This window comes from Borrelia sp. MN22-0132 (genome assembly GCF_049201035.1).
GTDB classification, from domain to species: Bacteria; Spirochaetota; Spirochaetia; order Borreliales; family Borreliaceae; genus Borrelia; species Borrelia puertoricensis.
Genome location: NZ_CP138334.1, coordinates 346,029 through 807,401, shown reverse-complemented (window position 1 = coordinate 807,401; position 461,373 = coordinate 346,029). Strand labels below are relative to the sequence as shown.

425 protein-coding genes, 15 tRNA genes, 3 rRNA genes, 1 other RNA gene and 3 pseudogenes (2 of these 447 running past the window's edge) are annotated in these 461,373 nt (G+C 29.3%); 205 read left to right on the top strand and 242 right to left on the bottom strand.

The genetic code is table 11. The annotated features are described in order from the left end of the window. The 13 genes in view from tsf to R5397_RS03735 are tightly spaced (at most 39 nt apart) and all read right to left on the bottom strand, a layout consistent with a single transcriptional unit that may run on beyond the window. Positions 1-215, bottom strand: the 5' portion of a protein-coding gene (tsf, locus tag R5397_RS03795) for a translation elongation factor Ts (protein ID WP_421622954.1). Its footprint begins 622 nt before the window's first position; only the first 215 of its 837 coding nucleotides appear in the window; its start codon is at positions 213-215; its stop codon lies beyond the left edge, outside the window. 17 nt (positions 216-232) lie between these two features. Next, positions 233-997 carry a 30S ribosomal protein S2 gene (gene rpsB, locus R5397_RS03790; RefSeq protein WP_247065297.1) on the bottom strand — a complete coding sequence of 255 codons (765 nt, stop codon included), beginning with the start codon at positions 995-997 and terminating at the stop codon, positions 233-235. Positions 998-1,036: 39 nt separating this feature from the next. After that, positions 1,037-1,636, bottom strand: a complete 600-nt coding sequence (locus tag R5397_RS03785) for a Maf family protein (protein ID WP_421622953.1) — start codon at positions 1,634-1,636, stop codon at positions 1,037-1,039. Then, positions 1,626-1,904, bottom strand: a complete 279-nt coding sequence (locus R5397_RS03780; RefSeq protein WP_421622952.1) for a hypothetical protein — start codon at positions 1,902-1,904, stop codon at positions 1,626-1,628. Before R5397_RS03780 ends, R5397_RS03785 begins: the two co-directional genes overlap by 11 nt. 13 nt (positions 1,905-1,917) lie before the next feature. After that, positions 1,918-2,685, bottom strand: a complete 768-nt coding sequence (locus R5397_RS03775) for a hypothetical protein (protein WP_421622951.1) — start codon at positions 2,683-2,685, stop codon at positions 1,918-1,920. Between the two features lie 24 nt (positions 2,686-2,709). Then, positions 2,710-3,312 carry a hypothetical protein gene (locus R5397_RS03770; RefSeq protein ID WP_421622950.1) on the bottom strand — a complete coding sequence of 201 codons (603 nt, stop codon included), beginning with the start codon at positions 3,310-3,312 and terminating at the stop codon, positions 2,710-2,712. Next, on the bottom strand, positions 3,305-4,966 hold the full coding sequence (locus tag R5397_RS03765; RefSeq protein ID WP_421622949.1) for a 30S ribosomal protein S1: 1,662 nt from the start codon (positions 4,964-4,966) through the stop codon (positions 3,305-3,307). Before R5397_RS03765 ends, R5397_RS03770 begins: the two co-directional genes overlap by 8 nt. Positions 4,967-4,979: 13 nt before the next feature. Further along, a complete protein-coding gene (gene cmk, locus R5397_RS03760) occupies positions 4,980-5,636 on the bottom strand; it encodes a (d)CMP kinase (RefSeq protein ID WP_421622948.1) in 657 nt (218 codons plus the stop codon). After that, complete coding sequence (locus tag R5397_RS03755) at positions 5,637-6,380, bottom strand: pseudouridine synthase (protein ID WP_421622947.1); 744 nt, start codon at positions 6,378-6,380, stop codon at positions 5,637-5,639. Beyond that, positions 6,352-7,146, bottom strand: a complete 795-nt coding sequence (locus tag R5397_RS03750; protein WP_421622946.1) for a hypothetical protein — start codon at positions 7,144-7,146, stop codon at positions 6,352-6,354. Before R5397_RS03750 ends, R5397_RS03755 begins: the two co-directional genes overlap by 29 nt. After that, the gene (gene recA / locus R5397_RS03745; RefSeq protein ID WP_247065311.1) at positions 7,124-8,215 is read right to left on the bottom strand and encodes a recombinase RecA; all 1,092 of its coding nucleotides are present in this window, start codon (positions 8,213-8,215) and stop codon (positions 7,124-7,126) included. Before recA ends, R5397_RS03750 begins: the two co-directional genes overlap by 23 nt. Positions 8,216-8,225: 10 nt before the next feature. Next, positions 8,226-10,928 (bottom strand): transcription elongation factor GreA, encoded by a 2,703-nt coding sequence (gene greA / locus R5397_RS03740; protein ID WP_421622945.1) that lies wholly within the window; start codon positions 10,926-10,928, stop codon positions 8,226-8,228. 36 nt (positions 10,929-10,964) lie between these two features. Beyond that, positions 10,965-11,909 carry a tetratricopeptide repeat protein gene (locus R5397_RS03735; protein WP_421622944.1) on the bottom strand — a complete coding sequence of 315 codons (945 nt, stop codon included), beginning with the start codon at positions 11,907-11,909 and terminating at the stop codon, positions 10,965-10,967. A 186-nt stretch (positions 11,910-12,095) separates the two neighbouring features. On the opposite strand from R5397_RS03735, the gene R5397_RS03730 reads away from it, so the two are divergent. Then, positions 12,096-13,235 (top strand): tetratricopeptide repeat protein, encoded by a 1,140-nt coding sequence (locus R5397_RS03730; protein WP_421622943.1) that lies wholly within the window; start codon positions 12,096-12,098, stop codon positions 13,233-13,235. Between the two features lie 45 nt (positions 13,236-13,280). Here R5397_RS03730 and hisS read toward each other — a convergent pair whose 3' ends face one another. Next, positions 13,281-14,651 carry a histidine--tRNA ligase gene (gene hisS / locus R5397_RS03725; RefSeq protein ID WP_421622942.1) on the bottom strand — a complete coding sequence of 457 codons (1,371 nt, stop codon included), beginning with the start codon at positions 14,649-14,651 and terminating at the stop codon, positions 13,281-13,283. A 142-nt stretch (positions 14,652-14,793) separates the two neighbouring features. Here hisS and R5397_RS03720 point away from each other — a divergent pair, with 142 nt between their 5' ends. Beyond that, complete coding sequence (locus R5397_RS03720; protein WP_421622941.1) at positions 14,794-16,671, top strand: penicillin-binding protein; 1,878 nt, start codon at positions 14,794-14,796, stop codon at positions 16,669-16,671. A gap of 1 nt (position 16,672) precedes the next feature. Here R5397_RS03720 and R5397_RS03715 read toward each other — a convergent pair whose 3' ends face one another. The 5 genes from R5397_RS03715 to R5397_RS03695 all read right to left on the bottom strand — a co-directional run bounded on the left by R5397_RS03715 (position 16,673) and on the right by R5397_RS03695 (position 24,473). Next, complete coding sequence (locus R5397_RS03715) at positions 16,673-18,565, bottom strand: AMP-binding protein (protein ID WP_421622940.1); 1,893 nt, start codon at positions 18,563-18,565, stop codon at positions 16,673-16,675. Positions 18,566-18,711: 146 nt separating this feature from the next. Then, positions 18,712-19,005, bottom strand: a complete 294-nt coding sequence (locus R5397_RS03710) for a PG0541 family transporter-associated protein (RefSeq protein WP_421622939.1) — start codon at positions 19,003-19,005, stop codon at positions 18,712-18,714. A gap of 104 nt (positions 19,006-19,109) precedes the next feature. Continuing rightward, positions 19,110-22,283: an efflux RND transporter permease subunit gene (locus R5397_RS03705; RefSeq protein ID WP_421622938.1), complete on the bottom strand. Its 3,174-nt coding sequence runs from the start codon at positions 22,281-22,283 to the stop codon at positions 19,110-19,112. Between the two features lie 15 nt (positions 22,284-22,298). Further along, positions 22,299-23,276, bottom strand: a complete 978-nt coding sequence (locus tag R5397_RS03700) for an efflux RND transporter periplasmic adaptor subunit (protein WP_421622937.1) — start codon at positions 23,274-23,276, stop codon at positions 22,299-22,301. A 12-nt stretch (positions 23,277-23,288) separates the two neighbouring features. After that, the gene (locus tag R5397_RS03695) at positions 23,289-24,473 is read right to left on the bottom strand and encodes a TolC family protein (protein ID WP_421622936.1); all 1,185 of its coding nucleotides are present in this window, start codon (positions 24,471-24,473) and stop codon (positions 23,289-23,291) included. A 194-nt stretch (positions 24,474-24,667) separates the two neighbouring features. On the opposite strand from R5397_RS03695, the gene yidD reads away from it, so the two are divergent. Beyond that, entirely contained in the window at positions 24,668-24,961 is a 294-nt protein-coding gene (gene yidD, locus R5397_RS03690) for a membrane protein insertion efficiency factor YidD (RefSeq protein ID WP_421622935.1), read from the top strand. Here the strand turns inward: yidD and R5397_RS03685 are convergent. From R5397_RS03685 to fliD, 5 genes are all read right to left on the bottom strand, one after another. After that, positions 24,950-25,846 carry a glycine betaine ABC transporter substrate-binding protein gene (locus R5397_RS03685; RefSeq protein WP_421622934.1) on the bottom strand — a complete coding sequence of 299 codons (897 nt, stop codon included), beginning with the start codon at positions 25,844-25,846 and terminating at the stop codon, positions 24,950-24,952. The two genes, yidD and R5397_RS03685, sit on opposite strands and share 12 nt — an antisense overlap. A 36-nt stretch (positions 25,847-25,882) precedes the next feature. Next, a complete protein-coding gene (locus R5397_RS03680) occupies positions 25,883-26,782 on the bottom strand; it encodes an ABC transporter permease (protein ID WP_247065329.1) in 900 nt (299 codons plus the stop codon). 6 nt (positions 26,783-26,788) lie between these two features. Then, positions 26,789-27,907, bottom strand: coding sequence for a glycine betaine/L-proline ABC transporter ATP-binding protein (locus R5397_RS03675; RefSeq protein WP_247065331.1), 1,119 nt, complete (start codon positions 27,905-27,907; stop codon positions 26,789-26,791). Between the two features lie 129 nt (positions 27,908-28,036). Beyond that, positions 28,037-29,041 carry a flagellin gene (locus R5397_RS03670; RefSeq protein WP_247065333.1) on the bottom strand — a complete coding sequence of 335 codons (1,005 nt, stop codon included), beginning with the start codon at positions 29,039-29,041 and terminating at the stop codon, positions 28,037-28,039. Positions 29,042-29,162: 121 nt separating this feature from the next. Then, entirely contained in the window at positions 29,163-31,163 is a 2,001-nt protein-coding gene (fliD, locus tag R5397_RS03665; RefSeq protein WP_421622933.1) for a flagellar filament capping protein FliD, read from the bottom strand. A 174-nt stretch (positions 31,164-31,337) separates the two neighbouring features. Between fliD and nagA the strand changes: the two genes are divergently transcribed. Both nagA and nagB read left to right on the top strand, forming a co-directional pair. Beyond that, complete coding sequence (gene nagA / locus R5397_RS03660) at positions 31,338-32,543, top strand: N-acetylglucosamine-6-phosphate deacetylase (protein WP_247065337.1); 1,206 nt, start codon at positions 31,338-31,340, stop codon at positions 32,541-32,543. A 32-nt stretch (positions 32,544-32,575) separates the two neighbouring features. Then, positions 32,576-33,379 (top strand): glucosamine-6-phosphate deaminase, encoded by an 804-nt coding sequence (gene nagB, locus R5397_RS03655; protein ID WP_421622932.1) that lies wholly within the window; start codon positions 32,576-32,578, stop codon positions 33,377-33,379. A 93-nt stretch (positions 33,380-33,472) separates the two neighbouring features. On the opposite strand, the gene R5397_RS03650 is transcribed toward nagB, so the two are convergent. Beyond that, positions 33,473-34,084: a superoxide dismutase gene (locus tag R5397_RS03650; protein ID WP_421622931.1), complete on the bottom strand. Its 612-nt coding sequence runs from the start codon at positions 34,082-34,084 to the stop codon at positions 33,473-33,475. Positions 34,085-34,096: 12 nt separating this feature from the next. Next, entirely contained in the window at positions 34,097-36,793 is a 2,697-nt protein-coding gene (gene secA, locus R5397_RS03645) for a preprotein translocase subunit SecA (RefSeq protein ID WP_421622930.1), read from the bottom strand. A 63-nt stretch (positions 36,794-36,856) separates the two neighbouring features. On the opposite strand from secA, the gene R5397_RS03640 reads away from it, so the two are divergent. The 4 genes from R5397_RS03640 to alr all read left to right on the top strand — a co-directional run bounded on the left by R5397_RS03640 (position 36,857) and on the right by alr (position 40,036). After that, positions 36,857-37,990, top strand: a complete 1,134-nt coding sequence (locus R5397_RS03640; RefSeq protein WP_421622929.1) for an LIC_12708 family protein — start codon at positions 36,857-36,859, stop codon at positions 37,988-37,990. Positions 37,991-38,012: 22 nt separating this feature from the next. After that, entirely contained in the window at positions 38,013-38,438 is a 426-nt protein-coding gene (locus tag R5397_RS03635) for a hypothetical protein (RefSeq protein WP_421622928.1), read from the top strand. Positions 38,439-38,441: 3 nt separating this feature from the next. Continuing rightward, on the top strand, positions 38,442-38,858 hold the full coding sequence (locus tag R5397_RS03630; RefSeq protein WP_247065349.1) for a hypothetical protein: 417 nt from the start codon (positions 38,442-38,444) through the stop codon (positions 38,856-38,858). A gap of 77 nt (positions 38,859-38,935) precedes the next feature. Next, positions 38,936-40,036, top strand: a complete 1,101-nt coding sequence (alr, locus tag R5397_RS03625) for an alanine racemase (RefSeq protein WP_421622927.1) — start codon at positions 38,936-38,938, stop codon at positions 40,034-40,036. Here the strand turns inward: alr and R5397_RS03620 are convergent. Further along, the gene (locus R5397_RS03620; protein WP_421623066.1) at positions 40,028-41,623 is read right to left on the bottom strand and encodes a hypothetical protein; all 1,596 of its coding nucleotides are present in this window, start codon (positions 41,621-41,623) and stop codon (positions 40,028-40,030) included. The genes alr and R5397_RS03620 overlap by 9 nt on opposite strands. A 74-nt stretch (positions 41,624-41,697) precedes the next feature. On the opposite strand from R5397_RS03620, the gene R5397_RS03615 reads away from it, so the two are divergent. Then, the gene (locus tag R5397_RS03615) at positions 41,698-41,865 is read left to right on the top strand and encodes a hypothetical protein (RefSeq protein ID WP_247065353.1); all 168 of its coding nucleotides are present in this window, start codon (positions 41,698-41,700) and stop codon (positions 41,863-41,865) included. Between the two features lie 3 nt (positions 41,866-41,868). Here R5397_RS03615 and R5397_RS03610 read toward each other — a convergent pair whose 3' ends face one another. From R5397_RS03610 to malQ, 4 genes are all read right to left on the bottom strand, one after another. Then, entirely contained in the window at positions 41,869-43,617 is a 1,749-nt protein-coding gene (locus R5397_RS03610; protein ID WP_421622926.1) for a hypothetical protein, read from the bottom strand. 71 nt (positions 43,618-43,688) lie between these two features. After that, positions 43,689-44,666, bottom strand: a complete 978-nt coding sequence (locus R5397_RS03605) for a calcium/sodium antiporter (RefSeq protein ID WP_421622925.1) — start codon at positions 44,664-44,666, stop codon at positions 43,689-43,691. Between the two features lie 22 nt (positions 44,667-44,688). After that, entirely contained in the window at positions 44,689-46,539 is a 1,851-nt protein-coding gene (locus R5397_RS03600; protein WP_421622924.1) for a putative glycoside hydrolase, read from the bottom strand. A 75-nt stretch (positions 46,540-46,614) separates the two neighbouring features. Beyond that, positions 46,615-48,096 carry a 4-alpha-glucanotransferase gene (malQ, locus tag R5397_RS03595; protein WP_421622923.1) on the bottom strand — a complete coding sequence of 494 codons (1,482 nt, stop codon included), beginning with the start codon at positions 48,094-48,096 and terminating at the stop codon, positions 46,615-46,617. 161 nt (positions 48,097-48,257) lie between these two features. On the opposite strand from malQ, the gene R5397_RS03590 reads away from it, so the two are divergent. Further along, a complete protein-coding gene (locus tag R5397_RS03590; protein ID WP_421622922.1) occupies positions 48,258-49,415 on the top strand; it encodes an OmpA family protein in 1,158 nt (385 codons plus the stop codon). 3 nt (positions 49,416-49,418) lie between these two features. Here R5397_RS03590 and R5397_RS03585 read toward each other — a convergent pair whose 3' ends face one another. Next, positions 49,419-49,802 carry a TraR/DksA family transcriptional regulator gene (locus R5397_RS03585; protein WP_421622921.1) on the bottom strand — a complete coding sequence of 128 codons (384 nt, stop codon included), beginning with the start codon at positions 49,800-49,802 and terminating at the stop codon, positions 49,419-49,421. A gap of 167 nt (positions 49,803-49,969) precedes the next feature. Between R5397_RS03585 and infA the strand changes: the two genes are divergently transcribed. Then, on the top strand, positions 49,970-50,191 hold the full coding sequence (gene infA, locus R5397_RS03580; protein WP_011772125.1) for a translation initiation factor IF-1: 222 nt from the start codon (positions 49,970-49,972) through the stop codon (positions 50,189-50,191). Positions 50,192-50,238: 47 nt separating this feature from the next. Here infA and R5397_RS03575 read toward each other — a convergent pair whose 3' ends face one another. The 10 genes from R5397_RS03575 to mnmE form a co-directional block, all read right to left on the bottom strand. Then, positions 50,239-52,284 carry a hypothetical protein gene (locus tag R5397_RS03575; RefSeq protein ID WP_421622920.1) on the bottom strand — a complete coding sequence of 682 codons (2,046 nt, stop codon included), beginning with the start codon at positions 52,282-52,284 and terminating at the stop codon, positions 50,239-50,241. Continuing rightward, positions 52,233-52,820: a tetratricopeptide repeat protein gene (locus tag R5397_RS03570; protein ID WP_421622919.1), complete on the bottom strand. Its 588-nt coding sequence runs from the start codon at positions 52,818-52,820 to the stop codon at positions 52,233-52,235. Before R5397_RS03570 ends, R5397_RS03575 begins: the two co-directional genes overlap by 52 nt. Next, complete coding sequence (locus R5397_RS03565) at positions 52,802-53,791, bottom strand: vWA domain-containing protein (RefSeq protein WP_421622918.1); 990 nt, start codon at positions 53,789-53,791, stop codon at positions 52,802-52,804. Before R5397_RS03565 ends, R5397_RS03570 begins: the two co-directional genes overlap by 19 nt. Beyond that, on the bottom strand, positions 53,788-54,789 hold the full coding sequence (locus R5397_RS03560; protein ID WP_421622917.1) for a vWA domain-containing protein: 1,002 nt from the start codon (positions 54,787-54,789) through the stop codon (positions 53,788-53,790). Before R5397_RS03560 ends, R5397_RS03565 begins: the two co-directional genes overlap by 4 nt. Then, on the bottom strand, positions 54,773-55,675 hold the full coding sequence (locus R5397_RS03555; RefSeq protein WP_421622916.1) for a hypothetical protein: 903 nt from the start codon (positions 55,673-55,675) through the stop codon (positions 54,773-54,775). The genes R5397_RS03560 and R5397_RS03555 overlap by 17 nt, the downstream gene beginning before the upstream one ends. Next, positions 55,672-56,553: a DUF58 domain-containing protein gene (locus tag R5397_RS03550; RefSeq protein ID WP_421622915.1), complete on the bottom strand. Its 882-nt coding sequence runs from the start codon at positions 56,551-56,553 to the stop codon at positions 55,672-55,674. The genes R5397_RS03555 and R5397_RS03550 overlap by 4 nt, the downstream gene beginning before the upstream one ends. 15 nt (positions 56,554-56,568) lie before the next feature. Further along, positions 56,569-57,561, bottom strand: a complete 993-nt coding sequence (locus tag R5397_RS03545) for an AAA family ATPase (protein WP_421622914.1) — start codon at positions 57,559-57,561, stop codon at positions 56,569-56,571. A 70-nt stretch (positions 57,562-57,631) separates the two neighbouring features. Continuing rightward, positions 57,632-58,255, bottom strand: coding sequence for a 16S rRNA (guanine(527)-N(7))-methyltransferase RsmG (gene rsmG, locus R5397_RS03540; RefSeq protein WP_421622913.1), 624 nt, complete (start codon positions 58,253-58,255; stop codon positions 57,632-57,634). Further along, positions 58,252-60,114, bottom strand: coding sequence for a tRNA uridine-5-carboxymethylaminomethyl(34) synthesis enzyme MnmG (mnmG, locus tag R5397_RS03535; protein ID WP_421623065.1), 1,863 nt, complete (start codon positions 60,112-60,114; stop codon positions 58,252-58,254). The genes rsmG and mnmG overlap by 4 nt, the downstream gene beginning before the upstream one ends. A gap of 8 nt (positions 60,115-60,122) precedes the next feature. After that, the gene (mnmE, locus tag R5397_RS03530; protein ID WP_247065367.1) at positions 60,123-61,517 is read right to left on the bottom strand and encodes a tRNA uridine-5-carboxymethylaminomethyl(34) synthesis GTPase MnmE; all 1,395 of its coding nucleotides are present in this window, start codon (positions 61,515-61,517) and stop codon (positions 60,123-60,125) included. A 135-nt stretch (positions 61,518-61,652) separates the two neighbouring features. Between mnmE and R5397_RS03525 the strand changes: the two genes are divergently transcribed. The 5 genes from R5397_RS03525 to csrA are packed head-to-tail and all read left to right on the top strand — an operon-like array spanning position 61,653 to position 65,963. Beyond that, complete coding sequence (locus R5397_RS03525) at positions 61,653-62,147, top strand: flagellar protein FlbF (protein ID WP_421622912.1); 495 nt, start codon at positions 61,653-61,655, stop codon at positions 62,145-62,147. An 18-nt stretch (positions 62,148-62,165) separates the two neighbouring features. Next, complete coding sequence (gene flgK / locus R5397_RS03520; protein ID WP_421622911.1) at positions 62,166-64,049, top strand: flagellar hook-associated protein FlgK; 1,884 nt, start codon at positions 62,166-62,168, stop codon at positions 64,047-64,049. Positions 64,050-64,052: 3 nt separating this feature from the next. Then, positions 64,053-65,327 carry a flagellar hook-associated protein 3 gene (locus R5397_RS03515; protein ID WP_421622910.1) on the top strand — a complete coding sequence of 425 codons (1,275 nt, stop codon included), beginning with the start codon at positions 64,053-64,055 and terminating at the stop codon, positions 65,325-65,327. 1 nt (position 65,328) lies between these two features. Then, positions 65,329-65,724 carry a flagellar assembly protein FliW gene (fliW, locus tag R5397_RS03510; RefSeq protein WP_421622909.1) on the top strand — a complete coding sequence of 132 codons (396 nt, stop codon included), beginning with the start codon at positions 65,329-65,331 and terminating at the stop codon, positions 65,722-65,724. A gap of 2 nt (positions 65,725-65,726) precedes the next feature. Continuing rightward, entirely contained in the window at positions 65,727-65,963 is a 237-nt protein-coding gene (csrA, locus tag R5397_RS03505) for a carbon storage regulator CsrA (RefSeq protein ID WP_421622908.1), read from the top strand. Here csrA and tsaB read toward each other — a convergent pair. The 6 genes from tsaB to infC form a co-directional block, all read right to left on the bottom strand. Then, complete coding sequence (gene tsaB / locus R5397_RS03500; protein ID WP_421622907.1) at positions 65,948-66,610, bottom strand: tRNA (adenosine(37)-N6)-threonylcarbamoyltransferase complex dimerization subunit type 1 TsaB; 663 nt, start codon at positions 66,608-66,610, stop codon at positions 65,948-65,950. The genes csrA and tsaB overlap by 16 nt on opposite strands. After that, positions 66,591-67,019 carry a tRNA (adenosine(37)-N6)-threonylcarbamoyltransferase complex ATPase subunit type 1 TsaE gene (tsaE, locus tag R5397_RS03495; protein WP_247065374.1) on the bottom strand — a complete coding sequence of 143 codons (429 nt, stop codon included), beginning with the start codon at positions 67,017-67,019 and terminating at the stop codon, positions 66,591-66,593. The genes tsaB and tsaE overlap by 20 nt, the downstream gene beginning before the upstream one ends. Next, complete coding sequence (locus tag R5397_RS03490) at positions 67,016-67,276, bottom strand: hypothetical protein (protein WP_247065375.1); 261 nt, start codon at positions 67,274-67,276, stop codon at positions 67,016-67,018. Before R5397_RS03490 ends, tsaE begins: the two co-directional genes overlap by 4 nt. A 203-nt stretch (positions 67,277-67,479) precedes the next feature. After that, positions 67,480-67,827 carry a 50S ribosomal protein L20 gene (gene rplT, locus R5397_RS03485; RefSeq protein ID WP_421622906.1) on the bottom strand — a complete coding sequence of 116 codons (348 nt, stop codon included), beginning with the start codon at positions 67,825-67,827 and terminating at the stop codon, positions 67,480-67,482. A gap of 21 nt (positions 67,828-67,848) precedes the next feature. Next, entirely contained in the window at positions 67,849-68,046 is a 198-nt protein-coding gene (gene rpmI, locus R5397_RS03480) for a 50S ribosomal protein L35 (protein WP_025375227.1), read from the bottom strand. Positions 68,047-68,063: 17 nt separating this feature from the next. Next, a complete protein-coding gene (gene infC, locus R5397_RS03475; protein WP_247065377.1) occupies positions 68,064-68,618 on the bottom strand; it encodes a translation initiation factor IF-3 in 555 nt (184 codons plus the stop codon). A 178-nt stretch (positions 68,619-68,796) separates the two neighbouring features. Between infC and R5397_RS03470 the strand changes: the two genes are divergently transcribed. Both R5397_RS03470 and R5397_RS03465 read left to right on the top strand, forming a co-directional pair. Further along, entirely contained in the window at positions 68,797-69,459 is a 663-nt protein-coding gene (locus tag R5397_RS03470) for a hypothetical protein (protein ID WP_421622905.1), read from the top strand. Continuing rightward, complete coding sequence (locus tag R5397_RS03465) at positions 69,459-70,205, top strand: hypothetical protein (protein ID WP_247065379.1); 747 nt, start codon at positions 69,459-69,461, stop codon at positions 70,203-70,205. Before R5397_RS03470 ends, R5397_RS03465 begins: the two co-directional genes overlap by 1 nt. Positions 70,206-70,296: 91 nt before the next feature. Here the strand turns inward: R5397_RS03465 and R5397_RS03460 are convergent, their stop codons facing one another. Together R5397_RS03460 and R5397_RS03455 are read right to left on the bottom strand one after the other, a co-directional pair. Next, complete coding sequence (locus R5397_RS03460; RefSeq protein ID WP_421622904.1) at positions 70,297-71,094, bottom strand: TatD family hydrolase; 798 nt, start codon at positions 71,092-71,094, stop codon at positions 70,297-70,299. Continuing rightward, entirely contained in the window at positions 71,091-72,233 is a 1,143-nt protein-coding gene (locus R5397_RS03455; protein WP_421622903.1) for a tetratricopeptide repeat protein, read from the bottom strand. The genes R5397_RS03460 and R5397_RS03455 overlap by 4 nt, the downstream gene beginning before the upstream one ends. A gap of 297 nt (positions 72,234-72,530) precedes the next feature. On the opposite strand from R5397_RS03455, the gene prfA reads away from it, so the two are divergent. From prfA to R5397_RS03435, 4 genes are read left to right on the top strand one after another with little or no spacing between them, the layout of a single operon-like run. Then, entirely contained in the window at positions 72,531-73,604 is a 1,074-nt protein-coding gene (gene prfA / locus R5397_RS03450) for a peptide chain release factor 1 (protein WP_247065382.1), read from the top strand. 9 nt (positions 73,605-73,613) lie between these two features. Further along, positions 73,614-74,447: a peptide chain release factor N(5)-glutamine methyltransferase gene (gene prmC, locus R5397_RS03445; RefSeq protein WP_421622902.1), complete on the top strand. Its 834-nt coding sequence runs from the start codon at positions 73,614-73,616 to the stop codon at positions 74,445-74,447. Next, positions 74,431-76,434 (top strand): RelA/SpoT family protein, encoded by a 2,004-nt coding sequence (locus tag R5397_RS03440; RefSeq protein ID WP_421622901.1) that lies wholly within the window; start codon positions 74,431-74,433, stop codon positions 76,432-76,434. The genes prmC and R5397_RS03440 overlap by 17 nt, the downstream gene beginning before the upstream one ends. After that, positions 76,424-78,667 (top strand): hypothetical protein, encoded by a 2,244-nt coding sequence (locus R5397_RS03435; RefSeq protein WP_421622900.1) that lies wholly within the window; start codon positions 76,424-76,426, stop codon positions 78,665-78,667. The genes R5397_RS03440 and R5397_RS03435 overlap by 11 nt, the downstream gene beginning before the upstream one ends. Here R5397_RS03435 and R5397_RS03430 read toward each other — a convergent pair. Both R5397_RS03430 and R5397_RS03425 read right to left on the bottom strand, forming a co-directional pair. After that, positions 78,664-79,761 carry a D-alanine--D-alanine ligase gene (locus tag R5397_RS03430; protein ID WP_421622899.1) on the bottom strand — a complete coding sequence of 366 codons (1,098 nt, stop codon included), beginning with the start codon at positions 79,759-79,761 and terminating at the stop codon, positions 78,664-78,666. The genes R5397_RS03435 and R5397_RS03430 overlap by 4 nt on opposite strands. A 1-nt stretch (position 79,762) precedes the next feature. Then, positions 79,763-81,277 (bottom strand): UDP-N-acetylmuramoyl-L-alanyl-D-glutamate--2,6-diaminopimelate ligase, encoded by a 1,515-nt coding sequence (locus R5397_RS03425; RefSeq protein ID WP_421623064.1) that lies wholly within the window; start codon positions 81,275-81,277, stop codon positions 79,763-79,765. A 159-nt stretch (positions 81,278-81,436) separates the two neighbouring features. Between R5397_RS03425 and R5397_RS03420 the strand changes: the two genes are divergently transcribed. The 6 genes from R5397_RS03420 to R5397_RS03395 all read left to right on the top strand — a co-directional run bounded on the left by R5397_RS03420 (position 81,437) and on the right by R5397_RS03395 (position 86,929). Beyond that, positions 81,437-81,509, top strand: a tRNA-Cys gene (locus tag R5397_RS03420). A 92-nt stretch (positions 81,510-81,601) separates the two neighbouring features. Then, entirely contained in the window at positions 81,602-82,843 is a 1,242-nt protein-coding gene (locus tag R5397_RS03415; protein ID WP_247065387.1) for a hemolysin family protein, read from the top strand. Between the two features lie 25 nt (positions 82,844-82,868). Continuing rightward, positions 82,869-83,801: an FtsH protease activity modulator HflK gene (gene hflK, locus R5397_RS03410; protein ID WP_247065388.1), complete on the top strand. Its 933-nt coding sequence runs from the start codon at positions 82,869-82,871 to the stop codon at positions 83,799-83,801. A gap of 1 nt (position 83,802) precedes the next feature. After that, on the top strand, positions 83,803-84,774 hold the full coding sequence (hflC, locus tag R5397_RS03405; RefSeq protein WP_421622898.1) for a protease modulator HflC: 972 nt from the start codon (positions 83,803-83,805) through the stop codon (positions 84,772-84,774). Positions 84,775-85,106: 332 nt separating this feature from the next. Continuing rightward, positions 85,107-85,179 (top strand) — tRNA-Phe (locus R5397_RS03400). A gap of 205 nt (positions 85,180-85,384) precedes the next feature. Then, positions 85,385-86,929: a hypothetical protein gene (locus R5397_RS03395; protein WP_421622897.1), complete on the top strand. Its 1,545-nt coding sequence runs from the start codon at positions 85,385-85,387 to the stop codon at positions 86,927-86,929. Between the two features lie 5 nt (positions 86,930-86,934). On the opposite strand, the gene rsmD is transcribed toward R5397_RS03395, so the two are convergent. Beyond that, positions 86,935-87,480, bottom strand: a complete 546-nt coding sequence (gene rsmD / locus R5397_RS03390; RefSeq protein ID WP_421622896.1) for a 16S rRNA (guanine(966)-N(2))-methyltransferase RsmD — start codon at positions 87,478-87,480, stop codon at positions 86,935-86,937. A gap of 85 nt (positions 87,481-87,565) precedes the next feature. Here rsmD and R5397_RS03385 point away from each other — a divergent pair, with 85 nt between their 5' ends. From R5397_RS03385 to R5397_RS03355, 7 genes and pseudogenes are all read left to right on the top strand, one after another. Continuing rightward, the gene (locus R5397_RS03385) at positions 87,566-88,396 is read left to right on the top strand and encodes a UTP--glucose-1-phosphate uridylyltransferase (RefSeq protein ID WP_421622895.1); all 831 of its coding nucleotides are present in this window, start codon (positions 87,566-87,568) and stop codon (positions 88,394-88,396) included. Continuing rightward, the gene (locus R5397_RS03380) at positions 88,397-90,082 is read left to right on the top strand and encodes a BB_0208 family protein (protein WP_421622894.1); all 1,686 of its coding nucleotides are present in this window, start codon (positions 88,397-88,399) and stop codon (positions 90,080-90,082) included. Between the two features lie 76 nt (positions 90,083-90,158). Continuing rightward, positions 90,159-90,795 (top strand): annotated as a pseudogene (locus R5397_RS03375) (tetratricopeptide repeat protein); the annotation flags it as partial. 468 nt (positions 90,796-91,263) lie between these two features. After that, a complete protein-coding gene (locus R5397_RS03370) occupies positions 91,264-93,621 on the top strand; it encodes a tetratricopeptide repeat protein (RefSeq protein ID WP_421622893.1) in 2,358 nt (785 codons plus the stop codon). Next, entirely contained in the window at positions 93,618-95,456 is a 1,839-nt protein-coding gene (gene mutL, locus R5397_RS03365) for a DNA mismatch repair endonuclease MutL (RefSeq protein ID WP_421622892.1), read from the top strand. Before R5397_RS03370 ends, mutL begins: the two co-directional genes overlap by 4 nt. Positions 95,457-95,476: 20 nt before the next feature. After that, on the top strand, positions 95,477-96,517 hold the full coding sequence (locus R5397_RS03360) for a hypothetical protein (RefSeq protein WP_421622891.1): 1,041 nt from the start codon (positions 95,477-95,479) through the stop codon (positions 96,515-96,517). 99 nt (positions 96,518-96,616) lie between these two features. Further along, positions 96,617-96,690, top strand: a tRNA-Ile gene (locus tag R5397_RS03355). A gap of 2 nt (positions 96,691-96,692) precedes the next feature. On the opposite strand, the gene R5397_RS03350 is transcribed toward R5397_RS03355, so the two are convergent. Next, a complete protein-coding gene (locus R5397_RS03350) occupies positions 96,693-97,349 on the bottom strand; it encodes a hypothetical protein (RefSeq protein ID WP_421622890.1) in 657 nt (218 codons plus the stop codon). Next, positions 97,327-97,905, bottom strand: a complete 579-nt coding sequence (gene efp, locus R5397_RS03345) for an elongation factor P (protein ID WP_421622889.1) — start codon at positions 97,903-97,905, stop codon at positions 97,327-97,329. The genes R5397_RS03350 and efp overlap by 23 nt, the downstream gene beginning before the upstream one ends. 119 nt (positions 97,906-98,024) lie before the next feature. Here efp and R5397_RS03340 point away from each other — a divergent pair, with 119 nt between their 5' ends. The 4 genes from R5397_RS03340 to pstB all read left to right on the top strand — a co-directional run bounded on the left by R5397_RS03340 (position 98,025) and on the right by pstB (position 102,171). Further along, on the top strand, positions 98,025-98,876 hold the full coding sequence (locus R5397_RS03340) for a substrate-binding domain-containing protein (RefSeq protein WP_247066220.1): 852 nt from the start codon (positions 98,025-98,027) through the stop codon (positions 98,874-98,876). An 83-nt stretch (positions 98,877-98,959) separates the two neighbouring features. Beyond that, positions 98,960-99,868, top strand: a complete 909-nt coding sequence (gene pstC, locus R5397_RS03335) for a phosphate ABC transporter permease subunit PstC (RefSeq protein ID WP_247065400.1) — start codon at positions 98,960-98,962, stop codon at positions 99,866-99,868. Continuing rightward, positions 99,865-101,406, top strand: a complete 1,542-nt coding sequence (pstA, locus tag R5397_RS03330) for a phosphate ABC transporter permease PstA (RefSeq protein ID WP_421622888.1) — start codon at positions 99,865-99,867, stop codon at positions 101,404-101,406. Before pstC ends, pstA begins: the two co-directional genes overlap by 4 nt. After that, entirely contained in the window at positions 101,407-102,171 is a 765-nt protein-coding gene (gene pstB, locus R5397_RS03325; RefSeq protein WP_247065402.1) for a phosphate ABC transporter ATP-binding protein PstB, read from the top strand. Here pstB and R5397_RS03320 read toward each other — a convergent pair whose 3' ends face one another. Genes R5397_RS03320 through R5397_RS03300 form a run of 5 tightly spaced genes read right to left on the bottom strand, consistent with a single transcriptional unit; the run spans position 102,172 to position 107,277 of the window. Next, on the bottom strand, positions 102,172-102,993 hold the full coding sequence (locus R5397_RS03320; protein WP_247065403.1) for a ZIP family metal transporter: 822 nt from the start codon (positions 102,991-102,993) through the stop codon (positions 102,172-102,174). A gap of 16 nt (positions 102,994-103,009) precedes the next feature. Further along, positions 103,010-104,791, bottom strand: a complete 1,782-nt coding sequence (locus tag R5397_RS03315; RefSeq protein WP_421622887.1) for an alanine--tRNA ligase — start codon at positions 104,789-104,791, stop codon at positions 103,010-103,012. Beyond that, positions 104,791-106,002, bottom strand: a complete 1,212-nt coding sequence (locus R5397_RS03310; protein WP_421622886.1) for a flagellar motor switch protein FliG — start codon at positions 106,000-106,002, stop codon at positions 104,791-104,793. Before R5397_RS03310 ends, R5397_RS03315 begins: the two co-directional genes overlap by 1 nt. Further along, positions 105,989-106,690 carry a 6-phosphogluconolactonase gene (locus R5397_RS03305; protein ID WP_421622885.1) on the bottom strand — a complete coding sequence of 234 codons (702 nt, stop codon included), beginning with the start codon at positions 106,688-106,690 and terminating at the stop codon, positions 105,989-105,991. The genes R5397_RS03310 and R5397_RS03305 overlap by 14 nt, the downstream gene beginning before the upstream one ends. A gap of 20 nt (positions 106,691-106,710) precedes the next feature. After that, positions 106,711-107,277: an SIMPL domain-containing protein gene (locus tag R5397_RS03300; RefSeq protein WP_421622884.1), complete on the bottom strand. Its 567-nt coding sequence runs from the start codon at positions 107,275-107,277 to the stop codon at positions 106,711-106,713. Between the two features lie 207 nt (positions 107,278-107,484). On the opposite strand from R5397_RS03300, the gene dusA reads away from it, so the two are divergent. After that, positions 107,485-108,492 (top strand): tRNA dihydrouridine(20/20a) synthase DusA, encoded by a 1,008-nt coding sequence (dusA, locus tag R5397_RS03295; RefSeq protein ID WP_421622883.1) that lies wholly within the window; start codon positions 107,485-107,487, stop codon positions 108,490-108,492. Here dusA and serS read toward each other — a convergent pair. Beyond that, complete coding sequence (gene serS, locus R5397_RS03290; RefSeq protein WP_421622882.1) at positions 108,482-109,756, bottom strand: serine--tRNA ligase; 1,275 nt, start codon at positions 109,754-109,756, stop codon at positions 108,482-108,484. The two genes, dusA and serS, sit on opposite strands and share 11 nt — an antisense overlap. Before the next feature lie 148 nt (positions 109,757-109,904). Between serS and R5397_RS03285 the strand changes: the two genes are divergently transcribed. Both R5397_RS03285 and R5397_RS03280 read left to right on the top strand, forming a co-directional pair. Beyond that, on the top strand, positions 109,905-110,621 hold the full coding sequence (locus R5397_RS03285) for a hypothetical protein (protein ID WP_421622881.1): 717 nt from the start codon (positions 109,905-109,907) through the stop codon (positions 110,619-110,621). 12 nt (positions 110,622-110,633) lie between these two features. Continuing rightward, entirely contained in the window at positions 110,634-113,552 is a 2,919-nt protein-coding gene (locus R5397_RS03280; protein WP_421622880.1) for an insulinase family protein, read from the top strand. Positions 113,553-113,568: 16 nt separating this feature from the next. Here the strand turns inward: R5397_RS03280 and R5397_RS03275 are convergent, their stop codons facing one another. From R5397_RS03275 to R5397_RS03240, 8 genes are all read right to left on the bottom strand, one after another. Beyond that, positions 113,569-113,817 carry a type B 50S ribosomal protein L31 gene (locus R5397_RS03275; RefSeq protein ID WP_247065411.1) on the bottom strand — a complete coding sequence of 83 codons (249 nt, stop codon included), beginning with the start codon at positions 113,815-113,817 and terminating at the stop codon, positions 113,569-113,571. Positions 113,818-113,874: 57 nt separating this feature from the next. Beyond that, positions 113,875-115,419 (bottom strand): transcription termination factor Rho, encoded by a 1,545-nt coding sequence (rho, locus tag R5397_RS03270; RefSeq protein ID WP_247065412.1) that lies wholly within the window; start codon positions 115,417-115,419, stop codon positions 113,875-113,877. Between the two features lie 82 nt (positions 115,420-115,501). After that, a complete protein-coding gene (locus R5397_RS03265) occupies positions 115,502-115,909 on the bottom strand; it encodes a bactofilin family protein (protein ID WP_421622879.1) in 408 nt (135 codons plus the stop codon). Between the two features lie 3 nt (positions 115,910-115,912). Then, the gene (locus tag R5397_RS03260) at positions 115,913-116,239 is read right to left on the bottom strand and encodes an HU family DNA-binding protein (protein ID WP_011772186.1); all 327 of its coding nucleotides are present in this window, start codon (positions 116,237-116,239) and stop codon (positions 115,913-115,915) included. A gap of 11 nt (positions 116,240-116,250) precedes the next feature. Further along, positions 116,251-116,508, bottom strand: a complete 258-nt coding sequence (gene rpsT, locus R5397_RS03255; RefSeq protein WP_247065415.1) for a 30S ribosomal protein S20 — start codon at positions 116,506-116,508, stop codon at positions 116,251-116,253. A gap of 73 nt (positions 116,509-116,581) precedes the next feature. Then, positions 116,582-117,403 carry a hypothetical protein gene (locus R5397_RS03250; RefSeq protein WP_247065416.1) on the bottom strand — a complete coding sequence of 274 codons (822 nt, stop codon included), beginning with the start codon at positions 117,401-117,403 and terminating at the stop codon, positions 116,582-116,584. A 17-nt stretch (positions 117,404-117,420) separates the two neighbouring features. Then, positions 117,421-118,527: a redox-regulated ATPase YchF gene (gene ychF, locus R5397_RS03245; protein ID WP_247065417.1), complete on the bottom strand. Its 1,107-nt coding sequence runs from the start codon at positions 118,525-118,527 to the stop codon at positions 117,421-117,423. Between the two features lie 25 nt (positions 118,528-118,552). Beyond that, positions 118,553-120,559, bottom strand: a complete 2,007-nt coding sequence (locus R5397_RS03240) for a hypothetical protein (protein ID WP_421623063.1) — start codon at positions 120,557-120,559, stop codon at positions 118,553-118,555. 156 nt (positions 120,560-120,715) lie between these two features. On the opposite strand from R5397_RS03240, the gene lnt reads away from it, so the two are divergent. Continuing rightward, positions 120,716-122,269, top strand: coding sequence for an apolipoprotein N-acyltransferase (gene lnt / locus R5397_RS03235; RefSeq protein ID WP_421622878.1), 1,554 nt, complete (start codon positions 120,716-120,718; stop codon positions 122,267-122,269). Here lnt and R5397_RS03230 read toward each other — a convergent pair. After that, complete coding sequence (locus R5397_RS03230) at positions 122,233-122,997, bottom strand: hypothetical protein (protein WP_421622877.1); 765 nt, start codon at positions 122,995-122,997, stop codon at positions 122,233-122,235. The two genes, lnt and R5397_RS03230, sit on opposite strands and share 37 nt — an antisense overlap. A gap of 69 nt (positions 122,998-123,066) precedes the next feature. Then, complete coding sequence (locus R5397_RS03225; protein ID WP_421622876.1) at positions 123,067-123,669, bottom strand: deoxynucleoside kinase; 603 nt, start codon at positions 123,667-123,669, stop codon at positions 123,067-123,069. A gap of 237 nt (positions 123,670-123,906) precedes the next feature. Here R5397_RS03225 and R5397_RS03220 point away from each other — a divergent pair, with 237 nt between their 5' ends. The 6 genes from R5397_RS03220 (at position 123,907) to R5397_RS03195 (ending at position 130,948) form a co-directional block, all read left to right on the top strand. After that, positions 123,907-124,323, top strand: a complete 417-nt coding sequence (locus R5397_RS03220; RefSeq protein ID WP_247065420.1) for a hypothetical protein — start codon at positions 123,907-123,909, stop codon at positions 124,321-124,323. Positions 124,324-124,468: 145 nt separating this feature from the next. Continuing rightward, positions 124,469-125,233: an MIP/aquaporin family protein gene (locus R5397_RS03215; RefSeq protein WP_421622875.1), complete on the top strand. Its 765-nt coding sequence runs from the start codon at positions 124,469-124,471 to the stop codon at positions 125,231-125,233. Positions 125,234-125,294: 61 nt separating this feature from the next. Next, on the top strand, positions 125,295-126,788 hold the full coding sequence (gene glpK / locus R5397_RS03210) for a glycerol kinase GlpK (protein ID WP_421622874.1): 1,494 nt from the start codon (positions 125,295-125,297) through the stop codon (positions 126,786-126,788). 104 nt (positions 126,789-126,892) lie between these two features. Next, the gene (gene glpT, locus R5397_RS03205; protein WP_421622873.1) at positions 126,893-128,257 is read left to right on the top strand and encodes a glycerol-3-phosphate transporter; all 1,365 of its coding nucleotides are present in this window, start codon (positions 126,893-126,895) and stop codon (positions 128,255-128,257) included. A gap of 106 nt (positions 128,258-128,363) precedes the next feature. Beyond that, a complete protein-coding gene (gene glpQ, locus R5397_RS03200; RefSeq protein WP_421622872.1) occupies positions 128,364-129,344 on the top strand; it encodes a glycerophosphodiester phosphodiesterase in 981 nt (326 codons plus the stop codon). A gap of 41 nt (positions 129,345-129,385) precedes the next feature. Then, positions 129,386-130,948, top strand: coding sequence for a glycerol-3-phosphate dehydrogenase/oxidase (locus tag R5397_RS03195; protein WP_421622871.1), 1,563 nt, complete (start codon positions 129,386-129,388; stop codon positions 130,946-130,948). Between the two features lie 204 nt (positions 130,949-131,152). Here the strand turns inward: R5397_RS03195 and R5397_RS03190 are convergent, their stop codons facing one another. Genes R5397_RS03190 through R5397_RS03180 form a run of 3 tightly spaced genes read right to left on the bottom strand, consistent with a single transcriptional unit; the run spans position 131,153 to position 133,212 of the window. After that, the gene (locus R5397_RS03190) at positions 131,153-131,647 is read right to left on the bottom strand and encodes a YaaR family protein (RefSeq protein WP_421622870.1); all 495 of its coding nucleotides are present in this window, start codon (positions 131,645-131,647) and stop codon (positions 131,153-131,155) included. Then, positions 131,644-132,186 (bottom strand): bactofilin family protein, encoded by a 543-nt coding sequence (locus R5397_RS03185; protein WP_247065427.1) that lies wholly within the window; start codon positions 132,184-132,186, stop codon positions 131,644-131,646. The genes R5397_RS03190 and R5397_RS03185 overlap by 4 nt, the downstream gene beginning before the upstream one ends. Further along, on the bottom strand, positions 132,187-133,212 hold the full coding sequence (locus R5397_RS03180) for a M23 family metallopeptidase (RefSeq protein WP_247065428.1): 1,026 nt from the start codon (positions 133,210-133,212) through the stop codon (positions 132,187-132,189). A 230-nt stretch (positions 133,213-133,442) separates the two neighbouring features. On the opposite strand from R5397_RS03180, the gene rdgB reads away from it, so the two are divergent. The 7 genes from rdgB (at position 133,443) to R5397_RS03145 (ending at position 142,356) form a co-directional block, all read left to right on the top strand. Then, the gene (gene rdgB, locus R5397_RS03175; RefSeq protein ID WP_247065429.1) at positions 133,443-134,042 is read left to right on the top strand and encodes an RdgB/HAM1 family non-canonical purine NTP pyrophosphatase; all 600 of its coding nucleotides are present in this window, start codon (positions 133,443-133,445) and stop codon (positions 134,040-134,042) included. A 134-nt stretch (positions 134,043-134,176) separates the two neighbouring features. Beyond that, positions 134,177-135,946, top strand: a complete 1,770-nt coding sequence (pepF, locus tag R5397_RS03170) for an oligoendopeptidase F (RefSeq protein ID WP_247065430.1) — start codon at positions 134,177-134,179, stop codon at positions 135,944-135,946. Between the two features lie 14 nt (positions 135,947-135,960). Continuing rightward, complete coding sequence (gene pcsA / locus R5397_RS03165) at positions 135,961-136,668, top strand: phosphatidylcholine synthase (RefSeq protein ID WP_421622869.1); 708 nt, start codon at positions 135,961-135,963, stop codon at positions 136,666-136,668. 9 nt (positions 136,669-136,677) lie between these two features. Next, entirely contained in the window at positions 136,678-137,286 is a 609-nt protein-coding gene (locus R5397_RS03160) for a DedA family protein (RefSeq protein WP_421622868.1), read from the top strand. 18 nt (positions 137,287-137,304) lie between these two features. Beyond that, positions 137,305-137,390 (top strand) — tRNA-Leu (locus R5397_RS03155). Positions 137,391-137,531: 141 nt separating this feature from the next. Beyond that, entirely contained in the window at positions 137,532-140,060 is a 2,529-nt protein-coding gene (gene leuS, locus R5397_RS03150) for a leucine--tRNA ligase (protein WP_421622867.1), read from the top strand. Positions 140,061-140,070: 10 nt separating this feature from the next. Further along, entirely contained in the window at positions 140,071-142,356 is a 2,286-nt protein-coding gene (locus R5397_RS03145) for an efflux RND transporter permease subunit (RefSeq protein ID WP_421622866.1), read from the top strand. A 56-nt stretch (positions 142,357-142,412) separates the two neighbouring features. On the opposite strand, the gene lon is transcribed toward R5397_RS03145, so the two are convergent. After that, complete coding sequence (gene lon, locus R5397_RS03140; protein WP_421622865.1) at positions 142,413-144,860, bottom strand: endopeptidase La; 2,448 nt, start codon at positions 144,858-144,860, stop codon at positions 142,413-142,415. 67 nt (positions 144,861-144,927) lie between these two features. Here lon and R5397_RS03135 point away from each other — a divergent pair, with 67 nt between their 5' ends. The 4 genes from R5397_RS03135 to rpsU are packed head-to-tail and all read left to right on the top strand — an operon-like array spanning position 144,928 to position 148,918. Then, positions 144,928-145,614 (top strand): hypothetical protein, encoded by a 687-nt coding sequence (locus R5397_RS03135; RefSeq protein ID WP_421622864.1) that lies wholly within the window; start codon positions 144,928-144,930, stop codon positions 145,612-145,614. A 22-nt stretch (positions 145,615-145,636) separates the two neighbouring features. Then, complete coding sequence (recJ, locus tag R5397_RS03130) at positions 145,637-147,751, top strand: single-stranded-DNA-specific exonuclease RecJ (protein ID WP_421622863.1); 2,115 nt, start codon at positions 145,637-145,639, stop codon at positions 147,749-147,751. A gap of 59 nt (positions 147,752-147,810) precedes the next feature. Continuing rightward, entirely contained in the window at positions 147,811-148,689 is an 879-nt protein-coding gene (locus R5397_RS03125; RefSeq protein WP_421622862.1) for a M23 family metallopeptidase, read from the top strand. A 19-nt stretch (positions 148,690-148,708) separates the two neighbouring features. Continuing rightward, on the top strand, positions 148,709-148,918 hold the full coding sequence (rpsU, locus tag R5397_RS03120) for a 30S ribosomal protein S21 (protein ID WP_025375292.1): 210 nt from the start codon (positions 148,709-148,711) through the stop codon (positions 148,916-148,918). 41 nt (positions 148,919-148,959) lie between these two features. On the opposite strand, the gene R5397_RS03115 is transcribed toward rpsU, so the two are convergent. The 4 genes from R5397_RS03115 to R5397_RS03100 are packed head-to-tail and all read right to left on the bottom strand — an operon-like array spanning position 148,960 to position 155,435. Beyond that, positions 148,960-151,302 (bottom strand): DNA translocase FtsK, encoded by a 2,343-nt coding sequence (locus R5397_RS03115; protein ID WP_421622861.1) that lies wholly within the window; start codon positions 151,300-151,302, stop codon positions 148,960-148,962. A gap of 13 nt (positions 151,303-151,315) precedes the next feature. Beyond that, entirely contained in the window at positions 151,316-152,110 is a 795-nt protein-coding gene (locus R5397_RS03110) for an undecaprenyl-diphosphate phosphatase (RefSeq protein ID WP_421622860.1), read from the bottom strand. 15 nt (positions 152,111-152,125) lie between these two features. Further along, a complete protein-coding gene (locus tag R5397_RS03105) occupies positions 152,126-154,255 on the bottom strand; it encodes a flagellar assembly lytic transglycosylase (protein ID WP_421623062.1) in 2,130 nt (709 codons plus the stop codon). Beyond that, positions 154,248-155,435: a hypothetical protein gene (locus R5397_RS03100; RefSeq protein WP_421622859.1), complete on the bottom strand. Its 1,188-nt coding sequence runs from the start codon at positions 155,433-155,435 to the stop codon at positions 154,248-154,250. Before R5397_RS03100 ends, R5397_RS03105 begins: the two co-directional genes overlap by 8 nt. Before the next feature lie 189 nt (positions 155,436-155,624). Between R5397_RS03100 and R5397_RS03095 the strand changes: the two genes are divergently transcribed. Continuing rightward, positions 155,625-156,995 (top strand): tetratricopeptide repeat protein, encoded by a 1,371-nt coding sequence (locus R5397_RS03095; protein WP_247065442.1) that lies wholly within the window; start codon positions 155,625-155,627, stop codon positions 156,993-156,995. 5 nt (positions 156,996-157,000) lie between these two features. Here R5397_RS03095 and R5397_RS03090 read toward each other — a convergent pair whose 3' ends face one another. Continuing rightward, positions 157,001-158,254 carry a peptidoglycan DD-metalloendopeptidase family protein gene (locus R5397_RS03090; RefSeq protein WP_421622858.1) on the bottom strand — a complete coding sequence of 418 codons (1,254 nt, stop codon included), beginning with the start codon at positions 158,252-158,254 and terminating at the stop codon, positions 157,001-157,003. Positions 158,255-158,318: 64 nt separating this feature from the next. On the opposite strand from R5397_RS03090, the gene lepB reads away from it, so the two are divergent. After that, positions 158,319-158,822, top strand: coding sequence for a signal peptidase I (gene lepB, locus R5397_RS03085; protein ID WP_421622857.1), 504 nt, complete (start codon positions 158,319-158,321; stop codon positions 158,820-158,822). Between the two features lie 66 nt (positions 158,823-158,888). Here lepB and R5397_RS03080 read toward each other — a convergent pair whose 3' ends face one another. The 50 genes and pseudogenes from R5397_RS03080 to R5397_RS02835 form a co-directional block, all read right to left on the bottom strand. Further along, positions 158,889-160,376, bottom strand: coding sequence for an Hsp70 family protein (locus R5397_RS03080; protein ID WP_421622856.1), 1,488 nt, complete (start codon positions 160,374-160,376; stop codon positions 158,889-158,891). Next, positions 160,318-160,873 (bottom strand): annotated as a pseudogene (locus R5397_RS03075) (DUF6115 domain-containing protein). Before R5397_RS03075 ends, R5397_RS03080 begins: the two are co-directional and overlap by 59 nt. 21 nt (positions 160,874-160,894) lie before the next feature. Next, entirely contained in the window at positions 160,895-161,206 is a 312-nt protein-coding gene (locus R5397_RS03070) for a hypothetical protein (protein WP_421622855.1), read from the bottom strand. Between the two features lie 24 nt (positions 161,207-161,230). Beyond that, positions 161,231-163,129 (bottom strand): FapA family protein, encoded by a 1,899-nt coding sequence (locus R5397_RS03065; protein WP_421622854.1) that lies wholly within the window; start codon positions 163,127-163,129, stop codon positions 161,231-161,233. 2 nt (positions 163,130-163,131) lie between these two features. After that, positions 163,132-163,617, bottom strand: coding sequence for a hypothetical protein (locus R5397_RS03060; protein WP_421622853.1), 486 nt, complete (start codon positions 163,615-163,617; stop codon positions 163,132-163,134). Between the two features lie 5 nt (positions 163,618-163,622). Further along, positions 163,623-164,510: a MinD/ParA family protein gene (locus R5397_RS03055; protein WP_247066255.1), complete on the bottom strand. Its 888-nt coding sequence runs from the start codon at positions 164,508-164,510 to the stop codon at positions 163,623-163,625. A 12-nt stretch (positions 164,511-164,522) separates the two neighbouring features. Continuing rightward, the gene (flhF, locus tag R5397_RS03050; RefSeq protein WP_421623061.1) at positions 164,523-165,689 is read right to left on the bottom strand and encodes a flagellar biosynthesis protein FlhF; all 1,167 of its coding nucleotides are present in this window, start codon (positions 165,687-165,689) and stop codon (positions 164,523-164,525) included. A 4-nt stretch (positions 165,690-165,693) separates the two neighbouring features. Continuing rightward, positions 165,694-167,784: a flagellar biosynthesis protein FlhA gene (flhA, locus tag R5397_RS03045; protein WP_421622852.1), complete on the bottom strand. Its 2,091-nt coding sequence runs from the start codon at positions 167,782-167,784 to the stop codon at positions 165,694-165,696. A gap of 8 nt (positions 167,785-167,792) precedes the next feature. Continuing rightward, positions 167,793-168,914, bottom strand: coding sequence for a flagellar biosynthesis protein FlhB (gene flhB, locus R5397_RS03040; protein WP_421622851.1), 1,122 nt, complete (start codon positions 168,912-168,914; stop codon positions 167,793-167,795). Beyond that, a complete protein-coding gene (gene fliR / locus R5397_RS03035; RefSeq protein ID WP_421622850.1) occupies positions 168,911-169,699 on the bottom strand; it encodes a flagellar biosynthetic protein FliR in 789 nt (262 codons plus the stop codon). The genes flhB and fliR overlap by 4 nt, the downstream gene beginning before the upstream one ends. A gap of 14 nt (positions 169,700-169,713) precedes the next feature. Continuing rightward, positions 169,714-169,977, bottom strand: coding sequence for a flagellar biosynthesis protein FliQ (gene fliQ, locus R5397_RS03030; RefSeq protein ID WP_247065452.1), 264 nt, complete (start codon positions 169,975-169,977; stop codon positions 169,714-169,716). Positions 169,978-169,986: 9 nt separating this feature from the next. After that, positions 169,987-170,751: a flagellar type III secretion system pore protein FliP gene (fliP, locus tag R5397_RS03025; protein ID WP_247065453.1), complete on the bottom strand. Its 765-nt coding sequence runs from the start codon at positions 170,749-170,751 to the stop codon at positions 169,987-169,989. A 9-nt stretch (positions 170,752-170,760) separates the two neighbouring features. Continuing rightward, the gene (locus R5397_RS03020; protein WP_421622849.1) at positions 170,761-171,405 is read right to left on the bottom strand and encodes a flagella biosynthesis regulatory protein FliZ; all 645 of its coding nucleotides are present in this window, start codon (positions 171,403-171,405) and stop codon (positions 170,761-170,763) included. Next, the gene (gene fliN / locus R5397_RS03015) at positions 171,398-171,742 is read right to left on the bottom strand and encodes a flagellar motor switch protein FliN (protein ID WP_247065455.1); all 345 of its coding nucleotides are present in this window, start codon (positions 171,740-171,742) and stop codon (positions 171,398-171,400) included. The genes R5397_RS03020 and fliN overlap by 8 nt, the downstream gene beginning before the upstream one ends. 49 nt (positions 171,743-171,791) lie before the next feature. Then, entirely contained in the window at positions 171,792-172,850 is a 1,059-nt protein-coding gene (gene fliM, locus R5397_RS03010; RefSeq protein ID WP_011772235.1) for a flagellar motor switch protein FliM, read from the bottom strand. A gap of 19 nt (positions 172,851-172,869) precedes the next feature. Next, complete coding sequence (gene fliL, locus R5397_RS03005) at positions 172,870-173,403, bottom strand: flagellar basal body-associated protein FliL (RefSeq protein ID WP_247065456.1); 534 nt, start codon at positions 173,401-173,403, stop codon at positions 172,870-172,872. Between the two features lie 41 nt (positions 173,404-173,444). Beyond that, positions 173,445-174,230 carry a flagellar motor protein MotB gene (motB, locus tag R5397_RS03000; protein ID WP_421622848.1) on the bottom strand — a complete coding sequence of 262 codons (786 nt, stop codon included), beginning with the start codon at positions 174,228-174,230 and terminating at the stop codon, positions 173,445-173,447. Continuing rightward, positions 174,230-175,015 (bottom strand): motility protein A, encoded by a 786-nt coding sequence (locus tag R5397_RS02995; RefSeq protein WP_421622847.1) that lies wholly within the window; start codon positions 175,013-175,015, stop codon positions 174,230-174,232. The genes motB and R5397_RS02995 overlap by 1 nt, the downstream gene beginning before the upstream one ends. Continuing rightward, positions 175,012-175,233, bottom strand: a complete 222-nt coding sequence (locus R5397_RS02990) for a flagellar FlbD family protein (protein ID WP_421622846.1) — start codon at positions 175,231-175,233, stop codon at positions 175,012-175,014. The genes R5397_RS02995 and R5397_RS02990 overlap by 4 nt, the downstream gene beginning before the upstream one ends. Positions 175,234-175,249: 16 nt before the next feature. Further along, positions 175,250-176,578 carry a flagellar hook protein FlgE gene (flgE, locus tag R5397_RS02985; protein WP_421622845.1) on the bottom strand — a complete coding sequence of 443 codons (1,329 nt, stop codon included), beginning with the start codon at positions 176,576-176,578 and terminating at the stop codon, positions 175,250-175,252. A 4-nt stretch (positions 176,579-176,582) separates the two neighbouring features. Continuing rightward, positions 176,583-177,017, bottom strand: coding sequence for a flagellar hook assembly protein FlgD (gene flgD, locus R5397_RS02980; RefSeq protein ID WP_421622844.1), 435 nt, complete (start codon positions 177,015-177,017; stop codon positions 176,583-176,585). Positions 177,018-177,029: 12 nt separating this feature from the next. Next, entirely contained in the window at positions 177,030-178,199 is a 1,170-nt protein-coding gene (locus R5397_RS02975) for a flagellar hook-length control protein FliK (RefSeq protein ID WP_421622843.1), read from the bottom strand. 3 nt (positions 178,200-178,202) lie between these two features. Then, a complete protein-coding gene (locus R5397_RS02970; protein ID WP_421622842.1) occupies positions 178,203-178,817 on the bottom strand; it encodes a periplasmic-type flagellar collar protein FlbB in 615 nt (204 codons plus the stop codon). Then, the gene (locus R5397_RS02965; RefSeq protein WP_421622841.1) at positions 178,814-179,242 is read right to left on the bottom strand and encodes a flagellar export protein FliJ; all 429 of its coding nucleotides are present in this window, start codon (positions 179,240-179,242) and stop codon (positions 178,814-178,816) included. The genes R5397_RS02970 and R5397_RS02965 overlap by 4 nt, the downstream gene beginning before the upstream one ends. Further along, complete coding sequence (locus R5397_RS02960; protein ID WP_421622840.1) at positions 179,239-180,546, bottom strand: FliI/YscN family ATPase; 1,308 nt, start codon at positions 180,544-180,546, stop codon at positions 179,239-179,241. The genes R5397_RS02965 and R5397_RS02960 overlap by 4 nt, the downstream gene beginning before the upstream one ends. Positions 180,547-180,562: 16 nt before the next feature. Continuing rightward, positions 180,563-181,483 (bottom strand): flagellar assembly protein FliH, encoded by a 921-nt coding sequence (gene fliH, locus R5397_RS02955; protein WP_421622839.1) that lies wholly within the window; start codon positions 181,481-181,483, stop codon positions 180,563-180,565. A gap of 14 nt (positions 181,484-181,497) precedes the next feature. After that, a complete protein-coding gene (fliG, locus tag R5397_RS02950; RefSeq protein WP_421622838.1) occupies positions 181,498-182,532 on the bottom strand; it encodes a flagellar motor switch protein FliG in 1,035 nt (344 codons plus the stop codon). A 15-nt stretch (positions 182,533-182,547) separates the two neighbouring features. Continuing rightward, positions 182,548-184,254, bottom strand: a complete 1,707-nt coding sequence (gene fliF, locus R5397_RS02945) for a flagellar basal-body MS-ring/collar protein FliF (protein WP_421622837.1) — start codon at positions 184,252-184,254, stop codon at positions 182,548-182,550. A gap of 13 nt (positions 184,255-184,267) precedes the next feature. Then, positions 184,268-184,597 carry a flagellar hook-basal body complex protein FliE gene (gene fliE / locus R5397_RS02940; protein ID WP_247065469.1) on the bottom strand — a complete coding sequence of 110 codons (330 nt, stop codon included), beginning with the start codon at positions 184,595-184,597 and terminating at the stop codon, positions 184,268-184,270. 15 nt (positions 184,598-184,612) lie between these two features. After that, positions 184,613-185,071 (bottom strand): flagellar basal body rod protein FlgC, encoded by a 459-nt coding sequence (gene flgC, locus R5397_RS02935; protein WP_247065470.1) that lies wholly within the window; start codon positions 185,069-185,071, stop codon positions 184,613-184,615. Positions 185,072-185,111: 40 nt separating this feature from the next. Next, on the bottom strand, positions 185,112-185,519 hold the full coding sequence (flgB, locus tag R5397_RS02930; protein ID WP_247066257.1) for a flagellar basal body rod protein FlgB: 408 nt from the start codon (positions 185,517-185,519) through the stop codon (positions 185,112-185,114). Between the two features lie 33 nt (positions 185,520-185,552). Then, positions 185,553-186,905: an HslU--HslV peptidase ATPase subunit gene (hslU, locus tag R5397_RS02925; RefSeq protein ID WP_421622836.1), complete on the bottom strand. Its 1,353-nt coding sequence runs from the start codon at positions 186,903-186,905 to the stop codon at positions 185,553-185,555. Next, positions 186,905-187,447 carry an ATP-dependent protease subunit HslV gene (gene hslV, locus R5397_RS02920; RefSeq protein WP_421622835.1) on the bottom strand — a complete coding sequence of 181 codons (543 nt, stop codon included), beginning with the start codon at positions 187,445-187,447 and terminating at the stop codon, positions 186,905-186,907. Before hslV ends, hslU begins: the two co-directional genes overlap by 1 nt. Before the next feature lie 11 nt (positions 187,448-187,458). After that, a complete protein-coding gene (gene dprA / locus R5397_RS02915) occupies positions 187,459-188,403 on the bottom strand; it encodes a DNA-processing protein DprA (protein ID WP_421622834.1) in 945 nt (314 codons plus the stop codon). Positions 188,404-188,408: 5 nt separating this feature from the next. Continuing rightward, positions 188,409-189,098 (bottom strand): tetratricopeptide repeat protein, encoded by a 690-nt coding sequence (locus tag R5397_RS02910; RefSeq protein ID WP_421622833.1) that lies wholly within the window; start codon positions 189,096-189,098, stop codon positions 188,409-188,411. Beyond that, a complete protein-coding gene (gene ftsZ / locus R5397_RS02905) occupies positions 189,099-190,295 on the bottom strand; it encodes a cell division protein FtsZ (RefSeq protein ID WP_421622832.1) in 1,197 nt (398 codons plus the stop codon). Positions 190,296-190,315: 20 nt separating this feature from the next. Beyond that, entirely contained in the window at positions 190,316-191,557 is a 1,242-nt protein-coding gene (gene ftsA, locus R5397_RS02900) for a cell division protein FtsA (RefSeq protein ID WP_421622831.1), read from the bottom strand. Beyond that, on the bottom strand, positions 191,557-192,300 hold the full coding sequence (locus tag R5397_RS02895; RefSeq protein WP_247065477.1) for a cell division protein FtsQ/DivIB: 744 nt from the start codon (positions 192,298-192,300) through the stop codon (positions 191,557-191,559). Before R5397_RS02895 ends, ftsA begins: the two co-directional genes overlap by 1 nt. A gap of 48 nt (positions 192,301-192,348) precedes the next feature. Continuing rightward, positions 192,349-193,434 carry a putative lipid II flippase FtsW gene (gene ftsW / locus R5397_RS02890; protein ID WP_421622830.1) on the bottom strand — a complete coding sequence of 362 codons (1,086 nt, stop codon included), beginning with the start codon at positions 193,432-193,434 and terminating at the stop codon, positions 192,349-192,351. A gap of 16 nt (positions 193,435-193,450) precedes the next feature. Further along, positions 193,451-194,506, bottom strand: coding sequence for a phospho-N-acetylmuramoyl-pentapeptide-transferase (mraY, locus tag R5397_RS02885; protein ID WP_247065478.1), 1,056 nt, complete (start codon positions 194,504-194,506; stop codon positions 193,451-193,453). Between the two features lie 17 nt (positions 194,507-194,523). Further along, positions 194,524-195,915 (bottom strand): UDP-N-acetylmuramoyl-tripeptide--D-alanyl-D-alanine ligase, encoded by a 1,392-nt coding sequence (gene murF, locus R5397_RS02880; protein WP_421622829.1) that lies wholly within the window; start codon positions 195,913-195,915, stop codon positions 194,524-194,526. An 18-nt stretch (positions 195,916-195,933) separates the two neighbouring features. Then, positions 195,934-196,215 (bottom strand): hypothetical protein, encoded by a 282-nt coding sequence (locus R5397_RS02875; RefSeq protein WP_247065480.1) that lies wholly within the window; start codon positions 196,213-196,215, stop codon positions 195,934-195,936. Next, on the bottom strand, positions 196,208-197,101 hold the full coding sequence (gene rsmH, locus R5397_RS02870) for a 16S rRNA (cytosine(1402)-N(4))-methyltransferase RsmH (protein WP_421622828.1): 894 nt from the start codon (positions 197,099-197,101) through the stop codon (positions 196,208-196,210). Before rsmH ends, R5397_RS02875 begins: the two co-directional genes overlap by 8 nt. Beyond that, positions 197,094-197,924 carry a hypothetical protein gene (locus R5397_RS02865; protein ID WP_421622827.1) on the bottom strand — a complete coding sequence of 277 codons (831 nt, stop codon included), beginning with the start codon at positions 197,922-197,924 and terminating at the stop codon, positions 197,094-197,096. The genes rsmH and R5397_RS02865 overlap by 8 nt, the downstream gene beginning before the upstream one ends. Before the next feature lie 5 nt (positions 197,925-197,929). Next, the gene (locus R5397_RS02860) at positions 197,930-198,997 is read right to left on the bottom strand and encodes a hypothetical protein (RefSeq protein ID WP_421622826.1); all 1,068 of its coding nucleotides are present in this window, start codon (positions 198,995-198,997) and stop codon (positions 197,930-197,932) included. Positions 198,998-199,022: 25 nt separating this feature from the next. After that, positions 199,023-199,781, bottom strand: coding sequence for a hypothetical protein (locus R5397_RS02855; RefSeq protein ID WP_421622825.1), 759 nt, complete (start codon positions 199,779-199,781; stop codon positions 199,023-199,025). Between the two features lie 15 nt (positions 199,782-199,796). Then, complete coding sequence (locus R5397_RS02850) at positions 199,797-201,461, bottom strand: DNA repair protein RecN (protein ID WP_421623060.1); 1,665 nt, start codon at positions 201,459-201,461, stop codon at positions 199,797-199,799. Positions 201,462-201,507: 46 nt separating this feature from the next. Then, positions 201,508-202,344 carry an NAD(+)/NADH kinase gene (locus tag R5397_RS02845; protein WP_421622824.1) on the bottom strand — a complete coding sequence of 279 codons (837 nt, stop codon included), beginning with the start codon at positions 202,342-202,344 and terminating at the stop codon, positions 201,508-201,510. Further along, positions 202,334-202,858 carry a chemotaxis protein CheW gene (locus R5397_RS02840; RefSeq protein WP_421622823.1) on the bottom strand — a complete coding sequence of 175 codons (525 nt, stop codon included), beginning with the start codon at positions 202,856-202,858 and terminating at the stop codon, positions 202,334-202,336. Before R5397_RS02840 ends, R5397_RS02845 begins: the two co-directional genes overlap by 11 nt. A 27-nt stretch (positions 202,859-202,885) precedes the next feature. Next, positions 202,886-203,479 carry an SAM-dependent methyltransferase gene (locus R5397_RS02835; RefSeq protein ID WP_421623059.1) on the bottom strand — a complete coding sequence of 198 codons (594 nt, stop codon included), beginning with the start codon at positions 203,477-203,479 and terminating at the stop codon, positions 202,886-202,888. A 63-nt stretch (positions 203,480-203,542) separates the two neighbouring features. Here R5397_RS02835 and R5397_RS02830 point away from each other — a divergent pair, with 63 nt between their 5' ends. Together R5397_RS02830 and R5397_RS02825 are read left to right on the top strand one after the other, a co-directional pair. Further along, positions 203,543-204,589: a polyprenyl synthetase family protein gene (locus tag R5397_RS02830; protein WP_421622822.1), complete on the top strand. Its 1,047-nt coding sequence runs from the start codon at positions 203,543-203,545 to the stop codon at positions 204,587-204,589. Beyond that, positions 204,586-205,260: a tetratricopeptide repeat protein gene (locus R5397_RS02825; protein WP_247065488.1), complete on the top strand. Its 675-nt coding sequence runs from the start codon at positions 204,586-204,588 to the stop codon at positions 205,258-205,260. Before R5397_RS02830 ends, R5397_RS02825 begins: the two co-directional genes overlap by 4 nt. Here R5397_RS02825 and R5397_RS02820 read toward each other — a convergent pair. The 5 genes from R5397_RS02820 to R5397_RS02800 all read right to left on the bottom strand — a co-directional run bounded on the left by R5397_RS02820 (position 205,247) and on the right by R5397_RS02800 (position 210,805). Further along, positions 205,247-206,053, bottom strand: a complete 807-nt coding sequence (locus R5397_RS02820; protein ID WP_421622821.1) for an ABC transporter permease — start codon at positions 206,051-206,053, stop codon at positions 205,247-205,249. The two genes, R5397_RS02825 and R5397_RS02820, sit on opposite strands and share 14 nt — an antisense overlap. Next, on the bottom strand, positions 206,054-206,986 hold the full coding sequence (locus R5397_RS02815) for an ABC transporter permease (protein WP_247065490.1): 933 nt from the start codon (positions 206,984-206,986) through the stop codon (positions 206,054-206,056). Beyond that, entirely contained in the window at positions 206,983-208,440 is a 1,458-nt protein-coding gene (locus tag R5397_RS02810; protein WP_421622820.1) for an ATP-binding cassette domain-containing protein, read from the bottom strand. The genes R5397_RS02815 and R5397_RS02810 overlap by 4 nt, the downstream gene beginning before the upstream one ends. Before the next feature lie 3 nt (positions 208,441-208,443). Further along, positions 208,444-209,484, bottom strand: coding sequence for a BMP family ABC transporter substrate-binding protein (locus R5397_RS02805; protein ID WP_421622819.1), 1,041 nt, complete (start codon positions 209,482-209,484; stop codon positions 208,444-208,446). Positions 209,485-209,797: 313 nt separating this feature from the next. Then, positions 209,798-210,805 carry a hypothetical protein gene (locus R5397_RS02800; protein WP_421623058.1) on the bottom strand — a complete coding sequence of 336 codons (1,008 nt, stop codon included), beginning with the start codon at positions 210,803-210,805 and terminating at the stop codon, positions 209,798-209,800. A 601-nt stretch (positions 210,806-211,406) separates the two neighbouring features. Between R5397_RS02800 and R5397_RS02795 the strand changes: the two genes are divergently transcribed. Together R5397_RS02795 and R5397_RS02790 are read left to right on the top strand one after the other, a co-directional pair. Next, a complete protein-coding gene (locus R5397_RS02795; protein ID WP_421622818.1) occupies positions 211,407-212,528 on the top strand; it encodes a LysM peptidoglycan-binding domain-containing protein in 1,122 nt (373 codons plus the stop codon). Between the two features lie 94 nt (positions 212,529-212,622). Further along, positions 212,623-212,997, top strand: a complete 375-nt coding sequence (locus R5397_RS02790) for a tetratricopeptide repeat protein (RefSeq protein WP_421622817.1) — start codon at positions 212,623-212,625, stop codon at positions 212,995-212,997. Positions 212,998-213,017: 20 nt separating this feature from the next. On the opposite strand, the gene R5397_RS02785 is transcribed toward R5397_RS02790, so the two are convergent. The 3 genes from R5397_RS02785 to R5397_RS02775 form a co-directional block, all read right to left on the bottom strand. Next, complete coding sequence (locus R5397_RS02785; RefSeq protein ID WP_247065496.1) at positions 213,018-214,133, bottom strand: vWA domain-containing protein; 1,116 nt, start codon at positions 214,131-214,133, stop codon at positions 213,018-213,020. A gap of 64 nt (positions 214,134-214,197) precedes the next feature. Continuing rightward, the gene (flcA, locus tag R5397_RS02780) at positions 214,198-217,059 is read right to left on the bottom strand and encodes a periplasmic flagellar collar protein FlcA (protein WP_421622816.1); all 2,862 of its coding nucleotides are present in this window, start codon (positions 217,057-217,059) and stop codon (positions 214,198-214,200) included. A gap of 15 nt (positions 217,060-217,074) precedes the next feature. Further along, positions 217,075-217,968 carry a 1-acyl-sn-glycerol-3-phosphate acyltransferase gene (locus tag R5397_RS02775; RefSeq protein WP_421622815.1) on the bottom strand — a complete coding sequence of 298 codons (894 nt, stop codon included), beginning with the start codon at positions 217,966-217,968 and terminating at the stop codon, positions 217,075-217,077. 198 nt (positions 217,969-218,166) lie between these two features. Between R5397_RS02775 and R5397_RS02770 the strand changes: the two genes are divergently transcribed. The 6 genes from R5397_RS02770 (at position 218,167) to R5397_RS02745 (ending at position 225,862) form a co-directional block, all read left to right on the top strand. Next, the gene (locus R5397_RS02770; RefSeq protein WP_421622814.1) at positions 218,167-219,765 is read left to right on the top strand and encodes a peptide ABC transporter substrate-binding protein; all 1,599 of its coding nucleotides are present in this window, start codon (positions 218,167-218,169) and stop codon (positions 219,763-219,765) included. Positions 219,766-220,196: 431 nt separating this feature from the next. After that, complete coding sequence (locus R5397_RS02765) at positions 220,197-221,783, top strand: peptide ABC transporter substrate-binding protein (protein ID WP_421622813.1); 1,587 nt, start codon at positions 220,197-220,199, stop codon at positions 221,781-221,783. Positions 221,784-222,007: 224 nt separating this feature from the next. Then, entirely contained in the window at positions 222,008-222,928 is a 921-nt protein-coding gene (locus R5397_RS02760; RefSeq protein ID WP_421622812.1) for an ABC transporter permease, read from the top strand. 9 nt (positions 222,929-222,937) lie between these two features. Continuing rightward, positions 222,938-223,990, top strand: a complete 1,053-nt coding sequence (locus R5397_RS02755) for an ABC transporter permease (RefSeq protein ID WP_421622811.1) — start codon at positions 222,938-222,940, stop codon at positions 223,988-223,990. Positions 223,991-224,000: 10 nt separating this feature from the next. After that, complete coding sequence (locus R5397_RS02750; RefSeq protein WP_421622810.1) at positions 224,001-224,876, top strand: ABC transporter ATP-binding protein; 876 nt, start codon at positions 224,001-224,003, stop codon at positions 224,874-224,876. Next, positions 224,873-225,862, top strand: coding sequence for an ABC transporter ATP-binding protein (locus tag R5397_RS02745; RefSeq protein WP_421622809.1), 990 nt, complete (start codon positions 224,873-224,875; stop codon positions 225,860-225,862). The genes R5397_RS02750 and R5397_RS02745 overlap by 4 nt, the downstream gene beginning before the upstream one ends. Before the next feature lie 157 nt (positions 225,863-226,019). Here the strand turns inward: R5397_RS02745 and R5397_RS02740 are convergent, their stop codons facing one another. Next, positions 226,020-226,775: a hypothetical protein gene (locus R5397_RS02740; protein ID WP_421622808.1), complete on the bottom strand. Its 756-nt coding sequence runs from the start codon at positions 226,773-226,775 to the stop codon at positions 226,020-226,022. Between the two features lie 125 nt (positions 226,776-226,900). On the opposite strand from R5397_RS02740, the gene eno reads away from it, so the two are divergent. Further along, the gene (eno, locus tag R5397_RS02735) at positions 226,901-228,202 is read left to right on the top strand and encodes a phosphopyruvate hydratase (RefSeq protein WP_421622807.1); all 1,302 of its coding nucleotides are present in this window, start codon (positions 226,901-226,903) and stop codon (positions 228,200-228,202) included. A 50-nt stretch (positions 228,203-228,252) separates the two neighbouring features. Here eno and rpsI read toward each other — a convergent pair whose 3' ends face one another. The 9 genes from rpsI to R5397_RS02690 all read right to left on the bottom strand — a co-directional run bounded on the left by rpsI (position 228,253) and on the right by R5397_RS02690 (position 237,139). Beyond that, a complete protein-coding gene (gene rpsI / locus R5397_RS02730) occupies positions 228,253-228,663 on the bottom strand; it encodes a 30S ribosomal protein S9 (RefSeq protein ID WP_025407434.1) in 411 nt (136 codons plus the stop codon). 10 nt (positions 228,664-228,673) lie between these two features. Continuing rightward, positions 228,674-229,123, bottom strand: coding sequence for a 50S ribosomal protein L13 (rplM, locus tag R5397_RS02725; RefSeq protein WP_247065507.1), 450 nt, complete (start codon positions 229,121-229,123; stop codon positions 228,674-228,676). Between the two features lie 79 nt (positions 229,124-229,202). Further along, complete coding sequence (locus R5397_RS02720) at positions 229,203-229,988, bottom strand: hypothetical protein (RefSeq protein ID WP_421622806.1); 786 nt, start codon at positions 229,986-229,988, stop codon at positions 229,203-229,205. Next, positions 229,981-231,438, bottom strand: coding sequence for an Asp-tRNA(Asn)/Glu-tRNA(Gln) amidotransferase subunit GatB (gene gatB / locus R5397_RS02715; protein ID WP_421622805.1), 1,458 nt, complete (start codon positions 231,436-231,438; stop codon positions 229,981-229,983). The genes R5397_RS02720 and gatB overlap by 8 nt, the downstream gene beginning before the upstream one ends. Continuing rightward, positions 231,428-232,873 (bottom strand): Asp-tRNA(Asn)/Glu-tRNA(Gln) amidotransferase subunit GatA, encoded by a 1,446-nt coding sequence (gatA, locus tag R5397_RS02710; RefSeq protein WP_247065510.1) that lies wholly within the window; start codon positions 232,871-232,873, stop codon positions 231,428-231,430. Before gatA ends, gatB begins: the two co-directional genes overlap by 11 nt. An 11-nt stretch (positions 232,874-232,884) precedes the next feature. Next, positions 232,885-233,160 carry an Asp-tRNA(Asn)/Glu-tRNA(Gln) amidotransferase subunit GatC gene (gene gatC, locus R5397_RS02705; RefSeq protein WP_247066271.1) on the bottom strand — a complete coding sequence of 92 codons (276 nt, stop codon included), beginning with the start codon at positions 233,158-233,160 and terminating at the stop codon, positions 232,885-232,887. 18 nt (positions 233,161-233,178) lie between these two features. Next, positions 233,179-235,272: an ATP-dependent helicase gene (locus R5397_RS02700; RefSeq protein ID WP_421622804.1), complete on the bottom strand. Its 2,094-nt coding sequence runs from the start codon at positions 235,270-235,272 to the stop codon at positions 233,179-233,181. Continuing rightward, positions 235,272-236,471, bottom strand: a complete 1,200-nt coding sequence (locus tag R5397_RS02695; protein WP_421622803.1) for a helix-turn-helix domain-containing protein — start codon at positions 236,469-236,471, stop codon at positions 235,272-235,274. Before R5397_RS02695 ends, R5397_RS02700 begins: the two co-directional genes overlap by 1 nt. Positions 236,472-236,482: 11 nt before the next feature. Then, positions 236,483-237,139, bottom strand: a complete 657-nt coding sequence (locus tag R5397_RS02690; RefSeq protein WP_247065513.1) for a LolA family protein — start codon at positions 237,137-237,139, stop codon at positions 236,483-236,485. Positions 237,140-237,305: 166 nt separating this feature from the next. On the opposite strand from R5397_RS02690, the gene R5397_RS02685 reads away from it, so the two are divergent. The 3 genes from R5397_RS02685 to amrB all read left to right on the top strand — a co-directional run bounded on the left by R5397_RS02685 (position 237,306) and on the right by amrB (position 241,017). Next, positions 237,306-238,715, top strand: coding sequence for an NFACT RNA binding domain-containing protein (locus R5397_RS02685; RefSeq protein ID WP_421622802.1), 1,410 nt, complete (start codon positions 237,306-237,308; stop codon positions 238,713-238,715). Positions 238,716-238,825: 110 nt separating this feature from the next. Beyond that, positions 238,826-240,259: a pyruvate kinase gene (gene pyk, locus R5397_RS02680; RefSeq protein WP_421622801.1), complete on the top strand. Its 1,434-nt coding sequence runs from the start codon at positions 238,826-238,828 to the stop codon at positions 240,257-240,259. 5 nt (positions 240,260-240,264) lie between these two features. Then, complete coding sequence (gene amrB, locus R5397_RS02675; RefSeq protein ID WP_421623057.1) at positions 240,265-241,017, top strand: AmmeMemoRadiSam system protein B; 753 nt, start codon at positions 240,265-240,267, stop codon at positions 241,015-241,017. Positions 241,018-241,037: 20 nt separating this feature from the next. Here the strand turns inward: amrB and rpmB are convergent, their stop codons facing one another. Both rpmB and R5397_RS02665 read right to left on the bottom strand, forming a co-directional pair. Beyond that, entirely contained in the window at positions 241,038-241,316 is a 279-nt protein-coding gene (gene rpmB / locus R5397_RS02670) for a 50S ribosomal protein L28 (protein WP_247065516.1), read from the bottom strand. 9 nt (positions 241,317-241,325) lie between these two features. Further along, the gene (locus R5397_RS02665) at positions 241,326-242,966 is read right to left on the bottom strand and encodes a hypothetical protein (RefSeq protein ID WP_421622800.1); all 1,641 of its coding nucleotides are present in this window, start codon (positions 242,964-242,966) and stop codon (positions 241,326-241,328) included. Between the two features lie 42 nt (positions 242,967-243,008). On the opposite strand from R5397_RS02665, the gene R5397_RS02660 reads away from it, so the two are divergent. Then, positions 243,009-244,142: a hypothetical protein gene (locus R5397_RS02660; RefSeq protein ID WP_421622799.1), complete on the top strand. Its 1,134-nt coding sequence runs from the start codon at positions 243,009-243,011 to the stop codon at positions 244,140-244,142. Here the strand turns inward: R5397_RS02660 and R5397_RS02655 are convergent. Genes R5397_RS02655 through R5397_RS02630 form a run of 6 tightly spaced genes read right to left on the bottom strand, consistent with a single transcriptional unit; the run spans position 244,127 to position 250,193 of the window. Next, on the bottom strand, positions 244,127-245,920 hold the full coding sequence (locus tag R5397_RS02655) for a hypothetical protein (protein WP_421622798.1): 1,794 nt from the start codon (positions 245,918-245,920) through the stop codon (positions 244,127-244,129). The two genes, R5397_RS02660 and R5397_RS02655, sit on opposite strands and share 16 nt — an antisense overlap. Before the next feature lie 15 nt (positions 245,921-245,935). Then, positions 245,936-246,877, bottom strand: a complete 942-nt coding sequence (locus tag R5397_RS02650) for a hypothetical protein (protein WP_421622797.1) — start codon at positions 246,875-246,877, stop codon at positions 245,936-245,938. 34 nt (positions 246,878-246,911) lie between these two features. Beyond that, positions 246,912-247,397, bottom strand: a complete 486-nt coding sequence (locus R5397_RS02645; RefSeq protein ID WP_011772308.1) for a CarD family transcriptional regulator — start codon at positions 247,395-247,397, stop codon at positions 246,912-246,914. 47 nt (positions 247,398-247,444) lie between these two features. Beyond that, entirely contained in the window at positions 247,445-248,038 is a 594-nt protein-coding gene (locus R5397_RS02640; protein ID WP_247065521.1) for a hypothetical protein, read from the bottom strand. Then, entirely contained in the window at positions 248,031-248,759 is a 729-nt protein-coding gene (locus tag R5397_RS02635; RefSeq protein ID WP_421622796.1) for a 16S rRNA (uracil(1498)-N(3))-methyltransferase, read from the bottom strand. Before R5397_RS02635 ends, R5397_RS02640 begins: the two co-directional genes overlap by 8 nt. 3 nt (positions 248,760-248,762) lie before the next feature. After that, positions 248,763-250,193, bottom strand: coding sequence for a S41 family peptidase (locus R5397_RS02630; protein WP_421622795.1), 1,431 nt, complete (start codon positions 250,191-250,193; stop codon positions 248,763-248,765). A 60-nt stretch (positions 250,194-250,253) separates the two neighbouring features. Between R5397_RS02630 and R5397_RS02625 the strand changes: the two genes are divergently transcribed. The 6 genes from R5397_RS02625 to R5397_RS02600 all read left to right on the top strand — a co-directional run bounded on the left by R5397_RS02625 (position 250,254) and on the right by R5397_RS02600 (position 256,660). Then, positions 250,254-250,682 (top strand): hypothetical protein, encoded by a 429-nt coding sequence (locus tag R5397_RS02625; RefSeq protein WP_421622794.1) that lies wholly within the window; start codon positions 250,254-250,256, stop codon positions 250,680-250,682. Between the two features lie 4 nt (positions 250,683-250,686). Further along, positions 250,687-251,820, top strand: coding sequence for a P-loop NTPase (locus tag R5397_RS02620; RefSeq protein ID WP_247065525.1), 1,134 nt, complete (start codon positions 250,687-250,689; stop codon positions 251,818-251,820). 10 nt (positions 251,821-251,830) lie between these two features. Further along, on the top strand, positions 251,831-252,790 hold the full coding sequence (gene lgt / locus R5397_RS02615) for a prolipoprotein diacylglyceryl transferase (protein WP_421622793.1): 960 nt from the start codon (positions 251,831-251,833) through the stop codon (positions 252,788-252,790). A gap of 51 nt (positions 252,791-252,841) precedes the next feature. Continuing rightward, complete coding sequence (locus R5397_RS02610; RefSeq protein ID WP_421622792.1) at positions 252,842-254,833, top strand: EAL domain-containing protein; 1,992 nt, start codon at positions 252,842-252,844, stop codon at positions 254,831-254,833. A 178-nt stretch (positions 254,834-255,011) separates the two neighbouring features. Further along, positions 255,012-256,388, top strand: a complete 1,377-nt coding sequence (locus R5397_RS02605) for an aminopeptidase (RefSeq protein ID WP_421622791.1) — start codon at positions 255,012-255,014, stop codon at positions 256,386-256,388. Next, the gene (locus R5397_RS02600; protein WP_421622790.1) at positions 256,385-256,660 is read left to right on the top strand and encodes a PTS sugar transporter subunit IIB; all 276 of its coding nucleotides are present in this window, start codon (positions 256,385-256,387) and stop codon (positions 256,658-256,660) included. The genes R5397_RS02605 and R5397_RS02600 overlap by 4 nt, the downstream gene beginning before the upstream one ends. Before the next feature lie 14 nt (positions 256,661-256,674). On the opposite strand, the gene R5397_RS02595 is transcribed toward R5397_RS02600, so the two are convergent. The 6 genes from R5397_RS02595 to R5397_RS02570 are packed head-to-tail and all read right to left on the bottom strand — an operon-like array spanning position 256,675 to position 264,908. Continuing rightward, positions 256,675-257,727 carry an NAD(P)H-dependent glycerol-3-phosphate dehydrogenase gene (locus R5397_RS02595; protein ID WP_421622789.1) on the bottom strand — a complete coding sequence of 351 codons (1,053 nt, stop codon included), beginning with the start codon at positions 257,725-257,727 and terminating at the stop codon, positions 256,675-256,677. 24 nt (positions 257,728-257,751) lie between these two features. Then, positions 257,752-260,040, bottom strand: coding sequence for an AAA family ATPase (locus tag R5397_RS02590; protein WP_421622788.1), 2,289 nt, complete (start codon positions 260,038-260,040; stop codon positions 257,752-257,754). Between the two features lie 10 nt (positions 260,041-260,050). Next, entirely contained in the window at positions 260,051-261,271 is a 1,221-nt protein-coding gene (gene tyrS, locus R5397_RS02585; RefSeq protein WP_421622787.1) for a tyrosine--tRNA ligase, read from the bottom strand. Continuing rightward, on the bottom strand, positions 261,268-262,605 hold the full coding sequence (locus R5397_RS02580; protein WP_247065533.1) for a glycine--tRNA ligase: 1,338 nt from the start codon (positions 262,603-262,605) through the stop codon (positions 261,268-261,270). The genes tyrS and R5397_RS02580 overlap by 4 nt, the downstream gene beginning before the upstream one ends. A 31-nt stretch (positions 262,606-262,636) precedes the next feature. Continuing rightward, entirely contained in the window at positions 262,637-264,160 is a 1,524-nt protein-coding gene (gltX, locus tag R5397_RS02575) for a glutamate--tRNA ligase (protein ID WP_421622786.1), read from the bottom strand. After that, positions 264,129-264,908 carry a hypothetical protein gene (locus tag R5397_RS02570; protein ID WP_421622785.1) on the bottom strand — a complete coding sequence of 260 codons (780 nt, stop codon included), beginning with the start codon at positions 264,906-264,908 and terminating at the stop codon, positions 264,129-264,131. The genes gltX and R5397_RS02570 overlap by 32 nt, the downstream gene beginning before the upstream one ends. Positions 264,909-265,038: 130 nt before the next feature. Between R5397_RS02570 and R5397_RS02565 the strand changes: the two genes are divergently transcribed. From R5397_RS02565 to R5397_RS02550, 4 genes are read left to right on the top strand one after another with little or no spacing between them, the layout of a single operon-like run. Beyond that, positions 265,039-266,178, top strand: a complete 1,140-nt coding sequence (locus R5397_RS02565) for an HD-GYP domain-containing protein (RefSeq protein ID WP_421622784.1) — start codon at positions 265,039-265,041, stop codon at positions 266,176-266,178. Positions 266,179-266,190: 12 nt separating this feature from the next. Further along, positions 266,191-266,904, top strand: a complete 714-nt coding sequence (locus R5397_RS02560) for a 5'-methylthioadenosine/adenosylhomocysteine nucleosidase (protein WP_421622783.1) — start codon at positions 266,191-266,193, stop codon at positions 266,902-266,904. 18 nt (positions 266,905-266,922) lie between these two features. After that, positions 266,923-268,092: a methionine adenosyltransferase gene (metK, locus tag R5397_RS02555; RefSeq protein WP_421622782.1), complete on the top strand. Its 1,170-nt coding sequence runs from the start codon at positions 266,923-266,925 to the stop codon at positions 268,090-268,092. Continuing rightward, positions 268,089-268,562, top strand: a complete 474-nt coding sequence (locus R5397_RS02550; protein WP_421622781.1) for an S-ribosylhomocysteine lyase — start codon at positions 268,089-268,091, stop codon at positions 268,560-268,562. Before metK ends, R5397_RS02550 begins: the two co-directional genes overlap by 4 nt. Positions 268,563-268,704: 142 nt before the next feature. On the opposite strand, the gene R5397_RS02545 is transcribed toward R5397_RS02550, so the two are convergent. The 22 genes from R5397_RS02545 to R5397_RS02440 form a co-directional block, all read right to left on the bottom strand. Beyond that, positions 268,705-269,124 carry an HIT family protein gene (locus R5397_RS02545; protein ID WP_421622780.1) on the bottom strand — a complete coding sequence of 140 codons (420 nt, stop codon included), beginning with the start codon at positions 269,122-269,124 and terminating at the stop codon, positions 268,705-268,707. 62 nt (positions 269,125-269,186) lie between these two features. Further along, positions 269,187-270,548, bottom strand: a complete 1,362-nt coding sequence (gene mgtE, locus R5397_RS02540) for a magnesium transporter (RefSeq protein ID WP_421622779.1) — start codon at positions 270,546-270,548, stop codon at positions 269,187-269,189. A 54-nt stretch (positions 270,549-270,602) separates the two neighbouring features. Then, positions 270,603-272,027 carry an MGH1-like glycoside hydrolase domain-containing protein gene (locus R5397_RS02535; protein ID WP_421622778.1) on the bottom strand — a complete coding sequence of 475 codons (1,425 nt, stop codon included), beginning with the start codon at positions 272,025-272,027 and terminating at the stop codon, positions 270,603-270,605. A gap of 277 nt (positions 272,028-272,304) precedes the next feature. Beyond that, complete coding sequence (locus R5397_RS02530) at positions 272,305-273,318, bottom strand: BMP family protein (protein WP_421622777.1); 1,014 nt, start codon at positions 273,316-273,318, stop codon at positions 272,305-272,307. Positions 273,319-273,354: 36 nt separating this feature from the next. After that, positions 273,355-274,425, bottom strand: a complete 1,071-nt coding sequence (locus tag R5397_RS02525; protein WP_421622776.1) for a BMP family ABC transporter substrate-binding protein — start codon at positions 274,423-274,425, stop codon at positions 273,355-273,357. A 164-nt stretch (positions 274,426-274,589) separates the two neighbouring features. Further along, positions 274,590-275,621, bottom strand: a complete 1,032-nt coding sequence (locus R5397_RS02520) for a BMP family lipoprotein (protein ID WP_421622775.1) — start codon at positions 275,619-275,621, stop codon at positions 274,590-274,592. Positions 275,622-275,655: 34 nt separating this feature from the next. Next, the gene (locus R5397_RS02515; protein WP_421622774.1) at positions 275,656-276,669 is read right to left on the bottom strand and encodes a BMP family lipoprotein; all 1,014 of its coding nucleotides are present in this window, start codon (positions 276,667-276,669) and stop codon (positions 275,656-275,658) included. 74 nt (positions 276,670-276,743) lie between these two features. After that, complete coding sequence (gene rpsG, locus R5397_RS02510; RefSeq protein ID WP_247065546.1) at positions 276,744-277,217, bottom strand: 30S ribosomal protein S7; 474 nt, start codon at positions 277,215-277,217, stop codon at positions 276,744-276,746. Positions 277,218-277,231: 14 nt separating this feature from the next. Further along, positions 277,232-277,606: a 30S ribosomal protein S12 gene (rpsL, locus tag R5397_RS02505; RefSeq protein WP_011772336.1), complete on the bottom strand. Its 375-nt coding sequence runs from the start codon at positions 277,604-277,606 to the stop codon at positions 277,232-277,234. 62 nt (positions 277,607-277,668) lie between these two features. After that, positions 277,669-281,802 (bottom strand): DNA-directed RNA polymerase subunit beta', encoded by a 4,134-nt coding sequence (rpoC, locus tag R5397_RS02500; protein WP_421622773.1) that lies wholly within the window; start codon positions 281,800-281,802, stop codon positions 277,669-277,671. 14 nt (positions 281,803-281,816) lie between these two features. Continuing rightward, positions 281,817-285,284 carry a DNA-directed RNA polymerase subunit beta gene (rpoB, locus tag R5397_RS02495; protein ID WP_421622772.1) on the bottom strand — a complete coding sequence of 1,156 codons (3,468 nt, stop codon included), beginning with the start codon at positions 285,282-285,284 and terminating at the stop codon, positions 281,817-281,819. An 85-nt stretch (positions 285,285-285,369) separates the two neighbouring features. Further along, the gene (gene rplL, locus R5397_RS02490; protein ID WP_421622771.1) at positions 285,370-285,741 is read right to left on the bottom strand and encodes a 50S ribosomal protein L7/L12; all 372 of its coding nucleotides are present in this window, start codon (positions 285,739-285,741) and stop codon (positions 285,370-285,372) included. 76 nt (positions 285,742-285,817) lie between these two features. Further along, on the bottom strand, positions 285,818-286,315 hold the full coding sequence (rplJ, locus tag R5397_RS02485; RefSeq protein ID WP_421622770.1) for a 50S ribosomal protein L10: 498 nt from the start codon (positions 286,313-286,315) through the stop codon (positions 285,818-285,820). Positions 286,316-286,325: 10 nt separating this feature from the next. Further along, positions 286,326-287,000 carry a 50S ribosomal protein L1 gene (gene rplA / locus R5397_RS02480; protein WP_421622769.1) on the bottom strand — a complete coding sequence of 225 codons (675 nt, stop codon included), beginning with the start codon at positions 286,998-287,000 and terminating at the stop codon, positions 286,326-286,328. Next, entirely contained in the window at positions 287,000-287,434 is a 435-nt protein-coding gene (gene rplK, locus R5397_RS02475) for a 50S ribosomal protein L11 (protein ID WP_247065553.1), read from the bottom strand. Before rplK ends, rplA begins: the two co-directional genes overlap by 1 nt. A gap of 54 nt (positions 287,435-287,488) precedes the next feature. Then, positions 287,489-288,043, bottom strand: coding sequence for a transcription termination/antitermination protein NusG (nusG, locus tag R5397_RS02470; protein ID WP_011772343.1), 555 nt, complete (start codon positions 288,041-288,043; stop codon positions 287,489-287,491). A gap of 9 nt (positions 288,044-288,052) precedes the next feature. Further along, on the bottom strand, positions 288,053-288,223 hold the full coding sequence (gene secE / locus R5397_RS02465) for a preprotein translocase subunit SecE (protein WP_011772344.1): 171 nt from the start codon (positions 288,221-288,223) through the stop codon (positions 288,053-288,055). 30 nt (positions 288,224-288,253) lie between these two features. Next, positions 288,254-288,325: transfer RNA gene (locus R5397_RS02460), tRNA-Trp, on the bottom strand. Between the two features lie 10 nt (positions 288,326-288,335). Further along, entirely contained in the window at positions 288,336-288,515 is a 180-nt protein-coding gene (gene rpmG, locus R5397_RS02455; RefSeq protein WP_024653877.1) for a 50S ribosomal protein L33, read from the bottom strand. 22 nt (positions 288,516-288,537) lie between these two features. After that, positions 288,538-288,610, bottom strand: a tRNA-Thr gene (locus R5397_RS02450). Between the two features lie 85 nt (positions 288,611-288,695). Further along, entirely contained in the window at positions 288,696-289,547 is an 852-nt protein-coding gene (locus R5397_RS02445; protein ID WP_247065556.1) for a hypothetical protein, read from the bottom strand. A gap of 11 nt (positions 289,548-289,558) precedes the next feature. Further along, the gene (locus R5397_RS02440; protein WP_421622768.1) at positions 289,559-290,581 is read right to left on the bottom strand and encodes a tetratricopeptide repeat protein; all 1,023 of its coding nucleotides are present in this window, start codon (positions 290,579-290,581) and stop codon (positions 289,559-289,561) included. A 75-nt stretch (positions 290,582-290,656) separates the two neighbouring features. Between R5397_RS02440 and R5397_RS02435 the strand changes: the two genes are divergently transcribed. Together R5397_RS02435 and R5397_RS02430 are read left to right on the top strand one after the other, a co-directional pair. Further along, positions 290,657-291,964 (top strand): hypothetical protein, encoded by a 1,308-nt coding sequence (locus R5397_RS02435; protein ID WP_421622767.1) that lies wholly within the window; start codon positions 290,657-290,659, stop codon positions 291,962-291,964. Between the two features lie 12 nt (positions 291,965-291,976). Beyond that, entirely contained in the window at positions 291,977-292,633 is a 657-nt protein-coding gene (locus tag R5397_RS02430; protein WP_421622766.1) for an ankyrin repeat domain-containing protein, read from the top strand. A gap of 5 nt (positions 292,634-292,638) precedes the next feature. On the opposite strand, the gene R5397_RS02425 is transcribed toward R5397_RS02430, so the two are convergent. Further along, positions 292,639-294,165, bottom strand: a complete 1,527-nt coding sequence (locus R5397_RS02425; protein WP_421622765.1) for a hypothetical protein — start codon at positions 294,163-294,165, stop codon at positions 292,639-292,641. Positions 294,166-294,303: 138 nt separating this feature from the next. Between R5397_RS02425 and R5397_RS02420 the strand changes: the two genes are divergently transcribed. Continuing rightward, a complete protein-coding gene (locus R5397_RS02420) occupies positions 294,304-295,494 on the top strand; it encodes a dicarboxylate/amino acid:cation symporter (RefSeq protein ID WP_421622764.1) in 1,191 nt (396 codons plus the stop codon). A gap of 25 nt (positions 295,495-295,519) precedes the next feature. Here the strand turns inward: R5397_RS02420 and proS are convergent, their stop codons facing one another. Then, the gene (gene proS / locus R5397_RS02415) at positions 295,520-296,986 is read right to left on the bottom strand and encodes a proline--tRNA ligase (protein ID WP_421622763.1); all 1,467 of its coding nucleotides are present in this window, start codon (positions 296,984-296,986) and stop codon (positions 295,520-295,522) included. Positions 296,987-297,572: 586 nt separating this feature from the next. Between proS and R5397_RS02410 the strand changes: the two genes are divergently transcribed. Both R5397_RS02410 and R5397_RS02405 read left to right on the top strand, forming a co-directional pair. Next, positions 297,573-298,172, top strand: coding sequence for a BAPKO_0422 family outer member beta-barrel protein (locus R5397_RS02410; RefSeq protein WP_247065563.1), 600 nt, complete (start codon positions 297,573-297,575; stop codon positions 298,170-298,172). 10 nt (positions 298,173-298,182) lie between these two features. Then, on the top strand, positions 298,183-299,031 hold the full coding sequence (locus R5397_RS02405; protein WP_421622762.1) for a BAPKO_0422 family outer member beta-barrel protein: 849 nt from the start codon (positions 298,183-298,185) through the stop codon (positions 299,029-299,031). 38 nt (positions 299,032-299,069) lie between these two features. Here R5397_RS02405 and manA read toward each other — a convergent pair whose 3' ends face one another. Both manA and R5397_RS02395 read right to left on the bottom strand, forming a co-directional pair. Beyond that, entirely contained in the window at positions 299,070-300,185 is a 1,116-nt protein-coding gene (gene manA, locus R5397_RS02400; RefSeq protein ID WP_421622761.1) for a mannose-6-phosphate isomerase, class I, read from the bottom strand. Further along, positions 300,182-302,050: a fructose-specific PTS transporter subunit EIIC gene (locus R5397_RS02395; RefSeq protein WP_421622760.1), complete on the bottom strand. Its 1,869-nt coding sequence runs from the start codon at positions 302,048-302,050 to the stop codon at positions 300,182-300,184. The genes manA and R5397_RS02395 overlap by 4 nt, the downstream gene beginning before the upstream one ends. Positions 302,051-302,204: 154 nt before the next feature. Between R5397_RS02395 and R5397_RS02390 the strand changes: the two genes are divergently transcribed. The 3 genes from R5397_RS02390 to R5397_RS02380 are packed head-to-tail and all read left to right on the top strand — an operon-like array spanning position 302,205 to position 304,452. Further along, entirely contained in the window at positions 302,205-302,813 is a 609-nt protein-coding gene (locus R5397_RS02390) for a hypothetical protein (protein ID WP_421623056.1), read from the top strand. Then, entirely contained in the window at positions 302,810-303,691 is an 882-nt protein-coding gene (locus R5397_RS02385; RefSeq protein ID WP_421622759.1) for a DNA/RNA non-specific endonuclease, read from the top strand. Before R5397_RS02390 ends, R5397_RS02385 begins: the two co-directional genes overlap by 4 nt. Then, entirely contained in the window at positions 303,688-304,452 is a 765-nt protein-coding gene (locus tag R5397_RS02380) for a hypothetical protein (protein ID WP_421622758.1), read from the top strand. Before R5397_RS02385 ends, R5397_RS02380 begins: the two co-directional genes overlap by 4 nt. A 3-nt stretch (positions 304,453-304,455) precedes the next feature. Here R5397_RS02380 and R5397_RS02375 read toward each other — a convergent pair whose 3' ends face one another. Then, complete coding sequence (locus R5397_RS02375) at positions 304,456-305,052, bottom strand: diacylglycerol/polyprenol kinase family protein (protein WP_247065568.1); 597 nt, start codon at positions 305,050-305,052, stop codon at positions 304,456-304,458. Beyond that, a complete protein-coding gene (locus R5397_RS02370; protein WP_247065569.1) occupies positions 305,052-305,999 on the bottom strand; it encodes a peptidylprolyl isomerase in 948 nt (315 codons plus the stop codon). The genes R5397_RS02375 and R5397_RS02370 overlap by 1 nt, the downstream gene beginning before the upstream one ends. Before the next feature lie 218 nt (positions 306,000-306,217). Here R5397_RS02370 and R5397_RS02365 point away from each other — a divergent pair, with 218 nt between their 5' ends. From R5397_RS02365 to R5397_RS02345, 5 genes are all read left to right on the top strand, one after another. After that, positions 306,218-307,078, top strand: coding sequence for a CheR family methyltransferase (locus R5397_RS02365; RefSeq protein ID WP_247065570.1), 861 nt, complete (start codon positions 306,218-306,220; stop codon positions 307,076-307,078). A gap of 35 nt (positions 307,079-307,113) precedes the next feature. Beyond that, complete coding sequence (locus tag R5397_RS02360) at positions 307,114-308,250, top strand: chemotaxis protein CheB (protein ID WP_421622757.1); 1,137 nt, start codon at positions 307,114-307,116, stop codon at positions 308,248-308,250. Positions 308,251-308,273: 23 nt separating this feature from the next. Next, positions 308,274-309,482: a TraB/GumN family protein gene (locus R5397_RS02355; protein ID WP_421622756.1), complete on the top strand. Its 1,209-nt coding sequence runs from the start codon at positions 308,274-308,276 to the stop codon at positions 309,480-309,482. A gap of 37 nt (positions 309,483-309,519) precedes the next feature. Beyond that, positions 309,520-310,152, top strand: a complete 633-nt coding sequence (locus tag R5397_RS02350) for an adenylate kinase (RefSeq protein WP_247065573.1) — start codon at positions 309,520-309,522, stop codon at positions 310,150-310,152. Positions 310,153-310,240: 88 nt separating this feature from the next. Continuing rightward, complete coding sequence (locus R5397_RS02345; protein ID WP_421622755.1) at positions 310,241-311,281, top strand: hypothetical protein; 1,041 nt, start codon at positions 310,241-310,243, stop codon at positions 311,279-311,281. A 2-nt stretch (positions 311,282-311,283) separates the two neighbouring features. On the opposite strand, the gene R5397_RS02340 is transcribed toward R5397_RS02345, so the two are convergent. The 5 genes from R5397_RS02340 to R5397_RS02320 all read right to left on the bottom strand — a co-directional run bounded on the left by R5397_RS02340 (position 311,284) and on the right by R5397_RS02320 (position 320,942). Beyond that, entirely contained in the window at positions 311,284-312,216 is a 933-nt protein-coding gene (locus R5397_RS02340) for a GGDEF domain-containing response regulator (RefSeq protein ID WP_421622754.1), read from the bottom strand. Positions 312,217-312,228: 12 nt separating this feature from the next. Next, positions 312,229-316,665 carry an ATP-binding protein gene (locus R5397_RS02335; RefSeq protein WP_421622753.1) on the bottom strand — a complete coding sequence of 1,479 codons (4,437 nt, stop codon included), beginning with the start codon at positions 316,663-316,665 and terminating at the stop codon, positions 312,229-312,231. Positions 316,666-316,720: 55 nt separating this feature from the next. Next, positions 316,721-316,831: ribosomal RNA gene (rrf, locus tag R5397_RS02330) — 5S ribosomal RNA — on the bottom strand. A 21-nt stretch (positions 316,832-316,852) separates the two neighbouring features. Further along, positions 316,853-319,786: ribosomal RNA gene (locus tag R5397_RS02325) — 23S ribosomal RNA — on the bottom strand. A gap of 316 nt (positions 319,787-320,102) precedes the next feature. Further along, positions 320,103-320,942: a Cof-type HAD-IIB family hydrolase gene (locus R5397_RS02320; RefSeq protein ID WP_421622752.1), complete on the bottom strand. Its 840-nt coding sequence runs from the start codon at positions 320,940-320,942 to the stop codon at positions 320,103-320,105. Positions 320,943-321,075: 133 nt separating this feature from the next. Here R5397_RS02320 and hpt point away from each other — a divergent pair, with 133 nt between their 5' ends. Genes hpt through purB form a run of 3 tightly spaced genes read left to right on the top strand, consistent with a single transcriptional unit; the run spans position 321,076 to position 324,281 of the window. Next, entirely contained in the window at positions 321,076-321,600 is a 525-nt protein-coding gene (gene hpt, locus R5397_RS02315) for a hypoxanthine phosphoribosyltransferase (protein ID WP_421622751.1), read from the top strand. 9 nt (positions 321,601-321,609) lie between these two features. Next, the gene (locus tag R5397_RS02310; RefSeq protein WP_421622750.1) at positions 321,610-322,893 is read left to right on the top strand and encodes an adenylosuccinate synthase; all 1,284 of its coding nucleotides are present in this window, start codon (positions 321,610-321,612) and stop codon (positions 322,891-322,893) included. Beyond that, positions 322,878-324,281 carry an adenylosuccinate lyase gene (purB, locus tag R5397_RS02305; protein ID WP_421622749.1) on the top strand — a complete coding sequence of 468 codons (1,404 nt, stop codon included), beginning with the start codon at positions 322,878-322,880 and terminating at the stop codon, positions 324,279-324,281. Before R5397_RS02310 ends, purB begins: the two co-directional genes overlap by 16 nt. On the opposite strand, the gene R5397_RS02300 is transcribed toward purB, so the two are convergent. Next, entirely contained in the window at positions 324,278-324,832 is a 555-nt protein-coding gene (locus R5397_RS02300) for a DNA-3-methyladenine glycosylase (RefSeq protein ID WP_247065580.1), read from the bottom strand. The genes purB and R5397_RS02300 overlap by 4 nt on opposite strands. A 164-nt stretch (positions 324,833-324,996) precedes the next feature. Here R5397_RS02300 and R5397_RS02295 point away from each other — a divergent pair. Further along, positions 324,997-325,070, top strand: a tRNA-Ile gene (locus tag R5397_RS02295). Positions 325,071-325,595: 525 nt separating this feature from the next. Here R5397_RS02295 and R5397_RS02290 read toward each other — a convergent pair. The 4 genes from R5397_RS02290 to rsmI all read right to left on the bottom strand — a co-directional run bounded on the left by R5397_RS02290 (position 325,596) and on the right by rsmI (position 329,890). Beyond that, positions 325,596-325,670 (bottom strand) — tRNA-Ala (locus R5397_RS02290). A 72-nt stretch (positions 325,671-325,742) separates the two neighbouring features. Further along, positions 325,743-327,279, bottom strand: a 16S ribosomal RNA gene (locus R5397_RS02285). A 161-nt stretch (positions 327,280-327,440) separates the two neighbouring features. Beyond that, positions 327,441-328,829, bottom strand: a complete 1,389-nt coding sequence (gene radA, locus R5397_RS02280; protein ID WP_247065581.1) for a DNA repair protein RadA — start codon at positions 328,827-328,829, stop codon at positions 327,441-327,443. A gap of 386 nt (positions 328,830-329,215) precedes the next feature. Continuing rightward, positions 329,216-329,890: a 16S rRNA (cytidine(1402)-2'-O)-methyltransferase gene (rsmI, locus tag R5397_RS02275; protein ID WP_247065582.1), complete on the bottom strand. Its 675-nt coding sequence runs from the start codon at positions 329,888-329,890 to the stop codon at positions 329,216-329,218. Between the two features lie 203 nt (positions 329,891-330,093). On the opposite strand from rsmI, the gene R5397_RS02270 reads away from it, so the two are divergent. After that, entirely contained in the window at positions 330,094-330,414 is a 321-nt protein-coding gene (locus R5397_RS02270) for a hypothetical protein (RefSeq protein WP_421622748.1), read from the top strand. Between the two features lie 9 nt (positions 330,415-330,423). Here R5397_RS02270 and R5397_RS02265 read toward each other — a convergent pair whose 3' ends face one another. Beyond that, positions 330,424-330,813, bottom strand: a complete 390-nt coding sequence (locus R5397_RS02265; RefSeq protein ID WP_247065584.1) for a DUF1893 domain-containing protein — start codon at positions 330,811-330,813, stop codon at positions 330,424-330,426. Positions 330,814-330,926: 113 nt separating this feature from the next. On the opposite strand from R5397_RS02265, the gene R5397_RS02260 reads away from it, so the two are divergent. The 3 genes from R5397_RS02260 (at position 330,927) to R5397_RS02250 (ending at position 333,161) form a co-directional block, all read left to right on the top strand. Then, positions 330,927-331,505: a YigZ family protein gene (locus R5397_RS02260; RefSeq protein WP_247065585.1), complete on the top strand. Its 579-nt coding sequence runs from the start codon at positions 330,927-330,929 to the stop codon at positions 331,503-331,505. Positions 331,506-331,701: 196 nt separating this feature from the next. Further along, positions 331,702-332,454, top strand: a complete 753-nt coding sequence (locus tag R5397_RS02255) for a ParA family protein (protein ID WP_247065586.1) — start codon at positions 331,702-331,704, stop codon at positions 332,452-332,454. 2 nt (positions 332,455-332,456) lie between these two features. Beyond that, complete coding sequence (locus tag R5397_RS02250; RefSeq protein WP_421622747.1) at positions 332,457-333,161, top strand: hypothetical protein; 705 nt, start codon at positions 332,457-332,459, stop codon at positions 333,159-333,161. Here R5397_RS02250 and R5397_RS02245 read toward each other — a convergent pair. The 3 genes from R5397_RS02245 to gyrB all read right to left on the bottom strand — a co-directional run bounded on the left by R5397_RS02245 (position 333,154) and on the right by gyrB (position 338,418). Further along, a complete protein-coding gene (locus R5397_RS02245; protein ID WP_421622746.1) occupies positions 333,154-333,936 on the bottom strand; it encodes a ParB/RepB/Spo0J family partition protein in 783 nt (260 codons plus the stop codon). The genes R5397_RS02250 and R5397_RS02245 overlap by 8 nt on opposite strands. Positions 333,937-334,069: 133 nt before the next feature. Next, positions 334,070-336,502 (bottom strand): DNA topoisomerase (ATP-hydrolyzing) subunit A, encoded by a 2,433-nt coding sequence (gyrA, locus tag R5397_RS02240; protein WP_421622745.1) that lies wholly within the window; start codon positions 336,500-336,502, stop codon positions 334,070-334,072. 11 nt (positions 336,503-336,513) lie between these two features. Beyond that, a complete protein-coding gene (gyrB, locus tag R5397_RS02235; protein ID WP_421622744.1) occupies positions 336,514-338,418 on the bottom strand; it encodes a DNA topoisomerase (ATP-hydrolyzing) subunit B in 1,905 nt (634 codons plus the stop codon). Between the two features lie 246 nt (positions 338,419-338,664). On the opposite strand from gyrB, the gene dnaA reads away from it, so the two are divergent. The 11 genes from dnaA (at position 338,665) to R5397_RS02180 (ending at position 348,879) form a co-directional block, all read left to right on the top strand. Continuing rightward, positions 338,665-340,119 (top strand): chromosomal replication initiator protein DnaA, encoded by a 1,455-nt coding sequence (dnaA, locus tag R5397_RS02230; protein WP_247065590.1) that lies wholly within the window; start codon positions 338,665-338,667, stop codon positions 340,117-340,119. Between the two features lie 238 nt (positions 340,120-340,357). Further along, entirely contained in the window at positions 340,358-341,518 is a 1,161-nt protein-coding gene (dnaN, locus tag R5397_RS02225) for a DNA polymerase III subunit beta (RefSeq protein WP_421622743.1), read from the top strand. Positions 341,519-341,538: 20 nt separating this feature from the next. Beyond that, complete coding sequence (gene recF, locus R5397_RS02220) at positions 341,539-342,606, top strand: DNA replication/repair protein RecF (RefSeq protein WP_421622742.1); 1,068 nt, start codon at positions 341,539-341,541, stop codon at positions 342,604-342,606. Further along, positions 342,587-342,886 carry a DciA family protein gene (locus tag R5397_RS02215; RefSeq protein WP_421622741.1) on the top strand — a complete coding sequence of 100 codons (300 nt, stop codon included), beginning with the start codon at positions 342,587-342,589 and terminating at the stop codon, positions 342,884-342,886. Before recF ends, R5397_RS02215 begins: the two co-directional genes overlap by 20 nt. A 90-nt stretch (positions 342,887-342,976) precedes the next feature. Beyond that, entirely contained in the window at positions 342,977-343,132 is a 156-nt protein-coding gene (gene rpmH, locus R5397_RS02210; protein WP_421622740.1) for a 50S ribosomal protein L34, read from the top strand. Next, positions 343,113-343,457, top strand: a complete 345-nt coding sequence (gene rnpA / locus R5397_RS02205) for a ribonuclease P protein component (RefSeq protein WP_421622739.1) — start codon at positions 343,113-343,115, stop codon at positions 343,455-343,457. Before rpmH ends, rnpA begins: the two co-directional genes overlap by 20 nt. After that, positions 343,454-345,091 carry a membrane protein insertase YidC gene (yidC, locus tag R5397_RS02200; protein WP_421622738.1) on the top strand — a complete coding sequence of 546 codons (1,638 nt, stop codon included), beginning with the start codon at positions 343,454-343,456 and terminating at the stop codon, positions 345,089-345,091. Before rnpA ends, yidC begins: the two co-directional genes overlap by 4 nt. Continuing rightward, positions 345,088-345,810 carry an RNA-binding cell elongation regulator Jag/EloR gene (jag, locus tag R5397_RS02195; protein ID WP_421622737.1) on the top strand — a complete coding sequence of 241 codons (723 nt, stop codon included), beginning with the start codon at positions 345,088-345,090 and terminating at the stop codon, positions 345,808-345,810. The genes yidC and jag overlap by 4 nt, the downstream gene beginning before the upstream one ends. Before the next feature lie 151 nt (positions 345,811-345,961). Further along, positions 345,962-347,020: an NAD-dependent epimerase/dehydratase family protein gene (locus tag R5397_RS02190; protein WP_421622736.1), complete on the top strand. Its 1,059-nt coding sequence runs from the start codon at positions 345,962-345,964 to the stop codon at positions 347,018-347,020. 121 nt (positions 347,021-347,141) lie between these two features. Next, positions 347,142-348,221 (top strand): class II fructose-bisphosphate aldolase, encoded by a 1,080-nt coding sequence (gene fbaA / locus R5397_RS02185; RefSeq protein ID WP_421622735.1) that lies wholly within the window; start codon positions 347,142-347,144, stop codon positions 348,219-348,221. A 247-nt stretch (positions 348,222-348,468) separates the two neighbouring features. Beyond that, positions 348,469-348,879, top strand: coding sequence for an Hsp20/alpha crystallin family protein (locus R5397_RS02180; protein WP_421622734.1), 411 nt, complete (start codon positions 348,469-348,471; stop codon positions 348,877-348,879). A gap of 27 nt (positions 348,880-348,906) precedes the next feature. Here the strand turns inward: R5397_RS02180 and aspS are convergent, their stop codons facing one another. From aspS to R5397_RS02135, 9 genes and pseudogenes are all read right to left on the bottom strand, one after another. Continuing rightward, entirely contained in the window at positions 348,907-350,664 is a 1,758-nt protein-coding gene (aspS, locus tag R5397_RS02175; RefSeq protein ID WP_421622733.1) for an aspartate--tRNA ligase, read from the bottom strand. Positions 350,665-350,667: 3 nt separating this feature from the next. Next, positions 350,668-352,716: a cation:proton antiporter gene (locus R5397_RS02170; RefSeq protein WP_421623055.1), complete on the bottom strand. Its 2,049-nt coding sequence runs from the start codon at positions 352,714-352,716 to the stop codon at positions 350,668-350,670. A 68-nt stretch (positions 352,717-352,784) separates the two neighbouring features. Continuing rightward, entirely contained in the window at positions 352,785-353,066 is a 282-nt protein-coding gene (locus R5397_RS02165; protein ID WP_421622732.1) for an HPr family phosphocarrier protein, read from the bottom strand. Between the two features lie 14 nt (positions 353,067-353,080). Beyond that, positions 353,081-353,377 carry an HPF/RaiA family ribosome-associated protein gene (locus tag R5397_RS02160; RefSeq protein WP_421622731.1) on the bottom strand — a complete coding sequence of 99 codons (297 nt, stop codon included), beginning with the start codon at positions 353,375-353,377 and terminating at the stop codon, positions 353,081-353,083. After that, the gene (locus tag R5397_RS02155; RefSeq protein ID WP_421623054.1) at positions 353,367-353,513 is read right to left on the bottom strand and encodes a hypothetical protein; all 147 of its coding nucleotides are present in this window, start codon (positions 353,511-353,513) and stop codon (positions 353,367-353,369) included. Before R5397_RS02155 ends, R5397_RS02160 begins: the two co-directional genes overlap by 11 nt. Before the next feature lie 83 nt (positions 353,514-353,596). Further along, positions 353,597-353,671 carry a hypothetical protein gene (locus tag R5397_RS02150; protein ID WP_421623053.1) on the bottom strand — a complete coding sequence of 25 codons (75 nt, stop codon included), beginning with the start codon at positions 353,669-353,671 and terminating at the stop codon, positions 353,597-353,599. A gap of 145 nt (positions 353,672-353,816) precedes the next feature. Continuing rightward, positions 353,817-354,182: pseudogene (locus R5397_RS02145) on the bottom strand (hypothetical protein). 386 nt (positions 354,183-354,568) lie between these two features. Beyond that, positions 354,569-355,102 (bottom strand): chromate transporter, encoded by a 534-nt coding sequence (locus R5397_RS02140; protein WP_421622730.1) that lies wholly within the window; start codon positions 355,100-355,102, stop codon positions 354,569-354,571. Positions 355,103-355,104: 2 nt separating this feature from the next. After that, the gene (locus R5397_RS02135) at positions 355,105-355,683 is read right to left on the bottom strand and encodes a chromate transporter (RefSeq protein ID WP_421622729.1); all 579 of its coding nucleotides are present in this window, start codon (positions 355,681-355,683) and stop codon (positions 355,105-355,107) included. A gap of 172 nt (positions 355,684-355,855) precedes the next feature. Between R5397_RS02135 and R5397_RS02130 the strand changes: the two genes are divergently transcribed. Next, positions 355,856-356,722 (top strand): mechanosensitive ion channel family protein, encoded by an 867-nt coding sequence (locus tag R5397_RS02130; RefSeq protein ID WP_421622728.1) that lies wholly within the window; start codon positions 355,856-355,858, stop codon positions 356,720-356,722. Here R5397_RS02130 and R5397_RS02125 read toward each other — a convergent pair. Next, entirely contained in the window at positions 356,719-357,870 is a 1,152-nt protein-coding gene (locus R5397_RS02125; protein ID WP_421622727.1) for a glycosyltransferase, read from the bottom strand. The genes R5397_RS02130 and R5397_RS02125 overlap by 4 nt on opposite strands. 59 nt (positions 357,871-357,929) lie before the next feature. On the opposite strand from R5397_RS02125, the gene holA reads away from it, so the two are divergent. Next, positions 357,930-358,919 (top strand): DNA polymerase III subunit delta, encoded by a 990-nt coding sequence (gene holA / locus R5397_RS02120; protein ID WP_421622726.1) that lies wholly within the window; start codon positions 357,930-357,932, stop codon positions 358,917-358,919. Positions 358,920-359,016: 97 nt separating this feature from the next. Here the strand turns inward: holA and uvrC are convergent, their stop codons facing one another. After that, positions 359,017-360,825 (bottom strand): excinuclease ABC subunit UvrC, encoded by a 1,809-nt coding sequence (uvrC, locus tag R5397_RS02115; protein WP_421622725.1) that lies wholly within the window; start codon positions 360,823-360,825, stop codon positions 359,017-359,019. Positions 360,826-360,940: 115 nt separating this feature from the next. Between uvrC and R5397_RS02110 the strand changes: the two genes are divergently transcribed. The 4 genes from R5397_RS02110 (at position 360,941) to R5397_RS02095 (ending at position 364,067) form a co-directional block, all read left to right on the top strand. Continuing rightward, positions 360,941-362,458: a hypothetical protein gene (locus tag R5397_RS02110; RefSeq protein ID WP_421622724.1), complete on the top strand. Its 1,518-nt coding sequence runs from the start codon at positions 360,941-360,943 to the stop codon at positions 362,456-362,458. Continuing rightward, the gene (locus R5397_RS02105; protein WP_421622723.1) at positions 362,451-363,758 is read left to right on the top strand and encodes a tetratricopeptide repeat protein; all 1,308 of its coding nucleotides are present in this window, start codon (positions 362,451-362,453) and stop codon (positions 363,756-363,758) included. The genes R5397_RS02110 and R5397_RS02105 overlap by 8 nt, the downstream gene beginning before the upstream one ends. Positions 363,759-363,825: 67 nt before the next feature. Next, positions 363,826-363,915 (top strand) — tRNA-Ser (locus tag R5397_RS02100). A 66-nt stretch (positions 363,916-363,981) separates the two neighbouring features. Then, positions 363,982-364,067, top strand: a tRNA-Ser gene (locus R5397_RS02095). Positions 364,068-364,098: 31 nt separating this feature from the next. Here the strand turns inward: R5397_RS02095 and R5397_RS02090 are convergent. Continuing rightward, positions 364,099-364,785, bottom strand: coding sequence for a DUF3298 domain-containing protein (locus tag R5397_RS02090; RefSeq protein WP_421622722.1), 687 nt, complete (start codon positions 364,783-364,785; stop codon positions 364,099-364,101). Between the two features lie 128 nt (positions 364,786-364,913). Here R5397_RS02090 and R5397_RS02085 point away from each other — a divergent pair. The 18 genes from R5397_RS02085 (at position 364,914) to R5397_RS02000 (ending at position 377,755) form a co-directional block, all read left to right on the top strand. Beyond that, positions 364,914-364,987 (top strand) — tRNA-Arg (locus R5397_RS02085). A gap of 15 nt (positions 364,988-365,002) precedes the next feature. Further along, a tRNA-Ser gene (locus R5397_RS02080) sits at positions 365,003-365,089 on the top strand. A 2-nt stretch (positions 365,090-365,091) separates the two neighbouring features. Next, an RNA gene (ffs, locus tag R5397_RS02075) (signal recognition particle sRNA small type) lies at positions 365,092-365,189 on the top strand. Positions 365,190-365,348: 159 nt separating this feature from the next. Then, a complete protein-coding gene (dnaX, locus tag R5397_RS02070) occupies positions 365,349-366,989 on the top strand; it encodes a DNA polymerase III subunit gamma/tau (protein WP_421622721.1) in 1,641 nt (546 codons plus the stop codon). 6 nt (positions 366,990-366,995) lie between these two features. Beyond that, positions 366,996-367,295: a YbaB/EbfC family nucleoid-associated protein gene (locus tag R5397_RS02065; protein ID WP_421622720.1), complete on the top strand. Its 300-nt coding sequence runs from the start codon at positions 366,996-366,998 to the stop codon at positions 367,293-367,295. Positions 367,296-367,298: 3 nt separating this feature from the next. Next, complete coding sequence (recR, locus tag R5397_RS02060; RefSeq protein WP_421622719.1) at positions 367,299-367,883, top strand: recombination mediator RecR; 585 nt, start codon at positions 367,299-367,301, stop codon at positions 367,881-367,883. A gap of 311 nt (positions 367,884-368,194) precedes the next feature. Next, positions 368,195-368,704 (top strand): nucleoside-diphosphate kinase, encoded by a 510-nt coding sequence (locus R5397_RS02055; protein WP_421622718.1) that lies wholly within the window; start codon positions 368,195-368,197, stop codon positions 368,702-368,704. Next, positions 368,679-369,530, top strand: a complete 852-nt coding sequence (locus R5397_RS02050) for a DNA adenine methylase (protein WP_421622717.1) — start codon at positions 368,679-368,681, stop codon at positions 369,528-369,530. Before R5397_RS02055 ends, R5397_RS02050 begins: the two co-directional genes overlap by 26 nt. Before the next feature lie 234 nt (positions 369,531-369,764). Next, positions 369,765-370,301, top strand: coding sequence for a hypothetical protein (locus R5397_RS02045; RefSeq protein WP_421622716.1), 537 nt, complete (start codon positions 369,765-369,767; stop codon positions 370,299-370,301). Next, on the top strand, positions 370,298-370,996 hold the full coding sequence (locus tag R5397_RS02040; protein ID WP_421622715.1) for an LptA/OstA family protein: 699 nt from the start codon (positions 370,298-370,300) through the stop codon (positions 370,994-370,996). The genes R5397_RS02045 and R5397_RS02040 overlap by 4 nt, the downstream gene beginning before the upstream one ends. Then, positions 370,974-371,765: an LPS export ABC transporter ATP-binding protein gene (lptB, locus tag R5397_RS02035; RefSeq protein ID WP_247065620.1), complete on the top strand. Its 792-nt coding sequence runs from the start codon at positions 370,974-370,976 to the stop codon at positions 371,763-371,765. Before R5397_RS02040 ends, lptB begins: the two co-directional genes overlap by 23 nt. Continuing rightward, positions 371,762-372,451, top strand: coding sequence for a peptidoglycan editing factor PgeF (pgeF, locus tag R5397_RS02030; protein WP_421622714.1), 690 nt, complete (start codon positions 371,762-371,764; stop codon positions 372,449-372,451). Before lptB ends, pgeF begins: the two co-directional genes overlap by 4 nt. Position 372,452: 1 nt before the next feature. Beyond that, positions 372,453-373,199, top strand: a complete 747-nt coding sequence (locus R5397_RS02025; RefSeq protein ID WP_421623052.1) for a Nif3-like dinuclear metal center hexameric protein — start codon at positions 372,453-372,455, stop codon at positions 373,197-373,199. Between the two features lie 9 nt (positions 373,200-373,208). Next, on the top strand, positions 373,209-373,721 hold the full coding sequence (gene lspA / locus R5397_RS02020) for a signal peptidase II (protein ID WP_421622713.1): 513 nt from the start codon (positions 373,209-373,211) through the stop codon (positions 373,719-373,721). Beyond that, positions 373,718-373,945 (top strand): hypothetical protein, encoded by a 228-nt coding sequence (locus R5397_RS02015; RefSeq protein ID WP_421622712.1) that lies wholly within the window; start codon positions 373,718-373,720, stop codon positions 373,943-373,945. Before lspA ends, R5397_RS02015 begins: the two co-directional genes overlap by 4 nt. A 14-nt stretch (positions 373,946-373,959) precedes the next feature. Further along, positions 373,960-374,778: a YmdB family metallophosphoesterase gene (locus R5397_RS02010; protein ID WP_421622711.1), complete on the top strand. Its 819-nt coding sequence runs from the start codon at positions 373,960-373,962 to the stop codon at positions 374,776-374,778. 66 nt (positions 374,779-374,844) lie between these two features. Beyond that, on the top strand, positions 374,845-376,125 hold the full coding sequence (murA, locus tag R5397_RS02005) for a UDP-N-acetylglucosamine 1-carboxyvinyltransferase (protein ID WP_421622710.1): 1,281 nt from the start codon (positions 374,845-374,847) through the stop codon (positions 376,123-376,125). Positions 376,126-376,408: 283 nt separating this feature from the next. After that, positions 376,409-377,755 (top strand): MATE family efflux transporter, encoded by a 1,347-nt coding sequence (locus R5397_RS02000; protein ID WP_421622709.1) that lies wholly within the window; start codon positions 376,409-376,411, stop codon positions 377,753-377,755. A gap of 139 nt (positions 377,756-377,894) precedes the next feature. Here R5397_RS02000 and R5397_RS01995 read toward each other — a convergent pair whose 3' ends face one another. Further along, positions 377,895-378,284 (bottom strand): hypothetical protein, encoded by a 390-nt coding sequence (locus R5397_RS01995; RefSeq protein WP_247065627.1) that lies wholly within the window; start codon positions 378,282-378,284, stop codon positions 377,895-377,897. A gap of 397 nt (positions 378,285-378,681) precedes the next feature. Here R5397_RS01995 and tuf point away from each other — a divergent pair, with 397 nt between their 5' ends. From tuf to R5397_RS01840, 31 genes are all read left to right on the top strand, one after another. Next, the gene (gene tuf, locus R5397_RS01990; protein WP_025375490.1) at positions 378,682-379,866 is read left to right on the top strand and encodes an elongation factor Tu; all 1,185 of its coding nucleotides are present in this window, start codon (positions 378,682-378,684) and stop codon (positions 379,864-379,866) included. Positions 379,867-379,913: 47 nt separating this feature from the next. Beyond that, positions 379,914-380,225 carry a 30S ribosomal protein S10 gene (gene rpsJ, locus R5397_RS01985; protein WP_247065629.1) on the top strand — a complete coding sequence of 104 codons (312 nt, stop codon included), beginning with the start codon at positions 379,914-379,916 and terminating at the stop codon, positions 380,223-380,225. 35 nt (positions 380,226-380,260) lie between these two features. Continuing rightward, positions 380,261-380,890 (top strand): 50S ribosomal protein L3, encoded by a 630-nt coding sequence (rplC, locus tag R5397_RS01980; protein ID WP_247031922.1) that lies wholly within the window; start codon positions 380,261-380,263, stop codon positions 380,888-380,890. 1 nt (position 380,891) lies between these two features. Then, positions 380,892-381,521, top strand: coding sequence for a 50S ribosomal protein L4 (rplD, locus tag R5397_RS01975; protein ID WP_421622708.1), 630 nt, complete (start codon positions 380,892-380,894; stop codon positions 381,519-381,521). 21 nt (positions 381,522-381,542) lie between these two features. Then, entirely contained in the window at positions 381,543-381,839 is a 297-nt protein-coding gene (gene rplW / locus R5397_RS01970; protein ID WP_247065631.1) for a 50S ribosomal protein L23, read from the top strand. Between the two features lie 18 nt (positions 381,840-381,857). Then, positions 381,858-382,691 carry a 50S ribosomal protein L2 gene (gene rplB / locus R5397_RS01965; protein ID WP_247065632.1) on the top strand — a complete coding sequence of 278 codons (834 nt, stop codon included), beginning with the start codon at positions 381,858-381,860 and terminating at the stop codon, positions 382,689-382,691. A 9-nt stretch (positions 382,692-382,700) separates the two neighbouring features. After that, positions 382,701-382,979, top strand: coding sequence for a 30S ribosomal protein S19 (rpsS, locus tag R5397_RS01960; RefSeq protein WP_247065633.1), 279 nt, complete (start codon positions 382,701-382,703; stop codon positions 382,977-382,979). A gap of 5 nt (positions 382,980-382,984) precedes the next feature. Beyond that, positions 382,985-383,347 carry a 50S ribosomal protein L22 gene (gene rplV, locus R5397_RS01955; protein ID WP_247065634.1) on the top strand — a complete coding sequence of 121 codons (363 nt, stop codon included), beginning with the start codon at positions 382,985-382,987 and terminating at the stop codon, positions 383,345-383,347. A gap of 3 nt (positions 383,348-383,350) precedes the next feature. Next, complete coding sequence (gene rpsC, locus R5397_RS01950; RefSeq protein ID WP_421622707.1) at positions 383,351-384,181, top strand: 30S ribosomal protein S3; 831 nt, start codon at positions 383,351-383,353, stop codon at positions 384,179-384,181. A gap of 19 nt (positions 384,182-384,200) precedes the next feature. Then, positions 384,201-384,617, top strand: a complete 417-nt coding sequence (gene rplP / locus R5397_RS01945) for a 50S ribosomal protein L16 (protein WP_421622706.1) — start codon at positions 384,201-384,203, stop codon at positions 384,615-384,617. Positions 384,618-384,620: 3 nt separating this feature from the next. Continuing rightward, positions 384,621-384,821 (top strand): 50S ribosomal protein L29, encoded by a 201-nt coding sequence (gene rpmC, locus R5397_RS01940; RefSeq protein WP_247065637.1) that lies wholly within the window; start codon positions 384,621-384,623, stop codon positions 384,819-384,821. Positions 384,822-384,826: 5 nt separating this feature from the next. Beyond that, complete coding sequence (rpsQ, locus tag R5397_RS01935) at positions 384,827-385,081, top strand: 30S ribosomal protein S17 (protein ID WP_247065638.1); 255 nt, start codon at positions 384,827-384,829, stop codon at positions 385,079-385,081. Positions 385,082-385,111: 30 nt separating this feature from the next. Beyond that, complete coding sequence (gene rplN / locus R5397_RS01930; protein WP_247065639.1) at positions 385,112-385,480, top strand: 50S ribosomal protein L14; 369 nt, start codon at positions 385,112-385,114, stop codon at positions 385,478-385,480. A 10-nt stretch (positions 385,481-385,490) separates the two neighbouring features. Beyond that, entirely contained in the window at positions 385,491-385,796 is a 306-nt protein-coding gene (gene rplX, locus R5397_RS01925) for a 50S ribosomal protein L24 (RefSeq protein WP_247065640.1), read from the top strand. A 3-nt stretch (positions 385,797-385,799) separates the two neighbouring features. Beyond that, the gene (gene rplE, locus R5397_RS01920; protein WP_247065641.1) at positions 385,800-386,348 is read left to right on the top strand and encodes a 50S ribosomal protein L5; all 549 of its coding nucleotides are present in this window, start codon (positions 385,800-385,802) and stop codon (positions 386,346-386,348) included. A 14-nt stretch (positions 386,349-386,362) separates the two neighbouring features. Further along, positions 386,363-386,548 carry a type Z 30S ribosomal protein S14 gene (locus R5397_RS01915; RefSeq protein ID WP_011772438.1) on the top strand — a complete coding sequence of 62 codons (186 nt, stop codon included), beginning with the start codon at positions 386,363-386,365 and terminating at the stop codon, positions 386,546-386,548. Positions 386,549-386,557: 9 nt separating this feature from the next. Next, complete coding sequence (rpsH, locus tag R5397_RS01910) at positions 386,558-386,956, top strand: 30S ribosomal protein S8 (RefSeq protein ID WP_247065642.1); 399 nt, start codon at positions 386,558-386,560, stop codon at positions 386,954-386,956. Positions 386,957-386,975: 19 nt separating this feature from the next. Next, complete coding sequence (gene rplF / locus R5397_RS01905; RefSeq protein WP_421622705.1) at positions 386,976-387,518, top strand: 50S ribosomal protein L6; 543 nt, start codon at positions 386,976-386,978, stop codon at positions 387,516-387,518. Positions 387,519-387,535: 17 nt separating this feature from the next. Then, positions 387,536-387,895: a 50S ribosomal protein L18 gene (gene rplR, locus R5397_RS01900; protein ID WP_247065644.1), complete on the top strand. Its 360-nt coding sequence runs from the start codon at positions 387,536-387,538 to the stop codon at positions 387,893-387,895. A gap of 11 nt (positions 387,896-387,906) precedes the next feature. Further along, positions 387,907-388,401 carry a 30S ribosomal protein S5 gene (gene rpsE, locus R5397_RS01895; RefSeq protein WP_421622704.1) on the top strand — a complete coding sequence of 165 codons (495 nt, stop codon included), beginning with the start codon at positions 387,907-387,909 and terminating at the stop codon, positions 388,399-388,401. A gap of 3 nt (positions 388,402-388,404) precedes the next feature. Continuing rightward, entirely contained in the window at positions 388,405-388,716 is a 312-nt protein-coding gene (gene rpmD, locus R5397_RS01890; protein ID WP_421622703.1) for a 50S ribosomal protein L30, read from the top strand. Beyond that, positions 388,709-389,146 (top strand): 50S ribosomal protein L15, encoded by a 438-nt coding sequence (gene rplO / locus R5397_RS01885; RefSeq protein ID WP_421622702.1) that lies wholly within the window; start codon positions 388,709-388,711, stop codon positions 389,144-389,146. Before rpmD ends, rplO begins: the two co-directional genes overlap by 8 nt. A 12-nt stretch (positions 389,147-389,158) precedes the next feature. Next, the gene (gene secY, locus R5397_RS01880; RefSeq protein ID WP_421622701.1) at positions 389,159-390,463 is read left to right on the top strand and encodes a preprotein translocase subunit SecY; all 1,305 of its coding nucleotides are present in this window, start codon (positions 389,159-389,161) and stop codon (positions 390,461-390,463) included. A 9-nt stretch (positions 390,464-390,472) separates the two neighbouring features. Further along, a complete protein-coding gene (gene rpmJ / locus R5397_RS01875) occupies positions 390,473-390,586 on the top strand; it encodes a 50S ribosomal protein L36 (RefSeq protein ID WP_002557090.1) in 114 nt (37 codons plus the stop codon). A 9-nt stretch (positions 390,587-390,595) separates the two neighbouring features. Then, positions 390,596-390,973, top strand: coding sequence for a 30S ribosomal protein S13 (gene rpsM, locus R5397_RS01870; protein WP_421622700.1), 378 nt, complete (start codon positions 390,596-390,598; stop codon positions 390,971-390,973). A 30-nt stretch (positions 390,974-391,003) separates the two neighbouring features. After that, positions 391,004-391,393: a 30S ribosomal protein S11 gene (gene rpsK, locus R5397_RS01865; protein ID WP_247065649.1), complete on the top strand. Its 390-nt coding sequence runs from the start codon at positions 391,004-391,006 to the stop codon at positions 391,391-391,393. 15 nt (positions 391,394-391,408) lie between these two features. After that, entirely contained in the window at positions 391,409-392,440 is a 1,032-nt protein-coding gene (locus tag R5397_RS01860) for a DNA-directed RNA polymerase subunit alpha (RefSeq protein ID WP_421622699.1), read from the top strand. Between the two features lie 18 nt (positions 392,441-392,458). After that, a complete protein-coding gene (rplQ, locus tag R5397_RS01855; protein WP_247065651.1) occupies positions 392,459-392,833 on the top strand; it encodes a 50S ribosomal protein L17 in 375 nt (124 codons plus the stop codon). 71 nt (positions 392,834-392,904) lie between these two features. Then, a complete protein-coding gene (gene rny / locus R5397_RS01850; RefSeq protein ID WP_421622698.1) occupies positions 392,905-394,446 on the top strand; it encodes a ribonuclease Y in 1,542 nt (513 codons plus the stop codon). Further along, positions 394,436-395,227, top strand: a complete 792-nt coding sequence (locus tag R5397_RS01845; protein WP_247065653.1) for a TIGR00282 family metallophosphoesterase — start codon at positions 394,436-394,438, stop codon at positions 395,225-395,227. The genes rny and R5397_RS01845 overlap by 11 nt, the downstream gene beginning before the upstream one ends. Beyond that, positions 395,208-395,999, top strand: a complete 792-nt coding sequence (locus tag R5397_RS01840; RefSeq protein WP_247065654.1) for a TlyA family RNA methyltransferase — start codon at positions 395,208-395,210, stop codon at positions 395,997-395,999. The genes R5397_RS01845 and R5397_RS01840 overlap by 20 nt, the downstream gene beginning before the upstream one ends. Here R5397_RS01840 and R5397_RS01835 read toward each other — a convergent pair. After that, on the bottom strand, positions 395,996-396,754 hold the full coding sequence (locus tag R5397_RS01835; protein WP_421622697.1) for a GerMN domain-containing protein: 759 nt from the start codon (positions 396,752-396,754) through the stop codon (positions 395,996-395,998). The genes R5397_RS01840 and R5397_RS01835 overlap by 4 nt on opposite strands. A gap of 86 nt (positions 396,755-396,840) precedes the next feature. Between R5397_RS01835 and der the strand changes: the two genes are divergently transcribed. The 7 genes from der (at position 396,841) to trxB (ending at position 411,225) form a co-directional block, all read left to right on the top strand. Beyond that, positions 396,841-398,157 (top strand): ribosome biogenesis GTPase Der, encoded by a 1,317-nt coding sequence (der, locus tag R5397_RS01830; protein WP_421622696.1) that lies wholly within the window; start codon positions 396,841-396,843, stop codon positions 398,155-398,157. Beyond that, a complete protein-coding gene (locus R5397_RS01825) occupies positions 398,154-399,407 on the top strand; it encodes a hypothetical protein (RefSeq protein WP_421622695.1) in 1,254 nt (417 codons plus the stop codon). Before der ends, R5397_RS01825 begins: the two co-directional genes overlap by 4 nt. 5 nt (positions 399,408-399,412) lie before the next feature. Further along, complete coding sequence (locus R5397_RS01820; protein WP_247065658.1) at positions 399,413-400,099, top strand: HAD family hydrolase; 687 nt, start codon at positions 399,413-399,415, stop codon at positions 400,097-400,099. 18 nt (positions 400,100-400,117) lie between these two features. Further along, complete coding sequence (locus R5397_RS01815; RefSeq protein WP_421622694.1) at positions 400,118-406,906, top strand: SpiroCoCo family coiled-coil protein; 6,789 nt, start codon at positions 400,118-400,120, stop codon at positions 406,904-406,906. Positions 406,907-406,918: 12 nt separating this feature from the next. Further along, positions 406,919-408,466 carry a phenylalanine--tRNA ligase subunit alpha gene (locus tag R5397_RS01810; RefSeq protein ID WP_421622693.1) on the top strand — a complete coding sequence of 516 codons (1,548 nt, stop codon included), beginning with the start codon at positions 406,919-406,921 and terminating at the stop codon, positions 408,464-408,466. Beyond that, on the top strand, positions 408,459-410,153 hold the full coding sequence (gene pheT, locus R5397_RS01805) for a phenylalanine--tRNA ligase subunit beta (protein WP_421622692.1): 1,695 nt from the start codon (positions 408,459-408,461) through the stop codon (positions 410,151-410,153). Before R5397_RS01810 ends, pheT begins: the two co-directional genes overlap by 8 nt. Positions 410,154-410,250: 97 nt before the next feature. Beyond that, a complete protein-coding gene (gene trxB / locus R5397_RS01800) occupies positions 410,251-411,225 on the top strand; it encodes a thioredoxin-disulfide reductase (protein WP_421622691.1) in 975 nt (324 codons plus the stop codon). A gap of 29 nt (positions 411,226-411,254) precedes the next feature. Here trxB and rlmB read toward each other — a convergent pair whose 3' ends face one another. The 4 genes from rlmB to R5397_RS01780 are packed head-to-tail and all read right to left on the bottom strand — an operon-like array spanning position 411,255 to position 415,569. Beyond that, a complete protein-coding gene (rlmB, locus tag R5397_RS01795; RefSeq protein WP_421622690.1) occupies positions 411,255-411,989 on the bottom strand; it encodes a 23S rRNA (guanosine(2251)-2'-O)-methyltransferase RlmB in 735 nt (244 codons plus the stop codon). 1 nt (position 411,990) lies between these two features. Beyond that, positions 411,991-413,088, bottom strand: coding sequence for a molecular chaperone DnaJ (gene dnaJ / locus R5397_RS01790; protein ID WP_421622689.1), 1,098 nt, complete (start codon positions 413,086-413,088; stop codon positions 411,991-411,993). Continuing rightward, entirely contained in the window at positions 413,088-414,986 is a 1,899-nt protein-coding gene (dnaK, locus tag R5397_RS01785) for a molecular chaperone DnaK (protein ID WP_421622688.1), read from the bottom strand. Before dnaK ends, dnaJ begins: the two co-directional genes overlap by 1 nt. A gap of 34 nt (positions 414,987-415,020) precedes the next feature. Further along, a complete protein-coding gene (locus R5397_RS01780) occupies positions 415,021-415,569 on the bottom strand; it encodes a nucleotide exchange factor GrpE (RefSeq protein WP_421622687.1) in 549 nt (182 codons plus the stop codon). 326 nt (positions 415,570-415,895) lie between these two features. Between R5397_RS01780 and R5397_RS01775 the strand changes: the two genes are divergently transcribed. The 3 genes from R5397_RS01775 (at position 415,896) to R5397_RS01765 (ending at position 419,265) form a co-directional block, all read left to right on the top strand. Beyond that, positions 415,896-416,012 (top strand): hypothetical protein, encoded by a 117-nt coding sequence (locus R5397_RS01775; RefSeq protein ID WP_421622686.1) that lies wholly within the window; start codon positions 415,896-415,898, stop codon positions 416,010-416,012. Between the two features lie 126 nt (positions 416,013-416,138). After that, the gene (gene nadE / locus R5397_RS01770) at positions 416,139-417,689 is read left to right on the top strand and encodes an NAD(+) synthase (RefSeq protein WP_421622685.1); all 1,551 of its coding nucleotides are present in this window, start codon (positions 416,139-416,141) and stop codon (positions 417,687-417,689) included. After that, positions 417,682-419,265, top strand: coding sequence for a SpoIIE family protein phosphatase (locus tag R5397_RS01765; protein WP_421622684.1), 1,584 nt, complete (start codon positions 417,682-417,684; stop codon positions 419,263-419,265). The genes nadE and R5397_RS01765 overlap by 8 nt, the downstream gene beginning before the upstream one ends. Before the next feature lie 65 nt (positions 419,266-419,330). Here the strand turns inward: R5397_RS01765 and R5397_RS01760 are convergent, their stop codons facing one another. Next, on the bottom strand, positions 419,331-419,765 hold the full coding sequence (locus tag R5397_RS01760) for a hypothetical protein (protein ID WP_247065668.1): 435 nt from the start codon (positions 419,763-419,765) through the stop codon (positions 419,331-419,333). 172 nt (positions 419,766-419,937) lie between these two features. Here R5397_RS01760 and R5397_RS01755 point away from each other — a divergent pair, with 172 nt between their 5' ends. Continuing rightward, a complete protein-coding gene (locus tag R5397_RS01755) occupies positions 419,938-421,692 on the top strand; it encodes a hypothetical protein (protein ID WP_421622683.1) in 1,755 nt (584 codons plus the stop codon). Continuing rightward, positions 421,685-422,470 (top strand): type III pantothenate kinase, encoded by a 786-nt coding sequence (locus R5397_RS01750; RefSeq protein ID WP_421622682.1) that lies wholly within the window; start codon positions 421,685-421,687, stop codon positions 422,468-422,470. Before R5397_RS01755 ends, R5397_RS01750 begins: the two co-directional genes overlap by 8 nt. Positions 422,471-422,778: 308 nt before the next feature. Here the strand turns inward: R5397_RS01750 and R5397_RS01745 are convergent, their stop codons facing one another. The 3 genes from R5397_RS01745 to R5397_RS01735 are packed head-to-tail and all read right to left on the bottom strand — an operon-like array spanning position 422,779 to position 425,472. Beyond that, positions 422,779-423,585 carry a TIGR02757 family protein gene (locus R5397_RS01745; protein ID WP_421622681.1) on the bottom strand — a complete coding sequence of 269 codons (807 nt, stop codon included), beginning with the start codon at positions 423,583-423,585 and terminating at the stop codon, positions 422,779-422,781. Further along, on the bottom strand, positions 423,572-424,183 hold the full coding sequence (locus tag R5397_RS01740; protein WP_247065672.1) for a glucosaminidase domain-containing protein: 612 nt from the start codon (positions 424,181-424,183) through the stop codon (positions 423,572-423,574). The genes R5397_RS01745 and R5397_RS01740 overlap by 14 nt, the downstream gene beginning before the upstream one ends. A gap of 2 nt (positions 424,184-424,185) precedes the next feature. Beyond that, positions 424,186-425,472, bottom strand: coding sequence for a hypothetical protein (locus R5397_RS01735; protein ID WP_421622680.1), 1,287 nt, complete (start codon positions 425,470-425,472; stop codon positions 424,186-424,188). A gap of 387 nt (positions 425,473-425,859) precedes the next feature. Between R5397_RS01735 and R5397_RS01730 the strand changes: the two genes are divergently transcribed. The 4 genes from R5397_RS01730 to R5397_RS01715 are packed head-to-tail and all read left to right on the top strand — an operon-like array spanning position 425,860 to position 430,988. After that, complete coding sequence (locus tag R5397_RS01730) at positions 425,860-426,618, top strand: MBL fold metallo-hydrolase (RefSeq protein WP_247065674.1); 759 nt, start codon at positions 425,860-425,862, stop codon at positions 426,616-426,618. A 19-nt stretch (positions 426,619-426,637) separates the two neighbouring features. Beyond that, the gene (gene xth, locus R5397_RS01725; RefSeq protein WP_421622679.1) at positions 426,638-427,399 is read left to right on the top strand and encodes an exodeoxyribonuclease III; all 762 of its coding nucleotides are present in this window, start codon (positions 426,638-426,640) and stop codon (positions 427,397-427,399) included. Between the two features lie 23 nt (positions 427,400-427,422). Beyond that, positions 427,423-428,169, top strand: coding sequence for a hypothetical protein (locus R5397_RS01720; RefSeq protein ID WP_421622678.1), 747 nt, complete (start codon positions 427,423-427,425; stop codon positions 428,167-428,169). Further along, a complete protein-coding gene (locus R5397_RS01715) occupies positions 428,166-430,988 on the top strand; it encodes a M16 family metallopeptidase (protein WP_421622677.1) in 2,823 nt (940 codons plus the stop codon). Before R5397_RS01720 ends, R5397_RS01715 begins: the two co-directional genes overlap by 4 nt. A gap of 23 nt (positions 430,989-431,011) precedes the next feature. On the opposite strand, the gene R5397_RS01710 is transcribed toward R5397_RS01715, so the two are convergent. The 8 genes from R5397_RS01710 to fusA form a co-directional block, all read right to left on the bottom strand. Continuing rightward, positions 431,012-432,445, bottom strand: a complete 1,434-nt coding sequence (locus R5397_RS01710; protein ID WP_421622676.1) for a hypothetical protein — start codon at positions 432,443-432,445, stop codon at positions 431,012-431,014. 69 nt (positions 432,446-432,514) lie between these two features. Then, positions 432,515-432,587: transfer RNA gene (locus tag R5397_RS01705), tRNA-Glu, on the bottom strand. A 7-nt stretch (positions 432,588-432,594) separates the two neighbouring features. Next, a tRNA-Lys gene (locus R5397_RS01700) sits at positions 432,595-432,667 on the bottom strand. Between the two features lie 96 nt (positions 432,668-432,763). After that, a tRNA-Lys gene (locus R5397_RS01695) sits at positions 432,764-432,837 on the bottom strand. A gap of 50 nt (positions 432,838-432,887) precedes the next feature. Continuing rightward, positions 432,888-433,523, bottom strand: a complete 636-nt coding sequence (locus tag R5397_RS01690; protein WP_421622675.1) for a tetratricopeptide repeat protein — start codon at positions 433,521-433,523, stop codon at positions 432,888-432,890. Then, a complete protein-coding gene (locus R5397_RS01685; protein WP_421622674.1) occupies positions 433,513-433,872 on the bottom strand; it encodes a bactofilin family protein in 360 nt (119 codons plus the stop codon). Before R5397_RS01685 ends, R5397_RS01690 begins: the two co-directional genes overlap by 11 nt. Positions 433,873-433,925: 53 nt before the next feature. Then, on the bottom strand, positions 433,926-434,621 hold the full coding sequence (locus tag R5397_RS01680) for a Bax inhibitor-1/YccA family protein (protein ID WP_421622673.1): 696 nt from the start codon (positions 434,619-434,621) through the stop codon (positions 433,926-433,928). Between the two features lie 12 nt (positions 434,622-434,633). Further along, positions 434,634-436,709, bottom strand: coding sequence for an elongation factor G (fusA, locus tag R5397_RS01675; RefSeq protein ID WP_421622672.1), 2,076 nt, complete (start codon positions 436,707-436,709; stop codon positions 434,634-434,636). A 441-nt stretch (positions 436,710-437,150) separates the two neighbouring features. Between fusA and R5397_RS01670 the strand changes: the two genes are divergently transcribed. The 6 genes from R5397_RS01670 (at position 437,151) to R5397_RS01645 (ending at position 442,724) form a co-directional block, all read left to right on the top strand. Further along, positions 437,151-437,378, top strand: coding sequence for a KTSC domain-containing protein (locus R5397_RS01670; protein WP_025375539.1), 228 nt, complete (start codon positions 437,151-437,153; stop codon positions 437,376-437,378). A gap of 178 nt (positions 437,379-437,556) precedes the next feature. Next, positions 437,557-438,636, top strand: a complete 1,080-nt coding sequence (locus R5397_RS01665) for a hypothetical protein (RefSeq protein WP_421622671.1) — start codon at positions 437,557-437,559, stop codon at positions 438,634-438,636. Positions 438,637-438,697: 61 nt separating this feature from the next. Then, positions 438,698-439,231, top strand: a complete 534-nt coding sequence (locus R5397_RS01660) for a tetratricopeptide repeat protein (protein ID WP_421623051.1) — start codon at positions 438,698-438,700, stop codon at positions 439,229-439,231. A gap of 90 nt (positions 439,232-439,321) precedes the next feature. After that, positions 439,322-439,957, top strand: a complete 636-nt coding sequence (locus R5397_RS01655) for a hypothetical protein (RefSeq protein ID WP_421623050.1) — start codon at positions 439,322-439,324, stop codon at positions 439,955-439,957. A 177-nt stretch (positions 439,958-440,134) separates the two neighbouring features. After that, on the top strand, positions 440,135-441,355 hold the full coding sequence (locus R5397_RS01650) for a ribose-phosphate pyrophosphokinase (protein ID WP_421622670.1): 1,221 nt from the start codon (positions 440,135-440,137) through the stop codon (positions 441,353-441,355). Between the two features lie 4 nt (positions 441,356-441,359). Continuing rightward, positions 441,360-442,724, top strand: a complete 1,365-nt coding sequence (locus tag R5397_RS01645) for an FGGY-family carbohydrate kinase (protein WP_421622669.1) — start codon at positions 441,360-441,362, stop codon at positions 442,722-442,724. Here the strand turns inward: R5397_RS01645 and R5397_RS01640 are convergent. Genes R5397_RS01640 through R5397_RS01615 form a run of 6 tightly spaced genes read right to left on the bottom strand, consistent with a single transcriptional unit; the run spans position 442,707 to position 447,938 of the window. Beyond that, entirely contained in the window at positions 442,707-443,411 is a 705-nt protein-coding gene (locus R5397_RS01640; protein ID WP_421622668.1) for an SPOR domain-containing protein, read from the bottom strand. The genes R5397_RS01645 and R5397_RS01640 overlap by 18 nt on opposite strands. Continuing rightward, the gene (gene coaE / locus R5397_RS01635) at positions 443,412-444,008 is read right to left on the bottom strand and encodes a dephospho-CoA kinase (RefSeq protein WP_421622667.1); all 597 of its coding nucleotides are present in this window, start codon (positions 444,006-444,008) and stop codon (positions 443,412-443,414) included. After that, a complete protein-coding gene (gene polA / locus R5397_RS01630) occupies positions 443,987-446,743 on the bottom strand; it encodes a DNA polymerase I (RefSeq protein ID WP_421622666.1) in 2,757 nt (918 codons plus the stop codon). Before polA ends, coaE begins: the two co-directional genes overlap by 22 nt. Beyond that, positions 446,740-447,138, bottom strand: coding sequence for a hypothetical protein (locus R5397_RS01625; RefSeq protein WP_421622665.1), 399 nt, complete (start codon positions 447,136-447,138; stop codon positions 446,740-446,742). The genes polA and R5397_RS01625 overlap by 4 nt, the downstream gene beginning before the upstream one ends. Further along, complete coding sequence (fliS, locus tag R5397_RS01620; RefSeq protein ID WP_247065689.1) at positions 447,128-447,547, bottom strand: flagellar export chaperone FliS; 420 nt, start codon at positions 447,545-447,547, stop codon at positions 447,128-447,130. Before fliS ends, R5397_RS01625 begins: the two co-directional genes overlap by 11 nt. A 10-nt stretch (positions 447,548-447,557) precedes the next feature. Beyond that, the gene (locus R5397_RS01615) at positions 447,558-447,938 is read right to left on the bottom strand and encodes a response regulator (RefSeq protein ID WP_247065690.1); all 381 of its coding nucleotides are present in this window, start codon (positions 447,936-447,938) and stop codon (positions 447,558-447,560) included. A 215-nt stretch (positions 447,939-448,153) separates the two neighbouring features. On the opposite strand from R5397_RS01615, the gene ligA reads away from it, so the two are divergent. After that, positions 448,154-450,160 carry an NAD-dependent DNA ligase LigA gene (ligA, locus tag R5397_RS01610; protein WP_421622664.1) on the top strand — a complete coding sequence of 669 codons (2,007 nt, stop codon included), beginning with the start codon at positions 448,154-448,156 and terminating at the stop codon, positions 450,158-450,160. A gap of 2 nt (positions 450,161-450,162) precedes the next feature. Here the strand turns inward: ligA and R5397_RS01605 are convergent, their stop codons facing one another. After that, the gene (locus R5397_RS01605) at positions 450,163-451,992 is read right to left on the bottom strand and encodes a coiled-coil domain-containing protein (RefSeq protein WP_421622663.1); all 1,830 of its coding nucleotides are present in this window, start codon (positions 451,990-451,992) and stop codon (positions 450,163-450,165) included. Between the two features lie 274 nt (positions 451,993-452,266). Between R5397_RS01605 and R5397_RS01600 the strand changes: the two genes are divergently transcribed. The 6 genes from R5397_RS01600 (at position 452,267) to crr (ending at position 458,177) form a co-directional block, all read left to right on the top strand. Further along, positions 452,267-454,138 (top strand): hypothetical protein, encoded by a 1,872-nt coding sequence (locus tag R5397_RS01600; RefSeq protein ID WP_421622662.1) that lies wholly within the window; start codon positions 452,267-452,269, stop codon positions 454,136-454,138. Beyond that, positions 454,125-454,586, top strand: a complete 462-nt coding sequence (locus R5397_RS01595; RefSeq protein WP_247065694.1) for a hypothetical protein — start codon at positions 454,125-454,127, stop codon at positions 454,584-454,586. Before R5397_RS01600 ends, R5397_RS01595 begins: the two co-directional genes overlap by 14 nt. Continuing rightward, positions 454,583-455,446: a xanthine dehydrogenase family protein subunit M gene (locus R5397_RS01590; RefSeq protein ID WP_421623049.1), complete on the top strand. Its 864-nt coding sequence runs from the start codon at positions 454,583-454,585 to the stop codon at positions 455,444-455,446. Before R5397_RS01595 ends, R5397_RS01590 begins: the two co-directional genes overlap by 4 nt. Positions 455,447-455,606: 160 nt before the next feature. After that, positions 455,607-455,867 (top strand): HPr family phosphocarrier protein, encoded by a 261-nt coding sequence (locus R5397_RS01585; RefSeq protein WP_011772499.1) that lies wholly within the window; start codon positions 455,607-455,609, stop codon positions 455,865-455,867. Between the two features lie 15 nt (positions 455,868-455,882). Further along, positions 455,883-457,604: a phosphoenolpyruvate--protein phosphotransferase gene (gene ptsP, locus R5397_RS01580; protein ID WP_421622661.1), complete on the top strand. Its 1,722-nt coding sequence runs from the start codon at positions 455,883-455,885 to the stop codon at positions 457,602-457,604. 3 nt (positions 457,605-457,607) lie between these two features. Continuing rightward, positions 457,608-458,177, top strand: coding sequence for a PTS glucose transporter subunit IIA (gene crr / locus R5397_RS01575; RefSeq protein WP_421622660.1), 570 nt, complete (start codon positions 457,608-457,610; stop codon positions 458,175-458,177). A gap of 33 nt (positions 458,178-458,210) precedes the next feature. Here the strand turns inward: crr and htpG are convergent, their stop codons facing one another. Further along, the gene (gene htpG / locus R5397_RS01570; protein ID WP_421622659.1) at positions 458,211-460,058 is read right to left on the bottom strand and encodes a molecular chaperone HtpG; all 1,848 of its coding nucleotides are present in this window, start codon (positions 460,056-460,058) and stop codon (positions 458,211-458,213) included. 120 nt (positions 460,059-460,178) lie between these two features. Here htpG and gnd point away from each other — a divergent pair, with 120 nt between their 5' ends. After that, positions 460,179-461,373: the 5' portion of a decarboxylating NADP(+)-dependent phosphogluconate dehydrogenase gene (gene gnd, locus R5397_RS01565; protein ID WP_421622658.1), read on the top strand. It continues 200 nt past the right edge of the window; 1,195 of the gene's 1,395 nt are visible here — the first part of the coding sequence; the start codon lies at positions 460,179-460,181; the stop codon falls past the right edge of the window.

Here is a 461,373-nt window from a genome sequence, read left to right as displayed (position 1 = left end):
AGACCCACTCTCTCTTTATTTACATAAGAAAATACTCGTCCCTCCTTAGCATCCCTACCACTTCTCTTATAAGCAGATGCAATACCCATCTCTCGAAGTTTTTTCTTAGCCAATTCAAAATCACCACCAACAGCATCTAATGCCTTCTTACAATCACCAAATCCAGCTCCAGTCGCATCTCTAAGTTTTTTTACCTCTTGAGGACTAATACTCATATTATTCTCCTTAAATTTTATAATTCTTTTTTTTCATTCTTAACTTCAATCTCACTCATTAAGTCTTCTTCATTCAAATTTTCAACTATCTGAATTCCAACCTCTTTATCACTCTCCAAAATAGCATCAGATATTATCTTAGTAAATAAAGCAACGGAACGAATTGCATCATCATTTCCAGGAATTGGACAGTCAATCACATCCGGATTACAATTTGTATCAACAACTGAAATTATAGGAATACCAAGCTTTCTAGCCTCATTAATCACTATTTGTTCTCTTTTAGGATCAATAATAAAAACGGCACCGGGAAGCTCTTCCATATCTTTAATTCCTGTCAAATTTTTAGATAATTTTAACTTTTCCCGATTAAGTTGAGAAACTTCCTTTTTACTAATCATCTCAAAAGTTCCATCTATTTCCATTTTTTCTAATTTCTTTAATTTCTGAACTGATTTTTTAATAGTATTAAAGTTTGAAAGCATTCCACCAAGCCATCTATTGTTAACATAAGGCATATCACTTCTTCTGGCTTCTTGTTCAATTATCTCACTTGCCTGCTTTTTAGTACCAACAAACAAGACCTTTTTACCACTTTTTATAACACTTTGAACAAGTTCATAAGAATCTTTAATACCTTGCAAAGTTTTTTGCAAATCCAAAATATGAATTTCATTTCTCTCTGAAAAGATAAACCTTTTCATTCTTGGATCAAGCCTTTTTACCTGATGTCCAAAATGAACTCCGGCCTCTAAAAGACTTTTCATAGTAATAACTGCCAAAATGACCTCCTAAATCCTTCGCTTTTACTCACTACTTACTTATATAGTGGAAATTACGTTTTCTCTAATAAGAATATCATAAAACAAACCAATTGGTAAGCCTATGATATTTGAATAACTACCATTAATATATTCAATCAAGATATCTGCAACACCATTTTTCAAACTTATACCCCCAGCTTTATCTTTCCAATGACCAAGTGAAATATAATGATAAACAATATCTGGTGTTAATTCCCTAAATTTAATAAATGAAATCTCACAGGCTTTAACTATTTTCTCTCTTCCTGGAATAAACACACAAAAACTAGTCTCAACCTCAATAAGCTTATGACTATATCCCATTATCTTACTAAAAACTTCCTTTTCATCACTTAGTTTTCCAACATAAATCGAATCATTCTTTAACAAAGTATCAACAGTAATTAAACATTTATCCTTGCCATATTTCTCAATAGCATTAGTAAGTTTAAGCACCGCTATCCTCTTTGTAATACCAAATTCACCTGATTTCATTATTGAACCTTCATCAATATCAACACTAAGGGATAAAAATTTAATTTTCAAAGCCTCTAAAAACTCTGCTCTAGCAAAAGAATTTGATACAAGTGCAATCTCAAAATTTTCTTTATAAATCATTTTTACTTCTCTCAGCAAATCCTAATAAAGATATCAAAATTATTGAACCAATAGCTGGGAACAAATAAAATAAAACATCCACTTGTCTATTATAATAATCGGAATAAAAAAGAGGTATAAAAAATAAAAATAAAACACTTCCTAAAAAACTTATCAAATAAATCAGCAAAAACCCAAATCTCAATATACCAAAAAAGACAACAAAAAAGCTTACCACAAAAGAAATAATAATATTAGTTAAAATTAAATGAAAAAAAAACGTTACCATGCACCGCCTTTAACTAACTCGACAACTCAAAACCATGCAGACTCCCTAAATTTACAATAACACTATATAAATCATCTTCAATAACATTACCTACTGCCATAACAAAAATTACTAAATTATATTTAGGAGAAACATCTTTTGTAAAAAAGCTATCGCTAATATGACTAAGATCAAATGGCCTATCTGTACTGTTCGTGACTTTAGATTTTTTCAAAGCTTCAGAAAACTCCCTATACAAATCATTAACAACATAAGATCTATATGTCTTGATACTCCTAATAAGGGGTGCTGAAGAACTATTACCTTTCCTTATATTAATAAAAACCGAACCAGGAATACTTTTTCTCAAATTTTCAAAATTAAGTTCAAAATATAAAGAAAAATTTCCTTGAATCCAGCTTTTATCTAATTTCAAAGTCGGAGTTCCTGAAAAACGATCACCATCCAAATTAATTTTATAAAATCCCCTTTTATTAAACTCATTAATATTATTAAAAACACTCTTTAAAGCATTAAAATCTTCTTTAACACTTTCTGCAAAACCCCTAAGATAGTAATTTGATCCTTCTGGATAAAATTTATAATATATATCAAAACCCCTAACCCTAGAATTATGATTCTTACCAAAATACCAAGAAGGCAATGCAAAAGCAAGAGTATCTCTAGAAGCTCTACTATCAATAACCAAAGGAGAATCGACTATGATAATATCCTCAAGACCACAACCAACTACTAATAGAAAAACAATTAAAAACATAATATTATTATCAAATTTTCTCATACTAAAACAAAAAAACAAATTAAATCATCTAAACTGCAAAAGCTTATTCTTGGCAAGATTAACATATAAGTTATTTTCATAAGAAAAATTAGCAATCTCTGCGTATATATCAATAGCCAATTTTTTATCTCTAGTCTCAATTAATACTGCCTTACCAAGCAGAGCTCTAATTTTAATAAAATCTAACTTAGTCTGATTAATCAGATTATCATATATGATTAAAGCATTATCCACCTGCCCCATTTTTTCATAAATCACAGCTTTATTAAGATAGGCAAGTTCCCTTTCAATCCATTTTGAACCAATAACAATATCTAAATCCTCAAGAGCTTCTTTGTATAAACCTTTACTTTGAAAATAAGTAGATCGGGCAAGATAAAACCGTGAAAGAAATTCATAAGCAACATCGTTTCTCTTATTTATAGACTCTTCTATCTTAGACTCCAATTCTATCTTCTCTTCAATATTTTTTGCTCTTAAATAAAGATTTAAATCCCTCTCAAGATTTTCTACTACTTCCCCTCCTGCCTTCACATAATCTACATCCATCGAACTATAAAAACAAATAACAATTCCCACAAAAACAATAACTGCCAAAATACCTATAAAAAATTTATTTTTAAACATTAGCATTCCTCTTGAACAGATTTGCAAATGGTTTATAAGATTCTTCATCATCTTCCTTAAACAAATAAGAAGAAATTTCTTCGCTTGATTTTTGCTCTTTATACGCCCTATAAGAAAGCAAAACTAATCTGTTTTTAAAATCAATATTGGTGATTATAACTTTAAGTTTGTCTCCAATATTCAAATTTTCAAAAGTCTCCAAACTGGACTCTTTTGTATCTCCAAGTTGTATTTTACTAATAAATCCCATTATTTTACCATAAACTCTTACCTGAACTCCCTTTGACTTCTTCTCCACAATTTCAACTTCAAGAGTATCACCTTTCTTATAGCTCTTAGAAAAATCATCCCAAGGATTCTCTTCCAACTGTTTAATTCCTAACTTAATATTTTGCTTCTTTGCATCAAATTCAATTACTTTCCCACTAATTGAACTTCCTAATTTAAAGTATTCCTCAGGATTAACTTCGTCAATCCAAGAAATATCAAATTTACTAATATATGCGTCTATACCTTCTTCAATGCTCACAAAAGCTCCCGTCTTTGTAATATTTTTAACAACCCCCTGAACAACTTTACCAACAGCACACCTTTGAGCCAAATTATTCCATGGATTTTCATTAACTTGCTTAATACCTAAAGATATTTTTTGATTTTCCTTGTCTATCTCCAAAATCTTAACTTCTACGATTTGACCAACTTTAACTAATTCCTGAGGACTTTTTATAACCCTTACCCAAGAAAAATTACTTATATGAATAAATCCTGATATCTCACTATCAAGCTCAACTACAGCACCAAAAGGTAATATTTTGACAACTTTGCCCTTTACAATACTTTCAACCTTATATTTAGCCTCAATAGAATCCCAAGGATTTGTCTTCAATGCCTTAAGAGATAACTCCATCTTTACTGCATTTACATTTAATTTAATGATTTTCAATCTTAACTTATCACCAACACGAATAAAATCTTCAATATTCTCAACACGATTAAATGCAATATTTCTTTTATGCAATATTCCTAAAACAAGATTTTTAACCTTTATAATAGCACTATAATCTGTAATTCTCTCAACAACACCATCAACTATATCCCCCTCATTATAAGAACTAACAAGTTCTTTTTTCTTTAAAAACTCTCTCTCTCTCTCCAAAGTTCGTCTATCAAGAATAAGCCTAAGGCCATCCGTTTTATCTGCCTGAATAACATAAAACTCAACCACTAAACCTCTTTTTAATTTTTCATCTCTAAATTTAGAACTCAAATAAGATGGCATAAATCCAATAACATTTTCATTAATCTGAACTTTATAACCACTTGAAAGTTCAACTAAAATCTTGCCTTTAAGTACCTTTCTATTCGAAATATACTCATCGATCTTATCTTGCAAATTTAGAGAATCAAGCCTTGCAACACTAAGAACTAATCCTAATTCTCCTCCTACTTTTGTAACTATTGCATCAAGCTTATCTCCAATATTTGGAATGGTTTCAAATTCATCGATTCTAATAAAACCTTCAGACTTATAACCAATATCTACAAGCACATAATCTTTCATGACATTTATAACAACACCAGAAACACTACTACCTAGTTCTACTTTTGCAAGAACCTTTAGATAATTTTCTTGTAAATCTTCTTGATTTTCCATCCTCACCTCTCTATCACTTTTTTTTCAAATTAAACGTCTTTATGATAATATTACATACATCATCTAAGCATTTATAGCTCGTATCAATATAAAACACTTCCTTATCCAATTTCAATTTACCATACTCTTTATTTTGATCAATTTCATCCCGTCTCTCTAGTGCTTGCTCTAACTCATTTAAAGTTATATAATCACTCCTTTGATTATACCGTCTTAAAGCCCGCACTTTAACAGAAGCATCAAGATAAATCTTGACCTCAGCTTCTGGAAATACTACAGTAGTAATATCTCTACCCTCTATTATATAATTATCATCCTCTAATTTAACTATTTCTCTTAATTTTTTATTAACAATATTTCTAACACCTATATAAGAAGAATAAAGAGAAACTTGAAAATCTATTCTTTCATTTAAAATATGACTTATAACATTTATACCATTAAGCAAAAAATCAACACCATTAAATTTGATATCATTTTGTGATACAAGTTCCAAAATTTTACTCTCACTAAGCAAATCATATTCGTTTAGTGAAAACCTTTGAGCAATCAAAGTTATTATCCTATAAAAATAACCAGAGCTAATAAACTTAAAACCTAATCTTACCCCCAATGCTTTTGCAATCGAGCTTTTACCCGAAGCTGACGGGCCATCAATTGCTATTACCATTTAATATTCTCCCAAAATTTGTGTCTTGAATTTATTAATCTTAGCTAAAGACAAAACCTTAATTTGCCCTTCTTTTAAATCATCCAATTTAATATTACCTATTCTAATTCTGTGAATTTTCTTTAAAAAAATATTCTTACTTAAAAAAACTTTTCGAATCTCCCTATTTTTACCTTCCGTTAAAACTAACTTAACAGAATTATTGCTAAGCATTACATAAGATTTCAACTTAAAGATTTCCCTTCCTATCTTTATTCCATGTTTAAAATTAATAAGCAAATTCTCATTAACAGCCCTTTTTGACTCAACAATATATTCTTTTTCAACCTTACTCCTTGGATGAACAATATTATTTGCAAACTGACCATCATTAGTAAAAAGTAAAATCCCAGAACTCTTAAAATCAAGTCTACCAATTGAAAATAAACGTTCTTTAAACAAAGGCTGAACTAAAGATATTGCCAACTGTCTCCCCTCTGGATCAAAATTAGAACACAAGTAATTTTTAGGCTTATGAAGGGCTATATAAATCTTATTTTCAACTTTACAATCCCTAAAAACAAATACTTGTTTTCTACACTCCACTCTATCGCCTAAGAACACCTTATCTCCAAGCTTTGCAAGGGTATTGTTTATTCTAACAGAATTCTTTCTTATAAGATCTTCACAAAATCTCCTAGAGCCCACACCTTTCTCTGCCAAAAAAACATGAACTCTAAGCCCTTTGCTGTTTGTATTCGTCAATACTTGTTCCCTTTCTTAAAACCAATTTATCATTTACGTAAACTAAATCTATAATATTTGACATTTTATATTCAAGAACGATTAAAAAATAACAAAATCTCTCAAAAAAGTAAAACTTATCATCAAAATTTAATAAAAATTCAAAAATAAAATTATCCTCCTTGGTTAAAAGAGAAATAATTTTTGTTTTTTTATCAAAAATTTTAGCGTCATATATACCTAAAATAACATTGGATCTAAATTTATTACGTAAAATATTATCATGCTTTTTACTTATCCTACTGACTTTACTTTTAACCTTATTAATACCTACCATATAATTTTGAACATTATCCGCACTTTCAAAAAAAATACTATTTTCTCTCAAAAAAGAAAATGTAGATACATTTAAACACTTCTCATCTTTTAAATTTCGAGTTAAGGACTTGGACTTGGCGTATTTTTCACTGAAATTTATCAATTTTTTAATCATCTCCCTTTCAACTAACTTCTTATCTTTTAATTTTACTGGATAAAAAATTTGTGTCTTTAAATAAAGCAAACTGGTTGAAAAAGAATAAAACTTAATTAAGTCTTTAACATCTATTTCAATACTCTCAGAAAATATCAAAAAATCTTCTACTATTTTATTTAAATTAAAAGTCTTTAAAATTTCTCTTTTATTTTTTATATAATCAAAGAAAATTTCTATTCCCCCTTTAAAATCATCACAAACAATTAAATAATCATCTAAATTTGTCATTCTATTCTTTATCTTTTTTAACATTAGGTAGTCCAATTTCAATAGAATCTAGACTTAAGCCTTCAAAAATTATCTTTCTAAGTTTAACCTCAAGTTCATTAGTAAGTTCTTTTTCTTTAATGAGATAAATAATAGCACTTTCTCTACCTTGTCCTAATTTATCATCTCCTATAGAATACCAAGAACCTATTTTTTGTATCAACTTATATTTAATCGAAGCATCTAATATGCTAGCTTCACGTGAAATACCTTTTCCAAAATAAATCACAAGCTCGATTTTACGAAAAGGAGGTGCTACTTTATTTTTCACAACCTTAACTCTTACCTTATTCCCAATAACATCATCTGCAGCACTCCCCGTTACCTGTTCAATTTTCCTAACCTCAAGACGAAGAGAAGAATAAAATTTTAAAGCATTTCCTCCAGTAGTAGTTTCTGGATTGCCAAACATTACACCGATTTTCATTCTTAGTTGATTGATAAACATAATACAAGTCTTAGACTTTGAAAGTATACCCGTAATCTTTCTTAAAGCCTTGCTCATTAATCTTGCTTGAAGCCCAATCTGACAATCACCCATTTCTCCATCAATCTCTGCTTGTGGCGTTAAAGCTGCAACAGAATCAACAACAATCAAATCAACTCCACCACTTCTAATTAAATATTCAGCAATCTCAAGAGCTTGTTCCCCAGTATCAGGTTGACTAAGCCAAAGTTCATCAATATTAACACCCAAAGCTTTTGCATAAACAGGATCAAGAGCATGTTCAGCATCAATAAAAGCTGCTATTCCACCATTTTTTTGAACTTCAGAAATTGCTTGAAGAGTTAAAGTGGTTTTTCCAGAAGATTCAGGGCCAAAAATTTCTATTATCCTTCCCCTTGGATATCCTCCAACACCAATTGCCTCATCAAGCAAAATAGAACCACTAGGTATGCTCTCTATGCCTTTACCCACAGGAGACTCTCCCATCTTAATAAGACTTCCTTTCCCAAAATCCTTCTCTATTTGAATTCTAGCAAGCTCAATGGCCTTTTCTCTATTTAATCTATCATTTAAAGAATCATCTATTTTATCTTTTAATTTCGACATTTTACCTCTTCTAATTAATTTTGGCAGGTTCTATCTTTTTAACATAGTATTGAAAATGAGTATCATTTATTACAAAATCAAGATTATCACCTTCTTTTGCATCTAACAAATTTTCTCCAAAAGGGGATTTATATGATATAATGCCTTCGTCAGGATTTGACTCCCAAGGTCCAAATATCAAATAAGACTCTTCCCTTTTTGTATCTTTATTAATCATAGTAACTTTTGTTCCAAACCCAACAACAGAGCTTTGAAGTTCTTTAGTGTCAATAACTTTTGCAACATCTATTTCTGACATAAGAGAATTTAATCTCTTTGTTAAAAACTGTTGTCTTTCCTTTGCAGAGTGATATTCTGCATTTTCTTTCAAATCACCAAGTTCACGGGCCTTCCCAATTTCTTTAGAATTTTCAGGTATTTCTACATCCTTTAAATACTGCAATTCCTTTTGCTTCTTACTAAGAGAACTTAAAATAGTTAAAAATCCTATCTCGACTTTATCCCCCGAAGATTGCATTTTCTCATCTTCAAATTCAAGATCAATAAACACACTTCTTATTGCAGTTTTAATATGTAAAAGATCCTTTGGGGGAAAATCTCTTATATAAAAACAAGTCATATATATTCTTTTGGCAAGCTCTTCATCCATGACATTATTTAAAACAATACTAAGATATTTATCCTTAATTAAAAGATTCATTACCATTTTATAAATTCTCTTGTTAGCGACAGAATTATTTTTATTATTAATCTTAACAACACTATCTGTTAAAATTTTGATCAAATTTATTAATAATTCTGAATCAGAATAATCTAAATCAAGCGAATACGAAGTATAATGCTTTAAAAGCCAAATATAAGCATCTTTATAAACTTTATAATTTTTTATGACATAGTTAAAAAGATCTGCTGTCTCTTTTATATCTTCTTTATAAAGAAAATCTATCAATTTTTTATTAACATAACAAGGAAAAAGCTGCTTATAATAAACAACCCAATCAACTAATTCATCCTTGATTAAGGATACCAACTCCTTTTTAATCTCCGCATTCAAGATTGAATCAAAAAGATCAACTATATCCTTGGGATACTCCCTTAAGAGAACCTCCAAACTAATATCTTTTTCAATATTAATCTTAAAAGCACCACCCCTCTCAGAATTTTTTAAAGATTTAAGTATTACATAAGAACTTATAACATAATGATCAACTTTTGCAAAATTATTAACATAAATCAAAAAGTAATTAAGCATTTCCTCTTCAACATGTAAATCCTTTACAACACCACCAGCGGTACAATAGTGCATAAAAATTTCATATCTTTTATAAAAATCCTTTTCTACTTTAAATTTATCATAAATCTTTTCATTAAAATTAGAAGCTCGCTCATTATATATATAACAATCGGCTTTTCCAGATGCCATAACAAAATGAGGATTATCTTTTAGAATTTGTTTAGCTTTTACACTCCAAGCATTCCACGCACTCTGAGTCATTAAGCTTGGAACAAGTTCTCTTTTTATCCCTTTAAGATCAATTGACTTATAGCTTTTAATAATTATCCTTAAGGCCCATTCAACATCTCTCTTCAGATTCTCTACAAGCTCTTCTTTTGGTTTAATCGCCTTTAAAACTCGAATATCTTCTTTCTTAAGAGGAGATAGTGCAGATATAGCCATATCAAAACTAATAAAATGTCTTCGTTTAGAAACAAAATCAACCACAATACCTTGTTCATTTACATCCTTAACTATTCCTACAAACCAGGTTTGATGATATACAAAATTACCCTTAGCAAAAAATAAATATTTCTCAAAATCAGAATAAACATCAATAAAATTTTTATCCAAATTTTCAAGATCAGACTTTTCAAGATATTCTTCAATATTTTTAACGTCTTTATATTTTTCTCTTAAAAAGAGAACTAAATTTTCTCTTGCTTTTTGATTTTTATTGTCAAGCTTTAAAATTCCCTTCAAAATCTCTATTGTCTCATCAATATTCTCACTTACAGAATAATGTTCATATAAATCTTCATAAAGAACAACAACCTTTTTAAATCCGAGCTCTTTCTCAACTTTTTGAAGTATAAGAAGAAAAGAATCAAAATCATCAGAAACATATCTGATCAATTTAGACCACACCTCTCTAATACCTGACATTTGTTTTTTATCGATAAAACGGTAAATAGCCTTTCTAAAAAAATATATTGATTTCTGCAAATCAATATTCTCATAATGCGTAGCAAGTTGCCTTACACATACAGTATCATCAACATCAGCTTCAACAATGCGTATCCAAATACCTGGAAGTTTATCATTCTCATTATTTTGCGAATATATCTTTGCAAGCGTATAGAGTGCATGCTTATTTTCAGAAGTTAAAAGCATCTTGTGACATATATGTTCAACAAGAGACCACTTCAAATTTTGTGAAAACAAGTCTACCACTGTAAGCAAACTCATATCATTAAGCGGCCTTCTACTATATATAAGCATGCCTGAAATATAAAGACCAGCAATACTTTTCTTGACATCCTTTAAATGTTTACCACAAATATCTAAAGCTTCTTCTGTTAAATTTTCAGAAATTATACTATCTATTAATTCATCCAATTCCCTTATCTTGGCAAGAGAATAATTATTAACAACTATCCTTGTCCATTTATCCTCCTGCAAGATATTATCTAATCTTTCTATAGTAATATTAGACATTCAACTCTCCTAATACCAATTTTATTAAAAACCAATCTAATTGACATATTGCTGATATATTCCTATATCTATTTCCTTAATATAAGATAAAATTTCATCAATCCGAACACGATCTTCTTTTATCCTTACATAATGATCAATAAGCCAAAAATATTTATTAATAAGCCTTGGAAGTAATATGCTCTCATTTATCGATCTATAAGACTTCTCCTTAAGCTCATTACGCAAACTATAAACAGACTGCTTTAAATGACCAAGTTCAATAGGCCTTAATTCTCTTTTTATATTAAAAACACCATTTAGTGCTCCATAAACAGGTATCCACTCCTTAACAAGAGTATCAGAAATATTTCTATCACTCTTAATAGCTTCTATTAATTTAAGTATCATCTCAGATTCAAGCGCATCTATATCTATCTTTTGGGGATTAATAAAAAAAGCCTCTCTAAATAATACCTTAGACTCCTTAATCTCATCAATAAGGGCATAAGAATCAGCAAGTTCAGCAACTACATCTGCATTATCTTTTGCATCTCCTAAAATCTGCAAAAAAACAGTTATAGCTCGCTCATAATTACCCATTCCCTTGTAAGACTTAGCAATCTTTATTAAAATATCTAAGTTCTCTGGCTGTAATTTATATATATTTTTATATATCTCCAAGCACAATTGAAATACAAAATACTTAATTGAGTTACGACCTTGAATAAAATCAAAATTCATCTTTTTTAAATATCTTCTAGCAAAATTATTCCATTCTCTTATTAAAAACTCAGCCTTCTCATAGTCTTTATCTATTCGATCAAGACTTTCAACTTGACCATTCCAATACACAGAACTCTTTAAAGCAGTTAAAATCTCAATATTATCAAAATCAAAAGAATGTGCTTCTTCTGATTTCATTAAAGCTGTCTTAAAATCACCTTTTCTGAAGCTTAAATAAATATCTTTGATTAATTCCGCGATTTTTTCTGATGACACATTCCTACCACTTTAAAATATGTATAAATCCCAAATGAGCTTACATAATTATAACATTAATAAATTTTTAGTCAAACCGGTCTTTTTAAAACAAAAAACAATATTTTATTTATTATTTTTTTAAGATAAAATTTATATATAAAACATAAAAAATAATATCATGAGGGTAACTTCAACTTTATGGCAATGGAACCTAATAAACTTATTAATAAATCTATTAATTATTATAACTCTCACAAATATTCAGACGTAGTAAAACTTTTAGAAAAGGAAATTTTCCTTTATAAAAATTACTATTTTTATCATTATATTTTAGGAATGTCTTATCTTCGAATGGGAAATTTAGGAACTGCTCAAACATATCTAAAGAAAGCTTACACTTTAAATCCAACAGAACCAGATGTAAAGCAATCAATTGCAATACTATTAGCAGCTCAAGGCAAAGAAGATAAGGCTATACAAATATGGCTTAAAATGATAGAAGAGAATCAAGAAATACAACGATCAGAATTCTCCCTAGAAACCATTAGAAAAAATCCTATTCAAGGAGCACTATTCCTTAATAAAAACAAAATATATGCCAAGCTATTTCCAGAAATCAAAGTAGAAACGGGACAAAATTTATCTAAATTAACAAGAACATTACTAACAATAGCAAGCCTTGTATTCTTATTGATAGCAATATTCTTACTCATACATTCAAAAGAAACAATTAAGCTGACATTAAGTAACTCTAAGGTAAAAGAGAAAAAAGCTATTAACAATATTGCGGCATACATTGATGATATCAAAATAAATGACAAAGAAAAAATTGAAAACCATGAAGGACAATTTGTATTTATACTCACTGAAACTGAAATCAAAAATTCATTTCAAAAAATAAAAACTCACCTAAAACAAGGCAAAGATAATTTTGCAAGAATTGAAATAAATAAAATATTAAATTCAAATGCATCAGAATCAATTAAACTTAAAGCTAAAAATCTTGCAAGTTTTATCTCAAGGCCTAATTTTATTACATTCAACGATTATTTAGTTCTAAAAGAAATCAAAAAAAATCCATTAATTTACTCAAATGTATATGTCAAATGGGAAGGAATTGCAAATAATATTGAAAAAAAAGACAACATAACTTACTTTGACTTTTACGTAGGATATAATAAAAATGCTCTTGAAGGCATTATAACAACAAAAACAACCTTTGATATTGATATCAATTTTAAAGACTACGTTGAAATACTAGGACAAATAGACTATGACTATAACACAAACATATTAACTCTAAATGCAATTACGATACGCAAAATAGAAAAGCAAAAGAACTAATACTTAATAAGGAATCAAAGGCACTAAAGCTTAAATAGCTTTAAGTTAAAAAGGTGTGCATAAAAATTTGTCATTACCCTTAATAAATTTTATAGCTTCATCAAAAGACAACAACAATTCTTCCTTTTTAGTCAAGTCTCTCACTTTCAACTTATCCTCTCTATATTCATCTTGACCTACAAAAATTAAAAATCTTATAGCCTTATTAAGAGCATATTCTATTTGCACCTTAATATTTTTACCCTCTTTACTCTTAGGATATACTTCACAAGCAATATTATTTATCTTAGAATAATCATGTCTTCTAAATTTATCCGCAAGCTTATAATAATAAGCTTGTAAATTATCGTCTATATTAACAATTAATACTCTAGAACTGGCCTTAACCACAAACAACTTGATATAATTAAATTTCTCAATTTCAATTATATCTTGAATTCTATCTATACCAAAAGATCCCCCAACCCCTGAAACTTTTTGCAAAGAGCTAGAAAATAAGGATAATAGATTATCATACCTTCCACCACTACAAATACTCCCCATATTAATGCCTATCATCGTAGCCTCAAATACAATCCCGGTATAATAATCAAGCCCACGAACTATCTTAAGATTAAAATTAAATGCATCTTGAATTCCCAATGCACTCAAATGTACAAAAACATCCTCAATCCTCTTAACAGCATCATTGTTCTCTAAAATACCTTTTAAGGTCTCCAGTTTATCCCAAAAAGTCCCTTCTAAATTTATAAACTCCAATATCAAATCAACATGAGCTTCGTTTATCTGTACAAGCAAATTTTCTCTAACACTTTCAATCCCCATTTTATCTAATTTATCTATATTCCTTAAAATAAAAGCGGCTTTATCCTTTAATCCCAACTTATCAATATAAGCATTCAATATACCAATGTGAGAAAAATGAATAACAAACTTTCTATTAATACCTTCTATGAAATTTAAAAAAATCTCTTCAAGCCCACAATAAACAATAGATAAAATTTCAGCATCACTACGAAAAGTATCCTCACCTACTATATCAAAATCAAATTGCATAAATTCTCTATATCTACCCCTCTGAGTATTCTCACCTCTAAATACTTTGCCTATCTGAGATCTCCTGAAAGGGAATTTAAGCTTAGATCTATTAGAAGCCATAAATCTTGCAAAAGGAACCGTTAAATCAAAACGCATAGAAACATCTCTATCCCCGTTATCTTTAAAACGATAAGTTTGTTTTTCTACCTCATCCCCGCTTTTTCTTAAAAGAAATTCAGAATACTCAAGAATAGGAGTATCTATTAAATCAAAATTATACGAAACAAGAACACTATATATTTGTTTTATAATATGAGTACGAATTAACGCTTCTTTTGGCAAGTAATCTCTAAAACCCTTTAAAGTTCTAATATCCACTATATTTAAACCTCTATTAATTTCAAATTTAATCTTTTCATAATATAATATTATAAATATGAAAAAAAATTAATCAAACACTAATACTAAAATCATCAACTGTCAAATATTTACTATAATATAAGGAGCTTCTAAATATTTAATGCATAAAAAATTTGCTAGCAGCTTAAGATTAAATATCGTCCTCACAATTTTCCTAATAATAACGCTGTTAACCATTTATAAATATTTTGTGCTAATGTCCTCAAAAGACATACAATATTTTTCTCAAAATATAAACCACATCTCAAGAAGAGGCAACATCTATGATAGAAATGGTAAAATCATAGCTTTCTCTTCAAAATCACATTCAGTCGGAACGGATCCAAATAAAATAAAAAATATTGTAAACACATCAGAAACTCTTGGTGCAATATTGAAAATTGATCCTCAAATACTTAAAAAAAAACTGTCTTCGAAAAAAGGATTCATATATATAAAAAGAAAAATAACAAGAGAAGAATCTGAACTAATTAAAAGAATTCAGTCAGAAGGAAGATTAAAAGACATTATACTTTATCCAGACTACACAAGAATTTATCCATTTAAAGAATTAACTAGCAATATTACAGGATTTGTAGGAACTGATAATATTGGACTTACAGGCATTGAACTTTCTCTAAACACCATATTGAATGAAGATCTTACAAAACAAAAATCTATAAATGAAAAATTAAGTACAAATAACATATATTTGACAATAGACATAGATCTTCAAAAAAGCATAAACCAAATAGCTCAAAAACACTTTAAAGAAAATAAACCTGAAAATATGATTGCCATAGTAATGAATGCTAAGAATGGAGAAATTTTATCAATGCTTCAATTTCCACAATATGATGCTAATTACTATGCAAAATATCCTAAAGAAATATGGAACAATTTTGCCTCATCCCTAACCTATGAACCTGGAAGTATTAATAAAATTTTTACAGTAGCCATTCTATTAGACAGTGGATTATTAAAATCAAATGAGAAATTCTTAGATAACGGTATATACCAAAAAAAATTTAAATCAGGAGAAGTAGTTACAATTAAAACTCTAAATCCCCCTTATGGCTATATTGATCCCAGTGGAATTTTAATTCACTCATCAAATGTAGGAATAGCACACATTACAGACAAAGTAAGTAACGAATATTTCCATAATAAACTAATAGACTTTGGTTTTGGAAAAAGAGTAGGATTCCCTTTTCCCGGAGAAACAAAAGGTCTATTAACCCACCATTCAAAATGGTCTGGACGAAGTAAAGCCACAATTGGATTTGGACAAGAAATAGGAGTATCTGCCATTCAAATATTACAAGCTGCTAGCGCATTAAGTAATGAAGGAATTATGTTAAAACCCAAAATCATAAAAAGAATAAGCAATGAAATGGAAAATACAATTCAAGAATTTCAAAAAGAAGAAATTAAAAAAGTAATATCTAATCACACAGCAAAAGAAGTTCTAAAAATGATGAGAGAAGTCGTAAACAAAGGAGGAATCCCAAAACTCAAGATGAAAAACTTAAGCATTTCAGCAAAAAGTGGAACTTCACAAGTAATTGATAAAAACACAGGTAAATACTCGGATGAAGATTATACGTCCTCAATATTAGTAATATATCCTACAGAAGATCCGCAATACATTATATATATTGTATACAGATATCCTAAAAAGATAATATATGGAACAAGAATTGCTGCACCAATGGCAAAAGAAATAATAGAATTGATTGAACATCGCAATAATAAAAATGAATACAATGAAATCAAAATTTCTTCAAAAATTAGCATACCAAAACCTATAATAAAATATGAAAAAACAGAAACACTGCCAAACCTTACAGGACTCTCAAAAAGAGATTTAATGAAAATCTTAAAAAACTATACAAACATAAAAATCAACATAAAAGGAAATGGTTTTGTATACAAACAATCTAAACCACCTAACACAAAATTAAAACATATAGACGAACTTGAAATAATCCTAAAATAATTCAAGAAAATAAACTCTTTATCTCATTTTTATAAAAACTTAAAATATAATTACGCTTAACATCCATCTTAATAGACATTTCTTTACCTACTTCAAACGGTTTTTCTAAAAGAACAAATCTCAATATTTGCTCAAAAGGCTTAAATCCATTGGCTCTATTAATAAGCTTTTTTATCTCATCATTAATAGCTTTAAGAACAATATTATTTGCAATAATCTGCTGCCTATTGTGAGCATCAAGAATTTTTTGACCCATGTTTTCTAAATATTTATTTATCTCTTCAAAATTAGGAAGAATCAATGCACCTAAAAATTTTTGATCTTGACCCACAACAACAGCCTTTTCAATGAGTAAAGATTCTTCAAGCTTAATTTCAATTGGAGCAGGCTCAATATTCTCTCCATTATTTAAAACAATAGTATCTTTTTCTCGTCCTATGATCTGAACAACATTATCCTTTGATAACTTAACAATATCACCCGTATTCAAAAATCCATCAGATCCAATAACCTGTCTTGTAGCATCTTCATCTTGATAATATCCAATCATAACTTGAGGACCTTTAATAAATAAAATTCCCTTGCCTGGTGTTTTAAGCTTATTGCCATTCTCATCCCTAATCTCAGCAATAGTTCCAGGCAATATCTTACCACAAGTACCAATCATTATCTTTTCATGTTCATTAGACGCAACACCAGGAGATGCTTCTGTTAATCCATAAGCATTCGCAAGCTCAATCCCAATTGAGTTAAAAAACCTAACAACAGATAAAGACATACTACCCCCACCAGTGACCCCAACAACAAAATTATTGCCTAAAATTTTCTTTATCTTTTTAAAAATAATTAAATCTCCCAAAACTTTAAGAGGAAATAAAAAAATCAGACCCAAAAGCCCTAAGATTTTTTTCATAGGAAATAACAAATCAAATCCATTATCAGGATATAATCCTAAAATCATTCTATAGCAGATATCATTTAAATATGCTGATTTAACAAAAATCTTAAATAACAATTTTGACAAAAATGGTTTCTTGGCAACCTCTTTAAAGATATTTTGCCTTATTGCAATCCAAAGCCTAGGCACGGCTGCAATATAATGAGGATTTATATTTTTCATATCATCAAGCATGTTTCTTGGAACAATACTTGAAAATAAACAAGTCATACCTTTAAGAAAAATATTATAAGAAAATGACCTTTGAAATGAATGCCAAATTGGCAAAATACACATAAATATTTGTCCCTCACTAGTATTAATCATTCGACTAAAACTAGACACCTGATAAAGAAAATTAGCATGAGAAAGCATTACTCCTTTAGGATTCCCTGTAGTACCAGAAGTATATATTATTGTTGCCATATCATCAGGATCAATATTACTTAAAATTTCAATAATCTCTTCATCTCGCCTTGACTTATCTCCAATTAAAATGCACTCTTTATAAGTATAAATTTTAAAATTATCAAACTGTATTTTATCTTTTTCATCTAAGTCATCAATAATAACAATTATAGGGTCAACTTTAAAGTTGATCTGAACAACCAAATCAAGAAGATTTAAATTTTCCACTATTATTATATTGGGAAGAACATTATTAATAATCACTTCGGCTTCCGAAAGGATAACATCAGCTCCTTTTGGAACATCTACAGCACCTAAAGCCAAAATCGCAAAATCTATAACACTCCATTCAATCCTATTCTCAGAACAAACAAACACTTTATCTTGATATCCCAAACCCATCTTTTTTAAAAATGCTGCAAATTTTAACACATTATTTTTTAAATCTTCATAAGTAACCTTGAAATAATCTTTGTTACTTCTATATATTTGTGCAACTCCATTGCCACGTTTTTTAGCAATTTCAAAAAAGTTTTTTACTATTGACATATGCCCCTACTACAACAACGAATATTATAAATAAATTATAACACCTTAAATAACAAAATCATAATTCAATTTTCATTAGCTTAAATTTGTCAATAGATAAAAAGTTTTATAAAATAAAACATGCATTACCAAAAATAAATAAAGATTTAGTTGCCTATAACAAAAAATTTAATCCCTTCAGTAGGATACTCTTGATCCAACATCTCAACAGCATTTCTTAAATTTTCTATAACAAATAAATTATCAGTATAAACCACAAGAATAAAATTTTCTTCAGGCCAAATTTCATTATCTTGCTTCTCACCTGTTCTCCCTTTTCCTTGAACATTATATATCTTAGTATAATATATACATTCACCTAAATCTTTTTCTATCCTATGCATATGTTCATGAATATCAAGCTCTAAAGATAGATTAGAGATTATTTCTGCCCTGTACACATACCCTCCTAATCTTAATCCTCATCAATAAAAACATCATTCGAACTACCATCAATCTTAACATTTCCTAATATTACTTTTAGAAATATCAATACTATTTGCAGTTATATTTTATCTGAGAACCCCCTACTCCCTCTCTTAAGATCAATTTTGTCAACAAAAATCCCTGACTTAAAAGAAATAAAAGCTTTCATAGAAAGTTTATAAAAAATTTCAAAAATAATAGGAATAAAAAGCAAAGTCAAAAATGTACTAGCAACCATTCCACCAATAAAAGTAAAAGCAATTGGTTTTACAAGATCACTCTCACTTGAACTTGAGAATGCAAGTGGAAAGAGTCCTATTATTGATGTTAAAGCAGACATCAAAATTGGCCTAAACCTGGAGCGACCTGCCTCAAGCACTGCATCTCTAAGATTAAAGCCCCTCTTAAGCAACAAATTAATATAATCTACCAATACAATACCCGTATTAACAACAACACCAATAAGCATAAGCATACCAATAGCAGTAAAAACAGAAACCTTTTCTCCAGATATAAAATAAAACAGTACAACACCTATTAAGGTTAATGGTATTGTAAAGAGAATAACGAATGGCTTTAAGAGAGATTCAAATTGTGCTGCCATTACTCCAAACACAAGCAAGACAGCCATAAACATTATCACCCCAAAATGCTGCATACTACTTGTAAACTCACTGTATTCTCCTCCAAACTTAACCAACACCCCATCTCTCTGAGGAACCTTATTAGTTACAAAATCTACTACATTTGCTGTAATTAAAGCTAAATTTTCACCTGGAGCAATACCTGCTGTAAGCTTTACTACTAAAGACTGATCTTCTCTGGAAATCTCACCAATTCCTTTTGTTTTCTTAAGCCTAACTATTGAAGAAAAGGGAATTTGAACACCAGATGCATTTAAAATAGATATTTTATCTAAATCTTTAAAGCTAGCAATATTGCCTCTATCAAGCCTAAGCAAAATATCATAACTTACTCCACCTTCAATATAATTTCCTGCTGAAATTCCACCAATATTAGCCCTAATTTCTCTTGAGAGAGTTTCCATATTAATTCCATAAGAATAGGCCTTTTCTCTATCTATTTCTATATCAATTTGCATCTCTTCTAGTATATTAAGTCTAGGATTGACAAGACTAGGGAATCTTTTCTTTAAAAGACTAACTAAAAATTCTCCATATTCTCTTGCATACTCAAAATCCGAAGCAATAATTTTAATCTCAATAGGCGACGCACCAAAAGTACCTTCTCGTGAAGAAGCATTAGAATTAAAATCAGGATAAAGCCTCTCAACACGTTTATAAACTCTATATCGAACATCCTCTTCATCCTCAACGAATTCTCCATCAACTTCTTCCTTTAAAGGAAATGCAACATTAAAGGTAAAACCATTTGAATTTATTTCAGAAATGATACTCTTATAAACCTTAATTTCACTTTTTACAATCTCTAAAATTTTATCTGAATAAAACTTTGAAATTTTCAAACTTGTCTTATGAGGAAATTTAAAATCAAAACGAATTAAAGAAGAATGTTCATAGGGAAGAAAAGATACATTTAAAAGAGGAAATAACACTAAACTTAAAATAAAACTAAAGAAAATAATCAATAAACAAGCTAATTTCCAAGTTAAAACATAGTTTAGCAATTTAACATAAAATCTCTCTCCAACAAAATAAATACCATACAAAAAATCATCAATTCTTTTAATCAATTTATTTTTAATAGGCTTTTGAGAAGCGGTATAAAGCCCAATATAATAACTTGAAAGCACAGGTACTAAGAAAACTGCAACAAACAAAGAAGCTACTAAAGATATTACAATAGTAAAAGCAAAATCCCTAACAAAATCACCAATAACACCCAATTCAGCCTTAAAAATAAGCATAGGAGCAAATACACAAATCGATGTCAAGGTTGCAGCCATAATCGGCAACATCATTTCTTGTGTTCCAAGAATAGCAGATGAAATAAGCTTGGCACCCTTCTGCCTATATTTATATATATTCTCTATTATAACAATAGAACAATCTACAAGCATACCAACACTCAAAGCAAGACCTGATAGACTCATAACATTTAGTGAAATATTTGCAAAATACATTAAACAAAAGGTAATAATAATCGCTAATGGTATTGTGATACCAATAATAATTGTCGCTCTAAAGCTCCTTAAAAAGAAAAAAATAATACATAATGCAAGAACTGCTCCAGAATAAGCTGAATTAGCAACAGAAGAAATAGCCTTTTTAATGTGTTCAGCGTCATCATAAGAAATGTCTAAAAATATATCCTTTGGAAGTGAAAGCTTGATTTTTTCAACCTCTGCATTTACTGCATCTGAAACAAAAACAGAATTTGCATCACTCTCTTTTTGTATAGATATCACAATAGAAGGCTTATCATTATAATATACATAATCCTCTACATCTTGAGCAACACTCTTAACACTTGCAATATCTCTAAGTCTAACCTGAACAAATGAATTATCACCTAAAGAATAAATACTTGGTTTCCTATAAGCAATAACCACATTTTCCAAATCCTTAATTGAATTAAATCTTCCAGATACTTGTGCTTGATATTCCAAATCATTATCTAACATGTTACCAACCGAAAATTCAACATTTTGAGAAGAAATAAACGGTACTATTTCTGATAAAGTAAGTCCATATGCCTCTAACCTATTCTGCGACACTTCAATTAAAATATGCTTATCTCCACCTCCAATAACTTGCACACGTCCAACCCCATTAAGTCTCTCCAACTTAGGCTTAAGAATATTATCTGCATACCTTTTAAGTTCTAAGATCGGTCTATCTGAATACATAACAAACGATATTATTGGCGAAGAGCCTAAACTTCCTCTATAAATCCTAGGTAAGCTTGCTTCTTTTGGTAAAATTTTTTTTGAAATCTCAAGTGCATCTCTTATTTCATTCAAAGCCAAATCTAAATTAGTTCCATGATAAAACTGAAGATTAATACTGCTATGGCCCTTAAAAGAACTACTAGTTATTGTCTTTATGTTCTTAACTAAGGATAGGTTACTTTCTAGAATACTTGTTACTTTTTCTTCCACTTCTTTTGCCGAACTTCCTGAATACTGAGTAGAAATAGTGATATAACTGTCTCCAATGTTGGGAAGCAAATCTATCTTTAATCTTGAAAAAGTATAAATACTAAGCATCATTAATAATGAAAACAATATTAACATTGTTATTGGTTTGCCAACAACTTTTTTTACTAACATACTTAACCTCAAAAATCAAACATTGTCTTCAACATCAAGCCCATCTCGAATATCAACTACATCTACATAAGCTCCATCAGAAAGAGAAGAAATACCTTCAATAACAACTAAATCACCCTCATTAATACCATCTCGAATAGACATAATATTATCTATTTCAAAATCTATTAAAGGAAACACCCTTTCAACTGTTTTTGTATCTGGATTTAATCTAAATAAACAAAGTTTACCTTCCCTTTCAACAAAAGCATTGCTTGGAATTTTAATCACATTTTCTAAATGATTAGTAATAAGTTTGACCTTGGCAAACATACCAATAATCATTTTTCTTGTGTTATCCCCTATAGGTTCAAGACATATTGCAACAGAACGACTTTTAAAATCCAAAACAGGAGATATTTCTGAAATCTTAGCTTTAAATTTTTCATTAGGATAAGATTCAAGCTCAATAATTGCATCATTGCCAACTTTAACATCTAAAATATATTTCTCAGAAACATAAGTTTTAATCTGAATTACATCCATTCTACCTATTAACGCAATACTTGTTTGAGTCTCAACTGTTTCTCCAATTTTGTAATTAATAGCTAAAACATACCCAGAAATCGGGGCTCTTACTGGACTTTTTAAATAAAGAAAACCTGGTTTTGAAGGATCAAGTGTCGCAATAATTTGCCCCTTTTTTACATAAGTTCCAAGTTTCATATTAAGAGACACTATTTTACCTGTAATATTGGGAAATACCTCAACTTTAACTTTGGTATCTACATCGCCATTTAAAGAAATATAATTACTCAAAGCACCCTGCCGAACTCTCATTGCAACAACTGGAAATCTATAAGGCTCATTAGTAACATCATTGGTAGTATTATTGGTATTAATATCTCCTTGTACTTCACTCTCAGTCCCCTCATTACATGAAAGGACAAATAATAAAATTAAAAACAACAAATAATACTTAAAGCAACCTCTCATATTAAAAATCGAATTCATAAAAAATCCTTATCAATCCAACTTATTTATTAAATCTCTATACTCAAGTATTGCATTAGCATAATTTAGCTTATCTTGTATAAATTGTAAATCACTCTGCTTATAGAAAGCTTCAATGTCATTTAATTTAATAAGATCTATAGTACCCACATTAAAGGCATCAAAAGCTACTTGATAATTCTTCTTAGACATCTCCAAATTTGTCTTGGAGTTATCTAAAATAGACTTATATAGTCTTACACTTTTGCGTTTTTGAATAATATTAGATTCAAATTCACGAATCTTACTTTCAATTTGATTCTCTAAGAATTTTAACCGATAATCTCGTTCCCATATCTCTGTAAAACTTTTTGAAAATGGAAAAATCTCGGTGAAGCTATAAGTTAAACCCAAAGAAAAATGTAATCCTTGCTTAAATGAACCACTCAAACCATCACTAAAAGAAATGCTCCCAGGATTATAAGAAACTGAGAACGAAAACCTTGGCAAAAAAGCATCTAGCCAAAGACTCTCAAGAGTAGTTTTCATAATTTTAGTTAAATTATTTAACTCTCTAACTTCTAAATACCCATCAATATTTATGACTTCATCAAACAATGAAATGTCTAAGATTTCATCTGATAATTCTCCTATAATCTCAAAATCTTGCAAGATATCCAATCCTAATAATAATTTAAATCTTCCTTTTGTCTTTTCAAACTTAATAATTTGTTCATCTAAACTAGGCTGAAATCTAATATGCTTAAGCTTAGCATCAAGATAATCTATCTCAGAAATAAGCCCATTATGATAAGAAATTTTTACTTGCTCAAATTTAAGTTTGCTATTTTCAAACTGACTTTCCAACACTTTTAAAATACTTTTAAAGGCTAAAAGCTCATTATACATTTTAAGAACATTTAACCTAATATTTTTAATGACTTTTTCTCTGCCTATCTTAGCAGCCTCATAATTAAAAAAGGTAAGTCTAATGTTATTAACGATAGATGGGGATACTGAAAGATCAGCAGCAACACCAAAATTCAAGCCCCAATGTCCCCTCCCTTCTAAATTAGGCATAAAAGGGTTTTGCCTTGAAAAATTTGAAGAAAACCCTAAATTTGGGATCAAAAGATTCCAAGAATTATCTTTATATAATTTTTTTATCTTCTCTCTATACTCAGCATCTCTAGATTCCAAACTGTTCTCTAAAGCCATACGAATAGCATCTTCAACAGATATTTTAATAACTTCTGCATAAGAAGAAAAAGATAAAATAAAAATTAATACTAACCTCTTAATTATTTACTCCTATAAATACAACAAAATACTTATGTCTTAATATATTAAATTTAACAATACTGATAATAATTAACATAATAGTAGCACAATATTGTAATATTATTACACACATGCATATTTTCAAAAAATTTTTTATAATATTCAACTTGATACTTATTTTATTAATCAAAATATATCAAAACACTCTTTCCAAAATTGTTGGTTTTCACTGCATATATGAACCCAGCTGTTCAAATTACGCACTAGAATGTCTCAAAAAATATAACATCATAACAGCTCTTATTTTAATTACATTAAGACTGCTTAGATGTAATGCTCTATTTAAAGGGGGTTTTGAATCATTACCAACTGAAAAGCCAATATTAAATTCATTAAAAATCTTTAAAACAAGATTAATTAAATAAATTTTTATATTTATCTGGAACCCAATTTTTGACATATTCTTTATGAACATCAACGAATTCAACAGCATTTCTATATTCCTGTCCAGGCTCCTTATAATTTTTCTCTATTAAAGATAACAACAACTCATCACCCCAATAAAAATTATCAAACAAATAATAAGCATCGGGATCAGCATCTTTAAGTCCAATTCTAACAAGAGAATGAATACTCTCAGGACCTCCCATTGACAACAAAGGATCATCTAAAAATTTAATATCATATTTGGTAAATGCCCAATGAGGCTTCCATAAAGGAACTAAAATCCACTCATGCTTCTTAATGGCAGATTCTAAACTTGCAAGCATTACACTCTCACTTGAAGAGATAAGTTCATATTCTTTATCTAATCCATAACGCTCGAGGGTTCCTTCTACAGAAAGCTGCGTACCCGCTCCAGCATCTATGCCTACCATTTTATTTTTAAATTCAGCTCCTCTACCCTTAAGTTCAAAAATACTTGAAATTGTAACATAACTTGGCACCACAAACCCTTGTAATGTTCCCTCATAATTAGCACCAAGATCAACAAACTTATCTTTAAATTTTTCATAATAAAATTTATCGGCCGTAGGCACCCATGCAGATACCATACCATCTACCTGCCCTGATGCTAAATACTGATACATTATAGATGTTGTAACAGGTAATATCTCCACATTATATCCTATTTTCTCAAAAACAACTTTCATAATATTGGTAGCAACCGTTTCTCCTATCCAATTAACATATGCAATCTTGACTGATTTTACACTTTTAAAGCCACTATCCTTAGAATTATCATTCTTATCACAAGAAAACAAAATTAAAATAAAACTTATAAAAACAGATATCAATAAACCTTTCATAGATCAATTCTCCCACTACTACACAAAAATAAAATATTATTTATTATACATTTCAAAAAATCTTTTAAACTTATTTTCTTTTTTCACTCCATAATTATCAGTATTTAAGTAACTAAACTTGATAAAAATAGCCTGCATAATTCTATCTAAAATAATAGCTATTACTACAACAGCTAATCCAGATATTAAGCCCTCACCAAAATGCAATCTCTCAACAGAATATATTACAGTTCTACCAAGTCCTGATGAACCAACCATTGCCGCGATTACTATCATAGATATTGCCATCATTATTGACTGATTAATTCCCTCTATTATGCTTTGAAGAGCTAATGGCAACTGAATCTGAAAAAGAATACGAATATTACTACTTCCAAAAGATTTTGCTGCCTCAATGACTTCCCCTGAAACTTGAATAATCCCTAGTCTTGTATATCTAATAACTGGAGGCATTGCAAAAATTATCGTAGCAAAAATAGCTGAAGATGTACCCATACCAAAAAAAGGTATAGCTGGTATTAAATAAATAAATGGGGGCATTGCTTGCATTAAATCAAGCAATGGTTTTAAAAATACATAAAATTTTGAATAATATCCACCTAAAATACCTATTAAAATTCCCCAAATTACCGAAAAGAACACAGACACAAAAATAATTGATATCGTATCCATTGAAACTTCCCAAAGATTAAAATACAAAATAAAGCAAAAACCTAACATAATCAAAAGAGCTAATCTTTTCTTTAAAAATAAAAAGCTTAAAACACAAATTAGAATAATAAAAAAAACAGGATTAATTAAAAGAAACAACTTTTTCAAATTATCATAAAAAAAAATTACGATTTTCGCAAACCCTATACCGTTAGAATCCGAAAAATTGTCAACTAAAAAATTAAAAGCCTTATCTATATTAGCAACTATAAAATCTCTATTCATAAATAACTATCTCGCCAACAAACTAGCAATCTCCCCTAAATCAATGTATCCAATAATATCATCTTGTTCACCTTTTATAATCAAATAATCCAACTTATTTAAATACTTAACAACACTTTTGATCTCATCATCCAAACCTAAATTTAAAGAAATAAGATTATTACATTTTTTATTAACAGACAAATCATATAAATTAAAATTATTATTCTCTTTCTCAAGAATAACATTACATTTATCAGCATCACCATTAAGAATAAAATCTATTTTAATAATATCCTTAATTTTTAAAATATTTAAAACGGGAAGATTTTTAATAAAATTAGCTATAAAATCAGTTTTGGGATCCCTTAATATTTCTAAAGGCCTACCCACCTGAACAATCTCACCATCCTTCATAAAAGCAATTCTATTTCCCAATTTAAAAGCTTCAATCAAATCATGAGTAATAAATACAACCGTCTTTTTTAATTTGTCTACCAACCTTAAAAGCTCACATTGCATTTCTCCTCTAATTAAAGGATCAAGAGCTGAAAAAGCCTCATCCATTAAAAGGATATCAGGGTTAACCACTAAAGCTCGTGCTATGCCTACTCTCTGTTTCATTCCACCTGAAAGCTCATTTATATATTTATATTCAAAACCTTCAAGACCTACAAGTTTTAAAATATCAAGGGCTCTTTGAATCCTAATTTTTTTAGGAACATTCTTAACTTCAAGTCCATAAGTCACATTCCTTAAAACATTCATATGTGGGAAAAGTCCAAAATTCTGAAAAACCATGGCAAATTTATCTTTTCTTAAAGCAGAGAGTGCTTTTTGATTAATATCATTCATTTCTATATTATCCACTAAAATAGACCCAGAATCAACTTTGTGTATACCATTCAAACATCTAACAAAAGTAGATTTACCACAACCTGACATACCCATAATAACTAAAATTTCATTCTCATAAACATCAAGACTGATATTTGCATTTGCAATAAAAACAGAAGATTCTTTGTAAATGTCAGATCTATCTTTACCACTCTCATAACTCTTTATAGCCTTAACTATTTGTTTTTTATTTTTATTATAAGAAAATGTTTTATAAAGGTTCCTGACTTTAACACTAACCTTAGACAAAGCAAACTCCTAATGTAAAAACATTATAATTCTATATAAATCAATATTAATTATACTAAAATATCAGAATCTTGATTGACACAAATAAAAATAAGGGTCTCTTAAAAGACCCTTATTGAAAAATCAAATTTATCTAAGCAATGATAATACATACTGAGGAACTTGATTTGCTTGTGCAATCATAGCCATTGCGGATTGTGTCAAAATGCTGTTAGTTGTAGATGCAACAATTTCATCTGTCATTGTTGCATCTTTAATTTGAGCATAAGATGATTTTAAGTTTTCAATAGCATATTCCGTGCTAGCCTTAATAGACTCAAGTCTGTTCTGGAAAGCACCAAGATTTGCTCTTTGATCACTTACCATTCTAATAGCATTTTCTATCTTTGAAAGTGACATATTAGCATCAACAGTAGTTGTAACATTAACTGGAGAATTAACTCCACCTTGAGCTGGAGCTGCTGCTGGTGCTGGAGCAGCCTGAACTCCCTCTTGTTGTGCACCTTCCTGAGCTGGAGCAACCTGAGCACCTTCACCTGCAAAAAGGTTTGCAACATTAGCTGCATAAATATTAACAGCAATTGCTTCATCCTGATTTGCACCCACATGTACTCTTAATGTCCATGAAGCTTGTGATCCAGCTAATGATGCTGGTGTGTTAATTTTTGCAGGTTGCATTCCAAGCTCTTCAGCTGTTTTTATATTTTGAGCAGCTGACTTGTTGGACAACATATGCATTTGGTTGTACTGAGCTTGATCAGCAATTCTGTTGATTTCATCTGTAAGTTGCTCAACTTCAATTTGAATAGAACCTCTGTCTGCATCTGAATATGTACCATTACCAGACTGAACAGCAAGTTCTTTCATTCTTACTAATACTTTCTCTACTTCATTTAAATTCCCTTCTGTTGTTTGAATAAAATTTATAGCCTTTGAAGTATTTCTAGAAGCCTGAGATAATCCTCTAATTTGAGCATTAATCTTTCCTGCAACACCCATTCCAGCAGCATCATCAGATGCACGATTAATTCTATGCCCACTAGAAAGTTTTTCTTGAGTTTTGCTAAGATTAGCAGCATTAATGCTATTATTCCTTGAAGCATTTATAGCTGACGTATTATGATTTATGATCATATATCATTTCCTCCGTGACAAATTAATATAATTTTTTGATATTTTAGACAAATCCATTTGTCTTTTTAAAAGGATATCACAAAAACAAGAAAAAAATAAATACAATATTAATTTAAATTTGTTATCTGTTTTGCCTCTGTAGATTCAAAGACTTAAGGATTTCCTCTTGCTCCTTCATACGCTTTACAGTAAAATCCAAAGTATTAAGTTCTCCTTCAACCTTCTGTTCTCTTTCCTCATACTTCTTTTTATAATCTTCAACAACATTTTTCTGATTGGGAATTTTGAGATCATAATCTCTGATCTTATTATAAATAAATCCTCCAGAACTTATCAAAGGAGATAGATAATCGCCAAGCATCTTAGCAAGTCCATCATCATAAATGCGGTCATCATTAAAATCAACTGCAAAAAGTTCCTTGACTGAATTAATATTGCTTTGTATTATCTCATTAAATTTTTTCTCGTCAAGCCCTAAATAACGCGAAAGCCCCCCCGATGAAGACATAGAATTAGTAAAAACCCCTATTTGATTGATAATCGAAAAATTAGGATCATTAGTCCTATATGAATTAAACATGATTAATTCTAATCTTGATCTAAGATTTTTTAATGCAAGCTCTGCCCTAAGGATTCCCAAATTTTTATAAGCTTCTTCCCTCTCTTCATCACTGAAATAGGACCATTCTTCAAGTACATCCGATTTTTGACCTTCCAAATTACTCTCATTTGAACTTACAATATTAATTTCAGCAAGAACCTGATTATAAGCTACCAAAAAATCTAATAAAAGTTTTTTAATTCTCTCATAATCAGGCTCAACTCGAACAACAATAGTATCATCCGATGCTTGTTTTAAATTCAATGTAACATTCGGAATTAAATCATTAACGGTATTCGAATCACGCTCAACATCAACTCCATCAAACTTCACCTTTGCATTTTCTGCAAAGCTCTTGGCATTTATTGGCAAGAACCCATCTCTATTCTTTGGATCAAAGATCTCAATATTGCGAATAACAAAAACCTTATTATTAAGTTTATTTTCGATATTGATCTCTTTTAAATCCAAAAGTGAACCAATTTCAACCTCGACTTTTTCAAAATCACTTGCAACATTTATTGGGGGCAACTCCAAAGAATTTGTACCACTATGAATTTTAATCATATTAATCTGAATATACTTTCTCTCTTTCAAAGGAAGTTTATGATCAGATTCAAGATTAATTATACTATCTTCACCCTCAACCTTAGCACCCTCAAATGTAGCATCTCCAGGATTAAAAACAATCTCGTTTAAAATACCTTTATCATCTGAATCATAATATTTAATTTCAAATTTAATTTTACTTCTACTACTAACCTCAATATTCTCTGGAATACTTATTGAAATCTCTGAGAGAGGCTCTAATACAATATCATCCTTATCAAGAAAAATTTTATTACTACTACTTTGTTGATTATTAACGATTTCTGTCAAATTAGGACTAAAATTTGTTGTAAGCTCACTTAAAATACCTATCTGTTTAGCAAGCTTTAAAGCCTCACCTTTCATGATAAGTTTATTGTTCTCACCTTCCTTTAAAGACCGCAAAATCAACCTACTATTCCCATCACTATCACTTCTCACAATTTTAGCAGATAAAAATCCCTTGCCTCGATTATTAATATCCTTTACAAGAGACTCAATATCTCCATTATTCCTAATCTTAATCTCTTTATTACCAACTAAAAATACATAGTCTCCTGAAGGAATACTAATATCCTTTTGTTTAAAATTCGCAGATAAAAAAATATCAGAACTTGCTATCTGATTAACATCAATTTTATAAGTTTCATTTTTAGCTCCATAACGAGCAGATAAAGAGAGAATATCATTATTACTAGAATTACCTGACATGTAATTAAAAGGACTATTAAGAGACATAATTTGCCTTGCAAGTGAATTTAAAGTAGAGATCTTTTTATTAATCATTTGCCAAGCTCGTTTCTCTTGCTCTAAGTTTTCAAGTTTTTTTACAGATGAATCTATCTTGGCCTTATCAGGTTTAAGCATCGATTCACGGATTTCTTTAGTATTATATTTATTATCCACACCTGGAACAAAAAATCCAGAAGACATTACAACACCTCTTAGTTAGAAATTTTAACATAAAAAACATAAATTTTTATACACAAAATCATATATTACGTCAAAACTAACAACAGAACTCCTATTAAAAGACAAATAAAAAAACAAGCATCTTTAAAAAAGATATTTGCTTATAGTAAAATTTAAGTTTATAGGAGAGTAAATATGCCAAATTTCTGTTTGTTCAATTCAAAATCTGTTCTGACAGGCAATGATAAAATAGACAATTCAGCGGTTCTTATTAAAGACAGTAAAATCTTTGATATTGTAACAGCTGATCGACTTGAAAAAATTGATCTACAAAACTATGAAATGATTGATATTAAGGGCAACTATATTACCCCTGGTCTTTATGACAATCACATACATGGATTTCACGGATACGGAACCGACCAATGCTCAACAAACTCAATAATTAAAATGTCACAATATTTAGCAGAGTATGGAGTAGTAGGATTTCTACCAACGCTATACCCACGTCCAACTGAAGAAATGATTGAAACAATCAAAGCATGTACCGAAGCAATAGGCAAAGAAAAAGGTGCAAAAATTTTAGGACTTCATCTTGAAGGACCATTTTTCTCTTCTGAAAAAAAAGGCGCCCATCCTACCTCCTATCTCCAACAACCAAGTATTGAGGTTATGAAAAAATTCATAGACGCCGCGGGGGGGACCTTTACGGATTCCTTCGGAAGAAAAAGAACAAATATTGCAACAATGACCGTTGCACCTGAACTTAAAGGCATGAGAGAGCTTGCAATGTTTTGCATGGAAAACAACATAACACTTCAAGCAGGACATACTAATGCAAAATATGAAAATATGATCGAGGGTTTTCAAGTAGGAATACTTCACACAACGCACTTTTTCAATGCAATGTCAAAACTTGATCACAGAAATCCAAATGCAATAGGAGCAACTTTAATTCATGGAGATGTATCTTGTGAAATTATTGCTGATGGACATCACATTCACCCAAAACTTGTTTTAATGCTTAGAAAACTTAAAGACATAAGCAAATTAGTGCTTGTAACTGATGGATTAACTCCAACACTACAACCGTCTGGAAAATTAATAGCTAATGGAGAAGAAGTATACCTTAACGATGACGGATTATTTCATATTGTAGAAAGCGACACAATCGCAGGATCGGCTCTCACAATGATACAAGGCATTAAAAATTTAGTAGAATTTGGATATAGCCTAAGCGATGCCATTCAAGCAAGTTCATACAATCCAATAAGGATAATTAATCTTGAAAAAAAAGGATTAATATGTCATGGTTATGATGCAAATATAAATGTCCTTGACAAAGACTTAGACTTAAAATTAACAATGATAGAATCAAAAATCATTTTCAATAAACTTTGATTTTATTCATTTATAAACATAAGGAGCAACAAATGAGATTAATCATTCGATCTAACTATAATGAAATTTCAAAATGGGCTGCTAATCATGTAGCTATGAGAATAAAAAAGTTTTCACCAACAAAAGAAAACCCATTCATTTTAGGACTCCCAACGGGTAGCTCACCAATTGGAATGTATAAACATTTAATTGAAATGAATAAACTCGGAAAAATTTCATTTGAAAATGTAGTCACATTTAATATGGATGAATACATAAAATTAGATAAAAATCATCCTGAAAGCTATCACTCATTTATGTGGAGCAACTTTTTTTCACATATAAATATCAAAAAAGAAAATATACACATGTTAAATGGTAATGCTACTAATCTTATAAATGAATGTGAAAAATATGAAAACAAAATTAAATCTTACGGTGGCATTATGCTTTTTGTGGGAGGAATTGGACCTGATGGTCATATTGCCTTCAATGAACCTGGATCATCACTGAGCTCAAGAACAAGAATTAAAACTTTGACTCAAGATACAATTATTGCAAACTCAAGGTTTTTTGAAAATGATATTAATAAAGTTCCCCAAAGTGCCTTAACAGTAGGCGTTGGAACAATTATGGATGCAAAAGAAGTGATGATTATAGTCAATGGACATAATAAAGCAAGAGCATTAAAACATGCTATTGAAAAAGGAGTAAATCATATGTGGACAATTAGTGCTCTACAGTTACATAAAAACGCAATCATAGTATCAGACGAAGCTGCAACATATGAACTAAAAGTCGGTACAGTAAAGTATTTCAATGATATTGAAAGAGATAATTTTAATAATGACATATAAACGTTATTAATTTCTAAAGATAATAAATCTAACATAAACTAAGCACAAGACATAAACTCTTTAAGCCTAGTTTACGAAAAGCTTAAAATAACATTATTCTATGATTTCATTATATACTCTTGAAACCTCTTCCCAATTTAAAACCTTAAAGAACGCATCAATATATTCAATCCTTCTATTTTGATATTTAAGATAATAAGCATGTTCCCAAACATCAATACCTAAAATAGGTTTATAGTCTTCCATCAAAGGACTGTCCTGATTTGGTCTTGATATTATCTGCAATTCTTTACTTGCATGAATAACTAGCCAAGCCCAACCACTTCCAAAAATACTAATAGCTGCATCTCTTAAGGCCATCTTAAGATTATCAAGACTGCCAAAAGTAGCATTTACATGCTCTTCAAAATTTTCTAAAATATTATCTTTGTTCCCAGGTTTTAAAATCCTAAAATACAAAGTATGATTAGAATATCCACCAGCATTATTCCTAATAGCTGCTTGGAACTCTTTGGGAAATCGCTGAATATTTTTTAATATACTTTCAATATCCTGAGAATAATTTATTTCTGTCTTCTCAAGAACAGAATTTAAATTTACTGTATATGAATTATGATGTTTACTATGATGAATTTCCATTGTCTTAGAATCAATGTATGGCTCTAAAACATCATAAGCATAACCAAGTTCTGGTAATTTAAACACAAAATCCTCCTTTTAACTTTTTCCATGACAATTTTTATATTTCTTTTCACTGCCACAATAACAAAGTTCATTCCTTCCAATTTTAGGAGTACTTCTAATTATTTGAACTCCTACTGTATTACCTCTGTCTACCGAAGCAATGTCTGAAAATTCTTTATGAGTAGCACGAACATTTTTAGGCTTGTTATTTTTATAACTACTAGAATTAACATCCACTCTCACCTGTAAAGTTCGCCTTAAAGTTTCAACCTTAATATCTTTAACAAGCTCACTAAAAATCGCAAAACCTTCTTCTTTATATTCAGTAATTGGATTTTTATTAGCATAAGATCTCAGATAAACCGATTCTCTTAAAGAATCAAGATTTGCAAGATGATCTTGAAACTTAGAGTCAATATTCCTTAAATATTCATGTTTTAAAAATTCATTAAAAAATTCAACTCCAATTAATTCTTCCTTTGCATCTAAATTAGTCCTTGCAATTTCCATTAACTTATTTTTCAAATCCACAATATTCATAGTTTCAACATAACCAACACTTTCCATCATATAAGCAAAAATTGAATTTATCTCATTTAGTACAGAACTCGTAACTACTTCTCCCTTAACTTGATCAAATAAAAAATCAAGATATTCTCTTAAAGAGAGAAGAACACGTTCTTTAATATTATTATCAACAAGAATTAAATCTCTTTGAGAATAAATAAACTCCCTATGCTTTGTTATAACATCATCATACTCTAAGAGATGTTTTCTAATCTCAAAATTTCTATCTTCCACATGCTTTTGTGCATTAACTAAGGATTTCGTTAACAAAGAATGTGCAATAGGCTCACCTGTTGCCATTCCAAGTTTTCCCATCAAAGCTCTCAAATTATCGCTTGCAAAAAGCCGCATCAGATCATCTTCAAGAGATACATAAAACCTTGACCGACCAGGATCTCCCTGTCTTCCTCCTCGTCCCCTAAGTTGATTATCTATTCTTCTTGACTCATGACGTTCACTACCAATAACATAAAGCCCACCAAGAGCCTTTACTTCCTCATAATCTTCAAGATACTGTTCTCTCTCATTTTGCATAGCCTTCTGAAACTCTTCAAGACTCATGCCCATTCCAAACTTTTTACGAACTCGATGCTCAAGATTACCCCCAAGCTTAATATCAGTACCACGTCCAGCCATATTAGTTGCAATTGTAACAGAATGTTTTGCTCCCGCTTCAGCAATAATTAACGCTTCACGAAAATGATTCTTTGCGTTTAAAACTTCATGTTTAATACCTTTATTTTTAAACATATTTGAGAGAATTTCAGATTTTTCAATAGAACCTGTCCCAACAAGCACAGGTTGTCCTTTCTTATAAGCCTCATAAACTTCATCCGTAATTGCTTTAAATTTAAATTCCTCGGTGTAATAAATAATATCATCCTCATCTATTCTTTCTACCAATTTATTAGTTGGAACAACTATAACATCAAGATTATATATTCTATGAAATTCTTTTGCCTCTGTATCAGCCGTACCAGTCATACCAGAAATTTTTTTAAACATTCTAAACAAATTTTGAAATGTAATCGTTGCCATAGTTTTATTTTCACTTGCAACTTTAACACCTTCCTTAGCCTCAATAGCCTGATGCAATCCATCAGAATATCTGCGCCCTTTCAAAATACGACCTGTAAACTCATCAACAATTTCAACCCCAGAATCCCCAACAATATATTCTCTGTCCTTTAAAAAAAGTAAATGGGCTTTTAATGCCTGAGTCATATAATGAACATAATTAAAATTAGAATCAACATACATAGATCCCTTAATTATGCCTTTTGAAACCAAAATTTGTTCAAGATTATTTAAACCATTTGCCGTAAAAGACACTCTCTTACCCTTTTCATCAATCGTATAATCCCCATCAAGCTCATCGATCTCTAAAGGATAATCTCCAGTTTTTGGATCTTTAGAGCATTCTCTTAAAAGCGAAACAAGAGAATTGACCTCAAGATAAGCACTAGTATCTCCTTCTGTAGAACCTGAAATAATTAAAGGAGTTCTAGCCTCATCAATCAAAATAGAATCAATCTCATCGATAATACAATAATTAAAATTTCTTAAAGATTTTTGAGACAAATCAAAGCACATGTTATCTCTTAAATAATCAAATCCAAGCTCATTATTTGTAACATAAGTAATATCTTTATTGTACTCTACCTTCCGTCTAGCAGAATCCATATTAGACAACACAACACCAACACTAACTCCTAAAAGCTCAAAAACCGGTTTCATCCAATTTGAATCACGCTCTGCAAGATAATCATTAACTGTAACAATAATAACACCATCACCAGTTAAACTATTAAGATAAGCAGCCTGCACTGAAGATAAAGTCTTACCTTCTCCCGTCTTCATCTCTATTATTTTACCCTGATGGAGCGCAAGTCCAGCAATAAGTTGAACATCATAAGGTCTCTCCTTAAGTCGCCTTCTGGCAGCTTCTCGAGACAAGGCAAATGCTCTCTCTAAAATATCTTCTAAAGTTTTACCTTCCTTAAGTTCATCTCTAAATTTTTCTGTTTCCATAATAAAATCTTCATCTGACAAAGACAATGCCCAAGATTCAAGCTTATTAATAGTTCTCAAAACAGGAAAATAACTTTTTAGATCCCTTTTACTTTTTGAACCAATAGTTGCTTCAAATATTGCTCTTAACATATCAGGTATCAATTCTCCTAAAATAATTGACTTTCAACCATTTAAAATAATAACATCTAAAACATGAAAAAGTTTTATAAAATTCATTTAAATCTATTTTTTATGATTATATCATGTAATATCAAAACTTTAAACGAAATTGGAGAACAACAATTTAAAATACCATTTGGAACGTTACCTGGAGAAATAACACCACTTGTAAACAAATTTACCAATTCAAGCTTTGATATCAAAACATATAATGGACTTGTATACATTGTAGAGGCAAAAGCAAATAAACTCATGATTTTTAATTCTTATGGGAAATTAATTCAAACTTACCAAAATGGAATATTCAAAACAAATTCTGACCTTAAAATCAAAAAAGTAGATTTTGAAAATATTAAGGCAATTTATCCATCAAAAGACTTTATTGTAGTATCAGATAAGCTAAATAATAAGAAATCTAAATTCGATGAGAAAGAAAACATAGCATACTCCACACGAATATTTATTTTAAATAAAGATTCATCTGTAGAAGTATTGGGACAAGAAGGACGGAATGGAACACTATTTCCACAAGTTTACGATATCAATATTGACGACAAAAACAATATAGCAATAATAACTATATCTAATGAAGGATATATAATATACTCCTACGATAAAGATCTCTCACCCCTCTACAAAATTTATGTTAATACAAATATATTACAAATACCGGAAGAAGAGAAAAAAAAATATAACATATCAATAGATAAAGTATTTTTTGAAGTAAACAAAAAAATCATTTATGTAAAGACAACTCACTATGAAAACATTAGAACCAATGAAAACATTAACGACCTTGGAGTGAGGATCAAAAATCAATATTTTTACACAATGAGCTTAAACAAAAATAAGGAATTTGAAATAAAAAATAAAATTACACTACCCCAAAACTTATTAGATGATCAACAAGAAAGTTTTATAAACATCATTGGAATTCAAAAAGATAAAATAATAGCATCCACTAACATGAAAAACCTGTCTAATACTTTAATATGGAAATTGGATAAGAAGGGCAAAATAAAAGAACAAATGGTCCTAATCGAACCACCTAACCTTAAATTTCTTGCTGAAAGCCTATCTAAGGATGGAATACTTAGCATACTTTATGGAGAAAAAAGTGGGGTCAGCGTCTATTGGTGGAATTTAAAGACTTTACTTAAACTATGAAATCATTAAAAAGTCAACATTTATGAGAAATAAAAATTGCAAAAGTAAAGTACAAAATAATCATAAGCAAAGAATAAAAAAAAATCTAACTCTGGGAATTATCTTTGTCATCATGCTAATTATTATCAAAATTGTATTAATTCCTAAATTACAAAAATTGGAAAGCAAATACAACCCTACCATCACAATAGAACATAAAATAAAAAATGAAAACCTATATATCAAAATAAATATTAAAAGTCAAAACATGAAAGACTTAGGAAAAGCCAATATAGAAGTATACTTAGATAATAAACTTATTGAAAATAATATGATTTACATAGACAAGATTAACTATACGTTATATACTAATGTTGCATACAGGAAAAAGGGTTTATTAAACATAGTGCTAATAAATCAGAAAGGCGATAAGGCATATTTTAGTAAAAGATTAAATCTTGGAGGATAATAGATGTTGCAAATATATTTTATATCTGTTTTACTTAATATCTTGGGGGGGATAGTGCTAGCATTCCCAATTTTGGGAGAAAGATTTAAGTGCTTAATCATCTTTGAAGAATTTATAAATTTAATTAACAATAACAAAAATGTAAGAAGCATTTTTGGCACAACATTTTTAATAGCTAGCATCTTTGAAATAATCATACCTTATGATTTGCCAATAATTGGAAATTTATTTCCTGCTATCAGTTTATTTTTTATTGGTTTTATCCTCGTCTTAAGTCAAAAAATGCCCACAAGTTTTCAAAATAATAAAGAATATGGAAAATTCAAATCTTTCATTGAAAGCAATAAAAAAGTAATAGGAATCTTAGCATTAATAATTGGAATAATTCATTTTTTTGCACCAAGAGTACCTTTTCTTTAAAATTAGCTTATGAGATACAATTTTAATTACAATTCCAAAAAATAAGACAATGAAATAAATCAAAAGAATATACAAAAATGATTAAAAATAAAGAAATCATAATAAATCTTAAAAATTTAGAATATAACTTAACCGCAATTAAAAATCATATTCAAAAAAAAGAATTAGTAGCCACACTAAAAGCTGATGCATATGGACATGGGCTTATTCAGACATTTAAATTTTTAAAAGAAAAAGGAATAAATTATTTTGGCATTTTCTGGATAGATGAAGCTTTAAAGATTAAAAAAATAGACAAAAGAGCAAATATATTGCTCTACATCAACACAGATAAAAATGCAATAAAAAATCTAGTTAAGTTCGATATTACACCCTTTGTTGCTGACTCCCAATATTTATCACTAATAGAACAAGAATGTAAAAAACAAAATAAAAGAATCAAGGTTCATTTAAAAGTTGATGTTGGAATGAATAGATATGGAATTAAAATAGAAAATGCTCTTAATCTAGCAATTCAAATTCAAAATTCAAAATCAGTAGAATTTGAAGGAGTTTGCACACATTTACCAACAACAGAAAATAGAAAAATCACTCAAGCACAAATCGAAAAATTTGTTCATTTTATAAACGAACTTAAGACCAAGAATATAAAACCAAAATTCATTCATGCTTCTAACTCAGAACACATAACAAACTATCAAATAAGTGAAAAATTTAATATGGTACGACCAGGACTTATTTTATATGGATATCATCCAAATTCAAACGGCTTAAACAATAATTTACAACTTAAACCCGTACTCAGCTTATATTCAAAAATCATATTTCTTAAAAAGATAAAAAAGGGAGAACAAATATCATACTCTGGTCTATTTACGGCAAAAGAAGATATGCAAATTGGACTTTTACCAGTTGGATATTTCGATGGAATTCCACAAAATACATCTAACAATTTTTATTGTATAATAAGAGATAAAAAATGCTTCATTAGAGGAAAAATATGTATGAATATTTCAATAATAGAAATCCCTAAAGATCTAAAAATTAACATAGGAGAAAAAGTAGAAATTACTTCTGAAAGATTAAGCTTAGATATACTTAGCAAAGAATCTGGTATGAGTAAATATGAAATACTTTGCTCCATTGGAAAACATAAGAAAAAGAAATATTTATATTAAATTACCTAAAGAATCAAACTTTTGAAAATCAACTAAATTTCCTTTACTATCATAAATCCATTTATAAACCGAAATACCCCCAATATCATCTCTTAGCCTTAAATCTGGACCATGATTTGTCTTTTTTGAAATCTTGCCAAATTTATTATACTCATATTTATACACACTAACACCGTGAATATCATCTTGTAACTGGCCTAAATTACCAAAATTTTTCTGACTAATAAGTCTATTTTGTTTATCATATTCATAAACATACTCAAAAATAGCACTCCGATCTGCAACCAAAACTCCACTCTTAGAATAATTACTCTTCAAGATCAAATTGCCATTAACATCATATGCAAATTTATATCTAAAAACACCTTCAAAATCATCTATAGGATTATCAAAATCTCCATAATGCTCTTGAGACTTAAGAAGGCCATCCTCATTATAAGCATACTTATAAATCATCACCCCATTGGAATCACTAATTAAATTAAAATCTTTATCAAAGAAAAGATTTTCAATTAAATAAAACTTATTATCATACTTATAACTATAAACTGCAATACCCTTAAAGTCATTCATTATTTCATATTTTTCCTCATAACTAGCTGGAATATCACTATTATAATTTTTATTTATTCTATTACTATGATTTATTACCCTTTTTTCATTATTTTGCATATAAAAAATGGTTTTTCTCATAGCATAACCATTCTGACTAACGGTTAAATTATTGTTAGCATCATAATTATACTCCTTATAAAAATAGTCTTTTTCTTTTAAATTATATTCATATCTATATATTGCTACATTATTCTCATCGGGAGTCAAATTATTTTTAATATCATAATTTAAAATTTCAATGAGCTTGCCGTCAAAATCATAACGATACGTCTTTATTGCAACAGAAAAAGGGTTTGAATACAAAGAACCTACCGGATCTAAATATTCTTCCCTTATAATATTATGTGAACTGTCATAAGTTAATCTAAAACCATATATTCCATTCTTAGCCTTGATATTATAATTGTTATCATCGTAATATAAAACTGTTTTACTCCGATCAGAATCATCATAAATAATTTTAGTATAATAAACATTATTTAAATCTTTAATTTGAAAACCAACCTCACTAAACCTATAAACATAAAAACTACTATCATCATTGTAAATAAAATGATAATAAGCAATTCCATACTTATCTCTTATAATCTCATTAGATTTATTATAATTAAAAATACTCTTTGGTCTGCCATTTGGAAAATATTCTATTTGTTCAACACAAACATCTTTTAAATTCTTAGCAGCAAAACCTCCATTTAAAAATAATCTCCTTTCTATATCCCCAGAATATTCTATTTTGATCTGATTTGCACCAAAAAAAGAAGGAATTAAAATACTAAGTTTGCCAACATAATCAACAAATACAAGCCTGCTATCATCATAAGTAAATTTATATCCACACTCTTCTTCCGCATTTTCTTTACTGATCTCATATTTCCCGATTATCCTATAATTAATATCATAATCAACAAATCTATAATAAATTTCTTCTGAAAAAAGAGCACAAGACACAAAAAACATCACCAAAAACATAGTCATTCCTTGATCAATCAACATTATTTTGATAAACTTATTATACAATAAATTAGTTTAAGTAGGAGTTTAAGATGGCAAAAATTTCTAAAAATGCTCAAAGAAGTGGCTCTAAAGAATTATTAAGCAAGTGGGGCGGAAAAATTATAATGAAGTCTAAATTTGAAAATGGTAAAATAAAACACTATGCTGAATGTCAAACCTCAAAAAATACAGCAAGAAGACCTAAAGATTTATTTTAAAATTTATTTTTTATTTAATTTATCTTCAAATTTCAACCAAGCTTCATCTTGTTCACTTTTAGTATAGGCCCTATTTAAAGTTGCTTCCTTAGGGGTTTTGCCTTTTCTAACATAAGAACTCCTAATTTGATCCCTTAACTCTTCTCTTTGTTTTCGTCTTTTATCTAGTTGTCTTTTCACTCTTTCATTTGGATCAAAAAGTTCAGCATGCTCTTTAACCACAATCTTAGAATTTAATCTAGATAAAGCCTCTTTATAACTCTGCTGTCTCCCTGTTAAGAATAACACAAGCCTCTTTAACAAAGGCAAATCTCTATAAGCAGCATCTAAAAGATTAGATAGGTCAACTTTATAAATCTTATAAAGTGGTAAAAACGTATTACTATTTTTAAAATATTTAGCGGCTTCGGTTTTGATTATATCCTTAAGATGGGTCTGAATATTCTGTGTTTTAGAAACTCGTTTATAATGCGAAACAATAAAATCAAGAAATGCGACCTTATTTTTTAAACAATAATCATTTATATCATAATTAGCAATAAATTCAATCAATGTTTTTTCAAGACCTTCTTCTGTTAAAATAGTAGAAGAATTCTTCCCACTATTAAATACTTTCACAAAATCATTTCTCAATTTATCCCTAATATCAACTAAAATTTGATCGAATTCCTTTAAAAACATAGAATAGGCACATGGCTTATATAAATACATTCCACGTTTAATACTAAATATTTTGGGTAACGAACCCTTAATGTTAGACTCAAAAAAGTATTCATTAGCCGTCTTTAAAAAATATTCAGAATCAGATAATCCTTCAGCATGCTCTTGAAGAATATTTTTAAATTCTTCTATATTAATAAATCTTGGTTTAAACTCTATTGTTTTTTCAATTGATTTCAAAGTTTCATCAATCTTAATGCTTTCTAAATTTCTAAGTTCTTCTAAGTTTTTCTCATTAGTAATATAAATATTTAATACTTCTAAAAAAGTAAAGTAATGTTTAGAAATATTAACACCTTTCTTATTTAAAATTTCTTCCTTATTTTCTAAAATTCCTAAAAGCAAATTATAAGCAACTCTCACACCATTAATACCCTCATCTAACATTCGATCATACTCACTAAGCTTTACATTTTTAGCTCTCATAAAAATATCTTTAACTATTCTGTTAGAAGCAATCCCAAATAAAATTCTCTTCATAAATTCAATAAAATATAAGGCTTTTCCTGATGGAATTATTAAAGAATTCAACACAAATATCTTTTTTGATGAAGAATTTTCTTGAAAATATTTAAGATTAATGTCTGAATTTGAAAGAATGACAAACTCTTTTTCAAAAGCCAATAAATTTTTATCTATATTCTTAATTGTAAGTAAAGTACTAAAGAGTTCTATTCCCACATAATGCTTTAAAAACAAATCCTCGATAGCATAATAATAAAAATTATAACTATTTTCATCTGTTATTATTATTTTATAAGGTACCATTTCCCCATTGGATGTTGACTTATTAATAATAATTCCTCTCTTAACCTCATAAAGCTTGCGAAATAAAAAATCCAATTCTCCTTTAAGACCACGAATTTTAACAGAATAATCTTCGATAAATTTAGCATAATCTATAACATTGTGCTTATGTTCCAAAATAATCCTTAAAATCATTTTTTGAGCATCTGAAGAAATCCCTATTTGAGAAATCAAAATCTCCACTTCTTTATCATTGAGATAGAAAATTTCGGGTAATTTTTTCATCTTATATTTCCAAGCTCCTCATATACAAAACCATCATAACATATAATAACATATTGACAAATTCAATAAAATTAAAAAACACCAAATAAAAATGAATTATATAAAATATATAAACATAAAAATAGAATAGCAGGTCCTCTACTAAAAGCCCCTTGAAATCTCACTATGAATAATAACATTAAAGATACAACAAACATGATACTAAAATCAGCCAAATAAATATCACTCATGAGTACTGGATTTACAAAACTACTACTAGATAAAATAAACCCAATATTAAATATATTACTTCCAATGATATTACCAATGGCAATATCTGACTCCTTTTTAATTACTGCAAAAAGAGAAACGACGATCTCTGGGATGCTGGTCCCAAAAGCTACAAAAACAATTCCAATCACTTTCTCACTAATATTAAAAACATTGTGTGCAATGTATATTGAACTATCTATTAACAACTTTGAACCGAAATATAAGAAATATATACTTAATAATAAGAGCAAAGTATTTAAAAATAAAAACTTAAACCCATAATTACAATTAAGATTTTTTAAATTTTTTGGAACAGAATTATATTTTTTCTCTTCTTTATAAAATAAAAATAGATAAGATAAAAATAAAATTAAAATCACCAATGAACTGGTTTTATAATAAGGCACCTTAAAAAAAGACAAAGTATTAAAATCAAAAGAAAGCAATAAAAGAAGAAACATCAATAAAAATAAAATTATAAAAGAAAATTTGAGTCTCTTAAAATCAGTTTCAATCCTCAAAAACAACCCTGTTAAGGGAAGTGCAAGCAACATATTAATGATATTACTCCCAATGATATTAGAAACAATAATTTCATTTTTACCCTTAAGAGATGCTATTAAACTTGTAAAAAGCTCTGGAGTACTTGTTGATAAGGATACTATTACAACACCAATTAAAAGACTAGGAACTTGAAAATAAGTAACAATGTTAACAGAACTATTTAAAAGATAATTCCCACCAAGATATAACAAAAAGATACTAAATATTACACAAAAAAGATGAATATGTGCCAAAAAAATTTCCTTCCACAAACATTTAAGAAAAATTTAAAAATTCGCTTAAATCATTCTTAACCATATAGTAAATATTAGATGCATTCCATAAACTAAAGCCATTGCCTAAAGATTCCTTAACTCCTTTTAATTGATGAGAAAAATATTTTAAATAAACTTCTTTACTCACACGGCGTTCAGAACCAAGCAAAAAAGCTTGAACATAAGGTCTAATTATAACCTTACCTGATGAGAATACAACAGCTCTATTACTTCCTTCCTTATAAATTTTATAAGCTCTCGTAGTATAGTATAACTCATTCTTTAAAAAATCGTTAGTATAATGAGAAGGATAGAACATTGGAGAAATAACATCAACATAATCCGCAATCATAGAAATATTTTGACCAATACTATTTGTAATAAACCATCCATTATTTCCGTAAATGTCAATAGAAATAGGAATATAAATATTTTTTCTAGCCATAATTAAAAAAGATTCAAGAGCATCAATCGCATGCATCTTATATTTATTAAATCTTGAAGTTATAAGAGACACAGGACCATCTGTTGGAAATCTAATATAATCAAACTGAATCTCATCAACTCCAAGAGACTGAATTTCTTTTGCAATAGATAAATTATAATCCCATGTGTCTTGCAAGAAGAGATCTACCCAATGTTCCTTTTGAATAAATTTAAAAGAATCACCATGCTCAACCTTTACAAGGTTTGCCCAAGGCTGATTGGTCTTTTTATTCCAAAGAGCATACTCACAATTATTATAAAAATAAAGTTTCGCGTCTTTAAACACAACAACTCGTGCAATAACATATATTCCAAGTTCTTTTGCTTTATTTAAAATATAAGGAACATCTATCAAATTTTTAACAGCCTTTATCTTGTTTGGCAAAGCTAATTTACTTGAATAAGTTAAAATACCACTATCATCTTTAAAGTCAATAATAACAGCATTCATGCCTAATCTTTTTATAAACTCAAATCTCTCATCAATAGCTGTTTTGCTTCGAAGAGTGTAAGCCGTTAAATAAATTGACCCCTTATTAGAAGCAAGATGCATCCTTTCTAATTTTTCAACAGAATTTTCTCCATACACAGAAAATTGACCATCAAAAGTCCATTTGCCATCAACATAGGAATAAAAATGATTATCATAAGTTCTAACTAAAAGTTTTTCCATTTTTGCATCCGATAAATCAATAATACGCAATATCTGTTTCTTAAAGGGAAAATCCAACTTCTTAACAACCCCTAGAGTTGTATTAATTAAAATAATATCTCCATAAATTCCACAGGAAAAGTACAACTCATTTACATTGTTTCTCGAAAACTCTATTGCACTAACCATATCATAATAACCAGCACCCAGATATATCTTAGAAATTAAAGAATTTAGACTCGTAAAATCCAAACTATCATTAACACTTAAATAAATTCCACTATTAGAAGTACCAATAGCAATACGCTTATATTCTCCTCGAGATAATGCACTTGATGTAATGTAAGAATTTTTATTAAATTTCTCATTATCAACTAATTTTCTAAAACTTTTAAAATAATCATGAGAAACATAAACAGAGTCATTAGTTGTCAAAAGGGAATTTGAGGAATAAAAATCTTCATAAATAGAAGTTATTCTCTTAGACACAGGTCTTGCAAACGGATATATCCATCTAGTCTCTAGCCCCTTGGGTTCAACCTTAAATATCACATTATTATGCTTTTTATATAAAGCACCTTTATTAATAAAAAATAAGCCACCATTCTTAAAATATTTACTCTCATCTAATGAATGCAAATGAAAACACAAGAAAAAATAAGCAAACAACAAACAAATTATATACACAAGCATTATATATGTATTAAGTTTCATATAAATGACATCCAGCCTTTTTAAAAATAAATATTAAAAAACAAATATCATTTTAACAAATTATTGAAGTTCCTATTAAGTTCTTCCATAAAGTTTTGTAATGTCACTTATCTTTTTACTTAAATCGTCACTCAAATCACCACTTAATATTCTAAAATTGTTAAGCATTGTATCAGACATATTCATACTAAAATCAGATACCAAATCAAGATAATCTTTCATTGGAATTATTACACTATTTGCAACACTAGCCATCGCCCCCCTTATCATATCCCAAACAATAGCATTTTCATTAGTATCGAAATAATCAAAAATATATTTCTTATGCTCATTATCAACAGAGTTAACAAATCCACGAATAGTATTACTCTCATGAGTACCTGTATAAACAACACAATTTCTTATATAATTATGGGGAAGATATATATTTGTGGAATCAAAATCAAATGCACATTGCATCATTTTAGTTCCGGGGAAACCAAAATAATCTCTTAACCTAAATGTATCTCCACGATCTTTTACAAGGTCTTCAACCCAAATTTCTAAGTCATTAATCTCATTTAGAACCTGTTTAAAAAAATCTTTCCCGGGACATTTTACCCATTGTCCACCAAATAGCAAAGATTCTTCTGCAGGAACCTCCCAAGTTGATACAAATCCTCTAAAATAGTCGATTCTAACAATATCCACATATTTACGCAAAAAATCAATACGATTAATCCACCATGCATAGTCATCTTTTCTTAAAGCTTTCCAATTATAAGCTGCATTGCCCCAAAGATATTTTTTGCTAAACAAATAATCAGGAGGTATCCCCGTTACCTTATCTTTACTTGCATCAAACCTTAATTTAAAATATTTTTGATGCGCCCAAACATCAGCAGAATCATAAGACACAAAAATAGGAACATCACTTACTATTTTAATTCCAGCATTATTAGCATATTTTTTTAAAGCTTTAAATTGTGAAAAAAAGAAATATTGTAAAACTTGTTGAATGTTGATCTCAACCTCAAGTGTCTCTCTAAGCTTAGCTAAAGCCTTAGCATCCCTTTTTAAAATTTCTCTACTAAATAAAAGATTAAAAGCCTGTGAAGATTGAAACTTAGAATAGTACTCTTTAAAAGCAACAAAACTTGAAAAATCTAAAAGCCAATAAGCAGCTGATTTTTTAAACTTTTCAAATGCATGAATCTCATCAATCGTTGCCCTGTGCAAAAAATTCAAAGCAGCATTTCTTAAAACAACTTCTTTAGCTTTTAACTTATCATAATCAACATATCTATCTTCCAAGCATTCAAGAGTGCCTAAGTCTATGTCAATAAACCTCTCAATAGCATTTAAATCAATATAATTGATATTACCAGCAAATGCAGAAAAACTTGAATAAGGAAACTCCACAAAATTAGGAGGCGAATAAGGTAATATCTGCCAATAACCTTGTGATGAAGCGGCAAGAAAATCTATAAATTTATATGCCCCTCTCCCTAAATCACCAATACCGTATTTAGATGGCAGAGAACTAATATTTAGCAAAATTCCACTTTTTCTTTTCATTTTTTATACCTCAAAACAATTGACTATTTAATTAATATCTTAAAACAACCGTCCACATACAATCATTATAACTAAAATGTAAAACTCACAAAGCATTATTCAAAAGATTTAATGAAATATTTCTCAAAAAACATAATCTCAATCATGATATAATTTGTTAAATGAATATTAAAATTGTTATATTACTATTTTTAACAAATACTCTAGCATTTTCATCTGAAATATTAGAATTTAAATACACTAAGGGGGCTAAATTCAGAATAGAAACTACAGATAATCAAGAAATTTACCTAAATGGAAGATTTAACTCAAAAACCAAAACTAATATCCAAGTTTCAAGCGAAGTAAAAGATGTAAAAAACAATTTTGCAGATATCAAATCTTACTTTAGAGTGTTAAAAAGAGATAATGAGAGCGACGTTTACTTACTTAAAGAAGAATTTGAAGGAAATTTTAGCATAAACAAACAAGGCGAATATAAAATTAATAATGCTCAAAAAAGACCTTCTGTTAGAGGCATCCCAAGATTCCCAAAAACACCCATAAAAGTAAATGAAACTTGGACATATCCAGCAGAAGAATATATTCAAGCATCTGAAATTTCACAAGAAATAAAAGATTTTGTTACAAAATTTGATGTAAATTATGTGTACAAAGGCAAAGAAAAAATAAATGGCAAATACTACGACATAATTCTATCAAATTACAAGTCTAAATATAACGTAAAAAACATATTATTCTCTCAAAAGGTTAACCAAATAATTTATTTCGACTCAAAATTAGGAAACATATATAAATATAATGATACATATGAATTTCAAATGCAAAATGACAACAATAATATCAAAATGACTGGAAACTCATTTGGGAAAATAATCTCTATTGAGTTACCAAATGACAACATAATAGAGCATGAAGTCAAAGAATATATTAGAACAAAACAGATAGACTCTATTAACATAGAGAAAAACAAAAATGGCATCAAATTAAGCTTAGATATTGAATTTTATCCTGATTCTTTTCAAATTCTTAAAAAAGAATACAACAAACTAAAACACATAGCCAATTTATTAGAAAAGTTTAAAGACAACAATATTCTCATAGAAGGACATACAGCAAAGTTTGGAACAGAACAAGAAATGCAAGAATTGTCTGAAAAAAGAGCTCATTCAATTGGAAACTATTTATTAAAAATGAAAGTAAAGAACAAAAACCAAATATTTTTTAAAGGATGGGGTGCTAAAAAACCTAAGTATGAAAACTCATCTCCTTTAGCATCAAAAAATCGAAGAGTAGAAATTACAATTCTAAACAATTAAATATTAAATTGATCGCTTGCTCTTTTTTTCTTTTTTAGTCTGACAACTTATACATAAAAATGCATAAGGAATAGCCTCAAGTCTTTCTTTTGTAATACTCTTATCACATGCCAAACAATTACCATAAGTATTTTGGGAAATTCTATAAAGCGCCTGATTTATTAAATGCAACTTCTTTTTCTCAACTGAACTTAAAGCTTCAAGATTATTTCCATCCATATTGTCAAATGCAATATCAATGATGTCCTTTAAATGCATATCATTATTAATGATCTCTCTTTTACTATCCTCAACAGATCTTATAGAATTTAATATTTCTTTTTTTGATTCTAAAAGAAAATTTCGCATCTTTTCAACAAATTCATGCTCAAAATTACTTTTATGCATGATATTACCTCCCTATAATAAATTACAATTTTTAAAAAACTCCGTGTAATTATATAAACAATCCCATATAATGTAAACTAGTACATTAATTTTTAATAAAAAATAATTGCAATGATATTCCTAATTGTGTACAATTGATTCTGTTACATAAATAACAAGGGGGCATTTTGAACACTAAAGAAGAAGCTATTGAAACTGAAGGTATTGTTAAAGAATCTCTCCCTAACACAATGTTTAGGGTAGAACTTAAAAATGGGCATTTAGTTTTAGCTCATCTATCTGGAAAGATGAGAAAACATTTTATAAAAATAGTTCCTGGAGATAGAGTGAAGGTTGAGCTATCACCTTATGATCTTACAAAAGGGAGAATAGTATATAGAGAAAAATAAATACTTATATCAAAATAAGTTAAATCAATTAACAGATCGCTATTACTTTATATTAAACTATCTTTAACAGATGCAATAAAGTTTTTATGAATCCATCCCTGAAGGCCATGACTTGTTTGAATAAGAACAAAGTCATCTTTTCTATTAAGTAGATAAACACTTATATTCCCGTTTAAGAATCGCCAGCTTCTTGAAAAATTATCAGGAACTTTATAAAGAGAAACTAGATCACCTTTAATAATTCCAATCTCAGACTGCTGGTCAACATAAAAGTAATATGTTTGAAATAAAGTAAAACACGTTACAGATAAAAGCAAGAACAAAATAATTCTCTTTAAATTTTTTGCATAAAATTTATAAGAAATAATCACTATTAAAATATTTATTAAAATTAAACTAATAATAAAAAAAATATTAGACCAAACAAAACTATTGTTTCGAATATTTTCATTAACTCCATTCTTAGCCTCAATAAAATCAATCACCCTGTAAAAGGTATCATTACTTGGTGAAGTAAAAAATGCTTTATAAGCTGAATAAATTGCATCAAAATATCTATCCATTTTATTCAAAATGAGAGCTCTGTTTAACCACAACCCTGAATAACTTGGATTATTTTTAAGAATATTATCAACTCTATTAAGAGCATTATCATAATTTTTTGATTTATAATCTTCAATTAAATCATTTATATTATCTTCTGACAAAGAACTATCGTTAATAGCATTAAGACTAACAGCAAGAGTTAATATTAAAATAACTAATCCACAACCTGATGCAATAAAGAACTTTTTATATTTAATAAAAACAGCTAAAGAGAATAAAATTCCTGGTATCAAAATTAAGTAATAAACGGGAACAAAGAATAAAAAAGTTTTATTCCTATGTTTTAAAATATCATGATATGAAAGCAAACTAAAATCTGACAATAATTCTTGACCAGAATCATTATTATTTTTCAATTCCCCATAATATTCATATTTTAGTCGTTTACCATCAAGTTTATAAACTTTTCCATCATCAGGATTTAAATAAGTAAAATCACCAATATTTAAGAATAAATTACCCTTATTATCTGGTTTAAGAGTATATATCCTAGATATACTGCCCTTATAACCATCTTTTGAAGGTTCAAAATTATAATTTTTTTTATTATAAATAACTTTAGAGTTATAAGTTTCAATTTCTGGAAAACGAATATGTGGAAGATTACCTTGCCCTGTAATTTTTATTAAAACAGTAAAAGTATCTTGATTAATTAAAGTTGAATTAGGAAATTCATAATCAATTTTAAAAGTTCCAACGGCCAAAGACTTAACCTCATCGGGTATTGGTTTAATTTTTAAAGAAATACCAGGACTCATACGGGCAATATTTTCACCTATATTAAAAGAAACACTAGGAATAACAATACCTTTTGAACCTCTAAGAGGGGTTAAGATAAAGTTATAAAGGGGTACATCCAAGATTTCTTTACTATTAAAAGTCCTATACTTAATATTTTCAAATATAGGGGTTCTATCAATCATTGCATCTTTAACAGCGTTAAAAGAACTAGCAATAGACTTCAAATTATTATTCACAAGCCAATTGACACGCAAAACAAACCCAACACTCTGATACTCATAAATTTCTTCTTTATCAAAATCCCAATACAATTTAACTGGCAAACCAAAAAACTGCGACTCATCTTCTTTTAAAACAACCACTTCAAACTCTGAACTTAAATAAACTTCCCCAAGATAAACAACTTTTAATGAAGGAATCTTAACAAATCCCAATTTATCAAAATCATACTCAATTTTTATTTCTGTAACAATATTATTTCCATCTGGTACCTTTGATATCGAAGCAATTTCGGTGTTATCATTTATATCTTTACTTATTTCAAACTTTAATGACGTCTCATCAATATCTTGAGATAAATTTAATCTAATCACATGAACAACCTTAGTTCCTTTAAGGACCTTAGTTGATACTAAATAATCGGTACCAGATAAAGAATAAATTTCAAAATTTATAAAAAATAAAACTAAAGATATCACCAATCTTCTTGTAAAGACACAGTTTGTTCTTCTGACCTTGTTACCCATAAAACCCTCTCAAGATTTTCAATATACCTTAAAAAATTTTCATTATTCTCAATAAAATTTTGACTTCTCTTAACACTTAAACTATCTAAATCGTCTGGAATAGTTCTTTTTTTAATTATTGCAAGTTCAAGATTATATTTAGCATTATAACTTGCAGGATTGATCCTTAAAGCTTCCTTAAATGCCACCTCTGCTTTTCGATAAAGTCCTTGATTATAGTATATTATTCCCTCATTATAGTTTATATTAAAATTCAAAAAAGAATCATTATCTCTTTTTGCATACGAAAACATCCGAAGAGAGCTTTCATACTCTCCTAAAGAATAATATACAATCCCAAGATTATAATAACTCCATGACGTAACTTGCTTATCATCTACAAGATCATAATAAGTGGAAATCGCACCCTGATAATCGCCTCTAATATATTCATAATTACCAATGGCCATAAGAGACATAGCTCTAATATTAGAACAAGATAAAAAGGATGCAAACATAAAACTCATTAAAAACCAAATTAAAAAGTTTCGTCCCATTTAATGACCTTAACAAATAGATACAATACTATAAATAAAAAAGAGATAGCTAAAAAAAGCTTATATCTTAGAATACCAATAAGCAAAATATCACTTGAACTTTTTTTCATTATATCATTCCTTATCTCATTAATAACATAATTAGTACCTTTTAAATATAAATTATAATAAGAACCCTTAAGAGAAGACGTTAAAAGATACAAATTATCCTCATCAAGCATGGCTTCCACTACATTGCCATTTTTATCCTTAACACTTAAATTATTATCAATCAAAGGAAATGGCTTATTACTTCCAATCCCAACTACAAAGCTTGTAAGATTAAGTGCATCAATCAACTTAGAAAAAGTATAATAATTATTCTCACCCCATTCATCTCCATCTGTTAAAATTACCAAAAAATTATAATAAGAACCATCTTTTATTCCCTGTATGGTACTAAAAACTCCTTCACCTAAAAAACTACCAGGAAAACTTATTAAATTAGGCTCAATATAATTTAACATCTTATGTAAGCTAGCTTTATCCTTAGAAAATGGCAACACTAACAAGGATTTACCTTTAAAAACAGTAAGTGAATACTCAACATTCTCAAAATTATTTAAAATCAAACTAATAAAATTCTTAGCACTCTCAAGCCTATTAATCGATTTTCCTTCATCAAAGGTTAACATACTACGAGAAATATCAACAACAAAAGATATCCTTAAATTTGATCTTTTATCCTCAGTAGCTTTTTGCCCCCAAGAAATATCCAAGATAGAAACAATTAAAGAACCCAGACTCAATACAAAAAAGAACATCATAAGAATTTTTTTTATATAATAATTTTTAATGTAAGCATTATTAACATACATAAGACTTAAAGTCTTAAACAATGGAAGCGCTTTTCTAAAATTATAAATATATAAAAAAAGAACTAAAAATAAAATTATAAACAAGTAAAAAGCATAATAATTGCCTATACTCATAACACCTCTTCCAAAAAGACCTTAGACAAAATGAAGTAAAGGATTAATAAGAAAAATATTACCAATAAAAATTCATTGTAAACATCATCATTATCAACCGAAATTTTAACCTTTCTCTCCACATTTTCCTTTTTCGAAAAATCCTGTATTGCAAGTTTAAATGAAAAATCATCACCTACAGAATAAAAAAGTCCTCCTGTTTTACTTGAAATCTCAAAAATCATACTAGAATCATAAATCTCTCTTAAAGTACCTTGATAAAACTTACCAGATCTCAATTTAAACCCAACACTAAGCTCTTCACTACTACCAATCCCAATAGAGTAAATTTTAACATTTAATCCTTGAGCAAGATTTATTACCTGATCCTTATAAACTTCATCCGAATTAACTACACCATCTGTTAAAACAATCACTGATCTCTTAGGTGCTTCCGAATGCTTTAAATGAGAAAGAGCAATGGAAATACCAAGGGCCAAAGCAGAACCATTGCCAAGATCCATAATATAAATATCGTCTAATTTTTTAGAAAAAAAATCTCTATCAATTGTAAGTGGAACTATTAAAGAAGCTTCCTTAGCAAAAGCTACCAATCCAATATTGTCATTTTCTCTCTGATAAACAAAATATTTAATCAATTCTTTTGCAAATTCAAGTCTATTTTTAGATGAAAATTCAATAGCACCCATGCTAGGAGATATATCCAAAACAATAACAATATCAGCTCCACTACTAAGATAAGTCGTTTTCTTCTTCGAAATAGAAGGACCTGCTAAGGTTAAGATCATAACTGTCATTGCTAAATAAAATAAAGCATAAGTCATAAAATATAGCAAATTCAATCCATAATCCTTTAATTTTATAGAACCAAAGTTTCCATAAATAGATATTGGAAATTTAACTTTTCCTCCTCTACGCTTAAAAAAATGGCTAAAATAAATTATTAATGGAAGAATTATAAGTAAAAATAAATATAAAGGCTCATTGAATGTTAACATTATCCCCTCTATTAAATTCTTCAAAATTAAAAGCTGCTTTCCTTAAATCATCTAAAACAAGTGATAGATTTCCACCTGATAAATTGATTCCACTAAATTTACTAAAGTCAGAAAGCCTAAGCATATTAACAAAAGTTGAACGAATTTCATAAGGAACGTTAAAATTTTGCAAAATTTCAGAAATTTCCGTCGTAGTAATTGCATTAAAATCAAAACCTGTTTTTTTAGACAAATAAACCCTTAAAGATGAATTCAATAAATTATAAAAAATAACCTGTTCTTCGTGACTCTTAATATAATTAGACAAAATAATCATTTGTTTCTGAAACACTTTATAAGGTTTTCTTAAATTATGCTTCATTATTAAAAACACTAATAACTGCTTGACAATCTTCAAAAATTTAATAAAAAAGTAAGGAACTACTACAAGAGCTAAAACAAAAATAACAAGATACGTACTTGTTCCTGGAAGAAAAAGCACTCCCTCTATATCCTGAATTTTAAGAACATCATCATCTGCAATTAACTTACTAGTATTTATTTTGACATTATTGAGAATTAATTTAAAAGATTTATCATTGCTGATAATATCTCCAACATAAATACGCGGAAGAGTATTGCTGCCGACATAAAACGAAACAAAATATATTATTACCTCCCCGCTCTCAGGTCTGTAAAGAAGTGAATTAACCTCAACAAACTCATTTTTAATTTCCTCAAATTCAGCAGGGATAAATTTTTCATTCTCACCAAGAATTAACGAAAATTTAAGCTCAACAGTATCTCCCACATAATAACGAGTTGGGATAAATATCTCATTTTTTATCTCATAAGAGAATAAATAAAAAGACAAAAAAGACATGACAAAGACAATTGTGTTTTTCAAATATCATTCTCCTTTTTTAAAAGAGCTTTTAGCTTTCTAAAAACATCATCTTTAGTACTAATTTCTATAAAATTAATACCTCTTTTTATGCATTCTTTTCTCCATTTGATTTTATCTAATGTCCAATAATTTTTATAACTATTCAATATCGTTTTACTAAATCCAGAGGTCAAAAAATCTTCACAAGTTTCAATATCTTCATAAGTTAAAAATCCATATTGAGGAAGATTTTCATCAAAAAAATCTGTAAGCCTTATTGCAATAATATTATGACGTTTACTAAGAACAGTTAAAGATTTAAAATAATTACTGGCTTTAAAATCTGAAATAATGATAATTAAAGATCTTTTCTTATAATATTCAGCTGTATTTTTAAATACATAAGTTAAATTACTTCCTCTCTTAAGGTGCCTATTTATTGTCTCATTTAAAATTCGCCCTAAATGTGAATGCCCCTTTCGAGATGAAATAAACTTATCCGTTTCACTTGAGAAAAAAGTTATACCTATCTTATCATTATTAAAAAATGCCATATGAGCAAAAATAGAAACTAATAAATCTTGAATTTCCTTTTTACTAGTCAAGCTTCCCAGACTCATTGAAAGAGAATTATCAACAAGTAAATGAAGATTCATTCCCTTATCTTCTCTAAAAACCTTAGAGAAGATGCTATCCGTTTTCGAACTAACATTCCAATCAATCAATCTAGCATCATCCGTCTCCTCATAAGGTCTAAACTCATGAAATTCAAGACCAAGACCCTTAAAAATAGAACGATATCCACCAAAATTAAGCTCCAAAAGCATTTTTCTGGAGAAAAATTTTAAAGCTTTTATCTTAGTCTTAGTACTAGCATTTGATTCATTATCATATTGCATATGAAATTTAAACCCTTAAGGAAGCGCCACAGCTGAGAGAAGTATCTTAATAATATCATCAGTATTCATCTCCTCAACCTCTGCCTCATAAGATGGGGTAATTCTATGTCTCAACACATTATAAGCCACCGACTTAACATCTTCAGGAAGAACAAACAATCGCCCCTCATAAAGGGCATTAACACGAGCACATTTGAGCAAACTAAGTGATGCCCTAGGAGATGCTCCAAACTCAATATATTTAGTAAATGGATAAGTTTTTTTGTCATTTTCACGAGAAGCCGCTATTAAAGTAACGATATAAAGCATTATCTTATCATCTACCTTAACCTTACCAATTGTACGCTTGAGATCTGCTAAAGAATAAGCATTCATTATTTTTGCAACTTTAATATTCTCAAGCCCGCCATCAACTGAGAATATTTTAAGAAGCTTAATTTCATCTTGAATAGAAGGATATTTCACATTAACCTTTAACAAAAATCTATCAAGTTGAGCTTCTGGCAAATTATAAGTCCCCTCTTGTTCAATTGGATTTTGTGTTGCAAGAACAAAGAATGGATCAGGAAGTTTATGTGTCTCATCTCCAAGAGTTACTTGACGCTCACTCATTGCCTCAAGAAGTGCTGATTGAACCTTTGCAGGTGCTCTATTAATTTCATCCGCTAAAATAATATTTGAAAATACAGGCCCCTTTCTAACCTTAAAAGTCCCTGTAGTACTCTTATATACCATATTACCTGTAAGATCAGAAGGCAAAAGGTCCGGGGTAAATTGCACTCTCTTAAACCCAAGATCAAGAACATCTGAAACTGTTTGAATTGTCAATGTTTTAGCAAGGCCTGGTACACCTTCAAGCAAAACATGCCCTTCAGTCAAAATTCCCATTAAAATAGCATCTATCATTTCCCTTTGACCAAGGATTCTACTTGCAACTTCTCTTCTAAACTTATTTATTAAACCTAATGCATTCTCTACTTCAGAATCTATTTGAAAACTACTTTTCATACCACTCCTATCGTACTAAAATTTTTCATCAAAAATAAAATATAAACGATAAAATGAAAAAATAAAATAACTACTTATAAAGCAAAAGAAAATTCCTCTCTTTATCATCACTCATTGTTGATGATTTTATTTCTATTTTGTTAAACAAGCATTCAATATGACTAATTTCAAACTTAATCTTATTTAATTTACCCTTATAAGCCATAATCACCCCCCCATCTTTCAAAATCAATTTCAAAATCCTTGCATATTCTCTTATATCTCTAAAAGCCCTGATTGTAATAAATTCGTATTTATTTTGCTCTTTATCAACATCACGTTCTAATACCTCAACATTGTCTAAACCAAGTTCTAAACTAATCATCCTTAAAAAAGTAGCTTTTTTATTGCTACGTTCAAGAAGAATATACTTTCTAAAGTTATCAAAAAGAGCCAAAACAATCCCTGGAAATCCAGCTCCACTACCTACATCAAGTACTTGCCGTGGATTATTATCTTTGATAATAGACAATCCCGCTACAGAATCTAGAACATGTAAAAGCACTGCATCAAAATTTCGATCATTATTTGACACCAAGTTAAACCTAGTATCAAATAATAAAACTTTTTCTATATAAAATTTTAATTTATCAATGCCTTTTGAAGTAAAAGAAACTCCTAAAATTTTCAAAGAAAGTTCAAAATCATTCATCATAAAGCCAAATTAAGCACTACCTTATTTTTAGGACTTGAAAAATATACAAGTAAAACTTGTATATCTGTATTTCTAACACCAGAAATCCTACTTGCCTGAGCAAGATTAGCTGGCTGGATTTTAACAAACTTTTCCCTAGCCTCTCTGGATAAACCATCAATTTCATAATTGAAATCAAGGGGTAATTTAATAAGCTCAAGGTTATTCATTTTTCTAATTAAATCTCTTTGTCTATTAATGTAGCCTTCATACTTAATATCTAATTCAACCTGTTCAAGAATCACTTTTGAAGCATTAAACTTAGGATCTATATTAATAAGATCACTTAAATTGATATACGGATCTTTTATAATATGATAAAAATCTTTACTAATATGTTTCTTTAACTGTAAAGTACTAGCTTCCCTTTCCTTAAGACGCCTCTGCCTCAAAAGTTCCTTAATTTCTTCTACTTGCTTCTCCTTGAAAAAATATCTAGAATATTTTTCCTCACTAACCAGCCCAACTTCATATCCCCACTTAATCAACCTCTTATCACTAGTATCATGTCTTAAATTAAGCCTATGTTCAGCCCTTGAGGTAAACATTCTATAAGGTTCCTTAGTACCCTTAGTAACAAGATCATCAATAAGCACCCCAATATAAGAACTTGTTCTTGGCAGTATCATTGGATCCTTCCCCTGCAACTTAAGTGCTGCATTAATTCCAGCCATCAATCCTTGAGCTGCGGCTTCCTCATATCCTGATGATCCATTAGTTTGTCCTGCAACAAAAAGTCCTTTAACCCTTTTAGTCTCAAGACTTGCATATAATTCAATAGGATTAATATAATCATACTCAACAGCATATCCAGGTCTTGTAATAACTGCATTTTCAAGTCCATCAATACTATTGATCAATCTTTTTTGAACATCCTCGGGTAAAGATGAACTTAAACCATTAAGATACATCTCTTCAGTACTCAGCCCTTCAGGTTCAATAAATATTTGATGTTTATCTTTATCTTTGAATTTTACTATCTTGTCTTCAATTGAAGGACAATATCTTGGCCCATTCCCAATAATTTCACCGGAATAAAGCGGAGAGAGATGCATATTGTCACTAATTATTTCATGGGTTTTTTTATTTGTATAAGTAATGTAACAAGAGAGTTGAACTTTATCTATCTTAGTATTTGAAAAGGAAAAAGGAATGATATCAGAATCTCCAAATTGAATTTCTGTTTTTGCAAAATTTATACTCTTTCTATGAACCCTAGCAGGAGTACCTGTCTTAAGTCTACCCATCTCAAATCCAAGTTCAAGTAAAATTTTTTCAAGACCATAGGCAGCAGGTTCAGAAATTCTCCCCATACAAGCTCTATATTCACCAATAAATATTTTACCTCTAAGAAAAGTTCCGGTTGTAAGAACCACAACACGAGATGTAAATTTATTTCCCCTCTCTGTAACAACACCTTCGATTTTATTACTCATAGAATTAAGCAAAAAGTCACTAACGGTATCTTGAAAAAGATCAAGATTGGTTTGCCTTTCCAATGTTTCTTTTGCCTTAACCTGATACGCCAATTTATCAGCCTGAGCACGTGGTGCCTGAACAGCAGGCCCTCTGCTTTTATTTAAAATTCTAAATTGAATCATACTAAAGTCAATAAGGCATCCCATCTCTCCTCCAAGAGCATCAATTTCACGCACCATATTTCCCTTAGCAAGTCCACCAATAGCAGGATTACAAGAAAGTTTACCAATCGTATCTAAATTCTGAGTAATTAGAAGCGTCTTAAAATTTAATCTTGCAAGAGCTAAGGATGCTTCAATACCAGCATGTCCACCTCCAATCACAATAGCATCGAAATCCATATCTATATCTATTTTCCTAAACAAAAATTCTTAAACATATTGTCAAGTACATCTTCACTAGTAACCTCTCCCGTTATTTCGCCTAAAAAATTAAGAACTTCATAAACATCAAATGCCAACATATCATAGCTTATACCTTTTTCTATCTTATTTAACAACTCAATAATTAAGGTATAAGCTTTTTTTAAAAGTTCTACTTGGCGACTTGATGATACGATAACATCATAATCATCAATATCAATATAATCAAAGCATGTCAATGACCTTATCTTATCATAAAGAGAATCTATGCCAAATAAAGTCTTAGTACTAATCTTTACTAAATTTGATGAATTTATATTATCCGAATTAAAAAATTCAACTGTTTGTTTATTTGATTCTAAATCCATCTTATTTAAAACAAAAATCACCTTAGAATGTCCCTTATAAGAATCAATAAATTTTAAATCGTCATTTGTTAATCTTGCACTCAAATCAATAACATAAAGCACTAAAGATGCTTCCTTAATTAAAGAATTACTTTTAACGATACCCAACTGTTCAACAAAATCACTAGTCTCTCTAAGTCCTGCTGTATCAAAAACATTAAATAAAATACCATCAAATTCAAAGCTTGCTTGAATGTAATCTCTTGTAGTGCCAGCATAAGAGGAAACTATAGCCCTATCTTCCTTTAGTAACAAATTAAAAAGAGAAGATTTGCCAACATTAACAGAACCGGCCAAAACTAATGCAATTCCATGATCAAGTTTCCTTGCAGTATTATAAGAATCAATCAATCTCTTAAGTTCATCTCTGCTTTTTGAAATAACCTCAAAAGGAATGGTAACCTCATATTCACTTGTTTCATAATCAAGATGAACACTAAGTGCTGAGAGAAAATTTAAAATATCTTTTTTGATCAAATCTATTTTAGTAAACAAAGAACCTGAAAGCTTGTTAACAGCAAGAGCATGGGTCTTATTAGTTTTAGCAGAAACTAACTCATTTACTGCCTCTGCTTTAGTAAGATCAAGTTTTCCAGCCAAAAAAGCACGAAGAGTAAATTCACCAGGCTCAGCCATTCTAAATCCCACTTTCAAAAAACAGCCTATAATTCTCTTTATACCAATAGGGGAGCCATGGGCCATAACCTCTATTGAATCTTGACCTGTAAAACTTTTTGGAGCTCTATAAAGACAAACAACAACTTCGTCCAATTTTTCACAAATTTCTCTATCTATTAAATACCCATAATGAATGGTATGACCAGACGCTTCAAGCAGTCGCTTAGGATCTGAAAATATTTTAGAAAATTTTTCAATTGAAGAAATCCCACTACTACGAATCACACACAAAGCACTACTAAGTAAAGGAGTAGCAAGTGCAACAATATCATCTTCTCTGTGAAAAAACTTGCTCATAGACTACAAAAATTATAACATAGCATAAATGGCAAAGACTAAAAATAAAAGAAAAAATTCAAAAATACAATTACATAAATAAATGACCTAAATTTGTAAATATTATGAATTTCACTTATAATTTACTTTATAAAGATGAAAACCAAATTAGAAACTGAACTGAAAAATACTTTACAAGAAGAAGTTCTTTTAGTAGAAGATATATATGATATGTACCTAAATATAAAAAGATATCTTGATGAAAAAAACGAAACGATGTTTAAAGAAGCAATAAATAAAACAAACATTTATCTTCACAAATTTAAAGATATAGAACAAAAGAGAGATGAGCTTTGGAAAAATTTTACAGCTCCTGAAAAATTTGAATCAACTTACATGGCTATAGAAAAACTGTGTTCGGTTTATAAAAAAGAGATATATAATTATTTTCATCGATTAAAAATAGGGATATTGAATATCCAGAACTTAAATTACTTAATATCAAGCTACACAGAAACATCTCTTGGTATTTTAGATCTAATATTTAAAGACGCTCAAGAAAGCGTAGACAACATAACTTATAAAAATCCCTATGGACCAAAAAGCGGAAACTTAAATGAAGCATCCGTTTTAATAAACAAAAAACTTTAACTACTTAAGGAGTTTTAAATGGATTCAACATTTTCAGGAATAGAAATTGGGAAAAAAAGTTTATTTGCACACAAAGATGCTATGAACACAATTGGACATAATCTAACTAACACGTCAAAACCCGGATATTCAAGACAAAGAGTTATAATGAAAACTGAAATGCCAATTTATGCTCCTCAATTAAATAGAACAAACAAAGTTGGTCAACTAGGTCAAGGAATAATGGTTCAAACCATAGAACGAGTAAGAGACGACTTGCTTGATATAAAAATAGCTGAAGAATCACATAGACTTGGCTATTGGAGTTCAAAAGACAAATTTATCTCTCTGCTTGAAAATGTATATAATGAACCGGAAGAACAATCAATCAGAAAAAGATTAAATGATTTTTGGGACAGCTGGCAAGATTTATCAAAACAGCCCCAAGGACTAGCTGAAAGAAATATTATACTAGAACGCGGACAATCTTTTGCAGAAGTAGTAAACAGCAGATTTCATTCTCTTAAACGAATATACACAATGGCAAATGACGAAGTAAAAATCACTACTGAAGAGATAAATAACTACCTTAGGAATATCAGTGAGCTTAATAAGCAAATTGCAAAAGCAATCGCCATGAAAGATCAGCCAAATGATTTAATGGATGAACGGGATTTAATAGTTGATAAACTAAGCAATTTAATCAGTATCTCCATAGAAAATAAGCGAGACCCTAATGAATTTTTAATTTATGTAGAAGGAAAACATCTAATTCAAGGTGCAATTGCAAATGAATTTATATTAGAAGCAGCCAATGGCCCTACAGGAACTAAATGGAATATTTTATGGAATAATGGAGAACCGGCTAATATTAATACGGGAAAATTAGGGGCTCTTATTAATGTAAGAGATAACGAAATTAAAAACGAAATTAATGAAATAGATAACATGGCAATTAATATCACAGAGCTTGTAAATGAAGTTCACGTGTCAGGACACGGCCTTGATCAAAAAAACGGAAGAATTTTCTTCGACCAAGAATACAAGCTAACCGATGAGCGTGGACGACATGACAGCAATGGAGATGGTCAATTTGATTCTGTTCATATATTTAAAATAAATAGTACAAATGAAATTTTTCCAGAAGAAAATCTAGGATTTTCAGGAATACTCAAATTTCAAGCAATCAATAAAAATGATTTTATAGAAATATCCTACAATACAACAGATACCGTCCAAGACGTAATAAATAAAATAAATAACTCCAACTCACAAGTCACTGCAAGAATTAATGCAGAAGGAAAATTTGAAATTAAGGCAATCAAAGAAGAAGAAAACGACAATGCTATTTTTAGAATTAGATATATTGAAGATTCTGGGATATTTTTAACAACTTACACAGGCATTTTAAATGCATCGGGAACTGAGGGTGCTTATAACTATCAAGACATTAATACTACCAACCAACTAATAAATACAGCTAGCTACTCAATAGCTCCTCTCAAAAATCCAGCTGCATGGCTTAAAGTATCTAGAGAAATTGCAGACGATCCATCAAAGATTGTATCGGGAATTAAAACTCCAACAAACAACGCTCCTATTGGAGACAATAAGGCAGCGTTACGTATTGCATCTTTTGTAAACTCACAAATCATGATTGGAAAGAATGCAACACTAAATGACTACTTCGCAAACACGGCTTCCAATATTGCAATCAAAGGACAAACAGCAGAAATTACAAAAAATAGTCAAGAACAAATACTTAAAAGTTTAACTGATTTAAGACTATCAATATCTGGTGTCAATAAAGATGAAGAATTAGCAAACATGATAGAATTTCAACAATCATTTATTGCCGCAAGCAAATTCATCACAGTTTCTGCAGAATTAATAGATACAATCATAAATAAAATGGGAGTATAATGTATGATAAACAGAGTAAGTCATCCTTTGACATATGATAACTTAAAGACATCTTCAACAGACAAAGAAGTAAAAATAACAAAACTTTTAGGCAGCCTATACCAAGGTGGAAAAAGAATTACAAATTTGCGAGACGATCCAACAGGTGTCACTCATGCAATAAGATTAGACAGTGATATATTTAAGCTTAATACCTATGTTAAAAATATCAACAGCGCCAAAGGAAAATTAAGATATATGGAAGGGTATTTACAATCCCTTGCAAATATTTTAACTCGTGCAAAAGAAATAACTGTCCAAGGTGCAAGCAGTACATACAAAGCTGATGATAAAAAGATAATAGCAAAAGAAATAAATGCAATACTTGAAGATGTCGTTGCAATAGCAAATGTAAAAGGATCAGATGGATATAGCATATTTGCAGGAACTAAAATTGATAATGAAGCATTTAAAGTAATTAGAGAAAACAGGATAAACAAACTAACTCAAGATAAAGCAGAAACTCAAATAGTAAGAATAGACTACAATGGAAACCAAACAGAACAAACAACTGAAATATATAATGGAATTTATATCCCAAATAACTATCCTGGAAGCGAAATATTTTTTTCTCACAATCATTACATAACATCATCAAAAAATGTTAATGGATTTATTGTCAAGGAAAACACAAAAATTTATATTGATAACATTGAAATAGTATTAACAGCAGGTGATACCGCTGCTGACATTATTGCCAAGATAAATGAATCATCTGCTCCTGTCGAAGCTACTCTTGATCGTATTTTAAATTCAATAGTCATACAAACAACAATACCTCACCAAATATGGATAACAGAAGAGAAAGGTTCAACAGTACTACAAGAGCTAGGTATTCTGACCCAAAATAATGATACCAAAGAACCTCCCTATAATATTGCAAACAATGCTGAGGTTAGAAATAAAACAATTTTTGATAGCTTAATTGAGTTAAGAGATAATCTAGAAGAAAATAGAGAAGAAATTATTGGAAGTAGAAGTTTAGCAGAAATCGATGCAAGTTTAAATAAAATTTTTGCAACATTAGCTGATCTTGGCACTAAAGAAAATAGGCTTGATAGAAGTTATGAAAGGATAACTAAAGAAATAATGGATATGAGAGATGATATGGTTAAATATACCGATCTTGATGTCACAAAAGCAATAACGGAACTTAACATGACAAGTTTAGCTTATCAAGTATCTTTAGGGGTTTCCGCAAGAATCATGCAAACAACATTATTAGATTTTCTAAAATAAAATGAAAAACGAAATTAGTATAAAATTTAACTTTCCTGAAGGGATACTGGGATTTGAAGAGATTAAAGAATTTATAATCAAAGATTCTGAACACAAACCTTTCTCTATAATGCAATCGATAAACGGAGAAATAAACTTTTTAGTAACATCGCCCTTTAATTTTTTAGAAAAATATTTGCCAAATATAGAGGAAGAAGATTGGTTAGATATCCAAACAGAAAATGAAGATGAAAAAGTCATACTATGTATAATTAACATGCATGTAAAAAACTATAGAGAAATAACGGCTAATTTAAAAGCTCCAATCATATTAAACAAAAAGAAATTAATTGGGAAACAAGCCATATCTACAAATGAAGAGCATTATCTTAGATATAGAGTCTTTAAGAAGGAATAAATATGCTAGTATTATCAAGAAAAACAAACGAAAGCATAAAAATAGACTCTAACATTGAAATTTCAATATTAGAAATAAAAAAAGATAGCGTTAAAATAGCTATAAAAGCCCCTGAAAATATCAAAATACTTAGATCTGAAATTTATGACATCATCAAAGAAGAAAACAAAAAATCAATACTACAAGACAAGAATAATATACATAAAATTAAAAATTTATTTGATTATTTTAGTAAATAAGATTCAATTTCTGCATCACTAAGTCTTACATAAAAAGGTCCTGACAAAATATCATCTCCCTGTCTGTTTTTTAAATATTTAAACTTGCCAAGCTCCGTCAAAACCGAACCAAAAGAATCCATATCACTGATAATCTCAAACTTATTTTTAAGCTTTTCATAAATAAATTCAATACCATTACCCACAATAACAAATTTAAAGTCAAAACTATTTAAATATTCAAATAACTCTGATTCAGAAAAACAAAAAATTTTCCCGCAAAATTTAGAATTCTTATAACACCCAAGGAAATATTTACCTGCTGTAAAACTTAAAGTTAGCGTATCTGCGCTTGTATTAACCAATCTCGCAAAAACATCAAATGTAGGTACATTCACAAAAGGAATTGAGAGACCTAAAGAAAGCCCCTTAAGAAAACTTAAACTAATTCTCAAGCCTGTAAAAGAACCAGGACCAGAAGAATTAATAAGTAAATCAAGTTTATTTAGATCAATACCACACTCTAATACAAAATCATTAAATAATTTTGGAATACTAAGAGCATAATTAATCTTATCTTTACCCTTAATTAAAGAAAAGACCTCACCATTAATTTCAAAATGAATCAACAAAGTTTTATGTGAATATTCAATTGCAAGGGTATTCATTGCTAAATTCTAAAATCCTACTAGTATTTTTTATTTTAAATGTTAAAAACACCAATCTATTCTTTGGCAAAACATCAATAATTATCTCTGGCCACTCAATAGCTATTATAGCTGACATATCTAAGATAATCTCCATTCCACCAATAAGTTGAAACTCATCTAAAATATTCAAACGATACAAATCAATATGATAAAATTTAAAATCTACAAACTCATAAACATTAACAATATTATAAGTTGGACTTGTAAAGTAAGAAACGCCAAGATTTAAAGCCAAACCTTTTAAAAAGGTTGTCTTCCCAGCTCCCATATCACCACAAAGACCAAATATCTTACCAATAGGCAAGGGATTAAAAAAAGATTTAGAAAAGTTTATCATTTCCTTTTCTGTTTCAAAAGATAATGTCAAGGAAGCTCACCTTTTATATCAAGATCAATAACATGCCTCTTGATTGCAACCATCAAACTAAGAACAGGATAATTTAAAGGATCTATAAAATCAATAGTGATATGTTTCTCACCTAAAGGAGTTACTTCTATTGTAAACTTCACTTGCTTAGTCTCACTAAAACCCTTATATTCATAAAAAGCGTCAGCAAAATATACTCTTCTATAATATATAAGACTATCTTGCTTACTGATATTATCAAGAGAAATAAATTTCACAAATAATATTCCTTTAAATAAAATCCCGAGAAGCCAACATAGGAATATTTTCATTTAGCGCTATTTTCAAAGATGGGACTTTCATTTTTAACTTTTAATACGCCTATGCAACTATCCGTTAAAAAAATACTTAAATCCCCCAATTTAGTGAGATGTCGCAAAAAATAACTCTAATCCCTACAATTAAACTTCCCAGGAAGTTTTTAATTTTTTATTTCGTAAACAATTTTTTTAAAAGTTTCAATATCTTCAATTGCTAAATTAGATAAAATTTTTCTATTAAGTTTAATATTAGACTTTCTCAAACCTTCAAAAAACTTTGAATAGTTAATTCCCATACCAGTTAAAGCAGCAGAAATTCTTACAATCCATAAACTTCTAAAATTCCTCTTACGAGTCTTTCTATCTCTTGTAGCATACATCATGCCTTTACGAAGAGTATCTTTGGCTTTCTTATAATTACTTTTCTTAGTACCCCAAAAACCCTTGGTTTTCTTTAAGATCTTCTTTCGTCTTGCAACGTGAACTATCCCATTCTTAACTCTAGCCATATAATCTCCTTAAATCAATATTTAAGCATAAGGCAATAAGGTTTTGATTCTCTTAATCTCAAAACTTGAAACCAAACCTGACTTACCCAACTTCCTTCTTCTCTTTGAAGACTTTTTTGTCAAAATATGTCTTAAATTTTGCTTCTTATATTTAATTTTACCTTTTGAAGTAAAAGCATATCTTTTTTTTGCACTTTTACATGTTTTCATTTTTGACATTTACATCTCCTTAATCACTACTTCTTAGACTTAGGTGCAATAATTAAAAACATTGTTTTGCCCTCCATCTTAGCAGGGGACTCTAAAACATAATTAGACTCACCTACCCTCTCAAGAATACTCTCTAAAATTCCATAGCCCAAATGAGTATGAGCAAGTTCACGTCCTCTAAATCTTATAGTAACTTTTACTTTATTACCCTCTTTGAGAAATCCTAAAATATTTCTATACTTAAAATCAAGATCATGAGTATCTATCTTTGGCTGCATCCTAACTTCTTTAAGTTTAACTATTTTTTGATTTCTTTTTTGCTCTTTTTGACGCTTTTCCTGATGAAATTTATATTTCCCATAATCAATTATCTTGCAAACAGGTGGCACTGAATTTGGGGAAACCTCAACCAAATCAAGCTCAGCATCCCTAGCACACTTAATAGCATCTTCAATTGGCAAAACAGATTGAGTTCCATTATCAAAAATAACCCTAACCTCACGGGCCTTAATCTTATGATTAATTCTCAATTCTTTATCACCGGATCTTGATCTATCCTTACCGGAACTTCTATTTATCATTTAAAAATACTCACTCCTCAAACAGCATTAATCAATAACTAATTTTAATATACCTTCTCTAAAAAGTAAATTCGAACACATATCTCTTAAACACAATAATAAAAAGAATTTTTGAAAAATTATAAAAAGTAAAAATTTAATTGATTAATAAGTCATTTAAAAGTAAAATTTACCCATTATGAATATATTTTTACTAACAAGCCTACCTTTAGTTTTTAAACTATACATGATAATAAAACATCCTCAATTAAAGTTAATTAAGCAAAATTATATTCATGCAACATCAATATTATTTGCAATGACCATTTTTTCTCTACTATATTTGATAGAAGAATTCATATTATATAAAAGCTTGCTCATAAATTACCAAACAAAATTCAGTTTAGCATATTCAATATTTATTAAAGAACAAATATATTACTATGTTTTTCCATTATTTATATTCACATTTTTTTTTACATTCAATCCAAACTCATTGCTTAAAAAAAATCCAATATTTTTAATATATTTTGCATTTGGACTAATACTCTCTAAAAATCTAGCACTCATCATAACAAACAGTAAAGTTTTTGGCACATATGAGTATATTAAAATACCGCTTCTACATATATTAGAACTAATATTCACAGCAATTATATGCGAAAAAGGAATACGTCTTCATATAACACAAAACATAAATGGATATCAATTAATTTTTATTCCTATCTTGATCTTAGAAGCAATTATAACATTTTTAAAAGTATTAATTTTAACTAACGAACAAATTTACGCTCTAATAACATTAATAATACTATTAGGAATCACAATCGTAAACAAGAAAGCCATTGGAACTGTAAAATAATGATACATACAATAAAGACTTTTATTATTGCAATTATTTTAATTCTAAATTTAAGTTGTAAAAACAATAAAATCACAGATAAAAATTTTAGTTATGTCATAATTTTTTCAGACGCCACAGAGTATTTTTTCAAAATTAAAAATTCTCCATTCATACAAGATAAAACACTCTTTATCAATGAAAAAAACATCGAAATTATTAAAGACAAACTAAATAATGTAAAAAAAATACTTTTAACACATAAATCAAACAATGAAATATTTAATATCAATAAAATTAAAAAAAAAACTTTTTATCTATCTAAAGTAAAATTTTCATTAAAAAAAGCAATAGATTTTATATTCAATAACCCCTCAATAGATTTAACAAACTCATTAATAATGAAAGACAACACACTAAATCAAACGGATTCAAAACACTTGGAAAAAAGTGCAAAAGAACAAAATATAAACATTACTACAATAAATGATAAAAATATTCTGTATTTAAAAAATTTGATTACTCCAAAAATAACAAAAGTGATCCTATTCTCAATGAAAAATAATCACGTTCTTTTAAAAAAATTATCAGAATCATCCTTTTTTAAAAAAATAGAATTTATATTGATTGGAAGTAATAAAAAAGATTTAAAAGAAATTAACACAAAATACATAATCAGCATGAATGAACTCGATTTGCTTGAAATAACAAAAAAAATTAATAAAGATTTTCAATACGAATTCAACATCTATGAAAAAACAATATAAATCTAATTATAAATTAACATACATTTAAGTGAATTGATAAGCAACAATTGACAAACAAAAAATATTAATTACTAATGAGAGAAAATAATTGTTAAATTAAATCATTAAATAAATCCTTAAAATTACCATACAACGCAGTTATAACGCTATCCACATCACAATTTTTAATTTTTGCAATCTCAAGACATGTATATCCTAAAAAACATGGAGCATTAATCTTGCCCCTTAAAGGAACTGGAGCCAAAAATGGACTGTCTGTTTCAATTAAAATATCTTCAATATTTAATTTCTTTAAAACTCCTCTTAAAGGCTCTGAATTTTTAAAAGTTAAATTACCTGCAAAAGATATCTTAAATCCAAAATCAAGAAATTTTTTAGCATACTCATAATTACCTGAATAACAATGCAATATGCCTCTACTTATAAAATTGGAAGATTTAATAATATTGTAAACATCATCATAAGCCTCTCTTACATGCAAAATGACGGGCTTTTTATATTTACTAGCCAAATCCAATTGAATATTTAAAGTTTCAATCTGCTCCCTTTTATTATCTCCTTTAAGGTAATCAAGTCCAATTTCACCAACAGCAACAACGTTTTCCTTTGCTAAAATACTCTCAATCAATTCAAAATCATCTCTTAAAGCCTTACTTAAAGGATGTATTCCAACTGTTAGTGAAATATTAGGATAAGCATCTAAAAGTTGCTTTCTCTCATAAAAATCACTAGGATACAATCCAATATCAAGAAAATAAGAAAATCCATTTTTAAAACATTCATTAATAAGATAATGAGTATCAATAGAATTTTTCTTAAGTTCATTAAAATGAACGTGAGTATCTATCAACTTTTCTAAAAAAATAGATCTTTCAAAATTAAGATTCATGAATCCATCTTTTTTTTAAGGTTAGTAATGTAGTCAATGATAGTAACATTTTTCATTCCAAGTTGCAAGAAACTTGACAAAATATCTATAGCACTTTCAATCTGACCTAATGACTCATAACATTCAGCAGCATTTACATATAATATTGAGTTCTTAGGATTGGTTTTTATCAAATTTTTAATAGCTGACAATGCCTCTCCATACTGCCCCTGCTCCTTTTGAAGTAATGCAAGACCAAGTATAGCAAACATGTCAAAATCAACATCAAGAGCTTTTTTATAATAAATTTGTGAATTTTCATACTCTCTCAAGTACCGGTAAGTATCACCTACTCTTGTTAAAACCAGACTATTCTTTGGATCCTTATCTATTATTGTAAGCCAATATTTTAAGGCTTCATGATACTCTTTACTTCCTCTATAGCAATCAGCAAGTCCAAAAATAGCATAAAAATTATTAGGAGAAATTTCCAAAGCTCTTTTGAAAAAATAAATTCCCTTGCTAAATTCCTTTAATTTCCTATAACAATTTCCAATTGAAGTTAAAACACGAACATCAATCTTAACCTGATTTATTTCATACATCCTAAGCCAATATTTCAACGCTTCTTTATATTCCTTAAAGTCATAATATAGATGTCCAATACCAACAAGAGCATAATCATTATCAGGTACAAGTTCTAATACTCTTAAGTACGATTGCCTAGATTTTTGAAAATTTTTTAATTTCCTATAAGAAGAAGCAACTCTTGTAAGAACCGTAATATTTTCAGGATCATATTTCAAATATTCTTCCCATACATCTGTAGCCTTCTTATAATCACCCAAACTTCTATAACAATCTCCCAATCCAAAAAGTGCATAATTATTATTTGAATGTTTAGCAAGGCATTTTTGATAATAAATTATAGCTTTATCAAAATTTCGCTTCTTCCTTTCAATGTCTCCAAGTCCAACAAGAGCATAATTATTATCATAATCCTTTTGTAAGATATCATTAAACAATGCCTCTGCTTCAAGAAGTCTCTCTTCCTTTATCAACTGATATCCCCTTTTGGATTTTTCAGTAACATCAAGAAGCTCATTATCAGAAATTTGCGAGATATCCCCAAACTCACCTAAAAGTTTCTTGTCTAACATAAATACCCCTTCTTAACTGGTTTATTAAAGACATAACATTCACTTCATATATGCTATTTAAAAAACATATAAGATCATAATTTATATATAAAAATATCAAGATATTAATAAATCTCTAATATCCAATCTCAATAAACATATTATATAAAAAATTAAAAAAATATACTTAAATTCGTAAACTTAAACTTATTTATTTAAATCGTATATAAAGCCTATAAAATAAAATTCATGACCAATTATAACAAAAAAACTCAAAAGTAGTATAAAATAATACTACTTTATTAGGAGAAAATTAAGATGTTTTTAGAAAAATTAAATCCCATCGAAAGCAAAATAAAAATACTTGAAGAAAAATTACAAGATACAAATTTAATTAAAAACCAAAAAGAATATGCAAAAGTAATAAAAGAATATAACTATTTAGAAAAAATCAAAGAAAAAAAAGATGAATATGAAAACATAATAAGCCAAATCGATGTGAATCAAAAAATTTTGTCCGAAGAAGAAAATTTAGAAATGAAAGAATTAATAAAACAAGAATTAGCTCATCTAAATCTCAAAAAAGACGAAGTTGAAAATACAATCAAAATATTACTCTTGAACCAAGATGAAAATGACAGTAAAAATACAATTATTGAAATTAGAGCTGGAACAGGGGGAGAAGAAGCTGCACTTTTTGCACATAATCTTTACGAAATGTACATAAAATATTCTGAGAAAAAAAAATGGAAAACAGAGCTTATTAACTTTAATGAAACAGAACTTGGTGGATTTAAAGAAGTAAGTTTTGAAATAAAAGGTAAAGAGGTATTTAAAAAATTGAAACATGAAAGCGGGGTACACAGGGTGCAAAGAGTTCCTATAACAGAATCCAATGGAAGACTTCAAACCTCAGCAGCAACCGTTGCTGTACTACCTGAAGTTGAAGAAACCGACATTGAAATCAACGAAAAAGATTTAAGAATAGATGTTTACAGATCTTCTGGTGCTGGAGGACAACATGTAAACACAACAGACTCTGCCGTTAGAATTACACATTTGCCTACAGGAATTGTAGTACAATGTCAAAATGAAAGAAGTCAGCACAAAAACAAAGATCAGGCTATGAAAATATTAAGAGCAAGGCTTTATAAATTTGAAGACCTCAAAAAACAAGAACAACGCTCAAATGACAGAAAGCAACAAGTAGGTTCAGGCGATAGATCTGAAAGAATTAGAACATACAATTTTCCACAAAATAGAGTAACAGAACATAGAGCAAATATTAGTCTTTATAAACTAGAAGACATTATGCAGGGAGAACTTGATCTTCTTCTCGACACACTAGCCCTAAAATTACAAGAACAAGCACTAAAAGATAACTCATTATAATTTATTTCAATGACAATAAACGAAGCAATAAAAAATTCAAAACAATATAATTTAAATACTCTTGAGATTTTATTACTACTTGAAAAAATCTTAAAGAGTAGAAAAGAATTAATTCTTGCAAATATAAATAAAAATTTAACAAAACAAGAAAAACATAAATTATTGTGTCAAATAAACAGAATAAGATCAGGCACACCCATAAACTATATACTTAAAACAAAAGAATTTATGGGTATTGAGTTCTATATAAACAAACATGTACTAATTCCTAGAGAAGATACAGAATGTTTAGTAGAAGAAGCTTTAATTCAAATTAAAAAGCACAACTTAAATAAAATTTTAGATTTATGTTGCGGAAGTGGATGCATTGGCTTAACAATTGCACATTATATTAAGTGCAAAGTAACACTATCGGATATTTCAAATAAAGCATTAAAAGTATCATTAAAAAACACACAAAAACTAAAATTAGAAAATTATATAGAAATACAACATTCAGATCTGTTAAAATACATAAGTAAAGAGTTTGAGCTAATAATCACAAATCCTCCTTATTTAAATAAAGATGAACTAAAAACAAAGGAAAAATTAACAAAAGAACCAAGAGCGGCTCTTTTAGGGTTTGGAAAAGACGGGCTTGAAATTCCAAAAAAAATAATAAGACAGGCAAAACACAAGCTTACCAAAAATGGACTCTTAATAATAGAAATGGCTCCTTGGCAAACAAAACCTTTAAAAAATTTTGCAATTCAGAAAGGGTTTGAGTATTTAAAAACTATATATGACATTGAAAGCAGAGAAAGAGCATTGGTCTTAAGGATAAAGAATGATACAAGTCTATGAAATTGCATACTTACTTAAAATAAATGATATTGATAAACTAAAAAACATTTTTAGAAAAACTGTCAATAATATCTATCAAGATGAGATTCAAAAAAAATTAATATTTAAAGCTCTTGAAATATCAGAACAATTACACTATGGACAATATAGAGAAAGTAAAGAACCATATGTCATACATCCAATAATGGTTTCACTATTTCTTATAAAATTTCAACTAGACTTTAAAACAATAATAGCTGGGCTACTACACGATGTTCTTGAAGACACAAGTGTTAAAAAGGAAGAAATAATTAAAGAATTTGATCAAGAAATTTTAAGTCTAATTGATGGGGTAACCAAAATTCACGACCTACACAATAAAACAAGAGCAATCAAAGAAGCAAATACCATTTCAAAAATGTTTTTCGCAATGACTCATGATATTAGAATAATAATCATCAAGCTTGCAGACAAATTACATAATATGGCAACTCTTTCTCACTTACCTAAAAATAGGAGGGAGAGAATTGCAAAAGACTGTCTTGCTACTTATGTACCAATTGCAGAAAGACTTGGTATCTCATCACTTAAAATATATCTTGAAGATTTATCATTAAAATATCTTCATCCAAAAGAATATAAAGAAATCAAAAATTTTTTATCCGCAACAAAAATAGAAAGAGAAAAAAAATTATATAAGGGAAAACTAATAATAGAGAAAGAACTTAAAAAAATTGGCATCGATGTCACAATCACAGTACGTTCAAAACACTTTTACTCAATATTTAGAAAAATGAAAACAAGAAATAATAATATTTCTCAAATCTTTGATACCCTGGGAATAAGAATAATTTGTAAACAACAAAAAGAATGCTATGAAATACTAGAAATTGTACATAAAGTTTGGAAACCAATACCTGGAAGACTAAAAGATTACATAGCAATCCCTAAAGAAAACAAATACCAATCTCTACATACCACTGTAAGAATACCTGAAGATAATCAATTGATAGAAATACAAATTAGAACAGAAGAAATGGATAAAATTGCTAAATATGGTGTTGCTGCTCACTGGCTTTACAAAGAACAAGTCGAATTAAAAGCTGATGATATATCATTTATCAACCGAATCAAAAAATGGCAACAAGAATCGGTTAACAAAAATCAATACTCAATGCATGACATACACAAAGAACTTTTAAACACATTTATATATGTCTATACACCAGAAGGAGAAATAGTAGAACTTCCATTTGGCTCAAACTCAATTGACTTCGCATACACAATACATACAGATATTGGGGATCAAGCACTTTATGCAAAAATTAATGGTAAAATTAGCTCACTAACCAAACCATTAAAAAATGAACAAATTGTTGAAATATTTACCTCTCCAGAGGCAAAACCTGATGTAATTTGGCTTAACAGTGTTAGAACAAAAAAAGCACGCTCAAAAATTAGATCTTGGCTTAACAAAAATGACAATACAATATTTGTAGATAATAACATAATTGCATACCTTATTGGAGAAAATAAGGAACAAAAAAGACTCTTCAGCTTGTTTAAAGCTCTAACGAAATCCAAAATAAAAAGTATTACAATAGCCTCTGACTGTAACCCACTAACAGGTGAAGATATCATTGGGATAATACAAAAAGATACAATAGTAGTTCACAAAGAACATTGTAGAGAAATTGCACATCAGAAAAAAAGCCACCTTGTAGAAGTAGAATGGGAAGCAACACCAACAAGGAAAGTATATCATATCATAATATTCTTAAAAAATTTAAAAGGTCTTTTTAATTATTTAGATAATCTTTTTACAACTTTCGACGTAAGACTTATTAGTGAAAAAATAGAAGACTGCGGAAATGGACATGGAATAATTAACATAATTATCTCATCAAATGCAAAAAACGTATCAATGATTTTTACTTCACTTAAAGAAAATCCTAACGTTCTCCAAATAATGCAAGTAGAAGAAGACATAAAAAATTATGATAATTAAGACATTACTCTTAATCCTAATACAAACATTTATTTTACATAAAATAATAAACGCAGACGAAATAGAACAATGTGGCAAACAAATAAGAAAACATATCACAAAAATTAATGAACTAAACAGATCTTTAGAAAAGATAAAACGAATAGAAAATATCTATGATTACATAAAAAAATATTTTCTAGAAAATAAGATTTACCACAAAGAACACTCACTCCAAGAAATTGGATTTATTGGATACTCGCAAAAAACAATTCACGTGAAAATAAAAGGCACAGAAAAAACTAACTATAATATCATTGTCCCAATAGAAGCACAATATGCTCTAAAAAACAACTTAGCAATTGCTATTGTAATAACACTAATAAATAATTTCAAGAACAAAGAGATAAAGAATAACCTAAACATTTATTTTATAGAAGACGACTCACATAAACAAATATCAACAATAAGCAGTAGATTGTTATTAAATAATAATGCACTTGACAAAAATATAAACACAATATATTTAATGCTAAATGAAGACAAAGAAAATAACCTAATAGAGTTTAAAAATCAATCAAACATAATAAATTCAAAAACAAGTCTAAGTTTTTTAGAAAATTTTATACAAACATTTGAAAATAATAAAGTAAACTTTAACGTATCAAAAATAAATGACAAACATATCAATGGAATATACAATTTGTATTTAAAAGAAGAAATTCCAATTTTAATAATAAGCAACAATAAAGAATACTCACTCTTAAAACATGTAAAAAATAATAATCTTTGTGACATTTATAAATCAATTGAAGAGACAGTCAAAACTAAAAAAAATAATCAAAGTGAAAATGAACTACACTATATCATTATAAATATGCCATTTAAAAAGTGGATAATCAATGAAAATACACTTATTATAATAATATATGCTATTTGCAATTTCATTATATTAGTGTTCATTACAAAATTTAAAAAAACTAGTATCATACTTAGAAAAACGAAAGAAAATTACCATAAAATTATAAAACTATTTTTCATATTATTCCTAAGTACATATATCTCTACTCTAATCACAAATAAAATGTTAACAGCATATGAAAATTTCATAGACTATAAGATTATAAATCCAATATATCTAGTAAATTTTTTTCTAACATTATTTAACTTCAATCTTATATCTTATTTCACATATAACTTTAAAATACATTTAAGCCTTAAAGAACTTAAATATTTAGCAATATCAATCTCTATAATTGAACTTATCATAATGTTATATATCAAAATAGAATTTATTTTAATCATAATTTTAAAAAATATACTAATATTAAGCATTCCTAACAAGACAAAAATTCTAAAAAAGATAGTAATAATGCTTATTTGGATAACAAATCTCATACTAATAACGTCAATACAAACAACCTTAATGACGACAAAACCAGTTGCACTAAGCTATTTCATATCAATTTCACTTTTCTCTGCAATACTTACCAACATCGTAGAACATTTAAAATATAAAACTGAGACAATAAGACAAGAATTTACAAAATTTGAAAAGATTGAATCTATCATTCTTTTTCTAATAATCGCCATTACCATAATATCACACGACATAGAAAAAATTTCAACAATAAAAATAGATCAAATAATAAGCTTTCCAGAAAAAACTAACAAAATTAGAGTAGAATACCTACAAGACAACAGAAATACAATTCAAATTTCAACAAAAGATTTTAATTTAAGCTTAGAAAAAAATAAAAAATACACAGAAAAGGAAATTCAAACACAAGAAAACTTAATAGATTTATTTTTTCAAAAAATAGATATAGCTGAGAGAACTATCTATGACATTAAAATTACCACAAATAAGGTTACAAAACAAATTAATCTATTTTTAAAAAATGCATCTGAACTTATCATATACCAAAGCAATACACCATATAAAATAGCATCCAACAATATAATATTTACAATAAACAATATTAAATCAAATACAACAAATATAACTTTTACGGTTAAATCTCAAGAAAAAATTAAATATGATGTTTTTGCTTACTCTGACATCAATAAAAACTACGTCAAAATATACGATCAAAAAACCAAAAAAGAAGTTAAAAACATTAATATAGACTATTCATACACAATAAAGTATTCTGGAATACTTCCAAAATCTGCAAAATACAATCAAAATCCCTTTTTTAAACTTCAAAATGACAAGGAAATTGAAAATTTAAAAAATTTGAAACTAAATTAGTTTTTCAGACGGTTAAAATCAATCCTCTCCTTCCTCTTTGCATAACTTTGAAAAGCTAAAGCTATCAATTTATCAATCAAAGCTCCATAATCAAGACCATCATGTTCACACATCTTAGAAAACATAGAAATATCTGTAAATCCTGGAATTGTATTTATTTCATTAACATAAACTAAGTCAGTATCTTTTTCTATCAAAAAATCAATCCTTGCCATACCCCTAAGCTCCAAACATTTATAAGTAAAAAATGCATATTCTTTAATGTCTAACAAATGTTTGGTATCAAGATGAGCAGGAATATTAAAGACAACTGAGTTCCCAGGAGCAGTGGAATATTTAGCATCATAATCATAAAATACAAAATCCCGTATAATAATTTCACCAGGAGTAAATATTTTAATCTGCTCATTTCCAATAACAGCACATTCAATCTCCTTTGCCTTCATAAACTTCTCTATAACAACTGTTAAATCATACACAAAAGCCTCTTCAATACATTTTTCAATCTGAGTATCATTATATGCAATACTTATTCCAATTGAAGAACCTAGCATAGCCGGTTTAACAATGACAGGATAATCTAAACTTTGCTTTATGTCTTTTTTGATGCCCTCTTTATCTAAAAGATAATCATATTTCTTAAACCCAATAAAGGGCACTAAAGGAATATTAAAACTTTTAAGCAAAAGCTTACAGAAATACTTATTAATAGAAATAGCACTTCCTAAAATTCCAGAACCAACACAAGGAATATCCATAATTTTTAAAAATCCCTGAATAGCACCATCTTCACCTGTTCTCCCATGAACAATAGGAAACACAACATCAATTTTAAGATCCTTATTATTCATAAATATTCCATAACCAGGAATTAAACTAATAATAGCAGAACTATCTTTTTTAATTAATTTAGGATCATCGGGAACAGAATCTAATAAGTACCAAATCCCAGTAATTTTATCAATAAAACTTGGAAACACATTATATTTATCAAGCTTCATAAGAGCTGAATAAATTCCACAAGCAGATCTAAGAGAAATTTCATGCTCGAAAGAAACTCCTCCAAATATTAACATAAGATTTTTTTTCATCAAATCAACTCCTATTTCTCGAAATTATATCTTTAACAACAGCTTGCTCATCCCAAAATATACTTCGATCTTTATATATTATTGAGTTTTCATGCCCCTTTCCAAGAGTAACCACCAAATCGTCAGTATGTGCAATATTTATTGCCTTTTCAATTGCACTTTTTCGATCAGGAATAAAAAATAAATCTTTATTTAAAGTCTTTCCTGAAATTCCTTCCGCAATATCTCCAATTATTTGCATACTATCCTCACCTCTTGGATCTTCATCACAAAGTATTATTATATCTGAATATCTATCTGCTATTTCTCCTTGCAACTTTCTCTTAAGAAGATCTCTCTCTCCAGCAGAACCAAAAACAGAAATCAATCTATTTTTTGAAAGTCTTTTAAAGACAGGAAAAATTTTAAGAAAAGCTCCGGGTGTATGCGCATAATCAATAATTAAAGAAAAATCCTGCCCAAAATCAACACTTTGCATTCGTCCAAAAAGACCCTCAATATTTACAAGCTTATCAATAAGTTCTGACACATCAACGTTAATAACTTGACTAACAACAATTAAAGCAGCCATAACATTTTCAACATTGAAACTGCCAGTCAAATTAACTCTAGCATCATATTTAACATTCTTATGATAAAACTCAAATTCAGTAAAACCCATTTGTTCATTAATCTTACTTACAAAAAAATCAGCATTTTTATTCTCTAAACTATACGTATAAGCCCTATTAATAGTATCTAAAAAGGTAGAAAAATTTTTATCATCCATATTGACAATACCAAAACCACCATTCGCATCTGCAGAAGAGAAAAGATTAAGTTTAGCATCTAAATAATGCTGCATAGTACCATGAAATTCAAGATGTTCATGACTAACATTAGTTAAAACAGCAACAGAGTACGCAATATCAATTAATCTTGATGTTCTAACATCAAGGCCATGCGAAGTCGATTCAACAATAGCATATTCAACATTATTTTCTACCATTTTACTAAGAACTAAATGAATTTCTGTTGACTCTGGAGTCGACTGCCTATAAGGATTCTTAACTAGAGTTCCACTTCCGTCTTCAAAGAATACCGTTGAAATAAAACCAACTTTCACACCCATAGATTTTAATAGAGTATAGATATAAAAACAAACAGAACTTTTACCATCAGTTCCTGTAACGCCAATAATCTTAAGATTTTTTGAAGGTTCATTATAAAAAATATGAGCAAATCTTGACATAAATTTTTTTATATTACAAGAATCAATTTTAATATATGTCACATTGGGATCATAAAAATCAATATCATTAGTATGCACAATAACATTACTACCTCGTTCAATTGCCGAATTAATAAATTTTTGACCATCAAAATGAAGTCCTGGAAGAGCAAAAAATACAAAATGAGATAAAACACATCTTGAATCATATGTAAGTCCCAAAATTTCTACTTCACAGGACCCTTTAATTTCCTTTACAAAATCCTTATCTAACTTAGATAAAACATTATTAAGCATTTTTTTATTCATATTCATAAACATATTCATAAATATTACAAAAATAAAAATTATTTTTATAGAAAAACATATAAAGAAAATATTTAAAAAAGTTCAATCACAATAATTCAATCATAAAAGATACTGTTTACAATTTAAATATTTTTTAATAAACTAACTAATGTTCAAAATGGCGCCGTACCCAAGTGGCTAAGGGAGAAGTCTGCAAAACTTTGATTCGCCGGTTCGATTCCGGTCGGCGCCTTGTAATCCTTAAGTAAAAAGCCAATGCAATTTTTTTTACAAAGACAAATAAAACTAAAGAAAATGCTTTGAAGATAAATTAAAATAATACTTATGTTAGAATTAACAATTATATTAATATTCATAATATTATCGGCAATTTTTTCAGCATCAGAGACAGCCTACACATCATTAAGTCTAATTCAACTTCAAGACATAAAGAAAAAAGGCAAATTAGGAATAATAGTATACAACTTAGCACAAAATCCATCAAAGCTTGTAACGACAATTCTAATTGGGAATAATATTGCCAACATAACAGCAAGCGCCCTTACAACAAAATTGGTCCTCGACAAATATGGAAACAATGCACTTGCTTTATCAACTGGAATCATAACAATAATAGTGCTTATATGCTCAGAAATATTCCCTAAACAGATTGCAATTCTAAATAATGAGAGCATAGTTTTATCAACCTCAATCTTACTCAAAATATTAACAATCTTATTCACACCAGCAATATATGTAATTAATGGAATAGTTAAAATTTTACTAAGCCTATGTAAAATAAAAGCAAGTCAAAAAATGACTAAAGATAGCATTAAAAACATGTTATTTTTGGCCGAAAAATTAGGAATTTTAGAAAATGATGACAGAATATTCATGCAAAAAATGCTAAACATAGGAGAAGTTAGGGCTTCTGAGATTATGACACACCGAACAGAAGTATTCTCACTCTCAAGCACATCACAATTAAAAGATAAGATCAAACTAATTAAAAAAGAAGGATATTCCAGAATTCCTGTATATAAAGGCCAAAATAGAGAACAAATAATAGGAATTTTAATAACTAAAGACCTAATTGAAATAAGTAAAAAAAAACTTGAACAAAACATTATTAAATTTGTAAAACCTGCCGTTTTTGTACAACAAAACAAAAGGATAAAAGATATACTAGATATCATGAGACAAAAACAAAAAATAATGGCCATCGTTATCGACGAGTATGGAGGATTTGCAGGAATACTTACAATAGAAGACATAGTAGAGAAAATCTTTGGTGCAATATTTGATGAATATGATTTTGAAGAACAAAAACAACTAATTACTAAAAAAAATGAAAATATCTACCTAATATCGGGCGAGACTACATTTGATGAGATTGAAGAAACAATTGGAATAAAAATTCAACACAAAGATTACATAAACACAATTGGAGGATACATAATGGATTTACTTGATAAAATACCCACGGGAGGAGAACAGGTTAGCACAGAACATGGAAAATATTTAATAGAGGAAATCCAGAATCATAAAATAAAAAAAATAACATTTACAAAACTTGAAAAGGAGTAAAAATGTATAAAAAAAAGGAGACAAAATGTTAAATGATATCTTAAAATTTTTCAACAAAACATATGAATATATGATAATTCTAATTGTATTAGTAATCGCATTACTAATAACCATTGCAAATATTTTTGTGGTGGGACCATCTGATGAAGCTATAGTTCTTCGTCTTGGCAAGTTAAATAGAATACTTGAACCAGGCATACATATAAAAATTCCATTAATTGAAGAAAAATTAATTGTACCAGTAAAGATCGTACAAGAAGTTAAATTTGGTTTTAATACAAATAATAACACAGGACTTAACTTGAACGAAGATGACGGAATAATTATTACTGGTGACTTAAATATAATTAAGGTTGAATGGTTAGTACAATATAAAATCAGTGACCCATATTCTTTTATGTTTAAAGTAGAAGATCCTGCAAAAACTATAACAGACATTGCAAAATCATCAATGAACAGATTAATTGGGGACAATACTATTTTTGAAATAATTAATGATAATAGAGTTGGTGTCACAGAAGGAGTAAAAGCCTCTATGAATGAAATCATAAAAACATATGATTTAGGAATTGATATTGTTCAAGTACAAATCCGAAATGCTATGCCACCAAAAGGAAAAGTTTATGAGGCATTTGAAGATGTTAATATCGCAATTCAGGATAAAAATAAATTCATTAACGAGGGAAGAAAAAAATTCAATCAAATAATCCCAAAAATCAGAGGAGAAGCCCTCAAACTGATAGAAGAAGCCAAGGGATATAAGGAAAACAGAATAAATACCGCATTAGCTGAGACCGCCATTTTTAATGCAATCCTAAATGCATACATTAAAGATCCAGAAATTACAAGAGAGAGAATCTACAACGAAGCAATGAAGGAAATCCTTGAGAGTAAAGACAACATTGAAATAATTGACAAAAACTTAAATAATTTTCTCCCATTTAAGGAGGTTAAATAAAATGAAATATATACTAAAATTTTTATTCTCTATTGCCAAAATTTTAGCTTTTACATTAATATTTAGCTTAATATCGTTAGCTATAATGCAACCACTCTATATTTTAAAAGAAAATGAAATTTCAATCACCACAAGACTTGGTAAAATTGAAAGAACTGAAAATAAAGCAGGACTTAAATATAAAATTCCATTTATTGAAAATGTACAAATATTTCCCAAAAATATACTTAGATGGGATGGAGAACCTCAAAGGATTCCAACAGGAGGAGAAGAAAAACAATTAATATGGATAGATACAACTGCTAGGTGGAAAATTGTCGACATTAATCAATTCTATACAGCAATTAAAACAATGAATAGAGCTTCTACAATAATTAATGCAGCCATTGAACCTGCAGTCAGAGGTGTTATTGCCAAGTATCCTTTGCTTGAAATCATCAGAAGTTCAAATGATCCAATTCAACGTCTATCTGATGGGGTTTTAACACCACAAGAAATTACAGATAACACAACTTACAAGATCACAAAAGGTCGCAAAATAATTGAAAATGAAATAATTGAAGTTTCTAACAAAAATACAAAAGACATTGGTATTGAAATTGTTGACGTTCTTATTAGAAAAATTGGTTATGATCCAAGTTTAATTGATTCTGTACATAACAGAATGATTTCAGAAAGACAACAAATTGCAGAAGAACAAAGAAGTACAGGAATTGCTGAACAAACGGAAATCCTTGGTAGCATTGAAAAAGAAAAGCTAAAGTTATTAAGTGAGGCAAAAGCTGAAGCAGCTAAAATTAAAGCTGAAGGGGATCATGAGGCTGCACAAATCTATGCAAAGGCTTATAGCAAAAACGTTGAATTTTACAAATTTTGGCAAGCACTAGAGAGTTACAAAACAACACTCAAAGACAAACGAAAAATATTCTCAACAAATATGGATTTTTTCAGATACTTACATAATAAAAAATAAATTATGAAATGGGACAAATACTTGATTGTATTGTGTCCCATTTCAGCAAATACTAAAAAGTAAAGATAATTTCACAAATAACAAATTTTAGTAAAAACACTGTAAAAGTTAAAACAATAATTATCACCATAAAAATATATAATTATCTTTATCATATACTTTATCATAATGTCCCAAAGACTGAAAACTAGTATTTACTATGTTTGATAATAAGTAAAATTGACAAAAAAATTACTCACCCAAAAAATTACAAATAATTTTTTATTGACAAAAAACTTTGTTTATGAAAAAATAACTTCTGTTAATAAAAAATTACAATGTCAAAAATTTTAGCCGCTGTAGCTCAGTTGGTAGAGCAGAGGACTGAAAATCCTTGTGTCAGGAGTTCGATTCTCCTCGGTGGCAATATAAGTTAAAAGATTTTGTCTATACAATGCAGCCCACTTAAAAAAAGAAAGGATAAACTTTAGGTATCAGCTGTTAAGAGGCTATATAAGATTATACAATAAGCATAGCTGCATCTCAATTGATAAAGAATAGGATAAAATTCCTGACTCGTGCATTCAATTGTCTTAGACAATAATACTTAAAGCTTTTAAGAGGGCTCTCAATGATTTTCAAAGAAATAAAAAAAGTAGAAGATTTAACAGAAAAGGATATAATTTTTTCAAATATTGGAAATATGGCCAAATTAAGTACAAGAGTAAACGAAAAAATAATCACATTTTTAAATAAAGGTAACGTTTTACACATACCAGTAATCAATAATTACGAAAATATTCCACATGACAAACTAATAAATACAATTAATGAAGAACTTCTAAACAATGAAATAAATTTCCTAAAGGAAGAGCTAATAGAAGCATTAAAAGATATATATAAACCATTTTCAGAAAAAGATAAAATGTTTACAATCTCTGGAAGAAAAACATTAATTAATTTAAATACACTAATGGAAAAAGAACTCGATCCTATCTACTTTAAGGAAATAATTGAGGGCAGTTTTAAGATTTTACCAAAACACAAAATAATATCTATTCAAAAGATATTACTAAAAATCTATGATCATTTTGATTTCCAAAAAATCACAGAGAAAAACAATCTTAACAATACAAAAACAATAAAAAAATTATATCTACATTCAATTAGAAGAGATTATGAATTTTGCAGGGAACAAATAAAAACAGAAGGCGACTCCATATTGATACATGCAATTGATACTACGATCTACTTTTTAACAACTATTGCACAATTAAATAAAGAAAGGGCTGCCAAAGATGCTCCACGATCAACATCAAAATTCTTTATCGACAAATCGCACTACACAGAATTCACAGAATTTTTCTACGATAATGACATTATACTGCAAGCTGCACTTGGAGTACTATTACACCCAATTGGACTTATGCATATCACAATATTACAAAAAATAAGAGAAAAGATCAGTCTTAAAGACAAAAACACAAAAGAAAAATATATGTCTAAAATAGAAATTTTAGAAAAAAGTATTAATATCTCTAAAAATCTATTCCGAATGAGAGAAGATATTTCTGCCATTACAAAGATGATAATAAATGGACAAAAAAGCTATCTTAACATCAAAAATCGTGCAGAAACAACCAAAAAAAAATTCACCCATGAGCTTATTAGAATTTTTTGCATAATAGATACTTATGATGAAATGGTTAATCCAATTATAATCAAAGAACCCGTTAATCCCTTAGAAGCTATTAAATTTTTAACTGAAAACAGTGAACAATACTATTGGACAAAAGATAACCCAGAAGAATACTTAAAAAACAAAAAATTCGACGTAGAAATGCTAAAAAATTTTCTAAAAGTCCTTGCACCATTCGATTATGGAGCAATAGTAGATGTATATATAAAAGATTGCCATAAACCTTTATTTAAAGCAGTTGTTTTGAAGTATACAATAGGTATTTTTCCCATTATGTCCATTATTAAACACAAGGAAAAATCTTACAAAATTGGAGATATACTACTAAACCTTGAATCTAGAGAAATCATCACAAAGGGACAAAATGGAGACATTAAAACAAGTCCATTCAAAAATACAGATCAATTTGAATTAAGGCACAACATTGAAGAACTTAAAAGTGATGAATTTCAACTTTTGACTCCTATGCAAGGTTAATGGGCCTACACATAAGACTGAACTTTAAAAAAATCAAGTTTTGACCCCCCATACTTTCTAAAATCATATTTATAGAGTCTTAAAATATTGTTGTCCAAATTTTCTCTCGAAGGATAATGAATAATAATTTTTGCATCTTTATTTAAACTTTCATTTTCTGATATTACTTTAAGTAAATTCTCTTTCAAAGAATATCCAAAAGGCGGATCAAGATAAATAAAATCATAAAAAAGATCACTCTTTTTAAGAAATAATTCAGCCTTCCTGAAAAAAAATTTGTAAGGTTCATTCACAACTTCAAAATTCTTAATCAAAACATTTTTAGAAAATTTATTGCAATCAACAAGATGAGCAAGATTAGCTCCCCTACTTAGAGCTTCAAGAGACATTATTCCCGTCCCTGCAAATACATCAAGAAAATTTGATCCTAAAATCTGATTTAAAAAAATGGAAAAAAATGCTTCTCTAACAATAGCCATCACAGGACGCACACCAACTATTTTAGGAAAATCAACCTTCCATCCCTTATATTTACCTGCACTTACATGCATAAAAATAGATTTTAAATCATTTCCAAAAAAAATTAAATATTTACAATTTAAATTTTGATATAATTTTAATTAAGAGAGAAAAAACATGAAAGGTATTATTTTAGCTGCGGGATATGGAACAAGGTTCTTACCCATAACAAAAACTATTCCAAAAGAAATGCTGCCAATTTTAAACAAACCATCAATTGATTACATTATTGAAGAATTTACTAGTTCTGGAATCAAAGAAATACTAATAATAACTTCAAGAAGAAAAAGTGTTTTAGACAATTATTTTGATAGAGAAATTGAACTCGAAATTGTATTTACCAAAGAATGTAAAAAAGACTTGCTAGAAAAAATCAAACTTAAAGACATTAATATTAGCTTTATAAGGCAAAATGAAATGATGGGAACAGGTCATGCTCTACTGCATGCAAAACCCTGGATAGGAACTGAAAATGTAATAGTCGCATACCCTGACGATTTACATGTTGGATCACCATCCTTAACAACACAATTAATAGAATTGCATAAAAAAACTGGAAAAAACATATTATCTGTTATTGAAAATCCTAAAGACATTAACAGATATGGAGTAATAAAATTAAATAAAGACAATATTCATGTCAAAGACATAGTAGAGAAGCCAGAAATTGGAAAAGAACCAAGCAACAAAGCATCTATCGGAAGATTCTTATATACCCATGAATTTTTCAAATTTTTAGAAGAAGGTTTTAAAATTCACCAAAAAGGAGAATATCATCATATTTATGCCTTAAGAAAACTCATGTCTGAGAACAAAGTATTATACAAAGAAATAGAAGGTGAAAGACTTGATATAGGCGATATTGGGGGATATTTAGAAGCGATAATCAAAATTGCAAAACGTGATGATAAATTACTACAAATCATTAAAGATTCACTAAGGAACTAAATGAAGATAGTACCAAAATATCAAGAATTTTATAATTCTCTTAGCATATTAAAAAAATATATAAATATAAACATAGAAGAAAAAATTTTAAAATATAGCATTTTATCAAAACTTTACAAGCTCAATGAAGAAGAAATTCAAAATCTTATAAAAATAAGTCAAGATTATGAACTTAAAAAAAACAAAATCAATATCACACTTGAAGAATATTATTATGAAAAAATACAAGACAAAAAAATAAAAAATTGGATACTAGAAATAATTAGAGAAAAAAATTCATTACAAATAAAAAAAGAAACAAATCTTATCAGTAAAAGATCTGGGATAACATATAAATTAAATTCCACCAACTTTTTAAAAATAATTGAAATACAAAATAATAGCAAATACACACAAGAAAAAAAAGAATTATATAAACAATTAATATTAAATTTCTCTAGTAACTTAAAAATAGAAAATCTAGAACCAACAATAGACATATTAATAGCTGTAAAACATAGAAACAAGGAAAAAATTAAAGGCATACTAAAATATAATCAATCATTTCAAAGATTATTTAAATCAAGTTTAGGAAAAAAACAAAGTAGAGTAATAAAACTAAAAAAATTACTCATATTAACCTACTGGCCAGTAGGATGTTTATCCAAATCACTTTTCAATAAAATCTTAACAAAACATTACAAATACATAATAGATGAAGTTTTAACTCTCAAGTATGATGAGATCCTAAAATACCTAAAAACAATTAAAACTTTCAGTCTTAATAAAATTTTTTATAAAGGATCAAATAAAAATTCTAATTTCAACTATTTTTTTAGTGAATTTATGAAATATACCCCTAAAGATTTTCAAAACACTTTAAAAACTTATTTATTTTCACTCGAAAAAACTGCAATAAAACAATATCTAGAATGGTTTTTTAAAAACAAAGTACCAAATGAATGGGAAGATTTCATCTTTGCAATTGAATATCTTGAAACACATAAACTGCTCAACCTAAGTTTAAATATCAAAGATATCATCATAGCAAAATTTAAAGCAGAAGAATTTTTTGTATCTTTTGAAAAAATGAACTTCAATCCATACAAAAATTCAAAAATATTTCAAAATAAAAATATAAAAAGAATATTTTTACAAAATGTAATAAATTATATAAAAAACAACTCAACAAAAATAGATACATACGGATGGATTGCATTTTATATTTACGCAGATAAAAATGATAAAGCAAAATTCTCAAAAGATATAAAAAACTTTTTTGAGAACAAAAACCTTGAAATTCAAAATCAAATATTTGTATATTTTTTATCCTTTTATCCAAATATTGATAAAAAACATTTTGAATTCATATCAGAAATAATGATACACCTCGATAAAGATAAAATTTCAATACCTCAAGAAATAATAAAAATGCAAGAAATAAGTCCTTACAGATTAAATTATCGTAAATCATACATTTTTGTCAAATCATTAATTTTAAGAACAAGAGTACTTAAAATATTACATAAAAACATTAAACTAGCATTGCTACTTAAACTAGAAGAATTTAAAATTGAAACATTACTACCTGCCATATGCTATATTATTTGTTATTCCAAACCAAATGCATTAAAAGAAGAAAAAACAATATCATCCGAAAAAAAAGAAGAAATAATGAAATTTATTACATTTTTAACTAAAGAATAAAATAAATTTGATTTTAAGGCACTATGAAATATAGAAATATTTACTTTAAAGTAATAAAATAGTACTTATAAAAGATATGAATAAATGTTTATTATTGCTTAAAAAGCTGATTGTCTTGCTTATTTTATTACTTAATTCAGATTTGGCATACTCTCAAAGATTAATTAGAATTGGACAAGAAGAGATAAAAAATAAAAATTATTCACAAGCAATAAAAATCCTAAGTGAAGCCATTCAGAAATATCCAAAAGTACAAAACGGCTACTATTTTCTAGCAATAGCCTATAGAGAAAATAATCAACTAACAGAAGCAGAAGGAGCTCTGCTTGATGGAATTGCAATAGGAGGAGACATTGATTATAAGTTATATTTTGAACTGGGTAACATAATGTTCAAACGAGGTGAGGGTTATTACAACCTAGCAATCAAATATTATTCCAATTCAGTTAAAAATATGCCCAATTATGACAAAGCACTTCTTAACAGAGCAAATTCTTATGTTGAACAAGGAAAAATTAATTTTAAGGAAAAAAATTACAAAAATGCATGGGATTCATACACTATGGCAATCCATGATTATTCACAATTTATTACATTAAGATATGAAAGTGAAAAAAAAAATGCTATTCTCCACATGATCGCTCTGTTAAGAAATAAAAAAGCCGCTCTTGAAGAACTTGACAAAAGTCTTAAAAACAGAAATGAATACATTGCCACAGAACAGCAAAATGATAAAGATAACAAACAAGAACATATGAGTAAAAACGATAAAGATAACAAACAAGAACATATGAGTAAAAACGATAAAGATAACAAACAAGAACATATGAGCAAAAATGATAAAGATAACAAACAAGAACATATGAGCAAAAATGATAAAGATAACAAACAAGAACATATGAGTAAAAACGATAAAGATAACAAACAAGAACATATGAGTAAAAACGATAAAGATAACAAACAAGAACATATGAGCAAAAATGATAAAGATAACAAACAAGAACATATGAGTAAAAACGATAAAGATAACAAACAAGAACATATGAGTAAAAACGATAAAGATAACAAACAAGAACATGAAAAGAAAAAAACAATGTTAAAAAACAAATTTGAAGATAATTTAAAAACAGATTTTTTAATTGAACTAGACAAAATTAATTGGCAAGAGGAGTTGAATATAGATGAATAAAAGAAAAAATTTACCCATACTAATAATTTTAATAATATTACTTATTGCTTCATTTGGAGGACTTGGTTATTACGTATATAAAGAACGCCTAAATAAAAACAATCAAGAAATAATGCTAAATGAAGTAAAAAACAGCGTTATGGACAGAAATTATAAAAAAGCACACTCAATAACAAAAATTCTAAAAGATAAATACCCGCAAAATGCAGATATTGCAATGCTTGAAAACACTCTTTCCGAACTTGCAAATAACAGTCCTTTTGAATCAAAAGATTTACAAAAAGATACGGCTAATCAAATATTAGATAAAATACAAGGAAAACAACAATCAATACCTATTAACAATGAAAATTCTGAAATTGCTTTTAACAATAGATATATAAAAGATACTACAAAAATAGAAAATTACGCTGATAGGAAAGATGATACTGGAATTGAAAACGAAGACATTTTAGAATTTAATCAAAACACAATACCTGAGAACTTAAGAAAAAACATAAATAAAATAGCAAAACAACAAGAATCAAGTCCAAACAACGATAAATCTATTGAGAATAAAAAAAATCTATTTAACTTAAAAAAACTAAAAGAAAATCTCAACAAAGAATTAAATCAAACCAAGCCCACTCAGTTCAACACTACAAAACAAGTCATAAAAACACACGAACAAAATGAAGATAAACCTATAAAAAAGAATACAGATGGCTCTAGGGAAAATAAAACAAAACAAATTGACAAAGTTGTAGAAATTTCTCCCTCTATCAAACCAAAAAATAAAAAAGAGACCCCAAACACAAAAGATGCTCATAAAAATCAAATAATAGAAAAAATAGAGAGACCTTATAGTTATGTAATAAAAAAAGTACTCTATGAAATATTAGATAACATTAATACCGGGAATCCCTCACTTGCCAAAGAAAGACTTAATGAGCTTATTAAAAAAGGATTGAGTTACAAATTCAATAAAGTTAATGACTTAATTGATAAACTACAAACCCAAGAAGCGGCCAATCTCTTAATTAGATTAATAAAACAAGATATAGAGCCAAATTCAATAAGTATAGAAAAAGCTCCTTCCAAAAAGGAGCTTTTAAAGCAAAAACAACCCAAAGAAGAAAAATTCCCTACAAAAGATCACTTCACAGATAATCAAATAAAAATGAAAGAAGAACCTAAAATACATGCAAACCATATTAGTCAAACCTCAATAGAATTACAATCTCTTAAAATGCTAGCATCAACAAATGAAGAACAAAAAGATTTCAAAAAAGCCGAAGAAATTTATGAAAAAATTGCAAATATTACAAACAAAGCAGAAGATCACTACAAAGTCGGAATAATGAAATTTAAACTTAAAAAATATGAAGAATCAATAAAAGCATTTGATAAAACAATATCATTAAATCCAAAGCATAAAAAAGCATATACAAATAAAGGAACAAGCTTAATATTGTCAAATAAACCAAAACAAGCAATTGAAGCTTTCAAAAAGGCAATTACAATCGACCCAAATTATGATACTGCCTACTATAAAAAAGGAATAGCAGAAGAACAAAACAATGACAAACAAAATGCTTTTTTAAGTTTCAAAAAAGCTTATGAGATTACAAAAAATCCTCATTACGCTTTAAAAACAGGAATTATTGCAAACTATATTGGGGATTTTAAAAACAGCGAAAAATATCTAGACAAAGCAAGTACTTCGATAAAAGAAAAAAACGATATTATGTTTTATAATCTAGCAATAGCAAAATTTGAAAATGATAATCTTAATGAATCACTAATAAGTATCAATAAAGCCCTTGACATAAATCCAGAAAAATCTGAGTACTTATATTTAAAAGCATCTATTTATTTGACTAAAGAAAATTATAATGAAGCAATACCACTCTACAATAGTGTAATTTTAAAAAATTCTGAAAATATTACGGCTCATATCAATCTAGCAAGAGCATACGAAAAATCAGGCAATGAACCAAAAGCAATTGAAACTCTTGAGAAAATTAGCAATAAAAATCATTTATTAGCACTAAACAATCTTGGCATACTTTATAAAAATCAAGGAAACTATCAAAAAGCAATAGAAATTTTTCAAAAAGCAGAAGCTCACTCAAGTCTTGAAGCAAAATACAATCTTGCAACTGCCTTGATTGCTATTAAAGATAATAAAAGAGCTATGGAAAAATTAAAAGAATACATTAAAATAAATCCAAACAACCCAGAAGCTCTACATGCATTAGGCATAATAGAATATAATGATAATGGGAATGATAAAATACTTAAAGAAGTTATCAACAAATTTCCCAATTACAAACAAAATAAAACAATAATAAAAATTATAGGCAAATGAATAAAATAAAATTTTTAGATAGAAGTCTAGTACAAAAAATAGCAGCAGGAGAAGCAATAGATAGACCTTGTTCAATCTTAAGAGAATTACTTGACAATTCAATAGATTCCGGAGCAGATAAAATTGAGGTTTTTCTTGAAGAAGGTGGGATTCGAAGAATACTAATAACAGACAATGGTAGCGGAATAAGCAAAGAAGATTTAAAAATATGTTACCTATCCCATACCACTTCAAAAATAAATGAAGAGAAAGACCTTGAAAAAATCCAAACACTAGGATTTAGAGGGGAAGCTCTCTCAAGTATTGCCATCTGTTCAAATTTAACAATCACAAGTTCAACTACAGGAGAAGACAGCTACCAAATTGAAGTTGAAAACGGAACTGAAAAATATTTTAAAAAACAATCCGCAATAAATGGAACAATAGTAGATGTTACGAATCTATTCCACAATTTCCCAGCAAGAAAAAGATTCTTAAAAAAAGACTCTATCGAAACAAAAATGTGTTTAAAAGTCTTTGAAGAAAAGGCTGTTACTCATCCTGGCATTGACTTTAAATTAAGTCTAAACAATGAACTAAGAAAAGTTTACTTTAAAGAAAGCTTAATAAATAGAGTTCAGAGTGTATATGGAGAAATAATAGAAAACAATAAATTTGGGAAAATAGAAACAGAATATGAAAATGTACAAATGAAAATCTTTTTTGCTCCACCCAACTTCTCAAGAAGAGACAGACGAAACATAAAAATATTCCTAAATAGAAGACCTGTTGAAGAGCACAATCTATCTGAAGCAATAATTGATGGACATAGCAGAATACTCACTAATAGAAATTTCCCAATATGTTATTTATTTCTAGAAATAGATCCCAGATACGTCGATTTTAATATACATCCTCAAAAAAAAGAAGTAAGATTTTTTAACTTACCATTTCTTCCTAAGCAAGTTTCAAGCAATATTAACGAATTTTTTGACAGAGAACGAAAAGAAATTTTACAAGATTACCATAACATAATAATCAAAAGGCAAATAACAAATGACACTCATCTATTACACCCTGAAGATGATCTAACAAATTCAGATTTTCAAGCTTATGAAATCATACAAAACGAATCATTGATTCTAGATAAACCTAAAAACAATAAAATAACAAACATAATAGAAGATAAGGTAAAATTTGAAAGTCAAAACCCAATTCAAAAAGATAAACCATCATTCAAAAGCTACATCCAAAATATTCTCCTAGAAACTTCTACAATGCCAAATGATTTTCAAAAACCAATAACAAAACATAAATTTAAATATAGGGGACAACTATTTTCAGAATTTTTAATAGTAGAAAAAGATAATGAGGCTTTCTTCATAGATCAGCATGCACTTCACGAAAAAATCATATATCAAACTTTAATAAATTCAGAAAAAATTACTCAAAAACTTCTAATACCGATTGAATTTCAAGTAGACTGTGAAGATACAGATAAAATATTAGCAAGTGAATTGGAAGAATATAAAAAATTAGATATCATAGTTACCAAAATAAAGGAACAAACCTACCAACTCGAATCAATTCCCAATATCTGCAACAAATATGAAAATCTTATCATTCAATTTTTTAAAACAAGAAAAAGTAAAACAATTGATTCGCTGCAAACTGATTTATATGCAACCATTGCATGTAGACAAGCTATTAAATGCAATGATACAATAAGTTCTGAATTTAGTCAATTTTTAATAAATGAATTTTTCAATCTCAAACTAAAATACTGCCCACATGGAAGAAAAATTTACCATAAAATTTCCAAATTTGAGCTTGAAAAAAATGTTAACAGAAAATAAAATGAACATGGAAACCGCTTATGATAAAAGATATTAAATCCAAAATTCAAGAAATGATCACACAAAGAGATAAAAAACTAGTTGAACTTGGCAAAGCACTTAAAAACAGCAACGTAATAGAACTTAAAAAATTAAAATCTTACACATCTTTAAAATTAATTGAAAAAGAAATATCTCAGCTTAAAGCAAGCCTAAATAAAATAGAAGATAATGAGAGTAAACTAAAAGAATTATATAAAAAGGTCAAAGACTATAGAAAAAGCAAAAAACACATCTTAAAAGCACATGAAAAAAAACTTAAAAAAATTACTGAAATAATAATAAACAAATATCCAAATAATCTTTCAGCAATTTTAGAATACAAAATGAATTTTACCAAATCAACACTTGAAAAGTATAAATATAAAACAACAGAAATAACAAAACTCAATGAAAAAATTAATTTCTTCAAAAAACTTATCATAAACATTAAACTAATACTAAAAGACATCATAAATAAAATAAACATAGAAAAAATATCAAAAGAATTCGAGAAAAAAATATTAAAAGAACATTTATTTTCAGACAATTTAGAAAATTTAATTGATGAATTTATAGGAAACAAAGACTTAAGCAAAGCAATCGTTGAAGAATATAGGTTAATGAATGAAATTCAAACAGAAATCGTAAAAATAAACAATGAAATAAAACATAAAAGTATAAAAGATAACATTAATAGTAAAAATAAAATAGAATGTACTATTAATGCTGTTCAAACAAATAGAGAATTAATTTTAAAAAAAATTGCCGAAGAATTTGTTGAGATATCAAAAACAGAAAAGGGATTAAATAAAACCGTAACAATTAATTCATTGTTAGAAACAATAAAAAATCTAAATCAACAGATATCCAAGTTGAACACAGATTTGATAAAAGCAATAAAAATAGATGAAATTGTAAAAGTGAAATCAAAAATGCAACAACTCATCAAAAATAAAGAATCAATTGAGGCCAAATTAAACGAATTAAATTCAAAAATAGAAATCATACAAAATGAAATTGACGAACTTGACAATCAATAAAAAATCAATATAATGATCTAAGGTATTTCTAAGCTTTAATTGGCATTAAAAATGTTTAATCACTTTTAAGAACTTTTTTAGCTTATCTTTACTTATATGGGGCCTATAGCTCAGTTGGTTAGAGCACCCGACTCATAATCGGGTGGTCCCAGGTTCAAGTCCTGGTAGGCCCAAACTAGTTTAATTTAAAAAATAAATTAGAATTCTTCCCCAAGTAATAAAACCCTAAATAAGCATCCAAGTTATCATCATCTAACTGAATGTTCATTAAATCTTCGATCTTAACAATTGAATAGAAAAAATCAATTTCATCCTTAGGAGTCTTAATCAAATATAAATTATTACCACTAATTTCATTTAACTTAAGCTTATCTTTTGAGTTATACATATAATAATGAATTAAAGTCAATTCTTCTTCCGACAAGCTTAAACTTATGACAATATCTCTACTATATACCCTCATTCCAGAATCAATAAGATGAACTTGTGCCACAAAATTTTCAAAACTCTTATCAAAAACATTAAACCTTAAATCTTTACAATAAAGAACGTTTTTCCCAAGAACAGAATCTATAAAAGAAGAAGTATATTTATCCTTAGCTACTTCAATAAACTCCTTACTATCCATGTTTTCAACAAAAAATTTGATCACATCATTAGAATTTAAAACTTTAACGGCAAAATCAAAAGTCATAAAATAATCGAATTTATCTTTAGCGAAATAATAATTAATCACATAATCAACTTCCCTTATATCAGGATAGTTCATCTCACAGGAACAAAAAAAAATAAAAAATAATAACAATATGTTACTCTTTAACTCTCTCAGCATACTCTTTAGTTTCGGAATTAACTAAAATTTTATCTCCAACATTAATAAAAAGAGGTGCTTTTACCACCAATCCCGTATGAAGGGTAACATTCTTCATTGCATTAGTTACAGTATCGCCTTTCACAGCAATCTCAGCATCTACAACCTCAAAGGCAACTTTTGGAGGCAATTTAAGATCAATAACTTCATTATCCCATTTAATAAGAGAATAAATCTCAGCTTCTTGCAAAAACAGAACCTTGTCCTCAATGTTCGAAATCCCTCTTAAGTTCACATCAAATTGCTCATAAGTTTCTAGATCCATAAAAATAAGATTTTCATTCTCTTTATAAAGATACTGAGAACCAACTTCTAACACTTCAATTTCTTCTACTGTATCAGCACCCTTTAAAGTTTCCTTAACAACAGACTTGTTTTTAAGATTTTTAAGCTTCAATCTTACAATAGAACCTCCCCTACCCATTTTTGAAAACTCTCTCTCAAGAACAATATGTGGCATGCCTTTAAAAAGCAAAAAAGTACCTTTTTCAATATCTCCCGATTTAATCGTACCCATCTAATACCTCAAATTTTTAATGTATATAATAACTTATATCAAAAAATCAAAATATTTACTATTCATTGACTTATCTAAGATTAATGATATTATATATAGTTGTAAAAGGAGTTAATTTAATGCAGGCTATCAAAGTGCTCTTTGCTATTTCACTAACTTTTTTATTTAGCAATTGTACAAACAAAGATAAAGAAAATGTCATCGCAATTGGTGGATCTACCTCGACAACCTCTATTATGGACGAAATGATCCTACGATACCAAAAAATAAATAATCAACTCAAAGTCACTTATGATGCACAAGGCAGTAGTGTTGGCATTAAAGGATTATTCGATGGTATTTATAAAATGGCAATTTCTTCAAGAGACGCAACTGAAGAAGAAATAGCTCAAGGAGCAAAAATCACAATTATTGCTTATGACGCTTTAATATTCATTACAAGCCCTGATGTCAAAATCACAAATATTACAGAAGAAAACTTAGTAAAAATACTTAACGGAAATATTAGAAATTGGCAACAAGTCGGTGGACATGATGCTAAAATTAATTTCATAAATCGAGATTCATCATCAGGCTCTCATTCATCTATAAGAGAACTGGTTCTTGATAAAATATTAAAAAATCCTGAGGAAGCTCAATTCAGACAAGATAGTATTATGGTCAAATCCAATGGTGAAGTAATTGAAAAAATAAGTCTCACGCCCCACTCAATTGGTTACATTAGTTTTGGATATGCAAGAGGTGCAATAGAAAAAGGTCTACATACACTCTCAATAAATAACATATATCCTACAAAAGAAACAATAACAAAGGACAAATATAATATAAAAAGAAGGCTAATAGCGATCACAAACAGTATTTCTGAGAATCAGAATATACTTGATTTTATTAACTTTATGCTAAGTCCAAATGGACAAGATATTGTTGAAGAACAAGGGTTCATAAAGGTTCATACAACTGAAAATAACTAAAACCATGACAAAATTGTCTTAAGAATTTAAGTTAAATATAAATTTAACAAAATTCGATTTCTATAGGGGAACTCTTTTAAGGCATGAAATTAACTTTAAAGACAAAAAGAAATATTGTTAGATTGGCTTTCAACTGTTTTATTTTTACATCCGCAACAATTAGTACCTTGACAATATTACTATTAATCTTATTTATCATTAAAAATGGAATAGCACCCTTGCTTAATAATAAAATCAAAATTTTTAATTTTCTATTCAGCACAAATTGGGATCCTACTAGCAGACTACAAAAATCTTACGGAATTTTATCTTTTATTATAAATTCAGCTTTAACAACATTTTTTTCAGTTCTAATTGCACTACCAATTGGACTTGGTTTTGCAATTTACCTGTCTGAGAAAACCAAAGGCATTTACCAAAAAACATTACAAACAATAATAGAACTCTTAGCAGGAATACCAAGCGTAGTATATGGGTTTTTTGGAAGCACATTTATAGCAACCCTTATAAAGAACACTTTCAGAAGAGAAGATAACTTAGGATATAATTTAATAACCTCAGTAATAGTTCTAAGCATAATGATACTCCCAACAATAATTAGCGTCTCATACACATCACTTAAAGCTGTTCCAAAATCATATAAACTAGCATCTCTTGCACTAGCTGCAACAGACTGGCAAACAATATATAAAGTGATGATTCCTTCAGCTGGAAAAGGAATTTTAGCAGGAGTAATACTAGCAATTGGAAGAGCTATTGGTGAGACAATAGCAGTTTTAATGGTTGGTGGGGGTTCACCTCTATTTATACAAAATATATTCTCACCTATTAGAACACTAACGGTAAACATTGCAATAGATATGGGATATGCATCTGGAACACACAAAGAAGCCTTATTTTCTACAGCTTTGGTTTTGCTATTATTAGTCATAATAATAAATTCAATTAAACACTTTATTTTATCTTCATCTAAAAGGCTAAAAATCAAGTGAATACAATTCAAACAAATAAATTATTCAATAAAATTTCATTTTGCATAATCAGATTCATTTCTTATTTTTTAATAACACTACTATTTTTTCTAATATCGTATATAGTATACAATTCACTATTCTTTACAAGCAAAAAACAAACATTATTTTTAGATGAAACAAAACACTTTTTACCATCCACATTGAAAAACAAAATAATCAAAATTGCATTTATTATTAATAAAAGCATAAAAGTGGAAGAAATTACTACGCAAGATATCTACAATATATACAATAATAAAATTTCACATTGGGGAAGCATATCAGATCAAAGTATTGACATAGTTCCAATTGCAAGTTCACAGTCAAATCTTGCAAGTACAGTCATGCTACAAACTTTTACCAAAGACAATAAATTTAATAACAGGTATATAAAGCTTGTAGAATCAACTGAAAAGATAATAAAAACTGTCAATAAAACAACAGGGGCTATTGGTTACTTAACAAAAGAAGAGCTTGAAAAATTAGATTTTAAAAAATATTCAGAAATTAAATCCCTAAAAATCAAATCCATGTCTATTTTAGTAGGCAAAAAAACACTACAAAAAAGTGAAAATGAAATTATTAACATACTAAGTCTTAATCAGATTAAAAAATTACTCATAGAAAAGAAAGACTGGAATGACTTAATATCTAAAAATATTAAATTAAATATCATAAAATACTCAGATTATGATCAAAATGCAATAAAAACAGTGGAAGAACATGAAGGCACAATTGCAGTTGTGCCTTGGCATTCTTTCTATAAAAGTGATGCTCCTTTTCTCAAATTATACTATATGAAAAAAGAAATGCCTTTAAACTTAAATTTCATATTATCTACTCCAAGAAATTCTGGAAAATACGGGGGCATTTCTTATTTAATCCTCAACACATTTTACGTCATAATATTAACAGCAATAATATCAATTTCAATAGGAATTGGTACGGGAATAATGCTTGCAGAATATACTGCAAATAAAATATTTTATAAAACAGTATCCATGAGTGTTGATATCTTATCATCCATCCCTGCTATCATTTTTGGACTCTTTGGACTTATCTTTTTTGTGCCAATCTTTGGCATGGGAATACTCTCAGGAGCAATAACAAGTTCTTTAATGATCTTACCAATGATTATTAAAACAACTGAGGAAGCACTAAAATCAATTCCTAAATCATACAAATATGCCTCAGTTGCTCTAGGTGCCAATAAAACAGAAACTATAATCAAAATTTTACTACCCGCTTCTAGTCCAGGCATATTGACAGGGATAGTGCTTGCAATAGGACGTGCTCTTGGAGAAACTGCTGTACTCCTTTTTACAATGGGGACAAATTTAGGACTTGCAAGTTCCCTAAATGAACCTTCAAGAAGTTTAACTGTACATCTACTATTATTATTTCAAGAAGGATATTTAGACAAAGGTTTTGCAACAGCATCAATACTTATAATAATGATACTTTTAATGAATTTAACATCAAAATTTCTAATCAATAAATTATATAGGATTAAGTAAATGAGCCAAGACAAAGCAATTATTAAAACAGAAAATCTAAACTTATTTTATACAGATTTTAAAGCATTAAATAATATTAACATATCAATACTAAGAAATAGCATCACAGCCTTAATAGGTCCATCAGGTTGTGGAAAATCAACATTTCTTAGAACGCTTAACAGAATGAATGATCTTGTGGAAGGAGTTAAAATAGAAGGAAAAGTTATGTATGAAGATAAAAGTATTTACTCAAACAATTTTGATGTACTAGAACTTAGGAGAAAAATTGGAATGGTTTTTCAAACTCCTAATCCATTTTTAATGTCAGTTTATGACAACATAAGTTATGGACCTAAAATTCATGGAATTAAAGATAAAAAAAAACTTGATGAGATAGTTGAAAAATCCCTAATAAAATCTGCACTATGGAATGAAGTAAAAGATAAACTTAACAGAAATGCCTTAAGCCTTTCAGGGGGACAACAACAAAGACTCTGCATTGCAAGAACTCTTGCAATCGAACCAAATGTAATATTAATGGATGAGCCTACTTCTGCTCTTGATCCAATCTCAACAGGAAAAATTGAAGAACTAATAATAAATTTAAAAGAAAGCTACACAATCATAATTGTAACTCATAATATGCAACAAGCTGGACGGATATCTGATCGAACTGCATTCTTCCTAAATGGCTATATTGAAGAAGAAAGCCAAACAGATGAATTATTTTTCAATCCTAAAAATATTAAGACAGAAGAATATATTACTGGCAAATTTGGCTAATTACCCCAAAGACACATCAAGGAACATCATTAAAGCAAATCCAACAACTCCAAATATGGTTGGAATCTTATTGTCAATATCTTTTCTCTTAGCTTCAGGTATTAATTGTTCAATTGAAACATAAATCATTGCCCCTGCAGAAAAAGATAAAGCAAAAGGTAAAATCCTAGTAAAAGTATAAACTGCATAAGATCCTAAAAATCCTCCAACAATTTCTACCAAACCTGACATCTGACCATAATTAAAACACTTCCATAAAGGAACATTACCTCTCCTTAAAGGCAAAGAAATTGCTGCACCTTCTGGCATATTTTGAATACCGATTCCTAATGTAAGAATCATAGCTCCAACTAAAGTATGAATGTCAGGAGAAGAAGCTAAAGCTCCAAAAGCAACACCAACAGCAAGTCCTTCCGGAAAATTATGCAACGTAACAGCCGTAAAAAGCAAAAAATCCTTTTTACCATGTCTTGTTAAATCTTCATCAATAAATGCTAGTTTATCAAGATCTGGCACAAATACATCCACAATATATATAAAAAATGCTCCTAATAGGAAACCAAAAACTGCTGGCATCCATGCAATATAACCAAGCTCTTCCGCCATCTCTATTGCTGGTTTAATAAGCGAAAAAAAACTAGCAGCAATCATAATTCCTGCTGAAAAGCCAAGCATGGCATCCATTATTTTATTGTTTACTTTTCTGAAACAAAAAACAGCAGCCGCCCCAAAAGCTGTGGTAAACCAAGTAAAAGTAGAACCTAAAAATCCTAAAAAAATAGGATGTAAAGTTAATAAATAATCGCCTAAATGTTTAAACATAAAGTATCCTCCAATATTAATTGATCAAAATGCCTCTTATTCTCCTTACCCCTGATGATGAAGCCTGTTCCTTTTGTATCTTAAAAATCCCAAGTTCACCAGTGTTCTTAACATGGGGACCACCACAAACTTCAATTGAAAAACCATCAATTTCATACACACTCACAATCTCTTCATATTTCTCACCAAATAGAGCCATAGCACCCTTAGCCAAGGCATCATCCAGACTCATTACAGTTCGCTTTACAGATAATTTATTTTTTATCTGTAAATTAACCATATCTTCAACTCTTTTTATCTCATCATCCATCATTTTATAAGGATGACTAAAATCAAACCTTAGTCTCTCAGCAGTAATATTACTACCTTTTTGCCTCACATGATCACCTAAGACTAATTGAAGTGCCTTATGAAGCAAATGAGTGGCTGTATGTAACTTGATAGTCTCATATGTACAATCTGCAAGTCCCCCTTTAAAGACTTTATCACCTCCTTTCTTAGAAACCTTTTGATGCTTCCTAAAATGCTCTTCAAAGCCTGTCTTATCTATACTAAATCCATGTTCAGTTGCAAGTTCTTCCGTTATTTCATAAGGAAAACCATAAGTATCATAAAGTTTAAAAGCAATCTCACCAGGAATTAATTTCGATGATAAATGCTGAATTAATTTAATAAATTCTTGTTCACCATGACGCAAAGTTTTAAAAAATCTTTCTTCCTCTGTATTTAACTCAGCCTTAATAAAATCCTTCTTTTCTGTTAATTCTTTATAAAAAGATTTATAAATCTCTTCAACAGGATCAACAAGATCCACTAAAACATGAGATTCCATCCCAAGTTTTTTTGCATATCTAATAGCTCTCCTAATGATTCTCCTTAAAACATATCCCTGTCCTATATTAGACGGAAGAACTGCAAAATTATCAGCCAAAATAAAACAACTGGCCTTAATATGATCAGCAATTATTCGAATAGATTTATCATCCTCTAAATTTTGTCCATAAATTTTGCCAGAAAATTTTTCAATCTTATCAATTATCGGTCTAAATGCATCCGTATCATAAACTGAAGACTTTCCCTGCAAAAATGTAATTGTTCTCTCAATACCCATGCCTGTATCCACACATTTCCGATCCAACTCTTCATAATTTCCATTCTCATCCCTCTTATATTGCATAAAAACATTATTCCAAATCTCAAAATATTTACCACAAGAACATATAATATCACATTCATTAGAACACTTCTCTTTGCCTGTATCTACAAAGATTTCAGTATCCGGCCCACAAGGCCCTACATTTCCAACAGGTCCCCAAAAATTATGCTCTCTTGAGAGATAAAATATTCTATCTTTAGGAATTCCAAGACTTTCCCAAACACTAGCTGTCTTTGTATCCCGTGGAATACTCTCATCACCTTCAAAAACACTAACATAAAGCCTATCTTTTGAAATATTTAAATAATCAGGTGAAGTTAAAAACTCAAAACTATACTTTACTGAAAGTTCTTTAAAATAAGCACCAAGAGACCAATTTCCAAGCATTTCAAAAAAAGTTAAATGACTCAGATCTCCCACCTCATCAATGTCTCCTGTTCTTAAACATTTCTGAACATCAACTAACATATCTCCAGACGGATGTATTTCTCCAAGAAGATAAGGTACAAGCGGTTGCATGCCAGCTGTATTAAAAAGAACTGTAGAATCATTATCAGGAATTAAAGACTTGCCTGCAATCTCACAATGTCCCTTACTCTTAAAAAATTCTATATACTTTTTACGTAGTTCATCAAGTTTCACTAAACAAACTCCTCATTTTTTCTATATATAATTAACTCACCCTTTAAAGTTAACTCCTTAATATAATTAACAAAGGACGTAGTCATTGCTTTTATATCTCTCTTTTTTACCTCTTTCAAAAAAGACTCTTCTTCTAAAATAAGAGTTTTACGTCTTCTTGAAACATTGAAAAGAATTTTATCTCTAATCTCATCACTTTTATCTTTAATAATAATCGCAATATCGTTATCTGTAAATTCTCTTAAAATATTATGCATATCATTATCTGTAATTCTAAGTATTACATTGATATCAAATATTTTTTCTTTAATCTCACTATCTTTAACAGGATTTAAAACTTTCATATCAATATTACTCAAAAGATTTTTTTCATCCTCAGAATCCATATAACTCAAAATATCAACAAGTATCTTAGAACCATCAAGTTTTTCTGTCTTAAGTTTACCCTGTATTGCAAATCTACTCTTGAGTCTATCAGAGATAATCTCAATCATATCTATATTTAACTGTCTCGGCTTGGCAAGTTCCTTAATAAACTGTTTCTTAATATCTTTTTCCAACATAGAAAAAACATATTTTTTCTGTTCTTTGGTTAAATAATTATATATTATCAAAAGTGTTTGAATATTTTCATCTTTAACTAAAACCCAAAGTTGTTCATTCTCAATACCAGACAAGTAATCAAAAGGCAAAAACGGATCAATTCCTGTAACTTTTCTATAAATTTCTTTCGCTTTTGCCTTACTTAAAGATTTATTTAATAACTCATAAGTAAATTTATCATCAATTTTTAAATATTTTTTCTCACTTTTTACTAAATTTTCAAATTCTTGAATAATTCGTTTTTTATCATCAGGGGTAATGTACCTAATTTTCGTAATTTCTCTAGTAATTGCAATTATATCAGCATCATCAAGCTCAGCCATAATTTTTGACGATTTTTCAAGACCAATAGCTAAGAAATATTTTGCTATTTTTGATATTTTACTCTCTTTGCGAATAAATCCTGGCTTCCCAACTCCTTTGCTAAGAGAACTTGAATTGCTGAAACCCTCTTTTTTGCCCCTCTTAATCAGATTGACCCATGACTTAAGCAGAGAACCTTGTATTTCAGGCAAATCATTATGTGACTCTTTTTTGTCAAATTCTCTAAAGGTCTTTCCTCCCAAATTTTTTGCATTCTGATATTTAGAAAGCCTAGGATCCTGCATAGACTCCCTCAATATTTGTAAGAACCAATAAACGAGCATGATCCTTGAAAATTTTAGCTGGACATTCTCTTAGAGAAACTTCCGAACTTAAAAAATTTTCTAAAGCACCTTTTTTTTCATAACCAATAAAGAGTAAAACAGAAGCCTTAGACAAAAGTAAAGACTTAGGGGTTAAGCTCATTCGCTTACTTGGAAGCTTTGGTGCATCATATTCATATTGATATCCTTCCATCTCAGAAAACAAAAGTTTCCTTGAGGGAAAAAGAGAAGCAACATGCCCATCTTCACCAACAGATAAAATGCTAAGATCCAATCTTGTAAATCTAGAATTAAATTCAACATTATAATTATAAATAGACAATGTTTCATCAAATTCACTGTAAATAAATGGATGAAAATTAGAACCACAGATTAAATTTTTCTTCATCATTTTAGAAAAAAATCCTTCTCTCAAAAGCCTAAAATTACTGTACTCACTATTTAAAGCAACACAACGCTCATCTACTAAAAAAAAATGAGATTTTTTAAGAGGATAATTTTGTTCATCAAAGACATTGAGAAAAGAAATAATATTTCGACCACCACAAACTCCAATACTAGTAAAATCATCTTGACTAATATTTTTTAAAAAAAAATCAAAAAACTTTCCCTTTAAATCACTCTCTTTATTAGAACACAAAAACTCCATCACCATTCCTTTCAACAAATTTAATCTAAATAATAAGAAACTGTAGTAACAACCCTTAATATTTTATTTGAATAACGCTCATGATTCTCGGAACTTCTATCAACTGAAAGAAATTCAAAGTATCCTTGATTTACGGTCTTAATTTTTTCTAAAATAGCATCAGAATTACGTAAAAACTCCAAAGCCGCATCCAAGACATTTTTAATAGAATCTGCTAGCATTTCAGGTTTAACATCATTGATTTTATCAAAATAATAACTTGGTTCACCATTACCAGTAAAGAGTACTCCTTTATTGTAAAGTTTAATAATATTTTTGCTTACCTGCTCCATTTTATCAATATCTTTAGTATAAATACCTAAAGATACATATGCATTGTACTTATAAAGAGTATCACTATAGTTTGCAATATGAAAATCCATATTTTTCATGCTCATCTCATCTTCATGAAACCCATAGCTAACAAAAAAATCTCTTATCGCTAAAAAATTTGCATTATTTAACTTATTAATCTCATCTATAATATTTCCACCTAATTCATACCACAAATTCCAACTTGAGGAAGTTGAGAGTACCTCTTTTTTCACTTAATCCCTTAACAGTAATGTAATTTCCATTCTTTATCCCAATATTCTTTATACCACTAGACATGATAAATGAATTTATCACAAAAACTAAAGATGACAATAAAAATAATAACTTTTTTGCCAACATAATTTTCAACTCCCAATTTTTTATAAACCCATAAACAAATATATTGTCAAATTAAACAATTTATTTTAACATATTATGCCATGTTAATAAACCGAAAAATCGCAATAGCACCAATGGTAGCAATTACTGACGAACACTTTAGATATATAATAAGATTATTATCAAAAAAAGTTACTCTATACACCCCAATGATTTCTGCAAAATCAATTATTATGGGCAAGTTAAACACAATTGTAAAACAAACTCCCACTGATTCACCAATTGCAATTCAAATAGCAACAAACTGTGAAAACGACGCCGCAAAAGCCATAGAAATCCTTGAAAACAAATTTAACTTTGATGAATATAATCTCAACGTTGGCTGCCCATCATCTCGTATTCAAGACGCAAAATACGGGGCCTGTTTAATGCAAACTCCAACCCAGGTAGGTAAAATCCTGCAAGCCATGAAAAAAAACACAAATAAACCTATCTCAATCAAACATAGAATAGGCATAAGATATAATAAAAGAGAATATCATGAAACAAACTATAGAGAACTTAAACAATTTGTAGAAAAAATTATAGAATATGAAATAAAAAATTTTACCGTGCATGCACGAGTAGCCGTACTAAATGGATATTCTCCTAAAGATAATCAAAATATTCCAAAACTCAGACATGAACTTGTATACCAATTGAAACAAGATCATAAAAATATATTTATTGAAATAAATGGAGGAATTATCAGTAGTAAAAACATAAAAACACATCTATCTTATGTGGATTCTGTCATGATTGGAAGAGCTGCAGCAAAAGATCCATATTTCATTGCCAAAATTTCAAGAGAATTCTTAGAAGAAAAGGAAAAAATTCCAACAAGAGAAGAAGTATTATTAAAAATGGTAGAATATATCAAAGAATATAATGAACACCTCTCAATTAATATCGTACTAAAACACATAATGAAAATAGTATTTGCAAAAGAAAATGCTCGCAAATTTAGACAAATCTTAAGTGCACCTCTTCCTAGAAATCTTAAAAATCATGAAATACTCTTAAACGCAATTGAACACTTAAGAGAAGATACTTTAAAATCTAATTCTTAGGAGATATATAATCAAAACCTGTATAGTTGACCAAATTCTTAGGTATTCGTACGCCACCTCTTGCATCCTGAAAGTTCTCAAGTATAGCAATGATTGTTCTTGTTGAGGCTAAGGCTGTACCATTTACCATATGTACAAACTTACTCTGATCATCATCCTTATATCTAATTTTAAGGCGCCTTGACTGATAATCTGTACAGTTTGAAGTTGAAGTAATCTCTCCATACTCGCCCTTATCTCCCCTACCCGGCATCCAAGCTTCAATATCGTACTTTTTATAAGCTGGTGCACCAAGATCAAAAGAACAAACATTTAAGACTCTATACGGAATCTCAAGTTCAGTAAAAATTTCTTCTTCTAATGCCAAAAACTCATTATGAATACGAGCAGAATCTTCACTCTTACAAAAACAAAACATTTCAACTTTACTAAATTGATGCACCCTAAAGAGTCCCTTAGAAAATTGTCCAGCTGCTCCTGCTTCTTTACGAAAACAATGAGAAAGTCCTGCCATCTTTAGTGGAGACTTAAGATCTAATATAGTATTATAATAATATCCACCAAGAGTAATCTCAGCTGTACCAATAAGATATTTATCTGTATCCTCAATTTTATAAAAATTACTTTCAGTGCCACGCGGATTAAAGCCAATTCCATCAACTATAAATTCCCTTGCAACATCAGGTGTGATAAATAAATCAAAACCCTTAAGCTTAAGTTTATTTAAAGCAAAATTAATAAGTGCAAGCTCTAAAAAAACAGCTTCATTTTTAAGATAATAAAACTTATTACCGCTAACCTCACATGCCCTTTTAAAATCAAAAAGATCCAAATCAAGTCCAATTTCCAAATGATCTTTTGGTTTAAAATCAAAATTTGGAATACTTCCTGACACTTTTAACACAATATTTCCATTCTCACCATCACCAACAGGAACATCAGAAGCAGAAATGTTTGGAATCCGCTTGTGCTCAATTAAAAGTTTAGATGTTATATGACTCAATTTTTCTTCCAATATAGCAATTTCAGACTTTAAAACCTTTCCAGTCTCTATTAAAGAATGCCTATGGGAATCATCTATTTGTCCTTTCATAGCGTTAGCATTCCCATTCCTTATAGCATTTAACTCCCCTATCTTAGTAACAAGTTTTTTGCGCTCATCATCAAGAGAAATTAACAGATCTATATCTAACTCAAGCCCTCTATCTTTAATATTTTTTTGAATAAGATCTAAATTATCTCTTATAAACTTCAAGTCAAGCATCACAGAACTCCCACATAGATTTAACTAAAAATAATTGAAGTCAAATAAAATAAAATGAAAAACAAATCACATCAATTATTATCATAAATATTATATAATAATTATAATAATAGTAGAATAAACTTAATATACGGAGAAAAATGTCTTTATGGTAAAAGTGTCAACAGTTCAAAAATTATTCATTTTAACATCATTAATAATGATTTTTATAGGGTGTACAAAAAAAACAAAGAAAATAAGCTTTAATGAAATTGACACATTCTATAACGAAAAAGATGAAATAATAATTCAATCAATTCTAGCAGAAGAAGAAAACGAATTTTTTAAATATAAAATTAGAATACCCAAAGTAATAGATGCCAGAACAAAAAACAATAAAATAAAAACATTCAATGATGAAGTTGAAAATTATTCAAATGAAATAGTTAACAACCTAGAGAGTGCTTCTCAAAATATTAAACAAGACTCTAAAAAACCAAGTTTAAACATAGATTACGAAATCTACCATGGATATGGTATTTACACAATAATAGTAAGTGCCACTCAAAAAATTAATGATACATCTATTACAAACCATAGAAGCTATTATATTAGCGATAACGGGGATTATATTTATAATATAGATGAAATCATTAATGTAGAAGAAGCATTTCCCTACTTTACTCAAAGGATTAAAGAAAAAATTGAAAAAACATACCCAAATAAACTACTATTTGATTTACAGCAAGCAGTGATCTACTTTGAAAATAAAAAAATCATAATAAAATTCCCATTTTATGTATTTAATTTAGACAACACAAAGGATACCGAAAATATATTCGAATTTAGTGAAGAAGAAGCACAAAAATATATAAAACAAGGATAAAATAAATCATAAATGAAAAGAAAAAAAATTTTCAACTTAATTTCAAAAACTTACCTAGAAGAATATGATACTGAAGGGTGTTATTTTAAACATGAAAGTGGACTAGAAATATTTGAACTAAAAAATACCACATTTAAAGAAAATGCTTTTGGAATAGCATTCAAGACTATTCCCCTAAATAATACTGGGGTTGCTCATATCCTAGAGCACACGATTTTTTGCGGATCAAATAAATATAGAATAAAAGATCCTTTTCTTTATTTGATGAAAGGAAGCCTAAACACTTTCTTAAATGCAATGACATTTCCAGATAAGACTCTCTATCCAGCAGCATCTACAATCCAAAAAGATTATTTCAACTTATTCAAAATATATGCCGATGCTGTTTTTAATCCATTACTTAAAAAAGAAGCCTTTATGCAAGAAGGTTATAATATAAACCCAAATAACTTTAAACTATCTGGTATTGTCTTAAATGAAATGAAAGGTAATTATTCCAACAAAAATTCTTTAATTAACGAAACTGCCACCAATTCTCTTTTTTCTGAAGGTACCTATCAATACGATTCTGGGGGAAATCCTATCAATATCATCGACCTTACATACGAAGAATTTATAGAATTTCACAGAAAGCACTATACACTAGAAAATTGTAAAATATTTTTATTTGGCAATATTGACACTAATAAAAATCTTAATTTCATTGAAAAATATATAATTAGACCTTATACAAAGGAAAAATTAAATATTAATTATAATATAGAAAAAACCACAAGATGGAATAAAGGTAAAACACTAAATTTTGATATCCCAAAAGAAACTGAAAATACACTAGGGGTATATGCAATAAACTGGTTATGTACTGATATTAAAAATATCAAAGAAAATATTGGACTCGAAATTCTATCAGAAATTCTTCTAGACAGCTCCTGTCAATTCACTATAAACATGCTAAAGAGTAACATTGGTGACGTAATAGCTGATGTTAGTGGCATCAATACAGACATAAAAGAGTGTATATTTTCATTCGGATTACAAAACGTAATTCCAGGAAAAATGGAAGAATTTAAAAATATGGTTTTTAATGAACTTAAAAATCTTGTTAAAGTAAAAATTTCAGAAGAACTAATACAAGGTATTCTCTTTGGTTACGAATTTGCATTAAAAGAAGAAAAAGGCCAAGGATGGCCTATTTCTTTAATGATAAAAAGTTTTAAAGGTTGGATACATGGAATGCATCCAACTGAAACTTTAAAAATCAATTGCTATCTAGACGAGATTAAAAACAAACTAGAGAAAGGGGAACCTTACTTTGAAAATTTAATAGAAAAATATTTACTCAATAATAATCATTATACATTGATCCAATTTAATCCATCAGATACAGTCCTTAAAGAAATGGAAGAAAAAATAGAAAAAAAATTAATGGATAGAGAAATTGACATCAAAAAAAATCCAGAAAAATTTGCAGAATTTACTAAAGATTATAATCAATTTAAAGATTATCAAAAAAAGGAAGATCTTAAATCCGACATTACTAAGCTTCCCTTACTAAAAATAGAGGATTTACCAAAAGAAGTTGAAAAAAGTTTGACTCTTAATGAAACTCCTGAACTTAAAACACATACGTTTGAATTAAAGAAAAACAATAATATCTTCAATGTTCATCTATTTTTTAAATTAAATTTTCTACAAAAAGAAGATTTTATGCATCTTTCTTTATTAAAAAGAGCCATTCAAGATCTATCTACCCAAAATTATTCCTATGTAGATTTAAATAATAAAATCCAAAACACTTTGGGACAATTAAACATATATGAAACTTATGAAGAAGATATACAAAGAAACATGATAAATTTGTTTAACATAAATTTCAAATCATTTAACAACAAAATTCAAGAATCATTTATATTAATTAAAGAAATGTTAATCAACATAAATTTTCATGATTACGATAGATTAAAAGAAATAGTCTTAAGCCTAAAAAATGATTTTAAATCGATATTAATACCCAAAGGACATATCTTTGCAACAATAAGATCAGAATCAAAATTAAATCAAAACAAATATCTAAAAGAACTTCAAGTTGGCATTACAGGAAGAGAATACTGGCAAAAAGTAAAGACAGACATAGAATCTTTAAGAGAACTTGCATCTAATTTAGAAAGGCTAAGGGACAAAATAATTTTTAAAGATAATCTCTCATCATTGCTTATAGGTAGTACTAATGATGTTATTAAAAGATTAGAAAGTGAATTATTTACATTAAGAGAAAGTTTAAGTGAAAAGACTCATATCAATAACCCAATTACAATACAACCATCAAGCAATATCTTAACAGAAATAATCATTATTCCATCAAAAATATCTTTTAACTCCATAAGCTTTGTAAGCTATAAAATAACGGATGAAAATTATCCAAAAATAAACTTCTTAACACATATATTAAAAAGTGGAATCTTATGGGAAAAAATAAGAGTCATGGGAGGAGCATACGGTGCATTTGCATCAATTACAAACGGAATATTTTCTTTTGCATCATATAGAGATCCTAACTTTGTAAAGACATATCAAGCATTTGAAACATCATTAGAAGAGTTAGCTAATAACAAAATTAAAAACGAAGAACTCTATACATATTTAATAGGAGTAATTGGTTTAAGTACAAATATAAAAACCAAATCCATAGAAATATTAGAAAGCTACAAAAGAAAAATGTTAAACATTAGTGATCAGCTAAGACAAGATATAAGAAACGCTTACTTTAAAATAACAAACACAGACATTAAAAATATATCCGAACAAGTATTACACCAACTAAAACAAAAAAGTAGCATTACATCTCTTGTTAATCATGCAACTTATGAAGATGAAAAAGAAAAACTAGAATCATTTATTGGAACAAACTACAAGGTAAAAAAAATATATTAATATATAAGAAAAAAAATTACTTAAGCTTTTTATATTTTTTGTTAAATTTATCAATTCTACCTGCTGCATCAACAAACTTTTGTTGACCTGTATAAAAAGGATGTGATTTACTTGTAATTTCAACTGTAATTAATGGATACTCTTTATTATCACTATATTTAATTGTCTCTTTTGAAGTTAAAGTAGATCTAGTTAAAAACATCATACCATTGGAACTATCTTTAAATATTACTAAATTACTAACAGGATGTATATCTTTTTTCATAACGCCTCTCTTAATTTGATAAAAGTTTAGTCTAAATTTCAAATAAAGTCAATTTTACTAATCTCCATTACTCATGGTCTTTAGGAAAATTTCATTATTCTTACTCTTTTTCATCTTTTCAACTAAAGCTTCAACACCTTCATAATCATCAACACTACCTAAAATTTTTCTAATAAGCAAAATTTTAGAACGCTCCTCTTCACTTAAAAGCAACTCTTCTTTTCTTGTCCCTGATTTTTTAATATTAATAGCAGGAAAAAGCCTTCTATCTGCCAAACTCCTATCAAGAATTAACTCCATATTACCAGTACTTTTAAATTCCTCAAATATGACTTCATCCATCTTACTTCCAGTATCAACTAAAGCTGTAGCTATAATAGTAAGACTTCCACCTTCCTCAATATTTCTAGCAGAACCAAAAAACCTTTTTGGTTTATGTAAAGCATTAGAATCAACACCACCTGAGAGTATCTTACCAGAAGTTGGCATAGTCTGATTATAAGCCCTTGCAAGTCTTGTAATAGAATCTAAAAGAATAACAACATCCTTTTTATTCTCAACAAGTCTTTTTGCTTTCTCAATAACCATCTCTGCAACCTGAACGTGCCTACTAGCCTGTTCATCAAAATTAGATGCAATTACTTCTCCCTTAACACCCCGAATCATATCAGTCACTTCTTCAGGCCTCTCATCAATAAGTAAAATCATTAAAACAATATCTGGATAATTAGTAGTAATTGCATTGGCTATTTTTTGAAGCAAAGTAGTTTTCCCAGCCTTTGGAGGTGATACTATTAATGCTCTTTGTCCTTTTCCAATAGGAGAAAAAAGATTAATAAGCCTAGTGGAAATATTACAATTTTCATATTCAAGATCCAACTTTGAACTAGGATATAAAGGTGTTAAATTATCAAAAGGTATTCTATTTTGTGCAAATGTAGGATCCTGGTTATTAATGCTTTTAATTTTAATCATTGCAAAAAATCTCTCGCCATCCCTTGGAGACCTAATCTGCCCATACAAAATATCACCTGTCCTTAAATTAAAAAGTCTAATCTGAGACGGTGAAACATAAACATCATTACCTCCTGAGAGATAAGAATTAGATGCTGTACGCAAAAACCCATACCCATCACTTAAAACATCAAGAACGCCAGTAAATAAAACATTAATATTATGCTCAGTTAATATCTTAACAAGTAAAAATATTAATTCTGTCTTCTTCATTGTTACCGCAATAGTATGATTAGTACCAAGTCCCTCAACAACTTTCCTGATTTCGGTAATGGGCTTATCATAAAGACTATCAATAACGATAAAATCTTTACCACCTAAAAAATTAATAATGTTGCTTTGCTCAAGAGTCTTAATACTATTTTCTAAATCTGGATCAGATATATCATAATCAAAACCTGACAAGACTCCATTAGATTCTCTCAATTTATCAATATTAGAGTTTTTAAGTCCACTAGCAACAGATTCTTTTTTAGTGACAACTTTAACTATTTTTTTCTTAGAATTGTCTTCAATCTTTAATTCTTTAGAAGAATTTAAACGCTTCATTTCATCCTCTAAATCAAATTCCGCACATTTTTTATTCATAATCTCCTCTATGAGATAAATTTTTAAGAAGGGTATTTTATCAAAAATAATACTTAACCATTAAATAATCAATAACACTAATTCATTGAAAAGTATCTTTTAATTGTGACACTGTAAAAGAAAATAAATCTATACTCTCATTAGATTTAATCATTTCACACTTACCATCAAAGACTATATTATCATTAATAAATATCTTTTTTGTCTTAACATCACCGTATATCTTACAACCATTATTTAAATAAACCTTATTGCTAGCATTAATATTTCCCTTTAAAATTCCTTCAATTATTAACGTATCGCAAACTACCACATCTGTAATAACCTTACTATTTTTACCTATAAAAAGTATTCCACTTTTTGAAAATATCTCCCCCTCAAAAGACGAATCAAGATACAAAGCACCCTCAAACTTTAACTTTCCTCTGAAAATCAAGCTTGAATCTAACTTACAGTCCCATTTGTAAGAATCCTTAACATTAACAGGCATTAACTACCCCTTAATGCCCCATACTCGTTCTTTTAAATCTTTTCCTGGACGAAAATAAGCAACATGATGATCATCAACATTAACATATTCACCTGTTTGAGGATTACGAGCATTCTGACGACCTTTTCTTTTCCTAAGCTCAAATGTACCAAAAGATCTAAACTCTATAACATTATTAAGACAAAGACTGTTTTTAAGCTCTTCAAAAAAAGCATCAACTACAAGCCTTATATATTTTTTCTCTAATTTTTCATTACTATTTTTAATATTTAAAGATATTTGGTTAACAATATCTGATTTAGTAACTTTGGGTCTTCTTGAAAAAGACATAAACTAGTTCCTTATCGTAATAACAAAATACTCAAATTTGATTTTTTACGTGCAGCTTTATTCCTATGAATTATTCTTTTTCTAGCAGCAGTATCTAATTTTTTTGAAACAAATTTAAAAAACTCCAAAGCTTCTTCTTTTTTACCTTCCCTTACAAGACTCATACAACGCTTTTCTATTGTTTTCAACTCACTCTTAACACTTACATTTCTCAAATTTCGCTTCAAATTTTGCCGAGCTCGCTTTAATGCTGATGGATTATTGCCCAAATTAAACTCCTTAATGCAGCAAACATGATAATAAATAAATATACCAACTAATTACAATATAGTCAATCATACATTAAACACACTGCTTACAATATTTATCAATATAAGCAAATACCTTTTGCATAGAATAAGATATTCCCTCATTATTAATGTATACCTTTTTAAGAGTACCTCTATGATTATACACAAAAGAAAAATAACCATACCTGCCAAGCTCAGAAACATGAACAAATATACTGTTAAAAAATTTATAAAAGTATTCTTTATTAGAAAAGATTTTTCTCTCATAAACAGAATCTTTTCTAAATTCATAAAAAATAACCAAATCTTTAATAACTAAAATATCATCTATTAAAACCTTAATACCAATAATAAAAATAAAAAAAAATACTATTATGCTACCAAATGCAATATAACAAACAAACATATTAATTAAAATTCGACTCAAAAACATTAACAAATAAATACCTGAAACATAATACCTTATTGGCAACTCTTCATTCTCTACAATAAATAGATCACTTCTCATAATTTTAAGTTTCCTGAAGAAATTGCTTAAATATTTTTGTCTTAAAAAACAAATTTTTATTTTCCGTTTATTACTTAATCCTAGAATTAATATACTATCTGACAATCTCTTTTCAAACCATACAATATCATTAAAAGTAAAATTAACCTTGGAATAAAATTTTTTACAAAAAATTTTATCTCCTTTACAATCAAGCTCATAAAAATATCTTAAATAAAAAATTATTAAAAAAAGATTTATCAACATTAAAAAAAGAATAAAAATACCAAAGATATTTTTATATAACAACATATAAAATACAGAAAAGCTCAAATTAAAAAGAAAAATAAAAATTAATCTGATTTTATTAAAAAAAAATTCATTCATATTAATAAATATTATATTTAAACATTAAATTTAAAGAAAATTATATCACCATCTCTTACTAAGTAATCTTTCCCTTCAAGCCTAAAACGTCCTTTTTCCTTGACACATTGGACACTCTGATATTCAATTAAATCATTAAATGAATATACTTCGGCTTTAATAAAACCTCTCTGAAAATCACTGTGAATGAGACCCGCAGCTTCTGGGGCCTTCATTCCATCCATAAAAGTCCAAGCTCTAACTTCTTGCTCTCCAGCAGTAAAATAGGTTCTCAAACCTAAAGCATAATAAGTTGTTCGTATTAAATTGCTAAGACCACTATCATTAATTCCCATAGACTCAAGCATTTCCTTTCGTTCACGCAAGTCTTTAATCTCAATAAGTTCTGCCTCAAGCTTAGCACACAAAATTAAATAATTATTACCCTCATCTAAAGCTATATTCTTTACAGTATCTGTATATTTATTACCACAAAGAGAATTTTCATCAACATTACAAACATATATAACTTTTTTAATAGTTAAAAGATTTAAAGATTTAATAAAATTATATCCAAATTCATCAAACTCAAATTCAATTACCGGTCTAACATCCATTAAATGCTTTTCAAGACTCTTAAGCATCGAAACAATCTTCTTAGCATTCTCACTAATCTTTTTATCAACGCTCTTTACATTTTTTTCATTCTTTAAAATGCTTTTCTGTACAGTATCAAGATCTGCAAGACATAGCTCTGTATTAATTGTGTTTATATCTCTTTGTGGATTTACATCCCCATCAACATGAATAACTTCTCTATCTTCAAAACATCTAACAACATGCACAATAATAGAAACCTCACGAATATTTGCCAAAAATTTATTACCAAGTCCCTCGCCCCTAGATGCCCCTTTCACAAGACCTGCAATATCAACGAATTCTATTAAAGCAGGAACAGTTCTTTTTGTCACAATCAAACTAGCAATTCTTGTAAGCCTATCATCAGGAATTTCCACCATACCTACATTTGGATCAATAGTACAAAAAGGATAGTTAGCAATCTCTGACTTTGATGCTGTCAAGGATGAAAATAAAGTAGATTTACCAACATTGGGCAACCCTACTATTCCCACATTAAGCGCCATAACTAAAACTCCATAAAATTAAAATCTAATTAACCAAATACGCAAATTCGCCTCTACCTATTTGTTGATTAAAATTCACCTCAACAGATAGATTATAATAGCCATTAGGTTCTTGAAGTCCTGGATAATCATACTCAAGCAAATAAGTAGCTGTTTTTTGTTTCATCATCAAATCATAAACCCTAGATACTCCCTCATAAGATGAAAAAGGAATAATTGCAGCACCAGTTTCATTTACTAAATACTGTAATTTAGGATCAACAGGATTATTGCCAAATAATATCAAATAAAATCTAATATCATTATTCTTATAATAACTTAAAATAGTATCTATAGAATATCTATTAAAAGCAGAACGACTTAAATTTCCATTACTAAAATAAAGCACAGCTCTTCTTGCACTCTTTGACATAAGCTCAGAACCTGCAAGTTTAAGACTAACATCAGTCTTTACATAATTTGAATCATAAGCTCCAAGAGAATTTGTCTTATGGATAGTACTTACTAAACTTTCAATATTATCTACTAAAGGCACACTTGTTGCATTTATAAAACTAAATTTCTTGTTCGCTCTAGACTTTATAAGAGTATTTACACCCATAATCTGTTCTGACTCATAATTTTTCATAGCAAAAGATTTATCAAAAACAATTGCAATATTCATATCATTGGAAGTATTAATATCATAAGCAATTTTAGGTTTAACAATATAATATTCTTCATTAGCAATCGAAAAATTTTCGCTCTTTAGACCTACAACTGGCAAGCCATTTCTATTACTAACATTAAGTTCAACATAAATTTTAGGACCTCCGACCCTAATTACCCGACGTACATCAACATTTAAACTATCATAAACACTAACATCACTTTTGTAAATCGAAATCTGAGCATTATCAAAATCCGAAACAATCATTTGATTATTAACATCAATAATTGAAGATGAAATTTTAGAATCAATCTTATCTGCTTTTAAAAGCTTAACAAATGTCTTTCTTAAAACACTGTACTTATAAACACCATACTTTGAAGATATAATAATATTATTGCCTGTAAAATCACTACTAAGACCTTCTATTCCCTCAAGAGAAGTTGCAATAGAATATAAATGATTACCACTAGTATCAAAAACCTCAATGGAATTTTTCGAAGTATCAGCAACATAAATATTTCCATTTAAATATGTAACACCTGTTGGACCTAAGAGCCCCATATATCCAACTGTTTTAACACCAAAATGCAAAATAAAATCTCCCTTAGCATCAAATTTACTTACCCGCTTATTGCCCCATTCACTAACATAAATATAACCTCTCTCATCAACCGTCATATACTGAGGAGCAAGCAATTCACCAGCATCAGTGCCTTTTTTCCCAATCGAACCCCTTTTAATACCAAAAGTTTTATCATATATGCCAATCTCATCATTTGAACAAAGTGTCACATACAATAGATTACCAAGTTCAATCACGTCATAAGGAGACTTTAAAGAAGTGATTCCATCTTTAATCAAAACACTAACATTATTATTAGCATCAAAATGTAATATTTCATTTCCTACAAAATTAACAGCATAATACCCACCATATTGATCAGCTTTTAAAGAGGTAATCTGATATCCATTTGGTCGTCTATAAATAGAATTATTAAGAGAAGCAACTTGAATAAATCTTTCAACATCAAGTTCATTACTTAATGATATACCTCTTCTTTGTTCAATTATAGATATTAACTGTCTAAGATAAGCTGCCTTATACCCTTGGGACTGCAGATTGCGCCATTCCCTCAAAGATTCTTCAACATATCCCAACCTATAATAAACATTACCTATCCAAAAACGATAATCTAGATTACTTGGATCAAAACTTAAAACTCTTTTCAAAGATAATAAAGAATCATCATAAAGCCCATTATTATAAGAATTAAGTGCCAATTTAAATTCTTCTTGAGCATCTTTGTTGGTAACTATACCTTGAGAATTTAAAACAAATGTACTCAAAAAAAATAAAACAAATACATTAAATATTAAAATCATTCTCTTTATACTTAAACAAATACTATACAAATTTGATATTGTTATACAAAACATACTATATATATTATACTATGCAATACAGCATATTAATATCTGTAGCACTTAATATGCCATATATTTTTATAGATAAATATCAGTAAAAATAGAGGGAAAATGAAAACAAGATATTTTTTACTAACAACATTTTCTGGGGTGCTTACCACTCTGGCAATTCCAAATGAAATAAAAAACATGGGATATTCAAGTATTGGTCTAGTTGCATACATACCACTTTTCACTGCATTAATTAAAGTAAAAGATAAAAAAATTCTCATCAGTTTAACAATTTTCTACTTTTTAGTAGCTAATAGTCTACAAAATTTTTGGCTTGTATTTTTTCATTCATTCGGGCTAATTACATTCTTAGGAGCTGTATCTGGATATATTCCCTACGCTTTCGTTTTAGGATATTTTCTATACTATGCATTAAAAACTTTTAAGAATAAAACATTGACTTTAGCTATACTTTTCACATTTTATGATTATTCAAAATCAATTGGATTTGCAGCATATCCTTGGGGATTTTCAGCCTTTATGGTAAATAACTTCAATGATCTTATACAAGTAACTGATATTTTTGGGGTTTTTTTTGTATGCTTCATCGTTTACTTTTTTAATGCAGGAATTGCAAATTTTTTAATAAGACAAAACAAAATAAATACATTAAGCGTATTGTTCTCAGTTCTATTAGTAAGTACATCTTTTGCTTACGGAATCATGAAAAAAATAGAACTAAATCCAATCTTAAGCAAAGAAATAGACATTTTAAATATTGCAGCAATCCAACTCAACATTGATCCATGGATACCTGGGAATCATAAAAAAGGAATTCAAACATCTATCAAGCTTACAAAACAAGCCTTAAGAAAACATCCTGATACAGAACTTGTACTTTGGAGCGAAGGGGCATTAGCCTTGCCATTCAATTCTTACAAAGATTACATTTATTATGATGAAGAATTGATTGAATTATACGACTCAATAAATGAACTAATAAGCAACAGCAAAGCCCATTTTGTCATTGGTTCACCTTCAAAACCAGATAAAAGATCATTAACACATCAAAATTCAGTTTACGCAATAAAACCTAACCTTAAGATAGCAAATATATACTCTAAAATATTCTTAGTTCCATTTTCAGAAAAAATACCATTTTATGAATATAAATTTGTAAGAAAATTTTTCCGTCAAAACTTTAACATTACAGGACAAATCAACGGCAATAAACTTGAAATCTTTAAACTCAAAAAATTCAACTTGGGACTCTTAATATGCTATGATGATGCATTCCCAGATCTTGCAAGAAATTACAAAAAACAAAACGCAAATCTACTATTAAACTTTTCAAATGATTCTTGGTCACATACAAATTCATCAGAGTGGCAACATTTTGTAGTAGCAAAATTTAGAAGCATAGAAAATGGAATCAAGACTGTTAGAGCTACAAATTCCGGAATCACTGCTATAATAAATGAATATGGAGAAAATATTAAAAGTTTAGACACTTTTAAAGAAGGATATCTAATATCAAGAATAAAATTGCCTCCAAGATTCACAACAATTTATGAACACATTGGAGACCTATTTATATATGTTTTGGCAATGGTAATTGTAATAATGACACTAAGATTCTATTTTATCGAAAAGAGGACCCATTTATCATCCTGATTTTCAAAACATAAAGTTTGAACATCTCTCCAAAATGGAATATTTCTAGTAACATCATTTTTCTTAGCTTTAACTCTAACACTATAAGAAACATCTGTATTTTTTACAATATTTAAAGATTTGAGGTCATAAAAATCATCAACTGCAAGATAACTTATATCGTCCTCATTAATATCATTTGAAACCAGCTCTAAACTTGAAATAAAATCTGTTTTAGGCTCAATTCTACCTAAAACTTTAACCTCATCAGCCACAACAGAATCAAGTAAATTTAAATCCTGCAAGAGAAGAGCTCTTACAAATTTGCTAAACTGAAATTTAACTGCTTGTTCTTTATATTTTTCTCTCTCTCTATTTGCAATATATTCTATTTTAGGAGCATTTGTTATTTCACTAATTTCAATTTTACTATGAATTATCCCTGGAATATCATCAAGTTTAACATCATCAAATGCAAGGAAGTTAGTCTCACCCTCCAATTTAATCTTAGAATCAATTTCCTCTACAGCAATTTCAAGATTAACTTCTTCTTTCAGTCTTGGATAAATTTCCAAAGCCTTTTTTTGAAAAATTTTCCCCTTTTTAACTTTGCCAACATCAATGTATCGCTGTCCAACCTCATAATAAAAAATAGCAAGTTCTTTTTGTTGCTCATCAACCACAGAACCATTTTTTGCAAATAAACTTATAAAAGCAAAAGAAAAAAATAATAATACCAATTTTTTCATGCTAACCTCCAATAAAATCTAGCCATCCTCAAAAAAACAAAAATAAAACCATAAATCATTTATAAATAATTATATTACAAGTTTATCTTTAATGAAAGCAATAAGCTTGCTTTTATGTTTATCATCAAAAATATTTATGTTATTGTAATCAAAGCTCAATTTAGGCGATAAATCATAACTATTATACCAACTTAAATATTTCTCATTAAGACCTTCAAGATACTCTCTAGGAATGCCTGTCTCAAAACTCCTATTTCTATTTTTAATGCGACGCTCAGCTTCATCAACGCTACAATCAAGATAAATCATTAATGCAGGTTTCTGAGAATGTTCAAGCATATTATCAAGCAAATCAAGATATATCTTATATTCATCATTGGAAATATATCCACTATCATTTAAAAGAGAAGCAAACACACGATCCCCATAAATAGATCTATCAAGTATCCCTCCCTTAGTCTTAAATATACTCTTTATAAGCTTAAATCTTTCATTTAAAAAATTAATTTGAACTAAAAAAGCCCACCTAGACTTATCTTTATAAAATTTATCTAACATAGACAACGTAAATTCACTATTTAATTCACTGTAAAAAGGAATATTAAACTCCTTAGACAAAACATATCCAAGTGTAGTTTTCCCTGCCCCAATTAAACCCTCAATTACAATCACCAAACCTGCCTCCAAAATTTCTAACTAACATTAATAATAATTAAAAACAACATCATTTAAACACATAAAAACATAAATTATTAAAAAATATAAAGCAATAAAATGTTTAAAAAAATGAATAAAGTATTATTAAATTAATATTTTTAAATTATTGACATTAATAGTAATAAAAAATAAAATCTCTAATATACAAAACAATTTCATATACTTTAATGTTTAAATTCAGGAGAATATTCGATGAATAGCAAATACAATCTAAATAGTCAAATAACATTGTTTAAAGGAATAATTAAAAAATTCATAAAGAAAAGATGTAAAAAAATTTTCATCTCAAAAAGATTCACAAATAAAATTAAAGAATTAATCAAAATTTTTAATTTATATAGCACAAATCATATAATCTTAAACGAACAAAAAGGCAATGGTCACAATTGGCAAAAATTTATAACTCATAATCTTATCCCCCTGATAGCAAAAGATTTATTAATGAATAAGAATCTATACTACAAAAACAAATATAAAGAGCATATCAATGCTTTAATATCAAATTTCACAAATTTTAAGATAATAGATATTGAAATATTAAATGAAAAAAGAGCAATTAATCAGCATAAAAAGACTTCTCTTAAGCTTCCATATTTGGCAATAATTTAAAGGATTTAACATAACTAGTACATATTAAAAAAATATTATGAGAGAAAATGAAAACAAAAAATTATAAAAAAATACCATGTAAGTTGAAAAAATTATAAAAAATTAATTTCAAAATAAATTTTAAGTAATATAAAGGGGTTAAAGTATGATTTATATAAGATTCAAAGAATTTATTGCAGAATTTTTAGGTATACTTATTTTACTGGCACTTGGAACAGGTTTTGTAGCAATGACAACCTTATTCCGATCAAACCCTTCTGTAACTGGAGAAACAATAAAGGGAGGCTATACAAATATAGTACTTGGCTGGGGACTTGGTGTAACATTCGGGGTTTATACAACAGCAAGAATTAGTGGTGCACACTTAAATCCTGCCATTAGCATTGGATTAGCTACTATTGGCAGATTTTCAACAGTAAAACTTTTTCACTACATTTCAGCACAAATACTTGGAACATTTTCTGGGGCTCTAATGACATTAATTGTATTTTACCCCAAATGGATAGAAATAAATCCTGAATTTGAAAATACCCAAGGAATCATGTCAAATTTTCCTGCTATTCCTGGGTTTTGGTCTGAATTTATCGACCAAATATTTGGAACATTTTTACTGATGTTTTTAGTTTTAGTTATTGGAAAATTTATAAAAAGAGACACTCAAAATCCACTTTTTCCTTTCATTATTGGATCAATAATTTTAGCCATTGGAATAAGCTTTGGGGGAATAAATGGTTACTACTCTATTAATCCAGCAAGGGATTTGGAACCAAGAATATTATTACTACTAGCCGGTTTTAAAAATCACGGTTTTGACGAAATTACTGTATTCATCATGCCCATATTAGGTCCAATAATTGGCGCTATCCTAGGTGCTAAAGTTTACGAATTTACCTTAGAAGACAAAAAATGATCCTAAATACAATTCAAACTAACATTGGTTATGACAATAATGTTAAGGAGGAAAAATGAATATGAAATATATTCTATCTATTGATCAAGGCACAACTAGCTCAAAAGCAATAATATTTGACAAAAAGGCAAACATAAAAGGATTTGCACAAAAAGAATTTAAACAAATTTATCCATATCCAAGTTGGGTTGAACATAATCCAAACGAAATATGGAGTTCGACATTAAGAGTCATGGCAGAAGCTTTAGCAAACGCAAGAACTTTTCCCAATGAAATTGAAGCAATTGGAATTACGAATCAAAGAGAAACGACAATTATTTGGGATAGGCAAACAGGACATCCAATTTATAACGTAATAGTCTGGCAAGACAGAAGAACAGAACAATTTTGCGATGAATTAAAAGCAAAAGGACAAAATAAAATTTTTTTAAAAAAAACAGGTCTTGTATTAGATGCTTATTTTAGCGGTACAAAAATAAAATGGATATTGGATAATGTTGCAGGAGCAAGAAAACGAGCAGAAAAGGGAGAATTATGTTTTGGAACAATAGATACTTGGATGGTCTGGAACCTTACTAAAGGAAAAATACATATTACAGATTATTCCAATGCATCAAGAACCCTACTCTTAAACATTAAATCACTTAAATGGGACGAAGAACTATTGCAAATATTAGACATCCCAAAATCAATTTTACCTGAACTTAAACAAAGTTCCGAAGTTTATGGAAAAACCGACTCCTCTACACTGGGAACAGAAATCACTATTTCAGGAATTGCAGGTGATCAGTTTGCAGCAACATTTGGACAAGCATGTCTTCAAAAAGGAATGGCTAAAAATACCTATGGAACTGGCTGCTTTGTTACTGTTAACATAGGAAAAAACCCTATTATTAATGAACAACAAACAATTTTAACCTCAATTGCATGGGGAAGAAAAAATTCAATAACTTATGTTCTTGAGGGAAGTGTTTTCATTGGAGGAGCTGTAATTCAATGGTTAAGAGATAATCTAGAACTATTTAAAAAAAGTAGTGATGCAGAGGCACTGGCAGCCTCAGTAAATAATAATGGAGGTGTTTATTTTGTACCAGCATTTGTAGGACTTGGAACACCTCATTGGGATTCCTATTCTAGAAGAACAATTATTGGACTTACAAAAAGTTCAACAAAAGAACACATTACAAGAGCCGCTCTTGAAAGCATTGCATTGCAAAGCTTTGATGTACTAACTGAAATGCAAAACTCAACTCAAGATTTTGCAATAAAAGAACTAAGAGTTGATGGAAAAGCTAGTCAAAATAATCTACTTATGCAATTCCAAGCTGATATTTTACAGTGCAATGTTGTCAGACCAAAAATTACAGAAACTACCGCTCTTGGTTCTGCTTATCTAGCAGGACTTGCTGTGGGATATTGGGAAAGTGCTGAAGAGATTACAAATCTTTGGAAATCAGATAAAATATTTGAACCTTCAATGGAAAACAGCAAAAGAGAAGATTTAATCTATAATTGGCATCAAGCTATTAATAGAGCAAAGGATTGGATTCAATAACATTGATATTACTAATTTGTTAAAATCCAAAGACTAGTATTTCTTAAATTATAAACGTAACATATAAAATTAATATTTGATAAACATAATGGAGATGTTAAATTATGAAGAAATTATTTGATTTTTTAAAACCAGCGCCTCAAATAAAGAGAGTAAACAAAGAAATAGAAGATTCACTATATAAAAAGTTAAGATTGCAAATCTTTATTTCAATATTTATTGGATATGTTGGTTTCTATTTAACTAGAAAAATTTTTTCATTTGCTATACCAAAGCTTGAAAAAGAGGGTTTCAATAAAGGCCAATTAGGAATAGCTTTATCTGGAGTTTCAATTGCATATGGATTTTCTAAATTTATTATGGGAAATATCTCAGATCGAAGCAATCCTAGATATTTCCTAGCACTAGGACTACTGCTTACAGCAATAATTACCTTGTTATTTGGATTATTTTCATGGCAATTACTAAACCCCACAACTGCAATAATGCTAATGTTCATTTTGATGTTTGCAAATGGATGGGTTCAAGGCATGGGATGGCCTGCGTGCGGGAGAACTATGGTTCACTGGTGGGCAAAAAAAGAAAGGGGAATAATTGTAGCTACTTGGAATTTAGCTCACAATATAGGAGGAGGAGCAGTTGGAATAATATCCACTTGGGCTTTGACTCACTTTAAAGAATGGCAAGCCATATTTTATGTACCAGCAATATTAGTATTAGGAATTGCAATATTTATTCTCATTACACTACGAGATACACCTCAATCTGTAGGATTACCACCAATTGAAGAGTATAAAAATGATTATCCTGACGACTATACAGAAGAGGCAGAAAAAGAACTTGGTGCAAAAGATATATTTATAAAATATGTCCTTAACAATAAATTGCTATGGTACATAGCTACTGCTAACGCATTTATATACTTTGTCAGATACGGAGTCCTAGACTGGGCACCATCATATCTTTCTCAAGTAAAAAACTTTTCCATCGAAAATTCAGGATGGGCATATTCCTTTTATGAATTTTCAGCTATCCCTGGAACAATAATTTGCGGATGGATATCTGATAAAATTTTTAAAGGAAGAAGATCTGAGACTGGAATAATTTTTATGACTGCGGCTCTTATTACAACAATTATATATTGGCAACTACCAGAAAATAATCCAACACTTACAACTATTTTTTTAGCAATAATAGGATTTCTAATCTACGGCCCTGTTATGCTCATTGGTCTTCATGCTCTTGATCTTGTGCCCAAAAAAGCTGCGGGCACTGCTGCAGGATTTACAGGATTATTTGGATATATAGGGGGTTCTGTTACTGCTAGCGCTATTACAGGCTTTGTACTGCAATACTTTAATTGGAATGTTTATTTTTATCTATTAATAACTGCTTGCATATTTTCAATAATATTTATGAGTTTAACACTCAAGCAAGAAAAAAAATTAACAATACCAATAAAACAATAATTATATAAACATGGAAGCTTAATAAGTAAATATATTATAATGTAATCATCACAATATAAGGGGTTAAATAATGAAATTAATTAAACCAAAATTATTAATGCTTACAATGAATATTTTTCTCATCATTGCCTGTCAGAGTGAAAAAATGAGTATGACAAACAAAAAATCACCATTAATTATAGCTCACAGAGGTGCTAGTGGATATTTACCAGAACATACCTTAGAAGCTAAAGCATTCGCTTATGCTTTAGGAGCTGATTACCTAGAACAAGACATCGTTTTGACAAAAGATAATGTTCCTATTATAATGCATGACCCAGAAATTGATACAACAACAAATGTTGCAAAATTATTTCCTGAAAGAGCTAGAGAAAACGGAAGATACTATTCTGTCGATTTCACACTAGATGAGCTTAAATCACTAAGTCTAAGCGAAAGATTTGATCTAGAAACCAGAAAACCAATATATCCTAACCGTTTTCCCTTAAACGAATATAACTTTAAAATCCCAACTTTAGAGGAAGAAATACAATTTATACAAGGATTAAACAAAAGTACAGGAAGAAACGTTGGAATTTACCCTGAGATTAAAAGACCCTTATGGCATAAACAACAAGGTAAAGATATCTCTAAAATTGTAATAGAAATTTTAAATAAGTATGGATATAAGTCAAAAGAAGACAAAATTTATCTTCAAACATTCGACTTTGACGAATTAAAGAGAATAAGGGAAGAACTTGGATATCAAGGAAAATTAATAATGCTTGTTGGCGAAAATGACTGGGATGAAGCACCAACAGACTATGAATACATAAAATCACAAGAAGGTATGACAGAGGTTGCAAAATATGCCGATGGAATTGGACCTTGGATACCCCAAATTATCATTGATGGAAAAATAACAGAACTCACAAGTTTAGCACACAAATATAACATGGAGGTTCATGCTTACACATTTAGAATTGACTCATTACCTTCATATGTAAAAGATGCAAATGAGCTATTAGATATATTATTTAATAAAACTAAAATAGATGGCCTATTTACAGATTTTACTGATACAGTAGTGAAGTTTGTAAAACAATAAAACTATAACTATAATTTTAATAAGGAGAATATCTGATTTTTATGGGTAAAAATAAAAAAAAAGAATTAAGAGATATTGATAATCAAGGTTTTGACTTAATAATAGTTGGCGGAGGAGCAACTGGCCTTGGCATTGGAATAGATTCAATTACAAGAGGATACAAAACTTTACTCATTGAAAAATTTGATTATGCAAAAGGTACTTCCTCTAGATCAACTAAGCTAATACACGGGGGCGTAAGGTATTTAGCACAATTAAATGTGCCTTTAGTAAAAGAGGCCTTATATGAGAAAGCTTTACTTGAAACAAATGCACCCCACTTAGTTAGTAAATGTGCATTTGTTACGCCCATATATAACATTTTAAATATCCCTTACTATTATTTCGGATTAAGTTGGTATCACAACCTTCTTGGCAAGCATAAAAAATCTCAGTATAAAACAAAGCTATTATCAAAATCCAAAACAATAGAAAAAATGCCAAATATCAAAACCAAAGGCCTTAAATGCTCTGTTTTATATTACGATGATTCATTTGATGATGCCAGAATGGCAATAAGCATGCTTAGAACTTTCACTGAAAAAGGAGGAATTGCGTTTAATTATACAGAACCCACAAATTTTATCAAAAAAAATGGCAAAATATCTGGTGCTATTATTAAAGATAGAATGACTGGAAAACAAGTCATCATTAATAGCAAATGCATAATAAATGCAACAGGAATCTTTGCAGACGAGATCAGAAAATTAGATGATACTAATGCAGCTAACATTATAAAACCTTCCCAAGGAACACATTTGGTAATTAAAAAAGATAAAATACATACCGAATATGCAATGCTTATGCCTAAGACAAGTGATAAGAGAATCTTATTTGCTGTACCTTGGTATGATGTCATTGTTTGCGGAACTACAGATATTGCAATAAACAAAATTGAAGAAGAGCCTAAAAGACTAGAGAGTGAAATTGAATTCATAATAAAAAATATGAATAATTACTTAGATATTAAAATAACCAAAAATGACATTTTAAGTGTTTACTCAGGAATTAGACCCTTAATAGTAGATCCCAAAGAAAAAAAAAATACCTCAAAAATATCAAGAAACGATAAAATATTTGTATCAGACTCAAATCTCATTACAATTGCCGGAGGCAAATATACTACTTACAGAAAGATGGCTGAAAAAGTTCTAAAAAGAGCAATAGAAGAAAATTTAATACCTGATTCAACGTCTATAACAGAAAATTTCAAGCTGCATGGATACATAGAAAGAGAAGAAGCACTTAAAATTCCTGAATATTTTAGAGCTTATGGAAGTGATTTCGAATATTTAAGTCAAATGAAAGACTTTAACAAAAAGATTCACACAGATTTGCCATTAAATGAAGCACAAATAACCTTTGCCATTGAATTTGAACAAGCAAAAACTGTCGAAGACATTTTATCAAGAAGAACAAGATCGTTACTTTTCAATGCAAAAGCCACAATTGAATCTACACCAAAGGTTGCTGAAATTATGATGCATAAACTTAGTAAATCTAAAGAATGGAAAACAGAGCAAATAAAAAACTTTAAAGATATAGCAACAAAATATTTAGTTTAAAATATGGAGGATTATATCATATCCTCCATATTCCAAAATTCTCATGTATCATAAGCTTATATTATTTTATAAGGAAAAGAATACCTCAATAGTTATACCTGTACAAAAATAGTGCTCAATTTTCAGGTCCTGTCCTATCTTTTGTCTATAACGAATTTAAATAAAATAAAAATACTAACCTCAAAAAAAAGAGAAAACTTGGCCTCACTTAAGCAAATTTATAAGCAATCCTTGAATTTCTTCAAGACTACTTAAAAGTTTAATCTGAGAAACCTGATTTTGCAAAACAGAATAAGCAAGCCTATCAAGCTTTTCATTAATAATCCTAATAATACGATATTTAGGTCTTTTAAGCTCTCCATTATTACCTCCCCTTTGTTCTTTAAGCGAAACAGAAAATGATAAAACAACAGATAAAAATTCCCCTATAGTTTTTTTATAAAAAATTACATTTTGACGAGAAGGTTCACTTAAAAGCTTTTCACCAACATCATTAATCTTGTCTAACATATCTTTAATTAATTCAAGATTAAATTCACCATTTTCAAAAATAATAAAATGCTTATCTTCTCTTACAAGTTCAGCTTTAAATATCGAAGAAAAAATATTTGCTCTATTAACATTAACTTTCTTCTTAGTAGCCTTATAGTCTTTTGAATCAAGATTTAAAACTCCTGCAACTAAATTATTAATCTTCATCTATCTTGCTCGTCATCAAATAAGTACTTATCACGATCATCTATGCAAGTATTCTTAGTTAATTCTTCGCTACTCATTTCCTTATTTACTTCAATTAAAACACCTTCATCAACCTTATAAGAACCCGTATAAATCAACACATCTTTTTCAGAAAAACTAAGACTTCCAATACCAATATTCATATACCCATCAATAATTGCTCCTTCTTCAACCTCAATTGACTTACATGAAATATTGCCAATAATGCATCCTGACTGAAAAATCTTAATTTTATTGCTAGCCTGCACATTTCCAAGAACTATACCAGAAACAACAACCTCATTTGCATTAATATTTGACTTAACTCGTCCTGTCTCTCCAATTATAACCCTTTTAGTAGAATTAATGGTTCCTAAAAAATCACCATCAATTCGAATAAAATTATTTGAAATTAATTCTCCTTTAAAAAAATCACCTTTTCCAACAATTGTTTTTACATCAGCAAAAATAAAAGATGACGAACTTTTCTTATCCTTTTTAATACTCAATAGATTCAACATTTATTTTGAAGCCCCCGTTGCTAAATTTAAATACATATCAGGATTTACAACTTGAGATCCTATGCGAACCTCATAATGAAGATGCGGACCTGTTGAATACCCTGTTTGACCAAGAAAACCAATCACTTGGCCCTTTCTAACATAAGAACCCTTAGAAATGTTTAAACGAGACATATGCGCATAAAGAGTCGAGAGTCCATACTTATGCTTAATTTGAACAAAGTTACCATAACCTGTTACCTGATAACTAGCTCTAATAACTTCACCATCAGCAGCTGCCACAATCGCTGTTCCAATTCTCACACCTGCAAGATCTATACCCTTATGAATATACCATTGCCTGGTAAAAGGCTCAATAGCCGGACCAAAATGCAGAGAAACAATACCATCGCCTTTAACAATTGGCCAAAGCGAAGGAATATCATTTAATAATTTATTTTGAGAATGAAGTAATTTAACAATACTCTTAAGGGGAGAAATTGACCCTTCTATTGTATTCTTAACATTTTTAAGATCATTTAATTCTTTAAGTGCATTGGCTTCTAACATTTGCAAATCAAGAAAATCCGCAAGATCCCCATCTAATTTACTCCGATTTAGATCAATATTATTCTCTTTTATTTTTAAGGAAACATTAAGTTCATCCAAAACCTTAGAAAAATTACTAGCAACAGAATTAATTTCTACAACTGTGTTTCTAAAATCCTCAATTTCAGATTCAGCAAGTGCATAACTTTTCTCAGTAGACTTAACAATAGATTTAAGAGTAACATAATTAATAGAAAGCAAAACAAACCCTATAAAAATCAAAAGAAAAAATAGAAAAAATAAAAACAGAGTTAAGAAAGAAATCTTTATATTCTTAACATCCCCTTTAACATGAGGTATAATCATAAAGCTAATATTTTGCCTAAAAATTGAGTAAACACTACTTAAAAGTTTAAAAAAGGAACTAAAAATCGTAAAAAAGATCTTATCCAATTTTTTAAAAAAAGATAAAATTCTAAAATCTCTTCTGTCTCTCATCACAAACCCCTCACCACTTATTCACTCATCAACAGAGATTTCAACATTTAAAACCTATTTGAAAGCTACAAATTCTGATTTAATGCTTTTAATGTTTAATATCAAGTAATACCCACCCAATTCTAAAATTTACCTTCCATATAATCACTATCTCCATTAAATCATAAATTATCTCTATAAGTGCAATAGAAATACCAAAAATATAAATAAATGATTTATTATTATATACAATGAAAACATTATTCTTTGCAACTACTAATATAAATAAAATAAACGAAGTAAAACAAATTTTAGATATACCTAACATAAAAATCAAAATTCCCAAAAACTTCGATGTAAAAGAGACAGGCAAAACTTTTAAAGAAAACTCTTTGCTAAAAGCAAAAACTCTATTTGAATCTTTAGACAAAAAAAAATCTGTTTTTAGTGAGGATTCTGGGTTATGCATAAAAGCTTTAAATTTAGAACCCGGAATTTACTCTAAAAGATATGATCAATACAAATTAGGAAAAAAACTAGGAACAAATGAAAAAAACCATCTTATCATAGACTTAATGAAAGATAAAAAAAATAGAACAGCATATTTTATATGTATAGTCAGTCATATCTCTATAGACGGAACAATAACCAATTTTGAAGGCATCCTCAATGGAACAATTGCTTCGAATATTGATTGTTATAAAAAAAACGGATTTGGATATGATCCAATATTTTTAACTGCAAATAATAAAAGACTCAGTGAATTAACTCTTACAGAAAAAAACAAAATATCCCATAGAGGAATTGCATTTGCTAAATTTAAAAAATTTCTAATGCAATCTTTAAATTAATACCCAAAAAAAACAGATTTTAAAAAACAATACAAATCAAGTATTCAACTCAATTGTAAAATTACACGTAAAGATTTAAAATGGTTATTATTTATAAATCACAATTAGTGGCATATTAACAAGGAGCAAGTCTGATGCTAGAGAGAAGCAAAATTAATGAAGATGACAAGTGGGACTTATCTTCTCTATTTAAAAACAATGAAGAATACAAGGAAACAGTCAAAAAAATAAAACTAAAACTTCAAGACTTCAAGAAATATGAAAAATTAGAATTCAACCTAAACATCTTTAAACAAGCATTAAATGATTACTATGAAATTGAAGAAGAACTGGAGAGAACAGTATATTACACACACATTCAATTAGAAACAGATGTAAGCAATCAGACCTCAAACGAACTTCGAGCAATCAATATCAACTTAGAAACATACGCATCAAATTCCACTTCATTTTTTATCCCAAAAATTTTAAAAACAGACACAAACCAAATAAAAGAATGGCTGCAGGACATAGAACTCAAAGATAAAAAAATAGCTATTGAAAAAATCTTAAGAGAAAAAGAACACGTCTTAAGCAAAGACGAAGAGAGAATATTAGCTAACTATACATCTCTTTACTCATCTTATAATGATATATTTTCTGCACTAACAAATGCGGACATGGAATTTGGAGAAATTGATGGAAAGTCATTAAGTAATGCCACTTACAATCTATTTCTTCAAAATGAAAATCAAGAAATACGAAGAGAAGCTTTTTTAAAATTTTATCAAGAATATAAAAAACATGAAAATACATTATCCAACCTCTTAATTGCCGATATCAATAAAAATAAATTTTTAGCCAAAACAAGAAAATTTGAAGATACTATTTCAATGAAACTTTTTCAAAACAATATTGATAAAAAAGTTTATACGAACTTAATTGAAACGGTGAACGAAAATCTATCTGTACTTCATGAATATTACGAATTTAGAAAAAATATACTTAACCAAGAATATCTTAATCATTATGATGTCTATGTTCCTCTAACAAAAAACATCAAATTCAAACACTCCTTTAAAGAAGCCTGTGACAAAATTTTAAAATCTCTAGAAATACTAGGAAGCGAATATACAGAAGTACTAAAAAAAGGTCTCTTAGAAGAACGTTGGGTTGACAAATATGAAAATAAAGGAAAAAGAGCAGGGGCATTTAGTGCAGGATCATATAATGGGAAACCTTATATATTAATGAATTACAAAGATGAATCAATAAGAGATATGTTTACCCTTACCCACGAAGCAGGACACTCTATGCATTCCTATTTCAGTATCAAAAATAATCCATTCCCTCAATATCAATATTCTATTTTTGAAGCAGAAATAGCATCCACAGTGAATGAGCAAATACTTGCAGACTATTTACTAAAAAATGAAAATGATATCGAAAAAATAAAATACATTAAATTAAACCAAATCGATGACCTACTTGCAACATTTTTCAGACAAACAATGTTTGCCGAATTTGAATATATCATCCATGAAATGATCAATCAAGATGAGCCAGTGGTAAAAGAAACAATTAAGACAACCTATTTAAACTTACTAAAAAAATACTTTGGTCCAAATTTTAAATTCGATGAAAACAGTTCACTCGAATGTCTTAGAGTTCCTCATTTTTACTCACCATTTTACGTATATCAATACGCAACAGGCATCACAGCTGCTCTTTTGATATATAAAAACATAAAAAATAACAAAAAAGATGCTACCAAAAATTACATAGATTTTTTGAAAATAGGAGGTTCTAAATATCCCTTAGAATCCTTAAAAGTTACTGGTGTTGATTTAAGCTTAAAATCAACAATAAAAAATACAATTAATATATTCAAAGAACGTCTTGAAGATGTAAAAAAATTATTTTAATAAAGGAGTAAGCTTTGAGGAAATTATTAAATCTTATTTTAGCCTGGTCAGTACATATTTTAACAGCTTCCGGATTAATAGTCAGTCTTTACTCAATAATCTCCATAATAAACACAAATTATAATCTTTTATTAAAACTTACCATTCTTGGACTTTTAATTGATGGGATTGATGGCACACTGGCAAGAAAATTAAAAATAAAAGAAATAATCCCAACAATAAATGGAGAACTTCTTGACAATATAGTAGACTACATAAACTATACGTTCATTCCCACAATATTTTTTTACTACGGTAATTTCATAAGCAATGAATACAAAATAATAACTTGCATCGGAATTTTATTGGCATCAGCATACCAATTTTCAAGATTAGACGCAAAAACTAGCGACGATTACTTTAGAGGTTTTCCATCTTTATGGAATTTTTTAATAATCTTTAACATAATCTTCAAACTAGACCAAACCACAAATCTTAGTATAATATTATTATGTATCACATTCAGTTTTGCACCAATTAAATTCATCTACCCTTCAAAAACAAAAGAATTCAAACATATAACACTTCCTGTAACAGTAATAACAGCCCTATCAATAATACTTATAACATTCACAAAGCTGTCAGATACTTATTTAAAGATAGGTAAAACACTAATAATTTTTTATTGTCTATATCTAATCTTAATGAGCATATATTTAACTTACAAAACAAAAAAAAAATAACGAGGTATTATGCATACCATACTAGAATTTATAGATCTCAATATAGCTTATTCTCCAATTGTATTTTTTGGACTACTTATTCTTGCAGGTTTTAACATTCCCATTTCTGAAGATGCAATAGTAATAATGGGGGGAATACTTTCTAGTCGAAAAAATGAGTACACAATCTTAATCTTTCTAGGAATTTTCTGGGGTGCTTATATTGGCGATATAATTTCATTTTATATAGGTAAATTATTAGCTAACAAATTCTTAAAACAAAAAAAACAAACAAATAAATTGATCTATAAAATGAATTATTACTATAAACGCTACGGAAGCCTAACTTTACTATTTGGAAGATTTATTCCATTTGGATTTAGAAACGCAATATTTATATCAGCAGGAATGGGCAACATGCGTACCAGTAACTTTCTTATAACTGACTTTTTCGCAGCCATGATATCAATTACAACTTACTTTACACTAAGCTTTAAGATAGGTGAATCGTTTAAATTAATATTTCCTAAAATTAGGATCATATCACTAATAGCATTTATCATCATCACAATAATAATTTTAATAATTTACATTATAAAAAAGAAAAAAATTAAAAAAGTTGACAAACTTTTCAAATAGCAAATATAATATGTATGCGCTGTGGTGGTGGAAGTGGTATACACGCTAGCTTGAGGGGCTAGTGGGCGCGTAAGCCCATGCTGGTTCAAGTCCAGTCCACAGCATGCTTTAAGAGAAAATTTAATGTTACAAACTGTTAAGTTAATAAAGATATTAAATATTTAATTTGCTTTTCAATGAAGTAACTATGAATATAAAAATACATATAAACCTTAAATAGAATATTACTATTTACTGAGGGGCAAATGTCTGAATACAATTTCACCAAAATAGAAAAAAAATGGCAGAATTATTGGGATAAACATAAAACATATAAAGTTAATGAAGATACAAGTATTCCTAAAGAGAAAAGAATCTATATTCTTGATATGTTCCCCTACCCTTCAGCTAATGGACTTCACGTCGGTCATCCTGAAGGTTACACAGCAACTGACATCTTAACAAGATATAAACTCTTAAATGGATTTAATGTACTTCACCCAATGGGATTTGATAGTTTTGGATTACCCGCAGAAAATTACGCAATACAAACAGGAGAACATCCAAAAAAAATAACAGAAAAAAATATTGAAAAGTTTAAAGAACAAATTAAAGCATTAGGATTTGCCTATGATTGGGATAGAGAAATCAGAACTCACGATGAAAATTACTACAAATGGACACAATGGATTTTTCTAAAACTATACAACAAAGGTCTAGCTTACATAAAAGAAATGCCCGTATGGTACTGCCCTGACCTTGGGACAGTATTATCGAACGAAGAAGTTATCCAAACACCTGATGGGCCCAGATCTGAGAGAGGGTTCTATAAAGTAAAAAGAAAACCTTTAAGACAATGGGTTCTTAAGATCACAGAATATGCAGAGAGGCTAATTAAAGATCTTGAAGAGATAGACTGGCCTGAATCTGTTAAAGAAATGCAAAAAAATTGGATTGGAAAATCAATAGGAGCCGAAATTGAATTCTCAATAAAGGCAAGCAAAGAAAAGATAAAAGTATTTACAACAAGACCAGACACAATTTTCGGAGTAACATATTTAGTACTGGCACCAGAGCATAACATAGTGGATGAAATCACAAAAGATGAACTTAAAAATATAACTGCAGAATATAAAGACAAAGAAATCCTTAAAAGCGATCTTGAAAGAACTTCGCTTGAAAAAGATAAAACAGGGGTATTTACAGGCGCATATGCTATTAATCCAATCACTGAAGAAGAAATCCCAATCTGGATAGGCAGCTATGTACTTGGAACTTATGGCACTGGAGCTGTGATGAGTGTCCCAGCACATGATGAAAGAGATTTTGAATTTGCAAAAAAATATAACCTGCCAATCAAACAAGTAGTGTCTCAAACAGGAAACAATGAAATACTAACAAAACCATTTACTGAGAATGGAATTTCAATTAATACCCCAGAAGAATTTAACAACCTCAAAACTGAAGAGGTAAAAACAAAAGTAATAGAATGGCTTACAAAAAACAAAAAGGGTCAAAAAAAAGTAAATTATAAACTTAGGGATTGGATTTTTTCAAGACAAAGATACTGGGGTGAACCCATTCCTATTATACTTGATGATGATTTAAATGAAATACCATTAGAAGAAGATGAATTACCGTTAAGACTCCCAGAAATAGAAAATTACAAACCATCAGGTACAGGTGAATCTCCTCTCGCAAAAGTCCAAAATTGGGTCAATGTTAAACGTAATGGAAAAACATATAAAAGAGAAACAAACACAATGCCTCAATGGGCAGGTTCCTGCTGGTATTACATACGTTACCTTGATCCAAATAATAAAAAAGAATTTGCAAGTAAAGAAAAAATTAATTACTGGATGCCCGTTGATCTTTATATCGGAGGTGCTGAGCACTCAGTATTACACTTGCTATACGCAAGATTTTGGCACAAAGTTCTCTATGATCTAGGATATGTCAACACAAAAGAACCCTTTAAAAAACTCATCAACCAAGGAATGATAACATCATTTGCATATCAAGATGAAAATGGCATTTTAGTTCCCAATGACGAGGTTGAAAAGAGAGATAATAAGTTTTTTTCCAAAACAAATAATAAGGAACTAAAACAAATAATTGCCAAAATGTCAAAATCACTCAAAAATATAATAAATCCAGATGACATTATTAAAGAATACGGCGCAGATTCAATGAGAATCTACGAAATGTTCATGGGACCTTTAACTGATTCAAAACCTTGGAATACACAAGGACTAATTGGAATTTTTAGATTCTTAAACAAAATATGGGCCATTAAAAACAAAGAACTAACAAAAGAATCAGCATCAAAAGAAATAATATCCGGACTTCACAAAACAATAAAAAAAGTAACAGAAGATATAGAAAATTTTAATTTTAATACCGCAATTTCATCATTGATGATATTCATAAATGAACTTTTAAAACATGATAAAAATTATTTGGAAATCTTCAAACCCCTAACCATTATCCTATCACCATTTGCGCCTCATCTAGGAGAAGAACTATGGGAGTATATGGGCGAAAAACCTAGTATATTCAAAAACGCAAAGTGGCCAAAATACGATCCAAATCTTATTATTGATAATACAAGAGAGATTGTACTACAAGTTAACGGAAAAATTAAAGACAAAATTATATTAAACAAAGGCATAAAAGAGAACACCCTCAAAGATATTGCACTTAAAAATCACAAAATCATGCAAAATATACAAAATAAGCAAATAATAAAGATCATTACGGTCAAAAATAAACTTATAAATATAGTAACAAGATAACGAGGCAAAAATGGATTTGGAAACCCTAAGCATTAAATACAGAGTTTTTATATTAATAATATTTACATTAATAACAATTTTTTTAGGATTTTTCCTAAAAAACATAAAATTCGATTCCAATATTTTGAAACTTATCCCAAAAAACGAAAAAACCGAAAAAATAATAGACATAAACAAAAGTAATTCGCTCTTATCAACAATAGTTATGTTTAAAGACAAAAAAAGTATTTTTAATAAAGAAACCTTTGGAAAAATTAATAAAGTAGCAAATGATATAACCAAAATACTCAAAGTAACACCCAACTCTGTTACAAGTATATTTACTTACTTTCCACAATTTAAAAAAGATGTATATACAGATGAAGACATAACTGAAATAAGAAACAAAGTAAATTCATCATCATTCATAAAAAACATATTCTTAAATGATAATGAAACTTTAATATACTTTATAGTCATATCAACAACAGACGACAAAACAAATTTTAGCCGAAGTTTAAAGAATGAACTTGAAGAAATGGAAGCAGCAATTAAAAGATATGAGACTGATGATCTTAAACTTTACTTAACAGGGGATCTTATAGTAAGGGAAAAAATACTTAACTACATGGCTGACGATTTTAAATTGTTAGGTCCACTTGCTACCCTTGTAGTAATTTTATCACTCTATTTTATTGTAAAAAATGTATTGGGAGCAATAATTCCTGTACTTATTGCAACATTTGCACTAACTTGGACATTTGGAATTAAAAGCATTGTTATGTCCCCCATTACTGTTCCAGAAACAACAATGATAGTTCTCCTTATTTCAATTGGATGTGCTAATGCTGTACATATAATAAATGGAATATTAAAGAGAATTAAAAACGAACCTTTCACTGAAAAAACAATAATAACTACAATTAAAACTCTAAAAACACCCATAATTTTAACCTCTCTTACAACAGCTTTCGGATTTTTATCATTAATAAACTCTTCAATTCAGGCATACAAAACAATGGGAATTTTCATGTCAACAGGTGTCATTATTGCAATGCTTATGTCCTTATTAGTGCTGCCTGGAATACTAACCTACATACCATTTAAATATAAAAAAAGAGAGAGTAAAAATGTAAAAAACGATTTTCTTGAAAAACTTTCACTGATAAACCAAACAGTTACACAATGGATATTAAATAATAAATATCTCTCATCTATCATAACTCTAATTATTTTATTAATCTCAATTATAGGTCTTTTTAAAATAGAAATTAACTTTGACGAGAAAGATTATTTTAAAGAAAATACAAGTGTCAAACAAACACTCAATTTAATGCAAAAAGAAATAGGGGGAACATCTATCATCAAAATCGAAATTAATGGGACTACTGGTGAATTCAAAAATGAAAAAAATATGAAAAATTTGGATTTAATTACAGACAATCTTGACAAATTTACTGAAAAAACACAATCCAGTTCAATAAATAGAATTATAAAACTGATGAATTTCAAATTCAAAAAAGAAAATCCAAAAGAATATAGATTCCCTGAAAATCAAGCTATTTTAAACAAGCTAATACTCTTAATTAGTAGAAGCAACTCTATTAAAAACATGACTAAGATGTACATTAATGATGATTGGTCTCAAATATCAATTATTGTAAGAACTGACCAAAATTCAACCGAAGAAATCAAAAATTTTGCCAACTATGCAAGCAATTTGATTGAAAAATACATGCCAGGACATGAATATAACTTCTCAGGAGCGTATGACAAAATATTAATATCTAAAACCATGGTGATAGAACAAATCACAAATATTATTACAACACTAAGTGCAATAACAATATTGCTAATGTTATTCTTCAAATCCATTAAAACCGGAATAATAATTGTAATTCCAGTAGCATGGTCAGTATTTTTAAATTTTGCCGTAATGAAACTTTTCGGAATAACACTAAATCCTGCAACAGCAACAATTGCATCCGTTAGTATGGGCATAGGGGTAGATTACTCCATTCATTTCTTTAATGCATTTATATTAAATTATCAAACAACTAAAGATTATAAAAAGGCTTTAATTAAATCAATTCCCAACGTATTTAATGGAATATTTGCAAATTCAATATCAGTAGGAATAGGATTTTTAACATTAATATTTTCTACTTATAAAATAATCGCAACACTTGGCGCAATCATAGCCTTTACAATGTTAACAACATCTCTTGCATCATTAACACTACTTCCATTATTAATTTACCTATGTAAACCCACAGTTAAAATACTAAAGACAACAAATAAAATATTAACAGAATGAAATAATTCTGCTCAAAAAATAGTAAAAGTCAAAATAAAAATTAACTTTTTAAAGTTTTAAAATAATAATTTAATAACTTCTCTCATATTATCTACAAGATGAAAATTTATGCCATTCTTGATGTTAATAGGAATATCATCAAGATCCACTTTATTTGATTTAGGAATAATAATATGCTCAAGTCCACTTCGTCTAGCAGCAATTATTTTAGCTCTCAATCCCCCAATAGCCATTACATTACCTGTTAATGACAACTCTCCAGTCATAGCCAAATGAGGTCTCACCACTTTATTAAGAGCTAAAGATATAAAAGCACTAGCAATAGTAATCCCAGCCGAAGGTCCATCCTTTGGTATAGCCCCTTCTGGAATATGCAAATGAATCATATATTTTTCAAAAAAAGACTTATTTAACTTAAGCTCATTACTAATGCTATTTACATAAGTAAACGCAATATTTGCAGATTCTTTCATCACATCTCCAAGTCTACCTGTTAACTTGATACCAGGAGACTTAGACTCAGTTTTTACAGTTTCAATTACCAAAGTTGATCCACCATAATTAGTCCACGCAAGACCCATTACCATACCTGGAGACATGACATTATGCAAAAATTCTTCTTTTCTAAATACAGGAATACCAATATATTCTTCCAAATTTTCCTTAGAAATCTGGTATGCTTTAACAGACTTATCTTCAATAAGCTTTCTTGCAACTTTTCTAACAATTTGTTTTAAATACTTTTCAAAATTCCTAAGTCCATTATCTCTTGCATATTCTCTAGCAATTTGAACAAGAGCTGAACCTTGAAATTTTAAGGAATCTTTATTAACACCATTTTCATTTAAGACCTTTGGTATTAAATACTTTCTTGCTATCTCTATTTTTTCATCATCAACATATCCTGCAAGCTGAATTACTTCCATTCTATTTAATAAAGGCGTAGGTATTGTCTCAAGAGAATTGGCTGTTAAAATAAAGAACACATTAGAAATATCAAAAGGCAAATCAAGATAATGATCTCTAAAATTAATATTTTGCTCAGGATCTAAAACCTCAAGAAGAGCTGAGAATGGATCTCCATAATTAGATGCTGAAACCTTATCAATTTCATCTATTAAAAAAACAGGAGAGTTGGTCTTTGTAATTCTTAGCCCTTGGATAATTTTCCCAGGTAATGCTCCAACATAAGTTCTTCTATGCCCTTTAATCTCTGACTCATCTTTCATACCACCTACAGAAAATCTAAAAAATTTCGTTTTAAGAACTTCAGCAATAGCTGTTCCTATCGAGGTTTTACCAACTCCAGGGGGTCCAACTAAAAGCATAATAGCTCCTTTTTGAGATCTTCTTAATTTAAGAACAGAAATATATTCAATAATTCTATCTTTAACTTCTCTCATGCCATAATGCGTCTTATCTAAAATCTTTTCTGCTCTTTGCAAATTAAATTTATCAAAATTAACTTTAGATTCTCCCCAAGGAAGGTTAGTAATAAGTTCAAGATAATTTCTAACCACAATATACTCAGATGAATGCTTTTCAAGAAATGAAAATTTTTCAAGTTCTCTCTCAACTGCTTCTAAAGCTTCTCCTTTTAAAACTAAAGAATCGATCTTGGCTTTAAGTTTTAAAAATTCATTACTTTTTTCATCTCCTACACCAAGTTCAGCCTTAATAGCTTTAAGTTGTTCCTTTAAAAAAAATTCTTTTTGTTGTTTTTCTAACTTTTCCTGAATGCTCTTAGCAATTTTATTTTGAATCTCAATTAAATTTAATTCCTCATAAATCAATTCCAAGACCTTTTTAAGCCTATCCTTAACACTTAAAGTTTCAAGCACTTCTTGATGAGCATCTTTTGAAGATGAAATCATTCCTGCAATAACATCACACAATCTACCCTTATCTTCAATATTAACCATATTTAACTGAAATTCAGGCATCTTTCTATGTGAGAATATTTCTTTAGTTCTAAGCAAAATACTACTATAAATTGCCTTTGACTGAACATCACCTTTTTTAATCGGAATTTGCTTTAAATAATCAACTTCAATTATCGGAAAATCTTCATTAAGAACAAGCTTGACAAATTTTACTCTATCAATAGTTGAAACAAAAATATTATATCCACCATCAGGAAGATTAATTTTCTTAACTATTTTAGCAGTAATACCAACAGAATAAATATCCTTTTTATAATTGATAATTACTTTATCACTCTTACTTCTTGATTTTTCTAAAAATTTATCACGTAATACAAATAAAGAGATAATTCCATTACCTTTAATCACATAATCAACAGCCTTCATATCAGTATCAGAGACTATACCAATTGGAATAAACATACCTGGAAACACAGGATGTGATGGTACCGCAATTAAAGGTACTCTTACAGGCTTATCAAAATGCGGCAGAATGCCCCCAGAGTTTTTTGAAGGCTTCTTTCCCTTAGAAACAGTATTTTTTATTTCTTCCATAGAATATTCAATCTCCTTAAGCTTCATTATAACAAAAGAAAATTTTTCTGAGAATTCATTTAATAATGAATTCTTTTATTATACAATAGTTACAATGCGGTTTAATAAAGTTAATGCTATCATAACAAATTTATGTCATAAAAAAAGTTATGCTCTATTAAACCTATTTCATTCAAAAGGAATTATTCACACAATAATTTATAATTCTACTATAAAAAAATTTAAATCAAACATCAATAACCTAGTAAAAGCCAATTTCGAGATAGTGAAAGAAAATAATTTATGCAAAATAATAGAAGTTAATGATGAAGAATTTATAATGCAAGATTTAATCTATGAAAAACTAATAATTATTTATCTTTGGGTCAAGCTTATTAATTTAAGCTTTGATGATGGAGAATGCTTTAAGTTATTTATCGAATCAACAAAGATACTAAACACAACAAGCTTAGAAAAAGCACAATTAATTGACTTACAATACAAGATAAGATTTTTAATAATAAAGGGATTTTTATACTTATCAAAATTATGTTTTCAATGTAATAAACAAATAGACAAGCATTACTACTATGATATCCACATTAACGGATTTAATTGCATCAATTGCACAAGTAATCAAAATAACTATATTAATATAGGTAGTTTTAAATACTTAGAATATACAACTCAAAAAAACATCAAAGAAACCTTAAATGTAAATTTAATCAGTAAGTCAAAAGAACTTATCAAAATTATGATCAAAAATAAGATCAATACAGAATTTGAACAAACGCTACTTTAAATAAAGCAAACTGGAATAAAACATGAAAATTTGGGAAAAAAAAGAAATTGACATCAAAAAAGAAAATATAATCAATATTGCAAAAAAATATAATATTAGCATTTTTGAAGCAACCCTGCTACTTAGAAGAGAAATTAAAGAAGAAGACTTTTTATTTTTTATTGAAAGTAGCGTAAATTTAATGCACAATCCATTCTTATTAAAAAATATAAACAAATTCATTTATAGAATGAATGAAGCCATTGCAGAAAAGGAAAATGTATTAATCTTTGGGGACAAAGATGCCGACGGAATCACAGCTACAATAATAATGTATGAAACCCTTAAAGATTTTGGAATCAATGTAACCTATAAAATACCCTCTAATGGAGAATTTTATGGCCTCACAAAAGAGATCATTGATAAGGCATTTGAAGATAAAATATCAATAATAATTACCGTTGATTGTGGAATTTCTAATGCTGAAGAAGCAAATTATGCAAGATCAAAAAACATAGAAGTAATAATTACAGATCATCATCTTCCAAACAAAGAAATTGACATAGAAAATATAATTATTAACCCTCATTTAAAAGATGATCTCTCTCCATTTAAAGAAATAGCTGGATGTTATGTCAGTTTTAAAGCATGTCTTGCGCTATACCTCTCCACTACCAATCTTTATAATAAAAACATGGTATTTTTATTTCTAGAAAGAGTAAATAATAATATTACACTTCATGCAATAGAAATAAACAACTACATTTTTAAAAAGTATATAACTTTAGAAAGCAATAATGACTTACAAATCAATATTAATAAACTAGAAGAATTCTCACAAAGTAAATACATAATTGTATTTAATAAAGATGAACAGAATCAACTTCTAAATGAATTCTTTAATCAAAAAATAGATATTGAAACAATTGATATTAGTGAAAATTTCGTCAAAAAATATCCTAAATTTGCTAAAAAAACACTAAAAGAACTCATGCAAATTACCAAATATTTTAAATATAGAGAAATTAATATTAAAGAAAAACTATATTACATATTTTACAACATAATATTTGAAATAAATAAAGATTTACTAAAAAACTGCCTTAAGAGACTTAAATTTGTTGTAATAGGAACTATTGCTGATAATATGCCAATTATTAATGAAAATCGAATAATTGTAAGAGAAGGACTTAAAGAAATCGCACTAAGAGAAAACATATCCATTAATTATCTATTAAAAGAAGTCAATATACTAACAAAACCAATGATCACTGCAACAGATATTGCGTTTAAAATTGCTCCAATATTAAATTCAACAGGAAGACTTGAAAAAGCAGATATTACAATTCAATTTTTATTAACCGAAGATATTAATCAAATAGAAAATAAGTTTAAAGAAATTAAAAACATAAATATTTTAAGAAAACGCAAAGAAGATATATCTTGGAACACACATAATGAGAATATTATTTTTAAAAATGATAAATTCATAGTATGTTATGACAAACATACTCCAAAAGGAATTAGTTCTCGAATGGCAACAAGACTTTCTACTTATTACCAAAAAGTTGCTGTTTTCTTAACAAGACAAGAAAACATAATTAAAGGATCCATAAGATCAAACAATAAAGTAAATTCAAAAGAATTAATTTCGATGATACCAAACCATTTAATAATAAATTCTGGAGGACACAAAGCCGCTGCTGGATTTACTCTATATGAGAGTGTATTAAATGAATTTATAAAAGAACTTGAAAATGCTCTTGAAAAGATAGAATACAAAGAATTATACGAAAATTCAATACTCATAGATGCGATTATACCTAAAGACTTTAATAAAAAAGAACTTTTAAAAATAATAAACTTATTTGAACCTTATGGACATGGTTTTAGAGAATTTATTTTTATGATTGAAAACGTATACATTCAAGACCTCAGAACAATTGATAAAAATGGAAATTCAAAACATATAAGCATGAAAGTCAAAAACAATAAAGATTATTATAAAGCTATCTACTTTAATGGGACTCAAAGTATCCAAAAACTAGGTATAAAAGATGGCCAAAATATAGATATAATATGTACAATTAGTGAAGATCTTTACAATCAAAACGATAAAATTTTAAAAATTATTGATATCAAAAAGAGACAAAACTAGTGCTTAACATCACAAGCCTTTTATTTACATTCATAACAGGATTACTTAACATCAATGCAATGAATAGTGATACCATAAAAAGTTACTATAAAAAAGAAACTTTCCAGGGAGATAATATTTACTTTGCAAGCAACAAAAATTTCAAAAAACTATCTCTTTTAGGTACAAATCAAAAACCTATTTTAAGTGCATCTCCTTTCAAATTCAACGTAGGAAACAAAAAATACCATATAGCACTAATAGGAATTACACCAATGATCAAAGAAGGAAAAAGGAAAATTAAAATAGAATTTGAACATAAAACATATATAAAAGAAATAAAGATAAAAAAACTCAAATTTAAAAAAACAACAGTCAAGCTTAATAAAAACAAATCCAAACTTATTAAAAGTCAACAATCACCTAAAGAAAAAAAACAAGCTCTCACATTATGGAATATAATTGGAAATATAGGAGATACAACAATTTACCACTACGATACATTGGTTTATCCAATCAAAGATCAATACAAAATAACGAGTCCTTACGGAGACCAAAGAATTTATATGCAAGACAAGAAAAAAATATCAAGCCATAAAATGCACAATGGAAAAGATTATGCCCCACTTAAAAGAGAAAAAACACCTATTTTCTCAGCTGGTAGAGGCAAAGTAGTATTTGCAAGAGATAGAGAAATTACTGGCAAAACCGTAATAATTCAACATTTACCAGGAGTATTTACAATTTATTTACATCTCTCAAAATTTGGAGTTAAAGAGAATTCAATAGTAAATACAGGTGAATACATTGGTCATGTTGGCAATACAGGAATTTCAACAGGACCTCATCTACATTTTGAAGTTAGAATTAATGGAGTTGCAGTAAACCCAGATTTTTTCTTAGAACAAATGCTTATTGACAAAAACCAAATAATCAATAACACTAAAAGGATAGAGTAAAAATAAGGAGGTGATTTTTTTGATAACTGTCAATGTTGACAAAAATGAAGGCTTAGAAAAAGCACTAAAACGTTTCAAAAGAATGATTGAAAAAGAAGCAATAATTAGAGAATGGAAAAGAAGAGAATATTATGAAAAACCATCCACCATTCGCGTCAAAAAAGAAAAAGCATTCAAAAGAAAACAAGCAAAAAAAGTAAGAAAGTTAAAACAAAAAATAGGAAAATAATAAAATAGAGGGATATTCATATTGAATGTCCTTTTTAATATCTAAATAAACACATCCCGTGGTTTTGAGCCATTTACAGGACCTATATATCCTATCTCTTCCATAAGCTCAATAATTCGTGCAGCTCTATTATATCCTATCTTTAATCGCCTCTGTAGATAAGACGCAGATGCTTTTTTCGTAGAACGAATAATTTCAAGAGCTTCCTCAAACATAGGCTCATCTGAAGGATTTAGAACCACAGTATCAGCTCCCACAACACTATCAATAAATATTTCATCATCAATATAATTCGGGGTACCAAATTTTTTCACTTCTTCAACTAATCTATAAACTTCCTTTTCATTCAAAAATCCACCTTGAATTCTTTGAGGGAAAGGTGTAGTAGGACTAACATAAAGCATATCACCCTTACCTAAAAGTTTCTCAGCACCTGATGCTCCAAGAATTATTCTTGAGTCCATGGAACTAGCAACCATAAAAGAAATCCTTGAAGGAAAATTAGCCTTTATTACTCCCGTAATAACATCAACAGATGGTCTTTGAGTAGCAAGAACTAAATGCATTCCAACAGCCCGAGCCATAGCTGCAAGTCTAGAAATCAAATTTTCTAAATCCTTTCTTGCAGAAAGGATCAAATCTGCAAATTCATCAATAATGATTACCAAATAAGGTAATGAGGCTTCATTTAACTCTTTTTCCAGTATTTTTTTATTATAAGAATTAATATCCCTCACAAGAAAATTATCAAGAAGAACATATCTTCTCTCCATCTCATCAAGACACCAACGAAGGGCTTCCAAGGCTCTATTTACATCAGTAATAACCGGGGTTAACAAATGTGGAATATCATTAAAAAGCTTAAGCTCAACCACTTTAGGATCTATTAGTACAAGTTTAACATCATCTGGGGATTTTGAAAAAATAATTGAAGCAATAAGTGAATTCACACAAACCGATTTTCCAGCCCCAGTAGCACCTGCTATTAAAAGATGGGGAGCATTGATAAGATCAAAAACAACATTACTTCCATTAATCTCTTTACCAAGTGCAAAAGGCACTTTAAAATCACTTTGAAACTCTTTACTATTTATTATTTCTGAGATTAAAATAAATTCTCGTCTTTTATTAGGAATTTCTATCCCAACAGCTTCTTTACCAGGTATTGGTGCAATAATTCTAACCCGAACTGCTGCAAGCCTTAAGGCAATATTATCAGATATAGAAGTTATTCTTGAAAGCTTAATACCTTTATCAGGACGAACAGCATACATTGTAACAACGGGTCCTTTAATAACATCAATAAGCTTAGCATTAATATTAAATTCTTTAAAAGTTTCCTGTAAAATCATCGATTGTTTTTGAATTTCTCGATCATATTCAACATCTTCAGTTTCACTTTTAGGTTCTCTTTGATCAAAAACAGAAATATTTATTAAATAATTATCACTACTCTCACCTACTAGTAAGTTTCCATAATCAATCTTAACAAGATTACTTATTATGCCCTTATGCCTTATATCACCAACCTTAATTTTTCCACTAGACACTAACTTATTATCCTCAAATTCTGCTAATGTTTTATACTTAGAATCATCTGTGATATTTAGATCACACTGAGAATCTTGAAACGATTCCTCTTCCGATAAGTTGTCATCGCTTACCCCTGATTGACAAAAAATGGTTTTATCTAAATTAACATCTAAAGGTTTATTAGGTTTTCTTAAAAAGGCTTTAAAAGACCATAAAGCCTGATATTCTTCATCATTAATAATATTATCTCCCTTATCAGAAGTCTTAGCTGCATCCAAATTACCATCACAATCATTATACACTCTAATATTTTTTTTAATTTTTAGAGTACTTAAAAACGGTAAAAAAGCAAACATACTTTCAAACAAAATTTTCAATTTAAATACTATAAAATGAAAAGTATTTAAAATAAAACTAGCATCATTAAAAATGACATAATTTAAGTAAATCCAAATAACAAGTTCCAAAATTAAAATAAGAAAAACAAAAAAATTGCCAAGCATAATCCCAAAATTACTCAAAAACCAATTAATAAAATTAGAACCCTCAAGATCAGAATTAATTCTTAACCAAAATGTCAGCGTAAAAAATAAAATAACCGTATAATTCCAATTAAATACAAATCTCTTGCTAAACATATTGTTGCGATAAACGTACCAATTTACAAGAGGATAAAGTATTAGATAAAATGATAAAAATGAAAAAGTATTTAGAAGCATATGACCTATAAGATTAAAAACAAAAAATATGAATATATTTCCTACAGGGGTTAAAGCAACAAAAAGCGAGAATGATATAACAGCCAACATAAAAAAAAACAAAAAATGAAAATAATGATAAAAATTTTTCATAACTCTATTAAAATCAAAAAAGGAAATAAACTAAACTTACAAGTATAATTAAATAAACCGAAAAATAATAAAGTTTACTATCCTTAAGCATTTTAACAAACAAACTAATTGAACATAATCCAACCATAAAAGCAATAATTGCTCCCAAGTTTATCTCAAAAACACTAAAAAGCATATCTGATTCAAATAACTCCTTATACTTTAAAAGTAAACTTCCAAAAACAATAGGAATCAAAGATAAGAACGAAATCTCAAACGACTCTGACCTGCTAAACCCAAGCAAAACTGAGGTAAAAATTGTAATTCCTGAACGAGAAATACCCGGCATAGCTCCAATTCCTTGCATGATCCCAATTAAACATCCTGCAAGCAAAATATTTTTTTTTAAATCAAAAATTAAAATCTTAGATTCAAGCAAAAACAATAAAATACTTGTCAAAATAAAATTAACTAAAACTAAATCAAGAGTAAATAACTCATTAAAATTTTCCATAAAAATTACAACAAATGCTGTAATAAGAGTGATTATTAATATGAGTAATATTAATCTCAACTTTGCAAAATCCAATTTGGTAGTCTTTCTTAAAACAAATTTTACCAAAACTACTACAAGTTCTAATATTCGTTTGCGATAATAAATCATTACAACCAAAACAGTTGCAAAGTGCAAATAAATATCAAATACCATCGAAATATCAATATGCATAAACTTTTTTAAAAGCAACAAATGCCCTGAACTAGATATAGGCAAAAATTCAGAAATTCCTTGAACAAAACCTAAAATCATAACTCTTAAAACATTTTCCATCCAGTTCTCGACAACCTAAAAATTTTTGGGGAATTTACCCATAATATATTCTATAATAAAATCCATTCCCTTACCCTCATATAAAGCATCATACAACACACAATAAACCAATATCTTCTTAACGTAATTTCTAGTTTGCCCAAAAGGAATTGCTTCAATGAAAAGCTCCTTAGGTAAATGCACATAATCTCTCTCCCATTTACGCACATTTCCAATGCCACCATTATAGGATGCAAGCGCTTTATATACCTCTCCGAGCATTCTTATCCTTTTACTTAAATAATAAGTTCCTATGATAACATTATCTTTTGGTTGTTTCAAATCATAATCATAATATTTAATTTCTCTAGAAACATCAACTGATGTTAAAGGCATAATCTGCATAAGTCCAATAGCACCAGGCTTAGACACAGCATTTCCTTTAAAACTACTCTCAGCCTTTATTAAAGAAAACACAAGACTGGGCTCAAGTTTTCGTCTCTCTGACCAATACCTAATTAAATCATTATACAAACACGGATAGAGGCGCTTATAATCATCTCTACTTAAAGCCGAGTTATCTTGTCTTACAAGATAGTTAATAGCAAGTGTAGATTCATAATAATATTCATGTCTTACAAGTTCATCATAAAGGTTACGGTAAAAATTAGGAGAAAACCTATAACCATTATTAAAATCACTAGCAACAAAAGCACTAACATAAGAATGCAGATTAAATTTTAAAAACCCTTCTAAAAACCTTTCATAATCAGACTGATCATAATGAATATCTAAATCATTTTCAAAAAAATCATTAATACTTTGATTCAACAAATATTTGCTCATAAATGAGGCATAAGATATACGATCATACTTAATAGAAGAACGCAAAAGTTCATTATACTCATTTCCCAACTTAGGAGCAATCAATTTATGATGTATAAGCCTTGCATTAATAAAGGCAAGTTTAGATAAAACAGCACCACCAATAATATTTTGACCATTACGATAAAGCGCATATAAATTATCATAATCCTTAAGTTGCACAGCCTCTAGAATATATTCATCTAATACCTTAATAAAGCCAAGATTATTCCTATCCCTATCCGTATAAAATTTAGCTACATTTTGAGCAAAATAATTTCTTGTATTCTTCAGAAATATTAAATTGCCAAAAATTTCATTAAGTATGTCTAACCTATAAGGTTCATTCTCAAGAGAAGTATTTTCTAAATATTTAACTATGGTAAAAAACCCTATGTCCTTTTTTAATCTTAAATTAATAAGCCCTAAATAATAATCCTTATAAACACTATTTAAACTACTAAAAAAAGACAAGGCTTTGCCAATATAGCCTGAACCTAGAAAAGCTTTATAAACATCATTTAAAAACACAAAATTATTATAATATTTCTTAAAATCATCATTTAATATACTGATTGCGCCTTTTAAATCTCCATTAGCTACCAAGGATTTAAACTTAACAAGATTAAAAAAACCGGAACTTAAAAGACTGGCTCTCTCTTCAAGAACAAGATAATCATGAGCCCTTACGTGTAAATACTCTGATGGCAATTCTTCAAATAGTTTACTGAAATAAATCAATGATGATTTAATATCAGAAGCATTAAAATAAAGCACTGCCTTAAATAAAAGATTTTCATTCTCTTGAGATTGTGCAAAATTCATCTTTTCAAGCTTATTTAAAACCAAAAGAGCTTCATCATTCTTTTTTTGCCAATAAAGACTTTTAAAATATCCTAATATAATAAATTTATTATTATCATATCTTTCGTAAAGTTTGCGTCCAACAAGTTCAGCCTCAAAATATTCCCTTCTAGAATTATAATATTCAAGAAGCTTAATTCCAGCAAATTGAGATGCAATATCATTACTATTCTTTATTGCCTTATACATATATTCCTTAAACTTTTTATCATATCCTATTTTTTTAAAAAGATAAGCAATATAAACATAAGAATTTGAATCTATGCCAAAATATTCATCGAAATTTTTTCCTGCGTAGTCAAAATTCCATAACCAATTCAAATGACTTAAATCAAAATTATCAACATTCCTTTTAACTATATTGTTATTTAAAGACCCTTTCCCAAAAGAACAAGAAAATAAACTTAATAAGAACAAACAAATAATTTGACTAAACATAATTACTATTTTCACATTTAGTAATTTTTTCTTCTCTATAAAAAGGACAACCATAAATTGCAAAATTTCTAGGATTTAATACTTTAGAAAAAATCAAAAACAATGAAAAAAATATCAAAAGAAATAAAGAAATAAGACTTAAATAAAGCATAGAAGTTTGAATTAAACCCTCTTCCGAATCTAAATCCAATAAACTCTCTTCAATATCTGTAGCAAAATCTTCCTTACTAAAATCCAAAGTAACATCATCAAGTTCACTCTCACCCAACCCATTATCAAGATCGGTAATAATGTCCTCAACGTTCAAATTATCAGAATAAGAATCTTGCAGAGTATAAACATTAACACTCTTAAAATCAGTGTCCTCATCTTCAACTAATTTAACAGCATTAGCAGCAGAATTATTAGAAGCAGCACTCGAATCACTAATATCAACAGAAATATTATCTAAATCGAAAGCATCTCGACTGACAGTATCTTTATCATTAAGGACATGTTCTTCAATTTCATTCCTCTCATCAATATTATTCTCAAAACCATCTCCTGTAAGGCCAAAATCAAAATTTTCTAAATTAAGATCAGAATCCAAATTTTCACTTACCAATGTACCATTATCTGAATTTAAAGAACCAGATAATAAATCAAAATTATTCTCATTACTAAAAAGCTCTTCGTCTGCAGACAAATTTTGGGAATTAGGTAAATTATTAAAATTATCTAAATCACCATCTAAAGAATCATACTGCCCAGCAACACTGCCAAATTCTTTAACAAATTCCTCTCCACGCTCTACACCACTAAAACCAACGGGCAAATCACTCGACTTAGCACTCTCTAAATCACTAATTTCTTCCGAACCTACAGCAAGATTAATTGAGCTTAAATCAAACTTAGACTTATTTGCAATTCCATCACACTCACCATAAACATAAAGCATCATCGAATCTATTTTGAAATAAACATTTATATTAGCACTCTCTTTCCTAAGATTATCTAAGAAAAAAGACCCAATAATAACAGAATTAGAAAAGTCGTCATGCTCACTAATATAAAAATCCAATTTTACATTAGTCTCATCTGCAATCTTACCTAATACCACTCTCTTTACAGCAGTATCATCCAAACTTAAAATTGAAAAATATTCATCATTAGACAGCCTTATGGCTAAAAACCCTTTCAAAAATTCCAACCTTTTTGTTCTTTTGTAAAAAACAAATTTATATATAATTAAACTATAACAATAATATAATATAATTAATACTATGTTCAACTTACAAGTAATCTTTTATTAAACAGAGAAAATACTCAAAGACTATAAACTACTGTTTTATATGATATTACTAAATATGACTTTTTAGGAGAAGTTAGGGTGCTACCGTTATTCATAATACTTTCTTCAGCTGCAATATCTCTTTTGATATTTTTATTCTTCAAAATTGCAATATCAAACACAAAAATAAGAAAAAAAGGTAAACATAATAAAACAAAAAAATTAACAGACAAAGCTATAAACATATTAAAAACAAATCCAAACGAAATAAATGCCTTACAAACCCTAAACGATTATTATTATTCCAATAAAGACTTTGAAAATGGTATTAAATATGCCAAAAAATTATGCCAACTTATAGAAGAAAATCCTACAAATCAAAGCATAGATTCTTTTAAGGCTTTCTTAAGTTACGGTTTTTATAATCTTGAGAGGAATTTTAATGCAGAAGCATTGAAATTACTTAAAAAAGCATACCTCTTGAAAAAAAACGACGTAGATGCAAATTATTACCTTGGAATAGCCTTCCTACGAAATACACATTATAAAGAAGCACTACATTATCTCACAAAAATATATAAATTTGATAAAAATAACAAGGATGCCTTAAAATATATAGGAATAATACTCTTTCATACGGAAAACTATACTAAAGCTGTTGGGATATTTAACAGCATAAGCAAATATATACAAAATGACGTAGATGCTCTATTAGCATATGCCCAATCTCTATCCCAATTAAATCAGGACCGACTTGCATTTTCAATTGCAAACAAAATAAGAAACAAAGATGGAAGGATATATGAAGCTCTTTTAATTGAATCTGAAATCAATTCAAAAAATCATAACTTAGCAAAATTAGAAGATAACATTAGAGAAATGATGAAAATCAAACCTGATTTACCAACAAAAACATTCCTTAAACTATTTTACAAACTAGGAGAGCTGTATATAGAACATGAGAACTACAAGAAAGCAACTGAAGCCTTTACTCGGGTTGAAAGGATCGATCCACAATATCAAAAAATTACTGAAAAATTAGAATTTAGTAAAAAACTAAATGAAAATTTAGCATTAAGAATATATCTTAGAAGCCCAAAAGAAAAGTTTGATAATTTAGCTAATGCAATTATCCTTAAACTCTATAAAAACAAGTTTCAAGTAAGAGATAAAAAGATAAATGAAATAACTTCACAATTTATAGACATAAATTTCCAATTATCAAATAATCAATGGGAAGAAAATTTAATAGTCCGATTTGTAAGAACAGATCAAAAAAATTTTGGAGAATTATTCCTAAAAGATCTTATTGCAAAAACCAAAGAGAGCAAATTAAAAGGACTCTGTATTGCACCAGCTACATTTTCTGATAAAGCCAAACAAATCATTGAAGGTAGGTTAATTGACCTCATAGAAGGAAAGAAACTAATACAAATATTAAAAACATTGGATATATCAAAATACGTATAGACCCACTATCTGAGATATTTCATAGGATTTCCCGTTTTTCCATCTTTAAAAATAGTAAAATGTAAATGATTGCCCGTGCTATACCCTGTACTTCCCATACGTCCTATTATTTGTCCTCTTGAAACTTTCTGTCCAACTTTCACTGCAAAAGAACCTAAATGAGCATAAAGAGTTTGAAAACCATTATTATGAGAAATGATAATATATTTTCCATATCCTCCAACACTAAATCCAGCTGTTACCACAATACCTTCTTTTGTTGCAAAAATAGGTGTATTAGCTACATTTGCAATATCAATCCCATTGTGAAAACTAATAATTTTGGTAAAAGGATCAGGACGATAACCATAACCTGAGGTAATAATACCTTGAGTTGGAAATAAAAAAGTCTCGCCCAAAGCATTTCTAAGTAATTCTTTAGCCATTCTTCCCCCAGGAATAAACAATTTTTGACCTAAATACAAAACCTCATTATCAAGATTATTAGCATCAAGAATATCTACTTTGGGAATTTTATATTTTTTTGCAATTGATGAGAGAGAATCACTTTTCTCAACAGTATAAAGAACGCCTTTCATATTAGGCACATTAATAACAAAATTAGGCTTAATGCTCCTTACATCTTTAATATCATTATAAGAAATTAGAGTTTCACTCGTTATGCTATATCTGGCTGCAATATGAGAAAGTGTCTCCCCAGGATTAATTTTATGTTTAACTACCTTTAAAACAAAAGGTTTCCTTACAGTTGCCTCATAATTATTTGTATCCACTCCAAATAGATGATTATTGATCTGACTTAAATCTTGATCGCTATAATATAAAAAAGTATCAATAAAATAATCCTTGGGAAAACTCAGTTTATTTAGAAAAATGTACGAACCATAATACGAAAAAATATTCAAGTAAAAAATTAATACTAAAACAAAAATTATCGCATTAAATCTAAAAATAAAACTATAAGTTAGACTGATATCATAATCATTAATCATTTTAAGTCGAATCTTATTATAAGAAGATCGATACTCATAATTATCAATGATTACCATCCTACCAAATAAAGTCAAAAATAATAACTGAATTACTCCTAAAAGTTTTTTTGGAATATTCATAAAACGAAAAAATTTTTTCCGTTTTTTTCTATGAAAGTCACGAACATTACCAAAATCTCTCAATTCAAAATTACCTTTAATAGACCTATCAAATAAAAAATTTCTATTTCTCTTTAATACATTCTGATCCTTTTTTGGTATAATCATGATATGACTCATTATACACTAGAAATTTCAATTTGCTAAAAGATCTCAATTGGAAATTTAAAAAGTGATCAAAACTTATAAACAAGTATTAATACCCATTATACTGGCTTTATTATTAATGATATCAATCATCAAAATATCTCTGTCTTTTCATTTAGTCAAAGGTTCTTCAATGTCACCAAAAATTTTAGAGAAAAATTGGATAATCAATAACAAACTAGCTTATGGAATAAGACTAAAGAACAGCAAAACATATATTGTGTTATGGAGCTTGCCTAAAAAAAACGAAATGGTACTTATTAAAGACCCTATAACAAAAAAAATATCCATTAAAAAAATTTTTGCCATACCAGGCGAAAAATTTACAAAGCTACCACAAAATGTAATATCCATACATAATTTAAACTTTAATATAAATAAGGAACATCTAAAAAATTTAGAAAATATATATATCCCAAAGGATCATTACCTGGTAATAGGAGAAAACAGAAAAGTTTCCCTTGATTCAAGAGAATATGGATTTATAAATATCAATGATATTATTGGAAAAATAATATACTGCCTGTAAAAAAAATTATAATAACAAAATTAATATCTCAATTTAAATAAATGTTCAAGTCAATTTAATAATATCTTATAACCCCCTATTAGATCCCATATCTTCTAATGAAGCAAGAACACCTTCGTTTTCAAAACCACCCTCAAAAGAAGAACTTGTCATTCTTATTTGAATTGACTTAGAAGCATGCGTATCTAAATCTTTTGCTGAAATGCTTAAAATACCACTCTCATCCAAACTAAAAAGTATCTCTATCTTTGGAATACCTCTTAAAGACTTTTGTATATTATTAAAAAAGAACCTACCTATAGAATAATTTAAAGATGCTTTCCTATACTCACCTTGAAGGACATGTATCTCTATCTCTTCCTGATAATCATTAGTTGTTGTAAAGATTTTTCGCTCACAAACAGGTAATAAAGTATTTCTCTTAATCAACGTAAAAAATCCATCATTACAAGTTTCAATGCCAAGAGAATAAGGTGTTACATCTTTAAAGTCAATAAGAGTACTATTATTTGAAAGACTAAAAGCATGAATTCCCGCACCATTTGCAACAACTTCGTCTTGATTTAAAGAATCCAATACTTCAATTTTAGGAAAAATTTCCTTCAATCTCTCTTTAACTAAAGGAATTCTTGTTGAACCTCCTGAGAGTATTATTTTTGAAATACGTTCAAGATCAACACCTGAATCGGCAATACATTCATTTGTAAGACTAATAGTTTTCTCTATAAATTCCTTGATCATAGAATTAAAATCATCTCTCTTAAGTTTATAATTCAAATGTTTGCCATTAAGAAATGGTAATACAATACTAACCTCATCCATAATAGATAGACTTTTTTTAGCTTCTTCAATTTTGTCTCTTATCTGTTCAATAATAACAATATCATCTAAATTAATATCAGGATATTCTTTCTCAAAACTGGTTAAGACATGTCTTTCTATGACTTCATTAAAATTATTTCCACCAAGTTTATTCTCGCCCTTAATTGCAAGAACAGTATAAGTATCATTTTGTTTTTCTAAAAGAGTAACATCAAAAGTTCCACCCCCAAGGTCATAAACAAGAAATAATCCATCTATTTGTTTTTCAAAAGCATAAGATAAAGCGGCTGCTGTTGGTTCATTAAGTATTGCACGACATTTCAATCCCGCAAGACTTGCAGATTCTACAACACCTCTTCTTTGAATTTCAGAAAAATAAGCGGGAACAGTGATTACAACATCACAAACCTCTGTACCTAAAAATTTCTCAGCATTCATCTTCACATTTAAAAGTAAATAAGAAGCAATATCCTCAGCTCTATATGTATTACTACCCACTTCATAAGAGATTTCGGTACCTATATCAACTTTGAAATTATAAAAAGTCTTATCTGGATTTACCAATATTTGATGTCTAGCAATACTACCAACAATAACACCAGAATCTGTAAAAGACACAATAGAAGGTGTCATTCTCTCACCCCTATCATTTAATATAACCCTAGAATTAGCATCAAAATAAGACGCTACAGTATTTGTAGTCCCAAGATCTATGCCTATCCATTTTCCCATCAAGTACCCCTATGAATTGAAACAATTAATTCAATTTCACCCAAATCCAATTTCAACTTTTTAGCAATAACTTCTAAAGACATCCCTTGCTCATAAAGTGAAATAACTTGTTGGCGAATATTATATCCTTCCTTGATTATATTTTTCTCAATAGTAGGTATTGAATAATCTAAATTACTCTTATAAACACCACTATCCCCTTTCATGCTAAAATTATTACTTCCAATTGAAACCGAATGAGCATTAAATCCCAATAATCTTTGATCAAGTATTTCTATCCTCTCATCAACTTCCTTAATAATCCTATTTAAGCTTTCAATCTTTATTTCAATAATATTTATATTCCTATCAGTTGCTTGATTAATTTCAATAATAGTTTTATCTACCTCACTCCTAAATTTCCTAAGTATACTATTAGATTTGATTTTCAAACTAATATAAACATGAAAATATATAAAAATAAATATAATCAAAATAAAACAAAAAACAACAAACATACAGAATGTCCTATACTTAAACTATCGCTCAATATCAATGTTTCTTCCAATTTTTGGATCATGAAAATTAATATCATATATGCCAGGCGAATTTCTCTTAGCAGTCTTAACCTTTGACATTGTAATATAATTGTCATTATTATTCGTGATCTCATCAGTCGGATATATGCTATTTATTTCAGAATCAACATGATAACTCTTGCTTTGATTTAAACTCAGATTTTTATTCTCTCTTATCTCCTTCTTCCTTAAATCTTCATTTGAAATTTCACTAGTCTTAAAAGCACCTTGTGTAATTATCTTTACAACTTCAGATGAACCATTAATATCCATAAAGCTCCTCCTACAATTTACAACCTATTTAGATTTAAAAGGAACATAAGCTAACATTTTAATAACATTGTCATCCTCTACAAAAGTAATATTATGATAATCTCTTGGAAGTTCATAATAAGCATCTTTAATATATAACTTAACGCCAGTATAAGCTATGTATTCAACAAAAATTTTGCCATCAATCTTACTATCTTCAAGCGCATCTTGTAAACTTTCTTGCTTATCTTTCACCATCTTTATTTCCAAAATTAAAATATCTCGCTCATTAATAAGCTCATTACAACTCTCAATTTTTAAAGATTTCTCAGCTTTATCAACAGTAAATTGAATGTTCTTCTTTAAAACAGAAATATCTTTTGTTAAAACTTCCAACCGTTTCTCAATCTTCACAAGATATTCAGTAAATCTAGATAGTAAAACTTTTATTTCAGGATCACACCCAACACAAATAGAAGTCTCAGCATTACCCTCAGATCCAATAGAATATGCTCGAACCTCTTCTCTTGCACGAATATCAGAACCAACTATCTTAGATTTTTTTCCAATGCAGAGCACCTTCTTTGTACAAGAAACAAACGAATTGACAATTCCTCTTATAACTTCAATATCGCCTTCACATCGTACATTAACATTTTCTAAAAATTTGGACTTAATAGACTTCTTTGCATAAATCTCTGAACCACCCTTTCCATTAGCCCCACTGCGAAGAACAATAGAACCATCCGTTCTCAAATTACACCTACCAACAAGTCCATTGACTTCTATTCCACTCTTAGCCATAACATTATATCCATCTAAAACACTTCCCTTAACAAGAACCATACCATTATTTACTATATTTCCAGTACCAGGTCCAACATCACCCTCAACAACATAAACATCATGCACAGAAATAATACCATTTGCAATAGATATATACCCATCACATTCTGCAATAATCTTATTTCCTTCCATGAAAGTATTATCTCCCAAAATCAAATCCAGCTCTCGACCATGCTCTGCGCTTAATATTTTTCCAAAAACAGTATACCCTTCAATACCCTCTGATAAGGGAATAATTTCTGCCAATTCATCTCCTCTATTAACATTTCTAAACTCATTACCTATAGCACCATACTCACCTGAAGACTTACTCTTAGCAACAAAATTAATATAAGCATCTCTTCCTTTAACAGGATTTACTCCCCTTGCCATCTCAACTGGTTCACCATAAAAAGGATAATCTACAAATTCTTTTATTCTATTCTTAAGCAATGCTCGATCTGATACTCCATATTTTTTAAGAATACTATAAATATCTTTTTCCAAAACTTCAGCACCATTAGGTCCAGGAACAGTAAATTCAATAGTTACTGACATTGAATCTTCTGATATATGAACCATCATAGTTACACTCTCAACAAGATCAGCCTCAAAAGTAGATACTTGTTCATACTTACCATTAGAAGCCTCAACAACCGATCTAACAAAATTTTCATCCAAATCTTTAATGTTACTATATGAAGCAAATTTATCCATTACATCTTTAAACTTAACAACACTCCCATCTCCTTGAGCAGGAGTAACCTTCAAAAATACCCCCTTGGAAGTTTTCCTGATAAAAAATTTCCCATCCAGAGACGCAACTTCTTCAAATTCACTTTGTGAACTCAAAACATCAGTAACACCAAACTTTGAATAAGAATTTTTATAAGCAACTATTTTCCACTTTTTCTTACCATATCCAAATAGTCCATTATTTCCACGTACCAAGACCTCATAATTCAAGTCTTTATAAGGAACAGAAAGTTCTAAAGAAGCATCATTTAAAGCCTCTTCAAGCGTATCTGATTCCACCTCTATTAAATTAATACGATTTTCTCTTTCTAAATAATTTTTAATTCTATTCCTAAAATCGGCAAAATCGCTAATCTTAGCCATAATTATTCCTTTTTATTAATCAAAGTCTTAATAGTCTCAGCAACAATTTTTGGATCAGTATTCTCAACATGTGAAATTTGATCTAATAACTTACTATTTAATTTACTCTCTTTAACAACTGTATCATAGTTACTCAATTTTTCTGAAAAACTATAATTGTCATTATCACCACTTTTATTCTTATCAAGAGTAATATTTTTAGAAAAAGAGTTATTATCATCTGTTTCAGGCTTATAGTTACTATTCTCATCAATATCCTTCTTCCTTGTATCATCACTCAAACTATCATCTTGAAACAGATCATACAAATACTTCTTGTATATAAATTCAAGTAAAAGCCCAATACAGAAAAAAACTATAAACTGAAAAACCGCTCTAAACAATACTGTCATAAAAGACACGCGAGCAAAAATGCCAAGAATCACCGCAAGAACAAATGCAAACGCACTAAATAATAAAACATAATTGCGTCTCTTAGTAAATAACATATTACCTATTCCATCCCAAAAAATTTAGATATAAAACCTATGACACCCCTTCTTTTTTTATTATCAAGAGTAATTTCTTCAAGAGCTGCCACAATAGAATCAAGACAATAACTAGCCTTACTATTGGGATTTAATAAAATAAAAGGTCTCTGTTTAAAAACAGAATTTCTAATATTTTTATCTTCATAAACATATCCTAAATAATCAATATTCAAATTCAAAAACTGACTTGATATATCAATGACTTTTTTAGCCACTAATTTTCCCTCACTTAAATTAGCTACTCTATTGACAACCAGTCTTAAATTTTTTAAATTTTCCATTTTATGAGATAAAACCTTGATTATGCCATAAGCATCTGTTATAGAAGTAGGCTCTGGTGTTGTAACAATAACTACATCATCACTAGAAAACAAAAAAGAAATAACCTGTCTTGAAATTCCAGCACTGGTATCTATTATCACTATATCATATTCATAAACTTTTAATAACTCCTTTATAAACTGATTCATCTCGGTCTCTGATAAATCTAAAAGTTCTGTTGTCCCAGAAGCACCAGCTAAAAGATCAATACTATATTCTGTCTTTGTTATTACATCCTTAATACCTCGCCCTTGCATAATCATGTGATAAATACTGTACTTTGGAATGACTCCAAGTAAAATGTTAATGTTAGCCATACCAATATCTGCATCAAAAACTAAAACTTTTTTACCAAGATTTGCATACTTAAGAGCAAGACCCACAGCAATATTACTTTTGCCAACACCACCTTTACCACTAGTAACGGCAATAAATCTTGTTCTATTATTTTGAATTTTATCATCAATAACAAAACTAGCCCTATTATTCAATCTCATAATATCACGTAAACTTTGAGCCTGATCTTCTATCATATATTATCCTTAATAATAAGATTTACCTTTTAGCTTCCGAAGAAATTCAACATCATCACTTATTCTATATCCATTTATTTTTTTGATAAAGGTAAGCGGTTCTGCAATACTAATATTATGAGGAACTATTTGCCCATCAGTAACATAAGAAACTTCCTTTCTCATTTCATGAATTAAACTTATTAAATTACCAACACATGTTGTCTCATCTAACTTAGTAAAAATCACGGTCTTGTAGCTAAAGGGAGAAAATTGATGAAATATTTCTTTAATATCTGCCGTCTTTGTAGTAGAGCTCACAGCCAAATGAAATTCAGCATCACGACCACAAGCATTAAGAAGTTCTTTCATCTCAGCAAGTTTCATAAAATCTTTAGGACTCTTACCAATTGTATCAATAAGAACAAGATCAAAATCCTTTGACTGTGTAATTTCTTCTTTTAAATCTTTAAAAGATTCAATCGCCTTAACAGGAATCCCCATAATATCACCATATGTTTGAATTTGTTTCTTAGCTCCTATACGATAGTTATCAATGGTAATAATCTTAATATTCAAACTTTTATCATCACCATTAATTCCATAGATCGCTGCAAGTTTTGCAATAGTAGTGGTCTTCCCAACACCCGTTGGTCCAACTAAAATAAAAATTCTTTTCTTAAGATTATCAATAATAGAACCTGAACATTTAATAGTCTTAGCAATGTATATTATAACACTATCTTTAACTTTATCATAATCATCAAGATCTGATAAACTAAACTCTCTCTTAATAAAATTATTAATATCTCTAATATAACTTTCGGAAAAATCATTACTACGTAAAATATCTTCTATTTTTAAAATTGTTGGATGATTAATTTCTTCCTTTTTATGTGCAAGTTCATTTTTCAGAGATTTAACTTCCTTAATTACATCCTCAATTGAAGAACTCTCTTCTTTTTTAATGCTTTGAAGAATTTTACGTTTCTCCTCTTCGACATTTATTTGCTGTTGTCCAATGTCATATCTAACATAACCCGAAACTTCAATCCAATCTCTACTAAATAAGCCAAATATTCCTCCATGAGCTATTGTTTTATAAGTCATAACTCTAGCATTCTTTCCATATTTCCTCTTAACCGTTTCTATGACCTCATTATAGGTTGGACCTCTTTCTGTAAAATACTGAACCATAATACTACTCTTCAACCTCTACTGTTTTAAGCACATTAACTTTAACATTTTTAGGAACCTCTAAAACAGATATAATAACAATATCTGGAAGTTCTCTACTGGTTAAGACCCTTATTACAGGTCGTGCAGATTCACTCGATAGTATAACAGGATAATATCCTTGTGATTGAACCTCATTTACAAGTCTAAAAAGTTCATAAATAAATTTAGTCTTTAAATTTGGCTCAAGAGAACTTATAAGATCGTTATTGGTCTCAAATCGTGAATCAATTATTTTTTGCTCAAATTCTGGATTTATTGTTATCACATTAAGTTCTAAATTAGAATTTAAATATCCACTAACTATCTGCCTTCCAATTGCTTGTCTACATTTTTCAATTAAAAAAAATGTATCTTTAGTAATACTCGTAAAGTCTGCTATTGTTTCAAAAATTGTAACTAAATTACGTATTGAGACTTGTTCTTTTAAAAGACCTTGTAACACTCTTTGAATCTCTCCCACTGAAAAATCCTTTAAAACTTCTTCAACAATAGCTCCATAATCTTTTTTAAAAATGTCAAGAATATTTTGAACATCTTGACGTGTCAAAATCTCATAAGCATGCCTCTTAATAAGCTCAGTCATATGAGTAGCAATAATTGAAGGAGGATCAACTACAGTATAACCCAATTTTTCAGCAATTTCCCTCCCATTGTCATTTACCCAAAGAGATGGAAGTCCAAATGAAGGATCTTTTGTAAGATCTCCTTCAATACCAGAATCAGATCCCACATTTATAACCAAAAATTTACCCAACTTAATTTCCCCATGGCCAATCTCTACTCCCCTAAGCTTAAATGAATACTCATTTGGTTCAAGTCGCATATTATCCACTATTCTAATCTTAGGCACAACTATTCCCAATTCAAGAGCAATTTCACGACGTATTTTCACAATACGATCAAGAAGTTCTGAGGTCTTTGAATCATCAACTATTGGAACAAGATTATATCCAATCTCTAAAGCCAATGGATCTAGTGGCACTACAGGAGCAATCTCCTTATCAGCATAACTTAATATTTGCTCTTCGGCTTTTTGTCTCTCATGAAGTTCTCTATTCCTATCTAAGTTAGACAGTGAATAAGCTAAAAAGGCCATCAACACACCTAAAAGAATGAGTATTAATGTAGGGAACCCTGGAAGAAATGCCAAAAATAATAAAAACCCAGATACAATCCAATAAATTCCTGAATAAGAAGTAAATTGTTCAATAATCTCTACTCCAAAACTATTCTTTGATATCGATCTAGTAACAATAAGTCCTGTTGCTGTTGAAATTAACAACGCTGGAAGCTGAGAAACAAGTCCATCCCCAACAGTCAAAGACACATAATTATTAACCGCATCGCTAAAACTAAGTCCTTGAAGAGTAACCCCTATTATAAGTCCCCCAAGAATATTTATAAGCGTTATTAAAAATCCAACCTTCACATTGCCTGATACAAATTTAGAAGCACCATCCATAGCACCATAAAAATTTACTTCAGCCTGCAAATCATTTTTCTGCCTTGTAGCTTCCTCTTCTGTTAAATTCCCAGAACTATAGGCAGAATCAATAGCCATCTGTTTTCCAGGAAGAGCATCAAGAGCAAAACGAGCAGCTACTTCAGCAACTCTTGTAGCACCCTTAGTGATAACAATAAATTGAACTGCAATTATAATAAGAAATATTATAAAACCAACAAAGAGACCTTGAGTTCCAGAACTTCCAACAACAAATGTTCCAAAGGCCCTTATCATTTGACCATCAAAACTTATTCCTTTTATCAAAATTAACCTAGTAGAAGAAATATTTAAAACAAGACCAAAAATAGTCATCACAAGTAAAAGCGTTGGAAAAACTGAAAAATCAAGTGAACGTTTAGAATAAAGGACAATAAGTATAACTAAAAGACTTATTATCAAATTAACTGCAATCAAAGCATCTAAAATAAATGCAGGAAGTGGCAAAATAAAACTAGCAACAACAAGTATTAAGCCAACTGAAACTACCAAGTCCGCTTTATTATTAAGTCCAAAATATACTAATACAGAATTTTTTCTTGCATCCAACAACTTAACCTCTAATTAAATTTTTTAGCAATAGAATACACTTTCACAAGAATTTTAGAAACAATTTCCCAATATTCTCTTGGAATTTCTTCATTAACATCAACATTAGCATAAAGATCCCTTGCAAGAACCTTATTTTCCATCACAGGAATATTATTCTCCCTGGCAATTTGTTTAATTACAAATGCAATTTCATCTTGCCCCTTCACAATCACCCTTGGTGCTAACATAGTATTACTATCCCACTTAATAGCAACAGCAAAATGTTCCGGATTCGTAATTACTACATCCGCTTGAGGAACCGTTACTTTTAAATTAGCGTTCAAAATCTCTCTCATTCGCTCCCTCATTTTAGAACGAAGCAGAGGATCTCCTTCCATTTCTTTTCTCTCTTGCTTTACCTCTTCTTTTGTCATTTTCAAATTTTCAATATAACGAGTTCTTTGAAAAAGATAATCCAATATACTAATGCCCATCAATACTATTATTGAAAAAAAACATATTCTGTAAGCAAGACTTAATATAACAGAAATACCATCTTCAAGACTATATTCAAACATTCTTGAGATTTTACCTATATTGCTTCTTAGCATTATATAATATATAAAAGATATTATAGCAATTTTTGATAAACTTTTAAACAAATTAAAAAAAGCATCAAATGAACCAAAAGAATTTTTAATCCACTTTGAAAAATTTGGATTTACTCTATCCCACTTGGGAACTATAGGTTTAAAGGTTATCAAAAAACCAACTTGCACAACATTAATTAAAAAAACAACTATAAAAGATATCAAAAAAAATGTAATAACATATCCAAACATCGATCTAATGTATGCAAAACCCAATGAATAAATACTAATCGACATTATCTCTGGAAGTTTACTAGCCTGCCACCTAAAAACATCCATTAATTCGTAAGAAAAATAAGATAACATAAAGAAAAAAACAGCAAATAATATGAAAAGAGTAACTGCCATATTAATTTCAGTTGATTTTAATACTTGCCCCTCTTCTCTTGCTTTTTGTTTTTTTTGTTCAGTAGGAAGTTCAGTTCTACCCTCATCCTCTGAGGCAAAAAAATTAAGAGGTATATACCAATTTTTACTTAAAAATTCATTTCTAGTATTCATTTTAAGGTTTCAGAAAATAAATTTAAAGCATTCCTCATAGATTCTAAAGCAAGTTCAATTACTCTCTTAACAGACATCACCAAACTTGGAAAACCAATATATAAAATAATTAATCCCAATCCCAAAGAAACTGCAAAACTAATCATTAATAAATTAATCTGGGGAGCAGTCTTTGAAAGTATAGCTAAAATTAAATATAAAAGTAAAAGAACTCCCAATATTGGAAGAGCAATTATCAAAGCTTTTTCAAAAAGAATAGCAAAAGAATAAAACATCAACTTAATAAATTCATAACTCTTTATATTAACCATATTTTCAACTCTAACATTTAAAACAGAATCATGCACTCCAATCATAAAGAAACGCAACAAAACATTATTTGATAAAAATAAAAGCAAAAAAAGACAAGTAAATATTTGAGATATTACCAAATTATCCTCTTCTGCAAAAACATCGAAAATATTTGCATAAGCAAGACCCATCTGATTTGAGAAAAAAAATCCAAGTAAATGAAAAACACTAAAAATTATGCTTACAAAAAAAGCCTGAATAAGACCTAAAATGGCTTCTCCTGCCAATATCAACGTAAATGCAATCAAATTATCTAAAGGATAAACAATATTTATCTTATCTACAACAATAATAGACAAAATTAAAGCAAAGAAAAAATTTAAATAACTCATTCTTATAGTTGCAAAAAAAGGTGAAAACCTTAGAAAAAGAAAAATTCTAACAAACACAGGCAGGATCACAAAAGATTTTAAAACTAAAAAATTCATATTCATACTTTAATCCAACATTATATATTTTGTATTTGACTAAAAACCATAAAAGCAAAAAGCATAAGCTTTTTTAAAATCCAAGGACCAAATATAACAAGAGTTAAAAGTATTATAATAATCTTGGGAATAAAACTAAGTGTTTGATCTTGAATAGATGTAACAGCTTGAAAAATTGAAATTATAAGACCAACTATAAGAGCTATAATCAACATTGGCGCTGAAAGAATAATAATATTCTCAATGGAAATTCTAATTAAATAAATAATTTGTCCTGTTGTCATTTAAATCCTTCACATAAAGCTTTTTACAAGCCCACTAGTAATTAAAGTCCAACCATCTACCATTACAAAAAGCATAAGTTTGAATGGTAAAGATATCATTACAGGCGGCAACATTATCATTCCCATTGCCATTAAAACGGCAGCTACAATAATGTCTATCACTATGAATGGTAAAAATATTAAAATGCCCATTTTAAAAGCAACTTTCAGCTCATGCAAAATAAAAGATGCAATAAGAACATGAGTAGGAACTTCACTAAAATTCTTAGGCCTGGGGTAATTACTAATACTCATAAACAATCTAATCTCTTCATGCTTACTATTAGACATTTGCTTATACATAAAATTTCTAAGAGGAGTAATTCCCCTATCATAAAATTCATTAAAACCTATTTTTGCATCCTGAAGAGGTAAATATGCTTCTTTATATATTATGTTAAAAGTTGGCCACATAGTAAAAAGAGTTAAAAATAAAGCCAATCCCATTATTACCTGATTAGGAGGTGATTGTTGAAGTGATAATGCCCTTCTAATAAAATCTAATACTATTGCTATCCTTAAAAAAGAAGTCATCAAAACTAAAAAAGCCGGAGAAAGAGTTATTATAGTTAATATCAATAACAGTTGCAAAGGAAAAATTATTCCACCACCAACATAATTTACAAGATCAACAAACGGAAAATTTAAACCAGTAGTAGTTTGCAAAGATTTAGTTTGAGCAAATGAAAAATTTATAACTCCAAGAAATAAGAAAAAACTTAATTTTTTACTCAAATTTAACCTCTAAAACTTTTTCAGCCTATCTTGTTTGCTTTTTAAAGAAGTCTCAATATCATTCTCCAATGCCGCATACTCAATCTCATCAAACAATAATTCATCTTTTCTGTTCTTACGTAATACTTTATTAAAAACTGACTTAAATGAAGTTATATCACTAAGACTTTTAGCTTTATTAAGCTCAAATTTTAAATTATCTAGTTCTTCACCCTGTTTAATCTCTCTTAGCAAAATAGAAGAATTACTTGATACTAAAAATACATAAACATTACCTAGTATATTGATAACCCTTACAGAATTTTTATTGTCTATTTCATAAAAAACAAGCTCTCTTATAAAATCTGATTTATAACCATTTTTAACTTTTTTATGATTTAGAATCATTTTTTTGAACAAAAAGATACAAATAAGAAAAAAAAGAAAAAACAAAAATATAGTAACTAAATCTGAAATATTGAAAAGAGATATATTTTGTATATCTTTATTATTCAAATTAGCCTTATCACCCTCAAATATCGGTAAATTAACCTCACTCTCTAATCTAGAAGAAGAAATATTTAAATCAACTTCATCCTCCTGTGCAAACAAATTTTTTAAAAAAAATATAAAAAAAATTAAAAACACAAACTTAAATAAAGTTAATCTACTCATTTTTAATTTTAATTATTTCGGTAATTCTAACACCAAAATTTTCATCAATTACAACAACCTCTCCTTTAGCTATCACTTTGCCATTTACCAAAATATCTACAGGCTCACCAGCAAGCTTATCAAGTGTAATGATCGTCCCCTCAGACATACCAAGTATATCTTTTATTTTACGCTCAGTTCTACCAAGTTCAACAGTGACTTGCATAGAAACATCCATCAAAAGACCAAAATTACTAGGATCAACACCTTCAGGCAAAGTATCAATTAAATCAGGAAGTTTAACACCCTTTATCTCAGGTTTCTCTTCACTAATATCACTCTTATCATCTATAGCCATTAATTCACCTCTTCACTAAACTTATTAACACATTTAAACTTTTAACAACCTATTCAACCTCTTCCGTGAGCTCCTTTAACAAATCAAAATCCTCTACTTCACCAACTTTTTCTGTAACCTGAACTGAAATCTTATTTCCAACAAGACCCATTCTACACTTAAATTTCTGTTTAGTCCCTACCTTTAAGATTAAATCCTTATCTATTGGAGAATTTTCAAGATTAAGAACATCACCTTTTGCTAAGGATAATATTTCTCTTACCTTTAATTTAACCTCTCCGATTTCAGCCACCAAAAGCATATCTGTATTCTCAAGCTTTTCTCTAAGGATGTCAAGATTTTCACTAGTAGTACCCACACCAATTAAAGAATGCCAATATCTTGTTGAAAGCTTAGATACAATAGGCTCTATTGTAATATAAGGCAAACAAAAATTCATAAGCCCTTCAACTTTACCTATCTTAACTTCAAGAGTTACTAAAATAACCATTTCTGTTGGAGGAACTATTTGCGCAAACTGAGGATTAACCTCTATGTGCCCAAAACGAGGCCTAAGATCGACTACCTGCGACCAAGCTTCTCTCATGTTAGCAAGTATACGGATAATAACACTTTCCATGACAGACTGTTCTATTTCTGTTAAATCTCTACTCTTATCCTTAATAGTATCTCCATCTCCTCCAAAAAGTCTATCAACTATTGCAAACGCAATGGTTGGATCAACCTCAAATATAGCAGAACCCTTAAGAGGATCCATGTTAATTATTGCCAAAGTAGTAGGATTTGGAATAGATCTAATAAACTCTTCATAAGTCAACTGATCAACTGAAGCTACATGTACATGAACCATCTTCCTCAAAAGTGCTGAGAGTGAAGTTGTAGTATACCTTGCAAATGCTTCATGAAAACTTGACACCGTCCTTACTTGCTCTTTTGAGAATTTGTCTGGTCTTTTAAAATCATAAACTTTAATTTTCTGTTTCTTGCCCATAGGACTAGATATGATATTAGAAAGCGAATCATCTGATGATAAATTATCAGATGAATTAATAGATTCTAAAAGACTGTCTATATCATCTTGTGATAATGCTCCCGGATTACCTGCCATTCAAAATTCCTTTTAAAAATCACATATCAAAAATATCAATTTGTGTTAATGCTATTTCTTTTATTTCACCATTTCGAAGAATACTATTAATTCTAGCCTTAATTTCCGCCTTAATCTGACTTTCGTTCTTTATCTCTTGTCCTGTTCTTTGACTAAAATATTCTCTAATAATATCTTTTAACCGAACTTTTTGTCTTCCAAGCTCACTTAAAATATTTACATTATTCTCAGCATAACCTAACGCAAGTTTTATTACAAAAGTCTTTGGAGGAGTATCTTGAGTAGTTCCCCTAATTTCATCTATGCTTTCATACCATATAAGCATAGGGGGTTTGCCCAAATATTCATTAGAAAAAATTGGAAAATTATTAGGTGCCCCACTTTGACTTACTACCATCTTAGAAACAAAATAAGCAACTATTATCATAATAACAACAGTAAATAGTCCTATTGCTAATATTTGCAAAATTTTTATTATAATATCAGGTAGCAAGCCCATTCTTTTATTATCCGCACCACCTACATCTATACTACCATTATCTCTCTCAGGCATATTACCTCCTATAAATTTCTTCTTTCATTACTAAAACATCATTATTGACTAATACCTTTAGTAGAACTCAAAGAAGCATCACTAGTAATCAAAATATCTATTCTTCTATTATAAGCTCTACCTTCAGGAGTATCATCTGTGGCAACCGGTCTACTTCCCGCAAATCCAGACACCTCAAATTTACTCTCAATGCTTTGTATCTTAGACTGATCGGTATAATTCAAAATCTGCTCTAACATATTTACTGCTCTTGCCGATGAAAGCTCCCAATTACTTTTCCAAATTCCATTTATATTAACATCAACATTGTCTGTATGTCCTTCGATTTTAAAATTATACCCTTGATTATCCAAAAACCCAATAAAAGAAGCTATCTTTTGTATAGTCTCCCTATTATCATCAAGTTTAACCTCAGCACTAGCTGACTCAAAAAAAGCATCGGCCAAAAGAGACACAACAACACCACGTTCATAATGTCTTACAATAACCTTATTAGACTGAATCTTTTCAATTAATTCAATAATAGACTTATTTTTGGACGCCTGAGAAGCTTGTTTATTCTTCCCAGTAGAAGGTAAAAACATAAAACTATTACTCAAATAAGAAAGTTTATTAATATCTAAGGTCTTTCCGCCCTTAAAAAATCCGGACCCTGTAAACGAAGCTGACATTATTTTTAATACATTTTCTTTGAGAATAATATCATTTAACGAAAACATAGTAACAAAAAAAACAAGTAACAAGGTAACCATGTCTCCATATGTTAACATATACTCAGGAGCACCTCCTTCACACTTTGAACGCTTCTTCCTATCTCTCAATGACATCACTCACCCCCAAGAATACCGCTTCCAAGCTGACTCCTATCTTTAGGAGTTAAAAACGTTACCAATTTTTGTTCTAAAATTCTAGGGTTATCCCCTGCCTGAATTGATAAAATACCTTCAACAATCATCGTCTTCACTGATGCTTCCTCAATATCTATAAACTCTAATTTAATTTGAATAGGAAGCAACATTAAATTTGCCATTATTGTACCATAAAGAGTTGTAATAAGAGCAACAGCCATAGAAGAACCAAGAGCTGATCTGTCTTCTAAATTTCCAAGAAGAGCTATAAGCCCAATAAGCGTACCTATCATTCCAAAAGCAGGAGCAAGCTTCGCCCAAGTTCCAAAAAGATCAGCACCAATCTTATGTCTCTCTTGCATTTGATCAAGTTCAAGATAAAGCATAGTTCTAATTATCTCAGGATCAGCACCATCAACGACAAGTCTCATTCCAGACTTAAAAAAAGGATCATTGATTTGATCAAGTTCATCATCAAGAGATAAAAGCCCTTCTTTTCTGGCTTTTTCTGAGAGTTCAACTAAAGTCTTTATAATGGGAACTTTACCAAAAGAACTCTTTTTAAAGAAAAATCCCAGATATGTAGGAATTCTCTTTACAGTGGAAATTTCTGAGGAAGCCACAAGTGCAGAAAAAGAACCAACAACTGTAATAAATACAGAACTCAAATCCCAAAAAACCCCTAATCCTGTAGGAGTAAATGCCATAGAAATTAAAATAGCACCAAATCCAACACCCCATCCAACTATACTAGCTAAATTCATAGCTCAACTCCCTTATTCTCTTGTGTAATTCTGTCTAACAAAGCAATCTCTCTCCTATATACCTTGATTTTATCAACAACCTCTACTACATCTTCTTTTACAATCAATTTTTTACCATTCATAAGAAGAATCGTAGTATCAGGATTAGCCTCAATACTCTCAATATGACAAGGATTTAAATAATACCCATCGCCATTAAGTTTAGTTACATAAATCATAAACTAAAACAAAAAATTAATTCTTAAGTCTTACAAGCTCTTGTAATAACTGATCCGAAGTGGTTATAGTTTTAGCATTAGCCTGAAAACCTCTTTGAGTAACTATCATATCTGTAAATTGCTCAGCAAGATCAACATTAGCCATTTCTAAAACTCCTGCTCTAATAGTACCAAGACCTGCCAAACCAGTTTCACCTACCCTAGCCTGACCTGAATTACTTGTCTCACTAAAATTAGTATCACCTATCTTTGCAAGTCCCCCAGGATTAACAAATGAAGCAAGCGCAATTTTACCAATATCTCGTCTAATACCATTTGAATAAACTCCCATTATTATGCCATTTTGATCTATTTCATAGTTTTCCATATATCCCATACCATATCCATCTTGGATAATAGCCTTTGTAGTACTTGCATCAGCAAATTGCGTAATTGAATCAGTATAACTACCAACATTACCAAGTCTAAGATTAATAGTTTGCTGCTCACCAACTTCTCCGGCATTAGCATTCACAACACCAAAAGTTATAGGAAACTCAAGTAAATCACCAGGCTGACCTGCCTGACCATTTAAAGAAAGCAATGCTCCTTCATTATTAAAGCCTATTGTAAAATTGGAATTTGTCTCCCCATTTACTAAAACTGTAGCGTTCCATAAATTAGGAGTAGTTGTATCCTTTACAACTCTAAGTTCAACAACACTAGTATTTCCAAAACTATCATAAATAGTCTTATTAACAACCCAAGTACCACGAGCAACATCCACTTCACTTGCACCTTCCTCAATTATAGGTAATCTTTTATCAAGATTACAAGCAAAAGTAATGTGTTCCGTAGCCTTAGCACCTTCTTTATCCCCAATAGGAATAACTAAATCTTCAACATCAGCAGATGTATTAATAACCTGTTCTCCACCAATAGACTTTGCCATCCAACCTTGAATTCTCATACCATTTGCAGGATTTACAAGACGCCTATTAGAATCAACATCAAATGCACCAGCTCTTGTATAAAAAGAATTATTACCATCTCTTAAAATAAAAAAACCATTACCACTAATTCCAAGATCAGAGGCTTTTTGGGTGCTTTGAAAAGATCCTTGAGTATGAATAGTATCAATAGTAGCAACACTCATTCCAAGACCAACTTGTTTTGGATTAACACCTCCGCGACCATCAGTAGGACGAGATGCTCCAGAAATACTCTGAGATATCACATCTTGAAAATTAACCCTTCCTTTCTTAAAACCAATAGTATTAACATTGGCAATGTTATTACCAACAACATCCATTCTTGTTTGATGATTCTGAAGACCAGAAACACCAGAATATAAAGACCTCATCATATAACTACTCCTCCAATCCTACTGACAAAATATTATTATAAACATAATACTTGCCATCAATCATAATTTGTGGAACTATTCCTGTTTTAATATTTGTAACTTTACCCTTAATAATCTCTCCATCAACATGTTCAAACTCAACTATTTTGCCCAATAAATCCAAATCTTTATTTATACCAAGAACAGATGAGAGCCTCTCAAAAGATTTACTCATATTTGTCATTTGTTCAAGAGCTGAGAATTGTGCCATTTGCGAAATAAACTCTTTATCTTTCATTGGGTCTGTAGGATCTTGATATTTAAGTTGAGTAACAAGTAGTTTCAAAAAATCATCCCGACCAAGATTATTACCCTTAACACCTCTTTGTACCTTAGAATTAGATATTTCCTTAGCTCGGTCTATACCGACTAAATTGTCAATATGATCAATTGTACCCATCTATCCTCCATTTTAAACAACAAAATTAATACTTTTTTCTAAATCAACAGAAATCTCAACATTATCCTCAACTTTAAAGATATTATTCTTATTCAAAGAAGATAATTGGCTCTCAACATCATCCTCAAAATTACCAGAAAAAAAACCAGAACCACTACCTGCAAGAGAAAGATTTAAACTAGTATTAAAACCATTATCATTTAACATTTTGCTGATCGAATACATATTTTGCTCAAAAAGAGTCTTAACATTATGATTGTCAACTATAATCTTACCTAATAAATTATTATTAGAATCAAGATTTAAATTAATTCTTATACTACCAAGTCTTTTGGGCTTTAAAATCAGCCTAATTTCTCCTGTATTATTCGATTTTAACACAATTTTGGCCTTATTCACAATATTATGATTTATTTTTAAATTCCATTCTGACATTAAATTATCAGCAATGTGACTAATAAAAGATCCTTTAACAGGTTTTGTATTAAAACTAGAAAGATCACCTATAAATTCTGTCAATCCATCAAACGTTTCTTTAAGACCATACTTGCCAACATAATTTTCACCATCAATTAACCTAAACCTAGAACCTGAATTAAGAAATTCCTTAACACTATCATTTTTCTTAAAATTTTTAACATCAATAGCAATAACATTTTTTTCCTTATCTCTCTTTACAAAATTCAAATCTATATGATTAAAATTAAGATCAACACTTAAAACATCAAAATTAAAAAGAGAATTTACATTGCCAAACAAAATGTTAAGATCAGACAAAACTTTTTCAAAATTTTTTAACATTTTTATTTTGTCACTAATCTCAGAATCAAAAGACAAACTCTCACTTAAAATTTTCAGACTTTCAAAATCAAATAAACTATTCACCTTTTTTATTAAAGATTTTAAATCAGACACGAAACCGTTATCACTAAATTTTTCAAAGGCAAATGGTCTCTTTAAAGAGATATTCTTAAAATCCTTACTTATAAGGCCATTACTTTTTAAAAATTTTACAAATTCTAGCATTGAATCCCTAAACCTAGACAGATTTTGAATCTCTGAAGAAATAAGATCTGAAAAAACACCCTTTTTTGCTTGACTAAAAATACCACCTACATTCAAAAAATTAAAATCCTTGTTTAGACTTGGCAAACTAACAATAATCTTACTTAAAGTATTCATACATCACTCCAATGAACTAACAGACATTTTTCTAATTAGTACAGCGGCCTTCTTAGAATCCATAAGAGACAACCAATAAGGAACAATAGACGCCCGTCCCTCTTTTTTAGCAATATCTTCCACCTTACGCATATAAGATATTGCAATCTCATCATTAAGTTCTTCAAGCCTCTTAACAGCATCCTTTGGTGGCATATTAACTAAATATAAAGCAGCCTGAGCAAAATTTGCGTCTTCATCTTTATATTTATTGACAATATCATCGATTACTCTCTGTTTCAAATCTAAATCTTTCTGCTTTTGATTAAGTTCGGCTTCTAACTTATTTAAACTATCTTCTCTCTTTTTCAATTCTTCTCTCAATTTTTCAACTTGCTGACCTTTAATATAAATTGCCTCTTTCTCCTTTATCATCCTAATCTCTTCAAGACTAATATGTGTATATTCAGGTGGCTGAGCATCTCCCTTAAAAAGTAAAGCCCTGATATACATAGGCAAATAATCTCTAGTTTGATATATACCAAATAAATCAAACAAAAAAAATGAAAACACTAAGAAAAAAATAACTAAAAATAGCCACAAAAAAAATCTAAGTGAAAATGACAAAAAATCATTCATTGATTATTCCCTAATTTTTTACAAATTCTATAATTAACATATTCATCTAAAAACAAGCTTTCTCTTTTTACTTTTTCTTTAATTATAATATCATTTAAAGTTTTTATTAATATGTCAACCTTTTTTTCTTCTCCATATTTCTTCAAATAAATGTCATGATACTTATCATGTTCATGCTTAAGTTTTTCAAGATTTCTCAACTCTTTCCCTTTTCTATAAGTCAAATAATCTAAATAATTTTCTTTCGAAAAAACATCCATATTGTTTAATTTATTCAAACCTTCAGATATTCCTTCTAAAAATTCTTCTATTTTTGAAATCTTATTATTCACATTAATTAAATCACTTTCGCTGGATTTCCTATCATAAGTCCTAAGACTCACTATTTTTTCAAAAATTTTTTTCTTAGAAATTAAATCATTCAAGCTAATATTTCTCTCAATTCACTATCCAAATTTTCAAAATCAAACTCCTCTTGTATTCCTTGAGACAAAAAATCAATAATTTTTGGATATTTTGCAACTGCGAAATCAACTTCTTTATTAGAACCTTTAATATAAATTCCCGTCTTAATTAAATCTTCATAACTTTTATAAATTGATAATAAATTTCTAATCTTAGATATCAATTTTTGTCTTTCAAAATTTACTATTCTATGAAGAGATCTTGAAGTAGAATTTAAAATATTTACAGAAGGATAAATCCCTCTATCAGATAAATCTCTATCCAAAATAATGTGTCCATCTAAAACAGCTTTCATATTATCAGCTATTGGTTCTGTAAAATCATCGCCCTCAACAAGCACAGTATAAAACCCTGTAATACTACCCTTAGAATTAAGTCCTGAACGCTCAAGCAAAATAGGAATTTCTACAAAAACAGAAGGAGGATATCCCTTAGTAGCAGGCGGCTCTCCCATAGAAAGACTAATTTCCCTTTTAGCATTTGCAAATCTTGTAATTGAATCAAATAACAACATAACATCCATCCCACGATCTCTAAAATATTCAGCTATTAATGTTGCGGTATAAGCCCCTTTATATCTTGAAATAGGAGATGCATCAGAGGTCGAAACAATCAAAACACTTCTCTTAAAGCATTCTTCTCCAAGATCATAATTAATAAACTCATTAAGCTCACGGCCTCTCTCACCAATAAATGCAATAACATTAACATCTGCCTTAGAATTTTTAGCAATCATACCAAGCAAAGTAGACTTACCAACACCCGCACCTGAGAAAATGCCTACACGTTGTCCCTTTGCAACTGGTAAAAACCCATCAAGAACTTTAACACCAGTAACTATTTGCTCAGAAAAAACACCCCTACTTAAAGGATTAATATTACTAAAACTTAATTCTTTATAATAATTACCAAAAAACTGCCCCTTATTATCAATAGGCCTACCAAGAGAATCTATCACCCGACCAAGTAATTCATCACTAAGATTAATCTGAAGCTTTTTACCTAAAGAGCAAACTTTATCGCCAATCTCAATTCCATCAAATCCTTCATAAGCCATAAGGTTAACAAAAGATCCATTTAAACCTAAAACTTCAGCATATATTTTCTTACCACTTCTTTGCTCAATTAAACATAAATCACCAATACCACATTTTGGACCCAAACTTTCTATTAAGAGTCCTTTAATCTTCCTTATTTTACCAATAAGAGATATAGGCTCAACATCATCCAATATTTTTGAATAATCTTCAAAAAAGATGTCCATCAATATTCCTTAATCTCTAAAATATAGAAGAAAAATTTTTAAATTTCTCCTCTATTCTATCCAGTTGGGATGAAATTCGTGCATCTATTTCCCCAAAATCAGTCTCAATAATACATCCACCCTTTCCTATATTAGCGTCTTCAACAACTTCTAGATTCTTTATAAAATCAAATTTAGAAATAAACTCATGCTTTTGATGACTCACAACATCTATATCATCAAGATTAACACGAATAACAATATTCGTTTTGCTTTTTACCTTATTTAAAGCCTCATTTACATTTTCTATAACAACACCTTTCTGAGAATCTATAATTTTTTTAACCACCTTAACTGCAATCTGCATGACAAGATTCATTATGTGTTCCCCTGAAGATTCAAGGATCTCCTTTCTCTTTGCAACCAAAGAAGATATTATGCTATTTAACTTTCCTAATATTTTATCACAATCCTCACGCCCCTTATTAAACCCTGCATCATACCCTTCATTTCTTCCTCTTGCCATTTCCGTTTCAAGTTCCCTTTTTAATCGATCTTCATGTTCCCTAACTATTTTCTCAATTTCTAAATTAGACTCTTGCTCAATAGCCCCTTTTTTGTTCTCAGCTTCCTTTTGCAAAGCTTCAGCTCTCTCACTAGCCAAACTTACTATTTTATTAGCTTGATCTTTAGCTTCTTCAAGAATCTTAGAACATTCAGCATCTATTTCCTTTTTAGCAAATTCATGTTCACGTTCAATTTCCTCTTGAAGCTTTGTTTTTTGATTCATTAAGTCTTCAAGTTCATTGCGAAGTTTAATGCTACGACTATCTATATCACAAAGTTCATTTTCTTTTCTCTTAATTTCCAACGATTTAAAAATAGGATTTGTAATCTCAACAAACTCTAACTTTACTGCATTTACAACTTCTTTTGATTTATATAAAACCTTAGGCAAATACAACTCCTTCCTCAGACAAGTACATCTTCTTCACCACCCCTTGAGATTACTATTTCACCCTGTTCTTCTAATTTCCTAATAAGAGAAACAATTTTTTGCTGAGCTTCCTCAACATCCTTACGTCTAGTGGGACCCAAAAATTCCATATCTTCCTTAAGCATTCCAGCAGCCCTCTTAGACATATTTTTAAAAATCTTATCTTGAACAGGTGCATCAACTGATTTTAAAGCTTTTGATAACTCCTGACCATCTATTTCTCTTAAAATTCGCTGTATTGATCTATCATCAAGAAGAACAATATCTTCAAATACAAACATTTTCTTTTTAATTTCCTCTGCAAGTTCAGGATCCTCTTCTTCAAGGGATTCAATAATAAATTTCTCTGTCTTTCGATCGGCCATGTTAATTATTTCAACAACATTATCAACGCCTCCAGCTGAAGTATAATCCTCTGAAGATAAAGAAGCTAACTTTTTCTCAAGCACTCTCTCAACTTCTCTTACCACTTCAGGAGAAGTTCTATCCATCAATGCAATTCTTCTTGCAACATTAGTCTGAATTTCAGTAGGAAGGCTAGAGAGAATAAATGAAGCCTTTTGAGGATCAAGATATGAAAGTATTAAAGCAATTGTCTGCGGATGTTCTTGTTGAATAAAGTTTAAAATATTAGCAGGATCTGCTCTTCTAACAAATTCAAAAGGCCTTGATTGCAAAGCAGAACCTAAATTATTAATAATATCTACTGCTTTTTGAGTACCAAGAGATTTCTCAAGAAGCTCCCTAGCATAATCTATTCCACCCTTTTGAATAAACTCTTGAGCCATCATTAACTCTTTAAATTCCAAGAGAACACTATCTTTAAGATCAGAAGTAACAACATCAAGTCTTGCTATTTCAAAAGTCAACGATTCTATCTCCTCTTGAGATAAATATTTAAATATTTTAGATGAAATTTCAGAACCTATTGAAACTAATAAAATAGCGGCTTTCTGTTTGCCCGTCAAAGTAGAAACACCTAATATCTCTTTTTCTTTTTGATCTTCCATATAAATTATTACCCTTTATACATTCTTCACAATCCATGTTCTAATAAGTTTAGCAACATCTTCTGGTTTCTCTCTAGCTAAAAGTTCAGCATTACTTTGAAGTTCATCCTCCTCCCTAATTCCACCAACAACATCATCAACACCAATATCATCGTTATCCATTAATGCTTGCTGGCGTCTTAAATGTGCTTGTCTTGAAAACTCTTCTTCTTTAAGGCGTCTTCTTCTCTCAACTTCTCTAGACACAATGAAAAATACCGTAAATATTAATATCAACAATGCAAATATTATACTTACTGTAAAAATAAGAAACTTAAATTTTTCAGTTGAAAAATAATCTTCATCTATCTTTCTAAATTCATTCACTCGATCAAAGGCAACATTCCTAATGGCAATTGAATCCCCCCTCTCCGGCTTATACTCAAAAGAACTTTGCAAAACATCTGTAATATTTTTTAAAGCTTCATCAGAAATAGGCTTATATTCCCTTTTACGCATGCCATTTTCTATAATAAAATTTCCAGACTCATCATAAACAAAATCCCAAACACCATCTATAAAAATACCAAGAGAAATCCCTGCAATCCTAGCAGGCTCCTTTTCGTTTAAAGATTTTTTCTCATTAAGAGCAATATTCTTTATTTCTTTAAACTCATTTGACTTACCGATAATATCACTTAAATCTCGGTATTCAGGAGGGGTGTTACCTTCTTGACCAGGTGGCCCCCATGGACTATAACCTTGTCCCTCATATTCTCTTTTATGCACTTGGGAAGAAAGCAATGTAGAATCACTAACTTTTCTTGTATTATAAGAAACTTTTGGATCCTGTGGCTCAATCTCAATAGGAGCATACTCTTTAGATTCCGTAGTTTGACGAGAAGTATCAAGCGTCACATTAACTCTTGCAATCATAAACCTATCAACAGACAAAACTTTACTTAAAGCAGAATCAATTTCATCTCGAAGCATAGATTCATATTTTAATTTAAGCTTCCTTTCCTTTTCAGCCAAATCAATCCTATCAATACCATCTAAATTAGAAAAATCATTTAAAATAGTCCCTTTATTATCAACAATAGCAATATTATCCGACTCAAGACCCTCAATAGCATATTGAATCAGCTTAACAAGTCCTTCCACCTTTTTACGATTAGTCACGATATCAGAACCAGGCTTAGGAGTAATTCTAACAGACGCTTTAACTGCTTCCTGTGATTCTTTAAAAAGAGCCTTTTCTGGCATCACAAGATTAATACTAACAGCATCAACATCATCAAGAGCAACAATATGCTGTTCAACAGCTCTTGTAATTGATCTCCTAAGATTAACATTCCTCTCAAAATCCGTAATGGTCCATCTATCAATATCAAAAAGAGACCAAGGATCCATATGCACAGGAACAAGCTCTTCTCTTACAAGAATTGCTCTCATTTTTTTTGACATATTTTCATCACTTAAGTAAATTTTTCCATCAGAAGTAATAATATATTCAACACTTTCTCTATCCAATCTTTGCACTATTCTATCTAACAAATACTGATCTTTAATACCAACACCAAAAAGAGCAATACCTTGTTTTTTAGTAGAAAATCCTATTAAAAAAATAAATGCTAAAATTATGAATAAAGCAATAACACCAAAAGCCACTTTTTGAACCATACTGGCCCTTTTGAAATTCTTATTTACTGATGCAAAAAACTTAGTAATAAAATTGTTCAAACTGCATAGCTCCTTAACGAATATTAATTACATCTTGATAAGCCTTTATGCCTCTCTCAACAACAGCCTTTGTAATACTTAAATTCATATTAGCTTTAGACATTGCTATTGTAATATCATGCACATCAACACTATTTGGTTGCAAAATAGCTTGTTGAGACATTCTAAACACATCCAATTGGCTATTATTCACATCAGATATTAAATTAAAGAACAAATCTTTGAAAGATTCTGCCTTTACCTCACGTTTAACATCAAAACCAGAAAAACTTTTATCAAAATGCAAAGGATTTTTACGAACTAAATAAACATTATTATCTGTAAAAAAAGAATCTACTTCCATTGCTCACAAACCTCCTTAATTCTGCAGTATTGACAATGCACTCCTAAACATTGCTTTGCCACTATTAATGACAGTAGAATTTGCTTCATAAGCACGAGAAGCAGATATCATATCTACCATCTCTTCAACTGCATTCACATTAGGAAATTCCACATAACCCTTTAGATCACCAGATTTTATTGCATCAGGATGAGTTGGATCATACTTTAATTTCAAAGGGGACTTGTCTTTTTCAATACCAGAAACCCTTACGCCCTGACCAACTCCATTATCAAGATAATCAGGGACGAAAGGACCCTTCCAATACGGACTTACAACCCTTGGAGAAAAAATTATCCTCTGTCTTCTATAAGAGCCCCCCTCAGAAGTTCTAGTAGTCTCCACATTAGCAATATTATTTGCAATAACATCTAGTCTCAATCTTTGAGCTGTCAAACCCGTTGAAGCAGTATTAATACTTGAAAATAATCCCATATATAATATTCCTTGAGGTTATAACTTATATTATTACAATTTATTTTATTACAATATTTACACTTTTAAAATGATGAGCTTGAATATTCGTAAACAAACTATACATCATTTGATTCTGAGCAAGATTCTTCATCTCAGAATCAATATCAACATTATTACCATTATTATTGAGAGTAGAGAGATAATCAAGCATTCTGCGAGGTTTAACATCTAAATATCCTAATTCTTTAAAACCATCCAAATGCTTACCATTACCCCTTATTAAAGATAAATTGCTTGCTCCTTCATTGAAAATTGCTCGTTCAAGCTCAGACTCAAAAGAAACCTTACTTCTCTTAAAGTTTGGAGTATCTACATTTGCAACATTATCAGCTATAACACTTTGTCTAAAACTAAGAACATCCAAATACCTATGTGCTAAATCAATTGACCTATCAAAAATATTCAAGCTCATACCCTCTATATCACAAAATACTTTTTACTATATTATATAATAATTTAAGTCTTTTTGTTCGTTAATTTTTATTTTTTCATTAACATAGTCCAAGTTTATTTCAAATTTTTTTAACTTGCTACCGGGTGCTTCAAAAAAAAGATCGGCAAGAATCTTTTCAATAACTCCATGCAACCTTCTTGCTCCAAGATTCTCTCCTTCATAATTCATATTAAAGGCAAGTTCAGCAATTCTATCAATCGCTTCTTCACTAAATGTCAAAGTCAAATTATAAACCTTAAACATTGCAATGTACTGTTTTATTAAAGAGTTTTTAGTGTGTTTTAAAATATTCTTGAAATCATTCACACTTAAACTTTTAAGTTCAACCTTAATTGGAAACCTACCTTGAAGTTCTGGTATTAAATCGGATGGCTTTGATAAATTAAAAGCACCTGCAGCAATGAACAAAATATGAGAAGTATCCACTATCCCATATTTTGTATTAACCTTAGATCCTTCAACAATTGGCAAAATATCTCTCTGAACGCCTTCTCTAGATATATCATTTCCGGTTCTATTCTTAGTAACTATCTTATCGATCTCATCAATAAAAACAATTCCCATATTCTCAACTCTTGATTTGGCAACCTCTACAATATTCTCATGATCCACTAACTTTTCAAGCTCTTCAGATATAATTATCTCCCTGGCTTTTTTTATTTTTAATTCCCGTCTTTTCTTCCTATCAAATATATTATTAATCAATCCTCCAATACTCATATCAATCTCTTCGAAATTACTACCAGAAAATATTTCGATAGTAGAAACGGGCATTTTTCCTGAAACATAAATATCAATAAGATTATCATCAATATCCCCACTTCTTAATTGTTTCCTAAACTTACCTCTTAATTTATCACGAATTTTTCTTTCTTCTTCACTTGCATTATCATTCTCAGAACCCTCAGAGGTTTTCAAAAGTTTGTCAATTATCCTCTCCTCAGCACGCTTGCTTGCCTCTTCGCGAACAGAATCATACATCTCTTCTCTTACCATACTCACCGCAATACTCATCAAATCACGAATCATAGACTCAACATCACGACCTACATAACCTACCTCAGTATATTTTGTAGCTTCAACCTTAATAAAAGGAGCCTTAATAAGCTTTGAAAGCCTTCTTGCAATCTCAGTTTTACCAATTCCAGTTGAGCCAACCATAATAATATTTTTAGGCATGACATCATCTCTTATTTCCTTGGGGAGCTTAGATCTTATATATCTATTAACAAGAGCAATTGAAACCAATTTTTTAGCCTCAACTTGTCCTATTATATATTTATCTAGTTCTGCAACAATCTCTTTAGGCACTATATTTTGATTTTCAGTCTTATCCATCAATTAATCTCCTCAAGCACGATATTTGAGTTTGTATATATACAAACTCTTGCTGCTACCTTTAAAGACTTAAAAGCAATATCAGCAGCACTTAATTTTTTATTTTCCATATAAGCAAGCGCCGCTGAATAAGCATAATTTCCTCCACTACCAATCGAAATCACATCTTCTTCAGGCTCAACAACATCTCCAGTACCTGAAATTAATAAAATATTTTCAGAATCAGCTACGAGCATCATTGCTTCAAGTTTATGAAGTATTTTGTCAGACCTCCAATCTTTTGCAAGCTCTACAGCAGCTCTCTTAATATCAACAATTCCATCTTCTCTAACTTTAACCTTTTCTTCAAACTTCTCAAAAAGAGTAATAGCATCAGAAGTTGAACCTGCAAATCCCGCTAAAATTTTTCCATTAAACAACTTTCTTATTTTAATAGCATTGGATTTTAAAACAGTATATCCAATAGTCACTTGCCCATCTGCTGCTAATACAGTCTTCCCACCTCTTCTTATTGCTATAACTGTAGTTCCTTTAAAACTCATGATGTCCCCCCCTATTTAGATATTTCATTCAATAACTCATTAATAAGCATACTCGATGTATCTTTGCATATACAACAGACCTTTGAGTCATCACTAATTCCAGGCTCATTATACTGAAGATTGAGTATCTTATAAAGATCTGACACCGATTTTATCTCTTGAGCTCCAGAATCATATAAAACTCTAGAACCATCACCAGAATAATCAATATTATAAACATAAACATCAAGACCCAAATCAAGTCCAAGCTCAGCAGTAATTAAAGCTCCTGATTTTTTTGGTGCACAAGTAATAAAAACAACATCTGAAAGACCAGCTACTATTCTATTTCTCTTTGCAAAAAAATAATTTTGTATCTTCTCATAAGGCAAAGTTTCAGTAAGAACACCTCCACCATTTTCTAAAAGGCAAGTAACATATTTTCTATTTTGTTTTGGATAAATATTGTCAATATCTGTTGCAATAACTGCATATGTTCTTTTTTGCTCATTGATTGCACCAAGATGCGCTGCAATATCAGCTCCTATTGCAAATCCAGATATTATCTCCACATGATTCTTAGCAAGATGAGAAGACAACTCTTTAACTTTATCGGTCAACACTCTACTGATTTGTCTTGAACCAACAACAGCCCAAGACAAAGAATTAGAATCCGGAAGATTACCTTTATAATAAATAGCAAACGGAGGATTATAAATCCTATTAAGCTTTAAAGGATAATCCTTAGATCCAAGAACAGCAATTCTTGCACTTGTTCTGTTAATAACTTTTTGTTGCATCTCTATTAACTTTAAATCTGGAAGCTTATAGTCCCTCCTAAAAACCCTAGATAAATAATTAGAAATATCTCTTAAACTTAATTTACAAAGACAATTTAAATCAAAATCATTAAAAATTTTAAGTTTCTCTTCACTCTTTAAAAATCTTAAATTATCAACATAAAGCAATTTAAACATAAAAGTTACTTAAAATTACTCATTATTCTATCAACTCCATCTATTTGCTCTTGAGTTAAAGCTTTATCCTTTGCCTTCTTGTAAAATAACAAAGCATTATCAAAATCACCAAGAGAATAATAGTTTGCACCCCTCAGCATAAAAAATTCAAAATAATCCTCTCCCATAGACTCAAGCCTACTTAAATATCCTTTAGCTTCCAACTGTTTATCAAGATCATAAACATACATAGTAGAGAGAGCAAAAATCGCCTCTTTAAAATCATCTTTAATAGATATTGATTTTAAAAAAGAATCTTCAGAAAGAACAAAATATTCACGAACCTTTTCTTTAGTTTCAATACCCTTAGCTAAATTATAAGAAGAAACTCCTATATAAAAATGAGATAAATGATTATCAGGGCCATATTCCAAATTTTTATTAAAATACTCAATAGCAGGTCCATATTGACCAAGCCTAATAAGTTCAAGTCCAATCAAACTAAAAAATCTAGCCTTTTTATCAATTGAATTTATTATTTTTAAAATATTTTTCTCTTCTTTATCAATAAATTCCTTATAAACTTCAATTTTTTCTAATGAACCACCACCTGCTATCTCTATCTCTCTTATTCTAAGTCCAAGATTTACTTTTTCCTTAGATTCATCTCCACAAGAAATAACTAAAAACAAAAATATTAGTATCCATCTTTTCATTCAATTATCGCTATTTTTTTTATTTAAATTTCTAAGAAATGTAGGAACATCAATATCATCTTCAAAATAATTAACATTTTTTGACTTCGCTATAAAATTATCATTAGCCTCATAAACACTCCCTGAAGCATCTTGACTACCTGACATCAAATTATCAAATTCTTTTGAACTTAAAGTATTATTTTCAACAGCACCAGATAAATCTTTCTGTTTTCTAGAAGAAAAACCAGTAGCAACAACTGTAACATAAATCTCATCATCAAGATTTGAATTAATTGCATGCCCATATATTACGGTAGCCTCATCATCAACACTAGCTGTAATAATTCCCATAATCTCTTCAAGCTCAAGCAATGAAAAATCTTCACCTCCGGTTATATTAACAAGAAGCCCTTTAGATCCTTCTATTCTAACCTCCTCAAGCAAAGGATTACTAATAGCAGAAGTAGCCGCATCAACAGCCCTATTCTCACCCTTACCATAACCAATACCCATCAAAGCATCACCTTGCCCCTGCATAATGCTCTTAACATCAGCAAAATCAATATTAACTTCGCCATGCTCAATAATAAGACCTGCAATACCCTGCACACCCATCCTTAAAACATCATCAGCCCTTTTAAAGGCATCCTTAATAGTAGTTCGCTTATCAACAACAGTTAAAAGTTTTTGATTCGGAATAATAATTAAAGTATCAACAGATTTTCTTAAATTATTTATTCCCTGTTCAGCAAGCCGCATCTTTTTAGGGCCTTCAAATTTAAAAGGCTTAGTAACAACTCCAACAGTTAAAATTCCAAGTTCTTTAGCTACTTGAGCAATAACAGGTGCAGCTCCTGTTCCTGTTCCTCCACCCATTCCAGCCGTAATAAATACCATGTCAGCACCTGCTAGATGATTTTTAATAATATCAATATCTTCTTCTGCAGCCGCTTGTCCAATCTCAGGCCTCCCACCGGCCCCAAGACCTGAAGTAACTTTAGCACCAAGCGCAATCTTTATTGGAGCAATAGAAGTTTGAAGAGCTTGAAGATCAGTATTTGCTACAATAAACTCAACATCTCTTACTCCATATTCAATCATACGATTAACAGCGTTGCTACCGCCACCGCCTGCACCAATTACTTTAAGAACCGTAGGATTTGTAGCAGAATCAAACCTTTTTGAATGACTATCAATAATATTATAATCTTTCATTAAACTTCCTCCATGACTGGTCAAAACCACTCTTTCAAAAACCAACCTTTCAATTTTGAAGATATTTTACTTTGTCTCTTAGATTTATTATTTCCCTTCTTTAATTTATTGAATTTTTGCTGTTCATGCTTATAAAGAACAAGACCAAGAGCTGAGGAAAATTTAGGACCAATATATTCCTCTCCAACACCATTAATATTCATTGGGAATCCTATTCTTGATGGATATTTAAATATTTCTTCTGTTAAATTAGAAATACCAGGAAACAAAGAGCCCCCTCCAGTTAAAACAATTCCTCCATTAATCTTATTATAAAGCCCTCTCTTCATTATTTCAGCTTTTATCATCTCAAAGATCTCACTTAATCTTGAATTAATTATTATAGCCAATTCTTTTCGACTTTTCTCTTGAGGCGGTCTGGTTCCAAGATTAGGAATAATAACACTTTCCACTTGACTCTCAAGAGCAGAAATATGAGCAACACCAGCCGTTATTTTAATATTCTCAGCAATATCTTCAGGTACTTTCCACACTTGTGCAATATCAAGAGTAACTCTATTTGCACCTATAGGAATTACTCCGGTATAATAAGGAGAGCCATCAACATAAAGAATTATGTCTGTTGTACCTTTACCCATGTCAACAAACAAAACGCCCATTTCTCTCTCTTCCTTAGATAAAGTAGCATAAGATGAGGCCAAACTTCCAAGAACAATTTCATCTACAGAAAACCCAGCACGATTCACACACCTAACTAAATTCTGACTTGAAGAGCTAGATCCAGTAATAATATGCACTTCACCCTCAAGGCGAATTCCCATCATATCTATTGGATTTTTTATATGAGGAATTCCATCCACAATAAATTCCTGAGGAATCACATGTAAAATTTCTCTATCCATCGGAATCACAATTGCCTTAGCAGCTTCAATAACACGCTCAACATCTTCATTATCAATCTCCCTGGTTTTTGAATTTATTGCAACAACCCCACGAGAATTAGTACCCTCAATACTACTACCTGACATAGACACAGAAAGAGCGGCAATATCACACCCAGAAATAAGCTCAGCCGCTTCAATAGAACTAGAAATTGAATCAAGCGCAGCTTCAATATTTATAAGAACACCTTTCCTCACACCTCTTGATACACTAGTGCCTATTCCAACTATTTCCAACTGATTATTCAAGTTTATCTCAGCTACGACAGTACAAATCTTTGAAGTTCCAACATCTAATCCTACTATCAAATCCCTAGACACTAATCTTCTCCTAACAAAATGATATTACCGCTTCTTAAATCAACAGTATCAGACCTTCCCTTAAGCAAATCAGATATCATGAATACCTTATGCATTACACTTATTAAATCCATATCCGTTGTTATTAATATCTTATTATATATATTTTTTATATACAAAAAAATCTTGTAATCATAAAAATTCAACTTCAAAAAACTAATTTCCGATATTAAATTATACAAAGTATTTTGATTTATTTTAACATAGTTAAGGTTCTTTATAATAGCAAGCATTCTATCTTCTAAAAAATCACCAACTTCATTACCATTTAAATTTAATCCACTAACTATGGGTAAATCATAAATTAAATCTTTACACTTTTCCAAAATTAAACCATCTGAAGCAATAAAATAGTAAATAAAACTTCCATCAACATTCTCATAAGCAGTAACGATAGGAACTCTTCTCTCAATATTAATACTAATTGTATTAGGAAATTTAAGTTTTACCGTCACATTTTTTACCCTTAGATCCCTCATAATATTTTTCTCATAAGCACTAACATCAGCATCATAATAATAAGTATTAGGCTTAATTCCTGAAATACTCAATATATCTTCCTTAGAAATATGAATACTATCATTAAAACTAATGTATCTTATTAGAAAATAAGGAGAAATAAAAATAATAAAAACAATCTCAAGTAGTATAAGAGAAATTATTACATAAATATATATAATCAAAAATTTTCTATAAATCAACATAAATTTAAGCTTAAATTATCATTTTGATAAAACTTCAAACTATTCACATTAAACATCTCTAGAAACATTGGCAATAAGTCCAGAAAGAGCCATTGTAACAACAATAGAAGAACCACCTGATGAAAAAAATGGTAAATTTATACCTGTGGGAGGTAAAAGACCAATTGCAATTAAAATATTCATGATGCTTTGAAGAAAAATTGTAAGACTTGCAATAAACGCAATAAAAAATCTAAATCTGGTTTTAGCAAAAAGAGCAACAAAATACCCAAAATAAAACAATAAAAAAAATAATACAATAGCAAGACAAATTCCAAAAAACCCTAATTCCTCTCCAAGCACAGAAAAAATAAAATCAGAATTAGCCTCTGGAAGTCTGCCAAGCTTTACCTCTCCCATTCCAAGCCCCCTACCCCCAAGACCACCACTCTTAAAAGCATTAAGTGATGCAATTATTTGATATCCTTTTCCCAAAGGATCATCATAAGGATTTAAAAATGCAAAAATTCTAGCAACTCTGTAAGGTTCAAATATCAAAAAAAGAATAGCAATTGGAACAAAAGTAAATAAAATAGCAAAAACATATCCCAATGACATTCCAGAAACAAATAAAACAATAAAGAAAAGCATAGCAAAATAAATAGCCGTTGAATAATCATTTTGCAAAATTATGAGCAACCAAAAAATACCAAAAATTAACATTGGCTTTAGCCAATAAGAAATATTATTATCTGACTTTAATTTAAATCTACTCAAATAACTCGCAAGATAAATCGTAAAAGATACCTTAAAAATCTCTGAAGGCTGAATACTAACGCCTTTTAAAAATATCCACCTTTGTGTTCCTGAAACACTAGGAGAGAAAAAAGTTGCCAAAACTAATGTAAAAGTTACAAGCAATATAATAGAAACAATTGCCTTTAAAAAATCTAAAGAAATCCTTTCAAAGACAACAAATACAATAAAACTTAAAAAAAGATATTTAAGACGCATTAAGAATAAAAAATTAGGATCCCCTGTAAGTTCTAGACTTAAAAAAAATGAAGATGTATAAAATACAACAAGACCATAAGCAATAAGCGACCATAAAACAAGTAAATAACATTTTCTAATAGAGGTTCTCTCTACAAACATAAATATCAATTTAAACTCATCTAATTTTAAGAGTGCTTAAAGCAATTATAGCAAATATTAAACCTATTATCCAAAATCTAATAACAACCTGCATTTCAGACCACCCAAGCTCCTCAAAATGATGATGCAGTGGTGCCATTTTAAAAACCCTTTTCTTAGTCTGCTTATAAACTACAACTTGAATAATTACAGATAAAGTCTCAACCACAAAAACTCCTGCAAGAATTGCAAAAAGAATCTCACTCTTTAAGATTAAAGCTGTCATCCCAAGAACCGCCCCAATTGAAAGACTACCAGTATCACCCATCATTATTTTAGCAGGATACGCATTAAACCACAAAAATCCGAAACTACCGCCAAGCAAAGCTCCAAGGAATACTACAAGTTCTTCAGCACCTTTAATATTTGGAATATTTAAATAAGATGCAAAATCTACTCTACTTGTAAGATATGCAATTATTACTAGAGCTCCTGTTACAACAATACTAAGTCCAATAGCAAGTCCATCAAGTCCATCTGTCAAATTAAAAGAATTAGACGCAGATATTAAAATAAACATCCCAAATGGAATATATAAAACCCCCAAATCTAATTTAAGAGACTTAAAAAAAGGGAAATAAATTATACTAACATGCTCATCGCCAAAATAATAAAGAATAGTAACTGAAATAAAAGAAAACAATATTTGCCCATAAATCTTAAATCGAGGATTAAGCCCATCTGAATTTTTTCTCTTTATTTTTAGCAAATCATCCATAAATCCTAAGTAAGCAAAACTAACCATGACAAAAAGTATAATTAAAAAGTAAATATTCCAAAAATTAATCCAGAAAAATAAAGAAACTAAAACACAAAAAAAAATAAGAATACCTCCCATAGTAGGAATTCCTATTTTCTCACTTAAATGGCGCTTTGGTCCATCTTTCCTTAAGATTTGATCCAGTTTTAGTTTTTTAAGTCTTAAAATAATAAATGGACCAAAAATCAATGCAAGCAAAAATGCAAAAATAGTAGCATAAGCGGTTCTAAAAGTAATATATTTCAACAATCTAAGTCCTAAAAGATAAAACATACCCCCCCCATTAGTCTTTAAAGATAATCAAGAACCCTTTCAAGTCTATTTGATCTTGACCCTTTAATAGCAATAAAACACTCAGATTCCAAATTCTTCACAAAATAATCAATAAAATTTTTAAAACTACTAAAATAAAATAAATTATCTAAGGTTAAATTTTCAATCTTTTTTACTTCTTGAAATTCTTCACCAATGAAAAAAACTTTATCAAAATTCATCAAAATAACTTCCCTAATCGCTGTTTTATGTGCCTCATACGCAAATTTTCCAAGTTCTTTAAAAGCACCAAGAATAATAAATTTTTTACCCCTTATCTCAAGACCCAAAATCATCTCCTTTAAAGCCATAAATGAACCTAAATTACCATTATAAGAATCATTCAAAACCAAATAATCCTTTACTCTTAAAAGCTCTGCTCTACCTTTTTGAAAATCAGCATGCAATAAACCATTACGAATCTCATTTTCACTCAGTCCAAGCAACAAAGCTAAATTAATGCAAGATATTGCATTGAAAATATTATGCTGACCAGGTAATAAAATAGAATAATCAAACCCTTTATAAGTAAAATCATAAAAAAATTTATCATTTACAAATGCAAATGATCTAATTTGAAGACTATGAAAATCAAAATAAAAAATATTAATCCCTGGATTAATAGACTTAGCCATTACTCTTAAACATAAATGATAAGGACAACTCTCATTTAAAATTACTATCTGAGTACTCTTAGTCATGATTTTACCCTTCTCAGCAGTAACAATCTCTAGATCTTCAAAAGCTTGCATATGAGCATAACTTATATTTGTTACAATAACAATTTCGGGATTTAATATTTCAGCAAGGAGGTTCATCTCTCCAACATAGCTAATCCCCACTTCAAAAACAGCATACTCCTCATCTCCCTCGGTTCTCAAAATACTCAAAGGCAACCCAATATCCGAATTTAAATTTCCCCAAGTCTTGCAAGTTTTATATCTCTCTGACAATATGCTGTAAAGCATTTCTTTTGTCGTAGTCTTTCCATTACTACCAGTAATAGCTATCCTCTTAAAACTTGTTCTTTTAATAAAATGTGCTGCTAAGTTTTGAAGGAAAATAACCACATTACTAGTAAGCAAAAAAACCAAATTCTCATCTCTGTTTAAATACTCAACACACAAACTCTCACAATCTTTAGAACACACAAAACATTTAACACCAATATCAATTAAAGATTCGACAAAAGAAAATCCATCCACCCTATCACCTTTATATGCAAAATAAAGACTAGCACTACTATTTTTAGCATTTATTTCACGGCTATCAAGCGAATAAAATGATACAATTTTTTGCATACTACTTACATGACCAACAAATTTAACATCATTTAGAGAATCTAAAATGTCTTCAATTCTTATATGCACCAAAAACCCTCATAGAGTCTATCGTTTAATAACATTTATATCCTTATTATCCTTTTTTTCTAAATTCAAATAATCTTTACTAAGCTCTTCTATCCTATCAATACTTTGAAGTTCATATATTATGGTTAACAACCTAAGATTTTCATCAATAATATTACTTTGTTCATTATCTAAATCTTCAAACTCACGCAACTTTACAACATACCTAAAATTAAGATAAATATTTAAGCATATTATAATTGTTAATATCAGAATTAATAAAAAGTATAATCTAACTTCAATTTTTCCCATTTTACTCATATAATTTTTTAATGACTCTAAGCTTAGCACTTCTTGATGCATTATTAAATCTCTTCTCTTCAAAGCTTGAAATTATAGGCTTTTTAGTAAGTATACAATATTGCTCTTTGCTTAAAGCTTTAAAAAACTCTTTTACAATTTTATCTTCCAATGAATGAAATGTAACAATAGCCAAGACGCCATTCTTTGATAAGCTTCCTACCCATAATGGCAAACTTCTCTTTAAACGAAAAAGCTCATCATTAACATAAATTCTTAACGCTTGAAAAGTTTTAGTTGCCGGATTTATTTTAAGCTTTATCCTAGGATAGGCTTTGCTAACTATGTTCTGCAACTCTCTTGAAGTTTCTATTTTCTTAATTTTTCTATACTCTAAGATAGATTTAACAATTCTTCTAGAATAACGTTCACCACCTAATTCATAGATTAAATTTTCAAGTCTTTTTTTGTCAAAAGTATTGACAATATCATAAGCACTAAGATCTCCAGCACCAGGATTAAGCCTCATATCTAATCTTTCATCTTCAAAAAAAGAAAATCCCCTACCACTCATTTTGTAATGGAACATCGAAATACCAAGATCAGCTAAAATAAAATTGATTTTACTACTTAAAGGATATTCACTAAAGAAATCATCAAACCAAGCATTAAAATATGAAACCCTTCCCTTAAATTCTATAAGAGACTCTTTTGCCCTATTTAAAACAATGTCATCCCTTTCAATCCCAATCACATTTATGTTTTGATACTTCTTAAGCACTGCACTTGAGTGTCCACCTTCACCAAGAGTACAATCAACAAAAACAAACTCATCACTTATATTTGATGCCTCTAAAAGATTAATAATTTCATCAAGAAGTACGGGTATATGAAAAATATTACCCATTAAGTGTAAACCTATAAGTTAAACTATTTTTGGTATTATAAACATCTCCATATTTGATCTTAATTTCATTATAACCGCTAGTAAACTCAAGATTATTTATCTCAATGTTTCCATTATCTCTTTTTATGTTAAAAAGATCTAAACTATAATCCTTATTCTCAAAAACAACATATGAATTACCGTTTAAATACATGCTCTGAAAATCAGCACGAAAAATACTGTTGTTATTTAAAAACACTTCAAAATAGTAAATACCATTAATAGCTTTTGCAACACCAATATCTTTTTTCAAAAAATTTAAAACAAGACCATAATCACCCAATTCTAAATCTAAATCAATATTCTCCTTTAACTCAAACATTGTATCATCCTTACCTTTTAAAAGGATATTACCTAATAAAAAGGAAGAATTGGTATTTAAATTATTTCTATTCTTTATCACAAATAAAGGATTAATTATATGCCCACTATAATGATCAACAACCACTACATCAAAAACTTTATTATCATTCTTTAAAAAGATTTTCTCATTCTTGTATATAAAATCACCAAAAAATTCCAAATTAAAACCCAAATCTTTATCAAAAATGATCAAAACGCTCCCATCATATTCACTAACCTTATTTTTGGAATACAAAATCTTATAATTATTTGAAAAAATAGAAAAGTGTGTATCTAAAGCTCTCAATTTTATACCAATACTTAAAGTATCATCTCTCAATTCTCCAAAATCACTTACCAAATCAAACTTCTCATCCTTGCCAAACTCCAAAAACGCATACAAATTAAAAAAATTAAAGAAAAAAAGAAAAGCAATTATCATTACAACTAAAACCCTAAATACTTTAAATCACTATCATCATTAAAATATAAAATTCCTTTATCAAATTCAACATATGAATTCACCTTATCTTTAAAAAAGATATTATCAAATAAATTATAAGAATCTACAGAATAAGTCCTTATATTGATTATACTACCACTCAAATCATAGAAATATATCCTATACACTCTAGAAAAAGGATCATAAGAGGCTTTTAAAACAGAATTTTTATTATCAACTCTAAAAGTTTTACCACTGTTAATATTAAGTATTAAAAATGAATTTGCAGTCTCAACAAACAAATTATAAAATTTATCAATCTTAAAAAAAGGATTAAAATCCTTAATCTTTAAATTTTTCAAATATAAAAACTGATTATATTCATCCTCTAAGTTAAAAACCTCTAGAGAGCATTCCTCATTCCCTCTTAAAATACATAAATATTTATTATTTAAGCTTAATTTAAGACATATAATTGGCAAACCAACACCTAATAAATCACCACCATAAACCATTTTTCCACGTTTATACACATAAGTCTTGCCATCAGAAAGTCCTAAAGCCAAAACATTATCATTATAATCAATACTTAATATTGAAGCTATAAACTTGACAGACAAAATTCTATTTCCATCTGCTCCATAAACTTCTAAAGCCTTATGTAAATTATTTAAAGCAAAAACAACATTATCTTTTGTAAAAACAAAATCCTTATATGCCAAAGAAAACAAAAATTTATCTGTCTTTCTAGAAAATACAGAATAATTATTTTTAAAACTGTTAATCACATAATAATAGTCTGAAAAACTTACTAAACGATCACTTACAACATGATAATCATATTTATTGAGATCTAGATTCAAAATTTGATCATTAATAAAAACATTACGCCTTGGAACAATATCAACCAAATTATCAGATTTCTTAAAGTGATTAAACTTATAAAAAATTGAAATATCAATCGTTAATTTCAAGATAAAATCAACTAATACTATGAATATCAATAAAAAAATTGATAACAAAAAAATTTTGATCTTTCTAAATCGAGTTGAATTTTCTTTATAAAGATTCACACTTATTAAAATCCTCCCCTCAAACTCACCTACTCTTGCTCAAATCCGACTGAAATTTAACAGACCAAACTTCATAAAATTTTGCAAATTTCTCAGCTATCGCTTTCTGAGAAGTAACAGTAGCTAAAATTTTTCCGGCTTGAATGTAACCCAAAATCTGTTCTGAGAGTCCATAAACCCCATTTACTTCGTATCTCGCCCTTAACAAAAATGCTCCTTCTTCTAGGAGATCTAAAGATTTAATAAGATGAGCTAATTGAACCTTATAAAAAGGACTATCAATAACTAAATTTTTTGATAAATTCTTAAAATCAATAAAATTTTTAACCAAAACAATAAATTTAAGATATATATCTTCTAAAAAGAGAATCGCTTTAGAATCACCTTTGCTAAAATACATTCCCAAATCAATAAGATATCCTAACTTTCTAATAATCAAAAATCGTTCTTCAGGATTTAAATTAAGCACAAATTTATTATCCATAAGTTCGCTAAAAGAAATAAGTAAAACAGGACTTACAAACAACGAAAAATCAGAAATAAAACTAAAGAGATTTACTCGAAAATCATAGTTAACTTTTAATCTAGGCTTTGTATAAAAATAATTTAATGATGCAATATAACTTAGAACATTCAAATTTAAGTTAATAAAATTAACCGTTATACCCGAATCCAGTGCAAGCTTACCGGATTTTTTTATGTCTTTTATGTCTTTTAAAGTTTGCAAAATAAGATCATCAATAAACAAAATTTTTTGATAATTTTCATTATGCACTAAATCCATAAATACCCACTCATATCAATTATTCCCTTTTAAAAGCTCTTCTGCATGTTGAAAGCTAATATCATTAACATTTCCACTAAGCATGCGAGCAACCTCTAAAACACGATCATTATCCAATAATAAACAAGCCTGAACATAAGTTCTATCTTCAATATATTCCTTTTTTAACAAAATATGATAATCTGAAAGACTGGCAATATTAGCAAGATGAGTAACAACAAATATTTGCATATTTTCTGACAATCCCTTTAAATATTTGCCCAAACTCATCCCAGACTCACCCCCTATACCAGAATCAATCTCATCAAATATGATAAGCTTACTCTCATCAACATTCTGCACGATCTTAATAGCTAACATTATTCTTGAAAGCTCACCCCCAGATGCAATTCTATAAATTGGTTGGGCTTTTAGCCCAATATTACTAGAAATTAAAAATTCCACCTCATCTATACCTGTTGATTTGATTTTTACTTCAGAGACTGACACAAAAAACCCTGCATCACCCATATTAAGCTTATGCAAAATCTCAGTTACTCCAGATGCAAATCTTAAAGCAGCAGCCCTTCTAACAATTGAGATATCGAATGCCAATTTTTTCACTCTCTCAAACAAATCATTTAACATTTGCTCTTTACCTAATCTTTCAGTCTCAAAATTAAGTGACAAATCAATAATGTCATCACACCTTTTCCTAAATACTATGACATCCTCAAGACTTGGTCCATATTTTTTGCGAATACGAGAGAGATCATATAGCCTATTCTCTACTGACTCAATTTCCTTCTCATCATAAGTCTTGTCAAAAAGATACCTACCATAAGCTTGACCAATATCTTCAAGTTCATAGTAAGAATTCTTAAGACGATTTTCAAGTTCAAAATAATTATTGTTCACTTCTGAGAGATACTCAGCATTACAAATTACCTTCCTTATTTCACTTAAAGCAGAAACATTACTATTCAAGCTCAAAACACTCTTTAAGCTTGAAAGTGCATTACATAAAGATTCATGATTTTTAAGCTCATTTAACCTAGTCTTTAAAATTTCTTCTTCACCTATTTTAGGATTAAAAGAATCTATCTCATCGGCTATTTTTTCACATTCTTCTTTACTACCTTTATGCAATTTCTCTTTCGAAACAAAATCATCATAATCTTTTAAATATTGAATATATTCTTCATAGACTAATCTATATTTTTCCAGTTGAGAATTTAAATTAGCATAATTATCTAAAATCTTCAAATTATTTGAGGGGTTTCTCAAAATTAAATACTGTTGATTTTGAGAATGCACCTCAATCAACATATTAAAAATTGGCTTTAATATGGTACTAGAAACTGGTTCATTATTAATATAACAATTACTCAAAAGAGTCTCTGAAGATTCAAATATAATTACTCTTTTTATAATAATAAAATCTGGGGCTAATATACCTTTAGAAGACAAATAACCCCTAACATCACCATTCACCCTAAACTTGGCAAGTAAAACACATTCCTGTTCTCCACTAGTAATTATATTACTTTTAATTTTTTCACCAAATAAATAATAAATTGATGATAATAATAAGCTCTTTCCACTTCCAGACTCACCTGTGAACGCTACCAACCCCGTACTTAGTTTCATAGAAACCTCTTTAACTAAAACAAAATTTTTTACAAAAAGTTCAACTAACATATAAAATTTCAAAACAAGTTATATCTACATTACAAAACGCCATACATTATAATAACTTATTTTTAAGTCTTCTAACAAAAGTATCTGTACAAAATGATGCAAAACGTAAACTCTTATTATCAAGTCCCAACTCAAAAATAATATCAACCCCAAACTTACCAATATTAACGCCATCAACGAAAATTGATGCTGAGTTTAACGCATATCCCTTCTGAAATGAAAGTGAAAGTTTACTCCCGCTTGAAAAAATAAAGGAACGATTATAAAAAGAATGTGGGGAAATAGGAGTTAAGATAAAAGCCCGAAGATCTGATTCTAAAATAGATCCACCTGCCGAGAAAGAATATCCGGTTGAACCTGTAGGAGTTGCAAATATTATTCCATCACTCCTATATGAGAGAAAATCTTCTGAATTAACCCTAAGATTTACATAAATCAACTTATTAATAACACTAGAACGAATAATTACATCATTTAAAGCATATTTGGTAAACACATTATTTCCATTCTCATAAGCACTAATACTAAGTAAATATTTACTATGAATAACTAAAGAATTATCAAAAAACTTATCTATGACCTCTTTAAAATCAATAGGTTTTATGTCTGCTAAAAATCCTACCTTGCCTAAATTTATTGAAATAATTGGAATATCAATATCATTCTTCAAAAGCAAGCTACTAGCTAATAAAACCGTACCATCTCCGCCCAAAGTTATTGCAAGAATCAAATTATCTTTAGTTAACACCTCTGAAGATTTATCAATTCCTGCAAATAAGCTTAAAACACCATATTTATGTTTTAAATATTTTTGTATTTCACAAGCAAGAACCTCGGCATCTAAATTTGAATAATTTACGTAAATGAGAACCTTACTCTTCATTATTCTCCTTATATGGAATCCGTGCAAATTCACCCTTGTCAAATATCCGTTCAATATCAATTAAAATTAAATATTCACTCTCAAAATTTTCCTCATTATCAATTTTAACAACACCAGATATGTATTTTCTATCTAAAGTTTGCAAGGTCGCAGGAGGTTCTTGTACCTTTGATCTATCAAAACTAATAACCTTGAGAACTTTATCTACAAATATTCCTAAAAGCTTATCTTTGATATTCACTATTAAATAACCTGTTAAAAGTTTATCTTCCTCCGTTACATAAACAGAAGAAATTTTAAATCTAATATTTAAATTTATTAAAGGGATAACACTCCCTCTAAGATTATAAATACCCGTAATATAATCAGGAACATTGGGTATTGCATATATACCTTCCAAAGGAACTTTAATTACTTCCCTAATGTGATCTATTGCAACCCCATAACTCTCTTTGCCTATTTTAAAACATGCAACTTGTAAATGAGACTTTTTTTCCATAAATTTTTCTTTCATAAAGATATCCCAACACCCTTAAATAATTTAAATATTTGTATCTAACTTAATAAAATCCTTAGATAAAAAATAAATCTCAAAAGAACTCTTCCGCACAGCTTTAGGTCTAATTTTTTTGACAATCTTAAAACAACTCTTAAGCTTATAAAAAATTTGCTCTTCCTCGCCTCCTTGAAAAACCTTAAGTAATAAATTACCACCTTTTACCAAAATTCTAGACGCCAATTCAACTATTCTCATATTCAAATTAAAAGAATTACTTGTATCAACTAATCTATTACCAGTAGTCTTAGGAGCCGTATCACTTATAATTAAACTATAAGGGGCAAAAGTCTCGATCTTTTGACAAACCTCATCAATATATATATTACCTTTGATAAAATAAAAATTATTAGTAAAATTAAGATCTATATCATTAAGGTCAACTGCAACAAGTACCCCATCCTTAAGATTGCCATAAGCATACTGAGAAAAACTGCCAGGAGACGCTCCAATATCCAATATATTGCCAGAAAGAAACAAAGAAAATCTCTTATCAATTTCTATCAACTTATAAACAGATCTAGCAAGATATCCTTCTTCTTTAGCTCTTCGTGAATATTCATCAATAACATTATACATATCAACGCTCTGCAATACACTCAATCCATTATACTTTTTATTATTTTTATTATAATTATAATTATGCAAAATAAATCATTTTTAGATAAGATCGAAAAAAATATTAATAATATATTCGAACAAGATCATTTTCTCAATTTATTTAAAGACAAAGATTTAAAGCTAAAACTTAATATACAAAAAAACACAATAAAAACAATTAAAGCCCCAGCTATTGAAATAATAAATAGAGGGGGAAAGAGAATAAGACCAATGCTAATGATTTTACTAGCATATGCATTAGGATATAATAACAAAAATACTGAGAATCTATACAAACTAAGCATGCTACTTGAATTACCTCATTCTGGAAGTTTAATTATTGATGACATAGAAGATGGGGCTATTAAAAGAAGGGGTAAACCTGCTATTCACTTAATTTATGGATTAGATAACAGCATTAATACAGCTAATTTAATTTACTTTCTGCCTGCAAAATTAATACAAACTTCTAAATTTAAAAAAAGTCAAAAACTATTAATTTATGAAAATTTTTTCACAACGCTATCAAATCTTCACCTAGGACAAGGAATTGATATCGCATTGCACAATGGGACATATATTCCAAACATTGACGAATACATATCTTTAGTAGAACTTAAAACAAGCTGCCTTTTTGGAATGGCTGGATTTTTAGCCGGAATACTTACAAACAATGAAAATAAAGCAAAAAATCTTTACAACACATTTCTAAAACTTGGAACCTGTTTCCAAATAATAGACGATATCAAAAACATTAAAGATGGAATTAACGGCAAAGATTTTGGAGATGACTTAATTGAAGGAAAAAAAAGTCTGCCCATAATATACTTTTTAAAAGAAAAACTATTGAATGAGCAAATCATTCAAGAATTAAACGCAATTAAAAATAAATCTATAAATGAATCAAAAAAAGAAATATTAAGATTTAGCAATATGATTAACTCATCAAGTGCCATTCAAGATTCTGCAAATCTTGCAATGTCATACCTTAATAAATTTATAGAAGAATTAAATTCATACGCATTGATAAAGAAGTATAAAGATATGATAATGGACATTGTAAAGAAAATAAAAGGGGAAAATTTATGAGAAAATATGCAATAACGATAGTTTGGATGAATATCATTGCTTCTATTTATGCAACAATTCCTACAGAAGATATAAATAAAATAGATGAACTTTATACAAAATCAATGTTACTCAAAGAACTAAAGAAATATAATCAATCCAAAGCATTATTAATGCAAATTATCAATACAGATCCAAAACAAGTTGATGCATATTTACTGATCGCAGAATTAGAATACTTGATGAATAACTGGTTACAAGCAATCGAACAAACAAAAACTTATCTACAAATAATTGATTTTAAAGATACAAAAAATTATCTTGATATTTCATGGGCATATTTTCTCATAGGGGAATCAAGAAACTCAATGGACTATATAATGCAATTTATTCAAGATAATAAAGAACTACTAAATACTAATATATACATATTAATTGATACTATTTTAAAAAAAGGATTTTATCATTTCATACAAGATGAAGACTTAATATTTAATCTGATAATAAATACTCTTTTCCAAATAGAAACATATGATGACATCATATTTACAATTTTTCTAAACAATTTAGACATCATCAAACAAATGCCCTTTTATGAATTCAATAAAATTAAAATACAAGATTTAGAATTACAAATTCGTGCCTTAAAAAGGCTCAAAAATTCGATAAATGATATTGCTAAAACAGGTTAGTTTTTCTAAAAAATGAAACAAATACATTAATTAATATAGCCATATAAAAGGGCAAAGAAAGGGCAAAATAAGAATTAACATAATCCTGAAAATTAAAAAACTCGTATTCAATAAATATCATCAAAAATGCACTTGGAAAAATGAGCCAAGGATTTGCAAATGCAATATACAGTATACAAATAGCAAGCCAACCATTATTTAACCCCAAATCATAAGAATAAACATTAAAATTGATAGCAAGAAATGAACCTGCAATACTTGCCGAGATTACGGATACAAAAATAGCAAAAGATTTAAAGTAATTACTAGTTCGTTCACCTAAGATATTTTCATAATCATTCGAGCGAATAAACTCAAAAACTACTCTGACTCTTGAATAATTTAGTATATAAATACTAAAACTTAAAAAAACGAAAAAAAATATAACAAAAAAAATAATAGCAAAATTATTAGAAATATTTAAACTAAATCCTGGAATAAAATTGAAATTAGCTTTCATTAAAACCCTAACTAAAAAATGACACAATATGTTAATTCCTATACCCGTTATAAAGATGTTATAACCAATTACTACAATAAAAGACAAAAAAAAACCAAAGATCAAACTAATAAAAATCGTCATAACAACTGAAGCAAATATTCCATACCCCAAATAAATAAAAAAAGATGTTAGAAAAACAGATAAAAAAGAAATTCCTTCAATAGATATATTTAAAAGTCCTACTCTCTCAGCATAAAGAATTCCAAGAGCCAAATATGCAAATACTATAGAATGCAAAAAAACACCAAACATTTATTTTTTACCCGAATTAATTAAAAACAATGCAATAAAAATCGATATAGCTTGATATAAACCAATAAATTCAAATTTAAACGAATAATTTATTTTAAGATAATTATTAAATTCATTCAGCATTGCAAAAAACAAACTAAAACATAATACATACATATAATTAAATCCTGAAACTACAGCAACAACAAATCCATTCCAGCCAAACCCAGCGGTTAATCCTAAAAATAAATAATTCTTAAAAAAAATTAAAAATATTGAACCCACAAGACCATTTAAAAAAGCACTGGTAAATACCGTACAAAACTTATACTTAAACTCATTAATGCCGAAAAATTTACTTAATGGCTTTCTATCATTCAATATCTCAAGTCTTAATCCCAAAATAGTTCTCTTATGAATAAATACATAACATCCCCAAACCAAAATACTAAATAAAAGCAAATATGGAAAAGCAGTATTAATAGTGAATATCTTATCAATACTTTTTGTCTGATTTAAAAGTCCATTCGAGCCTAAAAGCTTTGATATAAATCCATCAACTAATCTCTGATTTCCATAAGACATTAAAAGACCTGTAAGCATACCATTTACCCCACAAAAAAATGTCAATAAAAAAGGAATAATTCCTATAACACCAACTAAAAACGAGCTTAAAATTATTATTAATACAAAATTAAAGTATGTAAGTCCACAAAAATCACAAAATACATATGATAAAAACGCTCCAAAATAAACTTGACCTTCATCACCAAGAGTCAAACTATTACTTCTAGCACAAGTTGAGATTCCTGTCGCAATTAATAAGAGCAATATAAAGTTCCACAACATTACTTTCATATAAGAAAAACTAAAAAAACCATCAAAAAAATAGCTAATACTCAACACACTCAGTGAAAATATTAATAAAATATACTCTCTTCTAAATGCCATCATATAAACAACATTTCCTTTAAAGCCTCTTTGTTGATATGTTCTCTTTTCAATCTCAATATAACCTCACCAGCCTTTATTGCCAAAACATCATCAGATAAAAGCAATAACTCATCTAAATTAGGAGTAATTAGTAGGACAGGCTTTTCATTAGAAAAACTACGAATAAAATTAGATGTCTCACTATATGCTCTATAATCTAAATTACTAAGAGGTGAAAAACAAATTAAAAAGCTCTTTGTAATATACTTTTCTCTCAAAAGAGCAAGTTTTTTTAAAGTTCCTCCAGAAAATGATAAAGACTTAGAATAAAAAGTCTTTAGTATCTTACTATCACAATATTCCATGTTGTTTCTAAAAAATCTTTTAAGATCATTAATAATAGACTGTTTAATAAAAATCTCATTTTCAAAACTCATTATTTTGGCCAAAAAGCTATCCAATATAGTCATATTATCAGAAAATAAATTACCAATTCCTAAAGGTAAAAACCCAGCCTTTAACTCATAAAAATTAATATATTCATATCTATACCCATTCATCTTTATACATCCTACAAATGGGAGCTCGCCTAAGAACAATTTTTCCCATGTTTTTATTACTGCCTCTTCTGCAATAATTCCTAAAACTCCTCTTTTTTTCAAAGAAAAACTAATATCATACTTCCAAAAATCTTCAAAAAACAAATTAAATTTTATAAAATCCTCATTTAGCCCACCACGCCTGATACTTATAGAAATAAATTTATCAGCAGGAATTTCAAGCTTGCTAAGTATTATCTCTTTATTTGTCGTTCTAAAACACTTCCCCTCTTTTAAAATAATAAATTCATCACTAAATTTTATGGCATCGCCAATTTCTCTATGAGTAATAAAAAGAGAAGTAATACCTGACCTTTTAAGAGCTTGAAGCAATTTAATAAACTCTTTAGCCTCTTTTTGAGAAAAATAAGAAACACTCTCATCGAAAATAATAATCCTTGCATTTTTTTTCAGGGAAGAAATAATAAGCAAAAAATAGATTTCTTTAATATTCAAATCTTGTATTCTAGTCTCTAGATTAAAAGCAATATTATAAAATTGCCTAAGCCATTTATAATATCTATAGGTATGGGATTTATTCATTGGCATAAAAAATTGAGAATCAAACCAATACACACTAAGATATTCCCAAACTTTTAAGTTCATATCAAGTTTTGGAATCTGAGACACAATATAAATACCATTACTCTTTGCCACATCTACATTCCAATTTTTTTGCCTAATATTATTTACAAGTACATCACCACTATCAAAACGAATAAATCCAGCTATAATTTTTGATAAGGTACTCTTACCTTCCCCATTTCTCCCAATTACAGTCAAGATTTTAGATTCCTCAATTCTTAAATTAACACTATCTAGAATAGGTTTTTCAACATCTGGAAAAAATTTTACTATGTTTTTAAACTCTACCATAAATTATTCTAAATTTATTTTGATCTCAGTATCATGCATCTCTTTCATTTTTTCCTCAAGTCTTTTTTTAAGTTTTGAATCGGTCTTCTCTAAATAAAACTTATTTAACAAATTAAATGAAACCCCCCTTTCTTTAAAGCCAAGAACCTTATAAGTTCCATATTTAAGCTCCCCTTTAAGGGCTTTTTCCAAGACTTTCTCTAAATAAAATCTTTGATTTGTAACGCCTGAACCAATAATATTATCTTTATTATTTAAATAATCTTCACCATCAAAAAGAACAGCAAAAACACCATGTTCACGAACCGATGAGAGAACTCCTTTAATAGCTGTACCCACAATTGGAAGAACCACAGAAACTCCTAAGTCTAAAATTAAAGAGTCAGATAAAACTTTTACCCTATTGCTATCATGCCAATTTCCTAAAGTTCTAAAGAACACTTCTGAATCTAAAACCTCTTTAATTCCATTCTTGAAATAAGGAAAAATATAATTATTCATAACAGGATATTCTTGACCAGCAATCAAGGCAACATTTTTATTATATAAGTTAGAACTTTTTAAAAATAAACCCACATAATAACCCAATATGTAAGCTTCTTCTGCAACATTATAGGAGAGTGAATACACTTGTGGGTTAGTATTTTTAACTAAAGAATCAAAAATCAAGAACTTAGTATAAGGATAATTGGAAGAAACCCTATCAATAATTCCTTGCATTGCATTATTTGACGTTATTAAAAAATCATAATTGTTGGAATTTAATAACTTTTCGAGTAATTCTATCCATTCATGCTGATTAAACCCAGCTTCAAACAACCGAATATCAATATCACTTTTATTTTTTTCAAATTCAATTAAAAAATCATACATTGCTTTATAAGAAGGGGAACCACTAATGATTCCAGGAATAAATAATGCAATTTTCCTATTAGATGAAGACCTAGGTTCCCTAATTCTAAAAAAATTAATATAAACAAATAAAAACAAACAAATTAGTGAAACGAAAACACAAAAAATCCTAAAAAAAAGAGCTTTACTCACAAAGACAAAACACCTTTTTCTCATAAAATAAACCTTTTACATATGAGAACAAAATAGCATAAAATCAAAAACCTAAAACGCACAATACACCAACTTTTTCAAAAAAGTTTCTTTGTAAAAAGATACCATAAAAACCTCTATCACGTCCAATTCTATATCCGATTTTTGCTTAAAAACACCAGAATTGGATCAATATAACAAGAAACTTATGAACAAAAACTCAATGAAATAAATAGCCTAATTCAAATTAAAACCATTAATCTTGAAGATAGGAATTTTTACCAATACTTCATAATCACAACATTTATCAAAATTAAAACTCCCTAGGTCTTAACAAAAAAAATTCATTAACACTTAAATTACTAGGAATATCACCATTTGTACGAATTAAATACATTTTAAAAAAATGAACTGTTTTAAAAAACTTCTTTGTTAAAGACGAGCGATTTTTTTTATAATATTCCAAATATTTTAAAACAGCCCCATTGACACTCACCTTATCAAACACATCAGAAGAACGCTTAACAATATCTTCTATAAAAAAAAACACATTAGCCAAATAAATAAAATTATTAAAAAGAATACCTATACGGCCTCTTAAATAATTGACATAATTTATCATGTCAACTCTATTCCCTAAAGTATAATTTTTATCTTCTAAACTCCACTTTGAATATATTGTACTAAATTTAGGATCTCTTACCAAATAATCATATACAAAATCAAATCTAAAACTATCTTCAACATATTTTAAAAATATGTAAGTCAAACGACTATCATTTAGAGAAACAAAATTTTTACGAGACATTTCTTTCATATTTTCAATTACATTTTGAAATACAGAATCACTGGTTTTATATAAAAAAGAATTATTATCCCAAAGTAAAATACTAGTGCCTGCTGAAATCCAATATTCATCCTTGTTATAATGTTTAAGAACTCCATCAAAAACACTAACAAAATAATTATTAAAGTATTCACAATTTACATAAAATTTTGCCGGAGAATCTGTCATAAAAAAATAATTATTTAAATCTACAGAAAATGAAGAACCTTGCACAACTTCATAAATAACCACATCTAAACTCCCCTTAAATAGATATATTTTTGCATCCTGCATATCTTTAAGAGAAGAATAACAAATAAGACCATGGGTATTAGAATACAAGGTTAAATCTGATGCAATACCATTTATCCCATACAAACCTATTTTAATTTTAGAATTATCTCCCACTTCAATAAAATCATATTCAAAAATTTCATCCCCCAAATTTAATTTAACAGGAATAGTATTCCTTACAATATTAATCTGTCCTTCCATTTCTTTAATAGACGCTACTTGAGAGAACAACGTCACTTGTAATAATAAAAGTAAAAGGATAATAACATATGATTTCACAATCAAATTTTCCTCTTTTCTAAAACCTTATAAGCTTAATTATATCTTTTTTAAAGAGATTTACTAACTTTAACAAAAATGAAAAATACGTTATACTTTTTAAGAAAGTATAAAAATAATATTTTATACTAAGCCTGTTCTTTTAAAGAACCTAAAACGTAATAAAACTACAATTTATGTAGTCAATCTTATGTCAAAAGGATGTACTTATGATGAAAAAAAACAAATTACTATTTTTAATGTTATTAGTATTTGCTCTTTCTCTAATTTCATGTGAAACCCCACCAGAAGAAAGAACATGTGGAGATGCTAAAATTTCTAAGGCATACTAAAGCAAGGGTTAGAGTATTGATATAATAAAAATAAAACTTAAATATACACAGTTATACAATAAAAAATTGTATAATGTTAAATTGTGTAATAATATACTAATTAGAGGCTTTATGCAAAGATAAAAGAATTAATGTCTAAAAAGCAAAGTTCTTAATTTATGTAGTCAATATCACACAAGAAGGATGTATTTATGATAAAAAAAAGCAAATTATTATTTTTAATATTATCTGTATTTGCTCTTTTCTTAATTTCATGTAAGACCCCACCAGAGGATACAAAAAATGCAAACTCCAAAATTTCAACTAAAGAAACTGGGGATATAAAAAGAGACATTGAAGATATAAAAAACGGAGTCTTAAGAGAAAGAGGAAATCTTTTTTATTCTAAAGAATTTAATGAGACTGAAAAGATTGAAAAAGAAATGCACAAAAAATTTGCAAAGGGAAAGATTAAAGAAGGTAATGAAATTGCCCTAAAGGTATTAGAAAGGTACAGAAATATCGCAAGAGATATAACAGAAAAAAAAGAAAAAATAAACTATTTGAAAGAAAACATTGAAAAATACTTAAATGATGCTGAAACTAATGAAGCATACATATGGATCCCATTAGAAATAGACGAAGTAAATAACTTATATTTCGAAGCAACAAGAAAATATAAAATGTATGATATCGAAAGCTCTCTTGGAATGTATAGTAAAACATTTAATAAAGCACAACAAGCTGCTAAAAAGGCAAAAGAAGCAAGAGCTCTTAAAGAAACGGAAGAGAGAATGTATAAACAATTAAAAGCACTGGAAGCTGCTTCTGAACTCCCCGTTTACAGAAACAATAAACTCATTAAACCATCACCATGGAATGGAAGAGCGCTTCTTAAAGATAAAGGTGAACGCATAAATCTTTTAAACCCACAAAATGAAACTTACTTACTTGGACAAATGGATTCATTAGTACTTGCTTATGAAGAAAATACTGAAGAAGTAAAAACTCCAGACCCAAATAAATTTAAAACACTCCAGCTTATTGAAAAAGCCAGACAACTATGGGAACAAGGACTTGAGGCTAAAAATCTCAATAATCTTAGACTTGCAAATGAATTATTCTTAGATTCTGCAAGATATCTAAAAGCCTATCAAAGTCACTCAAGTAAAGAGTTATATATAATTAAAATAGGAAACACCTTGTGGGGTATTTCTAAGAAATTGTACAACGACCCTTACCTATGGCCAAAAATTTGGTTTGCAAACAGACAAAAAATTCAGAATCCAGATTTAATACATGAAAATTGGAAAATAATAATTCCTTCTAAATAAAACAAAAAAGAAAATAAGCTTATGCTTGTTTTCTTTTTTTATATCTAATAAAATTAATCTAAATAAATTTTATTATAAAATAAGAGAATCAAAAATGAACAAACTAGTACTAATAAGTATCCTATTCTTTTCCTGCTATACAGTAACCCACTTAAACAAACAACTTACAAAAGACACTCCTTACAGCATTTACCTAAGAGAAGCTCAAAAAGCAACAAATATTAACGATTATCAATCTGCTTTAAAGATATATGAAAAAATGATTGAAAATTATAAAGAAAATGAAAGCATCGTTGCCATAGGAAAGTATGAAATCGCATTCATATATTATGTGACAAATAAAAACAATACAGCAAAAAAGCTCTTTGAAGAATTAATACAATCTAACATACAAACACCTAAATGGGTCATTCCCTTATCTCAAAAGATAATAGAGAAAATACAAAACAAACAAAAAAATAAATCATAATACACAATTAATGCAAACCACTACTTAAGTAATATTCCATAAATTGTAATATCTTTTTCCTTAGCAGATCTAATAACATCCTCATAAACTATAGGTCCTCGGGGATATTCATGGGGAGGTGCATTACCTAATACGATAATAAACCTATTATCTGCTTTCCAATCAAATTGAGTAACAGCTGCATTAATTCCCTCAAATACTGCCTCAGGATAATCTCCCCCACCACCCACACTAATATCTTCAAGAACATTATTTAAATATTCCTTATTATTAAAATCAAAAGATCTTGTTAAAAAATCTTCAAGATAATCCTTATAAAATACAAAACCTACTCTATAAGATCTATATTGACTTAATTGCGGTTCTATCATAGAGAAAAGATGTTCTCTTAAAATTTCGATATGATTTTTCATGCTATCAGTCACATCAATAACAAAAACAAGATCTAAATCAGCAAACGGATCTTCTGATTTTTCTAGAATATTTTTTATCTTATCAACAAGATCAAGTCCTTTTTTTGCAACAACAACATCATCTGCAAACCTAGAAAATTCTTTTTTTAAATCATTATTATCAATTGTATTTTCTAGTTGAATGTCTCCAAAGAATAACTCATAAGCATTATCCTTATACTGACCTAAATAATCATTATATTTTTTCTCAAAAGTTCTAATTGAAAACCAAAAAGGATCTTTTTTTCTCTTTAGAACTTCTAAATCGATATCACCACTCCTTGTCGAAAATTTAGGAAAACCGTATCTCAACTTTTTAGGTATTAAGATATGAAAAGCCTGTCCAAATCTTCTATTTTGAACAGGTGTAGAAGATGTTAATGATAAGAGATGTCTATTTTGAATAACCCTACCATTTAAAATTCTAATCTCATCCCCATTAATTCTATTATACTCCAATGTTCTAAATGAATAAGTAGAAACGTCTTTACTCTTATCTGGAATTTCAAAAGACTCAGTTAAAATAACCGATTTAATATCTGGCTTTTTTCTTATAAAAAGATGAAAACCATCTTCATGCGCTTCAACATATACATCATCAATATTAATATTTAAGTGATCATTCATTGAAGAAAATAAATTAAATACAATAAATAAGGAAATAATAAAGTAAGCTTTTCTCATATAAATCCTTACACGTTAATTAGGCAACCTTATATGCCTTTAAACTAACAAAACACTAAATAATCTAAAGATTATCAGCCAAATTATCATAGAATAAAATCTTAGAACCAATAAAATCATTCTTAAAAATACCTCTAAGATTTAAACTAGCAAGATCTTTTTTAACACTTTTAACCATATCATCATCACGATTTAAGAGATCAAATATTCTAGAAGATTCAGTCAACTTCGCAATCCCCGAATCAAAAAGATTATTATTTCTAACAAGACCAGATTCAATCCTATCACCAAGAGATGCTTTTATCTCAACAACTCCTAGATTATTGTAAATTTCAATCTCTTTTATCAATAAAGCTTTATGATGATCATTCCCTTGAGGTTTAAAATTTAAAATGCTAGACTTTTCTGATTCCAAATTCTGCAATACTCTTAAATAATAACTCCTAGCAGCCTCAAAATCACCCATCTTGTAAAGAACAGATGCAATTGAGTTTAAAACTTTATTACTATTTGCAAATCCGGACATATTTTGAACTCTAAATAAATAAGTTAATGCATCTTTATAATTATTTTCCTTATAATTAAGCAATGCTAATTTGTAATAAACATCTGGGGAATTAACTCCTTCATTTATTGCCATTTCATAAGAAGATATAGCCGATTTAAAACCATTTAAAGTTCTAAGAATATCCCCCTGCTTTTCATAAATTAAAGCAAGCTCTCTAGAGCTTTTAACAAGACCATTTTTTTTATAAAAATCATACTCATTTAAAGCGAGACTAACAATATTACTTGCCTTAAGAGCATCATTGCTCCTATCATAAATATCTGACAAAATTCTATAAGCAACAATCTTTTCAGAAGAATTCTCAATTGAATCTTCTTGTCTAAAACTATTCAGTGCTGTCAATAAATATCCTTCTGATTTCTTAAGATCACCCATATAATAAAAATATCTACCACTCTCAAAAAGAGCCTTATCATAGTCAGGATTTTTGAATAAAATTCTTCTAAGAATATATTCAATCTCTGAGTTAAGATTAATATCATTTAAAGCATTAGAAATGCTTTTTCCATTACCTGCCTTAAAACTAGAAAATTCTTTATTAAGTAAGTTCATTTGAGCACTGAAATATTTCAAATTTCTAGAAAGAGCATTTATTCTTTTATTATAAACTGTAAACTCGACATATTTATCTATCAATTTTTTAGCATATTTAGTATAAACTACTTCATCAATATCTAATTCCTTATTTACCTTAATAAAAGCATTTACATCTTCTGCTTCTCTCTCAGCACCAGCCTCAATGTAAGCATTAAAAAGCTTAAACAAAATTTCCTTTTTATGACCATATTTTGAAAGCAAAATAGTGTAATTATTAATGCTATCTTTGTAATACGCAGGATCTCTTTGAGCCCACTGAAAATAATTATCACCCTTAGCCATTAATGCCTCATAATCATAAATAGAAGAAGATATAACCTCATCTAAAATATCATTGGCATCAGCATACTCACCAAGTCTCATTTTCATAGAAGCATAAGATATATACCCATCCCTATCAAAATTTTTACGCCTTCTCTTAGAAGCTCCCACAGAAAACGGATCAATGGTAAATAATTCTTCGTATTTTTCCTCAGCACTATCAAAATCTCTTACATCTTCAAAAACTTTAGCATAAGTTAAAAACCACTTTTTGTTAGGTTTCATATAATATGCATCCCTAAAAATAGCTTTAGCAAGCTCTCTCTTATTCTCATATATATATGATATTCCCTCTTTATATTTTCTATCAGATACAATATAAAAAAACATAATATCAACTAAAAAATAAAAAGACAAAAAGGTCAAAATAACAAAAAGAGATGCAATTTTAAAGATTGGAGTTAAAGCTTTAGAAAGTCTATAGCTAAATTTCTTTTCAAGTTTGCTAAATTCCTCTGCTTTATAATACATAACAGGCAATTTAACAGAACGACCAACAATGTCTCCAACAAATTTAGCAATAAACTTAAGCCCTTTCTTATTTTGTTCAACAAGATCAATTAATGCTTCAATTTTGTACCTAGAGACATTCTCTAGCATTAAAGCCTCAGCAATAGCAATTCTCAAATTTCTAGGATAAGAATCTAAATGCTTGAAAAATAAAGGATAATTAATTTCAAAATTATGTTTACCTAAAGATTCCTTTTGGTCATCTTCCAAAAATTCAAAATCATCTGAAAGATTAGACCAATTATCCTCTTCACCATCACTAAGATTTCCAGAATTTTCATTAGAAAAAGATTCATCACTGTAAGGCATTTCTAAACGATCACTTGTTTCATCTGATTCATTTAGATCACTAATCATATTCTCAATATCAAAATCATTATTACTATCATTTAGAGATTCCTGACTCAAATTATTAGCATCAATTCCATTATCAATAGACTCATCAGAATTAAATAAATCTAAATCCAAATCATTCTCTATATCTAGATTTTGCAAACTATCAGCACTATTATCTAAATCGAAATTAATAGCATTATCTAAACTAATAGAATTATCATCAAGAACTTTTTCAAGATTTTCTTCAAGATGAGAACTTAAAACATCAAAATCATTATCTAAATCATTAAACTCAGGATCAATGTCTACTTTTTTAGAATCTTTTAAAATTGCAATATCATTTTCATTAGATGAATCCTTCTGATCTTCCTCACTATCAAGATTACCAAGCATAGCATCCAAATCAAGCTCATCATCAGGTTCTTCGTCTAAATTGAACACTTCTTCTTGATTTTCCCAAGGAACAATAGACTCCCCATCTTTAGGAGGTTCAATATCCATTTTGATGCCAAAACGTTCCTTCTGAGCCCTTTCATCGGAAATATTATCTAATAATTCTCTTTTAAACTTATTTATTTTCTCTATATCTGGCATACTACAATCAAAATCCTAAATCAAATTACTATATATCTTGGCTCCTTCTTCATGAAGAACCTCGAAACGTTTCTCTAAATCATCAGCAATTCTAGAACCCAAAATTTCCTTTGTTGGTTCTAAACCTTCTTGATTTAACTGCTCTAAAATTAAATTTTTGTATTCAAGTATATCTAATATTTCCGTTACATTATAAACAAGAATATCTTCTTTAAAAACATCACAAGACATATCTTCATTTGATGAAACTTCAAGAACACTCCCATTAACACCAACCATTACAAAATAATCAAAAAGCTTAAAATAACTTGAAATTTCTGAAATTATTTTTTTAGTCTCAGGCCTACCTTTCCTATATCTTGTAGCAGTCGGAAAAATAAGAATCATATAACCACTACTCTTTTTATCTGCAATACATCTCATAGAATTAGTATTAAAAACCCGCCGCTCCTTAATCGTTTCATGATCAACGCCAACAAATGCATGTGGAGGATAAATAAATATCACACTATAACCTAAAGATAGACTTTTAATTAATAAATTATCTTTAAAAAGTTTAACACCAGCTATAGGAACAATATGTTCCGAAACTTCCTTACAATCCATTTGATTAAGCAAAAACTGAAAACAAGGAAAATCAAAATTACTATAATGTTCCATTAATATAATTGAAGACTTGCCAGATTTAGACTTTTCATAAAGCTTTAAAATATTTTGAATACCAACAATAGTAGAATTACTCTTAAGAAGCCTTTTAATCATTGCATCAACCAAATTCCTACTAACAGAATCTGCTTCATGATAAGAATTATCTAAATAATTTACCTTTTCAATAGCTTTAAACCTACTAAAAAATTCATTCTCAATACCTTTAAAATATTTATTAAAACTTTCATTATGTATAAACATAAAACTTCATCCTTTAAAGTTTTTGAAAAAAAGATACTAGCAAACCAAAAACATTCCATATAATATACTCACATGTAAATATTTTACATAATTATACTTTATTTATTTAGCAAATTAAAGTAAAATCCATTCAAGTATGTTAAACAAGAATAATTCAAAAGAAAAATAAAAAATATTTATAAGGAGAATAAATCAACTATGAAATACAAAACAATAATTCTTTTTTTATCTTTGTTGATTATATGGATAACTTCATGTTCCGGTGATGAACACAAAGATAAGATAACATTTAGAGTAACAAATGAAGCCGAGCCTGATTCACTTGATCCTCAACTTGCTACTTCTGTTCAAGCATTCAATATAATCATAAATACATTTGCAGGTTTAACAACAAGAAACACACAAACTGGGGGACATAAACCAGGATTAGCTCAATCTTGGGATATATCTGCAGATGGACTTGTATACACACTGCACTTAAGAAAAGGTATTATTTGGAGTGATGGGGTTCCTATTACTGCTGAAGGAATCCGAAAATCTTACCTTAGAGTTTTAAATAAAGAAACAGGTTCACAATACGTTGACATCGTTAAATCAACAATCAAAAATGCACAAGATTACTTCAAAGGTAAAATACCGGAATCCGAACTTGGTATTAGAACTATAGATAATTCAACTTTAGAGATAACTTTAGTTTCTCCAAAACCTTATTTTCTTGATATGTTAGCACATCAAACATTTATACCAGTACCGGTTCATGCTATTGAAAAATATGGACAAAATTGGACCAATCCTGAAAATATAGTAGTAAGTGGTGCATACAAATTAAAGACAAGAATCCCAAATGAAAAAATAGTGCTTGAAAAAAACGATAAGTACTACAATGCCTCAAATGTTGAAATAGATGAAGTGATATTTTATCAGGTACAAGGAAACACCGCGTATAACATGTACATAAATGACGAACTTGATTTCCTCACCAAAGTAGCACCAGAATACTTAGATGAAGCTAGAATAAGAAATGACTATTATTCTCATCCTATAAATAGAGTAGCCTACATGGCCTTTAACACCACCATCAAACCACTTGATAATGTAAAGGTTAGAGAAGCCCTAACTCTTGCTATTGACAGAGAAGCACTCAACAAGATTACTCTAAAGGGTCAATCAAAACCAACAAGAAACTTAACACCACTATTTGAGCATTATTCTTACGGGAAACAATTAAAATTATTTGACCCACAAAGAGCAAAACAACTACTAGCTGAAGCTGGTTATCCTGATGGAACAGGTTTTCCTACTCTTAAATATAAAACCTCACAACGAAATGGAATGGCAATAACTGCAGAATTCTTGCAAGAACAACTTAAAAAAACACTAAACATTAACATTGAAATTGAAATTGAAGAATGGAATACATTCCTAAATAATAGAAACACAGGTAATTATCAAATATCATATATGGGATGGACAGGTGATTATTCAGATCCACTAACATTCCTTGAGAGTCTATTTACAACAGAAAATCAAGGATTTGGAGCATATGGCTACTCAAACAAAAAATATGACAACTTAATAGAACAATCTAATTTTGCACAAAACCCACTACAAAGACAAGACATTTTAAGACAAGCTGAGGCTATAATTATAGAGCAAGATTTTCCTGTTGCCCCACTCTCAATACTCAAATCATACTATCTATTCAGACATGACAAATGGATTGGCTGGATTCCTAATGTTTCAGAAGCTTATCTTTATGAAGAAATAAAATATAAAAGAGAAAACATCAATAATTAATAATAATATGAAAATAACTTTAAAATTAATAAACTAATACTTAATAATGATTAAAAATCACTCCTATAAATTATAGGAGTGGTTTTTATTACATAATCATAGCTTTTGAAATCACCTCAACATTTTTGCATCTGCATCTCTTTTATAATAGTTCATTATTTTACTTTATAACTTTTTTTATATCGAAAGCCAAGTAAATATTCAAAAATTTAAGCAAAGATACACATCTTATTTAATATCAAATAATATCCTACATTCATATGCCTCTCTTATTATCTTTATGTATTTAAACATACTTTATGGTACAACTGATTTTTCTACCAAATAAATTAAAATGTTCAATAAAACAAATTTTATAGAAAAAAACCTTTAAAACTTTTAACTGTTTTTAATTGAATTAAAATTAACTTTAATAAATAGGAGATAAAAGAATGAAAATAAAAAAATATACATTTATGATATTTTTCTTAATATCTATTTTATCCTGCAGTAAGGAAAATAGCAAAGAAAATTTGTCTTTCAAAATCAGCATGGGAGGAGAACCTAAATCAATAGATCCGCAATTAACTGAAGATAAAATAGGTGCAATTATAGTCACACAAATGTTTAGTGGTATAGTAGATGGTGACTCAAAAACTGGTGGATACAAGCCAGGACTAGCTCAATCTTGGGACATATCCGATGATGGAACTATATATACATTTCACTTACGAAAAGATATCGTTTGGAGTGACGGGGTCCCTATTACTGCTGAAGGTATAAGAAGATCTTATCTTAGGATGTTAAATAAAGATACAGCATCAAATTATGTCGGTATGATTAAGTCAACAATCAAAAATGCACAAGATTACTTCGAGGGCAAAATACCGGAATCTGAACTTGGCATTAAAGCTATAGATGAATTGACACTAGAGATCTCTATTATTGCTCCAAAAGCTTACTTCTTAGATATGCTAGTGCACCAATCTTTCATACCAGTACCAGTTCATGCTATTGAACAATATGGAAAAAACTGGACAAATCCTGAAAACATGGTAGTAAGTGGTGCATATAAACTAAAGGCAAGAAAACCCAATGAAAAAATATCACTTATAAAAAATGATAAATACTTTAACGCTAAAAACATTGAATTACAAGAACTTATATTTTACACAATAAATGATGCATCAACTGCCTATAGAATGTATGAAAATAATGAAATTGATATGCTTACACATGGAGCAATTCCACCTGATTTAATAAAAGAAATAAAATTAAGAAATGATTATTATTCATCTGCTATTAATGGTCTTTACTACTTCTCACTTAACACACAAGTCAAACCTCTTGATAATGTAAAGGTCAGAGAAGCTTTAACTCTTGCTATTGATAGAGAAACATTAACAAAAAAAGTCATAGATAATGGTTCTCTTCCTACAAGAAATATAAGCCCAAAATTTAATCATTATTCTTACGGCAAACCACTAGAATTATTTAATCCACAAAGAGCAAAAGAACTAATGGCTGAAGCTGGTTATCCTAATGGTAAGGATTTCCCTCAACTAAAATTCAAATACAATACAAATGAAAGTAACAAAAAAATTGCTGAATTTGTTCAAAATCAATGGGAAAAAATTTTAAATATCAACATTGTACTTGAAAATGAAGAATGGGCATCATTCTTAGAAACCAAACAAAAAGGAAATTATGAAATAGCAAGATCTGGTTGGATGGGTGATTATTCAGATCCATTAACATTCTTCGGTTTATTCCAAAAAGAGTTTGCACATTTTTCCTCACACAAGTACTTCAATAAAGAATATGAAAATTTAATAAACCAATCTGATCGCGAACAAGATCCAATTAAAAGACAAAACATTTTAAGACAAGCTGAAGCAATAATTATAAATAAAGATTTCCCTGTAGCCCCAATATACATATATGCAGGAAATTACCTATTCAAAAATGACAAATGGACCGGTTGGATACCTAACATTCCAGAAAGATTTAATTTCTCTGAAATTAAAAGAATCAAATAACAATAAACAGACATCTATTAAAATAGATGTCTGTTTATTGTTATTTGATTCTTTTCTTTAAAAATTGTAATTTATATATTAATGCATAAGGTAAGGCTAGCTTAATGATGTGAATTTTCCCAATTAAAATAAATTGAATATTTTTCAAAAAATATTCAATCTCATATGTTAAAATTACTAACTATACAACGAAAAAAATCTTTCTGTTATAATAAGGAGCAATTATGTTAAAGTTTACCATGCAAAAAATACTGGAAATAATACCAACTTTAATAGTGATAATTTTTTTGTGTTTTTTAATAATGAGGCTTGCTCCCGGGAACCCATTTAATTCTGAAAAACCCATTGACCCTAAAGTTAAAGAAAAATTGATGCAAAAATACCATCTTGACAAACCTTTTTATGTGCAAGCTTACTACTACATAACAAACATTTTAAAAGGAGACTTTGGGCCATCATTAGTAAAGAAAGATTTAAATGTAAATCAATACATAAAATTAGGATTTCCTAAATCATTTACAATTGGAATAATAAGCCTAATAATATCTCTCGCACTTGGAATTTTGCTAGGATCATTAGCAGCGATCAAAAAAAATACTCGCACCGATTATATAATAAGATTAGCGGCAATATGTGGAATTTCTGTACCCACCTTTGTGACTGGTCCTCTTTTACAATATTTTTTATCTATAAAATTAAAATTATTTTACACTTCTGGATGGATTTCAGAACGAGGCGGTCTTACAAATTTAATTATGCCAATATTAACAATGAGTTTGCCATGGATAGCTATTTTTACACGCATTATTAGAGGTTCTATGTTAGAAATACTAAAGAGCGATTTTGTAAGAACAGCAAAAGCTAAAGGACTAAGCTTTAATGTAATAATCAGAAAGCATGTGTTAGTAGGCTCTATACTTCCTCTAGTAAGTTATATAGGGCCTGCATTTGCTGGTATAATTTCTGGCAGTATGATTATTGAACAAATATTTAGAATTGCTGGAATGGGTACATTTACAGTAGAATCATCTCTAAATAGGGATTATCCACTACTAATGGGTTCACTATTAATATATTCAACAATATTGCTCATTTCCATTTTAGCATCTGATATTGCTTATAAAAAACTTGATCCAAGAACATAGGAGAACAAAATGAACGAACACGAACAGCAAGACACCCATGTCGAAATCCACACAGCAAACAAAAGGGCTTGGTTAAGATTCAAGGAAAACAAACTTGCGTTTATTAGTATATTTATTATCGGATTTTATATACTAATTGCAATACTTCAGCCAATATTACCAACATACAAATATCATACTCAAGTAGTAGAACATGCCGATTTGCCCCCATCTATTAAGTATGCTGGAGAATTATGGTATGAAAAGGAACTTCATTTCATAAAAAGATTATCAGCAAAGGAAAAACGAGAAATCAATAAGGAAGAAAAATCAAAACTAGAAGAGATAAAAAGAAAAATAGAGACCGAGGTTCAAATAATTGATGGAAAAGAAATCAAAATACACAAAAGAATATACCTACTAGGAACAGATAATCTTGGACGAGATTTGCTTGCAAGAATAATACAAGGAAGTCAAATATCAATATCTGTAGGCTTTATTGGAGCACTAATATCAATGATCATAGGCACTATAATAGGTGCAATAGCGGGCTTTTTTGGTGGTATTATCGATAAAATAATAACTAAAATAATAGAAATTTTTTATGTCTTACCTACTTTGCTTGTCATAATAATCTTAATGACTGTTATGGAAAGAAATATAATTGGGGTATTTATTGCAATTAGCATTATCTCATGGCTAACAATTGCTAGGATCGTAAGAGGGCAAGTAAAATCACTTGCAAGATCTGAATTTATACAGGCGGCTAGAACACTAGGTGCAACAAATAAGAGAATGATATTTAAACATTTAATTCCTAATAGCTTTGGCATGATAGTAATTATTACAACAATGAATGTTCCATCATTCATTATGCTTGAATCATTTTTATCATTCTTAGGTCTGGGAATATCAGCACCAATGACTAGTTGGGGAGAATTAATCAAAAACGGAATCCCCACATTTATTGAATACCCATGGAAAATTTTTATCCCAGCAACAGTCATGACAATATTTTTACTATTCATGAACTTTTTAGGTGACGGATTAAGAGATGCACTTGATCCAAAAAACAACCTCTAGGAGACATTAAATGAAAGAAGACTATATGCTAGATATAAGAGATTTATCAATTGAGTTTAAATTAAAGCATACAACAATATATCCTGTAAGCAATATAAACTTAAAAATGAAAAAAGGGGAAATTAGGGCTATTGTTGGAGAATCTGGTAGCGGTAAATCTGTCACAAGCATGGCAATACTAAAATTACTTCCTGAAATTACGACAGTATACAAAACCGGTGAAATACTATTTGAAGGGCAAGACTTACTAAAACTCAGCGAAAAAGAACTTCAAAATATTAGAGGCAATAAAATAGCAATGATATTCCAAGATCCAATGACTTCGTTAAATCCATATTTAAGAATATCTACACAAATTGAAGAAACAATAATGTTACATCAAAAATTAAATAAAAAAACAGCAAAGCAAAAAGCAATAGAAATGTTAAAAACAGTTGGTGTTATAAATGCAGAAGAGCGAATAGAACATTATCCACACCAATTTTCAGGAGGAATGAGACAAAGGGTTATGATTGCAATGGCTCTCAGTTGCCATCCATCATTATTAATTGCAGACGAACCAACCACAGCTCTCGATGTCACAATCCAAGAACAAATATTACTACTCATAAAAAACCTGTCTAAAAAATTTAACACCTCCACCATATTAATAACCCATGATTTAGGTGTAGTGGCAGAAGTATGCGATACAGTTTCTGTAATGTACCAAGGAAAATTTGTAGAAGAAGGCACAGTACAAGAAATATTTAAAAACCCTAAGCATCCATATACAATTGGGCTTCTAAAATCAATACTTACTCTTGATAAGGATCCAAACGAAAAACTTTATTCAATTAAAGATAATCCTACTGGGACTATTACAAACAAAATGGGGGGCTTTAAATGAAAAATGAAAAAGACATAATTCTTAAAGTAGAAAACTTAGTACAAACATTCACAATTGGGGAAAACTTTTTATTTTGGAAAAATAAACGTAATGTAAATGCTGTAAATGGGATCAGTTTTGAAGTTGAACGTAACAAAACATTAGGACTGGTTGGAGAATCTGGATGTGGAAAATCAACAACCTTAAGAGCAATAATGCAGCTATACAAACCAACATCTGGCAACATATATTTCAATGGAAAAGATATTACTAAACTGTCAAAAAGAGAACTGTTAAAGACAAAAAAAGACATGCAAATGGTATTTCAAGATCCACATACATCCCTCAATCCAAGAATGACAATAAAAGAAATAATAGCAGAACCATTGGTGATATACAACGAAAATAAAATTTTCCCAAGAACCAAGCAAGAAATAGAAAAAAGAGTAAATGAATTAATGGATATTACTGGACTTGCAAAAAGCATGCTATCTAGGTATCCACACGAATTCTCAGGCGGACAAAGACAAAGAATAGGGATAGCAAGAGCACTTGCTCTAAATCCCAAGCTCTTACTGCTAGACGAAGCCGTGTCTGCACTAGATGTATCAATAAGAGCACAAATTTTAAATTTACTTAAAGATTTACAAAAAGAATTGAATTTATCTTATCTATTCATTTCACACGACTTGACAGTAGTAAAATACATGAGCGATAAAATTGCCGTAATGTATCTGGGGATCATTTTAGAGATTGCGCCTAGAGAAATTTTATTCTCAAACCCTAAGCATCCATACACTAAAACATTAATAGCATCTATTCCTGAAATTGATCCTGAAAAAATAAAAAACAAAACTATCAAGCTTGATGAACCATCCCTAACAAATATACGAAACACATCTATAATACCAGAAAATGCAACTCTTGAGGAAGTAGAAAAGGATCATTTCGTATCTAAATACCTTTTTGATGAAATGAATAATCTGATAAATAAAAATGATACTTAAAACAAATAAAAGTTTATTTGTTTTAACCCAGATTTCCATATTTAGGCCTTACAAAACAATATGGATTATTAACTTAATTCAGCATAAATTCTATATTTCCATATATAAATTGTATTAAGAATTGCTAATAAGAAATTCAATTCTTACCTTCAAGCGATTAATTATCAAAATAAGAGACTTCGAAATCCATCTTATTGTCCATACCTTCAACCGAATATAGATTAATTCTATTAACATTATTCTTATCTATAACTTTATTTCCAGAATCGACAAAATAATAATAAATTCTACCCTTAGGAAGGTCTTTAAGCTTAATAGTATATACCCCTTTATAGGGTTCTTGTTCAACCAATCTATTTAAAAATGGATTAAAATTATTAAAATTGCCAGCTATTGTAACAATCTGTCCAGGACGACCTATATAAAAAATTTCAACTTCTCTTCCATCAGAAGAATCAATAGGATTGCGTAAAGACACGTAACTATGATCTACACCTATATCAATTATAGAGAATGGTATTAAGTCTTTATTAAACACTACATTTTTATTATATTCATCATTTGTCCAGATACCATCTACAACAAGCCTATAATTAATGCTACCAACTCCATGAGGAAGATTAATCTTTACAAAAAAAAGTCCATACCTATTCTTCTTAAATAAATACTTTTTTGCATAACCATCAAAATCAAAAGCAGCAAAAATTTTCCTAATACCCTTATTCGAAGGATAAAACATAATGACTCTCTTAGAGTCAACAATTGGTGACAAATTATCCTTTCTTGTTGAAACTTCTAAAAACTCATTTAAAGATAAATCAAAATTTTCAATTACATAACACTGTGAACGAATATTAAAAATATTAAAGAAAAAGAATATAAAATAAAATAGCGAACCTAAAATTCTTTCCATGATTTAATTATAAAATCCAATAAACAATTCTTTTGCTAAAATACTACACATTTGTCTTATTTGCTATTATACTAAAAATATATACTAAAGTAAATATACAAATATTAACCAATAAGGAGCGGAAAATGGGCTTTCATATTTATGAAATAAAAGCTAGGCAAATAATTGATTCTAGAGGAAATCCAACTGTTGAAGCAGATGTCATACTTGAAGATGGTTCTCTAGGTAGAGCAGCTGTTCCATCAGGCGCATCAACGGGAATCCATGAAGCTGTTGAATTAAGAGATGGTAATAAATCTGTTTATATGGGTAAAGGGGTACTCAAAGCAGTTGAAAATATAATAAATATTATCTCTCCAGAACTTGAAGGAATGAGTGCTTTAAACCAAGTTGAAATTGACAAAAAAATGCTTGAACTTGACGGCACTCCTAATAAATCAAAACTCGGGGCTAATGCTATTCTTGCAGTTTCAATGGCTACAGCTAGAGCAGCTGCCGAACACCTTGGACTTAAAGTTTATCAATATCTTGGTGCCTACAAAGCCAATATTTTACCTACACCAATGTGTAATATTATAAATGGAGGTGCTCACTCAGATAACTGTGTCGATTTTCAAGAATTTATGATAATGCCAATTGGAGCAAAAACTTTCAGTGATGCAATAAGAATGTCTGCTGAGGTTTTCCATACACTCAAAAGTATTTTAAGTAAAAAAGGTTACGCAACAGCTGTTGGGGATGAAGGTGGATTTGCACCAAATCTAAAGTCAAACGAAGAAGCTTGTGAAGTTATTATGGAAGCCATACAAAGTGCAGGATATACACCTGGAACAGATATCGCAATCGCTCTTGATCCAGCAACATCTGAATTATATGATCCAAAAACAAAAAAATATGTACTTAGATGGTCAACAAAAGAAGAACTCACATCCAAAGAAATGGTTGAATACTGGACAAAATGGGTAGAAAAATATCCTATCATATCAATTGAAGATGGAATGGCTGAAGAAGATTGGGACGGCTGGAAAAAACTTACAGATAAGATTGGGAATAAAGTTCAACTTGTTGGTGACGATTTATTTGTAACAAACACATCATTCCTTAAAAAAGGAATTGAAATGCAAGTTGCAAATGCAATTCTCATTAAAGTAAATCAAATTGGAACACTGACTGAAACTTTTGAAGCTGTAGAAATGGCAAAAAAAGCAGGATATACTGCAATAGTTTCACATCGCTCAGGAGAAACAGAAGATACAACAATTGCCGATCTTGTTGTTGCACTTGGAACAGGACAAATCAAGACAGGATCTTTATCAAGAACAGACAGAATAGCTAAGTATAACCAGCTCTTAAGAATAGAAGAAGAACTAGGAAGTATTGCCGAATACCACGGAAGAGACGTTTTTTATTCCATTAAAAAACAATAATAACAACTGAAGCCCTCTTATGAGGGCTTTTTTTCATACAAACAAAATACTTATCTTTTTGAAAACTGAAAGCTTTTTCTAGCCTTTTTCTTACCGAATTTTTTACGCTCAACTTTTCGCGAATCTCTTGTTAAAAACCCATTTGACTTAAGAATCATTTTATACTCTTCATCAAGATCAAAAAGAGCTCTTGCAATACCATGTCTAATAGCACCGGCTTGGCCTGAAATGCCCCCGCCATAAATATTAATGTAAAGGTCATATTTTCCAAGAGTATTTGTTAAAACTAATGGAGATAGAGCAATTGTCTTTAAATTTTCAAGTTGAATATAAGAATCAAAATCCTTATTGTTGATCTTAATATCACCCTTACCTTCCCTAATGTAAACCCTAGCAACAGAAGACTTTCTCCTTCCAGTACCCATTCCTAAATTAATGCCTTTAACATCTGACTTTGCCATTTTTCCTCTCTTAATTTGCTTCTAATTTATAAAAATTTTGAGCATTAAGCGTATGATTAGAACCCTCAAAAACTTTAAGATTTCTAAAAAGTTCACGTCCCAAAGGCCCCTTTGGTAACATACCCTTAATAGCTATTTCAAGAGGAGCTGTTGGCTTTCTCTCAGATAATGTTCTAAAAGTGTCAGAACGAAGACCTCCAGGATATCTTGAATGTCTATAATAAATTTTCTGAGAATATTTCTTACCAGTAAGCCTAATCTTTGAAGCATTAATAATTATAACATTATCACCTAAATCTTGGTGGGGCGTATAATAGGGCTTATGCTTACCTCTCAAAATTGTAACAGCTTCTGTAGCAACCCTACCAAGAACTTTATCTGACGCATCAATCACACACCATTTTTTCTCTACAAACTTAGGTTTAACCCATATTGTCTTATTATTCGTTATCCTATTCATAATAATATACAGTCCTCACTTAGATATTCTACAAAGTTATACTTTTTCATTGTATTATTTGTAAGTTAACCTGTCAATACTAACCTCCAAATTTATCCTGTAGCTTAAGAGAAACTTTGTGAAACCCATCTAAATCTCCTTTAGAAAATTTTAAAGGAACAAGCGAAGGAACATCAAAAAAAGGACTAATTAAATAGCCATTCTTTAAATACTCATTAAAAATTTCATTATGATATTCAGATTTATAAAGAGGAAACATATATCTATTAATTAGTTTAAATATAGGTGTAGCAAAAATATTAAAATTAATTTTTGTATTCTTTTCATAAGACACAATCTTAGTAAGCATATGCCTAGCGACAGCTAAAGTTAAAGCATCAAAAGAATCTCTAAATTCTATTTTTCTAGATAAATTATCTACTATAGCAATATTAATAGACATGCATCCAGGCATTGGGATCTTTACAAGCATAGGATATCTAAAATTATTAAATCCAGCCTTAAATTCATATATACCCTGATTTTCCTCCCAAGGATTACTAAAACAACAATGGTCTGTTAAAGATAATAAAAAATCTCTAGCATCTCTTTCAAATTTAAAAATACACACAAATCCTGCTTCTTTAAAAAAAGAAAAAAGAACATTTTCAAATTGTTTTCTAAAAACAGAAGGATAAGAAGCAGTAAGACCTCTTGAAAAAGTTTGCTTAATAATAAGATTTAACCCTTGAACCCTATGTCCTAAAAAATTTAGTCCCCCATTCAAGTACAAATCCAAATACCTATTACCACTAATATCATAAAGATAAAAAAATCTTGCTCTTTTAATTATTGGAAAACAGCTAAACAAAGATTTATTATACATCCCTTAATTTATTCATTAAAATATCATTTGCAAGAACGGGATTAACCCTTCCAGAAGTTTTACGCATAATTTGACCCATCATAAACTTAATTGCATGACTCTTACCTTTTTTATAAAGTTCAATTGATTTAGGATTTTCATTCAAAACCTCAAACACAACTGACTCAATGATAGAACTATCACTTATCTGTGCTAAATTTTTTTCATTAATAATGATAGCAGAAGAAACATTTCGCTCAAGCATTTCTAAAAATATTTCTTTTGCTATCTTACCACTTACCCTATCACTAACAATGAATTCAACAAGTTCACTAATATATGATGGTGGTAAATTAAAATCAAGTATACTTATCTCCCTATCATTTAGTACACTTAATACCTCAGACAATATCCAATTTGCCACTCTTTTAGGATCGCTTGAGGCAATTGCTGCCTCTTCAAAATATTTAACCAAGTTTTTATCGGCCGTTAAAGTCATAACATCAAAATCACTAAGACCATATTGCTCTTTTAATCTAACTCTTGTATCAAAAGGCAATTCCACCATTCTATTAGACTTTATACTTTCAATATAAGAATCATCGAGCTTGATCAAAGGCAAATCGGGATCTTTTATATAACGATAATCAGCTACCGTCTCTTTGCTTCTTTGAAGCACTGTAATACCCTTTTTATCATCAAAACCCATTGTATGTTTACCTACACTCTCAAAAGTCTTCCTATGTAAAATCCACTCTTCTTTTTGCCTTGACTTTTCATAATCAATTGCCAATTTTACTGATTTAAAAGAATTTAAATTCTTTATCTCAGAAATGGGGGTTTTATACTCAACATTATTTTCATTGACAAGTAAATTAACGTTGACATCACAACGAAATGAACCGTTTTCCATGTTACAATCAGATAAATTAAGATATCTAAAGATTTCTCTTAAAGCACTCAAATAAGCTACGGCTTCTTCTCCATTATTAATTTCTGGTTTTGAGACAATTTCTAGTAATGGTGCACCTGAACGATTAAAATCAATATAACTTAGATTTTCACTCTCAAGCAAATGCAAACTCTTGCCAGAATCTTCTTCCATATGTATCCTAACAATATTGATTTTTTTTAAACCTGAACAAGTTTCAATAAAGATAAATCCATTCTCACAAATTGGTGCATCATTTTGAGATATTTGATATCCCTTAGGTAAATCGGGATAAGCATAATGCTTTCTATCAAACTTAACAATATTGTTAATTTTAGAATTGGTAGCATGCCCAGCTAAAATTGCACTACTAATAAGTTCTCTATTTATACTAGGCAATGCTCCAGGAAGTCCAAGACATATTGGACAAGTACGAGAATTTGGAATTCCACCAAAATCATTCTTACACCCACAAAAAGCTTTGGTCTTTAATCCTAATTGTACATGAACTTCTAAACCAACAAGCAACTTATATTCCATTTAATCCTAATTCCTCTATTACATTTTTTGCAAAGCTTAAAAGCTCAAAATCTCTCTTAAATTGACCAATTATTTGCATACCAATAGATAATCCCCTATCATCTTGAGAAAAAGGAATAGAGAGTGCAGGGGCCCCAATAAGATTGGCAATCACAGTACACAGATCAGAATAATACATCTTTATAGGATTATCAAAATTTTCACCAATTTTAAAAGGTTTTACAAAACTTGTAGGCGTAATAATATATGAATAATTATTAAAAATTTCATTGAATTTTGGAACCAATACATTTTCAATAATTTTACAAGCTTTTAAATAGTATTGCAAATCATAACCTTCTGATAATAAATAATTACCAAGTACAACACGCCTTTTCACCTCTTCTCTTAAAAATAAACTCCTATGTCTATAATAAAAATCATTAAGATTTAGTTCATCATTTAACCTTTTTCCATAATGAAGACAAGTATAACGAGCAAGGTTAGACGCAGCTTCAACTGGAGATAATGAATAGTAAAGAGAAAGTACAAAGTTCACTGACTCTATTGAAACTTCATGAATTTCAACGCCTCTGTTTAAAAGTGCAGATTTAAATTTAAAAAATTCACATGCAACCTCAGGTTCCATCAAATCTTCACTAAGTTCTTTAATTACAGCTAATTTAGTACCTGATAAAGAATTACCTAATAATGGATAAGGATCTTGAATAATATCTATGCTAGTAGAATCCATTTTATCAATTCCACAAGTACATTTTAATATTAAAGCCACATCATCAATAAAATTAGCAAAAAATCCTATTTGATCAAGAGATGACGCATATGATGCAAGCCCATAACGAGATAAACCTCCATAAGAAGGCTTAAAACCAATTAAACTTGAAAAAGACGCAGGAAGTCTAACAGAACCTCCAGTATCACTACCAAGTGCAAAAGGAGCTTGACCTGCAGCAACAACAGCTCCAGAACCACCAGAACTACCACCCACAACATATTCTTTATTTAAAGGATTAAGGGTAACACCATAATAAGAAAACTCACAAGAAGATCCCATTGCAAATTCATCCATATTAGTTCTACCAAGCATAATTGCACCGTTATCTTTTAATCTCTTAATAACAGTTGCATCATAAGGAGAAATATATCCTTGCAAAAGTTCAGATGCACAAGTCAAGGCTTTATTTTTAATTGAAATATTATCCTTAACAGCAATGGGCATACCAATTAAGGGCAAATTTTGTCCCTCACCTCTACTTAAAAGTTCATCATATTTTTTTGCCAATTCTAATGAATCATCAAAAAATTCAATATATCCATTAATATCCTTATTTGCTTCATAAAGTTCTTTATAAAAAAGCACAATATCATAAATTTTACACCTACGAGTCAATATTAATTCTTTAATTTTTATTAAACTTAAACCCCTGAAGTCCAAACCAATACTCCCTATTCAAACACTTTAGGCGATGAAAAGTAACCATCCACAAACACATTGCTAAAATTTTTAATAGATTCAATCGCCAAAGAAGGTAAAATCTCATCGTCTCTCAAAACAGAAAAGTTACATGCCTCTTTTTGAATGCCATCTTTTATCTCAAATTCAGAAATTTTATTTAACATGCCAATAATTTTTTCAAATTTTATGGCAAATTCTTGTTCTTCATTCTTACTTAATCTTAGTAAACTTAACTTTAAACTATCTTCTAAACAAATATCTCTAATATCTCTCAAATTTAACCTCTAAATTTTAGCAAGTCCTTTAATATAACTTGAGCTCAAAATAGCTTTTCTCCCATTTCTTAGATTAATTTTAATAAATGGCTCACCATTTTGATACCACTTATCAACAACTATTCCATTCTCACCATTATAAGTTATATAATCTCCAATATTAAAGCTTTTATTACCACTTTTTGAAAAAAAATATTTAAAATTATCTTTTAAATATTCTGGAACAAAAACAATATCATAATTATCTTTTCTAATATCTTGAAAAAAGACTGATATAGCTGTATTTCTAAGCATGCCTCCAAAAAATCTTTGTAAATTAATTGTAACAATAAGCTCAAATTTGGCTCTAGTAATAGCAACATAAAAAAGTCTTCTCTCTTCTTCCAGTCTCTCTCCAGTCAATTCTTCAATTTCAGAAGGCAATAAACCCTTTTCAAGACCAGATATTATTACTCTATCAAATTCAAGTCCTTTAACTCCATGAATTGAAGAGAGCAGCACACTAGACTTAGAATCCCCATGTATTAAAGGTGAAAGAGATGAATTTTCCAAAAATATTACAAGTCCCTCAAAACTGCCTGAATATTCAACTCCACTACTGATAAGTTCATCAATATTTCTAGACTTTTCATCCTCATCAAATTTTTGATAATAATCCCAAAATCCAGATCTAATTACAACATTTTTAATAAATTCAGATAAATTTACATAAACACCTTTTTGTATACTTTCTGCTAGTTTATCATACAGATTTAAAAAAGCAATAAGAGAATCTTTTGCTTTGCCCTTAAGACTCTCAGCAAATTTTCTACTTGCAAGAATTAAATCAAAATTAACATTACGATCATTAAGCATTGCAATTATTTTATTCGTAGTAGTTTTTCCAATCCCCCTAGCAGGCTTATTTATTACTCTTAAGAAAGAAATTTTATCTTTTCTATTTACAAAAAGTCTTAACAAAGAAATTACATCTTTAATCTCCTCTCTTTCATAAAATCTAATTGAACCTAATATTTTATGTGGAATATTATGTTTTAAAAAAGATTTCTCAAACTGCAAAGATTGGTAATTAAATCTATAAAGAACAGCTGTCTCAAGTTTATTTTCAATAAGGAAATTAGAAAAATATTCAGCCTCCTCTGCAGGATTTCGAAAAACAAAAAATCTTATCCTCTTGCCTATTTTGTTTTCTGTACTTATTACTTTTTCATATCGATTTCTATTCTTTGAAATAACATCATTTGCAACATTAACAATGCTTAAACTAGAACGATAATTTTGTACCAAATAATATTTAGACACATTGTCAAATACTTTTTCAAATTCAAGAATATTTTCAATTCTAGCACCTCTAAAAGAATAAATAGACTGATCTTCATCTCCTACTACCATAAAATGCATATTTTTACAATAAAGCTCTTTTAAAAACAAAAACTGTGTATAATTGGTATCTTGATACTCATCTACAAAAATAGCCTTAAACTTTTTCTGAACCCTCATCTTTACATCTTCACAATCTCTTAACATCAAAACGGCTTTAAGAATAAGATCAACAAAATCAAAAGCATTACTTTTAGATTTTTCTTGCTCATAAAATTTAATATCCTTGTAAATTTTCTCATCAAGATCACAATAATTATCTAAAAAGTAATTTTCCTTACATTTAAGTATGAAAGACGCAACATGCTTTGAAAGCTCAATGGTTGAAGCAAGCCCAATTTGCTTAACAAATTTAACAACATCATTAGTATCCCAAATTGTAAAATTTGAATCATAATTCTTATCAAATTCTTTAAAATAAAGTCTCAAAAGCCAAGCACCAAAAGAATGAAAAGTCTGGATATGTAAAGCCTTATTAAAATCAAAAAGATAATTTAGTCTTAAATTCATCTCATTTGCGGCTTTATTTGTAAATGTCAAAGCAAGAATCTCTTCTGGTTTTAATTGCATTTCCTTTATTAAGTGTGCTATTTTAGCTGTTATAACCCTTGTTTTACCACTGCCTGGACCTGCCAAAACAAGAATGGGATTTTTATTATCATCTAAAACAATTTGTTTCTGATAAGAATTTAAACTAAAGAAGAATTTTTCTATTTTGTTCATTAATAAACTTCAGAAACCTTAAGATCAAAACCTCCAGGGGTTTTTAACCAAAAAAATTGAATTGCCATTATTTCTCTTCCATAACCCTTTAAAATAGAAGTAATGTCCTTACCTTGAAGAATAATATTAACATCAGAAAGTCTTGACAAAAATAAGATTAAAGATTTTTTGAAATTTAAATTAAGAGGAATTCCCTTAGATACAAGCAAAGATTTACCATAAATATTACTCTCATCAGCATATCTTAAAAACGTATCGTTTAAAAAATTAATCATTAAATCAATATTGGAAATATCTTGAGAAGAATATACAGTAGGATACTCACTAATCGCTCTACTCTTAGGTCCATTAACTTCAAATCCCCAATTTAAAACATTAAATCTACTAGAAAGACTAGTTTCAAGCACATATTCAATATTAAGCATAAAAGATTCTAAGCTTACATGAGCCTTTCGTACCTGACCTTGAGAATAATTATCATACACAATCTTAACTTTAACATTATCACTTAAATTTATTTCCCGAAATTTGCCTAATTTAAAAACATATCGCCCATTTTTCAAATCATTTGTAACAACCAAATCATCATTCATAAAAGAAACTCTATAATTTGCAATAGCATTGCCATAAACTAAAGATAAAAAATCACCATCTCCAAGCGTAACATTCCAAAAACTTTCTTTATCAAAAAGAACTTCATGGACTCCTGGGGTTCGCTTTGCAGCATGATTTGCTTGAAAAAATTTCCCTATAAATTGCTTAATCCCACTAAAATTTAAAATTAAAAGTATTAACAATATAATACTAACTAATCCTACCGATATTTGAATAATTTTAGGAAAAGCTATCTTAGACAGATCTAAATACTGATTCCCAAGCCTACCTTCGTTTACAAAATTCAAACTACCATTTTGATTCTCAGTTTTAATTCCAATATAGCTACTATTAAGTCTTCTTTTGTATTCTTTAAAAAGGGACGAGACATACCAAACATCAATTCCTAAGTACTCACTATAAGTCCTTAAAAATCCTAAAGCTAAAACTTCATTCGGAAACAATTCAATATTAGAATCTTCAAGCGCCTTAAGATATTTAACAGAAATTCTAATATCATCAGATATCATCTCAAGGGTTAAACCCTTATCAATCCGAGCCTTTTTTATAAAATCTCCAAATCTAATGAAATTATTTCTTTCCATTTCTCAACACCTCAAGTTTTTTTAACATCATATAAAAAATTATCTACTTTATTTGAAGTTTTTGGCAGATCATACTTAAATCTACTATCAGGGATTCCAACATTAAATTTTACAGATAAAAGATCAATAATTATTTCTCGACCACCACCTGTAGGATAAGCAATAACCCTCCTAATTACACCATTTCGTGTGAAAGCAATCATAAAGGAATCAATCGTAGCAGCACCCTTATAAAGTCGCCTTGAAAAAGTCAATTTTATAAAATTCTCTGTCCCCCCCCCTCCTCCAGATTCGTCCAGTGGTTCTAAATTTGGAGAATTAGTATAAGACACACTATACTCAGTACTTAAAATATTCATAAAACCACTTCCCACTTTTCCCATAGTCAACTGTTGTCTAAAAGAAGTACCAAGAGTTGGTACATAAACAGTTAAAATGTCACCATCACTTACAAAAACCTGATTATTTGACTCCAAATTAACAATAAATTTATCGGGAGATTTATATAACAGAGTTCCTGCTTGCTTTAACCCTTTTATGTTAAGACTAATCTTAGCCTGCATATCTTCTATATTTTGATAATTTGAATAAATATTCTCAAAATATTGATTGGCAGATACTTGAGCAAAAATTAAACAAGGAAATAAAATTAATATTATTCTCTTCATTATAAACTCGTATATTACTAAAGCTCAATTTAATAACAAATACATTATTTCACAACCTATGTCTAATATAAATCGTACAACTTGTTATAATAATAAGCTATTATTATAATATATCATTTTGTAAATTAATAATAAACATATTTAGCAAAAGATCAAAGGGGATAAAATGTCATTAAACTACAGTGAAATAAATATCTTACTTAAAGAAATGCCATTAAAAAATTCATTTTTAAGAAAAATTAAACAGCCTAACCATAAAACTTTGATTATGGAACTTTATAATAAAGAAACAGATGAAAAAAACTTTAATATATTAATCTCATTAAATCCAAAAAAAACAAGAATTCACAAAACAAACAAGAAATTTGAAAATATCAAACCCCCTTTAAGATTTTTTGAATTTTTAAAATCAAAAGTTCAAAATGGTAAAATATTTGAAGCATATCAAATAAAAAATGAAAGAATAATTTTAATTAAAGTGTTTAAAGATAAAATAATAATTTTTATCTTCATAAAATTATGGCCATCATCTCCTAATATAATTGCAACAGACGCAAATTTTAAAATCCTTGATGCATATTATAGAAGACCAAGGTCAAAAGAAATTACAGGTGAAATATTCACAAAAGCCAAAGAAATTATTGAAAATAATAATATAACTGACAAAAAAGAAGTCACACTCAAAGATGGATACAACAATGAAATATCTTACTCCGAACTTATTGAAAATTACTATGATAATTTAGAAATAAAAGAGACTCAGGTGCACAACATAGAACTACTTAAGCAAAAATACGAAAAAGAAAAAATAAATTTAGAAAAAAAAATAAGCTCTCTAGAGAAACAAATAAATTCAATTGAAAAAATCGAGGATCAAAGAAAAAAAGGTGAAATGATCCTATCAAACATTAACAAAATAAAAAAAGGAATGGATGAAATCATTTTAAACAATAACAATGGTGAACAAATTAAAATAATGCTGGACAAAGCATTACTACCTAAAGATAATGCTTTAAAATATTTTAAAGAATACAAAAAAAACAAAAATTCTCTAAAGATTATACAAGAACAATTAAAATATGCAAAAACACAATACAATACATTAATATCAAAGACAGCTTACACCGACAAAACAGACTGTATCATACCGGAAAATGAAAGAACCAAAAAACAAAAAATTACAAAAAAACCATCTATTGGCCTTCATTTCATATCTTATGGATTTGAAGTTGTTATAGGCAGAAATGCAAAAGAAAACGATGAACTCTTAAGAAATTGGGCAAAGGGAAATGATTACTGGCTACACACAAGAGACTATCCTGGTGCTTATGTTTTTATTAAGAGTAAAAAAGACAAAACACCTCCTCTTGAAGTCTTGATAGATGCTGGGAACTTATGTGTGTTTTATACAAAACTTGCAAGACAATCAGGCGAAGCTGATCTTTACTATACCAATGTTAAATATTTAAGAAGAATCAAAGGAGAAAAAAAAGGACTTGTAATACCTAATAGGGAAAAAAATTTAAATATCAAACTAGACACCAAAATATTAAACAAACTAAAAAACAAAAATTAAGTTTATAATATATGCTAATTTAATCTTAAAATAAAATGACAAGTTCTTAAAAAATTATTGTTATTGAAGCTTAAAAAGCATAAAATTTAAGTACTGTAGGAGAAAAATAAATGATACAAAAATTAACAAAAATAGTAGCAACAATATCTGACCTCAGATGTGATCCAGAACACATAAAAGAGTTATATGAAGCAGGAGTAAATGTAATAAGACTTAATACTGCTCATCAATCTCATGATGATGCAATAAAAGTAATAAGCAATGTCAGACAAGTTTCAAATAAAATAGCATTAATGATCGATACAAAAGGGCCAGAAGTTAGAACAGCTAATATTGAAAATCCTATTACCGTTAAGATAGGAGACAAAATAATAATCTCAACATCACCTATCAATGGGTCTAACGCATTGCAAACAAACTACGATGGATTTGTAAATGAAGTTCCAAATGGTTCGACAATTCTCATTGATGATGGAGAACTTGAAATGACTGTTATTGAAAAACTCGAAGATAGATTGATCTGCAAAGTTAAAAATGACGGTCAAATCAAAAACAAAAAATCAATCAATACACCGGGAATTTCACTTAAACTACAATCTGTCACTGAAAAAGATAGGGGATTTATTGAACTTGCAGCAAAACAAAATATTGATTTTATTGCCCATTCATTCGTAAGACATGCAAAAGATATTCAAGACGTCAAAGATATATTAAATGCTGCTGGAAATCCAGACGTTAAAATTATCGCCAAAGTTGAAAATCAAGAAGGAATTGACAATATTGAAGAAATTGCAAAATCCTCTTATGGGATTATGGTTGCAAGAGGCGATATGGGAGTTGAAATACCAGCTGAAGATGTTCCTTTAGCACAAATTAAAATAACAAAAACCTGCATTAAATACGGAATACCTGTAATTACCGCAACACAAATGTTGCACACAATGATTGAAAATCCAAGACCTACAAGAGCAGAGGTATCTGATGTGGCCAATGCAATTCTAAATGGCACAGATGCCATCATGCTATCTGGAGAGACAGCTTATGGCAAATACCCAATTGAAGCTGTTAAAATGATGACCAAAATTGCTATAGAAGTTGAAAAATATAGAGAAAAAACACTATTTCAAGATGAAATTTTCCACAGCAAAAGGATCATAAGAAACTATATTATTAAATGTGCAATTGATGCAACCAAAATAATGCCTGTTAAAGCCATTATTGTTGATTCACTCAAAGGAAGAACCGCAAGAATAATGGCAACATACAGAGCAAGTGTACCTCTATTTATTACAACAAATAATGAAAGAATAGCAAGAGAGTTATCACTCTCTTATGGTGTTTATGCTAATCTGGTTGATCATAACTTTAAGGTAACAACTGAATTTGTAGTAACTTCTCTTGAAATGCTTAAAACACAAAAAATAGTTCAAGATTCAGATATCGTAGTAATTATCTCTGGAAATCCAAATAGAGATACTAATAAAGGTACGGAATTTATGGAAATAAATACAGTAGAAGAAGCAATTAAAGGACACAACAGATAAACAAAATAAGAAATAGTTTAGTTGATAATATATTTTATTCAACCAATGATTGCAATTTAGAATTATTTAGCTTAAATAAAAGAAAAACTCATAAAGCACTTTTGATTAGTTATGGCACTTATGAGTTTTTCTTAAAAAATATTACTCTATTCAAAAAAATAATAGCACATAATACAAAAAATGTGTTTATATTCTCAAAAACAAAAGAGAACTCACAGATTAACATCTCAGATCATCAAGCTTGGAAATTCTTTAATAAAACAATTGATGTTAATCTAAACATAATAAATTTAATAAAAAATTTTGAATTTACAAATACAGAAGATAAAATAATAGAAAATGACCATAAAATTGAAATTATATTAAATTTTATCAAAGATATAACACAAAATATAAAAATTATTCCCATTATTTTAGGTAAACTTAAAAATCAAACTTTGAGAAAATTTTGTACATTTTTAAATCCGCTTACAACAAAGGAAGAAAATTCTTTTATATTTCTCTCCCACTTCATATCACACTCTACACACTTAAACAAAACTATTCAATTATCAACAACATTAAAAGAACTCTTAAGTACACCTAATTTAAATTCATCAACTCTATTAGAATATTATAATGCACGCAAAATATTTCCTGAAAATATAAATGCAATCATCATAATCCATAAACTTTTCCACAAATTTGAATTTATAAACCAACAAATCATCAACAATAACAATGAATATTCAATAATAGAAAACATATTAATAAATTAAAATTAACAAAGTCACAATTTTTAAATAAAATCTTCTATCTTTTTGGAATTTTTCCTCAAAAAAACACTAAGACCTAACTTTGAAATACTCCTTAGAGTACTTGCAGAAACTTTTATATTAATACTTTTTCCAAGCTCAGGAACAAAAAATTTCTTATTTATCAAATTTACCTTAAAAGTTCTCCTGGTCTTTACACCAATGTGTTGTCCCCCTCCACCCTTTTTTCTGGAAAGTCCCTTCCTTGGAACATTGTTTCCAAACATTGTCTTTTTACCTGTTATTTCACATTCTCTTCCCATCTAAATCTCCTAAACTGTATTTTTCTTCTCCAAGTATAAATCCATCAACCTCAAAAATAAATTTAAACTATCAACTACATTTTTAATTATACCACCAAAGTTTACATTATTGCCATAGCTTTTTACAAGCTCAATATCAAGCTCTTTCCAATTATAAATAAACTCCTTTTCTGAAGCGGGTTTAAAATAATCTTCTAAACAATCATTCAAACGTCGTTCTAAAGATTTAATTACTGAATAATACTCATTCAATAAAATTAAAGCCTTTTTATTAATATCTGCTATTATATTCAACAGCAATTTCTCTGAAGATTTATCTCCAACAGACATTCTGTGCAAAAGTGAGTTTATTCTATTACCATAAGTACCCTGTTCGCCAAGATTATTATCAAAATCAATAAGATTGGAATAAATACCAACTAAAGAATGAATATCATTAGAAATTTCTCTAGAAACTTCCATAGCCTTCCACTGTCCCTTAATAATAAGGACATTAATAATATCACTTAGATCCTTTTTCACAAAATTAACCGCATGAGTTTTTAAATAAACTAAAAGATCAGAATAAACATATCCAGTGGTACTCACAATTGCAGATGTAATCTTAGCATGCATACGTTCACTATAATTCTCTAAACTTACAAGAGTCACTCCAGGAAATAATTTCTCGGCCAAAAGCTTAGATTTACTATTTTTTTGCAAAATTTCAATCTTTGCTCTCTCATTTGAAACATGTTTAGAGAGATCATTAAAAAATGATCTTGTCTTTGCTTTTGACTTTTTGACACCAGATATAGGCAAATAATCAGGATCACCGCTAACATACCTTATAAGATATAAAATTTCTTTATTTTTATTTATCTCAATTATAGAGGTTAGTATCTTAAGCCAAACATTTGGTTTAATAGGAAAATTGTCCCTATCTCCATACACCTCTAAAAGAATATCGTAGAGATTTCTCCAAATGGAAACATCTCTAATAGAATATATACATTCCAAAAAATCTTTAATATCATCAAGGATTACACCACAACTAACCGCATTAAATCTTGGTTTATATATAAAGTCATTTTCTGGAAATAAACTATCAAAATTTTTAATAATTGAATAATACTGATACGAGGCTAAGTCAAAAAAGATCTCCAAAGCACCACAAGTCTCATCTATAAACCTGATTTGTTCTTGGGTTATATTGTCCAACAAATAATTTAAATTATTATCCAAATTCTTAGATATATCAGGTGTAAAATTGACTACATCATTAGATGAGAAAGAATAAATATATTCTAAAGCTTGCTTTTGATTATCATTTAAATATTTTTCAACAACAAAATGAATTATTTTATTTGAAGTTCGATATCTTTGTACAAAAAACTTGAAAGGCATAAACGCTTTATAAAGATTATAAATAAACTTAGCAAATTGGGGTAAAGCCTGAATTTTTGAAGCATTAAAAAAATTGCCTACCTTACTTAGATTATTCTTTACCTCTCTAAGTCTTCTTTGCTTCACTTGTTCAGGGGTAAGCTCTTTATTAAAGATAGAAACTAAAAAATCAACTAAACCCAAACTAGCTACTCTCCTTTCATAATAAAATCTAGAGCTCTCAAAGAGATCTAAAATTATGAAATAACTATAAAAATTATACATAATTTATTGTAAAATGGAATAAAATAAAACAAATAATTTTTTATGTGCATAAAGAAATCGATTTTGATCATAGTCTTTACTTTAATTTTTAGTTGCTCAAAAAATGATACCATCACTATATTAACTGATAACAAAATCATGCTATTTTATATAAATCAATTCAATATCCAAAATAAAACTAGCTTTATCATTAAATATAGAGAACATATCAACATGCAAACGATTAATGAAGAAAATGCGCAAGTAATTATCTCAAAAAATATAGACAGCATAAACATAACTAAAAACTTTAAAAATATTCAACAATACTATTACCCAGATTATCCAATATTGAATAATATATCTGAAAAATTCGCATACAGAATTGTCCCTTTAAGCTTTGATGTCCCAATTTTAATATATAAAAATGAATATAATATACAAAAATATATTGATATACAAAATATTAAAGAAATACACAAAAGATTTCAAAAGGAAAAAAAACTTTTTATCTCTCCATACATCTCTGAAAATCTATTTTACACAATATCTGAAATCAATGACATAAATTTTTACTTTGGAAACAGCAAACCAGAATATAATGAAAAAAAAATGTCGGATATGATAAACCACTTTAAATCTTTCATAGATACAAATGAACTTGCATTACACAAAAACTTCACAGAAAAATACAAATATTTAAATTTAGAGAAAATATTACTTCAAAAGAAAACAATTTTAATTGCAGGATTAACTAACTTAACATATTACAATAGCTTAAACAAAGATATCAAAGACAAAATTAATTTTTCATATCTAACAAATAAAGAAAAAAAATCATCAATATGCAACATAAGCTTTATGGGGGTTAAAGAAATATCGACACCTATAGAAAAATTTATTCAATGGATATTAGACCAAGAGGTACAAAAATCACTAATTAAACTTAAAGAAAAAGTAAAATTCAATGAATATTTTGGATTTGCAAATGGATTTACACCCTATAAAGGTTTAAATTTAAAATTAAAAAACATAATCAAAAAAATACCTTCATTTATTATAGATGAAAATTATATAAACAAAAATTCATATATACTAAATAAAGAACAAATAGAAAAAGAAAATCGCATGATTAATGAATTATTTTTATCTAATATAAACAACACAAACTCTAATGAAGATCATGCTTCTTTATAATTAACTCGTATTACATGCAACACAATAAAAAACAAGATAGAAAAAATCAGAATAAAAGATATGTATATATTAACGGATATTTGTATAAAGAATGCTATTAAAATCAACAATAAATAATTTATAAAAAGCGAAATAATACCTGAAAAAATAGCTATTATTAAGGATATAAGAAATATCATAAGTTTTGAATCAAATTCAAAACTTATCTTAGAAGCTACAGCTATAAACATAACACCAAAAAAAACTAATAAAATAGGACTCATCATTAAAAAAAGACTTGAAGAAAACACACTTATCAGTATTAAGTTAAACGTTTTAACTCTATTAAAAGCACCTAAAAGAACTTGAATGGGTAAAAAAATGCTATCCTTACCAGAATTTGCAAATAAACGCAAATTATTAACATCATTATTAATATTAATGATTTTTGTATTACTTAAATCAAAGTCTGTAAGCGATACAATTATCTTAGTGGCAGTAACGTCACTATTTTCATTTTTCTTATCTAAAACATTTTGATAAACCCCATTGCCCTTAAGAGTAGCAAATGGTACTTTAATATGCAATATAATATTACCTGATCTATTAAATCTAATAAGCTCAAAATTTTTAATCATCTTTATATAAGAAGAAACGGTATTTACAACCTTTTGCATATAAATATAATCATATGTCCCATTACCAGAATTAGGTTGAAACAAAAATATATCATTGATGCCATAATGCTCATAATGCTTTTCAATCTCATCAAAAAAGAAATACTCATCTTTAAGCTTTTCTAAAGACTTATTTTTATAATTTAAGATCTCATTATCATTTGGAAATAAATTATGAAGCTTTAAAAAGCCATAATATGCAGGCTTAAATTTTTCTGTATTGAGATATAAAAAATTTTTTTGCTTCTCTTCAAAAACTGAAGACTTCTTTTCAATTTCGATATTTTTATATTCATTAATAGCTTTGAAAGTTAAATCTAACAGTGCAGCAAATTCATCATCTCTAGTAGAAACCAATCCCATATAAGCAAAATAATTAGCTGTAGAATAATCACCTTTAGAAATAAATCCATTAACAATATCTTGAAAATCCCTCTTAGTCAAATTTTTAATCAAATGTACCTTAAGCGTCTTTCTAACTTTTTCCAAATCAACATCATAAATAGGCATTCTATCATATTCAGACCGAGTCAAATAATAATTAATTGAAAGTTCATCGTTATCAGAAATAAGTCTCATTTTTTCATACATTCTAAGCAATTCTTCAAGGTATTTTCTCTTCTGTTGCAAAACCTCTATCAACTCATTTACATCTAATGTCTTATTTGAAGACAAATTTATATCTATACTTTTAACCTCATTAACTATCGAATTTGCCTGACCTGCAAGAAGATTATATCTCTCATAGTTATACTTATATTCACTTCTTTGAGTAAGAATATAAGACATAACAGAGTTAAAAACAAACATAAAAACAATGCCTATTATAAAAAACAGAAACATGAATGGATAGAGTTTTTTAAATAAACATCCTTTATAGTCTCTTAGATAAAGCCGTGTCTCATGTTTAGCTAAAAAGATAAAATAAACTAAAACAAAGAAAATAAAAAATCCATTAAAATAATGATAAATACTTAAAATAGTATCAAAAAATGTGGCTATTAATACATGTTTGTCTAAATAATCTGCCCCAAAGAAATACGTGTAACAAAAAACAAAGCAAATAAATAAAAGTAAAAGAATAAAAAATTTACTTACAAATGTATACAACTCTCTTTTCATATATAACAAATTAGTTTAACATAAACTATTATCAAATCCTTCACTCACACTAATATACTTAAAAATAAAGCTAATCAAATAAGTAGAAAAGAAAGTAAGTACACAAAAAATAAAAGGAACATAATTAGAAACTACATTTTCGCCCATAATCAAATCTAAACTCTCAGGAAATTCAATCGCATAAATATTATAAACTTTAAAAAATAATATAATAAAAATAGGATAAAGAAAAAAAGATAAACCACTTGAAAATATAAGATTAAAAACATAAGAAAATGAAAATAAAAGTAAAGCAAACCCAAATATGTTAAAAATCAAACTAAAAGATTCTAAAGAAAACAAAAAATTATTCAAAGTATCCAAATCACTAAAAACATAATTAATTAAATTATTATACAATTTATGAGTAAAAAATGAATTTGCATTAAAATTCATGATATCAGATTCAGATTTTTCTGAATCATATGAAAAAGTCTTAAAATTTCCCTCATTAAACCCATTATCCTCAATTTTTAAAATACCTTTAAAACCAAATGATTTAACATCATCACTATAAAAGACTATTTTATCATCAAAAAAATGCACTACCCCATCTTTAATAATTTTTTCACCTCTGCTATGAAAGTCCAAAAAAACAGAATGAAAATTAGCAGATGCTAAAAATCCAAAATAAGATAAAAGCAGTATAAAAATAAAAACAATACTATAAAAAACTCCAGAAACGCGCAACGTCTTCACATTAAAAGGATAAGCAATTCTCATAAAAGTAGCAACTAAAGATAAAGGAAAAGAATAAAGATAAGCATCATAATAAAGTTCAAAACTTATAATAGAAAGATTCGCTTGCAAAAACTTATATTTCAAGTAAGATGTACAAACAAACATCAAGGAAAAGATAAAAAACATAACAATAAATCTGAAAGATATTAAAAAAATAAACCTCAAAATGCTCAACATAATAAGTTCCTACAAGTTATAAAAAATAAAAAATCTAGGATTTTCCCATAGACAGAACTTCTTTTATCTTTTGTTTAGCTTCTTCAAAGCTAATTTGCAAGGCTAAACTAATCTCATGTTGCAAAATCAATTCAAAATCATTTAAAATTCTTTTCTCATAGAAAGGTAATTCTTTTTGCATAGATTTTGTATACAAAAATTTATACAATTTAGCGGTACTTAATATATCACTTTGTTTATAAAAATCATGACTACCATCTTTTATCTTTTTTTGATCTATTTGCTCTTCAAAGTCTTTAATAATATTGAAAACTTCTTCTACTTTCTCCTTACTCACCAAGGCTCTAATTCCAAGATCATCTGCTCTAGAGACTGGAACCATAAAAGTCATTTCATTAAATGGAAAATATATTTCATAATAATCAATAAACTCGCCATTAAATTCCTTATTTTGAATGTTTTTTATTTTTCCCACTCCCTGCATTGGATAAACTACAGCTTGATCTAATACAAATGCCATTTCTTTACCTCATATAAATTTTCACCAATATCTAATAATTAAAAAAATCACAAAAATACACTTAAATTAGTTCTAATGCCAAATTTATTTACATAAAACAAATACTCAAGATAACTATCACTACAAAAACTTATTATCATACTAGGAGTAAGTTTATTAATATTGGCAAAGAACATTTCTTTGTTTCTCTTAACAGCTTTCAAATCATAATAACCAATAAAGTTAATCTCTTTATGTGACTCTTTTAATCTTAAAAAATTTCTCTTAGAAATTATTTTATCTTTATCAATAATATAACACGTTTTATATGTATTTTCTAGTACACTCATCAAAACAAGCAAAATCGAATTCGAATCATAACAGCCAATATCGATCCTTTTAAAAAACTTACAAAGGGATCTTAATAATTTAGAATTTGAAAAAACAAGTGAAGAACTCCTAACAAGATTTCTAAACCTCTTAAAAAACAAAAATTTTAGCAAAGACTTACAATCAATAAAAATAACCATCGAATGATATGGATAAGATACAAGATATTCAAATCGGCCAATCAATTTATCACTACTCTTAAATACATCTATTGGAATTCCAAAGAAATAAATCCTATCTGGTTTTGAATATATATCTTTTAAATTAGCCATTATTACCCTCTAATAATAATTTAAAATGAGCAAGTGAATAAACAGCAGCTGTATCTGCTCTTAAAATTGGGGTATTAAATCTTACAAATTTAAAATTTAACTTTTTAAAGAAATGAATTTCTGATTTTGAAAAACAACCCTCAGGACCTATTAAAATTCCAATTTTACCAAAAGCACTAATATCATTACCACAACCTAGAAAACTACCTTCTTTATGAGCAACATAATAATTCACAGATGAGGAATAAGGAATACTAAAAAAATTTTTGTAAAAATTAATACTAGGCACTTGGGTATTGCCACTTTGCTTTAAAGCCTCATTAATCAATCTTAAAAATCTTGAACTTTTAAATTCCAAATCATCCATGTCTATTCTAGCAATAGAATTATCAGCATTAACAATATTTATATGATCTACGCCAATTTCAACAACTTGTCTTAAAATTAAATCTAATTTTCTACCTTTAAGACTAGATATAAATATACTTATTTCAAAATCACGCTTCTTAAGCATTTCTACCTTAAGAGTAGAGAGTTTAATAAGATTATTATCTATACTAAAAATTTCAGCAAACCTTACCTCCCTTCCCCTTAAGAGAACATTTAACGTATCGCCTACCTTAACTCTTCTTACATCAACAAGATAGTGATATATCTTAACATCATCAATAATGATATCATTATAAAATAAACAAGTATCGTCTAAGACTATTTGTTTCACAGATTAACTTTTAGTTCCCTTTACAAGATATTCATAAGCAGCTCTTAAAGGCTTGTCATAATGTAAATTATAAATTGGCATTTCATTATGTGTGTCTTGATAAAATTGCGAAAATACATAAAGCCCTAAAATATCCTTATCTATATTATGGATCGAATGTTCTTTAAGAATCTTATCTACAAAAGCATCTATTTCTTTCTCAGTGATAAACTTTTTGTTTTTTCTGCTATTTAAAAAACCTTCTACTAATTTCTTATCAAGAATTTGTCTGTATGCTAAGACTTCAGTTTCAGAAAACTCTCTCTCTCCAACTTCCAAGTCAGGCTTAATACCAATATTATGAATACTGTGACCAGAAGGGGTATAGTACTTGGAATTTGTAATCTTAAATCCTCCAGTATAGAAAGGTAATATACGTTGAATTACTCCTTTACCATAAGATTTCTCACCTATAACATAAACTCTTTTATTATCTTTTAAAGCTCCAACTAAAACCTCCGACGCTGATGCTGAATGTTTATCAATCAAAACAACAATTGGCATGTCCAAAGGCACTATATGTGAAGAACTAGCTTTGTATTCCACAGGAACCTTAGAATCTCTTGCCCTTGTTGATACAATAAGTCCTTCAACCAAAATATCATCAGCTATCTCTATTGCATCTTGAAGATAACCACCGGTATTAAATCTTAGATCTAAAATTAAAGATTTGATATTACGAATTTGCAGTTTTTCAAAAGCTTTTTTAAAATATGTGTTAGTATTTGGATTAAAACTTAATATCTTAATATACCCAACATTTTTATTAATAACATCATGTTTAACAGTCTGTATATCTACTTTTTCTCTAACAAGTTCAAATTCAAGTTTTAAATCTTTATCTCTTAAAACAGAAATTTTAACTTTAGTACCCGCTTTTCCTTTTAAAAGACTACCTACTTGTTCTATTGTCATTAAAGTAGTACTCTTACCATCAATATCCGTAATGTAATCACCAGACTTAACTCCAGCCTTATAAGCAGGCCCCTCTTCAAAAGCAGTAACAATCATTACATAAGAAGCATCAATAACAGAACTATCAGATTTTACAGGAACATTTTTCTTAACAATAGAAACTCCAATTCCAACATAGTTTCCTTCAGTAGTCTTTGAAATTTCTACTAAATCTTCTTTTGTCAAATATTGCGAATAAGGGTCATTTAATGCTTTAAACATACCTTTTAAAGCACCTTCAAAAATAGCCTCATCATCAACAGGCTCAACATAATTCTTCTTAATAAAATTAAAAGCATCCATCATCATTTGACCATAAGTGGACGCAGATATCTTACCCTTAGAAGGATCCGTTTGTGCAAAGATAGATTCTACAATAACTGAAGAACTGATACTTAAGGCTAATACAAAGTATACAAATACTAAACATTTTTTTTTCATTGAATAATTCCTACATAAATAAAACTTGATTTTATCTTCATAATATAATATTTTAAGATTATGTTAAAGACAAATAACTCAAAAGCAAAAAGAATAATTACAGGTCTCGTTCTTGTTTTACAAACAGTCTCAAGCATATTAATATTGTTAACACTATATGGATTTGCTGAAAGAACAATATTTGTAAATAACTCTTCTATCAAGTTTATGATAGCATTCATCATATTCTCACCAGAATTATGTATATCAATATTAACAACAAACTATATGTTGTATGAACAATTCAAAATCCTTCACAACTTAATCATCATAACAAAAACCTTTCAAATAGTAATGGTTTTTTTACTTATTATATTGGGATTAAGCCTTGACTTATTATATGTATATCAACCATGGCTATTTATGCTTTTAGGAATAATAATAACTTATACTATATTTAATGCAGTGATTTTAATTTTAATAAAAATAAAGGATAAAATAACGGGGTAAAGGTTTGATTATCATTCCTGTAGCTAGTGGAAAAGGAGGTGTTGGTAAATCTCTTTTTTCAACAAATATTGCAATTTGTCTTGCAAATGAAGGGAAAAAAGTATTACTTGTCGACCTTGACCTTGGCGGTTCAAATTTACACTCTATGCTAAATATCATACCTAAAAAGAGTATTGGAACTTTTCTTAAAACAAAAATTCCCTTTAAAGACGTAATAATTGAATCAGGAATAAAAAATTTAAGCTTTATTGCAGGAGATTCAGATATTCCTGAACTTGCAAATATAGCTATCTTTCAAAAGAAAAAAATAATAAATAACTTAAAGAAGTTAAACTATGATTACCTAATAATTGACCTTGGTGCTGGCACAACATTTAATACAATAGATTTCTTTTTAATTTCAAATCGCGGAGTAATAATAACGATCCCAACAGTAACAGCAACAATGAATGCTTATTTATTCTTAAAAAATGCAATCTTTAGGCTTATATCAAAAATATTTACAAAAGAGACAAAAGCATACAAACTAATATCTGACATAAAAAAAGACTCTAGCGATTTACAAAGAATATATATACCTAATCTATTACTCAAAATAGAAAATTATGATCCTGAAAGTTATGAAAAATTTATGAAAAAATTTTCACAGTTTAGCCCTTTCATAATATTTAACATGTTAAACAAACCTGATGACATCAAAAAAATTGAAAGGATACTAAAATCTGCAAAAAACTATTTAAATATAAATTTACAAAGTATAGGTTCAATTTATAAAGACGAGCTTATCGACAAAGCATTAAACCATAAAATACCAATAACTATTTATAAACCAACAAGCTTAACTTCCAAAAGTATTAAAAAAATAGCAAAAAAATTAGTTGAACTTGAAACCATAATAAATGATGTAGAACTCTTAAGCGAAGATGATCTAAACGAAAACTATCATTTTGTAATTCAAGAAGCACAAGATGAATACCTAAAAAAATATGCATATCTTGAATCGTTACTAATGAACAAAACAATAGATAATAATACAATTATTGATATAATAAAATCTCAACAAAAAGAAATTGCAACATTAAGAAAACAAAATATAATGTTTAAAAAAAAATTATTTGCACAATTAAAAAAAGACTAAGGAGAAAAAAATGCCAAATTATATAAACTATCCTAGTTGGTTACATCCCGAGATAATTAAAGGTATCCCCATTACATGGTATAGCCTATCTTATATTATCATAATAATAATTTCTTACAAATTCATTTGGTATCAAATAAAAACTGATAAACTTAACATAGAAAAAAGTGACTATGAAAAACTAATGTTTTCGCTTGTTATGGGAGCAATAATTGGCGCAAGACTAACATCTACTTTAATTTATGACAGGAGTGGAATTTATTATACACACCCATGGCTTATTTTTCTGCCATTTGACCAAAACTGGAATTTTACAGGTTTTAGAGGAATGGCAATACACGGAGGATTTTTCGGAGTAATTATTGCACCAACAATAATAATACATACCGAACTTAAACACACAAATATAAAGAAATACTTCAGAAAGATAACTGATTACGGAGCAATAGCCTTCTCTTCAGGATATATACTTGGAAGATTTGCTAATTTTGCAAATGCAGAGCTTTATGGAAGACCAATGAAAGGCGGTATAATATTTCCCAATGCAGAACCTTTTAAAGTAAGTCAGAAAGGAGTAAGAGAATTTGCAGAATCAATTGGAATGGAAATATTACCTCACGACTTGTTTATTAACCTACCGAGAATTCCATCACAACTCATTGAAGGATTCTTTGAGGGAACTGTAACCTTTTTATTACTATGGTTTATTTTTAGGAAAATAAAAAAATATGACGGTTTTATCTTTGGAATATACATAATTCTTTACGGACTATTTAGATTCTTTATTGAGTACTTAAGAGAGCCAGACAAGGAAATAGGATTTGTGATAACTTACAAAAAACCTGAGAGCATATTAGATTTTTCATTTTTAAACATATCAATAGGACAAATATTTTCATTAATTTTAATATTATCTGGAATAATCTGGCTTTCATGGGCCAAAAGAAGATCGGAAAAACTAAAGAAATAAATCACAAAATATAGATTTATACCAAAATTAATATAAATTTATTTAAATAAGATGAAAAATCCAAATTCAATTGTAATATCTGAAGAAACAATTAATGATAATGATATTACAAAGATCAAATCTATTTTTAAAATATCACAAATAGTAAAATCTAGAAAAAATATCTCTAGCGAATATATCAAACAAAGTAATATTAAATTTGCTATTATTTATAACCACAAAAGACCAATAGATTTTTCAATCAATATGGCAAATGACTTAAAAAGTATTAATAACATTCATTCTATTATCATAGATAACAAATCTATAGACGAAGCAATATATAGGCCAAATTATATAGAAATATTAAAAAACATCAGTGAATTAAACGACAAACACAAACTCATACAACAAAAAAAACTTTATTATGACAATAATAATGCTAATCTTAATTTTTTCTTAAATCTATCTGAACTTATTCAAGAAATAGTGATCATTACAAATACTGACAATGACATCATTTACATTAACGAAAAAGGAAGCAAAGAACTTGAACTCCCAATAAAGATTGGGGGCAAAACAAATAAAATAAGTGACATCAATATCATAGATTTAGAAAAAGATACAAAAATAGATTTAAGTTACAATATAAATGATATTCCCGAATTCAAAAACATACTAATAACCAACTGCCTTTTAAAGATTAAGAATAACAAAAAATTAATAGTAGACTTATTTATCAGTACAATTGCTCAAAACAATATTGATAAATTAATTACAATCAAAGACATATCAGAGTTAAAATCTAAACACAGTATTCAAGATCTCACAATCATTGATCAACAAACAGATCTGTATAACATTAAAGAACTTGAAAAGCTATTGATAAATCAAATTGAATCTTCTTATAAAAAAATATATTTATTTGATCTGGATTTACACATAAATACAGAATGTGAATATAAAGACAAGAGAGATAACTCCGACTTAAAGATACTTAAGAAAATTACTTCGAGAATAATGTCATTTTATTCAGAATACATATTTAGATTAAAAGACAATAATTTAATAGTCATTATATCTACAAGCGGAGGAGAACAAAGACTAATTTCAATTGCAGAAGAAATCAAAAAAACCATTTCAAGAGAACTTAAAAAAGAAGGCCTCATAATATTTAAATTCAACATAGGAATAATAGAAGTAAACCTAAAAGAAGATATAGAGACAAAGATTTCAAAATTAAAAATAGCAACAAAAATATCCGATGAATATAAAGATTCCACGCCTATTTTATACAAAGATGAATTACCAGAAACAATACTTATCAAAAAACAAAATAAAATATTTGAATATATAGTAAAAGCAATAAAGAATGACTTTTTTAGTCTCTATTATCAAAAAATTACTCCTCTTAAAAAAGATCTAAAACCCAAAATTGAAATATTAACAAGACTTTTTGACTATACAGGAACTCCTATCCCAAATAGCAATGTATTTAGCTTAATAGATAAGTATAATTTAACTGTTGAAGTGGATAAACTGGTAGTTACTAAAGCATTAAGAGAATATACAAATTTTGTAGCAAAAAATGGTATTCATATCTTTTCAATAAATATTTCACCATACTCACTCAAGTCCAAAAATTTCAGAATATTCCTCAAAGAAACACTTCTTAAAAGCCATGTTCCACTTCAAAACGTATGCTTAGAAATAACAGAAACTGGAATTTTAGAAAATTTTGAATTAATCAACACATACTTCAACGAACTTAAAACCTTTGGAATTAAACTTGCACTTGACGATTTTGGCAGCGGATATACGTCACTTTCATACATTAAAATCTTGCCAATAGATATCATCAAAATAGATGGTTCTTTCATTCAAGTAATAAATTCTAGTCAAACAGATCTCGTAATAATAAAATCAATAAAAGACATTGCTGACACAAAAAAAATAAAAATTATAGCTGAATTTGTATCTAATGAAGAAATACTTAAAAAGATAAACGAAATAGGAATAGATTATGGACAAGGATTTCTGTGGCATAAACCAGAGCCAATTTAAAAATATACAAAATATTTTCTTAATACTATATATAACAACACTTAAATTCATTTAATCTTAAAGACAATTAGAAAGCCCAAATTCAAAAAGCAACTGAACCCTATTTTCTATATATTATTAAACTGCATTAAAAAAAGAATAGAATGTTATAATAAGTAATCAGGAGGAGAAAATTTCAATGACAAAACAAAATCCTTGGACTTCTTTAAACGAAGAAGATAGAAATAACATTTTAGAATTTACTCAAAAATACAAAAAATTTTTAAGCACAGTTAAAACTGAAAGAGAAGCCACCAACTATACTATACAAAGAGCAAAGGAAAAAGGTTTTATTAATGCCTGTGAAAAACAAGAACTCAAAGCTGGGGATAAAATCTTTTACACATGTCGCAATAAAAACATTGCTCTTGTATTTATCGGAAAAGAACCTATTGAAAATGGAATGAATTTCATTGTATCACACACAGATTCACCAAGACTTGATGCCAAACCATCACCAATTACTGAAGAGAACGAATTAACAATGATGAAAACAAATTATTATGGTGGTATCAAAAAATATCAATGGTTATCCATTCCTCTATCAATACGAGGCATAATATTTTTGCAAAACGGAGAAAAAATAGAAATTAACATCGGTGATGATAAGAATGATCCCGTATTTGTAATTCCCGACATCCTGCCACATCTTGACAGAAAAGTACAAAGAGACAAAAAAGCTGATGACATTATTGAAGGTGAAAATTTAAAAATCATAATTGGAAGTCTACCTATTGAGACTAAAGAAAAAGAAAAAGTAAAATATGCCACTCTAAAGTTAATAAAAGAAAAATACAAAATAGAAGAAGATGATTTCGCGTCAGCAGAAATAGAAATAGTACCAGCAGGAGAAGCAAAAGACATAGGATTTGATAGAGCACTAATTGGTGCTTATGGTCAAGATGACAGGGTGTGTGTTTATACTTCACTAGAAGCTATCCTAAATTTAGAAGAAATACCAAGCAAAACCGCTGTATGTTTTCTAGTTGACAAGGAAGAGATTGGATCTACTGGATCAACCGGGCTAAACTCAAGATATCTTGAATACTTTGTATCAGACATAATATTCAAACTTGAACAGAACAAATATAATAACCTCCTTGTTCAAAAAGTATTATGGAACTCAAAAAGTATATCTGCTGATGTTTGCAGTGCAATAAATCCCTTATTCAAATCGGTGCATGATGAACAAAACGCACCCAAATTGGGATATGGAATATCTATCATGAAATATACAGGTCACGGGGGTAAAATCATGGCTAGTGATGCTGATGCTGAACTTATCTCTTATGTTAGGAATTTGCTAAATAAAAATAAAATAGCTTGGCAAGTAGCCACACTTGGAAAAGTAGACGAAGGTGGTGGAGGAACTGTTGCAAAATTCTTAGCACATTATGGCATAAGAACAATAGACATAGGACCTGGTGTCATTAGTATGCACTCACCGTTTGAAATAACCTCGAAATTTGACGTATATACTTCTTACACGGCTTATAAAGCATTCTTTAAGGGATGACAAAAATGAATAAAGAAACAATAAAAACATCAGAACATATTTTAGAATGTTTTGGGGGCATTTCAAATATCAAACAAGTAGACAAAGATCTAACTAGAATAAAAATATTAGTTGACAGCAATTCTCTAGTTAAGAGAGAAAACTTAACAGAAGATCAAAATATTATAGGAGCAATTAAGTCAAATGAATTCACAGAAATTGTAATGAACTTTGAAATAATTGATGACGTTTATAGCAATATCTTGTATATGATGAACAAAAAAACACAATAGGACCCGTTTGGGTCCTAAACTTCAAAATTTCTTATATAATCAATGACAGCTTCAGGTCTTAATTCTTTATTTAAAATTTTATACACTATGCTCGCTAAATTATGACAATTTGAATCACTACCTAAAAATTTAAAAAGCAAAGCAACTTCATTAGCAGCAATTACTCCCTCTGGCAAATAACCAATTTTATGAATATTATTTATCAAATCATCTATACCAGCCAAACCTTCTAAGATATTTTTACTAACAATTTCACGACCAAATCGTCTATTCCTTCCAAAAATACTTCTACAAGTAACATCTAAATCCCCAGAACCAGCTAAAAATAAAAATGTTTCCGCATCGCAAGAACCAAGCTTAAACGCAATATCTTTCATGTCATTTAAAGAAACTGAGAATAAAAAAGACTCCGTATTATTGCCTATCAAATTTGGATTTTCAATTTTATACTCATCCAAAATTCCAAATGCAATTGCAAATATATTTTTCAAAGCCGATGCTATTTGAACCCCAAGAATATCATCACTATAAAACATAGAAATAGAAGTATTACTAAATAAATTAATAAATTCAAAAGCATTGACTCTATTCTTACTGGCAGCAACAAGTCCTGTAATAATTCCAAGTCCAACTTCTTCAGCATGACTTGGCCCTGCAATATAGGTAATTTCATCTTTATAGTCACTTAAAACACTCTCTGCAACATCTACAATCGTACAAGGCCTCCCATCAATTGTTATAAAACCTTTTGTAAGGATTGCCAACTTAAACTTTTTAGTAGTGCACATACTTTTCAATTTATGCAAAACATTTAAAGTATAAAGAGAAGGTGTCACAACAAAAACATAATCGGCTTGATCTACAACATCTTGCAAATCAGAACTTGCAATCAAATTATTTGGTAATTTAATATCCTTTAAATACTTGACATTTTCATAATCATTATTAATGCCATCTCTAACATCTTCTTCAAAAGACCATATAAAAACATTATCTTTAAACTTATCTGCCAAAACCTTAGCAATAGCAGTTCCCCAAGCCCCTGCTCCCACTATAGATATTTTCATATATACCTCCTTATAATCATGAGTTTACAACAACTCATATTTTATTGTCTCGTCCAGGTAAACTCTAATCTTATCATTCTCTTTGAATTTTTTTGAAATCATGTCATTGACTAATAAACCCCCAATCTCCTTGAGCACAATTTTACGCACACTCTTAATGCCAAGTCCACTTCTATAAGTCTTATTTTGAAAATAATTGACAATATTTTCTTCAAAGAAAACATCGACTTTTTCATTCTTTAGTATCTTAACAAAATTATTCATCTCTTCAATAATAATTTTTTCAAAATCGTCCTCACCCACAGGCTTAAAGAAAAAAATATGATCCACAAGGTCCAAAAATTGAGTAGAAAAACGTTTCTCTAGCAAACTTCTACCATCGATTGTTTCGGTTTTAAATCCAATACCATCAAATTCCCTATGTTTTATCTCAATATCTAGTATTATTAGACTATCTGATAAGCTTACACTTCTACCAAGACTATCAAAAAGCCTACCTGTATTAAATCCTTCAAAAAAAAAATCTGTAACCCTCTTGGAAGATTTATCAAAATTGGACAGGACAATAATTGAACTTGAAGATTCACTTAAAAATTTAAAAAACTTAGTAGGTTCATCATAAGATTCAGATCCATATATAGGTCCTATTAATCTATTAATGCCATCAAAATCACCGTATTCACTCATTCCCAAAGTCAATTTAGGTATCTTAAGTTCTTCTGACAAAATACATGCAAGCCTATTCTTATCTACATCAGAAGAACCCATAAAAATGAAGATACCAAGAGTATTATTTTTTAAGAAAAATTTAATCCTTAAAAGTTTAATGTTTAATATCAAATCAGATAAAATATTCTCATCAATTATTATGCTCTCTCTTATTTTACGTTCCAGATTAACGAGCAAATTTTGATCATAATCATCAAAATTAAAAACATTAGTTCCAATAATGGATTTAACAAAAATTTTTACATCATCGCCCGTTATGACTTTCTTATTACCCTCAAGTTTAAATTTAGCTCCAAGACCATCTAATAGGTCAAAAGCTTTATCGGGAAGGAATCTGTCTTTAATATACTTAGACATATTAATTGAAGCCCATATGGCCTCATCTGTGTACTCCACATTATGATGTTTTTCATATTGTTCCTTAGCCCCTTTTAAAATAAGATAAGTATCCTCAAAACTTGGTTCTTTAAGTTCTATGCTATGAAATCTTCTCATTAAAGCTTTATCTTTCAAAAAGAATTTTTGGTATTCATATTTGGTAGTAGCACCAATTAATTTTACTTTACCTAAAGTTAATATAGGCTTTAACAAATTTGAAACATCTATGTTACTAAAAGACGTAGCCCCAGCTCCAACTATCATATGAATTTCGTCGATAAAAAGAATTACTTTTTTTTTTAAATATAAGAAATCTAAGAGTTTATTTACTCTATCTTCAAGATCTCCTCTATACCGCGTTCCAGATATAAGTCTCCCAATATCAAGAGAATAAACCTCATAACCTACCAATTCCTGAGGTACTTGGTCCACTTTTATCATATAAGCAAGTCCTTGCAATAATATTGTCTTCCCAACTCCAGGATCTCCAAATACAATTGGATTACTCTTATATTTACGAAGCATTATTTGAATCAATTCGCATAACTCTTCTTCTCGACCAACCAAAGGGTTTTTATCTAAGCTTGGCTCTAAACTATCAATAACATTAACTAAAAAATCTTCAACTAAATTGTCATTATCAGATAAATCATCACTTTGCTCTAACTTTAAATAATCTTCTTCAAAAATACTCAAAACCCCATCCTTATCCATCTCTTTACCAAAAAGATCATTTGCAATAAATTTTTCATTTTCACTAGAGTTTAAATCTAAATCTGAACCTAAGTAATCATAAACTTCAATTATCTTGTCAAAGATAGTCAAACTAAAACCTGATTTTAATAAAGCATCTAAAATTATATTTTTTCTTTTACTAATTAATACCCATAACAAATCTTTCTCTTGCAACTTATAAGGTTTCTTATAATAAAAAATTGTATTGACTATTTCTTGATATAAATCATTCATCTTAAAAAGATAATCTGAAATATCAGAATCTCTTAAAGGAAGCTGTTCAAAGAATTTTTCCAAAATTTTATTAAAACTATAAAAATCAAGTGTACATAAACTAAGCAACTCTTTAATCTTTTCATCGCTAATTAAACTGTAAAAAATATGCTCTTCAGTAAAAACAAGATGCTTACGTTTCATAAAAAACAGAAATGATTTAAAAAACAAATTATTTAAAGTTCTTCTGTTATACATGAAACACCAACTACAAAATAACCCTTAAAATCCTTTTTTTGCCAATTTTAAGTTCAATTTCACCATTGGTAAAATTATACTTACTAAGACAATAATCTTGCTCCCCTATTCTTACTTTATCTATATAAACTCCACCAGAATTAATAAGCCGCCTAGCCTCTGACTTACTAGATACAACTTTAGCTAGAACCATTAGGTCAATTAATAAAATGCGCCCTTCTAAACTATCTAATGCCAATTTAAAGAAAGGAATATCCGCTCTATTCCCTTCACCTCCTTTAAATGCTGCTTGAGCTGCTGAGGATGCCTTTAAAGCTGCATCTTCTCCATGAACAATTTTTGTTATTTCAAACGCCAAGGTTTCTTTTGCCTTATTTAACAAATGCCCTTTAACACTTGACATATGCTCGATTTCATCATCCCCCAAAAAAGTAAATAAATACAAAAAATTCTTAACATCCAAGTCTGGAACATTCCTAAAATATTGATAAAAATCATAAACACTGTAAAACTCTGCATCGAGATAGACTGCTCCCTTTTCTGATTTGCCCATCTTTTTACCATCACTTCTTGTAATAAGCGGCAATGTAAGTCCAAAAACTTCTGTTCCCAACTTTTTCTTAACCAAATCAACACCTGAGACAATATTTCCCCATTGATCATCACCCCCAATTTGAAGTTTACAGTTCTTATTTTTATTTAACATATAAAAATCATATGATTGCAAAAGTTGATAATTAAATTCAATAAATGAAAGACCATCCTTAATTCTTCTCTTATAAGTTTCAAAACCCAACATACGATTAACAGAAAAGCAAACCCCAATATCTCTTAAAAACTCAATATAATTAATATTATCAAGCCATTCTGAATTATCTAGGATACATCCGCTACTGAAATCTATTATTTTAAGCAATTGTGCTCTTATTGCCTTAACATTTTTTTCTATATCCTCTTTTGATAAAATTTTTCTCATTGAATCCTTACCTGAAGGATCTCCTATTTTTGTAGTTCCACCACCAACCAAAGCAATTGGAATATGACCTTGCCTTTGAAGATGTGCCATTGCCATAAAAGGAATCAAATGTCCAATATGCAAAGAATTAAAAGCAGCATCAACACCAACATAAAAAACTACTCTCTCCTCATCCATTAATGTGCTTAAGGCTTCCAAATTCGTACACTGTTTCAAAAATCCTCTTTTTTCCAAAATCCCTAAGGCAAGATTCATCTATTTGCAACTCCCTTATAATTTAGAATTTCAGTTCTAATATATGAATATAAATCATCAATAGGAATCCTTACTTGAGCCATACTATCTCTATCCCTCAAAGTAACGGTTCTATTTTCAATAGTATCATAATCTACTGTTACACAATAAGGCGTACCAATCTCATCTTGACGCCTGTAACGTTTGCCTATTGTACCATTGTCATCATAAAACATGTAAAAATCATCACTAAACTGCATAAATACTTTTCTGGCAAGTTCAGGAAGTCCATCTTTTTTCACAAGAGGAAGTATTGCTACCTTATAAGGAGCAAGTTTAGGATGCAAACGCAGAACTATTCGTTTACCTTCTCCCTCAAGCTCCTCATGAGCATAAGCATCACAAAGAGTCATTAAAACACTCCTTGTAAGTCCAAGAGACGTCTCAATAACATAAGGAATATATTTATCACCGCTTGTTAAATCATGATATTCAAACATTTTAGGCTTACCACAAAACTTTGCATGCTGAGACAAATCGTAATTACCTCTATTATGAATTCCTTCAATTTCTTGAAAACCAAATGGAAATTTATACTCAATATCAACTGCAGCTTTAGCATAATGAGCAAGTTCATCCCCTTTATGTTCTTTAAACCTAAGATTATCAGATTTTATTCCAAGAGTTTCAATAAAAAAATTCATTCTCTTTTGCTGCCAATAATAATACCAATCATCCATCTGATTAGGATGTACAAAAAATTGCATTTCCATCTGTTCAAATTCACAAGTCCTAAATATAAAATTCTTAGCTACTATCTCATTTCTAAAAGCCTTACCAACCTGAGCTATACCAAAAGGAACTTTAAGTCTTGTAGAATCTAACACATTGCGAAAGTTAACAAAAATACCCTGAGCAGTCTCTGGCCTTAAATAAATTTCATTAGAACTATCCTCAACAGCTCCAATATTAGTCTTAAACATTAAATTAAAACTTCGTGGAGTTGTAAACATACCCATAGAATTACAACTAGAACAACCATTAGACAAATCAATAGAATTTATTCTAAATCTATTCTTACAATTTTTACAATCCACTAATAAATCTAAAAAACTATCAACATGTCCTGACGCTTCCCAAACCTCAGGTCTCATTAAAATTGAACTATCCAATCCTACCACATTTTCATGTAGGTAAACCATGGTATTCCACCATTCTTTTTGTATGTTTTTCTTAAGCTCAATACCCAAAGGTCCATAATCCCATACACCTGAGAGTCCCCCATAAATTTCTGAGGATTGAAATACAAACCCTTTTCTTTTAGCAAGCGAAATAATATCTTCTATTTTAATCATATTAAACATCCTAAAAATTTATTCCAAACACTTACTTACATTCATGTTTTCTCAAAAATTGCTGTGCTTGATTTATTCTATTAAAAACTTTGGTTTTACCAAGTAATTGCAAAGAATCAAAAAGAGGCGGTGATACTTTACTGCCAAGAACCGCTATTCTAATTGGAAGAAGCACTTCTCCTATTTTTAGATTATTTTCCTTAGCAAAATCATAAAAAATTTTTTCGTTTTCAGACAATATTCTTGTCTCAAATCCTTCTAATAATGGCTTAACCTTTTCTAAGAATAAACAAATATCACCCGCTGTCTTTTTCTTACCTAAAAACTCATCTAAATTCCACGTTTCAATATCTTCATAAAAAAACTTAAGCATCGTAACAGAATCACTAAGTTTCCTAATTCTTGGCTTTATTAGAGAAACTAAAAGAATTAATTTTTGCTCATCAAAAGAATTAATCTCTTTTTTAATGTAACCTGCTTTTTGCAAGAATGGAATTATAAGCTTGGCTAACTCATTATTTCCTTTCTCCCTAATATAATGGCTATTAAAAAAATCTAATTTATTATAGTCAAAAACAGCAGGAGATTTATTGACTCTCTCAATAGAAAATAATCTTCGAAGTTCATCTTTTGTAAAAAATTCACTCTTATCATCATAAGACCAACCAAGCAAAGTAATGTAATTAATAATGGCTTCAGGAAGATACCCATCATCAATAAATTGTTTTAAAGCTGTAGAACCATGTCTCTTACTTAATTTCTGCCCATCACTTCCCATAACCATTGGTAGATGACAATAAATTGGGGGATTCCATCCAAAAGAACTATAAAGAAGTACATGTAAAGGACCTGAGGAAATCCATTCCTGAGCTCTTAATACATGAGAAACTTCCATCAAGTGATCATCAACAACATTTGCAAGATGATAAGTTGGAAGCCCATCAGATTTAAGAAGAACAGGATCAGGACTAATATCCTTATTTGCCCACGTAATTTTGTCAAGTAAAATATCATTAAAACAAGTCTCACCATCAAGAGGAATCTTAAATCTAATAACAGGAGTGATTCCTAAACTCAAAGCATTTCTCATCTCATTCTCACTTAAATTCCTACAATGTCTATCATAACCTGGTGCCATCCTGTTAACAGTTTGAATTTTTCTGATTCTCTCCAGTCTCTCAGGCGTGCAATAACAATAATAAGCATTTCCCAATTCAACCAATTGTTTAGCATATTTTTGATATATTTCTATTCTCTTTGACTGAACATAAGGTGCATAAGGACCACCACAAGTAGGACCCTCATCAAAATCAATGCCAAGCCACTCTAAACTTTGATACAGATCCTCTTCCGCTTCTTTACAATACCTAGTTTGATCCGTATCCTCTATTCTAAGCAAAAATTTCCCTCCACAAGATTTAGCAAAAAAATAATTGAATAAAACTGTTCTAATGCCCCCAATGTGCTGCAAACCAGTTGGAGAAGGTGCATATCTAACTCTTATATTCACAACATAACCTCTTTTAGTAAAAGATATCCTTTTTTGAAATATCATAAATGTAGTAAAACACTACAAAAAATAAATTTGAATTAAGCAATCTTGTATTTCTAACATTCAGTTGATCTTTATATTTAAAATATTTATCTCGAATCTCAAGTCTATTTTTTTCAACCAATTGGTACTCTAAATTTGATCTCTTTAAGACATAATAAAAATAAACTGTAAAAATAGGCTCTCCTCTTAAAAAATACCTTTTTAAAAAGTTTATTTCACTACTCAACTTTTCATAATCTTCATCGGCAATAGCATTAAGTGCCACACAATACCTTAACCATTTATTTTTACTATATGCATGATTAGCAATTAAACCAGAAGCTTTCTCTTCCTCCCTAAAACTAATACATATAGAATAAAGTTCCATGATTGTCTTATTACTCATTTTAGTATCTTTTAAATAAAAATAAATCTCGTCAAGACTATTTTTATCTTGTTTAATTAAAATTATTTTTAAAAGAAGAGAAATATCAAATACACTCTTAAGTGTTTTTCGAAGTATCTTAAGCTTTAAAAAAGTATAAGTATGCTCTATGCCATTCAACATAAAATATAATCTTGAATATAAAAATTTAGAATAAACAATATTAAAAATAAATATAAATACAATAAAAGTTAAAATAAAAAAACAATGTAAGAAAATAAAGTCTAAAAAATTTGAAAATTTGAAAATTTCTAATAAATAAACAAAATACAAAAAAGCAATAAAAAATATGATATCAAAAACAAAAAGTATTCTGTCAACCATTAAAGATCTCTTATAATAAAGTTCAATGTTAAAATTAATGTATACATGTAGTATTATACTAAATAGATAGACAATTAATAAATAATATGCGATAAATGCCTATTATTAAGTTTGCAGCTTGAGGGGAAAAATGCAAAATTTTGATAACCTAGCAAAAGATATAAAAGATTTTTCGTACATAATAGACAAAAATTTCCTAGTATGGCCTCAAAACTCGCTCTTACAACCTATAAATACTGAACTTATTGAAAAATGGAACTTAAAGGGTGAACTCAAAATACAAAGGATGTTCTTTAATGAGACATTAATACGAGAAACAAAAAAGCTTATTAATGTAGAATATGATGAAAAATCGATTGCCAACTATCACATACTAATAAGCAATTTAGAAGAAATATATGAAAATTGCAAGAAAAATAAAAAAATTTACTATCAAGACGTCCTTCCAGCCGTCAAAAAGGTAATGGAATTTTATAAAAGGAATCAACAAACATTCATCAAATATATGAAAGTACCTAAACTCCTATCCGATTATCATATTGTTCACTCAATAAATACCGCAATACTAACCGTAGCCCTTGGAAATGAGATGAATCTAAATAATCACAAAATGGTTGAACTCTGCACAATAGCTATTCTGCACAAAATAGGTTTCCTATTTATCCCCTTGCAAATAAGTGAAAAAAAAGAAAAATTAAGTAATGAAGAATTTGAAGTAATAAAAAAATATCCCGTACTTGGTTATAAAATACTCTCAACCACTAATTTTTCACAATCCATCTGCTCAGCAATATTAAATCATAAAGAAAACTTAGATGGTTCAGGCTATCCTAATAAACTTAAAAGTGAAAATATAAATATCGAGTCTAATATAATAGGTGCTGCTAGCGCATACAGCGCAATCCTTCTAGATAGAACATATAAAGGGGCTTCAAACTCTGGTGCATCTCTTATTGAACTAATACAAGATGCTGATAAGAAATTTGATAAAAGAGTTTTAAAACTAATAATTAAGGTTCTCTCTCAATGTCCTCTGGGTTTTATTGTTGAACTCAATGACAACTCAATTGCCAAAATAACAAAAATTAACGAAGATAATATTAATGTCCCATATATAAAATACATAATAAGAGATGACAAAATCGTACCTCCTAGTGAAAATAAAAATTATGTCAAGTCCATACCCAAAACAGAAACCGGAATAAAAAAAATACTAAGACAAGATGAAATAGAATTTATTTCAAAAAAATATGGATTAAAGGAAATATAAAAGGAGTAAAGTATGATTTTAATAACATCTGCAATGGATGAAGAATCATTAGAAATAAATAAAATTATCGAGAACAAAGAAGAAATTATATTAGACGATTATTCAGGTGAGAAGAAAATTTATAAGGGAGAAATTGCGGGTCACAAGGTAATCTCTTTAACTACTGGCATTGGAAAAGTAAATGCCGCAATGTGGAATAGCTACATCATATCAAAATATAAAATCACTCGCATAATCAACTCAGGAACTGCTGGTGGGCTTAAAGAATCTGCAGATCTTAAAATAACAGACATCATAGTATCATCAGAGACTGCATTTCATGACTTTAATTTAACTAAATTTGGACATAAAATAGGACAAGTACCAGGCCTTCCACAAAAATTTAAAGCAGATGAAAATTTATTAAACAAATTTGTTAATATTATTGAAAACAAACTTAAAAATATTAGTGTTCATATTGGTCTAATACTTACAGGTGATCAATTTATTGGAGATAAAAAACAATTAAAAGAAATTAAAAATAACTTTGCAGATGCTTTAGCTGTAGAAATGGAAAGCGCTGCAATTGCCCAAGTAGCACACACATTCAAAATACCTTTTATTATTATTCGCTCTGTATCTGATTTACCAAACATCAAAGATAATCACATAGACTTCAATAAGTTCCTACAAGATGCATCAATGAATTCAGCTAAGATAGTAAAGGAATTAATTAAACTCTTATAACTTAAATAAGGTGACAATATGCTCAATAATAATTTAACATCAACATCTGAAGCCGTATCTGAAGGACATCCCGATAAAATTGCGGATCAAATTTCTGACGCCATACTTGATGAAATCCTCAAAAGAGATAAAATGGCGAAAGTCGCATGCGAAACCTTAGTTTCACAAAATTTAATAATCATAGCAGGAGAGATAAGCAGCAAAGCAAAAAAAGAAATAAATATAAAAGAAATTGCAAAACAAACAATAAAAAATATTGGATACACAAATATAGAATATGGACTTGACTACAAATCTGCTACAATAATTGATGCCATTGGCTCTCAGTCAATTGATATTACAAATGCGGTTGAGAAAAAAGATACAAACGATATAGGAGCAGGTGATCAAGGAATAATCTTTGGTTATGCATGCAATGAAACTGAAAATTTTTTGCCCATAGCATACGAATTATCCAACTTAATCCTGCAAAAAGCTAGCGAATTTAGAAAATCAGGTCAAATTAAATGGCTACGCCCCGATGCAAAATCCCAAGTTACCATTGAATATGATTCTAATAAAAATCCTATCAGAGTCAATAACATTGTTGTATCTCATCAACATGATCCCGGTATTCCCCAAGATTTCCTAAGACAAACAATCATTGAAAAAATTATCAAACCTATCCTTCAGAGTAAATCAATGCTTGATGAAAACATCAAATATTATATTAACCCATCAGGCAACTTCGTCATCGGTGGTCCTACTGGAGATACGGGACTTACAGGAAGAAAGATTATCGCTGACAGTTATGGTGGATTTGCAAGACATGGTGGTGGTGCTTATAGCGGCAAAGATGCTACTAAAGTTGACAGATCAGCAGCTTATATGGCAAGATACATTGCTAAGAATATGGTGGCAGCAGGAATTTCTAAAGAATTTGAAATGCAACTTGCTTATGCTATTGGAATTTCCAATCCAATATCCATTAAAATAACTACAGGTATCAATGATAACAAATATGAAAAAAAAATATTAAATTTCATCATCAATAACTTTGACTTAACTCCCAACGGCATAATTAAAAAATTAAAATTAAGAGAGCCCATTTACTCTAAAACATGCACATACGGACATTTTGGAAAAAATGAACTAGAATGGGAAAAATTAGATTTCGTAGACACAATAAAAAAGGAGTTCAAAATATGAATAAAATACCAAGCTTTACAATTGATCACACAAAACTAAAACCTGGAATATATGTTTCAAGAAAAGATATATTTGATAATTTAACATTCACTACTGTAGATATTAGGATGAAAGCTCCTAATAGAGAACCTGTAATTAACAATGCAGAAATGCATACAATCGAACACATAGGAGCAACATTGCTTAGAAACAATAAAGTCTGGGGCGATAAAGTGTTATACTTTGGACCAATGGGTTGCAGGACTGGATTTTATCTAATCCTTTTGGGTAATTATGAGAGCAAGAATCTAATTGATTTAATATCTTGGCTTTTTCATAAAATTGCAAATTTTCAAGGAAATATTATAGGCGCAACTGAAAAGGAATGTGGAAATTACCAAGATCATAATCTAAACATGGCAAAATATGAGTCTAATCGATATTTAGAAATACTAGCTAACATAAAAGAAAAAAACTTAACATATCCTTAAAGTAAAAATTTATTTAAAATTCAAAAATATTATATCTTTGAAAAACTTAAGTAAGATACTCTACAACATGTCATAAAATTTAAAATACATAATAATTAGATTATATAGCAAATTTTTAGAAAATTCATTTTAAGAAAAAATCTCAAATATTCTGGCTTATGTGTTTAGATAAGTCTAAAAACTCATCTCCTGAAAATTTAATATTACTGCCTCTTGCAAAACCAAAATTATCGCCCTTAAATCTTGGGACCACATGAAAATGAGTATGTAAAATAACTTGTCCCGCATCAGAGCCAATTGCATTATAAATATTAATTCCATTACAAATATTTGAACCTAACTTTTTCAAAGAGAGAGCTACTTTCTTACAAACCTTCAATATTTGTCCATTAAGTTCGTCGCTCATACCCAAAGCATCATTACTATGCTGTTTTGGAATAACAAGAGTATGTCCAACATTTAAAGGATTAACATCGAGAAAAGCAAGCACTAACTCATCCTCATAGACCTTATAACAGGACGTTTCATTGTTTACTATCTTACAAAAAATACAACCACTCAAAATTGTCTCCAATTTAATTCTGTTTTAATCTCACCTTTAATTTTATTAAAAATAGATCATACTTAAAAATAATTAGTTAATACTAATCTTGCTATATTAAAATAAGCAATTAAAGTAACAACATCAGCAATAGTAGTAATTAAAGGTCCAGCCATTAAAGCTGGATCTATTCTTATAAACTTGGCTAAAATGGGTAAAAGACCTCCCAATATTTTTGCTACCATCAACCCTATCATTAAACATGCAGAAACAACAAAAGCTATTTTGAATTTCTCATTATGCTCAGGAATTACAAAAAACACAATTCTTAAAAAATTAATACTAGCAAGAATTGAACCAACTAGAATACTAACACATACTTCCTTAAGTAGCACCTTGAAAAAATCCTTCACCTTAAGAGTTCCAAGAGCAAGTTCACGAATAATCAATGCAGATGCCTGAGAACCAGCATTACCCGAAGTATCCATTAAAAGTGGAATAAAGCTAGTTAAAATAACTAAAGATAAAACCAAATGCTGATAATTAGTGATTATAGTGGCGGTTAAGGTAGAAGATATCATAAGAATCAAAAGCCAGATTATTCTATTTTTTGTCATATCAAAAATAGAAGTATCAAGATAAGACTTACCTAAAGGAGTAACTGCTGCCATTATCTGGAAATCTTCAGTATTTAAATTCTGAATAACTTCAAGAATATCATCAATAATAATAACTCCTATCATTCGCCCTTCATTATCAACAACAGGAACACTTGAGATATCATGATTCTGAAAAAGAAGAGCAACATCTTCCTTTCCATCACCAACTTTCACAATATAAAATCCGCTACTCCTCATTATTGCAGAAATAATAACATTATCACCAGATAACATCAAATCTTCAATTTTGATGACACCTTTTAACCGTTTTTCTTCATCTGTAATATAATAAGTATAAATGTCTTCCTTAGTTTTTGCAACTTTTCTAATATAATCAAGAGCTTCTCCAACACAAAAATAATCTTTAAGCTCAATATATTCTATCGTCACAATTGAACCAGCAGAGTCATCACTGTAAGACAGGAATTTATTAATAATTTCCCTATTCTCCTCAGTAGAACTTGCTAAAAATCTTTGCACAACATTTGCTGGAACTTCTTCTAAGAGATCAATAACATCATCAAGATTTAATTCATCTATCATCTCTCTTATTTCTCTGTTTGTAAAAGAATTAGCCAATTTATTTTTTGTGCCTTGATCAAAATTAGAAAAAGCTTCAACAGCAACTTTTTTGGGGAGGAATCTATAAAGTAAAATCAAATCAGAACCATTAAGCTTTTTTAAAGCTTCACTAATATCAAAAGCATCATATTTTAAAAGCTCTTCCTTTATGTCAGAATATTTCTTCTCTTCAAGCAAGGTTCTTAAAAATACAACATCTATCATATCAATATCTCCAAGATTTTAATTTTGAATAAATGTTTATAGCCAAATTATTAATTAAAGCTTATCTAAAAGCATTGAACATCTACCTGAAGGTATAGGCAGAGTCTTTTCTTTTTTATTCAATATATTTATTGTAAAGTAATAAAGTTTTTCAGACTCCATCTTGATCTCCCAGCCCCTCTTGCCCTTATTACATATAATTGTGGTTTGATTTTTTTTAAGTGACAGGCTCTCTATTCCCATAACTTCAAGAGCAGGAATATTCCAATAAACTGTTTTATCGGGAAGACTAATTGTAAGTCCAATAATATTTTCTATCATCAGGCTAATACTAAAAAGTGCAAGATAACAAATAACATCTTTTTCTGGAAGAATCTTTCTCTCAACATCTAAATATGCAGGTCCCTCTTTCATTGGCTTATACGCCTCCCAAACATGTCCCTTAACTTTGCCATCAGGCAAGAGAGTATCTAATATATAATAGAGATGTCTTATGGTAAATTCTCTTGCAATATTTGCACGTCTACAATATTCAAGTCCCTTAATAACAAAAAAATTCATATAAGTATACACAGAACCATAATATCCATTTCCATCTAAATTAAAGCTAGGCTCATTAGCTGAAAGAGTAGGGAAAGGATTTGGGGTTCCAAAGTGTTCATGACTTTTTAAATAAAAAATCATTCTCTCTATTCTATCTTCACTTGGAATTTCGGAGAGCAGTGGTAAAAATCCTACTATTGTCTTGCACCTAACAATATTTTCGTTAATATCAAGATCATAATAAAAACCATCTTTTTCATCCCACATCAATGAATTAATTTTAGCCTTAAGAGAAAAAAATCTTTTTTTATACTCGAGGGATAAATTTTTATCGTTTAATATGTCTGCCAATTTTGCAATACAATATGCACTGTGTACCTGAAATGAATTAAAATCTATCGGGTAATAAGCATCCTTTCTGGGAGAATTTTTATAAAAAATCTTATTCATATCAATTGAATAAAGGCCATTTGCTTTTAAAAACTTTTTCTCTATCCACTTATAATACTTATCAAGAACTGGTAAAACATCACAGATACGTTTCTTATTGCCTGTTTTATGATATAAATTGTATTCAACCCAAGCAAAAATGGGCAAGCCAATACCATCATCATTTCCTTCTATATGAACAATATTATTATTGCGGTCATAACGAGCTCTAATTGCACCAGAGGTCTCTTGAAGTTCATAAAATTTATCAATAGTAGATGTGGGGGAATATTCCCCATTACTATAAACAAGAAAAAAGCTTGAAAGACAAGTTTGAAGTTGATCTATAAACTCAGGGTTTTCAGAATAATAATTTTTATCCTTTCTACCCCTCTCCAAAGCTTGAGAAAAAACAATTTTGTCTCGAATCCAAGAAAGACTCTTATTATAAATATCAATAAAATCCTGATCGTAATAGTAAATTTTGGGAAACACACTCTTATTCAATGCTCGAACCTCTGAAAAACAAATATCAATCAACTCCTATCTATTATACATTATAATAACGACAAAATAAGACTGAAAACCAAAAATTTTAATATTAAACACAATTTTAAAGCTAAGCAATATCCAAGCAAAATAAATTAGTTAAAACTATATATTGCAACAACAGATTGATGTAACTTACAATCATTAAAAAAACTTAGACCTAAACGATAATCACACAAGCCTAACTGATATTAAAAATGAAAACATATTTCTCAAAAATTACTTAAAATGAAAACTAATTAACAAATTCTTTCAGGAATTTATTATAAGTAGTCTCATTATTTGGGACAACAATCTTCTTGTTAATTATCTTTTCAGAAATATCATCTAATTCCTTTTCAAGCTTGAAAGAAATCATCTTAGGATTTTTAACAAAATCTAAAAAGCTCTCCCTTAATCCATAATTTAATATATGGCCCCCTTCAAAAGCATTAGTTTTTAAGTAATTAGAAATTATAATATTCAAAATTCGTCCAATATCTTTAATTGAAGATGTAATTACATTCTCAGGTGCAAGATGTGACTGATCCTGATCAACTCCAATAACATAAAACTCATCTCCAAAGTTGCTCGCAGCCTCAATAACTCCAAGTCCAGCTAAACCCGCAACATGATAAATAATGTCTACTTTATCTGCATACATCTCACTTGCCATGTTTCTTCCAGTATCAATATTAACAAAACTACCAATATAATTATTATCAATATTGATATTCCTATTTGCATACATAGCACCAGCTTCATATCCATACCTAAATGCATTAACAATTACATTATCAACTCCACCTAAAAATCCAATTTTACCTGTCTTAGATATCCTAGCTGCAATATAACCTACCAAAAACGATCCTTCTTCATTTCTAAAAGTTATGGCTAACAAATTTTCAGGGATGACCAAATCACTATCATAAACAGGATCAATAATTACATATTTAATCTCTGGATTTTTTAAAGCAGCAATAATAGCAGAATCACTAAGCTTATATCCAATTAACCAGATAAAATTTGAGCCATTATTTTTTAATGATTCAAGATCGGCTAAATAAGAATTTGAATTAGATTCCTTCATAACTATTTCCAATTCAAATTCTTTTTCTACTTTCTTAGCACCGTCCCAAGCACCCTTATTAAAAGTCTTATCATCAAAGACTCCATCAACCAAAACGGCAATCTTAGCAAGGTTATCATTAACTTTAGAATTAGAACATGAACAACACAAAATACATAAAATTAAAAATAAATTCTTCACATAATATCTCCCTTTAAACCAATCTAATTAAAAAGTTTATAACCTTGCCTTAAATAAATCAAATTCATATTCAGTAGAAGGTATAATAAGTGTCCCATTAACTATTTGAGTCTGAATCTTTGTAATGGCATCAAATAAATTCTTGCCAATAATATTAGGATCTTTGACAATATCTATAACGCCTTCTTTTACTCCTTTTTCAATTATCCTACCACCATTAAATTTGTGTCTTTTTACAGCATCCAATGAACAAGTATATATTGCCTTTCCAACATCCTTAAGCATAGAAGTAATAACATGATTAGGTGCAAGGGATGACTGATCCTTATTAACCCCAATGACGTAATGACCAGCTCCAAGTTCCTTTGCAGCAGAAAACACACCAAGTGCAGCAGGACCCATTACAGGAAAAATAACATCGACACCATCCTCAATATACATATGCTCGGCAACAAACTTACCAGAAGCTTCGCTAAATTCATCTAAAACTCTCTTTACAATCATTCTTGTTTTAGGTTCCGCGTAAAAAGCCCCTGCTCTAAAGCCGACTAAAAATCTCTCAACATATTTAATATTAACACCAGTCATAAATCCAATCCTATTACTCTTACTCATCTTAGCAGCAAGATAACCAGCTAAAAATGAGCCCTCCTCAGCTTTAAAATTAATAGCTAAAAAATTCTTAGGAAGTAAGATATTATTATCATAACCAAAAGTATCTATAATTCCATAAGAAATATTTGCATTTTTATGAGCAAGTCTTAAGGCAGAATCTGAAAAATGAGCACTAATAAACCAAATAAGATTGGCACCATCCTTTTGCAATGTGTAAACATCTTCTTCTAATACTTCACTAGCCGTCATTAATCTTTTGCCTTCAACAGGATAAGGTGTTAAAACTTTTGGAATAAGCTTAATTTCAAATTCATTTTTTATTTTAACGGCACTCTCAAAAGCATTTTGAAAATATCCTTTATCATCGAAATTACCTGGAAACATGATTCCCATAATAATTTGTCTATCAACAAAAGAAGAAGACTCTTTTGAAGAAAAACAAGATACAAACAATAAAATAAATAAAATTATAAAACATAAATTTTTTGACACAACCTATCCTCTCCTTATAAAATAACTTTAAACATTTTTTAATTTTTAGAAACCTATCAACAAAAATAACAATAAGTTATAAATACCAAAATTTACCTCACATAAAGTAAAGGTAAATTTAAAAAAATAAACATTAATGAAATTGCCTCTCTTTAAGCAAGAAATCAATTCAATAGATTATAAATATCTAAAAACTTATTATATTCGCCAAGATTACTTGGAACTGAAATATCGCCACTAACTATTTTATCTTCTATAGTTTCAATCTCGACTTTAATATCATCCTTGATGGAATCATGCTTAACAATACTTACGGAACCGTCTTTAAGTCCTAATTTTAATACTTTTCCACCATCAAAATCATTTGTATCCAAATAATTCTTTGTTATTTCATAAATAGAATTTCCAACATTTTTAACAACTGAAGTTAAAACATTATCAGGTGCAAGATATGACTGATCTTGATCAACCCCAACGATATAATGTCCAGTCCCAAGTTCCTTTGAAACCTCAATAGCACCAAGACCTGCAAGGCCTGCTGCTACAAATATGACATCGGTACCATCTTTATACATCTTCAAAGCAATAGTCCTAGCTAAAGATAAAGCTACAAATGATCCCACATACTGAGAATTCAACTCAATATCTTTATTTGCATATTTAGCACCAGCTTCATATCCATATCTGAATGCATTAATAACTACACCTTCCATTCCACCTAAAAACCCAATCTTACCTGTCTTCGATGCCTTAGCAGCTAAATATCCAGCTAAAAACGAAGCCTCTTCAACTTTAAATGAGAGGCCAAGCAAATTATCAGGCAAATTTATATCACTCTCATAAATAACATCAACAATTCCATAATTAATACCTTTATTAAGGGTAGCGGCCTGCTCAGTAGCTTCTTGAAGTCTAAAACCAACTCCCCAGATAATGCTGGAACCTTTATCTTTAAGATCTTCTAAATCACTCACATAAGCAGTACTTGTTGAAGCTTTGTCAATAATCTCAACTCCAAAATCTCCTTCTAACATTTGAGCACCTTTCCAAGCATCCTCACCAAATGATTTGTCATCGAAAGTTCCATCAACTATCAGAGAAATTATGGATTTTGCCAAAGATTTAGAAGTCAATGATTTTTTATCACAACCTAAAAAAGCTAACACAACAAAAATGAACATTATGAATTTATTCATATAAAAACTCCTCATAGTTATATTAGCTCTTATGTCACAGATTAACAACAAAGTCACCATAAGATTTTTCGTCTTTAGGAACTTTAATCTCATTACCAACTATTTTGTTTTTAATTTCTGAAAGAAAATCATAATCCTTGATTAAATCTAAATTTAATGATTTATTAAGAATCAAATCAAGTGCTCCATCTTTAAGTCCAAATTCTAAGTTATCTCCACCATTCCACTTGCCAAACTCTAGATAAGATCTCATCAAATCTAACATAACTACGTCAACCCTCTTAACATATGATAAAAGTACATTATCAGGTGCAAGATATGACTGATCCTGATCAACACCAATAATGTAATATTCATTTCCAAGCTCTTTTGCAACCTCAATAGCACCAAGACCTGAGAGGCCTGCTGCTGTAAATATAATATCAACCCCAGAAGCATACATCTTACTTGCCATTAAATGTCCAAGAGAGATATCAGAGAATGTCCCCACATATTGAGAATTCAACTCAATATTCTTATTTGCATACTTAGCACCAGCTTCATATCCATATCTGAATGCATTAATAACTACACCTTCCATTCCACCTAAAAACCCAATCTTACCTGTCTTAGATGCATTAGCGGCTAAATAACCAACTAAAAACGCTCCTTCTTCAGATCTAAAATTTACATTCACTAAATTCTTGGGCAACTCAACATCTTCTGCGTAAGCACCTTCAATAATTCCATAATGCACATTGGTATTTTCAAGAGATTTTCGCAAAAACGTATCTGTAAACTTAAAACCAACTCCCCAAACTAAACTAGAACCACCTTCTTCCAATCCCCCAATATCTGCTAAATAGTCAGAAACCTTGGATTCTTTCCGAATTATATTAACTTTAAACTCTTCTTTAATTTGAGCCATTGCATTGGAAGAACTCTCATTAAAACCTCTATCATCAAAGGTCCCATCGACAATGACAGAAATAGTATCAGAAAGTGAAGTTTGATCTTGTGAACCTGAACAACCTAAAATAAAAAAAAACAAAAAAACCTTTTTTAACATATAGACACCCCTAATCAATTATATCTAAGATCAACACACCTCACAACAATATATATTAAAAAGGTATTTTACGATTACCATCTGTAATGTGTGAAGGCTCTATTTGCCTCTGCCATTCTATGAGTATCTTCCCTTTTTTTAAAAGCAACACCTGTTGAATTATAAGAATTAACAAGTTCATTTCCCAATTTTTCTTGCATTGATTTTCCACTTGCTTTTCTGGCAGCTGCAATAATCCACTTCATTGCCAAAGCCTCACGCCTTTCCTCTCTAACTTCAACTGGAACTTGATAAGTAGCACCACCAACCCTCCTACTTCTAACCTCTACCAATGGTTTAACATTATCTAAAGCCTTACTAAAAGCAGCAACCTTATCAACTTCCTCAGTTTTTTCTGCAAGAATATCAATTGAATTATAAACTATGGCTTCACTGATGGATTTTTTTCCATCATACATCATTCTATTCACAAATTTAGCAATAACTTGAGAATCATACTTAGAATCTTTAAAGACCTTTTTTTTAACTTTTTTACTCTTTCTTGACATACAATCTATACCTCTTAAGCTTTTGGTTTTTTAGTTCCATACTTAGAACGACCTTGCTTCCGATTATTAACACCGAGAGTATCCTTAGCTCCTCTGATGATATGGTACCTAACACCTGGCAAATCTTTAACTCGTCCACCTCTAATTAAAACAACTGAATGCTCTTGTAAATTATGACCAATCCCTGGAATATAAGCTGTTACTTCAAATCCATTTGAAAGCCTAACACGGGCTACTTTCCTCAAAGCTGAATTGGGTTTCTTAGGTGTAACCGTCATTACACGAGTACAAATTCCTCTTCGTTGAGGACAATTTTGAAGCGCAGGAGATGCTGTCTTTTCTTTTTGACTCTTTCTTGGCTTCCTAATTAGTTGATTGATTGTAGGCATCTATGCTCCCTTTTTCCTAATTTTACCAATAAATGGTATCAAATATATAATTTATTTTCAAGCTATATCTCAGAGCTTGAATTTTCCCTCACCTTAACTCTTTTATATAAATTCATACCTGTCCCAGTCGGAATTAAATGTCCAATAACAACATTCTCCTTAAGACCTTTAAGATCATCGACACTACCTGCAATTGAAGCATCTGTTAACACTTTAGTCGTTTCTTGGAAAGAAGCAGCTGAAATAAATGAATCGATATTAAGAGATGCCTTTGTTATCCCAATAAGGATTGGACTAGCCACTGCAGGCTCACCACCCTGTTCAATTACCCTTTTATTCTGGTCATAAAAAGTATGCTTATCCACCTTTTGGTTATAAACAAAATTAGTATCACCTACAGATACAATCTTAACTTTCTTCATCATCTGTTTAATGATCACACCAATATGCTTATCATTAATACTTACACCCTGTTTCCTATAAACATCCTGAATTTCTGCTAATAAAAATTCTTGCAAACTAATTCCACCAAGAATTTCAAGAACATCATGAGGATTAATTCTTCCATCACAAAGCATATCTCCAGCCTTAACAACGTCTCCATCCCTAACTAAAAGATGTTTCCCAGCAGGAATATAATGCTTATGCTCAACTCCATACTCATCTAAAACATTAATGAGTCTCTTACCTTTTTGAATCGCTTTAAACTGAACAACTCCACTTACCTTAGCCATCTCAGTCAAATTTTTTGGAATTCTTGTCTCAAATAAATCATTAACCCTAGGAAGACCACCAGTAATATCTTGAGTTTTTTCAGAACCTTTGGAAAGTTTAGCAATAATATCTCCTATATCAATATCTTGTCCATCTTCAACTTGCAGATAAGCATCTCCAGGAAGAACATAAGATGAAATCTCAATTCCTCTATCATTAATAATTAAAATCCTAGGATCAAGAGATTCAAACACTTGATCTGTAATTCTCTTCTCAATATTTCCCGTTTCAAGGTTTATTTCTTCTTTAAGAGTTGTTCCTAAAATAATATCTTTAAATTTAACTTTTCCCCTAACTTCAGCAATAATTGGTTCCGCAAATGGATCAAATGTTCCAATTATACGCCCAGCCTCAACATAATCACCCACATTGACCTCAAGTTTCGTACCAGTCTTTAAAGATATCTCTTGCTCTTCAGAGACAATCATCAGCTTGTTATCTTTAATTCTAACATAACCAATATGAGATGATAATACATCAATACCATCCTTGCTTGTAAACAAAGGCATTCCCTTAATTACCTTTTGAGAATCTAATACCTTAAGCTCTTTAATATCCTTAATATCTTCTTCATAAATAACATTTATTACTCTTAAAGTTCCTTTTCTTGTAAAAAGCAATCCGCCATTAACTTGCACATTAAATCCCTCTAATCCATTAAGAATAAAAGAGTTCTTAAGCGCAATCTTATCATCTTCACTACCAGCCTGCGCAACTCCCCCAATGTGAAAAGTTCTCATGGTAAGCTGTGTTCCTGGCTGACCTATTGACTGAGCTGCTATTATCCCAACAGCCTCTCCAATATTAACAGGTTTATTATTTGAAAAGTCACGTCCATAACATTTTTGACAAACTCCATGCTCAGCTTCGCAAGTTAAAACAGATCTAATTACAAGCTTGTCAATACCAACGGTTTCCAATAACTTTATCTTATCCTCTGTAATTTCTTCATTTACATCTAAAATAATCTCGCCCGTAATAGGACTTTTTATTCTCTCAATTGAATAACTACCAACGGCTTTTTCTCTTAAAGGCTCAACTATTTCTTCACCATTTTTTAAAGCCTCAACTTTTATACCATTAATAGTTCCACAATCTTCTATTCTAACAACAACATCTTGAGCAATATCTACCAATCTTCGAGTTAAATATCCGGCATCCGCTGTCTTAAGAGCTGTATCTGCAAGTCCCTTCCTTGCACCATTTGTAGAGATAAAAAACTCTATAACAGAAAGCCCTTCTTTAAAATTAGAAATAATTGGAAGTTCAATAATATCCCCAGAGGTTTTAGCCATCAATCCTCTCATTCCCGCAAGCTGTCTTATCTGATTTCTACTCCCACGAGCACCAGAATCAGCCATCATATAAATCACATTAAATCCATCTCTATCTTTTTTAAGAATTTCCATCATCTTATTGGTAAGCTCTTCATTTGTCTTTGACCAAACAGAAACAACATTGTTGTATCTCTCTTCTCCAGTAATAACACCTTTAGTATAATCACTCTGAATTTTTGCAATTTCTCTATTAGCCTTATCCACATATACTTTCTTCTCTTCAGGCACAATAATATCACTCATACTTATTGTACATCCAAATTTAGTAGCATATTTAAACCCAAGCTCCTTAATAATATCCAACATCTCAATTACAATAGAGGAACCATACACAACATAAACTTCAGAAATCAAATTCTGTAACTCATAATCGCTAAGGGTTTTATTTATAAATGAAATCCTCCCTGGTAAAGCCTCATTAAATACAACACATCCTGCCGTAGTTTCTATATACTCACCATCAACCTTTACATAAATCCGTGCATTATAGTCTAGACTTTTATTATTAATTGCAAGAAGAACATGATTGAAATTAGAGAACTTACGCCCTTCTCCCACTACATTTTTCCTCTCCATAGTTAAGTAATAAAGACCTAATATAATATCTTGAGACGGAAATACAATAGGATGTCCGTTCGCAGGATTTAACAAATTATTAGTTGACAACATCAAAGCCCAACTTTCAGCCTGTGCTGCAGGTGTTAAAGGAACATGTACAGCCATCTGATCTCCATCAAAGTCAGCATTATATGCATGACAAACAAGAGGATGTAATTTAATTGCCTTACCTTCAACTAACACTGGTTCAAAAGCTTGTATTCCCAGCCTGTGAAGTGTTGGGGCTCGGTTTAAAAGCACAGGATGTTCTTTAATAACATTGTCTAAAATCTGCCATACTTCATCTACTTCTTGCTCAATTAAACTCTTTGCTCGCTTTATGTTAAATACAGATTCACTCTCAATCAATTTTCTAATTACAAATGGTTTAAAAAGCTCAAGCGCCATCTTTGCAGGAATACCACATTGATGTAACTTAAGTTCAGGTCCCACAACAATTACAGAACGACCTGAATAATCAACTCTCTTTCCAAGAAGGTTTTGCCTAAATCTACCTTGTTTACCCTTGAGTGCATCAGAGAGAGATTTAAGGGGTCTATTGGATGTACCCTTCACAACCTTTCTCTTATGAGAATTATCAAAAAGAGAATCAACTGATTCTTGTAACATTCTTTTTTCATTTCTGACAATAATCTCAGGTGCATTAAGAAGCAAAAGTTTTCTTAACCTATTATTTCTATTTATTACTCTTCTATAAAGGTCATTGAGATCAGAAGTTGCAAATCTTCCACCATCAAGTTGAACCATCGGTCTAATTTCTGGAGGAATAACAGGAAGAACATCCATAATCATCCATTCTGGCTTATTTCCAGAAACTTTAAAATTTTCAATGATTTCAAGACGTCTTAAAAGTTTTTTATCTGTCTTATCATCTTTATCAATCATCTGAAGCCTAAGCTTGGATGAAAGTTCATCAAGATCAAGATTCTCAAGTAAAGTTTTAATGGCCTCAGCACCCATTAAAGCACTAAAAGACATTCCATATCTCTCTTTTGCTTCAGAGTATTCATCTTCATTTAAAAGTTGCATCTTCTTAAGATCAGTATCACCTGGCTCAATTACGATATACTTTTCATAATAAAGAATAGAGTTTAAATTAGAAGCTGTAATATCAAGTAAAAGACCAATTCTAGAAGGAATATATTTATAATACCAGATATGAGCAACAGGAGCTGAGAGTTCAATATGCCCCATTCTCTCACGTCTAACTTTAAAATGAGTCACCTCAACATTACAACGATCACAAATAATACCTTTATATCTTATTGACTTAAACTTTCCACAATAACATTCCCATTCTTTAGTAGTTCCAAAAATTCTCTCGCAAAAAAGACCATCTTTCTCAGGTCTTAAAGTTCTATAGTTAATAGTTTCAGATTTTTTAACCTCTCCATAAGACCAACTCCTAATTTGATCAGGAGATGCTATCTTTATTCTTATCTTTTCAAAATCTTTTATCTCTTTCATAAAACCCTCAAAACCTAAGTTTTATTAATTAATTCCTCTTCCTTTTCTGTCAAAGGAATTTGATTGCCATTATCATCATAAATTGATAAATCAAAACCAAGACCTCTTAGTTCTTGCATCAAAACATTGAAAGATTCAGGAATTCCAGATACATTGGTAGGAATACCTTTAACAATATTCTCATATATTTTAACTCTACCTGACATATCATCTGATTTTACTGTTAAGAGCTCTTGAAGAGTATAAGCAGCTCCATAAGCTTCAAGTGCCCAAACTTCCATCTCTCCAAGTCTTTGACCACCAAATTGTGCCTTTCCTCCAAGAGGTTGTTGAGACACAAGTGAATAAGGACCTGTGGATCTTGCATGCATCTTATCGTCAACAAGGTGATGCAGCTTAAGCATATATATAATTCCAACCATTACCTCATTCTCAAATGGTTCCCCTGTATATCCATCATATAAAATTGCTTTTGACGTTTCATTAAATCCGGCTTTTTTCAACTTTTCTTGAATACATTCATTTGTAGCAGACTCAAACACAGGAACATCATAATATTCACTAAGATATTTACCAGCAAGACCAAGCTGAGATTCCATTAGTTGCCCAATATTCATACGAGACGGTACTCCTAAAGGATTTAGACATATATCAAGAGGGGTTCCATCTGCAAGATATGGCATATCTTCAACAGGAAGGATCTTTGCAACTACACCCTTATTCCCATGTCTTCCTGCCATCTTATCACCCTCTTTAAGTCTCCTTTTCTTGGCAACATAAACTTTTAATATTTCGTCAACACCAGGTGGAAGATTACCAACATCATCCTTAGTAATTCTTTGAACATCAATTACAGTACCCTCAGTACCATGTGGTACTTTGAGTGAATTATTCTTAACATCCTTAGCCTTTTCACCAAAAATAGATGTCAAAAGCTTAAATTCAGGAGTAATGTCTCCCTCTGATTTTGGTGTAACCTTACCAATCAAGATATCACCCGGCTTTACATAAGTACCTATCCTTACAATTCCATTTTCATCAAGCTTATTTAATATCTTTCCACTAACATTGGGAATATCAGCTGTAACTTTCTCAGGCCCAAGCTTAGTCTCCCTTACCTCAATACTAAATTCTTTAATATGAATTGAAGTGTAAAGGTCTTCCTTTACAATTCTCTCCGAGATTAATATAGCATCTTCATAATTGAATCCATTCCAAGGAATAAAACCAACCAACAAATTGTTCCCAAGGGCCAGTTCTCCATATCTAGTAGCAGGACCATCAGCTATTATTTCACCCTTATTAACTACTTGACCTTCCTTAATCAAAACTGAATGGTTAAAAGAAGTGTCCTGATTTGTCCTCTCATATTTTGCAAGTTCATATTCATCCAAATCATGCTCACCATCAGCATTATCAGGTCTGATAACTATTCTCTTGCTCGTTGCCAATACAACGGTACCTGATCTTTTTGCCTTAATAACAACACCAGAATCCTTAGCAACTATTCGTTCCATACCAGTACCAACAATAGGAGGTTGTGGAAATAACAAAGGAACTGCCTGACGTTGCATATTTGAACCCATAAGAGCACGATTTGCATCATTATGCTCAAGAAAAGGTATCAATGCCGAAGAAACAGAAATTAACTGTCTAGGTGAAACATCCATATAATCAATATTCTTAGGAATCATTGTAGTATAATCACCAGAAACTCTAACAGAAATTAAATCATCAATATAATTACTCTCAGCATTAACAGCCGCATTTGCCTGAGCAATACATTTTTTCTCTTCATCAATTGCAGACAAATACTCGATCTCATCAGTAACCTTGCCATTAACTACTTTTCTATAAGGGGTTTCTAGAAACCCATAATCATTCACCTTTGCATACGTAGCTAAAGAAACAATAAGACCAATATTTGGTCCCTCAGGAGTTTCAATAGGACACATTCTACCATAATGGGTATAATGCACATCCCTTACTTCAAAACCTGCACGATCTCTTGAGAGTCCCCCGGGACCTAAAGCATTAAGACGCCTTTTATGCGTCAATTCAGCTAAAGGATTAATCTGATCCATAAATTGTGAAAGCTGACTAGTTGCAAAAAATTCTTTAACAGCAGAAACAATAGGCTTAACACTTATTAATTCTTGGGGTTTAAGATTAAACACTTCTTTATTAGACATTCTATCTTTTGCAATTTTTTCTACTCTTGACATTGCACCTTTATATATATTTGTAAGCAATTCACCAACAGAACGAACTCTTCTATTTCCAAGATGATCAATGTCATCAAGAACATCATGTCCATCATATATTCTTAAAAGATGAGATATCGTATTTACTATATCTGTCATAGTAAGCACTGAAGTCGTTAAGTCATTAAGACCAAACTTTTTAGAAAGCTTATATCGCCCCACATGACCAAGATCATATCTCTTCTCTGAAAAAAATACAGTTCTTAAATCATTCTCAGCATTATCAATAGATATTGGCTCTCCAGGTAAAAGCACACTATAAACCGCAAGCATCACAGATTCCCTTGAAAGCTCTTTAAAACCATCCTTTAAAGAAAAATAAGCATCTTCCTTCTCGAAACAGTTCAAAATAACATCAGAACTGATAAAACGTTTCCCAGGAACACTATCATATCCATCAACATCAATAAGGTCTATTTCTTTTACCCCATTTTGCAAGAAATCTTCAATATCTTGCAAAGTTATTTTATCACCTGCACGATAAGTCATATTTTCTTTTATGGTAATGTTTACTGCTAAATATTGCCCTGTAATTTCTCTTTTAGTATCTTCATTTACTTCAATTTTTTTTATCTTATAAAAAGTTTCAATTATCTTTTCCCTAGTATCAAGACCTAAGGCTCTTAAGAAAAGAGTAACAAGTATTCTTTTTTTTCTGTCTATCTTAACATAAAGGTAATCTTTTTTTGTGTCGATCTCAAATTCCAACCAAGAACCACGATAAGGAATAATACGAGCATAATATAAATCTTTTTCCTTGTAAAAAACAACTCCAGGAGATCTATGAATCTGCGATACAATTACTCTCTCAGCACCATTAACAATAAAAGTCCCTCTATCAGTCATTAAAGGAATAGTCCCCATATAGACATCTTTTTGTCTTATCTCTCCTGTTGTTAGAAACTGTAAATTTAATCTTATCTTTAAAACAGCCTCATAACTTTGGCCCTTTCTTTTGCATTCTTTTTCAGTAAAACTAAGAGAATCATATTCAACATAGTATTTCTCATATTCAAGCGCAACTTCACCATTGCTATTTTTCATAGGAAAAACATCTCTAAAAACAGATTCAAGGCCTTCATTAAGCAAAGGTTTATTATTCTTTAATCTATCAAGCTGCAAAAATTTTTCATAAGAATTCAATTGTATTTCTATTAGGTTAGGTAAGTCTAAGATTTCTTCGGCTTTTCCTTGTCCTAGATGAACCCTTTTTATCATTAAAAGACTCCTTTTTTAAGACACAATAAACCACATGCCACTAAAGTGACATGTGGAATAACAAATCTGGCATATTTTTAATGTTTTATTTAATTTCAACTTTTGCACCAACTGCTTCTAGTTTCTTCTTTATATCCTCAGCATCTGCTTTCGAAACACCTTCCTTAACTGCTTTAGGTGCAGCTTCAACTAAAGCTTTAGCCTCTCCAAGTCCAAGTCCAGTAACAGCTCTTACTTCCTTAATAACGTTTATTTTACTATCTCCAAAAGACATAAGCATTACATCAAATTCAGTTTGTTCTTCAGCATCACCTGCAGCAGGACCAGATCCAGCAACAACAGCAACTGCAGCAGCAGTAACTCCAAATTTTTCCTCAATAGCTGTTACAAGCTCAACAACTTCAGATGTCTTGGCTTCTTCAAGCCATGTTAAAATATCCTCTTTACTTAGTGCCATATTAACTTAACTCCTTTCTTTCACATTATTTCAAACAGTGATAGCATGCACTGTATTAAGACTAACACTGTTCTGATTAAACATTAACATCTTTAACATCAGACAAAGCCTTTAAAGTTCTTGCAAGTTTTAAAATTGGTGCTTTAAGCACACTCATAAATAAAGAAATAGATTCCTTTTTAGTGGGAAGTTTACTATACGAATTAAGTTTAGCCTCATCATAAACTTCTCCTAAAACAATCCCCCCCTTAACTTTTAAAGAGCTAGTTTTAACAAATTCATAAAAAATTTTTGCAATCACATTAGCCTCATCAACAGCAGTAACAACAGCTGTTGGTCCTAAAAGATAAGAATCAAGACCTTCCATGTGTCTATCTTTTAAAACTCGCTTCATTATATTATTTTTTACAACCTTTAATTCACCTTTCTCATTTTCAACTCTATTTCTCAACTCAGTAAGCGTTGCTACTGTCAAACCTCTGTAATCTAGAAAAAAAATATTATCCTTACCATCTAAAAACTTTTTCAACAAATTAAACATTTCAATCTTTTTAGGATTTACCTTTGCATGCATAATTCAACTCCTAAACAAAATCAATCTTCACAGAAGGTCCCATGGTAGATGACATATAAACACTATCTACAAAAGTACCTTTTAAATCACTTGGGCGTCTTTTAAGTAATTCCTTAATAAATTCATCATAATTTTCCTTCACCTTACTGTTATCCATAGAAAACTTACCAATAGAAAAATTGATAACACCATTTTTATTTGCCCTAAACTCTGTACGACCCTTCTTAAGACTAGCTATTGTACCCTTTAAATCATTTGTAATTGTTTGTGTCTTAGGATTTGGCATTAACCCTCTCTTACCTAAGATAGGACCAAGTTTCCCTACATCCCTCATCATATCAGGTGTTGCAACAACAACATCAAAATCAATAAAACCACCTTTAACCTTGTTAATCAGATCATCATCTCCAACATAAGCAGCACCAGCTTCCCTTGCTTCCTCAGCTTTATCACCTTTTGCAAAAACAAGTATTCGCTTTTCTCTCATAAATTGATTTGGCAAAACAACTGTATCCCTAACTGTATGATTCTTCTTTAAATTGAGATTAACAGATATATCTATAGTTTCATCAAATCTAACAAATTTGATCTCTTTTAATAAAGAGATTGCATCATCTATGCTGTAAGATTTAAGCTTATCTACCTTAGATAGAGCTTGCATATATTTTTTTCCACTCTTAGCCATTATTTTTCCACCTCAACACCCATAGAACGAGCACTGCCTGCAATGATTTTAAATGCAGCAAGTTCAGTTTTTGCATTCAAATCAGGCATTTTAACCCTTGCAATTTCCATTACTTTTTCTTTTGATATAGTCCCAACCTTTTCTGTATTTGATTTTTTAGAACCTATCTCTATACCAACAGCCTTCTTAATCAAAACCGAAGCTGGAGGAGTTCTTACAATAAACGAAAAACTCTTATCAGCATAAACAGTAATAATAACAGGAACGATAATCCCTGGCTCCATTTTTGCTGTTCTCTCATTAAATTCCTTAACAAACTGAGGCCCACTAACACCATGAGGTCCAAGGGCTTGACCTATTTTAGCTCCTGGAGCAGCTTGAGCAGCTGGAACTTGAAGCTTAATCCAAGCAACTTCTTTTTTTTTCTTAGACATAAACAACTCCTTATGGTAATAACGCCTTTTAAGCTCCCATTAATATACTAATTATTAAACTTTCTCTATATGCTGAAAATCAACCTCAACAGGAGTTGATCTCCCAAAAATTTGAACTGCAACTTTCAATTTCTTTTTTTCATAGTCGATAGACCCAATAACCCCCTCAAAAGAATCAAAAGGACCTCCTTTAATTCTAACTCTCTCACCTTCTTCAAAATCATAAAGTATAAAAATAGATTTATCTGCCTTAATCTCTCCAGCAAGCATAAAAACACTCTTAACTTCCTCATCACTAATTGGAAAAGGTTTTTGCTCTTTATTAGTACCAACAAAATTGACAACACCGGGTATCTTAATAATATTAGCTACAGTGCTTTTCCACTCCTGTTCAGGCAAATCTAACTCAATGAGAATATAACCCGGCCAAATTCTTCTCTCCCGTATCCTCTTTTTTCCGTTTTTTATCTCTTCTACCCTTTCAATAGGGGCCTTCACATCTAAAACATTACTACCAAAAACGCCCTCACTGATCAAAAGTTTTATCTCTTGTTCTACCTTTCTCTCATACTGAGAAAAAGTCTGTAACACATACCAGGCCCTGGACATAATCTTTCCTTAAAATACATAAGTTATAGCAAGATACATGATATAATCTACTATACCTAAAAAAATAGAAATAAAAACAACTAACCAAAAAACCTGTTTTCCGCTGCCTATTACCTCACCATACTTAGGCCATGTTATTTTTTTAAGTTCCAAAACACTCTCTTTAACAAATTTAAACATTTAAAAGCCTCTCTTTAACAATACAGACAACAGGCCAGGAGGGACTCGAACCCCCAACATGCGGTTTTGGAGACCGCCGTTCTGCCCTTGAACTACTGACCTATCACTTTAATTATTTTATTTTACCTTCTTTATGAAGAGTATGCTTCCTGAGAACTGGACAATACTTCATTAATTCTAATTTTTCTTGCTTATTACGCCTATTCTTAGTAGTCGTATAATTTCTAATTCCTGTTTCCTCACATACTAAAGCTATAAGCTCAACAGCACCTTTACCTTTCTTCTTGCCCATAATAATACTCCTGACTACAAAAAGCCCTCAATCGGATTTGAACCGACGACCGCCACCTTACCATGGTGATGCTCTACCACCTGAGCTATAAGGGCATTACTTCCCTTTATAATAAACTCTTATACCATGTTAATTTATTATCTTAAAAAAGACAAGCCCCCAAATTACATTTTCAGACTCTTATTTAATAATAACAAGCCTACCCTCTCTTAAAAGATTAACATTGTTTTTATTTGAAAATATCTTATTAATAGAATACTTATCAAGTATGATATCTGAATGATTTTTACCATAAACTCCTTTAGCAATTAACCTTAAAGGATAATCTCCAACTCTATCTTTATTTTTATAAGAGATGTCATTCGTATATTCAAACATTCCCCACTTCCTAAGTGCATCTGGCTCAACCATTTTTTTATCAAAATAAAGCTTAATATTTTCATCATAAATCTTAATAAAAAAAGCATCCGTTAATTTTACAACGTCACTTGAGGAAAATTGATAATCATCACCTGCATAAATAATAATTCCAGTATAAACAAATTGATCAATACTTGTATTCATCAATGGATAAAAAGCCATATAAGGCTTACTATGAGCTATGAATAAGTTCACAAAATCAGGAAAAAGACAAAGCTCATACCTAACAGTTATGTTTTTTAAATCTTCCGAATATTTCGTATATCCTCTCTTCAAAATGCTATTAAGTCCTGAAAAATAAAGTATTAAATGGGGATCAGAATCAAAATAATCCTCAAAAGTATTATCAGAATCAATTATCATTTCAAAAAGAGACTGTCTTATTAAGGTATCCTTAAAATCATTAACGCTAAACACTAATCTAGACGTAGAATCAAGCCCAACTCTGCCAAATTTATCTTCATCTACCGGTTTAATAATATCAAAATAAATGATCTTTGTATCCCAATCAATTGTTCTCTTTATGCTAGACTTAGATAAAGAATCATTTATAATAGAGACATTAGAATAAAATAAAAATAAAAAACTCAAAAGGCCACTTAATAAATTCACATTAAAACTCCCTACTTTTTCCCCAGATAAACACCTATCCAAGCCCAACCATTATTAATTTCTGGATCTTTTGGATAAGAAATTTTTTTAAAGACAAAATACCATTCCCAAATGTGCTCCCAACCACTAGATCCAAGATAAGATATATCATCACTAGAATCAGCCTCAAAACCACTTGCAAACTGTATTCCATTCTTTCTCCTACTTCCAAGCTTAATCATCGTTGTCAAAAAACTGTTTGTATTAATCGAATTACTTTTACCACCCTTTTGATCCCAGCTTTGAATAAAAAAATTATGTTTATCCCTTATACTCAATAATTTTGTAGTATTCCCAGAAAAAATATATCTTTTAACATCTTGAATCAAGTCATTTAAATTTCTATAAATTATAAAATCCGGATTATTATAATAATTAATCTTTGTAATTACACCAGAATAGTCTATTGAATCTATTCTTAAGTCTGACCTTGGTATTGAAAGCAATTTATTATAATAAAAATACGCTTCATCATAATTTTGAAGACTCTCCAAACTTAAAGCAAGATTGTAATAATAATTACCCCTATCTGAATTAGTAAGACTTTCTGCACTATCATCAAGCAATAGCTTATAATAACGTATTTTGTGCCTAGCTTCAATATTTAAATTGATAACTCTTTTTGCAATATCTAATTTTACAGAACTATTTTCATAAATGTAATCATCAAAATTATCAACAACATATCTATAATAGGTAAAAGCCACTAAGTCTTCCTTAATTAAAGAATATATATTACCCATCAAATAAAAATATAAAGGATAATATTCTCTACTCTCATCATGAGCAATTTCTTGATTTACAGACCTTAAAGCATCTTGATAATCTTTATTGCGAATATGAATGTCGACTATCCTATCAACAATAAGAAATCTATCTAAACCTTTTTTACTTGACTCTTCTAAAAGACCTACGAGACTTTGAATTTCGCTCTGCTCAATCTTACAACAGCTAAAAACCAGCATTAGTCCAAACGCTTGAATTAATAACTTCATTATTTTTATTATATAATAAAGGTCATGCATAACAAAACACACCTTAAGGTCAATAAAAATTATCAGGATTTTAACATGAATAAAAAATTAATTTATATCTTATTGCCAATATTATTTCTATCTTGTTTTAATAAAAACAACAAATATGGTGTTGTCCTAGATTCAAAAAATAGAGAAAAATTGCCAAACGGATCACTTGTCAAAATAGAAGATGTTAATCAAGAGAAAAAAACAGTAACAATAAACTATAATGGAATAAAATTTATCGTACATAAATTTACGATAGAAGAGTTTCAAACAAAAAAAGAAGCAGAAAACTTCAAACTGAGCATTCAACCATACGTAAACAAATATGCTATAAGTAAAAAAGATCTCTTACCATTAAGAACATCTCCTGACAGTTATATAGAAAACATAATATATAGAATTTCGAAAGAAGCTATATTGAAAATCATAGATATCGGGAAAGAAACAGAAGCAGGCTCACTTAAAGGGAAATGGCTATACGTCTTAACAAAAGACGGACACAAAGGTTATGTTTTTGATTATGCACTTGAAATTTTCGATAATATTACAGGTACAATACTCACAAGTCCACTAGATCAAGTATCACAGAATGAAATAATCAATACATTTAACAATATTAAATACTTAAGACCACTTTACTATGAAAAAATGATCGCCTATAACACTTATAACACTAACTTACTAAGAGAAGAGTATGGATTATTTTTTACTCCCAAAAATGAAATAAAAATTAACATACCCGAATTAAGCTTATATTTCAAATTCGATATTGTTGAGGAAGTAAAACCTAATGGGTTTTTATTTAGATCTAAAACTTCAGAGGAAGATTTTATTCTCTTAACAAAAGAGACTCAAAATTACTATAAGTCAATCATAAAAGTTAAAGAACATAATTTTGAGTCAAAATTCGTTATTATTGAACAAAATGTCGAAAAAATTATCCTCAAATCAAAAAAACAAAATCAAAATCTAATAAATAGATTAACTTCTTATGGAACATTAATAAATACACAATACGGAAATATTGAATTTAAAAACGATCAAACTTTCATTTGGAAAATAGATAAAAAAATTTATAATTTTCCAAGTTCTGGGACCTTTGAAATAATAGGGCTTAGTCCAAATTTACAAATTTCATATAAAAAAGCTATCAAATTAATGACTGAGGAAAGAGAAAAATATTTTTGTCTACTAGACTATACAGACAATGCCTTACAACTCATATTTGTATCCCTCAAAAATGTTAAAGACGATTTAATAATAATTGATGACAAGGATAAAATTGCAGTTATACTATTTAATAACGCTCAGTCTAATCAGGATATAATTAAAAAACAATCTCAGAAAACTATTTAAAGGTAAAAGTCAATGAAAATAATGTTCATACTGCTATTAACACAATTTATTACATTCTTAAATGCAAATGAACACACAAAAATAATAAAAGAATTATCAAAAACAATTTATAACCTTAGTAATAAAGAATATGAAATAGATAAAGCAAAGCTAGACAATTTTATAGAGTCAATAGACCTAAATAATACCAATATTTTAAAAGAGTTACAAAAAATAAAAAATGATTTTCTAATCACATCTGTATACTTCCAAAATATAAAGGGTACTTTAATAGCCCTAAATCTCTCAGCAGAAATAAACTTTAAATACAAAATATCTCCCCTATCAATTTCAATCATCAATAATGATTTTCAGACTACCAAAACATTAATAGACTACGGAATTAAAATCAACCAAATAGACGAAACAGAATATCCACCAATATTTTGGGCAATATACCTAAACAATGAAAAAATATTTAATCTTTTAAAAGAAAAAGGAGCTGACTTAAGCCTTACTCTAAAAAATGGAAAAACACCTATACAAGCTGCAATAGAAATTGAAAATATTAATTTAATCGAACTACTACTTAAAAAAAATGCTTATATCAAAGATAAATACAAAAAAGAAATTAAGAACTTAAAAAATAGAAATATAAAAAACATACTAAAAAAGTACAAAATAATATAAAATAATTAATATTCACTTGACATTTTAATATTTTTATCTTTCTCAAAAAGCTCCTTATATACAAAAGACTTCTCACTAAGCTCCTCCTTTAAATCTTTAGAAAAAGGGGCATTGCGCCACATTATTCCGCGAACTATCTTCTCAATTTTTTGAATTCCCTTGCTTTCTTTATCTAACCAAAGAAAATAGTCATCTAAAAAGAAGTTCTTAACATTGCCTTTCTTAATAAATTTAGAATAGTATTCATAATACTGACCGGTTATCCCTGTTTCCATCCACCTAAAAGATGCTTGATCTTTTGCAAGTTCCCAAAAAAAATCCCCAATACCTAAAATGATAGCTTTTCTCAAATCTTTAGCATACATAGGTATTAATATTTTACCTCGTCCCTTAGCTCGATTTTTAATATCAACAGGCTCCCAGCAAATTCCCCTCTCACCATAAGATGGTATTAATATAAAATAAGGAACAATCCTTAATAAATCTCCTTTATAATTTTTATAAAAAATTCTAGGCTGAATATTTTCAATTTCTCTAACAAGCTGAATGACTCTTTCTCTACTACCAAAAAACTGAGGATCTACAACTACATTATTTTTAAATAATATTGGAAAATGATTACCCCTAGGTCCAATAGTGAGCTTATTAGCCTCCATTAAAGATCCAATCTCTTCAACTGCAATAGCAGAAAAATTAGGCATATCAATTTCTTGAATTTTATCTTTAATCTCAATAAGCTCCTTATTTGCCTTCTCAATCTGAGACATTAAAGATACAATCTCCTTGTTAGCTTTTACAAACTTATCAATATAATGAGAAGCAAAATTTAAAGGTTTTAAAATATCATCGGAATAAATTTTGCTTACTGTATATTCATTTGTAAATATTTCATCATTAGATGACGTCTCAACAAATAAAAATCTAAACATTCTCTTTAAATTAGCAATAGATTCAGTCATTACCTTATCACTTTTATTAAGTGTACTCTTTGCAAAATCAATATTGGCCAAAAGCTTTTCTCGTTTATTAAACAATATCCTCTTAATGTTGTCATCTTTAATGCTTCCCATCGATTCATCGGTCGCAAGCTTTCTTAATTTCAATTCATTAACGCCATAAATCCATTCATCAAAATAGATAAATGGTTCATTATAATTATTGTCCCAAATGGTCCTGGAAATTAAAGACTTAAGTTTACTGCCAAGAGCATTTGGAAGAAGGGCAGCAAATCTCAATAAAACCTTCTGTTCAATTGTCAAATTCAAAACATTTTCAGCTATTGATTTTAAAAATTCCCAATAAGTATTAATTATTTGTCTATATTTGGCAAACCTGTCACCTTCTTGCACTGACTGTGGACTTAAATAATCTAACAACGCTTTATGAAGCCTAAAACCAATATCTTTATCACTTGAAATAAGATTTTTATAATAATCATCAGTAAAGAAATTTTTATCATGTTCTTCTAACAAATTAATTTCTGGTAACTTTAAATTCAAATCTGTATTGACTAATTCAGGATACTTATACAAGAACTTTCCTCTCCAAAATCGGAATTACTTATATGTTTTAATAATAAATAATATTACCAAAGTTTATATTTACCAAAAAATCTAGTAAGATTTATTATGCTATAAATACTATTTTTCAAACTCGCAAAGGAACAATTTATGAATACAAAAGTAAAATTTTCTCTAATTATACCTATTGGAATATTGCTTGGATTATTTTTTCCCTCTGAAGCTTACAACACACTCTCACACATTTTCATAAGATTGGCCTATCTCTCTTTAATTCCTTTTTTAATATTTTCAATCCCACTTGGTATAGAAAACATTATTGAAAATAAAAAATTCAGAAAATTATTTGGAAAAACAATCTATTACGGAATCTTAGTTAACATTATAGGAATAATCATATCAATTGTAGTCGCAACAATATATTTACCACAAAGAATACCAATATTAGACAAAAATATTCAAAATATATATACATTTGATCAAACAGCATTTCTTGAAACATTTTTCCCAAAAAATATTTTTATGATACTTACAAATAATAATCCAAATCTTTTAAGTATTTATATCGTCTCAATAATTATTGGTGCTAGTTTTTATTATGCAAAACAAAAGGGAAGAATTGCTAGAGAACTTATTTTAAGCTTTTCAAATCTTTTTTATCATGCAAACGGGATAGTTGTTAAAATATTACACTTTGGGATTATTTTTATTACAGCAGCATATACTACTAACTTAAAAAATTTCAAAAATTATCAATACTACATAGATAGCATAATCTCTTTATCTTTATGGACAATCATTATTATCCTAATAATAATTCCAATGATTAGCTATAGATTAACCAAAAATCTTAAATTATCATATAAGAACATACTAATATCCATCCAAAATATAATATTTGCAGGTTTAACAATGGATGCTTATGCCCCTTATTCTGTTTTAATAGAAGATATTAAAAATGAAAGAATAAATATAAAAAAATCGATAATCACAAACATACCAATAATTAACTTTATATCTAAATCTGGAACAATTTTTATTTCAACAATCTCATTTTTTATTATTTTAAAATCTTACTCTAGTTTGCCTATATCAATTTACGAAATAAGTTATATGAGCACATTGGCATTTCTTTTTATTTTCGCATTCCCACACATACCAAACAGTTTAATTTACATAATTACAATGCTATGCTCAACTTATACAAAAGGAATTGAACTTAGCTACTCTAACATAATTCCAATACTTCCAATTTTAACATCTCTAGCTTTAATGATCGATTTCACCTCCAACATTGCAATAATACAAATAATAGATTTCAACGAATTAAAAGATACCTAATATTTAGTTTATTAAAAACTAAATATTAATAAGATCTTGCAAATAAAACAAGATGCTTGGCTGCTGTATTGCAATAAATACAAGTTAGATTATTTAAAGGCCTATTTTGAAAATCTTCAGGAATGCATCGTATTGTAGCTTTTGTATCATTTTTAATACTATCTTCACACACTCCATTTCCACACCATGAAGAGAGTACAAACCCTAAATACTCATTGATATAAGTCTTAAAAGTATCATAGTCATTCTCTTTAAACCCAATAATTTCTTTGGTATGCAAATTTCTAAACTCTAATGCTCTATTAAATAATTCACATTGCATAGTTTCAAGCTCATGTCTCATTTTCGATGGCAACTCTTTAACTGACATTTGATACTTAGAGTTTTTATCTTGATCCCTTCTTGCAACAGTGACACAGTCCATAAGAATATCATTAGAACCTACCTCAATACGTATTGGAATTCCTTTAAGTTCCACAGCAGCAAATCTAAATCCTGGAGAATTTTTAAAATCTCTATCAAGCTCAACTCTAAACTTTGCTTCTTTTAAAATATTAAGAATAGTAGTAGAATACTCAAGAATTTTTTTATTAACTTCAGCATCTCTTTTAAAAATAGGAACAATAATAATTTCAATGGGTGCTATTTTTGGTGGCAATATTAAACCCTTACTATCAGAATGAACCATAATCAATGCCCCAATTAACCTAGTCGACACTCCCCAACTAGTAGCAAAAACATAATCCATCTTACCTTCCCTATTTTGGAACTTAACATCAAAAGCCTTAGCAAAATTTAATCCCAAATAATGAGATGTTCCTGCTTGTAAAGCTTTCTTATCTTGCATTAATGCTTCAATTGTGTAAGTAGACACAGCACCTGCAAATTTTTCCCTTTCTGTCTTTTGTCCACAAAATACAGGAATAGCTAAGTAATCTTCAATAAACCGTTTATAAAGGTTTAAAATAAACAAAGTCTCTTCCAAAGCCTCTTTAGCAGTTTCATGTGCAGTATGACCTTCTTGCCATAAAAATTCAGTGGTACGAAGGAACGGTCTTGTTCTTTTTTCCCAACGGATAATATTTGCCCACTGATTTATTTTAACAGGCAAATCTCTATAAGATTTTATCCATTTGCTATACATGTTCCAAATAATTGTCTCAGAAGTAGGTCTTAAAACCAAAGGCTCTGCTAATTCCTCACCACCAGCAGTTGTTATAATAGCAAGTTCCGGTGAAAATCCCTTAACATGTTCTTTTTCTCTCTCCAAAAACTCATAAGGAATAAGCAATGGAAAATATGCATTCTCATGTCCTGTCTCCTTAAATTTATTATCAAGTATGCTCTTAATTCGCTCCCAAATAGCATATCCATAAGGCATAATAACCATACAACCTTTAACAGGACTATAATCAACAAGTTTTGCCTTTTGTACTATATCTAAATACCACTTAGAAAATTCCTCTTCCTTTGAAGAAATAAAATTACCCATAAACCTCACCCTTTTTAAAAAATCCATCATTATAGACAAAATATCATTAATTTATAAGATAAAAAGAGATTTTTTGCTCTTAAAAGAAAATCGTATTATTCCTTATACTAATTATCCAAATCAATGCTATTTAGATCTCTAATATGAATATTGTAATATTTAACTAATAAGAAAATAGCAAAATCACCAAATAAAGATCATACATTAAAAATATGTCTTTAAAAACCATGCGAAAGAGCAAAGAGCAACCTTATCAACCTGCAAATCAAATCTATACTTAAATTTATATTTATATTAAAAATATATTTGACATATTTTTAATATAAATCTTTGCTCTAATATTTATTTTTATAAGTTGCAAAAATATGTTTGTATTTCACAATAGATGTTTGAAATAAATGTGTAGAAAAATATTTATGAGTTTAACCTTGACGTTATACCAAAACTTGACATCAATTAAAATAAATCCAATTTTTATGACTAAAAATTATTAAAAACATGTTGAGATAAAAAAATTTTTTACATTTTATGAAACATAATTTTAAAAATTGTGCACATCTATCAAACATAAGTTGAAGGAGAATTTATGAAAACATTATTAAAACTGATTATGATTTTTTTAACAAGTTTATCTGTTGCGACAACGATTGATACATTAAATCTTAACAAGATATTGAATAAGCAACAAAACCAATTTAAATCATTTGGAATAGGATTTGGCATTGGTAACCCTATAACTAACATCATAATTAATTTCCCATATGTAGACATAGATATTGGATATGGGGGCTTCAATGGATTACATCCTAACAATTTCATACCTTATATTGTTCTTGGAACTGATATCCTATTTAAAGAAGAAATTTATCAAAGTATAACGCTCACCGGTGGGCTTGGCATAGGTATCGACTTGTCTCAAATAAAACCAAACGAACAAAATGCTTCAAACATAAAACAAGAAAGTACTCAAGACAAACAAGAAAAATTTGCAATAACATCATCTAACAATAGGTTAGGAATTGTGTTTAGACTTCCTATTATATTAGAATACAGTTTTTTGACAAAGGTTGTAATAGGTTTCAAAGCTATAACAACAATTGGTGGAACAATGATATTTAAACCCACATCAATGGAAGGAATAAGATTTGGATTTTTTGGTTTTGGATTCATAAAAATATACATTTAAAGGAAAATTGATGAAAAACAATACTCAAAAAATATTTATATTATTGTTAATATTTAATTTACAACATTTTGCGTTCTCTAAATCTAACAATAATTATTTCATTAAATGCAAACAAGAAGATGACGGAGAAATCTGCATCACACATGATAAACCTATTCTTGAAGAGCCTAAACCTATTCTTGAAGAGCCTAAACCTATTCTTGAAGAGCCTAAACCTATTCTTGAAGAGCCTAAACCTATTCTTGAAGAGCCTAAACCTATTCTTGAAGAGCCTAAACCTATTCTTGAAGAGCCTAAACCTATTCTTGAAGAGCCTAAACCTATTCTTGAAGAGCCTAAACCTATTCTTGAAGAGCCTAAACCACACATCATTACAAATTTTCACGCAATGAAAAGGGAAAAAAATCCTTACTCATTTGCAGCGGGAATAGGAACTGGAAATCCTCTTATCAATCTTTTAATCTCAGTTCCATATGTAGACATAGAGCTTGGATATGGTAGTTTCTTATACTTTAATCCTACAAATTTTAAGCCTTACAATTTAATTGCCATCGATCTAATTTTTAAACAACAAATAGGAGAATATTTAATAGTTGGAGGAGGTTTTGGAATTGGAACAGACTGGTCCCAAGCAAACTTAACTTCCCCTGGAACTACACAACCTTCTCCTTATGATAGGATAGGAATAGTAACCAGATTACCTTTATCAATAGAACATAAAATTACAAAAAATTTATCATTAGGATTTAAAGTTTATCCTACACTTGGTCCAACAATATTTCTCACAAAACCAAAAATAGTATTTGAAGGGATAAGATTTAAATTCTTTGCAATCGGGTTTATTAGAGTTCTCATGTAAATGATAGCTCCTTACTAAACCAAAAGACCAATTTCTCATTATAAAGAGAGTGCAATAAAAATTTCTCCATTTCCACAAATCAATAATTTCTCACCACAATTTCCTATAAATATGCTTTCGCCCTTCTTAAGGCAAACCCCATTATTAATCCGAATTTCTCCATTCATAACTAACAATATCATTACACCATCCCTTTCAAAGCAGATCTCTTCATTTATATTTTTTTGAAATAAACTTAAATTAGTATCTGGAAGCTTAAATACATTAAACCCATCAATTTCCTTCCCCCTCAATAATGAAAATACGCCCTCTTCAAATCTACCAACCTTAAGCATTTCATCTTTGTCAATATATTTAGTGGTAAGACCTGCCCTAATCACATTGTCAGAATTAGTCATAAGTTCAAGACAATCACCCTGAAGATAAGCATGAACTTCTTGACTCTCTGTATAAAGCACCTCACCTGAACTTAACTTAAAAATATACATCCCTAAAAATACCAAAAGACCAATATCTGACCCATAAATCTTATAAATTTCATTAAACCAATAAGCTCTAAAATCATTTATGAAACTTAAATTTTTTTTCACTCGATTAATAGCATCCTCAATTTCAAACTTTTGCAAACTAAATATAATTTTTATAAATTCTTTATGGGTTGCAAAATGAAAATCTAATTTCAATTTTTTATATATACTCTTGATTTCAAAAAGGGGAAGAAATCCTTTAAGAGCATAAAAATCACTTAATGCATAAACAAGTTCTATCTTTGGATTTTTATCCTTATAAATTCGCTTAGAATCATTAATATCTATCCCTTTATCATTCTCAAGTTCAAAGCCTTTTAAAGCAATATCTTTCGAGGGATGTATTTGAATTGATAAAGGCTTTTGGGCTGAGAGAACTTTAAATAAAAATGATAATTCACTCTCACATCCCAAAAGCTCTTTATGATTTTCTAAAAAATCACAAAGAGAAACATACTGACCATCAACTAATATTTTACTAGAAAATGTCTTATGTGCTCCAAGCCACATCTCAGCCTTAGGCAACCCATCTTCTCTTTGTCCCAGAAGAGAAGGGATGAAACTAGTTCCACCCCAATCATATTCCTTAATTTCATTTTTCATCAAAAATATATTATCAGCTCTCATTTAGATTCCTTCATTTTTAAAGATTTTAGAAAAATAACCAAACTTGTTGCAACGGCAACACCAACAGCTATTGCAATAATAAAGCCCAATTTGTTATCAACAACAGGAAGAACTATTGGACCTCCATGCGGAGCATGGTCCGCAACACCCAAAAATGCCGCAATGACACTTGCAACCGCACCTCCAAGCACTATTGAAGGCAACACCCTTGCTGGATCACTAGCAGCAAAAGGAATAGCACCTTCACTAATACCAATAAACGAAATTAAAAACGATATTTTTCCAGATTCTCGCTCATCCTCTTCAAATAATTTAGGCATAATTAGAGTAGCAAGTCCCATAGCCATAGGAGGAACAGGAATAGCTGATGCAACCATACCCATTATTTGTGGAACTTGGGGAATCATACCAACACCAAAAAGGAATGCAACTTTATTAAAAGGTCCTCCCATATCAATTGCTACCATAGCACCAAGTATTAATCCAAGAAATAATTTCCCTATAATACCATAAGTTTCTGAATTATTTTGAAGAGATCTAAGGCCATCCTCAAGCAATTTCATGAATTGACCAATATAAACACCTCCATAAATCATAACAAGTCCAACAATAACAGTACTTATTAACGGAATTACAAATATAGGCATCACGGGTCTAAGCCATTCAGGAATCTTTCTCTTTGCTATCCATTTAGCAACAAAACCTGCCATAAACCCTACAAGTATTGCCCCTAAAAATCCTGCTTTAACATCTCTGGCAAGCACACCCCCCACAAGACCTGGTGCAAGACCTGGCTTATCGGCAATTGCCATAGCAATAAACCCTGAAAGTATTGGCAACATCATACCAAAAGCCACACCACCAATATCTGTAATTGTTTTATAAAAAGGATACTTATCAAAATTTGGACCATCAGAACCAATTCCTGCCAAAGATATACCAAACGCTATTAAAATACCACCACTTGCCACAATTGGAATCATAGGAGAGACGCCACTCATTAAGTACTTATAAAAACCAGTTCTACTACTACCAAACTTATCTTTAAGAGAATGAACATTTTTATAATTCAATATGGAAGCACTAAATGCTTCTTTAATAACATTTTCTACACTGTTGATAACCTTCGCGGTTGAAACCTTATAAACTCTCTTGCCATCAAATCTTTCTTCACCAACATCTTTATCCACCGCAAGTATTATAACATCAGCGTCTTTAATATCTGTCTCTGTTAAAGGATTATCAATACCAATAGAACCTTGTGTCTCAACTTTAAGGAAGTACCCTTGTCTTTTAGCCTCAACTTCAAGCTTTTTAGCAGCAATATACGTATGAGCAATTCCCACAGGACAAGCACAAACAGCCACTATTTTTTCTGATTTAGAAACACTTGCTGTATCAGCTATAGATGATCTCTCAACATTTTCTATATAAGAATAAATTTCATCGGCACTCTTTAGAACTTTTAACATATTTTTAAAATCATCACTCTCAAATAATTTAGCTATGAAAGCTATAGACTTAATATGATCATTACCTTGCTGACTTTTTGACATACAAATTAAAAATATTAAATTAACAGGGGGATTATCATCAGACCATTTTATGCCATCGCCTTTTATGTAAAGCAATGAAATAAAACTTGATTTAACAATATCCCCTATAAAATGTGGAATAGCAACTCCATTCTCCCAAGATGTATCACCAATATTTTCTCTCTCAAGTAACCCCTGAAGGAATCTTGTTTTATCATGAGTATAACCTCTTTTACTCACCTGATCAACTAAAAAATTAATTGCTTCTTCCTTGGAATTTATTTTATCAGATATAAAAATAAGCTCCTTTTTTAAAAAATTTAAAAACATAACCTTAAACCTCCTAAGTACTTAAATTAATTCTATCATAATACAAACATTAAACACCGATTCCCCCCTCTTCTTTATTTTCAAATTATTTTATATTATTTAAATAAATTTAATTGTGAAAAAATTAATCGAATTTTGCTTTTTATTACTATGTATTAGCTTATACTCTTCAAATAATGAGGGACACAAAAAAGATGAAATAAATAATAAAAAAAGTATATTATTAAAAGAAAAATCAACTAATAATGAAAATGATTTTTTCTCAGTAAAGAGAGGATTTATCTATTCAACAGGAACAGGATTTGGAACAGGATTTTTTTTAAATTCAAAAGTCAATCACATAATATTTAGACCTTATTACATATTTGCCATCAACAATTTTGATTTTCTGGCTGTTTGTATGATCCTAATGATTCAAGAATATAACATCTCTAAAAAAGTTAAATATTCAAGCTCTTACATTGGCACAGGAATAAACTGGCATACCATAAATTTGTCTAAAAAAATGAAATATTTATCTTCTACCATGGGTATTGGGGGACGACTTTACCTTTCAACAAACTTAATAGGGGATTTCAAATTCTATGACAAACTACCCTACGTAATAGAACCATATATATTTTTTGAATTCTCTACAAAAAAAGCTACACCTTACTTAAACATATATTCAAAAATTGAGTGTTTATTTCTTGATACATTCAATATTTCTTTTGATTTCGGAATCAGATATAATCTTAAAAATAGCAACGAGGTAAGCTCATGAAAAAAAGACTAAAAATTTTATTCTGTTTTTACATATTAATCTTACTGGTTTTTTTATTCTTATATCACAATCCTAAAATCTTAAAAAACATAAAAGAAATAGCCTCCAATTATTTAAGCAAAATCAAAGATAAAATTTACGTACCTGAAATCCCAACTGAATTAAAAGAAGAATACCTCTTACCAAAAGGATATCTTACTACCCAAGTGATACATAAAAAATACTATTCTTTAGGGTATGCTGAGAGTGCAAGACAATCAGAATGGGTAGCTTACCAATTAAAAAGAGAAATGGTTGAATTAGCTTTAACCTTGCTTAAAGAAAAAAAAATAACGAGAAGTAAAAATTTTTTTGAAGACCAAGATATTAAGGGAATTGCTCCCAAACTAAGTGATTACCTAAAAAGCGGATATGATAGAGGGCATATTGTCAGTTCTGCTGATATGTCTTTTTCCAAGGATGCAATGCTAGATACCTATTTTCTCTCAAACATATCTCCTCAACAAAGGGAATTCAACTCAGGAATCTGGCTCAAACTTGAACAATTAGTTAGAAAATGGGCTATCTTAAAAGAAAAGATTTATATTGTTAGTTCAGGAATTTTAACAGAAAATAAAGGATTTATTGGAAAGAATAAAATTTTAGTCCCAAAAAATTTTTATAAAATAATACTATCATTAAACAATAACAAATTTTATGATATATTGGCTTTTATTATTCCAAATGAAAAGGCCAAAGACTTAGAACTCAGAAATTACGTTGTAAACGTTAATTTAATTGAAGAAAAAACTAAAATAGATTTCTTTGCAAAACTTGATGCTGAAATAAAAAAAATAATTAAAATGAAAAAAGACATACGTTCCTGGAAATTCAAATGAAAACACTCTTTGCAAAATTAAATATTTTCCTGTTAACAACCCTTGTCTTAGGAATAATTATTATATCAATATTTATGTATTATATAAACTTTAATATAAACTTCTATACCTATATTATTAAAATTTATAATAAAAATTTATTGATTTTGATCAATAAATTTTTTATCTTCAGCATTGGAATCATAGGATCTATTTGGACATGCATCAACTATAAAAGAACAAATAATATACAATTTGTATTCTTTTATTGTTTCATTCTCTCATATATATTTGAACCTATTTCAATTTTTAAATATTATTTTTTAAGTAATATATTAAGCCTAGAATTTTATTATTTTATGAAATTTTATAACTTAATAACTGTATTTTCATTACTAAATTTATTCTTCTTAAGCCTATATATATGTGATTTTCAAATAAAATCAATAACCTATGCTATTTTCTTAATTTTCACTTTTTCAATGGTCTATAACTCTTTAGCCCCTATTAATGCATATGAATACACAAAGGATTTTCTCTCTCCAACAGCAAATAATAAATTTTATGTCTATTTATTTTTATTACTAATACCTATAAATTTTTTAGTATCATGCTTAAGGAAAAAAAACCTAAGCTACTTTTTACTTTTTATATCAATATCACTAATAATATCAGGAATCTATCTCAATTTTATAGAAATAACCTATGCATTCATCCCAACCTTAATAGGAGCACCAATGTATTTAAAAGAATCAGGAAAAGTTTTCTTCTATTGGCTATAAAATTTAAGCAATCAATACAAAAGATAAAGTCGCTACACCTACAGGCAAAAATAAATTATCGTATCTTTCACAATCAAAAAGCTCAACAAGCACAGCTCCCATCCCAACAATTGATGCTATTATAAAATTCGGAAAGAAATAATAACAAACAATAAAAGCAACCAAAAAAACAGCAACACTACCTGAGAATGTTTTATTATTTACAAGTTTAAAAGATGGAATTAGTTTACCAACAAGACTTGCAAGACCATCTCCAAGACATGCAGAAAATATCCCAATATAACTAAAAGGCTTATCTATAAGAAAATAAGTACAAAAAATACTCACTACCAAAAATATTGGCGAGAGAGATATTTTGTATGAAGCTACCTCTCTAGACTTTATTATTATTTCTGATATACCTCTTAAAAAAAATAAATTTATTTCCATAATTCTAAATATTTCCAAAATTAAATATGCAAACATAAAAAATAGACTAGATACAAGACCTATCCAAAAATTTAACCTATAAAACAATAAAAATAATAAAGTAGAAATATGAAAAAATTTTCTATAAAGCTCATATTTAATATTTTCGTTATGAAAAACTTGATCAAACATTAATTAATTTTCCTTAAAATAATATTAAACTTCAAAAAAGAATTTGCTTTTATAAAGTCACCAATACTTCTCTCTCCATAAGCAAGATTTGGTGGAATTATTACTATTCTCTCCTCTCCCTCGCACATATCTGACAACATTACGTCCCAACCTTCAATCACTTGACCACTCCCAACCACAAACTCTATTGGCTTGCCTCTGTCAATTGAACTGTCAAATTTTACTCCACTTAGTAAAAATCCCTCATAATCTACTTTGATAGTATTGCCACTTTTAACATTTTTGCCATTTCCTTGTTTATTTATCTTATATAAGATACCATTTTTATCCTTTTGAAAATCTTTGTAATCTTTGTCAATTATTTCAAGCTGAAAAGCCATGTATTTTTTAACCTCAGCAGTCTTCTTTGCCTCATAACTTTCTTTTAATTTTAAAAATTCTTCATTGTCAACTTTAAAAGCCTTTGCATCCTCACCAACACGAATAATCCTTACTTGCTCTATTTTATCTCCTTGACGTATATTACGAACCGTATCCATTCCCGCAACTACCTTACCAAAAATTGAATGCTTAAGATCAAGATAAGTAAGATTATCTGCAAGAGTAATAAAAAACTGACTCCCATTGGTATCAGGACCTGAATTAGCCATAGAAACAATTCCTGGTTCATTATGACTCAAATTTTTGTTTAATTCATCGGGAAAAACATAACCAGGACCTCCAGTACCCGTTCCGGTAGGATCTCCTGTCTGAATAACAAATTCATCAACAACCCTATGAAAAATAATATTTTCAAAATAAGGCTGACTTGTAACAGAATTTTTAATAGTACCTTCACTAAGACCAATAAAATTCATGACTGTTAGAGGTGCAATTTTATAGTAAAGTTCAATCTCTATATTTCCTTTATTTGTATCAATTGATGCAAATATTCCTTTTTTTTTCACTAAATCTTTCCTTTTGCTATCACAAGTTATTAGCATTAAAATCAATAAAAAATATAATAAACATCTCTTCACAAATGTATTCCTTAAGTTAATATTTAAATTAAGCTATCAGTCCTAATTGTACAATTTTTGTAAAAAAATTGTACAATTAATTAGTCATTTATACTCATTAAGTAATATTATTTATTAAGGAAATTTACAAAATTTGGATCTTATAAATGTTAAATATTAATAATGAACTCCTTCTGAAATTCTGCAATTTTATATATGAAAATAGCGGAATTAGATTTGATGAAAAAAATAAAGTTGTATTAAAAGGACGAATTAATGATGCAATACATGAACTTGAAAATATCAATACTCCAGAACAATTATATGACTTAATAAATTCGGACAAATTTCAAAAAGAATATTTCTTAGATCTAGTTACTACTAATCTAACACGATTCTTTAGAAATGAAGCTCATTTTGCAACTTTTGAAAGATTTATAATTCCAAACTTAATAAACATTAAAACTCAAGAGGGCAAAAATAGAATTATTATATGGGCTGCTGGATGCTCAACTGGAGAAGAACCGTATTCACTGGCATTTGTTCTTAAACACAATCTTCCAAAGAATTTTGACTTTATTATTATTGCCTCCGATTTAAGTTTAAAATCTCTAATGATAGCAAAAGAAGGATACTATTCTGTAAAAAAATGCGAACATATCCCAATACAATATAAAACATATATCAAACCTCACATGGATGGTTACAAGGTAATAGATGATATAAAAAAACACATACGATTTGACTATCATAACTTAAATTTTGAAAGTGGCTTTTCAGACATAGACGTTATTTTTTGCCGAAATGTACTCATATATTTTGATGAAAAGTCTAAAATAAGGGTCTTAAAAAAATTTTATTCCTCTATGGCTATGCAAAGTTATTTATTTATCGGTCATTCAGAATCCCTTTTTGGTCTCAATCTTCCTTTTAAATTTTTAAGAACACCTTGGGCCATAATATATGAAAAGGATGATAAGGATGTTTCCAAAAAAAAGTTTCTGTTCAAAAACAAATACAAATTATAATTTGATATAAACAGACTCATAGGAGTAAAACAGAAATGCAAACAAAAATTTATGTACTCGTCATTGAAACTTCTTCTGTTAATAGAAAGACTATATCAGACATTATAAATTCATCTTTAAAGCTTGAAGTTATTGCAACTGCAGCCAACACAGACTTCGCCCTTAAAAAACTTAAAAAACATCCAGATGTAATATTACTCAGTTTAGAAGAAGAAACAATCAAAGAAATTACTTTCATAAAAAAAAAGAAAAATATAAACAACACGCTCCCTGTTATTATCCTCTCATCAAACAAAGACATAGCAAAAAATGCTATCTTAAAAGGTGCTGATGACTTTATAATAAAAACTGATGACAAATTAGAAAGCATAAAAGATAAAATTATTGATTTACTCTCAATTTACGGAAATAAAACCATAAAAAAAAAAATCATAACTGACACCAATTTCAAATTCAAAACAAATCAATATTTGATAAATAATAAAGTCAATGAAGAAAATTCAAATATAACAAAAGCAACAGATAAAAATGAAAATACAAACCTTAATCAAGAAAAAATAATAGATGAAAAAGATTTAAAAAAACTTAAAAACAGAAAATTTGAAATAGTTGTTATTGGAATATCTACAGGAGGCCCTGCGGCACTAAAGACAATACTACCAGAAATTCCTAAAAATTTTCCTGTCCCAATAATAATTGTCCAACACATGCCAAAAGGATTTACAACCGAATTCGCAAAAAGTCTCAACAATATCTGCAATTTAATTGTCAAAGAAACAAGTAATAAAGAAATACTTAAAAAAGGATTCATATACATAAGTTCTGGGGGATACCATACAAGAATTAATAAAATAAACGAAAACTATCAAATAGAAGTCTTCGATGCTGAGAATGTAAATGGACACAAACCTTCTATAGGAGTACTCTTTAAATCAATATCAGAAAATGTGAAAGACAAAGCAATAGCTTTAATAATGACTGGAATGGGAAGCGATGGCTCTAGAGAAATTGGAGAGATTAAAAAAGCTGGCGGACTAACTATTGCACAAGATGAGAAAAGTTCAGTGGTTTTTGGAATGCCCAAAATAGCAATAGAAGAAAATAATATAGACTATATAGTTTCAATAAGTCATGTGGTAAAATTATTAAAAGCCATTCTTCTTGATGGTTAAATTTTTAAAGACAAGGATCGCATTTGGATATCAAAAAAGAGAATACTGAAGATTGTTTTTTACACGTTAGCACTCTTGACACAGACTATGACAAAATATATGTACTAGGAACAGCACATGTATCAAAAAAAAGCTCACAAGACACATCTACCTTAATTGAAACATTAAAGCCGGATTTTATTGCCGTTGAACTTGATGAGGCTCGTTATCACGCAATTCTAAATACAGATGAAAACGAAAAATGGCGCAACTTAGACATATATAAAGTAATAAAACAAGGAAAAGCATTTTTATTAATAGTACAAATCATTTTAAGTAATTTTCAAAAAAAATTAGCAAAAGAACAAGGAATTAATCCCGGAGAAGAGATGAAAACGGCTATTTTAAAAGCTAAAGAGCACAACATACCGTTAATACTTGCGGACAGAAAAGTTGAGACAACTCTAAAGAGAGCATGGAACTGTGTCCCAACTTTTGAAAAAGTCAAAATAATATCAAGCCTGTTTTCATTCTCAGACATAAAAGTCACACAAGATGAAATTGAAAAACTCAAAGAACAAGATGTTCTATCAAATATGATGGAAGAACTTGCAAAAGAAATTCCTACTGTAAAAAAAGTTTTAATTGATGAAAGAGATGAATTTATAGCAAGTAAAATACTTGAAGGTTCAGGAACAATTCTTGCAGTTGTTGGAGCTGGTCATGTGAAGGGCATAATAGCAAATTTAAAAGAGATTAAAGAAAACAAAAAGATTGTCAATGTTGACAATCTCAATGCCATACCTAAAAATAGTTTCTCGGTGAGTAAATTAATATCTTACTTTATAGCAATCTCAATTGTCATACTAATGGCAAGTTCATTCTACTTTAAAGGCTTTGATTTTGCATACAAAAATTTAGAGTTTTGGATAATATGTAACTCTTTATTTGCAGGTCTTGCTGCTCTTTTACTAAAAGCCAATATTATAACAATAATAACAGCATCAATTGGTGCTCCAATATTTTCCCTAATTCCATTTATTGGAACAGGTATGGTTGCGGGTCTTGTTGAAGCTTACATAAATAAACCAAAAATAAAAGATTTTGAAAAACTACAAGAAGATTTGGAAAACATAAAAGGATATTTTAAGAACAAAGTTACAAAAATTTTATTAATAGTATTTTTCGTAAACATTGGGTCTGCAATTGGAACAATTGTTGGATTTAAATTCTTGTTAAATATCTTTAGCTAAACCAAAAAGAAAAATAAGAACATACAGGAGTTACATTATGAAACTTGTTTTTTTAGGACCTCCGGGCTCTGGAAAAGGCACAATTGCCAAGATCCTATCAAGCAAACTAAATTACTATCATATTTCAACAGGAGACCTGTTTAGAGCAAATATATCAAATGTTACACCTCTTGGTAAGGAAATCAAACAAATAGTTGAGAATGGACAATTAGTACCCGACTCAATTACAATCAAAATTGTTGAAGATAAAATCAATACCCTTGCAAATAAGGATAATTTTATTCTTGATGGATTTCCTAGAAACATCAATCAAGCTAAAGCTCTAGATACGTTCTTGCAAAATATTCAAATAATAAACTTTTTACTTGATGAAGCGATACTAATAAAAAGGCTTTCTGGAAGAAGAATATGCCAATCCTGCGGCGGAATATTTAACATATATACACTTCCTACAAAAGAAAAGGACATTTGTGATCTTTGCAAAGGAACCCTTTACCAACGAAAAGATGACGTAGAAGAGTCTTTAAAAATCAGACTTAAAGAATATCATTTACAGACAAAACCTCTAATAGATTTTTACTCAAAAAGCAACAGACTTAATAATATAAATGCATCAAAGAATATTGATGGAGTAGAAAAAAGCTTAATAGAAATTATATCAAAGTATTAAAAAATATTAATCTAAAATAATGATGACAATAATTTATAAATAATTTATATTTTTAAAAAAAATAAGGTATAATGTGAGAAAATCTTTTATGGAAAAAAGAATTCATATGATAAAAAAATTATTCATGGTATTGATATTTTTACAGGCTGTCTTAATCTATTCAAAAGAAAATCAAGATGAAATGGAATATTTTTATGTCAACTCTCAAATGGCTTATTATCCACCACATGCACTAGGAACTTCGGGAAGCAAATTTTCTCCAAGCTTCATACCCCCTCAATTTAAATCAGTATCACCAAATAATCAGATCTCACCTAGTTCTTGGGGAAGTATCAAACTAATATCAAATTTGGGTTACTATAAATTTTTTAAAATCTTAAAAAATCCCGAACAACATTCACTTTTACTTCAAAACACTGGAATAGATGTTGATTTTAAAATTGGACTCTCACCTGTTGTTGCACTACTTAAAGGAAAAATCGGTCTCACTCCCATTGCATTTCTTAATATATATACAGGAATTGAAATTGGCATAGGTTGGCAAGGATTTGGATTTAAGGGTATTGGAATACACGTAGGTAATGGGCAATATTCAAGTAAACCTGAATTTTATTCTGAGGTAACAATTGGAAGTAGACTACAATTTGATCTAAATGCGGTGCTTGGTGGAGACTGGACACACATTATTACAGTAGTTGGAAATAATATTCTTCATACACAAAATCCACATGCTAATGACAATCAACTTTGGAAATATAAAGCTGATGAAGGTAAAAATATAAATGGATTTACAATAAACCCTTATGCACTCCTAGCTTACAAAATGCCAATACCTCTTAATATAATTGGACTGTTATACGAAGGCCAAACATACATTGGACATGCAAGAAACGTAAGTACAACACAAAATCAAGGATGGGGAAGTGATTTCTTTTATCACAATTTCTCCCTTATTTCAAAAATTGAAATCATAGAAAATTTAACACTAGACATGCAATTCAAATTCTCAACAGCACCTATGTACACAGTAAACACAATGGGAATGGCCGATATCTCAAAAAGAATAAGTACAAATAATTCATATATTTACTACGATTCTATTGGGTTTTCTTTAACTTACAAGATTTAACTTTAACACTTACATTTATTGCGACCAGAGAGCTTGGCTTCATATAATTTGTCATCAGCAAGTTTAATAATGTTGGTGAAATTGGAATCATGAGGAATTTGTTCAGCAAGACCAATTGAAACTGTAACAAAATTAGAAATATTACTGTACTCATGAACTATTTCCAAATTCCTAATATCTTCAATTAAAACACTAACAATCTTAATCATTTCATTCAAGCTCTTATTTACAGAAAATAAAATAAATTCCTCACCACCATAACGAGCAATATCTATCTTATATTTAATGGCAATTTTATTTAAACTCTTTGCAATTAACCTAAGACATTCATCACCATTAGTATGTCCATAGTTATCATTATATTTTTTAAAATAATCAATATCTAACATTCCCACAATGACGTTCTTTTTATGCTCCAAAGCTTGCATCCAATACTTAGCAAACTTATCTGTAAAAAACCTTCTATTAGGAATTTGAGTTAGACCATCAATTCTTGCAAGATTCTTAAAATAATCCCTAAGTCTTTTAAGCTCAAGATGAGTTTTAATTCTTGCATCAATTACCCTGCCATTAAAAGGTTTTAAAATATAATCCACCCCACCGACACTAAAACCTTCAAGTTGAGCATCGGTAGAATCGCTTGAACTGATAAAGATTACAGGAATATCTTTAGTCTCAGGATCATTTTTAAGCCTTTTACAAACCTCATAACCGCTAACATCTGGAAGCAATACATCAAGAAGGATCAAATCAGGACTAGCAATCTCAACCTGTTTTAAAGCATCAAACCCATTTAATGCAACCCTAATCTCATACTTATGTTGCAATATATCTATTAATAGATCTAAATTTGTGGGTGTATCATCCACAAGTAGCAATTTCTGAGGTTCAACTGAAAATTCCTCAAAATTATCCAAAATCATACTTTGAGTCATGACTTCCCTATCTTACCTAAGATTCATCATACGTTTAACAATATTAGTGCTCTCTTTGAAATTATATACTCTTAAATATTTAATAAGAGAATTAAATAATATAACATTATTGTCATCTAAACTATACCTTTTAAGCACTTCAAGAACTTCCTTATATTCTTTTGGATTTCTATCTTCTATTCCATTTAAAAGCCTTTGCATAAGACTCAAAAATTCATCATTGCTTTTAAATTTTAATTTTTCCTGATCACAAGTTTCGATAACATCTAAAATCTGCTTCCTTATGTTCTTGATAAGTAAAATCAAACCTTTACGCGCTTCAGAATACAATATTTTTAATTCATGTATTGAACCTGTATTCATCTCAATCTGTTTGAACTTTCCAAATAAGTTACTACGCATATTACTAAGAGCTCCAGCTATTGAATGTACTAATTCTTTTACTAATTTTATATTGTTTAAATTAAAAGCCTCATCCAAATCACATATCAGATTATCGCTCATATCAACAAATCCTCTGCACAAATCAACATACATATCATATGAGATATTTAAATCTCTTAAAGCATTATCAATATCTAAATTGGGTAAATTAGAAAAACTATCGAATATCTTATCTGATATAATTTTATTATCTTCAACTTCAATATGTAAATATTTTTTTAAAATATACTTAATCGAACTAATATGTATCGGTTTTGCAAGATAATCATTCATTCCATTTTCTAAACACCTATCTTTATATTCTCTTAATGCATGTGCAGTAACAGCTATTAATACACATGGATTTAAGTTATTCTGGCTTTCAAATTTGCGTATTTCTTTAGATACCGTAAATCCATCACAATTTGGCATTCTTATATCAATAAAAGCCATATCATATTTATTAGTTTTTAAAAATTCAATAGCCTTAACACCATCATCCACAATATCAATAAAATCTTCCCTGACACCTATAACAATCAAAACATTTTTTAAAATCTTTTGATTAATTTCATTATCCTCAGCTATTAAGATACCAATATTATTTTTAAGCTTAAGAATACTAGATTCATTTATTATGGGAACATCTACAATTGCACCATTTTTAATCCAATTAGAATAAAAATCCCACCTTTTAAAAGGTTTTTGCATGTATTCATATTTAAAATCAATGATCTCATTACCTTTTAAATAATAAAACACAAAAACTATTCTTACATTAAAATTTAAACCTTCAATCTTTTCAGCAAACTTAAGAGCTTCTTGTAAACCAAAATCGTCGACATTTATAAAAACAAAATCATAATAAGGATACCTATAAAACGCCTTATAAGCATGCTCATAAGAATAAAAATAATGTATATTATCCTTATAATCAAATATCTTACTTATGTCTCTTAATACCTCAACAGTTTTTTTACTTAAAAATAAGCTTAAAATCTTTTTATTAGTCACTAATTCCAATTTATTTACTTCTTTATCTTTAATCTTATGACCTAAAACAAAAGGTAACATAAATGAAAAAGTTGTTCCCTTGCCTACCTCACTCTCAACTGCAATACCAGGACCGCCCATTAAACTAACAAGCCTCCTAGATATTGCAAGTCCAAGACCACTTCCTTCATACTTCTTTGAATCAGAATCATTGCCTTGTCTAAATAATCCAAATATTACCGGTATATTACTTTCCTTAATTCCTTTACCAGTATCAATTACTTTAAACTCAATAGTAATTATTTTATTACCATCATTATCTTCTGTACTGCAAATTATTTCATAGTTTAAAACTATGATCCCATCTGTAGTAAATTTAAAAGAATTTCCTATTAAATTAATCAGTACCCTCTTAAGTCTAGCTCTATCCCCTATTAAGTAATTTTCCAAATCTGATTTTGAATAAAAAATCAAATCAATATTTTGTTTTGCACTTTGCGACTGAAAACCTTTCAAAACACATTCAATTTCATGTTCCAAATCTATTTCATTACTTTCAATATAGATCTCATTCATATCTATTTTAGAGATATACAATATTTCATCAATTAAAGAGAGTAATAAGATAGATGAATAATTTATCATTTGCACATACTCTTTTTGCACACCCAAAAGATCAGTATTCTCCAAAAGCTCAGTAGCTGCTATTATGCCATTAATAGGGGTACGAATATCATGGCTCATACTTGCTAAAAAAATAGTTTTGGCAGCAATAGCATTCTCAATAACCTTTTTCTCACTGATTGCAGAAGAATACATTTTTTTCCTAAATCCTATCTCCTTCCACAAATTAAATAGGCAAAACATAAAAATAGTAAAAACAAACATACCAATGGTTAATACTGCTATACCAGATTTTTTTAGTCTTAAATCCTTAAAACTTTCATGAACATTGAATACCCAATCATCAAAATATAATTTATTATTAACATTTGTACGAAATAAAATTTTTTGTATAATTCTTCTCAAAATATAATCTTGGTTATGAACTGCAATATTTAAATCAAATGTTAGATTCGGAATAGTAAAAATTTTCTTAATATCCCTAATATTTAAGTCTTCAAAATTAATAGTTGCAGTATATTCATCACTAACAATCCCACTAACCTTGCCCCTATAGAGAAGATCCAAAGCATCTGTAAAGCTATCCACTTGCATCAGTTGTGTTCCTATTTTGGTTTCCAATTTTTTGGTATACAAAAACTTAAGCACCGCAATATTACCAAACGACCTAGAAGTAAATAGTCTCGTTTTATTTGAAAAAAGATGCAGTCGAATTCTTGATACTGCTTTGATGTTAAAAATATAATCTGAATTCGTATCATCTAAATTAGCAGACAATATATCTATTCTCCCTAATTTCATTAATTCTTCAATATCTCTCTCATGCACACTTATAATATTGAAATCCAAGTTTGTCAATCTTTTTATCTTCTTAATTAACCACTCATTTACTCCTTTATAACGACCAGAATCAAAATAATCAATAGGATACCAATCTTTAACAGCAAGGGTTAACCTCTTATTGTTTTGTAACCAGATTTTTTCCTCAATATTAAAGTTACTGCTATTTATATGCCCATAAAAATTATTTTTATAATCTTCAATCTCATCTTGACCAAGCCAATTTTTACCTATTTGCAACAAAGTGTCGAATAAAATGTTTTCTGTCAACGCATTAAGCATATATGCAAACAATTGTAATCTCTTATTATTAGCAGCTAATACCAAAAATTTACATTTACTTAGACTTGAATCCTGAAATTTCAATATATTATTGTATCCATGCAATTTTAATAAATAGCTTACGGTAATTGAATTTTCTACAAATCCATATGAACGATTGACTATATCTAAAAAATTACTTACTATATCTGTGTTTTTATCTAATTGAATATTATTTAAACTTAAATCAATAATTTGTGAATTTATGACTTTATTACTATTTTTAGCATTTGTAAAATACAAATTAAAATTAAGTGAACATATCGGAGCAATTGCTTTATACTTCTTAGAAGTTAAAATATTATCATCTTCAATAATTCCACCCCAAACAGACACATCCTTATCATCCAGGCTTACTTTAATGCTCTCCTTTGGGAATCCTACAAATTTAACTGAAAAACCATATTCTCTAGCAAGAGTATTCCACAAATCAACTAAAATGCCTGCAAATTGACCTTTAGAATTAATAAAACTCAAAGGAGGATAATCATTATATATTCCAACATCCAGATTAAATAAAAAATCGAATTCTTTAAAAGAAGCATATTCCTCTCTAGAGAAAGATTGCATATAACTTAAAAGATCAACATTTAAGCCTTTTAGCTGATTAATAGCATTCTTGCTAATAGCAACTCTTATACAAAAACTATAAAAATACTCAGAATTAAAAACTTTCATAAAAGATGGATAAAAAGAACTATACCATACACAAGATAATGACTTATAACTCCCATATACTAAATCAATCTTATTATCTCTTAATGCCAAGAGTAATTTTTCAGTATCTGGAAATAAAAAAACATTATCACTATGACCATGAAATCTTAAAATATCTTCATATATAGTATTCTTTACAACACCTACACGTAACTTGTTTGAAAAAAATAAATTGGAAAGTTTTTTCTCTTTTTCTGAATCATAAATCAATGCGGTTATACATTTGCCAATCTCATTTTTAAAATAAAGGTATTCATTTAAGTCTGAATTATAAGTTAATCCCAAATAAACTACATCATCTTCAATTTTATCTTTATCAAGATAATCAACAGCTTCTATACTAATGTCATAATCATTATCTTGTGCCCACTTGTCTAGAAGATAAAAAATCATACCAACCATCTTATTTTCTTGATTTTTATAATAAAGCGGATAATATTGATCTACAAGTTTAAATTTCAAGGTTTCTTTAGCGGGTAAACTAACATGAGAAATAAAAAATAAAAACAAAAATAAACTCAAACCACGCATAATTTACAATATATGTCTAATACATATTAGATATATCAAAATGCAAACAAAAAAACCCTGGCAATAACCTACTCTCCCGCGAACTCGCAGTACCATCAGCGAATAAGAGCTTAACTTCTGTGTTCGGAATGATAACAGGTGTTTCCTCTTTTCTTTAATCACCAGGGTATATAAGGAAGACAAAAATATGGTCAAAGATTTGGGTAATTAGTATTAGTCAGCTTAATATATTACTATACTTACACTTCTAACCTATCAACCTGGTATTCTCCCAGGACCCTAATAGGATATCTCATCTTGAGGAAGGCTTCCCACTTAGATGCTTTCAGCGGTTATCCCTTCCGAACGTAGCTACCCAGCACTTACCCTTGGCAGGATAACTGGTACACTAGAGGTTCGTCCATCTCGGTCCTCTCGTACTAGAGATAGCTCCTCTCAAATATCCAACGCTTGTGGCAGATAGGGACCAAACTGTCTCACGACGTTCTGAACCCAGCTCGCGTACCGCTTTAAATGGCGAACAGCCATACCCTTAGGACCTGCTCCAGCCCTAGGATGCGATGAGCCGACATCGAGGTGCCAAACCCTTCCGTCGATGTGAACTCTTGGGAAGGATAAGCCTGTTATCCCCGGAGTACCTTTTATTCGTTAAGTGACGGCGCTTCCACTCGCTACCGCCAGATCACTAAGACCTACTTTCGTATCTGCTCGACTTGTCAGTCTCACAGTTAAGCTACCTTATGCCTTTACACTTACAGAGTGATTTCCAACCACTCTAAGGTAACCTTTGCGCACCTCCGTTACTCTTTGGGAGGCGACCGCCCCAGTCAAACTACCCACCTGGCACTCTCCTCATATCACTATAAGTTAGAAACTTAATTAAACAAGGGTGGTATTTCAAGTGCGACTCCACTATCCCTAACGAGATAGCTTCAAAGTCTCCCACCTATCCTACACATATTTAATCAAATCTCAATACCAAGCTATAGTAAAGGTTCACGGGGTCTTTCCGTCTAACCACAAGTAATCGGCATCTTCACCGATACTTCAATTTCACCGAGCTCCACGTTGAGACAGCGTCCAAATCGTTACACCATTCGTGCGGGTCGGAACTTACCCGACAAGGAATTTCGCTACCTTAGGACCGTTATAGTTACGGCCGCCGTTTACTGGGGCTTAAATTCAATGCCTCGTTTTACACTAACATCTCCTCTTAACCTTCCAGCACCGGGCAGGTGTCAGTCCCTATACTTCTCTTCACAGATTTGCAGAGACCTGTGTTTTTGGTAAACAGTCGTTCGGACCATTTTTATGCTACCTAATCTCTTAGGTCATACTTATCCCGAAGTTACGTATGTATTTTGCAGAGTTCCTTAACGTGGATTCTCTCGCGCGCCTTAGAATTTTCATCCCACCTACCTGTGTCGGTTTGCGGTACGGTCCCTTATAGCCTAACCTTAGAAGTTATTTCTTGGCACCTTGACTACCTACATTTCATGTTGCCTAAACAACACTCATCATCACATCTCAGCTCTTTTAGCGGATTTTCCTACTAAAATCAACACCTTAATGCTTAAACTAGGACTACCATCGCCTAGCAGTAGTTAACCTCATGCGTCACTCCAATCGAAACTATAAGAGGTACGGGAATATTAACCCGTTTCCCATCGACTTCACTTTTCAGCTTTGCCTTAGGGGCCGACTAACCCTGGGAAGACGACCTTCACCCAGGAAACCTTAGGTTTTCGGCGAATGGGGATCTCACCCATTTTTTCGTTACTCATACCTGCATTCTCACTTCTGATACCTCCATCAAACTTCTCAGTTTAACTTCTCAGGCTTACAGAACGCTCCTCTACCATTCTAACGTAAATTAGAATCCAAAGCTTCGGTAATGTGTTTAGCCCCGTTACATTATCGGCGCTTAAGTACTCGACCAGTGAGCTATTACGCACTCTTTAAAGGTATGGCTGCTTCTAAGCCAACCTCCTGGATGTTTACGTACCTAAACCTCCTTTTCCACTTAACACATTTCTGAGACCTTAGCTGTTGGTCTGGGTTGTTTCCCTCTCGACTATGGACCTTATCGCCCATAGTCTCACTCCTATTCATCATACAATAGCATTCGGAGTTTAACTGAGTTTGGTACCCTTTGACAGGCCCTAGCTCAATTAGTGCTCTACCTCTATTGCACTAAAATAAGGCTGAACTTAAATCCATTTCGAGGAGAACCAGCTATATCCGAGTTTGTTTAGCCTTTCACTCCTATTCACAGCTCATCCCTGCCTTTTTAAACAGACTAGGGTTCGGCCCTCCACTTGGTTTTACCCAAGCTTCAGCCTGGCCATAAATAGATCACTCGGCTTCGGGTCTACCACATCTAACTAAATCGCCCGTTTAAGACTCGCTTTCGCTCAGGCTCCAGCACTACAATACCTTAACCTTGCTAGACATGATAACTCGCAGGTTCATTATGCAAAAGGCACGCCATCACCATGAATAATCATGGCTTTGACTGCTTGTAAGTCTACGGTTTCAGTTCTATTTCACTCCCCTCCCGGGGTTCTTTTCACCTTTCCCTCACGGTACTCTTCACTATCGGTAGCTTTATAGTATTTAGCCTTGGAGAGTGGTCTCCCCAGCTTCAGACAAGGTTTCTCGTGTCCCGTCCTACTTAGGAACATCTTTAAGAAGATATTTACATTTAAATTACAGGGCTATCACCTTCTTTGGCTAACTTTTCCAAGTTATTCTTCTACATAAATATTTTGTAACTTCTCAGCTTATTGCAGACTAAGCTTCAAGCGTCCTACAACCCTCTAAATGCAATGCTCTGCAGCTTGACACATTTAAAGTTTAGGCTACTCCCCTTTCGTTCGCCACTACTTAGGGAATCTCTTTGATTTCTTTTCCTCAGGGTACTTAGATGGTTCACTTCCCCTGGTATAGCCTTTACCACATGCGCAGTAAATAATTAGCATCTAGCTAATTGGATTACTCCATTCGGTGACCTTGGGATCATAAAATGTTTGCTTCTCCCCCAAGCTTTTCGCAGCTTACCACGACCTTCTTCGCCTTAAAGCTCCTAGGCATTCACCATAGACTCTTTATTACTTTGACCATATTTTTATCTTCCATCTCTAACTTGCCAATCGTTTATACAACATAGAATAATATATACTTTTCACTTTACTATGTCAATACCATTATTACACTTTTAATTAAAAAATTTTTTCAATAATTAAAAGACACAAAAAAAATATCAGATTAATTGTTGACAAAAAAATAATCATAAAATTTATACACAAAATGACCATGAAAAACACATAATTCATGAAATAAGTAAATAAAATAATTATCTCAGACAAAGTATAAAGCAAATATTGAAAACCCAAATGGTTTAGATAAAATATAAGAAAAAGTAAGAAAAAGATTACTTAAAATTGAATGTCAAGATTAAAAAACTCAATTAAAAACTTTGCAACTCCATCTTCATCATTACTGAATTTTGTAACCTCGTTGTTTAATAAATGATTCTTAACAAAATTGTTTGCATTTTGCATGAGAATACCTTTTCCAGCATTTTTTAACATCTCATAATCATTGCCATTATCTCCAAATGCTAAAATAGCATCAATAGAAATACACTCAAATAAAGCAATACTTTTAATAGCATTATATTTACTAGCATCAATATTTGTAATTTCCAAAAGATCATTAGCAGAATAAAATATACTTATATCTTTAAAATTTTTATCTCTAATTTTATTTTCAAACTCTTCAAGCTTAGAAAAATCATGAGAATAATAAACTATTTTGGAACAAGAATCTATCTCAAGTTCAGATAAATCAGTAATAATAGGTTGTACGCCTAAATTTTCAATAAAATAATTCATAATTGGACTTCTAATCTCTCTATCAGAATACCAATCATTAAGAGTATAAAGATTAACATCAATATCCCCTCGCTCTACTTTAAGAAGTTCTCTTACTACATCATAATTAATCTTATATCTCAAAATCAGATTATTTTTTAAAAACACCTCAGCACCATTAGCCGTTATAATATAACTCTCATCAATTTGCACATCTTTAAGTTGCATTAAAATGTCCTTAACTTCATATAATCTTCTACCAGTAGCAATAATTATATGAAAATCATTCTTTAATCTTAAAAGAACTTTAAGAGTCAATGGCGCAATTTCATGATTGTTATTAAGCAATGTTCCATCAAGATCAAAAACCAACATCTTATACTTTTCATAATTGGCATTCATTATAACATCCTCTTTTTAAATAAATGATATCACATTAAATTCATGACTTATAATCTCTAACTTGAATTAAATTAATAAAAAAAATATAATAATTAATGTCAAAAGTTGAAGAGAGAGTTAAATGTAAAGCTGAATGAGTGATAAAATTTCAACTTTATTCACAGAAGAAAAAATAAAAAGCAAAATTAAAGAGCTAGCGAAAAAGATTAGAAACTATTATGAGGATAAAAACAACGTGGTTTTTATATCACTTCTTAAAGGCTCTTTTATATTTTTTGCAGATATTACAAGAGAAATTGGATTAAACGTAAAAATAGATTTCCTGCAAGCTTCAAGTTATAAAAATAAAACTTTTTCTTCATTAAATGTAATAATTAAAAAAGATATCGACATTAATATACAAAATAGTTACGTAATCATCTTTGATGATATCATAGATACTGGGCTTACATACGAAAAAATCGTTGCTCACTTAAAAACCAAAAATCCTAAAGAGATTAAAATTTGTACTCTTTTTAACAAACCATCCAGAAGATTAATAGAATTAAAGATAGACTATGCGGGATTTGAGATTGAAAATGATTTCATAGTTGGATATGGCATTGACTTTAATGAACAACACAGAACTTTAAAGAATATAGCAAAAATAAGTAAATAGGAGATATAAATGTCAATTTATGCAGTTATTGGAACTCAATGGGGTGATGAGGGTAAGGGAAAAATTATAGACTTTCTCTCATCAAAGATAGATTATGTTGTAAGGTTTAACGGAGGAAATAACGCCGGACATACAATTGTTGTCAATAATAAAAAATTCATCTTTAATCTACTACCATCAGGTGTTTTGCAAGGAGCAAAATGTATACTTGGTCCTGGTGTAGTAATTGATCCCTCAATCTTAATTAAAGAACTTGAAGCTCTCAAGCACAATAACATAAAGACAGAAATATTCATAAGTGATAAAGCACATATAATAATGCCTTATCACATTAAACTTGACGAACTTAATGAACAAAAAAAGGGTGTTCACAAAATCGGAACTACAAAACGAGGAATTGGACCTTGCTATGCTGATAAAATTAACAGAACAGGAATAAGAGCTGTTGACTTACTTGACATTGAAATTTTCGAAAGAAAATTAAAAATAAATTTAGATGAAAAAAATGAAATTATAGAAAAAATATACAACCATAAACCTTTTTATTATGATGATATTTTAAGTAAATATAAAAAATATATAGCAATACTCCAATCTGCAATCACAAATACAGAAGAAATATTAAATCAGGTCATAAATTCAGGAAAAATTATCTTAATAGAAGGTGCTCAAGGCACAATGCTTGACATTGAACATGGAACATTTCCATTCGTAACATCAAGCAATACATTAATTACAGCAACAACAGGCTGTGGTATTCCTATCTCAAAAATTAAGGAAAAGATTGGCATAGTAAAAGCATTCTCATCAAGAGTTGGTTCAGGACCGTTTGTAACTGAAATTTTAGGTCCTATTGGGGATAAAATTAGAGAAAAGGGACAAGAATATGGTTCAACAACAAACAGACCGAGAAGAATTGGTTGGCTTGATCTCTTAACAATAAAAAAATCGATAAGCCTTAACGAACTAAACCATTTAGCCCTAACTAAATTAGACATACTAAATGACATTGAAGACCTTAAGATTTGCACAGCTTATGAATTTAAAGGCAAAAGATATGACCATATACCTACTTCTTGTGAAATACTTGAGAATGTCAAACCTGTATACAAAGTCTTTAAAGGATTTAAACAAAATATTAGAAATATTAGCCGTTATGAAGATTTGCCTATCGAAGCTAAAGAGTACATTGAATTTATAGAAAGAGAAGTAGGGGTACAAATTTCGATTTTATCTCTTGGAGCAGAGAGAGAAAAAACCATTTTTAGGAATCAAAAGTGGATAAATATATAAACCCGTTAAAATCAAGATATGCAAGTAAAGAAATGCTTTACATTTTTTCACCAAAATTCAAGTACACCACATGGAGAAAGTTGTGGTACAACTTAGCTTTAGTGCAAAAAGAATTGGGAATAAACATTAGTAATAAACAACTCAATAAACTATATAAACACATAGAAAACATTGATTTTGAACTTGTAGAAAAATATGAATCAAAATTTCAACATGAAGTCATGGCCCATCTCTATGCTTATGCCGACTTGGCTGGTGATGATGCTAGAAAAATTCTACACCTTGGTGTAACAAGTGCATATTTAATGGATAACACAGACTTAATCCAAATCAAAGAAGCTTTATTGCTCATTGAGAATAAACTGATAAAACTAATTAACACTTTAAAAAAATTCTCACTAAAGCATAAAAACCTGGTAACACTTGCATATACACATCTACAAGAAGCACAATTAACAACTCTTGGAAAAAGAAGTAGCTTATGGCTCCAAAGTCTAATTTTTGACTTTGAAGAACTTAAGTTCATTATGTCCAAAATGTGTTTTAGAGGAGTAAAGGGTACAGTTGGAAATCAAAGTAGCTTTAAAGAATTGTTTGCGTCTAACTTTGAAAGAGTAAAAGATCTAGATATAAATCTTGCAAAAAAAATGGGATTTGACAAAGTTTATAAAATAACTGGTCAAACTTATGATCGCAAATTTGATTCATCAATATTAAATTTCTTAAGCAATCTAGCCCAAAGCGCACATAAGATTACCAATGACATCAGATTCATGCAACATCTTAAAGAAATTGAAGAACATTTTGAAAAACACCAAATAGGTTCATCCGCAATGCCTTACAAAAGAAATCCTATCTATAGCGAAAGAATAGCCTCCCTTGCCAAGTTTATAATGAGCCTACAATCAAGTGGTGGTTTTATAGCAGCAACTCAATGGCTTGAGAGAACTCTGGATGATTCAGCCTGCAAAAGACTCAATATTCCCCAAGCATTCTTAGCTGCTGATGCTATCTTGATATTACTAAATAAAATATTTAATAATATCAGAGTAAACAAAAAAATGATTAAAAAACACGTTACAACAGAAATGCCATTTATATTAACAGAAGACATATTGATGAAAGCAACAAACAATGGAGGTGATAGACAAATATTACATGAAAAGATAAGAATTTATTCAATGCAAGTAAAGGAAAATCTTTATTCAGGAACAACTGAGAACGACTTAATTAAACTAATCCTTAATGATCAAAGTTTCAAATTAACATCTAAAAACATAGATGAAATCTTAAATCTAAATGAAAATATAGGTTTTGCCTCATGCCAAGTTGAAAATTTTATTAAAGAGATAATTGATCCTATTCTTGAAAAAAATAAGGAAAATTAACATTTAGAAACATATTTATTGCCCCTTATGTAAAATCGCCAAAGTTTATTCGCATACTCCTCACCTGCATAATCAACATTTATTCTCTTTGAGCATGACACTTCAAAATTAAAAGATAAACCTCTTTTTAAAAAAAGTTCACAATTATTAATAAGATCAATTTTATTAAATTTTAAATCTATATTTAAAAACTTAGCAAGCTTGCCAGGTCCATTAGTAAATATTCCATCAACTTTTGGTGAAATAGGCTCAATACCTCTTATCAAAACAGCATGGGGATTATATTCATTAGATACCACAACGTTTAACATGTAATACATGCCATAAATCATATAAATATAAGAATATCCCCCAATATTATACATAGCACTGGTACGACTTGTCCTTCTTCCCCCATAAGCATGACAAGCTTTGTCTATTACACCCATATAAGCTTCCGTCTCAACAATTCTTGAAATAATTTCCCTGTCACCTATTTTCCTAACAATCAAGTGTCCAAGCAAAGATTTGGCCACACTAACAGCATCTTGCATAAAAAATTCTCTATTCATCAGTACAATTTTAAACCAAAACAAAAATCAAATTCAAAACTTATTATAATTGAAAAAAACGTTAAATAAAAATTGCAAATAACAAACAAGTATCATGAAAAAAAAACTATATATTGACAAACACAATAAAGTTAAATAGAATCTTAAAGGGTAAGAATATCTAAGGGATCATAGCTCAGGTGGTTAGAGCGCAGGTCTGATAAACCTGAGGTCGGAGGTTCAACTCCTCCTGGTCCCAATTGAATAAACTCAACTCCTACTAAACATTTAGTAATCTCAACAAAATAATTCAAAGATGCATTTCTGAGCTTCAATCAAGCTTGCCGTATGCAATAAAAATTTGTTAAGTCTATTTAAATTTATCAACAAAATCATCAAGACAACAAGTAATATAAAACCATGTGCTAAAATAGCAAACCATATATTATATTTACTCACTCAAAACAAACAAAAACATCAAATATCTTAAAATTTGCATGAAGTAAAAATTATTTCCTACAAGCTAAAAAATTTTAAAACAACTTAAATAAAATAATTTAATTCAAACAAAAAAATAAATAAGTAATACCCTTATTTTTTATATTGCTTATCTTATAAATGAGAATTTACTCTAAATAAATCATTAAACATAAAAAACATTTTATCTGAAAATCAAAATTTTAATAGGATTTTTTTTAATTCTTAAAGCTAGCTTTCAATTGATACAACACAAGTTAATCTTTAAAACCATAACCTCCATTCATTCACTTTTACAATAAACAAATGGAGGTTAAGGGATTCGAACCCTTGACCCCCGGCTTGCAAAGCCGATGCTCTAAACCAACTGAGCTAAACCCCCAAAAAAAGTCTCTGAAAAGACAAAGGAAGAGTTAAAATAATAATTTGCCGTATAATAATTTCTTTCTCTTAGAAAGGAGGTGATCCAGCCACACTTTCCAGTACGGCTACCTTGTTACGACTTCACCCCCCTCACTAAACATACCTTAGATACCTTCCTCCCTTGCGGGTTAGAATAATAGCTTCGGGTATCCTCAACTCGGGTGGTGTGACGGGCGGTGTGTACAAGGCCCGAGAACGTATTCACCGTATCATTCTGATATACGATTACTAGCGATTCCAACTTCATGAAGTCGAGTTTCAGACTTCAATCTGGACTGAGACCTGCTTTATGCGTTTTGCTTCACATCACTGTTTCGCATCGCTTTGTACAGGCCATTGTAGCACGTGTGTAGCCCAGGACATAAGGGCCATGATGATTTGACGTCATCCCCACCTTCCTCCGGCTTATCACCGGCAGTCTCGTCTGAGTCCCCATCTTTACATGCTGGTAACAGACAATAAGGGTTGCGCTCGTTGCGGGACTTAACCCAACACCTCACAGCACGAGCTGACGACAACCATGCAGCACCTGTATACAGACCCCAAACGGGGAATAGTTATCTCTAACTACATCCTGTATATGTCAAGCCCTGGTAAGGTTCCTCGCGTATCATCGAATTAAACCACATGCTCCACCGCTTGTGCGGGCCCCCGTCAATTCCTTTGAGTTTCACTCTTGCGAGCATACTCCCCAGGCGGCACACTTAACACGTTAGCTTCGGTACTAACCTTTCGATTAACACCAAGTGTGCATCGTTTACAGCGTAGACTACCAGGGTATCTAATCCTGTTCGCTCCCTACGCTTTCGTGACTCAGCGTCAGTCTTGACCTAGAAGTTCGCCTTCGCCTCTGGTATTCTTCCTGATATCAACAGATTCCACCCTTACACCAGGAATTCTAACTTCCCCTATCAGACTCTAGTCATGCAGTTTCCAGCATAGTTCCACAGTTGAGCTGTGGTATTTTACGCATAGACTTACATATCCGCCTACTCACCCTTTACGCCCAATAATCCCGAACAACGCTCGCCCCTTACGTATTACCGCGGCTGCTGGCACGTAATTAGCCGGGGCTTATTCATAAATTAACGTCATCACCTTGTCATTTCCTACAAAGCTTATTCCTCATTTATAAAAGAACTTTACAATCTTTCGACCTTCTTCGTTCACGCAGTGTCGCTCCGTCAGGCTTTCGCCCATTGCGGAAGATTCTTAGCTGCTGCCTCCCGTAGGAGTCTGGACCGTATCTCAGTTCCAGTGTGACCGTTCACCCTCTCAGGCCGGTTACTTATCATAGCCTTGGTAGGCTCTTATCCTACCAACTAGCTAATAAGACGCAGACTCATCTATAAGCGAAGCTTTAAAGGCTTCCTTTCATCAATTAACATCTCAATTGACCTTATTCGGTATTAGCTACTATTTCTAATAGTTATCCCCATCTCATAGGTAGATTATCCACGCGTTACTCACCCGTTCGCCACGGAATGTATTGCTACATTCCGTCCGACTTGCATGCTTAAGACGCACTGCCAGCGTTAGTTCTAAGCCAGGATCAAACTCTTCGTTATTTTTATTTCTTTACTTTAAAATTAACAGGTTATTTATTTTATTTGGCTCTTAAACCTTACTTAACTCTTCCCTTCTCTTTTCTTCCAATTCTTAATATCAACTCTTACTACTTTATAACATACGTTACACTTTGTCAATACTTAACATTCATTTTTTTATACTATCTATTTTTCAACCGACTCTCTTCATGAACTTCTCTTTTGCTATCTCGCACTAACCGCCTAACAACACCTAAAACACTCTCTATACCATCATATCCATTATAATAATTCTCTCTTAAATTTGCTCCCAAAACATGCTGAAATCCAGCTTTCTTAGCTGCAATAACCTTACTCTCAATATTAGAGGATGCCTTAATTTTTCCTGAAAGAGAAATTTCACCTGTAAAGATTAAATCTTGATTTATAATAACATTGGTTTTGGCAGAAAATAATGCAACCAAAACAGCAAGTTCAATTTCTATATCATCCATCCTAAGGCCCCCAGAAACATTCACATATACATCATCATTATTAAAACTGAGATTCAAATATTTATTAAGAACAGCTAAAATTCTTGATATTTTCTTAGAATCTATTTTTTCAGAAAAAATTCTAGGAATATTCATACCTGTTCTTGTGATTAAAGCCTGTATTTCAACAAATAAAACTCGACTCCCCTCATTAATGATTCCAATAGCAATCCCTGAAGATATTTCTTCCTTTTTCTCCAAAAAAATAGAAGAGGGATCCTTAATCTCAACAAGCCCCAAACACGTCATTTCAAAAATACCTACTTCATTAATAGCACCAAACCTATTTTTAGTAGCTCTAAGCATACGTAACGATTTTTCTGCCTCTTCAAAATAAAAAACAGAATCTACCATATGCTCTATTACTTTTGGTCCTGCTAAAATACCATCCTTCGTAATATGTCCCACTAAACATAAAGTTATATTCTTCCCTCTTGCCCACTCTATAAGCTTATAAACACAATGCTTTAATTGAGCAACCCCTCCAAGCCCACCTTGAACTTCTTTTGAATGCAAAGTTTGAATAGAATCGACAACAATAAAGTCAAGTTCAATATTTACAAGCATTTTGATTAAAGAATCAACATTTATCTCATTAGTTATCAATATATCAGAAGAAATTTTAAGTCTATTTGCTCTTAATTTAATTTGCGGAATTGATTCTTCACCTGCAAGATAAAGCACATTTTTGTCAGCAAGTGAAAGAATACTAGAAATTTGAAGTAAAAAAGTTGACTTCCCAATGCCAGGCTCGCCTGATATCAAAATTGCACTACCAATTACAATGCCATCACCAAGAACTCTATCAAATTCTTCAATACCTGTTAAATGTCTAACATTATCAACATGTTTAAAATCTCTTAAAGAAAAGATTTCATTTTTTGACTTACTTAAATCTCCCTCACAACCAGATTTAAATTCAGAATAATGTACTAAACTTTCCCAACTAAAGCATTCAGGACATTTCCCAAGCCACTTTAAAGATTTATACCCACAATTTAAACATTTGTAAATTTCCTTATCCCTATTTTTTATCATAAAATGTAAATGGGTAGACCTCTCTTAATTTGGACAAGTGATAAATCCATCTTTAAAACTTATGTCCCATCTTGAATTTTCAATATTAAAAAATCTTTAAAACCTTTATCATTGTTCTTAAACTCACTGTAAAAATTGTTAAACCAATTCCTTAAAAGTCAAAATACTCTCACTAAATTTATCACAATTTGCAAAATACATAATATCAGAATACATTAATTATACACAAAATTATACAAATCAGATTTTTATCCATCCTTAAATCTATATTTGAAAAACTTTTTGAACAACCATAACCTCTCTCATCAAGTAATTCAGATTCATCATAACTTATAAACAATCAATAATACCCTTTAATACATTTTTTCTCATCTTGTAAAAAATTTTTAACTTTTAGACTTCCTGCTAACCAAAACCGTAAATTCTCCCTTACTTTTGTTATTTTCTTCAAAATATTTCTTAAGCTCTAAAGGTTTACCAATTTTATATTCCTCATATAATTTTGTCATCTCACGACCAACAAGAACATTAGCATCTAAATTTACTAAAGAAATTTCAAATAATAACTTCAAAATTCTATGACTGGATTCAAGAAGAACAAATGCATCACCCCTATGATAAAGTTCCTCAATCCTTTTAATCCTTTTAATTCCTTTGTTTGGCAAAAATCCTTCAAACACTACAACTTTATCTTTAAAAGGATTTACACTAATAACTGCATTCAAAGAACTAACACCTGGAATAGGAAAAACTTTATGCCCATTTTTAAATGCCGCATCAACAAGCAAACCACCAGGATCACTAAGACAAGGAGTGCCCGCATCACTAACGAAAGCCACACTTTTTCCATTAGACAAGTATTCCAATAACAAACCAATTCTCTTATGCTCTATGACAGCATTACAAGAAATTAATTTTTTAACTATACCATAATGAGATAAAAGTCTCTTAGCAACTCTCGTATCCTCAGCAAATACAACATCAACTAATCTTAAAATATCAATTGCACGATATGTAATATCACCTAAATTACCTATAGGTGTTCCCACAATGTATAACACATAATCTCCTTAAAATTTAAAATACAGCTTACTTAATATGCATTAAACTTACTACTGCATAAATTAATTATTCTCAAAGTAACCTATACTTTTACAAAAGTACTTGGTTTTTATATATCCATATAAAAAAATTTTTATTTTTATGCTATATTTATATTATTATTTAATTTTAACAACTGAAAACTAAAAGGCGGTAAAGTTTTATGTTTAAACTCATTAAAAAGATCTTTATAATCTATTTCCTATGCATCACACTTACTGGACTTACTATGGTTTTCATTGATAGTAAATTTTCTGAAAGACAAGCTACCCAAGATGGTAAAAGTCAAATTATTAGACATGTAATTGATCCAAATTTAATTATGCTTACCTCTGCTATTGGAGGATTTTTGGGAATTTATTCCGGAATATGGTTTTTTGATCATGGAAAAGATAATTTCTACTTAACCTGGGGAAGCCTAATAATGTTAATATACAACATAGGACTAATCATTTCTGTATATTCCAAATCAAAAAACAAATAAATTCAAATTTTAAGAATTACTTACAATAATTCCTCTTTTAATCAGGTACTTATAAACTTCCTCTGGATTTTCTAAGCTTTCAATCAAGTTCTCAGTTTTATCATTTATCTTCTCTACTAATCTTTTAAAACCTACTCTTATTCCTCTACTTTCCAAAAAGTCTTTTGCCGGTTGAGAAATAACACCTGCCTGAACATTTTGAAGCCCAATATTGTAAATAATAACAGCAGCTGCCTTGCCTACAACCTTATCATAAATTTCTAAACCTTCTTTATTTTGAATGTATTTATTAATAAAATTATCAACTTCCAAGAGGGGTTTTAAACCTCTTTCCATATTAGAGTAAAGTATTCTATGTTCCTTAAACAATTTTAATGTAGGATTTAACCCTGATATCATTTCAAACACCTCTTAAAGACTTGCACTCAGAATTTAAAAAAACAATTATTAATAATAATAAACATAAATTAAAAATACTTCAACATAAAAAAGATGATATATTATTAAATTGAATGATGCTAATTCCTAAAGAAAATATTTATTCAAAAATTGAAGTAAAAAAATCAATTTTCTTATCATACATTTTTCATGTAGAGAAAAAAGAAGAAATAAATAAAATATTAAAAGAATATAAATTGAAATTTAAAAACGCAACTCATGTTGTCTATGGATTTAGAATCGGTAATTTAAATTCATTTATAAATGGAATGAACGATGACAAAGAACCACGATTAACAGCTGGAAAACCTACTCTAGACGCCATATTAAACAAAAATTTAACAGACACCTTAATTATTACAATACGCTATTTTGGAGGAACCCTGCTTGGAAAACAGGGTTTAATTAAAGCATATTCCAAAGCAGCACAAGAAGTAATCAACAAATCAAATCTAATAGAAAAGGAAGAAATGGAAACATTATGCCTTAATCTAAATTATAACCAATATAATTTACTTATACGAACAAAAAATAAGATGGGAATTAAAATTACAGACGCAAAATTCCTAGATAAAATAAACACTACAATAAAATTTAACATAAAAGATAAAAAAAATATCATAACATTTTTACAAGCAAACTCTCTGCTCTAATTTGAGTTTAATTAAGTTATGTCTATAACTTAATTAAACTAGACAATACACATGTAGACATTTAATTTGATTAAATGTCTACATGTGTATTGTCTAGTTTTTTCTAAAAAGAATTTTATATATACTATTATCATTTTTATTACTTATGTTCTACAATAGAATATTATTAATATACACTAATTAAGAGAAAATTGTTATGAAAATAATATCCATTATTAATCAAAAAGGTGGTGTTGGAAAGACAACCAGTGCTATAAATATTGCCTATTCAATTACATTGCTTAATAAAAAAGCTCTTCTAATAGACATTGACTCACAAGGTAATACTAGTAGCGGTGTTAATATTTTAAAAAAAGAAGTTACAAATTCAAGTTATGAACTTATCTATAAAAAACAAAAAATTACACCTATTAAAAATTTTAACTTGGATATAATTCCTTCAAGTCTTAAACTAGCACTACTTGAAAAAGAATTAATACATGAAATTGCAAGAGAAAATTTTCTAAAAAATGCTTTAGAACAATATAAACAAGATGATTATGATTTTATCATTCTTGATTGTCCTCCTACTCTCTCAATACTTACAATAAATGCCCTTGTTGCAAGTAAATATCTTTTAATACCAATAGAAACAGAATTTTTTGCATTTGAAGGAATCAATCAATTATTAGATACAATAACTGCTGTCAAACAGATAAATAAAGAACTAGATATTACAGGTGTATTTATCAATAAATATGATATTAGAAACAAAAGCAAAGAAAAATATATTGATTATCTAAAAAAAGTATTCAAAGAAAAATTTTTAAATACTAAAATAAGAAAAAACATAAGTATTTCTAAATCTCAAGAAGAAAACATACCAGTATATATGTATAAAAAAGAAAGTAATGCAGCAAAGGACTTTTTAGAACTTACAAAAGAAATAATGGAAAAAATCAAAGGATAAAAATGTCAGACAATCTAGACACTTTAATGGCTTTAATGGGCCAAAAGTTAAAAAATAATGCAAAAGACGAACAACATTTGGTAAAACAAGAATTAATTATCATTCAAAACAAAAGTTTTAAATATGAAAAATTGGATAAAGAAATAGCCGACTTTTTAAAAATGAAGCAATACGAGATTTTCAATATATTTAACAATACCTACACAGAAATTGGAAGAATACTAAAAGAGGCACAAGAAAAACTACGTGGGAATAACCAATATGACGGTCTTTTTTATAAATGGTTTACCAGTATGGGATTTAAAAAAGATAAAGTTTACTCATTGATATCAAGATACGAATTGCTTGTCGAAAATTCCGATAAGCAACTCATAATAAACAATTTACCACTATCACTCTCATATGAAATTTCTAAAAAATCTTGTCCTACTCATTTAAAAATGGAAGTTCTTAATGGAAAAATAAAATCTTTAAAAGAATTTAAATCACGTTATCAAAAAGATGAACACAACAAAAATAATCTTGAAATAAACTTTAATAAAACACAACTTAAAAGAGAAAACATTATAAAACTAATAGAACTACTCTTACAAGAACTAGAAAACATTAAAAACATTAAATTAGATAAAATAGAAAATAAGAAAGAATTTTTGATTATTTTAAAAGACATAAAACAAAAAATAAATCTCATAAAAAAAATTACTTAATACTTTCAAAAATAGAAATAATTCTTTTTAAATCAGAAGATGTAAAATAACTTATTTCGATCTTCCCTTTTTCCTTGCTTCCTTTAATACTTATTTTAGTTTGTATTCTGCTTATTAAAAATTCTTTAACACTATTTAAAAAAGGATCTCTTAAGATTTCTGATTTATCATTAATAGGTTTATAAAAATTTTTAATATAATTTTCTGTTTCTCTAACGGACAATTTTTTTTTAATGATTAAAAGATAAAGCCCATATCTATCCTGACTATCTCTTAACGACAATAAAACCTTAGCATGACCCAATGATATTTCTTTTTTATGTAAAGAATTTAATATTTCCTGTTCAAGATCCAAAATTCGAACTAAATTAGCAACGTGAGACCTATTTTTACCTATCTTTTCAGATAAAGCTTTTTGGGTTAAAGAATGCTTATCCATAAGATTTTTATAAGCATATGCCTCTTCAACAGGGGTTAAATTTTCTCTTTGAATATTTTCAATTAAAGACATAAAATCTTTATTCTTTCTAGTTGTCTCTATTTCTATAATAGAGATTTGCCTCATACCAGCTAATTTAGCAGCTCTAAATCTTCGCTCACCTATTACTAAGGTATATCTACCACTATTATGAAAAACAACAATAGGTTGCAATATTCCATTTTCTCTTATAGAGATACTTAATTCTTCAAGCTCAGCAAGATTAATAGACTTTCTAGGTTGCGACTTATCTACATCTACAAGATTAATATCTACCATTTTAAAAGTCTCACTCATTTTATCAAAAACCTCCTTGTAATAATACAAAATTTTATAAAGTTGTTCTATGTCAATTTCAACTAACAAAATAACCCAAAAAAAAAGAATGTTCTACGTAGAACATTCAAACAATACAAATAAAATTAATTGATCATTTAATAAATTTTGAAACAGATATCAATTTATCCTCATCAAGAGATAATACTTGCATTCCTCTAGCATCCTTACCTTGCTCAGATATTTTGTCAACCAATGTTCGTAAAACTTTCGAAGTCTTACTTACAAGTAATATTTCATCATCCTGTGCAACTGTAATAGCATCAACAACTTCACCTGCCTTTTCATCGGATTTCTTATAGCAAGTATAACCAGTAGCGCCTCTTTTAAGCTCAGTCACTCTAGATATTTCTAATCTCTTTCCATATCCATTCTCAGAAACAATTAAAAGATGGGATCCTTGTTTTGCTGATAACGCCTTAATAAGCATATCTCCCTCTCTTACTTTCATACCAGACACACCCTGAGTCCCTCTATGTGTAAGCCTAATATCATTTGAATTAAATGCAAAAGCATTGCCCTTCTTAGAAAGACAAATAATTTTATCATTCTTAGAAACAATCTCAGCACTTGTAACAAAATCCTTATCATCCAGTTTAATGACAATAACTCCTCTTGATTTAACTGTTTTAAAGCCCTCTGTTTCAATACGAGCTATTTTTCCATTTGCTGTTGTTATTAATAAGTAATTGTCCAGAGATAACTCATTGCAATTCTTAATAGCTAATATCTCTTCTGTCTCTCCCAAATTAACAAGCTCACGAATATTTTGTCCCTTTGAAGTTCTAGAAGAATCCTTTATTCCATAAGCATTAATTACATAAAGCTTCCCTTCATTTGAAATCATAAGTAAAAAGTCATGGGTATTTACACATAAAGCAATATTAACTTGATCTTTATCTTGTAAGTCAAAAGAACCAAGTCCCTTACCACCTATACCTTGAAGTTTATACTCATCTTGTAAGATTCTTTTAATGAAACCCTGCTTTGTAAGAACAACAATAACATTTTCCCTCTGCATTAAATCTGACATACTAGTTTTTACAACCTCCTCATCATAAATTATTTTTGTTCGGCGCTCATCGCCAAATTTTAAACTTAAATTAATAATCTCTTCCCTTACAATATTAACAACTCTCTCTGGACTAACAAGAATATCTTCATAATCTTTTATTAAATCCAAGACAATTTTAAACTCTTCTTCAAGTTTCTCTATTTCAAGAGATGTTAATTTCTGTAACTTCATATCCAATATAGAATTAGCTTGAATTTCTGATAAATTAAATTCCTTAATAATACATTCTTTAGCATCTTTTACAACTCTAGAAAATCTTATTATCTCTATTACCCTATCAATATGTCTTAAGGAAACATTTAATCCTTCAAGAATATGAGCCTTTTCTCTTGCCTTTTTTAAGTCAAACTCTACACGCCTTCTAACAATTTCCTTTCTATGATCAATAAATTCAGATATAAGTTCTTTTAAATTTAATTGTTTTGGAATACCATTAACAAGAGCCAAGTTATTTATGCTAAAATTTTTCTTCAGTTCAGTATATTCATAAAGCAAATTCATAACAACATGAGGATCAAAACCTTTTTTAATTTCAAGGACAATTCTAATACCTTCACGGTCAGATTCATCTCTTATATCAGATATACCTTCAAGCTTTTCTTCTTTTATTAAGAATGCAATCTTCATAAGCAAGGAAGATTTGTTAACAGCATAAGGTATTTGCGTAATTATAATAGCAATATGATCTTCTCTCTTTTCTTCAATATGATACCGAGATCGAATAACAACACTGCCCTTCCCCGTCGTATAAGCCTTAACTAAACTCTCATTATAAATGATTTCAGCATAAGTAGGAAAATCTGGTCCTTTAACTATTGCAATTAAATCATACACAGAAACACTATCATGATTTAACATATAAACTATGGCGTCACAAACTTCTCTCAAATTATGTGGGGCCATATTGGTTGCCATTCCAACAGCAATTCCACTAGAACCGTTAACTAAGAGAAATGGAAAAGCAGCTGGTAAAACTTCAGGCTCAAGCAAAGAATCATCATAATTGGCTCTAAAATCAACAGTTTGCCTATCGATATCTTTAACAAGTTCTTCAGCTATTTTCGCCATTCTAGCTTCAGTATACCTCATAGCAGCAGGAGGGTCTCCATCAATAGAACCAAAATTCCCCTGTCCGCTTACTATAGGATATCTTAACGAAAAATCCTGTGCAAGTCTTACAAGTGCTTCATAAATCGACTGGTCACCATGAGGATGATATTTACCAAGAACATCTCCAACGATTCTCCCAGCCTTCTTAAATGCTTTATCAGCCCTAAGTCCCATTTCATGCATTGAATAAAGGATTCTTCTGTGAACAGGTTTAAGACCATCTCTCACATCAGGAAGAGCTCTTGAAACAATAACAGACATTGCATAATTTAGATACGAGGTTTTAACCTCATCTTCTATTTTTATATTTAATATTTGCTCTTTATCTTCTTCAATTGCCATTAATGCTCCAATCACACATCAAGATTTACTACATCAAGCGCATTTTGCTCAATAAATTCTCTTCTAGGCTCAACATCATCTCCCATAAGAGTAACAAAAATATCCTCAGCCTGTACAGCATCATCTATCTCTATTAATTTCATTTTTCTAGTAGCAGGATTCATAGTGGTTTCCCAAAGTTGTGTAGGATTCATTTCTCCAAGCCCTTTATACCTTTGAAGACTAATTTTATCCCTTTTACCAGTCTCGATAGAGCTTAAAAAAATTTCCTTTTCCGAATCATCATAAAAGTAATGAACACTATTTTCATACTTAATTTTATAAAGAGGTGGCATAGCGATATATACATGTCCATTATCAATTAACTCCCGCATGTAACGAAAGAAAAAAGTAAGAAGCAATGTTCGAATATGAGATCCATCAACATCGGCATCAGCCATAATAATAATCTTATGATAACGAAGTTTTTCAATATAAAAATTCTTTCCAACACCAGCACCAAGAGATGCAATTATTGGAATAAGCTTATCATTTGTAATAACCTTCTCTTCCCGTGTTTTTTCAACATTAAGCATTTTACCCCACAATGGCAAGATAGCTTGATAAAACCTATCTCTTCCCATTTTTGCGCTTCCTCCTGCAGAATCCCCTTCCACAATATAAATTTCCCTTTCAACCGGATTTTTAGATGCACAATCTGCCAATTTGCCAGGCAATGCCAAGCTTTCAAACGCACTTTTTTTTCTCTCAGACTCTCTTGCTTTTCTTGCGGCCTCACGAGCACGAGCTGCTCTTATTGCCTTATTAAGAATAATATCTACTTCTAAAAGATTATCACCAATAACTTTCAAAAGCTCATCGTGTACAATAGTTTCAACAATTTTCTTTATATAAGAATTTCCCAATTTTCCTTTAGTTTGACCTTCAAATTGAGGTTCTGGAACCTTAATAGAAATTACCGCTGTTAAACCCTCCTTAAAATCATCTAATGTAAGATTTGGAACATCTTTTTTGCTTATCTTTGAATCCTTAAAAGCTTCACTCATTGCCTTTAAGAAACCAGTCTTAAAACCAGCAACATGAGTTCCTCCTTCTCTAGTATTAATATTGTTTACAAACGATAAAATATTATCAGAATATCCTTCAGTCCACTTAAGTCCAACACTAACAATAACATCATCATAAGTTCCTTCAATAAAATAGGGCTCACTTTGAATATTTTTTCTATTATTTGTTATAAAATCTACAAAAGCTTTTATTCCACCTTCAAAATAAAATTCTAAAAATCTCTCTTTCCCCAATCTCTTATCTTCAATTGAAATTTGTATCTTATCATTTAAAAATGCAAGTTCCCTCAATCTCTTTGACAAAGTTTCAAAATCATAATCCAAGGTTTCAAAAATCTCAGAATCAGCTAAAAAAGTAACTTTAGTACCCCTATTAGAACTTACCCCAATAATCTCAACCCCAGATGTGGGAATCCCCCTAGAATAAGTCTGCTTAAAAAATTTTCCATCCCTGCTCACAACAACTTCTAAAAAAGATGATAAAGCATTAACAACCGAAATCCCAACCCCATGAAGTCCACCAGAAACCTTATAAGTACCTTTATTAAATTTTCCTCCAGAATGTAGCTTAGTCAAAACAAGTTCAAGAGCACTAATTCCTTCCTCTTCATGAATATCTGTAGGAATTCCTCTACCATTATCATTGACTGTTACAGAATTATCTGAATTTATAACAACTTCTATTTTATCGCAAAAATCTGCTAAAGCCTCGTCAATACTATTGTCAACCACTTCATAAACCAAGTGATGCAATCCATCAATTGAAACGGATCCAATATACATACCAGGCCTTTTTCTAACAGCTTCAAGGCCCTTTAACACTTGAATATTACTAGCAACATAACTCATAAACCTTCCACACAATTAATCATAATATAGATATAAGCAAATTTTACATTAAAAACAATATAATATCTATTAAATAACACAAATTACAAGACACATTTAACTTGACTTAAAACTAATAAAATTTCAAGATTCACAAATAGTTAAGATAATGTTCCAGTTCATTATTATACTATATACTTATACATACACAATACTAATAATCAAAAAGATATAATGATAAAAAGCCAAAATCGACGAGGATAAGATATGCAAGAGGGAAAAAACATATGGAGCTTAATTTTAGCAGCAATAAGGAAAGAACTTTCTGAAGAAGAGTTTTACATATGGTTTGAAAATTTATATTTCATAGATGCAACTGACGAGAGTATAAAAATATCTGCTCCAAATTCTTTTCATAAAAACCAAGTAGAAAAAAGATTTTCCAAAAGAATAAAAGAAATTCTCACTGAAAAAGGCCATAATACGATTAATGTTGAATTTATAAATCCACCAAATGAATCCAAAACTCATAACATGGAATTAAAAAACACTTCACTTAAAGACATTTCTATACAACAAGATTCACCTGAAAAAAAAAGAATACTTAACACTCACACAAAGAACATAATAGAGAATACAAAACACTACGTTATAAAAGAAGATATTCATACAAAATATAGAAATCCTTTTCTTAAAAAGAAATACACATTTGAAAATTTCATTATAGGTCCAAATAATAAACTTGCATATAATGCAAGCTTATCAATTGCAAAAGATCCTGGTAAAAAATACAATCCATGTCTAATTTATGGTGGAGTTGGTCTTGGCAAAACACATTTACTCCAAAGTATAGGAAACAAAACAGAAAAATTATATAAAGAATTTAAAATACTTTACGTAACTGCTGAAAATTTTTTAAATGAATTTGTAGAAAGTATAAAAACAAATGAAACAAAAAGATTTAAGAAAAAATACCGACACCTAGATATGTTATTAATAGATGATATTCATGATTTACAAAAAAAAGAAGGTATACAAGAAGAGCTTTTTCACACTTTCAATGCTCTTTATGAAGACAATAAACAAATGGTATTTACATGCGACAGACAACCCTCAGAACTCATCAATTTTACAGATAGATTAAAAAACAGATTTACAAGGGGCCTCAATGTTGACATATCAAAACCAAACTTTGAATTAAGAGTGGCAATTATAGAAAAAAAAGCAGAAGAAGATGGAATAAAAGTTCCAAAAAACATTCTCAACTTAGTTGCTAAGAAAGTTACAACAAATATAAGAGATCTTGAAGCTGCTGTAACAAAATTAAAAGCTCACATAGACCTTGAAGATATAGAAATCGACACTAGCATAGTAGACAAAATAATTAAAGAGATAATAGCTTATGAAAACAATAACACAAATACAAATAACACAATTAACATTGAAAGTATAAAAAAAGTTATCTTAAGGGAATTAAAACTTACAAACAAAGACATTGAGGGCAACAGCAAAAAACCTGAAATCACAAAAGCAAGACACATTTATGCTTATCTTCTGAGGAATTTTACAGAGCTTTCAACAATTGAAATAGGTAAAATCATTGGGGGGAAAACCCATTCAACAGTGCTTTATTCGATAAATAAAATAGATAAAGAGAGAAACAATGACCTAGAAATTAACAATTTAATCATAGAACTTATGAACAAAATTAACAAAAACTAGCAAAATCTATAAAATTCAAAATATTTTTGAACAAATTAAACAAATAATTCATCAAAAAACACAAACAATTAAACATGTATTATTGCTTATAACATAAATAAATAAATAGAATTAGACAATTAGACAGCCTTCTACTAATACAACTATATATAAATAAAAAAAATACTTATAATAAACTGAATAAAATTTACATTAATGAAAGCCAAGAAATGATAATATAATACAAGGGGGTAAAACATTGAACGAAAAATTTATACTGTGCGATACAGAACAGATTTCAAAAGAGATTGACAAAGCCAAGAGTATAATTTTAAATAGGAACATAAATGACATTTGGAGCGCAATATTACTCGAAGTAAAAAATTCCAACCTCAAGATAAAGGCAACAGATAGGAATATCTTTTTTGAAAGCACAATTCCAATTGTTTCAGCAGAAAACTTTAAAGTATTAATCAATGCTTCAAACTTTTCAGATGCAGTAAAAGCATTAAATTTGTACAATGAGCTAAAAATAAAATTTATAGAAGATGAAAACAAATTAAGCATTATTGGTGAATCAGAAAATAAAAATGGTAATTTCATAAATGATCATTTAAGTGAGCCAACTTTTTCTAGTGAAGAGATTGAAATTTACAATTATGACATAAATGAAGAGACCTATAATTTAACAATTGAGTTAACCCAAAGGGAATTTAAGAAAATTATAAACAAAGTCTCATTTTCAGCCTCACATGACGAGTCCAAAAACGTTTTAAATGGAATTTATTTTACAAAAGACAAAAACTCTGCATTGACATTTGTTTCTACCAATTCGCATAGACTATCTGTATATAAAACAGATTTAATATTTGAGGAGGATATCAATTTTATAGTTCCTGTCAAAATGGTTAATCTCCTAAGGCAGATGATGGTAGGAGAAGGTATTATAAAGCTCAAGGTCTCTGATAAAAAATTTTATGTTGAATTCAATAATTATAAAATAGTTTGCAGTCTGATAAATGGAAGCTATCCTGATTATGAAAGTATTATACCAAATGAACAGCAGAACAAAGCATTAATCGATGTTAGCATTTTAAAAGATAGGCTCTCAAGGGTAAGTTCTTACACAGACAAAAGGTTTAAAAAAGTTATTCTGGATTTTGCAGGTAATCAACTAAGACTTATGGCAGAAGATCCAATTACAGGAAGAAAGGGTGAATTTTTTGTACAAAGTCCTAATTATGATTATGAAGGGAGCGAGGAAGTTGTAGCTATTAATAGTGCTTATTTTACTGAAGCAATGGGTGTATTTGATACTCCAAAGTTAGAGATAAAATTCAGTGGAGGAGGTATATTGAAATTAAGTGACCCTGCGAATTTTGGTTTCATTCACTTGATAATGCCCATGGTATTAAACTAAAATTCTTTTTTGTTGGCAAGATGATAAAGAAAGTAGAGTTCTTTAATTTTAAGAATATAGAGAATCAGGTCATTAATTTTGATTTTAATAATATTTATTTTTGTGGAGAGAATGGTTCAGGTAAGACTAATATCCTTGATGCTATTTATTGTCTTGCTTTTGCATCTTCTTTTTTAGTTAGTACTGATAGGGAACTTATTACATATGGCAAAACAGAATTTTATTTAAAGTGTCTCTATAATACTGAGGGAAATGCTGGAGAGATTGGTTTGTCTTTAAGGAATGGAAAAAAAGAAATAAAAGTTAACAATAGCATTGTAAAAGATAGAAAAAATTTGATATTGAACATTCCATCAGTTATTTTTTCAAATTATGATACTGACTTTATCATTGGAGCTCCTGCTAAGAAGAGATGGTTCTTTGATCAGGCAATAAGTCTTGTTTCTTTAAGCTATTTAGATTCTCTTAGGAAATATCGAAAGATTTTACAGCAAAGAAATTTGATTTTAAGACAAGGCAATAAAGATTTACTTAAAGTTTATAATGAAACTTTTGTTGATTTTGCTTTTGAGATAACGAAAATGAGGGAAAATTTTATCAAGCATTTTTATGAGTTTTTTAAGTACTATTATTCTTTTATTTTTGATGTTTCTTATAGTTTAGAGATTAAATATTTACCTTCTGTGAAATGTTCTAAAAGGGATGAATTTTTGCAAACTTTGCTTTTAAAAGAACAAGATGAACTTTGCAATGAAAGTACTTTAATAGGTCCACATAGAGATTTATATGAGATATTAAGTGGTGATAGAGTATTTACTCATCATTCTTCAACAGGACAAATCAGGGCACTTGCTTTGATTTATAGGCTTGTTCAGGTCATTATGTTTAATAAGCGATTTGGTATAGCTCCCATTTTGCTTTTTGATGATGTATTTTTGGAATTGGATAGTGTGAGAAGAAAAAGAGTTTTTGATATTCTGCCAAAAGATTCTCAGTGCTTCTTTACGTTTTTAGATGACTGTTATGATATTAGACAGGGCAGTAATTTTATAGTATACAGGATTAAGAATGGAAGATTTGAGCTTTAAAAAAGCCGTTGATGTACTTAAAGAATATTTAAATACGGATATATGTTCTAATGAAAAGCTAAATGCCAGTTTGATATTGTCTAAAAATTGGCAAATAATATTCAAAGATCTTGCAGATAGAGTAAAATTGTTGAATTTGAAGGATAATAAAATATTATTTGTTTCTGTTAAAAATTCAAGTGTTTTATATAGTGTTTCTCTTAATAGATCAAAAATAATAAAATTAATAAAGGAGTCTACAGGTCTTGAAATATTGGATATAAAGGTTTTGATAAGATGATTTTGTTGACAATTGTATTTGTATAATATAATATTGTAGTGTTTAACTTATATCTTATGACTAAAGAATGTTTTTAATTGGAGGGCTTTTTTGAAGAGGACTTATCAGCCGAGTCGGGTTAAGAGAAACAGGAAATTTGGATTTAGGGCTAGGATGAAAACTAAGAGCGGAAGATTTATTCTTTCCAGAAGAAGAGCTAAGGGAAGATCAAAATTAACTGTTTCTGATGAAAAAAAGAAATATTAGCATAAAATCAAAGGTAGAAATTCAGGAGCTTTTTAAAAAAGGTAGATTTATTAGGATAGAAGGAATTAACATATTTTATGAGTTTACAAGCTTATCAATCTCTAGAATGGTTGTTACTTTTCCTAAAGTTTTTAAAGGTGCTGTTAAGAGAAATCGTGTTAGGAGAATTTTTAAGGAATGTTTTAGGAAACAGTTGGCTTTACTTAAAAATGGGTATGTTGACTTTATTTTCGTAGTTTATCCTCAAAGAGTAGATGTTAATTATTATGAAGTTGATACTATGCTAAAGAATATAATTGTGCATGTCATGAAGAGGAAAGTGTGAGTCAGAGTAAAAGAATTTTAAGAGCTATTTATTTGTCTTTATTTTTTATTGGTATTTTTATGTTTGTTGATGATGTCTTTTTCTCTAGAAAATCCCCTTCTGTAATGGATAGAGAGATTGGATTTAATTTAGATAGAGATTTTGATGTTGAGCATCATTCAATTGATGAAGATGATGTTTTAAGTTTAAGTGTTAATTCTAAAGAAATTGGTGTTGAGACTAGTATATATTATGCTACTTTCTCTACATTTGGGGGTAATCTAGTTTCTCTAAAGCTTAAAGATCATTTAAATTTAGAGAGGAATCCAACAGAAATGGTTAAGGTTAATATAGATAGGGAAGGTCTTTTTTATATTACCTTTGATAACTTAACTAAAAGTTTGTTTTCATATGACAAAATAAATGATTATACACATGAGTTTAAGACCAAGTTTGAATATAATGACAAATATTATGAGTATATAAAGAGATATACATTTTCAAGCAAAAATGAATATTTAATCAAGCTAGAAATTTTTTTAAATAATGTTGATGCTAGTGATAATTTTGATGTTGATTTTTATAAATTTGTATTAAGTTCTGATATTGAGAATTTAAGCGAGAGAGGTAAACTGCAATATAATAATTATTTATCTCAGAGTATTTATTATGATACTAAGCTTAGATATGGTAAGGATGGTTTAAGTGTTATTAAGCCTAAGTGGGTTGGTTCGAGCACTAAATATTTTGAAGTTTTGGTTTCAAAAGAAAATATGAATGTTGAATTTAAACAAGAAAATAAAGTTTTAAAGACTTTTATTTTAAACAAAATAGTTGACGCTAATATTAGTGACACCTTTTATATTTATGCAGGTCCTAGAGATAATGGATATTTAGATATTTTTAATAAAAATAATCTAAATAGTTTTGGTTTATCTAATGTTGAATTTGGAATGTCTGTAGAGAAAAGCTTATTATACTTTATTCAAGTTCCTATGCAATTAATAATGCGAATTTTTTATAATGTTATTCCTAATTGGGGACTTTCAATAATTTTTTTGACAATTGTTGTAAGAATACTTATATTTCCTTTGACTTTTAAGAGTTTTAGAGCTACAGCAGAACTTTCTAAGTTACAGCCAAAAATGAAAGAGATACAAGTAAAATTTAAAAATGATCCCAAAAGATTAAATGAAGAAATGGGTAAACTTTATAGGGAAGAAGGTGTTAATCCTCTTGGAGGATGCTTGCCTATTATTTTACAACTACCTGTGTTTTTTGCTCTTTATGGTCTTGTAAATAATTTCTTTTTGCTAAGGGGGGCTAGTTTTATTCCAGGTTGGATTGATGATTTGTCAATTGGTGATAGCATATATTATTTTGGATATAAAGTTTTTGTATGGACTGATATTAGAATTTTACCTTTTATTATGATGATTACTCAGTTATTATCTACAATAATTAGTTCTAATGTTAGTTTTAAAAATCTTGGATCACAACAGAAATTTTTATATTTTGGTATGCCTATTATGTTTTTTTTCATACTTTATGATATGCCATCAGGACTTTTAATCTATTGGATTACAACCAATATTTTTACTATTTTGCAACAATACTATATAAAGATGAATGTATCTGAAAGGAGGAACAGATGAGTTATGAATTTTATGGAAAAACAGAACAAGAAGCAATTAAAAAGGCAATGAGGGATCTTGATTTAAGAGAAGGTGAGTTTGATGTAGAGATTTTGGATAAGGAAAAGGTTGGATTTTTATTTAAAAAAGAGATGATTAAGATAAAAGTGTCTCCTCATGTGAAAGAGTACACACTAAATTCTGAGGCTCAGATTAATGAAGGTATTTATGATAAGGTTTTGGATTTTATTAAAGAAATGATAAATAAAATGGGTTATTGTGTTGATTTAAAGATTGAATCTAGAGAAGGTGAGTATATTAAGATTTCTATTGATACAGACAGTCCAAATATCTTGATTGGAAGAGAAGGAAGAAAGTTAGATGCTTTGCAACTTTTGGCAAATGTTTACATGTCTAGGCTTATTGGAGACAATGGTATTTTTAATAGGATAGTATTAGATATTGAGGATTATAGAGAGAGATTTAAATCAAGATTTATTAATTTGGCAATCAATTCTTTGCATAAGGTTAAAAGGAGTAGACGTTCTGTTCTTTTGCCAACAATGAATCCTTTTGAGAGAAGAATTATTCATACTACTTTAAATCGTTATAGTGATATTAAAACAGAGAGTGAGGGAGATGGAAATTTAAAGCGAGTTAGAATTTCTTATGTTAGGAATAGTAAATATAATAATAATTTTCGTAGTTATCAAAAAAAGGACTCTAATGTTAGGAAGTAAGGTTTTTTCTTTCTATATTTGTAAATCGATGATTTATATTCATATGTTTAGATTTTACTTAAGTGATTAGTATTTAATTGCTCGATGTTTTGTAGTTATGGGGGGGTAGTATAATAAATTTATTATTTATTTAATTTAAGGGGATTATTGTATGAGAGTATTTTTAACGGGTATTGCAGGATTTATTGGATTTCATGTTGCCAAGAGGCTTGCTGATAATGGACATGAAGTTTTAGGTGTTGATGTTTTAAATGATTATTATGAACCTAATTTGAAATATGAGAGATTAGAAGTTTTAGGATTCGATCGTAATAATATAGGTAGTGGAAAAATTATTCAAAGTAATAAATATAATAATTTAAGTTTTATTTATCTTGATATTTTAGATAAAGATAAAGTCTTATCTCTTTTTTCTGATTATGAATGTACGCATGTTTGTCATTTGGCAGCTCAGGCCGGTATTAGAGATAGTATTGAAAATCCCGATAGTTATATTTCAGTTAATATTGTTGGGTTTTTTAATGTGTTGGATGCATGCAGAATCCATAAAAGTCATATTGAGCATTTTGTTTATGCCTCAACATCTGCAGTGTATGGAATGAATAAAAAGATGCCCTCAGATGAAGATAGCATTACAGATCATCCTTTAAATTTATATGCGGCTAGTAAAAAGTCTAATGAAGTTATAGCTCATGCTTACAGTTCATCTTTTAATATTCCAACAACAGGATTAAGATTTTTCACGGTTTATGGGCCTTATGGACGACCTGATATGGCATTATATTTATTTGCAGATGGGATTATAAAACAAACCCCCATTAATGTTTTTAATAATGGGAATATGGCTAGAGACTTTACGTATGTAGATGATGTTGCAGATGGTGTTTATAGTGTACTTAAAAAACCAGCTGAGAGTGATGGTAATTTTGATGTACAAAATCCCAATTCTTCAAGCTCTCTTGCTCCTTATAAGATATATAATATAGGTACGGGACATTCTACTGAGCTTTTGAAGTTTATTAATGAGCTTGAGACAAATCTTGGAAATAAAGCTTGTAAAAAATTTTTACCTATGCAAAAAGCAGATGTTGTGAAGAGCTGTTGTAATATTTCAAAACTTAAAAACGATTTTGCTTATGAGTCCTTAACCTCTATTAAAGAGGGGATAAAAAGATTTGCAAATTGGTATAAATCTAAGATAGTTAAGTAGTATATTGTTCTGTATTTGTTTGTTTTTTTGAAATTTTGTTTTTTTAAATTAGGGTTAGTTTTGGGTTTTAAGGTATATAATATAAGATATATGTCATTTTATGAGGAAGGAGGTATTATAGGTGGGTGTGTTAGATAAGATTAAGCCTGGAGTGGTTTATGGTAAGGAGCTACATACTTTATATGAGATATGTAAGAGTGAAGGATTTGCTATTCCTGCAATTAATTGTGTAGGTACAAATTCAATTAATGCTGTTTTGGAAGCAGCAAAAGAAATTAATTCTCCTATCATGATACAGTTTTCAAATAGTGGTTCTGCTTTTGTTTGTGGTAAGGGACTCAATGTCGAAAAATCTCAGGGGACTTCTATCCTTGGAGCCATTTCTGGTGCTATGCATGTTCATTTGCTAGCAGAACATTATGGAGTACCTGTTGTTCTTCATACAGATCACTGCGCAAAAAAATTAATTCCTTGGGTTGAAGGGCTTTTGGAATATGGAGAGAAATATTATCAAGAGCATAAACGTCCTTTGTTTTCTTCACATATGTTAGATTTGTCTGAAGAGTCAATTAAAGAAAATATTGAAATATCAAAAAAGTTTTTAGAGAGAATGTCCAAAATAGAAATGTTTCTGGAAATTGAGCTTGGAATTACTGGTGGTGAGGAAGACGGGGTTGATAATTCAGATAGGGAGCAACATGAGTTATTTTCAACCCCTGAAGATATTTATTATGGATATTCTGAACTTATGAAAGTTAGTCCTAATTTCCAGATTGCAGCAGCTTTTGGAAATGTTCATGGGGTTTATAAACCTGGAAATGTTCAGCTTACCCCTAAGGTATTAAGAGATGGACAAAATTATGTTATATCCAAGACTAATTCAAGTAATCCAAAGCCTGTCTCATATGTGTTTCATGGGGGTTCTGGCTCTACAATAGAAGAGATTCATGAAGCACTCTCTTATGGTGTTGTTAAAATGAACATTGATACAGATACTCAGTGGGCTGCTTGGGAAGGTATATTGAATTATTATAAGAAGAATGAAAATAGATTACAAGGACAACTTGGTGATGGTAGTAATGCTGATGTTCCAAATAAAAAGTTTTATGATCCAAGAGTGTGGCTTAGAGAATCTGAGATTAGCATTAAAGAACGTGTAAAACTTGCTTGCAAGAGTCTTAATAATATTAATAGAAATTGAAACAGGTATAACTTAAAAATTTGAACTTTGTCGCCTATAAGGGCGACTTTTTCATTTTCTGTATTTATTATACATAAATGGGCTTATTTTTGTACTTAAATGTTAAATTTATTCCCAGCATCATTATGCTTGTTATTTATTTATAATATTTATTAAATTTTATTTAATATTATTAAATTTTTGTTTAATATTTAAATAGAATGTTTTTGTATGAGCTTTTATATAAATTGATAAAAAGGAGTTTTATATGTGGTTAACAAATTATAAGAAAAATTTTCTGGATTTTTTGAATGATGACTTTGATTTTATGAGTCCTAAAGGTGTTCATGATATTCCAGTTAATATTAAGGATGAGGGTAAGTCATTTATTCTTGAAGCTTACTTACCGGGGATAAAAAAAGATGATATATCAATTTCAATTAAAAATGATTATTTGACAATAAGTTATGAGAGTAAGGATGAATCAGAAGAGAAACATGATAAGTACTTAAGAGTAGAGAGAAGAGATATCTCTTTTGCAAGAAGTTTTAGGTTATCTGGGAATATTGATCAAGATAAAATTAAATCAGAACTAAAAAATGGTGTTTTGCATATTAAGCTTCCTAAAAAGGCGGAAGTTATTGAGAAAACCCAAGAAAAAAAGATTACGATTGAATAAGTTTGGTGTAAGGATGCTTTGGCATCCTTAATTTTTATAATTTTCAATTGTTAAATTTAGTTCTCTTAGTTGTTCGTTTGTAATCTTTGAAGGAGATTTGTCAAGTGGGCTTGCTGCAAATGAATTTTTTGGGAAAAGTATTACATCTTTTATTGAACTTGAATGTGTCATTAGCATTAAGAGCCTATCAATTCCAATGGCTATTCCACCATGAATAGGTGCTCCATATTCTAATGCTTTTAAAAAGAAACCAAATCTCTCTTCTGCTATTGTATCTTTAAATCCCACTATGTTAAAAATTCTTTGTTGAAGTTCTCTTGTGTGCACTCTGATTGAGCCTGAACCAAGTTCCATGCCGTTTAATACAAGATCATAAACTTCCCCTAAGACTTTACTTGGATTGCTTTCTAAAGTATGGATATATTTTTGTTGGGGAAGTGAGAACATATGATGGGCTGCTTTATAGCTTTTTGTGTCTTCATCGTACTCAAATAGGGGAAAATCATAAATCCATAAAAATTCAAATGTATTTTTGTTTGTAAGGTTTAGTTCATTTGCAATTTTGATTCTAATTTGTCCCATGGCTTTGCAAGCAGTTTTCCATGAATCAGCTATAAAAAATATTATGTCGTTGTTTTCAAGTGAGTAAGTTTGCAATAAAGTTTGTTTTATTTTATTTAAAAATTTGGCAATTCCCCCTAAAAATTCATTATTTTCTATTTTTGCAAAATAAAGACCGCTTGTTTTGTAAATTTTGGCATGTTCTTCTAAATTATTAATTTTGCTTCTTGAAAAATTATGAGCTTGGTTTTTTATTATAAGTGCTTTTATTGTGCCTTTATTTTTTAATATATCTTTAAAAACATTAAATGAGGATTGTTTAAAATGTTTACTCATGTCTTGTATTAATAATTCATACCTAATGTCTGGTTTGTCGCTTCCATATGTATTCATTGCATGTTTATAAGTCATTCTTTTAAATTTTTTGGGTAAATTAATGTTTAGTGTGTTTTTAAAAATGGTGAAGATAAGATTTTCCATTAATTTAAATATATTTTCCTTCTTTATAAAGCTCATTTCAATGTCAAGTTGTGTGAATTCTGGTTGTCTGTCACCTCTTGAGTCTTCATCCCTGTAGCATCTAGCTATTTGAAAGTATTTGTCAAGTCCAGCTATCATTGTGAGTTGCTTATAAATTTGTGGTGATTGTGGTAGTGCGTAGAAATGCCCTTTATGTATTCTTGATGGGACAAGAAAATCTCTTGCGCCTTCTGGGGTTGATTTGACAAATGTTGGGGTTTCTAATTCTAAGAAGTCTTTTTTTATTAAGTAATTTCTGATTATATGTGTTACTTTGCTTCTTAATATTACTTTTTGTTTTTGCTCTTCACGTCTTAAATCTAAATATCTATATTCAAGTTTTGCATTTTCATTTGCATTATTGTTATCTTCAATCATAAAGGGCAGTTCATTGCATCTTGAAATTATATTTATATTCTCTGCAAGTATTTCAAATGCTCCTGTTTTCATTTCTTTGTTTACGAGATTTGAAGGTCTTAGTTCTAACTTTCCTTGGACTTTAATGCAGTATTCCATCTTTATTTGAGATGTTATCTTTAAAAGCCTCTCGTCGTTTACAAGTACCTGTGCTTCATCATATCTATCTCTAAGATTAATAAAGGTAACTTTTCCATGATGTCTTATTTTTTTTACCCAAGCATTGATTTCTATCCTTTGGTTTATAAGTTTGTTGTTTATTTGATTGCATTTAATGGTCTTGAACATAATTTATCCTACTATTATATTATAAATTTCTTTATCGGTTTTAGCTTTAAGCATTTCTTTTTTATTAGAATCAACCTTACCCACAATCGATGCTAAAATACGTGGATAATTAACATATTCTTTTGCTGGGTATAGTATTAATATAAATATATGACTTAAATTTTTATCAGTGGCATTAAAGTCAATCCCATCATGACTGATACCAATGGCAATATGCATTTTTGTAATTAAATCGGTCTTTAAATGAGGTATGGCAAATCCTTTTTTAAGGGCTGTGGTTATTAGCTTTTCTCTTTCCATTAAGTCTTGTAATATTATTTCTTTGTCAATTTCAATTTTTATTGCACTTAATAATTCTCTTAATACGTCAGTTTTATTTGTTGCTTTTAATTCTAAAATAATGTTTTCTTTTTTAATTCTTTTGTTTAGAGCTATGTTACTGTGTATTTTATCATAATTGATTGAGTAGTTTAATTTTTGTGCCTTCACAGAAACATTTTTAACTTCTTCAGTTATTCTCTCTAAGTTTAGAATAGTTTCTCTAAATAAATCTTGTATGATGATTAAGTGTTTGTTTGGACATTCAAATGTAATTTTGCTTCCCTCTCTTTTTATGGATAGTGAAATGTCATTGTATCTTGCGTTTATGTATTGTGAGAAGTCATTTTTTATTTGTTGGGTAAAAAAACCTTCTTTCCTTAGTTCATTTTTTAATTCCCATACAAGTATTTTTGTTAGGTTGTCATATTTGAATGATACTGTAATTTGAGTATTTTGATCTGTTTTAATTTCTTTCTTTAGTCCATTTTTATTTATTTGGAATAGAATATTTATTATTGGTGTTACAATGATTGTTGGCAAGAAAACTATGATTATTATTATTCCAAATATTTTTTGACTTATAAATTCAGAAGAGAGTGCTAAGTTTGCAATAATTAATGATATTTCACCTCTTGGAACCATTCCAAAAGCTATTCTTAGTGCACCTAGTTTGTTGAATCCTAAAAAACATGATGGAATAAAACAATATATGAGTTTTGTTGCTATAGCTATGAGGCTGAGCAGAGTTCCAAGGATTAAGACTTCTTTTGATAATATTACATTAATGTCGGCCATAAGCCCTATTGATGTAAAGAATATTGGAATAAAAAACCTTTCAAATATTGTTAATTTATCTTGAATTACACATACAATATCCGTTTTTGACATAGCTAGTCCAAATATGTAGGCTCCAATTACAAATGACATTCCTAAATTTTGAAAAAAGCTTGCAACAATAAAAGTAAAAGTAATAGTTATAACGGTTGCTAGAGTAACACTATTGAAGCTTTTGAGTAATTTTGAAATTGGTTCTGACAGTAAGATCAATATGAATGTTAAACAAAACCAAATTAGTATGTTCTTAATTGTGGCTGTAATTGAGATTGCGATATCAATATCCGAGAGTGATCTTGATATCGTTATGATACTTGTGAGCATAATCATTGAGAGGAGATCATCAATTATTGAAGTTGATATTATTGTAACTCCTTCTGATGTACTCATTTTTTTCTTAGCTGAGAGTATGCTTGCAGCAATTCCTGCAGAAGAAGGTGTTGCAATAATCCCTATAAAAAGAGCTGTAGGACTTATTAATTGTACATCAAACAAAGTGGTAGATATTAGTGCAAAACTTGTAAAAGTACCAATAACTTCCGTTATTCCTATTAGTCCTCCACGTGGTAAGAATTTAAGGAATAATTTTAGATCTGTTTCAAGACCTGCCATAAAGAGTAGGATAATTGAGGCTATTGTTGATATTGCAAATATTTCTTCATTTATTAAATAATGATCGCTAACACTAATAATTCCTAGTGGAAATAATAAAGGCATTTTAATCTTGCCAAGAAATGTTGGACTTAAAAGTATGCCTGCTGTTATTTGTCCTATTACTTTTGGGATCCCGAATTTACTTACTAAATTTCCAAGTAGACTGGCTGATATTACAATGATTGCTAAACTCATTATGAAAGAAGAAATTTTGGCGTCGATATTGTGGCTTGTATCTTTCATATAGTCTGCCGTTCCAAATGAAAGAATAGGATTTATGATAAATAATATTTTGTATAAGATTTTCTTGTTCATTTTTGAATCTCTTTTTTAAAGTTTGATTTTAATAGTTCTGATAGTATATCAATGATTTCAGTTTCTTTTTTCCCATGTGCGATGACTTTTATTTTTTCTTTATATATAACCCCAAGTATCATAATTTCAACTGTAGATTTGGCATCAGCTTCTCTTCCATCTTCTGTAATCAATTTTACATTACAAGAAGGGTATTTACTTGCAAGTTCTGCAATCATGCTTGATGGCCTTGAATGGAGACCCTCTTTGTTATTTATCTCAATTGTTATTGCTTGCATTTAATTTTACTTGTTTATTTTACTGTATCTTTTTTATTTTTTTCTTTGTTTGCTGTATTTTGCAGTCTTTCTACTAAGCGTTCTATTAAAGCATATAATTCTTTGCCATGTTCTGTAATATGTATTATTTTTCCCCAATTAAAGTGAAGATGAGCATCTATATCAAAGATATCGTTTTCTTTTTTTATTGTAATTTTGAGACTTTCTGAATTTTGTTTAATATGTGTCCCAAGTTTTTCTAATTTTTTTACAATAAAATCTTTTGTATGATCACTTAAATGATAATTAATGGCTTGTATTTTAGGTTCCATAAATTTCTCCTTTAAATTTTAATTCATTCCTACACTTATTGATAGTTCTTTTTGAAATGGTGATTCCTTTAGATTTTAGTATATCAGAAATTTGATTATCTACCATATTTTTATTTTGTTCTAATGTTTTCTTTATTATTAGTTTAATGCTTGATTTTGAAAATTCATTGTTTTAGAATTTCTGATTGAATTAAATAGTTTGTTAATTGAGATTGCGTCTCAGTCGAATTTTAAGTATTTATTTTTTATTGTTCTTGATATAATTGATTTTGATAGATTAATTATATCATATATATCATCTAATTTTATTAATCTTAAGGCCTTAAAGTTTTTTAGTAAAATTCTTTTTTCAGTGTATATGTTGATATTCCTATTTTAGCTAGTATTTTATTTCTGTATTTTAAAGATTCAGTTAACCATTTTGATTGTTTATATTTTTTCAAATCTTTATTCTTTTTTTGAAAATATTGACTTTTTTAATTTTTATCTTCAGTTTATTGTCTTTACTTATAACAATTGTATCTGGTTCAATATAGTCATTTATATCATTTTTGTCTTTCAACTTGAATGTAATATTGGGGGTAAGCTTAAGTTGAATTGTGTCACGAGCATCGTTTAAATCTTGAGTGCTGATGTTAAGCTTTTCTTTTAGCTTATTTTGAGTATTTTTAAGTAAATCTTCTCATTTAAAAATTTTAATTTTATTTTCATTTAATTTATGATATTTTATTTGTAATATTAATGATTTTATGATGTTAGATACGCCAATTTTTGTTGGATCAAATTGTTGAATTATTTTGATCATTTTATTTACTTGATGCTGAGATTCTTTTTTTGAAGAAGTCATAAGGTTTTATTATATAAAATCTTTTGCTGTTTAGATGATTTATTATGATTTCTCCTATGTTAATCTCAGCTTCACTGAGTCTTTGAATTTGTAGTAAGAGGTGTTCTTTAAGAGAGAGTTTTGGTGATGTTTTAGCTGGCGCAATTTCATATTATGTTTTATTATTATCATTTTTGTAGGAAATTTTTCTAACTTTATAAGTTTTTAGTGTCTCAGAAAATGTTTTTAAATCTATTTGAAAGTATTTATTGTTTTCAATTTCGTCTGATATAACTTTTATTAATTCTTGTTTGTCAAGACTTAGAATTTTGATTGTATTAATTTTAAGTTTTGTTTAAGCGTCTTTACATAAATATATATAATATGCCACTAGATATGATTAGTATTGCGGGGGTAATGTTTTTGTAAAATAATAGAATTATTAAGTTTAATCCTGCAAGTGCAAATCTTTTTAAAAATTCTGTACCATTGTAGTTTATTTTTAAAAATATACTTTCAAATAGAATAATTATTGTCATTATCCATAATGCTATAATTACAGGTCTTAATCTTTTAAGGTAATAATTTAAGAAATTTATCTTATGGAGTGTTAATGTTATAAAGGTAATAATTAATATGGGTGCAGTTATTAGAGCTATTGTGGCAATTATTGCACCAGTAATGCCGGCTACTTTGGTGCCAATATATGTTGCTATATTGGTACCAACAGGACCTGGAGTAATTCTAGATATTGTAATGATATTGATAAATTCTTCTTTTGTTATCCATCCTTTATTATCAATAATTTCTTTATTGATAATCGTTGCAATTCCGTTTCCTCCACCGAAATTTAAAATTCCTATTTTGAAAAATGTAATGAATAAATTTATTAGAATCAAATTTATGCCTTTTTTTGAAAGAATATTTTTTGTATTCTATATGTTATAGAAGATATAAATAAAACTATTATCAGTATATATGATATATCTATATGAAACTTATATAGTGTATATGTTATTAATAAGCATGTTATCCATTTTGTTATTGATTGATTTAGCATTTTTTTTGAAAATTCAAGTATGATTATTGACATTATTATTGTTGATGATATTTTTGCACCTTCAAGGAATTTTTGAATGTAGATGTTATTTGAGTTTAAATTTACATAAAGGGCTATCATTGTGATTACGAATATGGATGGTAGGATTCCAGCGATAGTTAACATAATTGCTCCTTTAAATCCTTTAAGTTTTTTACCAATTAAGAATGCAAAATTGATTGCTGTTACCCCGGGAACTACGTTTGATGTTTCAAGTATTTCATTAAACTCTTTATCAGATATTAGCTTTTTTTTATTGACAATCATTTTTCTAAGTTCAGATATTATTAATAATCCCCCACCAATTGTAATGGTTGTTATCTTTAGTACAAGATAAAATAATGTTATTAATTCATATTGTGTTTCTTTTGTTTTATCCATGCATCTTTTATCCTAACTTTAAAGAGTATGTGGATTAAATTACATTGTATCACAGTAACTATGTAATACTATTAGTATCAGTGCTTTTGTATATTGATTTTTTGTTTTAGTGATAGGTCTTTTAGAGATTGTATTTTTATTTTATTTTTTTGTACTATAACCATAGTAGCTTATGGATAAACAGTCAAAAACGTTAAGTGTCTTTAGAGAAATATTTGTTTTTCAGGATTATGTCAATGAAATTTTTGAAATGGTGATAGTTTATGGATTAAAGGTTCTTGTAGCGTTGGTATTATGGTGTGTTTCAAGGTTTTTTGTCAAAAGGGTGGGTAGGCTTTTATTTAGTGCTTTTGAAAAATCTAAGTTAGAAACAAAATTAGATTCTACTATTCTTAATTTTTTTAAGTCATTTTTTGAAGTGATGATAGATATGATATTAATTTTGATGATTTTACCTTATCTTGGTGTTTCTACAACTTCTATTTTTGCTATATTTGGATCTCTAGGTCTTGCGGTTGGTCTTGCTGCTCAAGGGATTTTATCTGATTTTGTTAGCGGGTTTGTTGTTTTAAATTCCAGTTTTTTTAAAATTGGTGATTACATTAGCTGTGATGATGTTGAGGGTGAAGTAAATGATATTCATGTATTTTTTACTACACTCAAGACTGTAGATGGTAAAATTATTAAGATTCCAAATAGTAAGTTTACAGACACATCTGTTACTAATTTTTCTACAAATCCTGAAAGGAGGATTGCATTCGATTTTCAAGTTCCTTATGACATAGATATTGGTTCTCTTAAAAGTAGAATAGAAATTTTGGCATTTTCCTTTAATAAGGGACAATGTGGTATTAATAAGCCTAGTGTTGTTGTAAAGGAATATACTCCTTATTACATAGTCATGCAAGTGAGATCTTTTGTAAAAACCGAGTTTTTTTGGGATTTTCAATATTTCATAGCAGAAAATATTAAAGGTATTTTAGATGATATGGGAATAAAATTTCCCATTCATAACGTGGATTTTAACAAATTACGTTAATATTTTTTATTTTTAATGATTTCATAATAGTACTGTTCAATTTTTTCTACAAAAAATGAGCTTGAAAACATCATAGATGTCTCTTCTGTATTTTTTTTTAAAGTTTGTAATTTTTCTTCGTTTTCTATTATTTCTTTTATGTATTTATACAAATTTTCATAATTATCTATTAAGAATCCATTTTTTCCTTGCTGAATTACATCTTTGTATATTATGTCATTAATAAGTACCGCAGGTATACCGGCTGTTAATGCCTCAATTGTTGTCATTGGATATACTTCGCTTCTTGATAGACTTACAAATACATCAGATATTTTATAATAGTAATACATTTTTTCCCATGGAATTGTTCCAATAAGTATTATTTGTTTTTCAAGTTTATATTGCTTTCTAAATTGCCTTACTTTAGTTTCTTCTTTTCCCTTTCCTATGAGAATGAGCTTGCAATTTTTGTTTTCAATTAAAAGTTTTTTTAAATGTTTAATTAATAAGCATATATTTTTTTCTTCATTTATTCTTCCAACAAAGATTATGATTTTATCGTTTTTACTTATTCCATGTTTGGTTAAAATCTCTTGTTTTTTTTCTTGGCTTAGGTCTTTTATGAAAATTTTTCTGTCTACTCCATTTGGAATTATTTTATAGTCAGCATTTGTTGCAAGATGAAAATATTTGTCATGTGACTTAATTGATGGATAAATGAAATGATGGATTTGGTCATAAAATTTTTTCATCAGTTTGTCTGGATTAGTTAAATGTTTGAAAATTCCTAAGTAATGTAGATAATAATTCCACATTGTATGGTTTGTATGGACTATTGGAATATTGTGTTGTAGTGCTAATTTTTTCCCGATTTTTCCCATAGTGAATTCTGAATGTGTATGAATGATTTCAGGTTGATATTCTTGTATTATCTTTTTTATTCTTGTTTTGTTTGGGAATGCTATTTTGGCATCTACTGTGTGGTTCAATTTAATTGAGAAGCATCTGTGAATATGGTCTTCTTGTAAATCTGTTTTTTGAGATTGTGGACAGAAAATATAAACACTGTGACCTTTTCTTTCAAAACCTTCTTTAATTTGTTTTATAGATGTTGCTACTCCATTTTTGTCTGGAAGGTATGTATCTGTGAATATTGCAATTTTCATATTTTATCCTAATAATTGAAGTATAACATATTTATTACTTGGATTATAATATTATTTAAATGAAAGAAATTTATTTACTTTTAGGCAAAGAGCAGGGATTAAAAGAAGCTTATTTAAATGATATTTTTAGTAAGTTCAATGCTGATGATATATGTGTTACTAAGCTTTTTATGTCGGAATTGTCATCAATAGAGCTTTATGAACGACTTTTAACTAATTCTTTTTTTTCTAAAGAAGATGTCTTTATTATTTATGAGTCTGAAAATTTAAAAAGTAAAAAAGATTTAGAGTTGATTTATAGTACAATTTTAAAACCTTTAAATAAGATTCTTATTTTTGTTTCTAATGAAAATTCGATCAGTTTTGATCCCAAAGGTTCTTTTAATCTAGTTAAGAAAACTTTTTATGAGCTATCTGATACTGATAAATTTTTATTTGTAAAGAAAAGTTTTTTTAAACTTGGAATTAAAATTACAGATAAAGCCATACATTTAATGCTTTTTATGTTAGGTGCAGATACTAAGATTTTGCAGTTTTATGTAAATTCCTTTGCTCTTATGATTAAAAATAAGACGATTGATGAACATGATGTAAATTCTTGGCTTAGTTTTATGCGTCCTGAGAATTCTTTTTCCTTATTTGAATCAATTTTGAAGAAGGATATGGAGTCTGCTTTAGTTAGGATTAAATCCATCCTGGAGCAAGGAGAAGATTTGGTTAATATTGTAATGAGTCTTGGTTGGCAGTTTAAAAAATTTTTAAAGGTCAAAATAGATTGTGAGAGCTTGCATGACATTCCGTCTGTCTTTAAAAAGCATAAAATATTTGTCTCATTAGAGAAAGTTTATAAGATAGGACTTAAAAATTACTCGATTTTTGATATTAAATTTATTTTAAAGCTTTTACATAAGTTTGATTTATATGCAAGGATCTATGGTAAAAATATGCATTTGAATTTATCATATTTTATGATGTTAGTTTTGTTAAGTCAGGATGATACTATATTTGATAATTTTTCTTCTAAATTTAAATTTACTAATATTTTGTAATTGTTATTGTCTTTGTAATACAGTGTGTAAGAGCTTTTAAAACTTTTTTAGTATTGTTAATCTTTAACCTTTATTTTTAGTAATATGAACTGTTCAATTAAAACTCTATGGAATGAGTATTTTTCAAATTTTGATCTTCTGAGAATTTTTTTATTTTTTTAGCCATTTTGATATTGATTTTCATTTTTTGAGCTATTTCATCTTCGTTTAAGAGAAATATATCTTTGTATGTTCCAAGCGTTTTTAAAATATTTTTAGCTTTTTGTTCCCCAATTCCTTCTATTTTACTATAATGCAATTTTATATTTCTGCGTAATTTTCTATTAAAGCTATTTGCTTTTCTGTGAGCTTCATCTCGAACATTTTGTAATATTTTAAGAGCGGGATTTCCTTTTGGGAGTTTAATACCTTGTGTTTTGTTTGGTAAAAATATTGTTTCTTCTTGTTTTGCTAGAGCACAAATAGTGACTTTGTCTTCAATTTTTAATCCTTTTAAAATAGAGTAAGCAGCATTTAATTGACCTTTTCCTCCATCAATTAAGATTAAATTGGGTAATTCTAATTGCTCGTTAATTAGTTTTGTATATCTCCTTGATATAATTTCTTTTATTGCCTTAAAGTCATCAATTTCACCATCATTTAATGAATTGATTTTATAAACTCTGTATCCATCTTGAAAGGTTTTGCCCATTTTAAAGGTAACAAGTGATGCTACTGTTTTATATCCGTTAAGATGAGCAATATCAAATCCTTCAATTATTTTTGGTAATTTTGTCATTTCAAGAATGATCTTTAAATTTTCTAGTGCTTTATTGTTTTCATTATTATATGCTCTTAATGCGATTTCTGCGTTGGAAATTGCCATTTCTATTATCTTTATAGTGTCTTTGGTGTCTTCATAAACTATTTCAGTGTTTGTACTTTTAAGTTCATTTATTAGTTTTGTAATATCTTCAGTGTCAATCTTTTTAAAGATACATATTTTATCAGGTACTATCATATTTAAAGATGTATAGTACTGTGTTATAAATTCTGCTATTAGCTCATCCTCTTCATATATACTTTCATCAAAATTTATGTCTTTTTCTACTAGTTTGCCGTCTTTGTATTTAAATATTACTATTACATTTAAATTGTCGGTTTTATGAATGTATATATAGTCTGTGCTAAGTTTATTTATTTTTGTAATTATCTGTGTTTGACTTATCTCAATTAATGCTCTTTTAGTTTCTTTTAACTTTATTGCTGATTCAAAATCTTCCCTTTTAATTACCCCTTTCATTTTTATTTCAATTTCATTTAAAAGTTTAGATATGTTTCCATTTAAGATATGTCTTATTTTGTTTACTTCTTCTTTGTATTGTTCTTCAAGATCATTTCTGTAACAGACCCCAAGACATTGACCCATGTGAAAATAAAGACATGGGTTTTTTGATTTTTTTTTGCATTTCCTGGTTTTAAATGTTTTGTTGATAAGGTTTAGTACTAAGTCTAAGTGTTTTGCATTAACGTATGGACCAAAATATTCACTTCCGTCATTTATTATTTTCCTAGTTTTAAAGACTTTTGGGTATTTTTCGCAAGTTATTCTGATCATAGGATACCCTTTATCGTCTTTTAATTTGATGTTATAGTCTGGCTTGTGCTCCTTGATTAAGTTGCACTCTAAGAGTAGAGCTTCATATTCACTGTTTGTGGTAATTACTTCTATGTTTACTACGTTTCTCATTAGTATTTTGGTTTTAAGACTGATTTTTTCTAGAAAGTAGTTTTTTACTCTTGTTCTTAAATTTTTTGCTTTTCCAATATACAGTATCTTGTTGTCTTGTGAGTACATTTTATAACAGCCACTTGTTGTTGGGAATTCTTGTACTTTTTTGTGTAGACAATTTAAATGTTCTCTCATGTTGTCTATTATTGTTTCTAAGTAATCATTTTTATTTTTATGATATAATATTATATCATATTTGGGGTATTGTATATTTTTGATTTTTTTACGTTGAAAAAGATAAAGGTCTATAATGAGGTTAATTTTTATATTTTTGTTATTTTGTTTGTGTCTTTCTAGTGTTTTTTCTCAGGAACTTAAGTTGATTCTTGATGCTAAAGATGGATTTAAATTTATTCAGGAAGCTCATAACATTAGCTTTACGAGAGGTGATAGAGGTATCCTTGGAATTTATTTGGATAGACATAAGGGAGTTTTAGATTTTAATAATGTTGATTTTAGATTAGAAATAGAAAATGACAGTATTGTTAAGGATGCTGCTTTAAACTATTCTGTTGAATCAAATAATGCAAAAATTTCAAATTCTTTTCATAATATTGCAGGTAATTCTTTAATTTTTTATTCAAGTCGAAATACCATTAAACTTAAACCATTGACAAAAAAGGCTTTTTTCTGTTCAGGTAATGTAATTTCTGATTTTACTATCCAGTTTTGGGCATACCGTTCTACTTCTGTTACTGGAGAAGTTATTGTAAGTTGGAACGGGTATAAAAATATTAAAGGTGTTTGGCTAGATCAAGCCATTCGGTTGGAGAGTGAAGGCGGAACTTTCGTTTGGAATTTTAATAATGTGTTTTTAAATGATAATGGGGAACCTATTAAGATTAAGCTTAAGAGTGATGATGATTTTATTCCAAAAGAGTGGCATTTACATACTGTAAGGTATAGGCAAAAAGATGGGTTACTGGAATATTTAATAGATTCTAAACCTCAGGCCATAGAGTATGTTACTGCTGATAAGAGAGAAGGTTTTGGTTATTTGTTAAATATTGGTAATTTTATTGATTTTACATTGGGGCAGTATTTTACAGGGGCTATTGAAAATTTTGAAATTCATAAAAGTTTTGAAGAAGTACATAATGCTTTCTTTTCAAGAGATAAAGGATATATTATTACGGAACCAATCAAGCTATCTAAAGATTATTCTCAAATTTTATCTATAGAATTTGATACTGTGAAGCCAAAAGATACAGATATTTTTTATTATTATAGATTGGATAATAAGATGTTTTATAGAACAGATAATAATGGGAAAATAAAAAAGAACTTAACAGGAGATTGGATTCATTTTGATCCTAAAAATGGATTTCCTAAATTTGGTGTGTCAAAATATATTCAAATTAAGGTCGAACTTTATCCAAGCGGTGATCCTATAGACAGTCCATCTCTTTATAGCATGATTCTTACTTACATACCTGAGGCCGCACCTTTTCCTCCTCTAATAACAAAGGCTGCTCCAGGAGCTGGTGAGATATTGATTGAATGGTTCCCCGTTATTAGTAGTAATGTTGGTGGCTATTATATTTATATTGGAGTTAGTCCTGGTAATTATCATGATAGAGCTGGAAATATTTTGACATCTCCTATTGATGTTGGGAATCAGACTTCTTTTAGAATTACAGGTCTTGAGAATGGGAGACTTTATTATATTAGTGTTGCTTCTTATAATTTAGACAAGAGTGTCAATGAGGCGTCTTTTTCGAAAGAAATTTCTGTGAGACCTATGGAGTTTTTTAAGCAGTATGAATAGTATTGATTTTGAAAAAGCCTTAGAGCTTTATAAGAATGGTGATCTTAAGAGTGCGCTTTTAAATCTGGATGTTTTTGATGATAGTTTTGATTCTCTAGCTCTTAAGTCTCTTATTTATTTTAGACTTAAGGATTATAAGGCGCTCCTATATGTATTAGATACTTATCCTGTTTTAAGTGAGTATTGTTTTTTAATTAAGCTCTTACATTATGGTAAGTTTGAGGATCAGAAAGGTGAATTGAGTTATTTCCAAAATTATAATCTTGGGGTTTTTTATTTTGGATTGAAAGATTATGAGAAGTCTTTGAATTATTTTTTAAAATCTAGCCAGCAACATCCTAGTTTGATTCAGGCTATTAATAATGCTGCTATTTTACTTGAGATAATGGGTAAAAAAGATGAAGCTATCCGAATGCTTATTAAAGCTGCTGATGTGGATAAGAATAATGCTCTTATTAAATTGAATACTTGGTTTTTAAAAAATAATTGTATATTTAATAGTGCTAAACTGTTTGAGATAGATGAGAGCTTTAAAGAGGCTAATCTTTCTCTTGTTGTTAATTATTTGATGTATTACCTTTATTCTATTGGAGAGATAAGTAGTGCGGTTAAACTTTCTGAGAGGTTTTTAACAGATTCAAATTATTCTAAATATATTTGGCATAATAGAGCAACTATTTTGCATAAAATAGGTAATATGACGCAAGCCACTAAATCTTATGTAAAAGCTATTTTGAGTTTTCCTAATATCTATACAATATATAATATGCATATTGCTACAATAGAGCTTTTGAATTTTTCTCCTAAAAGATCTATTGATAGAATATTGTTAGATTATCCTAATATGGATTCAGTTTGTTTTTATGCGTTTTTGTTTTTTTTAAGAAATCGTGAACTTGAAAATGCTTATTTTTATATAAAAAAGCTTTGTGAAATTAAACCAGATACTTATTCTAAATTTTTAAATATACTTGAATCTAGAGAAGATATTTTGATTGAAGAACTTCTAGATGAATTTGCAATGGTTTTGAAAGGCAGGTGGACGTTGGAATATTTGTTTTTTATTGACAATTCTTTGAATTTAAAAGATCCTGTTTTTGTTTTTGATTATGATACTAGACTTTCTCCATATATTTGGAAAATTAAAAATGAGCATATTGAACTTAGAGCTAATAGCAATGAGGTAGAAATTACTAAGAAGATTTTTTCAGATGAACTTATGCAAGTTAAATTGGATGTTGCAATTAAAGAGATTAGGGATTTAATCGAAGCTTATAGGGATTTTAAGATCAATTGTTAAGATTTAAAGTTATTTTTTTGTTGACAATGTAATTACTCTAATATACTATTTATTAGTATGGCTGCAAGGAGAGATGCCAGAGTGGCCGAATGGGGCTTCCTGCTAAGAAGTTGTCCTTTTAAAAAGGGGACCATGGGTTCGAATCCCATTCTCTCCGTAAGAGTTTTCGTTAAGGATTGTCTTGACAAAGATTTCTTTAGTTTATTAGTATGATAATAGTTTGGGAGAGGTGGCAGAGTGGTTTAATGCTACGGTCTTGAAAACCGTCGTAGGTTTAGCCTACCGTGAGTTCGAATCTCACCCTCTCCGTTGCTTATTTTATTATGAGCAAATTTGACAATCAGTTTTCGGTATTATTATCGATTGGGAATATAAACTCAATTTTTCCATCTGCTCGTGGTCGTATTGTGAGCATGTCATAAAAGATCACCACATTATTGTTTTTAAAGTAATATTTATATTGTTTGAAAGTTTTTTCAAATTCTTCTTCAAATTTAGATTTATTATCAGAATGAATACTAAATTTTTTAAAATCTGTCTCTACCTGTGTCCTTAGTACTTGCATTAAAGAGTCTAATTGATCTTTTGAAATTATATCTGAGAGTTTTATTTTTTCTTTTCCTCTTAGATTAATTGGATGATATGTTGTAATTCCATTTGCATCATACTTATCTATTGTGTATTGACTGTATAGAATTGATGTTATTTTAAGGTCTGGGCTTTTAAATATTTCAAAGTCAGAATAATAAAAAAATTCATGGTTATAGTTTTTTGATTTTTTTGTTTTAAGAGATTCGATTTTATGGGCTTTCCATTCTTTTATAAGCTTTTCAAATCCAATTTCTAGACCTTCTGTAATGGGAATTTGGGCGTTTATCTGAAAAATATTATTATCTTCATCAGTGATGGTTTCTTTGATAATTTTTTTTTCAATATTAATGTCAGCATTTTCTATTTTTTGTGTATGTTTTGTGCATGATATTATTAGTAAAAATGTTGCTATTATGGTTGGAAGTTTAATTGTCATTTATTGCTCCTTTTTAGAGATGAATTAATGCTTTAATTTTGAATAATATTTTTTGATTATTTGTTATAAATTTGATTTTATTGTAATAAATAATAATTTTTATTACAATTGAAATTGAATGTTTGTTTGTGCCCATAGCTCAGCTGGATAGAGCATTAGATTGCGGTTCTGAAGGTCAGAGGTTCAAATCCTCTTGGGCACGAAAGTCGTTGGTTTTGGAGAGATGGCCGAGCGGCTTAAGGCGCACGCTTGGAAAGCGTGTATACATGAAAATGTATCATGGGTTCGAATCCCATTTTCTCCGATTCCTGGGATCCGCACTATTGAGTGTTGCCTAATCCCGTCAGGACTGGAAGGTAGCAGCGGTAAGTAATTACTCAATGAGTGCGAAAATCTTAGGATAAGTTTATTTTAGTTAAGTAGGCAAATAGGCTTTTATAAAATTAATACTTGATCATAAGTATTGATATATTATCAAATGATAATTTTTATTGTTTGAATGCTTTTGATTTTGTGTAATTTAAGGTTTAATTAAGATTTTTGTTAGTATATGGGGAGATGGGATGATATCTGCAAGAGGTACTGCCATTAAGAGGCGTCCCAGAGATTTGAATTCTCTTGAGGGGCAAGATTTTGTTGTTGAAACCTTAAAACATTCAATAGAAAATAATAAGATAGCAAATGCTTATATATTTTCAGGACCACGAGGAGTTGGTAAGACTTCTTCTGCAAGGGCTTTTGCACGATGTTTGAACTGTAAAATAGGGCCAACAATTATTCCTTGTGATATGTGTTTTAGTTGTAAATCCATTGATAATGATAATAAACTTGATATTATTGAGATTGATGGTGCTTCAAATACTTCTGTTCAAGATGTTAAACAAATTAAAGAAGAGATAATGTTCCCCCCTGCCAGCTCTAGATATAGGGTTTATATTATTGATGAAGTGCATATGCTTTCAAATTCTGCTTTCAATGCTCTTTTAAAAACAATTGAAGAGCCCCCTAGCTATATTGTTTTTATTTTTGCTACGACAGAGGTACACAAGCTTCCAGATACAATAAAGAGCAGGTGTCAACATTTTAATTTTAGACTTTTGCCTTTGGATAAGGTTTATGAAATGTTAAAGAATGTTTGTCTTGAAGATAACATTCAATATGAAGATGAGGCTTTAAGGTGGATTGCTTATAAGAGTGGAGGAAGTGTAAGGGATGCTTATACTCTCTTTGATCAGATTGTGTCATTAAGTAATTCCGATATACAATTTGAAGAGATCAGATCCAAGATGGGGTTTACTAGTAGTGAATTTTTAGAAAAATTGGCACTAAGCATTCTTAATGATGATTTAAAAGAATTGCTTTGTATTTTAGATGCTGTTTTTTTAACCGGGATTTCATATGAGCAATTTCTTTTTGATACTATTGAATTTTTTAGAGAGATATTATTTCTAAAATTAGGTATTAAAAATCTTATGTTTATTGGTATTAAGCCTGAGAGTTTAAAAGAAAAATTATTAAGTTTTGATTTAAAGCATGTTGAGAGAAGTATTAGTGTACTACTTGAAACTTATAGGGATTTGCAGTTTTCAGTGAATCCTAAATATGAAATTGAGATTAATTTTATTAAGATACTTAGACTTAAAGATTACGTGTCCAGTCATGTTTTAATTAAGCAAATTCAAGATATTGAAGCTAAGGTGCTTGATGAGGTTGGTTTGAATTTAAATGATACTGACTTAGATACGGATATAGAACCAAAATTAGGAAATATCTCTTCAGTAGAGCCATTGGAATTGGGTCTTGACAAAACTGAGACTGCATTAGAGGCTGAAGTTAAAACTTCTACTCATCTTGACCTTGATGGGGATGATATTGATGAAATTTTTATAGAAACAAAAGATAATTTTAATAAGGTATATAATAATGATAAAATTAAAGAAAGTTTTGTTTATTTAGTATCTAAGTATGTTCAAACTTTAGTATATTCAGGAGAGGTTTTGATTGACAATGATGTGCTTTATTATAAAATTTTTAGTGGATTTGAGTATAATCAGCTACAAGCCTATCAGAATGAGATAAGAGCTGAATTTTGTAAAGAATTTCCTAGATTAAATGTTGTATTTCAAAAGCAGTTTGAGGATGATGATTTTGATAATAAGGTATTAAAAATTAAAAACATTTTTGGAGCAAGTGAGGTAAAGTAATAGGATATGGCAGTAAATCCATTAGATTTTTTAAAGAATATGTCAGGGTTTAAAGATAATATTGATAATTTTAAAAAAGAAATATCCCAAATTGTTGTATGTGGAAGAGCAGGAAGCGATGTTGTCATTGTTGAGATGAATGGAGAATTTGTTGTTAAGAAAGTTTCAATTAAGGAAGAATTTTTTAGTGATTTAGATAATGAGGCCCTTGAGCACATGATAAAATCGGCTTTTAATGACGCTATTTCTAAGGTTAAGGAAGAGATAAAGTCAAAAACAATGGGTTCTATTCCATTTGGGATTTAAAATTTGATTATACAAGATTTAATTGTTTTACTTTCTAAGTTGCCAGGTATAGGTAGAAAGACAGCAGTACGAATGGTTTATGATATTTTGTATAATGGTGAGGAGTATTCAAGAGCTTTGGGACGAATTTTAATTAGGTTTCATTCTAGTATAAGAAAATGTAAAAATTGTTATAGTTTTTCTGAGGGAGAATTTTGTAATATTTGTATGGATCTAAGTAGATGTAAGGATATGATTTGTGTTGTAGAGATGCCGCAAGACTTAGAGGTTATTGAGTCTACTAGAGAATATGATGGATTGTATTTTGTGCTTCATGGTCATCTTGATCCTTTAAGAGATATTGGTCCAAATAGGCTAAATCTTGATAAATTAGCAAATTATGTTAGGGAACTTGGGGCTCAAGAAGTGATTATTGCTACAGAATTCAGCATTGAAGGTGATGTGACGGCAAATTATATTAGAGACATTTTAAAGAATTTAGATATTAATGTTACAAGAATAGCATCTGGTCTTCCTGTTGGAGGTAGTATTAGTAATGCAGATAAAATTACTACTCTGAGGGCTTTGCGTTTAAGACTTAAAATGTAAGCTTAGGTATTTATTTTTATAACTTTTAAAAAGTGTTTCAATTGAGTTTTTATATTATTGAAGTATTAGTTTTAATTTTCTAATTTGTCGTTTTAAATATTAAACTTATTTGTAAGTGTATTTTTTTTAAGCTTAATAACACAGTAAGATACTTTGACATGTTTTTATATTGATGTATTAATTTTTAAAAATTAAATTTTTTGAAAATAGATTATTTTTTCTATATTTTTTTTTGAAATTTATGTTTATAAACTTAATAAGTTATGTCTTATAATTAACTTGAATTGTATTGAAAACATTGGGAGGTTTTTATGTCTACTTTAATACAAAGAACTTTATGTATTATTAAACCTGATGGCGTTAGGAGGGGGTTGATTGGTAATGTGATTTCTAGATTTGAAAGAACGGGACTGAAAATTGTGGCTGCTAAGATGATTTTAGTTAATAGAGAAATGGCTCAGGCACATTATTTATATGATGATATTGCTGTAAGGCATGGTGAGTTTGTTTGGCATTCTTTGATTAATTTTATAATAAGTTCTCCAGTTTTTGTGTTTGTTGTTGAAGGTATTGAGGCTGTTGAAGTCGTTAGAAAATTTTGTGGTTCTACAGAACCAAAGATGGCTTCTCCTGGGACAATTAGAGGTGATTTTGCTTATCATAGTTTTAACTATGCAAATGAGAAGGAATTTTCAGTTTACAACGTAATTCATGCTTCTGCTAATGTTGATGATGCTTTTCGTGAAGTATCCCTTTGGTTTAAAGAAAATGAAATTTTAACTTATAAAAGGGACGATGAGTTTGAACATTATTATGGCTAATGTTGGTATGAACATTGCAATACGGCCTATCTTGAAATGGGCTGGTGGTAAGAAAAATTTGTTGAGCTCTATTTTAGACAATATTCCTCTTGCTTTTAATAATTATATCGAACCTTTTATAGGCGGAGGAGCATTATTTTTTGCTTTGAATTTAAAAAATTCAATTATTAATGATATAAATTCTAATTTGATTAATTTTTATAGGGAAATTGCCTATAATTTAGATAATTTTCTGTTAGAAATTGAGAAATATAATAATGCTCCTTTAACTAAGGAGTATTATGTTCATATTAGAAATAGTTTTAATAATGGGAATTTGACTAATTTAGAAAAGGCATGTGTTTTTCTTTATTTAAATAAAACTTGTTATAATGGTCTTTATAGGGAAAATAGTAATGGGAGATTTAATACTCCTTTTGGTAAACATAAAAAAATTAGTCTTTATGAAATTAAAAATTTACAATTGGCTTCTAAGCTTTTAAAGGAGGTTAAGATTTTAAATCTAGATTTTTTTTGTTTACTTGATTTTATAAAAAAAGATGATTTTGTTTATCTTGATCCACCTTATATTCCTTATTCCAAAACAAGTAATTTTACAAGTTATAGTAAGTATGGATTTGATTTTAGAATGCATGAAAAATTATTACAATTTTGTGACAAAATAGACAAAAAAGGGGCTAAGTTCTTACTTTCAAATTCTAATACTGCGTCTAGTCTTGAACTATATAAAAACTATAATGTTACTTTTGTTGATGCGAAAAGATTTATTAATTCAAATCCAATTAAACGTGTCAGTATAAGAGAAATTTTAGTGAAAAATTTTTAGGGGTATTGCATAATTGTTGTAGTATTTTTTAGTAGTCATAAAAATGAACTATTTTAAAGAAAATCAGAAATTTATGTGTTGTGATTAGTTTGTATTATAGATTTTTTAGATTTAACAGATGTGGATAATAATTACTTAAATCTGATGAGTGAGAGTCGCGTTGAGGTTTTGGTGTTTATTTTTCAATTGTAAAGCTTAAAATACATCTTTTTATAATCTTGTGTAAGGATTTGTATGATGAGATTTGTTTTGTTTTATTTTTTGTCGATTTTGCTTTTCTTAAATTGTACTTTTGATTACGATGAGCATTCTGGTAGGACAAGCGCTGCAAAAGAAACCCCTTCAATACAAATATTAGGGATTAGTTATCATAACGTTGTAAGTGGAAAGAAGCAAACTATATTGGAAGCTTTAAGCTTTAATTATTTTAATTATTACAAAATTTATAAAATTGATAATGGAAGATTTTTGTATCATGCTTTGGAAAATCGGATTTCAGGTAGATTTAATAATTTAGAAGGCTCTCATGTTACTAAAGATTTAGATATAAAGGATTCTGTGGAGTTAAAAATAGAAGATGTGAATAACTATTATCTTATTAATACCAATAGGCTTTTATGGAAAGATAATGACAAAAAACTATTATCTCCTCCAAATGAGTTAGTGTTTATTAGATTTGATGAGAGTAATATAACTGGAAAGGGTTTTTCATATTTTTTGAAGAATAATAATTTTTATTTTTATTCTGGTATTGATGGACTTGTAAAATGAAAAGTTTAGTTATCTGTTTGGTTTGTATTTCTTTTTTAAGTAGTTATGCACAAGATGAAAAGAGTTTCAGTAAGTCTTCTAAATTGAAGACTGAAGGGGATGTACATAAAAAGAATGAATTTACTTTTAGAGCGGATTTTTCACATGGTATTTTTTCTTCTGTTTATAGGAGAGTTATTTTAAAAGGAAATCCTGAGGTGATTTCTTCTGATTTTAAGCTTAGAGCTGATGAGATTGAAATTTATGGTGAAGGGAGTGCTTATATTGAGGCCCGTGGCAATGTTTATTATGAGGATTATGTAAATAAAATGAATGTTAAGTCACAATTTTTATTTGTTAATAGAAAATTAGATAATTTTTATCTTCAAAAAGGTGTTGAGCTTGAAGATTTGGAAAATGAACTTATTGTTAAAGCCGAAAGAATAGAAGGTAATCGTAAGACAAGTGTTTATATTATGCAGTATTCTGTTAAGATATATAAAGGTGATATTTTTGCACGAGCTGAGAACGGAATTTATAATAAGGAAGAGAAAAAGATTGTTCTTGAAGGTGTTCCAGTGATTTATCAAGATGATAATTATTATTCTGCTTCAAGGATAATTTTTAATACAGAAACCAAAAAATATAATCTTGAGGGTGATGTTGAAGGTAAATTTACTCAAGAGGAGGGAGATGTTCCTCAACAAAAAAAATAGCATAAAGTCAATAAAAGAAAAGCTTAGCCTTGACACTGTTACTAATATTGTTCTTAAGGCAGATAATGTTGTTAAGAGATATGGAAAAAAATTAGCCGTTAATGGTGTGACCATTGATGTTCATCGAGGTGAAGTTGTAGGTTTGCTTGGTCCAAATGGTGCTGGGAAAACTACAACATTTTATACTATTGTAGGTTTTATTAAAGCTAATAGTGGACGTGTCTTGATAAATAGTCATGATATTTCTGGTCTTAACATGTATGAGCGGGCACGGCTAGGAATTGTGTATCTGCCACAAGAACCGTCTATTTTTAGGGAGCTTACAGTTGAAGATAATATTTTAATTGCTCTTGAGAGGCGAGAAGATTTATCTCAAACTGAGCGTAAAATGGAACTTGTAAATTTGCTTAAAGACTTTGAAATCAAGAGAATACAACATCAAAAAGCTTATACTCTCTCTGGTGGAGAGAGAAGGCGGACTGAAATAGCTAGGGCTTTAGCAGTGAGTCCATACTTTTTATTGCTTGATGAGCCTTTTGCAGGTATTGATCCTATTGCTATTGGAGATATAAAAGATATAATAAGAATTTTGAAAAGCAAGAATATTGGAGTTTTAATTACGGATCATAATGTAAGAGATGCTTTTGATATAATAGATAGGGCTTATATTATTTATCAAGGTCAGGTGCTTGATGAGGGAAATGTTGATTATATTATAAATAGTGAAAAAGCTAAAAGGCTTTATTTAGGTGAAGAATTTAGATTATGAGATTAATAGAGAGTGAACTTTATTATGAGTTTGAATTAGATCCTAGCATTAAATTGATCTATACTAAAAAGCCTTTTGATTTAAATATAAGAGATATTAGTATTGATAATTTAAGTTTTATCCCTAAAGATAAAAAAGTCAAATATTTAAAACAGTTACATACGAATGTTGTTTATGAAGTTTCTGATGATTTTGTTAATTTTCAGGAAGGAGATGGGCTTGTCTCTTCTTCCTGCAATGTTGCCCTTCTTGCTTATTATGCAGATTGTCTTCCGATATATATATTTGACAAATCAAAAAAATATATTGGACTTGCTCATAGTGGATATAAGGGTAGTTTTAAGCTCATTATTTTGAAAATGTTATTTATGTTTGAGAGTATGGGTTCAAATTTTGAGGATTTGAAAATTGTATTTGGACCTTATAATAGGTTATGTTGTTATGAGGTTTCATCAGAGTTTTTATCAGAAATAAATTTAAAATTTAGTAAGAAGTTATTAGATATGTCTTTTTATAAAAAGGATGATAAAATATATTTTGACAATGCCAATTTTAATTTGGGATTGATTTCTAATTTTAATTTAGATGTTGAGGATTCAGGTTTGTGTACTTATTGTAATTGCAATCTTTATTCCCATAGAAAGTTTAAGGGCAAGAGAAGTTACGCTGCGATTTGGAGAACTTAATTTGACTGTTAAAGAATTATCGTTTAATTTGGATGAAATATTTAAAGTAAAGGATTACAGGAATATTGACAAGAGTCTTAATGGACTTCAAGTGGGTAATTTAGAACTTGAGGTTAAAAGAGTCGCTTTTGCTGTTGATGCAAGTATGTCAATTTTAAGAGAGGCAAAAGATTATGATTTTTTAGTAACTCATCATGGTATTTTTTGGTCAAAATCGGAAAAAATTGTTTCTGGGATGTATGAAAAAGTTAAATGGCTTATTGATAATGATTTATCACTTTACTGTGTTCATTTACCGATGGATGCTCATCCTGTTTATTCTCATAGCAGAGTATTGTCTGATTTTTTTGGGTTTCATAGTCCTATTCCCTTTGCAAATTATAAGGGGATTAATTTAGGTATTATTTCTATTGCTGGTTTTAATTTTTCTGAGATTTTAAAAAAATTTGAAGTTCATAATAAACATATTCTTTATTACAAAAAATTTAAGGAATATGTTGAAAAGGTAGCTATTGTTAGTGGTTCTGGGTATTCTTTTTTTGAGGAATCATTAGAACATGGTGTTGATTTGTTTATAACAGGGGATACCTCTCATCAGATATATTCTTTAGCTGAAGAGTATGGTGTGAATTTGATATTTGCTGGTCATTATTTTACCGAAACATTTGGCTTAATAAAATTGATGGAATATTTTAGAAGTCAGAAAAAATTAGAGGTTAATTTTATTTTAAAAAATACTAATTTATAAGGATTTCATATGAATATAAATAGAAGCAGATTAATTAACAATTTTATATTTATCTCTATTTTAGTTTTTTTTGATCAATGGTCTAAGTATTTAGTTGTTAAATATATCAGAATTGGAACTGAGTATTTATCTTTTTTTGGAGATTTTTTTAAAATAATACATGTAAGAAATACTGGTGTTTTATTTTCAATAGGTTCTAATATTGATCCTAGCTTGAAGAATTTGTTTTTTCTTATAATTCCTATTATTGTTTTGATTTTTGTTTTTTCTTTTGCTTTGAAAGAAACTGATAAAATAGCTAGAATTGCTCTTGTATTGATTTTATCTGGTGGTATTGGGAATATTATCGATAGACTTTTTAGACCGTTAGGGGTTGTAGATTTTTTGGATGTGAAATTTTTTGGTATCTTTGGACTTCAGAGATGGCCAACTTTTAACTTTGCAGACAGTTATGTTGTTATAGGAATAACTTTATTTATAATTTACGATTTGTTTGTCAAGAATCAAAGTACCAATTTATGAAGATTTTATACTTTATTTTATGTTCATTAATTAATTTGTCTTTAATGTTTTTGGTTTTTTTTCTTGAATTTCTTTTTATTGCTAAACTAAATATTATTGTTTCGTCTGTTTTTCAGCTTATTTTAGTTTTTTTTATGATTATTATTGCAATTGTGATAAGCTATGTTTTATCAAGTATTATTTTAAAAAATATTATTTCTAAGTTTTTTAATCTGGATAAATAAAGAGAGAGGCTTTCGTGAGTTTGCGGATTTTGATTGCTGGGGAGGTTGTAGGTAAGCCTGGCATTGTTGTGATAAAGAACTTTTTGTCTTCTTTTAAACAAAGAAAGGGAATTGATTTTGTGATATCTGGTAATAATTTTACTACAGGGTTTCGAGGTCTTTGTAAGAGACATGCATTTTTGCTAAAAAAGTATGGTGTAGATGTTTTAACTTTAGGAGAAAATGCATTTGTAAGAACTGGACTGAGTGATGAACTTGATAAATATAATTTTATTTTAAAACCTTTAAATTGTCCTACCAAATTAAAAGGTTTCTCTTATTTTATTTACAGTGTTAGTGGTAGTAAGATTGCCGTAATTAGACTTGTTGGACAGACGGGAATTACAAAATATAATTTTAATAATCCTTTTTTTTCTTTTGATTATTTTTACGAAAAAATTAAATTACACACTAATAATATAATTGTGCTTTTTGATTCAAATACTACAGCTGAGGTTAATGCTATGTTTTTTTATCTAAAATCTAGAGTTAGTGCTTGTTTAGGTATTGGTAAGAGGATATTAACAGCAGATCTTAGGATTTTTGATACTACTGCAGTTATTACTGATCTTGGTAGAGTTGGTAGTCTAAATAGTGTTATTGGATACGAGCCTAAATTTGAGATAGATAAATTCTTAAGAGGTTTTTTGAATAATCGATTTACTGAGTCTTGGGATGGACTTGGCTTTAATGGTGTTATAGTTGAGATTGATAATGGTAAAGCTGTTATGGTTGAAGTTGTAAGAGAATATATCGATTTTGATGGTTATCTTGAGAATAGTAATGATGTTTAAAGAGATACTTTTAATTTTCTAAAATGTGCTTTATGTATACAAGTTTTGTTTAGTGTGGAGGTAATAATGTATAGCTATCTTGTAGAGGGTGGTTTTAAAATAGGTGGAAAGATAACAGCTAGTGGAAATAAGAATGCGGCTTTGCCTTGCATTACAGCGACATTACTTACAGATAAAGAAGTTATTTTAGAAAATATTCCAGATATTAAAGATGTAGAGGTTATTTTAAGCATTTTAAAGGACATAGGGGCTGAAGTATTAAGGGAAGGTGATATTCTTAAAATTAAGGCTTTAAATGTTGTGAAGACTGAGGTAGATTCTTCTTTGACGGATTTAGTTAGGGCCTCTATTTTGTTTGTGGGCCCTATGCTTGCTAGATGTGGTAGAATCGATATTGCTCCTCCTGGTGGAGATGTTATTGGTAAGAGACGTCTTGATACTCATTTTTATGGACTTGGCAAACTTGGTGCTAGGTTGATTGAGGGTGAACGGATTGTTTTAGAAATAGATAAGTTGGTTGGTGCTTGTATGTTTTTAGATGAGGCATCAGTTACTGCTACTGAAAATATTATTATGACTGCTGTTCTTGCTTTTGGTGAGACTGTGATAATTAATGCTGCATGTGAACCGCATGTTCAAGATTTGTGTAACATGTTGAATTCTATGGGTGCTGATATTTCTGGTATTGGTTCTAATGTTATTAGAATAAAGGGTGTAAAAAAATTAAGTGGTACTAGATTTCGAATAGGGGCTGATTTCATGCAGGTGGGTTCTTTAATTAGCCTTTCTGCATTAACGGGTGGTGAGCTTGAGATTAATAAAGCTGATCCTAAAAATTTTGTTTTAATAAGACATGTATATTCAAGGCTTGGCATTAATTTTGAGTATGATAACGAAAATATATATGTCAAAGAAAAACAGGATTTGAAGGTAAAATTGGATTTTGGGGGACATATTCCCAAAATTGATGATGGGCCTTGGCCAGCTTTTCCAACAGATCTTATGAGTATAATGATAGTAACTGCGACTCAAGTTTACGGGACTGTTCTTATTTTTGAGAAAATGTTTGAATCAAGAATGTTTTTTGTAGATAAGCTTATTAAAATGGGTGCTCAGATCGTCCTTTGTGATCCCCATCGTGTGGTGGTTACAGGAAAAACCATTCTTAAGGGAAGTAATGTATCTTCTCCTGATGTTAGGGCTGGCATGTCTTTGCTTATTGCAGCTCTTTGTGCTGAAGGTGAGAGCCGCATTCAAAATGTTTATCAAATTGAAAGAGGATATGAGGATGTTGTTGTCAAGTTAGGTTCTTTAGGAGCAAAGATTACTAGAGTGGAAGAGAGGTGAAAATTTTATTTTTATTTGATTATAAGCAAGCTTGCCTTTTTAAGAATGGCAAGATAAAAAAATGTTATTGTTAGTATTATCCAGATTTATGGATTAGTCTATATGTTTTGCATTACAAAATATGGTGTTTTATGCATTTGTATATCTTTGATGTTTATGGAAGAAAAAAGTTTTTCATAATTTTCTTAATCCGCTTTATTTATTTTTTTAAAGTTCAATAAAAGCATTTTTTTTATAGAATTTGACAATTTATCAGTATAATAAAATGCAAGGTGTGTTCTTTATGTTATTAAGTAGAGCTAAAACGAGGGAATTAATATTAGAAGGCAATTTATATCGAGTGTTTTTATTTATTAGTTTTCCTATTGTGATAACCAATGTTCTTCAGGCTTTTTATGAGCTTGTAGATATGTTTTATGTTGGTAAGCTTGGAGCTATGCCACTTGCTGCATTATCTCTTACTGGTCCTATTAATTTTTTTATTATGGTTTTTGCTATGGGAATGGCTATAGGAAGTGTATCATTAATGTCTAGATGTATTGGAGAAGAGACTTTTGCTAAGTTTTCAAAATATGCAGGGCAATTAATATTTTTAAATTTTGTATTGTCTTTGTTTGTTGCAGTTTTAGTTTTAATCTTTATAGATTCAATTTTAGATATTATGAGTATAACTGGTGAACTTAGAGAACTTACAAAATCTTATTTTTATGTCGTAATCTATGCGATACCAGTAATGTTTTTAAGTGTTTCCGTTGTGTACATATTAAATGCTCAAGGAGAGACTGTCATTGCAATGATGCTGATTTTGGTTGCAAATGTTATTAATTTTATTCTTGATCCAGTCTTTATATTTACTTTTGGTTTAGGTATTTCTGGTGCTGCTTGGGCTACTCTATTGTCTAAATTAATGACAGTTTTATCTTATCTTTTTTTTACTTATAGATTAAATTATGGAATTAAGGTGCATTTTAAAGATATTATTCCAGACATTTATGTAATAAAAAATATTATTAATTTGGGATTTCCGGCGATTTTTGGACAGATGATGGCTTCCCTGTCTTTTTTAATTTTTAATTACATTGTAATTCAAATCAGCTCAAAGTTTTTAGCTGCTTATGGTATGGTTAATAATATTATTTCTTTTTTACTTCTTCCTGGAATGAGTATTGGTACTGGAATTATTGCGATTGTTGGACAAAATATTGGTGCAAAGAATATTAGTAGGGTAGAAGATATTTTAAAAAAGGGATTTTTTGTTACCTTGATAATAATGATCACAGTTGCATCATTTTTAATATCTTTTAAAGAGATTATAATAGAAACTTTTACAAATGATTTGGAAGTTGTTGGTTATGCTAATAGTTATTTTTTATTGTCATCGATTGGAACTATTGGATTTGGTTTGCAACAAGTTTTTTTGGGTGGATTAGTAGGTGCAGGACTTACAAAACTTGTTATGATTGTTATTTGTGTTCGTCTTTGGATGATTCGGTTGCCGGCTGTGTTTGCTTTGCAATATTTTGGAATTATAGAAGATTCGCTGGGTTATGCTTTTATAATCTCAAATTATGTGGCTTTGATTATCTTGTTATGTTTGACTTTTACTAAATATTGGGAAAATACACAATAAGATCGATATTCAAATTCGGATTGGTTCATTTCATTTTACGTTAGTTTTATGTTAATCTTATCAGAACCCAAGAGTAGATAAATTGGTTTTGGTAAGTAGAGGAATCATACAAAATTGACCATTAATAGATCTTGATAAATTAATCTTGTTTTAGAAATATATAAAATGTATTTTTTTGTCTCTTATTGATATTAATTTTTAATTTAAAGGTTTTTTCTTCTCCTACTTTAAGACCTTCTTTAATTATATGGCCGATTTTATTTCCTTTCTTAAAAATTGCTAATGAATTCCGCTTTATAGCTATTTTTTTATTGTTTTTAAGAGTAATGATTAATTCGTTTTTATTGTTAGTATGAAATTTTACGATTTCAATTTTTTCTATATCTTTCTTTATGCTAATAATGTGGGTAATCTCTCTGCTAATTTCTTTTGATTTGATAGAATTGTTTTTTATACATGATGTAGTTATGGATACAATGAATATTGTAAAAATATTTAATAGTCTTTGTTCCAAATTGTGTTGTGACATATTGTTATTTTATTGTAACCTTTTTAATGATAAGCATGAAATGATTGGTAGATATTAATATCCATATTATTTTTTCTTAATAAGATTTAAATTATCTTTATGATTGTCAATTGTGTATTTGTGAGATGTTGATTATTTTTAATATTTTTGTATTAAAATGTTAAATGTATTGACTATATTATAAATAATATGTAAACTAATGGAGTTATTAAGAATTCTTTTAGAAAAACACGGAAATCGGGTCAATTTCTAAAAAGTTATGTTTTTTGTAAATATAGTGGTTTTACTTAGTGTGTGATTATTGTATCTTTCTATAAATAAACAAAATAAAATTCTTAACAATAAGAGTTTTGAAGAATAGATAAAGATTTAGATTACAAATTTTGGGAGGTGATTCATGGCTAAGGAAGTCTTTCAGAGAACAAAACCGCATATGAATGTGGGTACAATAGGGCATGTTGACCATGGTAAAACAACATTAACCGCTGCTATTAGTATTTATTGTTCAAAGGTAAATAAAGATGCTAAGGCGCTTAAATATGAAGATATTGATAATGCGCCTGAAGAGAAAGCAAGAGGAATAACGATAAATGCCAGACATATTGAGTATGAAACTGCAGGAAGGCATTATGCTCACGTTGATTGTCCTGGCCACGCTGACTATATTAAGAATATGATTACAGGTGCAGCTCAGATGGATGCTGCGGTATTGTTGGTTGCTGCTGATAGTGGAGCAGAGCCACAGACAAAAGAGCATTTACTTCTTGCTCAGCGAATGGGAATAAATAAAATAATAGTATTTTTAAATAAACTAGATTTAGCAGATCCTGAACTTGTTGAACTTGTTGAAGTTGAAGTTTTAGAGCTTGTTGAAAAATATGGATTTCCTGGTGATACGCCAATAGTAAAGGGTTCAGCTTTTGGAGCTATGTCAAATCCTGATGATCCTGAAGCTACAAAGTGCATAAAGGAACTTCTTGAAACTATGGATAATTATTTTGATCTTCCTCAAAGAGATATTGATAAACCATTTTTGCTTGCTGTTGAAGATGTTTTTTCTATCTCTGGACGTGGGACTGTTGCTACTGGTCGTATTGAGAGAGGTGTTATTAAGGTTGGACAAGAAGTTGAAATCGTTGGAATTAGAGAAACTAGGAAGACAACCGTTACTGGTGTTGAAATGTTTCAAAAGATTCTTGAGCAAGGTCAAGCAGGAGATAATGTTGGTCTTTTATTAAGAGGTGTTGATAAAAAGGATATTGAGAGAGGTCAGGTTATTGCTGCTATTGGTACAATTACTCCTCATAAGAAGTTCAAAGCTTCTATATATTGTCTAACTAAGGAAGAAGGCGGAAGACATAAACCATTCTTTTCAGGATATAGACCACAATTTTTCTTTAGAACAACAGATGTTACAGGTATGGTTAGCTTAGAGGGTAAAGAAATGGTTATGCCTGGGGATAATGTTGATATTGTTGTTGAACTTATATCTTCAATAGCTATGGATAAGAATGTTGAATTTGCTGTTAGAGAAGGCGGTAGAACTGTTGCTTCAGGAAGGATTCTTGAAATATTGGAATAGTGTAGGGGTTAGAGGTTTATGTTATCTCTAAAGATTAGGAGAATAAATTGATTACTAAAGATAAGATACGGGTAAGACTTTTTAGTTTTGATATTAAGATATTAGATCAGAGTGCTGAGTCTATTGTTAGGGCTGTTCAAAAATCTAAGGCACAAATTAAAGGTCCTATTCCTTTGCCGACAAAGATAAAAAAATATACTGTTTTGCGTTCTCCTCATGTTAATAAAAAATCAAGAGAACAGTTTGAAATGAGAACTCATAAGAGGCTTATTGATATTTTAGAGCCTACTTCTGCTTTGATGGACTCTTTAATGAAATTAGAGCTTCCTGCAGGAGTGGAGGTTGATATAAAGCAGTAAATAGATTTTTTAAGTTATGAATTTGAGGTGTTTTAATGTTGGGATTGATTGGAAAAAAAGTTGGCATGACGCAGGTCTTTCAAGGCAACGGAGTTGTGGTGCCTGTTACGGTGATAGAATTTGAGCCCAATTATGTTATAGGAAAAAAAACAGTAGAAAGAGATGGATATGATGCTCTGATAATGGGTTCTGTCGATCTTAGGAGTTCTAAAATTTCAAAGCCTATAAGAGGTCAGTATAAAAACTTAGAGAATGTTGAACCTAAGAGATATGTGATAGAATTTAAGGGTCTTAAGGGTTATGATGCTGGCGATGAAATCGGACTTGATGCTTTCAGAGAGATTAAGTATGTGGATATTACTGGTACTACTAAGGGTAAAGGTTTTCAAGGGGCTATGAAAAGGCATAATTTTAGCGGTGGTCCATCTTCGCATGGTTCTAAGTTTCATAGACATCTTGGTGGTACAGGTCAAGCTACTACACCTGCTAGAACCTTTAAGGGAACTAAAATGGCTGGCAGAATGGGTGGAGAGCAACAGACTATTCAAAATCTTGAAGTTGTTTTTATTGATGAAGAGAAAAGAGCCATTTTGGTAAAAGGAGCTGTGCCAGGGATTAAGGGTTCTTTTGTTATTGTTAAAAAGGCGAAAAAAGTGGGTGTTTAGTATGGAAAGAAAAGTTTTTTCTAAGGATGGACAAGAACTTCGAACTATAAATTTAGAGGATGGAGTTTTTAATATAGATATTAGTTATGGTTCTATATATAATGCTATTAATAATGAACTAGCCAATCTTAGGGTTGGAACAGCTTCAACTAAAACTAGGTCTGAGGTTAGGGGTAGTTCAAAGAAGCCTTGGAAACAAAAAGGTACAGGACGTGCGAGGGTTGGTACTAAGAGAAATCCCGTTTGGGTTGGTGGAGGTATAGCTTTAGGGCCAAAACCCAGGGACTATAGTTATAAGCTTCCAAAGAAAGTTAAACGACTTGCTTTTAGATCTGTTCTTAGTCTGTGTGTATCTGTAGAAGATAGATTAAAGATTGTTGAAAATTTTACTATTGAATCAGGAAAGACAAAAGATCTTGCTTTAATAATGAAAAATTTTATCAATATTAATGGTAAAACGGTAATTTTGTTGGGTAATGATGATCAAATGGTTAAAAGAGCAGGAAGAAATATAAGAGATTTAAAGATTTTATCTTTTAATAGACTTAGAGTTGTTGATTTATTTTATGCTAAAAATTTAATAGTGCTTGAGTCTGCTATTAATGGGCTTAATGAGCTTTATGTTAAATAAAAGGGATAGTAAGGATGAGTTATGAAAGCTTATGATATAATAATTTCACCTATGCTTACTGAGAAAACTAATATTCAAAGAGAGAATATGAATGTTTATTCTTTTAAGGTTAGGAAGCAAGCAAATAAAAAAGAGATTGGCGCTGCGATTAAAGAGCTTTTTAATGTTACTCCAATATCATGTAATTTACTTAATGTTAAGAGCAAGGTTAAAATGGTTGTGTCAAGGAAAGGTTATCCTATTGGTAAGGGAAAAACTTCTTCATGGAAAAAGGCGTATGTTTATCTTAAAAAAGAAGATAAGATAGATATTTTTTAGTGGTTTTGGAGAAATAATATGGGTATTAAGACTTATAAGCCAAAAACTTCATCTTTACGTTATAAGACAACTCTATCTTTTGATGAGTTAAGTAAGGGTAATAGTCCTTTGAAGTCTTTAACTAGAGGTAAGGTATCTAGGGCTGGAAGAGATTCTTCTGGAAGAATTAGTGTTAGAAGAAGAGGTGGGGGACATAAAAGACGGTATAGAGAGATTGACTTTGGCAGAAGGGATAAGTTTGGTATACCTGCTCGAGTTGTGTCTATTGAGTATGATCCAAATAGAAGTTCTAATATAGCTTTGCTTGTATATAGAGATGGGGATAAAAGGTATATTGTTGCTCCTAAAGGAATTAAAATTGGTGATGTTTTGGAGAGTGGTCCAAATGCTCCAATAAGGATTGGCAATGCTTTGCCACTTGAGGATATTCCTGTTGGTAAAGCAGTGCATAACATTGAGCTTAATGTTGGAAAAGGTGGACAGCTTGTAAGAGGTGCTGGAGGATATGCGATGGTGCTTGCTTCTAAGGGAGATTATGTAACAGTTAAGCTTCCATCAGGTGAGATGCGCATGATCTTTAAAAAATGCATAGCTACTCTTGGAGAAGTTGGCAATGAAGATTATATAAATGTTTCTATTGGTAAAGCTGGTAAGAGTAGATGGCTTGGTAAAAGACCTAAGGTAAGAGGTGTTGCGATGAATCCTATTGACCATCCACATGGAGGTGGTGAGGGTAAGACTTCTGGTGGTCGTCATCCTGTATCTCCTTGGGGACAGCCAACTAAGGGATATAAGACTCGTAAGAAGAATAAGTATTCAGATAAATTTATCATTAAAAGAAGAAATAATTAGGAGTGTGTAGTGGCAAGATCTATTAAAAAAGGACCTTTTATAGATAAGAGTCTTTATCAAAAAGTTTTAGCCTCTTCTGGCAGAGAGAAAAGGGTGGTAATTAAAACCTATTCTAGAGCCTCAACAATAATTCCTGAGATGGTAAGTCTTACTATATCTGTTTACAATGGGAAGTCTTTTATTCCTGTGTATATTACTGAAGATCTTGTTGGGCATAAGCTTGGAGAATTTTCACCTACAAGAATTTTTAGGGGACATGCTAAATCAGATAAGAAGGGAAGGAAGTAGAGTTTATGTTTGTAAATAGAAGATATACTGCAAGAGGCAAAAATTTGCCATCTTCTCCGAAAAAAGTAAGACCTATAGCTGATAATATACGAGGTAAGCCTTACAGTGAAGCTGTTGCGATACTTTGTTCTATGCCCAATAAATGTGCTAAACTTTTAGGTAAGGTGGTCAAATCAGCTGCGTCGAATGCTATGTATCATAACAGAAATCTTTCTGAAGATATGATATTTATAAAAACAGTCATGATAGATGATGGGCGAAGGCGTAAGAGCATTTGGCCTAGAGCTAGAGGTAGAGCAGATAGGCTGGTTAATAGAAGTTGTCATATTTTTGTTGAAGTTTATGAAAAGATGTATGGTGGAGAATAAGATATGGGTCAAAAAGTACATCCTTACAGTTTAAGAATTAAGATTAATAGGGATTGGAAATCAAAGTGGTATTTTGATAAAAAATTATATTCTGAGATTCTTCACGAAGATTTCTTGATAAGACGGGAAACTATGAAGTTTCTTAAAGGAATTAGGTTTGATATTTCTGACATAGAGATTATTAGAAATAATCTTCAAAGAGTAACAGTAGTAATTTTCACTCCAAGACCTGGTTCTGTTATTGGTGTTAAGGGCGCCAATCTTGAAAAAATTGGACAATTATTAACTAGGAAAATATCTAAAAAAATTAATATTAAAATAAAAGAGATTAAGAAGCCAGAATTTGACGGGCAAATTGTTGCTAATGGGATAGCAAAGCAATTAGAAAATAGAGCTTCTTATAGAAAGCTTTTAAAGTCTTCACTTTTATCTTCTATTTCCAAAGGTGTTCAAGGTGTAAAAATTAAAGTCTCAGGCAGGCTTGGTGGGGCTGAGATTGCCAGAAGTTTTGAAGTTAAAGAAGGACGGATTCCTTTACATACTCTTAGAGCTAATATAGATTATGGTTTTGCCGAAGCTCAGACAACTTATGGTGTTATTGGTGTTAAAGTTTGGTTGTTTAAGGGAGAAGTTTTAGGAAAACAGACTAATTCAGATGCTGGTCAGGTAATTAACAAAAAAATTTCAAGAGAAAAGAGTGAGCATTTTGACAAAAATAGAGTAGATGGTAAGAGTAAAAAAATTGTCAATGACGATAAATTTTCTAGAAAAAAATTAGAATTTGGATCTAAATCCAATAGTAGTTTTAAAAAAAAAGATGGTTCTGATGTCTAGAATCTTTAAGGAGCGTTAAATGTTAAGTCCTAGAAAGGTTAAATATAGGAAGAAGCAAAGAGGGAGACTTTCTGGAGAGGCTCAGAAGGGTAACGAGATATCTTTTGGAGAATATGGGCTTGTTTCTCTTGATACATATTTTATTACTGCACGTCAGATTGAAGCAGCTCGTGTTGCTATGACACGTAAAGTTAAGAGGGGCGGTAAGGTTTGGATCAGAATATTTCCAGATGTTCCTTATACTAAAAAGCCAGCTGAAACTAGAATGGGTAAAGGTAAAGGAGGAGTTGATCATTGGAATGCTCCTGTGAAGCTTGGAACCGTTATGTTTGAGATGGCTGGAGTGCCTAGAGAACTTGCTGAGGCAGCTATGATGCTTGCCAGTTCTAAGCTACCGGTTAAAACTACATTTGTGGTAAGGCGAGATTTGAGGTGAGTTATGTTGAAAAAATTTAGAGATCTTACTCTTGAAGATATGAGAGCTAAGAGATTGGCTTTAAAAAAAGAGTATATGGACTTAAGATTTAAGGCTGTGGTTGGTCATGTTGAGAATCCTTTAAAAAAAAGAGAGCTGAGACGAGATATTGCAAGGCTTAATACAATAGTTCATGAATGTGAAATAGGTATTAGGAAGGTTTAAGTTTTATGGCAAGGGAAAATAAGAAAGAGTTAATTGGAAAGGTTGTTAGTGATAAGATGAGTAAAACAATAGTTGTTGAAATTGTTCAAAGGAAAATGCATCCTATCTATCATAAGTACTTAAAAGTTAGCAGAAGAGTGAAAGCTCATGATGAGAGAGAAGAATCAAAACTTGGAGATAAAGTAAAGATTATTGAGTCCAGGCCTATTAGTAAAGAAAAAAGATGGATGCTTGTTGAAGTTTTGGAGCAATCAAAATAATTTCAGTTATTTTTGTAGAGGAGATTAATTATGGTACAGATGCAGACATATTTAGCGGTTGCTGATAATACGGGTGGTAAGATAGCAGAGTGCATAAAAGTTATTGGTGGAAGTAAAAAACGATCTGCTAGGGTTGGAGACATAATAGTTATTGCTGTGAAGCAAGCAATTCCCAATTCACCTATTAAGAAAGGAGAGGTGCATAAAGCCGTAGTTGTTAGAACCTCAAAAGAGATAAGACGGAAGAATGGGACTTATGTTAGATTTGATGATAATGCATGTGTTATACTTGATGCTAATTTGAATCCAAGAGGTAAGAGAGTTTTTGGACCTGTTGCAAGAGAGCTAAGGGATGCTAATTTTATGAAAGTTGTCTCATTGGCTTCAGAGGTAATATAAGGGGTTATTTATGAAGACTAAGTTGAAAGTAGGCGATAATGTAAAAATTCTTTGTGGTAAGGATAGAGGTAAAACAGGTGAAGTTGTTAGCATAGATAGGAAAAATCTTAAGGTTATTGTTAAGTCTTGTAATATGGTTAAGAAGGTTATCAAGGCAAGAACTCCTCAAGAGAAGAGTAAGATAATTGATAGGGAAGCACCTATAGATATTTCAAATGTAATGTTATTTTCAAATGGTATATCTTCAAGAATAGGGTTTAAATTTGAAAATAATGAAAAAAAGAGATTCCTTAAAAAGAATGGGGAGAATGTTTAGCTTATGAGTTATGTTCCTGCGTTAAAGAAGCATTATAAAGATAATATTATAAAAGAACTTGTTAGTGAGTTCCAATATAAGTCTATTATGCAAGCTCCAAAAATAGAAAAAATTATTGTTTCTGTGGGAGTTGGTGATGCTGTTAAAAATAAAAAACTTTTAGATTCAACTGTTTATGAGCTTAGTCAAATCACTGGTCAACGGGCTGTTAAGACAAAGGCCAAAAAAGCCATTGCTGGATTTAAGATTAGACAAGGTCAAGAGATAGGCGCTAAGGTTACTCTTCGCGGTAATATTATGTATGAATTTTTATATAAACTTATTAATTTGGCGTTACCTCGTGTTAAAGATTTTAGAGGTGTAAATGGAAATGCATTTGATGGCAATGGTAATTACTCTTTTGGCATAGCAGAACAAATAATATTTTCTGAGATAGATTATGATAAAATAGAGAGGATATCTGGCTTGAATGTCACAATAGTAACTACGGCTTTAAACGACAGAGAGGGTAAAGCTTTGCTTTCGAAGTTTGGTATGCCATTTAGTAATTAAAGGAGTTTTTATTTATGGCTAAAAAATCAATGATAGTTAAGGCCTTACGAAAGCCAAAATATAAAACAAGACAAAAAAATAGATGTAAGTTATGTGGGCGTCCAAAGGGGTATATGAGAGATTTTGGTATGTGTCGTATATGCTTTAGGAATCATGCATCTGCAGGATTAATTCCTGGAGTCTCAAAATCAAGCTGGTAAGGAGAATTTATGGCTGTTACGCATTCAGTGGGAGATATGTTAACTAAGATAAGAAATGCAAGTAAGGTTAAGCATGAGTCTGTGGACTTAAAGATGTCTAAAATAAATAAATCTATTTTAGACATTCTGAAAGAAGAAGGATATATTAAGAATTATAATATCTTTGATAAGAAAGGCATTTCTTTTATTAAGGCAATACTAAATTATGATAATAAGAGAAATCCTGCTATAAATAGAATAGATGCTATTTCGACTCCTGGTAGAAAAGTTTATTCTTCATACAAAAATATGCCAAGAATAAAGAATGGGTATGGCATATTAATAGTGTCTTCTTCAAAAGGTGTGATTACTGGCAAGCAAGCCAAAGATAATAAAGTAGGTGGTGAGCTAATTTGCTCAGTTTGGTAAGTTTAAGAGGTAGGTAAATATGTCACGTATTGGTAAACTTCCTATAAAGATAGTTGATTCTGTGAAGGTTGATATTAAAGACAACATAGTAACAGTTGAGGGTAAGAGAGGCAAATTAAGCCAAGAAATAAAGAGTAGCATTAAGGTTAGAGTTGAGGAGAGTAATATTATTGTTGAGCGTTCTTTTGACGATAAACAGACAAGAGCTTTTCATGGACTTTATAGAAGTTTAATTTCTAATATGGTTAAGGGAGTATCTGATGGATTTTCAAAATCTCTTACTATTAGTGGTATAGGGTACAGGGTTGAGCAACAAGGAACGAGTCTTTTTTTTAACTTAGGATATTCAACTCAATTTGAGTATGTGATTCCCAAGGGAATTAATATTCGACTTGATGGTAATACCAAAATTGCTGTTGAGGGCATAGATAAGTGTAGAGTTGGACAGGTTGCTTCTGAGATTAGAGGTTTAAGGGTTCCTGAGCCATATAAGGGTAAAGGAATTAAATATGATAATGAAGTAAGCAGACGCAAAGTAGGGAAATCAGGAGTAAAAAAGTAGGTTTTAGGTGAGTATTTATGAAAAAAGTAAAAGAATCTGAAAAAAGAAATATAAAGCGTAAAAAGAGAATAAGAGATAGAATTGGATTTGGTGTTGCAGATAGGCCTAGGGTTACAGTTTTTAAATCCAATAAATATTTTTATGTTCAAGTCATTGATGATGTGGCTGGTCATACTCTTGCAAGTATTTCTACTATTGAAAAAGATCTTAAATTGAACAAAAATATTGATGATGTAAAGAAACTTGGCGAAATTCTTGCAAAGAAACTTAAGGATAAAAATATAAATAAACTTATTTTTGATAGAAATGGTTATAAATATCACGGTCTTATTGCAAGTTTTGCAACTTCTTTGCGTGAAGCCGGTATTGATGTTTAGGGGGAATTATAGTGGAATCTCAAGTTCATAAAAAGCAAATAGAGAAATTGATATCATTAAGTAGGGTTACTAAAGTTGTAAAGGGTGGAAGAAGGTTTTCTTTTTCTGCTTTTATGGTTGTTGGTGATGGTGAAGGTCAAGTTGGCTGGGGATTTGGTAAGGCTAATGATGCTAGTGATGCAATAAAGAAGAGTTTGGCTAGTGCTAGAAAAAATTTAAGGGTTATTCCTATTAGAAAAGGTACTCTTCCTCATATGGTCATTGGTGATTTTAAAAAAGCCAGAGTTTTAATTAAGCCAGCAACTCAAGGTACTGGTATTATTGCAGGTGGACCTGTTCGTGCTGTCATGGAAGCTTTGGGAGTTCATGATATTTTAAGTAAGTCTCTTGGTTCAAATAATTCTATGAATGTGGTAAAAGCGACTTTTAAAGCATTTGACTTGGTTTTAGATGCTAGAAAAATAGCAGAAATAAGAGGTAAAACTTTAAGGACTTTATGGGGTTAATTTATGATTAAGAGAAAATTGCGACTTCAGCTTAAAAAGATTAGGTTTAAAGCCTCAAGATCTAGGTTGAAGAATAAGGTTTTTATTAGAAAGATGAAAAATAATAGAGAAATTCTTACTAAGAGCGACATTAAGATCGAGGTTGAGCTTAAGAGAAGTCTTATTGGAAAATTAGACAGTAAGGTTAAGACATTGAAAGCTTTGGGTCTTAAGAGAATAGGAGATAAAAAAGTTCATGTTTTAAACAAGTCTCTTCAAGGGATGCTTAATAGTGTAATTAGCATGGTTTTATTAAGTGAGGTAAAGAATGATTAAGCTAAGGAGACCTTTAGGAGCTAATAAGTCTCGAAAAATTGTTGGTAGGGGGCCAGGTTCTGGTCTTGGAAAAACCTCTGGTAGAGGGCAAAAGGGGCAAAAAGCTAGGAATAATTCGCCAAGGGTTGGTTTTGAAGGAGGACAAACTCCTCTTTATAGAAGACTTCCAATAAGAGGTTTTTCCAATCATGATTATAAGGTAAAGTATGAGATTGTAGGACTTGGGGATATAGATAGAAAATTTGAGGATGGAGATTTAGTAAATTATAATACTTTGTTACAAAAAGGGCTTATAAGTAAGAATAAAAAAAATATCAAGATTTTGGCTAATGGCGAGCTTACTAAGAAAGTGAATTTTGAAGTTTCTCGTATTTCAAAGTCTGCTGAAGAATTGGCAACGAAATTTGGTTGTAGTATTAAATTAGTTTGAAATGGTAGTGAAATGAAAGGTTTGTTTTTTAATTTATTTACAATTAAGGATTTAAGGAGCAAATTTTTATTTACTCTGTTTATTCTTTTTATTTTTAGGGTTGGATCTTACTTGCCAATACCAGGAATAGATCCTGTGGCTCTTCGAAGTTATTTTAAATCCCAGTCGGATTTTTCAATTACTAATTATTTTGATTTTTTTTCAGGTGGTGCTTTTAGTAATTTTTCTATATTTATGCTTAGCATAAGTCCTTATATTTCAGCATCAATTATTATTCAGCTTCTTGTTTATTCTTTTCCTTCTCTTAAAAAGATGCAAGAAGGGGATAATGGGAGAAAAAAAATAAAAAAATACACGAAATATCTAACAATTGTTGCGGCTGTAGCTCAAGGATATGCCACTAGTCTTTATGCTAAAAGCATTCCAGGTGCTCTTAATATGCCTTTTTATAGATATATTTTTATTGCTATTTTAACAGTTACAACAGGTACTTTTGTTCTCTTATGGCTTGGTGAACAAATTAATCAGAGAGGCATTGGGAATGGTGTGTCTTTAATAATTTTTTCAGGAATAGTGGTTAGGCTTCAAGCGGCTTTATTTAATCTTTTTCAGAGCATTCGAGATCCATCTCAAAATATTAATCCTGTCTTTATGATACTGGTATTAAGTGTGTTTATTTTGGTTGTTATATTGATCATATATGAGTATAAGGCACAAAGACGGATTGCTATTCATTATGCTAGAGCAAACTCAAGGAATACAGTTAGTTCATATTTACCAATCAAGCTTAATCCGTCAGGTGTGTTGCCTGTTATTTTTGCATCTGTGCTTATTACCTTGCCTTTGCAAATTTTAAGTGGATTTGCTGGAACTTCTGTTCTCTCAAGACAAATTTTATCTTATTTAAGGCCTAATGGGCTTTATTATACTTTATTGAATGTAGTTTTAATAATAGGTTTTACATATTTTTATTCAAAGATACAATTGAGTCCAAAAGATATAAGTAATAATATTCGTAAAAATGGGGGAACTATTCCAGGTATAAAGGCGGATGAGATGGAGGGTTATTTAGATAAAATTATGAATAGAACATTATTTTCAGGTTCTATTTTTTTGTCTATTATTGCAATTATTCCGTTTTTAGTGCAGAATATTTTTAGATTTCCTTATGATGTCTCAAGGATTATGGGTAGTTCTTCACTCCTTATTATGGTAGGAGTAGCTCTTGATACATTAATTCAGATTGATGCATATTTAAAGACTCAAGGATTGTCTCGTGGACCTGGCAAAAAGTATGCTTTTTTGCAGAAAATTTAGGAGTAGTTTATGAAAGTTAGGGTAAGTGTAAAGCCAATTTGTGAAAAATGTAAAGTGATAAAGAGAAAAGGTGTTTTAAGAATTATTTGTGATAATCTTAAACATAAACAAAGACAAAAATAAGGGGAAAAAATGGCTAGGATAGCAGGAATAGATTTGCCAAATAACAAACAACTTCAAATAGCTCTTACGTCTATTTATGGAATAGGAAGAGCTAGAGCTTTAGAAATTTGCAGAAAAACAGATATTTTACCAGAAAAAAGAGCTAAAGATTTGGATAATGATGAAATTAATAAGCTTAGGAAAATAATTGAAAGTGATTATGTTGTTGAGGGAAAGCTTAGAAGTGAGTTAGCTATGTCTATTAAGAGGCTTATGGATATTGCATGTTATAGGGGGCTTAGACATAGAAAAGGTTTACCCTTAAGAGGGCAGAGAACTAAGACTAATGCAAGAACCAGGAAGGGAAAGAGAAAGACTGTGGCTAATAAGAAGATGGCTGCTAAATAAAGTTTTTTTGCTTATATAGGAGAGATAAGTTTGAGTGCAAAAGTATCAACTAATAAAAAAAAGGTAAAAAAAAATATTGGTGAAGGCAATGTTTATATACAGGCTACTTTTAATAATACCATAGTAACTGTATCAGACATAAGAGGAAATACTTTAGCTTGGGCAAGTGCAGGTGGAATGGGATTTAAGGGTGCTAAAAAATCGACTCCTTATGCTGCTCAGATGACTGCAGAAGCGGCTTTAGGTAAAGTTAAGGATTTTGGTATTAATTATGTTCATGTTTTTGTTAAAGGTCCGGGGATTGGTAGAGAGTCTGCCATACGAACTGTTGGATCAACAGGTATAATTGTTAAATCAATCTCAGATGTTACTCCAATACCGCATAATGGGTGTAGACCTAAGAAAACTAGACGAGTTTAGTTAGAGGAGCTATTGATGTCTTTAGGAAAGCTTTTGAAAGATTTTACTATACCTGATAGGATTGAGTTTTTAAGAGGAGAGGATGATAGTTCTTATGGAAAATTTATAATGTATCCTTTTGAGAAAGGTTTTGGTGTTACTATTGGTAACACTTTAAGGCGAGTTTTGCTATCTTCTATTGAAGGATATGCTATTTCTGCTATGAGGGTTCAGTCTAATCAAGGTGGGTCTTTAAAGATCGTTTCAAGTGAATTTGATTTAATACCTGGTGTTGTAGAGGATACTCTTGAAGTAATTGCTAATATTAAGAATATTCACTTAAAGTTAGATGAGGGAGTTAATAGTACTACAATAAATCTTTCTGTTAATGGAAAAGATACTAATGTTTTAAAGGCAGTTCATCTTGAAAGAGAAGGTGTTGAAGTTTTTAATAAAGATTTAGTTATTGCTACACTTTCAAGTGAGGCAAATTTGGATTTTGAATTTCAAATCAATTATGGAAGAGGTTATGTTTCTTCTGAACAGAATGCTAAATATTTAGAAGAAGTTAATACCATTGCACTTGATTCTATATTCTCTCCAATAGAAAAGGTGACATATTCTGTTGAAGATACTAGAGTTGGGCAGAGATCTGATTATGATAAACTTGTTATGGAAATTTGGACAACAGGTGTAATTAGTGCTAAAGACGCAATTAAAAAAGCGGCTTCTGTAGTGAGGGACTTTTTGCTTCCATTGGTTAATTTTGAAGATAAGGTTGTACATTCTGTTGAGAGTTCTGAACTTAGAGATTCCGATATACTTAGTATAAATATTGAGAAATTAAATTTATCTGTTAGATCTCTTAATTGTTTGACCAAGGAAAATGTTAAGACTTTAGGAGAACTTATTAGCAAAAGTGCAGAGGATCTTTCAAAGGCAAGGAACTTTGGGAAAAAAAGTTTAGAAGAAATAATTGAAAAGCTTAGTGCTTATGGATTATTTTTGGGAATGTCTAAGGCAGAAGCTCTAAAAATATTGAATAAAAACGATAAAATATCTCATTAGAAGGGAGATCATTGTTATATGAAGACTAAGGTAGGATTTAATAGGTTAGATAGAAAATCAAGTCATAGAAAGGCGCTTTTGAGAAATATGGTAATTTCTCTTTTTAGGCATGAAAAAATAACTTCTACTAAAGCAAAATTGAGTGAAGTTAAGAGATTTGCTGAAAAATTAATTACTAGGGCTAAAGTTGATAGTGTACATAACAGAAGAGAAGTATCAAAATTTATACATGATAAATATATTCTGAATAGATTATTTACTAGAATTTCCCCTATCTTTAAAGAAAGAAAGGGTGGGTATACTAGGGTTATTAAGCTAGGACAAAGGTATGGGGATGCAGCTGAGATGGCAATTCTTGAACTAGTTGATAAAACCTTAGAAGAAAAGCAATAGTCTTACGTATTAAATATATCCTTTTAAAGGATTTATATTTAATTGGTTTGGCAGAATAGGGGGTAAATTGTATGTCATATATTACTTTTTCTTCTATTCTTGTTGGTGTTTTAGGTATTGTATTAGGTTTTTTAATAAGAATTATTTTAGGTAGGTTTTCTTTATTAAATTTAGATAAAAAGCTAAAGAAAGTACAAGAAGAGGCAATCGTAGAGATAGAAAATGAAAAAAAGCGAGTTATTTCATATGCAAAAGCTCAAATGCTTAAAGAGAGAAACCAGCAGGATAGGGAAATAAGAGAGCGAAAAAATGAGGTTTTTAATTTAGAGAGAAGATTATTACAAAGAGAAGAAACTTTAGATAAAAGAATATCAGCTCTTGATAAGCAGCAAAGTAGGATTGATTTTAAGCTTAAGGAATTTGAGCAAAAAGAAAAAATAATACGAGATAAGGAATTATCTCTTGTTAAAAAGTTAGAAAATATTGCTGGTCTTACAAAAGAAGAAGCAAAAAAGATTGTAATTGAAAAAGTTGAAAATGAATCTAAGAGAGATGCTCAAATAATTATTAATAAAAGTGAACAAGAGGCTCAACTTCTAGCAGATAAGGTAGCTAAAGATATATTGGTCTCTACTATGCAACGTATAGTAACAGAGGTCAGCTCTGAGTTTACAGTTACTTCTGTTGAACTGCCTAATGATGAGATGAAAGGTAGAATCATTGGTAAAGAAGGACGTAATATCAGGGTTCTTGAGACATTAATAGGTGCAGATATTATTATTGATGATACTCCTGAGGCTGTTGTTATATCATGTTTTGATCCAGTAAGGAAGGAGATAGCAAAAAGGACTCTTGAGAGACTCGTTGCAGACGGGAGAATTCATCCTGCAAGAATTGAAGAAATTGTTTATAGTGTTACTAATGAGATCAATAATATTATTCTTGAGGAAGGCGAAAAGGTAGTATTTGATTTAAATATACATGGATTTGACAAAAGGCTTATTAGGGGACTTGGAAGGCTTTACTTTAGAAGCAGTTATGGTCAAAACGTTCTAAGTCATTCAAAAGAAACAGCAATAATTGGAGAAATTTTAGCTAAGGAGATGAAATTAGATCCTGTTGTTGTCAAGAGAGCATGTCTTTTGCATGATATTGGAAAGGGTATGGAAAGTATTTCTGAGAATAGTGAGGGGCATGCTATTACGGGTGCTGAGCTTGCTCAAAGTTGTGGAGAGAGTGATATTGTTGTCAATGCTATTGCTGCACATCATAATGAAATAAAGCCTGAAAGTTTTGAGGCTATCGTTGTTCAAATAGCTGATGCTATTTCTGCATCTCGTCCTGGTGCAAGACGTGAAAGTTTGAACAATTATATAAATAGACTTAAGAGACTTGAAGAGATTGCATATGGATTTGAGGGTGTTCAGAAGTGTTATGCAATTCAGGCAGGTCGTGAAGTTAGAATTATCGTTGACAATTTATTGATTAATGATGAGAAAGCTACTATTCTTGCAAGAGATATTGCAAAGAAAATAGAAGTTGAGATGAGATATCCTGGTAAAATAAAAGTTACTATTATTCGTGAAACTAGAGTTATTGAGTATGCAAGATAACGATGTGATTAGAGCATTAATAATTGGAGATATCATAGGTAATGGGGGACTTAAAAAGGTTTTTTTTAATCTTAAGAATCTTAAAGAGAAGTATAATATAGATTTGACAATTGTCAACGGGGAGAATTCCTCAGGTGGTTTTGGAATTACTCCAGAGATAGCAGAAAATCTTTTTAAGGTAGGTGTGAATGTTATTACTACAGGTAATCATGTTTATGCAGATCATAGTATAAGGGAATATTTGGATAAACAGGAGTATATTTTAAGACCAAATAATTTTTCAGATCTTCTTGAAGGACATGGGTATTGTATTTTAAATGTTAAAAATGAAAAAGTTGCTGTTATAAATATTCAGGGATTTTTAGGAATGACTTTCATTGTTAAAAATCCTTTTGAAAATATAAAAAAAGTTGTGAACATGATTAGAAATAGAGTTAAAACTATTTTTGTCGATTTTCATGCTGAGAGTAATTATGAGAAAGAGAGTTTTGGATATTTTTTAAACGGATTGGTAACTGGAGTTATTGGTACGCATACACATATAATGACCCAAGATGAGAGAATCTTAGATAAGGGGACTGCTTATATTAGTGATCTTGGAATGACAGGTAGTTTGAATTCTGTAATAGGATTTAATCCTGAGATTTCTCTTAAAGGATTACTTGAATATGTGGCTTTACGAACAGAAACTGTTGAAGAGGATGTGATTATACAGGGAGTTGTTATTACTTCTCATTTAAAAACAGGACGTGCTTTGAAAATTGAAAGAATACAGAAATAGTTTATTAAATGTGCTTTGCAAGAATTGTCCAGGTCTGACAAGAGAAGAACTTAGAATTTTAATTTTGACTGGCAGGGTGTATGTCAATTCTCACAAAGAAAGAAATCCTAAGGTTTTGCTGTTAAGAAATAGTAAAATAAACTTAATAGAGAGTGAGTCTAGGCAATTTGTTTCAAGAGGAGGTCATAAACTTTTTGAATCTTTAGAAACATTTAAAATTACAGTTAAAGATAAAATCTGTATAGATGTTGGTGCTTCAACAGGTGGTTTTACAGATTGTCTTTTGCAAGAAGGTGCAAAGTTAGTTTATGCAGTTGATGTTGGATTTAATCAGCTATCTTATAAATTAAGAGTTGACCCAAGGGTTAAAGTTTTTGAAAAGACTAATATTTTTGATATTAAACAATTTGACATACAGCCTAATTTTGCCGTTATTGATGTTTCTTTTAGATCTGTAATTAGTATATGTGCAAATTTAATTGATAAGCTTTATGATAAGCTTATCGTTGTTCTTGTTAAACCTCAATTTGAGCTTAAAGGATTAAATTTAAATATAAAAAATTTTAATGGTATAGTTGGAGAGAGATATCTGAGTAATATATTAAATAAGGTAATTAAAAAGTTTTATGATAATGATCTACAAATTAAAAATATATTAAAACTTGCAACCAAAGGACGGAAAGGAAATCAAGAATTTATGTTTTTGGTTGTTAAAGATAATTCAATAAATCTTATGCAATCTCTTGCCCTTCTTGATGATATTAATTTTTAATATTTTGCGAGTTTTTTGTTATCTAGGATTCCTGAAAAATCTAAATTTAAGTCTTCAAGTATTATTGGATTGTTTTCAACTTTTAAAGTTATTCCTTTGATGCCTTGAATTTCAAGACATGTTAAAATAATTTGCTTGACTTGATTAATTGTTCCTTCTACTCCAAAACTATTTTCATAAAACTCTTTAGATAAATTTATGTGGGCAATTCCATCATTTATACTTAAGTTTAATACTTTGGTATTGATAGGAATTAAACTTAAAAAATTATTTTTAAGTTCATATTCATTAGGACCATTAATTAGTGCTTTTAATGTTTCTTTGAGAATATTTTTATCATATTGAATAGTTCGTTTAATCCATTGTTTTAAAAAATGTCCCTCAGCGGTAACTTTTATAAAATATAGCTTAACTTCTTTTTTGTTTTTTAAGTATTTTTGTTCTTGATATTTAAATTCTTCTTCAATTTTTTGTATTTCAGGTGGCTTTATTAAAAATTTTTCATTGTTAAGTATTTTAATAGTTTCATTTTTTGTATTCTCTAGTTTTGCTTCTATCTTATTAGGTTTTGATTGGCTAAATTCAAAATTGTCATTATTTTCAATTTGCTCATTGAATATATTTTTAATAAGTGAATTTTTAATTATTAGTAATAAACACAGTCCTGTTAAGAATATTGCAAATAATACTAAAAATATATCTATTTGATCAAAGCTACTTGTTTTTCGTTTACTATTTCTTTTTTTCCTTATCAATTGGGATTCCGTTTATAATTGGCATAAAGCTGTAATATTTGATATTATAATAGAAAAACCTACATAAGGAAAGAGGCAGTTTAGCTTTGATTAGTTCTAAAGTTCAAGATTATAAAAGTGTTCTTATTGTTGGCAGACCAAATGTTGGAAAGTCTACTTTATTTAATAAACTTTTAAGCTCAAATAGAAGTATTACAGATGAAATTTATGGAGTTACTAGGGATTTGATAAAAGAGATTTGTACAGTAGATTCTTATAAATTTTATTTGATTGATGCTGGTGGATTTACCCTTTTAAGGGATGAACTTAGTAGAGTTGTGGTTAATAAAGTTATAAGCTTGTTTGATAGCATTGATTTGATCTTGTTTGTTTTAGATGTAAATGAAATCTTATCAGAAGATTATGAGCTTATTGATAGGTTAAGAAAATATAGTGATAAGATAGTATTGGTATTAAATAAAATAGATAGTCATCATAAGGAAGTCTTAACTTATGAATTTCAAAAGTTAGGCTTTCAAAAGAGCTTTTTAGTTAGTGCGACTCATGGAAAAGGAGTAAATAGCTTAAGAATTTTTTTGAAAAATTCAGTAGGTAAATTGGCAAGTGATGATAATGTTGATGTTAAGATTGGCATTATAGGGAAACCAAATGCAGGCAAATCTACTCTTATTAATTTTTTAGCAGGACGTGAAGTTTCAATTGTGTCTCAGGTTGCTGGGACTACAAGGGATTTTGTTAAAGCAAGATTTCAAAGGAATGGTAAAACATTTGAGCTTATTGATACGGCTGGAATAAGGCGGCGAGCAAGGGTAAATGAACTTATTGAACATTATTCTGTAAGTAAAGCTTTAAGGGTAATTGATATGGTAGATATTGTCTTTTTATTAGTTGATGTTAAAGAAGACTTGACGGCTCAAGATAAGAAAATTGCTCATTGTGCAACTAAACGGGGTAAAGGGATTATTATTGTGTTTACCAAGTGGGATCTTGTAAAGTCAAAAAGTGGTTATTTTGAGGCTTTAAAGAATCGTGTTAAATTTTTTTTCCCGATTTTAAATTTTTCTCCCATATTAAGAATATCTGTTCATAAAAAAGAGGGGATAGATAATCTTTTTAAAGAAGTAATTAAATTAAGAAAACAACTTGAACTTAAAATAAGTACTGCTGATTTGAATAAGATGTTAAATTTATGGATTAAGGATTATCATTTGAATGCTTCACATAAAGTGAAATATATAACTCAGATTAGTGTTAATCCTGTGAAGTTTATTTTATTTGCGAATAAAATAACTAATTTTCCAAATTCTTATTATAATTATTTAGTAAATAATATTCGTAAAATTGGTTATTATAATATTCCAATTTTAATAGAACTGAGAGAAAAAACAAGAGACTTAAAGTGAGATATATATTTTTATTTTTGATAGTTGTTAATCTGAATCTCTTTGCATTTGAGAATTTTTTTTATGATTTTAGTGTTAGAGCAAATTATGCGAAATATTTTAATTCTAGGAATACTGCTTTTAAGATAAAAACTCAAAAATATTATATTTCAGATGATTATTATGTTGAAGTATCAAATTCAATATTGGGAGATTATGCTTACTATTCTTTTTTTAATCGAAAAAATGGTGTTTCTTATATTTTTCCAGGCTCTTATGTAATTAAAGTTGGAAGATATGGTATTGAACAGATAAAGATATTTTTTCTAAATAGAGCAGATACTTTTATTAGAATAAAGGCAGGTGATGTTCATTCAAGTGCTGATTTTTATTTAATTAATACTTTTATTTATAAAGATATTAAATTGCCTTTTAAAATTAGTGATATTGCTACTGGTTCTTTTTTAGAAATAGCTAAATATATTAGTAATTTTATTGATTTTGAACTTTTTAGACCTAGCTCTCTTGAAGCTTATGATAATATTTCTAATATTGTTGATAGTCTGAAAGCCTTTTTAAAAGTTTCTCCTTTAATATTTGAAGTACATGATGGAGCAATGAATGAACTAGGTGAAATGGTGTATATTAGAACGGGTGAACCTCAAAGAGAACCTATAGGATTTAATTGTTCTGGATTTGGTAAATGGGTAGCAGATTCAATTTATAAGGCAATGACAGGAAAGCTTTTAAAAATAAAGGATCTTAAAGTTAAGCATATTGGAATTAGAGGTAATAGTTTTACGAAGTATTATGAATTTAGTAGGGAGCCATTTTTTGGACTTGATTGGACTCGTAATATTGCCTATAAACTTAAAAATGTTGATGCTAATCTAGACTTATCTAGGGTTAAGGAGTTAGATGTAAATAATGTTGGTTTTCTTAAGTATATTGAAAACCGTGGATATGAGATTGATAATTTAGAGTTTATTTTGTATTATTTAGCTGTCAAGGAGCCTGGTCACATGTATTTTGGCTCTTTGAATACAACAATTAATGGATTTCCAGGAAAGGTTTTTCATAAACATGTTGTTGTGTTATTTCCATTTATTGATAGAGAATCTATTTTTAGAGTATCTTTAATGGAAATTAATGATGAAACTTCAATTAAATCACTTAGAGGTAGATATCCAAATTCATATATTCATTTAGTTAGGGCCAAAGTTCCAAAGAATATATCCATAGTACCAATACCCAAAAGGATAAATCATTAAATATTATGATAAAAGCTGTAGTGTTTGATCTTGATGGAACTCTTTATCCTGGAATTAATATTAATTTAATGATGTTTCCTGAATTTTTAAAAAATATTAAATTTTTTTTGGCTTTTAAAAAGGTAAGAGAAGAGATCAGAGGTTTACAAAAAGGAAGAAGTATTCCTTCTAGTAGAGATGAGTTGATGTCTATTCAGATTAAGATGCTTGCTAATCATTTGGGTTTTGATGAGAATAGGTGTGAATTTTTATTAAATAAAATATATTATGGTAAATCTTTTAGGAATAAATTTAGAAATCTCAGACCGTATTTTGGTGTTCATGATTTGATTTATTCTCTTAAATTGAGAGGGATAAAATTAGGAGTGATGTCAGATTTTCCTATTGCAACTCGTGTGAGTAATTTATTAGGCATTGAAGATAGTTTTTGGGATGTTCTTTATTCATCAGAAGAGACCGGTTACTTAAAGCCAAACAAAATAGCTTTTTTAAGGATTATGGATGAATTAGGTATAGATAGTAATCATGTTTTATATGTTGGTAATTCTTATGAGTATGATATCTTAGGTGCTAGTGGTGTGTGTATGAGAACGGCTTATCTTTCTAAAAAAAAGTTGTTTAAAGATATGAAATGTGATTTTATTTTTAGTAATTATAAAGACTTACAAAGATATATACTTTTAAATATATAGAGTGTGGGTAAAATATTTATGATAGATTTTGTAACCGTTTTGGTTAATCTTTTATTGGTTTTTGTGATTTTATTTATTTATAGGCAGTATGATAGACGTTCAAGAGCTTTAGATAAGATTAAAAAATTTATTGATATTGCTAAGGATAACCTTGAAGATTTTATTGATGAGAAGACAAAAGATATCAATAATCTTGCTGTTGATATGGAAGCGTATCAACGTTCTAGTATAGAGATCATAAAAAAAATAGATGAAGTTCAGCGAAAGATTAAAGATAAAAGTAAAGATTTTGCAGAAGTTGAAAAAAAGATTTCTTATCATGATTCTATGCTTAAAGAGCTAGATGAAATGGCCCTTAAAGTGCAAGATAATATACAACGACTTCAAGTGGATGGAAAAGTAGTAGATAAACTTTCAAAAACTTTAAAAAATTTTAATACTCAAATTGATTCTATTGATTCTAGATTGAGTACGGTTTTTGAAAAATTCGATAAGACAAATAAGGAAAATCTTGAGACTATCAGGATTGAGAGTTGGGATAAGTTTGATAACACTATTAAAGATTTTAGTGTGAGAATGGATAATCTGGATAGAGAGCTTATATCTTATCAAGAGTCATTGGTAATGATTGAAGAGAAAAAAAGAGAAATTTTAGATAAGGGTAATGAAAAGCTTGAGAATGAATTTAAGGAGTTTGTGTTTAAAATTGAATCTAGCATAGATACTTATAATAAGTCAATGGAAGATTCTTTTGGTATATATGAAACTAAATATAAATCAATAGAAAATTCTCTTGATCTTATTGTAGAGCAAGCTAAGACTAAAATTAATGATAAGGAAGATTTTATTTTAACTAGATTAAATGAGGAGCTACAGATAAAATTTGATGAAGTCTTTATGTACGTTGATGAGCGTTCTCATCAGATGAGAGATAAACTCGAAGGCAAATTGGTATTAATAGACAATGAAATTTCTTCTCTGAGTTCTATTTTTAAAGATAATACCTATTCTAGGCTGAATTCTCTTGAAGAGACTATAAGACAAGAGATGAGACAGTATGAAGAGCAATTAGCAGATATTTTGGAACAATTTAGGGTTCAAATTGAATCTGGTGTTGGTGATATTTATAAAGAATATGATACTAGGATAAATCAATTTGATAAAGACATAAGAGATAGGATAGAGAGTAGTTTAAAGGATGCTAATTCTAGGATAGAGAGTGTTCAGTGTGGAATTAGGACTTTGCTTGATGATCTTGAAGAGGATTCTAATAGGATATATGTTGAATTTAAGGAAAGAGTTAAAGGGGATATTGATAGTTTTAGTGACAATGTATTTTCAAGAATGAATGATGTTGGAAGTGAATTGGAATTGAAACTTTCAAATATCAGTACAGATATTCAAGATAAAATTTCCCAGTTGGATAGTAGCTTGTATTTAGAGCTTAAAGAAATGAATGAGAAATTTGTTAATGATTATTCGTGTTTAGATGGTAGCATTAACTTAAAGTATGAAACTCTCTTAGAAACTCTGAATTTAAAAAGTGATGAATTAGAAACCCAACTTAAGGATAAGTATAAAAATATTGCAGATAAATTTGAGCGTGATGTTAATGATCTTACCATTAAATGTGATGAAAAATTTAGTAAAATTGCTGAAAAATCAGATTATGATTATCAAAATTTTGAGATTACTAGTACAAAGCTAAAAGAAAGTATAAATTCTTTAAATGATTTGTTAGTGCAAGACTTTGAGACTTTAAGAAAAAATTTCGAATCCAAGTTGAGTGAGATGAGTGCTGATATTAATGATGAAGTGTTTAATTTAAAAAGTCATTATGGAGAGGATATAGGTAAATTTATTAAGCAGATGGAAGCTGACAAATTGCAATATGAACATTGGCAAGGTGAAGTGGGCTTGAATTTAGAGAATATTAAGTCTCATTTAAATAAAACTAATGAAGAATTTTTAAATTTGATTGAAACCCAAAGGATTAAGGGAAATGAACTTAGTGAAAATATTTTCAATGAACTCTCAGAACATATTCAAAAAAAAGCAATAGATATGCATACTAATTGGAAAGATGAGCTTATTGTTTTAAATAAATCTTTACTTGATATTAAGATTTCAAGTGAAGAATTGCTTTTATCAGCTTCTTCAAAAATCGAGTCTTTTGAAAAAGATGTTAATGATAGACTTGAGTATGTTACATCAAAGACGGAGGACTTTGAAAGTTCAGTATTAGATAAGTATAAAGAATTAAGAGATATGTCATATAGTAACAGTGAAGAGACTTTATCAGGGATTAAGGATTTTATTGATAATCAAGCTGAAATAATTCATGACAAAATTATTATGATGCTTAATGGATTTAATGAGGACTTCTCTAATAAGGAAGAATTAATTAAAAGCAATATAGAAAAACTTGATTATAGACTTAAAGATTTCAAAGTTGAATGTGAAGATGTTTTAAATAGTCTTAGATCGGATCTTGATGGATTTATTGAAATTAGGATGCAAAAAGTTTCTGAAATTAAGATAGATAATCAGAAGCAGATAGATAATTTTTTAAATAGAATATCGGAAGACATCTTAAGTAAAAGAGATATGCTTAATAGTGAGATAGATAATAAGCTTAATGATTGGCAAGGTAAGTTAAATGAAATATCAGTTAATATTGAGAATGTATTATCTTCAGGAAAGATTGATATAAACTCAATTGATTCTGAGATTACTTTAAAAATTGAGGATCTTAAGAGTACTTTTGAAGGACTTGAGAGTTATTATCTTGAGAAAATAGATGAGTTTAGAAATCAAGGAAATGTATATGCAGATGAACTTCTGAAAAATATTATGAGTCATTTTGATACGGATACTAAGGATCTTGAAGAAAGTTTATCTAAGAAATTTTCTACAGTCTTAGAAAGGTCAGAAGAGTTTGTTAAGGAAGTTGATAGTTTGCTTAAGGATAAAAGGACAGATATTGCTTCATTTCAGGCAAGTATTGATATTACCATTGATTCTCTTAATTCAAGATTTAATGATGTGAATAGAGAAATTAATGAAAAATATAGTAAGGTAATATCTGATTCTAGAGAATATTCAGAAACCCTTGCAAATAAATTAGAGAATGAGATAGGATATGAGATTGAAAATGTAAATAGAAGGCTAACAGACAAAATAGATATTCTTAGCAAGAATATGGATGACAATTTAGAAAATTTTAAGTCATCTTTTGATGTATCAAAGTATCAGGTTGAAAATTTTGAAATTAAAATTAAGGATATAATAGAAAAAGAAGAGCTAAGACTTGGTGAATTGCTCAGAGAAATTGAGCGACAGTATAGAGTTAGACGGGAAGAGGCAATTGATTACAAGAAAGCCATAGATAGTGATATTATTCAGTTAAGAGAACAGTTTATAGGAGTAATTAATGAACTTAAGAATAATATTGAGGATAAATCTGAGTTTTTAAATGATCTTTATAAAGAAAGATTCAAGATTATTGAAAATAATTTTGAGGAGAGATATTCAACATTTTTTATTGAGAGTGAAGGGGCTATTTCAAAGATTAGAGATGAAATATATAAGATACTTACAGATAATGATGAACATTTGAGAGTAAAAATTTCTGAGATAGATCGTAATTTTGAGATAATCGATGGAAGGTCAAAAGAAATTCTAGAGCTTGAAGAAGATTTAAGAAAGAGAATACAAGAAGATAGTAATAACATGCATCATCAATTTGATATCATTAAGTCTGGTCTTGAGAAAGAAATAAAAGATCATTTTGATATGTATATGATGAAAGCCACTGCTGCAATTGATGAAGAGATTGAAAAATATGAGCATGGAATTAATGAAAAGATATCTGCTCTTAAGTCAATTGAAAATAATTTTGAGATTATAGAGAAGAATTTAAAGGATAAAATTAGCGAATGTCATAATGAATTAGACAAGACTCTTGATATGAGATATGCTGAGCTTGAAAGTAAATATGATGAGAGGCATTTGCTTGTAGAGAAGAAGATAAATGATAAGGCTAATTCAGTTGAAGAGTTGATTGCAAATAAGTATGCTGAGCTTGAAGGTAAGTATGATGAGAAGCATCTGCTTGTAGAGAAGAAGATAAATGACAAGACTGATTCAGTTGAAGAGCTGATTGCAAGTAAATATGCTGAGCTTGAAGGTAAGTATGATGAGAAGCATCTGCTTGTAGAGAAGAAGATAAATGACAAGACTGATTCAGTTGAAGAGTTGATTGCAAGTAAATATGCTGAGCTTGAAGGTAAGTATGATGAGAAGCATCTGCTTGTAGAGAAGAAGATAAATGATAAGACTGATTCAGTTGAAGAGCTGATTGCAAATAAATATGCTGAGCTTGATACCAAATATTCCAATATGCACTTTGACATGGAAAATAGATTAAATGCATGTATTTCTGATTTGGGTATAGAACTTGCTCGTTCAAGTAAAAAGATGGATAAAGAGATTGAAGAACAATTAAAAAATCTTGGTGAACTTAAGTTGAGTTTGAGTAATATCGAAGGGGATATATTAAAACTTAAAGAGGATTCTTATCACAATGTGTCATCCCATCTCAAACTTCTTGAAGAGGATTTTTTTAAAGATTTGAAAGGAAGAAGTGATAATTTAAAAAATTCTTTAGAAAATTTTGTGGCATCCTCAGATCAAAGAATTGAAAATTTAGAGAGACATATAATTAAGAACTTGGAAGAAAAAGAAATCCTTATGAAGAATTTTAGAGTTGAAATTGAACAGGAACTTATGTTGAATAAAGAAAGTTTTTACTCAGAATTTAATAAAGAGTTTGATGTTAAAAAAAGAGAAGCAGAGAGTAAGATAGTTGTAATGGAAACTAATATTACTAATCGAATAGATGAGTTTATTAAACTTGTAGACAATCGTCAAGATAATGTTGATTCTTGGTTTTTAAGAGTTAAAGATGATATGGTAAATTGGCAAGAAAATGCTTACAAAGAGCTTGAAGAAAGAGCGGGCATTACAAAAAGGAGTTTAGATGAAATTAAAAGTGATGTTTCTGCTATTGAGAGTGGATTGGAAGTTGTTAAAGATGATGTTAATCAGAGAGCAAAAGAGATTTTTGATCGTTTACAAGCAGATATTAAGGAATTTGAAAATAGATCTTATCTTAACTTGAAGAATATTTCAGATGAGGTTCAGGGTAAAGTTTTAAATATTGAAGATTTCATGGATTTTAAGATTAAATCTATAAATGATAAGATAGACTTACATGTTGAAGAGCTTGCAACACAAGTTGAAATTAAATTTTTAAGTCAGCAAAAAGATATTGAAGATAAAATTATTGAGGCTAATGAAAAGTTAGAATATGAATTCAATTCAATGGTTTCTAGGCTTGATGATGAGAAACAAAATATTGTAAGTAAATTTTTAAATGACACAGGCAGTTTTGAATCTCAAGTGCAATTGATGCAAAGTGATGTTTTAAAGCTTACTGATAAAGTAAATGCATATAGAATTGATATTGAGAAATCAATTAGAGAAAATTATGATTCTTTTTCCAGTTCTATAAGAGAGGAATATACTGTGTTTGAGAATGAAATTAAGAATAGTTTGAATTGTTCAGAAGAAGAGATACAGGCTTTAAGAGATAGCTTGAAGATTCAAGTTAATAGCATAGAATCTGAATTTAAGGATAAATATGATCTAATGATTAAAGGTATTGATGAGCATGTGTCACAACTTAAGTTGAAAGTATTAAACTATGATGGTGAGCTTAATCATTTTATAGATGAGGTTAAGGATAATTTAATTGTATACAAGTCTGACTTGAGGGAAGAACTTGATAATCGTTATGCTGTCATGAGTTCTAAGCTTGAAAATTTTAAGAAACTTGAAGTTGAGTTAGAGAAAAATAATGAGCTGATGAAAGAGGTTTGTTATTTCAAGAATAACTTAGAAGAGTTACGGGAAACTTTAGAAAGTGAAATGAATCTTATTCAAGGATATAAGAGTGGCTTTGAAGGTATTACTAGAGAAATTGAAGACATTAAGTCTAAATCATCAAATATTATTGAGGTATTTAATGATTTAAAGGTTCATCAAATGGATATTGAGGGAATTAAAAAAGATCTTACTCAATTCCTTGAATTTTATACTTCTTTTAAGGATAGGTATAAAAAATTTACAGAATCTTATGATGAAATTCAGATTTACAAAACTAAACTTAAGGAAATAAAAGAAGCACAAAGTAATATTCTTGATAATTATGATAGGATTATTAATAAAGATAGCATATTGAAGTCTACATTAGAATCTGTTGATAAAAATTTTGATTTGATAAATGAAATAGAGAGTAGGATGCATGTATTATTTAAAGAGAGTTCTGGGTTTCAGCAGAGTCTTGGTGAGTTGCAAGGCATTATGTCGGAATTATTGGTAAATAAAGATTTATCACAGGAAGTTCTAAATAATGTTCAGACGCTCAAAGAAATGCTAGGTGAGATTGAGAGTAAGTTAGAATATACTAGAAATATAAGAGAAAAGGTTGCAAAATCTGAGACTCGGTTAGAGAATTTAAATATTGCTGCGGAAGAGAGAATCAAAACCCTTGGAATTCTTGTAAAGACAGAATCTAAGTACAAAGATAATATTGGTCTTAATAATGAAACAGTTAGAGATTCTGTCATTAAGCTTATGAGACAAGGTTGGAGTGCCTTAGAAATTTCTAGGGCTACTAAGTTATCTATTGGAGAGGTTGAGCTTATCTTGGAACTTGGAATTATTAGTAAAAGTGATGATTAAAGGGATAATTTTGTGAAAGATAAATTTGAGGTGGTAAGGACATTACATCCTCTTGAGATAAAAGTGATTTTAAATTACAAAGAGGGAGATGAAATTTTTGCCTTAAGGCTTGCTGCGGATTTACTTTATAATGAAGGACAATCAAATAAGACAATTGAATGGCTTGTTGCTAAAGGTATTCTTAAGGAAACTTTTAGAAAACTTAACGTGTTTTATCGCCTAACTGAAAAAGGTGTTGATGCTTTGGCTAATGGTTTAGTTGAAGAGAGAATAATCAGTCTTGTATCTAGAAAAACAGTTCTAGTTGCTAATTTGTCATCAGAGTTAGAAATTGATACCAGAGATGCTGGTAAGGCATTTGGCAATTTGTCTAAAGAGGGAGTTCTATCTTTGGGCTTGGGTAAAGAAATTCTTGTTAAAGATTTAAAGCGTTCTAGTTATAAGATAGTTAAAGAGTTACTTTTCAAAGCTCAAAACAGCGATCTTTTAGAAGATGATTTATCTCAAGATGAATTGTTAGCCATTTCTAATTATTCTAAGAAAAAAGGCGCTAGTGATGTGTTATTTAAGGTGATAGAGAGCTTGAATCTAAAATTTGAATTTTCCAAATTTGGGTTAGAAGTAAAATCTGAGCTTGGAAGAAGAAATCTGACAGGTGATGAAATTGTAAAGTTGACTCCTGAAATGTTAAAAAATAAGACTTATGAGAATAAAAACTTTAGGGCTTATAATATTCATGTTTCATCTAATAAAACCTTTATTGGGCGTGCAAATCCTTATTCAGAGTATATTGCTAAAGTTAAGGATAAGCTTGTAAGTCTTGGGTTTGAAGAATTTGATGGTCCTTTAGTCGAGAGTGAATTTTTTAATAATGATGCTCTTTTTATGCCTCAGTTTCATCCTGCACGTGATATAAGGGATGTTTATTATATCAAGGAACCAAGTTCACTTAAATCTTTGCCCGAGCCTTATTTTTCTAATGTTAAAGCTGTTCATGAAAATGGTTATACTACAGGTTCAAGAGGTTGGAGGTATGATTTTAGCGAGAATATTTCAAAAAGATTAGTGCTTAGGACTCAAGGTACGGTGCTTTCAGCAAAGCAATTAATTGATGCAAAAAATCCTGGTAAATATTTTGGGATTGTTAGGTGTTTTAGATACGATCAAGTTGATGCTACTCATGGAGCCGATTTTTATCAAACGGAGGGGATTGTTATTGGAGATGTTAATATTCAAACCTTATTAGGTCTTCTTGAAATTTTTGCTAAAGAATTGGCTGGGGCTACTGAGGTTAAATATGTTCCTGCTTATTTTCCATTTACAGAGCCGTCAATTGAAGTTCATGTAAAACATCCTGTGCTTGGTTGGTTTGAGTTAGGCGGGAGTGGTATTTTTAGACCGGAGGTTACAAAACCTTTTGGAATTGATGTTCCTGTTATTGCTTGGGGTATTGGCATTGATAGAATGGCTTTAATGCATTTAGGTTTAAGTGATTTAAGGGAGCTTTTTACCCATGATATTGGTGATGTTGTATTGAGACGAGGAAAAATCAATGCCTAAGGTTGAAGTTTATAAGAGTATTTTATTCGAAAAGATAGGAAAAAATTTAACTAAATCTGAACTTATATCTGTTCTTGAAATGGCTAAGGCTGAAATTTGTGAATTTGATACGGTTAATGATAAGATAAAAATTGAATGTAATGATACAAATAGACCCGATTTGTGGTCTTGTACAGGGCTTGCGCGTCAAATTAAGACATATCTTTTTGGTCATTTACCTTTGTTTAAGTTTTTTTCAATGGCAGATAATTTGCAAGAATTTTATGGTGAAATTTTGGTCAGTTCCGAAGTATTTAGTATTAGGCCTTTTATTTTTGGATTTTTGGCCAAAGGTGTTATTTGCAATGAACGAATGCTTGAAACTTTAATTCATTTGCAGGAAAAGCTTTGTCATAATTATGGACAAAAGCGTAAAAGAGTTGCGATGGGAATGTACTCATCAGATTTAATAGAGTTTCCATTAAGTTATATTGCATGTAATTCTGATTATAGATTTGTTCCTCTAGGTATGGACACTGAAATGTCTATTGAGGAGATCAATAGGGTACATTCTAAAGGAATAGAATATGCATCTATTCTTTCGAGTTTTAATAAATATCCTTTATTGTTAGATTATAAGGATAAGGTACTCTCTTATCCTCCGGTAGTCAATTCTCATGATATTGGAGCTTTAAAGGTAGGTGATACCGATTTGTTTATTGAAGTTACGGGAACTAATCTCGAAGCTACTTTATTATCTTTGTCAGTGATTGCTTGTGATTTGCATGATATGGGTTTTGAAATTTTACCAATAAAGACCATCTTTCCTAACGAAACTTTATTTGGGAAGGAAATAATTTGTCCTTATTATTTTCAAAATACGCTAGAGGTTAATGTTGATAATGTTAATAGGATGCTTGGTAGCAATTTTACGGCAAATAATATGTGTCTTGACTTAAAAAAATTGGGGATATCAGCTTACTTTAAGGAATTAGATAAATTTTATGTTATTCCTCCTGTTTATAGGAATGATTTTCTTCATGAAGTGGATGTTATTGAAGAAATAATGATAGGTATGGGATTAGATAGTGTTAAGCCAGAGCTTCCCAAAGATTTTACTCTAGGAAGACTGAGTCAGATAGAAGAGTTTTCAAGAAAGATTAAAAATTTAATGATTGGAATGGGTTTTCAGGAAATGATTTATAATTATCTGGGATCTAGGACAGATTTTATTGAAAAGATGAATATTGAAGGTGATGACTTTTTAAGTGTTTCTAATCCAATGACAGAGGGGTATGAGTATATTAGGGGCTCAATAGTATCCGATTTGCTTAAATCTGAGAGTATTAGTTCCAATTTTCCTTATCCGCATAAAATTTTTGAGATTGGAAAGGTAGCTTTAAAAGATTTAAATAGTGTTGATGGTACTGTTACTTATGATAATTTGGCTTTTCTGATGGCTGATAAGGAGTTTTCATTTAATGAGATTAATTCTTTAGTTTCATCTCTTTTTTATTACTTAAATATTGAATTTAAGTTAAGGGAATCAAGTAAATCTCTTTATATAGGTGGCAGAGGAGCTGACATTTTAATCAATGACATCGTTTTAGGTGGCTTTGGTGAAGTATCGCCTTACATATTGAAAAATTTTGGAATTGTTGTTCCATGTTGCGTTCTAGAGATTAATCTTAATAAACTTTTATATTAATGCAAATATTTTTTATTGATGTAATATTTGGATGAAATTATATTTAAACATTTTATGTAGTGGTTTTAATAAGTGAAATGGGAGTTGAAGGATATTTATGTTAAAGTTTGAAGTACTGGATATAAAGAGGAGTAATAAAAAGGTTTTAAGATCAGAGATGAATTTTGTTGAGGATGTAATCATTGTTGGTTCAGGACCTGCGGGGATTACGGCTGGAATCTATGCTGTTATGAGTGGATATAAGACGGTTATTTTAGAAGGACCTGAGCCTGGAGGGCAACTTACAACGACTATGGAAGTGTATAATTATCCAGGATTTAAAAACGGTGTAAATGGAAGAGAATTGATGTTGAATATGAAAGAGCAGGTGATTAATTTGGGTGCTATCACTTATCTTGAGACTGTAACATCTATAGAAAAAAGAGATAATATTTTTTATCTCTTTACTGATAATTATGTTTATAAAAGCAAAGCTGTTATTATTGCATCGGGATCGGTACCTAAAAAACTTAATACTCTTAAGAATTCAGATTTGTTTTGGAATAGAGGTATTTCTGTGTGTGCAATTTGTGATGGGCATCTTTTTAAGGGAAAAACAGTTGCAGTAATTGGTGGGGGTAACACAGCAATCTCTGAAGCTATTTATTTAAGCAAGTTATCAGAAAAGGTATATGTTATTGTGAGAAAGGATTATTTGAAGGCTATTTCTATGTTAAGACAGAATGTTGAAAAATTACCTAATGTTGAGATTTTATATAACTGTGAGGCGATAGAAGTTAATGGAGATAATGTTGTATCTAGGATACAAATTCTTGATAAGAATAATTCTATTTTTAAATTGAATGTAGATGGGATATTTGTGGCTGTTGGTTATAAGCCAAATACAGAGTTTTTAAAAGGGTTTTTGGAATTGGATGAGGATGGATATGTCTCTACTCAAGATATTGTTAAAACTAGTGTTGAGGGAGTTTTTTCGTGTGGTGATGTTAGTAACAAGCTTTATGCACAGGCTATTACAGCTGCTGCTGAAGGGTTCCTAGCTTCTGTTGAGCTGAGAAATTTTTTGGGATAATTAGATATACATTGATTCTAAAAAATATGTTAAAGTAAGTTAAGTTGTCTTTTTATTTCAAATATTAAAATTCCTGTTGAAACCGATACATTCAATGAATCTATTTTTCCTGTAGTTGGGATTTTTACTAAAAAATCTGAATTTTCTTTTATTAATTTGTGTATTCCTTTGCCCTCATTTCCCATAATAAGTGCAATTTTGGTATCATTTATTTTCATGGTGTTTATTGCCTTACCTTCGATATCGCTGGCATATATCCAAAATCCATTTTTTTTTAAATCTTTTATTACATTATTTATATTTGGGACTGTCAATTTATTAACATATTGACTTGCTCCAGAGCTAGTGCGTAAGGTTGTTGCGTTGTCTTTTGCACTGCGTCTCTGGCTAGTAATTACAAGATCAATGTTAAATTGTTCTGATGTTCTAAGAATTGCTCCAAAGTTTTGAGGATCTTCTATTCCATCAAGTATTAAGATAAATATATTATTTTTATGTTGAAATTCTTTTAAGAATTTTTCTAAATTTTTATCTTGTTTTTTTGTATTGTTGGATTTAGAAATTTTTAATTTTAATGCAAAACCCCTATGATTGTTATTGCCAATTATCTTAGCAAGATCATTCACTTTTATTATTTGAATGTTATAGTCTCTGGCTATTTTTTCAATATTTATGATTTTTGGACTTGTTTTTGAAATGTATAATTTAAGTCCTTTATTATTTTTTATGCTTTCAATTATTGAATTGGCGTGTGTAATATACATATTAAATTTTATTTAGAGTAACTTTATCAATATCATTAATTTCCTTGCTTAAATCTTCCAGTAGACGAGTGGCATTGTAACTTAGATTTTTAGGAGTTTTGATCTTAATAATCAAAATGAGATTTCCGAATTTTTCTGTATGTAGTATTGGCATGCCCTCATTTTTGATGATGATTTGTTCATCATTGTCTGTTCCCTTTGGAATCTTTATTTCAATCTTTTTTTCTGCTATTGTTTGTATTTTTATCTCTTTTCCAAGTGCTGCTTGAGTAAAACTTATTGGAAGAGTTGCGTATAAATCTTTTCCATTTCTTTTGAAAATTCTATGGGGTTTTATTGATACTCTTATGTAGAGATTCCCGTATTGTTGATTATCGGGATTTACGCTGCCTTTTCCTCTCATTTTTATTTGTTGAGAATCATCAATTCCTGATGGAATTTTAAGTTCGATTGTTTCTTTATATTTAAGGCTACCAGTTCCTTTGCATGATTTGCAAGGATTTGATATTATTTTTCCATTTCCATGGCATTTAGGACATGTAGTTGTTACTCTAAAAAATCCTCCTCCTTGCATTACTCGGCCACTACCATTACACATGTTGCATATTGAAGGACTGGTTCCTTTTTCAGATTTTTTTCCTAAGCAAGATTCACATAACATATTTCTTGCGATGTTAATGTTATTTTTATAACCTAAATAGGCATCCTCAAGTGATATTTCTATTTGATATGTTATATCTTGACCCTGTTCATTTTGTCTATTTTTATCTTGTCCTCGTCTTCCAGTAAAGAATGAATCAAAGATATCTCCAAAATCTTCAAAAATGTCTGAGAATCCACTAAATCCACTAGAAAACCCACTAAATCCCCCTCCACCTTCAAAAGCTGTGTGTCCAAATCGATCGTATTGAGCACGCTTATTGTCATCTCCCAAGACTTCATAAGCTTCTGTTGCTTCTTTAAAAATAGATTCAGATTCTTTGTTACCTTTATTTTTGTCAGGATGATATTTGATTGCTATTTTTCTATATGCTTTTTTGATTTCATCTTTTGAGGCTCCTTTTGAGAGCCCCAAAATTTCATAATAATCTCTTTTCACTATTTCTTATCCTCGTCAACAACTTCGTAATCAGCTTCTTTGCTTTCACTGCCTGCATTGTTTTGAGCATCGTCTTGATTTGATGAACTGGATTGAGCATCTTTGTACATCATTTCAGCTATTTTATAAGAAGCTTGTTGAAGTTTTTCTGTTTTTGATTTGATTAAAGCTATATCTGAGCCTTCTAGTGCGTCTTTAAGTTCCTTTTTTTTGTTTTCAATAGTTTCCTTGTCCTCACTTGTTATTTTTTCTCCATATTCTTTTAGAGATTTTTCTGTTTGGTAAATTAAGGAATTAGCTATGTTTTTTACTTCTATACTCTCTTTCAGTTTTTTATCTTCCTCAGCATGAGCCTCAGCATCTTTAACCATTCTCTCAATTTCGTCTTCAGATAGTCCTGATGATGATTCAATTCGAATTTTTTGTTCTTTTCCAGTTCCCATATCTTTGGCAGAAACATGAACTATTCCATTAGCATCAATGTCAAAGCTAACTTCTATTTGTGGAACTCCTCTTGGTGCTGCTGGTATTCCGTCAAGAATAAAATTACCCAGTACTCTGTTTTGTGATGCCATTTCACGTTCACCTTGCAAGACTTTAATGTCTACAGAAGTTTGATTATCTGCTGCTGTTGAGAATACTTGACTCTTTTTGGTAGGAATTGTAGTGTTTCTCTCAATTAGTTTTGTCATAACTCCACCAAGGGTTTCAATGCCTAATGAGAGAGGTGTAACATCAAGGAGTACCATATCTTTAGTTTCTCCTGTCAATATTCCGCCTTGAATTGCAGCTCCTATTGCAACAGCTTCATCAGGGTTTACACCTTTATTTGGTTCTTGACCGAATATTTCTTTTACTATTTTTTGAATGGCTGGTATTCTCGTGGAGCCTCCAACAAGTATTACTTCGTTGATGTCAGAAGCCTTAAGCCCAGCGTCTTTAATAGCCTTAAGGCATGGTTCTTTTGTTTTTTGAACTAAGTGATCTACCATCTGTTCGAATTTTGCTCTTGTGAGAGTGTATTGTAGGTGTTTAGGTCCATTTGCATCGGCTGTGATAAATGGAAGATTTATTGATGCTTCTTGAGCACCTGAGAGTTCTATTTTTGCCTTTTCGGCTGCTTCTTTGAGCCTTTGAAGTGCCATTTTGTCGTTTGATAGGTCAATAGCACTGTCTTTTTTGAATTCAGTAATTAAATGTTTGATGATTTCATCATCAAAGTTATCACCACCAAGATGGGTATCTCCATTTGTTGATTTAACTTCAAAAACACCATCCCCAAGTTCTAGTATTGAGATATCAAACGTTCCGCCACCAAGATCATAAACAGCAACTATTTCTTCATTTTTTTTCTCAATTCCATAAGCAAGAGCTGCAGCTGTTGGTTCATTAACGATTCTTTTAACATCGAGTCCTGCAATCTTCCCGGCATCTTTTGTTGCTTGCCTTTGAGCGTCATTGAAATATGCTGGAACCGTGATTACAGCTTCGGTAACCGTTTCTCCTAAATAGGCCTCAGCTGTTTCTTTCATTTTGGTAAGGGTTGCAGCTGATATTTCTGGTGGTGACATTTGTTTTTTTATATTGGAAATGTTTACACGAGCATCTCCATTTTGTCCCTTTTCTACTTTATAAGGAACCATTTTGATTTCACTTGCAACTTCTTCAAATCTTCTTCCCATAAATCTTTTTATTGAGTATATGGTGTTTTCAGGGTTTGTAACCATTTGGTTTTTTGCTACTTGTCCCACAAGTCGTTCACCCTTGTTTGTGTAAGCTACAATTGATGGAGTAGTTCTTCCTCCTTCTGAATTTTGTATTACAACAGGTTTTCCGTGTTCCATGATGGCCACACATGAATTTGTTGTTCCAAGGTCAATTCCTATTATCTTTCCCATATAAAACCTCCTTTTGTATTTTTGATTTCTAATATTAATTTTTGCTTTGTGCAACTTTAACTTTTGCAGTTCTTAATACTCGGTTATTGTAGCAGTATCCTTTTTGGTATACTTCTACTATTTCAGGGATTTTAACCCCTTCTTTTTCTTCTATGCTTATTGCTTCATGTTGACTTGGATCAAAGGTTTCTCCCGGTTTGCCAAACTTTTTTAGATTATATTTTTTGTCAAAGCTTGAGAGCACTTCACTTTCAATCATACTAATTCCTGATAATAGAGTATCAAAATCTCTTGATTGTTTTGATGAATCTATTGCTCTTTCTAAATTATCAAGAAAATTAATTATGTCTTTCATTATGTTTTCGTTTGCGAATTTAATAAAATTTTCTTTATCTTTTTCAAGTCTTTTTCTAAAGTTTTCAAATTCTGCTTGTTTCCTTAAATACGAATCTTTTAGATTTGAAATTTCGTTTTCTAATTCATCCACTTTGCTTTCCATGCTAGGACTGTCTTCATTTGGTAGTATGTCATTTTTTTGTTCTTTGATTTTTTCAGGTTCTTCACATTGTTCCTTTTCTTCCACTTTAGCCTCCTTTTATAAAGCATTTTATCTTTAAAGAAAATGTTTTGCAAATTTTTTCTTTAAGAAATTTTTTGTGAATTTGGTTCGTTTTAATTATTTTTAAAAGAGTCGATTTTGACTATTAAGCCATAATAGTATAATATTGATACATATTTCGAGCTTAGCAAATTCTTATGTGTACTTTTTTGTCAAAATAAAAAAAATACATTGGTTGTTTTTTTGTTTAAAAGTTATGTCTAAAGATTTGTTTTTGATATGTTTTAGTGGTGTTTATGATTTTATGTGGTTTTGGATTAAAGTTTTCATCAGGTTTTTAAATTTCTCCCTTGGATTACATTCTTAAGATATTACTTATAGTTAATATAGCAAGTTACTGTGTTTATACAGAGCAATATCAGGATTTGGAAGTGCTTTATAGGATATATAAGCGTGGGTTTATTTAATATTGGGATTTTTTTGTAATCAGTTTGCCTTTCAGGAGCCTGGAACAAATGATTAGATTAAAAAACTGTTAAGTGTGGTTTATCATTTTCTTGTAATTTTTTCTGTTATTGCTTATTATTTACTTTGTGAAAATATGTATAGCGCAGACAAAATGTAGACTTTTTAAGTTTAATCATATTTTGGGTGTGTTTAAGAAAAGTTATGAGTATGCTCTTCAAAATAAGGTTGATATTTTAGTTTTTCCTTTTATTTTTGTTGGGGGCATTGAGTATGCGAATTTGTTTCATAGAGCAGAATATTTGAAAAAAATTCTTGATGGCCTTGATTTTATAAAAGGTCAGGTTGATGATAGACTTTGTGTTGTATTTGGACATTATAGTTTTTATGAGGGTAATTTATTAGATTGCGTATCAGTGGTAAATGATCATCAGTTTGTTTTGACAACGAGAGAAGTCAATAAGCCGGTCTTATTTAATTATAAGGGTCAAAGTATTGCTGTATTGAATTTGAACGATGATCTTTTGTTTCAAGGACTTGAGGACAAATTGAATGGGTCTTTCAGTAAAGCCGACTATCTTTTAGTTCCATCAAAGTCTTATTTTACTGGCGAGAAGAATAACTTAAGGCTTAAATTTTTCAAAGAAATAGCTATGAAAAATAATTTAGAAGTTGTTTATGCCAATTTATGCGGTGTTTATGGCTCTACTGTATTTGATGGCCTTAGTTTTTTTATTGATAAGTATGGAAAAATAAAACAGGCTAAAAAATTTGAAGACGATATTTTATTGAATGAAGAATTTCATGATTTAGAACTTGACTGTGAGTCTAAAATTTTTGATAAACTTATTGAGGCATTGATAATTAGTTTAAGAGAATATGTTGATCTCTCTGGTTTTGATAAAGTTCATTTAGGTGTTTCTGGAGGAATTGATTCTGCTGTTGTTGCTTATATTGCATGTGCTGCTTTGGGGGCTCATAGAGTTGTTGGTATTTCTATGCCTAGTAGATTTTCATCAAAGGGATCTGTTTTTGATGCAAAGGAACTTTCTAGTGAATTGGGATTTAAATTAATTGATATGCCTATTGAGGGCATGTTTCAATCTGTTTTAGAGTTTTTTAATGGGTATTTTAATACAAAGGGTGTTACTGAAGAAAATCTGCAAGCCAGGCTTAGGGGGCTTTTTTTAATGTCTTATAGTAATGCAAATAAGTCTTTGCTTTTAAATACTGGAAATAAAAGTGAAATTGCTGTTGGTTATTGCACTCTTTATGGTGATACTTGTGGTGGAATTGCTTTGATTGGCGATTTATTTAAAAGAGATGTTTATAATCTTGCAAAATATATTAATTTAAAAGAAGGTAGATCAGTTATTTCTGTTAATATTCTTTCAAAAGAGCCTTCTGCTGAGTTGAGACCTGATCAAAAAGACAGTGATTCTCTTCCCGAATATGAAATTCTTGATGAGATATTAAGTCGATATTTGCTTGAAAATGAACCTTTGGGGTTGCTTTATGAATCTTTTGGAAAAGAAGTGGTTGCAAAGGTGTTAGATCTTTATTCTAGTAGTGAGTATAAAAGAAGGCAAGGTTCTATGATAGTTAAAGTTTCTAGGAAATCTTTTGGTGAGGATATTTTACTTCCTATTTCAAAAGTTGCGTTGACTGAGGATGAATAGTAATAATGTTATTAGTATATTAAATGAATTTAGTTTAAAATTAGAAGATATTTTCTTGCTTATCAATACTTATTCTTATGAACTTTATAAAGAAACACCTAGGTATTTTTATGATGATATTACAAATTGTCTTGAGTTAACTTTAGAGATTGTTAATAAGTTTCAGGGAGAGTTTGAAGGTTCTCAAGACTTAAGCTTAGGTAAATTTCTGATTAGAGGTATGAAATGTGATTTGGTTTCTTATTTGTATTTATCTTTGGAATTAATAGACAATTCTATGCATTATAGTGGGATTAGAGATACTGGTATTGCTTTTTTTAAGGCAATTGCTTATAAGATCTCATCTATAATATCTTATATAGAAATTGAGCTTGAAAATGTGTTTCTCTCTTCTTCTCTTGCAAGTAGGCAAGCTTTAAATAAAGATGGACATAAGATATTGATTTTTTCATGTGATAGTATTTATAGTAAAAGGCTTACAGATTATTTGGTTTTAAGAGACTATATTGTTGTATCTTCAGATGCTGTTGACTTGTTCAATCAGTTACTCTGTAATGATTTTTATGATTTAATTATTCTTGATTTAAGTTCGGATGAAGATATACAGTTGATTTTAAATTTGCTTAAGAATATTAAAAATAATAGTCTTTATGAGATGATTCCTGTTATTGTTATTTCTCAAATAAGTGAAAAAGATATTATTCAAATTTTTATTGAAGAGCAAGTTGATGATTATTTTTTGAAAAGTTTAGATTTTTTGGTATTGGGTCTTAGGATAAGTAGTTTTATTGAAAAGAAAAAGATTATAGAGCAGGGACAAAAATATTTAGATCTTGTACTTCGTGGTAAAAAATATTTTGAGAGTGAACTAATAGAAGCTGGAAATTATATTGAAAATTTATTGCCCAAGAAGATGCAAAATGAATTTTTTAATTCTAATTGGATTTTTGTTCCATCAAAAAGAATCGGAGGAGATTTTTTTAATTACTATTTTGTTAATGATGATAATTTAATAATTTATTTGATAGATATTTCAGGTCACGGGATAGGTTCTGCACTTTTATCTCTTAGTGTTTCAAGTGTTATTAATTCTTATATCATGGATAATAATGATATAAGTCCTTCTGAAGTTTTAAGATATGTTAACAGGTATTTTGTTAAGTTTAAAAGTGATATGTTTATTACGTTATGGTATGGTGTTTTAAATGTAAAAACAAGACATCTAAGGTTTTCATCAGCAGGAGCTCCGCCTGCTGTTGTTTTAAGTGCTAAGGATAATATTTATCTTCCAACAAGAGGAACAATCCTTGGGATTGAAGAGATGTATTCTTGTGAGGAGAATGAATGTATATTGAGTAAATTTTCACATCTTTTACTTTTTAGTGATGGTGTTTATGAGGTTGAAAATGAGCAAGGTGTAATAATGGCTATTGATGATTTTTATAACATATTGGAAGACAATACATATGATTTGGATGATTTTATTTTAGTGAGTCTTTATAAAAAGATGTTAAATTTATCAAGATATAATGCGTTTAGAGATGATTTTTCTATTTTGGAGTTTATTCTTAATTAATGGGTAAACTTTCAAAGTTTTGTGACTTTTGAATTTAATAGCTTGAGATATTTGTTTTTAGTTTCTTATTTCTTTACATTTTTTTTATATGTTTGTTTATCTTGTGTTATATTTGAGCTGTTAAGAGATTTTAATAGTTTTTTTAGTGTCCAAATTGAAAACTTGATATATAGTTTTTTTATAGGATTTTTTGTATTTTTAAGTAGTATTTTTAGAGATTCCATATTCATTATAGTTATTATTTCTTTTAAAATTTTTGACAAGTTGTTAAAAATCTTAGAGCCAACTTTGTGTCCTTCTATGATGAAGTTTTGAAGAATTATTTGATCTTTTTTTTGTAATCTTCTCATGTATAATTTCAGTATTCTTTCTTGTGAATTCATTATTTCTGCATTTATTTGTTCTTGTTTTTTTGATAATTTTTTTGCTTCAATAATAGGTTTCTTGGGAAGAGATTTATATGGATTTGTTCCTGGGATATAGTTTTTTGGAATCTTCATTTATTTTTTTTACTCCTATTTATATTGACTGTGCATACTTCTATTAAGTTTATTAAGTTTTTTGCTTTTATACAACTGATGTTGATATTTTAATTCTTTATTATTAATATTTAATGATATGAATAAATATTGTGGTTTAAGTTTTTTTTACTTGTTAATTGGTATTCTATTTTTGTTTTTGATTGTTTTTATTCAGTTTAGAGATTTAAGTTCAAATGTATTTTTATTAAAGGATTTAAAATTTTTAGTTAACAATAAGGTTGAAGATAGTCAGTATGTTTTAGATAGTCTTATCCTTAGTATAAGGGGTATTAAGATAAATTTATCTAAACCCAAGCCAATTATTGTTCCTGCAAATGAACTTCATCTTTATCCCATTTCTTATAAGATTCAGGATAATGCAATTCATGTTTATTTTGAAAATAATATTTTCTTACTATTTTCATTTGATTCAAATGAAAACTTTAATGTTAGTTCAAATCTTTCTAAAAAACTACTAATTAGTTATGAAGTTGAGAGTGATTATAAAATTTTATTTGATGAAAATGTTATTATTAAGGGTACAGATGGTCATTTTGAAGTTGCTTTGGGAAAGCATAGTCAAATGAATGAGAGAGAAATTTCAGTTAGTCCTCAGGAAGTTTTTCAGATCGGAAATTTGGTTGAAAAATCTCAAACCCCAGATAAATTGATCTCTAGAGAATCTTCTAGGGATATTCCTCTAGACATAAACTCACCTGTTGTGTATTCATTAATTAAGAAGGTAGGTAAAAAAATTCTTGACTTAGCATTGCTTGAATTTAGAAATAAAGCCTATGATGCATGGAGTCATAAGTCAAACTTTAGTGTTAAAAAGGGTGGATGGCGTAGAGGTAATGTATATTCTTTTGATGAGGATATATTTATTTATCTTTTAGCTGAGTCTTTTACAAGACCTGATTATGAAGCTACTTTTTTAAATCTTAAGTCTTTAATTGACCTTAATGAAGAGCATTTAACATATTTAAGTGCAAGTTATTATGTTAATGCAGAAAAACTTGATAAATTTTTTCGCTATTTGTCTGTAAATGAAACTTTTATTAATTCTCTTGAGTCGGATAAGCTTTTAAGATATTTAAAAGAAGATGCATATCTTTTGGAGAAAATTTTTTTATCTGAAAATATTTCCATTTTAAATGGTGCATTAGATATTTTAAGGAAACCGGAAGTGATATTGACTTCTGGATTTAGTTTAACTCAGGCTTATAATGTGCTTTCTAATTATATTATATTCTTGCAGTTTGATAATGATAGTTTTGTGCTTAAGAGACTTAGGGAAGAGTTAACTAAATTTGTATCTACTTTATTTTCTGTAACTAGTCATGGAGAAGCGTATGTTTCTGATAATAAGGATGACTTGTCTTGGGATTTTGAATATACACTTAAGATTGCTGGCTTACTTAAAAGACTTGCTTTCCAATTAGGTGATGATTTAATTTTGGAATTTGCTTTTAATGCTATTTATTATTCTTTACTTAAACCTGATATCGAGAAGATTCCTTATGAAAATTATTATGCTGATATTGTTGATAATGATTATATTCCGAAATTTAGTTTATTTCCAAGTCTTGGGATTGGACATTGGATATATGGTGCGTCAAAGATTGTAAATTTTAATTTTTCTAATGCGTTTTATTCTATTGATTTTAATCGTAATTTAAATTCCCCTGGGTATTTCTTTTTTAAAGGTATTTCAAATCCTACTTTGGTTAAGTTTAGGAATATTAATTGGTTTACAGATCCGCAGTTTTACATATATTCTGATGGATGGAGATATTATTCTGATAACAAGATATTGGTTTTAAAAATAACACCTAAGAAGTCAGATGATATGAAAATTCTCTTAAGATTTGATGATGTAAAGGTACTTAAGGATATTGATGAGTAAACTTATTGCTTTCGCTCAGTTAATCATTGATATTGGAAACACCAGTATATCTTTTGGGTTATATGGACTGGATAAAATGCAGGTATTTTGTAAGCTTAGCACAAAACGTGATTTAAGTTTTGAGGAGCTTTATGAGTTTCTTAAATTTAAATTTGATTGCAAGGTTGATCAAGTTTTTGTAAGTAGTGTTGTGCCAGTTATTGATAAAGTACTCATTAATGCAATTGTTGCTCTTTATAAGGTGAATCCTTTATTCATTAGATTTGATTTAAATTATGACTTAAGTTTTGATCTTTATAATACCAATCGATTTGTATTAGGGTCGGATATTTTTGCAAATCTTGTTGGGGCTATTGAGTATTATAATATTAATGATGCTTTAGTAGTAGATCTTGGAACGGCTTGTACTATTTTTGCGATTAGCAGAAAGGAAGGCATACTTGGTGGTCTTATTAATGGTGGCCCTTTCACAAGTTTGAGTGCATTAATTGAAAATGCATATCTTTTAACAGATTTTGATCTTGCAGTACCAAAAAAATTGCTAGGTTTATCAACTGTTGACAGTGTAAATAGTGGTGTGATTTATCAGTATAAATATTTAATAGAAGGTATTTATCATGAGCTTATGCGTAATTATGATAGGAAATTTAAATTGATAATTACAGGTGGAAATTCTTATTTGGTTTTACCTTTAATAAGTTTAGATTTTGTATCAAATTTGTATTTAACCCTTGAAGGCATTAGGATTTTGGGCAATGCTTTTAAAGGTGTTTATTAATGTTTTTCTTGATAAAGATTTTTATGTCGTAATTATTAAATACTATTGTATTGTAAAGATAAATTTAATTTTTCTTGTTAAATAAATTTAGAGATTCTTTTGTGTATTGACTTTTATATTTTTATCACTGAATTTATTTTCATTTTTTCTTTAGGTAAAATCTCCTTGAGTAATTGTTTAATAGCATTTACTTGCGATTAAAATGTTTGTTCTTATTTGAGTTTTTTTGATATGTATTTTATAATTAATTTAAATTTTTCGGAATTTTCATAAGTTTTTGCAGTATTAATATTTTTAATGCCTAGTATTTAAAGTTTGAAAATGTTTGTAAATAGTTCTTCTTTATTAAATTCTCTGTTTATTCCAAACCTGGTTAAAGAAAAATCATATTTTACAGGATCATCTTTATTCTCTTTTGCAAAATGTTTTGTTACTTCTATTGCTTTTTTAATACTTACATTTTTTTTGTTTTTGAGATTAAATAGTTTTGATGAGATATTTGTCATGTGCGTATCCATTGGAACTATTAAATTTGATGGGCTGAATTTATTCCAAATTCCTAAGTCAACATCATCTTTTCTTATCATCCATCTTAAGAATAGAAATAGTCTTTTACAGGCACTTCCTCTTGAAGGTTTTGGAAGTATTATGCCAAATGGGTGTCCATTGATGTTTTCCATTTGTGTTATTAGGTCGTCTAGGCTTGATATGAAATTTTTATTTTTTTTGTAAATGTTATGAAGTAAATTTTCAATTGTTAAGTATTTTTCTTTTACTTTTTTAAAAGACATTAATAGTCTTACAATATCTTCTGTTTTGAAAAATCTATAAGTAAAATCTTTGTATATTGTATCTAATTCTTCTTTTTTAAGCGTTTTAAGTGTTTCTGAAGGTTTATTTCCAAGTGGTTTTAAAACAGATTCAATTGCTGTTAATATTCTCTCAACTCTTCCTAGTGCGAGTGATGAGCTAATGAGACCTGCTAGTTCGATGTCTTCTTTTTCTGTATATTTGTATAAAAATTCTAGTGGATCTGGATGAACAAATTTGCGTTTATTGTATTTATTGTATATCCATTCTAATATGTTTAATGTAGTATCCTTATTTTTTTGCATTGTCAGATTCTAATAGTCCAAGCAATATTTTCTTTAACTTTTTATCATAAAACTTATCTTTGGCCCATTTTCCTGTAAGATCGTATATTGTTGGAGCAGAGCCTCTTTGCACGAGATAAAATCTAGGATCAACCATATTCGATTTTATGTTTTGTCTTGAAGCATAAGCTTTTAAATGTTGAATATGAGCTCTTATTCCTTCTTTGATATTAGAAAAAGAATTTCCCTTTGTAAAATTGTCAGTAGCTCCTATACCTGAGAAGTTGTGTTGCTCTTTAGAGACGATACCATTGAATTTTAAAATTCCCGTTTCAAGTAGCATTTGAGCATAGGCAATATCATAATTTATTCCTTCAATTATGGCCTCATCTATATAAGTTTGTGCAATTGTTTTAACATATTCTGATTTAAGATAAGGATTCATTTTCAATGTGTATTTTACAAGATCTTCTACTTGACTTATTCCTTTACTTAGTAAAAATGGAATGTACTTTTCTTTTTGTATTTCAGTGTTTATTTCAATTATTTCTTCAATGCAGTAACTCTTTACTGTTAGTAATGTCAGACATATTGTTAACAGTATAAATTTTTTTTGCATTTTTAAGATCCTCTGTCCTCAATAAATTGATTGATTTTGTTGGTTATAAAATCAAATCTTGGTAGCATTAATTTTTTGTCTTTAAAGAAATTGAAACTTTCTAAATAACTTCTACTAAAGATGAAATCAGAAATTTCACCAATATGATTCATGTTTATTACTTTTATAGAGGATGGATCTATGTCTGTTTTTTGCCATGCATTTTCATCCTGCTTTATTAGTAGTTGCAATGTTTTTATTTTTGAGCTTTGAGGTTTTCCACCGATGTTTATATATTTTTTTATTTGTTTGTTTTTACTAATGATTTCATTTGCAATATTTGCTTGATTTCCCATTGTAATTAGGGTTAATTGATTTAGATCTGTTTTTAAATTTAGAAATTTTAATTTTTGAGTTGATTTAATAAGTTCAAGAATATTTTGAATCTCTGTAACTTCAGATATTTTGTCTTTTCTGTCGCTGAAAATTTTGATAGGCTCTATTAAATACTTAATAGTCGTGTTAGAAATGTGAGCTAACAATCCTGCATTTTTATTTTTAATAAAATTATGAGTATTTATATATCTGTATTGTGGGGCGTATAGATATACAATGTTTCCTTTTTTAACCAATCTGTTTACAAATGATTTAAACATTGAATCATGAGAATAAAAGGGAAGTATAACTAAGATACTATCATACAGTTTTTGATTGTCACTAATTGGAGCATCTTTATATACATTTTCATATTTTGGCAGATAGTTCATTTCATTTATGAAGAATGGATTAAAATCATAATACAAAAAAGGATTTTGACTTTTAAATCCTAAGGTAAGACTGATTGGATACCAAACTGATAGATTTAAATTATTCTTGTGATCTTTAACTTTTGTAAATCCTATTTTGTAGGTAGAATTGACATCTTTTTGGTAGTCTCTAAATAACCCAAGGTATGAAAATATTGTTGCAATTAGTATTACCATTATTGATGGTAGTACTATCATTATTTTAAATGGGAGAGTAAAAATAATTCTTTTAAGTTTATTATCTTTCTTTTTTGTTCGTCTTCTAAGAATTATTGTCTTTATGGTTTTCATTGTAGTTGCTATTAAGAAAAATAAAAATATGGATCCTGTATAGAACATTAATGGTCTAATCTCTATGAGATATAGAGTAATTATAAAGAATATTCCTGGAAAAATTATGAAATAATCCTCGTAAAAAAATTCTCTTTTAAAATTGAAGAAATTTATTATTAAAAATATACTAAAGCTTAGTAAAAATATTATTTCATAAGATTGTTCATGCATAAAAAGTAATTATTTCCTTAAATAATTATAAGCATAAAAACTCTATTTACAAAATAATTTATTGAGTTATAAATTAGATTATTATGATATAATGTGATTTATAATTCAATAAGTTAATGAATTGGTATTTATCTTGTTTGACTTTAAAGTACTGATTATAACTTTTTAAATTTTTATTTGAAAATATAAAATAGGAGTTATAATTAATTGATATAGTTTATAATTTCTTTTTCTGAATGGTTTGTGATATAATACCTTAAAATCTGAATTGTAAATGGTTTAAACTTTGTCTTTTTTGTTTATTATTTCTTGTTTAATCTATTATTTTCTTTTATCATTTGTTTTTATTGTGGTAGAATTAGGTTCTTTAAGAGGCAATGGTGGTACATGTTGGGAATCTTTTTAGGAACTGGTTCGTCAAGTGGTGTTCCTATGTTGAGTTGCGATTGTAGAGTATGCAGTTTAAATTTTGGTAAAAACAAGAGGTTTAGGAGTTCATTTTTAATCAATTTATATGGAATGAACTTATTAATTGATACAGGTCCTGATATCAGAGCACAGCTTTTAAGAGAAAATATCGTTAAGTTAGATTTGGTATTGTATACTCATGAGCATTATGATCATATTATGGGTCTTGATGATATTAAATTTTATACGAGAGGTGTTCCTTTGCCTATTTATGCTAGAGAGAGTACAATGAAACATATTAGAAATGCTTTTCCACATAATTTTTCATCAAAAGTGACTATAAGTGGGAAAGCAAATATTATTCCTAATTTGGCGATGGATTTACAGCTAATTTTTTTTAGAGGAATAAAGATAATGCCCATTCCTTTATTACATGGGGATATAATTAGTTTAGGATATAGAATAAACAATTTAGCATATCTTACGGATGTTAAATTTATTCCTGAAATTTCTTACAATTATTTAAAGGGATTGGATGTATTAATAATAGATGCTTTAAGGCTTAAACCTCATCCTGGACATTTGAATTTTGATGATGCTATTGTTGAGGTTAAAAAAATAGAGCCTAAGATTGCTTATTTTACGCATATTTCACATGATATAATGCATGAAGAATTTGATTATCTAAAGAGAGATAATATTTATTTGGCTTATGATGGTCTTCAGATACATGTTTGATTTGAATTGGTAAATAATTATGAATTTGATTTCTTGGAATGTCAATGGAATAAGAGCTATTTTTGGTAAAGGTTTTTTTGAGTTTATTGAGAAGTATAATCCGGATATTTTATGTCTTCAGGAGACTAAAGCTTGTAAAGAACAGTTACCAAAGGAGCTTATTAATATTGAAGGGTATTATTCATATTTTTCAAAATCTATAATAAAGGGTTATAGCGGGGTTGGTATTTATTCAAAGGTTGAGCCTATTAAATTAGAAAATATGAATGTGGAAATATTTGATAGGGAAGGAAGATGCCTTATTGCTCATTATCGTGATTTTATTCTTATTAATGCGTATTTTCCTAATTCTCAATCTTTAAGAAAAAGACTTCCTTATAAGCTTGAATTTTTAATGAGTCTTGAGTCTATTGCAAATACATTTGTAACTTCTGGAAAAAGTATTATCATTTGTGGTGATTTTAATATTGCGCATACGGAGATTGATTTAGCTAATCCTAATACCAGCAGAGAGTCTGCTGGTTTTTACATTGAGGAGACTACTTGGATGGATAACTTTTTAAATGGAGGTTATGTGGATACTTTTAGAATGTTTAACATGGATCCGGGTAACTATACCTGGTGGGATTATAAAACAAGGGCAAGAGAGCGTAATATGGGCTGGAGAATAGATTATTTTGTTGTAAATGAATTTTTTAAATCAAAGATAAAAGATGCTTTAATTTTGAGAGAGGTCATGGGTAGTGATCATTGTCCTGTTTTTTTAGAGTTAAAGCAGTAAAGTGATATGTATGAGAGATGTATATGGGTAGATATTTTATAACTATTCTGATTTTTTTTGTTCATGGTTTTAGTTTTGGGATTAATTTAGAGAGTATTGATTTTTATCGCAGTCTTGAGAAGAAAGATCTATTATTTGTGATCCACTTGTTGGAGCGAGAGAGATATTTAACTCAAAAGAATGAGCTTTTTACATATATTGATTTGGCTAAGCAGGTTTTATCTGAAATGGGTTTTGAGGTTTTAAGTGGTGGTAATAAGTTGGATGGTATTCAACATATTAATACTCTACAACGTCCAGAAAATTATAATAGTTTGAAGTTTGTCTTAAAGGCCTCAAAATCTTTAGACATTTTTGTTTACTTTGATGATAATGATGGATTTTTGAAAACTTTAGATGGGCGGAATGTGGGTATTCAAGATGGTAAGTTTATGATTTTAGAGCCAATATCCTTTAAAAGTTATGATAGCTTATCAAATGAGCATACTACTATTGAAATTTATGAGATGAGTATTGAAAATTCTGATTTCAGTAAATTTGTTTTAGATAAATTGAAACCTTTTGTTTATATTGGGGAATTGAATAAGAGAGTTTACTTTGATGATATTTCAAAGTTATCTAAAGGAGAACTTTTATTTTTATTTTATGAATTGTTTCCTCTTGCTAGGTTAAAGGGTGTTAATGATTGGTATGATTTTGGATTTTCGTCTATTCTTAGAGAAATAAAAAAAATTTATAACGTAAAAATCAACTCAAGGAAAATAAAATGAAATGTAAATATATTGACAATATTAGCATATTAAAATTTATCTTTTTAATTTTGGTTTTTCTTTTTTTATCTTGTTCATCTTCTAAGTTAAAGGTTGATAAAAACTTAGTAAGTGGCCGGCTTAAAAATGGACTTAAATATTATATTTATGGCAATCAACTTCCAAGTAAGGCTGTTCATATGGGAATTTTGTTTAATGTTGGCTCTTTAAACGAAGAGGAAAATGAGAGAGGTTTGGCGCATTATCTTGAACATATGGCTTTTAAGGGTACAACAGATTATCCTGGTAGTGAGGGTATTTTGGAAGTTCTTAAAAAATTTGGGATGAAATTTGGGGCTGATATTAATGCTTATACTAGTTTTGATAAAACTTATTATCATCTTGATTTGCCAGATGGTGGTAATGAGTCAGAGATTGATGAGGCCTTGAATGTGTTAAGGAATTGGGCTTTTCAAGTTAAATTTGATGAGGTAGAAATAGATAAAGAGCGTAATGTTATTCTTGAAGAGAAAAAGCGTAGAGAGAATTATGCTGGTAGGGTCGCTGAAAAAATATTTGGGGTTATTTTTAATAATAGTAAATATGCAGTCAGATTCCCTATTGGACTTGAAGAGAGAATTTTATCTTTCAAATCAGAAGATTTTAAGAGATTTTATAAAAAATGGTATAGACCAGATCTTACCAGCATCATTATTGTGGGAGATATTGCCCCTGATAAAATTGAAAAGAAAGTAAGAGAACGATTTGCATCGTTAGAAAAACCAGTAAGTGAGCCTGAAAGGGTTAAAATAAGTTTGGATACTATTATTGATAAAACTTTTGTAAGTATAGAAGATATTGAGACACCATTTCCTAGTATGAATTTTGTTGTTAAAAAGGAGATTGAGAATGATTTTAGCACTGTTGATGATGTTAAAAGATTGGTTGAAAAAACCTTATTAGACGAGCTTTTTGTAAATAGATTTTATGAGTTAAAGATCGCTGGAACAAATTATTTTATGTCCTTTGATAAATTTGATTCACAATTTAAATCAGATGATAATTATATTTTAATTAATGAAATTTCTTTTAAAATTAATCCAGAGCATTTTAAAGAAGCTATTGAAGGATTTTTTTATGAAATTGAGAGAATTAAGAGATTTGGTTTTACAAAGGGGGAAATTGATAAGATCAAATCTAAGCTTATAAGTTCTGCTAAACTAAACAAGGATAATGTCAATAAGCGATATTCATCTAGTATTGCGAATACTTTAGTAGATGTGGCGTCTCAAGGTTATTTGATGTTTGATATGGATGAGTATTTTGATATTTTTGTTGATCATCTAAATAAAATTAGTTTAAAAACAATATCAGATTTTGCCAGAAATGAAGCATCCATAGATGATATGGCTATTATTTATTCTTATTCTAAGAAGTATCATCCTAGTTTAACTTTTGAAGAGATAAAAGAATTGCGTAATTTTGCTTTAGAGAGAGAAATTAAACCTTATGATGATGTATCTATTCAAGGAGAATTCTTTAAAAAATCTTTAGAACACAAAGATATTATTGATGAGAAAGAATTGTTTGATGGGATTTCATCCTTTATGCTGGAAAATGGAGTTGAAGTTTATTTTAAACATAATGAGAATAAGCAAAATATAGTCGATTTTAGTGCATCTTCTTGGGGTGGTTTGTTAAGTGAGAATGCTGAGCTTATACCTATTTTATCTTTGGCTCCAAGAGTAGTTTCTAGTTCAGGGTATGGAGATTATTCTCAGCTTCAAATTGAAAAATATTTGTCAGACAAGATTGTAAGTTTATCACCAACAGTTGGTGATCAAATGACAAGTATTAATGGTAGTGCTGATATTAAAGATCTTGAAACTCTTTTTAAGCTTATATACTTTACCTTTAATGATTCAAAGATAGATGATGTTGTTTTACAAAGTATCATTGATGATGTAAAAGCAAGAATTAAGAGTAAAGAAAATAGTTCTAAACATCTTTTTTACGGTGCTGTTGAGCGATTTTATAACAATGATGATTATCGTTTGAGAGATATTAAAGAATCTGATTTGAAAAATGTATCTAAAGATATTTTTTTAGATTTTTATAGAAAAAGGTTTACTTATGCAAACAACTTCAAATTTGTCTTTGTAGGAGATGTTGATTTAGAGACAATAAAAAATCTTTCAAGTAAGTATTTAGGTAATTTAAGTTCAAAAAAATTAAATGAGTTTAGAGATTTGGATTATTCTTATAAAAACAGCACGGATAGAATAGTTATAAGAAAGGGTGAGGATTCAAGTAGTCTAGTGTACATTTTGTATCCTTTTAAGTTCAATTATACACCTGAGAATATTTTGAATTATGAAGCTTTAGCATCGCTATTAACAGAAGATCTTGTTAAAACCGTTAGAAGGGAAATGTCTAGTGTTTATTCAATAGGAGTCTCTTTTGATTATTTACTTAGAAAACATTCTAATTCTGATGGTTTTATGACTGTGTATTTTACGGTTGAACCTAAAGTTTTAGATAGTGTATTGCAGGTCGTTAATGAGTATATCTTGAAAAAACAAAAATCAGATTTTGTAGACAAAGATTTTGATTATGTTAAGAAAAATATTATTAAAAATAATAGTATTCGTTCTGAATCTAATGGGTATTGGCTTTCAAAGATATTAGGTTCAATTCTTTGGTATGGTGCTTTAAAAGATACTTTCAGTGCTAAATTTATTGAAAATACTTTAAGTAAAGATATGATAAATCTGTTGTTTAAGAAAATAGATTTTAAGCAAGGGGCAGAGATTATCTTGCTGCCAGAAAAGGATAATTAATTTGAAATTTTTATTAGCATATATCATATTTTGTCTTCAAAAAGGATTAATAGTTCCCCGGCTATTAGTCCTTTTGCTTTCCATAATAATTCTTCTAATTTTATAGCCCATTTTTCATATCTCTTTAGTCCAAATTTGGGAAAATATTTGCTGTTAATCAAATATTTTGCAATATCTTTTTTTGAAATTTGAGTGGTATAGGTGAAGAATTCGTTTATTATTAAATATTGAGATTTAACATCATAATCTTTATTGTCTAAAAATTTGATCCAGGATTTTTTGTCTTTAGATGAGACATTTTTATTCCAGAAATTAGAGATTGCTTTATTGAAATTATTGTCTGTAAAGAAATACATGTGTAAGATTTCATGCATAAATATTGTTATTTGATCTGTTTTTGATATAGTTTCATCTTCTGCATAAGTTGCAAATGCAATATTTCTTGATTTATCTTTTATTTTAATTGTATTGTTTTCAATATGTGCTAATTTATTGATTATAATTAAGTTTTTTAAAATTATTTCTTCTTTATTTAGTTTGATATTTGATTTTTGTGCTACGTTGAAAAACGTAATTATATCTTTAAGTCTGTAATTGTGGCCTTTCCATCCTACTTTATTTTTTAGCTCGTTGTTTGATAATAACATTCCCCTAAATCCTTTTTTTTCGATAAAAAATGCAATTCTTTTTAACATTAAAGATTGATAGTTTAAGTTTTTAAATTTTAGTATATATATGTCAGGTTCTGCTATTAGCTTAAATAGCTCAAATGAATCCCTTCTGTAATTTTCTTTTTTATAATTAAAGATGAATTTTAAATCAGAATTTATTGGTTTGTTTATATCGTAGTAAGCATTCATGTCAATATATCCAATTTCGCTTATTTGAATCATATTGTTGTTTTTAGTAAATTTTATTTCATCATTCTTATTTTCTAGTGATGTGTACTTGATAAAATTAGATAATACTATTTTTTGAGATTCTTTTTCTGAATATAAGTTTGTGATCATGGGACTTAATATTATTTCTTTTGCTTTAAAGCCTATAATGGGAAACATATTATTGTTAAGATTAAATTTAATAAAATATTCATTTTGACTGATTAATATTTTAAATTTTTGAGGATTTGAACTTGCTGTTTTACTCTTTGAATTTTTTATTACAATGTTATTTAGATTAATGGATTTGATATTATTCATTTTGATTTCTATTGTTAATATTTTATCTTGATTAATGATTTTTGGAATATTATATGAGTAATTTTTGTCTTGAGTGTTGATTTCTATGCTTGCATTTTCATTGATCTGAAGATTTAGTACAACGTGATTTATTTTATCTTCATCATAGTATATTTTTTTTTGATTGCTATGGCTGATCGGGAATTTTATTTCTTTTTTGTTTGCGTATATTATATAGAAACTTGTTAATAAAATTAATACCGCTAGGATATTTTTCATTATTATATGCAATTAATACAACTGCATATAATAATGAAAAATAGAGAATCTCATAGAGTTCTCTATTTACATCCTCTAGGGGAATTGAACCCCTGTTGCCAGGATGAAAACCTGGAGTCCTAGGCCACTAGACGAAGAGGACAAAAAATTGAGCTCAGTAGGGCTCGAACCTACGACCCTCGCCTTAAAAGGGCGATGCTCTACCAGCTGAGCTATGAGCCCTTAAATAATTAAATTTGCCAAAACTTATTGTACCATTTATCTTATAGTATGTCAATACCTTGCAATAAGTAAAATTTTTAGTTTAATCCATGCAAGTGAGCTGCACAGGACTCGAACCTGTGACCTGCGGGTTAAGAATCCGATGCTCTGACCACCTGAGCTAGCAGCCCTATGTTTATTAATAAACTAATAAATAGGATAAATGCTTACAAATATAATGTCAAGGATTATTATTATTTTTTTCTATCTTTTTTAGCAGGTTTTTTGCTTCTAAATGATTGGGATTTAAGGTTAGCAGTTTTGTTAGAATTTCTTTTGCTAAGATTGTATTTTTTGCATTAACCCTTGCTTTTGCAAGCTTTAATAGTATGTTTTGATTATTTGGTAAAAATCTTAAAGCATTTTCATATGCGAAATCAGCTTCATTATATCTTGCAAGTTTGTAAAAAGAATCTGCAGTTAAAATATATACTTTAGCTATTCTTGCTCCATTAGGCTCAAGACTAATATATTTTTGAAAATGTTTAAGAGCGTTTTTATATTGTCCTTGAAAAAAATATGCTTCTCCTAATGCTTGGATTATTCTTACATCATGTTTATTTATTTCAAGTCCTTTGATGGATTCTAGTTCTGCTCTTTTGTACTCACCTGTTGCTATTAGACTCCATATAAGTATTACTCTTGCATCTAAATTATTTGGATTGTATTTTATTTCATTTTGGGTATTGAGAATAGCTTCTTGAAATTTGCCTTGTCTGTAGAGTAGAAGCGAGTCTTCTTTTTCTTGTGCATTTAGGAGGCTTAGGCATAAGAGTAATATTAGAAATATTTTTGAGTAAAAATTTTTATTTATCACTTTTTTTCTCCATTTCACAATTTCCGTTAAAGAGTGCCCCTGAATCTATGAAGAGTTCCTTTGTTTTAATGTTTCCGATCAAATTTCCAGTTTTATAAATTTTTATTGTCTCTAAAGCCTCTACATTACCTTTCATTGTTCCATGATTTAGGAAATTATTACACTTTATTTCTGCTTCTACATTAGCTTTTTCTCTTAGGTATATTGAACTTGTAGAATTTATGATCCCTTTAAGTACTCCTTCAATGATTATTGGTTTATTGCTTTCTATATATCCTTCAAATTCAAAATTACCCTTTATAACATTTTGGGTATTGTTTTCTTCAAATTCTAGAGTATCTATGCTCAATTTGGCTCCTAAAAATGAATGCTTGACTTAAGCATTCATTTTTACTTTAGCTTTTAATCTTTTCTTTCTCCTAAAAATCTTAGTAAATATAAGAATAAATTTATGAAATCTAGATAAAGCTTTAAAGAGGCTACAACCGCCATTCTACTTTTAATTTCAGTACCGTCTTCTAACATTCTATTCATTTTAGAAATATTTTGAACATCGTAAGCCGTTAGACCTGTAAATAATATGACACCTAAAATTGAGATTAAAAAATTGAGACCTGAACTTCTAAAAAATATGTTAAAGATAGATGCAATAATGATGCCCCATAATCCCATAATAAAATAGCTTCCCATTTTTGTAAGATCTGTGTTTGTTGTGTATCCGTAAAAGGACATTGCAAGGAAAGTTAGAGCAGTAATTCCAAATGTATAGAATATTGAACTTTGAGTGTATATCATAAATACAGAAGATAGTGTTACTCCTGTTAAAGCTGAGTACCCTAGAAAAAGAGCTGTTGCTGTTCCGCTTGATATTTTTTCGATTGCTCCGCTTATTGCATAAACAAGTCCAAATTGTACAAGTATCATTGCTATATATGACATTGGATTTGTGAATATTATAGCTCGCATTGCAGGATTTTCAGATGTTGTGTATGCAAATATTGCAGATATTAAGAGACCAATTGCCATTAATCCAAAAACCTGAGCCAAAAATTTGTTTTTTATCCTTATTTCTTGTTTTTCATGCGTTAATTCAAGCATAATGATTCCTCCTTATTTTTGTTCGTTAAATTTTTTGCATAATTCATTAAATGTTACACTTGGGACTTTCCCATATCTTAGGAATTCCATTGAAAATTCAGCTTTTCCTTGTGTGGATGACCTTAAAACGGTTGAAAATCCAAACATTTCGCTTAAAGGTACCTCAGCTTCAACTTTTGAGAAATTTCCTTCTTCAACAGAGCCCAAAATTATTCCTCTTCTTTGGTTTAGGAGACCAAACATATTGCCTTGAAATTCGGTTGGACCTTCAAGAGTTACTCTCATTATTGGTTCGAGTATTGTAGGTTTTGCCTTATTATAAGCTTCTCTGAAGGCTCCTATTGCTGCAAGTTGGAATGCAATGTCTGATGAGTCAACAACGTGATATTGACCGTCATTAATTGTGATTTTGATCCCGACAATTGGGAAGCCGATTAAAGTTCCCTTTTCCATAGCCTTTTGGAATCCTTTGTCACATGATGGAATGTATTCCGTTGGAATTACTCCACCTTTTATAAGATTGACAAATTCATAAGTTTGTCCTTCACTCTCAAGTGGTTCCATAAATCCGGCAACTCTTCCAAATTGACCTGCACCCCCTGATTGCTTTTTATGAATATAATTAAATTCGGCTTTGTCTGTAATGGTTTCTCTGTATGCTACTTGAGGCATTCCTGTTTCAACTTCTGCTTTAAATTCTCTTCTCATTCTTTCAATGTAAACTTCTAAGTGTAGCTCACCCATTCCTTGTATTATTGTTTCTTTTGATTCGGCATCTACATAAGTTTTGAATGTAGGGTCTTCTTTAGTAAATCTTGCAAGAGCTTTTGCCATGTTATCAGCTGATTTTTTATCCTTGGGTTTTATTGATAAAGATATTACTGGTTCTGGAATGTACATTGATGTCATTGAATAGTTAATTGAAGGGTCACAGAATGTATCTCCTGATGCGCATTCTATCCCAAATAATGCAACGATATCCCCACTGCTTCCAAATTCAATATCTTCAGTATTATTAGCATGCATTCTGATAAGTCTGCCAACTTTGAATTTCTTAGAAGTTCTTGAGTTTATTAGTTCTTGTCCTTTTTTTAAAATCCCTTGATATATTCTTACATAAGTTAATTGACCGTATTGTCCATCTTCTAGTTTAAAAGCCAGTGCTACAGTTGGTAAGGTTTCATCAGTTTTAAGTTCAATTTCTTTTTCGTTTTCGTTTAAATCAAGAGCCACATTTTTGATGTCATGAGGAGAAGGCAAAAATCTATTTACAGCGTCAAGTAAAAGTTGAACACCTTTGTTTTTATAAGCAGAACCCATAAATACAGGACAAAATTTTAAAGCCAAAGTACCTGTTCTGATGGCATCATATATTGTTTCTATATCTATGTCTTTTCCTTCCATATGAAGTTCCATAAGTTTATCATTAAAATCGGATAGAGCATCAAGCATTATTTTTCTCTTTTCTTCAGCCTCATTGATTAACTCAGCAGGAATTTCCTTTTCTATAATTTCTATTCCATCTTTGCCTTCAAAGTAATAGGCTTTCATTAAAACAAGATCCACAACGCCCATGTGTTTATCTTCAAGTCCTATTGGAATTTGCATTAAAACTGAGTTTAAACCAAGCTTATCTTTAAGCTGATCTTTTACATTGTTAGGATTTGCTCCGGTTTTGTCACATTTGTTTACGAAAGCAAGACGTGGTACATTATATCTTTTTAATTGTCTGTCAACTGTAATTGATTGAGATTGAACCCCTGCAACAGAGTCAAGAACAAGTATAGCTCCATCTAGTACTCTAAGTGAACGTTCAACCTCAATTGTGAAGTCAACGTGACCTGGAGTGTCAATAATATTTATTGGATGGTTCTTCCATTCAACGTGAGTTGCAGCAGATGCAATTGTGATACCCCGTTCTCTTTCAAGTTCCATTGAATCCATTGTTGCTCCAACTCCATCTTTTCCCTTTACTTCATGAATGGCGTGAATTTTGTTGCAATAAAAAAGAATACGTTCTGTGAGTGTTGTTTTTCCTGAATCAATGTGGGCACTAATACCTATGTTTCGCAATTTTTTATAGTCCATGGAATATTTTTCCTCCTGAGTGATGTTATACTTAAGAACACTAATTATCTTAATTATTCTACATGATTTTTTAAAAAAAGTCTATTTGAAACTGTTTTGATAGATTTTGACTTAAGGGAGTTTCATTGTTTAAAAGGTTAAGTAATATATTTAATTGCTTTTTTAGCAGGGGATTTTTCGTATTGAATTTTAATTTTTTATTTGTTTTCTTTGTGTTATTAAATTTAATTAATTATTTTTCAATTGTAGCTTGTGAGCAAGTCTAGTTATTTATAGACTTGCTTGACTAAATTGTATTAAACATATACAATTAGTTATAAGGAATATATCATTTAGTAAATTTTGATTTTATTGATTAAAAATGTTTAATATTTAATGAATTTACTCTTTCTTTACTTTATATTTTATACTCCTAAGAATTAATCATTGGAGGATATAAGTTTGAATACTTTAACAATATCTCATGAATTGAGTAAAATATGTCAAGTTGATTATGATTCTGCTTTGTCTGAACTTTCTGTATTTTTTAAGGACGGAAGAGCCTATAAATATTTTAAGATTGAACCAAGGCACTTTAATATAATATCTAAGCTTGTACAAGAGAAAAGGTCAGTAGGTAAATATTTAACGGAACATATATTTAATAAGTATGACCAGGAAAAGCTTTAATTTTAGTTGTTGACTTAGTTATTTAAGAAGGATTCCTATACATTAAGAATTCTTCTTAATTTGTTTCCTTTAAATTGATAATGGGGAACAACATGATTTGATTTAAAAAGTGAAGTTAGATTGTATTTTTTTGCAATAAATGTTATTATGGCGTAATTGTTTTATAAGGGCTTAGGATATGAAAAAATTTTTAATTACTATAATACTATTTTTGTCTTTTAGTAAATCTTATGCCAAGTTTGTATATTTCTCGGCGGGTTTTAGTACACAAATTAGTCTCGAGTCATTTTCTTTATTTAATAGAAAAACTGGTACAGTTTTAGATAAATTGATAAGTTTTGAATTATTTACTATCTTGACAAATTTTCAAAATAATTTTCTTAATCGTTTAAGTGAATTTGAGGATAGTGCATCTTCTTTATATAGTTCTTTTCAAAACAATTTAAGTCTTCTCACTAATTTGTTTAATAGTAGAAAGGATCCAAATTCACAGGTAAATAATATGGAGGAGTCGGATTTGAATGATTTAGACTTGCTTGTGAATAGTACTCATGATTTGAGAGAATTTTTGCGTGCATTGAGTAAATTGAACAAAAAGGTTACGCTTCAAAAATTAGGTGAGACTGGATCGAGTATAAGAAAGCTCTTAGTTGATTTAGAAAAAACGGCAAAACGTGCTCTTGAATTAAAAGAAGTAATATTTAGTCAATTAAATGAGTTTGGGATTAGTAATAAAGATGATTTTTTGAGATTATGTAAAGAAATTTCTACACCAGGGACTGTTTTAAATGATGCTTTGCGGCAAAAATTGTCACCTTTATTTAGTACTAGTTTTCAAGGTTATTTTCAAATTGGTCTTCCTATTGCTAGCAGTAATTTTTATTATGGATTTGAACTTGGATTTGGTGTGAATCTTGGAAGGATGATGTTTCCTAATTTAAACTTTTTAAAGGTTTCCTATCCTGTTAAGTTGGGTTCAGGGATAGTGCCAAGATTATTTATAAAATATGATATTTATTATTTAGCAGCTACTTTATTTTCAGGTTTTGGTGATAGATCTTTAGTTGTAGATCCTGTTTATGCAGGGAATTTAATTGGTAATGGCAAAGTAACCAATCCTTTTAATGTTATTGAGACAGGTCTTAGATTGAGATTAGCCTTCCTTAGTTTTGAATCGTCATTATTATTTTCTATTAATGATTTTAAATATAGAGATTTAAGGGCTGGATTTGGATTTGAGATTCCGGTAGTTATTTAGGCATTGATATTGATTGAAATTTGTAATGTTTATTTTAGTCTAGTATTTGGGTTTTGTTTTGATATATAAGGGTTTATTTTTTTTCCTTTTTTATTTTATATTGTCTTGTAAAACTTTTGCTGAAGATTATCAAGCTATTTCAGATGAGTATTATAAGCTTGCCAGATTAAATGAGGAGCTTGGTAATAATCAGTCATCCGTTGAGCTTTATGAACAAGCTATTAAATTTAATTCTAATGTGAATGATGCGTCTACTTATAATTTTATTTTGGCTTATATCAATTTGAAGAAATATGATGAAGCTGGCTTAAAGATTGAATCTTTATTGGAAAATGATCAGGACAATATTTTGTTGATTAATTTAAAAGCTTATCTATATTTTAAAAAGGAAAATTTAGAAGAGGCTTTGAAATTTTATTTAAAAACTTTGGAAATCGCACCTGCTAATCAAGAAGCTTTATTTAATGTTTTTTATATTTATCATTTAAAGAAGGACATGGAAACTGCAAAGAAGTATATTTTGAAATATAAGGAATTAAAATATTCAGTTCCTTCTAATGCAAGTGAGATAGTCTCGTCCGTTTTGGAGAATTAAAGTTTAAAGATTGTTTTATGCTAATTTTGGCATTCATTTTTTAATGATCTTAATGTGAAAATTCATTTAAATATTTTGGGAGACTTAAGTATTATGCAGATAAAGATTTTATTTTTAACTTTATTGATATTTATCACAGGTAATGCTTTCTCGGATGTTGCTTTTGAACTTAATTTGGGAGTGGGTCTGGATTTTCCGGTTAGTACTATTTCAAACTTTTATAATACAGCTTTATATATTGGTGAAGAACTTGAGAGTAATATATTTGATTTGGCTAGAGAAAAAATCGTTACAGATTTTGCAGATATGGTTAATATTGCTAAGACCGGTTTAACTTATGGAGGATATGCTCAAATGGGAGCAAAATTTGATGATTTTTTTTCGCTTGGTTTTGAACTTGGATTTAGTTTTAATGTATTGAGGTATGTTAATTGTAAGGGACGGTTGAGTGATATTTTTTCATTCATTGCAGCTATTGAATCTAGAGTTTATACAAGGTTAGATTTTTTTATTGGAGCTGTTGCATTATTGACTGGACCTAGAGTTAATATGGCTACTGCTTTTAGGGATTCCATCATGGATGAATATGGTATTTTTGGTTGGGATCTTGGTGCAAGATCTACATTTGCCTTTTTGGTACTTGAGGGATATTATTGTTGGAATATTCAGAATAATAAATTTTCTGATTTTAAATTTGGTATAGGGTTTGAGTTTGGAATTATTTAGGTGGATAATAAATAAATTTTTGCATTTTTAAGCTTATTGCATTGTCTAGTTTTAATTTGCTCATGATTAAAATTGTTACTGTTTTAACTTTAGAGATTTTCCTTAATCTTGTGTGAATTATTTGTATTGATATACAATGAAGTAAAGAGTTTCTGTTTGAGGTAGGGAGTTTTAAAATTGGGTTTGCTTATTAAGAAATCAATAGGAATTATTGCCTGTCCTGGTGGAATGGTATTTGCAGATAAAATAATGGAAGAACTTAAAAAAATATTTTTAGAGAGTGAGAGTGAAGTTATTGAAAAAATTTCGCAAACTTCTAGTTGTTTCAAAGAAGATGTCTTGAAGCTTGAAGAAATTTTGTCTCCTTTTTTAGAAGGACTTGAATTTTCTAACTTAAGATTTGATGAGTCGGTGGAAATTCCTGTAAACTTTGTTAAGTTTGCTAATGGTGAATTTAAAGCAGAAATTTTAAAAACCATAAGAAATAAAGATATTTTTATTGTGCAAGATGTTTCTAATACTTATCCAGTTAATGTAAATAATAATGAAAAAGTAGTAATGACAATTAATGATCATTTAATGAATTTGATGACCACAGTAGATGCATGCATGCAGGCTAAGGCTAATTCTGTTAGTGTTATCATTCCTTCTTATCCTTACTCGAGGCAAGATAAAAAGCATTCAAGAGAAGGTTTAACAGCAAGTCTTTTTGGGAGATTTTTAGAAGAATTGAGAGTTAAACATATTTTAACACTAGACATTCATTCAAAAGCGATTGAAAATGTTTTTAGAAAAACGTATTTTGAAAATTTAAATGCATCTTATGAAATTTTTGATGCTTTAGCTGAATTAATAGATATTAGAGATTCAAGTTTGGTAGTTGTTTCTCCTGATACAGGTGCTGTTAATAGGAACAAATTTTTTGCGTCTAATCTTAAAAGGCCTTTAGCTTTGCTTTATAAGGAAAGAGATTATTCAAAGGTAACTCATAATGTGAACGATTCTAATATTTCTGTTACTAAACTTTTAGGAGATGTTGAGGGTAAAAATGTTTTTATGAGTGATGATATTTTAGCTACTGGTGGAACTTTAATTAAGGCTGTGAAACTTTTAAAAAGTATGGGGGCTAAGAAGATTATATGTGCAATAAGTCTTCCATTTTTTAATGGAGATGCAATTAAATATTTTGATAAAGCTTATGAGGAAGGCTATTTTTATAAAATAATTGGGACAAATGCTGTGTATCATGATGATAGACTTATAAGTAAACCTTGGTATTATGAGGCTAATGTTGCACATCTTTTTGCAGGTGCAATTTTTGCCATTCACAATAGGATTAGTTTGCAAAAAATTCTTGATAGAAGTCATGACATTCAAAATTTGATTTCTAAGAGTTAATTTTATGGATGTACTCAGTATTGATATTGGTACTAGTACTTTAAAATCTGCTTTAATTAATTCTCATCATGGGGTTTTAGAGGGTTTTGATGTAAATTATTTTGATTATTTCAGTATTGATTTTGAAAACTTTGATTATAAAATATGGCTTTTTGCTTTCAAGAGAATAATTTCTAATTTTAAGTATAAAAAAATAGATTGTATTTCTATTAGTGGGATTTCTCCATGTCTAATAGCTCTTGATTCAAATTTGGTTCCTTTGGAAGTTTTACATTGGAATTCTTCTAAGGTGGTTGGTAACTTTAGAGGAAAATCATCTTTCTTACCCTTTGTGCTTAGCACAGTTGAGAGGGGAGTTTATGACAAGGTCAGATATTTTGTATCTTGTTTTGAATATTTTATTTATTTGCTTACAGGTAATCTGATTACAAGCTATCCAAGTTTGTCTTATATCCCTTTTATTTGGAATGATATTGAAATAAGAGAGTATAATCTTGACACAAATAAATTTCCCCCTTTCTTAAGGATGGGAGAAGTTGCTGGTCGGGTTACTAATAGTGCTAGTATTGAATTTGGCATTGATAGTGGGATAGAAGTAATTAATGCTGGAATGGATTATTTAAGCGTGCTTATTGGAAGTGGGGCATTCTTTTCTGGAATTGTATCAAATAGAACAGGTACAAGCGAGGGTTTGAATTTTATCTCAGATTCATATTTGTCAGATTTTTCTTTGGTGTATCCTTATTTTTTAGATAATTTATTTGTTATTGGAAGAATAGTTCCTTCTGGATACTTATTGCAATTGTTTAAAGATAGATTATTTAAAAAGAAAAAATCGTTTGAGGAATTTTTTGAAGAGATTCCTAGAGTATATGATTCAGGTAGTGTTTATTTTTATTTAAGTAAGAGGAAGCTTTTTTCTGATCATATTTTAATAGATTCGCAAATAAGAGATAATTTGAGTAAAGGTATTTTCGGAACAGTAGATAATCCTTTACAGGTAGGAATTGCAATTCTTGAAGCTGCTTATTTTTCCTTTTACAATAAAATACTTCAGATTAAATCTTTTAAAGGGGATGTTTTAGACATTTTTGTGAGTGGTTCTAATTCAGATAATTTGTTTTTAAATGAACTCAAAGCGAATATTATTGGTAAAGATTTAAAGATTTTTGAGTTTAAACATGCCGAGATTATCGGTAATGCAATCTTGGCTTTTTGTTGCTTAGGGGAGTTCGATAGCTTAGATAAGGCATTTAAAAAGCTTGCTAAATTTAAACAGGTTATATCCTTTAGTGCCAGTATGCATGATGTTTATTTAGAGAAATATCATAAGTATGTCTCTAATTTTGATTTATTTGTTAATAGTTAATATGTAAGCATCCTTAAATTCACTTGAGCCTGATATTTTATTGAGATCAATTTTTGCTTCTGATATGGTTTTGTAAGGTCCAGATCTGACTCTATAGGTGTCTTTATCGTTTATTGTTGCTGAATAAATTTTTGCATTTATTTTATATTTCATCAATTCTTGAATATTGTTATCAGCAGAGATTGGATCTGAGAGTGATGCAAATTGTATGTAGTATTCTTTTAGAGGGTCATATTTGTTTTCAAAGTTATTGTGTTTTTGTTCTTTTTTGTTTTCTTGATTTGTCCTTGCAAGTGTTTGTGTTTTTTGCAATTTTTCTTCTTTTGTGTATGTTTTTGTAGTTTTATTTTGATTTATGCTCTGTGATTCTTTTTTATTAATAATTTTTTTATTATTTTGATTTATACTACTATTGAAACTTTTATCTTGTTTGACCTCTTGTGTAAGGTCAATTATGATTTCATTTGGATTATCAGTTATTTCTAAAGTATCTTCATTGTTTTCACTTTCTATAACTTTTTCATCTTTTGTCTCTTGTAAAATAATATTTTTACTTGCGATGTCGGAGGCTAAGTTTTTATTTGGGAAGAAAATAATTATTCCAAGAAATATAATTGTACAAACAATTACAATTGAAGTTAATGCTACTAAAAATCCTTTGTTATTATTTTCATTAAAATCTCTCATCTATATTACCTCTTTCATCTTTGTCCTAATTTCATTTTTTAGATATTCATAGCTCTTATTGTTAATTATATTTATTATTTTTGAATTTAGAATATTTTTGTTTAAAAAAATATCTTTTTGACACTTAAGAATATTTATAATCAAATTTTCATCAATGTTGCGACTTGATCTGAGTCTTTTTTTTATTATCTCATCATTTGTTTTTGTTATAAATATATGCCCGCAGAATTTTGCAAGATTTAATTTAAAAAGTAGTGCAGCATTAATTATGATTTTATCAAATTTTTTCTTTAATATTACTTGTTCTACTTCTTTATATATAAGGGGATGTGTTATTGCTTCTAATTTTTCTAGTTTTTTTCTGTCATTAAATACAATATTTCTCAGTTTTATTCTTTCTATTTCGTTTTTATTATTTAATATTTGTTTCCCAAATATCTTGACTACTGTGTTTTGTTTTGCTTGTAGGGCTATGTGTCCAATTTTATCTACATTTATTTCGTGAAAACCATATTCACTGCTAATGATTTTTGAAACGGTGTCTTTGCCAGTTGATATTTTACCAGTTATGCCAATTATTGATGAATTTCTCCCCATGATTTTCCAGTCTCAATATTTACTTTTAGAGGAAGTTTTAAAGGATAGGCATTTTCCATCATTTCTTTGATTATTTTGTTTACTTCTTCACATTCTTGTTCGGGTGATTCGATTAGCATTTCATCGTGTACTTGTAAGAGTATTTTTGACTTTAAGTTTTTATTTTTAAGTTCATTATATACTTTAATCATTGCGATTTTCATTATATCGGATGCACTGCCTTGAATTGTACTATTTATTGCTATTCGTTCAGCTCCTGAGCGTTCTGAGTAATTTTGACTATTAATTTCTTTTATATATCTCCTTCTTTTAAGAAGAGTTTCACTGTATCCATTTTGTCTGACAAAATCTATTTGATTTTGTATAAAAGTTTTTATTTTAGAATAAAGATTGAAGTATGCATCGATGAACTTTTGAGCCTCTTCTCTTTTAATAGACAGTTCTTTTGAGAGTCTAAAGGCTGACATTCTATAAATTATTCCAAAATTAATTGATTTTGCTATTCTTCTCATGGAAGATGTTACTTTTTCCTCATCTACTTTAAAGAGTTGTGATGCTGTTTTTATGTGAATGTCTTTTTTATTTTTAAATGACTCAATTAGTGATTCGTCTTCTGAGAGGTGGGCTAGTATAACAAGTTCAATTTGTGAATAGTCAGCAGAAATAAAAATATTGCCTTTCTCAGGCTTAAATGCTTCTCTTATTTTACGTCCTTTTTCATCTTTGATTGGGATATTTTGTAGGTTGGGTGAGGTGCTTGAAATGCGACCCGTTGCTGTTTTTGTTTGTATGAAATTTGTATGTATTTTATTTGTTTTTTCATTTACAAACTCTATTAAATTATCTGTATATGTATTTTTTAGTTTTGCGATTTGTCTATATTGTATGAGTTTTGGTATAGATTCATGTTGCTCTTTTATTGTCTCTAGTACTTTAATATCTGTTGAATCTTGCTTGACATTTTGGGGTAGTACTAGATTTAATCTTTCAAATAAGACTGTATGTAGTTGTTTCGTTGAATTTAGATTAAATTCAATACCTATATTTTTTATTATCTCATTTTCAATTAATTTTAATTCTTTATCAAGTTCACAGCTATATTGTCTTAGATAACCTTTATCAAGATAAATTCCATTTTCTTCCATTTCTGTAATGACATTGCTAAATGGCATTTCTATATCTGTCATTAGATTTTCAAGGTTGTCTTCTTTTAGTTTTTTTGTAAAGATTTTAAATAACCTGAAAGTAATATCAGCATCTTCAGCAGCATAATTGGAGACTATCTCAAGTGGGACGTCTTTCAAAGTACTATTTTGTGCTACTATTTTTTCGTACCTGATATTTTTATGCATTAAATATTTTTCTGCTAAGAAATCAAGAGATACTTTTGTGTTTGGATCGATAACATATGCTGCTATCATTGTATCAAAGTAAGGTGGGATTGCATTAAATTCATGTTTTTTAAGTATTTTGTAATCGAATTTGTAGTTTTGACCAATTAACTTAGGTTTTGCTTTAAAAAATTCATTGAATTTTTGGATTATGTATTCTTTTTCAATAGTTTTTTTTTCTTTAGTTTCTATAGGAATATAGTAGCTTTCAAATTCTTTAAATGAAACCGAAATTCCTATGATTTGCGCTTCATTGACATTAAGCGAAGTTGTTTCTGTATCTATTGCTACATAGTTTGCTTGTTTTAGTTTTTCTATTAGTAAGTCAAGTTGTTCTTTTTTTAATATTGTTTCATATTTGATATTTTCTTCTTGTATTGTTTTAAGAGCATTTGAAGGTGATGTTGTTTGTGAAATCTCTGTGTTTGTTTGATTTATGTTGGTTTCAAAGAGCGACTTTTGTGTTTGATTTGTAGCATATCTTTTTTTTAATATAGTCTTGTAAGATTTAATTAGGGTTGTTGCAGAATATTCTTCAAATAATGAAAGGATGTCTTCTTTTAAGTTTTCCAGTTTAAATTTTTCAAGTGATGGCAATTTTAGATCGTCTACAAGACTTATAAGTTCATAACTTAAAAAGGCATTTTCTCTCTCTCTTAGTAATATTTCTCTATATTTATTGTTGATGGAGTCTAAATTATCGTATATTCCATTTAATGTGTGAAATTCATTTAATAGCTTGACAGCTCCCTTTTTCCCAATTCCTTTGATACCTGGTATATTATCTGATCTGTCTCCAACAATGGATAAATAATCTTTGATTTGGGATTTATTTACTCCAAATTTTTTTATCACATAATCATTATCCATTTCCACAAAGCTACTATTCTCGATTTTAATTATTTTGGTTTTATCCGACATCAGTTGTAATAAATCTTTGTCTGGAGAAATGATATAAGTTAAGTAATTGTTGCTTTCTGTTTTTTTTGCAAAGCTGGCTATAAGATCATCAGCTTCGTATCCTTGTATTTCGAACATTGGGATGTTTGCTTTTATTAAACTTTCTTTGATCCAGTAAATTTGAGGAATTAAATTATCTGGAGGAGCATCTCTTGTTGCTTTGTAACTTGGATACTTTTGTTGTCTAAATGTTTGTGTCTCTGAGTCAAAAGTTACGATTAGATTTTCTGGATTTTTCTCTTTTATTATGAAAAAAAGAGTTTTGAAAAATCCAATAAATGCATTAACATTTTCTCCTTTGCTATTTGTTAAAGGATTGTTTTTCATTACATGATAGTTTCTAAATATTATATTTAAGGCGTCAATTAGGTAAATTTCTTTCATATTTTTACATCTACTAAAATTGGGTTATTGTATTTAAAGAGAGTTTTAGAAAATTGTGTTTTTGGTATTGTTGTTTTTTGGGCAAATATCCTTTTTAAAGTTTTGTGTGTATTTTGATATTGAACGCATATTTTTTCTTTTAACAAGCAAGTGTCCCCAATTAATTTTTTAATTTCTTCTTGCATTTGTTCTTGTCCCTCTAGCCATGAATTTATGGTTATATAATAATTATTGATTGAATTTAAGATTAAATCCTTTGCAGGATTTGTAATATTTAATATGTTTAGCATTCCTTTATTGATTTCTTCATTTTCAAATTTTAGAATAGCTTTTAATTTTTTTAGTTCAAGTATTAAATCTTTTAAATATATTTTTAATATTCTATTAGTTGACAATATTGATTCCTAATTTCTTGTTAATAATATTATTATCTTTTTTAAGCAATGCTTTCCAAGCTGTGTGCAGATTTTTAAGATGCTTTAAAACTTCTTGAATATTATCTCTATTCTTTTCTAATGTAACATTTTCTAATGTTTTGTTTAAAAAAGAATATATTGAGAATAAGTTATTTGAAATATCTCCACCATCTTCGAAATTTAGTGTAGACATTAATTCAATGATGATGTCTTGTGCATGGTAAACTTTTTCATCTGCTTTTGCTGTACTAGTTAGATCTTTACTTTTATAAAATTCTTTGGCAAGCTCTAAATCTTGTATTGCTTTTTCATAAAGCATTACCAATATTGATATAGGACTGGATGTATTGATTTGTGTTTTTTTATAGATTTCTTCTTTTGCTATCAAGGATGTTCTCCTAGTTTAATCTTTGTATTTGTTCTACTATTTGTTCTTCTTTGAAAGGTTTTGTAATATATCCTTTTGCTCCAAGTTCTAAAGCTTTTGCAATGAGTTCTTGTTTTCCAAGTGCTGTAACCATCAATACATTCATTTTTCGTGCAAGTTTTTTGTTAACTTCATTTATTTTTTCAAGGGCTGTAATGCCATCCATGCTCATCATTGTTATATCAAGAGTTATTAGATGAATTTTTTCCTGTTTTTCGAATTCTTTAATAGCCTGTATTCCATCTTCTGCTTCAAAAAATTCGTTAAAGCCTAGCTTTTTCAATATCTTGATTAAGTTTTTTCGCATAAAAATAGAATCATCAACTATTAAGGCCTTTTTATTTTCTTCCAAACCCAACTCCTTATCTAATTTTAACATGATAACATATTAAATATCATTTAATATAAATAAAGATATCATGCATAATTATCTATTTTGTATTTTACTTTAGATTTTAGAATGAATGAGTTTATTACTCAATAACTTATCCCTGAAAATTTATATTTTTATTTACATTATTTTGTTAAAATATAATGTGAATTTTGGGTAGATTCAATGTTAAATTTATGATCAAAGATATAGAAAATGAAATTTTATGTTTAAGAGATAATATCAAGAAATGGAATAAAGAGTATTATGTTGATTCCTCACCCAGTGTGAGTGATTTGACTTATGATAAAGCTATTTTAAGACTTCAAGATTTGGAGAGTAAGTATCCTGAATATAAAACTTTGGATTCTCCCACTCTTAAGTTTGGAAGCGATCTTTTAAATAATTTTGAAGAGGTTGCACATCCTTTACCTATATTGAGTTTGGATAAGGCTTATGATATTAAGGAATTATTATTGTGGATTGAGAAAATGGTTTTAGAAGGTTCTAGTTTGGGGGCTTATACTGGCATCTCAGTTGAGCCCAAGATTGATGGGTGTTCAATTGTTCTCTATTATAAAGATGGGATACTGCAGAGAGCTTTGACTAGGGGAGATGGAAGGGTTGGTAATGATGTTACTGAGAATATTAGAACAATTAAAAATATTCCTTTATCTATTGATGAAAAGGTTGAATTGGTATTGCGGGGTGAAATTTATATTACTAAGGAAAATTTTTTGAAAATAAATCATACATTAAAGAATCCTTATCTTAATGCTAGAAATTTAGCCTCAGGTATATTGAGAAGAATAAATAGTAGAGAAGTTGCTAGTTTTCCTTTAGATATTTTTGTTTATGATATTTTATATTCTAGTTTGGGATTGAGTACTAATCATGATGCGTTTGATAAGCTTAAGAAATTTGGATTTAAAATTAATCCTTTTTGTAAATTTTTTGGTGGCAAAAACTTAGAGGAAATTACTAATCATGTTAAAAAGATAGAGATGCGAAGAGATTCTTTAGAATATGAAATTGATGGTGTTGTGTTGAAAGTTGATAGCTTTATTTTAAGGGAGATTTTAGGATATACTTCTCATCATCCGAAGTGGTCAATAGCTTATAAATTTAAATCTTGCACAGGCGTAAGCAAAATTGTTGATATAGTCGTTCAGGTTGGCCGAAGTGGCAAAATTACTCCTGTTGCACATGTGGAGAAGGTATTTGTTGCGGGGGCTTTTATTACTAATGCAAGTTTGCATAATCAAAATTATATAGATTCTATTGGCTTAAATATTGGAGATGTTGTTGCGATTTCAAGACGTGGGGATGTAATTCCTGCTGTTGAATTGCTGGTAGAGAAGCTTGCGATTGGTAGTTTTAAAATTTCGAGTAATTGTCCTTCATGTAAAATGACTTTAATTAAAGAGGGGGCACATCTTTTTTGTGTAAATAAACATTGTCCTTATCGAATAATTGAACAGATAAAATATTTTTGTAGTAAGAAATGCATGAATATTGTAGGACTTTCAGGGAAAACAATAGAATTCCTTTTTGAAATGAAGTTTATATCTTCTGAGATTGAGCTTTATACTTTTAATTTTGATAGACTTATTAATTTAAGGGGTTTTGATCTTAAGAGAATAGATAATTTAAAGCGTTCAATTAGCGATAGTAAAGGTAGGCCATTTAGAAAGTTGCTTCTTGGGATGGGAATTAAAGAGCTTGGAGAAAATACAATATTGGTTTTAATTAATAACAATTTAAACTCGTTTGATATAATTAGGACTCTTTGCAAAAATAAAGAGGCTGCTCTTGCCAAACTTTTAAAGATTAAGGGAATAGGTGAGAGGATAGCTTTAAATATTATTGAAGCGTTTAATGATAAGACTATTCTTGATAAGTTTAATTTTTTTAAAGAATTAGGGTTTAAATTGGAAGAATATAATACTAATTATGCTGTGGATGACTCTTTTTTATTTGGCAAAAAATTTTGTATTACAGGTTCTTTTGAAGGGTATCCTAGAGATGTTCTTATTGAAAAGATTACTAAAAAAGGTGCTATTTTCAATAGGGCAGTTACTAAGCGTTTAGATTTTTTACTTGTTGGAGAGAACCCTGGAGCAAAATTGAAAATAGCTAATAATTTGAGAATTAAAACCTTTGGTCTCGTTGATATTAAAGATTTTGTGGATTTAGATAATTAAATTTATTTTATTATTCTTATTTTTTTAAATTCAGATGCTAGGTTTTTGTATAGAGTTCCTATTTCATTTGTATGTTCTACTTTTATTAAGTTTCTGAAAAATTTTTCTTTATGTTTGAGTGATGGGTTAATGAAATGGGTTTTAACATTATATTTTGGGATTAATTTGTAAATTTCTTGTGCTCTATATAAATTTTTTGTTGGTTCTATTTCAATGTAATATCCGTTAGATTTTTTAAAATCAAACTCACTGCTTTGATCTTTAAAATTATAATTGTTTGAATGTGTATCTGGATATATTGTAAATTCAGCAGTTTTTATTGCAGTGCTTTTATGCTTTGTTTTTTCATTTTTAGGATAAAATTCCTTTTTTGTATATTGTGGTTCTCTGTTGTCATGTGTGAATAGGTCTTTATTTTTGTATTTTGCAAATTCTTCTTTAAGTGTTAAAATAGCATTTTCATTATTCGTTAATTTTTCATCTAATATATTTATTTTGTCTTGCTTTTGTTGAATTTTATCTTTATTCTCTTCATATAATTCTGTATTTTGGTCAATTTTGTCTTTTAGTGCATTGATTACTTTTTCTATTGAAGATAAATTATTTTCGATATTTTTTAAGCTAGTATCATGATTATTTTTTAAGTCTATTAATTCTTTTTGAAATGCTAATAAGGTGTCTTTGTTATTATTGATTTTATTATCCAGTTCACTTAGCTTGTGAGTATTGTTGTTGAGAGTATCTTTGTTATTATTGATTTTATCATCCAGTTCACTTAGCTTGTGAGTATTGTTGTTAAGAGTATCTTTGTTATTATTGATTTTATCATCCAGTTCACTTAGCTTGTGAGTATTGTTGTTAAGAGTGTCTTTATTATTATTGATTTTATCATCCAGTTCACTTAGCTTGTGAGTATTGTTGTTGAGAGTGTCTTTATTATTATTGATTTTATTATCCAGTTCACTTAGCTTGTGAGTATTGTTGTTGAGAGTATCTTTGTTATTATTGATTTTATCATCCAGTTCACTTAGCTTGTGAGTATTGTTGTTAAGAGTGTCTTTATTATTATTGATTTTATCATCCAGTTCACTTAGGATTTGGGTTTCTGAATTGAAATATTCCTGTTCTTGAGCATGCATATCATATGTGTTTTTTTCAGGTGGATAATTATATTCTTCATTTGATATATATTCATTTTGATTTTCTTCATATTCTTGATCATTGTTGTAATGTTTGTTTTTTGATTGAAGAGCATGATTAAATAAATTTTCTTTTATGTTAATTAGATTTTTTATCTTTTCAATGATTTCTTTTAAACTTTTTGTTAAAATTTCGTATTCTTCATTATTTTTTTTTATTGATTTTATATTTGTGTGATTTAAAAGATTTTCTATATTTTCTATTTTTTTCTCATAGTTTTCAATTCTAAGTTTTAAGTTATCTATATCTTTTATTAACCAATCGTCTATATTTTCTTGTTCTGAGTAAAAATTTTTTGTGTTTAGACTTTGTGGATATTGTAACTTTTCATTTGTTAAGATATTATTTCTAGTTTTTCTGTTATCTGATACTTGAAGTTGTTTTGAAACTTTAAATTTATTTGATTTTTTACTTGGTGCATTTGAGTTGTTATCTTTTGAAATTTCATTTTTCTTATGATAAATTATCTCTTCTTCGTTGTCAAAATCTTCACTTAAGTCTTCTTTGGGAATATAAACCTTTGAGTGATTCATTATATAGTGAGTTATATTTTTTTTGGACTCTCCAAAAAGTAATATACAAGAGAGCAGCATAAAAATTTTAGAGAGCATTGAAAGTATCTTTTTACCCATAAACACCCTGTTAATATTATTTGATATTCATTCTTAATTTTGATGTTATCATATTTTGTAAAATTTATCAAAAGAAAATATTATATGTTTAATAACATTAAAATAATATAATCGTTAAGTCCTATACTTTAATCTTTGAGATATCATTAATTGAGTAAATTTAATTGTTACATCATTTTTTGGTTTTAATAGTAATTTTGTTGGTATTGTGCCATAATGATACAAATAGAAGATAAATTATGAGTTTTTGACCCCTTATTTTATTTAATTGTTTATGAAGCTAAAGAATATGGAAGAAGTTTGGGCTTTGCCAGTTTGTTGTAATATCAAGAATTCTATCATTGAAGATTTTAAGATTTTAGATAAATATAAAGATCAGGTTTTTAATATAAGTTATAAAGATGATATTATCTTAAAGTTTATCGATGCTGTTGATTCTAATGAATTTGATTTAAAACTTTTTGATAATAAAATAAATTTTGAAGGACAAATTCCTTTGGTTTTATATTCTAGTAGCTTAGACTCTTTAGTAGAAGCAGAAGCAAGTGTTGTTTTTGAATTAAAAGCCATTGAGCAAAACGATGTTTATTTTGATTCAGGATTAAAAGAATTGGGTGAGTTTAAAATTTATAATTCTTATTATGAGTTTTCAGACTTTTTGAGTTATTGCAGTGATGTTATTTTAGTTAGAGTATGCTTTAAGGATGATAGTTTAGTCATTGATGCAGACCTTGATAATATTGCACTTGTAAAGCAAATTATTAGTTATAATTTTTGTATTGCTAAAGATAAGATCATTATCAATCCTATTAATAATGATTGTGTTAGTGTTTTGTTTTCAGTTTCTTTTAATGCTGTCTTACAAGGCATAATAATTGCTAAAAAACTTGGGCTGAAGGTTAATGTTCTTTATTATAAGAGACATTTTTTAATGGCACAATCTTTAAGCTTAAAGTTTTCGGCTGTGAATTATTTATCATCAGAAAATAGGCTTGATAAGATTATGTTAGATCTTGAAATCAACAGACCATTAAACTTTTTATATAAATTTTATTTTGATTACCTCAGGCATATTTTTGATAATTTATTTTTTGATGTGTGTGTACACTTTAATTTTATATCAACTACAAGTAATTCTGTGTTTTTTTATGATAATTATTTTTTATTTGGAATTGCTGTTTATAATTTTATTTATTCAAATTTTTATAATCTTGCAGTCAGTTTGTCAATAGAACCTCTTAGTTATTTGCTCAGCTATGTTAAGAGTGAATATGATGTTTTTTTTAAGCTTTTTAAAGAGATGGATTTGAAAAATTCTATCATGCGCAAGTCATCTTCTATAAGTTTAAAGAATGAATATAATATTTTTGATGTGAGAAGAAAAGGTATAGGATTTGCCTTTTTGAATCTGGACTCTAATCTAGATTCTGCTCTCTTAGGTGGCAATCAAACTGTTTCTATGAGTTTACATAAGGATAAATTAGATGTGTTTATTCCTTATAAAATTATGGATATCAACTTAATGAACTATTTAAGGAATATTTTAGCTAGGACTTTTAGCTTATCTTATAATAATGTAAATTTTATTGTTAGTGATGTTTTTATAGATGATGTTGGACTTTATAGTACGTTGATTAAAGAATCTTACATTATTGAAAGAGAAGTTTTGGCTATTAAAGATGTGCTTGTCATGATGATCGGTGATAATTTTAAGGGAGAGTATCCTGTTGTAGCTGGTCAAAATTTTGTTATAGATATAGATATAGATAAGAAATTTAATGTTGCTTGTTCTCTTGAGATTGATATAGAAATATATTCTTTTAATATTGTGTTTAGTAATGTGAATTTTTTTGTTGAAAACGGTAAGTTTGATAAACTTAGGATAAATAATAAGCGTATATTTTCAATTTTTAGCTTGGCAGTTGATTATGTTTTTGGAAATATTACTTATGATATTGTTGATTCTGTGGAACTTGAGTTTATTGAAGATGGTGAATTTGTTTTTTCTTTTAGAATATTATTTATTGCATCTGTTTCTGCAGTAAAGACAGCTTTAATCCAGGCTTTTGACTTCAATATCTGTAAGACCCCTATTGATCTTAAGGATATTCTAGATAATTGGAGTATACGAATTGATACTAATTAGCTTTAATTTAAATGGAGAGACTCTTTCAAAAAGTATTAAGCTTCCTTTAAGTACTAGAGAGCTTTTGATAAGTATTTTTTATTCAGGCAATCGAAGTTTTATTGAAAATATGAATAAAAACTTCTCATTAGTGCTCTTAGACTTAAAGCCTGTATATTCGTCTTTAGTTTCAGCCTTTATGTTAAATGGACGTAGCATCATTACTGTTGAGGGATTGCAAAATACAACTTTTTATGAAACCTTAGTTAAGGTTTTATTAGAAAATGATTTTGGGTTTTGTACAAATTGTTTTTCATCTAATGCATTATTATTTTATTATCTTTTAAAACGTAAAGTTATAATTAGGGCTGATATTTTAGGATATTATAATACATTAAAGTGTAATTGTCTTGATGTTAATACTTTTTTAGATCTTTATTTGAGATTGGAAGAGTTAGAGAGGAAATAAGAGGTGTGAAGGTATATTATCCAGAAAATTTTAATGCACTTGTTAATTTATTTAGAGAAGATTCAAACAATTATATAGTTTATAATGAGATTGATTTTCATAAAAATTCTGAAATTTTCATGAAAAATGAAATTTCTGATAATTTTTTTATAATTAATAACTTTGAAAGATTTAATAAAGTTTTTCTTAAGAGTAATTTTTTGGAAATGGGACCATGTGTTACTTATGATACAATATTGCAATTTGGAGAGAGAAATATTCCAAGGTTGTTTTATGAATTTATTTCAAGACTAAATGATAGGATATATCTAAATAGTATTAATATTGCTAATGGATTTTATTATAAAAACACAGTATTTGATTTATATCCTTTATTGTTAAGTCTTGATGCTCAGCTTGAATTTAAAAATATTTTAACTAAAAGAACTTATACTTATAATGCTTACAGTATTAACAGGGATGATTATATACAAAGTCGCCATACTTTATTTTTAAGTAAATTAAAATTTCCAATCACAAATTTATGGAATAAGAGTTTTTGTAGCAGAATATTTGTTGATACTTTTTCATTTGATATTTTAAAAGAGGCAAACATTATTTTTATTTGTGTTCTTTTAAATATTAAAAGAGATATTATAAGTGATTTTTTGATGAAGATATTTTATAATGACAAGGTTATTACTTTAAGGGATTTTCAAGTTTTACTTCTTAGTAAGTCTTTACCTTTATCTTTAGTTGAAATTGAAGATTCTCTTAAGATGCTGGATAAAAATATTAGAGATGTTAAAAACTTTAGTTTAGGGGAGAGAAGTTTAAGACTTATAAAAAATTTTTATTTTGATATATTATCTAGTTTTTAGTCTTGTAAAAGTTGGCATTATTAAGTAATTGCTGGTTTTTTGGCATAGTTTTAATATAAAAGCAATAGAATTAATTTATCAATTTGTTTTTATGCATTATAATATTTATTTGTTAATAACTTAATCAAAAAATAATTATTCAAATAAGGGGCTTAAGTTTATGGTAAAAAAAGAAGCTACAATTAACGCTGTTAATGGCTTGCATGTTAGACCGGCATCAACGTTTGTCAAAAAAGCTAAGGAGTATGCTAGTGATATAACTATTGAAGCTGATGGAAAATCTGTTAGTGGAAAAAGTTTATTTCGATTACAAACTCTAGAATTATCTTCTGGTAAGAAGCTTGTGGTTTGTGCTGATGGTGATGATGAAGAAAAGGCTGTTACTGAACTTGTTGAGCTCATTGAATCTTTTAAAGAATAGGTATGGAAGGTTTATATGACTTTATCGGGGAAAAGAATATCTAAAGGGATAGGTGTAGGAGAGGCTCTTTTTATTAAAAAGGATTTTGATAAATTTATTGATAAATCAAAAATTGCTTCTTTACAAATTGATGATGAGATAAAAAAATTTAATGATGCTAAATCAAAAGCTATATCTGCACTTAGAGAGCTTACAAAGAAGGCTGTGGATCAATTTGGTGTTGATAAGGAAGGCATTTTTGAAGGACAGATATTAGTGATTGAGGATGATGAATTTTCTGATTCTGTTACAAATTTTATTAAGAATGAAAATTATTGTGCTGCTTATGCTGTTTATCTGTCTTTTAAAGAATTAATTGCGAGTGTAGAAGAATATACAGATTCTTATTTAAAAGAGAGAGCTTCTGATTTTAAAGATATTAGAAATAGGCTTATTTCAAATATTTTAGATCAGGTGACTGATCTCTCTGAGGTTAAAAGAGATGTGGTTCTGATTACTGAAGAATTAACACCTTCTGATACAATGCAGGTTGATTTAAGTTATGTTAAGGGATTTGTGACTACAGTTGGTGGTGAGACTTCTCATGCTGCTATTTTGGCAAGGACAATGGGACTTCCTGCTCTTGTGATGACACCTTTGGATATTGCTAAAATTAAAGAAGGTGAACAGTTGATAATTGATGGATTGTCTTCAATAATTATTGGTGATCCTTCATCAAGTGAACTAGATAAATATGCACATAAGATATTAGAGTATAATGAGTATGAGAGAGAGCTTTTCGCATTAAAAAACCAAGATGCAAAGACAAAAGACGGTATTAAGATATCTCTGAAGGCTAATATTGGAACTTCTACAGATATTTTTTATGTTAATAAATATGGGCTTGATGGTATAGGGCTTTTTAGGACAGAATTTTTATATATGGAATCTGTAAAGCCTCCAACAGAGGATGAACAGTTTGAGGCCTATAAGAGAGTTGTAGACACTATTGAAAAAAAAGGTGTTGTTACTATTCGTACTCTTGATATTGGAGGAGATAAGGAAATTCCATATTTTAAATTTCCAAAGGAAGATAATCCTTTTCTAGGATATCGTGCTCTTAGGATGTATATGGACTATGAGGATTTAATACAAAGTCAATTTAATGCGATTTTTAGGGCTAGTCATTATGGCAAAATAAGAATCATGGTTCCTATGCTTACTAGATATGAGGAACTTGATATAGTTAATTATTTTGTAAATAAAGCTAAAACAAATTTAAAGTCTAGGAATTTACCTTTTGATGAAAATTTGGAAGTCGGGTGTATGATAGAAGTTCCTTCAGCTGCTTTAATGGCATCTGACTTTGCTGACAGATTGGATTTTTTTAGTATTGGTACTAATGATTTAACCCAATATACTTTGGCTGTGGATCGGGGTAATCAAAAGATATCAAATTTATACGATAAATATAATCCTGCTGTATTAAGGCTGATTAAAAATGTTCTTGATGCTGGTAATAATTTTGACATTGATGTTTCTGTTTGTGGTGAGCTTGGGGGAGATGAGGCTGGAGCTTTAATTCTTATTGGGCTTGGAGTTAGATCTTTAAGTATGGTTCCTAGTGCTTCACTTAGAATTAAGTATTTGCTAAGCAAATATACAATGTCTGACTTAAGTGAATTGGCAAGTAAAGTTTTAAATAGTAAGTCAGAATCAGAGACTTTAAAATTTTTAGATAAATATATAGGAGATTAGTATATGGGTTTTTTGGGTTTTTTTAAAAAGTCTGCTACTTTGGATTTAATAGCGCCTGTTAGTGGAAAAGTTGTGTCAATTGATAAAGTTCCAGATGAAGCTTTTGCTGAGAAGATAGTTGGCGATGGAATTGCAATTATGCCAACTGGAAGTGAATTAGTTGCGCCTTGTGATGGAAATATTGGTAAAATTTTTAAAACCAATCATGCTTTTAGCCTTGAAACTAAAGAGGGTATTGAAATTTTTGTGCATTTTGGTATTAATACTCTTAATTTGAATGGTAAGGGTTTTACAAGAGTCGCCGAGGAGGGTATGAGCGTCAAGCAAGGTGATGTTATTATTAGACTGGACCTTGAGTATTTAAAGGCTCATGCAGAGTCAGTAGTTACGCCTGTTGTTATTGCAAATTCTGATGAAGTTTCAAGCATTGAGTATGTGTTTGGGAAGCTTGATGATGGCTCTGAATATATTGTACCTTCTTCTACTACTTTAACAGAAGACATTAAAACTAAGATATCTCAGACTAAACCTGTTGAGGTGGGCAAAGATTTGGTTCTTAGAGTTAAAAAATAAGTTCGCAAGCATAAGTTTGCGAACTTACTTTCATTATATGTTTTGTTCTAACATTTCATTTATTATGTTTATAAATTGACGTGGGTTTTTGCTTTGTAGACCTGAAGTTATCATTGCTTCTTCAAAAAGAATAATGCTTATTTTTTCCAAGTTTGCATCATCTAGATTTTTTAAATTTTGAATTATTTTATTGTTTGGATTGAGTTCAAGAATAGGTTTTATTTCTTTAACCTCTTGTCCCATTGATATCATAATTCTTTGCATTTGATAAGTGGGGTCAGCACTATCAATGATTATTGCTGATGGTTCTTGTGTTAATGTTGCTGATAGTGACACATCTTTGACATTATTTTCAAGTATTTTTTTTACTTTAAGTAGGATGTCTTTGAATTCTTCTTCCATTTGTTTGAAATTTTCATCTTTTAGTTCGTCACTTGTTTCGTTTTTATTGATTGCTTTTAACTTTATACCATCATATTCTGTGATGAAATTTAAAATTGCCTCATCAAGTTCATCATCCATAATGAGAGTTTCGTATCCCCTTTCTTTGTAAGCAGTTACAATTGGATTAATTTTGAGTATATTTTCTCTTCCTCCAGTTATATAGTATATGCTTTTTTGTTCCTCAGGCATTCTCTCTTTGTATTCTCTTAAAGATACAAGTCCATCTACGTGAGAAGATTTAAATCTAATTAGGGATATAAGTTTGCTTCTGTTATCAAAGTCAGAATAAACCCCTTCTTTTAAACATCTTCCAAATTCTTTGGAAAATTCATTGAATTTAGAATTATCTGCCTCACTTAACTTTTCAAGTTCACTAAGTATTTTTTTTACAGAAGATGTCTTTATTTTGGCCAATATTTTGTTTTGCTGTAAAATTTCTCTACTTACGTTTAGGGGCAAGTCTTGACAATCTATTATTCCCTTTATGAATCTTAAGTAATTTGGAAGTAAACTGTCTGCAGAATCTGTGATAAAAATTCTGTTTATGAATAATTTTACACCAGGTTTAGTATTTGGGTAGTACAGATCATAGGGGGCTTTGCTTGGAACATAAAAGAGATTTGTATATTCAATATTTCCCTCTGCTTTTGTATGAATATGAATTAATGGATTTTCATAATCAAAGGTTAGATTTTTATAAAATTCATTGTATTCTTCATCAGTTATTTCATTTTTATTTTTTATCCAAATTGCTGTTGTATCATTTAATTTATCTTCCTTTTCTTCAAATCCTTCTTGTTTTCCATCCTTCATCAAGGGTTCTTTGTACTTGATGAAGATAGGATAACTTATGTGATTTGAATATTTTTTGATAATCTCTTGAATTTTCCATTTGTTGGTATACTCAATTCCTTCTTCGTTAAGATAAAGGGTTATTTCAGTTCCATATTCATCTTTTTCTGTTTTATTTATTTCATATCCTGTTTTTCCGTCACTAGACCAGAGATAGGCAGTGTCTTCCAATGTTTTTTTTGTTACAAGTTCAACTTTGTCAGCGACAATAAAAGCACTGTAAAATCCAACTCCAAACTGCCCAATTAAGCTTGCAGCATTTTTTTCATCTTTTTTTAGGTTATTTATAAATTCTTTAGTTCCTGATTTTGCAATTGTACCAAGATGATTAATCAGGTCTTCTCTGTTCATTCCAATACCATTGTCTTTTATTTTAATGAGTTTTTCGTCAAAGCTTATTTCTATTTTTGGATCTAGTTTGATATCCTTGAATTTTTCGTTTGTTAAGTTTAAAAATTTAAGCTTATCAATGGCATCAGAGGCATTTGATATTAATTCTCGTAAAAATATTTCTTTATGAGAATAAAGAGAATGTATGATTAAATAAAGTAAATCATTAACCTCTGTATCAAATTGTTTTTTCATATAATTCTCCTATCTTGCATTTGTTTTAATCTTTACTTTTTTTATAATATAACATAATCTAAAAATAATGAATAAAGTAAATTTGTCTGTAATAAAAAAATTAGGGTAGAGGATAGTGCAATGGATATTGGTGTTTATGGGCTAGGAGTTATGGGGAGTAATTTGGCGTTAAATATTGCTGATAGCGGTTTTAATGTTTCTGTTTATAATAGAGATAATGATAGGACAGAAGTTTTCCTTGTAAACAATGTTCATAAAAAGATTAATGGATTTAAAAATATTGAGGATTTTATTGGAAGCTTAAAAAAACCTAGAAAGATCATTTTAATGATATCAAATTCAGCTGTTGATGAAGTCATTGAACAAATTTTACCTTTAGTTGAAAAATTCGATATTATTATTGATGGTGGAAATTCTCATTATAAAGATACAATAAAAAGAGAGAAAAAATTATCTTCTAAGGATATTTATTTTGTTGGACTTGGAATTTCAGGTGGTGAAAAAGGTGCAAGATTTGGACCTTCGTTGATGTATGGTGGGAACAAAAAAGCTTATGGATTAATTGAGCCTATTTTAAATAAAGTAGCTGCTAAAACAAGTATGGGAGATATTTGTTCTGCTTATGTTGGTGAGAGTGGAGCTGGACATTATGTAAAGATGGTTCACAATGGAATTGAATATGCAGATATGCAACTCATTGGTGAAGCATATTTTTTTATGAAGAGAGCTTTTAATTTAGATAATTTAAAAATTTCCGAAGTATTTGACAAGTGGGGAGAAGGTGATCTCTCTAGTTATTTAATAGAAATAACATCTAAAATTTTAAAATATAAGGAAAATAATGAATATTTACTTGATAAAATTTTAGATGTTGCAAATCAAAAAGGTACTGGGAAGTGGGTATCAATTGAAGCTTTGCAATTAAATGTGCCAGCGAATTTAATTTTTGAGTCTGTGTTTGCTAGGTTTTTGTCGGGATTAAAACATGAACGAGTAATTGCTAGTGATATTCTTAAAATGGACGTGGATTCTGTTGCATTTGATTTGAGTGATTGGATTTTAGACCTCTATTATGCTCTTTTAGTGTCCAAAATACTAGCTTATGCTCAGGGCTTTATGATGCTTAAGAGTGCATCTGTTAATTATTCTTGGGACTTGAACTTGGGAAAGATTTCTTTGATTTGGAGAGAGGGTTGTATAATTAAAAGTGTTTTCTTGGATAAGATTAAATTGGCTTATGATAAGAATCCACATCTTATTAATTTAGTTTTTGATGATTATTTTTTAGATATAATAAGAAATCATCATAAGTCTT

What these genes read in the sequence shown, in the direction of transcription:
- R5397_RS03785 (WP_421622953.1), bottom strand. Translation starts at nt 1,636, where the DNA reads ATGATTTATAAAGAAAATTTTGAGATTGCACTTGTATCAAATTCTTTT.
- R5397_RS03780 (WP_421622952.1), bottom strand. Translation starts at nt 1,904, where the DNA reads ATGGTAACGTTTTTTTTTCATTTAATTTTAACTAATATTATTATTTCT.
- R5397_RS03775 (WP_421622951.1), bottom strand. Translation starts at nt 2,685, where the DNA reads ATGAGAAAATTTGATAATAATATTATGTTTTTAATTGTTTTTCTATTA.
- R5397_RS03770 (WP_421622950.1), bottom strand. Translation starts at nt 3,312, where the DNA reads ATGTTTAAAAATAAATTTTTTATAGGTATTTTGGCAGTTATTGTTTTT.
- R5397_RS03765 (WP_421622949.1), bottom strand. Translation starts at nt 4,966, where the DNA reads ATGGAAAATCAAGAAGATTTACAAGAAAATTATCTAAAGGTTCTTGCA.
- cmk (WP_421622948.1), bottom strand. Translation starts at nt 5,636, where the DNA reads ATGGTAATAGCAATTGATGGCCCGTCAGCTTCGGGTAAAAGCTCGATT.
- R5397_RS03750 (WP_421622946.1), bottom strand. Translation starts at nt 7,146, where the DNA reads ATGTTAAAAAAGATAAAGAATAGAATGACAAATTTAGATGATTATTTA.
- recA (WP_247065311.1), bottom strand. Translation starts at nt 8,215, where the DNA reads ATGTCGAAATTAAAAGATAAAATAGATGATTCTTTAAATGATAGATTA.
- greA (WP_421622945.1), bottom strand. Translation starts at nt 10,928, where the DNA reads ATGTCTAATATTACTATAGAAAGATTAGATAATATCTTGCAGGAGGAT.
- R5397_RS03730 (WP_421622943.1), top strand. Translation starts at nt 12,096, where the DNA reads ATGGAACCTAATAAACTTATTAATAAATCTATTAATTATTATAACTCT.
- R5397_RS03720 (WP_421622941.1), top strand. Translation starts at nt 14,794, where the DNA reads ATGCATAAAAAATTTGCTAGCAGCTTAAGATTAAATATCGTCCTCACA.
- R5397_RS03715 (WP_421622940.1), bottom strand. Translation starts at nt 18,565, where the DNA reads ATGTCAATAGTAAAAAACTTTTTTGAAATTGCTAAAAAACGTGGCAAT.
- R5397_RS03705 (WP_421622938.1), bottom strand. Translation starts at nt 22,283, where the DNA reads ATGTTAGTAAAAAAAGTTGTTGGCAAACCAATAACAATGTTAATATTG.
- R5397_RS03700 (WP_421622937.1), bottom strand. Translation starts at nt 23,276, where the DNA reads ATGAATTCGATTTTTAATATGAGAGGTTGCTTTAAGTATTATTTGTTG.
- R5397_RS03695 (WP_421622936.1), bottom strand. Translation starts at nt 24,473, where the DNA reads ATGGCTTTAGAGAACAGTTTGGAATCTAGAGATGCTGAGTATAGAGAG.
- yidD (WP_421622935.1), top strand. Translation starts at nt 24,668, where the DNA reads ATGCATATTTTCAAAAAATTTTTTATAATATTCAACTTGATACTTATT.
- R5397_RS03685 (WP_421622934.1), bottom strand. Translation starts at nt 25,846, where the DNA reads ATGAAAGGTTTATTGATATCTGTTTTTATAAGTTTTATTTTAATTTTG.
- R5397_RS03680 (WP_247065329.1), bottom strand. Translation starts at nt 26,782, where the DNA reads ATGAATAGAGATTTTATAGTTGCTAATATAGATAAGGCTTTTAATTTT.
- R5397_RS03670 (WP_247065333.1), bottom strand. Translation starts at nt 29,041, where the DNA reads ATGATCATAAATCATAATACGTCAGCTATAAATGCTTCAAGGAATAAT.
- fliD (WP_421622933.1), bottom strand. Translation starts at nt 31,163, where the DNA reads ATGTCTTCTGGATTTTTTGTTCCAGGTGTGGATAATAAATATAATACT.
- nagA (WP_247065337.1), top strand. Translation starts at nt 31,338, where the DNA reads ATGCCAAATTTCTGTTTGTTCAATTCAAAATCTGTTCTGACAGGCAAT.
- nagB (WP_421622932.1), top strand. Translation starts at nt 32,576, where the DNA reads ATGAGATTAATCATTCGATCTAACTATAATGAAATTTCAAAATGGGCT.
- secA (WP_421622930.1), bottom strand. Translation starts at nt 36,793, where the DNA reads ATGTTAAGAGCAATATTTGAAGCAACTATTGGTTCAAAAAGTAAAAGG.
- R5397_RS03640 (WP_421622929.1), top strand. Translation starts at nt 36,857, where the DNA reads ATGAAAAAGTTTTATAAAATTCATTTAAATCTATTTTTTATGATTATA.
- R5397_RS03635 (WP_421622928.1), top strand. Translation starts at nt 38,013, where the DNA reads ATGAGAAATAAAAATTGCAAAAGTAAAGTACAAAATAATCATAAGCAA.
- R5397_RS03630 (WP_247065349.1), top strand. Translation starts at nt 38,442, where the DNA reads ATGTTGCAAATATATTTTATATCTGTTTTACTTAATATCTTGGGGGGG.
- alr (WP_421622927.1), top strand. Translation starts at nt 38,936, where the DNA reads ATGATTAAAAATAAAGAAATCATAATAAATCTTAAAAATTTAGAATAT.
- R5397_RS03620 (WP_421623066.1), bottom strand. Translation starts at nt 41,623, where the DNA reads ATGTTTTTGGTGATGTTTTTTGTGTCTTGTGCTCTTTTTTCAGAAGAA.
- R5397_RS03615 (WP_247065353.1), top strand. Translation starts at nt 41,698, where the DNA reads ATGGCAAAAATTTCTAAAAATGCTCAAAGAAGTGGCTCTAAAGAATTA.
- R5397_RS03610 (WP_421622926.1), bottom strand. Translation starts at nt 43,617, where the DNA reads ATGAAAAAATTACCCGAAATTTTCTATCTCAATGATAAAGAAGTGGAG.
- R5397_RS03600 (WP_421622924.1), bottom strand. Translation starts at nt 46,539, where the DNA reads ATGAAACTTAATACATATATAATGCTTGTGTATATAATTTGTTTGTTG.
- malQ (WP_421622923.1), bottom strand. Translation starts at nt 48,096, where the DNA reads ATGAAAAGAAAAAGTGGAATTTTGCTAAATATTAGTTCTCTGCCATCT.
- R5397_RS03590 (WP_421622922.1), top strand. Translation starts at nt 48,258, where the DNA reads ATGAATATTAAAATTGTTATATTACTATTTTTAACAAATACTCTAGCA.
- R5397_RS03585 (WP_421622921.1), bottom strand. Translation starts at nt 49,802, where the DNA reads ATGCATAAAAGTAATTTTGAGCATGAATTTGTTGAAAAGATGCGAAAT.
- R5397_RS03575 (WP_421622920.1), bottom strand. Translation starts at nt 52,284, where the DNA reads ATGGGTAACAAGGTCAGAAGAACAAACTGTGTCTTTACAAGAAGATTG.
- R5397_RS03570 (WP_421622919.1), bottom strand. Translation starts at nt 52,820, where the DNA reads ATGGGACGAAACTTTTTAATTTGGTTTTTAATGAGTTTTATGTTTGCA.
- R5397_RS03565 (WP_421622918.1), bottom strand. Translation starts at nt 53,791, where the DNA reads ATGAGTATAGGCAATTATTATGCTTTTTACTTGTTTATAATTTTATTT.
- R5397_RS03560 (WP_421622917.1), bottom strand. Translation starts at nt 54,789, where the DNA reads ATGTTAACATTCAATGAGCCTTTATATTTATTTTTACTTATAATTCTT.
- R5397_RS03550 (WP_421622915.1), bottom strand. Translation starts at nt 56,553, where the DNA reads ATGCAATATGATAATGAATCAAATGCTAGTACTAAGACTAAGATAAAA.
- R5397_RS03545 (WP_421622914.1), bottom strand. Translation starts at nt 57,561, where the DNA reads ATGAAAAGTAGTTTTCAAATAGATTCTGAAGTAGAGAATGCATTAGGT.
- rsmG (WP_421622913.1), bottom strand. Translation starts at nt 58,255, where the DNA reads ATGATGAATGATTTTGAACTTTCTTTGAAAATTTTAGGAGTTTCTTTT.
- mnmG (WP_421623065.1), bottom strand. Translation starts at nt 60,114, where the DNA reads ATGGATTTCGATGCTATTGTGATTGGAGGTGGACATGCTGGTATTGAA.
- mnmE (WP_247065367.1), bottom strand. Translation starts at nt 61,517, where the DNA reads ATGAGCAAGTTTTTTCACAGAGAAGATGATATTGTTGCACTTGCTACT.
- R5397_RS03525 (WP_421622912.1), top strand. Translation starts at nt 61,653, where the DNA reads ATGAAAACCAAATTAGAAACTGAACTGAAAAATACTTTACAAGAAGAA.
- flgK (WP_421622911.1), top strand. Translation starts at nt 62,166, where the DNA reads ATGGATTCAACATTTTCAGGAATAGAAATTGGGAAAAAAAGTTTATTT.
- R5397_RS03515 (WP_421622910.1), top strand. Translation starts at nt 64,053, where the DNA reads ATGATAAACAGAGTAAGTCATCCTTTGACATATGATAACTTAAAGACA.
- fliW (WP_421622909.1), top strand. Translation starts at nt 65,329, where the DNA reads ATGAAAAACGAAATTAGTATAAAATTTAACTTTCCTGAAGGGATACTG.
- csrA (WP_421622908.1), top strand. Translation starts at nt 65,727, where the DNA reads ATGCTAGTATTATCAAGAAAAACAAACGAAAGCATAAAAATAGACTCT.
- tsaB (WP_421622907.1), bottom strand. Translation starts at nt 66,610, where the DNA reads ATGAATACCCTTGCAATTGAATATTCACATAAAACTTTGTTGATTCAT.
- rplT (WP_421622906.1), bottom strand. Translation starts at nt 67,827, where the DNA reads ATGGCTAGAGTTAAGAATGGGATAGTTCACGTTGCAAGACGAAAGAAG.
- rpmI (WP_025375227.1), bottom strand. Translation starts at nt 68,046, where the DNA reads ATGTCAAAAATGAAAACATGTAAAAGTGCAAAAAAAAGATATGCTTTT.
- infC (WP_247065377.1), bottom strand. Translation starts at nt 68,618, where the DNA reads ATGATAAATAGAAGTTCCGGTAAGGATAGATCAAGATCCGGTGATAAA.
- R5397_RS03470 (WP_421622905.1), top strand. Translation starts at nt 68,797, where the DNA reads ATGAATATATTTTTACTAACAAGCCTACCTTTAGTTTTTAAACTATAC.
- R5397_RS03465 (WP_247065379.1), top strand. Translation starts at nt 69,459, where the DNA reads ATGATACATACAATAAAGACTTTTATTATTGCAATTATTTTAATTCTA.
- R5397_RS03460 (WP_421622904.1), bottom strand. Translation starts at nt 71,094, where the DNA reads ATGAATCTTAATTTTGAAAGATCTATTTTTTTAGAAAAGTTGATAGAT.
- R5397_RS03455 (WP_421622903.1), bottom strand. Translation starts at nt 72,233, where the DNA reads ATGTTAGACAAGAAACTTTTAGGTGAGTTTGGGGATATCTCGCAAATT.
- prfA (WP_247065382.1), top strand. Translation starts at nt 72,531, where the DNA reads ATGTTTTTAGAAAAATTAAATCCCATCGAAAGCAAAATAAAAATACTT.
- prmC (WP_421622902.1), top strand. Translation starts at nt 73,614, where the DNA reads ATGACAATAAACGAAGCAATAAAAAATTCAAAACAATATAATTTAAAT.
- R5397_RS03440 (WP_421622901.1), top strand. Translation starts at nt 74,431, where the DNA reads ATGATACAAGTCTATGAAATTGCATACTTACTTAAAATAAATGATATT.
- R5397_RS03435 (WP_421622900.1), top strand. Translation starts at nt 76,424, where the DNA reads ATGATAATTAAGACATTACTCTTAATCCTAATACAAACATTTATTTTA.
- R5397_RS03425 (WP_421623064.1), bottom strand. Translation starts at nt 81,277, where the DNA reads ATGAATAAAAAAATGCTTAATAATGTTTTATCTAAGTTAGATAAGGAT.
- R5397_RS03415 (WP_247065387.1), top strand. Translation starts at nt 81,602, where the DNA reads ATGTTAGAATTAACAATTATATTAATATTCATAATATTATCGGCAATT.
- hflK (WP_247065388.1), top strand. Translation starts at nt 82,869, where the DNA reads ATGTTAAATGATATCTTAAAATTTTTCAACAAAACATATGAATATATG.
- hflC (WP_421622898.1), top strand. Translation starts at nt 83,803, where the DNA reads ATGAAATATATACTAAAATTTTTATTCTCTATTGCCAAAATTTTAGCT.
- R5397_RS03395 (WP_421622897.1), top strand. Translation starts at nt 85,385, where the DNA reads ATGATTTTCAAAGAAATAAAAAAAGTAGAAGATTTAACAGAAAAGGAT.
- rsmD (WP_421622896.1), bottom strand. Translation starts at nt 87,480, where the DNA reads ATGCATGTAAGTGCAGGTAAATATAAGGGATGGAAGGTTGATTTTCCT.
- R5397_RS03385 (WP_421622895.1), top strand. Translation starts at nt 87,566, where the DNA reads ATGAAAGGTATTATTTTAGCTGCGGGATATGGAACAAGGTTCTTACCC.
- R5397_RS03380 (WP_421622894.1), top strand. Translation starts at nt 88,397, where the DNA reads ATGAAGATAGTACCAAAATATCAAGAATTTTATAATTCTCTTAGCATA.
- R5397_RS03370 (WP_421622893.1), top strand. Translation starts at nt 91,264, where the DNA reads ATGAATAAAAGAAAAAATTTACCCATACTAATAATTTTAATAATATTA.
- mutL (WP_421622892.1), top strand. Translation starts at nt 93,618, where the DNA reads ATGAATAAAATAAAATTTTTAGATAGAAGTCTAGTACAAAAAATAGCA.
- R5397_RS03360 (WP_421622891.1), top strand. Translation starts at nt 95,477, where the DNA reads ATGATAAAAGATATTAAATCCAAAATTCAAGAAATGATCACACAAAGA.
- R5397_RS03350 (WP_421622890.1), bottom strand. Translation starts at nt 97,349, where the DNA reads ATGCTGAGAGAGTTAAAGAGTAACATATTGTTATTATTTTTTATTTTT.
- efp (WP_421622889.1), bottom strand. Translation starts at nt 97,905, where the DNA reads ATGGGTACGATTAAATCGGGAGATATTGAAAAAGGTACTTTTTTGCTT.
- R5397_RS03340 (WP_247066220.1), top strand. Translation starts at nt 98,025, where the DNA reads ATGCAGGCTATCAAAGTGCTCTTTGCTATTTCACTAACTTTTTTATTT.
- pstC (WP_247065400.1), top strand. Translation starts at nt 98,960, where the DNA reads ATGAAATTAACTTTAAAGACAAAAAGAAATATTGTTAGATTGGCTTTC.
- pstB (WP_247065402.1), top strand. Translation starts at nt 101,407, where the DNA reads ATGAGCCAAGACAAAGCAATTATTAAAACAGAAAATCTAAACTTATTT.
- R5397_RS03320 (WP_247065403.1), bottom strand. Translation starts at nt 102,993, where the DNA reads ATGTTTAAACATTTAGGCGATTATTTATTAACTTTACATCCTATTTTT.
- R5397_RS03310 (WP_421622886.1), bottom strand. Translation starts at nt 106,002, where the DNA reads ATGCAGGATCCTAGGCTTTCTAAATATCAGAATGCAAAAAATTTGGGA.
- R5397_RS03305 (WP_421622885.1), bottom strand. Translation starts at nt 106,690, where the DNA reads ATGGAGTTTTTGTGTTCTAATAAAGAGAGTGATTTAAAGGGAAAGTTT.
- dusA (WP_421622883.1), top strand. Translation starts at nt 107,485, where the DNA reads ATGTTAATAAACCGAAAAATCGCAATAGCACCAATGGTAGCAATTACT.
- serS (WP_421622882.1), bottom strand. Translation starts at nt 109,756, where the DNA reads ATGCTTGACTTGAAGTTTATAAGAGATAATTTAGATCTTATTCAAAAA.
- R5397_RS03285 (WP_421622881.1), top strand. Translation starts at nt 109,905, where the DNA reads ATGGTAAAAGTGTCAACAGTTCAAAAATTATTCATTTTAACATCATTA.
- R5397_RS03280 (WP_421622880.1), top strand. Translation starts at nt 110,634, where the DNA reads ATGAAAAGAAAAAAAATTTTCAACTTAATTTCAAAAACTTACCTAGAA.
- R5397_RS03275 (WP_247065411.1), bottom strand. Translation starts at nt 113,817, where the DNA reads ATGAAAAAAGATATACATCCTGTTAGTAATTTAGTAATATTTAAAGAT.
- rho (WP_247065412.1), bottom strand. Translation starts at nt 115,419, where the DNA reads ATGAATAAAAAATGTGCGGAATTTGATTTAGAGGATGAAATGAAGCGT.
- R5397_RS03265 (WP_421622879.1), bottom strand. Translation starts at nt 115,909, where the DNA reads ATGCCTGTTAATGTTAAGGATTCTTACAAATGGGACTGTAAGTTAGAT.
- R5397_RS03260 (WP_011772186.1), bottom strand. Translation starts at nt 116,239, where the DNA reads ATGTCTTTTTCAAGAAGACCCAAAGTTACTAAATCAGATATTGTTAAC.
- R5397_RS03250 (WP_247065416.1), bottom strand. Translation starts at nt 117,403, where the DNA reads ATGAATGAATTTTTTTTTAATAAAATCAGATTAATTTTTATTTTTCTT.
- ychF (WP_247065417.1), bottom strand. Translation starts at nt 118,527, where the DNA reads ATGGCGCTTAATGTGGGAATAGTAGGGTTGCCCAATGTTGGTAAATCT.
- lnt (WP_421622878.1), top strand. Translation starts at nt 120,716, where the DNA reads ATGAAAACAAGATATTTTTTACTAACAACATTTTCTGGGGTGCTTACC.
- R5397_RS03230 (WP_421622877.1), bottom strand. Translation starts at nt 122,997, where the DNA reads ATGAAAAAATTGGTATTATTATTTTTTTCTTTTGCTTTTATAAGTTTA.
- R5397_RS03220 (WP_247065420.1), top strand. Translation starts at nt 123,907, where the DNA reads ATGAATAGCAAATACAATCTAAATAGTCAAATAACATTGTTTAAAGGA.
- R5397_RS03215 (WP_421622875.1), top strand. Translation starts at nt 124,469, where the DNA reads ATGATTTATATAAGATTCAAAGAATTTATTGCAGAATTTTTAGGTATA.
- glpK (WP_421622874.1), top strand. Translation starts at nt 125,295, where the DNA reads ATGAAATATATTCTATCTATTGATCAAGGCACAACTAGCTCAAAAGCA.
- glpT (WP_421622873.1), top strand. Translation starts at nt 126,893, where the DNA reads ATGAAGAAATTATTTGATTTTTTAAAACCAGCGCCTCAAATAAAGAGA.
- glpQ (WP_421622872.1), top strand. Translation starts at nt 128,364, where the DNA reads ATGAATATTTTTCTCATCATTGCCTGTCAGAGTGAAAAAATGAGTATG.
- R5397_RS03195 (WP_421622871.1), top strand. Translation starts at nt 129,386, where the DNA reads ATGGGTAAAAATAAAAAAAAAGAATTAAGAGATATTGATAATCAAGGT.
- R5397_RS03190 (WP_421622870.1), bottom strand. Translation starts at nt 131,647, where the DNA reads ATGAAGATTAATAATTTAGTTGCAGGAGTTTTAAATCTTGATTCAAAA.
- R5397_RS03185 (WP_247065427.1), bottom strand. Translation starts at nt 132,186, where the DNA reads ATGTTGAATCTATTGAGTATTAAAAAGGATAAGAAAAGTTCGTCATCT.
- R5397_RS03180 (WP_247065428.1), bottom strand. Translation starts at nt 133,212, where the DNA reads ATGAGAGACAGAAGAGATTTTAGAATTTTATCTTTTTTTAAAAAATTG.
- rdgB (WP_247065429.1), top strand. Translation starts at nt 133,443, where the DNA reads ATGAAAACATTATTCTTTGCAACTACTAATATAAATAAAATAAACGAA.
- pepF (WP_247065430.1), top strand. Translation starts at nt 134,177, where the DNA reads ATGCTAGAGAGAAGCAAAATTAATGAAGATGACAAGTGGGACTTATCT.
- R5397_RS03160 (WP_421622868.1), top strand. Translation starts at nt 136,678, where the DNA reads ATGCATACCATACTAGAATTTATAGATCTCAATATAGCTTATTCTCCA.
- leuS (WP_421622867.1), top strand. Translation starts at nt 137,532, where the DNA reads ATGTCTGAATACAATTTCACCAAAATAGAAAAAAAATGGCAGAATTAT.
- R5397_RS03145 (WP_421622866.1), top strand. Translation starts at nt 140,071, where the DNA reads ATGGATTTGGAAACCCTAAGCATTAAATACAGAGTTTTTATATTAATA.
- lon (WP_421622865.1), bottom strand. Translation starts at nt 144,860, where the DNA reads ATGAAGCTTAAGGAGATTGAATATTCTATGGAAGAAATAAAAAATACT.
- R5397_RS03135 (WP_421622864.1), top strand. Translation starts at nt 144,928, where the DNA reads ATGCGGTTTAATAAAGTTAATGCTATCATAACAAATTTATGTCATAAA.
- recJ (WP_421622863.1), top strand. Translation starts at nt 145,637, where the DNA reads ATGAAAATTTGGGAAAAAAAAGAAATTGACATCAAAAAAGAAAATATA.
- R5397_RS03125 (WP_421622862.1), top strand. Translation starts at nt 147,811, where the DNA reads ATGAATAGTGATACCATAAAAAGTTACTATAAAAAAGAAACTTTCCAG.
- R5397_RS03115 (WP_421622861.1), bottom strand. Translation starts at nt 151,302, where the DNA reads ATGAAAAATTTTTATCATTATTTTCATTTTTTGTTTTTTTTTATGTTG.
- R5397_RS03110 (WP_421622860.1), bottom strand. Translation starts at nt 152,110, where the DNA reads ATGGAAAATGTTTTAAGAGTTATGATTTTAGGTTTTGTTCAAGGAATT.
- R5397_RS03105 (WP_421623062.1), bottom strand. Translation starts at nt 154,255, where the DNA reads ATGTTTAGTCAAATTATTTGTTTGTTCTTATTAAGTTTATTTTCTTGT.
- R5397_RS03090 (WP_421622858.1), bottom strand. Translation starts at nt 158,254, where the DNA reads ATGATTATACCAAAAAAGGATCAGAATGTATTAAAGAGAAATAGAAAT.
- R5397_RS03080 (WP_421622856.1), bottom strand. Translation starts at nt 160,376, where the DNA reads ATGGGAAAATGGATAGGCATAGATCTTGGGACTACAAATACTGTAGCG.
- R5397_RS03070 (WP_421622855.1), bottom strand. Translation starts at nt 161,206, where the DNA reads ATGGATATTAATGGTTCATCTGAAGTTGTAAAGATAATTACACAAGGT.
- R5397_RS03065 (WP_421622854.1), bottom strand. Translation starts at nt 163,129, where the DNA reads ATGGCTAAGATTAGCGATTTTGCCGATTTTAGGAATAGAATTAAAAAT.
- R5397_RS03060 (WP_421622853.1), bottom strand. Translation starts at nt 163,617, where the DNA reads ATGTTATTTACTAAGAGACGCAATTATGTTTTATTATTTAGTGCGTTT.
- flhF (WP_421623061.1), bottom strand. Translation starts at nt 165,689, where the DNA reads ATGGTTCAGTATTTTACAGAAAGAGGTCCAACCTATAATGAGGTCATA.
- flhB (WP_421622851.1), bottom strand. Translation starts at nt 168,914, where the DNA reads ATGAATACTAGAAATGAATTTTTAAGTAAAAATTGGTATATACCTCTT.
- fliR (WP_421622850.1), bottom strand. Translation starts at nt 169,699, where the DNA reads ATGAATATGAATTTTTTAGTTTTAAAATCTTTTGTGATCCTGCCTGTG.
- fliQ (WP_247065452.1), bottom strand. Translation starts at nt 169,977, where the DNA reads ATGACAACAGGACAAATTATTTATTTAATTAGAATTTCCATTGAGAAT.
- R5397_RS03020 (WP_421622849.1), bottom strand. Translation starts at nt 171,405, where the DNA reads ATGAGTAGATTAACTTTATTTAAGTTTGTGTTTTTAATTTTTTTTATA.
- fliN (WP_247065455.1), bottom strand. Translation starts at nt 171,742, where the DNA reads ATGGCTATAGATGATAAGAGTGATATTAGTGAAGAGAAACCTGAGATA.
- fliM (WP_011772235.1), bottom strand. Translation starts at nt 172,850, where the DNA reads ATGGCAGGTAATCCGGGAGCATTATCACAAGATGATATAGACAGTCTT.
- fliL (WP_247065456.1), bottom strand. Translation starts at nt 173,403, where the DNA reads ATGCCTGAGAGAGATAATGGTAGTATAGATGTAGGTGGTGCGGATAAT.
- motB (WP_421622848.1), bottom strand. Translation starts at nt 174,230, where the DNA reads ATGTCATTGAGAGATAGGAAGAAGCGTTCAAAGTGTGAAGGAGGTGCT.
- R5397_RS02995 (WP_421622847.1), bottom strand. Translation starts at nt 175,015, where the DNA reads ATGAATTTAGCTAGTATAGTTGGATGGGGTGTTGGATTTGGTGCTATT.
- R5397_RS02990 (WP_421622846.1), bottom strand. Translation starts at nt 175,233, where the DNA reads ATGATTTATGTAACTAAACTTAATGGCGATGGGTATTATTTAAATCCT.
- flgE (WP_421622845.1), bottom strand. Translation starts at nt 176,578, where the DNA reads ATGATGAGGTCTTTATATTCTGGTGTTTCTGGTCTTCAGAATCATCAA.
- flgD (WP_421622844.1), bottom strand. Translation starts at nt 177,017, where the DNA reads ATGGGTACAATTGATCATATTGACAATTTAGTCGGTATAGACCGAGCT.
- R5397_RS02975 (WP_421622843.1), bottom strand. Translation starts at nt 178,199, where the DNA reads ATGAATACTTTAAGTAAGATTATTGTTAGTTTGCCAAGTCTAAACAAG.
- R5397_RS02970 (WP_421622842.1), bottom strand. Translation starts at nt 178,817, where the DNA reads ATGAATGATTTTTTGTCATTTTCACTTAGATTTTTTTTGTGGCTATTT.
- R5397_RS02960 (WP_421622840.1), bottom strand. Translation starts at nt 180,546, where the DNA reads ATGGACATCTTTTTTGAAGATTATTCAAAAATATTGGATGATGTTGAG.
- fliG (WP_421622838.1), bottom strand. Translation starts at nt 182,532, where the DNA reads ATGGAAGATCAAAAAGAAAAAGAGATATTAGGTGTTTCTACTTTGACG.
- fliE (WP_247065469.1), bottom strand. Translation starts at nt 184,597, where the DNA reads ATGGAAGTAGATTCTTTTTTTACAGATAATAATGTTTATTTAGTTCGT.
- flgC (WP_247065470.1), bottom strand. Translation starts at nt 185,071, where the DNA reads ATGGGATTATTTTCAAGTATTAATACTGCTTCAACGGGTTTGACAGCT.
- hslU (WP_421622836.1), bottom strand. Translation starts at nt 186,905, where the DNA reads ATGGATAAGACTGAAAATCAAAATATAGTGCCTAAAGAGATTGTTGCA.
- hslV (WP_421622835.1), bottom strand. Translation starts at nt 187,447, where the DNA reads ATGAGTTTTAAAGGAACTACAGTTATAGCAATAAGAAGAGGTGGGAAG.
- dprA (WP_421622834.1), bottom strand. Translation starts at nt 188,403, where the DNA reads ATGTTTAAATTGCTTTATGTTGATAATTTAAGATTTTTAAAGAGTGAA.
- R5397_RS02910 (WP_421622833.1), bottom strand. Translation starts at nt 189,098, where the DNA reads ATGAAAAGATGGATACTAATATTTTTGTTTTTAGTTATTTCTTGTGGA.
- ftsZ (WP_421622832.1), bottom strand. Translation starts at nt 190,295, where the DNA reads ATGAAAGATTATAATATTATTGATAGTCATTCAAAAAGGTTTGATTCT.
- R5397_RS02895 (WP_247065477.1), bottom strand. Translation starts at nt 192,300, where the DNA reads ATGTTGATTTATAGAAAATTTTTGATTATATATATTTATGTAATAATT.
- ftsW (WP_421622830.1), bottom strand. Translation starts at nt 193,434, where the DNA reads ATGTTTGTAGAGAGAACCTCTATTAGAAAATGTTATTTACTTGTTTTA.
- mraY (WP_247065478.1), bottom strand. Translation starts at nt 194,506, where the DNA reads ATGTTTTATCTTTTAGGACTTAGATTGTTGAAATATATTACTTTTAGA.
- R5397_RS02875 (WP_247065480.1), bottom strand. Translation starts at nt 196,215, where the DNA reads ATGAGTAAAATGGGAAAAATTGAAGTTAGATTATACTTTTTATTAATT.
- rsmH (WP_421622828.1), bottom strand. Translation starts at nt 197,101, where the DNA reads ATGGGTAATATTTTTCATATACCCGTACTTCTTGATGAAATTATTAAT.
- R5397_RS02865 (WP_421622827.1), bottom strand. Translation starts at nt 197,924, where the DNA reads ATGATAATTGCTTTTCTTTTTTTCTTTAATTTTTTTAATTTGTATGCG.
- R5397_RS02855 (WP_421622825.1), bottom strand. Translation starts at nt 199,781, where the DNA reads ATGGATTTAGTGCATAATGAAAATTATCAAAAAATTTTGTTTATTGAT.
- R5397_RS02850 (WP_421623060.1), bottom strand. Translation starts at nt 201,461, where the DNA reads ATGTTAGTTGAACTTTTTGTAAAAAATTTTGTTTTAGTTAAAGAGGTT.
- R5397_RS02845 (WP_421622824.1), bottom strand. Translation starts at nt 202,344, where the DNA reads ATGAAGAGTAAGGTTCTCATTTACGTAAATTATTCAAATTTAGATGCC.
- R5397_RS02840 (WP_421622823.1), bottom strand. Translation starts at nt 202,858, where the DNA reads ATGAAAGAAAAATTTATGGAAAAAAAGTCTCATTTACAAGTTGCATGT.
- R5397_RS02835 (WP_421623059.1), bottom strand. Translation starts at nt 203,479, where the DNA reads ATGTATAATGTTATTGATGAATATTCACGAAGAGCTAAAGAAGAAGGA.
- R5397_RS02830 (WP_421622822.1), top strand. Translation starts at nt 203,543, where the DNA reads ATGCAAAATAAATCATTTTTAGATAAGATCGAAAAAAATATTAATAAT.
- R5397_RS02825 (WP_247065488.1), top strand. Translation starts at nt 204,586, where the DNA reads ATGAGAAAATATGCAATAACGATAGTTTGGATGAATATCATTGCTTCT.
- R5397_RS02820 (WP_421622821.1), bottom strand. Translation starts at nt 206,053, where the DNA reads ATGTTTGGTGTTTTTTTGCATTCTATAGTATTTGCATATTTGGCTCTT.
- R5397_RS02815 (WP_247065490.1), bottom strand. Translation starts at nt 206,986, where the DNA reads ATGATGGCATTTAGAAGAGAGTATATTTTATTAATATTTTCACTGAGT.
- R5397_RS02810 (WP_421622820.1), bottom strand. Translation starts at nt 208,440, where the DNA reads ATGGTAGAGTTTAAAAACATAGTAAAATTTTTTCCAGATGTTGAAAAA.
- R5397_RS02800 (WP_421623058.1), bottom strand. Translation starts at nt 210,805, where the DNA reads ATGGAAGGACAGATTAATATTGTAAGGAATACTATTCCTGTTAAATTA.
- R5397_RS02795 (WP_421622818.1), top strand. Translation starts at nt 211,407, where the DNA reads ATGATAAAAAAAAGCAAATTATTATTTTTAATATTATCTGTATTTGCT.
- R5397_RS02790 (WP_421622817.1), top strand. Translation starts at nt 212,623, where the DNA reads ATGAACAAACTAGTACTAATAAGTATCCTATTCTTTTCCTGCTATACA.
- R5397_RS02785 (WP_247065496.1), bottom strand. Translation starts at nt 214,133, where the DNA reads ATGAGAAAAGCTTACTTTATTATTTCCTTATTTATTGTATTTAATTTA.
- flcA (WP_421622816.1), bottom strand. Translation starts at nt 217,059, where the DNA reads ATGCCAGATATAGAGAAAATAAATAAGTTTAAAAGAGAATTATTAGAT.
- R5397_RS02775 (WP_421622815.1), bottom strand. Translation starts at nt 217,968, where the DNA reads ATGTTTATACATAATGAAAGTTTTAATAAATATTTTAAAGGTATTGAG.
- R5397_RS02770 (WP_421622814.1), top strand. Translation starts at nt 218,167, where the DNA reads ATGAAATACAAAACAATAATTCTTTTTTTATCTTTGTTGATTATATGG.
- R5397_RS02765 (WP_421622813.1), top strand. Translation starts at nt 220,197, where the DNA reads ATGAAAATAAAAAAATATACATTTATGATATTTTTCTTAATATCTATT.
- R5397_RS02760 (WP_421622812.1), top strand. Translation starts at nt 222,008, where the DNA reads ATGTTAAAGTTTACCATGCAAAAAATACTGGAAATAATACCAACTTTA.
- R5397_RS02755 (WP_421622811.1), top strand. Translation starts at nt 222,938, where the DNA reads ATGAACGAACACGAACAGCAAGACACCCATGTCGAAATCCACACAGCA.
- R5397_RS02750 (WP_421622810.1), top strand. Translation starts at nt 224,001, where the DNA reads ATGAAAGAAGACTATATGCTAGATATAAGAGATTTATCAATTGAGTTT.
- R5397_RS02745 (WP_421622809.1), top strand. Translation starts at nt 224,873, where the DNA reads ATGAAAAATGAAAAAGACATAATTCTTAAAGTAGAAAACTTAGTACAA.
- R5397_RS02740 (WP_421622808.1), bottom strand. Translation starts at nt 226,775, where the DNA reads ATGGAAAGAATTTTAGGTTCGCTATTTTATTTTATATTCTTTTTCTTT.
- eno (WP_421622807.1), top strand. Translation starts at nt 226,901, where the DNA reads ATGGGCTTTCATATTTATGAAATAAAAGCTAGGCAAATAATTGATTCT.
- rpsI (WP_025407434.1), bottom strand. Translation starts at nt 228,663, where the DNA reads ATGGCAAAGTCAGATGTTAAAGGCATTAATTTAGGAATGGGTACTGGA.
- rplM (WP_247065507.1), bottom strand. Translation starts at nt 229,123, where the DNA reads ATGAATAGGATAACGAATAATAAGACAATATGGGTTAAACCTAAGTTT.
- R5397_RS02720 (WP_421622806.1), bottom strand. Translation starts at nt 229,988, where the DNA reads ATGTATAATAAATCTTTGTTTAGCTGTTTTCCAATAATTAAAAGAGCA.
- gatB (WP_421622805.1), bottom strand. Translation starts at nt 231,438, where the DNA reads ATGGAATATAAGTTGCTTGTTGGTTTAGAAGTTCATGTACAATTAGGA.
- R5397_RS02700 (WP_421622804.1), bottom strand. Translation starts at nt 235,272, where the DNA reads ATGAACAAAATAGAAAAATTCTTCTTTAGTTTAAATTCTTATCAGAAA.
- R5397_RS02695 (WP_421622803.1), bottom strand. Translation starts at nt 236,471, where the DNA reads ATGGAAAGAAATAATTTCATTAGATTTGGAGATTTTATAAAAAAGGCT.
- R5397_RS02690 (WP_247065513.1), bottom strand. Translation starts at nt 237,139, where the DNA reads ATGAAGAGAATAATATTAATTTTATTTCCTTGTTTAATTTTTGCTCAA.
- R5397_RS02685 (WP_421622802.1), top strand. Translation starts at nt 237,306, where the DNA reads ATGTCATTAAACTACAGTGAAATAAATATCTTACTTAAAGAAATGCCA.
- pyk (WP_421622801.1), top strand. Translation starts at nt 238,826, where the DNA reads ATGATACAAAAATTAACAAAAATAGTAGCAACAATATCTGACCTCAGA.
- rpmB (WP_247065516.1), bottom strand. Translation starts at nt 241,316, where the DNA reads ATGGGAAGAGAATGTGAAATAACAGGTAAAAAGACAATGTTTGGAAAC.
- R5397_RS02665 (WP_421622800.1), bottom strand. Translation starts at nt 242,966, where the DNA reads ATGTATAATTTTTATAGTTATTTCATAATTTTAGATCTCTTTGAGAGC.
- R5397_RS02660 (WP_421622799.1), top strand. Translation starts at nt 243,009, where the DNA reads ATGTGCATAAAGAAATCGATTTTGATCATAGTCTTTACTTTAATTTTT.
- R5397_RS02655 (WP_421622798.1), bottom strand. Translation starts at nt 245,920, where the DNA reads ATGAAAAGAGAGTTGTATACATTTGTAAGTAAATTTTTTATTCTTTTA.
- R5397_RS02650 (WP_421622797.1), bottom strand. Translation starts at nt 246,877, where the DNA reads ATGTTGAGCATTTTGAGGTTTATTTTTTTAATATCTTTCAGATTTATT.
- R5397_RS02645 (WP_011772308.1), bottom strand. Translation starts at nt 247,397, where the DNA reads ATGGCATTTGTATTAGATCAAGCTGTAGTTTATCCAATGCAGGGAGTG.
- R5397_RS02640 (WP_247065521.1), bottom strand. Translation starts at nt 248,038, where the DNA reads ATGGCTAATTTAAAAGATATATATTCAAAACCAGATAGGATTTATTTC.
- R5397_RS02630 (WP_421622795.1), bottom strand. Translation starts at nt 250,193, where the DNA reads ATGAAAAAAAAATGTTTAGTATTTGTATACTTTGTATTAGCCTTAAGT.
- R5397_RS02625 (WP_421622794.1), top strand. Translation starts at nt 250,254, where the DNA reads ATGTTAAAGACAAATAACTCAAAAGCAAAAAGAATAATTACAGGTCTC.
- lgt (WP_421622793.1), top strand. Translation starts at nt 251,831, where the DNA reads ATGCCAAATTATATAAACTATCCTAGTTGGTTACATCCCGAGATAATT.
- R5397_RS02610 (WP_421622792.1), top strand. Translation starts at nt 252,842, where the DNA reads ATGAAAAATCCAAATTCAATTGTAATATCTGAAGAAACAATTAATGAT.
- R5397_RS02605 (WP_421622791.1), top strand. Translation starts at nt 255,012, where the DNA reads ATGACAAAACAAAATCCTTGGACTTCTTTAAACGAAGAAGATAGAAAT.
- R5397_RS02600 (WP_421622790.1), top strand. Translation starts at nt 256,385, where the DNA reads ATGACAAAAATGAATAAAGAAACAATAAAAACATCAGAACATATTTTA.
- R5397_RS02595 (WP_421622789.1), bottom strand. Translation starts at nt 257,727, where the DNA reads ATGAAAATATCTATAGTGGGAGCAGGGGCTTGGGGAACTGCTATTGCT.
- R5397_RS02590 (WP_421622788.1), bottom strand. Translation starts at nt 260,040, where the DNA reads ATGTATAACAGAAGAACTTTAAATAATTTGTTTTTTAAATCATTTCTG.
- tyrS (WP_421622787.1), bottom strand. Translation starts at nt 261,271, where the DNA reads ATGAATCTTGCCTTAGGGATTTTGGAAAAAAGAGGATTTTTGAAACAG.
- R5397_RS02580 (WP_247065533.1), bottom strand. Translation starts at nt 262,605, where the DNA reads ATGATTAAAATAGAAGATATTATTTCGCTTGCTAAAAGAAAAGGGTTT.
- gltX (WP_421622786.1), bottom strand. Translation starts at nt 264,160, where the DNA reads ATGATATTTCAAAAAAGGATATCTTTTACTAAAAGAGGTTATGTTGTG.
- R5397_RS02570 (WP_421622785.1), bottom strand. Translation starts at nt 264,908, where the DNA reads ATGGTTGACAGAATACTTTTTGTTTTTGATATCATATTTTTTATTGCT.
- R5397_RS02565 (WP_421622784.1), top strand. Translation starts at nt 265,039, where the DNA reads ATGCAAAATTTTGATAACCTAGCAAAAGATATAAAAGATTTTTCGTAC.
- R5397_RS02560 (WP_421622783.1), top strand. Translation starts at nt 266,191, where the DNA reads ATGATTTTAATAACATCTGCAATGGATGAAGAATCATTAGAAATAAAT.
- metK (WP_421622782.1), top strand. Translation starts at nt 266,923, where the DNA reads ATGCTCAATAATAATTTAACATCAACATCTGAAGCCGTATCTGAAGGA.
- R5397_RS02550 (WP_421622781.1), top strand. Translation starts at nt 268,089, where the DNA reads ATGAATAAAATACCAAGCTTTACAATTGATCACACAAAACTAAAACCT.
- mgtE (WP_421622779.1), bottom strand. Translation starts at nt 270,548, where the DNA reads ATGATAGATGTTGTATTTTTAAGAACCTTGCTTGAAGAGAAGAAATAT.
- R5397_RS02520 (WP_421622775.1), bottom strand. Translation starts at nt 275,621, where the DNA reads ATGAATAAATTCATAATGTTCATTTTTGTTGTGTTAGCTTTTTTAGGT.
- R5397_RS02515 (WP_421622774.1), bottom strand. Translation starts at nt 276,669, where the DNA reads ATGTTAAAAAAGGTTTTTTTGTTTTTTTTTATTTTAGGTTGTTCAGGT.
- rpsG (WP_247065546.1), bottom strand. Translation starts at nt 277,217, where the DNA reads ATGTCAAGAAAGAGTAAAAAAGTTAAAAAAAAGGTCTTTAAAGATTCT.
- rpsL (WP_011772336.1), bottom strand. Translation starts at nt 277,606, where the DNA reads ATGCCTACAATCAATCAACTAATTAGGAAGCCAAGAAAGAGTCAAAAA.
- rpoC (WP_421622773.1), bottom strand. Translation starts at nt 281,802, where the DNA reads ATGAAAGAGATAAAAGATTTTGAAAAGATAAGAATAAAGATAGCATCT.
- rpoB (WP_421622772.1), bottom strand. Translation starts at nt 285,284, where the DNA reads ATGATAAAAAGGGTTCATCTAGGACAAGGAAAAGCCGAAGAAATCTTA.
- rplL (WP_421622771.1), bottom strand. Translation starts at nt 285,741, where the DNA reads ATGGCACTAAGTAAAGAGGATATTTTAACATGGCTTGAAGAAGCCAAG.
- rplJ (WP_421622770.1), bottom strand. Translation starts at nt 286,315, where the DNA reads ATGCATGCAAAGGTAAATCCTAAAAAGATTGAAATGTTTAATTTGTTG.
- rplA (WP_421622769.1), bottom strand. Translation starts at nt 287,000, where the DNA reads ATGGCTAAGAGTGGAAAAAAATATATGCAAGCTCTATCTAAGGTAGAT.
- rplK (WP_247065553.1), bottom strand. Translation starts at nt 287,434, where the DNA reads ATGTCTAAGAAAAAAAAAGAAGTTGCTTGGATTAAGCTTCAAGTTCCA.
- nusG (WP_011772343.1), bottom strand. Translation starts at nt 288,043, where the DNA reads ATGTCCAGGGCCTGGTATGTGTTACAGACTTTTTCTCAGTATGAGAGA.
- secE (WP_011772344.1), bottom strand. Translation starts at nt 288,223, where the DNA reads ATGTTTAAATTTGTTAAAGAGAGTGTTTTGGAACTTAAAAAAATAACA.
- rpmG (WP_024653877.1), bottom strand. Translation starts at nt 288,515, where the DNA reads ATGGGCAAGAAGAAAGGTAAAGGTGCTGTTGAGCTTATAGCTTTAGTA.
- R5397_RS02440 (WP_421622768.1), bottom strand. Translation starts at nt 290,581, where the DNA reads ATGAAGTTATTAATTCAAGCGTTTGGACTAATGCTGGTTTTTAGCTGT.
- R5397_RS02435 (WP_421622767.1), top strand. Translation starts at nt 290,657, where the DNA reads ATGAATAAAAAATTAATTTATATCTTATTGCCAATATTATTTCTATCT.
- R5397_RS02430 (WP_421622766.1), top strand. Translation starts at nt 291,977, where the DNA reads ATGAAAATAATGTTCATACTGCTATTAACACAATTTATTACATTCTTA.
- R5397_RS02420 (WP_421622764.1), top strand. Translation starts at nt 294,304, where the DNA reads ATGAATACAAAAGTAAAATTTTCTCTAATTATACCTATTGGAATATTG.
- proS (WP_421622763.1), bottom strand. Translation starts at nt 296,986, where the DNA reads ATGGGTAATTTTATTTCTTCAAAGGAAGAGGAATTTTCTAAGTGGTAT.
- R5397_RS02410 (WP_247065563.1), top strand. Translation starts at nt 297,573, where the DNA reads ATGAAAACATTATTAAAACTGATTATGATTTTTTTAACAAGTTTATCT.
- R5397_RS02405 (WP_421622762.1), top strand. Translation starts at nt 298,183, where the DNA reads ATGAAAAACAATACTCAAAAAATATTTATATTATTGTTAATATTTAAT.
- manA (WP_421622761.1), bottom strand. Translation starts at nt 300,185, where the DNA reads ATGAGAGCTGATAATATATTTTTGATGAAAAATGAAATTAAGGAATAT.
- R5397_RS02395 (WP_421622760.1), bottom strand. Translation starts at nt 302,050, where the DNA reads ATGTTTTTAAATTTTTTAAAAAAGGAGCTTATTTTTATATCTGATAAA.
- R5397_RS02385 (WP_421622759.1), top strand. Translation starts at nt 302,810, where the DNA reads ATGAAAAAAAGACTAAAAATTTTATTCTGTTTTTACATATTAATCTTA.
- R5397_RS02380 (WP_421622758.1), top strand. Translation starts at nt 303,688, where the DNA reads ATGAAAACACTCTTTGCAAAATTAAATATTTTCCTGTTAACAACCCTT.
- R5397_RS02375 (WP_247065568.1), bottom strand. Translation starts at nt 305,052, where the DNA reads ATGTTTGATCAAGTTTTTCATAACGAAAATATTAAATATGAGCTTTAT.
- R5397_RS02365 (WP_247065570.1), top strand. Translation starts at nt 306,218, where the DNA reads ATGTTAAATATTAATAATGAACTCCTTCTGAAATTCTGCAATTTTATA.
- R5397_RS02360 (WP_421622757.1), top strand. Translation starts at nt 307,114, where the DNA reads ATGCAAACAAAAATTTATGTACTCGTCATTGAAACTTCTTCTGTTAAT.
- R5397_RS02350 (WP_247065573.1), top strand. Translation starts at nt 309,520, where the DNA reads ATGAAACTTGTTTTTTTAGGACCTCCGGGCTCTGGAAAAGGCACAATT.
- R5397_RS02345 (WP_421622755.1), top strand. Translation starts at nt 310,241, where the DNA reads ATGGAAAAAAGAATTCATATGATAAAAAAATTATTCATGGTATTGATA.
- R5397_RS02340 (WP_421622754.1), bottom strand. Translation starts at nt 312,216, where the DNA reads ATGACTCAAAGTATGATTTTGGATAATTTTGAGGAATTTTCAGTTGAA.
- R5397_RS02335 (WP_421622753.1), bottom strand. Translation starts at nt 316,665, where the DNA reads ATGCGTGGTTTGAGTTTATTTTTGTTTTTATTTTTTATTTCTCATGTT.
- R5397_RS02320 (WP_421622752.1), bottom strand. Translation starts at nt 320,942, where the DNA reads ATGAATGCCAATTATGAAAAGTATAAGATGTTGGTTTTTGATCTTGAT.
- hpt (WP_421622751.1), top strand. Translation starts at nt 321,076, where the DNA reads ATGAGTGATAAAATTTCAACTTTATTCACAGAAGAAAAAATAAAAAGC.
- R5397_RS02310 (WP_421622750.1), top strand. Translation starts at nt 321,610, where the DNA reads ATGTCAATTTATGCAGTTATTGGAACTCAATGGGGTGATGAGGGTAAG.
- R5397_RS02300 (WP_247065580.1), bottom strand. Translation starts at nt 324,832, where the DNA reads ATGAATAGAGAATTTTTTATGCAAGATGCTGTTAGTGTGGCCAAATCT.
- radA (WP_247065581.1), bottom strand. Translation starts at nt 328,829, where the DNA reads ATGATAAAAAATAGGGATAAGGAAATTTACAAATGTTTAAATTGTGGG.
- R5397_RS02270 (WP_421622748.1), top strand. Translation starts at nt 330,094, where the DNA reads ATGTTTAAACTCATTAAAAAGATCTTTATAATCTATTTCCTATGCATC.
- R5397_RS02265 (WP_247065584.1), bottom strand. Translation starts at nt 330,813, where the DNA reads ATGATATCAGGGTTAAATCCTACATTAAAATTGTTTAAGGAACATAGA.
- R5397_RS02260 (WP_247065585.1), top strand. Translation starts at nt 330,927, where the DNA reads ATGATGCTAATTCCTAAAGAAAATATTTATTCAAAAATTGAAGTAAAA.
- R5397_RS02255 (WP_247065586.1), top strand. Translation starts at nt 331,702, where the DNA reads ATGAAAATAATATCCATTATTAATCAAAAAGGTGGTGTTGGAAAGACA.
- R5397_RS02250 (WP_421622747.1), top strand. Translation starts at nt 332,457, where the DNA reads ATGTCAGACAATCTAGACACTTTAATGGCTTTAATGGGCCAAAAGTTA.
- R5397_RS02245 (WP_421622746.1), bottom strand. Translation starts at nt 333,936, where the DNA reads ATGAGTGAGACTTTTAAAATGGTAGATATTAATCTTGTAGATGTAGAT.
- gyrA (WP_421622745.1), bottom strand. Translation starts at nt 336,502, where the DNA reads ATGGCAATTGAAGAAGATAAAGAGCAAATATTAAATATAAAAATAGAA.
- gyrB (WP_421622744.1), bottom strand. Translation starts at nt 338,418, where the DNA reads ATGAGTTATGTTGCTAGTAATATTCAAGTGTTAAAGGGCCTTGAAGCT.
- dnaA (WP_247065590.1), top strand. Translation starts at nt 338,665, where the DNA reads ATGCAAGAGGGAAAAAACATATGGAGCTTAATTTTAGCAGCAATAAGG.
- recF (WP_421622742.1), top strand. Translation starts at nt 341,539, where the DNA reads ATGATAAAGAAAGTAGAGTTCTTTAATTTTAAGAATATAGAGAATCAG.
- R5397_RS02215 (WP_421622741.1), top strand. Translation starts at nt 342,587, where the DNA reads ATGGAAGATTTGAGCTTTAAAAAAGCCGTTGATGTACTTAAAGAATAT.
- rnpA (WP_421622739.1), top strand. Translation starts at nt 343,113, where the DNA reads ATGAAAAAAAGAAATATTAGCATAAAATCAAAGGTAGAAATTCAGGAG.
- jag (WP_421622737.1), top strand. Translation starts at nt 345,088, where the DNA reads ATGAGTTATGAATTTTATGGAAAAACAGAACAAGAAGCAATTAAAAAG.
- R5397_RS02190 (WP_421622736.1), top strand. Translation starts at nt 345,962, where the DNA reads ATGAGAGTATTTTTAACGGGTATTGCAGGATTTATTGGATTTCATGTT.
- R5397_RS02180 (WP_421622734.1), top strand. Translation starts at nt 348,469, where the DNA reads ATGTGGTTAACAAATTATAAGAAAAATTTTCTGGATTTTTTGAATGAT.
- aspS (WP_421622733.1), bottom strand. Translation starts at nt 350,664, where the DNA reads ATGTTCAAGACCATTAAATGCAATCAAATAAACAACAAACTTATAAAC.
- R5397_RS02170 (WP_421623055.1), bottom strand. Translation starts at nt 352,716, where the DNA reads ATGAAAGATACAAGCCACAATATCGACGCCAAAATTTCTTCTTTCATA.
- R5397_RS02165 (WP_421622732.1), bottom strand. Translation starts at nt 353,066, where the DNA reads ATGCAAGCAATAACAATTGAGATAAATAACAAAGAGGGTCTCCATTCA.
- R5397_RS02160 (WP_421622731.1), bottom strand. Translation starts at nt 353,377, where the DNA reads ATGGAACCTAAAATACAAGCCATTAATTATCATTTAAGTGATCATACA.
- R5397_RS02135 (WP_421622729.1), bottom strand. Translation starts at nt 355,683, where the DNA reads ATGGATAAAACAAAAGAAACACAATATGAATTAATAACATTATTTTAT.
- R5397_RS02130 (WP_421622728.1), top strand. Translation starts at nt 355,856, where the DNA reads ATGGATAAACAGTCAAAAACGTTAAGTGTCTTTAGAGAAATATTTGTT.
- R5397_RS02125 (WP_421622727.1), bottom strand. Translation starts at nt 357,870, where the DNA reads ATGAAAATTGCAATATTCACAGATACATACCTTCCAGACAAAAATGGA.
- holA (WP_421622726.1), top strand. Translation starts at nt 357,930, where the DNA reads ATGAAAGAAATTTATTTACTTTTAGGCAAAGAGCAGGGATTAAAAGAA.
- uvrC (WP_421622725.1), bottom strand. Translation starts at nt 360,825, where the DNA reads ATGAGAGAACATTTAAATTGTCTACACAAAAAAGTACAAGAATTCCCA.
- R5397_RS02110 (WP_421622724.1), top strand. Translation starts at nt 360,941, where the DNA reads ATGAGGTTAATTTTTATATTTTTGTTATTTTGTTTGTGTCTTTCTAGT.
- R5397_RS02105 (WP_421622723.1), top strand. Translation starts at nt 362,451, where the DNA reads ATGAATAGTATTGATTTTGAAAAAGCCTTAGAGCTTTATAAGAATGGT.
- R5397_RS02090 (WP_421622722.1), bottom strand. Translation starts at nt 364,785, where the DNA reads ATGACAATTAAACTTCCAACCATAATAGCAACATTTTTACTAATAATA.
- dnaX (WP_421622721.1), top strand. Translation starts at nt 365,349, where the DNA reads ATGATATCTGCAAGAGGTACTGCCATTAAGAGGCGTCCCAGAGATTTG.
- R5397_RS02065 (WP_421622720.1), top strand. Translation starts at nt 366,996, where the DNA reads ATGGCAGTAAATCCATTAGATTTTTTAAAGAATATGTCAGGGTTTAAA.
- R5397_RS02055 (WP_421622718.1), top strand. Translation starts at nt 368,195, where the DNA reads ATGTCTACTTTAATACAAAGAACTTTATGTATTATTAAACCTGATGGC.
- R5397_RS02050 (WP_421622717.1), top strand. Translation starts at nt 368,679, where the DNA reads ATGAGTTTGAACATTATTATGGCTAATGTTGGTATGAACATTGCAATA.
- R5397_RS02045 (WP_421622716.1), top strand. Translation starts at nt 369,765, where the DNA reads ATGATGAGATTTGTTTTGTTTTATTTTTTGTCGATTTTGCTTTTCTTA.
- R5397_RS02040 (WP_421622715.1), top strand. Translation starts at nt 370,298, where the DNA reads ATGAAAAGTTTAGTTATCTGTTTGGTTTGTATTTCTTTTTTAAGTAGT.
- lptB (WP_247065620.1), top strand. Translation starts at nt 370,974, where the DNA reads ATGTTCCTCAACAAAAAAAATAGCATAAAGTCAATAAAAGAAAAGCTT.
- pgeF (WP_421622714.1), top strand. Translation starts at nt 371,762, where the DNA reads ATGAGATTAATAGAGAGTGAACTTTATTATGAGTTTGAATTAGATCCT.
- lspA (WP_421622713.1), top strand. Translation starts at nt 373,209, where the DNA reads ATGAATATAAATAGAAGCAGATTAATTAACAATTTTATATTTATCTCT.
- R5397_RS02015 (WP_421622712.1), top strand. Translation starts at nt 373,718, where the DNA reads ATGAAGATTTTATACTTTATTTTATGTTCATTAATTAATTTGTCTTTA.
- murA (WP_421622710.1), top strand. Translation starts at nt 374,845, where the DNA reads ATGTATAGCTATCTTGTAGAGGGTGGTTTTAAAATAGGTGGAAAGATA.
- R5397_RS02000 (WP_421622709.1), top strand. Translation starts at nt 376,409, where the DNA reads ATGTTATTAAGTAGAGCTAAAACGAGGGAATTAATATTAGAAGGCAAT.
- R5397_RS01995 (WP_247065627.1), bottom strand. Translation starts at nt 378,284, where the DNA reads ATGTCACAACACAATTTGGAACAAAGACTATTAAATATTTTTACAATA.
- tuf (WP_025375490.1), top strand. Translation starts at nt 378,682, where the DNA reads ATGGCTAAGGAAGTCTTTCAGAGAACAAAACCGCATATGAATGTGGGT.
- rplC (WP_247031922.1), top strand. Translation starts at nt 380,261, where the DNA reads ATGTTGGGATTGATTGGAAAAAAAGTTGGCATGACGCAGGTCTTTCAA.
- rplD (WP_421622708.1), top strand. Translation starts at nt 380,892, where the DNA reads ATGGAAAGAAAAGTTTTTTCTAAGGATGGACAAGAACTTCGAACTATA.
- rplW (WP_247065631.1), top strand. Translation starts at nt 381,543, where the DNA reads ATGAAAGCTTATGATATAATAATTTCACCTATGCTTACTGAGAAAACT.
- rplB (WP_247065632.1), top strand. Translation starts at nt 381,858, where the DNA reads ATGGGTATTAAGACTTATAAGCCAAAAACTTCATCTTTACGTTATAAG.
- rplV (WP_247065634.1), top strand. Translation starts at nt 382,985, where the DNA reads ATGTTTGTAAATAGAAGATATACTGCAAGAGGCAAAAATTTGCCATCT.
- rpsC (WP_421622707.1), top strand. Translation starts at nt 383,351, where the DNA reads ATGGGTCAAAAAGTACATCCTTACAGTTTAAGAATTAAGATTAATAGG.
- rplP (WP_421622706.1), top strand. Translation starts at nt 384,201, where the DNA reads ATGTTAAGTCCTAGAAAGGTTAAATATAGGAAGAAGCAAAGAGGGAGA.
- rpmC (WP_247065637.1), top strand. Translation starts at nt 384,621, where the DNA reads ATGTTGAAAAAATTTAGAGATCTTACTCTTGAAGATATGAGAGCTAAG.
- rpsQ (WP_247065638.1), top strand. Translation starts at nt 384,827, where the DNA reads ATGGCAAGGGAAAATAAGAAAGAGTTAATTGGAAAGGTTGTTAGTGAT.
- rplN (WP_247065639.1), top strand. Translation starts at nt 385,112, where the DNA reads ATGGTACAGATGCAGACATATTTAGCGGTTGCTGATAATACGGGTGGT.
- rplX (WP_247065640.1), top strand. Translation starts at nt 385,491, where the DNA reads ATGAAGACTAAGTTGAAAGTAGGCGATAATGTAAAAATTCTTTGTGGT.
- rplE (WP_247065641.1), top strand. Translation starts at nt 385,800, where the DNA reads ATGAGTTATGTTCCTGCGTTAAAGAAGCATTATAAAGATAATATTATA.
- R5397_RS01915 (WP_011772438.1), top strand. Translation starts at nt 386,363, where the DNA reads ATGGCTAAAAAATCAATGATAGTTAAGGCCTTACGAAAGCCAAAATAT.
- rpsH (WP_247065642.1), top strand. Translation starts at nt 386,558, where the DNA reads ATGGCTGTTACGCATTCAGTGGGAGATATGTTAACTAAGATAAGAAAT.
- rplF (WP_421622705.1), top strand. Translation starts at nt 386,976, where the DNA reads ATGTCACGTATTGGTAAACTTCCTATAAAGATAGTTGATTCTGTGAAG.
- rplR (WP_247065644.1), top strand. Translation starts at nt 387,536, where the DNA reads ATGAAAAAAGTAAAAGAATCTGAAAAAAGAAATATAAAGCGTAAAAAG.
- rpmD (WP_421622703.1), top strand. Translation starts at nt 388,405, where the DNA reads ATGATTAAGAGAAAATTGCGACTTCAGCTTAAAAAGATTAGGTTTAAA.
- rplO (WP_421622702.1), top strand. Translation starts at nt 388,709, where the DNA reads ATGATTAAGCTAAGGAGACCTTTAGGAGCTAATAAGTCTCGAAAAATT.
- secY (WP_421622701.1), top strand. Translation starts at nt 389,159, where the DNA reads ATGAAAGGTTTGTTTTTTAATTTATTTACAATTAAGGATTTAAGGAGC.
- rpmJ (WP_002557090.1), top strand. Translation starts at nt 390,473, where the DNA reads ATGAAAGTTAGGGTAAGTGTAAAGCCAATTTGTGAAAAATGTAAAGTG.
- rpsM (WP_421622700.1), top strand. Translation starts at nt 390,596, where the DNA reads ATGGCTAGGATAGCAGGAATAGATTTGCCAAATAACAAACAACTTCAA.
- R5397_RS01860 (WP_421622699.1), top strand. Translation starts at nt 391,409, where the DNA reads ATGTCTTTAGGAAAGCTTTTGAAAGATTTTACTATACCTGATAGGATT.
- rplQ (WP_247065651.1), top strand. Translation starts at nt 392,459, where the DNA reads ATGAAGACTAAGGTAGGATTTAATAGGTTAGATAGAAAATCAAGTCAT.
- rny (WP_421622698.1), top strand. Translation starts at nt 392,905, where the DNA reads ATGTCATATATTACTTTTTCTTCTATTCTTGTTGGTGTTTTAGGTATT.
- R5397_RS01845 (WP_247065653.1), top strand. Translation starts at nt 394,436, where the DNA reads ATGCAAGATAACGATGTGATTAGAGCATTAATAATTGGAGATATCATA.
- R5397_RS01820 (WP_247065658.1), top strand. Translation starts at nt 399,413, where the DNA reads ATGATAAAAGCTGTAGTGTTTGATCTTGATGGAACTCTTTATCCTGGA.
- R5397_RS01815 (WP_421622694.1), top strand. Translation starts at nt 400,118, where the DNA reads ATGATAGATTTTGTAACCGTTTTGGTTAATCTTTTATTGGTTTTTGTG.
- pheT (WP_421622692.1), top strand. Translation starts at nt 408,459, where the DNA reads ATGCCTAAGGTTGAAGTTTATAAGAGTATTTTATTCGAAAAGATAGGA.
- trxB (WP_421622691.1), top strand. Translation starts at nt 410,251, where the DNA reads ATGTTAAAGTTTGAAGTACTGGATATAAAGAGGAGTAATAAAAAGGTT.
- rlmB (WP_421622690.1), bottom strand. Translation starts at nt 411,989, where the DNA reads ATGTATATTACACACGCCAATTCAATAATTGAAAGCATAAAAAATAAT.
- dnaK (WP_421622688.1), bottom strand. Translation starts at nt 414,986, where the DNA reads ATGGGAAAGATAATAGGAATTGACCTTGGAACAACAAATTCATGTGTG.
- R5397_RS01765 (WP_421622684.1), top strand. Translation starts at nt 417,682, where the DNA reads ATGAATAGTAATAATGTTATTAGTATATTAAATGAATTTAGTTTAAAA.
- R5397_RS01760 (WP_247065668.1), bottom strand. Translation starts at nt 419,765, where the DNA reads ATGAAGATTCCAAAAAACTATATCCCAGGAACAAATCCATATAAATCT.
- R5397_RS01750 (WP_421622682.1), top strand. Translation starts at nt 421,685, where the DNA reads ATGAGTAAACTTATTGCTTTCGCTCAGTTAATCATTGATATTGGAAAC.
- R5397_RS01745 (WP_421622681.1), bottom strand. Translation starts at nt 423,585, where the DNA reads ATGCAAAAAAATAAGGATACTACATTAAACATATTAGAATGGATATAC.
- R5397_RS01740 (WP_247065672.1), bottom strand. Translation starts at nt 424,183, where the DNA reads ATGCAAAAAAAATTTATACTGTTAACAATATGTCTGACATTACTAACA.
- R5397_RS01735 (WP_421622680.1), bottom strand. Translation starts at nt 425,472, where the DNA reads ATGCATGAACAATCTTATGAAATAATATTTTTACTAAGCTTTAGTATA.
- R5397_RS01730 (WP_247065674.1), top strand. Translation starts at nt 425,860, where the DNA reads ATGTTGGGAATCTTTTTAGGAACTGGTTCGTCAAGTGGTGTTCCTATG.
- xth (WP_421622679.1), top strand. Translation starts at nt 426,638, where the DNA reads ATGAATTTGATTTCTTGGAATGTCAATGGAATAAGAGCTATTTTTGGT.
- R5397_RS01720 (WP_421622678.1), top strand. Translation starts at nt 427,423, where the DNA reads ATGGGTAGATATTTTATAACTATTCTGATTTTTTTTGTTCATGGTTTT.
- R5397_RS01715 (WP_421622677.1), top strand. Translation starts at nt 428,166, where the DNA reads ATGAAATGTAAATATATTGACAATATTAGCATATTAAAATTTATCTTT.
- R5397_RS01710 (WP_421622676.1), bottom strand. Translation starts at nt 432,445, where the DNA reads ATGAAAAATATCCTAGCGGTATTAATTTTATTAACAAGTTTCTATATA.
- R5397_RS01680 (WP_421622673.1), bottom strand. Translation starts at nt 434,621, where the DNA reads ATGCTTGAATTAACGCATGAAAAACAAGAAATAAGGATAAAAAACAAA.
- fusA (WP_421622672.1), bottom strand. Translation starts at nt 436,709, where the DNA reads ATGGACTATAAAAAATTGCGAAACATAGGTATTAGTGCCCACATTGAT.
- R5397_RS01665 (WP_421622671.1), top strand. Translation starts at nt 437,557, where the DNA reads ATGAAAAAATTTTTAATTACTATAATACTATTTTTGTCTTTTAGTAAA.
- R5397_RS01645 (WP_421622669.1), top strand. Translation starts at nt 441,360, where the DNA reads ATGGATGTACTCAGTATTGATATTGGTACTAGTACTTTAAAATCTGCT.
- R5397_RS01640 (WP_421622668.1), bottom strand. Translation starts at nt 443,411, where the DNA reads ATGAGAGATTTTAATGAAAATAATAACAAAGGATTTTTAGTAGCATTA.
- coaE (WP_421622667.1), bottom strand. Translation starts at nt 444,008, where the DNA reads ATGGGGAGAAATTCATCAATAATTGGCATAACTGGTAAAATATCAACT.
- polA (WP_421622666.1), bottom strand. Translation starts at nt 446,743, where the DNA reads ATGAAAGAAATTTACCTAATTGACGCCTTAAATATAATATTTAGAAAC.
- ligA (WP_421622664.1), top strand. Translation starts at nt 448,154, where the DNA reads ATGATCAAAGATATAGAAAATGAAATTTTATGTTTAAGAGATAATATC.
- R5397_RS01605 (WP_421622663.1), bottom strand. Translation starts at nt 451,992, where the DNA reads ATGGGTAAAAAGATACTTTCAATGCTCTCTAAAATTTTTATGCTGCTC.
- R5397_RS01600 (WP_421622662.1), top strand. Translation starts at nt 452,267, where the DNA reads ATGAAGCTAAAGAATATGGAAGAAGTTTGGGCTTTGCCAGTTTGTTGT.
- R5397_RS01585 (WP_011772499.1), top strand. Translation starts at nt 455,607, where the DNA reads ATGGTAAAAAAAGAAGCTACAATTAACGCTGTTAATGGCTTGCATGTT.
- ptsP (WP_421622661.1), top strand. Translation starts at nt 455,883, where the DNA reads ATGACTTTATCGGGGAAAAGAATATCTAAAGGGATAGGTGTAGGAGAG.
- crr (WP_421622660.1), top strand. Translation starts at nt 457,608, where the DNA reads ATGGGTTTTTTGGGTTTTTTTAAAAAGTCTGCTACTTTGGATTTAATA.
- htpG (WP_421622659.1), bottom strand. Translation starts at nt 460,058, where the DNA reads ATGAAAAAACAATTTGATACAGAGGTTAATGATTTACTTTATTTAATC.